The organism is Bartonella kosoyi (genome assembly GCF_003606325.2).
Lineage (GTDB): Bacteria > Pseudomonadota > Alphaproteobacteria > Rhizobiales > Rhizobiaceae > Bartonella > Bartonella kosoyi.
This window is the reverse complement of record NZ_CP031843.2, coordinates 802,711-1,264,083: the sequence shown is the minus strand read 5'-3', so window position 1 is coordinate 1,264,083 and position 461,373 is coordinate 802,711. Positions and strand designations below refer to the sequence as shown.

The following is a 461,373-nucleotide window of genomic DNA, read 5'->3' as shown; positions in this document are numbered from 1 at the left end:
TTCAAGAATCCCACCTTTTTTTTCTTTTTTATGCACTTCATCTTTTTGGACCATCACCAATTACCTTCTCATCACAAATATAACTTTTTTCCATCATAATATTCAAATAATAAAAGTACAATCTCTCACGCCATCTATCCACGTGGAAGTGCTTCAATAATAACAAATGCCTGCGCCCAAGGAAAATCATCTGTTATGCTGAGATGAATAATCGCCTCATGATGAGGAGGTAATAACTTCTGAAGTTGCACTTGCGCACGATTTGTTAATTGCATGATTGGTTTACCTGATGACAAATTAACCACCCCCATGTCTTTCCAATTGATACCACAAGCAATCCCCGTCCCTAAAGCTTTAGCACATGCTTCTTTAGCAGCAAATCTTTTTGCATAAGAAGAAGAATTTTTTTTGAGATTTTCGGACCTATTCCTTTCAATATCCGTAAAAATACGTTGAATAAAACGCTCGCCATAACGAACCAACATTCTCTCAATCCGTCGTATATCAACCAAATCATTTCCAAGGCCAACAATCATAAGATATTACCCGATCTTTCTTACGATGAACGCTTCTTTAAACATCTCTTTTTTATAATCTTTTGGTATCGTTTTTGTTTAAAACGAACCGTTGCTCTGTAAACACCTATATAAGATAAACCACCAAAAACAACACCTAAAAGAGTTCCACCTAAAATCATAGGACTCATAATTGTGTTCCACGCACCTTTAAAAAGAAGAGAGAGATTTGATACTGTCAAACCATTAAACAGAGCACGAATTTGAGAAAGAGAAATCTCATTGACATCGCTAAAAAGCGATAAACAAAAATACCCTACTTTATAATCAGCCATGATAATCAATAAAAACGTGAGTGGATTCGAAAAAACCGTCCCAATGATTGCAGCCGCAAAGTTTGCACGCAAAATCCAAGAAAAAAATATTGCCAAGATAATATGCACCCCAAAGACAGGGGAACAGGCTAAAAAAATGCCAATAGCAAACCCTAACGCAACTTCGTGTGGTGTTGCTGATATCCGCAAAATACGTTTATGTATGTAAGAAAATGAGCGAGAAAATGAACGACGTGGCCACAACCAAAGTCGAATACGCGTTACAAAATCTACTGGTTGTCGACGACGAAAAAGCATATGACTCTCAATATACATCTTTTGATGATAAAATAATCTATATCACCCAAATTAATCTTTTTAAGTTTTTGCATAAAAAAAAATAGAAAGACAATTAAATATTTCGACTGCCTGGTTTAATCGCTGGAATAGCAGAAAGATCTGCAGGAAGTTCATCACTCGCATAAGAAGCAATCTCATATTCAGCTAGCGCAATCAATGGAACGCCAACATCAACCTTACCACCAGAACGATCAAGGATGCATGCACTTGCCAAGACCTCTGCTCCTGCAGCCGCCAACGCCTCAACGGTCTCACGAATAGAAAGACCCGTTGTCACAATATCTTCAACAATAACAACCCGCGCACCCTTCTTGATTTCAAAACGTCGTAATTCAAAGACGCCATTGACACGCTCTACCCAAAGAGAAGGAACACCAAGGTAACGTGAAGTCTCATAGGAAGGAATAAGACCACCAATTGCGGGACCAACAACATAATCAATTTGTTCCTTGATAGATTCTTTGATTTTTTCAGCCAATCCACAACAGAGTTTTTCCGTCAAGTCAGCATGCATAAACACTTTTGCCTTTTGCATATAAGTTGCACTATGGCGTCCCGATGTTAAAATAAAATGCCCTTCTAGAATAGCATCTGCTTGTTTAAAAATATCAATGACATCTTGTGTATTCATTGCAAAATCTTCCTTGTTATCCATGAACCCGCCGTACTGTACTGACTGAATTTGCCTTTTTTAACTGAGAAAAAATACGATTCAAATGTTTTAAATCCCAAACTTCCAAATCAATCATCATTTCTGTAAAATCTGGTGCCGTTCGGATCAAAGATAAATTTTGGATATTGGCATCGTTAGCAGAAATTATTTGCGTAATTTCTGCTAACGAACCAGGACTATTGACAACCAAAATATTTATTCGCGCAGGAAAACGTTCATTCATTTGAGCATCAATATCCCAGCGGACATCAATCCATCGTTCTGGCTGATCATCATAGGCCATCAAAGCCGAAGACTGGATTGGATAAATAACGATCCCAGCGCCTGGTTGCATAATACCAACAATCCGATCTCCAGGCACTGCTCCTTCTGGTGAAAAACGGACAGGGATATCTCCACGGGTTCCTCGAATAGGTAAGGCTTTAGATTGATGATCCTCTATCATTGCATCCTTTTCATTTTCTGGAACCTTAAAAATCATCCCTTGAGCATTTTCAATATTGAACCACCCTTCCTCTCCTGGCTTAAAAGATGATTTTTGGACTACACGCTCTTGATAATCAGGATAAACCGCTTTAATCACATCAGCGGAAAACAATTCTCCACGCCCAACAGCAGCCAAGACATCCTCTACATCTTTACGCGCCAAACGCGGTAAAACTTTCTTCAAAACATCTTTTGAAAATTGTTTTCCCATATATTCAAATGAACGCTCAAGAATACGATATCCTAAGCCTGAATATTGCTTACGCACCGCTGCTCTGCTTGCGCGACGGATAGCTGAACGTGCTTTACCTGTGACAACAAGAAATTCCCACGCAGCGGGCGGAATTTGAGCGTGTGAACGGATAATATCAACTTCGTCACCATTTTTTAATTTAGTCATTAAAGGCATAATACGACCATTGATTTTTACGCCCACACAAGAATCGCCAATCTCTGTGTGGACAGCATAAGCAAAATCGATAGGTGTCGCGCCTTTAGGAAAAGCAATTAATCGACCTTTTGGTGTAAAACAAAAAACTTGGTCTTGAAAAAGCTCAAGTTTTGTGTGTTCTAAAAACTCTTCCGGATTATCTCCATCAGATAAAGATTGTATCGTTTGACGCAACCATGCATAGGCATTCGTTTCGCTTGATAACTTCGAAGTCGAATAATTGGAACCCTGCTCCTTATATATGGAATGGGCAGCAACCCCATATTCAGCAACTTCATTCATGGCAGCTGTTCTAATTTGCAATTCAACGCGTTGTCTCGAAGGTCCCACAATGGTTGTATGAATAGAACGATAATCATTTTGCTTTGGTATAGAGATATAATCTTTAAAACGACCAGGAACCATCGGCCAGGTCGTATGGATGACACCAAGAGCACGATAACAATCATTCACGGATTCAACAATCACACGAAATCCAAAAATATCCGATAACTGTTCAAAAGATAATGCTTTGCTTTCCATTTTGCGAAAAACGGAATAAGATTTTTTCTGACGGCTTTTAACATCTGCTTTAATGCCATTTTCCAAAAAAAGTTTTGTCAATTCATTTTCAATTGTGGAAAGCAAATCACGATTGCGCTTTGATAATTCAGAAAGTCGATTGGTAATCGTACGATGACCTTCTGGATTTAAATAAAAGAAAGAGAGATCCTCTAATTCTTCGCGCATATCCTGCATACCCATACGGCCCGCAAGTGGTGCATAAATATCCATTGTCTCCTCAGCAATTCGTCGACGTTTATCATCACGCATGACGCCAAGGGTACGCATATTATGAAGGCGGTCTGCAAGTTTGACTAAAAGCACACGAACATCATCAGAAATGGCAATAAGAAGTTTACGAAGATTTTCTGCCTGTACAGCTTTCTTTGATACAAGATCAAGCTTATTAAGCTTTGTAAGCCCTTCAACCAACTTACCAATTTCAGAACCAAAAAGTTGATCAATTTCTGCTCGTGTAGCACTTGTGTCTTCAATTGTATCATGCAAAAGAGCAACAGCAATCGTTGCCTCATCCAATCGCATATCTGTTAAAATAGCAGCGACTTCTAAAGGATGAGAAAAATAAAGATCACCTGAAGCACGCTTTTGATGTGCATGCTTTCTCATTGCATAATCATAAGCCCTGTTTAAAAGAGCCTTGTCTACGTCAGACTTGTAACGCTGAACACGCTCAACAAGCTCACACTGACGCATCATACGAGCATATCCTTTATCTTTTCACACCTTTAATCCTTATTGAACACACCTTATCAATAAAAGACAAGAAAAATAACCCCCCCTTACATGACAAAGTATCTTTACTCCTGTAGTATCAACCAATGCAATTAATAATCGTCATTTTTTTCTGGAACGACCAAACCTTCAATCCCCGCTAAAAGCTCTTCTTCTGACATATGATCAAATGAAGTTCCTTCTTCTTGCGATGATGAATTAAAAACACTTTCAGCTTCACTTGAATGGGTGATAAATTCACTTACCATTTCTGGCTCATCTACTTCCACATGCTTTTGTAGCGAATGAATAAGATCTTCTTTTAAATCAGCAGGCGACAACGTTTCTTCTGCTATTTCACGCAAAGCAACAACTGGATTTTTATCATTATCACGATCGACTGTAATTTGCGCTCCTTGTGAAATCTGACGCGCCCGATGACCTGCTAAAAGTACCAATTCAAAGCGGTTATCAACTTTATCAATACAATCTTCTACCGTTACGCGGGCCATTTATGCCTCTTTCTCAAATAAAAAAATTTAATAGTGGATTAGGAGAGTATATACAATAATCAAAATAAAACACAAGAAAAACAACACACGCTTTCATATTTTTTGTTTAAAGAACTTATTTGAGAAAACTCTTGGAAACTTTATATAAAAATGTATATCCTGCTCATGCTTGTTATCAAAGCTGCACTTCAAACAATTCCAATAAATTGGATTTGAGCAAAGGAAGGTGTTTCTTGACAAAATACCTCTTTGAGGTCTTTATTCTTTTAACAGAAAAAATAGCTCTTAAAAATCCTTTCTAATAACAACAATCTTATGCATACTTTTTATGATACTGTATTTATGAAAGACAGAATTTTTTCTTTAAACATTATATGTATTGCACGCTTATTCATCGAATGAATTACGGAAAGATTGCCTCTCGTTTCATTATCATGAGCCATAAGTTCATATTAAAATTTCTTCTAAAATAGTTTATTGATATTCTAGATTATTTATAAAAACATCACCCGTCATATACGCCATAAAAGACTCAAAAGAATAAAAAAATTGATGCCTAACACCATGAATAACTCATTAACACCGCCTTGCCCAGAGCCCCCCAAAAATTGCAATTTATGCCCCAGGCTCCATCAGTTTATCGCGGACTGGCGTGTGAAAGAACCAAGTTGGTATAACGCACCGGTCCGCCCTTTCTTTCCCTATAAAGGAGCAGATACAACGCGTCTTCTCATTGTTGGTCTTGCGCCTGGATTACGCGGAGCCAATCGAACTGGACGTCCATTTACGGGTGATTATGCTGGACACTTACTTTATTCCACTTTAAAAAAATTCGGGTTTGCGCAAGGAACTTTTGAGGAAAGAGCAGATGATACTCTTGAACTGATTGATGCTGCAATCGTTAACTCTGTTCGTTGTGTTCCACCAGAAAACAAACCCACCGGTGCGGAAATTAATACGTGCCGCTCTTTTTTTTCGCCTCTTTTAACAAATCTTCCCAAACTTAAAGCCGTTATTACCTTAGGTACCATTGCACACCATTCAACTGTACGCGCTCTTAATGCAAAAGTTTTAGCGCATCCTTTTGGACATGGCACAATCAATAACATTGGTAGATTACGCATCTTTTCCAGCTATCACTGTTCTCGTTATAATACGAATACAGGCCGCTTGACAGACGCCATGTTTCATCAAATTTTTCAAGAGGCAAAAACATACTTAGATCAATGCTAAATCAATAAAGCATATCCAAGTCGATCATCCATATCTTTTTAAAAGTCTTGCTTTTTCACGTCCCCAATCACGTTTTTTTTCCGTTTCGCGCTTATCATGAAGTTTTTTTCCACGGGCTAGAGCAATCTCTAACTTAACGCGCCCACGTTCATTAAAGTAAAGTTTGAGAGGAACAAGTGTCATTCCCTCACGGGATGTTGCATTAAAAAAACGTGCCATCTCACGTTTTGAAAGTAATAATTTACGCAAACGTCGCGGCTCATGATTAAAACGATTAGCCTGCGTATATTCAGGAATATAGCTGTTGACTAACCATAATTCCCCATTTTCAAAACTGGCATAGCTTTCAGCAATATTAGCATGATTAGAACGTAAAGACTTTACTTCCGCTCCTTGAAGAACAAGACCCGCCTCAAGATTATTAAGAATTTCAAAATTAAAACGTGCTTTACGATTATCAGCAATTATTTTCCGTACGGGCGCGTTCTTTTTTTTATTCATGGCTTTTTCAATATCATTTTATGCTTTTAAAAGACCAGCATGACTAAGAGCTGCATCAATAATCTTCTTGGTGCTCTGTGTTAATGGAACAATCGGAGAACGCACTGTCTCACCACAAAATCCCAATTTTGCAGCAGCATATTTAATCCCTGCAGGGCTAGGTTCAATAAATACAGCACGATTGAGAGGCATGAGGCGATCATTTAATTCCCGTGCTGTCTTATAATCCCCATGAAAACAAGCGGCTTGAAGTTCTGCACAAAGTTTTGGAGCAACATTGGAGGAAACTGAAATACATCCGACACCTCCATGGGCATTAAAACCTAATGCTGTACAGTCATCACCGGAAAGCTGCACGAAATCTTTACCACACTTTTCACCTTGTTCACTCACGCGCTCAATTCTGCTCGTTGCATCCTTAACACCAATGATATTGTTAAAATCTTGATAAAGGTCTCTCATCGTTTCCACAGCCATATCAATAACAGAACGACCCGGAATATTATAAATTATAATCGGGATAGAAACAGCTTTGGCAATGGAAGAAAAATGCTTATATAAACCAGACTGATTGGGTCTATTATAATAGGGTGTAACAACCAAAACGGCATCTGCACCAGCTTTTTGCGCGTGTTGTGCGAGCTCTATAGCCTCACTTGTGCTATTGGATCCTGCTCCAGCAACAACAGGAACACGCTTTGCGACCTGCTCAACACACAATGCTATAATTCGCTTATGTTCTTCATGACTTAAAGTTGCTGATTCACCTGTCGTCCCAACAGGGCTTACACCGTTAATCCCTTGTGTGATTTGCCATTCAACAAAATCACAAAACGCTTTCTCATCAATTGCACCCTTATGATCAAACGGTGTAATAAGCGCAGTTATAGCTCCCTTGAGCATGATCAACTCCCTATAATGTTCGCTTTTATTTTTTTAATAATCGCCTTTATAAATTTTAAATAGAGCATAATCTTGCTCTATCATCGAAGCAAGATGAATTTCAAAAAAGCCTTCATAAGATCAACATATTCTTCTTTAGATTTTGAACATTTCTTTAAAATAAACCGTCTGTATTAACGTGTTTTTCATGCTTGTATTCTATAAAGCCTTAGTTTTTTTTACAAAAAGCAAGGTCTCAAGGTCTTTTCTCTATGCGTGTATTTTCCACCTCTCTTTTCGTAGCAACCTTTACTACACTTATACTGGCAATAAGAATTTTATTTTCAAATGCCTATGCACAAACACCTCTTTTACATGGGAAAGCACCAATCCCTTCGGCACGCCCTACCGCCCTTACTATCAAACAAGCAGCTCAACCTCTTCAACAAAGACACACGACATCGCACAATACTGCAACACTCAAACAACTAAAAGCTGGGCTAGATGCCCTTGCAAACAACAATATTGCAAAAACAATAAACTTGCGTAATGCAATGGAAAAACATAGCCTTGATCGTTATATTTTAACATGGGCGCTGGGGCTATCAAACCAAGATAATATACCAAGTTCTGAAATATATAATGCCATCAATATGCTAAAAGGATGGCCCGGTATAGAAACGATGCAACGCAATGCTGAGCGTGCTTTTCTTAACGAAACCAATGTCACACGCGCTATCATCCAAAAATTTTCTCATCATCCCCCTCTTACAGCACAAGGTATGGCTCTCTTCGCTAAAGCACTTATTGCGATGGGGCAAACCACTCGTGCTCAACATATTCTTGCACCGTGGTGGCATAAAACACCGCTTAATGCAAAAGAAGAAGTGTTCGTTCTTAAAAGTGCAAGTGCGGCCTTAAAACCTATTGATCATTTAAAACGCATGCAGTTTATGCTGTATGCACATCGTTTTGATTCAGCATCACGTATTGCAAAATTAGCCCATGCTCAATCTCTTTTTGATGCTTTTGTCGCCGTTGAAAAAAATGATCCTAGAGCGACACAAAAATTACGCGCTGTCGCGAGAACATGGAAAAAAGATCCTCTCTTCCAGTTTGCTCAAATGCGCCATCTTCGGCGAACAGAGCAATATGATGCAGCCGCAGCACTTATGATGAAAACATCAAAAGATGCATTCCATCTTATGAACCCTCATTCTTTGTGGAAAGAGCAACGCGCCCTTTCTCGCGAAATGCTCGATTTAAATAAACCCAAAATGGCTTATCAACTTGTTGCGATGCACACTGGCATAACATCTGCATTAGCTGTTGATGCTGAGTTTCATGCAGGATGGTACGCACTACGGTTTCTTCATAACCCTAAATTGGCAATGCAGCATTTTTCACGCATTCCTCAACTCTCCTCTTCACCTTTTTCTGCATCACGTGGATATTACTGGATGGGACGAACAGAAGAAACGCTAGGAGAACATAAAAATGCCCAGCATTACTTTCATCGCGCTGCTCATTTTGGTGCAACTTATTATGGTCAATTAGCCGCTGCACGACTCAATCAAAAAAAGCTTAACATTTTCTTTCCTAAACCAACAATCGCTGAGCGACAACATTTTAGTGCACGAAAAACTATCAAAGCAATTCAACGTCTTGAAGATGTGGGCTATGCTGATTTTGCTAAAGTTTTTTATAGAGAACTTGCAAAAAAAATAGAAAGTCCCGGTGAATTAGCTCTTCTGGCTGTTATGGCAGAAAAAAATGGTGACTATTATACCAGCCTCAAAATCGGAAAAATAGCTGCTTTTCAGGGAAAAAATGTCGGGGCACTTTCTCATCCCCTAGGAGCGATACCAGCTTCTACTCATATTTCTGTAGAAGAAAAATCGCTTATCTATGCCATTGCACGCCAAGAAAGCGAATTTAATCCAACTGCCATATCAAAAGCAGGTGCACAAGGGATACTTCAATTGCTTCCTACAACAGCAAAAGCACTCGCAAAAAAATATTCAATCGCATGGTCTCCTAAAAAATTCCGCAGTGATGCTTATTATAATGCAACATTAGGGGCTTATTTTCTCAATGAACAATTGGAACGTTTTAATGGATCCTATATCCTAACTCTTATTGGCTATAATGCGGGGCCCCGCCGAGTTAATGAATGGATAAAACGTTATGGCGACCCTCGAGGACAATCTCTCGATCACGTCATTGATTGGATCGAACGCATTCCTTATACAGAAACACGGAATTACGTGATGCGTGTCATGGAAAATTACGGTGTCTACAAAGCAAGACTCACTGGGAAAATAGATATAAAAACCGACCTGCTTTCTGGTCAATGGAAATAATATGCCTTAATCTTCCCAAAGAGCATTGTGTTCTTAAGAGATATCTTTATTCCCTCTCAAAGAGTATTCACATACAGCCTCACTCTTAACGTGCAAGTAAGTTAAGTGATTTTAATGGGTTCAGTATCAATAGAGTTGAGATGGAAAAATCTACGCTATTCGGGTCTCTTATTCAAAATACAAAATAATGAATTATCATGGTGCATAAATATTTCATTTCTTCTCAAAACATAAACGATAACATCATAGAGGATTAATGTAAAAAGAGTGAAATGAATAGCTCATCCTTTTACTATTGCTTATTCATCAACATTAAAATCTTGTACAATAGCACATTTTGAGGTTATTTTTTCTGCTTACAATATTTCTATACCCCATAGGGGGCGTTATTACATATATCTGTTTGGATCATCTCTAAAGTAAAAAAACAGACTCATTGAGAAAAAACCTTAAAGATAAAAAATATCCTCCTGTCTCTTCTCTTTTCATTCAGCTTTACAACTTTCAAACATATCAATATCTTTAAGAATGAAGCTGAAACTTTGCCTTTTATTTCTCTCATCTTTATATATAAGCCCATATCCTTCGCACAAAACAGAATATCTAGCCTCAATAGTATGTGTTTCTTATTCCTATTTTTATTTTAATGTCTCTAAGTCTATTTCACCATTGTATACTTGAAAAGTAATTATGAAAATATTCTCACGAATGGCATAAAATTTTATTAGACATAATTAAGCTTCATTTGATAAAAGCTATAGTTCTATTCCCCCCTAACTTCCAACGTTGCAACAGCCCTTTCATTTAGAGCATTCATAAGAAATATATTGACTGCTTTTAAAAAGTTTTTTTATCCATGCTCTTCCTCACTCGTGTCATAAGTCAGCGCGGATGATTTTGATTGCTTCAATGTAAAAAAATTTCGAAAAAATATATTTGAACTTTCATTTAAATTATAAATAGCCTTTATAAATAAATATATTATCTAAACAGAGCCCCCCATAAAAATCAGCTAAATATTAAGGATACTCTGATCGTTTTATTCACTTTTGATGGTGGAGGGGGAGGAAAAGAACCAACCCGTTGAAGGGCTGCCATAGCCAATCGATCAAGTTCTGGATCTCCAGCAGAAACGACGACACGGCTAGAAAAAATGCCCCCCCGCTCATGCACCCTAAATTCTAATTTCACCGTTCCTTTTGTTCGACTAGTACGCTGTCCTACAACATAATTTTTTTGCCGTTCTAATTGCGACTGTACCTTTGCTAACCACTCCATTAACACCATATTTTCAAGCCCTGCGGTACTGCCGCTCTGTCTGGCGGCAACCGAACGCACGGACTTTACAGATGGCTTCTTTACAACTGTCTTTGGTATTGCTTTTTTCTCAAATATTTTATCTTCTACCTTTTGAGGAAGAGATTCTTCCAAAGATTTTACTGTAAAATCATCTTTTTCTACACTATGCTGGGACTCTTCCGGTTGAATATCATCCACCGTTTCCGATATCTCTGGCTCTTGCTCAGAAAGATCTGGCTGCAATAGTTCTGGTTTTGTGCTAGTATTTGACAAATCTATATCATTATCCAGATTCGACTGATCCATATCAGCATCTAGGTGTACACTCTCTTGGGCAAGAGTTAGTATAACCGTTGACGAGAGCACACCCTTACTGACACCAGCCTTTCGAAAATAAAACTGTGTTCCCAATGCAATATGCAGAGACAGAGCACCAACAAATGCAACCATCCAAAGAGTTGATAACTGCCTCGTATTTGCAAAGTTCATCGTTTTTCCGCCGCTATTCTAAGTGCAATATTGGTCTTTTATCTCATTAAAACAAGCTATTTTGAAATTGCAACTTTTTTCTTGACTGATTTTATCATGTTTAATATGGTCCCCCTGTGATTTTATATTTTAAATCATCTCTGCTTGGTTGGCTAATTTTTGGTAGGGTTAAGTCAAGCATTTTTATATGTAAAATTTCAAGCTTAGAGAGGGGATGTTAAAAAAAAGGTTATAATGTGTTATGCAAATAAGACGAAGAAATATCCATAAAAGCTGTGTGATTTTAGGTGCGTTGTCGGTCTGTATACCTTCATTTGTTTTTGCACAAAACAGCGATAAGAATGTTGTGACTGAGCTTAAGCCAATCCTTATTAAGGGAAAAAAAGTCGAAGATACTTTAAATTCAATAACCATTCTGACTGATCGTAAAACCAACAAGAATATTGATGAAAAACAAATAACTGATGTTTATGATGTGAGTCGTCTTAATCCTTCTGTATCCTATAACTCAGAAAATAACAGTTTTGTTATTCGGGGTTTAGATGCAAACCGTGTTCTTACGACAATGGATGGTATTTCTCTTCCGTGGTTTAATGATATATTCCGTGGTGGCGGTGGAAACACAACGTTTGATTTCAATGCTCTTTCTACGTTTGATACTATTCAGGGATCAGATTCTAGTCTTTATGGTTCTGGGGCGCTTGGCGGGATAATTGCGTTGCGTACCCTTAATCCTGAAGACCTTATCGTGGAAGGAAAGAATTGGGGAAGCCTTATAAAAGGTGGTTATCACTCTGTTGATAACAGCTGGCGCATCGATCAAGCTTTTGCTGTGCGTAATTACCGGACATTTTTGCTTTTCCAAGGGTCTTATGTAGAAGGTCATGAGCGCAAAAACATGGGAACAGTGGGAGGATATGAAGAACGCACGCGTAAAAATCCTTCTCACTTTGATAAAAATAACTTGCTTTTTAAAATTCATCAATATTTGAGTGATAATCATCGGCTTGGTTTTACCGCAGAGCGTTTTGGTCATAATAGTAATACGCATGAATTAAATTCGTCTAAAAGGTATGCTCCAGGTTCTGTTTATGAACGGGATGATAAGCTTCGTGAGCGCTTTTCTCTTTCTTATAATTATAAGGGTGATGGCGATGCGGTTCTTGATGCGTTTAGTGGGGTGCTTTATTGGCAAAGGCAATCAAGTCGTCACGTTTTGACTGGGGTTCGTGTTTCAGCTCCCAAAGGGGATTATTTAAGAGATAATTTCTTACGTAATATTAATTATGGTTTCAATGCTGATGCACTTAAAAAAGTGGATATTGGCACTACAAACCATACGTTAAAGTTTGCAACAAATGTTTCGTCATCTAAATTTCATCACTATTTGTTAGGTAAAGACAATTGTCATATAAAAGAATATGCTCGAGGATGTCTTTTTGTTCCTGCTAATCGCTCAGATTCACCAGACACAAATGGTTACAATTTAGGCTTTGTTTTTGAAGATGAAATTGGATTCGTTGATGATCGTTTTCGTGTAACACCGGGAATCCGGTATGATTGGTACAAATATGTTCCTCAGAAAACACCTTCTTATGAGAAAGCTCTGATTTCTGATAAATTTCCTCCAGAAAGAAGTGGATCACGCTTTTCTCCTAAATTACGCGTGGAGTGGGATGTTCGTAATCAAGTAACGTTCTATGCTCAGTGGGCACAGGCTTTTCGTGCACCACGTATTTCAGAGCTTTATGTTTCTTATATCAAGCCTTCTGCTTATTACGTTAAAGGAAATCCTGATCTTCAACCAGAAACAAGCAATGGGTATGATGTTGGTCTACGGTATGGAAATGCAAATTTTGGTGGTTCCTTCAATGCCTTTATCAACCAATATAAGAACTTCATAGATACTGAAGATAGAGGGCCCTCAGAAGAGTTCAGATTTGCGCGTCGGCATTACATGAATCGTTTTCGCGTGCAAATTTTTGGTGTTGAAACAAACGCACATCTAGCTCTTAAGAATGGTTTTCATAGCAATGTTTCTCTTGCTTATTCACAAGGAAAAGATCTTGATAAAAAGGAATATCTTAACTCAATTCCTCCTTTAAAAGCAGTTATCGGCTTAGGATATGCGAAAGAAGTTTGGGGGGGCGATATTATCCTTACTTTGGCAGCCAAACGTGATAAAGTAGCTGAGGCATCTGATTACCAAAAAATTCCAGGATATCATGTTGTTGATATGACAGGGTGGTGGAAACCATTCGGTGAAACAGGACCTATCTTGAGAGCCGGTGTTTATAATCTTTTCAATACAAAATATTGGAATGCATCAGAACTTCCTTCAAGTAAGAGTTCAACACCCAAGGATTATTATAGCCAGCCTGGTCGTAACTTTAAGGTGTCATTCGTACAAAAGTTTTAGTCACTACTTCTATTAACGATTAGGTCAATAAAATTATCGATAAAAGGATTAATTATTGTGTTTCTATTTCCAACATTTTTAAAATTAAAAGGAGTTGATAGAAAAGCTTTAATTCTTTCTGTTTTATCGTTTTTTAATTATCGGCTGTTCGCGATAGAGTGTTATTTTGTGATAGATTAAACTCTTAAAAGAATTTGATCTATTGCCTTGGGATTGTAAAATTTGAAAGTTCGTTTTTGAATTAAGTAATATAAAGGTAAAGTCCATGGCACAGACAGCTGAAATGATTCTTCGCTTGCGTGAAGAAAAAAAAGAAATGCGAAACCGCGATTTTGCGGTTTCTATTGGTATATCTGAAGCGGAACTTATTGCGGCCTATTGTACCGTTGGAAAGGCAAAAAGACTACAAACTGATGTTGCTACACTCTTGGAAAGTGCTCCTCGGCTTGGAACGGTCATGGTCTTAACACGCAACGAGCATGCAGTTCACGAAATAACGGGGCATTTTGAAAAAATTGTTCAAAACCAACATGTTCCTATAACATTGGGTGAAATTGATTTGCGTATTTTTGCAAAACAATGGAAGTTCGGTTTTGAATGTGATGTCATTATCCTTGGAAAGCCTGCAAAAAGTCTACAATTCTTTGATGAGCATGGTGTTGCTATTTTAAAAGTCTATTCTAAAGATACAACCAACATGGAAGAGTGGAATAAACTTGTTGAAAAGCTCCTTCTTGAAGATCAATCCTCTGTTCTTGATATTCTTCCCGTTTCTCTTCCAGTTCAATGTGACATAACAGAATTGGATATTGAGAATTTTCGGGATCGTTGGCGTAAAATGACAGATGTACACCAGCTTCACAAAATTATTTCCGAATTTAAAATTAATCGGCATCATGCTGTAAAATATGCTGGAAATGAATTTTCTGATGAACTACAGGTAAATGCTGTTGAAATAATGCTTAACCAAGTCGCAGAACAAGAACTGCCTATCATGTGTTTTGTTGGGAATAAGGGGTGTATTCAAATTTTTAGTGGAACTGTAAAAAATATTAAGCAAATGGGACCTTGGCTTAATGTTCTTGATCCAGGGTTTGACCTTCACTTACTCATGTCTGGGATTGCTCGTGTGTGGCATGTTCGCAAACCTACCCGCGATGGTTATGTCAGTTCACTTGAAGTTTTCGATAAAAATGATGGTATGATTGTTCAATTTTTTGGCTTGCGTAAAGAAGGTCAAAAAGAGCGTGAGGATTGGCGTTCTTTATTGAAGTCTCTTCCTCTCTATCAAGAATTAGTCGTCGCTTAGAAAGATAAAATATGCTTATACTTCTTTTGCGTAGACACTTCAGTTTTTTTCTTCTTTTTTTATTGCTTTCTCTTAGCTTTTTTTCTCAACGTGTCATTGCTGAACCTACCACACATTTTTCTGAAAATGCGCGGATTGTTTCCATTGGCGGTTCTCTGACGGAAATTGTTTATGCATTAGGCGCACAAAATCAACTTGTTGCCCGTGATAGTACAAGCGTTTATCCTAAAGAAGCCCTCAAACTTCCTGTGCTTGGCTACATGCGTGCTCTTTCACCTGAAGGTGTTCTATCTCTTGCTCCAGAAGGTATCTTGCTCGTTGAAGGAAGTGGTCCTCCTCCAACAATTGAAATTCTCAAAAAAACATCCATCCCTATCGTGATCATACCAGAAAACTATTCTCGAGAAAGTGTCATAGAAAAAATTCGCCTCGTTGGAAAAGCCATCCATCGTGAAGCACAAGCTGCTGCATTAATTCAAAAAGTAAGCCGTGATTTTGTAGATAATGATGCTCTTTTGGCAAAAGTAACGAAACCAAAGCGGGTTCTTTTCATTTTATCTGTACAAAATGGACGCGTTATGGCATCTGGAACAGATACAGCAGCTGATGGTATCATAAAACTTTCAGGAGCTATCAATGCCATTACCGATTATAAAGGGTATAAACTTCTCAATAACGAAGCATTACTAAAAGCAGATCCTGATGCTATTTTGCTTATAACGCATAGTGGAAAATCTATTAATCTTGAAAAGCTTTTAGCGATACCAGCAATTCAGGCAACAACTGCTGCCAAAAATCACGCTATTAAACAAATGGATGCTATGTACCTTTTAGGATTTGGTCCACGCACCGCAAATGCATCAAGAGAACTTATTCATATGCTTTATGGTGCAAACCAAAACGATAAAAACGGATAAAATTGGTAGAGACGCTGTCCATGGTTTATGCACCTGAACCAGAAAAACATAAAAGAATAAAGCGTGAAGATTTGAGAAAAATACTCTTATTCGCTCTTATAATATTCCTTATCTTTAGCATTTTAAGCGGACTTTTAAATGGCGCTTCAAATACTTCACTCTTTGATTTTCTTTATAGCCTGTTTACGCAAGAATTTTCTGTCATTCGTAAAACACGCGATTATCTCATATTTATTGATATAAGGCTTCCTCGCGTTATCTTAGGGCTATTAATTGGAGCAGCTTTGGCTGTCTCTGGTGTTCTAATGCAAGGACTTTTCCGTAATCCTCTTGCTGATCCTGGAATTGTAGGTGTATCAGCAGGAGCCGGTCTTGGTGCTGTTTTAGCCATTGTTATCGGTTTTGCCTTTCCTGTTTCATTTGCATCTTTTCTAGAGCCGTACAAGGTTATCATAGGCGCTTTTTTGGGTGGGCTTTTATCAACGATTGTTCTCTACATCATAGCAACGCATCATAGCTTTACCTCTATTGCAACCATGTTGCTTGCCGGTATTGCCCTTGGAGCCTTAAGCAGTGCAGTTGTCGGAACGTTGATTTTTATTGCAAATGACCAGCAATTACGCGATATTACTTTTTGGAGTCTTGGCTCTCTTGCGGGTGCGACATGGCTGAAAGTATGGCTTGTTCTCCCTTTCATCTTTGTTGGTCTTCTTTTCTCCCCCTTTTTATCACGAGCCCTGAATGCTCTTGCACTTGGAGAAGCCGTTGCTGGTCATATTGGCTTCCCAGTTCAACGCGTTAAAAATATTGCCATTCCCCTTGTTGCTCTTATGTGTGGAAGTGCTGTTGCTGTCAGTGGTGGTATTGGTTTTATTGGGATTATTGTTCCTCATATTTTACGTCAGCTTATTGGTCCTGATCACCGCTATCTCATTCCTTATTCTGCTCTCTTAGGAGCAGCGTTGCTTATTTTTGCTGATACGTTTGCACGCTTAATTGTTGCTCCCGCAGAATTGCCAATTGGAATTGTAACAGCACTTTTTGGGGCTCCCTTCTTCCTGTGGATCCTTATATGCAAACGAGGAACAGACTTTTCATGATTGAAGCGATAAATATTTGCGTTCAGCGCGGGAAGAAACAGATTCTTAACCACATTAATCTTCAAGCTAAAAGTGGCGCTTTTACCATTATTATTGGTCCCAACGGATCAGGGAAAAGTACTTTTGTCAAAGCATTAAGTGGGGAAATTCCTTACGGTGGAAAAATAACCTTAAATGGTTATGATGTACGCCAAACAAAGACTTATGAAATGGCAAAAATGCGGGCCGTTTTACCACAATCAACGACGCTCGTATTTCCATTCTTAGTCCATGAAGTTGTAGGGCTTGGTCTTTCTGTAAACCACATTACCATTACCAAAGCCGAATTACAAAATCTTATCCAAGAAGCTCTAGAGCGCGTTGACCTTTCTGATTATGGAAACCTGTACTACCACCAATTATCAGGTGGAGAACAAGCGCGCGTACAACTTGCACGTGTTCTTTGCCAAATTTGGAAACCCATTTATAATGGAATTCCTTGTTGGATGATATTGGATGAACCTATTGCTAGCCTCGATATTCAACATCAAATTATTGTTATGGATATTGCAAAACAATTTGCCCATTCTGGTGGTGGCGTTCTTGCTGTTCTTCACGATCTCAATCTCGCAGCACATTATGCAGATAACATGATCTTGCTCAAGGAGGGTGAGATTTATTGCGAAGGAAATGCCTCTGCCGTTTTGACAACACAAAATCTCCGCAATGTTTATCATTGTTCCTTAAACGTTTCTGAATTACCTAAAGAAGATATCCCATTTATACTCCCTCAAACAGCATCCTCCTGTGAAGCTAGATCTCAAAGCTATCGGCTTCAATCTAAAAATTAAAATCCATGAAAAAAATAAAATACGAAAAGATCCAAGAGTCTGTTTTATTTTTAAATGAACTCTTTTCTCTAAATCCATAGAAGATTTATTTGTGGTTTTAGTGGCATTATTTTTTTCATAACGCACGTGCTTTAGCTGTTTTTATCAATAGATAAATACTGATTTATAATGATCATTTACCTCCCTCTATAGTCAATAAGAAGATTAAATATGATCATATTTTTCACTTTTCTTCCTCTATTTTAAAAATTGTTTTTTGGCTCTCTCAAGTATTATATAAACCGTATAGAGGTTTCCTCTTTAAATATATAAAAAATAACGCGGAATTACTCCGCGTTAACAAAATTATCAAATGTATATAGATTCTGTATTTCCCAATCATACTCATGATTTTATAGCATAGACGACTGTTGTATTAACGGGGCGTGTTTCAGCCTCACCCGTATTGGCAAGAGTTACCTTGTGTGTATGCGCACCAGCAGAAGCTGTTGTCCCTTTCAAGGTTGTATTATAGGTATAATAATTCGGGAGTCTCCCAATATTACCAGTTGGCCATCCAACTCCTTTATACTCAAAATCGTGCACATGTGCTCCTGATTCTTCAACGGTTCCAATATGCGTATGCGATTTTATGCTATCTTGTTGTTCATCTGCAAATTTTCTATCCTCATCTAAACCCCGACCATCATCAAAGCCACGTAGAAACATGCCTCTAAAATCAGGAACTTTAAAAGTTGTATCGCTATCTTTTCCCCATTTATCACCTATAGCCTTGAATAACTGCGGATAATCTTCACGCTTATAAGCCGTACCATCACATAAAAGCCAACCATTCGGTATATTTTGCATAGCAAATGTTGCAATGAATCCAGCGGGAAAACTTTCTATCTTTGGTGCTGTAGGGTTCAATAAATACCAACCATCTCGACCTTCTGTTGAAACATGGCCATTATATACCATTTCATAAATACCATCTGTTTGTAGCTCTCCCCCTTCTAACGATATAACACCTGTATGCGTCGCCTTATAAATAGGCTTTTCTTCCATGCTATTAACTTTTATTGTCGTCTTGCCAACATTCACGCCATGGGCCTTAAAACGTATGATGATATCATTGTTGTATTTCTTTATCGGCGAAACTGTCTTTAAGGTAATTAATGTTGTTTTATCTTCCGCATTGATCATAAAGCCTGCGTCAATAGATCCACCATTATCTGCAAGATATTCACGCACGCGTTGCATCATCGCCCTTGCACTATCATTGACAGAACTAGGCGGCTGACCTTCTGACCAATTAATAATATTATCTGAATGAGCATTTTCATCAGCCTTTAGCGACCAATCGTAAATATTCGACATTATAAATCCCCCATTATTTTTCATCGTTTTTCTAACAACTTCTCGTTCTGTACTCTAAAATTTTCCCGCTGCACTGAGATATCATAACCACAGTACCATCCGTATTTTACGCATTCCTTCTCTCTTCACTCCTTTCAATTTAATAAGCTAATTTCATCAAACTTTTTTCATAACATCAGTCACTTCTCATATGTAATGTAGGCACCTTATCTGATGTTATTTGGTATCTTGTTTTGTTGCTTTGCTATCATTATACAGTTATATTCTTAAATCTTTGGTCTTGTTGCAAACTTTTACAAATACCGTTCAATTTTCCCCTTACTATGGATTTCATATAACCATTATTGAATGCAATAACTTGTCATCTGCATAGAAAGTCGCTGATTTAAATTTTTAATAAAACATTTTATTTGTTCAATATGTTAAATCTCTCTTTTGATTATGATTTGTATTTAAAAAATTTAAAAGTTAGCTTCAAATTCTTTGCATACCTCATTATGTTTTTATTGACATGAGGGTGCTTTATTCTATTTCTTTTAATTTATTTCTGAATTTGTATTGCGAGATCAACACCAATGTTTTTTGAACAGTCTTTTGTTCAACCTCAATGCATCATAAAGAATATATTTAATTGATAATTTCTTCTCTTCAGTAAACTGAAATACTAAGGAAAAATCACAGAACTCCCCTGAATCTGAAGGTTGCATCCGATCCAGATACCAAGAAAACACCCCACCCTTAAGCCTTTACGAACAAATCTCACGTCTTTTTAAATCAACGCTCTACAATCAAACCCGCTCTCACTTAAAATGGCTCCCTCTATGTATATATTTTATTATAGGTATATTTTTTTTGCAAGAACAATAAATCCTTTTGAACATGATCTTGCAATTATTGATGTTCTCCTTAATTGATTACAATATCAAAGTAAGCACTCTTGTAAACTATTTTGCTAACTCATCTGCCTCATCAATCCAAACAAAAAATGCTCGATTGATTGACATTTTCTACCCCTCCCCCTCAGTTATCAAAGACAATTTCTTAATATATAAGTTTATCACTTCATAATGCCTCTTTTTATTCTTAAAAATACACCAAAATCGTTTAAAATACATCTTTGTGATTGACAATATCTGTATTTAAGCCAATCATATCAGTGCTAACAAAAGTGTTTATATGGGGGAGTGCAGATATTATTTAGATATTGCATTAATCTTTTCAAAATAAATTTTCTTAAGCTTTATTGAAGATCACTTACTATAAAATGTTAGAAGCATTTCTTCATTCAAGAGTACGTAATTGATCATTTGAATATATCCCCATACCACCTTAGTTTTTGAACTCTGTGTTTAGAAGGAAAAAATTTGTGCCCAAAAATATTCCATCAATCAGTTGCAGCCCCTTTCCAGCCTCACGCAAAATTTATCAACAGAGTCCTTTTTTTTCTGATGTGCGTGTCCCATTGCGTGAAATTTCATTAACCGATGGGAGTGGTGAAAAACCTTTAAGTGTTTACGATACTTCTGGTCCCTATAGCGACAAAGATGCAACCATTGATCTTACAAAAGGGTTACCCGCAATTGGCTCATCTTGGCTCTCTAGGCGTGATGATACTGAACCTTATCCTGCACGCCCAATTAAACCTGAAGATAATGGATTAACGCGCTCTCCTATACCCGCCTTTGAGAAAAAACGATCTATTTTGCGCGCAAAAAATGGCAAAGAAATTACACAAATGGCCTATGCACGTGCAGGTATTATTACAGAAGAAATGGAATATGTTGCTATACGAGAAAATGAAGGGCTCTCAATAAAAGATCAACAACAAGTGCAACCCAATCCATTGGGTGGAGAAATACCAGAAATTTACACTGCGGAATTCGTTCGGAATGAAATTGCCTGTGGGCGTGCTATTATTCCTCAAAATATCAATCATCCAGAATGCGAACCAATGATTATTGGACGCAATTTTCGTGTTAAAATTAATGCCAATATTGGCAATTCAGCCGTAACATCTTCAATGGCAGAAGAAGTTGATAAAATGGTTTGGGCTATTCGTTGGGGCGCAGATACCGTGATGGATCTCTCGACGGGGCGAAATATTCACAATATCCGTGAATGGATTATTCGAAATTCTCCTGTCCCCATCGGGACTGTTCCTCTTTATCAAGCACTCGAAAAAGTACAAGGTATTGCTGAAAATTTAACATGGGACATTTTTCGCGATACTCTTATAGAACAAGCAGAACAAGGAGTTGATTATTTTACTATTCATGCTGGCTTAAGGTTACCATTTATTCCGATGACCATTGATCGTGTAACAGGGATTGTATCTCGGGGTGGTTCTATTATGGCAAAGTGGTGTCTTCATCATCATAAAGAAAGCTTTCTCTATGAACATTTTGATGAAATTTGTGATATTGCAAGCACCTATGATATCTCTCTTTCCTTAGGAGATGGATTACGCCCTGGCTCTATTGCTGATGCTAATGATGAAGCCCAATTTGCTGAACTTAAGACTTTAGGAGATTTGACAAAAGTTGCTTGGAAAAAAAATGTACAGGTTATGATTGAAGGACCAGGACATGTCCCAATGCACAAAATTAAAGAAAATATGGAACAGCAACTCGACCTCTGTCATGAAGCTCCTTTTTATACTTTGGGACCTCTTACAACTGATATCGCTCCTGGTTATGACCATATTACATCCGCCATTGGTGCAGCTATGATTGGATGGTTTGGAACCGCTATGTTGTGCTATGTAACACCTAAAGAACATCTAGGGCTTCCCGATAAAAATGATGTCAAAACGGGAGTCATCACTTATAAAATTGCCGCTCATGCTGCTGATCTTGCAAAAGGTTTGCCCAGCGCACAATTACGCGATAATGCTCTTTCACGTGCACGATTTGACTTTAGATGGCATGATCAATTCAACCTTTCTCTTGATCCAGAAACGGCTTGTGCCTTTCATGATGAAACAATGCCTAAAGATGCGCATAAATTGGTGCATTTTTGTTCTATGTGTGGACCAAAATTCTGTTCTATGCGTATTTCTCATGATATTCGTGATGCTGCATCACTCAAAAAGGCAAAAGGTGAAGGTATGGTCGCTATGGCTGAAAAATATCAAGAAAGTGGTGACCTGTATGTCGAATCCCCTCAAAAAAAGAGAGTCAACAGTTGAAGAATATTCTGATCAAAGGTGCGGGGGTCGGTGGTTTAACCGTTGCTTTTATGTTACAACAAAAAGGCGCTCATGTTACTGTATCGTCCCCTCCTCTTTCTCCTATAGGAACAGCAAGTTGGTATGCAGGAGGAATGCTTGCGCCTTACTGTGAAAGAGAAAATACTGAACAGATCGTTGAAGATCTTGGTGTACAAGCCATACAATGGTGGAACAAAATATTTCCAAATCTCGTCATACGAAAAGGAACTTTCGTTGTCGCACCAGCACGAGATAGGGTAGAACTTGAACGATTTTCAGAGCGGACACATCATCATAGAATTATAAACGGTGAAGAAATAGCACGTCTTGAACCTGATCTTGCAGAACGTTTTAACCATGCGCTTTTTTATGAAAATGAAGCCCATCTTGATCCTCGTAAAGCGCTCATTGCTTTAAAAGAAATCTTGATAAAAAACGGTGCATGTTTTGTTGATGTCAAAACATCTGAAATAAATTTTGATATGATCATTGATGCAACAGGAATAGCACGTTTAGGAAAAGATAAAAATATACGGGGGGTGCGTGGTGAAATGCTGCTCGTACGCTGTAGGGATATTAAACTTTCCCGCCCCATTCGTCTTCTTCATCCACGCATCCCACTTTACATTGTTCCGCGACAAGATAATATTTTTATGATTGGAGCAACGATGATTGAAAGTGACTTTGATGGTGCCATCTCTGTGAGATCAATGATGGAATTGCTCAACGCAGCCTATACTTTGCATCCTGCTTTTGCTGAAGCAGAAATTGTTGAATCTGGCGTTGGGGTTCGTCCAGCTTATCCTGATAACTTCCCTTCTGTATGCAAATATGGTAATCATATTTCTATAAACGGATTTTATAGACATGGTTTTCTTTTATCTCCAGAAATGGCAAAACGCGCGGTAAAATTGGCATTGGAATAAAACATGCAAATCTTTGTTAATGGTGAAAAAGTTCAAACAGAAACCACTTTTCTCAATCTCTTGCTTGAAGAATTGGGGTATGAAGGAAATTGGCTCGCTATTGCTGTTAATGCAGAAGTTATTCCTGTAGAGGCACGCGACCAATTTATTTTACATGAAGGAGATAAAGTAGAAATTTTAAGCCCAATGCAAGGAGGCTAATATTTATGTTGAATCTTTATGGGCGTCAATTCTCATCTCGTCTTATGTTAGGTACAGCGCAATATCCCTCACCTGCTGTTCTTCGTGATGCTATTCATAAATCGAATACAGAAATTGTAACTGTTTCATTACGCCGCGAAAGCGCTGGTGGCAAACAAGGGGGACAATTTTGGCAATTCCTTCAAGAGCTTGATATAACGATACTTCCCAATACCGCAGGTTGTTATACTGTTAAAGAAGCTGTAACGACAGCCCATTTAGCACGAGATCTCTTTAAAACCTCTTGGATTAAACTCGAAATTATCGGGAATGCTGATACCTTACAACCCAATGTTTTTGCTCTCATCGAAGCAGCGCAAATTTTAAATAGTGAAGGTTTTCACGTTTTTGCCTATACAACCGATGATCTCATTGTTGCTGAAAGACTCTTAGATGTTGGTTGCCAAGTTATTATGCCTTGGTGTGCGCCTATTGGCTCTGCCAAAGGTCCTCATCATACCGATGGACTACGTTCTATTCGCGCTTATCTTCCTGATGTTACTCTTGTGATTGATGCCGGCATTGGACGCCCATCCCATGCGGCTGTTGCTATGGAACTGGGCTATGACGCAGTGCTTCTTAATACCGCAGTTGCTAAAGCAGGAAATCCTGTCTTGATGGCTGAAGCGTTTTCTAAAGCTATCCAGGCAGGGCGTATGGGATATCAAGCAGGAATTCTCGAAGCACGCAATGTCGCCGTTCCTTCAACCCCCGTTATTGGTAAAGCGGTATTTTGATGAAGTTGGACCCCTTTTATCTCATTGTTGACAATGCTGATTGGGTTGAACGTTTGGTTCCTCTTGGTGTCAAACTCATACAATTACGTATGAAAGACGAAGATTTTCAAACAATCCGTCAACATATCAAACGCGCAAAAAACATTTGTGATCAATGGAGAGCACAACTCATAATTAATGATCATTGGCGCATTGCCATTGATGAAAAATGCAATTTTATTCATCTTGGACAAGAAGATCTACGTAATGCTGATCTTCCTGCAATTCGCAAAAATGGTATAAGATTTGGTGTTAGCACCCATGATGAACATGAATTGGATATCGCCCTCTCTGTTCATCCTGACTATATTGCTCTTGGTCCTATTTATCCGACAATCTTAAAAAAAATGAAATGGCAACCTCAAGGATTGGAAAAAATCAAACTATGGAGAAAACGGATTGGTGCTTTACCTTTCGTTGGCATTGGTGGTTTAAACCCAGAACGCGCAATAGATGTTTTGAAAGCAGGAACCAATAGCGCGGCAGTTGTCACCGACATTATCCTCCATAAAAAACCCGAAGAACGGGTAAAACAATGGCTCAAGGTGACCCAACCATGGCGTTAACACCTTCTATGCTCATTGTTGCAGGCACTGATCCAACAGGAGGTGCTGGTATTGTTCGTGATATAGAAACAGCAGCATATTTTCACATCAAGGCAAATTTAGCCATCACTTGTGTCAATGTACAAGATGATCATCACGTTGCTGAAATTGTGCCCATGAATGAGAAACTTATCGCCGCGCAAATGCGCAGTGCTTTAGAGGCTAATCCTATAAGAACAATAAAAATTGGTATGACAGGAAATCAAGCCATTATCGCAGCAATTTGTCGTGTACTCGAAGATTATCCCCATATTCCCGTTATTCTTGATCCTGTTCTGGTTGCCTCATCAGGAGGAAAACTAACAACGGAAAAAATCATAGAAATTATGATCAATCAGCTTCTCCCATATGTTACTCTTTTAACACCCAATAGAGAAGAACTTGCTCTTCTTAGCCAAACCCCACTGGCATCTCATCATGAAGAGACAGTACAACAAGCAAAAAAACTTTTGTCATTGGGCGCTCGTTCTATTTTAGTAAAAGGAGGGCATGCGGAGGGACCTCTTGCAATTGATAGCTTCATTGACAAAATGGAAATTATCAATATTTCTGCTCCACGTTTAAAAGGAACAATGCGTGGAACAGGGTGTATTCTCTCAACTGCTATTGCAGCTCATTTGGCACTCAATGAACCTCTTATTTCAGCTGTAAAAAAAGCAAAAGCATATACCCACACATTGCTTTTAACCCATTGTAAAAATATTTTTTAAATAATAGAAGCTTATATAAAAGTAATATTTATGTATTTTATTTATATAAATATTACTTTTATACTTAAATTTACTATAAAAGATAATTTTCGTTAATTATTAAATATAAAACATAATGATAAATATTTTATTATTTAATCACTTGCATAAAAGTGAAAATTCTTTTACCGTGAGGAAATTAGTTTTTTTTAAAAGCTATAGTGTATCTAAGCAAATTGTACATTTAACAATGTATATAATCGCAAACTTCCACATTTTATGATGTGCCTTTTTTATGAAAAGAGAAAATGCTATATCAGCGTTTTTAGGTACGAACAAACAGATTTATAAAACTTGAAGGATAATTTTGTTTGATCTATAATTGCTAGATCATTAGAAAAAATAAAATGTTAAATCAAACGCCGTACTTAATTTCCTATGAAGAACTTTTAAACTTTTATAAAGAAAGTGGCGCGGATGCTGTTTTGACAGATTTACCGATTGATCGCTTTAAGCAGCTTCCTTCTTCCGAGAGAAAATTAGCACCTGTTGTAAACATTTCTCATCATCAACAAAGATCCCCCACAACATCTCCAACCGTAAAATTAGATCATCAGCCGCTGCATAACTCTAGGGCTATACAAAATGAACCTGCCGCTATAGAGAGCGCAAAAAGTGCAAAGACACTTGATGAATTAAAATCTGCTCTTCTTGCATTTAATGGTTGTTCATTAAAATTGACAGCAAAAAACACCTGTTTTTCAGATGGAATAGCAGGAAGCCCCCTGATGCTTATAGGCGAAGCCCCAGGACGAGAAGAGGATATACAAGGCGTCCCTTTTGTGGGAAAAGCAGGAATGTTACTGAATAAAATTCTCGCATCAATTGGCTTAACAAGAAATAATGTTTACATCGCCAACACTATTCCTTGGCGTCCACCCGGAAATCGTACACCAACCCCCAGAGAAATTGCCTTGTGCCGCCCTTTCATCGAACGGCACATTTATCTAGCGCGTCCTCGTGTTCTTATAGCATTGGGAGGCGTTGCTGCACAGTTTCTGACCGGATCTCAAAGTGGGATTATCCGAACACGAGGCAAATGGCATATTTATGAAAGCGAGGATAATATAAAAATACCTGTCATGCCAACTTTCCATCCTGCTTACCTTCTTAGAACCCCTAGTCAAAAAAAGCTTACATGGATAGATTTCTTAGAAGTGAAAAATCGCCTCGATAACCTTTTGTAACTCTTTAATCCTATCTTGCTTCTAAAATTAAAAAACCTTTTTAAACTCTTAAAATACAAATGAGAAAAACTATGGAACAGCCAACAACATCTATTTATCGTTTGGAAGACTACCAACCAACCCCTTACGCTATCCCCAAAACACAACTTTCCTTCCAATTGGCACCAACAAAAACCTATGTTACCGCCCTATTGTCCATTGAACCCCGTCACGATACAAAAGAATTCACACCTCTTGTACTTTCTGGGGATGATCTTACTTTAATTTCTGTTGCAATTAATGGTGAGACATTAGCCCCAAACACTTATAAAGTTACGCCTTCGCATTTAGAAATTACAACACCACCAGCGGTTCCCTTTACATTAAAATTGGTTACGGAAGTGAATCCTGAAAGCAACCGCCAACTCATGGGGCTTTATCTTTCAAATGGTGTTTATTGCACACAATGCGAATCGGAAGGTTTTCGTCGTATGACTTATTTTTACGACCGTCCAGATGTTCTTTCTACCTATAGAGTGAAAATTGAAGCCGATTCCCAAACAATCCCCATCTTGCTTTCAAATGGCAATCTCGTGGAAACAGGAATTTTAGAGAATAATCACCATTTTGCCGTTTGGGAAGATCCTTATCCTAAACCATCTTATCTCTTTGCTTTGGTAGGTGGCGATCTTGATAAGTTAGAGGACCATTTTACAACTGCATCTGGACGACGTGTCGAACTTGGTATTTATGTAGAAAAAGGAAAAACCAAACGCGCTACTTATGCTATGGATGCCCTCAAACGTTCCATGCGTTGGGATGAACAATGTTTCGGTCGCGAATATGATCTTGATGTTTTCAATATCGTTGCTGTTTCAGACTTTAACATGGGCGCAATGGAAAACAAAGGACTTAATATTTTTAATGATAAATATGTTCTTGTCGATCCCGAAACTGCAACAGATCAGGATTATAGAAATGTTGAACGCATCATTGCCCATGAATATTTTCATAATTGGAGCGGTAATCGTGTTACCTGTCGCGATTGGTTTCAACTCTGCTTAAAAGAAGGATTCACTGTTTATCGTGATCAGGAATTTTCCTCAGATCAAAATGTACGCAGCCTACAGCGAATTGAAGATGTAAAAACATTAAAAGCGACGCAATTTAACGAAGATGCAGGACCTCTCGCTCATCCTGTCCGTCCTCGTCAATATAGCCAAATTAATAATTTTTACACCACAACGGTTTACGAAAAAGGTGCTGAAGTTGTCCGCATGATACGAACGATTTTAGGTCCCTCTCTCTTTCGTAAAGGTACTGATCTTTATTTTCAACGGCATGATGGACAAGCTTGTACAATTGAAGATTTTATTGCCTGTTTTGCTGAAGTATCTGGCCGAGATTTCTCCCAATTCATGCTTTGGTATGAACAAGCTGGAACCCCCAACGTAGAAATCGATAGTCATTATCGTGATGGTGTTTTAACAATTCATGCAAAGCAACATATTCCTGTAACCCCACAACAAAACACAAAAAAGCCCATGCTTCTTCCTATCGCATTTGGCTTATTAGGCTCTCATGGAGAACGCCTCGCTTATGAAGCGGAAACAGATATTCAATCAGACGTTATGCTGCTCTCCAAGGAAAGCCAAACCTTTACATTAAAGGGCCTCCGCGAAAAACCCGTTTTATCACTGTTGCGAGATTTTTCTGCGCCAATCATTCTACACACGCCATTCAATGAAAGCGAACTTATTTTTCTTGCACAGCATGATGACAATCACATCAATCGCTGGCAATCTCTTAATCAATTAATGACGCAAGCTTTGATTCAAAGCATTCAAGATACAACACAGGCAAAAGCAACACTCCCTTCTGCTTTGCTAAAGCTGATTGAAACGATCATAACAGATGAAAACTTAGAGCCTGAATTTCGTGCTTTCTGTTTAAATTTACCTAGTGAAGTTGAGCTTGCGCATACGATCGGTAAAAATATCGACCCAGATCGTATTCATTATGTCCGCAATCAGTTTTTAGCTTTACTTGCACAAACTCATCAAGAGCTCTTAACAAAATTCTATGAGCAGATGCAAACCCAAGAGCCCTATTCATCAAACACTGTACAAGCTGGAAAGCGAGCATTAAAGAATATCATACTGGATTACCTTTCCATTGCTGAAGCCAATCCAAATCGTGCTGCGGTACAATATGCAACAGCTGATAATATGACTGACAGAATGGCGAGTATCGCTGTTCTCGTAAAGCGTTTTAATGAAAGTGCGCAAGCACAAAATGCTTTAAATGATTTTGAAAACCGCTATCGACATGACCCTTTGGTCATGGATAAATGGTTTTCTGTTCAAGCAATGGTTGCTGGCGCAGAAACACTCGAGAATGTTCAAAAGCTCATGCAACACCCGCTGTTTTCAAAAGATAATCCTAATCGTGTACGGTCCCTGATCGGTGTCTTTGCCTCTCATAACCCCACAGGCTTCAACAGAATAGATGGAGCATCTTATCATTTTCTTTGCCAAATCATTTTAGAAATTGACAAAAACAATCCACAGCTTGCTTCACGATTATTAACAATGATGCGTTCTTGGCGGCAATTAGAACCCATTCGGCAACAAAAACTTGAAACTGAATTAAAAACAATCGCTGCTGCGCCAAAATTATCAAGTGATGTTGCTGATATCATCAATCGTCTGCTCACTTAAAACAAAAAAATATTTTAAATCAATATGATATGAGTATTTTTAAATAAATTCTAAAAAAAAACCTCTAGCACCATTAAACCGATAAACAGGCAATCCAAACCTGTTTATCGGTCATGTTTCAAATACCTTTTCCTTTTCATATTCCACATTCATAAAAGTAAAATACTTTTTTTAAAAAAAAGACTGGACAGAAGACTCCTGTTTTGATTCACTGCGCTTTGATGGGGTTACTCATGAAGATCGAAGCAGTTTTTAAATCACATTATTCCGGAATTAAAGGAACAAGAGATGACTAAATTGGACGCATATAATGCGCCAACGGAAATATATGCTGATTCAAAATCGAGCGCTCAAAGTCATAAAGCGCAGACAGAGCCTGTTCATCTGCTTTCTGGCTCTGCTTATCAAAAGCTTCTCTTTATTGAACCTTGGTTACGACGCTCACTTCCATTTGTCATTGTCGCATTTCTTATTGTTCTTGCAGTCATTCGTTTTGTATCAATCTATGATTGGCGCAATACAATTGATAAAAGCACGCGTTCTACTATCGCTCTCTTAGCTTCTCATATTACCAATACACTTGATCGTGACTTATTGGCTGTTTCTCAGAAAGGAAAAGTCTCTGCCCTTTCTCATGATCATTTGCAAAATATCCTCACCATTTTTTGCAATCAAGAGCTTATTAATCCTAGCACTCTCATCGCCATTGTTGATCAAAAAGGTAATGTCTTGGCTTCATCCAGTTCAGAGATCATCTTAGGAAAACCTTTACAAGATTTTATCTCTGATAGCATTGCTTTACAATCTCTTGGACAACACGCTGGAATTATGAAAATTACAATAGGCAAGGATACTCCTGCTCTTGTTTCATTTCATCAAACAGAAAATGGGCAATATGGCGTATTTATTAGTGAAAAGATACAAGATAGCACTATGAAATGGCGCAGATTTTTTTCGCTTAATATAACCCTCTTCATTGGAACAAGCGGTATTATTCTTGTTCTTCTGTTCGCTTATTATAATCAGCTTTTACGAGCCCGTAAGACAGATCTTGTTTCAGAAAAAATTCGAAACCGTATTGATATGGCAATGATGCGTGGGCGTTGTGGATTATGGGATTGGAATATGGCAAGTGGACGCGTCTATTGGTCACGAGCAATGTATGAAATGCTTGGCTATGTCCCTCAAGATGCATTGCTTTCAATTTCCCAAATTAGCGCCATTATCAATCCTAATGATGCCAATTTTTTTGATCTTGCTCAAGAATTAATGGGAGGCAAAAAAAAACATATCGATATCAATGTTCCCATGCGTCATGCTGATGGTCATTATGTATGGATGCGACTTCGCGCCGAAGTTACTGAAGAAGAAGAACCCCATTTGGTTGGTATTTCCTTCGACATTAGTGAACAGCAACAATTGGCTGAACAAACAGCGCAAGCAGATCTTCGTATCCGTGATGCGATTGAAAATATTTCAGAATCTTTTGTCTTGTGGGATGCTGAGGGACGTTTAGTCATGTCCAATAGCAAATTTTGCGAATATGCCGCTATTCCTAAACAAATTCTACAATCAGGGATCCAACGTGCAACCGTCGAAGCCATGGCTCGCCCTGCACTCAGTGAATATCCCCTCAAAGATGATGGTCACGGTAACTTAACCAGTATTCGCCAAACGGCAGATGGTTATTGGCTTAAAATTAATGAACGGCGAACCCAAGACGGAGGATTGGTTTGTATTGGTACGGATATTTCTGAGCTTAAACAACAACAGGAAAAATTTGAAGACAGTGAAAGGCGTCTTTTTTCTTTTATTCAAGAACTCAAACGCACGAGAGGGAGTGCTCAACAACGCGCAACAGAAGTGGAAAAACTGAATAAAAGTCTGAAAGCAGAAAAAGAGCGCGCAGAAAGTGCGAATAAGGCTAAATCAGAATTTTTAGCCAATATGTCTCATGAATTGCGCACTCCATTGAATGCTATTCTCGGCTTTTCAGATATCATGTTGCAATCGACTTTTGGCCCCCTTGGTTCACAGCGCTATAAGGAATATATGCATGATATTTACAATTCAGGAACCCATCTTCTAACTCTTATCAATGATATCCTTGATATGTCAAAAATCGAAGCTGGAAGATTTACGCTTGATTGTAAAAATACCGATCTTGAGCCCATCATTAGTGAAGCAGTACGAACGCTTACACCACAGGCTCAAGAAAAAAATATTGCTGTTACAACAAATATCACCCCAGAACTTCATGCTGAAGTTGATGGGCGTGCAATGAAACAGATTTTCCTTAATCTCATCTCTAATGCGGTTAAATTTACGCCTTCTGGTGGAAATATTGATGTCTGCGCTTTCAAGAAAAAAGATAATCTTATTTTTAAAATTACAGATACAGGTGTTGGTATTCCACAATCAGCCATCAAAAAACTTGGGCAACCTTTTGAACAAGTTGAAAATCAGCTTACTAAATCGCATACGGGATCGGGTCTTGGATTAGCGATTTCACGCTCTTTGTTAGAACTCCATAAAGGAAAACTTGAAATTACATCAAAAGAAATGAAAGGAACAACGGTAACGATTATCATGCCCATCACGCAAAGTTAAATTTGTTTTTAATTTCCCCATTTTGTTCCCGTTGGAGCAGAATCTGTTTCCGTTTCTTCCCCCAACGATACCCTGAGATACAACCATTTTTACGGACAACGCGATGACAAGGAATGATGACAGCCAATTCATTACGTGCACAGGCATGAGCAACAGCACGAAAAGCTTTTGGCATACCCACATGGCACGCTAATTCCTCGTATGAAATTGTTGCACCACATGGTATCTTACATAATGTCGCCCATACTTTTCGTTGAAAAATGGTACCCTTTATATCTAAGGGAAAATTATATTTTTTTACTAACTGAGGCGTTTCTATCATGGCTATAATATGCGCAACCTCTCTCTTAAATGTATTGTCACCCACAACTTGTTGTGCATCACCAAATCGTACCATGAACTCCTGTAACAATTGCTCTGTCGTATCTCCTAAGGCGATATGAAAAATCCCTTTTTGAGATTTTCCCACCAAAAGCTTTCCTATGGATACATCTTTAAGACAGAATATTCTCTTTTGGGGAATGTTCAGCATTTTAACTTTCTCTATAATTAAAAAAGTTTTGAACATTATCTATAAAATAAAGAGAGAGTATTTACGATCTTTTAAATTCAAACATGATTATCCTGAAATTATCTTCTTCGTTATGGTATTAAAATACATCTCCTCACTATTTTATGGAATGGAATCATACGGAGATTGGCTTTCTTCCTACCTTTTAAAAATCAAGACTCCAACCAGCGCCAAAATCTAGCTTTTTTTCTTACAGTTCCCCCCTAATAACCACTTCAATATAATTCACTTCATAAATTCTCTTTAAATTCTAGATTGAATTTTATCACACATTTTAATAAAAAACACCTCCTGTATAATTTTCATACCCTATATCACCGCTCTAAACAGCAGTGTTTTACAAAACAAAAAGATAAACTTCCCCTTTCATTTTACGAAACTTCATCAAGACAGAATGGTTCATGTTTTATTCCCCACGAATGCTTGAATATTCTCATTTTTCGGAGCACTCTTATTTTCTTATCAAAGTTTATCCTTTTGATATACTGATAAGGTCACTCAACCAAAAAAGAAATTTATTTTCAATTTTATGAAAAAAAGCATGGAAAAGGCATTTTAGTGCTTACTTTCTTTGTCACTTAACTTATAAAATGGCTGTAGCCTCAAAACTTAAATATTTTTCTTGCCACAATCGTGTACGGATATTTGTCATAGGAAAAAAACATGCCCAAACGCACAGATATAAAATCTATTCTTATCATCGGAGCAGGACCTATTATTATTGGTCAGGCATGTGAATTTGACTATTCAGGCACACAAGCCTGTAAAGCATTAAAAGAAGAAGGCTACCGAATTATTTTGGTCAATTCTAATCCCGCCACGATTATGACAGATCCAGATCTCGCTGATGCAACTTATATAGAGCCCATTACACCTGAAATCGTTGCCAAAATTATTGCCCATGAACGTCCTGATGCCCTTTTACCCACCATGGGAGGACAAACAGCGCTCAATACCGCTTTATCATTAAAGCGTATGGGTATTTTAGACCGCTATCATGTTGAAATGATAGGGGCCAATGCCGAAGCGATTGATAAAGCAGAGGATCGTGCTTTATTCCGCCAAGCGATGGCAAAAATCGGTTTGGAAACACCACGGTCTATGTTAGCCAATGCCACAGAACTGAAAGAAGAAAATCGCCAGAAACATGCAAAAACGCGTGCTGAACTTAAAGAAAAACTCTCTGGTGTAGCCCTTGAAAAAGCCCTCGAAGAACTTGAACGCAACTGGCGACATACCGAAGCTGATCGCAAACAACATTATATCGCCCATGCAACAGCAAAAGCAGTTCAAGCGCTTGATGTTGTTGGGCTTCCAGCTATTATTCGTCCTTCTTTTACTCTTGGTGGGACTGGCGGTGGAATCGCGTATAACCGCTCTGAATTTTATGAAATTATTGAACGGGGGCTTGAAGCTTCTCCTACAACAGAAGTTCTCATTGAAGAAAGTGTTTTAGGGTGGAAAGAATATGAGATGGAAGTTGTTCGTGATAAGAATGACAACTGTATCATTGTTTGTTCTATTGAAAACATTGACCCTATGGGGATTCATACCGGTGATTCGATCACCGTAGCCCCTGCTCTCACCTTAACCGATAAAGAATACCAATGTATGCGCAATGCTTCGATTGCTGTCTTGCGTGAAATTGGTGTTGAAACGGGAGGTTCCAATGTACAGTTTGCTGTCAATCCTGAAAATGGGCGTCTTATTGTTATTGAAATGAACCCGCGCGTTTCTCGCTCTTCAGCGCTTGCTTCAAAAGCAACGGGTTTTCCCATTGCAAAGGTAGCAGCAAAACTCGCCGTTGGCTATACACTTGATGAATTAAAAAATGATATCACAGGTGGTGCGATACCCGCATCATTTGAGCCTTCTATTGACTATATCGTGACAAAAATTCCTCGTTTTGCTTTCGAAAAATTTCCTGGGTCATCATCTGTTCTGACAACTGCAATGAAATCTGTAGGAGAGGTTATGGCCATTGGACGTACTTTTCAAGAATCATTACAAAAAGCACTCCGTGGACTTGAAACAGGACTTACTGGTTTTGATGAAATTATCATCCCAGAACATGCTGAAGGTGATGAAAAAAGTTCTATACGCTCAGCCATTGCCATCCCAAGTTCTGACCGTCTACGCTATATTGCTCAAGCTATGCGCGCGGGCTTACCCTTAAATGAAATCCACCAAATCAGCAAAATTGACCCGTGGTTTTTAGAACAAATAGCCTCCATCGTTGAAATGGAGCAGCGTATCCGCGTCCATGGGTTACCTCAAGATAAAGATAACTTACGTATGTTAAAAGCTATGGGCTTTTCAGATGCCCGATTAGCCACCCTTAGCGGACAAGGACCCGATGATATCGCCGCTTTGCGCAAATCACTGAATGTTAAACAAGTCTTTAAACGGATTGACACTTGTGCTGCTGAATTTTCTTCTCCTACAGCCTATATGTATTCAACATATGAAGCTCCCTTTGCTGGTACAGAACACTCAGAAGCGCAGATTTCCGAACGCAAGAAAATTGCGATTTTAGGTGGAGGTCCAAACCGCATTGGGCAAGGGATTGAATTTGATTACTGTTGCTGCCACGCGGCTTTTGCCCTACGTGATGCAGGCTTTGAAGCAATTATGATTAACTGCAATCCTGAAACCGTTTCAACTGACTATGATACCTCTGATCGTCTTTACTTTGAATCTTTAACAACAGAAGATGTTATCGCTATTTTAGAAGCAGAACAGGAAAAAGGTGAATTGGTTGGAGTCATCGTCCAATTTGGCGGGCAAACACCCTTAAAATTAGCAAGCGCTCTGGAAAAACATAACATTCCCATCTTAGGGACTTCACCTGATGCTATCGATTTAGCAGAAGATAGAGATCGCTTTCAAAAACTATTATTTAAACTTAACTTAACACAACCTAAAAATGGAATTGCCCACTCTATCGAACAAGCACGCCTCATTGCCCATGAACTAGGATTCCCATTGGTTGTGCGTCCTTCTTATGTTTTAGGGGGGCGCGCTATGCAAATTATCCGTGATGAGCGAAGCTTGCAAAATTATTTACTTGAAAGTGTTCCTGAATTAATTCCAGAAGATATTAAAGCCCGTTATCCCAACGATAAAACAGGACAAATTAATATATTGCTTGGTAAAAATCCGCTTCTCTTTGACACCTATCTAACAGAAGCCATTGAAGTAGATGTTGATTGTCTGTGTGATGGCAAAGAAACACTGATTGTGGGAATTATGGAACATATTGAAGAAGCCGGTATCCACTCCGGTGATTCAGCGTGTTCTTTACCAATCCATACGCTTTCACAAAGCATCGTCGCTGAATTAGAGCGCCAAACCAAAGCATTAGCACAAGCTCTTCATGTTCGTGGCTTAATGAATGTACAATATGCCATTAAAGAGGACACCATTTATGTCTTAGAAGTCAATCCTCGTGCTTCACGGACAGTTCCATTTGTTGCAAAAACCATTGGTCGCCCTATTGCTAAAATGGCTGCGCGCATTATGGCAGGAGAAACGCTGCACAATGCTCTCCAAGCTTATGGTGGATTACCTTCTTCGCAGAAAAAACAACATATTGCCGTCAAGGAAGCCGTGTTTCCTTTTGCCCGCTTTTCAGGTGTTGATACGCTGCTTGGTCCAGAAATGCGCTCAACCGGTGAAGTTATGGGACTTGACTATGAGTTTGCGCTTGCTTTTGCTAAAGCGCAACTTGGAGCTGGTGTAAAACTTCCTAAGGAGGGAACTTTATTCGTTTCTGTAAGAGATGAAGACAAAAAACGTATCTTAAATCCTGTAAAACGTTTAACAGAACTTGGCTTTTCTGTAGTTGCCACAAGTGGAACACAAAAGTTTCTCACTGAACATCATGTTGAAGCACAAAAAATCAACAAAGTTCTAGAAGGACACCCGCATATTGAAGATGCTATTCGTAATCGCCAAATTCAATTGATTTTTAATACAACCAGCACTGCCAGTGCCATCTCAGATTCCAAATCATTACGCTATGCAGCACTCATGCAAAACGTCCCCTATTATACCACAATAGCGGGAGCTGAAGCTGTCGTAGAAGCGATCAAAGTACTCAAAAAAAAGCGCCTTGAAGTACGTTCCCTGCAAAGTTATTTCAATTGAATTTCTTCCTATGTGGAAAAGCACACGCTTTTTGATACTCTTTCTTGATTTTTTCTTTGTATAAAAAATAGCAATTAAAGCTTGCTTTTTATGCTAAAGGCTTTTATATGGGGTTTATCGAATTTTCGGTTACGTGACTTTCTTTCCTGTGCGTTCTGCACTTTTGACGAAACTTCTCCCACCTAATTTCGATCTACAACCGTATTGAAGAATGATAGCTTCAATATACAATATAATTATATATCTAAGGAGTTTCCTATGTCTACAGGAACAGTTAAGTGGTTCAATACAACAAAAGGTTTCGGATTCATTCAGCCTAGTGATGGCAGTGCAGATGTATTTGTACACATTTCCGCCGTTGAGCGTTCTGGTCTAACCAATCTTAATGAAGGGCAAAAAATTTCTTATGATGTTCTTCAAGACCGTCGTTCAGGAAAATTTGCCGCTGGCAATCTTGCAGCTCTTTAAAGTTTAAATTCTGCAATATCTCGTTTAAAAATCTTCGTCTATAACGACGAAGATTTTTTTACTTTGTATAAAGCAAAATTGATCTTGATAAATGAAAACGCTACTTATCTATTTTGCGCAATTTATCAAGTTATTTCTCTCCTTCCTCTAATACTTTTATAGTCCTTAAGAGAAGAATTCCTTGTTAAAATTCTCAAAAAACAACACTATAAAATCCATATCAGAGTATTTTAGAAGTTTTTTATTGCATACAATATAATCTCTTATAGAATATCTTTAAAGCAATAATCATTTATTGATATAATATAAGGATTTTAAATTATGGCTTTTATTGCCGACAAACTGTCTCGTATCAAACCTTCTGCAACAATTGCTGCTTCCCAAAAAGCCCGTCACTTAAAAACATTAGGGCGCGATGTTATTGCTTTAAGTGCTGGAGAACCAGACTTTGATACCCCAGACAACATCAAAAACGCGGCCATTGAAGCTATTCGAAGGGGAGAAACAAAATACCCTCCTATATCTGGAATTCCAGAATTGCGCCAAGCAATTTCTGCAAAATTTAAAAGAGAAAATAGCCTTCTTTACCAACCAGAACAAATTATTGTTGGGACCGGTGGAAAACAAATTCTCTTTAATGCATTGATGGCAACGTTGAATAAAGGAGATGAAGTCATCATTCCATCCCCTTATTGGGTGAGTTATCCAGAAATGGTCGCACTTAACGATGGTACGCCTGTCTTTTTAGAAACAAAAGCTGAATTTTCTTATAAACTTCAACCACAAGAGCTTGAAGCTGCCATTACACCCAAAACAAAATGGTTCATCTTTAACTCTCCTTCGAATCCATCAGGTGCCGCTTATACATATAATGAATTGAAAAAACTCACGGATGTTTTAGTAAAATATCCTCATATCTATATCCTTTCCGATGATATATATGAGCATCTCACGTATGAAGGTTTTACCTTTGTAACTCCCGCTCAAGTAGAACCAGCGCTTTATGAGCGTACACTCACAATGAATGGCGTTTCCAAAACCTATGCAATGACGGGCTGGAGAATCGGTTATGCAGGTGGCCCACAAGAACTCATTAAAGCGATGGACATCATTCAAGGTCAGCAAACATCTGGCACGAGTGTTATTTCTCAATGGGCTGCTGTTGAAGCACTTAATGGACCTCAAGACTTTATCGCTAAAAATAAAAATATTTTTCAAGCGCGCCGTGATCTCGTTGTTTCCATGCTAAACCAAACCTCCGGCATTCATTGTCCAACACCCGAAGGTGCTTTTTATGTTTATCCTTCTTGTGCAGAACTCATTGGCAAGAAAACACCGAACGGCCAATGTATTAGGAATGATGAAGACTTTGCTGTAGCACTTCTAGAAACAGAAGCTGTTGCTGTCGTCCAAGGGTCTGCTTTTGGACTTGGATCAGCTTTTCGTATTTCTTATGCAACATCAGAAAAATTACTTGAAGAAGCTTGCACACGTATCCAGCGCTTTTGTAACAGTTTAATTTAAAATTTTTAACATCATCTTTTGTGATTGTTTTTTACCGAATGTCACTCTATCCAACACACTATCGAAAGCTATATTAAGGACAGGACCTATCGATTCAGAAAAAATAGAAGCGGCAGATCAAAATCAAAAAAAATCTAGTGATCAAATAAATGAGTCAGTCTATTGTCATGAGAGATAAAAAAAACTGTTTAGCTTTCTCTATCCAATTTATAACACTAAGAAATCTCGTACTTTTCAACATAACCGCCCTTATAATGAAACCTTTTCTATTACTTGGCTTCCTTTTTGCCAGAAAATGAAGAAGAGTCGTCCCTCTCCGTTGTGTAAATAGTTTAAATTTTCTTAAGTTTTCGCTATTAACCACTTAATTAACTTTATAGGTGTTATGAACAAGCCCTTAATATTCATCTCATACTTTCATAAAAAACACTCCATATATAAAGTTTTAAAAGAGTTTTATGGTACAACAGAATAAAACTCTCTCAAATTTCTCATTGAGCTTTTAGTCTACCTAACAAATTTTTTTGATCTTCATAATTTTTGAAATTTTTTCTTATCAATCTCCCTATGCATTGCAATTTCTAAGCACTCTTTTAGGAATAAAAAAAGCCGGACACATGTCCGGCAAATTTGGAAAATCCTCAGAGATAAAATCAATCTGACAGATCTTCGTAAGGGAACACTCAAGAAAATGCAATGGGAGGCAACATAATCAAGAGATAGCATTCTATGTCATTTTATAAGCAGAAGCACAATAAAGACTTAAGCGTATCTGCTATGCAATAGACACATAGCTCTAATTTTTTCTCAATCTTGTATCTCTTTCATTAAATAGAAAGAGACCATCCTCATACGATTGTCCAATTTTCAATATTATAATAGCCTTCACATTTGAGAAAACTCATAAGGGATATTTTATCCCTTTCTGCAAGAGTATTTATTCACACAAATGTCCTTCCACCGTATGACCTAAAATAGTTTTAGAAAACTCATAAAAGGCTCCGGTTGTTTCAGCGAATCAATCGCGTAAACTAGAGTAAAACCTATGCAAACAAGCTCCAAGTTTATTTTTCTCATATCCTTTGATATACAGCTCTCAGCAAAGTAACCTCAATCTCAACAGAAAAAATCATTATGAGATAATAAGCATGCTTGTTTTAAATTTAAAGAGATCTGTCTCAAGCCCCTCTCCCCCCAACTCGCGATAGCGCTGTGTGGATGTTATAACGATAAAAGCCATTGAAATCCCCCATCTTTATATTTGTGAAGGAGAAAACTCGTACCATCACAAATTTTACCAGCCCCCATGTTTTGACAGCCCTTGCACTTGAGATGGTTCAAAAGAGGTATGCTTTTCTCATAAAATTTTATCTATATGCCCCCCACCCGCTTGTAACGTGCAAACAAGTGAGTTGATTGATTCGATATAAACAGATTTGGAATGAGAAAAGCTTAATATACTCAAGCTTATAATTCAATATGAATAAATTTTTATTATCATGATAAATCAATAAATTGTACACTTAAAACATCACGCAATCAATGATTGTATTGATTCAATGTGAGAAAATTTGAAATGAAAAAATATTATGAGAGTCTTAAGGTAAAAAACAATTAATTATCCCTTATAAATAAGGCATGAATATTAAAAAGACCACTGACGCGCTTTTAAGAAAATATAATCTCGAAAAGCATTCAACCTTGCTAAATTCTTTAAATTATAAGGATAACAAAAAAAAGTATCAAAAGAAGGAATATCAACCATATCAGGAAAAAGACGCACCAAGCGCTCATCATTATTGACAATATAATCAGGCAATACAGCAATCCCAAGATCACGCATAAGCGCATTTTTTATTGAAATGATATTATTGATTTGTAGAATTGAAATGCGCAATGATCCATCACTTCTACCGGCTTTTTCTAACCAATTTAAACCAGATAAATAAGGAGGAACAGGTTCACCGAAAGAAATAATACGATGTTCATCGAGGTCAGACAATTTTTCTGGTTTTCCATAATTTGCAATATACTTTTCTGAAGCATAAACATGCATATGAATTGTAAATAATTTTCTTTGTATAAGATCTGGTTGTTGGGGTTGATGGAGGCGAACAGCACAATCTGCATGACACATCGTCAAATCAAGCTCTTCATCAGAAAGCAAAAGCTGCACTTGCATATCAGGATAAAGACTAAGAAATTCTGGCATACGCTCTGCAATCCACCCTGCCCCCATTCCGAAGGTCGAGGTCACACGTAAATGCCCCGTTGGTTTTGCATAGCTTTCACTTAATTGTAAACGGACACTTTCAAGCTTCATCAAAACATCGTGAGCTGTACGATAAAGAGTTTCTCCCTGTTCTGTAAGAATCAAACCACGCGCATGACGCAGGAATAAAGATACCCCAACCTCTTGTTCTAAAGCCGATACCTGTCGTGAAACTGCTGATTGAGATAAATGAAGCTTTTGAGCAGCATGCGTAAAAGATCCCGCTTCTGCTGCTGCATGAAATACCCTTAACTTATCCCAATCCAACGGTGGCGCCACAATTAATCCTACCTCTAGATCTCTATATTTTTAATAAATTATTAACGCTTAGATATATCCAAAAACCGCTCTGCTTCTAACGCTGCCATACATCCCCTCCCCGCAGCTGTTACAGCTTGGCGGAATGTTTCATCTGTTACATCCCCTGCAGCAAAAACACCAGCAATACTTGTTGCTGTTGAATCCGATGCTGTCCATAAATAGCCGCCCCTTTTTTGTTTCAGTTGCCCTTCAAACAGAGAAACAGCAGGATCATGCCCAATGGCAATAAATATTCCCTCTGCTTCCACTTTCATCTCATGACCTGTTTTAACGTTCTTCAAACGTGCTCCTGTTACAACAGCTCCCTTTGCTCCCTGAGCTGGCAGTCCTACAATTTCTTCAACCACATGATCCCAAAGAACACGTACATTATTACAAGCAAATAACCTATCTTGCAAAATTTTCTCTGCCCGAAACTGTTCTCGCCGATGAACCACGCTTACACTTTTTGCTATATGCGATAAATAAAGGGCTTCTTCAACGGCCGTATTTCCTCCCCCTACAACAATAACATCCTTACCCCGATAAAAAAAGCCATCACACGTAGCGCAAGCAGAAACACCACCGCCCATAAAGGTCTGTTCACTTTCTAGACCAAGCCAGCGTGCTTGGGCTCCTGTTGCAATAATCAGTGCATCACAAGAATATTGTGCTCCTGAATCCCCATATAAGACAAAAGGATACGTCAATAAATCTGCCTTTGTAATCGTATCATAGACAATTTTTGTCCCCATATTCTCAGCTTGTTTTGCCATTTGTTCCATCAACCATGGCCCTTGAATGGGGGTAGCAAAACCTGGATAATTTTCCACATCCGTTGTAATTGTCAATTGTCCACCCTGCTGCAACCCTGTTACTAATACCGGCTGGAGCATCGCTCTTGCCGCATAAACCGCCGCTGTATAACCAGCCGGACCGGAGCCAATAATCAGCAGACGAATATGCGATTGTAGCATTAAATCCCCTTTATTTTTCTAAACTTAATTGTTTTACAACTTAATAATTCTATAAATTATAATGGAATACAGTCTTTTAAAAAATATTTTTCAATAGGCTCAATTATGTTATATATGCTTCCTTTAAAGTTTTATGAAAAGATCTGATTATCAATTCATCAAGGCATGCCAATGTTAAGAATTAATCTTTATCCTATAAAGAGAAAAACGTAAATTCTTATGAGCACAAAACCATAATAAAAAGAGATACAAAGATAGGGAACGGTCATTTTTCAGTTTATTATCAATGTCTGTGCACGTTTTGCGTTAATCATGGGAGGAGCAATGCTTTTGCCAATTTTGGTTGATTTGCATGACAAAAACCATAATGGGATAACCTTTCTCTATTCTTGTGCCATAACTACCATGTTAGCAACGCTGATTCTTTTAGCTACGAAGGGAGCTACTTGTCGTTTTTCAGCACGGCTTGGATTTATGCTCACTGTTTGCCTTTGGCTTACAGGAAGCATTGTAGGTGCTTTGCCTCTTTATCTTTCTCCTCTTCCTATTTCTCTCGCAGGTGCCATTTTTGAATCTGTCTCAGGAATTACAACAACAGGCTCCACAGTCCTTTCTGGTCTTGATCATTTATCGCGAAGTATTTTGTTATGGCGTTCTATTATATGCTGGATTGGGGGCATTGGTTTTATCGGTTTAGCCCTCTTGCTTTTGCCTTCATTGCGTGTAGGGGGCGTACGACTTTTTCATATGGAATCATCTGATAAATCTGAAAAAATACTACCCCGCATCAACCAAATTGCGAACGGAATTATCATCGCTTATGTTGGGCTCACATTGGCTTGTATGCTTTCTTATTTTGCTGCAGGTATGAATTTATTTGATGCCATTAACCATGCAATGAGTACGGTCGCAACTGCTGGTTTTTCAACGCATGATGCTTCTTTTGGCTATTTTTCTGATACACCAGCCATCTTAATTATTGCAACAATCTTCATGTTGCTTTCTGCTTTGCCCTTCGTACTTTATGTTAAACTAGTCCTTCCTGGACAATCCAAACGCTTCCTTGACCCACAAGTGATTGTTTTTCTCCATATCGTTCTCCTTTTCAGCTTTGCTTTAGCAGCATGGCTACGGTTTCATGATCATCGCGCTTTCCACTTGATTTTCCTTGATGTCATTTTTCACCTTTCATCCATTATTAGCACCACAGGTTACAGTGCTGAAGATTATCAACTTTGGGGGCCTTTTGCACTTGGAATCTTCTTCATTGTTTCTTTTACAGGCGGGTGTGCCGGTTCTACTTCTGGTGGTATGAAAATCAATCGCCTCATTATTCTTTGGCGTATTACACAAACAAATATAGAAAAACTTCTTTCTCCTAATGTCGTTGTAAAGGCGCGCTACGATCACTCAAATATATCAAACGATGTTGCTCAAGCTGTTTTATTTTTTGTCTGTCTTTATATGTTCTGTCTTGTTATCGGCACTGCACTTTTGCTTACAACCGGTCTTGACTTTACCTCTGCCTTTACGGGCGTATTAACAGCACTTTCAAATGTTGGCCCAGGCTTTGGAGATATTATTGGCCCCGTTGGCAATTTCTCTACAATCAACGATAATGCTTTATGGATTTTAAGTTTTCTCATGTTAGCTGGACGCCTTGAAATCATAACAATATTCGTCCTTTTTATTCCCGCTTTCTGGCGTGAACAATTCTAATGCATAGAGCATTTTATTCTACCATGGTAAAAAATTAACAAGACTAACAGGTATGAACAATATGCGGAATAATATTCAATCTTCAATTAATCAACTGAATATTTCTTAAAATTTTAAATAAATTAGCAGATAAATGATCGACAATAAAAATATTTCGAAAAAACAATCAAGTGTCAACAGCTTTCAAAGCCATAACCTATAACACTTCACATTACATTATTAAGATTCTCTATCAAATAAAACGGATAGATAGAACATCCTTTTTTACAAATAAGCTCTCACACAAAAAATATGAATATTTGCTGATAAAAATGTTTCTTCTCTAATAAGTCATGTCTTTGTAAAAAATATCATTTGTTACAAACTCATAATCTTAAAAAAACATCTCACAATGCTCTTCACTCCCATTTCATGACAGTCTTTATGAAAGATAAAATGATCATTATTATTTTTATTTAAATAATAAGCTGCAAGTCGATAGCAGAAAAAAAAGATATAAATACACCACCATACTATTTTCTTTCTGTTAATGTTACAACAATCTGCACTTCAGGTAATTTATAAGAAATCTCTTTACACCTTATCTTCAATAGTTTTTATCTACCACCTGCCATCTTCTAATTGTGGCTCTCATTGATGTAATATTAACAGATTTGACATGAGAAAATCTTACGATATTCAAAGTTCTTATTCAAATTGAAGAGATAAATTATCTATATGAATCAATATATTGATCTTAGATCCATCTTATTATGAATTAATTGAAAATATGGATGACTATTTTATTCATGGAAATACCATCACTCTCTTTTTTAAGATCAAAAAACATTTTTTTTGCACTCTATTTAAGTCTTACAAAACAAACAAGCACAACAACCATTAAGAGGGTGAATCAATTCCTAGTCTTGATTTAAAACACTATTTTCTTATTCCAATATATCTCTAGAATAAAAATAGCTTTCCTCTCTCCTCGTATGCTTTATCATAAGCCACATCTCGCTCTCAAGCCTATACATTTTTAATCTTTTATCTAAAATTTTGAGAACTTCTTATAGTATTTTCCTAAAGCCAAGATCAACTTTATAAAATAACATTCATATCATTGAGCTATTTTCTTGATGATTATGAAATAACCTTTAAGGGAAGCACTTTTTATCATTCCTCAAGAAGACTTTTGATATAATCTAAGGTATTTTTTCCGCAAACAGTTCTTTGTAAACACTTTCAATCTCGCTTGCCTCTTTTTCCAAAGGAAAATGCGTACGAACGTGCGTTAAAGCCTTCTTTCCAGCTGCCAATGTTTTTTCTACATCAGCAAAATAAGGTTCAATGGCTGCCGTTAAAGCCAAACCATCTCCTGCTTTTACAACCGTTCCTGTTCCTTCTACAACCAATTCTTTATAAGCGCCTGCATCACTCGTTACAACTGCAACCTGTGATGCCATTGCCTCTAATGGTGTTAAACCGAAACCTTCTGTACGAGAAGGTGCAACATAAAGCGATAAACGACGATACCACAAAGGGATGTCTAAAATCTCACCAAGAAAAATAATGCGCTCTTCTAAACCCGCTTCTGCAACTTTTTGGCGTAATTCTTTTTCAAAACGATAATGTTGCTCTGTTGTACGACCAGCGATAAGTGCTGTCCAGTCTAGGTAGCGTGGCAATAATGCTATCATAGCATCAACAAATAAATCTGTTCCCTTTGAGCTGCGCAAACGCCCAAAACATCCTACCGCATATTTTCCTGGAAATCCTGTCGAAGCAAAGCAATCATCATGCATCTGTGGTGACGTAAAACGCCTCACATCCACGCCATGCATAATAACCTTATGTGGCACTTCTAAATAAGCGCCCGTATGTGTACTGGTAGCAATAACCCTATCCATACGGCGAATCAACCATTTGGTAAAAGGCTTATGATGGCGTTGTGAAGCCGATGTAAAGATAAGTTGCAGCTTCATACGCAAGACATCACGCAACAAGATCCCAAAAAGCATCTCAATATTGCGCCTTGCATGCCAAATACGAAACGACTTCCCTTTCGGACTTTTCCAAAGTCCGAAAAGGTCCCGAAAGGCAAGAGCCGGCAATTTTTTTGGTAATCCAAACCCTAGCGTGGCTATACGTATACCCTGTTCGCGCTGCAGTGGAACAAGCTGAATAATCGTAGATGTCACTCCGGATAAACGCCTTTTAAAGTGAGGCACAATAATCTCAGTTTCTTCCAACAACACACGCATAACTATTTAGATATTCAAATGTACTGAACCTTAATGATTTCGTAATTATGCGCACCACCAGGAGCATTCACTTCAATCACATCACCCTCTTGCTTGCCAATGAGTGCACGTGCAATCGGCGAAGAAATAGAGATTTTACCAATCTTTACATCAGCTTCTTGATCCCCTACAATCTGATACACCTTTTTTTCTTCAGTATCTTCATCTAAGAGTTTAATAGTCGCTCCAAATTTGATTTTATCGCCTGAAAGACGAGAGACATCTATAACTTCTGCTCTTGCGATATAATCTTCAAGCTCATTGATACGCCCCTCATTATGACTTTGAGCTTCTTTAGCAGCGTGATACTCGGCGTTTTCTGACAAATCACCATGGGCACGCGCCTCAGAAATTGCTTCAATAATTCGTGGACGTTCCTGTTGTTGACGCCAACGCAACTCTTCTTTAAGACTTTCAAAACCAGCTGTAGTCATCGGAACTTTTTCCATAATCCGTCCCTTTCTATTACACGGAAGGTTTAATAAAAACACAAAAAACGGCTTCCAAAATTACTTTTGGAATCCGAAAACTACGATCTTCCTCATTATATAGCACAGTATCCCTGTTTTCCATATAAAAATAAATAAAGGGAACAAAACATGCACTAATAATGTTTAAAACATCTCATTTTGGTGTTTAAAACGTTAAACTTCGCTCTCCTCCTAAAAAAGTCTTATAAAGAAGAAAGAATTGTAATTTTTTTTGTTTTATCATAGTCTAGCAACAAAAATCATACGGTATATAAAGAGAGAGGGATAATTTCTAAAGAAGTTCTTTGCAGAAAAATGAAAAAATTCGTCATTTTTTTTATGTTGGGCTCTTTCTTTTTAGCCACAACAATATCTAAAGCAGCAGATGCCTTTGTGACAACAAATCTTAATTTTAGAACAGGACCGAGCACTCAGTATGCAGTTTGTGGCTTAATCTCTGCTGGAGAATTGGTTTTTGTTAAAAACTGTGAAGGAAATTGGTGCCATATCCGACATAACGCTCAAAGAGGTTGGGTATCATCGCGTTATCTATCATTTAAAGATGGCAATGACCTTTATCACACATACACAATGTCTTTAGTTCCAAAACAGAACCCATAGATTATTCTTCATAACAACCATAATAACTCATACCCCCCTCTTGAAGATCAGCATAGCAAGAATGCAATAATATCCCACGAGCGGCTGCAAATATGCCCCTACTAAAGAAACATTTCGAAGAACTCCTGTCATAGAAAAAACTTATCAATATACTCATGAAAGTGCCAATAAACCAAAACAAATCATTCAATAACGTTTTGCTGTTCTTGTAATAAAATTGTAAAAATTAGTATTTTCTTTAAAATCACCAGAACTTTTCTCTCAAAGGATACAACAATGAAAAATGGTGTTACTGCAACCGTAGAAGCTCTTTCTGCCCTCATTGCTTCAGGTAATCCTCTTTTTAAGAATGGTGCATTATGGACACCTCATCGTCCTATTCGTCCTGAAAAATCTGAAGGCGGTATTCCATTTCAACTCGAAACATCCTTTAAACCGGCGGGAGATCAGCCTCAAGCTATTAAAACTCTGGTCGAGGGAATCGAAAAAGATGAACGCACACAAGTGCTTTTAGGGGTTACTGGCTCGGGAAAAACCTATACGATGGCGAAAGTCATTGAACAAACACAACGCCCAGCTCTCATCTTAGCCCCCAATAAAACTTTAGCGGCACAGCTTTATGGAGAATTTAAAAGCTTTTTTCCTCACAATGCTGTCGAATATTTTGTTTCTTATTATGACTATTATCAACCAGAAGCCTATGTTGCACGCTCTGACACTTATATTGAAAAAGAATCCTCTATTAATGAACAAATCGACCGGATGCGCCATGCCGCAACACGTGCCGTCTTAGAGCGTGATGACGTTATCATCGTGGCATCTGTCTCCTGTATCTATGGGATTGGCTCGGTAGAAACCTATACAGCCATGACCTTCCAAATAGAAAAAGGGGACAAACTCAATCAACGAAAACTCTTGGCTGATTTAGTCTCTCAGCAGTATTATCGACAAGATATCAATTTCACTCGTGGTTCCTTTCGTGTGCGAGGAGACACAATTGAAATTTTTCCAGTCCACCTTGAGGATCGAGCATGGCGTATCTCGCTCTTTGGCGATGAAGTAGAAACAATTACGGAATTTGATCCTCTAACGGGACAAAAAACAGAGGATCTTCAATCTATTAAAATTTATGCCAATTCACACTATGTAATACCACGTCCAACCTTAAATCAAGCCATGAAAGCCATCAAAATGGAACTGGCTCAACGTCTTGATGAATTGAATGCTGCTGGACGGCTTTTAGAAGCACAACGCTTAGAACAACGTACAATTTTTGATTTAGAAATGTTAGAAACAACGGGTTCATGTCCGGGAATTGAAAATTATTCACGTTATTTAACTGGACGAAATCCTGGTGAACCACCACCAACCTTATTCGAATATATTCCACTCAATGCTCTTGTTTTTATCGATGAAAGCCATGTCACGATTCCCCAAATTGGTGGCATGTATCGCGGTGACTTTCGCAGAAAAGCCACTCTCGCAGAATATGGTTTTCGCCTCCCTTCCTGTATGGATAACCGTCCTTTGCGCTTTGAAGAATGGGATGCTATGCGCCCACAAACAATTGCCGTCTCCGCAACACCAGGACGCTGGGAAATAGAACAATCCCATGGTATTTTTGCTGAACAAATCATTCGTCCAACAGGGCTTGTTGATCCAGAAACAGAAATTCGTCCAGCACGCACTCAAGTTGATGATGTTGTCAATGAAATTCGTAACACAATTCAAAAAGGCTACCGTACATTGGTCACTGTCCTCACCAAGCGTATGGCCGAAGATTTAACGGAATATCTCCACGAACAAGGTATTCGCGTCCGCTATATGCATTCCGACATTGATACATTAGAGCGTATTGAAATTCTTCGCGATTTGAGGCTTGGTACCTTTGATGTTCTCATTGGAATCAACCTTCTTCGAGAAGGTTTAGATATTCCAGAATGTGGTTTTGTTGCCATACTCGATGCCGATAAAGAGGGTTTTTTGCGCTCAGAAACTTCGCTCATACAAACCATCGGACGCGCCGCACGCAACGTAGATGGTCGGGTTATTCTTTATGCCGATACAATTACGGGCTCTATAGAACGTGCTTTACAAGAAACACAAAGACGTCGAAAAAAACAAATAGCCTATAATAAAGAGCACCATATCACACCAACCAGTATCAAAAAAAATATCGACGATATTCTCAATGCAGGCAATGAAAACCAAAAAACTCTTACAAATATTCCTGATTTTATCACGCGAAGTAATATGGATCACAACAATTTAGCAAGCCATATTCAATCACTGGAAAAATCAATGCGTAAAGCAGCAGCAGATCTTAATTTTGAAGAAGCAGCTCGACTTCGTGATGAAATAAAACAACTCCAAAAAATAGAACTAGAAATCGTGGATGATCTCTTAAAATAGTATCGCGAACACCTTTCCCATGTTCCCCTTAACTCTTAAGTGACATAAATCTTGATCACGAAAATTCACTCATAGATACCAACGTTTTGAAAACTAACCAAATCTCACAAAATACTTTTCATAAAATGGCAAAAAAAAACAACGAAAAACTCTCCTCAACAAATAATCTAAAAATCTCAAAGACTTTCAAATAAACCTTGAATTTCTTAAAGCCCACGCGAAATACTCATAAACAAAACATACTGTATACTTCAATAGAAATTGTCTCATATAAAGAAAATAAGGATCCCTTAAAAAACTTTAAATATGAGGCTTTTTAGAAAAATTTTTTTTAATTTAAATATGTTATGCTCGAAAGTTATAAGATTTAAAAAAAATCTAAATTCTCAATCAATAATAATAAATTAAAGAGAATATTTTTTATAATCCAGAAAATTTATTTATAAATGTAATTTATCGTTTTTTATAGTGCATAAGAACCAAAAGCGCCGTAAAATTTTCTCATTTTAAACCTGTTTGTGATGAAACAAAAAACGTCCGACTTACACCTGATAAAAAAATGCGCATTAATATAAAAGATTTAACCTATCAAAAAATGAACAATTATCTATGAATTCAAAAATATAACATATCTCTTCGTTATAAAAGTATAAGTTTATGATAAAATTGATGATATTTTTGATTCATATTTTTATTTTTTTAAGTTATATGATGCAAGAATTATCTCTTCAATAAGAAGTTTTGTTATTTTTGTAGAAAATGAGACTTTATGGATATAATTTTTTAATTAACATAAATAGAGTATTTTTTATGAAAAGCGATCTTTATTTCTCGTTTATTTTATCATTTTTTTTCAACCAAATAGCTCTTTATTCGTTTTGTCAAAATAAAGTCACAAGTCATTCAGGTTATATTCAGTTTATCACGTGTATGATGTAAAAAATATGTATTGAAGTTAAGGAGTGTCGCTATGAAAAAATCGAGTAAATTATCGGTATTATCGGCGGTATCAGCAGCAACCATTTTGGTGCCAATAGGTACAGCGCTTGCAAATAGCCAATGGATGAATAGTGAACATCCTATTGAGAAGCAAATAAATGATATGAGAAACGGTATGAATAAGCAGATAGAGGATATGAGGAAAGGAATGAATACGCATTTCCCTTCTTATAGTTCTAACAGCCGCTCTACTGTTGAAAGACATCATTCCTCTCATTCTCATCCTCACCGACATGTTGACCATAAAAGGCGAGAACATCATCGTCATCATGTTGAACGCAAAACATATCATTATGTAGAGCGCAAAAAAACAACACATCATCATATACATCAGCATCATGTAACGCGTAATAACTCAGGAGATGCTTTAGCAGCAGGTATTCTTGGTCTTGCCGCCGGAGCAGTTCTTGGCAATGTTTTGAAAAAAACAGAACAGCCACAAATTATCTACCACCCCATGCCCCAAAGGCAAGTCGTATATCAAGAGATTCCGCAAGTGGTGTATCAACAAGTTCCTCAAACCCAAATCATTTATGAATCTCAATCAACAGCCATATACCAGCCACTCCAGCAACCATGGACGCGTGAATGGCTTCAATATTGCAAGAAAAAGTACCGTTCATTCAATCCCCAAACAGGTACTTTTAGAGGCTATGATGGGCAAAACCATTTTTGTTATGCTCCATTGAACTAACATCTCTGCTTTGCTAAGAAAATTTTAAGTAACCCCAAAACGCTTTAAAGCGTTTTGGGGGTTATGTTCTTAGATCTTGAAGAAAAGGATTCCACTGACGTTCATAACCTATATAGCTTCCAGGACCATGCCCACAAATGAAACGAACATCATCCCCTAAAGGTAAAACTTTTTCTCGAAGTGATTTCATCAATTTTTCATGCGAAGAAAAAAGAAAATCTGTACGCCCAATAGAACCACGAAAGAGAACATCACCCAGTAAAGCAAAACGTTCTTTTTCATTAAAATAAATAACATGACCAGGAGAATGCCCTGGTGTATGAAAAACCCTAAACACGTGGTCAGAAAAATGAACACTATCGTTATCTTCTAACCATTGATCAGGAATACAAACAGAGGCATCCATGATACCATAGCTTCTTGCACTCTCAACCACAGAATCCATTACAGGCTTATCATCGTAATGTGAACCGACAATTTTAACGCCAAGGGCCTCTTTTGCTTGCATTGCCGCACCCACATGATCAAAATGACCATGGGTTATCCAAATCGCTTCAACGGTAATATTCATTCTTTTAATGACTTCTTGAATTCGAAGCCACTCTCCACCAGGATCCACTAAAACTCCCACTTTTTGTTCCTTATCAAAAAGCAGAGTACAATTCTGCTGAAAAGGCGTAACCGGAATAATATGTGTACTAAAATGACTCATGAACCCCTTTTCAAGCTTATAAGGAATATTCCCTTCCTCCTATAGGATAGCCTGCTCGACAGCTTTATGCAACTTATGTAAAATTAAATCTTTTGAAAAAATAGTTTAAAGGTTTTGAAGAATGACCAATCACGTTCAAGTTTTGTGTGACGATGCCCCTCACCTTCTTGTGATTGATGACGATACACGTATTCGCAATCTTTTATTTCAGTTTCTCATTAAAAATGGATTTCGTGTTTCAGTTTCAGCCAATGCTCATCAAGCAAGGCGATTATTGGCAAGTTTAGATTTTGATCTTCTTATCGTTGATGTCATGATGCCCGGTGAAAACGGTATTAGTCTTACCCGTTCACTGCGCCAAACAAAAGATGTTCCTATCCTCATGCTCACAGCTTTATCAGAAATAGATAGTCGTATCCATGGATTAGAAGCAGGTGCAGATGATTATCTGGCTAAGCCATTTGATCCTCGTGAACTTCTTCTTCGCATCAACGCCATTTTACGACGCGTTTTTTCCCTTAGCCAACCCAAAATTGAGCAAATCGTTTTTGGGCCTTATATTTTTTCAATTTCACGGCGCGAACTCAAAAGGGGAGGAGAAATTATTAAATTAACCGATAAAGAACAAAAAATGATGGTCATTTTCGCCGAAAATGCAGGGAGCATCATTCCACGCCATCAATTTGCAATGGATGACAAAACTATCGGTGAACGTGCTATTGATGTACAAATCAACCGCCTTCGTCGTAAGATCGAAAGAAATCCAGCACTGCCTATATGGCTTCAAACCGTGCGAGGAATAGGGTATAAACTCTCAATTGAATAGGCGTAAGAATGATCAAACCTTTAAAATTTTTTTTTCGATGGTTAACGAAAAAGATGCCTAAACGGCTTTATGCTCGCTCTTTGATCATTATTATCGCTCCCATGGTGCTTCTGCAAACGGTCATTGCTTACGTCTTTATGGAACGGCATTGGCAAATGGTAACGGAGCGTCTTTCAATGGCTGTTGTACATGATATTTCAGCCATTATTGATATTATTGAAACATATCCGCAGCAAGATAACTATGAAGAAATCAAACGTATTGCACAACAACGTATGGGCTTAAACATTTCTATTCTCTCTCCTAGCCCCTTACCCCCTCCAGGACCTAAGCCATTTTTTGCAATTCTTGATTATTTTCTCAGTGAAGAAATCACCCGCCAAATCAATCGTCCCTTCTGGATTGATACCGTAGGGGATTCTGACCTTGTTGAAATTCGTATCCATCTTGGTCACAACATCTTGCGCGTCTTTGCGCCACGCAGCCAAGCTTATGCTTCCAATACTGCTATTTTTTTAAGCTGGATGGTAGGAACAGCCCTTGTTTTATTACTGATAGCAATTTATTTCTTGCGCAACCAAATTAAACCCATTCAACAACTCGCTAAAGCAGCTGAAAGTTTTGGACGTGGTCGTCCTTTACCAAAAGGATTTCAACCACAAGGAGCCGATGAAGTTCGTCGTGCTGGCATTGCTTTTTTACGAATGCGCGAACGTATTGAGCGGCAAATAGAACAACGCACTATGATGCTTTCAGGTGTGAGCCATGATTTAAGAACTATTCTTACACGTTTTAAACTTCAGTTAGCATTAGCCAATACTGATTTTGATATTAAGCCGCTTGAGCAAGATGTCAGTGATATGCAAAATATGTTAGAAGATTATCTTGCTTTTGCCCGTGGCGAAGGAAGTGAAAGTGTCAAGACTTTTGACCTCAATGCTCTTATGCAAAAATTCTCCGCCGATGCACATCTTCACAAACGTCAATTTTCTTATACTATTAAAGGTCCTACACAGATACACGTACGTCCCCGTGCTTTCACACGCTTGGTCAGCAATCTTGTTTCAAATGCATTTTCTTACGGTACAACCATTAAACTAACAGCCAACTCTCAACAAGAATCTTTTATATTGATCATCGACGATGATGGACCTGGAATTCATAAAAACATGCGTACAGAAGTTTTTAAGCCATTCTTCAGAATTGATAAAGCACGAAATCAAGATGCAAGTGGAACAGGACTTGGCCTTTCTATTGCTCAAGACATAGCACGCAGCCATGGTGGCAATATACAATTGGACGAGAGCCCACTTGGGGGATTACGCGCTATTCTTGATATCCCCCTATGAGCAATCTTTCAGCAAACCGTTTGTAAATAATAACAGACTTTATATTTTAGGCATTCCCTACAGTTTCAAACAAAGTGTACTGTAGTGCCTTGTAAGCGCTTTCTCCCGATAACGCCACCATCTGAAAGGCAACATAATGGCTTTCACAGGCTTTCAGTGCGTGTATCAACAATGTTTCAACCTGTATATAGGATGGATGCACTCCACCAGCCAAAAGAAGACCTTGCCGATAAATAACCGAATTATTCCTTTGCCAGTAATCAAAATGCCCCAATAACAATTTTTCATTAATCGCGAGCAATAAGCGTTGTATTTCCGCTGTTCGAGTATTGTCAATAGAAAGATCAAATGAACAGGCCAAATGCAGTGCTTCCTGCTCTTCGATCCATGAAAAAGCAAGACGATAATTTGCCCGTTTCCCTTCCACACAAACGCTAATTTCATCTTGGGCATCCCGCTCAAACGACCAATCATATTCACAGGCAATCTGTTCGATAAAGTCAACAGGATGCTCTTTTCTTTCTATGGCGCAAAATGCAAGCCTCATCACAATCCTCAATCATCTTAAAACATTGTCAACAGAATATAAACCGCTTAAATTGTAACAATATTTTGTTACAATCAGAACCGTTACACCAAACAAATACACATTAAAAACACCCACACTACCCGCCCCCCAGAACACAATCGCGCTCTTTAGGGAAACCTGATAATCATAAAACGAATCATCAAGTCTTTTCAGTGTATTGATACAATTTCATAGCGCCAGCCCCCCTGATTTAAAAAAACGTATTTTACCCCCCAAAAAAATTAAAAACAAACAAACATGCCGCTCTAACAGACTCAAGATTAAGCATTTTTTAGTTCCACGCATCATATTGAAAAATTGGGGATATTTTTTTGAAGATTCTTTTTTTAGAGAAACTATTTTATTTTTTTCGCGTCTGCTCTTTTTCTAAATCATCAAGACGCTTTTTCAAATCAGCATTATCAGCATGGACTTTCAGCACCATCTCTTTAAAGGTCTCAAATTCTTCACGTGAAACAAGATCAAGTTTATTGGCTATCTTTTCAGCTTGCACACGAAAAGCTGTTCCAGCTTCACGTCGTATACCTTGTGCAACATCAGCAGCATCTGTTGCTAATTTTGCTAATTCATCAAGAATACGGTTTGATCCATTACGCATAACATTTTTCCTTAAATTTTAATCGACGCACGCATTATAGCGTATCCTCATAACATTTAGATACTGTAATTTGTTCCTTTTACTCTATTTTTACTCTACTATGCATATTTTTCATGATGATTTTGTTTAAAAATTTTTATATCCTTTTTTATCGCCGTAATTTTTTACCATAATAAACGAGTGGAAATCTATTGCGCTTCCCGGCTTATCATCTTCCTGACTTGACCATTGTGCATTCATCTGTCATTCCTTGCCATCAGAGTCACTTCATATCCATCTTATATAATATAATGTAAAGTGCTTAATTCATGAACAATCTTATCTGTCCAGCCATTGCTTTTCCGTCTTTTCTTGATCCTGTCATTATCCAGCTAGGACCCATAACACTTCATTGGTATGGGCTTGGTTACGTCGTGGGGATTCTTTTTGCTTGGTGGTATGCGCAAAAATTATTAACAAAACCATCTCTATGGCGTAAAAACCACCCTCCTATGGATAAAGAAAAGATTGGAGATTTTGTTGTCTGGTCTGCCATAAGTGTTGTTGTTGGAGGGCGTTTAGGACAAGTCCTTGTATGGGATCCTCTTTATTACTTTAGCCATCCAAGTGCTATCATTGCTGTATGGGATGGGGGAATGTCTTTTCACGGTGGTCTTATTGGCATTATCATTGCAATGATTTTATTCGCCCGTAAAAATAACATCAATATACGAGCGATGTTTGATATCATTGCTGCCGGTGCTCCTATCGGTATTGGCATTGTACGAATCTGCAATTTCATCAATCAAGAATTATGGGGTAACGTTACCACGCAACCTTGGGCAGTTTGTTTTCCCCTAGATCCTTACTATTTACCGCGGCATCCAAGCCAACTTTACGAAGCATTTATGGAAGGATTTCTTCTCTTCATTCTTCTCTTCATTGTTATTTTTGCCTTCAAAGCATTCAAACGCCGTGGGACTGTGTCAGGAATATTTATTATAGGCTATGCAATAGCACGCAGTATCTCAGAAGTTTACCGTGCTCCTCAAGAAGATCCAGAATGGTTCTCGACCCTTTTCCATTCTACAGGCTTTACCTATGGCATGGCTTTATCTCTTCCCATGCTTCTTTTAGGATTTTATCTCCTCCTTCAAGCATTTAAAGACAAATCTACAGAAAATGGCATCCCTCAAAGAAAAAATTAAAGAAATCATCGCATCTCATGGCCCCATTACTGTCAGTGAATATATGACATTGGCGCTCACAGATCCTCAATTTGGCTATTATCAAACACAAACACCTTTTGGACCCACTGGTGATTTCATAACTGCCCCTGAAATAAGCCAATTATTTGGAGAAATGATTGGCATTTGGCTTCTTGCAAATTGGAATGCCCATGGTTGCCCTCACCCTTTTATTCTCGCTGAAATAGGACCAGGACGTGGAACTTTGATGGATGACATTTTGCGAACCATTCAAAAGCTTTCTAAAACAGCATTTAATGCTGCTGAGATTTTTCTGATCGAAATAAGTAAAAAGCTCGCAAAAGAACAAAAAAAGCGTCTTTGCTCTTATCAAAAAAAAATCCATAGCATTGAAAATTTTAATCAAATTCCTTCAAAACCTCTCTTCCTCATTGGTAATGAATTCCTCGATACACTCCCCATCAACCAATATATTAAAGTCAATGGAGAATGGAAAGAACGCTGTATTACAATCAATCAAGATGGAGATTTCATCTTTATTGCTGCCCCGCATAAGCTTCCCTCTTCTTGTCTACAAACCTATTGTTCTAAAGTCCCTGACGGAACAATTTTTGAACATGCCCCCTTACGCCATCAATTTATGCAACAAATCAGCAACCATTTAGTACAAGTCACAGGCTCTGCTTTGCTTATCGATTATGGGGCTCGTGATCTTGCCTTTGGTGATACTTTGCAAGCACTCTCAAAACATAGATTTCGGGATGTTTTTGATGCCCCTGGTGAACATGATTTAACATCCCATGTTGCTTTTTCTTTTTTAAAAAATATAGCTCTTGAACAGGGCTGTTTTGCTGAAATCTTCGAGCAAGGAGAATTTCTTTTTAAAATGGGGCTCATGGAGCGTGCAAAACAACTTGGAGTGGGCAAAAGCGTTTCCTTGCAAGATAAAATCCGCCAAGATATCGAACGGCTCGCTGGTCCAGATCAAATGGGTAAACTATTTAAAGTTTTACATCTCAGTGATAAAAATATATCTATACCTCCCCAATTTTGATGATCAGTAATTTTGTCAATAAGTACATCATTATCCGAAATATTCATTAACAAATACAAACATCTCTTCCACTTCAAATAATCTCATAAGGAACTTTTATGAAGCCTATCCCTCATCCCATCCTTGCAAAAAATCTCTCTACTTTATACTCCCATGGGATAAAACATGGATTTTTTACACGTCAAGCTGGTGTTTCAAAAAACTTTCATAGCTTTAATGTAGGAAAAAGATCAAACGACCAACCTGAACATATTGTACAAAATCGTCTTTTTATTGCTGATTATTTTGGTGTTGAATCGCAAAGTTTAGTCACGGTTAATCAAATACATTCTTCTGATGTCATCGTCGCTCATCAAGTAATTATCGGTGTACAACCTCCTAAAGCTGATGCTCTTGTCACGACTACACCAGGTCTCGTTATTGGAGTTCTTACAGCAGATTGTGGCCCAATACTGTTTGCTGATCCACAAGCTGGGGTCATTGCCGCAACACATGCTGGCTGGCGCGGAAGCCTAAATGGAATTATTGAGAAAACAATTGCAGTTATGGAAAAACAGGGAGCCAAAAGACAATCAATAACAGCAGCTCTTGGACCTTGTATTGGCCCACACCACTACGAAGTAACAAGTGAATTCTACGACCAATTTATTGAGTGTCACAGTAAATTTCAAAAATATTTTTTAAAAACAGAAAAAGTCAATCACTTTCATTTTAATCTATGGGCATTTATTATCAATCAACTCAAAGAAGCAGGCGTTAATGCTTCTTGCGTAGAGCTTTGTACCTATCAAAATGAACAGATTTTTTTTTCTTATCGACGTGCAAGACACCGCAATGAACCTGATGATGGGCGGCAAATTTCTGCTATTATGTTGAAATAAATTTTTTTCTCACAAAAAGCTCAAAACCGCAAACAAAATAATGTCGATAAAATAAGTATGCTTTTTTCTAAAGTGCTTTTTTCATAAAAATCCTTATTGGCGTCATAAACACGAAAACTGTTGCGATGAGAAATAAAACGAACTCTTCGTTTCAACGTTTGATTATAATGACCTTTAATACGTCATTATTTAAACATAAAATACCATTGAAGCTATTTTCTAAATCAAGTAATATATGAAACTTATAGAGATAAAAAATATTTTTCTATCGTAGATCCTCCCATACAAATAAACGGCAGCCTTTGTTTTTTCTTAGCAATTTCAAGAATCAACTCTACAGGGAATAAAAATTTGGGAAAAAGAGAAAACGTACCGCATAGCTCTTTAACAATAATCAATAAAATTGTAAGGCTTTTGTAATTGTTTTCTTGCAATTTAATAAAAAGAAACTAAAAACCCTGTTGCATTCCTACCATGATTATTCAGAGGTTCTACTATGAAACTTTTCTGCGGAAATTCTAATCCACGTCTCGCTGAAGATGTTACAAATTATTTGAACATCCCCTTAGGTAAAGCAACTGTAAAGCGCTTTGCTGATCAAGAAATTTTCGTAGAATTGCATGAAAATGTACGAGGCCAAGATGTGTTTGTTTTGCAATCTACATCTTATCCTGCAAATGATCATTTAATGGAATTGCTCATCATGATTGATGCTCTTCGTCGTTCTTCTGCGCGTCGTATTACAGCGGTGATACCCTATTTTGGCTACGCCCGCCAAGATAGAAAGCCTGGACCACGGACTCCTATTTCTGCAAAACTTGTTGCCAACCTGATTACTGAAGCAGGCGCCCATCGCGTTTTAACATTGGACCTTCATGCAGGACAAATTCAAGGTTTTTTTGATATTCCTACGGATAATCTCTATGCTGTTCCTGTCATTTCTCGCGATGTCAAAATGCATTATTCTCTTGAAAATGTTATTGTTGTTTCACCTGATGTGGGTGGTGTGGTCCGCGCTCGCTCACTCGCCAAACGCTTGAACAGTTTGCTTGCTATTGTCGATAAACGTCGTGAACGCCCTGGTGAATCAGAAGTTATGAATATTATTGGAGATGTATCGGGGAAAGATTGTCTTCTGCTGGATGATATTGTTGATTCTGGTGGGACTTTATGCAATGCAGCAAGTGCTCTGCTTCAACACGGTGCCAACAGTGTCACGGCTTATATCACGCATGGTGTTCTTTCTGGGAGTGCTATTGAGCGCATTACCCATTCAGAAATGAAAGAATTGGTTATTACAGATTCAATTATGCCAACAGGAGCCATTGAGAAAGCTCATAATATTCGCGTTTTGCCCATCGCCGACCTCATTGGAGAAGCAATCGCTAGAACAGCAGCAGAACAATCTGTTTCCAGCTTATTTGGTTAAAGTGGTTCTTTGGGATCTCCTGGTGCCGTTTCGACACCAAGGTCAGGAAATGCAACGATGCGTTGACCACTAAAATGCGTATGAATAACAATGAGTCCGCGCTCTTCAAAGTAGGTTAAGAGCCGACGTGCACGACTTAAAGAGTGTGTCCCATAAAGACGGGCTAAAAATGCATCAGATGGGCATGGCTTTCCACCCAATGCGGACTGTGCCACATTCAAGAAGACCCCTTGGACATCATCTTCCAAACTTTCTGATATTTGCAAAATATATTTCCAATGTTCACTGACAGCTGTTTGTTCATCGACAAAAGCTTGAGAAATCGCCAATTTACGCCGAAATTGTGAAAGATTAAAAGGAACCTTAGACATACCATGGATACGGCAACGAACCGAAAAATCTTGATAAAGCACCGCTGTTGAACGATAAAAAGCCTCAGGATCCTCAAGAATTTCCCGAATAATTTGTTCTGCTTGACACTCTCGCTCAACACCAGAAAGTTCAGGAAATAAACTTAGATTTTCTTCTAAGTCCTCTTGTTTTTTATGCACCACCTCCTCTAACATCTCGTGCATTGATTTTTCTCTCATAGACTCTCGTATTTGTTTAAATGGCGTTAAAATTTCCTCTGGTGAAGCCGTAAAAACGAGTTCTTTTGCATCTATGTTCTCTGTTGGAAGTGGCATTAATTTAGGGCTAGAAGAGCGTGCTAAAGTTTCAACCGAACCAATGATAATCGGTAAGGGACGTCGTGATAAAGCAGGACCTAAAGCGATAAAATGTCCCCGCTCAAGATCTCTAAACATTTCCGCTTGACGGCGCTCCATCCCCAAAAGATCAGCCGCACGCATCATATCAATATCTAAAAAAGTCCGCCCTATTAAAAAATTTGAAGCTTCAGCAGCAACATTTTTGGCAAGCTTAGCTAAACGTTGTGTTGCAATAACACCGGCAAGACCACGTTTACGTCCTCGACACATAAGATTGGTCATAGCGCTCAGAGAAATTTTACGCGCTTCATCGGAAACTTCTCCTGCCGCAGTTGGCGCAAACAATTGTGCTTCATCGACAACGATAAGCATAGGATACCAATAATCACGCTCCACATCAAACAATGCTCCAAGGAAAGCCCCCACAGCACGCATCTGTTGTTCGGTATCCAACCCTTCAAGATTAAAGACTACCGAAACCCGATGTTGCCGAATGCGATGGGCAATACGCGTCAATTCTAATTCACTCCGTTGAGCCTCTACAATAACATGACCAAATTTATCGGCCAAAGTTATAAAATCCCCCTCTGGGTCAATCACACAGTGTTGCACCCACTTAGCACTTTGTTCTAAAAGACGGCGTAAAAGATGTGATTTCCCTGAACCGGAATTCCCTTGTACAAGAAGACGTGTCGCCAATAATTCTTCCAAATCAAGAAGTGCTGGCATCGTTTTATGCAAAGCACGACTCTCTGACATCTCACCCAAGGCAATCTCAACCTTCATAACATCTCCAGTGTTTGATTTTAAACATATCAGCGCCTATTGGTTGATTCTCCATCCACACCGCAATTTGTAACATTTCCTCCTTTTAAACGGTAGAAATCATCGATTTTTCCCACAACTCTTGCATCTATGAAGAGTTTGAATTATAGAACAAACTTCTACGTAGACACCCTTGGAGGCAACGTAGAATGGAGCAATCGCTGTTTTCTAGCGCATATCTTCATATCCATGCAAAAACTATTATTGTTTTTGAAGGATCTCCAATCATGTAAAAAGGACTTAAATTATGAGTAAAAGCTACACTCTTAAGGCCGAAAAACGCGAGCGGGTTGGTAAGGGGTCCTCCCGTGAACTTCGTCGCAACGGTCTTATCCCTGCTGTCATTTATGGTGAAAAACAACCTCCTTTGGCAATAACAGTTCCCTATAAAGAAATTTTCTACAAAATCCACGCCGGTGGCTTTCGGACCACCATTGCAACAATTGTTCTCGACAAGCAAAAAATTATGGTCTTGCCAAAAGATTACCAATTGGATCCTGTGCGTGACTTTCCACTCCATGTCGATTTCTTACGCATTTCAGCAAAATCCGTTGTAGAAGTGAATATTCCTGTCCACTTCCTCAATGAAGATACCGCACCTGGAATTAAAAAGGGTGGTGTCCTCAATATTGTTCGTCACGAAATTGAATGTACAGCTCCAGCGAATGCTATTCCTGAAGCTATCGAAATTGACCTCTCCAGCTACTCTATTGGTGATTCTATTCACATTTCAGCCGTTCAACTGCCAAAAGATGTGACACCCATCATCCAAGATCGGGACTTTACCATTGCAACCATTGCAGCTCCCGCTAGCCTGGATATCACTGATGAAACTTCCGAACAAGAAAAGGATGAAGATGAAGCGCCAACTTCATAAAACACAACAGGCGGGAATCTTTCCCGCCTTCATTTATGAGACGTATACTCCCCTCACACTTTGACTGAAGGTACATATGTGGCTTATTGCTGGTCTTGGTAATCCTGGTTCCCAATATCAAAATAATCGCCATAATATTGGTTTTATGGCTGTCGATGCTATTTATCAATCCTTTTCTTTTTCTCCATGGTCGAAGAAGTTTCAAGCAGAAATCTCCAATGGTTTCATCAATAATGAGAAAATTTTTCTTATAAAACCGCAAACTTTCATGAATCTCTCGGGACAAGCTATTGGCGAAGCTTTGCGATTTTACAAATTAGATTTAAAGAATTTGATCATCATTTGTGATGAGTTAGACCTATCACCGGGGAAAGTTCGTATAAAAATTGGGGGAGGAAATAATGGACATAATGGTATTAAGTCTATTGATGCCCATTGTGGTACTGACTATTGCCGTCTGCGTATAGGAATTGGTCATCCTGGAAGCAAAGAACTTGTTCATCAACATGTTCTAGGAAATTTTACCAAATCTGATCAAGAATGGTTGCTCCCTCTCTTAAATACTCTTGCAAAAAATATTACTCTCCTCATAAAAGGTGACAAATCTCTCTTTATGAATGAAGTTTCACAAACGATAAAAAACAAAAACTTATCCTAATCGCTTATTTCTCTTATTGGCCAAAAATCAACACTTCTCTATAGAAATTTTATATAATATATTGATTTATAAAATTAATTTTTTGTAAGCTGAATAAAAGCGTCAAATATCCTAAGCTTCATTTCAAATCTATTAATAATGAAAGCAATCAAAACCATTGGCGTACACCTCACAAATTCGAGAGATATACGGATAAAATCTCTTGAAAAAAGAAAGAGAATGCCCCTTATAAGTCCTATCAAAGGTAAAGCCTGTTGGGGAAACATGAAAAGCTGACAAAGAAAATCATGATATTTGTACAGACCTTTTGAAAAAGAAAAGATTGAATAGAAAACCAAAATACTCAAATGGTTCTCTCCAATCTTCTCCCTCAAATTAAAAATCATTTGCCTGAATGGTTGACTCTAGCGGATCGTAGCCATTTGATTGTTGACTGTAAACGGTAGGAACACTCCTATTGTTTTGTAACACCACGACACGTGAACCAACGGGAACACGATCATAAAGATCAATAATATCTTGATTAAGCAAACGGATACACCCGCTTGAAATCGCACGCCCAATCGACCAAGATTCATGTGAGCCATGAATACGGAAAAGTGTATCTTTCCCATTTTTGAAAAGATAAAGTGCTCGTGCGCCCAATGGATTATCGGGGCCTGGTGGCATTCCTTTCCCCAAATGACCATAACGTTCTGGTTCTCGAGCCATCATTGCTGCAGTAGGCGCCCAATTTGGCCAGCGACGCTTGCGCTGTACAACCCCCTCACCTTCAAATGCTAGGCCTTCCTTACCGACCCCAATTCCATAGCGTAAAGCTTTCCCATTTTCACCAATAAGGTAAAGAAAACATTCTTGCGTATCGATAACCAACGTTCCAGGTGGATAAGATGTATAATAAATCACTTCTTGTCGCCAAAACTTTGGATCAATTTTTGCAAGATCAACAGCAGGTAACGGATAAGTTTCATTCGTTACAGGACCGTACAAAGCCTGTATTTCTGGTGGAATGTATCGAGCTTGTTGAAAAGAAGCTGATGACATATCTGATTGACGTGTTGTAGCACATCCAGCCAAAGCTAAAAGTGCTGCAATTAAAAAGGCACAACGAGATAACACTCTTCTATTTTCTCCGATTAAACTATTTATGCAGATTTGCGTACCATGAAAAACTTAGCACACTATTAACATTAACTGGAAGTTTTCTTCAATTAAGAACTTTAGAAGGTAAAAAAGCAGATTATTTATTGCTGTAGACTTTTTTCTCACTTCTCGCAATACAAAGACTATAACTCTTCTGAAAATATGCTATACAAATTTTATCTTGAGCATAAAATCAACAGAAAAGAAGGATTCTCATGGGCTTTAAATGCGGTATTGTTGGATTACCTAATGTTGGTAAATCAACTCTTTTTAATGCATTAACAAAAACAGCCACTGCACAGGCTGCCAATTATCCTTTTTGTACCATTGAACCCAATACCGGTGAAGTTGCTGTTCCTGATTTACGAATGGAAAAAATTGCATCAATCGCTGGTTCAAAAGAAATTATTCCTACACGCATTAATTTCGTTGATATTGCGGGGCTTGTACGAGGCGCGTCAAAAGGCGAAGGTTTAGGGAATAAATTTTTAGCCAATATTCGCGAAGTCGATGCTATTATCCACGTTTTACGCTGTTTTCAAAATGAAGATATTACCCATGTAGAAGGACGTATTGATCCTATTTCTGATGCGACAACCGTTGAAACTGAACTCATGCTGGCAGATCTAGAAAGTCTTGAAAGACGAATCGTACAAATTCGTAAACGGGCAACTGGAAAAGACAAAGAAGCTCTCACAATTCTCCCCGTTATGGAAAAAGCATTAAATATTTTGCAACAGGGAAATCCTGTCCGGTTATTACTCAAAGATATTGCTTTAGATGAACACCATATTCTAAAGAGTTTAAATCTTCTCACTTCCAAGCCTGTACTTTATGTTTGTAATGTAAGCGAAAATGATGCCGCTCATGGAAATAACTTTACCCAAGTAGTTGAAAAAATGGCAATAGAGCACAATGCGCAAAGCATTATCATTTCTGCATCTATCGAAGCGGAAATCACGCAACTGAATGATGCTGAAGCATTAGAATATCTCGATGCTCTAGGGCTCTTTGAGCCAAGTTTAAATCGCCTTATTCGCGCTGGTTATCATTTACTTGATCTCATTACTTACTTCACCTGTGGACCTAAAGAAACACGAGCATGGACAATTACGCGTGGTACAAAAGCTCCCCAAGCCGCCGGCGTTATTCACTCTGATTTTGAGCGCGGCTTCATTCGTGCCCAAACGATTAGCTACAATGACTATATTGCTCTGGGAGGAGAAAGCGGTGCAAAAGAAGCAGGAAAGGCACGCGATGAAGGAAAAGAATACATTGTGCAAGATGGCGATATCATGTTATTTAAACATAATACTTAAATCTTTACTCTCTCTTAAGTTTTTATCTTGAAGACTTTGCAATAAATCTATAGAAGGGTGTTGCAAAAACTTCCAAGTTCTTCTGAACTAAAAACCGGTTGCTACCATATTATTACATATTATTATGGTAGCAACTTTTTTATCGATTAAAAAATGAAAATATAAAATTAGCGCATCCAATGCCCTTCATATTTAAATGTTGGAGCATCTTTTAAAGAATCCTTTGTCGCATTTGTAATAAGTTTCCACTTACCATAATTATTTGTCATCTGGATTGTTTCTGGAGAAACAACCACATAACTCTCCCCTATGCCAAGGAAACCGCCAACCGCAATCACAAACCCCGCAATATTATTTTCACGTAGAATAATATCTTTTACTTCACCAATATTTTCATCTTCTATATTATAGACATCGGCACCTATGAGACTGGAAGCAACAAAATCCGTTGCTAAAGGTGTCACATAACGCACAGACTTATCGATCCCTACCTGTACAATACCCGTCGAAGAAATCATTTCAGGTTTAGAAGGCACTTCAAAAGACTGAGCATAAGTACTAGAAATCATCAAAATTGACATAAGAGTAGTACATGCAATTTTTTTCATTTTAACATCTCCGTTTTTACTTTGCTTTTACTTTCATAAAACCTCAATGCATTATAAACAGATTTGTTCCTTATGCTCTTTATACTTTTCCCTCTTTCAAGTGCGGTCACTTTATCCTTTTCTCTTTATTTCCTCTTTTGTTTCTTCCTCTAAACCAAACCAAATACGATTTTTTAAAATATAAACAAGCCCTGCAAAAATGATTAAAAATAAAATAACACGAAAACCTGTTTTTTTACGAATCTCCATATGAGGATCGGCAGCCCACATCAAAAAAGCAGCAACATCACGCGCGTAATGTTCAACAGTTTGGGGAGTTCCATCTTCATAAATAACCACACCATCACTCAAAGGAGGCGCCATGGTTAAAGAATTACTGGCAATAAAATAAGGATTATACCAATAACCATTTGCAACTTCTACCTTCTTTGGTGCTTCCTGGTATCCTGTTAAAAGAGCTGTAATATAATCGGGTCCAACTGTATCATAATGAGTCAAGACATCCGTAATTAAAGCAGGAAATGGCAAAGATACACCACGTGCCCGTGCCATCAATGATAAATCTGGAGGATAAGCACCATTTAAAATAAATCTTGCTTCTTCTTCATTCGCAAAAGGAGAAGGAAAATAATCCGTTGCGACCCCAGGACGTTTAAAAAATTTTCCTTCGCGATTAGGACCATCACGCACTTCATATTGTGCCGCCAAAGCTTTAATCTGTTCTTGATCATAGCCAAGAGCTTTTAAATGGCGAAAAGCCACATATTTTAGCCCATGGCAGCTGGAACAAACTTGTTTATAAACTTTTAACCCACGCCGCAATTGCGCCTTATCATAAAACCCAAATGGCCCTGAAAAACTCCATTCTTGTTTTTTAGGAATTTGTAAAGGAAAAGAAATAAACTCTTCCTCTTGATCAGATCGATCAGAGATATCACTCGCCAAACTCTGCGCAGAAAAGCTCATAGCAATAATAACAACCAGTCTGACAAAAATATTTACCATAGTCTCTTTTTTTTCTGTTTCAAATCTTGCATAATTGAAGAGGGAAGAGAACGACTTTTTTCAAACCTAGGTAAAATCGGCAAAATAACCAAAAAGAATATAAAATAATAAACCGTAGCCAATTGCGTCCATAAAAGAATTCTGTCACTTATTTCTCTTGACCCCAGCCAACCAAGAAAAACGACATCAATAACAAGGGCCCAAAAGAAAATTTTATAAACAGGTCGATATCTCGCTGAACATATTTTAGAGCGGTCTAACCATGGAACAAACATTAACACGAGAATCGAACTGACGAAGAGAACAAAGCCCACAAAAGTTGAAGACAAAATACCTATATCAAAAGTTATAGCACGCAGCATCGCATAAAAAGGCAAGAAATACCATTCAGGAACCACACGAAGCGGTGCCTTTAAAGGATCGGCCACGCTATAATTTTCGGCTTGCCCCATATAATCGGGCATATAAAATAAAAACCAAGCAAAAAAGATCAAAAAAACAGTAATGGCAAAAATATCTTTGATAAGTGCATAAGGCGAAAACGGTACCGTTTCCTTCTCTGATTGTATCGCAAGACCTGTTGGATTTCCTTGCCCCACACAGTGAATTGCCCAAATATGAATCCCTACAAAAAAAAGCAAAACAAATGATAGAACATAATGAAAAACATAAAAACGATTCAATGTGGGTTGCCCCACGCCATAACCACCAAGAAGTGTCTCATGTAACCATGCTCCCACCAAAGGTATCGTTTTTAAAAGCCCTGCAATCACTGAAGCGGCTGAAATAGACATCATCCCCCAAACAAGAACATAACCAAAAAAAGCAATTGCCATCATGATGATATAAATCAAAATCCCTGTGACCCACACCATTTCTCGCATATTTTTATAAGAACCATAATAAAGTCCGCGCGCCAAATGGATATAAACAGCAATAAAAAAAAACGAAGAGCCTACACTATGCCATGGGCGAAAAAGCCATCCAAACTGGCCTTCACGCCGAAATCGTTCACCCGTTTCAAAAGCCAAGTGAATATCTGGAACATAATGCAGTGACAAGACAAGACCAGTCAAAAGCTGTGATAAAAGCATAAGGGTCAAAATACCGCCAAATGTATAAAAGTAATTAAGATTACGCGGAACAGGAAAAATCACAAATGCATTATAAAAAAAACGAGGAAGAGGAAAACGCTTATCAAACCAACGGGAAAGAGCATTTTTAGGACAATAAGGAGGAAACCTTGTCATGACCTTATCCTATTTTGAGCAAAGTATCAGAAAGAAACTGGTAAGGGGGGATCGCCAAATTATAGTTCGCTGGACCTGACCGCACTCTTCCAGCGGTATCATAAACAGACCCATGACACGGGCACAACCACCCTCCAAATTTCCCCGATTGCCCAAGTGTTACACAGCCTAGATGCGTACAAAGATTGATGACAATAAGCCAATTTTCACGGCCTTTACCGGCTGAACGTGCAAAATCCGTCGCTTCTTTTTCATCTTCAAGATTAGGATTGCGGGCTTGACGATCTTTTAGAAGACTCAAATTCACAGCGCGCGCATCAGCAATTTCTTTTGCCGTACGGTTTCGAATAACAACAGGCTGACCCCGCCACTTTACCGTCACCGACATCCCCTCTTCAATACCAGAAAGGTCAACCTCAATGAAAGAAGATGCTAAAACAGCCTCATCTGGACGCAACTGACGGATAAAAGGCCACGCAACCACCCCCATTCCAACTGCTCCTGCAACAGCTGTTACCAAAAACAGAAAATCCCGTCTTGTCTGCTCACCCATTGCCTTAACTTAAAGAAATTATTCGCTAAAATGTTCTTTTATCATAGCCTCACCCATTGTACAATGCCTGATCAATCCGTTGTCTTAACCCATAAAAATATTCCTGTAGAAAATTTCTGTTATTTGTATGATTAGCACAAAATGAGTTTAATGATAATTTGCTGCTTTACAGAGTGAATAAGAAATCAAAATAGCGTAAGTTTCTTGTATTTCATACCTCTGTTCCTATTCAATCACTCGAAGCCCTTCTTTTGCTTGATAAAATGGAGAAAGCGTGTAAATAAACGCTTTGGTTTTCTTGATATGGTCAAATCTCAACCCAAATAAATGAGCCAATCTCATTAAATATCCTAGTTTTCATCATAATGAGCTAATTCATTTTATCTATTGCTTAATCAAAGGAAATCACTAATCAAGGGATTTTCTCTTACCTTTAAAAAATCTTTATCCGTAACTTTTTCCCTTAAACTTAAAGGGTATAAAAACTAGATGTACAAACCATATATTTCTCAAGAATATTTTTCGAATAAATTACGGCACTTCTTTACAAAGTTGAAAAAAATCATATTACAGAGAATATGACACTTCATATAGCTCTTTTCCAACCTGATATTGCTGGTAATACCGGAACGATTTTACGTCTTAGTGCTTGTTTTGGTTTACATGTACACATCATTGAACCCGCAGGCTTTAATCTGTCGGATCGTAATCTCAAACGTGCAGGATTAGATTATCTCGAATATGCTTCCTTAGAACGACACATTGATTGGCAACATTTTATAAGCTCCATGAAACACTTTAACCGCCGTCTGTTGCTTTTAAGTACAAAAGCAAAAACATGCTATACACAGATATACTATCAAAAAAATGATGTTTTACTTTTTGGTCGTGAATCAGCTGGGGTTCCCGATTATGTTCACGACGCTGCCGATTACACATTAAAAATTCCCATGCAGCCACAAGCACGCTCTCTAAACCTCGCCATGAGCGTGGCCATAACAACAGGAGAAGCACTACGCCAAATTGGTTATCATGAAGGAAATTGTAATTTATAGCAACACAACAATTTTATCAAAGCTTGAATAGAATAATCAAAATGTATAAATCTGGTTTTCAAATAAGGAGAAAAAGCTCATCTTTCAGCAATTTTATAAATCTTAAAAGCACATAAGCTATCCTATAAATAACAGTTAAAGCGTATAACACCTGCCGTTTCTCGATAATCAAGAGCGGCTCAAATAAACCGCTATAAAATAAGAAGAACTCTTTAATTAAAATCACTTCTCTCACAAAGCAGCAAGTGCCATTCTATTGCTCATTACATCCATTTCATATCACCACCTGTGACTGATTAAATACCCCTCATAGTAAGAACCATTTGACATCTTCCTCTTTATGCTCACCCAAAGAGCAAACCGTTATTATTATTCTTTTTGTCAGTTCAAAATCTTGCAACACTCCTTACTTTGATATGATTCATAAGAGGCATTCTTCCTTCCTATAACCGTTTTTCCTCATACGACTTACCTCGCGTATAGCGCATAAAGCAATATTTTTTATTGATGTTAGATGTTATATGAACAAGTTTGAAATAAGATAATCTCACAATATTCGGCGCTCTTATTTCATATGAACAATGATAAATTATTATTATAAATGAATATATTAATTTAAAAAAAAACAACCGTACGTTTATAACCCCCATATTATCAATCAATTTTTTCTAATAAGGCATGACGATCCATTAAAAATCCACTTTCAACCCATATCATTTCTAGTTCTTTAAGCTTTTTTCCTAAAAGGATACCTTTTGAAAAACCTCTTTTTATTAAATCGTTACCATTAATGGGAAAAGTTGGAATCTGCCATTTTTGAACAAGCTGATAAAGTTTGAGATACTCTTCTTTTTTTTGCAAAGTATCCCCTTTTTCTGGAATATCGGCATGTGATGCAGCCACAGACAAGGATAATTGATCTAAAACCGGCTGTCGCCCATGAAAATAAATCAATTTTTGTACAAAATGATCAGAACAGTTTTGGCTTATTATTTCTAACTCTGCCCATTCCTTTAACCGTGTTGTTTCCTTATGGGAAAAACGCAAACGCTGTGCCATTTTATGAAGACGTGCAGGATCAGGAGGAAGAAGACTTTCTAGCCGTAAAAATGGATCAACTTTCCAACCAAGCATCTGTTCTGTTTTCACCAATGCGTGAATTGCATCAATGCCCCATTTTTCTGTTTCAGGAAAAATGAGTGACAAAATTCTGCTTTGTCGCATCCATAAAAGAGCACGTGTTGGGTCAAAAGCTAAAAGAAGCTTTTTCATTTCTGCCCAAATACGCTCAGAAGAAAGTTTTTTTAAACCATCTTTTAAACGAACACATGCCTTCAATCCTTGCCCATCAGGTCGCCCCGCTCCATACCACGCAAAAAAGCGAAAAAACCGTAAAATACGCAAATAATCTTCACTAATACGATTTTCTGCAAAACCGATAAAACGAACTGTTCGGCTCGCAATATCGCTCAAGCCTCCTACATCATCATAAAGGTTGCCAGCGGCATCACAATAAAGGGCATTTATCGTAAAATCTCGCCGTTCAGCATCTTTTTTCCAATCACGCCCAAATACCACTTTTGCATGACGACCATCTGTTTCAATGTCGCTGCGAAGCGTTGTGACCTCATAACAACATGAATGCGCAACCACTGTTATTGTACCAAAAGCAATCCCTGTCGGAATAGCTTTAAATCCTGCTTCTTCTACACGCGCGATAATCTGTTGCGGTAAGCAGGTTGTCGCAATGTCAATATCACTAATAGGTTGCCCTAATAGTTGATTGCGCACTGCTCCCCCTACGATACGTGCCTCCTCCCCCTCTAAAGATAAAATACGAAGAAGTGTTTGGACATCACTTTGTTGTAACCACGCAGCCTGTTTGAAGTTCTGCCTTATATTCACCCTTTAACCTTTCAAAAAAGTTGTCTTCACTGCTTTCAAAAACTCTCTTCATAAAACAAAGTTTTTAAAACATTCCTTATAAAACATGCAGCTTTCTTTCAAAAAAACTTTTCTCTATCTATACATGAATATGAAAAAAAAACGGCTTATGATGCTTCTTTTCTTCTCATTTTCTGTTACAAACAATAAGATATCCATTATCGTACAGAGAAAATTACCATTTTTGCGACAAACGCCTTAAGGAAAAAATATGAGTCACCGTGATCCAGCATCTAATTCTGTGAAAAAGGTTAATACTAAACATGAGGCCCAAGTCATTATTGAGGATATTGATACGGCACACCAAGAATTAGATATTATACAACAAGAAATTGACAAAGTTATTTTTGGGCAAAGTCATATCATTGAATATGCTTTAACGGCTATTTTTGCTGGTGGTCATGCTCTTCTTGTCGGTGCTCCGGGGCTTGCAAAAACACGTCTTGTGGAAACATTGGGAACCGTTTTAGGACTTGATGAAAAACGTATCCAGTTTACCCCAGACTTAATGCCATCAGATATTATCGGTTCTGAAATCATGGATTCCGATAAAGAGGGAAAACGTTCTTTTCGCTACGTTCAAGGTCCCATTTTCACGCAGCTTCTCATGGCCGATGAAATCAATCGTGCCTCTCCACGCACACAGTCAGCTCTTTTACAGGCTATGCAGGAATATCATGTGACCGTTGCAGGGACCCGTTATGATTTACCACAACCTTTTCACGTTCTTGCAACGCAAAATCCTCTTGAGCAAGAAGGAACCTATCCACTTCCTGAAGCTCAACTCGATCGCTTTTTGATGCAAATTGATATTGATTATCCTGATCTTACAACAGAGCGGCGGATCATTTTAGAAACAACAAAAGAAAAAAGATCAAATGTAAAAGCAATTTTATCCGCTAAAAAATTACAAAAAATTCAAAATATCGTTCGCAAAATGCCTCTTTCAGAAAATGTAATCGAAGCTATTTTAAAAATTGTCCGCTCAGCCCGACCTGATAAAGACAATAGCCTTGCCAATACTTATGTTTCTTGGGGACCAGGGCCGCGCGCATCACAAGCCCTTTCACTTTGTGTTCGCGCTCGTGCTCTTTATTATGGGCGTTTAGCCCCCTCACTTGATGATGTTGAAGCTTTGGCCTGTCCTGTATTACAACACCGCATGGCGCTTAATTTTTCTGCCCGTTCTGAAGATATAACCGTAAAAGATATTATCAATAACCTTGTGAAAGATGCCCTTTAAATGGCTATTGGCAAAAAAGTTTTACAAAAACCTCCATTGTCGCTGGCAAAAGAGCTGTATAAGGATACTAGGAAAATGCCATATTTCCTTTTACAGGCACGTCATATTGCCAATACACTGATAACCGGCTGGCATGGGCAACGCAAACGCGGTCATGGAGAAAATTTTTGGCAATTTCGTCCCTATATGGAGGGAGAATCCATTACCCGCATTGATTGGCGTCGCTCAGCGCGTGATGAAAATACCTATCTCCGCGAGCACGAATGGCAAATGACGCAAACCGTTTGGCTTTGGCCTGATCAGAGCCCATCAATGCATTACTGTTCGCGCTTTTCTAAAATCTCTAAAGGCAATCATGCCATCATTTTAACCCTTGCCTTGGCATCACTTCTGGCACGGTGCGGCGAATATATTGCTATTCCCAACTTAATGCCCCCCACAATAACATCCAATGTAGTAGAACAAATAGCCTTTGCTTTAGAAAGTCATTCAAATGAAAATTCATTTCCGGATTTTTCAACGATTACACGCTTTTCACACGCCATTATAATGAGTGATTTTCTCGATCATCCTGAAAAAATCATTCAACATTTAATTGCTTTATCGACAAAACAGGTGACAGCTCATTTAATTGAAATTACTGATCCTGCAGAAGAAAGCTTTCCTTACACAGGTCATACAGAATTTTTTGATCCTGAAACAAAAGAAAAACACATTTTTGGAAAAGCAGAAAATCTCCGTAAGAGCTATTGTAAGCTATATCAAGCACGTCGACAAGAATTGGTAAATTTTTGTGTACGCCAAGGGTGGTCTTATCACGTTAGTACAACAGATCAACCTTTAACAGAAACCATTTTGCATCTTGCAAATACCATGAATGGCTCTTCATTGCAAAAAAGGAGGGCACTTTGAGTTTTGCTGCTCCCTTTCTGTTATTAGGGCTCTTATTTCTGCCCGTCATTTGGTGGCTGTTGCGGATAACCCCTCCATCTCCACGTAAAGAGCTCTTTCCTCCTTTCCGCTTCTTACCCAAACCCACTCATCAGCAGGAAACAGCAAAACATACCCCTTGGTGGTTGCTCTTGTTGCGTTTAACCATAGCCGCACTGGTTATCATCGCTCTAGCCCGCCCCACTTGGAATCAAAAACCTATAAGTTTTTCCGGATCTCAACCCCTTGCGCTCATTATTGATAATGGGTGGGCATCTATAAAAGAATGGAAAAAACGTATCTCTATCGCTGAAATGCTCCTTGCACAGGCAGAAAAACAGCAAAAAAATATTTATCTTGTTGCAACAGCTGAAAATGATATCTCCAATGTGGAACCCAAACCAGCAAAGGTTATAAAGAAGCATTTAATGCATTTGCAACCGCGTCCTTGGCCTGTAAATCGTGTGCATATCTTAAAAGAATTCAGTAAAATAAACAAAGGAAAGCCTCTTGATATCGCTTATTTAAGCGATGGATTACAAACAAATGACGATGAGCAAACTTTTGCTCTACTTGAAGAATTAAAACCTAGAAACTTCTTGTGGTATTTGACTAATATTTCCGATTTAATCGGCATAACATCCATAGAAAATAACGATGGAAATATGGTCGCGCGTATTATTCGCTCAACAACACATGGCACAACGCCTGTTACACTCAGCCTTTACGATTTAAACAATCAACTTCTCGGTCAATTTACAAAAAATTTTTCTGAAGGCGAAACAACAGCTCTTGTTCCTTTTGATGTCCCCCTTGAACTACGCAACGATATCGCTTGGATAAAAATCAATAACCAAAACCATGCTGCGGCAACTTTCTTAGTAGACAGCCATAACAAAGTGAGCCGTGTTGCTCTTCTCTCCCCCGATACCAATGAAATGACACAGCCTTTACTTACTCCATTTTATTACATTATCAAAGCATTACAAGGTCATACACAGCTTATAAATTCCGGTGGAAGAGAACTTTCAACAGATATTGATCATTTGCTTAAACAAAATCCATCTGTTTTCATTATGGGCGACATGGTTAATATCCCTGAAAAAGCAGAAAAAAAGCTTTCTGATTTTGTGAATAAAGGGGGAACACTCATCCGCTTTGCAGGAGAAAAACTCAGTAGTGCAGAACATTACGATAGTCTTCTTCCGGTACAGCTACGTCAGGGGCAACGTTCTCTTGGAAGTATTATGTCTTGGACGAAACCACAAAAGCTTGCCCCTTTTGCAAAAAATAGCTTTTTCTTTGATCTTCCTTTTCCAGAAGATGTCACTATCTCGCGCCAAATCTTGGCAGAACCAATCCCAGATCTTTTTGAAAAAACATGGCTTAGCCTTTCGGATGGAACCCCTCTTATTACCGCAGCAAAACGTAGTAAAGGAACTCTCATTCTCATTCATATTGCCCCTGACCCTACGTGGTCTAATCTTCCTCTTTCTGGCTTTTTTGCACAAATGTTGCAAAAACTAATCACATTAGGGTCTTACGAAAACACAAACCTAACATACAAAGAAAAAAGAACAATGGTCCAAAATCCTTGGCGAACTATAGCCGCTGATGGACAATTACAAGTACCACCCTCTGATGTTGTTCGACTGGTCTTTGACGCTCAAAATCCACCCCATCCTTCCTATCATACGCCTCCAGGACTTTATGGTGTCAAAAATGACTTTTATGCGCTTAATCTCTTAAACCATTCATCGCGCTTGATGAAACAATCATCATTGCCAACTTCTCTTAATAAGAATCCTTCATCTTACGATACAAAAGAAAAAAATCTTATCGGTCCCCTTTTAGGATTAGCCCTCTTATTGTTCGCTTTTGATCATTTTCTCATTTTATGGATGGGAGGTATTTTTTCTTTTAATAAACGGCGTAATCTGTTTTTTCTTCCTCTCATCATTCTGATTGGCCTGTTTTCATATGATCCAAGGCTTCATGCACAAACGACAGAAAATTATCATGATAGTGTAGAAGCTGCTGGTGCAACGCATCTTGCCTATGTTATAACCAACAATCATGAAATTGATACAACGAGTAAAAGTGGTCTAGAAGCCTTAAGCCAATTTATCGCAGAGCGCACAATGCTTACCCCCGGCTCTGTTACAGCACTTGATCTCGATAAAGATGAACTCTCCTTTTATCCTCTTATTTACTGGCCCATTGATGTTAAGGGGCCTATACTAACTCCAAAAAGTCTTGAAAAAATAAATAACTTTATGAAACATGGAGGAACCATTTTATTTGACACGCGTGATCAGATAAAGAGCAATCTTAATCTTGAAGGAGATGCTACTCCAGAAACACAAAGATTACGAACCATCTTAAAAGGGTTAAACATTCCCTCCATTGAGCCAGCCTCAACAGATCATGTTATTGCGCGTTCCTTTTATATTATGCCAGATTTTCCTGGTCTCTACCGTGGTTCACCTTTATGGGTTGAATCCTCATCAACGAACAAAAAAAATAAAAATTCTCTTAGCCTTGGTGATAATGTAAGTTCCCTGCTCATCACCGCAAATAACTTTGCCGGCGCTTGGGCACTCGATGAAAAAGGAACATGGAAATATCCCCTTGTTCCCAATGATCCAATGCAACGTCTATGGGCATTTCGCGCAGGCTTAAATATTGTCCTTTATGTGCTTACTGGAAACTATAAAGCAGATCAAATTCATGTTCCAGCGCTCTTGGAACGCTTTAAAAGAGAAAGAAGGCAATGATACCACTTTTCACTTTTCAGCCTTTTTTACCTCTCTTTTGGATTCTGCTGTTAAGCGGAATATCCATTCTTTTTGTTGTTGGTGGTCTTGTTACACAACGTCAAGGATCTTTATTTCGTCTGATGGCATTGAGCGCTCTCATTCTTGCTTTGCTTAATCCAATGATTATCAAAGAACAGCGCGAACCGCTGAAAAGTACAGTAGGCATTGTTATTGACCGCAGCAAAAGCCAAACTTTTGGAACACGGATAGACGACAGTGATAAAGCGCGCGCGCAATTAATCAAAACATTGGTGCATTATCCACAATTTGAACCACGTTTTATTGAAGCTGGAAAACTGGCTGATCATCGATATGCCCCCTCAACAAATTTGTTTGATGCTTTAACACAAGCACTCTCTGATGTACCATCCTCTCGTTATGCAGGAACCATTTTTATCACTGATGGACAAGTACATGACATTCCTGCTCTATCAAATCTTCATCATGAAGCCCCTCTTAATGCTCTGATCACAGGACGCTCAGATGAATTTGATCGTCAAATCAAGTTTATTTCTCCTCCACGCTTTACTCTTGTCAACAAACCACAAAGGCTTTCCATTTTGGTAAAAGATCAAGGAGTCCGCCCAAAAACAATACCACAGAAAGCCAATATTACACTCAGTGTCAATGGACAAGAAGTTGGCCATTATTCTGTGACTCCTGGTATTATTTTTCAAACTGAAATTATCCTTCCCCATGCTGAAAAAAATATTATCCAAGCAACAACTGAACCTTATAAAGGTGAACTAAGCATTGAAAACAACCGCGCCATAACAACCATTGAAGGAATCAGAGAAAATTTACGCGTTCTTCTTATTTCAGGTGCCCCTTATAATGGAGAACGAACTTGGCGAGACCTTTTGAAAGGTGACTCTAATATTGATCTTGTTCACTTTACGATTTTACGTCCCCCCACCAAAGCAGATAATACACCTTTAAGCCAATTATCCTTGGTGGTCTTTCCCACAAGAAAGCTCTTTGTTGAAGAGATTAATAACTTTGATCTCATCATCCTTGATGGTTACCAGCACTCTGCCGTTTTGCCTTTAATTTATTATGATTATATCGCCCAATATGTACAAAAGGGTGGTGCATTGCTAATGGTAACAGGACCTGAATTTATCCAAAAAAACTCACTTGCAAAAACACCTTTAATAAGCATTCTACCGGCATTGCCCAATGGAACTATTCTTGAAAAACCTTTTCGCCCCGCGTTAACCAAAGAAGGCGAACGTCATCCTGTCACAAGGGATCTTGCAACACTTAACCTTCCAGCTTCTCAATGGGGGCGCTGGCTACGACAAATTGCTATTCAAGATGCATACAAAGGCACAGCCCTCATGAAAGGAGCCGATGAACAAGCACTTTTAATTCTTTCCCATATTGATAAAGGGCGTGTAGGTATGTTGCTTTCCGATGAAAGTTGGCTTTGGGCACGAGGTTTTGAAGGTGGTGGTCCTTATGCGACTCTGTATCGCCGAATTGCCCATTGGCTCATGAAAGAACCAGAACTTGAGGAAGAAAAATTAAGTGCGACCAGCAACCATCATCATTTAACAATTCGCCGCCAAACTCTGAAAGACCATCCAGAACCCGCTGAAATAACTTTGCCTTCTGGAAAAAAACAAAAGATCATCCTTACTCAAGAGAAAGAAGGTCTCTTCTCCGCAACTGTAGCCACTGATGAGACAGGAATTTTTACCATAAAAAATGGCGATCTAACAATACTGTCTTCTGTAGGGATGCTCGATAATCTTGAATTGTTTGACTTAATTTCAACACAAGAAAAATTAGCCCCCATTATTAAGCACACGGGTGGCTACATCGGACGTTTACACCCTGAGGGAAAAGAAAACATTCATCTTCCTCCAATCAAGCTCATTCAATCAAAAATAAACCCATTATCTTCGCCAGCACATTCAATCATTTTGAAAGAAGCGACAGAAACGCGTTTAATCAATACCTTTTATTTTTCGTTATTTTCTGGTTTTTTTGCCCTGCTTGTTTGTCTTTTACTGTTGAGCAGCATGTGGTATCGCGAAAGCCGTTAAAAAATCTTAAGATTTCGTAAAATAGTTTTAAAATTCAGTTTATCTTTTTATGTATTTACTTGTTTTTTATATTTAGATAAGATATTGATTTATAATAAATAATTTATTATTTATTCATATTGCACTATTCTTCTCTGTAGGGTTTTCCTTATTTGTAATCCTTTCCATATTAAATCAATGAAAATCGTTCTCTTGCACATCATTAGAAGAGAATTGTATGAATAAAGACTATTGAAAAGAGAAGAAAATGTTTCTTATGAATCCTCTTAAAGTAAGGATTTTTATAAAGTTGGGATGAAGTCGTATGATGCTTTTGGTTAGCAACCTGTATAAGTGTAAACATAGTAGTGCATAATAAGTCTTATAAACGAGAATTTTCATAGAATCGAAAATTTTCGTGAAATGAAATTAAGCGCTCTAGAAAATATTTTTCCAAAAAATATGTGAATGTACAACATAATGATATTTTATTGGGGGATATTCCTCTTAAAGCGTTCTGTTTTGTGTAAAAACATCTCCCATTAAAAGTGATATATGGCAGCGTAAAACCATAAAAAATCCTGATAAATACAATACATTCTTTTGCATTTTACACTGAGTGATTAGATTTTTTTATGATAATGTTTGGTCGTATAAAAGCCGTTTAAAAATCTTAAAATTTTATGACTATTCTTTTAAAATTTATCCTATCATACAAAAGACATATCGGTTTCTAGGAATGCTCTGTTGTATTGCCCTATTCTTTTTCATAAAAAATATAATAAAACATCAATTCTTTCCAATATTTTTCAATAGGCTATTTTTCATTTTACAATCCTTCTTGCCTTTCAGCATAAACTTATCTTATGCTTATTCTTTAAATCCTTTTTAATACTCTACGAGATTTTATGTTTTATCTTGCCCATATATCGGATATACATCTTTCCCCTCTCCCGAAACCTTCCCTTTTTGAACTTTCTGGAAAGCGTCTTACCGGTTACTTAAATTGGCAAAAAAAACGTAAGAGTCAAATGGCAACAAATGTCCTCGAAACTTTAATAGATGCCTTGAACAAAACAAAGCCTGATCATGTTGTGATCTCTGGTGATCTTGTGAATCTTGCTCTTGATAAGGAATTTGAACAGGCGCGTCGTTGGCTCATGACCTTAGGACAACCTCAAGATATTTCTTTGACATTTGGAAATCATGATGCCTATGTCCGCGGAGCCCTCCAAAAAGCATGTATGCTCTTTAAACCTTGGATCACAGGAGACATACCTCAAAAAAGTACCTTTCCGTTTCCTTATATGCGCATTCGCGAAGATGTCGCCATCATAGCTGCTTCTTCAGCCATTGCGACTCCACCTTTTCAAGCTTCTGGTTATTTTGGTAAAATGCAAGCGCAAACGTTACCGCACTTTTTAAAAGAAGCAGCACAGCGCAACCTTTTTCGTGTTGTCATGATCCACCATCCCCCTTTTCCCAAAGCAACATCTTGGCATAAAAAACTACGAGATACAAAACGTTTTCTAGAGGTTATCAAACACCACGGTTGCGAACTTATTCTTCACGGGCATACTCATTTACCCACATTGAAGTGGATTGAAGGACCAATTAAAAAAATTCCTATTGTTGGTGTTCCTTCCGCATCACAAGCTTTTGGTGATAAAAAACCACCCGCAGGTTTTAACTTATTTTCCATTGAACGCTTACAAAATCAATGGCACTGTCAATTGCAACGTTATAGCGTTATCAGCCCCCAAAACGAAATCGCTTGTACTGAAACAATTAATCTTTAAACACTTCTAAAGTTGTCAAAAAAACAAAAGACGAAAATATTTTCACTTCATATCCTCCCTTTCATAAATCATAATTTTATTGCCCTCCTTCTCTTAACAAGAAAAAACTCTACCTTCTTTGTCGACGGCTCAATTTCTCTCAGAGAGCTCCATTGGCCACCCCTCTTATGTGGCTCACATTACAAATTCATTGGTTTACTTCTTTCCCATTCTTAAGAACGAAGCTTTCTCACCTATCTGATCTAGCAATAATCCGGATTATTTTCGTACGGATTCCACCTGCTGATTGCGCATATGACTTAACTTCACAAAGTTCTACAAACCTTGCCATTACACTTCATCGCGCACTCTCTCTAAAGGATCTCATAGGAAAAATTCTCATCCCCCTATAATCATGATATTTTATAGGATATAGAGAGGCGCATTTAGCTTCCATGCCTAAATATCAATGACGATAAAAAGCCCAATAATAACTAAAACATATAATTTCAATAATCCATCCCCCCTGTAATTCATAAAAAATGATATTGATTTATGGCAAATAGATTTGAAATGCCCCCCTACCATTATACGTGACAGTTATTATCGAATATTTGAAAAATTTATAAAAAATCATAGCTTCTCATTTAATAATAAACATAGAGAATAATGCTTTTTATGTCTCGATAAATTTCTAATTTTCTATCTATTTTTTCCTATAAATCATTTTATAAGAATCTTTATTATTATTGTATTATTATCTATAATAAAGCATGAATTATCTAATAATAATAAAAAATTATAATATGAATTTTTATTATTATTGGATTTATTTTGTGGATATGATTTTATGCGATTTTTTTATTATTAAATAAAATATTTTATGATAACGTAAAATAGAAAATTTAATTTTATAAGAGGTCTTTCAAATACAAGAGAGTGTTATTGGATTGCCTATTCACGCGCTTATTTTAAAGAACATCTTTGCTACTCAACCCCTTTCACAACGGCTCCTATGAATGATTTGATGGCAAAGTCCCATTAAGCCGCATATCTTTGCGTTTATGAAGAAGAAATTTGCTACCATTACACATTTTGCCCCCTAATGTTGGGACAATCTTTAATGCTTGAGATAGTTCATAAAAAATATTTTTATTCTTTCCTTAATGTTTTTATACGCACAGGCTTTCCTAGCCTGTAACGTACAGACAAATGATTTTGATTGTTTCGACGTGGAATAGATTTTAAATGAGAGAATTCTACCATATTCTGAATTATTTTCCACATGAAATAGTAATTTGTTTTTATAAATCAAACTATTGTCCAAATAAAATAGTACCTCTCCTCAGTAGAGGAGTATTTATCAGTATCTATTTGAAAAATAAAAGCCTCATTTTAAAATGAGGCTTTTAAATTGTTTAATTCTGCAAAAAATTAAAATTTATAAGCGACCCCCACACGAAAGTCGTTTGTCTTGTAGTCCATTTCAACTTTATCTTGCACAAATTTCTTCTTACCAAAATCTGAATAACGATATTCTGCACGCAAAAGAATATTATCAGTCATTGCAAAATCAACTCCCCCACCAAGAGTATAACCAATCATGGTCTTTTTTTCATCATGCACCAAATTAGACGAATCAACTGCTTCTCTAAGTGCTTCTCTAAATCTGCTATCAACAACGAACCCAAAAATATTCTGAAGCTGCGTATAAGCAATTCCACCGGAAAGATAAGGCATCATACGCTCAAGCGCAAACCCAACTTTTACCCGTGTAGCACCAGACCATTTTTGTTTTAAAGTATGACTTATACCTTTAATAAGTGATTCTGAAGATTCCTCGTCATCAGAAACCCTCGTTAAACTTTTTGTTTTTGAAGATTGTGCTGTTTCTCCAGCTTGACTGTTTTGAGGTATTGGGATGTCTTTCGTGTGCTTTTTATTAGACCACATAATATCCGTCTCAACACCAATAATAAAACCATTATCGATATCAATATTGGAACCTGCATAAATTCCCCCTATAAAACCAGAAAGTTTAGGTAAATTCTCTTTCGGAAGAGCCTCCCATTTTCCAGCAGTCTCATCTATCAAATAATTCACAGCAGTTTTACTTGAAAAGTTACCAATCTGTCCTCCAATATAAAATCCTGTCCAAGAAAAAGCAGGCACTGTAATAACAGGAGCATGTTGCTCAGGAACAATAGCATCTGCTGCCTGTAATACAGAAATTGACATTAAAGAAAAGATAGATGTTGATATTAAATACTTTTTAATCATAATTGCTCCCCTAAAAGCTAATTTGAACGTAAATAATGGTGGATGTTTTCACATTTTTTGCAAAAAATCTATAGCAAAAATGACACAATTATAAAAAATTAAAGTTTATATTTAAATATTAAATTATTTTACTAATAAATAATATTGTAAAAATTTTTAAATACTCTTTATATTTCTCTTTATTTATTTAATCTCTATTAGCTTTTATAGATTCATATTTCACATTATTATCCAGTATTATATCAATAATTATAAAATTAATTTTTGAAAAACCAGATAGATAATCAATAAAACTTTTTGTCTTATTTGCTTAAATATCTTCGTAATATTCGTGTTATAAGAAATCATATACAGCCATAATCTTTATAAGATTTTATCTAAATCTGTGTGATAAAAACACTCTTGCACACCTTCTTGTGTTGAAGATCTCTCAATTCATAAGTGTATCTGATAGACTGATGCTTTATAAATGAGCCATATGCTTCTATCATACCCATAAGCTAGGCTCTCAAAAAGAGTATTATTTACTAAAAGCCGTCATTCCATTGCTTTTTGTATGAAGAATAATGCCTAGAATAAGCTCATTTAACAGAAAAATTCTTTGACCACACTTGAGAAATGAATAGAGAAAATTTTTCACTCTCTAAAGCTCTCAAGCGTATAATGAAATATCAAAAGTAATATATAAAAAGGGAATGAACAGTTTTTATTATTCTATAATATCCGTTTAGTTTTTATCTGAAATTACATTCAATACTTTCATAAAAGCATTATAAAAGATATTTAATATTTTATAATTTTTGTAAAAATTGAACAGACCAATTGCCCAGTTTCTGCAATTAATTTTTCAACACGAAGCAAATCAGGTTCCCCAACGCTCTTTAACAAAAGGTCACTTAATCCAGGTGGCATATCATTGGGATCAAGGGGATCACTTAAGCAAAGCCGTATAATTTGACTCAAATTTGTATAGAGACGATAGGCATAATGTAAATCAGCAATACATGACTGATTAAGAAAACTACTTGGTAAGTGATCTAAAATATCGACTGTCGTCGCCCCAATTTGAAACTCAATGACATGCGTAATAAGAGAAAATTGAGCGATAAACTCCAAATCGACAATGCCACCAGACATCGTTTTAAAATCCCATTGATTTTTTGGCGGCTTTTCTTTTGCAATCAAAGAGCGCATTTCATATACTTCTTTTGCAACTTCGTTCTTATTACGAGAAAGAGCAATAATTGTACACACTTCATTTTCTAGTTTTTGTAAAAAATCAGGATCTCCTGTAATACCTCGAGCCCTTGTTAAAGCAAGATATTCCCATATCCATGCTTCTTGACGATAATATTTTTTAAAAAATGGAAAAGAAACAGCAACAGGTCCTTTATTGCCTAAGGGACGTAACCTTAAGTCAACGGTATAAAGAACACCTTGGCTTGTAAGGGTAGATAAAGCAGAAACAAAACGCTGTGCTAAACGCGTATAATATTGAGAGATGTAAAGAGGCTTTTCTCCATCAGATATTTCTGCACCATCATCGTGTTCATAAAGCAACATGATATCAACATCCGAACCGGCTGTTAATTCACGACTTCCAAGCTTTCCCATTCCCAATATGCCAACACGCCCCCCTTTAATACAGCCATGAAGACGAGAGAACTCCTCTTGAATGGCAGAAAATGTTTTTGTAATCATAAGATCAGCAAGCGCAGTAAAAGCAAAACCTGCTCTTTCTCCTGTAATTGTACCATTCAAAATTCGAATACCAATCAAAAAACGTTGCTCATCTGCAAAAATCCTTAAATGGTCCAGAATGTTCTCATAAGAGGAAACATCTTCAAGAAAATATTCAAGCCGTTTTTCTAAATAGGTTTTTGTCGGCAATTCTGAAAGAATATTAGGATCTAACATTCCATCAAAAACATGAGATCTGCGTGTAATGATTTCCGCAAGACGTGGCGCAGCCCCCATGATCAAGACAAGCATATCTAAAAGGGAGGGATTAGACTGCAAAAGACTAAAAAGCTGAATTCCTGAGGGTAAGCCCTGTAAAAAACGATCAAAACGCAACATCGCCTCATCAGCTCGTTTTGTTGCACCAAAAGCTTTCAAAAGAGCTGGTGTTAATTCTGTTAATCTCTCACGCGCTTCAGCGGATTGCGTTGCTTTATAACGACCACAATGGAGGGTGCGCATAATACGACAAATATCACTCGCTCTTTCAAAACCTAAACGGCTTAATGTTATTAATGTCTCCGGATCATCTCTTTCTCCTGTAAAAACTAAATTGCCAGTTTCTAAACCGAGTTCTTGTTCATTCTCAAACAGTGCTGCATAGTGTTTTTCAACAACCTGAAGTGTTTTTAATAAATCACGGATAAAACTGCTCCTGTCTTGATAGCCCATTAAATAAGCAATACTTGTGAATTGAGAAATATCATTTGGAAGAAGATGCGTTTGTTCATCCGCAAGCATCTGAATACGATGTTCCACATTTCTTAGAAAAGCATAACTTTTTATAAGACTATCTCTCGTTTCCTCACTAATCCAACCAAGCGTATGAAGTTCTGCTAACATTGCAACTGTCTGACGTCCACGTAATTGAGGAAAACGTCCACCAGCAATAAGTTGTTGTGTCTGGACAAAAAACTCAATTTCACGAATACCACCACGACCTAACTTTATATTATGGCCATAAGCCGCAATTTGATCGTAACTTTTATGCGCATGAATTTGACGTTTGATCGAATGAATATCAGCAATCGCAGCATAGTCTAAATATTTTCGCCACACATAGGGAAAAAGCTCTTTAAGAAAGTGAAAGCCTGCTCTCTTATCGCCGGCCACTGGACGTGCTTTAATCATAGCGGCTCGTTCCCAATTTTGTCCACGCCCTTCGTAATAACGCAAGGCAGTCCTTACTGGTAAAGCCAAAGGTGTTGATCCTGGATCTGGACGAAGACGAAAATCAAGACGAAAAACATATCCTTCCGCAGTGCGCTCTTGAATGATACGGATTAATCGGCGTACCATTTTAGAAAATACGTCGACACTTTCAGAAAGATTACCAATATGAGGGGACGTTTCATCAATGAAAACAATAAGATCAATATCAGAAGAATAATTAAGTTCTCCTGCTCCTAATTTTCCCATCCCCAAAATGATTAAACCACAATCTTTTTCTGGATTCTCGCGACTCAACAAATTGATCTTACCATGATCATGGGCTTCTCTTAAGAGAAAACGCAATGCTACACCTAATGCCGCTTCACCCAAACGTGTCAACCAAGCACATGAAACTTCGTAAGTAAAAACACCACTCAAATCAGCTAAAGCAATGAGGACATGCACCTCTCGTTTTTTGCGCCTTAAAGCAGCCATCAATGAAGTTTCATTGATAGATTTATCCTGATCAATAACCGTAATATCATCGATAATTTCGCTTATCCTTGTTTCTATATCAACATACAATAAAGGACTAAGATATGATGGATTGGCAATTAAAACATCACGCAAAAAAGGAGATAAGGTCATAACTGAACGGATAAAATTAATCTGCGTTCCATTCTCTGAAATGATGGAAACAAGCGGTTCTAAACCTTCTTTCCTCGCTTGTTCTTTTATATCTTTTAACCATTGGGAACCACTTTCATTGAGAGGGCATAAAGGGAGAAGCTGTGTTTTTAAAAAAGCTTGTTTCGTCTGATCTCCCTTGAAAAGCATTTTGCCTTCCTTATCCATTGCATTATACTTTTAAAATAGTCGTTCCGTGTGAAAAGAAAAAAGTGAAAAATATCTTAAGGAAATAACAAAACAGCTCTAAGTCCTGGATTTGCATTTTCAAGTAACAATTCACCCCCGTGTAACTTCATAACTGCTTTTGCTATACTTAAACCAATCCCAAAACCAGGTTGTGTACGGCTTTCTTCAAGACGAACAAATCGTTCTGTTACTTTTTCACGTTTATCCTCTGCTATTCCTGGACCATTATCGCTTACAATAACTAATAAATGTTCATCACGATATTCCATTGATAAGCAAACCTTCGCTTTCCCTCCATCTTTAGATGCATATTTAATCGCATTATCGATAAGATTAAAAATTGTTTGCGCAACAAGCTCACGATTTAATTTAAGCTCTTTATCAAAGATATCTCCTAACTGAAGTAAAACACCTGACTCTTCAGCAAAAGGTTCGTAAAGCTCAACAGCATCTTCAAGGATCAGTTTCATATTCATCATCTCAAGATGCTCAATTGCACTGCTTGCTTCAATGCGCGAAATCATTAAAATCGCATTAAATGTACGAATCAGTTGATCTGATTCAGCAATAACACTCTCAAGAACCTGACGATATTCAAGCTTTGTCTTGTTTCTCGTAAGCGCTTCTTCAGCACGATTTCTAAGACGCGTTAACGGTGTTTTCAGATCATGAGCAATATTATCTGATACTTGACGTAAACCAATATTTAACTCTTCAATGCGGTCTAACATCACATTAAGATTTGTTGATAATCGATCAAACTCATCACCTACCCCAGAAACCGGTAAACGCCCACTGAAATCACCATCCATCAAGCGTCGTGATGCCGCTGTTACCTGATCAATTCTTTGTAAAGCTCTTCTGCCAACAAAAAACCATATGAGTAAAGCACCTCCCACCATTGCAGCAAGTGCTATGATTACAGCTTTACGAATAACCGCCGCAAAACGTTCGGGCTCATCCAAATCGCGTCCTATAAGAATCTTCATAGCATTAGGTAAATCAAAAACAACCGCTAAAGCGCGATGTTCACTTGTTTTGCCATGTTCTCCAAAACGGGAATACAAAAAGGAAGTAGAAATAAAACCATTCTGTCGCAAAAGACCTAATTCAATACGTGCTACATTGCCTGCTAAGATACGCCCCATAGGATCCGTAACAAGATAAAGAAATGCCCCAGGTTGCCTTGAACGATAATCTATCGTACGCATTAATAAAGAAAGCCCCCCATAATTATAAGCATTTTCAATATACTTTAATTCTTCATGTAAAGCCTGTTCAGTCTGCTCTTTTAACAGTGAAGCAGAAAATGCTGTCATATAAATAGAAAGACCTGTTGCCACCAATCCAAACAATAAAATGTAAAGTGCTGAAAGCCTTAGCGCAGTCGTGCGCATTATATTAATCAAACGATTCATGCTTTGTTATCTGGTGCTTTCAGCATATATCCAGCACCACGCACCGTATGAAGAAGTGGAACATCAAAGTCTTTTTCAATTTTGGCTCTCAAGCGCGATATATGAACATCAATGACATTTGTTTGCGGATCAAAATGATAATCCCAAACATTTTCCAAAAGCATCGTGCGTGTAACAACCTGCCCCGCATAGCGCATTAAATATTCAAGGAGACGAAACTCACGTGGTTGCAATAGAATGTTTTTATCACCCCGTTTTACCGTATGGGCTAACCGATCAAGCTCAAGATTGCTTACGCAATAAACAGTTTCTGCTTCTTTAGGATTCTTCCGCCGTTGTAATACTTCAACACGCGCAAGAAGTTCAGAAAAAGCATAAGGCTTTGTCAAATAATCATCCGCTCCTGCACGCAAACCCGTCACACGATCATTGACTTGCCCTAAAGCTGAAAGAATGAGAACGGGTGTTTCATTGCCTTTAGCACGCAATTGTGAAATAATAGAAAGCCCATCACGATGCAAAAGCATTCGATCAACAACCATAACATCATAATTTTCTGTTTCAGCTAAAGCGTATCCCGTATCACCATCATAGGCAACATCAACGGAATGCCCGACCTCCGAAAAAGCTTTTTCGAGATAACGTCCTGTTTCACGATCATCTTCGATAACGAGTATTTTCATAAAACACATCTCCGTTATTTTTATAAAATTGCATTGTAGGACAGAAATCTACAAAATCTCTGTCCCACTCATCATAAAGTGCTATTTTTTGAAAATTGGAAGAGCGACAAAACGATTTTGATCATTTGTTCGCACTTGTAGGAGAATAGCTTTTCGCCCTAGTTTTTGGGCATTCTTGATTGCATCAGTAATATCAGAGGTTTTTTTAACAGATTTATTATTCACTGTTACAATGACATCACCTGGGCGGATTCCCTTATCTGCAGCATCTGAATCCGAATCCACATCTGTTACAACCAATCCTAAGCCATCGTCAGAAGGAGAAACAATTAACCCATAATCTTCCAATGTTTCATCTGAATCACCACGTTCATTTAAATATTTTGAACTTTCTTTCTTCCCTTCATCTTCAGGCATTGCAGCAAGTTTAACTTTGATCTTTTCCTCCTTACCGGATCTCAAAATCCCTAAAGTCACGGTGTCTTCCGGACTCATATTTGCAATACGCTTTGCCAAGTCACGAGAATCATTAATTTTCTCATCATTTACTGAAATAATGACATCACCTGCCTTGATACCAGCCTTTGCTGCTGGTCCTTTTAATGGATCCGTAACCAAAGCACCTTTCGCTTCTTGCAAACCTATCGAATCAGAAATTTCTTTCGTTACTGGTTGAATCATAACTCCAAGCCAACCACGTTGAACTGAACCTTTTTCGATAAGTTGTTGCACAACCTGTTTCGCTGTCCCTGCCGGAATAGCAAAAGCGATCCCCACATTCCCTCCTGAAGGAGAAAAAATCGCTGTATTAACGCCAACAACTTTGCCATTCAAATCAAAAGTTGGACCTCCGGAATTTCCTCTATTAACAGCAGCATCAATTTGAATAAAATCATCATAACTACTGGTACCAATATCTCGTCCACGGGCCGAAACAATCCCTGCTGTCACAGTTCCACCAAGGCCAAATGGATTACCAATAGCAACAACCCAATCACCAACGCGAAGCTTTGAATCATCTCCAAAATCAACATAGGAAAATTTTCTTTTGTCATTTACTTTTAGGACTGCAAGGTCAGTTTTTGGATCTTTCCCAATGAGCTTTGCATTCAATTCTGTACCATCATCAAGAACGACAGAATAACTTGTGCCTTCAGAAATCACGTGATCATTGGTTACAATGTAACCATCAGACGAAATAAAAAAACCCGATCCAAAAGCGATAGGACGGAGTCTTTGTGAATGATGGGGAAATTTATTTTTAGGCTTATCAAAATCATAAAACTCTTTAAAAAGCCTTTTTAAAGGATGTTGATCGGGTAATTGATCAATCCCTGGACCACTAAAAAAGTTGCTAAAGAACCAATCTTCTTTCTTTTTATTGCTCTTTACTTGCACCGCAACAACCGCTGGTTTCACTTGAGCAACGATATCTGCAAATCCCTGTTGTTGCACTAACGAAGTAAATACAGAACTTGCATGAGCCTTTGTCGTCCATAAGCTTGCTGTACATCCACTAAAAAACAGTGCACTCTCCAATACTGCGGAAAAACTTACTGCGACAAATGTTTTAAAGAAAGTTTTTTTTAACATTTACTCTATGCTCCTATTCAATCATACTTTCTATCCCAATCTGATCACCTATAAAATACCAGACCTTACCGTTTTCTGTCTAAATTGTTAAAGTTTTGTAAGATTTTAGTATCCACCAATATCATTTACAATAAGGTTGATTGCTTATTGCAGATGAGCTAATTTTTTCCCTCTATGTAATATCTTTTTGACTACAATAGCGTTTTTGTCTGTTTTTCCCCGTTGCATCTACAATCATTATTTTCTCAGGCTTATACCGTTTTAACTGGAAAAATATGACACTTGCACCAATGATGATAATCATCAAAGGTGAAAACCATAAAAACCAAGTTGTTTTATTCAATGGCGGTTTTAAGAGAATGAATTCACCATATCGCTCAACAAGAAAGTCAATCACTTGCTGATTGCTATAGCCCATTTTTAATTTTTCCCGAATTAAAAGCCTTAAATCACGTGCTAGAGAAGTATCTGAATCATCAATTGATTGATTTTGACAAACCGGACACCGTAAATGCGATGAAATATCTCGTGCACGCCTTTCAAGAACTGTATCCTTTAAAATCTCATCCGGCTCTACTGCTATCGCTAATCGAAAAGAAAACATTGCGATTAAAAAACATAAAAGCCAAAGATTTTTTTTCATCTCAATGTCCTCTCCTAAAATTTAAAGTAAGCAACACCCTCTTGTAGGCTCCAGTGCGAAACCAATATCCCAGAAGGGAAAAACATCCGCCCATAGCCATCATGAATGCCCCTAACCAAATACATATTATATAAGGCTTCCACCATATATGCACAACAAGACCCCGATTATCGAGATGTCCCGGCACAATATAGAGCTGTGATAAGCCATAACTTTGAAGACCAACTTCCGTTGTTGATGTATTTTGGCTTGAATAAAATCGCTTTGAAGCTGTGATATGGCCCACGATTTTTTTATTTTCATATATTTTAAAATAAAACTCCATTGCCGAATAATTCGAACCAAAACGATTATCCACGGCATCAAAATGAAGTGTTTTATCCGCTATCGTCACCCACTCTCCTATGTTCATGGTTAAAATGCGTTCTTGCCCAAAACTTGCCACACAAATAATACCGAATAATGTAACGCCTAATCCCATATGCGCCATTGCTGCACCAACAACCGACCATGGTAATTTTATAAATCTCTTAACCCGCCCCCCAAAAGTTACCTTGTGATATCCACTCTTTCCCCACAGATCCGCTAAACTGCCTAAAAAAACAAACGCTGAGAGTCCAATGCCTAAAACTGCAAGAATATCACGCACCGATGTCGCGTAAAATATTATAAAACAGACGATACCAACCAAGACAAAAACAAACCACAACCGTTCAAAAACTGCGAGAAAATCCCCCCGTTTCCATGCCATCATTGACCCAAACGGAACAAGCAACAACAGCAAAAGCATGAGTGGTCCACAAGTGAGGTTAAAAAAAGCAGCCCCTACAGAAATTTTTTGCCCTGTTAGCATCTCAATAAAATAAGGATAGAGCGTACCAATCAATACTGTGGCTGTTATTGTTGTCAGTAATAAGTTATTTAAAACAATAAACCCTTCGCGCGAAATTAGCTGAAAAAATCTTTCTGTTTTTAAAAGAGGGATGCGTAAGGCAAAAAGAAGAAAAGCGGCTCCCGTAGAGAAAAATAAAAGTGCAAGAATTGCTTGCCCTCGCGCTGGATCAAAAGCAAAACTATGAACAGATATTAAAAGACCAGAGCGAACAAGAAATGTTCCTATCAGAGAAAGAGAAAAAGTCAGCAATGCTAAAAACAAAGTCCAACTTTTCAATATTCCTCGTTTTTCAAGAACAAGAGTACAATGTAAAAGAGCTGTTCCGGAAAGCCAAGGCATAAACGAGACATTTTCAACAGGATCCCAAAACCAATATCCTCCCCATCCTAGCTCATAATAAGCCCAATAGGAGCCAACCATAATCCCCAATGTCAAAAAACACCAAGAAAGTAGAAGCCAAGGACGAACCCAATGCGCCCAAATCCTATCAATATGCCCGATAATCAATGCTGCAACGGCAAAAGAAAAGCAAAGTGAAAAACCAACATAACCTAAATAAAGGAGAGGAGGATGGATCGCTAATGCGATATCTTGTAAAAGAGGATTGAGATCTTTTCCCTGTAATGCTGGTGGATTCATACGTAGAAATGGGTTGGATACAAAAAGAATCAATAAAAGAAAAGCGCTTGTAATCCAACTTTGGCAAATTAAAATAAGTGTCTTAAAATCTTCTGGCAAATCTTGGCTAAAGAAGGCCACTAATGCACTAAAAAAAGTAAGACTTAAAATCCATAACAACATAGAGCCTTCGTGGTTGCCCCAAACACCTGTGATTTTGTAGAGCATCGGTTTTTCTGAATGAGAATTCTCAACAACATTCAAAACAGAAAAATCAGAGACAACATGAGCGTAAATCAGCACTAAAAAAGAGAAGAGCAATAATGTAAAAGTGATATATGTGAGAGGGATAGCTGTTTGCATTAACAAACGCTTTTTCTTCCAAAAACCTAAAGCAGGTAAGAAAGCTTCTAATAAGCTTACGGCAAATGCAGCGGCTAAAAAAATATGACCCAGTTCGACAAGCACAATCGAATTATTTCTCCATACTGTAATGTTTTTTCAAGCGATCTGCGGTTTCTTTAGGCATATAAGTTTCATCATGTTTTGCTAAAATACGCGTCCCTATAAAAAAATCCTGTTTATCGAAATACCCTTCGACAATTACCCCCTGACCTTCACGAAAAAGATCCGGTAAAATACCATTGAAAATCACTTTTTTATGTTTTGTGTTATCCGTTATAAAAAAAATAACACCACTCTCTCCAACATATTGAACGCTCCCCTTTTCAACAAAGCCTCCCAAACGCAAAGGGCGCCCCGTTAAAATATCTTCTTTTGTAATTTCAGAGGGCATTCTAAAAAAACTGACCGCATGACGCATTGCATATACGAGGAGGCTTGCTGCAATTTCCATAACCAAACAACACAATAAGATGATCCGTAAGCGCCTTTTTTTTCGCTGCTTTAAAATAAGCTTCAACGAAGCAGAGTTCTTTAAAGATTGATTGTTCATAGACACTCTACAAAAAAATTTTAAACACGTTCTATAAGCATCCATATTTTATTTTTTTTAAGAGCTTTGCACATCTTCTCTATAGGTGCAACTTTTTATCCAATACCTCACCTTTGCCAACACGCTTATCAATATTTTCCTCCTTTTTATTTACTCTATACCAACCTGTGCCGCGCTCTTGATATTCTTCATTTCTGCTCTTCAACCTCCTTTACCTATCCCTTCCTCTTCCAGAATGATCACTTCTCTTATCTTTCTAATTGACGACGATCACTTTTCTTTGTCGGTTCACTTGATGAATCACGTAACTGTATCATCATTTTTTCAACCCGTGAGCGTCCTGCAAAATTTTTAGGCATTGTATCAAGAAAACTTTGTAAAAACTGCACTGCCTGCGCCGTTTTTCCAGCTTGATGAAATGCATCGGCCAACAAGAGACGCGGATAAAAATCTGTTGGCGCTAAATCTGCTGCTTTTTGAAAAGCCCTTTGTGCCTCTTGCGTTATCACTCCCCCTTCATAACCAACCAATGCTAAACCATATCCTACAAGCCTTGGCGCTGTTTCTCCATTTAAGCGAAGGGCATCTAAATAAGTATTCACAGCTTCTTGAAAATAGTTTTCTTCAAGATACCCTACCGCTAATGCATCGGCTAGCTTACCATCATGAGGAGAGCGAAAAAAAAGTGCTTGCAGACGAACAAGCTTTTCTTGTTGACTTAGAATCTTAGGATCCTTATCCATTAATTCGCTAAAAAAATAACTTTTCACTTCTGGACTTCCTGTCAGTCCATAAATACTCCATGCTATCAGAAGAACAAAAAAAACACTAAAAGCTTTAAGAATATTTCTTTTTTTATCGGACCTATAAAGCTTATGAACATCAACTGTATGCCTATGGCTTTTATAGCCATTCATGATCTGAACTTGCCACTTCTTCTCTCCCCCATCGTCAAAACGGAGTGAAAAAAACAGAATAATTGCCAGAAAAGTGAGAAAAAATGCTGCAAAAATGAGTAAAAGCATATCATTTTTTTCCAATACGAACAGAAGATAACGCGCTTACCTTTTACCCTATTCATGAGATATGAGAAGAGTGATGTGAAATGATAAAAATTCATCTTTTTATAAAAAATATCGTAAAATCTATTGTTCCTTTCTCTCATAGAGATTACTTCTATCAAACAAATAAAAACAAGGCTTTATTTTCATATTTTGATTATAAAGATCTTCTGAAATGCCTCTCTACTTTTTTGTATTTTCTAAATATTTCTTTACACACTTTATAGACATTTCCTATTCAAGAAGAAAATATGTTATTTTCCCATTTTGGGTAATAAGACTTTTGTACACAACCCACCCAAATCAGAACGCGATAAAAAGAGAGTGCCTCCATATTCATTGACCATATCTGAAACAATTGCTAACCCTAAACCTGTTCCCGGTTTACTTTCATCAAACCGTCGCCCTCTTTTTAACGCTTCATCAATTTTATCTTCTGTTAAACCAGGGCCATCATCTTCAACAAAGATACTAAAATATTTTTCTTCTTGAATGTTTTCTTCTAAATAACAAGAGATCAACACCTTTGCGCGAGACCACTGAGTAGCATTTTCAATCAAATTCCCTATAATTTCCTCTAAATCTTCCTTTTCACCAGAAAAAACAATATCATCAATATCCATAATAAATTCAATTTGTTTGTCAGGATTAAGCTTTTTCATAACCCGCACTAAACGATCAACCACACTGCGAACAGATGTATGATAGACAATACTATCGCATTGTGCAGCAATCCGCGCCCGCTGAAGATAACGATTGATTTGAGCTTGCATGATTTGCGTTTGCTCTCTCAACAAACAAGCCTTTTCTCCGCGCATCTTATCTGTCTCATTCATAATCACGGACAAAGGTGTTTTCAATGAATGTGCAAGATTACCAACCTGTGTGCGAAATCGCTCAATAATACGCTGATTATTCTTAATGAGAGCATTCATCTCTTGTGCAAGCGGCATCACTTCGCTGACTAAATCGCTATTCACATAGTGAACTCTTCCTTCTCGAATATCATTCAATGCGCGTTGAATAAGCTTAAACGGTTGAAAACTAAAGAAAATAAGAGCAATATTAATCAGAACACTCCCAATACCAAAACTCCAAAGAAAAATTTGCAAAGTTCGCTTAAATTTCTTTACTTGAGCATGCGCTTCATCAATATTTCCAACAAGCCGAAAACGTGCAATATGATTTTTACTATCAAGAACAACATCACTCTCTATGACTTTTAGCTTTTGTCCATTGTTTCCCTTTATTCGATAAGAGCGAAAGAATTTATTGTCAAAAGGTATATCAACATCGCTGGGTGTAAAGATCTCTCCTGTTCCCAATGAGGGGGAAGTCAATCTTCCTTTTAAATTATGGGATATCGCAACAACTTCCCAATACCATCCCGTTGTTGGATCAGAGTAACGAATATCATCAATCCCAGCCCCTCCTCTCAAAGTGCCTTCTGGGGCTACCGTCACTGTTGCAATCAAACTGTAGAGTTGAGCAGAAAGGATACGCTCTAAGCTTTCTTCAGTTGAACGCTTATAAAATAAAATACTCACTGCAGAAATTGATAAAAGAGAAATAACAACCCATAGAGTTGATAAGATCATAACACGTAAACTGAGCGATCGCGTAATGACAAAAAAGAACTTCTGAAACCAATTATCCTCTTTGAAAACATTCATTCATCACCTAGCGTTCTCACGCGATATCCGATACCTCGAATAGTCTCAATCAAATCCACGCCAAGCTTCTTGCGTAACCGCCCTACAAAAACTTCCACTGTATTTGAATCCTTATCAAAATCCTGATCATAAAGATGTTCGGTCAGCTCTGTTCTTGAAATGACCCTATCACAATGATGCATGAGATAGGACAGAAGTCTGAATTCATAAGAGGTTAGTTTAATCAATTGACCATCCACAAAAACACGGGATGTCTTTGTATCCAACAAAACATTTCCGCAACATAAGGCACTTGTTGCATGTCCTGTCGCACGACGAATAAGTGCCCGCAAGCGCGCCATCACTTCCTCCAAATGAAATGGCTTCACAACATAATCGTCAGCCCCTGCATCAATACCGAGTACCTTATCAGACCAACGATCTCGTGCCGTTAGCATTAAAACAGGCATAGTGCGCCCTTCTTGACGCCATTTTTCAACAACACGAATACCATCAATCTGCGGTAAACCTATATCAAGTATTACCGCATCATAAGACTCTGTGCTGCCTAAAAAATAAGCCTCTTCACCATCGAAAGCACTATCAGAAACATATCCTGCACGTTTTACAGCTTCTACCAATTGATGATTGAGATTTCGATCATCTTCGGCAATTAAAATACGCATGACAACATCTACCAACTGCTAATCGGCGGGAACCACAACCTCAACGCGTCGCAACTTTTCACCATTATGGGCTGGAATAACAACCACAATTGCACACATATCTCTTCCATCCTCAACAACCAGTTTTGAACGGACGAGAACCCCCTCCTCCTGAGTTGCAATCTCCTTACCCACCTCAGCGCAACCAGCAGCCATAACAGAATCGGCACCTAAAAAAGATGCTATTATCACGAACAAGAAATTTTTTTTCATCATCGATATTTCAATAACCTATCTTCTTAATCTTCTGATAAGATAAAAGAAATAATGTCTTTTTTCAGGTCAATTTAAAAACCAAAAATGAAAAATAATTTATCCTCTGTCTTACAGAATAACGTATTAATATTACTCCAAATTTTTAAAAATTCAAAATAAAATATTTTTAATAATGATAATACAGTTTATTGGATAAAATAATAAAAGCTTAATACACAATCTTACAAAAAATGAATAATTCTCCAGTAAACTCTTTTTCTGTAGCACTATAGAAAAAAAATACTTCTACTCCATATCATTTTTATAGATTTGTTTGGTTTTATTGCTTTGCCATAGGTTCTTTTTAAATGTTTAAATTTTTTAAAAAAAAGAAAAGACAACAGCATAAGCCATTTCACAGTCCTTCTCTCATCGAATTAGATGCACGATTAGATACAGCGCTTTATCGCATTCGTTCTGCAAACAGTTTTTTCTGGAGTAAGGCAAAAATCATCTCACAAAATTTTCATCTTCAAGGATGGAAACGCTTTATCGTTGAAGTTTTTGATGAAATACTCACATTAGGGTTGATAGGCTTTACTCTTTTTACTATTTTGGGCATTTCTGTTTTTGAACTAACCAAAACAGATTGGTCTTCTCCACAAAATTTTTCCATTCTTTTTCTCGATCGCTACGGAAATTCCATTGGTCATCGTGGTGCACTGCCGGCGATTTCTGTCCCTGTTGAAGAAATGCCTGACACCGTTATTAAAGCAGTTCTCGCTACAGAAGATCGTCGTTTTTTCGATCATTGGGGCATTGATTTTCAAGGGCTTACACGGGCAATTTCACAAAATATGCAAGCTAAAGGTGTGGTACAAGGTGGTTCAACGCTCACACAACAATTGGCTAAAAATTTATTCTTAACAAACGAGAGAACCATAACACGTAAGATCAAAGAAGCTTATCTTGCTCTTTGGTTAGAGGCAAATTTTAGCAAAAAGCAGATTTTGCAACTTTATCTTGACCGTGCCTATATGGGAGGGAATAATTTTGGTATTGCAGCTGCAGCAAAATTTTATTTTGGAAAAAACATACGTCATATCTCTTTAAGTGAATCGGCGATGTTAGCAGGACTCTTTAAAGCGCCAACCAAATATGCTCCTCATAGTCATCTTTTTGCAGCTCAAACACGTGCCAATGTCGTCCTTTCTAATCTTGTTAACAGTGGCTTCATGACGGAAAGCCAGATTATCAACGCACATCGCCACCCTGCTAGGGCCCTTCCCCAAATAGACAATAATCAACCTGACTATTTTCTTGATTGGGCATTCGAGGAAGTCAAAAAAATGCGTGATCAACTTCCAAGTCATCGTTTAATTATTCAAACAACCCTTGATCCAGAACTTCAAAAAGTAGCAGAAGAATCAATTGCCTATCATTTACATCAATATGGTCAACAATATCGCGTAACACAAGCCGCCACTGTTATACTTGACAATAATGGTGGTGTATGTGCAATTGTTGGAGGAGTGGATTATAAAAAGAGTCAATTTAACAGAGCAACACAAGGCGGACGGCAAACTGGATCTTCATTTAAACCTTATGTTTACGTCACCGCACTGGAACATGGTCTTTCACCTTCAACAATTGTTTTAGATGCCCCTATCAATTGGGGAGGATGGACACCTAAAAATAATTCTGGTCGTTATCTGGGAAAAATTGATTTGGCAACGGCTTTAGCCTTTTCCATTAACACAGTTCCTGTTTACCTCACCTATCAATATCTTCACCGCGATACAAAACCCATTATAGATCTTATCAAAAGTATGGGGATCAACGCGCATATTTTATCACACAAAACGATGGTTCTTGGTACTTCCAACATGACCCCCATGGATCAAGCAACAGGCTTTAATGTCTTTGCGAATGGTGGAATAGCTGGTAATCGTCATGGATTCACACAAATCAGAACACTCGATGGTCATTTATTGTGGGATTTCGAACATAACGGAAAAAAACTACACCGAGTTCTCAGCAGTCAATCAGCAGCTTATATAAACCAAATGATGGTGGGTGTCACAACACGAGGATCCGGTAAGCGTGCTGCTCTACCCATGACACTTGTTGCTGGAAAAACTGGAACATCACAATCCTATCGCGATGCTTGGTTTGTGGGCTTTACGGGTAATTATACTGGCGCAGTATGGATGGGAAATGATAACTTTTCACCCATGAATCGTGCTTTTGGGGGAGGCGTTCCTGCCATGATATGGCATCGCATCATGCTCGCAGCACACCAAAATATCATGCTCAAACAGCTCTATGGTGTAAAAGATTCCCTCCTTTCTTATCAGCCACCAACACTTTCCTCCCATGCTAATTCTGAATTCCCCTCCCCAATGCCCTCTACGATCTCTCCTGAAACATTGAATATCGTGCAATTGATTAACAAAGATCTTAAAAAACAATCTGCAATTTTTTTTAAAATGAAAACAACGGGAGATTCAACATTTTGAATTCAAGATATTCACGAATGCTTTTTAATATTACCATTTTCTTTTTTATCTTCGCGTTTTCGGTTTTATGGGGAATACTGAGCGTCGATTATGTGCTCAATTCCTTTCCTCATTTTGGACGCTTTACAATTGGAAAATGGAGTGCTTACCCACAAGTAGGAACCACCAATATGGATCCTTACACCCGTGCCCGCACTGCCAAACAAGGCATTGTATCACTCGGACGCACTGAAGGTATTAGGTTCCAGATTTGGCAAGATAACCAAGGGCGTCCACTCCACCCTCACTGTCATTATTTGCTTAAAGGCACCATCCCTGAAACTCGTCTTTTTACCCTTTATACAGCTGATCAATCCCTTAAACCCTATACTTCATCGAAAGATATACCTTTTGAACTCCACACAAATGCTATTACTTATGAACATGATGGCTCCTTGCGCATCAATATTTCATCCACACCGCAAGCCGGAAATTGGCTTGCAACCGTTAGTCAAAAAGAATTCGGGCTTATTCTCACCTTATATGATACCTCAATCATCTCAGCAACGGCATTACAACAGCTCACAATGCCCTCAATAGAACAAATCCCATCAGGACAAATAAATTGTGACTAGATTTATTCATACCGCACTGCTCGCCATCATTGGCGCTATTATCGTTCATATTTGTGTTCTCTTTCTGATCCCCACTTGGGCACAAAATAATATATGGACAAGCCTTAAAAAATCTGGAGCCCCTTATCAATTTGTTGATTTACCTCCCGATAATCCTATTCAACAATCTGCTGATCCACTCTTTCTTCTTAAAGTCTGCAGATTTAATCTTGAAAATGGACCTGTTCATTTAAAGGCTTTGAAAACACAACAGTTTTGGTCACTGGCAGCCTACACACACAACGGAATTATTTTTTACAGCCTTAATGACCGAACAGCCCCTGATGCGACACTCGATCTTATCATTGGAAAACCCATACAAATAATAGAACTCAAAAAGTCAAAACCTAAAATAAATGCTAATTCAGTTTTGGTTGCTAAAAATTTAAATGAAGGTTTTGTCATTTTACGTATTTTCGCCCCCTCTTCCCTTGCAAAAAAAGAAAGTGAAGCTTTTCTTTCATCAGCGACCTGCCACATATTTTATGAATAAAAATATCCTCACTTCTCATTTGTGCAACGACCTGCTTTTTAATAAAAACGAAATAAGATCTATCAAAACAGTTATCTTTTTCCTCTATTCAGCGAATACTCGAATTCCGGTTTTTCTGATTTTAGATGCTTAAATTTTTTATTGAGATAGAAAAATATTTTTAATCCTCTCACATAATCCTCTATTAAAATACAAACCACATGTATAAAGAAAAAAGTAGCCTATTAATTAGTAATATAAGATAAAATCTCTGTTTTACATATTCATATTATACTTGCAAAATACTTTTATTTATAATGATAATTTATTTCTTTAACTGTTGAATGAGTGCTCAGAATATCGCAGAATCCTCTCATTCCAAACTTATTCCATATTGAATCAATCAAAACCATGTCTTTTGCACGTCAAAAGCGAGATTGGCGTGTAAATAAAAACTGTACGAGAAAGAACTAAAAATGTCTCTTATGAACCGTCTGCTCAAAAGCTATCGCAACATTGGAGCGAACAAATAGAATGATAATGCTGGTTTTCTTCTTCACAAACGTAAAAGTGGGGATGTTGAATCGCTTTATCGTTATTACCCTTCATAGACACTGTCGCGCAATGAGTGTGACAAGCGTTAAGAGATATATCTTAAAAACAAGTGCGTAAATTGGCAACCTAATGGTGTTGCGTTATTCGATAGGCTTATCTGACAGAAAAAATTTTCCGCAATGAGAGGAAAAAGAGGAAAGTTCTATATGCTGATAACAACTGGAAAACTTGTTTGTTGATCTTATTTTTATGTATTTACAAACATTCTTATAAAGTTCAGTCAATAGTATAATAAACCAAAGAAGAAGTACTTATTCCCTTCAATGAAAGCCCTAAAACAATCGCTAAAAATTGATGGAATATCACGCATCCTTGATCTCAAAAATAAGTGCTTTACTTTTGTCTTATGAGCAAAAACTTTTGTAGGATATGTTATCTGAAAAAACTTTGCTTATAGTTTACAGTCGAGGGGAAAAAACTTCATGAAGAAGAAATATGTTCGGTTAATTTCAAGAGCAGCGGTATGGTCCCCTCGCTTTGGTGGATTAGCGTTTTTTATTTTATTATTTTCGGTCATCTTACAACGTTTTTCCGTGCTTAACGTAAGCGACTTTATAATTTTGATAGGAATCTCTACTTGTTGCGTGATTATTTCTCTTTTTCTCGCGATTAAAGCCCTTCATAGTTTGTGGGTCTATGGAGCTCTAGGGGGAATGAAAGCTTTAAAGGGGATCGTTTATTCACTCATAACTGCAACACCATTGGTATTATTTTTGGGACTTTGGTTTACCTTACCTGCTCTTTACGATGTTTCTACCGATACACAAAGACCACCAGCTTTTTTTCGCACAATGCGCCCCAGTGATGCTTTGCCACTTAAAAGTACCTTAACTGAACAAGCAACATTACAGAGCTCACAATGGCCAGAAATGTCGGGGCGCCGTTATGATGGCGCACCTGAACGCATTCGCGAATCCGTTCTGAATGTTTTGGCTGCGTATGATTGGCCTATTGTCGCACAACGAGAATTCAAAGGCGAAGACAATGAGATTTATATTGAAACAAGAGCTAAAACTTTGTACCTTGGTTTTATTTCAGACATTGTCATTCGTTTAACTGATGAAGGCAATACCACCTTTGTTGATATGCGTTCTGCTTCTCGTTATTTGCCAAGAGATTTGGGGACCAATGCTGCTTTTATTATCGATTTTATGGATGCCCTTGATACAGAAATTGCTTCCCTTCCTCTCTCACAAGATGATGGATAATGATCAAGAGCAATAAGGCACTTTATTTCATAAAAATTGCCTATTTTTCAATAAACATGATACATAAGCAAACAATCACTTTTCAAAAACTATACACTAACAATTCCCCCAGTTAACAGCTTCTTAACACGTGAGACGTGATTAAATGTTGTACCAGAATTTACATACCATAAAAATTTTCTACAGTTTTATTTTTTATACTGAAAGTAAAATTCATCCCAAAGGGATGATCATAAGCAACTCATAATTGTGAGAACTTTTTATGGAACGATAACAATATGATGATCTTTACACAAAAGATAATAATCTAAAGACGATACACTCGTGAAGCAATTAAAAAGCTTAAAAAACAAAAAACAGAACTCTTGATGATAATGCTTATATTAAAGACTCTGTCTCACTGCAATCAGTAAACATTTTTTTTAAAGACGCTTTTTAATATATTTTAAAAATTAAAATATTACTATAATTTAATTCATATACTTAATACGCTATTAAATAAATTAAATTTATAAAATATAATCATAAAAAATATTATAAAAATAATTATAAAAATTAAACTTATTATAAATAATAATATATTTTTTTGTATTCTTTCGTATTATAATTTTTATATTTATTTTTTAACAATAAATAATATATTATTGTAATTACACTTATTATCGAAAGCAACATATTTACAATAAAATTAATAAAATCTGTCCACATTAATAATAACCAAGAAAAGAGTTGATAATAAAAATATAAATAATATAATTATCTAGTGTTAATTTTTTACATAAGATTATATTTCACATTAGTAAATTAAATTATAATGAAATCTAAAAAACATTAATATTTTATATACTAATATCATTTATTAAACAATAAAGTCCAAAATATATTATAAAGTATATAATAATTGTAATTAATCCTAATTTAATAGACTTTTTCCAAGTAGGAAATTGTAATTTAGAAAGAAGTATACTTAAAATTAAAAAAATGTTTGTTGCAAGTAACGCATTTTTAATATTAAATAAAATATATTCCATAATATTTTCCAATTAAATTAATATATTAATACATCTTATTATGATATATAAAAACTAGTTAAACAATATATATTAATTTATATAAAACTTAACTAAAGAAAATAAAATAAAGAATAAACTAAAAAATAAAATTATTCTTATTAATGACTTTTTTTAATATTTTTTTCATTTAAGCCCTTAGAAACATAATACAATTCAAATAAAGATATAAATATACTCAAACAACAAAATACAAAAAATAATTCAGAAAACACATTAAAAATATACATAACACATAAATTTCCAAATTAATATATAATTAAATTATTAATGAATTATATTTAAAAACATTTGTAGACATATTAATAAATATGTCTACAATATTGCTATAAATTTAAAAACATATTAAAATATTGTAATTTAATAGCACGCATTATACTGAGAACCTATTCCTATAAGCCCCCCCCACACCGTAGCCAAAACCACCGCCAATTCCGCCACCAGCAATCGCTCCTGGTATAATACCTGAACCACCTGGGAGTGCTCCTACAATACCTCCCATTAATCCTCTTACAATGCCGCCTGCACCTGATGCTTGGGAATGAGCGTCTGCGCTACAATCATCTTATTCTGGAAAAAGCCAACTTTTTGGTTGTGAGTTACTACTTGAACCATCTGATGATTCATGCTATTTAGCAAAAAATCAAATATAATTTGTAAAAATATATAAATTATAATAAATAATAAAATAATGATAATAACGTAATTCTATATTATTTTAAAATTCCTATATATTTAACTAATAAAATTCCAGAATAATATAATATAAAAAACCTAATTGTTGTTAACATTGTCCTTTTTATACTCCAGTTCTCACCTTTAAATCTATTGTAAGAAAACATGCAAAGTCCAAATCCAATTGCTGTTACTAAGGAACTAATAAAAGTATACATAATAAAAAATCCAAAATAAAATATCTATTATCATACACAAAAATATCCCTGAAATCAGTTTAGCCATAGCTTTAAAGTATGTTTATAATATCACTGATCTCAGAAGTATCTTTATCGTTATTTTCTAAATAAATTAAAAACAGCATTCTTTCGCTTTATTGATGAGAGCATTCATCTATCTTATCGATCAAGGCATTACCACCTTGTTCTGCTGCACCTAGGAACGCTCCAACGGTAGTGCCTTTAAGATTATTTGTGACCACATCTAAGCATTCAGAGTTAAATCAATTGTACTCAGCAAATAGAGTAGCTGTTAAGCGTATTGGAGAGGTTGATACAATTCGCAATTTTTAAAGAAAAAATTTTGTAAAAAATAAATTTATATGGATCTAGTATAAACCAATATATCTACGTAAATAATCAATAAGAGAATATAATATAAAGAATATAGCTATTTTAAATAATTCCCCCTTTGCATTTTTTTTCCAATTATGGGATTTGAATATATAAGGAATAATACATAAAAATCCAAATATAATTGTTGTTATTAATGAAGCCTTAATACTATTAGAAAAATCTACCATTATAAAACCCAGCTCAAAATCTTATATTCCTGAAATTTATTTCATATATATATCTATAAATATATGTCTATAATCAAATTAATCTCAGGAATAATTTACTGGTTATTTTCTAAAAACAAATACCAGCGCTCTTTAATTTTTTAGTGGCATTGTACCCATTTACCTATACCGGCTCCAACTGCCCCCGAACCTACACCAGTTATTGCTCCTGCCAAAGCGGCCGCCCCCACACCTTCTGGTCCTAATGCAGCACCTTTCAACGCATTGCCTGCTGCTCCTGTAACTGCTCCAAATGCAGCCCCTCCAATAATTGTAACAGCATAATCAGTAGGACTACATGTTTCATAATGAAAAAAACTTGATGATCCCCGTGAATCACTACGTGAGCTTGAACTACCCATTTTAATTCTCCTTTAAATATTTGTTTAAAAAAACGTATCACAATGATACAGTGGAAATTTCCATTATTATGCTGCTTAGGTAATTTCAAATATAATTTTAAAAAATATAAATATAAATAATAAATATATTATGTTTATATTATATTCTTACAAATTGTATATTTTAATTAAGAAATAATACTATTTACAATACTGTTAAAATATGAGACACAACCCCCTCTTTCTCTTAAACAAAATCATAAAATCAAATGAGTCATTCACAAGAAAAACCAGTAGCCTTCTCTTGGTTTACAAGCACAACAAAGAAATATATTTATTATGTTCTTGAACTTATTTGCATTGCCATCGTTTTGCGTTTGCTGGGCTTGGTAAATCCTTTTATTTTTCAAGCAATTATTGACCGTATTCTCCCCTTTCAGCGCCTTGAAAGTCTCTATACTATCGTTGTCTTGATAGTTGCTATCATGCTTTTTAGTACCGCTCTTAGCACTCTATCAGGTTACCTAGGCACTTATTTAGCCAATCGGCTTACGCTAGAATTTGGACGGCGTATTTACACCCATCTTTTAAGCCTCTCCTTGTCTGTGTTACGTCATTGGAAAGTGGGGGAACTGTTTTCGCGTATTGGAGAGGTTGATACAATTCGCGGGTTTCTAACAGGAACCATCGCCACCAACTGTCCTGAATGTTCTGTTTGCCATTATTTATCTTGCTGCACTCTTTTCTATTAGTCCGAAACTTACCTTTATTGTCCTTATCATTTTACCTTTACAAATGGGCTCTTTGGCATTCGTCGGTCCCTTCTTGCGCCGCCAATTACGCCGTGCTTTCACTCTACAAGCCGCCCATCAATCACGCCTTATTGAAAGCTTTACCAATCTTGAAGCCATCAAAGCGCATGTAAAAGAAGCTGCTCATACGATACGGATGCAAGAAACTTTAGCCCGCAGTCTAGATCAAAGCCTCACAACCAGTAAATTTCATCTCTTAAATGGGGCTTTAAGCCATATTTTTGGTGATCTTTTCACTATTTTTATCATCTTTTTTGGTGCTCAAGCAGTGCTGCAAAACCAGATTACGCTAGGGCAACTTATTGCCTTTCATCTTCTTGCTGGCAATGTTTCTGGTCCCATTTTAAGCCTTGCGTCTTTATGGGAAGAATGGCAGCATTTGAAAATCTCTCGTCTTCGTTTGGGTGATATTCTTAACGCACCTTCAGAATGGGAAAAGGAAAAGCCTCCCCTTCAACTCATCACCAAGCCCCATCTTGAAGCTAAAGATATCTGTTTTTCTTATGGAGACACACCTATTATCAACCACCTTGATGTCTGTTTACAACCTGGTAGGCCCATTATGTTGCTTGGCCCTTCAGGATGTGGAAAATCAACCTTTGCCAAGATTCTCTGTAGTCTTTATCCCCCATCAAGTGGGAAAATATTGCTTAACAATCAATCTTTACAAAATTTTGATATCCGTAGTGTGCGCAAAACAATCGCGTATTTTCCCCAAAGCCCTTGCCTTTTTTCCGGAACCATTCTTGAAAATATGCTTCTTGCCAAACCAGATGCTACAGAGGATGAAATCGTTGCTGCCCTTCATGCGAGTGCTTGTCATGATTTGATCTCTCAATTGCCTCAAGGGCTTCATACCCAAGTAGGTGAACAAGGGGGCTTTTTATCAGGAGGTCAACGCCAACGCCTAGCATTGGCTTGTTTTTTTCTCATCAAACCGCAAATTCTTATCTTGGATGAGCCCACTTCCGCATTGGATGACAAGGTTAGTGCACAAATTGTTGAACATTTATACACGCTTTCGCAAGAGCGTATTGTTCTCGTCATTACCCACAAACGCGATCTTTTTCCCAAGCATGCAACCCTATTAAATTTCACTGAAATGGGAACACAAAATGGTAGATAAAGCTCCTCATTTGCGCCCTTTATCGCCAACCCTTCATATGGTGGTTGCTGTTTTTGTCGCCTTATTCCTCTTTATTGTCATTGGTAGTTTTATCTCAAAAACAGAGATTGTTGCACGGGGACAAGGGGCGGTTATTCCCACCTCCTATGTTCAACTCGTCCAAGCGCAAAATACAGGACGCATTGAAAAAATTCTTGTAAAAGAAGGGCAATTTGTTCATCAAGGTGATCTCCTTATTCAATTAGATCCCCGTGAAGCCTTAAATGAACGCGCACGCGTTCAAGCCGATATTGCTCAACAGACCCTTCAAGCGCAAATTGCCACCGCTATCTTAGCTGCCTTGAGTGAACGAGATCCTTTGGATACGGATTTTGTAACCAAAGGGCTTTCTTATTTGCAAATTCCTGCCTCTAGCAGCAATACAGCAAGGCTGAAAGGGGAAAAACTCATCCACGCGACTCTTCAATCGCTCCAAGATAAAGTCAAAACACTGAAAGCTCAGGCTGACCGTGTTACACGCAGCGGTGCTGTCCAATACGCACAATTGGACAAATTACAAGATGATCAACAATTAAGCCAAGAAAAACTCAAAGCTGCCAAGAGTCTGATGAAAACAAAAGTCATCAGTAACTCTCTTTATTTAGAACGTCTCCATGATTTTAAAAATGTAGAACATGAAATTTTAGCCAATAAAAGACGCTTGGAAGAAAATACCGCTGAAATAGAAGCACTCCACCAACAAAGACAAAGCCTTATTTCTGATGAAATCGCCCGCTATCAGCAGCTTTCTCGTGAAACAGAACTCTCTTTACAAGGCTTAAAAGCCAAACTTGACAGCAGCCAATATCGTCTTGATCACTTATCACTTTATGCACCTGTTGATGGACGCATTGATGATTTAAGTATCCACACTTTGGGTGGCTTTGTAGAAGCGGGTAGAACTCTGATGCGTATTGTCCCTGGTTCAGGGGGACTCATTGTTGAAGCGTTTTTTGATAATCGAGATATTGGTTGTTTAGAAAAAGGCCAACGTGCTTACGTAAAATTTTCTGCCTTTCCACCTGAACGCTACGGCGTTATCTACGGTACCGTTATGAATGTAGGTACAACAGCGCGCCATCAGCAAGAAATTAATGGTGCTTATGCTGTTTTAATCAAAATCGACCAAGATCACATCACTTTTATTCACCAAGAGCTTAAATTTATCCCTGGCATGACCGTAACAGCTGATGTCATTACTTCAAAACGGCGTCTCATTTCTTATTTCTTTGAACCTATTACAAAAATTTTAGAACAATCTTTAAAGGAAAGATAATGTCTATCAATGAAACTCCATCACCCTCACTCATAAACCCAATAATGGCTTTAGGAGCTATGGTCGTTCTAATGCTTCAATCTCCCCTACACCGCCGTTGGCGAATCTGGGATATTGAACGAAACTTAGGACCGGCTTTACGGATTGGACAATACAAGCTCTATAAAAATGAGCATGGAGAATTTTGCGCCTTTATCACTTGGGCTTTTTTAGATGAAAAAAATCATCAATCCATGCTTGAAACGGGAGAGCTTTTGCCCAATGCTGACTGGCAGACTGGAAAATACGTATGGTTTATTGATTATGTAGCACCTTATGGCCATACTGCACATATTGTCCGCGATATGCAACGAAATATATTTCCTGATCAGCGTTATTTTTATGCTGTACGACGTAATGAAGATGGCGGAATACGAAAAATTGCTCGCTGGTGTTCCTATACCCCATCCAAATAGCTTTTATCTACTTAAGTGCGCCTCAATCATTTAAACCCACTCTCTTAATAGAAAAGAATCTTTTAAAAGAGCGCGTTGGAAATCATTATCGTAAAAGAGAATCTTAGCGTATTGATTGAGAGCTAACACGCTAAAAACGGATATTTCTCAGCTTACCGGATTAATATCAATAGCAACAAATCGTCAAAAGATTTAATCCACTCAAGGCTTCCTAAAAACTTTTACTTGGCTAATTTCATTAAAGAATGGCTGGGGTACCTGGATTCGAACCAGGGAATGCCGGTACCAAAAACCGGTGCCTTACCGCTTGGCTATACCCCAAAAAAACACGCTTTATAATTACTTTTGCACCTTATAGCGATTCCTGTGATTGGACGCAATATCTGAAAATCAAAGACTTTACTTTTTTATCATAAAGTCTCTACACCTTATACGATACTGCAACGATACAAATTCGCAGCGAAAATAATATACAGTTTTCCTTCTAACACAAGTCACAACCATTTATCCATCAATTATTTTGCTCTTTTATTAATTTCCTCGAAATAAAAAATGAAAACCTTATCGTTTAACTCGTGTCTTTAAATAAATTAGCATATGCTTTACTTTCCCTGATATATTCAAATCTCATCTTGCTCAATTAAAACAAAAGTTGTCACCACATTGAGGGCTGGCAAAGTAGATAATAACCGCTGTGCTCTTTCATTAAGCATAAAGATGGTCATGTCCACTCATTTTATATGTTATAACGTTTTTATATGTCATATTGTTCAGGGATAGCGCTACGAAATGAAATAAAGCGTATTGAACAATGTCTCTTAAAAAGATGACTTAATATTCTGTTGTAAACACCCTTGCACACCAGTAAGTTGAAAAAAATTTTGCAAAAAATTAAAAATATTTTTAGGTATAAAAACAAAGAATGATAGCTTTTTCCCCTTTACTTTTTATTCAAAAAATCATGCTATTTTTATCCATTCGTAGATGTAAAAATTTTTCAGAAGGCGCTATTTATATAGACCCGTGTCCCTTTTGATTGGTTAGCATATATTTCCTAAACGCTCCTTTTCAAAGAGAGAGACATTAAAATTAATTAACATATAATAAGCATTCAATATTTGCTTTTAGGTGCTGCAAATGGCAAATTAGGCTTTTAAAGTAAGCTTAACAATTAGAATCGAGGAGATTTTTAAATGGCTTTTGAATTGGCTGCATTGCCTTATGATTACGATGCTCTTGCGCCCTATATGTCACGCGAAACACTTGAATATCATCATGATAAGCATCATCTCGCTTATCTTACCAATACCAACAACCTTATAAAAGACGCAGGCTTGGAAAATGAAAGCCTTGAAGAAATTGTGAAAAAAAGTTTTGGAAAACATGTTGGTTTGTTTAATAATGCAGCGCAATATTACAATCATAACCATTTTTGGAATTGGATGAAAAAAGATGGTGGTGGTCAAAAGATGCCTGAAAAACTAGCAAAAGCTATTGAAGCTGATCTAGGTGGTTATGACAAATTCCGTACTGATTTTATTGATACTGCTAGTGCCCAATTCGGCTCCGGATGGGCATGGGTTACTGTTAAAGATGGTAAGCTTGAAATTATGAAAACGCCAAATGGTGAAAATCCTTTGGTTCATGATGCTCAGCCTATTCTAGGTGTGGATGTGTGGGAACATTCTTATTATATTGACTACCGCAATGCTCGTCCGAAATATCTCGAAGCTTTTGTCGATCATTTGATTAATTGGGATTATGTTCTCAAACTTTATGAAGATTGTGGATTGTAAGTTGTCTCGATAATTTCTTAGTGCCTATCAGTCCCTATAATCTTATAAATTATAGGGACTGACAAACAAACATTATAAATTAGCAACGGTCTTTTCCTGCTATCTTTAGAATATATGCATAGATATAAGCAACTTCTTCTAACTTTGAAAAACGTCCAGCTGCACCAGCGTGCCCTGAATCCATGTTAATACGCAATAAAATTGCATTATCATCTGTTTTTAACTCACGCAATTTTGCTACCCATTTTGTAGGTTCCCAATAAGTTACACGAGGGTCTGTTAATCCTGCGATCACAAGCATAGGCGGATATTTTTGCGCTTTGACGTTATCATAGGGAGAATAAGAAGCTATAAGATTATAATCTTCTTGTGATTCAAGAGGATTTCCCCATTCGGGCCATTCGGGGGGCGTTAGAGGTAAGGAAGCATCGAGCATCGTTGTTAAAACATCAACAAAAGGTACATTGGCTATAATCCCAGCAAAATCCTGTGGCGCTATATTGGCAATCGCCCCCATCAACATTCCTCCTGCCGAACCACCATGCGCAATCAACCGATCATGGGCTGTGAATTTATTGTTTACAAGATAGCGCCCACAAGCAATAAAATCGGTAAATGTGTTATATTTAAAGAGATGCTTTCCTTTCTCATACCATTCAACCCCTTTTTCTTTGCCTCCACGAATATGGGCAATAGCATAAATAAAACCTCTGTTTACGAGAGAGAGGACATTACTATTGAAACTGGCAGGAATAGAAATCCCATAAGCACCATAACCGTAAAGCAAACAAGGTGCACAACCATTAAGAGGTGTCGTTTTATGATAAAAAAGTGAGATGGGAATTTTTTCACCATCCTCTGCGGTGGCCATAATACGTCGCGTTATATATTCATCTTTATTATGGCCAGAGGGAATTATTTGCGTCTTTAACAATATTCGTTTGCGACTTCTCACCTCATAATCAAATACTTGATCAGGCGTTGTCATCGATGAATAAGAAAAGCGTATGGATTGACTATTATATTCCGCTGCACCTTGCAAACCTAAAGAATAAACCTCTTCATCAAAAGCAATGGAATGAATTTGTTTCGTTGTACGCTCCATAATTTTTATACGAGGAAGTCCTTCAAAGCGTTCGAGCCAAATAAGAAAGTCTTGATACGCATCATGGGATAGGATTAAACATCCAAGCTGATGAGATACAAGCTCTGACCAATTTTCTGATTGCGGCGCTTCATACGGCGCAACCATCATTTTAAAATCCTTTGCATTATCTAAATTAGTAAGAATATAAAAGACATCACCACCTTCTGTAAGTGAATATTCAACACCTTTTTGCCGTTTTCGCACACATTGAGGAACGCTAAGAGGCGCTTTGGCAGGAATTAACCAAATCTCTGAGGTTTCATGATCATGAATATTAATATAAATAACATCATGAAGCTTAGAACCGCTTACATTTAAGAAAAAACCTGGATTATCTTCACGAAAAATAAGTTTATCTTGTGATTGATCTGTGTCTAAGCGATGATAATAGAGCTCTGAAGGTCGGTGGTTCTCATCCAACTTTGTATAGAAAAAACCTTCAGATTGAGCATCCCACACAATTTGTCCGGATGTGTCAATTATAGCGTCCGTAAAATCAGATAATGTTTCTAAATTACGAATTTTAGCTGTATAGAATTCCGATCCTTTATCGTCATAAGTCCATACAACATATCTATGATCTGGAGATTCTTGAACTGAACCAAAATTGAAATATTCTTTACCTTCAGCCAAAAGATCTCCATTAAGATAAACATATTTTTCTCCACCATTCCTTGGTGTCCGAAAATAATGTGGTTGTTGCCCTCCGGTAACATAAGAAAATCCGTAAGCAAAAGGTCCATTTTTTATAGGAACGGAACTATCATTCTCTTGGATCCTGCTTTTCATTTCGGTAAAAAGCAAATCTCTTAATGGCTTTGTATCAGCCATCTGAGCCGCTTGATAAGCATTTTCTTTTTCGAGATGATGTCGAATATTGGAATCAAGACAGTTAGGATTTTTAAAAACATTTTTCCAGTTAGATGCGCGTAGCCAATGATAGGGATCATCACGAAAAATACCGTGATATATTTCCTTATGAGTGATTCTAGATGCTTTGGGAGGAATTGTAAAAGTGCGGGTCATACATAATCCTATATTAAAATATTTTAATTGCTTCGTTTATATGTTGAAATCGAAGTTATTGATGCAAGTATAAGAATATAATTTCTACACACTTGCCAAAATAGCCTCGTGATCATTTTTACAATTAATATCCTTCTCTTTATTAGCTATCATAGCTATTGTTTTGTGAGGATAGAATACCACTTTTATAATGAAAGTGACGGATAAGACAATTAAGTTATAAGAGAAAGAATTGATTTTTTTTGATACAGTATAAATGTATAATTTTATAGAAAGGATGAATATATATAAATTTTTGATATTATATTATAAAAAATAAAAAAGTATTCTATATCGTTTTAATGTATAGTTTTATATTATAAATGGTGATATTTTGTCATATTTATAATATAGTTCGTTTCTATTTGTTAGTTTTAATAAATAAAAATCATAAAAATAAATTTAAATTTTATAAAAAAATATTTAATAAATTATTAATTATTTAAAATAAAAATAATGTTTTATGTCTTGTATTTTTATAATACGTAATTTTATTTTTACGTTCTCAAAAAAAATAAATAAATTTTATCTTATATTTTTTTTATATTTGTGATATATCGTATATATGTATGATATGTTATAGAATAAAACTGTATTTTAATATGTAAGAATTTCGTTTTTCTTATTATATATTATGACAAAAAAGAGGTATTTATTTGATTTTTTTGTGTTTTGGCAATTTTATAAAATAATTGAATTGACAAAAAAGATTTTTGTACAATATGAAACTTATGTGCATCAGATCTTTATATTATGAGTATATGCACTATATCTCGATTTTGGATTACTCGATTTTGAATTAAAGGAAACAAGAATGGAACATCGTGCAGTCTTAGAGACTGAAAGCAATTTAGTTATTACATTGGTTGCTGATATTGTTGCTGCCTACGTGAGTAATAATTCTATTCGACCGACTGAAGTGCCAAGTTTGATTGCTGATGTCCATGCTGCTTTTCGTAAAGCAGGAAACTTAGAATTAACGGAAGTCGAAGCTGAAAAACAAAGGCCTGCCGTTAATCCAAAGCGTTCGGTATTTCCTGATTATCTCATTTGCCTTGAAGATGGAAAAAAATTTAAATCTCTCAAGCGTCATCTCATGACACATTATGGAATGTTACCAGAGGAATATCGTGAAAAATGGCAGTTAGACAGCTCTTATCCTATGGTGGCGCCTAATTATGCAAAAACACGATCAGCTTTAGCCAAGGAAATGGGGCTTGGACGCAAAAGTAAACGGAAAAAAGCTAAATAGTCATATTTTGCGAAAAAGTAGTTCCTAATATATATAAAGTTGCTTTTTAGAGTGCGTATTTTTTGTGAAATTTTTGTGTGCATGATGGTTTTTAGAAAGGGAATTATATAGAGCTTTCGTTACGGATTCGTTTAATCATTGATTTTAAACCATTGGATCGTTGTGGTGTAAGATTTTCATTTAAACCAAGTTTTTCAAAGAGCTCTTGAGCATCAGAGTTACGAATTTCAGAAGCTTTTTTACCTGAATAGAAAGCAAGAAGAATATAAATGAGTCCACGCACAATATGGGCATCGGAATCACCTTGAAACGTTAATATTGGATCTTCTGAATTATTACGTGACGATAAAAGCCACACTTGGCTAACACAACCAGGAACTTTGTGGGCATCGTTTCGAGCACTTTCTGGAAAAGGTGGTAATTCATGGCCAAGCTCAATGACATAACGATAACGATCTTCCCAACTATCCAAAAGCGAAAAGTTTTCTATAATATTGTCGATTGTTTCCGCCATAATCTTAGTCCTGTTTCCTTTTAATCATCATGTTGAATATATTATGGGGAGATAAATATTTATCTTCCTAACATAACGAATATGAAGAACGTTAAAAATTCTTATTTTAAGATAACATTTTATGATTTTGTGAGAATTTTTTTATTTCCATTTTATGAGAAGCATTAGGAGAAACCTCTACATTATTTTTGTGCCCTAATATGTGTCCTAAATATTCATAAACAGCTCTTGCACCGTAATATGCGCGTTCGCCAAGTAAACTTAAAACGGACCTTCCTACTTTACAAGTTTCTTTATTACGGTCACAAAATGTTCCTAAGTCATTTAAAGCTTCCTTAAAAGCAATAATCACATCGCTTGTTGTTGTCTCATTATTTTTTGAGTTAGAAGAATGATTACTGCTTGGATTTGCTACAAAAAATGAAATAATGACAAAAACAAAAAACAAAAAAAATGATAATTTAATTAAAAAACGTATCATGAGCAATTAATGTACCGTAGTGGTAAAGGCAATAAAAGGGGATTTTACACACTGCTTCTTTATAAAAAATTTATAAAATGAGGTATTCATTTATTGGACCTATATCATTAGCTTTTTTATAAATATGATACGATGTCGCTGTATAAAATGGAAAACATTATTTATTCGATAAATAATTAATATCAAAATTATACAAAAAATAAGAGACGTAATCATTCACAATGGAGAAGTATACGCTTCACATTTGTAGCCTTTTATTCCACGAGAAAGTGTAGCAATAAGATAAGAATTAAAAACATGATCTAATTTCTTTTCCATACTGTGTATATACTTATTTTAAATAATCATCCATCATTTTAAGCTTAGTTGAAAAGGCTAAAGAAGAATAAAACTCTGTTAATCTAACTCGCGTGTCGATATAATATTTTATATTGTCTATAAAATTTTTACTGGCACGTTATGAAAATGATCAACATGTCAATAAGAATGTTAAAAAAATGCATTCCTTATGATTCCATCTCAAATCGAGATTTTTTCTATAACATTGTAAATATCAATTTAATTGATACTTATGAAAATTATTGGATATGAATAGAAGAAATTTATGCCCAAATATAATACCATTAAGCGAGAATTGCTCTTACCAAACCGTTTACGGATAAGTAACCCTCTCCATGTAAATTATAAAGAAGAATAATGACTATCGTCATTCTATCGTTATTGGAAGCTATTCTCAACTCGATTTTTAATATTAGGCAAACATATGCGCCAAAAATGGAGAATAACGTGGCATGATTGTTTAGATGATTAGATGTGATAATGATCCTTTGAAAAAACCAAGATAATCTTGAGTGTTAATTATTTGATGTTTTCTTTGATATATTAAAGATTTGTAAACTATGAAATTAATAGAAGTTGATAAGAGCTCTTGTCGATTTATCAACTTATAAATGGATATAATGAAACTGTTTATTTTAGGAATTTGAAAGGAAAAAGCAATCATATCAATGCGCTTCTTTCTAGCTTGAAATAAGAAATAATTTACATTCGTCCTTTGTGGAAAATAAACGAAACTGAAAATCAAAAATAATGGCAACAAAGCGAAAGACGTCCCGAAAAAAAACTGTAAAACAGCGTAAATACAATAATAGTATTTTTATCACTCTTCTTCTGATAATTTTTTATTTTATTTTTTGGAGTGCAAAAACTCTTTATTTTTATACACGAAAAAATATTTTATTTTTTGTTGGATCTCTTCTTTTTATCATCAGTTTTTTATTTGTTTCATTTAATGCTTTATTTTCACAAATGACGGTCCATCAAAATATTTTAACTCAAATGACGTTTTTTTCTGCTCAAAGTATAGGAAAAAACTCTAATTTATCCGAAAAAGAAGCAAAATCACAAGAACTCTCTCGTGTAACTTCACTCCATTCTCCAAATCATCACCGCACAGATTCACCTTTCCCCCCTCAATCAGCAAGCATGCTGGAAAAACAAAAAGAACTCGCAGAATTAGGACTTTATGATGGACCTTTAGATGGACTGGATGGACCTAAAACGCGTCGTGCTATCGCTTTATGGAAACAACAAGCTCCCCCCAAAAAGCAAAAAAACGTTTTATCTAATCCCACAACAGATGAAATTGCGATATTAATTAAACAGAGCGAAATAGAAATGGCAAAGAATACAACAACAAAAAATATAACAAATTCGAAAGAAGCTATTTTAGATCCTTCTGTTGAAGATATTTTACAGGTACAAAAAGCTTTACGTAATTTTGGTCATGAGGAAGTTCTTGTCACAGGAATAGAAGATCAAAAGATGATAGAAGCCTTAAAACAATTTCAAAAAATGTTTGATCTTCCTGTCACGGGAAAAATTAACCACACAATTTTGATGAAAATGCGTGAAATTGGTTTATTAAATTGAAGCTTAATCATATCTACATTATAAAAATAATCTCTTAACTTATTATAATCATAATTGATCATCTGCTTGTTTAATACCTAGCCAAGTACAACAATATTCCTTCATCTTAAGCCTTCTTGTATTGAATCAATCAAAATGATTTTCTTACACATTACATATTGAGCCATACAATTTGCTAGTAAGGAGATTATGACCAGTTACAGAAAAAAGAAATCATTGTAAGAGAGCAAACGCACTTTTTTAAATTTTTATCGCTTCTGATGATGAAGGGACACGAAATTCTGTTGTCGCATCACACCTTCTTTTCATATTCTCTAGCCAGAAATTATTCATATACTACTGCCAATTTGATTTTGTGAATATGATGCCAAGAATATGTACGAATACCTTTAAGAAGAAGTAGACGAAAAGTCAGTTGTGTTATGTTTTTTGTTTCGAAAAATGTTTCATAAAAAGCCGGCACACTTCTCCAATTCATTACTGGAAAATCTTGTATTTTATGGCGTTGTTTTTTAAAACAGCCCGTGCTTTTCTTGTTGCTTATAAATCAACATTCAATCGCATGTTTGAGATAAAGACTAAGGCGTATTTTCTCTACTGTTGTGGCTTTTGTATGCCAAATGGGTGCAAACATATTGTCTGTTTCTGTTTGTGTAATCTCTTAAAACAGGGTGAGAGCTTAATTTGGGAAAAATATAAAATTTTAAGGATAGAAACCATTTCCCATCTTGACCATTTTCTTTTCATTCAGCTTTACGACTTTCAAAGATATCTCAAGCAGTGCCTTCTTTTATAAATAATAGAAATTACCTATTGCATCATGCTTTTATTTATCACGTGTCTTTTTGAGCTTACGCCCTCCCCCTCCACGTAAAACAAAACATCCCAAACGGAATATACTTTGCCATTCACGGGGCTTTCTTTAGAAAAGCATCTCTCAAAGTGCTCAAACCCATTTCGCAACAATGCTCGTAAATAATATCATAGCAGCCCCACTATGCACTATCATTCTTACGCTTTTAAAGGAGCAAGCTTGCATCATTACATTTGTACCTACCTTTAATGGTGCGACAGCTCTCAGCACTTGAAAGTGTTCATAAGAAACATTTTTAATTCTTTTTTGAATGTTTTTTCGACATGCTAGCTCCATTTATAAGTGCAAAATTGGTTTTGATTTTTTCATTATAAAAGAAGTTGAAATGAGAAAATCTTATGATATTCAGGGCTCTTATCCAACATGAGAAATAAAAATTACTTTTATCAATCAATATATTATATAATTCAATATTCTTTTATAAGTGTAAAGATGGCAGCACATAGTGGAGTTTATAAACTCTGGGGGAAGATTTTATAATTTCAGGGAGTTTTAAATAATCCCATTCCACGAGTGGTGACGTGAAATATGTTAAGAGAAATTTCTTAAAAACAGCCCATAAATGTACAAAATAAATGTATTTGTTTGAAGCATTCTGTTTTGCGTGAAACATCCCCCCTGTTAAAAAGCAAACGTGTGAATTAACTGCACAATAGTGCGCTGCTCTCTCTCAAGAGTCGCGTCAATACTTGAAAGTATATGAATAATACACCTTTGCTTTATATTTTTTCTCATAAACCTCTCAAAAATATACTCTCTCATGTAAGATAAATTATCGTGCATTCTAAAAGCCTTTTATTTTCTTTAAGGAAGGAAATAAAAGCGTGTACATAAAAATTTATTTCAATGGTCACGATACCATAAAAAATGTTAACCTGTTATATCCTTTTGGCTATTGCGGCCTGTGCTGCTGCTAAACGAGCAATTGGAACTCGAAAAGGAGAACATGAAATATAATCTAGGTTATTTTCTTCACATAAAGCAATAGAAGCAGGATCACCTCCATGTTCACCACAAATTCCCAATTTTATTTTGGCACGCTTTGAGCGTCCACGCTGTGCAGCAATGGCAATCAGTTCTCCAACACCATCACGGTCAATAGATACGAAAGGATCGAGCTCTAAAAGACCTTTTTGAAAATAGGTTGCTAAAAAAGGAGCTGCATCATCCCGGGAAATTCCAAAAGTGGTTTGTGTCAAATCGTTTGTTCCAAACGAAAAAAATTCCGCCGTTTCAGCAATTTCATCGGCTCGAAGCGCTGCTCTTGGAAGCTCAATCATCGTCCCAACCATATATTGAATAGTGCTTCCCTTTTCTTTCATCACTTCCTCAGCAACCTGATCAATACGCGCTTTTACAAAATCGAGTTCAGATTTAAGTGCAATAAGTGGCACCATAATTTCAAGCATAACAGGAGATCCAGATTTTTGGGCGGCTTCTGCTGCTGCTTCAAAAATCGCCCGCGCTTGCATTTCAGCAATTTCAGGATAAGTAATGGCTAAACGACATCCCCGTAATCCAAGCATAGGGTTAAATTCGTGCAACTGCTGTGCACGTTCAGCAAGCGTTTCCACAGAAACCCCCATAGCTTTTGCAACTTCAAGAATTTCTACATCGGTTTTTGGTAGAAACTCATGGAGTGGCGGATCGAGCAAGCGAATGGTCACAGGCAAACCACACATAATTTCAAACAATTCACTAAAATCTGAACGCTGCATTGGCAAAAGCTTGTCTAACGCTTTGCGACGTCCACTTTCATCATGACTTAAAATCATTTCACGCATGGCAACGATACGTTCACCAGAAAAAAACATATGCTCGGTACGGCAAAGGCCAATACCTTCAGCCCCAAAAGAACGCCCCATACGAGCATCAGATGGTGTCTCAGCATTGGCGCGAACTCTTAAACGTCGCATGCCATCAGCCCATTCCATCAACTTTGCAAAGTCTCCGCAAAGTTCAGGTTGCAACATCGCAACCTTGCCTTTGAAAATTTCCCCACTTCCACCATCAATTGTGATAATATCACCCTTTTTAAAGCTTTCTCCTGAAGCAAGCAGCGTATTTGTGTTATAATCAATACGCACACTACCAGCACCGGAAATACATGGCTTTCCCATCCCCCGCGCCACAACAGCAGCATGGCTTGTCATGCCGCCACGTGTTGTTAAAATTCCTTCAGCAGCATGCATCCCGTGAATATCTTCTGGGCTTGTTTCGACACGGACCAAAATAACTTTGCGCCCTTCTGCCGATGCTGTTTCTGCTTCTTCTGACGTAAAAACAATTTCACCCGTTGCAGCTCCAGGAGAAGCCGGTAAACCACGTCCTATAACCAAACGTTCTGCTTTGGGATCTAGTGTTGGGTGTAAAAGTTGGTCAAGTGACTTTGCATCAATACGCATCACAGCCTCTTCACAACTTATTAAACCCTCTTCAACCATTTCAATTGCCATCTTGAGAGCTGCACGCGCTGTGCGTTTCCCTGAACGAGTCTGCAGCATCCATAATTTCCCCTTTTCAATGGTAAATTCGAGATCTTGCATATCGCAATAATGCTGCTCAAGTTTCTGAGCTATCTGACATAATTTCAAAAAAGCTTCAGGCATAATTTTTTCTAAAGACGGCTTATTTGAACCAGCAACAATACGCGCGTTTTCTGTAATATTTTGAGGCGTTCGAATGCCCGCCACAACATCTTCCCCTTGCGCATTAACTAAAAATTCACCGTAAAGTTCTTTTTTCCCTGTCGACGGATTGCGTGTAAAAGCAACACCTGTTGCCGAATCTTCTCCCATATTCCCAAAAACCATAGCTTGCACATTCACTGCTGTTCCCCAACTTTCAGGAATGCCATGTAAACGGCGATAAGTAACTGCACGTGCTGTCATCCAACTTGAAAAAACAGCTCCAATCGCCCCCCATAATTGTTGTTCAGGATCTTGTGGAAAGGGGATCCCTAATTTTTCTTCAACATAGGCTTTATAAGAAATAATAACATTCTTCCAATCATCTGCTGTCAGTTCTGTATCAATAGTGTAACCATTGTGTGCTTTTGCTTCATCAAGAATCTCTTCAAAATATGAATGCTCTACGCCTAAAACAACGTTAGAATACATTTGGATAAAACGCCGATAACTATCATAAGCAAAACGTTCATTATTGGCTTGTAAAGCAATCGCTTTGACAGTTTCATCATTCATGCCAAGATTCAGCACTGTATCCATCATCCCTGGCATAGAAGCTCGCGCCCCTGAACGAACAGAAAGCAAAAGTGGTCTTTGTTCATTCCCAAATTCACGTCCTGTTTGTTCAGCAACACGTCTTAGTGCTTTCTTAACAGATTCCTGTAGCTCTTCTGGATATGATTTGTCATGGGCATAATAAAAATTACAAACTTCTGTTGTCAGAGTAAAGCCAGGTGGTACCGGCAAACCAAGATTACTCATTTCTGCCAAATTAGCGCCTTTACCTCCTAGAAGATTACGCTCGCTTGCACTTCCTTCTGCGCTGCCATCTCCAAAACTATAAACCCATTTTTTCATTATACAAATCCTCCCATATCAGCATCAAAATACCATTTAACCTAGGCTCATTTAAAAGCAATGATTTGATTTAAAAATCGGCAAAACAAAAAATATCGTCTCATAATCGCTTCATAAATGCACAATACCAATCCTTCCAAAAGAGAAATGACCACACATCTCACTTATTCCCCTTCTAGAAGATTAAATTTTAGTTTTTAAGATAACCATCAATCACCGAAAAAAACTCGTCTACGTTCATGGCACCTTCATATTTATCACCATTGATAAAGAAAGTAGGCGTTGCTGTGACACCAAGTTCTTTACCACGCTCAAAAGATGCATTCACTTCATCTAAAATGGACTGATTCTTCAAACACGCAGTAAAACTCTCATCTGTAAAACCCGCCATTAAGCTAATCTTTTTCAACGGTGTCACAGCATCTTTTACCCAAACCCACTCATTTTGTTTTTGAAATAAAACTTCTATCAAAGGAAAATAGCGATCTTCTGGTGCACATCGTGCTAACATAAAACCTGCTGTTGCCCGAGGATCAAAAGCATAATCGCGAAAAATTATTTTCACTTTGCCTGTTTTGATATATTTTTTACGAATTTGAGGAAGGATATCATTATAAAAATGCGCACAATGCGTACATGTCAACGAAGCATACTCAACAATGATGACTGGAGCATCTGCCTCTCCCTCAAAGCGATCCTTTACTTTACCCGATTGAAGAAGCTCAGCCATATCCACCGTTGCAACAGGTTTGGAACCACGTGCTAAAGCAACTGTTACACTGTTTTGTACAATCATTATGAAGAGAAAAATTATTCCGAAAGATAAAAAAGAACGATATTTTACCATAAATAATACTTTTCTGTTATTATTAAACGAATAGGAATCCAATGCTTTCCCCTATATTAAAGGAAAATATATAAAATATCTTACTATTTATTATTTTTTTCCGAGAAAATGCAACAGCCAAGTTTATAAAGTGATTGGCGTAAGTTTTTATCTTCAATTCCTTCGAGCATTTTTTCTAGGATTTTTTTGTCTTTTTCACTCAATGCCAGCTTTAAAGGAACATGATTCATAAAAACCGACATACTCCTTTGTTCAATCTTAATGCGATCAATCGCAATATAGCCAAAAAATCCATTAATTCTATGAAGCAATTCCTCTGTTTCATGCATCAATTTTAATGCAGCAAATCCTTCACAGGCGATAACAAGTGTTGCAGGCTTAAAAACTTCATCTTGATCGGCGCGACGTTTCCAAATAATTTTAAAGGGTATTGTATGTTTACTGATATCATAGCCCGCAATTTGTGGCCAATGCTCTATAAGCGCAACATTAAGCCCTGTCCGTTTACGTAAAACCGGATCAAGTATTTTTAGTACCGTCTCAGAAAGAGAATAAAAAGCATGCTTTTTGAGTTTTTTTCTCATTTTTAGATCATTATTCAACCGTTACTCAATGACAATCATTTGTTTCATCTAAAAATTATTACCTTTCCAATTTATATAATATCAACAAAATAGAAATTCTCTCCTCACCAAAATCTCAACAATAAAGATACAGAAGCAAAAAAACATGGATAAACCAATAAATGCTTTTTTCTTTTGCATTTTATATCTCCCTATGCTTGAAAACAATCATGTATGAAATTTCTTCGCACCTCCTTTCCTGGTACGATCAAAATTACCGACATCTCCCCTGGCGGATTACCCCCGAAGAGCAAAAACAAGGTATCCGTCCTGATCCTTATCACGTTTGGCTTTCTGAAATCATGCTTCAACAAACGACCGTTGAAACTGTTAAGCCTTATTTTAAAAAATTTCTGAAACTTTGGCCTAATCTTTCCTCTTTAGCAAAAGCCTCCCAAGATGATATCATGAAGGCATGGGCTGGACTTGGTTATTATTCACGCGCACGTAATCTTAAAAAATGTGCACAACAGCTTGTTGAAAACTACGCAGGACAATTTCCACAATCTGTCAAAGCCTTACGAACTCTCGCGGGGATTGGAGATTACACAGCTGCAGCCATTGTCGCAATTGCTTTTAACCACCCTGTAGCAGTGGTTGATGGTAACGTCGAACGTGTGGTAGCCCGGCTTTTTGCTATCAATTCAATATTACCAAAAGCAAAAGCTGAAATTAAAGAACAAACACAAAAGATTACTACTTTAAATCGTCCTGGCGACTTTGCTCAAGCAATGATGGATTTGGGAGCAACAATTTGTACGCCACGCAAACCATCTTGTTTTATCTGCCCTCTTCAAAGTTTATGCAAAGCGGAAAAGATGCAACAAACAGAAGCTTTTCCAGTCAAAGCTCCTAAAAAAGAACGCCCTTTAAAAACAGCTGTTGCTTTTGTGGTCCTTAATAAAAAGAGACAAATTTATTTAGAAAAAAGACAGACACAAAAACTCCTTGGCGGAATGACCCAAATTCCTAATAATATTGGTATAAACAACGAACATGGACTTCAAAATGCACCCTTTACTGCCAATTGGCAATTCAAAGGACAAATTACCCATGTTTTTACTCACTTTTCTCTAAAGCTCGATGTTTACTATACTGACGATCCTCATGAAATAAATCGTGAAAATGGTTGGTGGTGTAATATTCAACATCTTGCCAACGAAGCGCTTCCTACTGTTATGAAAAAAGCCATCGCCATAGCTCTTCCCAATTCTTTTAGATTTTAATAACCTTCCCTATAAAACTTTTTCTCACAAAAACTTGTGCTATCTCTAGCGACCATTTCCTTCTCTGTAAAAGAAAAATTTAAGGAAGTAAAATGATCTATTTTTTCTACAGATAAGAATTAATAAGAATTAAGAAGGGATAGAAAAGCTTAGAAATCCTAGATTTAATTTCAGGATTTATCCTTTTTTCGCTTGATGCAAGGAGTAAATCAGCACCATCACACACTTTGCCTGTCTCTAATGTTGTTCTCGCCCTTGGCCCTTGAGATAGTTCATAAGAGATATTTGTACTCTTTTCTTTAGTCATTGTTACTCATATGCCAACCCCACTTATGACACACAAAGTGATTTTGATTGATTCAATATAAACAGGCTTGAAATGAGAAAATTTCACGATATTCAGGGGAATCATTCAAGTTGAACAATTCCAAATTATCTTTATAAATCATATATTGAACGCACTTTATAGATCTAAGACTTCCCTCAAAAAAACTCTTGATTTTAAACTTCTGAGTGAGGCTTTTAATTATGATATTTCATTTTTATAAAATTATATTGAAATTTTATTGTTTTGGTATTTAAATGAGAGATAGAATGAAGCTTTTGCATTTTAATTTCTTCTACAAGAAACATAAAAATACACGCTTGCCGCTCGCTAGCTAAACTAGCATGTTAACGCTTGAAAAGGTATAAACTTGCCCGTATGTCTCTCTCAACTAAGGGCGGATACATATGATCAATAGAATGAAGTGATCATCTTCGTTTATAAAACACCCGTTTTTAACATTTGTGAACGTATGATCATTCTTAAGTGATCTATAGACTTCAACCGTCCATTTTCTTCATAATACCAAAAAGTCCAACCGTTACAACTCTGCGAATCTTGAGCCTTTCTTCCCATTGCATGAATTGAACCGGCTTCACCACCATGCATGATCGTACCATCAGCTCTTACAATAGCAGATACTTGCTTCTTGCGATCATAAAGAACTTCTCCAGGATAGAGCAAACCTGCTTCAAGCAAACTATTGAATGCTACACGTGGTTCTGCTTTTTTTCTATCCAAAATCGCCAGTTCTGGTTGCGCTAAAGGTTTAACCGCCGCAATCCTCTCACACGCTGCATCAATATAATCTTGCTCACGTTCAATCCCAACAAAATCACGCCCTAAAAGCTTGGCAACAGCACCTGTTGTTCCCGAACCAAAAAACGGATCAAGAATAACATCACCAGGTTTACTAGAAGCCATAATAATACGCGCTAATAACGCTTGTGGTTTTTGTGTTGGATGCAATTTACGCCCCGAATCATCCTTTAAACGTTCAGCTCCTGTGCAGAGAGGAAAAAGCCAATCTGAACGCATTTGTAAATCTTCATTTGCTGCTTTCAAAGCGTCATAATTAAATGTGTACTTTTTATCTTTTTGATCTCGTACAGCCCAAATCAGCGTCTCATGGGCATTTTGAAAGCGGCGCCCTCGGAAATTAGGCATCGGGTTATTTTTGCGCCAAATAATATCATTAAGCATCCAAAAACCTAAATCTTGTAAGGCTGTACCAACTCGAAAAATATTATGGTATGATCCAATAACCCAAAGCGTTCCGTTGGGTTTTAACACACGACGACACGCAAGCAACCAAGCGCGCGTAAAAGCATCATAAGCAGCAAAACTCTCAAACTGGTCCCATGCATCATCAACCGCATCAACAAGCGAATGATCTGGACGGTATAGCGCACCCTCCAATTGCAAATTATAGGGAGGGTCCGCAAAAATCATATCAACGGAATGTTTTGGCAGTTTTTCTAAAACGGCAACACAATCTCCTTTAAAAATTTTATTGCGCCATGGCATCTGTGAGGGAGTACGAATGAAATCTTTTTGAAGCTGAATAACTGTCATGAAAAACCCAACAAAATGAACTGAATTTGCCCTATAATCAATCAAAATAGTTTATAGGCCCGCATTACCAATCCATATTTACAAAATAGAGTAAACGTATCGTTAAAGTTCTGCAAAATTGATATTCATTTTTATTTTTTTTAAGTAAAAAAACTTTCGTATCAATGAATCTTTATTTTACTTTTTTTAATGTACTGTTCCCATAGCTTTTATTTTATAAAAGAATTAAAAATCGTTTTCAAAGCGTATTTTTATGAAATAAGGTCCTCTTAAGATTGTTTTCATGAAAATTGCCCATCTCATAACATGTAAAGGAATATCTTATGCCTCAGATAGATCTTATTATTTTTGATTGTGATGGAGTCCTCGTCGACTCTGAATATCTTGCAGCAAAAATTGGATCTCAATTGCTCAGACAAACAGGATATGAAATATCAGCGGAAGAATTGAGTGAGCGTTTTGCAGGGCTCATCTTTCGCGATATTCTAAAACACGTTGAACAGGAAACAGAAAAACCAGTTTCTGCTCATCTCATAGATCAGATGACCAATATTTTTCGTACACAAATAAAAACTGAATTACGGGCGATTGATGATGTAAGAGAAGCCGTAGAAATGATTCAAACGCGCTATCCCTACTGTATCTGCTCTAATGCAAAGAGCGTAGATATTAAAGAGATGCTCATCACTGTTGATCTCTATGACCTTTTTGAAGGTAAAATATTTTCAGCACCTGAAGTTGGAACAAAAAAAACGAAACCTGCCCCAGATGTTTTTCTTTTTGCCGCACAACAATTAAAAGTAGAGCCCCAAAACACAATCGTTATAGAAGATTCACTTCATGGTGTCCATGCTGCCATAGCAGCAGGCATGCGTGTCATCGGCTTTACGGGAGGTTCCCATAGCTATCTTGGCCACTCTAATGCACTTGCAGACGCTGGTGCGGAAACGGTTATCGCAAAGCATGCTCATTTAGGAGAAGTTTTAGAAGCAATGGCCGTATGGCGCGATTTATTATAAAAAAACTCTTGAAGATATGCGTTTATAAATTCTTGGAAGAGGACATTTTTATCCAAATCCCCTCCCCTTCTTGCTTCTCTTCTTTTCTAATAACGTTAATAAATACATGATTTTCAACATAGAGCGATTACATCTTAATCTTAATAATGTGAAGAAGAAAAATATGCTCCCTCGTTTGAAACCATAAGTCTAACCATTACATATGCTTTAAAAGGAGCCCCAAAACAGAGATACGAATTCATAGAAATCTAATCTTCTAGGAAATTAAATCTATACTGGTAAACTGCCTCTCTCTCTCAAATCTAATAACCTAGTCCCAACATCAGTCATCCATCCTGATAAATGGCTAGATTCGTCAAAAAATATTACGATGCCTTACTCAATAAGGTGTGCAAATTGCTATGCCAAAACCACGTCCCCTCAGCTTATTAAATATATTACGCAATAGAGTAAAATTTTTATGCTTTATTCGTATTGACCATAGGATAACATATTAAAATTCTTGGAATCTATAGAACACAAGAGCTTGTTCACCATTTGAAAACGACAAAAACACTTTTGTTGAATTAAAAAAGCTTATACTTCCTCAAGCCAAATCTCGTAATTTTATTGAAGGCTTACTGATCCTGCTGCTTAAACAATCTTTTGATAACATCGATTGGTATAATCTTTCTAAGGTTATATAAAGCTTAAAAGCATATATATTTAATAAAGATATATGCTTTTATAGGAAATATTTCTTACAAAAAACTGATGCGCAACATATTGATTTATAATAATAATCTAGCATAGTTCAGACTAAATAAAAAAATGAATATCGTAAAATTCTCTCATTTCAAATATTGGATATGTTGAATCAATTAAAGAAATGAATAAAAACGTCTCTTCATGAAGCACCTCAAATCCAAGGACTGTAGCAACATTAAGAATGAACAAAGTGTATGACAGTGCCCTCTTTCGCCTTTATAAACGTTAAAGATTCTGATGCTCTAAAAATTTTATATATGCGACTTTATCATTATATCATTCACACGCATCATTGCGAAATAGGATGGAGACCTTTATAATTTTTTTTAACAAGAACATAAATATGAAACATATAATCGCTGATGTTGAAAAACGTAAAGAAATATCAGCAGCTTCTCAAAATTTTTTGAAAACATTTAGTAAATTTTTTAAATATTCAATGAAACTAGATCTTTTCAAAAGTAATTCAAATTTAAAAAAACACTTTTTCTAAAAAAACAAACGCAGTTTTTCAGTCTTGAAAGAATAAAGTTTTGAAAAATACTATCAAATTCTGATCTTTTGACATACATAAATATGTCTGAATTAATGTTTTCTATACACTATCTGAAATAATGCTATTCACATTGTCGAAAAAGATCATATTATTCAGCTTTATCGAACCTAAGCTCTCCTTTACACTATGAGAGAACTGTACATTTTTTATTATCTATAAAATAAAATTATATATCATTAATAGCAAATTAATAAATATTACTATGTAATTATGAAACAATAAAAATAAACATATGAATAAGAAATATATTATCTATATAATGTACATTCTGTAATAATGGCTATTATAAAAATTTATATATAATAAAATTTAATATGTTTATTCATGTTTAAATTATTGAAGCTGTTTTCATAAATTGATTATAATTTTCATATTTTTTATTATGAAGTTGTTATTTAAAATAATATTAATATCATTTTATAAAAATGATACGATTACTACATATCGTTTTATATCATAATACATAATAAAATATTATATATAATGTTTTTAAAATATAATTTGTAATTATTACTGTTACTTTTTTGCAATAATGTTTATAAAAAATTGAAACTATATTTGTTATATGTGTTTTAATTATTGACTTAAAATACATAATGAAATATGTATTTTCTTTATAAGGTAAGCTATATGCACATATTGTATATTTACTTACATATATAATTTAAAAGTATTTGAGGTAAAGTTATGGTAAAAATATTTAAAAATCATTTATTAAGTTTTTTTATAGCAAGCACTTTTTTTATTTCACAAACTGTCAATGTTAATGCAAACTATTTAGAAAATACTACCCCAAAAGAGGAATTTTCTGTTCCCCTAATGGAACAAGTAAAGAATGTGAAATCTGATGCAGTTTCTACAACTGCTTTTTATGTTCCATCTGTAAATTATAAAACAGAAAATGGGACAACCTTTGAAGGCAAAGTTGAAAAGGTCCTTGAACCCATGACTGTAGGAGTAGGACTATTGTTCGCTGGATATGCCGTGAGTTTTATTGGCTCGATAATAACTTGGATAAAAGACATAGTTTTGATGTTCAAATAATTTAGTGTAGAACTCTAGAATAATAGCTTCATTATGTATTACTTAATTTATTGCAAATCATTACATAATGAAGCTAATCATACTACAAAATATAAATGATGTAGATTATATCCAAATATCCAAACTATAAAATTTACGCATATATATTGAATAGTATAAAGTATTTGAGGTAAATTATGATTAAAATTTTTAAAAATCATATGTTGAGTATTTTTATTATGTCTGCCTTTTCTCTTTCTCAGGTTGTAGATGGCCATGCAAACTATTTGCAAAATAGTACTCATCGTGAGAATAGTTTTGTTTCTACAATAAAACAGAAAAGAAAGGATGCAATCCATACCGTTTCTCTCTATACACCAAGTCTAAATGGTGATGTGGAAAATGAAACTGCCATTGAAGGAAAATTTGAAAAGGTCATTGAACCTGTTACCATCGGAACTTTTGGTATTGGGATGGCTCTTGGATATGCATCAAGTACGATAGGCATGTTTATAGGATGGATAATCAGCAAAATAGTCTCGTATTTTAAATCTCGTTAAAATTAAAAGTTCAGTAGAATAAGATCTTCTCGGATGAAACATCAACTATGGATATATTCTATATTTACCCATAGTTTATGACAAAAAACGGATGAATTATCACATTAAAAATGAAAAAAGCTTTAAATGCTTCTGTTTCCTCAATGTGTACTAATTCTGCCGATGTATCTATTCAATTCAGATTAAAATAGAAGTAAAAATATTGGTGATAAATTATGACTAAAGGATTGAAAACTTACATATTAAATATTTTTATAGCGATTTCTTTTTTACTTTCACAAGTGATAACTGTCCATGCTAATCATTTGAAAAATGATGCTCAATGGGAAACTATTTCTCTCATCGAACAAGAAAAGAAAAACACTGTCAATATAGCTGCTCTTTATGTACCCAATTTCACGCATGAAGCAAAAAATGAATCCGTCATTGAAGGAAAATTTGAAAAAGTTTTTGAACCAATTACTCTAGGCTTTTTTTCTACGATGGGAGCTTTGGGTTTTGGATTCTTGACCGGATCTGTTATGGCCATATTTAGCGGGATAATCGGATGGGCAATCGGAATAATTAAAGGAAAATAATTCAAAGATACTCAATTGTTTTTCTATTTAAAATAGGAATATTTTACAGCCTGCCTTGCATCATTTGGTAGGCTGTTTTATGCTTTCTATAAATAAGTTTTAGATCACCATACTGTATAGCAAAAATATAATATTTAATTCTTATATAAGCTGATAAATTAAGCTCAACAAAGATTATTAAAAATATACGTTTGCGCACAAAATGACATAAAATTACCTTATAAATTGTCCAGTATGAATTTTAAAATGTTTCATTTCAACATTCATTTTAGCAAATTTAATTGTTAAAAAGTAGAAGAGCATGAAATAACTTTGAAAAATTGGGGTTTATAAAAGAATTCTTCAATAAATACCATTCTATCTCTTTGATTTTATTATTCAGGAAGATACATAGGCGAAGATACGTTGTAAGTTTAAGTGAATGAATCATAGAGAGAAAATTTTCGACTGTAACAAGTTTTCTGTGAACACTTGATCTTTGTATCTCAAAAATAAAAATGCTTAAGACTATTTCTTTCATTTTTCTTTTATTATTAAGTCAAAAAGAAGAAAAATAAACTTCTACCCATTTAATAATTTAAATATTATAAAAAACATGAAATAAATAACTTCATCAATTTTCCAAAAATAAAAAAGGATAAAACTTATGCAATATATCAGCACGAGAGGTGAATCTCCTGCTTTAAGCTTTACGGAAACAATCATGACAGGGCTGGCAAGTGATGGTGGACTTTATCTTCCCGATAAATTTCCACAATTATCATTTGATGCGTTACGCGCACTTCGTGGTCAGTCTTATACAACAATTGCTAAAACAGTTCTGTGGTCCTTTGTAAATAATGAGATCGAGTATACAGCTTTTGAAAATATGATTGCTGAATCTTATGCAACCTTTCATCATCCAGCAATCTGTCCGTTACAACAAACTGGAACAGATGAATTTATCCTTGAACTCTTTCATGGGCCTACTTTAGCTTTTAAAGATGTGGCAATGCAGTTTCTTTCTCGATTGATGGATTATGTTTTGACTCAAAAAAATGGATGCGCAACGATTATTGCTGCAACATCGGGTGACACAGGAGGGGCTGCAATACAAGCTTTTGCTGGAAAAGAGCACTCAGATATTTTTATTTTATTTCCTAAAGGACGGGTATCATCTGTTCAACAACGGCAAATGACAACCAATCAAAGTACAAATGTTCATGCCATTGCCATTGAGGGAAATTTTGATGATTGCCAAGCTCTTGTCAAAGCAATGTTTAATGATCATCATTTTCGTAAAAAAAGAGCCCTTTCAGGTGTTAATTCTATAAATTGGGCGCGTATTATGGCGCAAATTGTTTACTATTTTTCATCCGCACTTTCTTTAGGTGCTCCTGATAGAGCTGTTTCATTTACTGTTCCTACTGGAAATTTCGGTGATATTTTTGCAGGTTATGTTGCTGCGCGTATGGGGTTACCCATTGCTCAACTGGTTATTGCAACAAATGATAATGACATCCTTGCACGGACATTGACCAACGGTACTTACGAAACACAACCAATCGTCCATACAACATCACCTTCTATGGATATTCAAGTCTCTTCTAATTTTGAACGTTTACTCTTTGAAAGCGGCAATCGTGATCCAATGTGGATTCGTAATGCAATGGAAAACCTGAAAAAAACGGGATCTTTCACTCTTGATGAAAAACAACTCAAAAATATTCGTTCTCTCTTTTCCGCTGGAAAAAGTAACATGGCTGAAACAGCACAAACAATTGATCGTGTCTATAAAGAAAGTGGCTATCTTGTTGATCCACATACAGCAGTCGCCCTTAAAGTAGCGCGCGAAAATAAAAAACCACATATTCCAATGATTGTCCTTGCCACGGCTCATCCTGCTAAATTTCCTGATACGATTAAAAATGCTTGTGGACTTCATGCCCCATGGCCATCTCATCTCAATGATGTTATGGAAGGTGAAGAACACTTCATAAGTCTTGCTAATGATGAAAAAATAGTCAAAGATTATATTTCTTTAAAATCTCGTGCATCTTATTAAAGTTAGCTGCATTAATTTAAATCAAGAATATTATAATACCTTTAACCATGAGGTTATCTAGCTTGTTTAATGGAGTCGTAAATACATGGATGTAGATGTCTGTCGCCTTAGTAATGGTTTGACGATCGCCACACATACAATGCAACAGATTGATAGTGTCGCACTCGGAATATGGGTGAAAGTAGGCTCACGCAATGAAACCTTCACACAGCATGGTATTGCCCATCTTCTTGAACATATGGCTTTTAAAGGAACTGAAAACCGTAGCGCTTTTCAAATTGCAACCGATATTGAAGATGTTGGCGGTGAAATTAATGCCACAACCAGTATTGAAACAACAGCTTACTTTGCACGTGTCCTTAAAAGCGATATCCCACTTGCTATCGATATTTTAGCCGATATTTTGATGCATTCAAAATTTGACGAAGATGAACTAGAACGAGAAAAACAAGTCATTTTTCAGGAAATTGGTGCCGCCCATGACACGCCTGATGATATCGTTTTTGATCATTTTACAGAAACTGCCTTTCGTCATCAATCCCTTGGTCGTTCTATTTTAGGAACAGCTCAAACTCTTCAATCATTTACATCTGTTGATCTTCATGATTTCATCAATAAACAATATAGTGCAGATCGTATGATTGTCGTCGCGGCAGGAGCTGTAAAACACGAAAGCTTTATAAAAGAAGTTGAAAGTCGTCTTGGCACTTTTCGTCCCCATTCAACAGCCTCTCTTCCTAATCTTGCAAATTATGTCGGCGGCGACTTTCGTGAATATCGTGATTTAATGGATACACAAGTTGTTCTAGGGTTTGAAGGGCGTGCTTATCACGCGCGTGATTTTTATGCGACCCAAATTCTTTCAATCATTCTTGGTGGGGGGATGTCTTCACGTCTTTTTCAAGAAGTAAGAGAAAAACGTGGATTATGCTATTCCATTTATGCTTTTCATTGGGGTTTTTCAGATACTGGGCTTTTTGGTGTTCACGCAGCGACTGGACAAGAAGGACTCAAAGAACTTGTGCCTGTGATTCTTGATGAACTTTCCAAGGCAAGCAAAAATATTCACGCCAATGAACTCCAACGAGCACAAACGCAATACCGTGCTAATCTCACAATGTCACAGGAAAATCCTTCTAGTCAAGCACATCTCATTGCTCGCCAAATACTTCTTTACGCTCGTCCCATTCCAATATCGGAAACAATTGAACGCCTCAATCTCATCACGCCTACAAGATTAACTGATTTAGCATATCGTCTTTTTACAAATTCCACGCCAACACTCACTGCTGTCGGACCTGTAGGTCACCTCATGAATTTTGATGACTTAACATCAACTCTTTCATATAAGCTAAAGTAAAAAATGCTTTTTAAAAAGAAGTATCACAATGAATATGAATACATTTTATCGTAGAATTTACCATAAAAACTCTTCTCATGAAATAAGTTTTGGAAATATTGGACAAAGAGGCGTACAAAACTATCCAATTCCTCCTTCATATGATAGAGATTCTAATGCGTGAAGCTATATCCGTGAAATTTAGAAATTCATGATTTAACTTTGCTCTTTTAAAATATAAAAAATTCCATCCGCTTCAAGTTTCGTGGAAGCAAATGAGTATATGGCCTATTTGTCTATAAAATCATATAACTTAAGAGGAAGTGATCACGATTTATTCTGTAAATAAATGATAAAAGGTGGACGTTTTTTCTCAAAAATCTAAATGAAAATTAGACATCTTAAAATATTGAGAGTGGGACATTGTGAAAAGTTTGCGTAAAATAATTGACATCATTTTCATTATCGTCGTTAGTTCTTTTGTCCATCTTACATCAGCACACGCTATTGAACCCGTTAAGATTTCTTCTCAAGATGCTGCTCTTGATCTCTCAAAAGCAATTGAAATTCACCATACAAACAATTCTATTTTTCAAACAAGTACAGCACCAGGACCAGATGGTATTGTATGGCGTATTGAAGTGCAGGCAAAAAGTGAAAAATTTTCTGGAAACTGGGCAGTTTTTTCTCTTGCAAATCCAACAGATGAACAAGTCGATCGTCTCATCGTTGCCCCCCACTACCGCATGGCGCACTCTGGATTTTTTTGGCCAGACCTTGGATCAGAACGGATACAATCTATAACACCAAGTGAAGGTTTTTCTCTTGATCGTCAACCGAGTACGAACTCTGATATCTTTCATATTACTCTCAATCCCGGTGCTGTTGTTACATTTGTGGCCGAACTTAACTCTGCAAATCTACCGCAAATCTATTTATGGCAACCTGAAGCTTATAAAGACGCCCTTAATTCTTATACACTTTATCATGGTATTCTTCTTGGGATATCAGGTCTCTTAGCCCTTTTGTTAACCGTTCTCTTCGTTGTCCGTGGGACAGGGCTTTTTCCTGCAACAGCTGCTGTCGCTTGGGCTGTGCTTTTTTATATTGGTATTGACTTCAACTTTTTAAATAAATTCTTTGCTGTTACACTCACAACACAACCAATCTGGCGTGCCGGTACAGAAGTAGCCCTTGCTGCAACACTCTTCATTTTTCTTTTTACCTATCTCAATCTTAATCGCTGGCATTATCATTTTAGTTATGGTGCTATCGCCTGGATCATTGCCTTTTGCAGTTTAGGAGCCTTTGCTATTTATGATCCAATCAGAGCAGCAGGAATTGCCCGTCTATCATTTGGCCTTACCGCTACGCTGGGTATACTGTTCATCATCTATTTTTCAATCCGAAGCTATGACCGCGCTATTATGCTTATTCCAACATGGTTGCTTATTAGCTTTTGGTGTGTGGGAGCCTATGCCTGCATAGAAGGACATTTAAACAATGATATTATCCAGCCAGCATTAGCGGGAGGATTAGTTCTCATTGTTCTTCTCATTAGCTTTACTGTCCTACAACAAACTTTTTCTCATGACGCTTTCCATGAAGGAATATTTTCCGACCTTGAACAACAAGTCCTCGCAGCAAAAGGAGCTGGAAATATTATTTGGGATTGGAATATTGAGCGTGATCGTATTGTTGTTCATCCAAACATAAAAACCCTTTTTGGTACTGAAATCCACAACCTCAATGGGACGATGCGCAACTGGATTTCAGCCTTGCATTATGATGATCGTGAACGCTTCCAAGCCGTATTGGATATCATTCTTAAAAATAAAAAAGGGCGTATTGATCAAATTTTTCGGCTTTCTTCCGGGGGGGGGTATTATCATTGGTTTTCTCTTCGCGCACGTCCAGCGATGCAAAAAGATGGGAAAATCACACGTGTCATTGGAACTATTGTCAATATTACGAACCATAAAAAATCTGAAGAACGTTTATTGCATGATGCAATTCACGACAGCTTAACTGGCCTTCCTAACCAACAAATTTTCTTTGATAGACTACAAAACTATACCTCTTTAGCGAAAGCAAATATTAAAATTAGACCGACCGTCTTTATGATTGATTTTGATAATTTTCGTCAAATTAATCGCAAGTTAGGCATAGCCATTGGGGATACTGTACTCCTTATAATCGCCCGTCGTTTAAATCGACTTATTAACTTTCAAGATACCTTATCACGCCTTTCAGCAGACCGCTTTGCAATTATTTTACTCAGTGAAACTGAACCACAAAAAATTGCAGCATTTGCGGATCATTTGCACAAAACAATTTCAGCACCTATTTCACTTGCGGAAAATAAAATAATTCTTTCAACGTCTATCGGATTGGTTACATGGAGTGAAAGCCGATCAACGGCTAAAGATATTTTTAATGATAGTGAATTAGCAATGATTCGTGCAAAACAAATGGGAGGAAACCATATTGAACCTTTTCGTCCTAATTTTCGCACCCTGGGTCTCGAACAGAATACTCTGGAAAAAGATATTCACTATGCCATAAAGCGTCATGAGATGAAAATTCTCTACCATCCTATTCTTAATTTATCAGATGGACATATTATTGGTTTTGAAACAATTGTAGAATGGCATCATCCAACTTATGGAAAATTAAATGTCTCTGATTTCATAAAAATCGTAGAAAATGAACAAATCGTTATGGATTTGTCACAATTTATCATCGAGAATGCCATTATCGATCTTATGAATGTAGAAGAAAAACTTCCCCACCAGTCTTTCTTTATTTCAATTAATTTACCAAGCGCAGAAATGATTCATCCTCGTTTTATCAGTCAACTGCGTGCCGCTCTGCTTCGCCATCCGCTCCACAAAGGGCGCTTGATGATTGAAATATCGGAATTTGTTTTAAGAAACAATCCTGAACAATCAGCCCACTTTCTCGAACAAATTAAAACACTTGGAATGAACCTCGCACTCGATAATTTTGGAACAGGTTATTCGTCACTGACCTATCTTGTGCGTTATCCATTTGATATGGTTAAACTTGATCGTTCACTGATCTCAATCGACTCTCTCAAGAAGAAACTTGTTCTCAAATCTATCATTAATATGGCAACAGATCTTAACTTGCAAATTATCGCAGAAGGTGTTGAAAATGAAAAAGAAGCAATCTTTCTCCGTCAAGAAGGCTGTAAATATGTTCAAAGCACACTTGTAACAAAACCAATTGTCATAGAAGAGTTAATCACTCTCGTTCAAAGCCATTTCCCTTATAAGCCAAAATATTGATTTATAATAATAAGTTAGCGTTATTCAACTTGAATTTAAACTCTGAATACTAAAAATTCTCTTATTTCAAACTCTCTCTCATGTTGAATCAATCAAAACCATTCGCTTTCACATCACAAGTAGGCAAAGCTTAGGTGGAAAAAACTATTTAAAAAGGGGAAAAATACCTTTTCATGAATCATCTTAAGTGCCAAGCGCTGTCGCATCATTGAGGGCTGACAAAATATAACGATGATACCCGGCTTGTTACTTTACAAGCGTAAAGATGGAGGCTCTGTGGATTCACCGTAAGACCACTTACAAACGCTATCGCGAAATAGGCTTGGGAATACTGAAGGATATTTCCTTAAAATAAAAACACACGGGATAGAATAACGTGTAAAGTTAAAAAGCTCAAAAAAACTCTACGCGTGTCCCATTTCAGAAGCAAGATAGATTGGATCAATCCCCATGCGTGTTAAACTTTTATCATACTTGCAACTTAAATCACTTTCAAAAAGAAAACTTGGTGATGTCGAACTGATTAACCAACCGTTTGTAGAAATTTCTGCCTCAAGTTGCCCCGCTTTCCATCCAGCATAACCTAATGCTACCAGTGCATGTTGTGGACCTTGTTCACAACTGATCGCTTTTAGTATATCAATTGTCGCAGTAAAACAGACCTTATCTGCAATAAAAACAGTTTCTTCACAAGCATAATCATCTGAATGAAGGACAAAACCACGCGAAGGATCAACAGGACCACCATAGCGAACTGGAAATTGTTTTATTGGTTCAGAAAGACATTTTTTTTGTCCACTGTCTATTACACCAAGGTGAAGCAAAAGCTCTGGAAAGTCAATATGATGCAATTGATTGAGAATAATACCCATCGCACCAGCATCAGAATGCGCGCAAATATAAATAACAGAACGAATAAAGCGTTTGTCATTCATCCCAGGCATTGCTATGAGTAATTGCCCACCTAAAAAGCCATTACACTGCGTCATTAATCTGTTATTCTCCATAATTTACATGATAAAAGTTTGTTCATTTAGTACACTAGGAAAATAAAACTCCAATGAAAATAAGTCACATAGTTACAAATTTACAAAAAATCGCAACTTTCTTTTATAAAAAGATTTTCGTTACTTTAAGCTTAACATTCATAATTTTAGAATTACTTAACATTTCTGTAAATGCTCAAACAAAACAAAAACTTCAGCTTTTCTCAACCTCTTGGTATGAATCAGAAGGTGGTCGTATCCGATTAGCAATTACTGAACCTTCTCTTTCTGGAAAGAGAGAAGGCTTTATTGAAATCGTGCTTAAACCAGGATGGAAAACATACTGGCGTAATCCAGGTAATTCTGGAATGGCACCCTTTTTTAATTTCAACCAACAGGTTTCTTATGAAATCTTTTATCCTACTCCACAGCTTTTTGAAACAGAAAATGATTGGTCATTAGGCTATAAAGATAAAGTGATATTGCCTTTTAATCTATCTTCTTCGAGTCAAAATTTAAGTGGTGCTTTCACTCTTGGATTATGCCATAAAATCTGCCTTCCATTGACTGTTAACTTTGATTTTTCACCATCGTCTCTTAAAAATAAACATCTTCCTGCTTCTTTGTTAAAAGATGCCCAAAATTCTTTGCCACGCATGACACAAAATGCCCTAAAAATAAGCGCTGAAAAAAATAATAATACCCTCCTTATAAAAATACAAAATAACAACAAAACAACGCCTTACGCTCTCTTTTTAGATGGAGGAGAAATGCAAATTGGAGCAGCAAAAAAAATCGGTGCTAATGCAGAATATACACTCTTTAGTGCTCCACTCTACTTCGTACCAGAGGAAACCAACCAAAAAATTTTTTATACAGTTTCTTTTAAAGATCACGCCTTAAGTGGAACATTTGTATTTCATACACAATCACCCCCTCTTGCTATCCCATGATAAGAGAAAAAAATTCTCAAAAAGCAATTATGTCGGAAAACGCCCATTTTCGCGATATTGTGCAATTGCTTTGCGCGCAAGGGCATCAGCGCGTTCATTCTCTGGATGGCCCGCATGCCCTTTTACCCAGTGCCATCTGACTGTATGACAAGAACAAGCATCTTCAAGAGCTTGCCATAGCTCCATATTTTTCACAGGACTTTTTGATGCAGTGCGCCAATTATTCTTTTTCCAATCTTCAATCCACTTAGATATACCATTACGCACATAAACTGAGTCTGTATAAAGATCGACCAAACAGGGCTCTTTAAGTGCCTTTAGTGCACAAATTGCCGCCATAAGTTCCATTTGATTGTTTGTTGTATGCGCATTACCGCCATAAAGCTCACGTTCATGACCATTCCAGCGTAAAATTGCTCCCCAACCTCCAACTCCAGGGTTTCCTGAGCAAGCACCATCTGTATAAATTTCAACGACTTTTTGTTGACGAGCCATAAAATTTAAAAACCTAATTCGCTTAGAGAATTTACGTTACTGAAAAAACAAAGCTTGTGCCAATATTCCCACGGATTTTTCTTAATAACAAAGCTATCAGGTGGTGTATTAAACCAATCATAAAGACGTGTGAGTAAAAAACGTAAAGACGCACCACGAGCCAATAAAACAATCTTATCCAATTCTAAAGGGATCAATGGTCTTATTTTTTGATAATTTTCCAATAATTTACGTGCTTTGATAAGATTATAGGAATAATCAGGCTCAAAGCACCAAGCATTTAAACAAATGGCTAAGTCATAAGAAAAAAAGTCATTACACGCAAAATAGAAATCTATCATACCAGAAAGACAATGATTCACAAAAAAGACGTTATCATTAAATAAATCCGCATGAATAATACCTGTTGGTAAATTGAACGGCCAATTTTCCTGTAAAAAAGTCAGTTCCGACTCAATTTTTTGTCCAAACTCTTTTAACAATGCATCTTCTGTGATTTGACAGCGTTGCCACAATACTTGCCAATCCATAATAGAAAGCGTATTTTTACGACTGAGTGTAAAATCCTGTCCTGCTAAATGCAATTGCGCTAACCCCGTCCCTACTTCACCACAATGATCTATATCGGGCTGACGAACCCACTCTCCTTCCAGAAAAGTAATAATAGCAGCAGGACGTCCTGCTAGTTCACCGATCATCACTCCATCATTTTGAATAACGGGTTGAGGACAAGGAATTCCACGCTGTCCTAAATGCTGCATCAAGCAACAAAAAAAAGGTAAATCATCTTTTGAAATACGCTTTTCATAAAGTGTTAAAATAAACCGCCCTTGTGTTGTCTCCAGCATAAAATTAGAATTTTCAATCCCTTCTTCTATCCCTTGATAAGACAAAAGTGATCCTATTGCGTAACGTGTTAAAAATGTTTTTAAATCATTTGGATGAATATCTGTATAAACCGCCATTATTCTGCTTTCGTTGTAGACATGCCTGTATTCTGATTTTCATTTTTTGCATTATTTTTTTGACCATTCACGAATGCCATATCTTGAGGCGTTAAAATGACGTCACGTAATTCACGACTCACTAAAAATCTTTCCGTTTCTACCACTGTTTCAGCTAACTCTATGGTCACATCATAACGCGCACGAAACGCTGAAATAATTTCATCAATAATAATTTCAGGTGCCGAAGCCCCTGCTGAAAGACTAACAACAGAAAGAGCTTTTAGGTTTTCAAAATTAATTTCATCAGCGCGCTGAACTAAAATAGCTTGCCGTGCCCCAGACTTTTCGGCAACCTCTACCAAACGTCGTGAATTAGAAGAATTTGGCGCTCCAACAATCAAAAACAAATCACTCCCCTTTGCAGCTGCCTTAACCGCATCTTGCCGATTCGTTGTAGCATAGCAAATTGACTCAGCCGCTGGGGCTGCTAATGTAGGAAAACGTCGTTGTAATACATCGAGAATTCCTGCTGTATCTTCAACAGAAAGCGTTGTTTGTGTAACAAACCCTAATTTATCTGGATCACCTGGTTGATAATGCAAAGCATCTTCTATCGTTTCAATAAGCGTCACAGCCCCATCTTCAAGTTGTCCCATTGTCCCTATAACCTCAGGATGACCCGCATGACCAATCAATATAACATGACGGCCGTGACGTTGATGCCGTATCGCTTGTTTATGAACTTTCGAGACCAACGGACATGTTGCATCGAGATAAAACAAATTATAACGTCGTGCCTCTTCTGAGACAGATTTTGGTACACCATGGGCAGAAAAAACAACCGGTTGGTTGCGATGTTCTTCTGGAATCTCATCAAGCTCTTCAACAAAAACAGCGCCCCTTTGCTGTAATCCCTCAACCACGTAACGGTTGTGTACAATTTCATGACGAACATATACGGGAGCACTATATTTTTTTAATGCAAGCAGAACAATCTGGATAGCACGATCAACCCCTGCACAAAATCCACGCGGACCACAAAGACGTATGGTTAAAGGGGGAAGTCCAGACATAAATCATCCTTAATCTCTATAGCTTTAGTCTCATATTCAAACGACCTATCATTATACATGAATAAGCAATGTAAAAAAAACGTGCAATATCACCTTTTGCATAAGAACACACTCTATAGCGTTTTCTTACAGCATTTTCCTGAAGAAAAGCTCTTTTAAAATTTACTTTTTCATTTTATTTGCCTAAAGGTCGATAAAATATCGAACAAGAGATTCAATCAAAAGAACTCCAAAGATTGCTGCTAAATAAAATAATGAAAAGAAAAACGTTTTTTTGGCCATCAAAATAGTCTCATCAGGGGTATCAGCTTTCCATAAACGATAGGCAAAATAAATAAAAATAATGCCTAAGATTGTCGAAAAGATGCCATAAAAAATTCCACCAAGACCAGTAAAGCAAGGAGCCGCAGCGCATAGTGCCATCAAAATAGTATAAAATAAGATCTGTTTTTTTGTTGAATATTCACCTCGTACATTGGGCATCATAGGGATGCCCGCAGCCTCATAATCAAGAGATGAAAAGAGAGAAAGAGCCCAAAAATGAGGGGGGGTCCACATAAAAATAATTAAAAATAATAAAAAGCTATCAAAACTCACTGTCCCCGTTGTTACAGCCCATCCAATCATTGGTGGAAAAGCCCCAGAAGCACCACCAATAACAATATTTTGTGGTGTGATACGCTTTAACCAGATTGTATAGATAACGACATAAAAGAAAATTGTAAATGCAAGAAAAAATGCCGCAAACCAATTAATGAAGCTCCCCATAACCAATACTGAAAGCAGAGACAAGACCATGCCAAAAATAAATGCTTTTGGAGGACTGATTTTACCCATAGGAATGGGGCGCTTTTTAGTCCGTTCCATCACGGCATCAATGTCAGCATCATACCACATATTCAATGCTCCCGCACCCCCACCACCAACAGCAATACATATAATTGCTAAAAAACCATACCACGGATTGATGGGAACAGGAGACACCATTAAACCAACCAGTGCCGTAAAGACTACCAGTGACATAACACGCGGCTTTAATAATGTAATATAATCACTAATACTGGATTTTGGTGGCGTTGATTTGCCATTTGCAACCGATAACTCTCCTGAAACAGACATTCCACTCAACACCCTTTTTCATTTCTGTCATTCACAAATAAATATTATTTGGCAAATATTATTTGGCAAACATTATCTAGCGTATGGGAATGATCCATTAAAACCAATCGTATTTTTGAGAAAATATATCTCGTACGCATCTCCTAAAATAGATAGAACTCTTTGCAACAAAAATACATTTTTTTAATCACATTTTCTCTGACATTACAAATGTATCATAAAAGTGTATCCTACCAAACAGCATAAAGCCATGCTGAAAATTTATCTCCTATAAAATGTTTTTTTCTCATTTCCCTTTATTTATTATATAGAGATGAATATATTTTGGTAGATACTGGTTTTGTGTTATAGTTTTTATGTGAGGAATTCATTTTTTATGCACAGTCTGTGCATGATTGTGTATGTGTTGAGTTGGATAGGATTTTTTGTGATACTTTATAAATTACTCAAAAAAGTTTTTTTTATTGGTGCTGTTCTTCACCCACTTTATAGCAGTTCTATTAATTACGCTTTTGCACAAACACCCTATGCGCAAAATGTCCCTGCTCCACAAACCTATGGTGCATGGACAAAAGTTTGTGCTCTCCCACCAGGGACACCTAATATGCAGTGTGAGGTTGTACAAAACGTCCATACACAAGGTCGTCATGATATTACTTTGCGCGTTACATTTTATAAGCTTCCTCAAAAGCAAGGGGCTTTAATGCGTGTTTTTGTTCCGATTCGCGTTGAATTACGTCCTGGTGTTGGAATTAAAATTGACGATAAAAATATGGGTAGAATGGAATATCGTCGTTGTCTTGGTGATAATTGTGTTGCTGAAGCTTTTCTTAAAGAAGATATATTACAACTCTTTTTAAAAGGAAAAATGGCAACCTATTTTATCTTTACAACCCCAGAACAAGGAATTGGAGGTTTCGTTGACCTTCAGGGTCTTGGCGATGCCTATGCAACCTTGCCCACGTAAATGAAATCAACACACATTGGATGATTAAAATCTCCTCACCTGTTTTAAGAACGTCTTAAATTCAATCAATAAAAATCTTTTACACCCCCAATAAAAATAGGATAACTCTTATGAAATCGCTGATTGATCATTTTGATATTGCTTCCTCTAAAGTACAATCACTTGTACAGGAAGCACTTCATTATGCAGATGATGGCGAACTTTACCTTGAGTATAAAGAAAGCGAAACTCTTTTATTTGATAATGGACAACTTAAAAACGGTTCTTTCCATCAAGATATGGGGTTTGGTATGCGTGTCGTTGCTGGAGAAGCGACTGGATATGCACATTCTAGTGAATTATCAGCTGCTGCACTCAACCGTGCTTGTGAAGCAGCTAAAGCTGTTACCTATAATAATCACGCTGGACCTTATAGCATAGCTCCTCAACAAACGAATAAGAGGCTTTATCAACCACATAATCCCCTTGATGCTCCATCCTTTGAAGAAAAAAGTGCTCTTTTGCAAAAAATTGATGCTTATTTACGAGCAAAAAATGATAAATTGCATCAAGTGACTGTTGCTCTTTCTGGTTCACTACAACATGTTGAAATTTTACGGGCGGATGGGTATCTGGTTCGTGATGTGCGTCCTCTTGTACGGCTTTCTATATCTGTGGTTGCGGCTGAAGGGAATCGACGTGAAAATGGTTTTTATGGATGTGGGGGGCGACAAGCATTTGAACAATTTATTTGTGACGACAATTGGAAACAAGCCGCGGATGAAGCCTTACGTATGGCTTTAACAAATTTAGAAGCAGAAGCAGCACCTGCAGGAACATTTGATGTTGTCTTAGCCAATGGATGGCCTGGTGTTATGCTTCATGAAGCCGTAGGTCATGGTTTAGAAGGTGACTTTAACCGCAAAAAAACATCCGCTTTTTCTGAACTTTTAGGACAACAAGTTGCGGCAAAAGGTGTTACAGTTGTTGATGATGGAACAATTCCTCATTGCCGTGGTTCTCTCACGATCGATGATGAGGGGACCCCTTCAGGATATAACGTTCTCATTGAAGATGGAAAACTCGTTGGTTTTATGCAAGATAGGCTTAATGCACGGCTTATGGGAAGTCAATCAACCGGAAATGGACGGCGCGAATCCTATGCTTATGCCCCAATGCCACGAATGACCAATACAATCATGCTAGGAGGCGATAAAACACCTGAAGAAATCCTTTCTTCCCTTAAGAGTGGTATCTACGCTGTTTCATTTGGTGGAGGACAAGTTGATATTACTTCTGGTAAGTTCGTCTTTGAATGTACTGAAGCATACCGAGTAGAAAATGGTAAAATTGGTGCTCCAATAAAAGGTGCAACTCTTATTGGAAATGGACCAGAGGCTATGAAACGTATCACAATGATTGGAAATGATAGTAAACTGGATAACGGTATTGGTATGTGCGGAAAAGCAGGACAAAATGTTCCTGTTGGTGTTGGACAACCTCATTTGCGAATCAATAATATGACAATTGGTGGAACTGCGCTATAAAAGAATAAGCTTACTCATTTTTATTTCTTCCCAGTATTGCTCCCTTCTCATCTATCAAGACGATTTTGGGGAGGGGATTTTGTTATAATATTTTGATTTATAAAAATAATACAGCGCTGTTCATATTAAATTAAAACCTTGGATGCTATGGGATTATTTCATTTCAAATCTGTGTATGTTGAATCAGTAAAACCATTGGTTTGTATGTTACAAGTAAAGAGAGCTGTATGGGATGAAACTGTACAAAAAAACATGCCTCTTATGAATTATCTCAAATCCCAAGGGCTATCACGACATTGGGAGATGCAAATATAGCTTTAGTGCCGGCTTTTTCAGATATACCCTCAAACATACCTTTTTCGTAATATGTTATTAGTCTTTTATGTGGGGTAATACTGTCTGTTTCATAATAAAAAAGTTTAAAGTAAAAACACTGTCTATATTTAGTGCTCTTAATTTCAATAAGAAAAAGGATATTATTGTGATAAATTTTAGAGAGATTTTTATAATAATCCCCAAGTAAACTTTTTTAAAAATCTTCATGGTGTTAAAAAAAATTTAAGCTAAAGTTTCCAGCCCTTCTTCTTTTTATTTTTGCTCAAAACAGCAACAACTTCAACATGGGATGACCATAAAAATTGATCAATTGGTGTGATTTTTTCTATTGTATATCCCCCTGCAACAAGGAGAGATAAATCACGCGCAAATGTGGCAGGATTACACGAAATTGCCACAACATGGGGTATTGTTGCCTTCGCCAGTTCACGGACTTGTCCCTCTGCACCGGCACGAGGAGGGTCAAAAACAACACTCTCAAAACATTCAAGTTCCTTTACAGAAAGTGGATAGCGGAAAAGATCGCGTTTTTCACACGTGACTGTTTTTAAACCAGTTGAAAAACGTGCTGCTGAACTCAAATTTTCTAATGCTTTTTCATCATTTTCTACCGCATGAACATTCATCTTTTTAGCCATACGCAAAGCAAATGTTCCTAGCCCTGAAAACAAATCAAGAGCACTCTTTGCTTTTTTTAAATGAGTCAAAATAATGTTGCCTATTGTATTTTCAGCTTCGCAGGTTGCTTGAAGAAAACCACCAGAAGGAAATTCAACACGGACGTCTCCAAAATAAATCACTGGTTTTTCTCGTTCAATCAAAACTTCACCGTCAACAGACAAACGTATCATCCCATACGAAAGAGCTGCATTGATCATTTCCTGACGAAGTGACTCATGGTGTATAATGCAATCGCTTAAAGCAACATCTAAACCATTTTGAACACGTGTGATCGTAACATGAAACCGTTTGACAGAGCTGCTTAGAAAAGCACAGAGCTCTCTGATATTACGCAACTGAGAAATAAGCTCTGGATGGCTGACTGGACATTCCTCAAGAGCTATAATCTCATGAGAAAGATAACGATTAAAACCAACTTTTTGACCTTGTGGAGTCACGGATGCTGTTAGAGTCACCCGCCGTCGGCTATAGGGTTTACACTCTATTAAAGGTGCAACAACACTCTTAATTCCATACTTTTTCAGCGCATCAATAACCAATTGTCGTTTCCATACGCGATAAGCATCAGCACGCCAATGTTGAAGCGTACAGCCGCCACATTCTCCAAAATGCTGACAAAGAGCGTCAACGCGTTCTGGTGATTTTTCTTTTAATGCTATATATGTTGCATATTTTCCATGAACAATAATTTCAGCACATTCTCCTGGTAAAGTAAAAGGAACATAAACAAAGCCGTGCCCCATCTTAGCAGTACCATAACCATTTGTTTCGATATGGTCGATGATGACATTGTCACTCACTGTTTCTTTTCTCCAAATAGTAAATATTCCACATTGCCATCACCTCCTTTAATAGGGGAAGGAAGTAAACCTTTTGCACGCCACCCTGTTTGCGTATTGAGCCAGCCCCAAAGCCCCTCAGCGGTTTCTTTAGCTCTTGAGGGATCTAATATTCCTCCCTTACCAAGGTGTTTACGACCAACCTCAAACTGAGGCTTTACCAATAAAACAGCTTGAGCGCCTTTTTTGGCTAAAGACAAAACGGGAGGCAATGCAAGTTTGAGAGAAATAAAGCTAACATCTGAAACAATAAGATCAATTTCCCGCCCGCCTAAATGTTCCTGTTGAAAATCTCTAACATTCAAGCCTTCTAATAAGGTTATAGCACAATTGCCCAATAAACGTTTATCAAATTGATGATGCCCAACATCAACAGCAATGACATGGGCTGCTCCACGCTCTAAGAGAACTTGTGTAAAACCACCTGTTGATGCCCCAACATCAATGGCTGTCACTTTGTCCGTTACAATCGGAAATGCATCAAGTGCTGTAATCAATTTCAATGCTGCCCGCGAAACATAATTCTGCGCTGGATCACAAACAACAATCTCTGCATTCTCAAAAAAGGTTTGCCCCGCTTTACAAACGATTTCACCATTAACTTTAACAGTTTGGCGCATAACAGCATCACGTGCACGGGAACGCGTTGTAAAAAAGTTTTTTTCAACTAAAAGAATATCGAGCCTTTTTCTGGAAGCCATCTCATACTCGAATTTTCTATTCCATTCGAATCTCGCGTCCCACGACCGTTAACACCGTGTTGACAATACCCATAGCATCAAGCCCAATCGTTGAGAGAACTTTTTCTGGTGAACCATGATTCAAATATTCATCAGGAAATTTTAGTGTACGAACTTTTAAACCATGCTCTAAGAGCCCTTCTTGTGCTAAAAATTGTAATAAATGCGCTCCAAATCCACCGATTGCACCTTCTTCAATTGTCACCAAAACTTCATGCTCACGTGCTAAACGACGCATCAAATCCTTATCCAAAGGTTTTGCAAACCGTGCATCTGCAACCGTCGTCGATAACCCTTTAGCTCCCAACCTATCAGCAGCTTGCAACACTTCTGACATCCGTGTTCCAAAACAAACCAGAGCGATCCTATTTCCTTCACGCAGAATACGCCCTTTTCCAATTTCTAATATCTCCCCACGTTGCGGTAAATCTATACCAATACCTTCACCACGTGGATAACGAAAAGAAATGGGCCCCTGATCATAAGCTGCAGCTGTACGTACCATATGCATCAGCTCAAGTTCATCTGAAGGCGCCATAACAACAAACTCAGGAAGCGTAGCCAAAAAAACAATATCAAAACTGCCAGCGTGCGTTGCCCCATCTGCCCCCACAAAACCTGCTCTATCAATAGCAAAACGTACTGGTAACTTTTGAATTGATACATCATGAATAATTTGATCATAAGCACGCTGTAAAAAAGTAGAATAAATTGCAACAAAAGGCTTATACCCTTCACAAGCAAGTCCGGCCGCAAAAGTTACGGCATGTTGCTCAGCAATCCCAACATCAAACATCTTTTTAGGAAATTTTTCTGCAAAAGCATCAAGTCCTGTCCCTGTTGGCATCGCTGCCGTTATGCCAACAATCTTATCATCATGGCATGCCTCTTCTATTAAAGCTTTAGAAAATACCTTGGTATAGGGTAAGATATTACTTGATGCCTTAACCTGTTTTCCTGTCGTGACATCAAAACGATTAACACCATGATATTTATCGGACGAGGCTTCTGCAGGTGGATATCCCTTTCCCTTATGGGTTACAACATGCACCAAAACAGGACCATAAGGGTATTCTCGAACATTTTTTAAAACAGGCAATAAATGCCCTAAATTGTGCCCATCTATGGGGCCAACATAATAAAAGCCAAGCTCATCAAATAACGTTCCCCCTACCAAAAGGCCACGCGCAAACTCCTCTGAACGACGTGCCTTGTCCCAAAAAAACTTTGGCAATTTTTCACTCAACATTTTTACGCGTTCGCGTAAATGACGATAAGAAGGACGAGAGACTAACCGTGCAAGATGTGCACTCATAGAACCTGTAGGCGGTGCGATAGACATATCGTTATCATTTAGAATAACAATCAAGCGTGCATTCAAAGCACCAGCGTTATTCATTGCTTCATAAGCCATACCCGCAGACATTGCACCATCACCAATGACAGCAATGACTTTGCGTTTTGTCTCTTCTTTCAAAGCACTTGCCACCGCCATGCCAAGCCCTGCCGAAATAGAAGTTGATGAGTGCCCCGCTCCAAATGGATCATACACACTCTCTACACGTTTTGTAAAACCTGATAGCCCGCCCTCTTGACGTAATGTGCGAATTTTTTCTCTACGCCCCGTTAAAATTTTGTGTGGATAGGTTTGATGACCAACATCCCAAATAATCCTATCCTCTGGTGTATTAAAAATATAATGTAATGCAACTGTAAGCTCAACAACACCAAGTCCTGCTCCAAGATGACCTCCTGTTACAGAAACCGCATCAATCGTTTCGGTCCGCAACTCATTAGCCAACTGTACCAGATAAGACTCAGGTAATACCCGCAAATCTTGCGGGAAACAAACACGGTCAAGCAATGGTGTTAAGACCTGAGACAAAAAAATTCCTTTCTATTATCTTAGCTCAAGAGAAAGCAACGATTAAAAATATATTTTTTCTACTCGTTTATTGAGAGCTTTACATCTTTTTTACTGAAAAATGCTCTTCTCTCTTTGAGATGATTGATGATCTTTTCCATTTTTAACTTATTTTATAAAAAAGAAATCAATAAAATTTGCTTTCTATAAACTAAGATTATTGCATTCCTTAATCCCCACAATAAATATCCCAAAATATTTAATATTATTGAGCGTCAAGCGGCTCTACACCTTCTGGAGAACCTTCCTGTAAAAGCTGAATTTTTTCAACTTTGGTCTCAGCAAGCTTCAAGAGTTTTTCACAATGTTTTTTCAGCGCTTCACCACGTTCATAAATATCAATGGATTGTTCCAAAGGCACATCGCCACGTTCTAAGTTTTCAACAATAACTTCAAGTTGCTTAAGCGCTTGCTCAAAGCTTAAAGCTGTAATATCCCCCTTTTGTATCTCTTTTTTCATATGAACCTCAAAAAATATCTGTTCTAGATATACGAATTCCAAAACCTTCTAAACCTAAATAACGATTCTCTTTAGAAGCATAAACAATAACAGAGCCTATTCCTAAATATTTTAAAATCTGCGATCCTAAACCAATTTTGCGCCATTCTTCTTCACGTTCAATCGCCTGCACATGTTTTTCTAAAACGTCTCTTGCCATATTTTGAATGCCCATAGTTGATTGTATAACAGATCCTTCACGCAAATAAACAAATACACCACGTTTTTCTTTTTCCATCATACGCTGCATCATCACCATGATATCTGAAGATTGACAAAAAACGTCATTTATAATATTTTCATGGCGTAAATGCACAGGAATACCCTCTCCCTCACGGATATCACCAAAAATAATCGCAATATGTTGAACAGCTTCCCAAGGGAGTTGATAACTTTGAATAATAGCAGGACCTACAGGTGTTTCAATCGGCATTTCTCCAACACGCTTGATCAATATTTCTTTACGCTGTCGGTAAGCAATTAAATCTGCAACCGTTATGATATGCAACCGATGTTCTTGTGCAAATTTGGTAATCTGATCGCCATGTTTAACGCTTCCATCATCATTGACTAACTCACCAATAACACCAACCGGTGGCAAACCAGCTAATTGACATAAATCAACAGCGGCTTCCGTATGACCTGAACGCATGAGAACCCCCCCTTCATGCGCAATCAGAGGGAAAACATGCCCTGGACGAACAAAATCATCCGCACTTGCACTCGAATTTGCAAGATTACGCACCGCTAATGTACGGTCATGCGCTGAAATCCCTGTTGTTATGCCGTGTTTAAAATCAACAGTAACCGTAAATTGCGTCCCATGCGCAGAGTTATTATCTCGTACCATAGGAGCAAGATTAAATCGTTGTGCTTCCTTTTTGGGCATAGGTGTACACACAATACCCGTTGTGTGACGAAGAATAAATGCCATCTTTTCTTCTGTACAATGCGCTGCAGCAACCGTTAAATCACCTTCATTTTCACGGTCATCATCATCTGTCACCACAATAATTTCACCGCATTCAAAAGCTTTCAGCGCAGAAACAATTTTTTCTTCATTATACGCCATTATTCACCTTCTCAATCACCCCACTTGACCGCGATGTCTTAAATAATGATCAGCAAGTGCACAAGCAACCATCGCTTCACCAACAGGAACGGCACGAATCCCAACACATGGATCATGGCGTCCCTTCGTTATAACGTCTACATCATGACCATCAACATCCACAGAGCGACGAGGTGTTAAAATGGATGACGTAGGTTTTACAGCAAAACGTGCAACAATTGGCTGTCCACTCGATATTCCCCCTAAAATACCACCAGCATGATTGGATAAAAAAAGTGGTTTTCCGTCATTTCCCATCCGCATTTCATCGGCATTTTCTTCTCCCCTCAAGCAGGCTGCCGCAAAACCATCACCAATTTCAACCCCTTTTACCGCATTAATTGACATAAGGTATGATGCAATGTCTTGATCAAGTTTTGCGTAAATAGGGGCTCCTAAACCTGCCGGAACATTTTCTGCAACGATTTCAATAACCGCACCAACAGATGTCCCATCTTTACGAATTTTACGGATATAATCACTAAAAATTTGAACCATCTCTGCATCAGCTGTAAAAAAAGGATTATTCTCAACCTCTGTCCAATCCCAACGATCACGATTAATCTTATGGGGACCAATGGCTATCACGGCTCCTCGTACAACCAAACCAGGAACAATTTTACGAGCCAACGCACCAGCCGCAACACGTGCTGCTGTCTCGCGTGCTGAAGCACGCCCTCCCCCTCGAAAATCACGAATGCCATATTTAACATCATAAGTATAATCTGCATGACCAGGACGATATTGATGAGCAATTTCTCCATAATCTTGAGAGCGTTGATCTGTATTTCGAATCAATAGAGAAATTGGTGTGCCTGTTGTAACGAATGTTCCCCCATCTTCTGGAGCAATTGCTCCTGAAAGGATTTCTACTTGATCTTGTTCTCGGCGCTGCGTTGTATATAAGGATTGCCCAGGTCTACGCTTATCGAGATAAGCTTGGATTTCTGCACGCGTAAAAATAATTCCCGGGGGACAACCATCAATGACACAACCAAGAGCAGCTCCATGACTTTCACCCCATGTTGTTACACGAAACAAATGACCAAATGTATTATGCGACATCAAAAAGATCCGTTTCTCTGTCAAATATATGCAATAACAACGCATGTGGAGCTATACACAAAACAGCTCCTTAACTTCAAAATATTCTTGGCTACTTTAAATTTGGTCAAATCATCGCTATCCAATACAAATCCTATAAACCAAACTTATTCTTTAACGACGGAAATATCTGGAGCATCAACGGCTTTCATACCGATGATATTATAACCTGAATCGACATGATGAACTTCACCGGTCACAGAACGAGATAAATCCGAAAGAAAATAAAGGGCAGAATCACCTACCTCTTCAATTGACACCGTACGACGTAAGGGAGCATTATATTCATTCCATTTTAGAATATAACGGAAATCACCAATACCTGAAGCCGCTAGCGTTTTAATCGGCCCAGCAGATATCGCATTAACACGAATCTTTTGGGGACCTAAGTCTACCGCTAAATATTTCACGCTCGCTTCAAGAGCAGCTTTGGCAACCCCCATGACATTATAATTGGGAACAACCTTTTCCGCACCATAATAGGTTAGTGTTAAGATAGACCCACCCTCTACCATCAACTTTTCTGCACGCTTTGCTAGAGCTGTTAGAGAATAAACAGAAATATTCATAGTCATCATAAAATTTGATTCGCTGATATCAATATAACGACCACTTAATTCATCTTTATCAGAAAAACCAATAGCATGAACTAAAAAATCGAGTTTGCCCCATTTCTTCTCTATGGTTCTAAAGATCGCATCAATAGAGGCACTGTCAGAAACATCACAATGTCCACAAACAATCCCCTTTAATTCTTCAGCCAAAGGCTCAACACGCTTTTTCATTGCTTCACCCTGATAGGTAAAAGCAAGCTCTGCTCCTGCAGCACTCGCTGCTTTAGCGATTCCCCAAGCGATGGAGCGATTATTGGCCAACCCCAAAATTAAACCACGCTTCCCATACAATAAACCATTACCCTTAGCCATCAGCACTGCCCCATTGTTACTTAAAATGAATATTATTCATCTGCCTATGGCATAGGTCAACTTTTTCTTCAAGTAATTGGTTTAAAATCAAACAAAAACTATGCTTTATATATATATCAAAATTTTAAAAATTAAGCTTTTTGCGTTCGCAAAAACTGTTCCAGCGCAGCATTTTCGCCTTCCGGCAACATAATACGAACATGCACATAAAGATCATCTCTTGTACCATTTTTTAAACGAAGCCCCTTTCCTTTCAACCGCAAAACACGATCAGAACTTGACCAAGCAGGAATCGTCAAAACCACACGTCCCTCCAATGTCTCAACTTCCTCTTTTGATCCCAAAACAGCATGTTTAAGAGAAACGGGTAAATCAAGATGGAGCGCTCTTCCTTCAACCCGAAAACGAGGATGTCTTTGAATCTGAATGGTTATCAACGCATCTCCTGCTTGCCCATGTGGAACCTCTTCTCCCTGACCTTTCAAACGAATAGTTTGCCCATCTTCAATATAATCAGGAAGTTTAATTTTTAACTTTTTTCCATGAGGAAAAACAACTTCCACCTTTTCTGCGCCAACCATCTGCTCTAATGTTATGGTAAGATTAGCGCGAACATGAGCTCCTTGTTGAGGACGATTATAGTGTGTGGAATTCGAAAAGCTACCACCTCCTCCAAATAGATCGCGAAAAATATCACTCGCATCAAAACTTGCTCCCCCTGAAGAGGAAAAATCAAATCCTTTTGCTCTTCCGGAAAAGGGATTTTGTTTATTGTTAAAATTTTCACCAGCACCATAGGCTTGATAAAGTGGTTTGCCTTCCATATCAATTTCACCGCGGTCAAATTGTGCCTTTTTATCTTTATCACCTATAATTTCATAAGCTTGATTAATTTCAGAAAACTTTTCTTTAGCCTTTGCATCATCTTTATTGTGATCTGGATGATACTTCTTTGCTAATTTTCTAAATGCTGATTTAATCTCTTGCGGTTTTGCGGTACGTGCCACACCCAGAATCGTGTAGGGATCACGCATGTTGCCCTCTTTTCAATTTTTTCGTTTTCAAAATATCAACCGATATGTCGCTCAATATTCCTTATAGCTTCATCAGTCTATTCTAGAGAATAATTTCTTCTTTTCTTTATATGTCTATTAAGAAACTAAAATACCAGATAAAATGAAATATTTATCTAATATAGCTCATTGTTGTCTATGCTAAATACAAAAATAACAAAACCACCCTAAAAATACTTGTTAAAAATATATGAAAGCATTGGCTTTTTGAAAATAAGAAAAAATGGTACTTTACTTCTTGATGAAAAAATAAATGAGAAAATGTCCATGCTCACTGACATTTGGAGATACTATGAGCGATAATATACCAACAGACGATCATTTTATGCACATGCAAAAACCTTTTGAACTTTTTGCAAAGTGGCTTGAAGAGGCAACGATCAGCGAAATAAATGATCCGAATGCTATGGCACTTGCAACAGTTGACGAAACTGGTCTCCCTAATGTTCGTATGGTTCTCCTCAAAGATTATAATCCTCAAGGCTTCGTCTTCTATACCAATTACGACAGCTGTAAAGGACAAGAAATTTTAAAATCAATGAAAGCATCCTTAGGGTTTCATTGGAAATCGCTTCGTCGTCAGGTCAGAATAAGAGGAATTGTTGAAAAAGTCAGTCCCCAGGAAGCTGATGCTTATTTCCAATCACGCCCCCGTGGGAGTCGAATTGGTGCATGGGCATCTAAACAATCTCAACCTTTAGAAAATCGTTTTGTGCTCGAAAAAGCAATTGCACAATATACTGCGCGTTATGCTCTAGGCAATATTCCACGGCCACCTTATTGGTCTGGTTTTCGTGTTAAACCCCTTTCTATAGAATTCTGGTGTGATCGCCCATTTCGTCTACATGATCGTCTGCTTTTTACACGCGATTGTGTTGAACACAACAATTGGAAAAGACAAAAACTTTATCCTTAATCCTTCAAGCTTCATCGTTACAAAGTTTTTTCTCACAGTTAAATGATGATTTTCTATTTGCTAAATTCTAAAAAGAGGTGATTTATTTCATTTCAAGAAGAACTTTATTTTTCTATAAACGTCGGTTGATAATGTTCTTCATCGCTTGAAACTAGGTTAGCGATAAGCTTCTTGAAGAAAAAATGCTGTCTTCAGCAAAATGATGCTTTTACTTTTGAACTTCTGATAAGGGAAGCAGTGATATTCAAAGGAAGCCTAGTATCATAAAATAGTCGTACCTATGTTGTTTCTAATGAATACATTGAAAGTGCACTTTCAATTAAAAAAGTTGTCTATTCCTTCTAAAGCCTATTTTTATTTCAATAAATTTAACAAAGCTGTTATTTCGAATAAGAAAGTTCTAGAACAAAACCAATCGTAAAATACAATCAAACTGTGAAAATGAAAAAAATAATAAACTTTAAAATCAATGAAAGTATCTTTGCATTTTCATTCCTCTCCTCATCAGTATAGAACGTATGACTTTAGCTAACGCGTTGTTAAACTGCAGGATAAAATATCATCCATAGACCACCACAGACTAAACCAGCAAAAATCAAAAAACCAATAAGCGAATTAGACTTGAAAAGCCTGAGGCATTGTGAACTGTCATCTATATCAATGACTTTAATTTGAATAAACATATGAATGCTTGCCGCTAAAATCCCCAAAAAACTCAAGAGAGGAACTTTAGCCAAATAAAATGCTAAACTAACGAATATGACAAAACCACCATACAGAAATACTAAAGCACGCTTAGTTCCTTTGCCAAAGAGAAGTGCCGTAGAACCGATACCAACAGTAGCATCATCCTCTTTATCTTGATGTGCGTAGATTGTATCGTATCCTATGGTCCACAAGATTGATCCCACATAAAGTAAAATTGGTGCCCAGCTTAAACTTCCAAACACAACAGCCCACCCCATTAATGCTCCCCAATTAAATGCAACGCCTAAAAAAAACTGCGGCCAATAGGTGACGCGTTTCATAAAAGGATAAAACGCAACAGCTATCAATGACGAAATACCTAGAAAAAAACTAAACGTATTAAATTGTGATAAAACACCTAAACCAACCAAACATTGCACAAGTATAAAAACTTTTGCCTGAAACCGACTCACATGACCTGTCGGTAATGGGCGAGAACGCGTTCTCTCGACCTGAGAATCAATTTTATGGTCAACAAGATCATTCCAAGTACATCCTGCCCCTCGCATAGCGATGGATCCTAGAAAAAAAAGAAAAAGATACCAAACCCAATGAAGAAATATTGGTAAAAGAGGTTTATCATGCATGTCATAAGAGAGAAAAGCCATTGTTGTTGACCAAAAACAAGGCCACATCAACAACTGCCATCCGATAGGCCGATCCCAACGCGCCAATTGCGCATAAAACCATAAAGAACAGGGAAGAAAATTATAGACCCATTGATTGGAGGATGCATCCATAACCCGTCCTTGACTATCATAGGACTGAACATGAGGAATATTTTTATTTTTTTTCATCAAATGATTTACCTTTAGTCTTGCGATAGAGACATTTCATTCTTATGAGAAGGAAATGAGATTAATCATCTTTTATGAGAGGAGCAAGCCATGAATATTCTTCTTATTGGCTCAGGTGGACGAGAACATGCTTTAGCATGGAAGATAGCAGCATCACCACTGCTGAAAAAGTTATATTGCGCTCCTGGAAATCCTGCAACAGCAGAATTTGGTGAAAATATTAATTTAGACATTGATGATCACCCCCTTGTTATTGATTTTTGTAAAGCACATTCTATTGATCTTGTGATTGTGGGACCAGAAGCACCATTGGTCGCTGGTATAACTGACTCTCTTAATAGGGCTAACATCTGTGTATTTGGTCCTACTCAAAAAGCTGCTCAACTAGAAGGTTCAAAAGCTTTTACAAAAGATTTATGTCGTAAGAATAACATTCCTACAGCAAGTTACCAATGCTTTAATGATGCGGCGAAAGCCAAAGCTTACATTCATCAACGAGGGGTTCCTATTGTCATTAAAGCAGATGGCTTAGCAGCTGGCAAAGGTGTTGTGGTTGCAACAACGATAGAAGAAGCATTGAACGCCGTTGATGCCTGCTTCAAAAGTGCCTTTGGAGATGCAGGAAACAAAATTGTTATCGAATCTTTTCTTGAAGGTGAAGAAGCAAGCTTCTTCTGTCTTTGTGATGGTAAAATTGCTCTTCCCTTTGGATCTGCTCAAGATCATAAACGTGTGGGAGATGGAGATACGGGAGCGAACACCGGTGGTATGGGAGCTTATTCACCAGCGCCCATTATGACCAAAGAAATGGTGAATCGTACCCTCAAAGAAATTGTTGAACCTGCTTTAAAAAGCATGCATGAAATGGGTGCCCCCTTTAAAGGCATTCTCTTCGTCGGATTGATGATAACGCAAAAAGGACCCGAACTCATTGAATTTAATGTACGATTCGGTGATCCTGAATGTCAAGTTTTAATGATGCGTCTCAAAGATGATATTCTACCGATATTTCTTGCCGCAGCTCAAGGAAAGCTTGAAAATAAACCTCTTCAGTGGTCCGATGAAACTGCTCTTACTGTTGTTATGGCTGCTCATGGTTATCCATCCTCTCCCCAAAAAGGAACCGTTATCCGTAACGTTGATAAAGTAAACACGCTTCCTGATGTAAAAGTTTTTCAAGCTGGTACCGCATTGCGCAATGGAGAACTTATTGCAAATGGAGGACGTGTTCTCAATATAACAGCAACAGGAAAAACCATTACGAACGCACAAAAACGTGCTTATGAAGCAGTTGATTGTATTGATTGGCCAGAAGGCTTTGTTCGTCGTGATATCGGATGGCGCGCCATTGCGCGAGAAAGCTAAATCTTTTGGTATTCTTTTTTATGATTTGATTCTTTCACCTAACAGCACGATACGCTAATTTTCTTATTATTTTATATTGACCATAACTTTGAAAAAAATGAGTATATTTTCCTTAAAAAAGTAAAATACCTAAAAAAGAATGCGCTTCATGTTATTCACGAACAAAGCAATATCTCTCATGCTCTTTCTTTCCCTTCACGATCTTAACCGTGAAGAGTATAAGCCCATTCTGCAATCTTAACTAAATAAAGATAAAAAACCATACTATCGTTGTATCCAACGCCCAATGTTATCGATAATCCTTGTTATTTAGAAAACTTATCAGGAAGTTTTTGTTTTTTTAATGGTTTTCACCCACATGGGCGCATCCCTTCCTTGTAACGTGCAAGAAAATGATTTTGATTATAAGAGAGAAATGAAATGGCAATATTATATTCCTAGCTCTCATTCAATATAACAAAGTGATTCATTATTTTTATAAATCAATAACTTGCTTTGACAAAAGAAATTGAAAAAAACTTCCAGCAATCTGCTCGTGTTTTAACGATGTAGCAAAACTAAAAATTACATCATTAATAAAAAAGCATTGAATATACTTAATTTCTGCTGCTAATATGTATTGTCAAAAAACTCTTATTTACAATCCTTGACTTCCTCTTTTCCTTAAAGAATGAAGACTCCTAATAGCTCCAGCCTTCACACAATTAAGCTTCTTATTGAGTTTTCCCTGAAATTTACACTCATATGTTTCACTGACATAAGGTGCGACAAGAAAACTGAAGAATATTCACCACGTCCCCTAAAAACACTTCATGTGGCGAAGTCTATATACCTCGCATTATCACGCTGAATAACAGCGTTTCACGGCTCAACAAAATCAACGCTTATGATCGCATAAAAATGAATACATATTGATATTACTGAAGTGCAATTCGATTCGCAATCACTAAACGCAAACCTAACGGGTTGCTATAACGAAGTGAAAAACGCTTTTGTTTAGAACGTGGCGTTGCATAAAAAAATTGATGTAAATCAGAACGATCTTTTACAACCACGATGCGATTATCTTCATTAATCATAAGCATGGGAAGATCATAAGTATCCGCCCATAAACGCCAATCCAGAAGAACATTATTCAAATCTCTGGAAACCAAAAGCGGAATACAAGATTCCTCATCTGCATGAAGTAACTCTAATGCAACAGCTCTTTCTCCTGAACGTGTTTTTACAGTACGTGCTGCAATTCCTTTGAAATGACAAGGGGGGACTAAATGCGATAAGCTTAAAGGTTTATCCGTTTTAAAAAAAACACCGCGTTCATTTAACGAACAAATGACCTTATTACCCGTTTTGGATGAAAAATATGTCGTCGTTTGTGGCAAATGGCACGGATCTAACCGAAATTCAAGCACCGCTTTTGCCTGATTAAAGCATTGATTAGCCATATACAGTGTCCCAATTTATCTTAAATAACATACACCTTTTAGCAACTTTTCCTCATTGGATTATTAAAAGTTTAAATAAAAAACAACTTGTTTCTTTTTTGGTTATTAAAACCTAAACAAAAATATAGATCAGCATTCTTGAATTATAATACTTTTCCAGGATTCATGATCCCTAAAGGATCGAGTGTTTTTTTTATTCCTCGCATAATATCCAATGCGACAGGCGATTTAAAAGAACGAAGTTCTTCGCGCTTAAGCTGACCAATTCCATGCTCAGCAGAAAATGCACCTTGATAGTTCATCACTAACCTATGAATGCGATGATTCATTTTTGACCATAACTGCAAAAATGCTGTCGTATCAGCGCCTATCGGTTGTGTAACATTATAATGCAAATTTCCATCTCCCATATGTCCAAAACAAACCACCCGCGCCCCTGGAGCAATATCTTCAATAATAAGTGCTGCTTCAGTAATAAAATCAGGAATGGAAGCAAGTGGTACTGCAATATCGTGCTTAATTGATCCTCCCGCTAACTTCTGTGCTGGTGATATAGCTTCGCGCAATTGCCAGAAGAAATCTTGTTGTTTCAAAGATTGCGCAACAATTGCATCTTCTATCACCGCCCTCTTTAAAGCCTTTTCTAAAATAATACTCAACACGGACAATGCTTCATCATTGCCTTGCAACGATGAAATGTTCATTAATACATACCATCCATGTTTCTGCTGAAAAGGAGACTTCTCACACATCTTATACTCTAAAGCCATTTGCAAACTGAGATTTCCCATGAGCTCAAAGCCCGTCACCATCCCTCCTCCATATTCTTGAGCCAGAGATAAAAATTCAAGAGCCTTCTCTGGATTATGTAACCCCACCAAAGCAACGGCTTTACCTTTTATTTTTGGAAAAATCTTCAAAACGGCTGCAGTTATAACGCCTAATGTACCTTCTGCTCCAATAAAAAGATTTTTCAAATCATAACCGCTATTGTCTTTTTTAACAAAGCGCAAATCATCCAAAAGGCGACCATCCGGTAAAACAACTTCTAAACCAAGGCAAAGATCACGCATATTGCCATAGGCTAAAACAGCAGTCCCTCCAGCATTTGACGAAAGATTTCCTCCTATTTGGCAAGAACCTTCAGAAGCCAAAGAAAGAGGGAAAAAACGGCCCGCTTCATCTACTTTTTTTTGTAAATCCTGTAAAATAACACCCGCTTCTACAACAACAAAATTCCCCTCAAGATTTATCGCTCTCATCTTATTTAACCGCTCCACAGATAAAAGAACGCTCTCTCCTCTTTCATCTGGTTGTTGCCCCCCTACGAGCCCTGTATTTCCACCCTGAGGTATAATTGGTGTGTGTGTTTGGCTCGCTAACTGCATAATCAATGAGATTTCTTGCGGTGAAGATGGACGTAAAAGTAAGGGTGTTTTGCCGTGAAAAAGTCCTCGCTCTTCAAGCAAATACGGCGCAATCAATGCCTGATCTGTTATAGCATACTTGGCACCAACAATTTCTTTAAACCTTTCAATTAATTCCTGCTCCATGTTCATTTCTCCCTTGGAGCCGCAGCCCGTATAAGACGATCATTGATCGCTTCCCCTAATCCCCATGATGGAATAGGTTCTACGGCAATACATCTCACTTTCAATGAATCCAATTCCTTCATGTATTGAAATAAATGAGAGGCTGCCTCTTCCAACTTTCCTTCCTCGCTAAGGTTTAAAATAAAAGCAGCATTTTCAGCCCCCATAACGCGCTTTGGACCAAATGCTAAAAGCGCTTCACCATTTTCCAACTTTTCTACATTCAAACGAATCGCAGCATTGGGCGCATAATGTGACTTTAACATCCCTGGAGCTTCAACCGCCGCCTTTTGATCTATCCGTTTTAAAGACCTTCCCACAACTTCTTCAATTTTATCAGCCACAAGCCCCCCTGGACGCAAAAGATAAATATTTTCACCACAAACCTTAATAATTGTTGATTCAAGCCCTATTCTAGTTGGTCCTCCATCCAATATCAAAGGAACAGATTCCCCCAAAGATGCAAAAACAGCCTCAGCCGAAGTAGGACTAAGACGCCCCGATTGATTCGCACTAGGCGCAGCAAGTGGACGCCCCAAACATTGTACAATTTCCGCAAAACGACTGTCTGGAAAACGAATAGCCAATGTATCCAAACCGGCAGTCGTTAAAGGATGGATATTATGCTGTTTCTTTAAAGGTAAAACCAATGTCAAAGGACCAGGCCAAAAAAACTCCATTAAGCGACGCGAAAGAAAATCAATTTCAACATAGCGTTCCGCCATTTCGATACCGTTGACATGCGCAATAAGAGGGTTAAATTGCGGACGCCTTTTTGTAGAAAAAATAGAAGAAAGTGCCCTTCCATTGGTTGCATCGCCCGCTAATCCATAAACAGTTTCCGTTGGTAATGCTACCAACCTGCCTTGTTCAAGAAGCGTCATTGCTTCTTTTATCGAAACGCTATTGAGCGGTCGAATCGTCATGATACATCATTCCTATAACGCTCTTTAAGTGGGGCAAAACTATAGCGATGTAGCCCTACAATTGGACCATATTTATCAAGAGCCCTACGATGGGCTAATGTTGCATACCCTACATGCTTCTCTAAACCATAATTTGTGTAAACTTGTCCTGCACACTCCATCATCCGGTCACGCGTTACTTTCGCAATAATAGATGCTGCTGCAATTGAAACCGAACGCTGATCACCCTTAATCAATGCCATTGCAGGACAGGGCAACTGAGAAGGGATATCACGTCCATCAACAAGTACATAGTGGGCTGGAACAGCTAACCCTATAATACAGCGACGCATTGCTTCTAAAGTTGCTTTTCTAATATTAGATTGATCAATTGTACGGGCACAAAGACTAGCAACTGAAGCGGCTAATGCACTTTGCAAAATTTCATGATAAAGCCTATTTCGTTGGAGAAAAGAAAGCTTTTTTGAATCATTTAACCCATCAGGAATACGATCTTTATCCAAGATAACTGCTGCCGTTACCACAGGACCAGCGAGAGGTCCCCGTCCTACTTCATCAACCCCTGCTACATGAAAAAAACCTTGTTTCTGCAAACCTAATTCGCACAAAAAATTTGGTTGAAACGACAAACTAAACCTCTTTGATAAATCACAAATACAAAAAACATACACCTATTTCTGCAACCTGCTTATTTTTTGTAAGCGTTACAGTTTTAAATAGCTTTTCAAACATTGCGTAAACTTTTGCACAAAATATAGAAATAAAAAAAGAGTCCCCTATCATCTATTTTCGCTTCTAAAAGATTATTCTCGCATGTATTCATTTTATCTAAAAAACAAAAAATAGATTTCTTTAGTACCCCTTTTCATTATGTATAGTAGAGTCAGGACAAAATGAAAGCTATTTATTTCTCAAATAGTTCCCAAAGTCATGATCGATTTTACAAACCAATTTGGGTGCATTGATTTGATCAAAAGAGCTGCCTGTTGCGCTGTTTGTTGATTTTTAAAAATGCCAAAACAAGTTGCTCCCGTTCCAGACATACGAGAAAAAAGAGAACCACATTCATCCAATATAGATAGCACTTGTGTTAACTGAGGTACCATTTTTAATGCCGGAGAAAAAAGATCATTACGCGTTTCTTGTAAAGCTTCAACCAATGAATCAACGCTTTTTAAAGCGACTGGATCAATTTTTAAAGAAGGATGATGATGCTTGTCCAACGCTTTAAAAACAGCTTGTGTTGAAATCTCTTGTCCATGATTAACCAATACTATCGCAAGAGAACAAGCTTCTTTGAGTCGTATAATCTCTTGGCCAATCCCTTTAACCAAAAGTGGCTGCTGATATTCCAGTGCAAAAAGACACATGGGTACATCAGCACCAAGGACTAAACTCATTTTTGCTAATTTTTCAAAAGGGCAATCAAGATTCCATTGTTGACGCAATATACTGATAACCCCTGCGGCATCGCCTGAGCCACCACCAATGCCTGAAGCAACAGGGAGTGTTTTTACAAGTCGAAAAAAAGTAGGGTGAGCCCCTTCAGGGAAAGTCTTATGCATAAAGTCCCGTGCGCGAACAACCAAATTATCTGGATGAGATATAAGTTCTTTCGCAAACGGTCCCGTTAAAACAAACTGATCACTTTCACAAGGTTCATAGTGTAGATAATCACCGCTAAGACTAAAATAAACTAAACTTTCTATTAAATGATAACCATCAGCACGTTGCCCTACAACGTGCAGAGCTAAATTCAATTTAATAGGTGTAAATACATGAAACATGTCTTTGGAACGAAACTTGTACATCCGATATCATATGACGTAATATTCACTTTTATAGGGCTCTTTTACAACAATCTCCCTTTTATTCATACTTTTAACACCAGCCCTATAAACAGTTCGAAATATTCTTCATTTTTTCTAAATAAACAGCAAATATTACGAAAAACTCTCACATAAAATAGGTGATACGTTCTCATTGGTATCGTTTCAAGCCTTTATTTCTTCTAACATCTGTTTTTTAGATAAAATCCCCTCTTGCTTGAATGATCCCCGTCTATCACAAACCGTAACGTTGCCAAAGTGCCCGCTCTTCTGCTGCCATCAATGCACTATCAACAGCTGTATAAACTGTATGAGCCGTCACTCCTGAAGGCGTTTTAAATCCTAAAAAACTTTTTGGAGGTGTAATCAATCGAAGTTTTGCATCACTACCAAAGCGCTCTTTAATGACAGAACGGACATCATTCAATCCGTCAATAAGACCAAGTTCAACGCTTTTTTTCCCACTCCAAAACATTCCTGTAAAGAGATTCGAATCATCTGATAATTTTGTCGCACGCCGTTCTTTAACTAAATCAATAAAAGTTTGATGCACTTCAAGTTGGAGAGATTTCAAATGCTCAATATCCGCCTTTTTTTCAGGCTGAAATGGATCGAGTGTAACTTTATTTTTTCCTGCTGTGTAAACGCGCCGCTCCACACCAATTTTCTTCAAAAGTTCCGGAAAACCAAAGGAAGCTGAAACCACCCCAATGGAACCAACAATCGAAGAAGGATCTGCAAAAATTTCATCCCCTGCACAAGCAATCATATAACCACCAGATGCTGCGATATCTTCAATAAACACAAGAACCTTTTTATTTTTTTCTTCTGCCAAATCACGAATACGCTTGAAGATAAAACGCGATTGTACAGGTGATCCTCCAGGAGAATTAATAATAAGTGCGACAACCGGTGACTTTTTGTGCGCGAAAGCCTTCTCTAAAAGATTGGCACATCTACTGAGGGAAAGCGTACGGGATATAGATGATGAATCCATAATTGCCCCTTTAAGGCGAACAACAGGAATTTCAAATTTATTGGAGGAAAAACGGCGTGGAATAAAATTTTTAAAAACATCTATCAAAACAAAATCTCCTTAATTTAAGAACAATTAAATAGGCCAGGAAAAAAAATAGGAAGAACGCGATAGCATCCAAAAGCGCCGATTAATCTCCACATGACAACCAGAAATATAATTTCATCCAAAGCTAAACCTCCTCATAACAAAGTTTAAACTTTAAATGATAAACTGAAAAATACAAGAGACCATTAAAAAAGTTCCCACAAGCTTATATATCCATTATTGATTGCATCAATCCGTGGTGAAAAAATATGGCTATTCCCTTCATGTATAATCAATGCCGGTAAAATAGATAAAGCTGCTCTACTCCCCCGTTTTGCGTAAAATAAAAGACGAATTGCCGGAGTTGTTGCACGTGCATGAATGGGAATGATACAAATACCACCAAAGCGGCCTTCTAAAGCATGCAAGATATCTGTTAGAGATTGTGGACGCGCAATGAGCCCTAAATATCCACTTGGTTTAACGATGGCTGCTGCACTTCGAAACCAATGATCAAACATCGCTTCAGGCATAACATGTGCATCAGACTTCTGTTCATCAGGTGTTTTGCGATCCACAGGATTGTTAAAAGGTGGATTCATAATGGCAAAATCAAAGCTATTATCTATCAAACCTGCTTTTACACGAGCATTCCCTTTGAGGCTAACATCTGCTTTTAACAAACAAACTCGCTCAGCAAGTTTTTTATTTTGCTTTAGCATAAGTGTTTTTTGTGCATAAGATACCATAAAAGATGAGCGTTCCACCAATGTAACATGAACTTGTGAACAACGCGAAGCAACAGCCAACCCTGCTGCTCCAGCTCCCGCCCCTAAATCAACAACCGTTCCCTTTAAATCAGTGGGAACCAAGCTGGCTAATAACATAGCATCCATACCAGAACGATGACCATGTTTATGGGGTTGAACCAAATAAAATTTCCCGCGATGAAAACTGTCTGTTGTTTCATCACTCTGATTCGCTGTTTTATCCATTTAAAAGCCTAATGTTCATTATAAACTCGACTTTTCTTATCAATGACGTTTCAAATAAAGCTGTTGCAAATTTTTTCCTTCCCCCTCATAGAAATAATGCTATACAAGCTTTTAAAATATATTCTTGCACAAATCATCCAAAGTTTGCACTTTAAAGCAACATCAAAAGCTTGAGTCAAAACAAAACCCCCTTTATGCTAATATTTAAGAAATATAGAATTCATAGATGTCCATTGCAATACTCTGGGAGTCAACATATTGTGAGTGTAGCCACAAAACTAGATCAAACACAAAATAATCAAACATCCCTCCAATCTCTCATTCATCTTACAAAAGGTGATATGGAGCGCGTCAATCAATTTATCCTCTCTATGGCAAAATCAGAAGTTGAAATGATTCCTGAAATTTCCAATCACCTTATTTCATCAGGAGGAAAGCGGTTACGCCCAATGATCACATTAGCTGCTGCTCATATGTTCGGCTATCAACATGACGGGCATATAAGACTTGCAACAGCCGTTGAATTTATGCACACAGCGACTTTGTTACACGATGATGTGATTGATGAAAGTGATTTACGACGCGGAAAATCTACAGCACGAATGATTTGGGGAAATCAAGCAAGTGTCCTTGTTGGAGATTTCCTATTAGGACAAGCTTTTAAAATGATGGTTGATGTTGGCTCTATAGAAGCGCTCTCTGTCCTAGCAAACGCTGCTGCAATTATTGCTGAAGGAGAGGTTATGCAACTTTCTGCCGCAAAAAATATCAAAACCAGCCCTTCAGACTATCTCAAAATCATCAATGCAAAAACAGCAGCACTTTTTTCAGCAGCAGCTGAAGTAGGTCCCATTGTTGCTGGCTATGGAAATAAAGAGCGTTCTGCATTACGTGACTATGGAACATCTTTAGGATTAGCTTTCCAATTGATTGATGATGCACTTGACTATAGCGGTAGTGCTCAAAACTTAGGAAAAAATATAGGAGACGATTTTAGGGAAGGAAAGATTACAATGCCTGTAATTCTCGCATATGAGCGTGGGAATGTGGGTGAAAAAGCTTTCTGGAAAGAAGCGCTTGAAGGTGGCAATAGCAATGACGAAGCCTTTGCACACGCGCAACACTTAATGGAGAAATATAATAGTATCACAGATACCATAGAACAAGCACGCATCTATGGAAAACAGGCAATTAATGCTCTTATTCCCATGAATAAAAATCTTGCTTACAATGCTCTCGTTGAAACTGTTGAGTTTTGCATTGCGCGCGTAAACTGATTTTTTGCAAGAATCGCAGTATTTCTTAAAAAAGTAATGAGATATGATTTATAAACGATACAATCGATTGATTATCTTAAAAAGGATTAGCTCCATGTGCTCTGCAACGGTATCCCGACTTTTTACCTTCTTTATCGTGGGTATTATGCTGATGCCATCCCCTACCTACAGTAAAATAAGCACGGCGACTCATACAAGTTCATTTACAGGTGCTTATTTAGCTGGAAGGGTTGCAAATCATGAAAATAAAACAGATCTTGCGATCAATTATTTTAAACAGGCACTTGTTTATCAACCTGATAACATTGAAACACAAAAAGAGCTCCTTGAAGCTATGCTCTCAGTCGGAGACTTTAAAGAAGCTGTGCAACAAGCTAAAAAACTCAAAGAGCAAGATGTTATAACTCCCTTTGTTTCCTTAACGTTGTCAATAGAAAGTCTCATTAAAAAAGACTATAAGAATGCCAAGCTTCTTCTACAATTAAAAGAACCTCCCACAGCCAATAACCCAATACCTGAACTCATCGGTGCTTGGATTACATTTGGATCTGGACAAAAGTCTCAAGCAATTGCTGATCTTAAGAAGCTCAAAGGTCCTGTCTGGTATGAGCTTTTTATATCTTATCATCTAGCACTTATGAGCGACCTTGCAGAACGACCACAGGATGCAAAAAAATATTTTATTAAAGCACTGAATAACAAACAGGGTACTCTTATCGCTCCTAATACCTATGAACGTATTATTACAGCCTATGCTTCATTCCAATTGCGCCATAGTATGCGTAAACAAGCTCTTCAGACAATCCAGCATGGCGAACACATGTTGTCAGCTCGAGAGGTTTTCAAAAACTTTCGAGAAAAAATTGAAAAAAATACTTTCTTAGAAAGGTTGATTAAAACACCTCAACAAGGAGCAGCCGAGGTGTTGTATAATTTTGGAACAGCTCTCAACCACAAAAATTCAGGACACATTGCACGTATTTTCAAACAATTATCTTTCGCCTTATATCCTCAAAATGACGCAACGCTATTTCAGCTCGCACATATTTCTGCTAAATTGGATGATCCTTATCAAGCCATCAAACTTTATCGCGCTTTATCCCCTCAATCTCCTTATTATAAAGATGGACAACTTCATCTTGCATTTCTTCTTGCCAATAACAACAATTATAAAGAAGCAATAAAACTATTGACATTGTTAAATAAAAAATTTCCCAATGATCGTAACATTTTGATAACGCTCGTTGCTTTTTATATGCAGGATCATAAGTTTCTTGAAGCTATTCAAACTCTAGACTATGCTATTGCTCAGATAAAGAACTTTCAGCAGGACGATTGGAAACTTTTTTATCAACGTGGTATTGCTTTTGAACGTTTAAAACAGTGGGCGAAAGCAGAAATTGATTTGCGAAAAGCCCTTGAATTTTTTCCAAACCAACCGCAGGTTCTAAACTATTTAGCCTATTCGCTTGTAGAACGAGGTGAGAAGCTTGAAGAATCACTCCATATGCTGCAAAAAGCTTCTGCTTTGCAAGCTCACAACAGTCATATTCTCGATTCTTTAGGATGGGCTTATTATAAACTAAAAGAATACAACAAAGCAGTCCAAATATTGGAAAATGCTGTCAGGTTACAACCTGAGGATCCAACATTGAATGATCATTTAGGGGATGCCTATTGGAAAGTTGGACGTAAACGTGAAGCAATATTTCAATGGAATCACGCAATTGACGGAAAACCAGAAAATTCTAAACAAATTCAAGAAAAATTGAAATTTGGTTTGCAATAAACAATGCTTAACCGTAAACCACATAAAATAATAAACAGAGAGACTAAAATTTCTTTAGTTATTTTTTATGTCGTTCAATATTTAAAGAGTATAAAGTGTGAAACTGCCTGAGCATCTTAACCCTAAACGTTCTTTTCAGGGGCTAATCTTAACTTTGCAAAATTATTGGGCACACTATGGGTGCGCAATTTTGCAACCTTACGATATGGAAGTTGGAGCTGGAACTTTTCATCCAGCAACAACGCTACGCTCTCTAGGTCCGCGACCTTGGAAAGTTGCTTATGTCCAACCCTCTCGGCGTCCTACAGATGGCCGATATGGTAAGAATCCAAATCGGTTACAACACTATTATCAATTCCAAGTGCTTCTCAAGCCCTCTCCGCCCAATCTACAAGAACTTTATATAAAGTCGCTACAAGCTATCGGGCTTGATACACAACTACATGATATTCGTTTTGTTGAAGATGACTGGGAAAGCCCAACGCTTGGCGCTTGGGGACTCGGATGGGAATGTTGGTGCGATGGGATGGAAGTTTCTCAATTTACTTATTTTCAACAAGTTTGCGGCATTGAATGCGCCCCAGTTTCAGGAGAGCTCACATATGGTCTTGAGCGTCTAGCGATGTATATCCAAGGGGTCGATAACGTCTATGATCTTAACTTTAATGGTTTGGAGAAAGAAAATAAAATAAGTTATAGAGATATCTTTCTACAGGCAGAACAGGAATATTCATATTATAACTTCGAATTTGCTGATACGAAACTGCTCTACCAACATTTTATCGATGCTGAACGCGAATGCAATGTACTTCTTAATGCAGGAAAACCCAATAAAGAAAATGCATTCCATCGCTGTGTTTTTCCTGCCTATGATCAATGTATTAAAGCGAGCCATATTTTTAATCTTTTACAAGCACGTGGCGTTATTTCTGTAACTGAACGACAAAATTATATTCTCCGCGTTCGTGATCTCGCACGCCGTTGTGGGGAAGCCTTCTTACTCACAGAAGCTGGACAAATATATACTGGAGAAGCCTAATGTCTGATCTTCTTCTTGAACTTTTCAGTGAAGAAATCCCTGCACGTATGCAACGAAAAGCTGCTGCTGATCTTAAAAAAGCTGTTACAGATCAACTTGTCAATGCTGGATTGACCTATAAAGCTGCTCGTGAATATTGGACCCCCCGTCGACTAATATTGGACATCCGTGGACTTTCTATACGCTCAAAAGATATCCATGAGAAACGCAAAGGTCCCAGTACAAAGTCACCACAGCATGCAATTGATGGTTTTCTCCGTGCAACGGGGCTCAACGATATTTCTGAAGCGCAGATTGGACATGATGATAAAAAAGGTGATTTTTATATTGCTAAAATCGTAAAAAAAGGCCGTGCTGCAGAAGAAATTATTGCCGATATTTTACCAGATATTATTCGCAACTTTCCGTGGCCGAAATCTATGCGTTGGGGAAAAGATTCCGCAAAAAGTGGTGCACTAAAGTGGATTCGACCTTTACAAAATATTCTTTGCGTCTTCGGACCAGAAATTGGTGAAACGCATGTTATCCCGTTTACAATTGGTTCTCTTGAAAGTAACAATCTCACTTATGGTCACCGTTTCTTAAGTGACGGAAAACCATTTCAAGTGCGCCGCTTTGATGATTATGTGACAAAACTTGAAGCCCATAAAGTCATTCTGGATGCCGAAAGACGAAAAAATATCATTTTAGCGGATGCCCAAAATCTTTGCTTTGCAAAAGGTTTAGAACTCGTTCAAGATAATCTCCTCCTAGAAGAAGTTGCGGGTCTTGTTGAATGGCCTGTTATTCTTATGGGTGATTTTGATAAATCATTCCTTGATATTCCTCCAGAAATTATTCGCTTGACCATTCGAGCTAATCAGAAATGTTTTGTCACCCGTAAACAAGGAGAAAAGGTAAAACTTTCTCATCACTTTATTCTTGTTTCTAATATTCTTGCCAACGATGAAGGCAAAGAAATTTCGAAAGGAAATAGTAAGGTTGTTCGTGCCCGTCTTTCTGATGCACTCTATTTTTGGCAAAAAGATCAGCGTGATTTGCCCGATATTCAACAATTGGAATCTTCTATAAAAAAATTTGATCTTGATATAAAGAAACCTCTTGATCAGAGAATGGCACGACTTGATCATTTGAATGTAACTTTTCACGCCAAATTAGGCACGCAAAGTGCAAGAGTAGAGCGCATCGCTACACTCGCACAAAAAATTGCACCTTTGATACACGCAGATCCTCTTTTAGCAAAGCGTGCAGCAATCCTTGCAAAAGCTGATTTGCAAACGGAAATTGTCGGAGAATTTCCTGAACTACAAGGAGTTATGGGGCAAAAATATGCCCTTCTGCAAGGGGAAGATCCTCGCGTAGCTGTCGCAATTGAAGAGCATTATAAACCTCAAGGACCAGCAGACCGTCTTCCGCAAGAACCACTTGCTATAACCATTATGCTTGCCGACAAAATTGACATGCTGGTTGGCTTTTGGCTCATTAATGAAAAACCAACAGGCTCGAAAGATCCCTATGCATTAAGACGAGCAGCCTTGGGAATTATTAGGCTCGTTCTTTCACGCGACTGGAAAATTAATCTTATGCCACTGTTTCAGTTGGCAACGAATCTTTTCGTACAACAAAAAAATAAATATGAAATCTCTCAACAAGAAAATCCACAATTGCAGAATTTTCTTCCAGAAAAAACAGAGGTTATTTTATCCGATCTGTTATTCTTTTTTCATGACCGTTTAAAAATCCATCTAAAAGAGGAAGGGGCTCGCTATGATGCCCTTGAAGCGGTTTTGAACAAAGATTCTGATGATTTTTTATTGGTTGCACGTCATGTCGAGTCTCTTATCGCTTTTATTAATACCCATGATGGAATGAGTTTTGTAGCCTCTGTAAAACGTACTGCCAATATTCTTGAAAATGAATTTCAAAAAAACACAACAATAGCGCATGAAATTAATCCTGAGCTCTTTGTTGAAAAAGAAGAAAAGCAGCTCTATGATGCAATCTGTGAAGTGGAAAGAAAGATTCTTGCGCCCATCGATGCAACAAATTTATCATTTGCACTCGGTATTCTAGCGCCGCTTGGAAAATTGATAGATCTATTTTTTGAAAAAGTATTGGTAAACGATAAAAACTCTGACGTTCGTGCGAACCGCCTAGCTCTTCTCAAACGGACTCACACACTTACACAAGCAGTTGCAGACTTCTCAAAACTTGTCCTTTAAAACTAAAATGTCCTATGAACTGATAAAAATAATAAAGATAAATTTTTTCTTTTTTATTAATGAATATTTCAGAATATTATAAAGAATTCTCTCGTGGAATTTGCTCTAACTTTCAAAAGCAGTAGAACTTTTTATCGTCAATGATACTTTATATTTAATCATAAACACTGTATAGTGTAAATTTTCCTCATCATAAATCTCCTCTCTTATTGAATCAATTAAAAAAACTCCTCCGCACCCTACAAGCTGGGTGAATGCGTCGATAACTTTTTAAAAAAAGTTCTCCTCACGAATAGTTCCAAGTAAAATAGGTGCTATCTGTTTGCACTTTTATTAAACAAGAAGATATCATACTCAGTAGATTTTATACACTTTATGGGGAGTATTCCTCTTCATAAATGCTTTCATAAAATGAAGGAAGAAAATATGTTGAGAATTTCTCTCCAAAATAAGCATATAAATGTGTACCGCATGGCTATTCTGTAAGACAAAACGTCATTGGATTCCTTATCCATTGGCTTTCTTTAAAGAAATATTTTTTAAGTCTCCCAAGCCCTTTTTACGACGGAGGAGACCATAAGTGTGTATAATGATAAAGCCATGTAGCCCCCCTATCTTTGCGCTTGTAAAAGGAGCCAGCGAGAGCTCCCTCACATACTTTTACCAGCCCCAAATGCTGCCGATAATTCTTAGCTCTTGAGAGAATTCATAAGAGATGACTTTTCTTGCACAATTTTGTCCACAAACCATTCTCCCTTGTCGCGTGCAAAAAAAACGATTTTGATTAATTCAAAATAGAACAGTTTTGAAATGAGAGAGGTATTTTCCATAAAACTGCTCAACATAAAAGCAGTTGCTCAATACAAAAATCGTCACACTATCTTAACTGATAATATAATAACGGTACTCGCTTATCGCTTCATACAAACAAAGACAATGGCACTTCTCACTATAATCTTTATGAAGAAAATCAAAAGATCAACCTAAGCTAGAGAATACGGCCCTTTAAACTCAATCCACAGTCAACTCAAGACTAGCATCATGATATAGTAGATTAAAGCATTTGATATTGAAAAAATTATGCACTTAAAGAAGCAGTTTTTTATCTCTAAAATGCCAATTAATTAAGATATGTTTTCATCTTTCTCAATGATTCTTTCGAAAGAGCCTCTTTAACAAGTTCATCTGACCTGTTAGAATCTAATTCCTTTGTAATAAGATTACGTGCTGTAGAAATTGCCAAATCGATAGCTGATGAAGAAACCATGCGGATTGCATCCGCTTCTGCTTGAGCGATTTTTTGCTCAGCCAATTTATTGCGGTTTTTTACATATTCTTCCGCTTTTTTACGCGCTTCAGCAATCACGGATTCAACTTCATGCTTTGCCGCTGCAATAATTTCTTGTGCATCTTTTTCTGCTTCTGCATGCTTGCGTTGATATTCAGCTAATATTTCCTGTGCCTCTTCACGAAGACGTAGAGCCTCATCCAGCTCATCTTTGATACGCTTCGCGCGTGCATCAAGATGATGTAAAATTTTCTGCGGAATCTCGAAATAGACTAAAAGAGCTAAAAAAAGAACTAATCCAATAAAAGCCCAAAAAGTATCACTCATCTTTGTCTTCCTCAATAATCGGCAGTTTTAACAACTGAACGAACAGCCTCTTTGCTGATATCAACATCAATCAATTTTTTCACAATTTCAAGGGCGACTTCTTCAGCGATAGAACCAACATTTTGCATCGCTTTATCCCGAATTTTTGCTATCTGTTTTTCAGCATCTGCAAGTTTTTTTTCTAAACGCTCTTCAATCTCCTTCCGTTCAAGCTCTGCCTTTTGTTTTAATTCTTCACCAGCTGCTTGTGCTATCGTATGCGCTTTCAAACGCGCTTCTGCTAATTCACGCTCATAAGTTTCAACAACAGTGTCTGCTTCCTGCTTCATGCGCATTGCCTGATCTAAATCAGATGCAATTCGATCTCGACGTGTTTCAATAACACCACCAATACGCGGCGCAATCACACGAGAGATAAACAGATAAAAAAGTCCGAAAGAAATTGCCAACCAGAAAAAATGCGAACTAAAATGAACAAAATCAAAAGGTGGAAACACACGATTTGCATGCTCTGCCACTTTCTTGATATGTTCTATCGACGTTTCAGTGTTCTGTGCATAAGCGCTGGCAATAAACATCCTCTTTCATCCTTTAAATAGCTTAAACCATCTCTAACCAATAATAATTAACGAATAATTCTCTGGTTAAAAGCCTAAAAGGGTAAATCTTTCCTCATAACGAGAACAAACATACCCTTTTGATGATGATTAAACCCCAAAAAGAAGTAATAAAGCAATGAGCAACGAAAAAATACCCAAAGCTTCTGTCACAGCAAAACCAAAGACGAGACGTCCAAACTGACTATCTGCTGCTGATGGATTACGTAATGCACCAGAAAGATAGCTTCCAAAAATATTACCAAGCCCTAAAGCGGTTCCGGCCATACCAAAGCAAGCAAGACCAGCGCCAATATATTTTGCTGCAAGCACTATTTCCATATTATTCTCCTTTTAAGCGAAATTGCACTATTCGACGGAAAACCGCCAATTCTATTAATGTCCTGGATGAATTGCATCATTAAGATACATACATGTTAAAACTGTAAAGACGTAAGCCTGAAGAAATGCAACCAAAAACTCAAGAGCCGTAATCGCCACAGTCATAATAAGGGGCAAAACCGCACCACCAACGCCTACGATTCCTACCCCAATCATCGAAACAATAAACCCAGCAAACACTTTGAGCGTAATATGACCAGCTAGCATATTCGCAAAAAGACGAAGCGAAAGACTGATGGGGCGGGAGAGAAAAGAAATAATCTCAATCATTGTCACGAGAGGCAAAACGACGACAGGAACCCCACTGGGAACGAACAGTTTTAAAAAACTGATCCCATGCTTATAAAAGCCATAACCAATCACCGTCAAAATAACCACCATTGCCAACGAAAACGTAATCATAATCTGAGAGGTCACCGTATAAAAATAGGGAAAAAGACCAATAAAGTTAGCAACTAAAATAAAAGTAAACAGAGAAAAAACTAAAGGAAAAAACTGCATCCCCTGCACACCAGATGATTCTCGCAGAGTCGATGCAACAAACTCATAGGCCATTTCTGAAAGAGATTGCATCCGCGTTGGAACCAATCCACGACTTGATGATGAAATAAAGAGAAAAGAAGCAGTTATAACAACCGTAACGACTGTAAACAATGATACATTTGTAAATGATAAATCCATATTTCCTATGGAAATCTTAATCAGCCGTGAAACCTCAAACTGATGAATAGGATCTGGAGCGTGCGCTGTCACTTCAACCTCATTTATCGGACCTCTCATTGGCCCCTTTATTTTGTTCATCTTGGCGCAATACGCCTTTTTGCCTTAATTGACTGGAGGAAACATACCCCACAGACCGAAGAATACTCAATACACCAGCAGCAAATCCAAGAAAAAGAAAAAATACCAATCCCCAAGGCCATGAACCTGCCAACTTATCAAAACCCACCCCTAAAACAACACCAACAATAACACTTGCTAAAAATTCACTGGAAAGCTTAACGGCATCCGCTATCCTCCCTTGTGACTTTTTCTGCCTATCCTTATGCTCCCGCTTCCTTAACGCTTGCTTGTGCGCTAAAGCTGCGCTTAAGTTCTTACTACGACATTCCAAATCCTCTGAATGAAAACTCTCTCTTTGCTTTTTTCCTTCAGTCTCCTTGCGGCTTGTAACGGGTTTCTCGCCCATCGCCATCATCGGCTCCTTCATCAAAAAGCAAAGCAAAAATGCATCGTGTAAAGTCTTGTGCATCATATTGTTCTCGAATTTATTCGTCAAGAGACTAAAAGAAATCTATCACAAATTATCGTATAAATTTTATCGCCTAAATAACACATTTTTCAATTCACATGCTTTTTTAAAAAGATATTTCTTAAAGTTCCTAAACCGATTTCACAATATCACCCCCAAGTACATAAAAACTTCCGTGAATAATATAAAGCTCTTAAGTTCTTCACCTTTATGCTTATGAAGAGACAAGCCGGCAACATTATACGCTTTGTTAACTCCAATGTTGTAACAACCCTAATCTTGAAAAAAAGCATAAAAGACAATTCTTTTTTTTAACTGTTTTTACTCACACATCAATCTTGCTTGGGATATACAAACAAAAGATTTTTCTTAATTCAACATGAACATGTTTGAAATATTAAAGAATCTTATGATTTTCGACGTTCTTAATTCAATATAAAAAGTGATGGTTTATTATCATAAATCAAAGTATTATTAAATTAAAACACTAAACATTAACACACTTGCACATCATTATTCTAGCTTGCGAACAAATGGAATGCTGTCTTGTTTTCCGTCAAAATCATATTTTTCCTCATATCATTTAAATATTTTGAACGTATGTCGATTCATCTACACAAAACATACAAAATATATCGTGTAACATTTTGATAAGATAGCACAAACATAACTAATGTCTTATTCTTGGTAACATAATATACTAAACACATATTCACTGAATGTGAATCAATCGCGTAGGCTTTGCCCATCATGCGTTAAGGAAAATGGAAGCCAATGGGGAGTTTGGGGGCATTTGAACACAACACTTTGATTTATAAGTTATAATATATAATTTTCTTCTTTAAAAAGAACTCTGATAAAATATTCTTGCGTATTCATATTGAAGTAATCAAAACTGTTGTTGTATATCACAAGAAGGGTTGATGTGTGCTTAAAAACGGTTGAAAAATTGCTTTTTATGCTCTCTTTCAAAACGAGAATTGATACAAATAGAATTGATACACCCCTGAAAGCTGAAAATAATATAAAAGTATTCGCTTATGCTTTTTATTCAAGTAGGCTTGCACTTTTTGTTTAACTGAAAATTCTCAACGGGTTGTATATGATCCCACTTGCAAGGTATTTGACATTATACCTCTATTTACAGGCACCATCGTGAAATAGGCTTAGAAGCATAAAGAGATTTTTCTTTAAGTACGAGATATAATCAATTTACAATTTTAAATAGAGCCCAATAAAACTTGAATACGACCGCTATACCGTTTTATACAATTTTACCCTACTTGTTAAATTTCACCCTTTAAAAGTGAAGGTTGTTAGATTCAGCGGATATTTTTACTTTTTATTAAAAAGAAATCATCGCAAGCAAAAGTGCTTATGAATACTCTTTAGTTTTATGAAAATATAATTTAATGCTTCTCTTCAAACGAGTACCATCATTATATTTCCCCCCTCATATTGTCTTTATTTTTACATTGAAATACACTCTTAAAAGGATTGTATGCTCCTTCTTCAATATTCCCTATTAAATTCTTCTCATAACATACAAATAAAGAATCTTTATCAAGAAAAATTAAACTGAGAAAGTTCTATAGCACGCATGATAAAGATTATTAATTCATCAATACATTAAAATAAAGATTTTTTTCTTTTATGAAAAATAAGATATTTGTCTGTGGAAATTATCATTTCACTTTCGATATTTAGAACAATACAAATCATGAAAAGGCTTATTTTTAAGGCTCTATAGATTTCATTTACTTTAAAATAAAGAAGAGCTATCATTTCTTTTTAGAACGTGTCGCAAAAGGATTATCAGATGCGCGTAATGATAAGCGCACTGGGACACCAGCCATATCAAATGTTTCACGTAATCCGTTAACAAGATAACGCAAATACGACTGGGGCATGACTTGGGGACGTGAGCAAGAAATCATAAATCCGGGAGGACGTGTTTTCACCTGTGTGATATATTTAACCTTAAGTCGACGCCCCGAAATCGCAGGAGGTGGATGATGTGCCACGACAGTTTCAAGCCATTGATTCAATTTAGCCGTGGAAATGCGACGATTCCATACACGGTGCATCATCATGACATTTTCCATAAGTTTATCAATCCCTTGGCTATATTGTCCTGATAAAGGAACAGCTCTCAAACCGCGAACTTGAGGAAGAAATCGCGCACATTTTTCATGCAAATCAATCAATGTAGCCTGACTATTTTCAATAAGGTCCCACTTATTGAAAGCAATAACTGGAACACGCCCTTCACGAATCACAAGATCAGCAATTTGTAAATCCTGCTTCTCAAAAGGTATCGTTGCATCAAAAACAATGACCACTACTTCGGCAAAACGAATGGCACGTAAAGTATCAGCAACCGATAGCTTTTCTAATTTTTCTTGAATTTTCGATTTTCGACGTAAACCTGCAGTATCAAATAGTTTAATATGACGACCACGCCATTCCCAATCGACAGAAATAGAATCGCGTGTCAACCCTGCTTCTGGTCCTGTTAATAACCGATCTTGCTTCAACATACTATTGATAAGAGTAGATTTTCCTGTATTGGGACGCCCGGCAATGGCAATCCGAATAGGCTTGCTTTCATCGTAAATAAGCCCCTCCTCCTGCAAATCTTCTATATCATCACCAACAGATGCAGGCTGTATCGTCATATCTTCTTCTTTGTTGTTGCTAAAAGCGCGCTCTGACCCAACAGCGTCTATAATGGCATCACGAAGATCGCTCAGTCCCAAACCATGTTCAGCCGATATTGGGCATGGCTCTCCCAAACCTAATGACCATGCCTCATACTCTCCCCCTGTTGCCGCTTTTGACTCAGACTTATTAGCAACGAGCACAATCGGTTTTCCTGATTTGCGAACCAGTGAAGCAAAATTTAAATCACTCGGTGTTATTCCGCTCTTTGTATCAAACATAAATAAAACAAGATCTGCTTCATCAATTGCAGCTTTTGTCTGAGAACGCATACGCCCCTCAAGGGTATGATCTCCCGCTTCTTCCAGCCCAGCCGTATCAATTACATCAAAACGTAGATCTTGAAGTTTTGCCGCATGAACACGCCGATCACGTGTTACACCAGGCTTATCATCAACCAAAGCCAATTTTTGCCCAACCAAACGATTAAAAAGTGTTGATTTCCCAACATTGGGACGACCAACGATAGCAATGGTAAGGCTCATCGATTTATTCCTTATTTACCTTGCCCTCAGCTTGCATAAGCTCAAGCATTATTCGAGCCCGATCTGTTATATTTGATCTCAAAACACCTTCTGCAGAAATTTTCTGAAAATAATCAACAGCCTCATCAACCTTCCCTGCTTTATAAGCAGCTAAGCCTAAAACCTCTCGTGCGGACATACGCATAGGATCAATATCACTTGCCATATCTTTGACGCGCTTTTTGACATCCTCCAAGCTCCCTGTATCAACTAAAATATAGGCTGCTCGAATTTTTGCAACTTTCCGCAAAATCTGCGGTGCTTTCTCATCCGCTGCAACAGAATCAAAGATCTCCACCGACTTGATAAGATCACCTTGCTCCATGCGTAAAGAAGCCTCCCGCAAACGGGCAAGAAAAGGATATCCCCCAAAATGAGAGTCTTTAACATTTTCCAATTGCTTTATCGCCTCATCAAAATGACGTGTATCCGAAAAATTAAGGCTTTTTACAAATGCATCACCAATATGGCTGGCTTTCTTTATTTGTGCATGATGATAAATTTGATAAGCAATTATCATGAGGATGAAAAGAAGAGCAGCCCCAATCATTGAAAAACCATAGCGTCTCCAAAAAGCAAGCGCCTTTTCCTGACGAAATTCTGCATTAACTTCAGCAATAAAACTATCATACGACATACAACATACCTTGTAAAAAATTTACTTTCTATCTTTTACGTATAAATGGACAAAGAGGGTAGCCCTCATTAACGAAAAGTCTTCAAGTTTCTCCGTTTATTCACTTCAAAGCAACATGTATCCTAATCGATGTGGCTTTTGCAACTGTATCAATTAAAAACGATGTAAATATCCTTTTGCTTACATAATAATTTTTATATAACTTGAATTTATAAAAAAGATCATGATCTTAATCGTCTAGCATGCTTGTCAATAATATGAACCATTCTTTTTTCATTAATATATGTTAAAGACAATCTTTTAAAGCCCTTAAAAGCGACTGATTTTTTATCTTTTATTTTAGAGTTGTATGAAAAATGCAAACTCTTTAATAAAAAACGATCACTAAACTTTGCTGCCTAAAATCAAATAAGCAAATTTTCATCCAGAAGAAAAAATACTGGAATGTTATTAAAAATATGCCCCCCCAAGCTTCAAGTAGAAATTTTTATACAAAGTATATCCCTTCAACTTAATCTTCATACGATTAACAACCTTTTGTCATCGATCCTTAAAACATCCTATTGTAATGGCCAAACCCACATAAGCATGGGAACAGCGACAATAATGATCAATACCGCTAAGGGAGCCCCCAAACGCGGATAATCACTAAAACGATATCCTCCTGGCGCCATCACGAGCATATTGCTTTGATGTCCAATAGGTGTAAGAAACTCGCACCCCGCACCAATTGCAACAGCCATCAAAAAAGCTTCAGGCTTATAATGAAGAGAATGAGCAAAACTTGACGCGATGGGAGCGACCATCATAACTGTCGCAGCATTATTTAAAAATGGCGTGACCAACATGGCTGTCACCAACATCAGTGCTAAAGCGCCAGATGGTGGGAAAAATATTGCCAGTTGGCTCAGCCATTGACCAATGAGATCCGTACATCCCGTTTTCTCTAACGCTTCACTCACGGGAATAAGAGCCGCTAATAGGACTAATATTGGGCCATCTAATGCCTGATACAGATCACGCGCGGGCAAAACGCGAAAGATAACCATTGCAGCGGCTGCAGAAAAGAAAGAAAAAGCAACTGGAACAATATGAAAAGCTGTAAAAATAATGGCTATAAATAAAATGGCTAGAGATATAAAACCATGCCGTAAATTTCCAAACACAATATTTCGTTTTGCTAGGGGTAGACATTTCAATTCCCTTAACAAATTTGGAATAACTGCATCCTGTCCTTGTAAAACAATCACATCTCCAAGATGAAAAACAATATCATCAAGTCTTGCCCGCACCCTTTCATGTTGACGACTTAACGCAAGCAAATTGACATTATAGCGATCAAAAAGGGAAAACTCTTTCGCACTAATGCCAATAAGAAGCGAATTATGCGTGATGACCGCTTCAATAATATCAATGTCACTGTCCTTATCCCCTGTAGAAAGGGTTTGCTCCTTAGAAAACTCTAAACGAGCAGAATTCATCACACTATCTATTCCTGTATGCGATCCTTCCAACAAAACGATATCGTTTTCAGACAAAACAAAATCCGGTAGTGGCGAAATAGATACTTTGTTTCTGATGATTTGAATCACCATAACATCACCACTTGATGGCTTAACCAAATCAACAATACTTTTCCCCACAATGGGTGAATTTATTGGAATATGCACTTCTACAACATAATTACGAATATCAATGGCATCATCAAATGATCCACCAGAACGCACACGCACTGGCAAAAGCCAATAAAAACAGACCAAATATAAGACACCAACCGTCGCAATAACCGCACCAACTGGTGTAAAATCAAACATCGTAAAAGGTGTTCCTGCTAAACGTTCTTGCATCGCTGAAATAACAACATTGGGAGATGTTCCTATCTGTGTCATAAGCCCCCCCAATAAAGAACCAAAGGCCATGGGCATCAAAAAGACAGAAGGAGAAACCTGAGAACGACGAGCAAACTGAAAAGCGATCGGGAGCATAATAGCCAAAGCACCAATATTTTTAACAAACATTGATAAAACGACAACAGAAAAAACCAAAAAAGCTAATTGAAGGCGCACCGATTTCACATCTGGCCATATCCGCTGAATAATAAATTCCATTATACCAGAGCGTGATACAGCCGTACTGACAACAAACACACTTCCCACGATAATAACAATATCATTACTAAAACCGCTAAAAGCTTCCTTTGGACTGACAAGACCAACAGCACACGCTATTAGTAATGTACAAATAGCGACAAGATCATAACGAAATCGATCCCAAATAAATACAACCATCATGAGACCAATAATCGAAAAGGCCATTATTTGATTTTCTGTCATAATACTTACCTCTCCCCATTAAATTATAATGAACAAAAACATAACTTTATATGTTTTAAATATTTCTATAAACAGCAGTAAGATAAAAGCAGACATAGGAATATTTTATGATAATTTAAAGTGATAAAAAATATGATGCGCGTAAACTTATCTCTCCTTCATTATGCGTGCTTTTCTATAACGTGCTCAATCCAAAGAAAATCAATAAAAAATTGACAAAGTGATATTGCAAAAAAGATGAGAATAACTCTAATATAGAGGGTAGATGACTGTTGAAACTGGTACACGCTATATTTTAACCTTTGTCATTGCTTAAAAGAGTTTATCTTCACTCTCAATTTTAAAGAGTGATAAAAATGAAAGAAAAAAGAATGGTCAAGCTTAATAGTGGGTATCAAAGTAACCTGAAATATTGGCTCACTTGCATTATTGGATTTATTGCTATCTTAGCAATTATAGTTGTTGGTGGATTTTATATTGCAAAACCCTATCTTGACAGTTTTGTAAAACAAGAGATAGCCCGTCGTGGCATAAAAGCAGAAACATCTGAAGTCAGCATTCTAGGTAAAGTCAATTTGAAGAATGTTACACTCCCCGTTCCAGCCGGTACATCACTGAAAATTGGTGCCATTTCTGCCCGTCCTCCTTTTTCTTTTGTTCCTGGAACTTTTACATTTTATAATGTTGATTTAAAACATAATAATATTCATGTAAAAATACCTCAAATTTCTCTTAAAAATGTATCCTTAAAAGATAAAGACAGAACAATCACATCACGTCTATTACAATCAATGATGCGTATTGATCTTGCCTCAATAAGTGCGCCTAATATACAGCTTTCTATAGAAAATAAAAACAAACGAACAGAAACAGTTGAAGTCAAGAATTTCCAGCTTTCTGACTTTAAAGGCGGCCATATTCGTTCCGTTAGTATCAAAAATATGGATCTTAAAACGGTCGCAGTCAATGGCGATAAACAGATGCAACTGATGGCTAAAAGTGATACAATAAAGGCTTATGATATTGACATCAATTATGCCTATTCTATCATTTTCGGAAAAAATAACGCTCTCAATCAAGGGAAAACCGTTACAGGTCCTATCTCTCTGAACAATATAAGTGTCGATATTTTTGAAGAAGCAGAAAAAAATAGCTCTTTCTTCCTTGGCCAATTTAAAACATCGGGTCTAAAGATGAAACCGCTTGAACAAACGCCTGAAAAATTGGTCAAAGCTTATCTTAATGCAAGAAAAGAGAATAATAAAGTCGCAGAAAAAAGAGCACAAAATGGTCTCCTTCTAAACATACTGCTCGCCATTACCTCAGCAGATGCCAAAGTTGATAATGTCACCATTGATATCCCACCATTGAAAGCAACGCTTGAATCATTTCAACTTAAACCAAGCTTGTGGAAACATCCTATCCCCAAAAAGCTTTTTCTTTCACTCAATAACTTTTCCGTTTTACCTAAAAAAATGAATGAAAAAGATTTAGAACTTTTAAAAAAGATGGGATTTGAACAAATTGATTTTTCAGGAAAACTTGATATTTCTTACGATGAAAAAAAACGTATGCTCTTTCTTGATGCAATGTCTTTCAATATGAAAGATGTTGGATCTGGAAACATATCGGCTAAGGTTATTGATGTTGATGAAAAGCTTTTTTCTGGTCAACAAAATGTCATGATAGCTGCTTCTCAAAACCTTGGCATCAATGAAATTGATATACAATATCGGGATGCAGGTTTTATTGATAAGCTTTTTTCTTATCTTGCGAAAAACCTTAATGACAGCCAACATGATCTTAAAAAGGAACTCTATGACGATTTCTATTTAATGATGACGCAAACCCCAAAAATGTTGCTCAAAAATCAAAATGAGGCAGAAAAAATTTCAAACTCCTTAGGTGAATTTGCTAAAAATCCACAAACATTAATTGTTAAAATTAAAGCAAAAGATAATAAGGGGCTCACAATGGTTGATCTCGAATCTGCTCTACAAAATGATCTATCCAAGGCTTTAAGCAAAGTAGACCTCGCTATTAAAAATGAAGCATCGCCTTAAATATATTGTGCTTTAAACATGATGATTTTGTCTATAAATTAAGAACTTTATTCCTCTTTTTGCTTTTATATGATACAGAAAACATCATAATAGAGTCACTTACACAGAGAATATAGAATCATAAAAGTGTCGATAGTTGGAGTTGTTCATGTCTGATTTATCTTCAAATCGCTTGCCTAATCGCGCTTCTCGTGTCACCAATCAAGCGCTTTCTGCTATCGAGCGTTTTCTCCATATTGAAGCTCTTAGTGGTATTGTTCTTTTACTCGCTGCTGCTTCTGCACTCATTTTTGCTAATTCGCAATATGCTGCTCTCTATGAATCTTTTTGGCATACACCTCTTGGCTTTAATTTGGGGCATTTCACTCTTTCATGGGATTTACATTTCTGGGTTAATGATGCCCTTATGACTATTTTCTTCCTCGTCGCAGGAATGGAAATTCGACGCGAAATTCATGAAGGTGCTCTTGCCGATTTTAAACAAGCAATTTTACCAATTGTTGCTGCAATAGGCGGCGTTTGTGTCCCTGCAATTATTTACTTTATCTTCAACTTTAACGAGGGACATATCCACGGTTGGGCTGTGCCAACAGCAACAGATATTGCCTTTGCTCTTGGTATTCTGGCTCTTCTTGGGAAAAAAATTCCTTCTAATCTTCATGTCATTCTTCTCTCATTAGCGATTATTGATGATATTATCGCTGTTCTTATTATTGCTTTTTTCTACTCAACAAACATTGACCCTAGTGGTTTATTGATTGCAGGTGCTGGTATTGCTCTGGTGCTCTTTTTTCAATGGATCGGACTTGCATCAGCATGGCTGTACATTTTACCTGGTGCAATCATTTGGTGGGGGTTAATGGTAACAGGTGTTCATCCATCACTTGCTGGTGTAGTCTTAGGTATGATGACTCCCGTTTTTCCTACACGCACTCTTGTAGCACCACTCACCATGCTCAGCAACGCCATGCAAATTCTCCAAGAAAAAAACACAAAAACAGATCTGCATCATATTTCAACTGCCTTGAAAAAAATGCGCAAAGGGCAACGGGCTATGATTGCTCCAGTAACGCGTGTTCAAAAGGCGCTGCATCCATGGGTTGCGTATGGTATCATGCCGGTTTTTGCCTTTGCAAATGCTGGTGTTAGTTTTGCAAACTTTGACCTTTCTTCTCATGAATCATTTTTAATTGTTCTTGGTGTTGTTATTGGTCTTTTTGTTGGAAAGCCTCTTGGCATTATCACTGCTAGTTATCTAGCCGTAAAATCAGGACTATGTCGTCTTCCTCCTCAAATGGCATGGACCGGTATTTTACTGATTGGATTTTTAGCAGGAATTGGCTTTACAATGTCTATCTTTGTTTCAATGCTTGCCTTTAAAGATATTATCCTGCTTGATGCTGCAAAAATTGGTGTCCTTTGTGGCTCTGGTTTATCTGCTCTTATCGGTCTTGGATATGGATTTATGTATATTAAGCGCAATAAAGACGTTTCTCATAGTTCCGAATAAAATCAAACGATGATCTGCTTTGTTGAACTGATCTTTTAATACAACCAAGATTTTACCTACAGTCCTTGAAATGGAGGTATCTTCTTGTTAAGGTATTTTTATCTTATGTTCTTTCTGGTTAAAGGAGCAAATTTGAAAGTCCCCATAAAAACGTTAAGAACTGTTTTTTGTTTCATTTATCAGAGATAAGAATATTAAACTTCAAAAAGAGTTGCTGTTATTATCGCCTCTGTCCTTAGCTTATTCTCTCTACTCAAATATATTTGTGCAGATCTCTACGAGTCGTTCTTATATCGCCATATGAGTATTTCAAGAGAATGAAAATATCATTATCATAACAGAAACTTAATTATTTTTTCAAATAGCTTCCCTCTTCCAAACTTTTCAAAAAAATGCGCTGCAGTTTAATGATCATAAATCGTCTCATTAACATATTAAGATATATAATATTTTTCCAAAACTCTTAAATTATCGCGGACTAACTTTTAAAACTTTAGATTTCACATAGAAACTAGAGCATAAAGGAAAATAGAGCACAGATAAATTTTAAAAATAGGTATTTATTTATCATTAAAACAAGCTTTATCTATATGGTGTCGTATTTGATCATGGATTAAAGAAACAGAGGCGGTTCCATCAATGACGATAAATCGTTCGTCTGTTTCTAACAAAAATTGATAGACTTCATAAACTTTTTTAATAAATGAGAATTTTTCTTCGTATTTTAAGGCTAAACCGTCCCTTTTTTGTAATCGTTCGATAATAGCAGCAGGCGGCAAATGCAGATAAAATGTGATACAAGGTCTTGGGATAAATTGATTCAATTTAATCACACTTTCAAGTGAAAGCCCTCGAGCCTAGAAATAGGCAAGACTAGAATAAACATATCGATCACTGATTAATAAATTCTTCGATGAAGTTAAAGAGGGCTCGATAATTTCAAGCGTATGTTTTCGTCTATCTGTTGCGGCTAAAAGTGCTAAAAGCAATGGATCAATTTGTTTTCCACTCTCTAAATAATTTCTAACCTCTGGGTTATTTCTATACCAATTACTAGGCTGAAAAGTTTGTATGATATGTTTTTCTTGTGAGTAATGACGAGAAATTTCTTTTGTTTGAGTTGTCTTTCCACTCCCATCAAATCCGCATAGAGCAACAAAAGAACCAGCATATTGCTTCGAAGACCACATGGAATTATAAATATCTTTCTTAAGATACACTTTCTCTCCATTCATATAATTTACGTCATTTTACATCTAAAATCTTCTTGTTTAGAAATAAGGCATTTTATCTCTTCAAATCAGAGGTATGATATCAAGAGCATTCTTCCCTTCAGCGTGAGAGCTTGAAATTTTTATAAATTATTGACTTCTAGGATAATATTTTTAATTTTGAACCCAATAAAAAGAAAATTCTATAAGTTCTATAATGTTGACTCTGAAGTACAAATCCCCCTTTCATAACAGATACATGGTGCATTCTTCTTCTCTTCAAAGCCCCTATGTAAACAATTCTCCTTTCCCTTTATCTTATATCTAAACGATTTATAAGAGGTATTTTATGATGTTGTCTCTTAAATTGTTGTTATTTCCTATGCCAATCTTGTTTATAATACGCACAAAAGCGGTTTTCCTCTTCATCATAAGAAAATCTTCAATGAAAAAATTTTATTGTATTAATGATTCTTATTTATATTAATAAGTGCGCGTTATACTTATAAAGCAAATCACTCATATATATTCAAACGTTATGTTCTTGAAATTGAGCGTTTAAAAATACTTAACTCTTATCCAGTCCATAAACAGCATGTAATGTTCTCACCGCAAGTTCAGTATAAGCGCTATCAATCAAAACAGAAATCTTAATCTCGGAAGTTGTGATTGCTTGAATATTAATCCCCTTTTCAGCCAAAGCCTTAAAAGCTGTCGCCGCGACGCCTGCATGGCTACGCATTCCAATACCAATCACAGATATTTTGGCAAGATCGCTTTCAAATTGGAGAACATCAAATCCGATTTCTTTGCGATTTTTTTCAAGAAGAGCAACGGCTTTTTCTACATCTGCTGATGGTACTGTAAAAGTCATATCCGTTTTTGAGCCATCTTCAGAAATATTTTGCACAATCATATCAACATTAATGCACTCTTCAGCCAAGGGACCAAAAATTGCTGCCGAAATCCCTGGACGATCAGCAAGTCGACGCAGCGAAATTTGTGCTTCATCCTTAGCAAAAGCAATACCCGTAACATTTTGTTGTTCCACAATTTCATCCTCATCGCAAATAAGTGTTCCAGAAGAACTCATTGAATCCTCCATGCCTAATGCATCAGGATCTTCAAAACTTGAACGCACAAAGGTACGAACCTTATGAACCATTGCTAATTCAACAGAACGAACCTGTAAAACTTTTGCCCCAAGAGAAGCCATTTCCAGCATTTCTTCAAAAGCTACTTTTGGTAAACGGCGCGCTTTCGGTTCTATACGTGGATCCGTTGTATAAACACCATCCACATCCGTATAAATATCACAGCGATCAGCTTGTACAGCTGCTGCTATCGCAACAGCACTTGTATCTGACCCTCCTCGCCCTAAGGTAGAAATTCGATTATCCGGAGCTAACCCCTGAAAACCAGCAATAACGGCAACCTGACCTTCCTGAAAACACTTGATTAAAAAAGAGCCATCAATATCAGTAATGCGCGCACGACCATGTGCATTGTCTGTATGAATAGGGATCTGCCAGCCAAGCCAGGACCGTGCATTGATCCCCATCGCTTGAAGTGTCAAAGCCAGCAAACCTGAAGTGACCTGCTCACCAGAAGCAACCACAACATCATATTCACGAGCATCTCTATGTGTAGACGAAGCTTCACACGTCCACTGGACAAGTTCATTAGTTTTACCCGCCATCGCAGAGACAACAACAGCAACCTCATTGCCTGCATCAACCTCTCTTTTGACGTGCCGTGCAACATTATGAATACATTCAATGTTTGCGACAGACGTTCCACCAAATTTCATGACAATGCGCGCCATTAATAACACTCTTACCTTTACATCTCTTATCTCAAACGATAATGAGAATAAGATGCTGTATCAACGAACCATTTTCTCGACATAGCGAATATCTATCATTTGTGCAAGTTTCATTATGATTATATTAATTTTTCTTGACTTTGTATAAAATCTTCTGGACTTGATCATTAAAAATAAAAGGAAGGCAATATGATAGAGGAAAGACAAACAACTGTTGATCAAAGTGAAATTGATCACTTTTCACGGATTGCTAAAGAATGGTGGGATCCGCAAGGAAAATTTCGACCTCTTCATCAATTTAATCCAACACGCCTTGCTTACATAAGAGAAAAAATCTGTTTAGAGTTTAATCGTGACCCTGTTTCACTGACGCCTTTTGACAATTTGAAAATTCTTGATATTGGCTGTGGAGGAGGCTTGTTATGTGAACCCATGGCACGTCTTGGTGCTATCGTTGTAGGCGTTGATGCCGCACAAACGAATATTGAAGTTGCAAAAATCCATGCTACCCAAAGTAACCTTTCAATTGATTATCGTACAACGACAGCAGAAGCTCTCGCCCATGAAGGGGAAAAATTTGATATCATCCTTAATATGGAAGTTGTTGAACATGTCGCTGACGTTAATCTCTTCATAAACGCGACAGCAAAAATGCTGAAACCACAAGGGTTGATGTTTGTTGCAACACTCAACCGCACGTGGAAAGCATGGGGGCTTGCTATTATAGGTGCTGAATATATCCTCCGTTGGCTCCCTAAAGGAACCCATGATTATAAAAAATTCCTAAAACCTCGAGAACTTAAAAATTTCTTATCAAAAAACGCTCTAACTGTCATTGATGAGATAGGGATTACTTATAACCCATTAAATGACAGCTGGAATCGCTCAAAAGACATGGATGTTAACTATCTCATTCTCGCAAAACGGTCTTAAGGGTGTGTCGTTTACAAAAATTATAGGTCTTGCAATAAAGAATTGAGTTTTCCCTCAGCTTCTAAAGCATAAAGATCATCACAACCACCAACGTGATAATCACCTATGAAAATTTGTGGAAATGTATTCCGCCCATTCGCACGTTGTACCATTTCTTGACGAAGAGATGTGGAAGCATCAATATCTTTATATTTTACACCTTTTTTGTCCAGTAAATCACGTGCTTTTGTGCAATAAGGACAACCGGGGCGTGTATAAATGATTATCTCTTTCATAAGTATTATCCTCCAAGTATTTTTTAATAATATCCACTTTACGTTCCTATTGAGAAGAAGGAAAAATAGAATCTTCTTTAAGGACACGCGAAAATGTTAGCACATCAACCTGTCGTGCACCTGCATATTTTAATGCAGATGCTGCTGCTGTAACTGTTGCTCCCGTTGTAAATACATCATCAATCAGTAAAACAGAACAGCCTTTAAGATATTTTTTAACTTTATGCGAAACTTTAAAAGCATTTTTTACGTTAAGTTTTCTTTCTCTCGAAGAAAGACTAACCTGCGGACGCGTATGCCGACAACGAATAAGCCAACCCGGTTTTAAGAGTTTTTTTTGTGATGCTGCAATATAACGTGCAAGCTCAGCAGATTGATTATAACGCCTCTCCCAAAAACGACGAAAATGCAATGGAATGGGAATAATAACATCACACTCATCAATAACCTCACGTCCAGCAGACACCATCCAATTGGCCATAAAAGATGCCAATTCTGTATGATCACCATATTTTAAACGCGTTACCAAAGTACGTGCAAGCCCTTTATGAACAATGGCTGAGCGAACACGTGAAAAAGGGTAAGAACTACGAAGCGCTTCACCACTGAGAAAACCATCCCCCATATCACAAACAAAAGGCGTCCCCATAACAGGACAATAAGGTTTCGTAATAAATTGGAGATCTTTCCAACATTCAGAGCAAATCGTGCCATAAGTAGAAACATTTTGCTTACATCCAGGACAAATTGGTGGATAAAGCATCGTTTTAAAACGCTCAATGAATTGACTGAGTATATCCCCGCTATTTAAAGCCGCTTCTCGAAAGTAAAACATTATAAATTTAGGCTTTTACAAATTCCCCGTAGAACAAAAGTTCTTTTGTATTTTCTCAATTTATAAATTTAATTTCTTTAAAAAATCTTAACCTCCTATAAACTTATTTTTATTTCACATTATAAACTTGACAGAGAGCGCACAAACATGAACCTTTTCAAAATATATTCTTTCATAAATCGAAAGTGTTCCAAAATATGGCCCATCCTTTAATTTTTGATCATAACCGCATTGAACAATTCCGCAAACGCGCCTTCCAAAAAGCAAAAAAAGAATATGACTTTTTACTCTCTCTCATGGCAGAAGATCTCTATAAACGTCTTAGCACTGTTGATCGCCTCTTTAAATTAGCACTTGATTTACACAGCCATACAGATCTTGCCACGCAAGCTCTCATAAAATCTGGAAAGGTTTGTTCTATAGAACGTATTGAAACCGATATGCTTTATCAAAGCCATGATAAAAAATTTCATTTACGTCATCGAGAATTTCTTGATTTCCCTCAAAACTATTGTGATCTTATTGTTTCACTTCTTTCATTACAATTAACGAATGATACCCCTGGTGTTCTAAGCCAGATAAAAAACACTCTTAAGCCAGATGGTTTATTTCTAGCTGTTATGACAGGAGCGGGGACACTCAAAGAATTACGTGAATGCCTCCTACAAGCTGAAATTGAAATTTATGGTGGAGCAAGCCCTAGAATCTATCCTTTTGTCGACATTCGTGATGCAGGCGCTCTTTTACAGCGTGTTGGATTTGCTCTTCCTGTAACCGATGTTGAAGAGATTACAATACGTTATAATACAATGTTTGACCTTATGCGTGATCTTAAAGCAATGGGAATGCAAAATGCCCTCATTAATCGTTCACGGCGCCCTGTCTCTAAACGCTTTTTTCTCCGCGCTGCTGAAATCTATAGGCAAAAATTTAGCGATCCTGATGGACGTATTCGTGCCCATTTTTCTTTCATCTGGCTCTCTGGTTGGGCTCCTCATCCCAATCAACAAAAACCTCTACACCCTGGTTCTGGGAAAATATCTCTGACAGATATTTTACAACCTCAAAAAACATAACCCAAAATCATTTTTCAAAAATACTTTTATCCGTTGTTCGTAGTATTTGACTGGTGATCGTTCCAGCGATCATTGAATCACTCACATTTAGGGCGGTACGTCCCATATCAATCAGTGGCTCAATAGACATGAGTACAGCAACCAAAGTAACAGGAAGTCCCATAATTGGTAATACAATCAATGCAGCAAAAATAGCCCCTCCCCCAACACCAGCAACACCAATAGAACTCAACGTTACAATCCCAACAAGCGTCGCAATCCAAGTAGGATCAAGAGGATTAATCCCCATAGTTGGTGCAATCATGGTAGCAAGCATTGCTGGATAAAGACCAGCACACCCATTTTGTCCAATTGTTGCCCCAAAAGAAGCAGCAAAACTCGCGATGGATTGCGGTACACCTATCCACTGTGTTTGCGCTTCAATATTCAAAGGAATACTTGCAGCACTTGAACGACTGCTAAAAGCAAATGTTAAAACCGGCAAAACCTTTTTAAAGAAACGGAAGGGATTAATCCCAAAAATGCCGAGCAACACTCCATGAATACCAAAAATTAAAATAATACCGACATAAGAGGCAATGATAAAAATGAGTAAATTTAAAATATCTGCAACATGCGAAGATGCTCCTACTTTCGTCATAAGTGCAAAAATACCATAAGGGGTCAAAGCAATCACAAGACGAACTAACCGCATAATCCAAGCTTGTGCTATCTGAATAAATAAAAGTGCTTTTTCCCCTTTTTCTGGCTCATCTTTCTTCAAAAGAAGAACCGCACCCCCTAAAAATGACGCAAAAATAACAACACTGATAATTGATGTCCGCTTAGAACCACTTAATTCAGCAAAGGGGTTTTTAGGAATCAAGGATAAAATCATCTTCGGAATACTCATATCTCCAAGTTGAGAAATACGATCTCCAAGAACATTGGAAACATTTTGCCCTTCATGCACCAAACCATTTGCGGTTAAACCAAAGGCATTCACGACTAAAACGCCAACCAACGCTGAAAGAGCCGTTGTAAAGAGCAATATTGAAATGGTCATTATACTCATTTTTCCAACAGCATAAACAGAATGCAAATGAGCAACCGCTGAAACGATAGAGATAAAAACCAATGGCATAACAATCATTTGGAGTAACAAGATATAACCATTTCCAACAATATTAAACCATTCAACGGATTTCAACAAAGTGACTTCACCTTCTCCATAAATAACCTGCAAAACACCACCAAAAATCAAGCCAAAGATAAGCCCCAACATAACACGGCGTGAAAGACTCCATTGCATTCTTTTACTTTGGGCAATCCACAATAAAAAAATAACAAATAGAAATAAATTGATGAAAAAATTAAATGTCATTGTCTATGCCCAGTCTACATCCACGATTGTTATGATTGATGGTGAATAATATGCATCATTCAAAATCAATGCATAATATTTAAAACTAACGTATAAAACTTATAAAGATTTTAAAAAATCATTATTTTTTTAATTTATAGATTAAAAGAGAATTTTTTATCTACGAATAACTGTTTAAAGAAAATAAATAAATTTATTGCCCCACTCTTTAAAATTAAAAAGCTTATCAAATAGTTTAAAAAGAGAAATATAAACACCCTTCATTGCATTTTAATACTGAATAATTCCAACCTATTTTATTCTATCAAAGTCCTTATCATTCTCTTTTTCCCTTGAAGTTGAAAAAAGCTTTCTTAAAAAATCATTCATGAATTTTCTGAAAAATAAACCATCTTAGCGATTTTATGGACTGCGCTCTCAAAAGCTTTTTAGGAAAACTTTTTTACTTTTCGAAATTCCCTTAGGCATAAAAATATGCCCTCTCAATAACAAAAAAATCGCAAATGTGAAGGCTTGAAAAATCACGATCCTATTGAAAGAAAATACAACCAATAATGAATAATATTATTTAATACAACCTAAAACATAATACCAACAAAAATACCCTATATCCTATCGATATAGCCAAATTAAGTGATATCAACCGTCATAATAGTCGTATTCAATATCGGTCTATTTATCAAAGATAAGGAGTTAAATCACGCATGAAACGTACCATAACATTTATTATTTTATCTTCTCTATTGATACTTTTGTTTGCTGTATTAGTATCACTTGGATATACGAAAGTGAGCGATCTGAATTTGTACGATGAACTTTATCAGTCATATCTCACTAAAAATTCAGGGTATTGCGAAAAAGGGGAAATAGCAAAAGAATATATGAAAATATTTAACAGTAAGATGGAACCTGTCATATCTACAGAATAGGATAAGGGATCGTTTTAGAAATATTGCATAGAACAACAAATTAAACTTCATAATTAGATATTTTAAACATTACCACACGATATTTGTCTTTTGTGGATGCTGTTTGATTTTTAAGTAAAGAACCACCAATATGAAAATCTGCTAAGTAGTCAAATAGGATGCTATTCGATTTATTGAGAAAAGGCCTTTTCCTCAAAAAACTTGAAGCAGACTTTTAGTGATCTGATGTTTGAATACGTAGAAAATTTCTAGATTCTCCAACGAGCATTAACCAAAAAGAACACATTATACGTATAGAGAAAATAATACCTTGTAATTTTCTACCCGTTTTAAAAATCCAGCCATTGCCTTCATGATGATTGTATAACGATATCGTAAATGTCACGAAAAAGGTATACAAATCCCCATGCAATCTTGCTCTTAAAATACGGAAGCAACAAGCACTTAGAAAGTGTACCCTAAATTTTTAAATAATAAAAGAGGTGTATTTGTGGCTTATCAGCATAACAAAATAAGGTTTTGCATTTTTACTCTCCAGAATAAAATACTTCGTATTTTTATAAGTATAGCATTGAGGCTATTGAATATAAATAATATTTTTTTATCTCTTATTTAAAAGTAATAAAATTATTCTCTATCCCCCGCCATAAGAGAAATAAGCCAAGCAGATAAAAATGTTTGATAAAAAGTTAAATAGATCAAATCATCTTTAGAACAACGATATAACATGGAGATTACAGAAATATCGTCATCGTTGTCATCTTTAGTATTCTTGAGATCTTTGTATTGCATCCCTTATGAGCAATGTTGAAAGAAACGGGGATATTCTCTATAAAAAAAATGAATAAATGAACCGTTATGATAATATACAGTTTTAAAAGAGTACAAAGTGTCTTTGCCTTCAATTTAATAGACACATTCTAAAAATATAGGTTCAACAGACTCATTCCAAATAGAAGAGTAATGGGATAAAAGTTTTTCAGCATCTGTTTGCCCTGTTGCCACAACCTTTTCTAAAGGATTAAGAAAATTTGTTTCATCAAAACCCTTTGCATCATACTGTTTGCGATTTTTTAAGCCCTTGCGTGCAATCGCAATAGCTTGACGGGCTAATTCTAAAAGAATGGTCTGACGAAAAGGGGTTTTTAACCCTTCTTTGGGAACGCGTTGGCGCATATCTAAAACTTCTTCAAAACTCCAATCTTTGGTCAAAGCCTCTGCCTCGTTAAGCGCTTCTCTATCATAAAGAAGCCCAACCCAAAAAGCCGACAATGCACAGATGCGCTTCCAAGAACCGCAATCAGCGCCTCTCATTTCTAAAAATCTTTTTAAGCGGACTTCAGGAAATAATGTTGATAAATGATTAATCCAATCTCCCATGTTTGGAATTGAATTTGCAACTTGTCCTCTTAATGCTCCATTCATAAACTGACGAAACGTTATATGTGTACAATCATAATAATGACCATCACGTACAACAAAATACATAGGAACATCAAGGGCCCATTCAACGTAATCAGCAAAACCAAAACGCTCAGAAAATATAAAGGGAAGAACCCCTGTCCTCTGATTATCTGTATCACGCCAAATTTCAGAACGCCATGACAAAAAGCCATTTGGGCGTCCTTCTGTAAAAGGTGAACTTGCAAATAATGCGGTCGCAACAGATTGTAACTTCATGGATACTTGCATTTTCCTCCGCATATCACTTTCAGAGGAAAAATCAAGATTAACCTGAACTGTTGATGTGCGATACATCATATTAAGACCATTATGCCCGACTTTCGGCATATAATCAGTCATAATTTGATAACGTGATTTCGGCATTTTCGGTGTTTCAGCTAACGTCCACTTTGGGCTAGCGCCTATCCCCAAAAAACCAATACCCAATGGTTCTGCAATTTTTTTGAGAAGAGATAAATGTTCCATCAACTCGTGATACGTATCACCTACTGTTTTTAATGGTGCTCCAGATAATTCAAACTGTCCCCCAGGTTCCAAAGAAATAGCCCCCTGATCAACGGGTCCTACGAGCCCAATAATATTTCCTTCATCTAAAATAGGTTTCCATCCTAAAGCGCTTTGCATCCCTTCTAATAGCGTTCGGATTCCCCTCTCACCATCATAAGGAACAGGACGAAACCCCTCTCTATAAAATGGAAACTTTTCATGTTCTGTACCAATACGCCAATCATCTTCTGCTTTATACCCTCCTTGGAAATAGCTAACCAAGGAATCTAAGTTATAAACTTCACTTTCATCCATTATATCAAGTGCCATAACTTATCGTATCCTATCATTGGTGTTATCATCTTCAATGAATTATTTAGAATGATTTTACAGACATCTCAATCCATTGACCAATCCCCCACGGTAGCATTAAGAAGAGCCAAAGCAGCAACAGCAGCAGTATCAGCGCGTAAAATGCGTGGACCTAATGACATTGGAACCACAAAGGGATGCTTTTTTAAAAAGCTCCGCTCTTCTTCACTAAACCCACCTTCTGGTCCAATGAGAACACCTGGCGTTGTAACGTTACGCTTTTTAAAAGAAGGTAATGGATTAGGCGATTTATGCTCTTCATCACAAAAGAATAAAGACTGTGTCTCATCCCAACGTGCTAAAAGCTCTGCTAGTGATAGAGCCGATACGCATTCAGGGAGAGATAAAATGCCACACTGTTCAGAAGCTTCGATAACATTGGCTTCCATACGCGCCATATTGATACGCGTAACCTGCGTATGATGCGTTATAACAGGCTGCAAAATCGATGCCCCCATTTCAACCGCTTTCTGCACCATATAATCCAATCGCGCGTGTTTGAGTGGAGCAAAGCAATAAATAAGATTGGAATGCGTCGTTTGTAATCTTTCTTGATGAATAAGCTTAACCACAACGAATTTTTTCTTAACAATGATAAGTTTAGCAAGCCACTCACCATCCTGTCCATTAAAAAGTAGAATTTCTGCCCCTTCTTTCATCCGTAAAACATGCACAAGATAAGAAGCTTGTGCCCCCTCTATCTTTATTTCTTCATTCAAAGACAATGTCTGTCGGATAAATAATCTTTTAAGTTTATAATTTATGCGCATAAAATCTTGCCAATGCTCACTATCGTCATAAAGAAATGAAGGAAAAGATATAACAAAAAGAAAAAATTATATCTATAGAACTATAATATATTAAAGAATTATAGAGTTTTTTTAACTTTATGAGATAATAATAGGAACCAATAGATCGTGAAGTGATTCTGCTTTCATAAAAGTTTAAATAATAAACCATTCATCTTTGCATTCAGTCATTGATGCATCAGTGGAGAGAAAATATGTCTGCTAAAAAAGCTACCATTATTACGATTACAACCCTCTTAGCCTTTATTTTGATTACAGTGGGTATTGGTTCTGTTGGAGCAGATGGAAAGCATACAGTGACCAATGATGGATATGGTATTTCTGCTCAGATTCAGTAAACACTGACTGATATACCCTGAACATTTTAAGGCAACAAAATATTTTGTAGCAATTTTCTAAGATTTGCACGCATATTATGACTCTCCTGTATTTGAAAGATTACAGAGAGAGGTGTTTTTATTCCTCTCTTAAATTGTTTATCTACATAATAACTGCATTTATGTGACAAAGAGGAGGATTCTTAGTTTCATCACGAATGGAAAGTAAGAGAATCTTATGATCTCTTATTTAAATTTAAAAACGACTTTAAATTGCAAAGGGACGAAGTATTATTATAGAGTAGAGTGGTATACAGATGAAAAACAATGCTCAATCTGTGTCAATGTCTTTTGTAACCCAAAAATTACCATGATCTTGTCCTTTAGAGCTCAGAGAAAATGTAAAAGGCCATGCAAGGCTGTTAGCAAGACATCGGACATCTTTACATAAAGTTTCTGATCTATGATTTTTGCCCAATTGTGCCTGTAATATCAATTCATTCTGCTGCCCTTGAGCAATAGCCATGGTAATCGCCCCCTGTATAGATAAACTCAAGTCTTCTGTACGCATCAATGACTCGGTTACCTTCATCATCCCTTCTGAAAAGCTTGCCTGAATATCCCAGTGATCAAAATTTGTAGAGAGAGAATCATTACTTGTTAAAAGAAATTGTTGTTTGTTTGAAAGTTTTGTTTGTAATTCATTCAAATCATACCCTAAGAGCCAGCCAGAAGACATCTTCAATGTTAATCCACCCTGCATCTTTGTAAAAACTTCCATCCAAGAATCCGCAAGTGTTTGTATCGTTGTGGTAAAATTTGTTTTACTCTGCACAAATGGAATAAATCCTAAGGCTTCTAAAGCCTCCTGCGTATCAATAGAAGACCCTGACATCGTTCCTCCAATGCGTATTTTCTGTCCAGACGACGTAATTTCAATATTACTTTGAACAGATCCACCCCAAATATTGGCATGTCCAAGATCAAAAATCCCATGCCCATTTCTTATTTGTATTGCAGCAGCTAGATTTGTGAGTGAGATATTTCCTATTTTGGCTTGTGGCGCAGAAAGTCGTATATCCACCCCAATACGATCAAAAAGCGCCATATCAAAGAATGAATTTTTCTTTTTAACGGAAAAAAACATTGAGCCTAAGAGGTTGAGGTCTAGGTTATCAAATGCTAAAGAGCCCATGACATTTGGTACATAATCTTGAAAATCAAGTTTCAAAGCCCCACGTGCATTGGCTTTCCCCATCGTAAATGTAACATTATTCATTTGAATATGCATTGGTCGCGCTAAAAAATGAGATTCCCATACAATGGGTATTTTTAATCTATGTCCCCAAAAATGAGTTCCTCCAACCCAAGACAAAGTCTGATTCCAGCTTGGTGAACGCATCGACACCTTTCCGTCAAAAATATAATATTCAGATAACCGAGCCTGTCCTGTAAAAGTTATCCCTCCACGCACAGAGTTAAGACTTGCCTTAATCTGGCTTTTTCCTCCTGCCAAAAGCAACAATGCTTGAGAAGCATCGATTGATAATTTTGTAAATTCTCCGCGCCAACGAGCATCTGCACGCAACCGTATTTCCTGTGTCGATTCAGACCAATCTAAAGTCGCATTTAACCCTGTTATTTTTTCTGCTACTCCTGAAAGGCTATCATGATACACAAGGGCGCCATTTTCAATAAAAACCCGCCCAAAAGGTTGTTTTAAAAGATGCTCTATCTCTGGATGTTCAGGGTTATGTTTTAGTATTTCACGCGCCTTGCGTATGGCTAACCCTAAGGCACCTTGCGAGCGAGAAAATCGATCAAAAAAATCTGCCATTGTTTTAACGGGCTTTTCCATAACAAATTGAGGACGCACAATCCGCGTCTCTGAAAAAGAAACACGTCCCCAAAGAAGATCAACGACAGAAAGATCAACTTCTATTGATTCAGCTTCCATTAATGGCGCAACATCATCTATTTTTGATGATAAAGTAACACCGGAAAGCAACGCTTTAGGATAAGGAAAAAGATTTAACCGCGGTGGATCACGCAATTGCACATTATAACCTGTCCATGCACTCAACTCTTGCGCTAAACGAATACGAATCATATCCGTAGAAACAAGATAAGGTAAAACGAGAATCCCCACTCCAAATAAAAAGATAATTGTAATAAAAATTCCGCTCAAAAATTTTATTATTCTGATGCGCACAATATCCCTCTATACCTATCCCCTAGAACAGATTGAAAATAAACTTAAATAATCGTTAAAAGGCTTTTTATACCCCTATAATTGACCATACCCATTTTGTATTTTCACTATTTTTGTTCTTTATCCAAAGTTTATTCAAACAGCAATATTGCTGCTTCTTTATAAAGCAATTATTTAAAAGTATTCTAAAACGATAAATCCACAACATTATTAAGCCATTCTTACTGTTCTCATATGAATATTGCTATAAAACTCTATCGTATTATTAGAAAATGCTTTACAAAAAAACAAACAGCCTTACCGAAAGGGTCTCTCTCATGAATAATATTATCGACGGAAAAAAACTTGCTGAAGAGATTATTGTGAAAGTTAAGGCTGAAACCATAAAACTCCGCAATAACTATAATATACAACCTGGTATCGCTGTTATTATCGTTGGAGACGATCCTGCAAGCCAAGTCTATGTCGCTTCAAAAAATAAAAAAGCTGAAGAATGTGGATTTCTTTCCATCAAACATGCCGTTTCCAAAGAAACACAAGAAAAAGAGCTCCTTCAGCTTATTGCAACGTTAAATTCTGATCCAAAAATTCATGGTATTTTGGTCCAGCTGCCTCTCCCTGCCCATATCAATACAAACCGCATAACACAAGCCGTTGCTTTCCAAAAAGATGTTGATGGTTTCCATTATGTCAATGTAGGAAAACTCGCAGCAAATGCACTTGAAGATGCTATTATTCCCTGCACACCAGCTGGTGCTATGATGATGATTGAACAACACTGTGGGCGAGATTTATCTGGGCTTGATGCTGTCGTTGTTGGACGCTCTAATATTGTTGGCAAACCTATGGCTGCCCTTTTAACTGCAGCCAATGCTACTGTGACAATTGCCCACAGTCGTACCCGTGACCTTGATGATGTCTGTCGGAGTGCCGATATTCTCGTAGCAGCTGTAGGTCGCCCACAAATGATAAAAAAAGACTGGATTAAAAAGGATGCTATTGTTATTGATGTAGGCATTAATCGCATTCCAGCTCCAGAAAAAGGTGTAGGAAAAACCCATCTTATTGGGGATGTCGATTTTGAAAACGTAAAAGAAAAAGCTGCTGCAATCACTCCTGTTCCAGGAGGTGTTGGCCCCATGACTATTGCCATGCTTATGGTTAATACACTTAAAGCCGCCGTCCGATTACACAATCTTCCTATACCAAAATTCTAAGAATTGTAACAATTCATTGTACATGGTTGCATTACACGTCGTTCATCTTGTTTCTTTTTGCATTCCTCAAGTCATAAAAACAGATGCCCCCTGATCTGCACGATTAACCGATTGACGAAAAACACGAAAGAGTTCACGTCCAACACCCTGTTCGTTTTTTGTAAGATCAGGAGGTGTGATTGTTCGTGCGTTAAATTTTGCTAAATCCTCTAAAAGAGTTAATTTACCCCCATGAACATCAAGGAAAACAATGTCACCATCTTGCAAACGTGCAATGGGACCATTATCCAAAGCTTCTGGCGTCACATGGATGGCAGAAGGAATTTTTCCTGATGCTCCGGACATACGGCCATCCGTTATTAATGCTATCCTTTGACCGCGATCTTGTAAAACGCCTAAAATGGTTGTTAATTTATGAAGTTCTGGCATACCATTGGCTTTTGGTCCTTGATAGCGAATAACAGCGATAAAATCTTTATCATGCAACGCACCAGATTGAAAAGATTTTTGGAGCTCCTCTTGATCATTAAAGACAAGGACTGGTGCTTTAATTTGCCAATATTCTGGTTTAACAGATGAAACTTTTATAATAGCGGTTCCCAAATCTCCCGATAAAACACGAAGCCCCCCCTCAGATTGAAATGGTTTTTTCCACCCTGCTAACACCTTATGATCACCACTTTCCTTAAGAGCAGCTTCACGCACCACACAGCCATCCGCAGAAAGCTTTGCTTCAATTGCATAAGCATGGAGATCTTTACCAAAAACTGTAGAAACATCTTCATGCACTAAACCGGCCTCAATAAGCTCGCGAATAATAAATCCTATTCCCCCTGCTGCATAAAAATGATTGATATCAGCCAAACCATTCGGATAAATTCGCGCTAAAAGAGGCACATGGCATGAAATTTCCGCAATATCATGCCATGTCAATTGAATACCGCAAGCCGCAGCGATAGCTATCAAATGGATCGTATGATTGGTAGAGCCTCCTGTTGCATTTAATCCTACAATGGCATTCACAAAAGAACGCTCATCAATGATCATCCCAAGTGGTCTATAATGATCACCAAGATCGGTCATTTCAAGTACACGCTTTGTCGCTTCTTTTGTTAAAGCATCACGCAATGGTGTATTCGCATTGACAAAAGAAGCTCCCGGCATATGCAGCCCCATCATCTCTAGTATCACCTGATTTGAGTTAGCCGTTCCATAGAATGTACATGTTCCTGGTCCATGATAAGAACGAGCTTCTGATTCCAAGAGTGTCTGGCGATCTATTTTATTTTCCGCGTAAAGTTGACGTATTTTTGCTTTTTCATCATTCCCTTGACCTGTTGTCATAGGACCAGCGGGTATAAAGATTCCTGGTAAGTGACCAAATGTTAGTGCTCCAATCAATAAACCGGGGACGATTTTATCACACACCCCAAGATACAAAGCTGCATCAAAGACATCGTGTGATAAGCTTATCGCTGTCGCCATTGCAATCACTTCACGCGAAAAAAGGGAAAGCTCCATCCCCCTATTCCCCTGCGTAACACCATCACACATCGCAGGAACTCCCCCTGCTACCTGTGCAACAGCACCAACCATACGGGCTGCCTCTTTAATTAAGTGAGGAAACTTTTCAAAAGGTTGATGGGCTGAAAGTATATCGTTATATGCCGTGATAATGCCGATATTCCCAACGATATTTTCCTTCAAGCGCTCTTTGTCTATTGCACCACAAGCAGCAAAACCATGAGCCTGATTAGCACATCCCAAAAAACTCCGCTTGGGACGGTGAGCCTGTGCATTCGCAATACGATCTAAATAAATTTCTCGTGTAGGTCGAGAGCGTTCATAAATCCTTCGTGTAACTGTGGCAATTGTCTTGGAAAGTGCCATATTTATTTCCCCCTTCATTGATACTCCCCTCATTCATTAAAGAGAGATTGCGTTTCTATTCACCTTGTGTCTCATCTTCTAATTCACTTATTTCATTTTCTGCTGGCGACCAATAAACCTGCACAAGATGAGGAGAATTACGCAAAATCGCCCGAATGGGCATTTCTATTTCAGCTCCATCTTGACAAGCTTCTTCAAAACAATGGCGTTTCTGAAAACCTTCGAAATGGAGAATAATGCAACGAGATTGCATTATGACTGGCAACGTTAGTGTGAGTCTTGGCTCAATAGCACTTTTTGCATGAAGTGGTAAAACAAGTGCTTGTGTTCGAAGATCAAGTGCTTGCTTTAAACGATCAGCATCAGGAAAAAAGGAAGCCGTATGTCCATCAATCCCCATTCCTAAAACAACAACATCAAAGGGTTTGGGCAAAGTATTAACACGACTTGCTGCTGAAAAAGCGGCAAGTTCAACGGTGCGTGCCTTATGATAAAGTCCTACAAAACGTGCTTTCGTTGCAAAATTTTGTAACAAATAACGCTGTACCGTATGTTCATTTGAACGTTCATCATGTATAGGGACAAAACGTTCATCAACCAAAGTGATAATGATATTTTGCCAATCAATATCCGCTTTTGATAAATAATGAAAAAACAATTCTGGTGTTTTACCACCAGACACTGCTAAAATCGCGCGCTTGCGCTCAAGAACAGCTATACTAAGCTCTGCTGCAACACGGTCAGCCAATGCTAAAGCAAGAGTCGTGGGTGTTTCAAAATTTAAACGGTCAATATTCATTCCATGCATACTTATTGTTTATTGCTCTAAACTAAATTGTTCCATATACGTCCATCACGTTCCATTAAAATCGTCGAAGCAATAGGGCCCCATGAGCCCGCACTATATTCATAAATAGGCTGCTTTATTGCTTGCCATCCCTCAAGAACAGGCTCAATCCAACGCCAAGCCGCTTCAACTTCATCACGACGCATAAAGAGTGTTTGATCTCCACGAATAACATCCATTAATAAGCGTTCATAAGCATCAGGATTACGTTGAGAAAATGCAGAAGCAAAACTCATATCCAAGGGGATATGACGAAATCGCATACCACCAGGACCCGGATCCTTAATCATCAACCATTGTTTGACACCTTCATCAGGCTGGAGACGAATAACAAGCCGATTAGAAAAAATCTCATCCGAATCCACATTAAAAATATTATGTGGAATGGATTTGAAAAAAACCACAATTTCAGACATTCGCGTAGGCATACGCTTACCAGTTCGTAAATAAAAAGGCGTATCTGCCCAACGCCAATTATTAATCTTAACCTTCAACGCTACAAATGTTTCGCTCTCACTTGCTCTTCCCAAATCTTCAAGATAAGATCCCACACGAACACCATTCAATGTACCCGCGACATACTGCCCACGCACGGTATGTTGTTCTACATTATGAATATCAAGAGGTGTTAAAGAATGCAAAACCTTCAGTTTTTCATCACGCACAGCATTTGCTCTATTCGTAAATGGTATTTCCATCGCCACCAAACAGAGCAATTGCAACATATGATTTTGCACCATATCGCGTAGCGCACCTGCACTCTCATAATATTCTGCACGCCCTTCCAAACCTAAAGATTCAGCAACGGTTATCTGAACATGATCAATATAATTAGAATTCCATAACGGCTCATAAAGTGTATTCACAAACCGTAATGCCATCAAGTTTTGAACAGTTTCCTTGCCAAGATAATGATCAATGCGAAAGATTTGATCTTCATTACAAACACTTGCAAATGCATCGTTAAGCGAAACAGCTGTTTTTACATCACGACCAATAGGTTTTTCAATGATAATTCGTGTTTGTGGTGTTACCAAATTGCCTTTCCCCAACTGCATTGCAATATCAGCAAAAAGCTGCGAACCAACAGCCAAATAAAAAGCTCGAATATCTGCTGAATCTTGTGACAATACCAGCGCAAAATCTTGCCACCCTCGATTGGAGGAAACATCAACAGAAACGTAAGTTAAACGTGCAAGAAAACGATGAAGTTCAGTTGAATTGAGATCTTCCTTATGAACATGTGTTTCTAAAGACGCACGAACAAAATTTTGATATTCTTCATTATTCCATGCAGAACGTGCCACCCCAATAATACGGGTGGGCTCATTAAATTGCCCAACACACTGACAATGATAGAGAGCAGGCATAAGTTTGCGTGCTGCTAGGTCACCGTTACCACCAAAAACAATACAATCAAAGGGAGAAACTGGAATAATTTTACTGGCCATGAACTTATTTTATTTTTCTATTCGATTATTCAATCCTATAACTACTTATAACAGCTTCCATCATTAAAGCAGACAGAACCTAAATAAGCCATTAATTTTCTACATTTCAATCAATGTTTCTGTTAAAGACGATCCATTAAAGAAAACCAACGCATTGCTAAAAATATAAGCGGATAGCGCAAAACGTTTCCTCCTGGAAAGGATGAAATCTTTAAGTTCTGAAAATGGGCAAAACGTTCATGATTCCCAGTCAACCATTCTGCATATAATTTTCCCATAAAAGGAGCAAGCATAACACCATGCCCTGAATAACCACCACAATAAGTCATCCTTGAGAAAAGTTGGCGAACATAAGGCATACGCTCAACCGTGATAGCAACCGTTGCTCCCCAACGATGGCTGAGATTGATAGAGTGTAATTGAGGATAAATTTCAGCAATTTGCCGTTTTATACGTACATCTAAATTTATAGGATTCTTATTATTGTAACTTTCTACACCACCAAATAAGAGACGATTATCGATGCTTTTGCGAAAATAACGAACCATAAAACGGGAATCATCAACCGATTCACCGCTCATGAGAATTGAACTGTTCTTTGGTAATGGTTCCGTTGCTCCAATATACGAGCGAATAGAAACAATCTTTTTCTGAACAAAACGCTGAAGCCCAAGTTTATACCCATTCGTTGCGAGTAAAACATGCTCTGCTGTTATACTCCCTTTTTCTGTTATCACTTTCCAATGAACTCCCTTGCTCTTCACGGTTGTTACTTGTGTCTTCTCATAAAGCTTAGCACCAGCATCTTTAGCCCTTTTTGCCAACCCAACAATCAATTTTAAGGGATTTATATGACCGGTATCCGCATCATAAATACCACCACAATAAAAAGACGATCCAAGTCGCCTAGATGTTTCAACCCTATCCATAAAAGTAAGCGCATGATAGCCATAACGCTGCATTGCCTCAATATGCCGTTGATAAGAGAAAAGCTCACGCCTTTTATGGGTTACAGAAAACTGTCCTGCCATAAAATCGCATTGCAAATCAGGCAACGCGCATAAAGATAAAATATCTCTTTTAGCTTCTTCTGCTAAATCAAACAGCACTTTACTACGCTCAAAATCATATTTTTTCTCTAATGTTTCGACCCATTGCCGTTGCCCTGTTCCCAATTGTCCACCATTGCGTCCCGAAGCACCATCACCAAAACGTGATGCTTCAAATAAAACAACATCCACTCCAGCATTCGCTAAATGATAAGCAGCTGAAAGTCCCGTCAATCCACCGCCAATAATGACCACATCACACTGTCTATCTTCACAAAAAGAAGGATAAGAGGGACGCTCTTTTAAAGTATCTTCATACCAAGAAAGTCCTGGAGAAATTGGATTAGTGTCAATCATCGTGATAAACCTCAAACATTAAGCAAGAGATATTCGCGCTCCCACGGACTAATCACTTCCATAAAGGTTTCAAATTCTTGTCGTTTAATTGCAGCATAAGTACTGACAAACACGTCCCCTAAAATAGCACGTATTTCTGTATCTTGTTCAAACAAATTGACAGCCTCAATAAGACCACGGGGTAACTCAATATTATCAGCATTCACATTATTTGTTGTTGGCTCATCCGGTTTAATTTTCTGTTTTAAACCAATGAGACCACACGCTAAAGAAGCTGCAAGAGCTAAATAAGGATTTGCATCTGACGAAGGAAGCCTATTCTCGACACGTCGCGCTTGAGGAGCAGAACGAGGAACACGAAATGCTGTGGTCCGGTTATCATAGCCCCATCGTAAATTAACAGGTGCTGAAACATCCGGCATAAGGCGTCGATAAGAATTAACATAAGGCGCAAGCATGACAAGTCCTCCCGCCATATGTTTTTGTAATCCACCGATAAAATGGCGAAAACAAACACTTTCTTTACCATCTTCTTGCGTAAAAATATTTATACCTGTCTTCTTATTAACGACTGATTGGTGAATATGCATCGCAGAACCCGGCTGCCCTTGAATGGGCTTTGCCATAAAAGTTGCATACATATTATGTTTCAGTGCTGCTTCACGAATCGTCCGTTTAAACATAAAAACTTGATCAGCCAATTCAATCGGATCGCCATGACGTAAATTGATTTCAAACTGACCTGCCCCCTCTTCGTGAATAAGTGTATCAATCTCCAATCCTTGTTCTTCCGAAAAATGATAAATATCATCAATGAACTCATCAAACTCATTCACACCGGCAATCGAATAGCCCTGCCCCCCACCAATTGAACGACCAGAACGACCAACGGGAGGAACTAAAGGATAATCAGGATCAGGATTTTTCTCTACTAAATAAAATTCAATTTCTGGTGAAACAACCGGCTTTAGATCCATTTGCGTATAAAAGTTGACTACTTTTCGCAAAACATTTCGTGGTGTGTAATCGACAACTTGGCCATTTTGATATACAAGATCACAAATCACCTGTGCTGTGGGAGCATCTTCCCATGGTACAATGCTTAATGTAGACAAATCAGGCTCAAGACGCAGATCGCCATCAGTTTTAGGATATTCAAAGCCATGCCCATCTTCAGGATAATCTCCTGAAATTGTTGCTACAAAAACCGCTGAAGGCAATGCCAATGATGTTTCCGATGTAAATTTTTTAGAAAGCATCATCTTGCCACGCGGCACCCCTGCTTGATCAGGCGTGATACACTCAATATCCTCTACCTTACGGAAAGCAAGCCATTGTAAAACTTGTTCCCAATTTTTTACACCCCTTAAATTTTTAAGGAAATGAGGGACAGGCTTAGAACTCTTTTTTTCCATTTTTTTACCATTTTTCACAGCCATAACACACCAACTTAACAAAACAATCAAGCCCCGCAATTCATGGTACCATCCCATGCATGAATGTCACAAAAAATCTTAATCAACTTAATTTTGATAAAATACATAACTTCTATCAAGATAAAATGACCTTACCCTCATTATAAGCTACTGATTATATCAAACATGATGGAAAAATGGTACTGCAACACATCGTCTGCTAACCTGCACTGTATAAAAATCAGCGCAAACGAGCATAATCATCGCGCCCAGCCTCTTGCCAATATCATCTGACAGCCGACAGAAAATTTGTAATATTCAGCAGCAAAAGACGCGTTTTAAGAGGGTATCAGATACCTCCTAAAAAATTAATTATCCACAATAGCACTGCTGAATTTCTAATTTTCCCTCGTCCGTCAAAAGCTTATAGCAGAGTTATTTAGCGCAGATGTCCGTACAATCAGCGAACATTTAAAAAATATATTTGAAACTCAAGAATTAGATGAAAATTTAGTTATCCGGATTTTCCGGATAACTGCTTCTGTCTGTAAAAACTATAAGACACAACTTTACAACCTAGATGCCGTTATCGCCATTGGATATCGGGTCAACTCTAAACGCGCAACACAATTTCAACAATGGAGCACGCAAATACTGCGTGATTTTGCAATTATTAGAGTCTATGTCATTGACAAAAAGCGCCTTGAAAACGGTCTAGCTCTTAATGAAGACTATTTCGGACATTTACTCACTGAAATAAGAGAATTTAGCCTTAGTGAACAGCGTTTTTATCAAAAAAATTACAAATATTTATATAACCAGTCTGTATTATAACAAAGATGCACCAACTGTCTTTCATCTAAGTAACAGGCAAAGCCTGTTCAATTGTATATTCACTCTCAAACTCCCTCGTCTTTTATTAACTTTTTATCAGTACAAAGCCAGACCAAATTAAGTGGGATAACGAAACATATACAAAGCAAGGTGAAACAAAAAACTGCTTTTATACAAATACTCTTCGCCAACCAACCAATCAACACAAGCGCTAAAATACCAAAAATACGTGCAAGAAAACTAACAATGGATAAAACCGTATTTGCATTCTTTTGTTGAATATGTTTAAAAAAATTCTGCTTCAAACTGCGTCATAGGGACAGAAAAAAAACTGTGAAATACGGTGAATAAAATAATAGGGGCCCAACTGTTTGCAACGAGAAGCAGAGCAAACATAACAAAAGCACTCAGGACGAGTGAGCACAAAGTTATCACCATAGGAGCGCATTTGTGCATAGGATATTTAATTACAAAGCGATTAAATAAGTATTTTACGAGAGTATAAGACACAAAGCACAGGCCAAGAATAAGAATTTTAGTCTTTCCCGTTGCATTGTCTAATACTCCTGTTTGTCCCAAAATAAAAGGTTGCCAAAAATGAAATATTGGCTGCAATGCTGCAAAAATAAAACCACATATCGATATGTAATATAACCCGATTTTTGAGGTAACTAAATAAGTAAAAAGCTTCTGTTGCATGCAACAACGAACTCGAACCTATTAACTGACTACTCGAAACAGATGCAATAGCTATCCCCGTCACCCGACTAAACAAGAATACAAGCACGAGAAACCCGAAAGAACAAAAATAATATGCCGACTGATAATTATCCATACACAAAACAATAAGAACACCTAGTGCACCAGCAACCGTATTCATGAATGCCGTTAGTTCCCGCTTATAGGCGTTTACTTGGTGATAGATCAAACTACTCTTGTAACCATCGCTATCGATTAAGCCTTTAATCCATGTGCTATCAGCGCCAGAACATAAAGCAAAGCCTAAAGCATAAATAATTTCTGCCGGAATTAAGACAAAAAGATTAGGCGCGTAGATACATAAAAAGAAACATGATAGGATAACATTTTGTTTAACGCCAATTTTATCTCCTAAAATCCCACAAGGCACTTCAAAAATACAAATAGCTACGCTAAATACAATTTGCAATAAAGCGAGCTGTGTTATACTAACGCCCATAGACAAGAAAAAAAAGCATGGAACAAACCTGTAATCAGCCGAACCCCACTCATTGCCGCACAGCCATAGAGCAACTTTTTAACTTCATAATCTATCGTCATTAATATATCCAAAAGTTATAAAGCTGGCAGCTTTTTTTGCTGCCAGCTTTATATATTTTAAACCTCAATTCAGAAGAGTGCGTCGAGTAGCCATTTTCTGCTTACTCGTTTGGGCTTTAAGCGAAGTAACATCAACCCGCTTAATTTGAATTTTTTTCAGTGGTGTATACATACTTTTAGTTTTCATAACTTTACCTCCCGTATTCAATGAAAACAATTAAATTGAACATGAAATATATATTGTAGCTACTTTATAGCTATCTTTTGTCAATGTATTATTTTGATATAAAAAGTTTGGCTGTCCTCCCCGCGCTTACGTTAAGTATTTCGTGCATCAATCATTCTGCAACAACCACCGCGGCACTTGGAAATTTATGCGTCTCTTCGAGCAAAGTACGCTTATATTCATGTACAACTTTCATCCTTAGATGCAAAATCATCTTTAGCTAAAGCAACTTAACATTGCAGTGAGGGTCCATAGAGCGTGTGTATTAACTGGTACTAAATTTCACATGATAGTGCGTATTTTAGGATCTATTGCTATGAGAAGTAAGATCAATAACTTTACCCCAAAAAACATCATAATTTAAATTATCAAAAGCATTCTTCAAAACCCATGAATTAAGACTTGTAAGAATAACACCACCAGCAGCTGCGATTGTTTTGACAAATACATACACTTTAGCACCGCGATTATTATTAGTTATAAAAACAATAACTTCTTTAAATTGCTTCTCAGTAGGGTATAAATTAAGCATGTTTTTCTAGTCATTTTTTACGGAATTAAACTCTGCAAATTTACCGAACTTACTCCTTATTGTAAGCAGAACTCTATGGACAGTGGAACTATGCCCTTATAGTTAATGCTTATAGCGCTTTATTAAATAACCTACGCGCACATAGTTAAAGAGAGAAACGATTAAGCTGGCACCAATCATGCCAAACCAATAGCCAATAAAGCCATATTCAAAAAAATGTGCCATGAGCGCTCCCCCAAATAAGCCTATCCCCCAATAGCTTATTATGATAACAATGGTTGGCCAAAACGTATCAAGCAAGCCCACAAGTATGCCATTGAGCATGGCTCCTAAAGTGCCAAAAGCAAAAGACAATAAGACGAACGGAAGCAACACCCAAGAGAAAACAATAACGCTTTCCTCAGCAATATCAAAGATGGTTATAAGGATAAATTCATAAGAGAGATAAACAACTCCTGATAGAAACAAGACATAAGCGACAGCAAAAACTGTGACACTCATACGTAACTGTTTCAGAGCCATATGAGTCCCATCTGTTCTATACCATGCTGCCATGGTCGTAGCTGCACTGGAAATCCCCAAAGCTACCACAGAAATAAGTATATCAAGGCGCATTCCAATCGTATGCGAGCCAAAGCTTCGACTCCAAAAGCTGTAATCATGAAGGCAATGACAGAAGGAAAGCCTTCCGCAATAAGAATACGGATACCAATGGGAAATCCTACGAGCAGCAATTTTATGATTCGTGAAATCTCAAACTTTGGTTTCAAATAATGAAAGTGAAAGGAATGAAAAGCAGAATTGTGGGGCAGAATGATTGCCACTGCCATAACAATCAAAATACGGATCAAACTACTCGCAATTCCAGCACCAAAGACACCTAATCCGCTTGCTGGACCTATCCCAAAAATAAGCAGCCAAGAGATAAGAAAATTCATAGGGATAGCTGCAAGCATAACAAAAGTTAAGGGCTTAGGATCACCAATTGCTGACAGTAATCCGCGGCCATTGACATAAAGATAAAAAAACACCACTCCTATCGCAGCGCCCCTGTTATATTCCTGCGCTATATGGGCAATTGCCTCATCTTGACCAAGAAGACATAAAATATTCCTCGTATTGAATAAAATAATCGCACTCATCATTCCAATCAAAAGGGAAAGCCATATTCCTTGATCAAACCATGCTTTTAATGCATCTCTATCTTGTCTACGAAAGCTTGCTGCAAGTTTTGGTGCAATCGCAGTAATAATCCCTAGCCCCAACAACATCACAAAACTAAACAGACTCAGAGCTAACATTGTACCACTTAAGGCTTGAACACCTAAATGCGCCACAAGCGCTGCATCTGTAAAGGAAATCATCATCTGAGAAATAAAGCCAACAGCCAGTGGCAAGCCAAGAGAGAGCAATTGCTTCATCACAACAAACATTGGGAAAACCCTTCCATACTGAAGTGCATATTAAGCTTGGATCTTTCAAACAAAACGTATTGATTTTTTTTCGTCAAGTTTTTCCACCGCAAATCTTGTGTAAAGGGTGCATAATGAGAACGCATTATGCTAAGAGGAAATACTCAATTCTTAAAAGAGAAGCGCAATGCCCCTTTATTGGTTTTTTGGACTTCATGCCATGCGTTTTTTTGTACAACATTATACCCCAAGCAGTTACAATCTAGCTATCACGTCGCAACTGCATAAGTCTTACGCACAAAAAGGGCTAAAACCATCCAGCCTACAGCATCGACAGATGCTTTGATTATTTAGTGACATCGTTATGCGCAGCTGCGGCTATGCGCCGTGTAATGGGCATTCCTATATCAAAATTTCCAATAACACTCCTCTAACGCTCGCTAAAACGAGTTCAGCTAATTATTTCCGCTATCACAAATATTTGCATGGTTATCATGATGATTATGTGGTTGGCTTTGGGGCGTCAGCACAGTCGATTCTTGGCTCACTCATCACACGAACCAATCCCAGTCGAAGAAAATACATTACTGACATACCACTTAAAGGAAAATCCAAAATATACTACAATTGGGTATCAGCAGAGCAACAAGCCTCCAAGGCTTTGTGTATGCAGCTACCTTATAACGGCTATGCCCAAAAAGAAAGAATTGACTGGACCGCACTCCCCTCTTTCGTATACAATAACCTACAGCAGCTCATAATAGGTGCAGGTCTCATCGCAGAAAGTGATAACGATCTCCAGCTAACTCAGCGTGGTTGGCAATGGTATTCCGACCTTATGTATTTTCTTCCACCTCAGGAAGACAGGAATCTCTTGGACGACTATGTCGCAAACATGCTGAATACAACCGCCGTACTTGATGGACCAGCGGAAATCTGTGTGGCATCTTAAGGAGAACAGAATGTTCACGCTTTTTGCCAACAAGAACATACGCTATTTTTGCCTAACCGTTAGTCTGCTCGCCTTACTCAGCGGTGCTTTGCGCACTGCCATCCCGCTATTAGCAAGACAATCTGGATATGGCGTCATCGGAGTAAGTTGGGCGCAAGGTCTCTTCTCATTAGCGTGGCCAATTTTCGGCATCCTTGCAGGCGCTTTACTTGATCGCTGCGACAAAATAAAACTTGCCACCTCGGCTCTCCTCATCTTCATGCTACTGCATATTGTCCTGTTCATCCTGCTTATGATACAGATTGCTCCAGCCGAACAAATTTTCTTCTATGCAACCATTGCTGGATTCATCGTCGTTTCTGCCGAAGCTTATATAATGACGATTCCACCACTTATCATGGAGGGAGAGCGATTGATGACCTTCTACTCTATTGTCTTGTTTTTAGATTTCGGGGTCTCCTATTTTCTTGCCCCTGTCATAACAAGCAGCATTTTAGCGCATAGCACACTGCTATTTCTCGGCCTGTTAATCGTGCTTTTTATCACATTGATTTTTACCACTCGCCGTGCTGTTCCGACATCGCCAGCACTTGATAAAGAAAACATCACTTTCCGTTATATCATTGCCGGCTTTCATTTCATTTTTTCAAGTCGGCATCTCACCTCCCTTACATTACTCACATTCTTTTTATCGGTGGTATTTGGAGCATTCCTAACCTCATTCATCTTCTTCGTTACCGACAGTCGGTATCTGGGCCTCCATAGCAGCCAATATGGCGTGATGTTTGCAGCCTACGCGCTTGGTACAATGGCAGGTGCCCTCTTTGCGCCACGTATACGCTATGCACCGGTGCGCCTAGCTGTTCTCACTGACGGTTTAGGAACGGTTGTCTTGCTGCTGATTCCAGCCTTTTCAAAAAGTGCTGTCGTCGTATGGAGCATCACCTTTATCGCTGGCGTTGGAGCAAGCTTATGGTTTATTGGAGTTACCGCCTTCAGGCAGCGCCTCACACCAAAGCAACTTCTTGGGCGCGCTAATTCTGCTTTTCGGGTGATAGGCTATGCTGGAATGCCGGTCGGAAGCTTTTTGGTCGGCGTTCTTGGTTCTTTTATATCGTTGCAATTTGCTGCCACCTTTATCGCTGGACTCCTATTGGTGGCTATCGCGATAACGCTTCCATTTCTTTGGCAGGCTGATCATATAGACACACCCAATCCTGCCACGAGGTGACAGCTGCTTTTAAAAAAAGACACGGTCGAAAAAGGCATACATCCCCTATTACGCAATCGATTGATCTGTTTTTTGGACGAGGAAATTATCACCATAATGGCTGATAGAGCTAAGGAGCACTATAGAAGCAGCTAAACAAGCGCTAAAGACAAAACAGCCCCTTTACGCTGCATTGGACGATGATCTCAACCTATATGAAGGCTGCAGAGAGCTTATAGCGTAGGAAGTGCAATTCTTAAAAAAACGCCGCCCTAGCAATACCCCCTTATACTCCAATTAATCCGTCTTCCACTCTTATACGCATCTTTGCGCTTCTCCGTTACGCTTAGTATAAAATTTGTACATCACAATTCCTTTTATCCTATTTATTTCTGTATCCTCTGCCAATTTACTTTCATGCAAAGTGTCGTATAAGCTGTTCTCTTTATTTTTTAAAGTTTCTTGTGCTTATTTTATTTCTTTTCGCTTACGCAAGCCAGCTCGATCAATTCGCATTGCCACATTTTGACATTTTGCTTTTTTTGCCTTGCTTTTTCAAGGGCAATATATTGATTTATAATGATAATCTAGCGTTATTCATATTGAATTAGAACCCCGAATATCGTAAGATTCTCTTCATTTCAAATCTACTTATCTTGAATCAATTCATATCATTTGCTTGCACGTCATAAGCGGAGCTGGTGTGTGGGTAAAATTTATACAAGAAAGGACTAAAAATGGCTCTTATGAACACTCTCAAGTGCCAAGAGCTGTCGCAACACCCACGAGCTGGCAAATATAATGATGGTGCTGGCTTACTACTTCATAAGCGTAAAGATGGTGGTGCTATATTATTTCATGGGTGCTTTATCGTTATACCCTTCACGGTCGGCGCTGTGAAACGGGTTTGAGTGCTCTTTGAGAGATGTCTCTTTAAAACAAGCTCGTGAATTGCAAGAGCAATAATTTTCCCCCTCTAAGTTGGCGCGCTGTTTCGCATATTAAAGACGGCGATTTTATATTTCTTCTTGTGCGCTATTATGGCACTTACAAATATTATCAGCAAGCTGATCAATTGGCACAAGTCCATCCCAAAATGTCTATCTTTTGGCATTGACATATTTCTAACAAATCGAAGAGCTGAATCTCCAATTTGACGACATATCACCACGGGTAAATTTAAAATTGCTTCACATGTGACATAACCAAACACAATCTAGAAAAAAAACCTCAATAATGACGGTGTCTTCCAACTATATGCCTAAGCTTGTTGTTACTATAAACCTACTGCGCGCCCAAGTTTACGGGTTCGCATCTTATGTCTCATCATAAGGTGCACTTGCACACTCAAAAGCAGAAATTCTCTATTCCTTTGAAAATAAAGTAATAAATCTAAAAAATACCTTTTTAGACAAGATCTCTACTCATTAAGACGCTTCGGCTTGTTTGAACAAAAAAAGGAAAAATACGAGAGAAAAGTCTTTACTCTGTTATCGCTCAAACGACCCGAAAAAACCGATAATCGCAGTTTTTTTTAAAGAAGAAAGCAAGAAAAATGAAAATAGTTGTACAAAAGAAAATGGTACTGCACGCGATACATCGCATGCTAACGTTCTCTTTAAAAACATATAGATAATTACAACCAGCTTCAAAAAATAGCCTTACCAATGAAGTACTCGCTAGAGGGTTGCGTGCACAACGCAATAATGACACACTGACTCCCGCAAGCGTACTTTACATATTGTACGCGTAGCCTGTATGGAGTCTGCCGCTCCTAAATACTCAAACGTAATGCTACTGGGTCGTACAGTGTGATCGCAGTTGCCCCCTTAACACCGGTTCCTACCATATCATAATGCTTGACAAAAGCATCATGCCATCATCGCAACCGCTTTGCATATAGGTTCCACAACATAGTTCTACAAACTGTGACGCATTGCCAAGCTAACAGTTTTCTTGCCCACCTACGCCAATGAGACCATCACTCTCGTCTTTTTGAATCGTAAAACAAAATGATTTACTATCAGCGATAAACCATCTGCTCAAAGTCCAGCTAGCTTAAACTCATAGCATTCTAAACCTTTAGGCTCACTCTGCCCCCAAGGGGGGTATAGTCAGATATATCACTTCCGTCACGTATTCACGCGTTGGGATAAAAAATCTGAAACTATGAGGCAACGCTGCATTTGTATGCAGCGTTGTTGTTAGGAATAAGCTTCTATTGAGATAGTTCTAATGGGAAGCACCCACAGCTAATGGTATAAGGATTAATTTGGATTCTTTCGAAATGCTATATATAAATTTAATGTGCCGCCCCAAAACACACCATCAGTGACCCCACTTAAAAGACCAAAAAGAAGGTTAAAATCAAATGCATATTTCAAATCAGGTTTAACATTGAGAAAAACAATCAATGTGAATTTGATGACAAAAGTGATAAGAATAAATATCAGCGTCAACGGCGTACCAGGCCGAATAATGAAATCCGTTCCCTCTTTGATTTTTAAACGCGCAGTAGCACGCCAGAGCAACCAGCCAACGCCAACGCCGATCATCAGTCCCCCCAACATTGCGATTGCTCCCCAGCCCGGGAACGCCAGCTTGTTAATCACATCGCTTGCGCCCAAAAAAAGAAAGACTAACGGCAAGAGAAAAAGGCGATAAACCTTCATTTCCCTATCTTTCAATGCGATTATTCCCATCGTAATGAGAAAAATAAGTAAAATCCAGACCCATAAAGGGGTTCCGGTCAGAATGTTAAATAATGACATATTATGCTCCATGATGTTTGGCGCGATAAAAATATTGCATGATGTTAGGAAGATATTTAGAAAAAAGAATACCAGCACAAATTAAACTCATAGTGCCCCACCAAAGCTTGGGGGGCCATGCAAAAAAAGCCCCTAGAAGACCATTGGCAAAAAAGATGATTACCCAAATCCATGTAATATATTTATTGATGAGATAAAATAGGATATGTTTGCGTTTCTCTTCAGAAGCACCAGCACTGGCATAAAAAATGGTAAAGGGTTTCTTTACCAACAAGCTCATCAATGAAACCAGAGCAAGGGACAAATAGCAAAAAACTATGGGGTAGTTCAGTAAAAGTGTAGACCATCTAGCGAAATAATTAACAAACAGGACAATAACTGTCAGAATGTTCGTAATCATCATGAGTTCCCCCCGTCGGACAATTTTAATATTCGCAGCAATAATGGACAATAAAATCACAGTCAAGATGAGAGAGCATTCGACCAGAGTTAAAACGTTTCCATTGATAACCCAGGAGTAAATACTCCACGGAATAAAGAGACTATTATGTTAAACATGGTGCATCCTCCTTGCACTAATGCGTCATCGCCGCCTCAAGATTCCCATCTTCAATCTCATGGAGGATAATAGAAAGGAGGACACTAGAAAATTACATGATAGCATATTTGCAGACTTCCATATGCGCGTGGCCAGTGGCACACCCTCCCCCCAATTCGTACAGAAATGACGTCGCTCTTGGTACTGGACGCGTTACCTCGGTGGCTAACCTTCTCTATTTTTTTTGCAGAACAGAAAGCGCATATCAGGCTCTCTAGCCATACTTAGAGTACGCAAAGTTATTCATCACTCTACAACACTTAAGCGCGCAATTTTATGTTTTGTATTAAAGGATTTTTGCTTTCAAAATATACGAACAACATCACACAAAGTAGAATAAACAAGCTGCCCCCAACATTAAACCAAACCTTCTCTGTAACCAGCACTGTTGCACCGAAACAGTTAACAATCGCGTGGACAAAAAAAGGCGCACACACATAAAATTTAGAGCGCGTAACAACACTACGATACGCCAAGCATGTGTTTAAAATATGCATGAGTATGACGCTCATTAAAGCACACAAAAAAATACTCGCTTGCGTCCAGGAATAAAAAATTACATATTCACTGGCTAATAACCTAGATCGAATAAGCCAGCCATTATAAACAAGGAAAGGCCCTAGCGCCTTGTAAACTAATTCGCATAAACCCCAGCCTATGCCAATATTCAGCGGCAAACGCCATAACAAACTAGGCGAGCACCGATAAAACTTAGTAACTAACCAACGACGTACGGCTTCTTCTGCTACAACAAAAAAAACCGTAAATGTTAAAAATAAAAAAACAAGCGCCAGCCCCTGCTCTGCACGACTCTTGGTTTCAACAATATTCATCATATAAAGCGTTTTTATTACAGATTGCTCCCAAAAAGCAATAAGCCCGCCACCAATGCAGCTAGCAACAAACCATCCCACAGCACCGGCGACAACCAATTTGAACTTCAGAAAATGATGAAACACACATAGAAGAAAAACAACGCCAAGCACTTGCAATAAACGTAAGGCATCAAGTTTATGTTCTGTTTCCCAGTAACGCCATACTAACAGCACAATCACCCCAAAAACTATGCCGCTCAACAGCACATTTATCCAACTAAATGTAGAGCGAAACAAATTATAAATGACAGCACCATAAATAAGGCCTGCGAAAAGCGAAGTAATAAATAAAACCAACATTATTATGCCCCCTCATTTACTACAGCGTAACTGCTATTTTTCTTCATGGATAATCTGTCTTGCACAAAATCATAAATTTGCCGCATAAGAGCAAACATAAGAATAGTAGCGATTGTATAATGCCCAATTGCAAGAAGTTCTGGCTCAGCGGCCCGCCATGAAAAGCGCGCCCAAGCCGCCAAGCATTGTAAAAGCAAGATAAGAACAAAAAAACGCCATTTCTTGTCAAGGCAAATCAAAAGCATTAAGAAAGTTGATAAAAGACTCAGACCTATAATAAACGCATAATATATTACCGTCTCAAGTAAAAAAAGTAAGGCATCCCTATCAAGACTAAAGGCCCCTTTTAGGATCTTCACAGCTTCTGGTAGAGATGTAAGCAGTGCAAGCCCTATAGCAGCCCCCCAAATTCCTATTCCCACGCCCAGTGCTGTCTCTACACCATTGCCATTATCTTCTGCCACCCAATGAGAGAGCAAAAAAAACTGCATAATCGCTATGCTTATAGGGAATAGACCAACAGCAAAAACAATATTAGGCGTACTATAAGCAAAAAAATCAAAAATTAAACTACCTATTATACGCATAAAGCCGTATAGAAAAAAAATCAAAAGCACATAACAACCAGCGCTTGACCCAATAATCGTCTTCGTGTCTTTAAACGCTTTAACCAAAGAGAGTAACCAGCGGTACCCCAATATAAGCGAAAGCGCCAAAACATAATAAGGAAAATAACTCACAGCGCCATAAACATAAAGAAAAACAAGACACAAAACAACGAGCAAGAAAACCAAATGTTCAACCAATGTTTTTTTCTTCATCAAAGGAAAAATAATCAGCACCAGACAAAAAACGGCGCCGATAATAGATAATGTCAATTTGTCAAGCATTATGGTAAGCCTCAGAAATAGAATTTATTAATATTGCGTAGTCTGAAGAAATGCCAAACATAGACAAAAGACCAACCGCAAAATGAATTACAAAAGGCAGATAGAAATAGGCCTTTCGCTTATCTTCGAAACCAAGATTCATAAAGCGCGTATTTACAACATGCATCAATACAATTATGCCCGCGGCAATAAGATAGATGATCGCTTGTGGACAAGATTCAAATGCGACATAGCCCGCCATTTGTGGCTCCCTATCAACACGGTAATTCAAGTAAAGAAAAAGAGCTGGGAGGGTCTTATAGCATAAGTCTAGGACACCCCAAGCCCAGCCCGAAATAAAGGACCTCACGCGCAGCTAATTCTGGCTTATATACGCGAAGCAACCACAAACGCAAAAGCTCCGTAGTTAAAACTGATATCAAAAGGATAAAAAAGGGATAGCTTGCAGCAACCAAACTCATGTAATGCACCACCTGCTGCTGGCTATTATGAGCAGCAGACAAAGCAGGCAATGGCAACAAAAAGCTCAAATATACAAAACCTGCCCCAATACACAAGGCAACAACTGCACCACAGAATCCAAGAACTAAATATTTATATAAGTAGCGCTCGTGCAGAATTAAAAGCATGCCAAGATAACATACCAAAAGCAAAAAAGATAAGTCTGGAAGCCCACTTTCACTATGTGGATAAGCGAAGATGATAACGCAGGAAAGGCCAGCTAGCCCCCCAAAAATGGCGCGCTCGCCCAATAAGCCATTGTTTTTAAGGACACGAGGGCTGGAACTTATCCCAAAACCAAGCTGCATTCCAAAAATTAAGTCAGACATATAATTTCCCTAAGGCGCCTTGCCCTCCAAAGTATACCAAGATATTATTGCGGGAGAGCCCCCCTGCTAAGGGGTTGATAGTGTACCCCTTAGCAACGCCTTTGCCTTGTTAAAAAGCTAGGTCAAACAACAATTTCACCATTTAGAGCAAGCACAATCCCAATCAGCTTTAGCAATACCCGCGGCTGCGCCACGGACCCCGCCTACTATTGCTCCAGAAACTGCCCCTCTTGGGAGGGTTGCTCTAGGCTTTAGGATAAAACCCAAAGAACTATAGCCTCCTGTCTTCTCACTCAGTTTTCTTTTTAAACGGGTTAATCACACTAAGCTTCACATTCTTTGATTTAATGTAACGCACGTACAGATAATAAACAGCACACAGCAAACAAAGCCACTTTATAACCATTCCATAGTTATCGTCTGTATGAACAAACGCTACATAATAAGAAACAAAGAGGCTAAAAAACAGCTCTGCAAGAACATCAAGAACCAACCAATAATATTTCTTTGTAGTAACAAAGAGAACCATCAAAAATGTCAAAAAAACTTGGCCCGTTAGAATAGCGAAACCAAACACCGCATAATCAAACATTTTTTTCACTGCCTCCCTGTTTGCAAAACCTATCTGTTGATAGATTTCTCGAAGGTCTGATAAAAGCAGTGATGACACAAAAAAGACGCCTATGGCAAACCCACAGCCAATGCAAATGCTTAAATCTAGCACTGACATAGATTTTTCCTTCAAAGCTTTAGCAATTAGGACATAGCGAGCACCCGCTATCATCAACGGAATAATGAAAAGCAGATAAATATAGCTCGAAAGCTGCAGATCAAAAAAATCTAACAGAAGGTCATCACTCATAACAATAAAACCAGCTGCGATGAAAAAAATGGGGCAACTTGCGATAATGGCCAAACTAAAGCGTTTTATATTGTTTACTATATTGGGTATAAATTCAATGCAAAAAGAAAGAAAGAACATAATTATAGCAACATGAGAAGATGTTATCGACACATCGTCTATATACTCAAAATACTCAAAGGCATAAATGAGAGGAGGAACAACCAATGCCGCCACTATGAATGTAACCGTGTTCTCCCTGCCTAACATGCTTTTTCCATTAATAGCAATAGTTTTGAAGAATAGATACATGCCAAACCACAGACAAAAATAAGCGAGCACTAAACCAAACGCGCCCATAGCTCCTCCTGTGCAATATTTCAAACATAAAGGTGGCACCTTTTACAGTACCACCGTTCTAGGCTTTAGGATAACCCAAAGAACTCCATCAAAAGCCCGTCAATATCCCAACACCGTACAAACCACCTGAATTAGCAATAGATTGACCAAAAAACTGTGTGCCACACTGGACAGCAGCCACACCATAACCAGTATAACCGCCTATGGTGTTTCCGAATTGATTGCCTACACTTTGCCCAAAGCTTGCTATGGCCATTGCAGTAACAGGATTACGCGTTACCCATGCTCCTGCGACAAGACCACTCGCAAGGCCAACCTGACCACCATACTTGTTACCAAACGCAGAACCAGAGTTATATTTGCTACTAAAATTATCGGCACTGCAATAATCGTACGAACCACTTGAATGTGAACTTGAACTTCCCATTTATTTCATACAATTTAGTGTATAAATAAATTCCCTCAAGGTTACTTATGTCCCCGCGCCAGAATGGCTTACCCATAATCAACCACCGAAACACCCCCTGGAGATATGAATGCACTTTCATGTAAGTTCATATTTATAATATATAGTTGATAAAATAAAGGAAATTGTGTCGAAAATATGTCAGATATTAGCAAATTTATGCTTACTTATTTCATGTATTTAAACTTAATAATTTATATTATGGGCAATAATAATGAAATTCAAATAAGATTCTCTTGGTTTACAAAATATACTAAAAGTATATAAATATACTGATAGAGATATTTATTGTTGTAATTGCAATCAGAATCATAGATTTGCTTAACCCATTTATATTTTAAGCGATTATTGATCGTATCATTCTGTTTTTGGCAAAATTTGAGAAAAATCATCCGCGCTCGGTCTCTGCTTCGTGACGGCTCACACGCAAAAAAGGCCGCCAAGCGTGGCTTTTAACTGCCTCACAAAACGCCAAAAATAAGAATTAGAAAAGCTGGAAAAGATAAATGGTACGGTTGGTGGGATTTGAACCTACGACCTCTGGTGCCACAAACCAGCGCTCTAACCAACTGAGCTACAACCGCATAAAAAGTAAATCTATCATAACTGTTCACGATTTTGTAAACATTTATTCTTCGCTTATGTGACATAAGGAAGATCAACAAAGTTTGCAAGCCCCTTAAAAAAAATCTTGCAATTTTTTGTGAAGAAAAAATGTTTTTTACAAAGAAAATTTTTACAAGGGAAATTTTGCCCAATGCTCAAGATTATGATCACGATAGTCTTTTATGTTATCGACACCATCTTGTTGCATCATCTGCAAAATCTCTTTCAGAATAGTTATGACAAGATTTGGACCTTCATAAACCATCCCACTATATAATTGAATTAAATCTGCACCTGCTTTTACTTTTTCCAAAGCGGTTTGTGCATCCTTTACACCGCCAACGCCGATAATTGCAATCTCCTTCCCTAACTTTTGACGCATTTTTGCAAGCACAATCGTAGAACGCTCAAAAAGTGGACGTCCAGAAAGCCCTCCCTCTTCATTGCTGAAAGGACTATTGGTAAGACCTTGACGTGAAAGAGTTGTATTGGAAACAATGAGTCCATCAAAATCAGAAAGTTTTATTTCTTCAGCAATATCATCCAATTCTTTCTCTGATAAATCTGGAGCAATTTTTAAAAAAAGGGGAAGCGAGAATCCATGCTTTTTCTCTTGCTCCTTTCGCGCTTTTGAGATGGCATTCAACAAAAGATGCAAACTATCACGAGCCTGTAAATCCCGTAAACCTGGTGTATTAGGAGAAGAAATATTAACCGTAAAATAATCCGCAACATCATAAAAATGAGCAATGCCAACAGTATAATCGTCAATCTTATCAACTGTATCCTTATTGGCTCCAATGTTAACTCCTACAACACCCGTTTTTTTACATGCCCGCAGTCTGTTGTAAACAACTTGATGCCCATCATTATTAAAACCCATTCTATTAATAATTGCTTCATCTTCTTTTAAACGAAAAAGCCGTGGTTTAGGATTTCCAATCTGAGGCTTTGGTGTCACTGTTCCAATTTCAGTAAAACCAAATCCTAAACGAAAAATTTCATCAACAACCTCTGCATTTTTATCAAACCCCGCTGCAAGACCAATAAAATTTTGAAACTCAAGCCCTGCAATCGTTACATACAATTGCTTATCGACAACCTTTTGACAACCGTTTAAGCCACTTTTCAATCCAACAATCGCTAAGCGGTGCGCATGCTCTGGATCTAACATAAATAAAGCAGAACGGCCAATACAACGAAAAAAACTCATCAATCCTTCTCCACAACACAAAAATGATCCATCACACCTCACATATACCTTTTAACACAAAAGATCGCCAAGAGAGCATATTATTCAAATAATATCTCCCCTTCTATTAAGAATAGTTCATCACGTCATCATCATTCGCGTGGATATTTATGAACCCTGAATAGAAAAAAAATTATTCTTAAAAAAACATTTCTCTCTTTCACACTTGTTCAGTTAGCTAAATATGTCTCTAAATCCTAAATCTTATAAAATGCCTGTATGAATTGAGACATCAACGCCCCTTCGCCAAACCATGGTCTTATCTCTTGCAAGCAAATTCATAATGTCTTTAAAAAGGCAAGAAAATTATCTCTATTTCCAAGGTTCTTTTATGTCATTAAAGTTTCTTTGTGTAATGTTGTGTCCATATAGACACGGCGCTGTTCTAAATAATCAGTACGACGATAGGCACGCTCTACTTGTCCTCCTACCGTATGACTTAGAATAGTTTCAGCAACCTCATAGGGGGCATCGGTTGTTTCAGCAAGCCAATCGCGTAAACTAGAGCGAAAGCCATGGCGGCAGGCGTTTAGTCCAGTCTGTTGCATATATTGAGCCATACAATTTGCAGCAAGGGGACCGCGACCTTTAGCAGAAAAAAGGAAACCATTGCGAGACAAAGGACGCGCTTCTTTAATCACTTCTAATGCTTCTGATGATAGAGGCACACGAAATTCTGTTGTAGCATCACGTCTACCTTTCATACCTTCAGCGGGTATGGTCCAGGTATCATCTTCAATTTGATCTTCACGAATATGACGCAAAGGATTGGTACGAACCCCTGTAAGGATAAGCAAGCGCAATGCCAAATGTGTCATCGTTGTTTTTTGGCAAAGCATTTTATAAAAAGCTGGCACATCTTTCCAATCCATTGCTGGTCTATTCGTGATCTTATGGCGTTGTTTACCTAATAAAGCTTGTGCTTTTTCTGTTGCTTGTAAATCAACATTCAATCCTAATGCAGCCGCATGTTTGAGACAAAGATTAAGACGGGTAAGAGCTCTATTAGCTGTTGCAGCTTTTGTATGCCAGATAGGAGCGAGGGTATTGCGTATCTCTGTTTGTGTAATCTCTGAAACGGGTAAACAGCCTAATTTAGGGAGAATATGAAGTTGTAAAGGCGAAAACCAACGCCCATTTTTCCCATCATTCTTTAGTTCTGCTTTACGACTTTCAAAAGCATCTACAGCAATATCTTTTAAGTAATGAAGATTGCTTATTGCCTCACGCTTTTGTTTATCGCGTTCTTTAATAGGGTCACAACCTTCACGAAGAACAGAACGCCACCCAGTTGCCAATTCACGGGCTTGTTTTAAAGAGACATCTCTCAAGGCACCCAATCCCATTTCACGACGGCGCCCGTGAAGGGTATACCGTAAAAAAATCCATTGAGCACCTCCATCTTTACGCTTATGGAGAAGCAAGCCAGCACCATCACACTATTTGCCTGCTCCCAATGTTGCGACAGATCTTGCATTAAGACGGTTCATAAGAGCCATTTTTAGTCCTTTCTTATACAAATTTTATCCACACATTCATCCCACTTGTTATGTGCAAATGAGTGGTTTTGATTGAAGTAATATAAACTGATTTAAAATGAGACAATCTTACGTTATTCGGGACTCTCATTCAATATAAATAACGCTAGATTATCATTATAAATCAATTTGTTATACAACAAAAACAAAGCTTTCTCTATAAAGCTGTTTTCCTCATAAATTTATAGAATACACGGTTCGTAAAAGCATCTACACTCATGCCATTGGTATGCCATTTAGCAGCATGGTATTCAGCCGTTTGTAATGTATTAATAAAATCTTGAAGAATCTGCGCTGTTACCATTGCTGATGCACTAAATACGGTTTTACATCTATTATAGGTCCTCTGTCTAACACACAGCTGAAGTGATAAAAGCTGATCATTAAACGCACACTTATCATACCAGAGATTTGCAAACCCTATAGTTCTGCTCTCTATAAACTAATACAATCTTCCAACTGATGAAAACGTTGTTCCAATAGAAGACATACCCCTCATATAAAATAGACAGAACGCTATTAGGTTGCTAATTCACGTGCTTTCTTTAAAGAAACATTTCTAAATTCTCTTCAGCACATTCCAGGACGCAACCTGTATGATATAATTATAAATCACTGAGCACAACTATCTTTACACTTGGCACAACAAGCCGGCAATCTCACACTTTGCTCGTTCCCAATAGCGTTTTTACAGCTCTTGGCACTTGAGACAATTCATAAGAGGCATTTAATTCTTTCTCTAGAATTTTTCATCAACACACCAACCTCGTTTATGACATTTAAGTACGTGATTTTATTTGATTCAATATGGGAGAGACTATGAGGGGAGAATTTTACGATATTCGGCGTTATGATTCAAGTTAAAAAGGATAACTTATCATTATAAATCAATGTATTGTATTCTATTAAAATTATGATCACTTTCAACCTCTGCAACACAATACAAATAGCTTTTAGTCTAGATAATCTTGCATCCCTAATTGCTCTACCGATTGCTGAATTAAGAGGAACTATCTGGCACTATAAATTTTATTCTGGCCTTATCTATCCATTTCTCCCATCAGTACTGAAATATAATTTTTATTCTCAATTCTCTTTTTATGCCAAATATAATACTTCATTCGAAAAAGTTCCTGATATATCAACTCTCAAAACTTCTAACTTTGTGGTACTGTGTAAAATTTTCTTTTTTAAATGTTATCATAAAGATGCGAGAAAATGATATAACTTTTCGTTGGAAAAAGCAGATACAGTTTTTATCAAAAAAGCTGTTCTCTACGAAATATATACATTCAAATAGACTCCATAGAGCCCTTTATTAAGCCTCATAAAATTCTTGGAAAATAATATTAATGTTGTAGTATAGTCCTAAAAGTAAAATCTGCCCTTTCCTTTTTCATCAAAAGCGGTAAGTAGATTACCGTATATCGCTTACATAAAGGGGAAACCGCAATGCTGAAAGAATTCAAAGAATTTGCCCTAAAAGGTAATATGATTGATCTTGCTATTGGTGTGATTATTGGGGGCGCTTTTGGTAGCTTAGTCAACTCAATTGTCAATGATATTTTTATGCCAATCATTGGACTTATTACAGGTGGAATTGACTTTTCTAATATGTTTATTCAACTTGCTGGAGAAAAACAAGCGACATTGAGTGCCGCCAAAGCAGCTGGAGCAACCATTAGCTATGGGCACTTTATCACTTTACTTATTAATTTCCTCATTATTGCTTGGGTTCTTTTTTTCTTCGTTAAAGCTATGAATAAAATACGTAGAAAAGAAGAAGGAGAAAGCTCCAATAAAATCTCTTCAGAAGAACAACTTCTAAAAGAAATTAGAGATCTCTTGGCTAAGAAAAAGTAAATTTATGTACGATTTACATCATGGAACATGAGGAAAAAACATTTCCACAGTCGTTCCATGATTGGGTTTTGAGAATAATAAAAATTCTCCCCCACTTTCTTCCACCATTGCCTTACACATTGGGAGTCCTAAGCCTGTTCCCATAAAAACACTGTCACCAGATCGACCATCTTTTCGCTCTACTTGACCATAAGGTTGTAGGGCCTGTACAGTCTCCTCTTCGCTCATTCCTATACCATTATCACTCACTGAAATTTTTACGCGTTCTTTTCTATAAGAAACATGAACAATAATCTGACCACCCAGAGGTGTAAAACGAATGGCGTTGGAAAGAAGATTCCATATAATCTGGCGAAACATTTGTTGTGATACAGGAATAAATGGAACATGCGGTGGAGCAACAATGCGCATGATAATGCCATTATGATTGGCTTCTGTTTCAAGAAAAGCTATCGTCGCACGTAAACAAGATATCACATCAAATGTTTCAGAAATAAGGGAAGAATCAATCTGATTATTAGAACCAGAGTAATTGATCTTCGAACATTCTAGTAATTGATTAATGAGTGATAATATATGTTTTCCAGAGGAAATAATATCGCGCAAATATCCATGATAACGTTCATTGTCTATCGAACCAAAACGCCCCTCTCTCATAATTTCTGCAAAACCAATAAGAGCATTCAAAGGTGTTCGTATTTCATGAACAACTCCAATGATTTTATTCTCTTCTGCTTTTTTTTCTTCTGATAGAGCTGTTCTTGTCATATCATGCAACATAACAGCATAATTGCCTTGCTGTGCCAAAAATACAATCGTTATAAAAACGGTTCTATTTTTATGACTTTTCGTCATTAAATCAGCTGTTTCATTGCACTTTAAAACCTGATTTTTGCCCTTCATACGGATTAATTTAAAGTATTTTTCAACCAAAAAGCGGCTTTGCAAAGTAAAGAATGAACAGAGTGGCTGTCCCCGTAGTTCATTGATTTCATAACCCATTAATGTTAAAGCAGCCTTACTTGCCGATTGAATAAAGCCCTGTTCATCTAACCATAAAACACCATCTGTTGCTGTCTCCAACAATGATAAAACTGCAGCGGGTTCTTTTATGAGCACTTGTTCTATAGTATTTACTGGCAATGTTTGTGGATGTGATAACTGAATAGCTGTTTCTTCAACAAAATTCTCTTCTTTTCCCGATGAATTCAATTCATCACGCAATTTCTCTGCTATCTCACGAAAAGCTGAGCGCTCTACCTCCGTAAGACACGACATTTCTTTCTCCAGCTTTTCGTCTCTTTTTTTTTGAACTCTTTCTTGTATTTTTAAAACACCAAAGCCACGAAACCCCTTAAGTTGTTTTTTAACATCAAAAATTGGTAAAGCGGACAATTCAACATCAAGCCATAGTGAACAACCATCAACAGGCCATTGAACAATCTCTTTACTCCATGGCATAGCTGCTTCAATAAAACGACTGAGAACCTGATATCGATCATCCTTAAATTGATGGGCAAGCTCATGAAAACTACATCCTAGAATAGAGGAAGAGAGAGGACCAACAACTTCAGCTAACTCTTTTGAAACTTCACAAAATAAACCATTGTGATCGATTTTCCATGTAAAAGGTCGAGGCAAAAGCTCTGGTATAAAACAAAAAGCTTCTTGCTTACATTCTAATTCACTTGTACTTAACTCATCTGCTTTTAATGACATAACTAAAACTAAAAAAGTGTTGGATTAACTCTCAAACGAATAATGCTCATTTATTTAAAAAATACCTACTCTCATTAAAATAACTGGATATCTCATTATCAATTATCTGTAGCAAAATTTTGACTGTTTCACCAATAAAACAAGAGTAAAAAGAATCTCACAACACTGTTACTTATTCACCTATTATTGTAATAAAGCTTGTTACAAAGAAAAATGCTCCTCACATAAAATAGTCCTCCCAAAAGAATATACTTGCGCATTCATACACTTGTCTTATCTTAAAGAGACATCTTGTTCTAAGCTTATTTTATGGCAGTATCAGTAAATCTTGTAATGTAAAGCCCCCCATCAAGGATATCAAGGGATTATGCTTTATCTTTTTATCCTTCTAAAAGAACTCGCTTGCACTATTATTATACTCGTCTAGTCCATAATATACCCGATGGTTCTTATGTTTGAAAATGTTCATTAAAAGGTATTTTTATTCCTTTTAAATATTTTGTACCCTCCGCCGCTTCTACTATGATGGACAAAAAACAGTTTTGATTGTTTCAATGTAAACAGATTTGAGACGAGAAAATTTTATGATACTTGAAACTTTTATTCAATAGGAATAAAGATAAATTATTATTACAATTCAATATATTATATTATAAAAATCCAAAATTAAAAATTTCTTTTTTCAAATAAAATTCCTCGTAAAAACACCTTATCAAGCGTCAAGAATATCAAATGATCATAAATTCAGCGTAGCATTTAAAAGCACCCCAGATCTTTGGGTACTCTTCCTATGATTCTTTCCAGAATACCGCAAAGACCTTTTTTATCAAAACCGCTATAGAAAAAACAAAAAAAATCATCCGTTCTCCTATAAAGATTTATTTCATTTCCTTATATTCAAGCCCCTCTAGAAATGTTAAAAACATCTCCGCCCTTTTGTATCAGTCTATTCTCTCCATAAGCAGTTTAAAGGTTGCTTTATGACTCTCCACTCAATTTTTTAATAGGGCTCTCAAAAAAGTAAAACATGTATTCGTTCTTTAAATAATAACTGTCAGATATTTTAAAAATCGCATATTTTCAAATATGCTGTTTTAAAATATGCTCGTTTATTTTCCTTCAGTGAGTAAAATCTCACGTTTTCCAACGTGATTAGCAGCTCCCACAATGCCTTTTTCTTCCATACGCTCAACAAGCGAAGCTGCTTTATTATAGCCGATTGAAAGACGGCGCTGGATATAAGATGTTGAACATTTTTTATCACGCATAACAATCTTTACAGCTTGATTATAAAGCCTCTCACTCTCTTCATCAAAATTTTCTTCCTCAGAAACTTCAGCCGTTGAATCAGCAGCAATATCCTCATTGTTTTCGTCTTCATTATCTGTAACCGTTGCTAAATAATCAGGTTTTCCTTGCATTTTAAGATGTGCAACGACGGATTCAACTTCTTCATCAGAGACAAAAGGGCCATGAACGCGCACAATGCGCCCCCCACCTGCCATATGAAGCATATCTCCTTGACCTAAAAGCGTTTCAGCACCTTGTTCACCTAAAATCGTACGACTATCAATTTTTGATGTGACCTGAAAAGAAATGCGGGTAGGAAAGTTTGCTTTAATTGTCCCCGTAATAACATCAACAGAAGGACGCTGCGTTGCCATAATAAGATGAATACCTGCCGCACGCGCCATTTGCGCTAAACGCTGAATGGCATTCTCAATTTCTTTCCCTGCCACCATCATGAGATCAGCCATCTCATCAACAATCACGACGATATAAGGAAGTTGTGTGAGATCCATGGCTTCTTCATGATAAAGCATTTCCCCTGTTTCTTTATCAAAACCCGACTGCACAGTACACATGATCGTTTCGCCTTTTTGAGCCGCAAGTGTAACGCGTGCATTAAAACCATCAATATTACGCACACCTAATTTCGCCATTTTGCGATAACGCTCTTCCATTTCACGAACTGCCCATTTTAAAGCAGTTACCGCTTTTTTAGGATCTGTTACCACCGGTGTTAAAAGATGTGGAATGCCATCATAAACGGAAAGCTCTAACATTTTAGGATCGACCATGATCAAACGACACTGCTGTGGCGTCATCCGATAAAGAATCGACAAAATCATTGTATTAATTGCAACAGATTTTCCTGATCCTGTTGTTCCTGCAACCAATAAATGAGGCATTTTTGCTAATTCTGCAATAACAGGTTCACCATTAATCCCTTTCCCCAAAGCAAGAGCAAGCTTAAATTCACTTTCACGAAAAGAACGGGTTTGGATTAATTCCCGTAAATAAACAGTTTCACGAACCGCATTAGGCAACTCAATCCCAATAACATTGCGTCCAGGAATGACAGCAACGCGTGTGGAAATAGCAGACATAGAACGTGCAATATCATCAGAAAGATTAATAACACGCGATGACTTTACACCCGCAGCGGGCTCAAATTCATACATTGTTACCACGGGTCCTGGATGAACATGGATAACTTCACCCTTAATGCCAAAATCTTCTAAAACATTTTCCAAAAGTCCAGCACCACGTTCTAATGTTTCCTGAGAAATCATCGTCCCTTCATGAAAAACAGGTTTCTGTAATAAACTAATCGGAGGCAATTCATAAACATCACAGTCAATAGATTGAATATTTTTCATAAAAGAAGAATTACGATTGCCTAAGGGTGCGCCGGTAGATCGCAATGTTTTCGTTTTACCGTTTGCTTGCATCACAGATAACTCTTTTGAATTCTTTGTGACATCCTTTGTTATACACTCGATAGTTTTATGGGCGACAGTATTATGAGTTTCTTCAGTCTCTATAGCATCCCTAGTGTCACTTAGCACTTCAGTATCATTTAACATATGAGCAGAATTTTCAACAGAAAGCTTAGAATGACATTCTGTAGAATCCTTCATAGGATCATTATTCGTATTCATTAAATCAGAAATTTGCTCAACGCCTCTCATCCTTTCCGTTGGAGAGTCTGATATCATTGAATCATAGAGTTGTGGAAAACGGTATTCAAGCACACGGTAAAGAGCTGTTATTGACTCATCAAAAACAGAAGGAACATCAGGTATCCTTTCATTTGTCGTATCAATCGGTGTGCCATCCTCTTTTGAAGTTTGAGTATCCAAAGGTTCAAATATCAAAGATCCACACTCAAAAAATGCATCATCGGAAAGGTGCAAAGCAGGCTTTATTTTTTGTAGCTCATTTTTCACGTGTAATTCATACTCTTGTTTATCTTCCTCAAGGAGAATATTGGCTGATGGTATGCTAATCGTTTGCTGTGACAACTGCTTTAAAACCGTTGAATGACAAACTGAGGTTTTATTCTCTATTGATTGGGGATTAATGACTTTTTCTGTCGATGGAATATTTGTTGTTTTCTTTTTAGAATGCACAACATCTGTAATTTTTTTTCGATCTTGCTTCGTAAAAATTTTAAACTGTTTTGCAAAAACTGGATCTGTTTCTATACGACGACGTAAAATCTCAACTTCTGGGGTTCGTGTAAAGCGGACATTTTTTCCCAGGGTAAATGCCTTTTTCCACACTTCCGGATAAGGAAATATCTCTGTAATCTTAATAGATAAATCTTCTCTTGATGCACCTTTCGTACCATCATCAGACAAAGAAGACGTAGAAATAGATTTTGTTTTTGAATTATGCATGGGCACCCAACAAATTTATAGCAATGAGAAAAATAACCTTTTCAAAAAGAATTTATAGAAGCTATCATATGAAGGTTAATAACCTTTTGCTGATGGTTACTTTTTAATGAAAAAAAATGATGACCAAATGCATAATATTTTCTTTTAAAGTTTATGACAGAAATTGCTAAGGCTTATAGTTTCTGATCGCACCTATTCCATTTATTTTGAAGAAAACTTCATGATAAAGAGCGTCAAGAAAGTTGTCTATACCTCTCTTCCTCTCCCATTTTATAAAAACGATGTGCCCCAATAATACAAACAGTTATAGAAGCATTGCTCTTTTAACACTCCATATTTGATGATCATAACACAATCTCATTTCTCGCGTTTTTATAAGATTATCCTTGTTATCTTCGTTTAAAAAGGCTTAGACTAGGATAATCATAATTACATAAACATAAATAGAAAAAAGGGAGTAAATTATGTTTAATAAGCGGAAATTTTATATCAATGGTCTATGGGATGATCCAAGTACGCCTCACGATTTTGACGTCATTAATCCATCAACAGAAGAAGCTTGTGCTGTCATTAGCCTTGGAAGCACAAAAGACGCTGATAAAGCAATTAATGCAGCAAAAGAAGCTTTTCCAAAATGGAAAACCACTTCACCAAAAGAACGTCTTGGATTCGTTGAAAAAATTTTAGAGATCTATGAAAAACGTTCCAAAGACATGGCTAAAACCATTTCAATGGAAATGGGAGCACCGATTGATATGGCGTTTAATGCGCAAACCGCAGCCGGTGGTTCCCACATTCGCGATTTTATCGAAGCTTATAAAGAGTTTTCGTTCCAAGAAACTTTAATAAAGGGAAATGAGCAAGCAATCCTTCACTACGACCCTATCGGCGTCGTAGGATTAATTACGCCATGGAATTGGCCCATGAATCAAGTAACTCTTAAAGTTATCCCAGCTCTCTTGGCGGGCTGTACCATGGTGCTAAAACCCTCTGAAATTGCGCCTCTTTCTGCTATGCTTTTTGCTGAATTTTTAGATGAAGCCGCCCTTCCTGCCGGTGTTTTTAATTTAATTAATGGGGATGGTGCAACTGTTGGCTCTTACCTTTCCGCGCATCCAGATCTAGAAATGATCAGCTTTACTGGTTCAACTAGAGCAGGAAAAGATATTTCTAAAAATGCCAGTGCTACTTTAAAAAGAGTTTGTCTGGAACTTGGAGGAAAAGGCGCAAATATTATCTTTGCTGATGCCGATTCAGATGCTATCCAGCGGGGTGTGCGACATTGCTTTTATAATAGTGGACAAAGTTGTAATGCACCGACTCGTATGCTTGTGGAACAGAACATCTATGACAAAGCCATTAAAATAGCCAAAGATATTGCAGAAACGACAAAAGTAGGACCAAACTGTCAAGAAGGTAATCATATTGGACCTGTTGTTTCAAAAAAACAATATGACAAAATTCAAGATCTTATCCAATCGGGCATTGATGAAGGGGCAACTCTTGTTGCAGGGGGAACCGGTTTGCCTATAGGGATGGAACGCGGTTATTATGTCCGTCCTACAGTCTTTGCGGATGTAAAACCTCATATGCGTATTTTCAAAGAAGAAATCTTTGGTCCAATTCTCTCAATTCTTTCCTTTAGGACAGAAGAAGAAGCTATCGCTTTAGCAAATGATACTGAGTATGGTCTTACAAACTATATTCAATCGCAAGATCGCGACAAATGTCGTCGTATTGCGGCACAAGTACGCTCTGGTATGGTAGAAGTTAACGGACACGGATTACCTGATGGGAGCTACTTTGGAGGTGTAAAATTCTCTGGGCGCGCTCGTGAAGGGGGACATTGGGGAATTAAAGAATTTCTCGATAGCAAAGCAATTTCATACTGGTAAAAATCTTATTAAAAACTTAATAGGAATCGTATGGTTATACAGAAAATAACGGATGAAGGTGCTCTTGGACAACGTCTTGATCAGTGGCTTGCAAAACAATATCATGATGTGCTCTCACGTTCGCGTTTGCAAACCCTCATCCGTGAAGGCTGCCTTAAAATTGATGGTCAATTCATAAAGGAACCAAAAACAAAATTAAAACCTAACCAAATAATTGAATTGGCAATGCCTGACCTTCGTGACGCAGAACCTAGCGCTGAAGCCATTGCATTGGACATCCTTTTTGAAGATGATCATGTCATTGTTATTAATAAACCAGCGGGTCTTGTTGTTCATCCTGGCAATGGTAATTGGACTGGTACGTTGGTTAATGCCCTTATTTACCACTGTGGAAATAGTTTGTCTGGTATCGGTGGTGTTAAACGCCCGGGCATTGTCCATCGCCTTGATAAAAATACAAGCGGTGTTATGGTCGTTGCAAAAAATGATCTGGCTCACAAAAGCCTCAGTGCTCAATTTTCTGATCATGGACGAACCTGTGCATTAGATCGACGTTATCACGCTTTGATTTGGGGGATACCTCACCGCAATGTCTGGACAATTGATGCATCGCTTGGCCGTTCACCCCATAACCGAACAAAGCAAGCTGTCGTCCATAACAAAAATCCTCATGCTCGTCATGCTGTTACACATTTTTCACTGCTTGAAAAATATGGTACTCGCGAAGACTCAACCTCTTTTGCTAGTCTTCTGGAATGTCGTCTGGAAACCGGACGTACCCATCAAATCCGTGTTCATATGGCACATATCGGACATCCACTCGTCGGTGATACGGTTTATGGAAATGCTTTTAAAACAAAATCAAACACTCTTAATCCCACTCTTAAAAATGCAATCGATCAATTCAACCGACAAGCACTCCATGCCGCAAGTCTTACTTTTGAACATCCTTCTATCGGTAAAGTTATGTCGTTTTTCGCACCGATACCTCAAGATATGGCTAAACTTATTAAGCACTTTAAAAAAATGAATTGAAACTTTTCTCCGTCTCAAGATTTCAGAATAAAATATCTTTTTTTGAACAAAATTGAAAAATATGCTAGAGTGAAGTTACAAGGATAGTTGGCTATCTTAAATGTAGAATTTGCCTTATTAGGGAATTCAGATAAAAGGAGGGTGCTATATGGCCCATATGAATTTGTTATCAGTAATCACAGGTGATGGCGGATTAAACCGTTACTTAGAGGAAGTGCGCCGTTTTCCAATGCTTGAACCAAAAGAAGAGTATATGCTCGCTCAGCGTTATCGTGAGCATAATGATCTAAAAGCTGCACATAGGTTAGTTACCAGTCATTTGCGTCTCGTCGCTAAAATCGCAATGGGATATCGTGGTTATGGACTACCCATTGGAGAGGTCATTTCAGAAGGTAATATCGGACTTATGCAAGCTGTTAAACGTTTTGAGCCAGAACGTGGCTTTCGTTTAGCGACCTATGCAATCTGGTGGATTAAAGCATCAATCCAAGAATATGTATTACGGTCTTGGAGTTTGGTGAAAATGGGGACAACAGCCAATCAAAAGCGCTTGTTTTTCAATCTTCGTAAGTTAAAAAATAAACTTCAAGCATTTGATAGTGGCGATCTTGATACAGAACAAGTAAAGGAAATTGCAACCCAGTTGAATGTCACAGAAGATGAAGTTATATCAATGAATCGCCGACTTGGTGGTGATACTTCACTCAACGCCCCCCTTCGTACAAAAGAAGGAAAAAACAGCGAATTGCAAGATTGGTTGGTGGATGAATCGAACAATCAAGAACAAATTTTAATTGAAAAAAGTGAATTAGAAAATCGTCGTTCCATGCTTATCAATGCCATGAGCAATCTCAATGACCGGGAAAAGCGTATATTCAAAGCACGTCGTTTAAACGATATACCGTTAACGCTAGAAGAGCTCTCTGGTGAATTTAATATTAGTCGAGAGCGAGTGCGACAGATTGAAATGCGTGCATTTGAAAAAGTACAAAACTCTATCAGAGATTCTGCTTTATCTCAAAGTCAAGTGTAAGACTTTAAAAATTAGGTATAAAGCCAATAGCGTGTACTTTCTTAAATTGGAAATGAGAAAGGCGTCTGTCTATTGGCTTTGTGTTTATCAATGAACCTCTTAAACTCTTTGAGTTATTAATATGTGCACTTTATTGAGTACGTTTAGATATAACGGATAAAAAACAGATGGTAAGAAATAACCTTTTATCTTATTTGTATCTATGTTTTATTTTTTTGATCAAGAACTATTAACTTATCTTGTTGTGCAAGCCATTGTCCAATAACTTCATTAAAAATAGATTCACCTGTCGGACCTTTTGCAAAGGTTAATTCATTTGTACGTCCATTTTTATCCGTTAACACCAAACGCATCCAATTTAATTTTCGCATCAATTGTAAATTTCCGTCTATAAATGGCTGATTCCTACTCAATGCAACAAGAAAAAAATCATCGTTAATCTTTGCAGAAATAGCCCTTGTTAACCCCTGCCCAATGGATTGTTCACTTGCTTTAAAGGTTAATGCTTGAACATTGCTTATAGCTTTGCCTGAAAATTTATCAGAAAGAATAAAAATAAGATCCATCATATATGCAGCAGGAAATGACCGATCGGTATTACGACGTAAAATTAACCGTAATGATAGCCCTTCATCGGGAATTGTTATATCACCTTGTATAGCCATTTCTTCTGGAGCCCCCTTTACATGCGATTCCCTTATAAGCGTCCAGCGAGCGCTTCCCGTTGCTACCTTTTCTGCATCATAATCTGTCCGTGCCTGATAAAAAACAGCCTCCCCCGATTTTGAAAGCGATTGCAAATTGCTGGCAACAACTGTTGAGATTCCTTCTTCATCGAAAGAATCTGCCGCTTGTTTTAAACCAACATCAATTTCACTCCCATCCTCTAATAAGCGTTGTGTTAACTTTCTCTTAACCGAAAGTTTCTTTGATAATCCGTGAGAAGCTTCAAGGTTTTCTCCTAACAATTGATGATCATTTGATACAAATACACGCTCCCCAATAAAAAAAAGACCAACTGTTAAAACAACAAAGCTCACAACAGAAATAACACTTATCACAATACGCCTTTGCACCAATGATTTATTAGCACGACGTAAAGCTTGAGAAAAAATATGTGAAACAATATGCGGATTATCTTCTTGTGAAGGAGAAACCTTTAACGCATAGCGATTAACATGCTCAGACGATACATAAGCCTCCATATTAACAGGTTCTGCCTCTGGCATATTCGATACATAAGGATCATCAAAGACCTTGTTATCCTTTGAACATGTAACAAAATCCTGCTTGCTTTTTATATTTATCCCTGAAAATTCATTATTCTTTGGTAAGATAGCTTCTTTTGTACATTTTTTATCTTCATTGATATTTGTGGAATTCCACCCAATAACTGAAGAAAGCAACTTCTTTTCAACTGCTAAATATTCTTCTTCAACAGTTGTAATAGAATTTTGAAGAATCTTTCTTTGCTCATCTACTATTTCTTGCGGTATTTTTGCTGTTAAAAATTGATGTTCTAATGTTTCGATAGCCCGTTTATAAATCCGCTTGCGCACTTGTGGTGTAACATTATTTTGCGCATTAATCGCCTTTTTTAAGATTCCAACGAAATCTACCATTTCCTCTATAATCTCTCTTAAACTGAGAAAAGAAACCCCAGCCCTAAAGCCAAAAAATTTTTTAGCCTCATAAATTAATTGTCATTTATATTGGTGCAACTATCGTGATAGTGTAAAATGAATATGAAAAATAAACAATGTTATTTTACACCTTCCTCTCACGCGCTCTTAAAAACGCTCTTTGTTAAAAGCCACAAAAATGAACAAAGAATCTATACGGAAACCTAAAAACAATCACCAATTTGCAAAGGGATCTGTAATAAGAATAGTATCTTCACGTTCTGGGCTTGTGGATAATAAAGCTACTTTTGTATTAATCAGTTCTTCGATATAGCGTATATATTTAACAGCCTGCACTGGTAAATCTTCCCATCTCAATGTATGAGCTGTTTTTTCTTTCCAACCTTCTAATGTTTCATAAATAGGCTCTACACGGGCTTGAGCCCCCATGGAAGAAGGTAAATAACCGATCTTTCTACCATCAAGCTCATAACCAATACAAATTTTTATTTCATCCAAACCATCCAGAACATCAAGTTTTGTCAATGCTATACCTTGAACACCACAAATCGCTGCCATCTGACGAACTAAAACTGCATCAAACCAACCACATCGACGCTTGCGACCCGTTACGACACCAAATTCATGCCCACGTGTCCCAAGAAATTCACCAATATCATTTATCTGCTCTGTCGGAAACGGCCCTTCTCCAACACGTGTAGTATAAGCTTTTGCAATACCCAAAACATAATGAATGACTCCAGGTCCCATCCCAGATCCTGTACATGCCTGCCCAGCAACTGTATTTGATGATGTTACATAAGGATAAGTTCCAAAATCGTTATCGAGTAAAGCACCTTGCGCGCCTTCAAAAAGAATGTGTTTTCCCTCCCGATAACATTCATCTAAAAGACGCCACGTACAATCCATAAAGGGCAGAATTTTATCAGCAACTTGCATCAATTCATCATAAAGCGCTTGAGAATCAATCTCTGCAACACCCATCCCACGACGCAAAGCATTATGATGCCTCAAAAGCCGCTCAATCTTAGCCATCAGCGTATCTTTTTCTGCTAAATCCATCACTCGGATAGCACGACGCCCCACTTTATCTTCATAAGCCGGTCCAATACCACGCTTTGTTGTCCCAATCTTTAAACCCGATAAACCGCTTTCTCGAATTGCATCAAGATCACGGTGCAAAGAAAGAATTAAGGGAGCATTTTCAGCAATCCGTAAAATTTCTGGGGTAATTTTTACCCCCTGATCACATAGTTTTTTTAATTCTGCAACAAAATGATGAGGATCAACAACGACACCATTACCAATGATTGATAACTTCCCACGAACTAAACCAGACGGTAAAAGTGATAATTTATAACTCACTCCATCAATAACCAATGTGTGGCCAGCATTATGCCCCCCCTGATATCTCACCACGATATCTGCGCGTTCAGACAACCAATCTACAATTTTACCTTTGCCTTCATCACCCCATTGTGTACCCACAACAACTACATTGGCCATAATTTTCTCCGTCGTGTTTGGTCAAAAAAACCAGCATCCAAAAACAAATACTTCCTTATAGCGAAACCTTAGAGCAAGTGCGACTCCTCATTTCAGATTTTTCTCAATCTTCAAGGAATTAATTTTTTTCATTTATGATAATAAAGATAAACAAATACCCCAGTATTCTAAATCTGTCATTTTTGCTCCAAAAAGTGAAAAATTAGAGCTTTTATTCTTTAGCCAACAGCTAACAAAGTATTTATTTTCCCTCTTAAGCTTTTATAATTCATGTCAATTATTTAGAAGCTGTTTGTCTAATATAAGGATACGAAAGATCATCATGATCTTTCGTATCCTTTTTTTGTCGAAAAATCTGTTGTGAAAATCACCTGCATTATTTAAAGGTGTGCCTTTTCAACTTGGAATGCCCATTCAAGCCATTGTGTTAAAATTTCAAGATCGGAAGCTTCAATTGTTATACCCGCCCAAATTCGAAGCCCAGGAGGAGCATCACGATAGGAACTGATATCATAAGCAACACCTTCCTCAGCAAGACGATTTACAACCGCTTTTATAAAAGATATTCGTTTTTCAGTTTCTAAAGCATTAATCACTGGATCCACAATATCTAAACAAATAGATGTGTTAGAACGCACTTCAGGATCTTTTGCCAGATATTCTAACCATGGCGTTTTACGAACAAAAGCATCAAGTACAGAAAAATTTTTTTCAACCCTTGCTCTTAATGCCGCTGCGCCTCCTAGAGATTTTGCCCACTTCAACCCATCAAGAAAATCCTCTACACAAAGCATAGAAGGCGTATTGATTATCTTTCCTTTAAAAATATCTTCGTTCAGTTTTCCATTTTTTGTCATACAGAAAAGTTGAGGCATAGGCCAAGCTGGAACATGATTCTCAAGCCTCTCAACAGCACGAGGACTTAAAATCACCATACCATGTGCTGCTTCACCTCCCAAAACTTTTTGCCACGAAAAGGTCACAACATCTAATTTTGAAAAATCAAGATATTGTGCAAAAGCAGCTGATGTTGCATCACAAATAGTCAATCCTGCCCGCTTGTCCGGAATAAAATCCGCATTAGGAATACGCACACCAGAAGTTGTGCCATTCCATGTAAAAACAACATCACGATCAAAATCAAGTTGTGTTAAGTCTGGTATTTCACCATAAGGGGCTTCAAAACGACGCACATCAGAAAGCTTTAATTGTTCAACAACATCTTTATTCCACCCAAATCCAAAACTTTCCCACGCCGCCATATCAATGCCACGCTCACCTAATAAAGACCATAGAGAAGCTTCAACAGCACCAGTATCTGAACCTGGCATAATTCCTATACGATGATCAGAAGGAACTTCAAGAATCTCACGGGTTAAATTAACAACTTCAGCAAGTTTTAATTCTGCTTCCCTTGATCTATGCGAACGCCCAACTAATGCATTTTTAAGAACATCAAAACTCCAACCAGGCCGTTTGCTACAAGGACCTGAAGAAAAATTAGTATTATTGGGATGATTGCTTGGTTTTTGTAACATTATCATTATTTCTCCCCTTTTAAAATATTTTGCTTCCTTTATAAAGAAAAACAAATTGTTATAAAGACTCATCAAGCGTCTTTTTAGAAAAAAGTCAAAAATGTTTTCTATTATTTCGTAGGCTTAAAATTCACGGAAACTTTGTAAAAAAATCTTTCTTAATCACGCCTCTCTCTTGATTCTTTTAATTTTTTTCGTATCAGCACCACGATAATATAGCATTCTGATAACAATAGACTAATGTATCACAACATACCTATCAAGTTTATTTTATGATAAAGATTTATTGATAACTCTCTAGAATAGAGAGATAAACTTATTAAAAAATCAATTATTTTTCTTTTGATGACTGGACAGAGAAAATTTTAATGTTATAACCGCACACGCTCTATATTTTTTGTAAAGCATGCCCAGATAGCTCAGTAGGTAGAGCAGCGGACTGAAAATCCGCGTGTCCGTGGTTCGAATCCGCGTCTGGGCACCACCTTTTATTTTTAACATATTGAAATATATACTTTTTCCATTTGATTCTCTGTTTTTAGTCCACCTTTTAGAACACCTTCTACGGTTTATACAATTTTACCTAATTTGTTGTTATTTGCTCCGTATTTTTCTTTGGAGTAAAGGCTAGAATCTCTTTTTTTTCTCCACCTTACGGCTCTCCCTAGCTTATATGGCTCTGGAAATATACTCCTTGGAGTACCCAATTGCGAATCGTTGTTGTCAACACACTAAAAAGCTGTGCACATTCACGGGTTGTTACATATCTATCGCCATCATCAAATATCATCTTATTGCCTTTCTATTTTTATATTATTTATTACTTAAATGGGTGGGGGTGCTGGGAGGAGAGAGCACCCCCATAACTTCATGCAGCTTTTGTCGAGATCTTTTCCATCTCTTGCTCTATTTCCTCTAAAAAGACTTCAACCGCTTGATTGATCTGTTCAATTTGTTCTTCATCACGGTAGATGCGTTTGATTTTCATGCGCAAGTGAAGTGATTTGCCTACAAAATGCGGATTATAGCTAATGAAATCACACCATTTTCGTCCAGTGCAAGCCATTTGGAACTGCATTTGCGCACTATATTCGGGCTTTATATTGTCATCTATAAAAAAGCGCAGGTGAGTATTTGTTTGCGGGCATTTGACTTCAACTAAACCGTCATCACCAATAAAACCATCAGGGCTTGCACCAGCCATTTTGATTGTGGGATGTTCGATAAATCCGCATCTTGTGACAATCGTGTCATAAATGAATTCATATTCTTTTAGGGCATCTTCTTCATGTTCAATGCCCCATTGCATAGCAGGTGTCGTATAAAACTGGTTTACTTTCTCTGCTAATCGCTCTGTCATAAGTTGGATTTTATAGTTCTCATATTTGCTTGTAGGGGTTCCCCTCGCTGTTTTACTGAGTACATTATAAACGTTTGATGCGGTGACTTTGCCTAGACGGGCTTGAAACCATTCTTCTGTTCTTTGTTTCATTTCACACCGCCGTTTGTTGTTGTGTTGGTGCATATTCAATATCTTGTATAGGTGCGTCTATCTTCTTTTGTTGTGGAAGAGATTGTTCTTTTGGAGCCTTTTGCTTGTTTTGTTTATCTTTCAAAAGATGCAAAACGATTTGGGCTTGTCCCTCAGACATATCCGTAAGATTTTTGACTTTAACATAATCAAGTACCTTTGCTTCTTCTGATTGGGTTTGCACTATGAGTCTTCTGATTTCATTGATTTGCTGCGGAAATGCCTTTTTGATAGGAGCGTTTCCATCTGTATCATCATCTTCACTCACAATATTAAGAAGCATACCTAAGAGATATCTACGTGCGTAAGTGATTGTAGAACCAACTGCTTGTATGTTATTTTTACTCCCTGTAGTGTCAAAAGGAAATGTTCCTTGTGTTGATATTTCATTGCCTGATATATGCTTTAAAGTCATTTCTACAGTTATGCCATTTGAATTCTGCTCTTTGATACGAGAAAACAAGGAAAAGCGATATTTTGAAAGACTATCCTTTATGGCATCAAGATATTTATCAAGCGTAGCATATTGGCTATTTGTATGGGTGTTTGTAGCATTTTTATGTATTTTTTGATATTCCATTTGCATAATAGAAAGATCACGGACAAAATTCTTGCGCTCTTGTCGTTCTATCTCCTTTTCTCGTAACTCGAGAAGGCTCTTGAGACGGTCCAGATCGACATCATTTTCTAAAGCTCTTTCTAAAATAAGTTCCATAGCTGTAGATTTGACTTCACAATTGTTTGTTTTGTTTACTTCTGTTAAGTTCGTGTTTTGTTCATTCATTTTGCTTTCCTCCATTGCGCGCAATTCCCCCGTGGCGTGAATCACGCTTGTGTTAAAAGTTGTTTGGTTTGGTTGTTAGATTTTTATATCTTGAGGAATTCTCGTGTTTCCGTTAATATTAGCTAATCCACAAACCTCGGCATTTTGAGAAATCTTAACTTCGTCATAAATACGAGCATTCTCATAAACTTTTGCATCTCCAAAAATCTCAACATTTCCCACGAAACAGCCCGATATAATAGCATTATCATAAATTTTTACATTGTTATAAATGCGAGCAGGACCCATAATATAGGTATTTCCAAAAACCTCTACATTGTCATAAACACGTGCATTGCCATAAACCTTAGCATTCTCATAAATCTTGGCATTGCCGTAAACATATCCAGTTGCACAGGGTATATATGAACCACCTACCCAACAATTGCCCTCATGGCTAAGATTTCCTTCATTTTCAATAAAACCACCTAGATCTCCTTTTTTAACATCTCCAAAGTCTCTCAATGCTCTAATTCGGTGAAGAGTTTTTCCATCAACTTCGATTGTCTCATCAGTCAGTTCGTATTTTTTCACCATGCTTTTTCTCCAGTGGACATGATATTATCGCCATCAATATCCGCATCACGATAAATTTTTGCGTTACCATAAATACGTGCATTACCGGAAACCGTTGCCATTCCATAAACTTCGGCAAAACCGTAAACATGTGCATTATGTTTAATTCGTGCACTACCATAAACTTCAGCATCATCATAAACTTGAGCATTATCGTAAACGCAAGCACAAGATAAGACGAATGCATTACCACCTACCCAGCAATTACCATGATGCGATAGGTTGTTTTCATTTTCTATAAAGCCGCCTAAATTACCTTTTTTAATAACTCCAAAGTCTCTTAAAGCGCGGATACGGTGAAGAGTTACCCCTTTAAACTCAGCTTTCTCATCAGTAAGTTCGTATTTCTTTTCCATGATTTATCCCCCTACCTTAAAATAGCGTCACTTCCATAAAATGCTGTATCTCCGGCTACTATGGCATTACCACGAACTTTTGCGTTATTATAAACTTCGGCATCATCATAAACCTTGGCATTTTCAGAGATATATGCATTTTGATAAACACAAGCATTGCCTCCAACCCAGCAATTATCATCATGGCTAAGATTCCATTCACTCTCGACAAAGCCTCCAAGGTCGCCTTCTTTGACATCATCAAAATCTTTTAAGGCGCGTATGCGATAAAGCGTTGTTCCATCAACTTTGATTGTTTCATCAGTGAGTTTATATTTCTTTTTTATCATAATGCCCTCCTCTTAATGCATGCTTTGTCTTTTAAGCTCTTGAGACAACAGCCCCATGCCTTTTGCTGTGATTTTTGCGCAAGGAATGACTTTTTCTATTCCACTGGCGGTTTGAAGTGTGATGGTTGGACAATCCATCAGTTGCTTTTGGATTTTGTCTTGATAAGGGAGTAAATTTCCCCCTGCTGCACGTCTGTAAATCCAACCTTTTTGCTGTAAAAATTGAATGAATTGTTTTGGTTGCATCTCGAGTATTTTCGCGGCTTCAGTAAGACCAAAGAGCCCATCATGGCGCTGTAAACTTTCAAGTGCCATGGCTTTTGGTGTTAAATCTTCAATAATGCTGTCTTTTTGATCTATTTGCCCTTGGAGGTAATTCAAAAAGCCAATCATAGCTTTTGGACTTGAATAGTCGATTTGTGGTGTTACTGCTTGCTTTTCCAATTCTTGCCAACGGTCTATAATCCTAGCACGTAATGCCATGTTGTAACCCGAAACTAAGATGAGGCATTCACGTTTGGGGAGATGGTAGCAGTTTTGGGGCTTGCCTTGTTTGTCTAAATAGGTGGATCCAAATTTGGATTGACCCTCTTCAGGGTATAATTCCCCTAACATTTGCCTAATATCACGCATAATGTGTGCATGTTGCTTACCACATAGTTCAGCAATTTCACGACTGGACATAGTTTGAACAGTTTTGTTATTAAAATTGCTTTTGGCCGTTGTGACAAAATTATGCATAATGGACTCCTTTAAGAAGCTTGTATTTTTTTTCATATGTTCTAATAAAATTCTGCATCATCACTTCCTAAATTAATAAAAACACAAGTCTTGGTATAATATTCTGCCATAGTTTCTATGGCGCTCTGCTTGAGCGATTTTCTTTGCTGCGTGAATTTTGAAGTGATGATTATCAGTTTTATCTGTTTCTATTTCAGATTTTGGACAAATCTTTTTTTTGTTCCATTCTTGTTTTGTAAAAACAAAATCCACACCTTCTTTTAGATCAAGCTTTTCAACACAATCATTAAACCAAGTATTAAAATCTTGTTTTAAATTTAAGTACCTATGCATGACATGGGCATTGACCATTTGGACATAACCAATACTATTGTCTGCCTCGTTTTCAGGTATGAGATATCCTTCACTATCATTATCATGTGTGTTCATAAGTTTACTCTAATCAATTATTGATGGGAAAAGGGGGCGCTTTTTCAAACGCCCTTAAGAGTTTTTAAAGCACATCACAAGGACGCAAACGGTGCTGTTGTTCGTAAGTACCGTACATTTCATCTTCATATTCACACCGTTTGATATCATCTAAAAAAACACCGTATGCAGAACTATGTAGAACAAAATCATGGGTGATACCTCCTTCAAAACACTCTTCTTCATACTTTTTAAGGTATAATTCAGCAGCATCTTCAGAGATATCTTCGCACCGGTTATTTGTTGGTTCGATACGGAAAATTTCCACCGCATTATCGACGTGGTCGATAAATTTGATCACTTCCTTTTCTTCGAAAAAAGGTCCATATTTAGCGAGATTTTGATCTTCATCTTCGCAGATGACTAAGAGAATTTCATTAGAATTTATAAGAATTGGCTTTTCCATAATTTCTCCTCCCTAACGCCCCTTGGCAATTGCTTGTGTTAATTTATATAATACTTATACGCAAACGTATAAATTAAATCAAGAAAAAAATTACAAATATTTCACTTTTTTTGCATTTCTGTATAAATATCGTCTTTAGAATGATAGAATCAAAAGCTTTATAGGGATTATTTCATAAGTGGACGATAAGATTTACGTGGTAGTATTGCAACTATTTCTCCAACCCATTTTATCTTAGCATTTTTAATAGGGTCTGCATTCCATGATTTAAGTACAATGCCCTCTAGAGAACGAGTAATTTGTTTGATGAATCGCCTATTATCTTCTGTTAGAACAACAACTTCATCACCATAATAATCGCTTACTGGCTTTGTTTGCAGATGTTTAACTACAATTAAATCACCATCTTTATACACAGGATACATGGAATCTCCACGAACCATGAAACCTAATGCTTCAAAAGGTAAATCAAATGGTATTTCAACTGTCTCAAGCCCATCTTCTGGAATTTGTTCAACATCTGTATCAATCTCTAGTCCTGCTCCTACATACCCCATAATAGGAACGAGTGTAGTAATTTGGTTATAGCCCTTTAAGCTTTTATATAGTTCTAGAATTGCATCTCTATGTGAACCTCTAGGATCTGACTCGCTCCCCAACCATCTTGATATGGTTGCTTGGGTTACATTTAATCTCTCTGCAAGATCTTGTTGGCTGAGACCAAATTCAGATTGCAATACTTGCAATGTAGCAATGATGTTTTTTGTCATAATTAATCACTTATGATTTTTAAATTTAAAAAAATCTATTGTTTTTTTAAATAAATTGTATACAATTGCGTATATGGTTAAAAATAATGGATTCAATTCAAATGGGCACAGAGGAAAAATTAAAGATTAAATCTATCCGAAAGTGTTTATCTCTAACACAAAAGGAATTAGCAGACCTTTTAGGCGTTAAGCAAGCTTCTGTTTGTCGTTGGGAACAAGGCAAAGGATTATCATTAAAAAGTTATCTGAAACTACAACAATTAAAGAACAGTTCTATGCCTGCTTTTACTATTGCTTCTACAGACAACAACAAACACCCACAGCATAATTCACAGGCTTAAAGAAGAAAGATCAGAGATGATAGATGTCCCGCATATCACTATAAGTAAAGTCAAGTTGATTAATCTTGTTAATAAGATTGGACGTGAAGACATATATTATGGTGTTCGCTCGCCTAATCAGACATGTGAAAGTTGCATAGATCCCTCATCAACAGGTTATCTTGTCTATATACTGCAAAATATTTTTGCGCGTGATGATAGAAATTATTTTCCGTTATTGCCATACGATGATTTTAATCAATGGTTTTCATCTGCCTTTACGCAAGCTTTTACAACTTGGTTTGATAATTATTTTTCTCAAGATTTGTCATCTTTTCATCGCCTAAATGAGCTACTTTTGTTTACAGCTTTAGTCGAAAGTAATCTTGGCTTCTTAAGGGATGACCTCATCAAAAAAAGAGAAGAAGAAATCAAATTAATAAATGATGCGTGTAGTGTGCGTCTGAATTGAGTTAATCCACTTTTTTAAACTTATGATTACGCGCTCTGTCACAGCACGCATATAAATACGTAGAGCCTAAGGGGGGGATTATGATCAATAACACGCGAACCATTCTCTGTCTTGATCTAGGTATCAAGACTGGCTGGGCTATTTGTGGTGCTGATGGTCACATCGTCAGTGGTGTCATGAATTTCCAGCCACGTCGTTTTGAAGGCGGTGGTATGCGTTACTTACGCTTTAAGAGATGTCTATCAGAAATAAAGCAGGCAGTAGGCGGCATTGATGCCGTGTATTTTGAAGAAGTACGCCGGCATATCGGTACTGATGCAGCCCATGTGTATGGCGGTTTGTTAGCAACCTTAACGGCGTGGTGTGAACATCATCAGATACCGTATGAAGGCATTCCTGTTAGCACAATTAAGAAAGCAACGACAGGAAAAGGAAACGCCTCAAAAGTAGAAATGATTAAGGCGATGTATGCAAAAGGGCACGCGCCTGAAGATGATAATGAAGCAGATGCTTTAGCAATTTTATATTTAAAGAAAGAAGGGGGCACACATGTCTAATGGTATGCCATGGATAAGATTCCATTTGTATGACTGGATAAGTGGTACAGATGGAATGACATTGGAGCAAAGGGGGGCTTATATGACGCTTCTCGTTCGCATGTATGATAAAAAAGCACCAATTAAAACAGACTTTCAAACGCTTGCACGCGCTTGCAATTGTTCGCAGAAAAAATTTGCAACGATTGTCGAATATCTCATGAGAAATGATAAACTTATTGAGATAGATGGCGGATTGTGGAATACGCGTGTTGAAGAAGAGCTTAATAACTTCAGTGAAGAGCTAGATAATTTTACCTCTAATAATAATGAAGAAAAGGAGGTAAAATATGTCAACTAAATTGGCTTGGACGAGACTTAATACAGACCAGTGGCTATTTAAACTCTCTGATTTACCACCTATGGAAGTCAATGTTTATGTGAAGTTACGGATAAGAATGTTACACACGCGTGAGCCTCTTTTGAATGATGCAGGAATATTATCTCATTTTACTTGTTGTTCAGTAAAAAGATTTGAAAAGGCGTTAAATTACTTATTTAGATCTGGGCACATCATTTCTTTAGAAGATGGTCGTTTGTGGAGTTCAGATGTTGAGGAAGAACTCAATAACTCAAATGAAAATATAAATAAATTTTCAGAGAGAGCAAAGAAGGCAGCACAGGCAAAATGGGAAAAACATCATAAAGCAAAAACAATGAGTGATGCTAAAAATGCTAAGCATGATGCTAACGGTATGCTTAAGGATGCTAAGCATGATGCTTGTGGGGATTTTAGCAATGCACAAGCAATGCTTAATGATGCCATTAACAATAACAATAACATATATAATAAAAAAACTAATACTATCGTATTAGCAAAAAAAGAAATTGGTTCTGAAAATTTAGAAACAACTGATTTGGTTCACGAACCAATCGAGGTTGATGCTGTTGAAAGCCAATCAGAACAAATCGAAACATCATCAGAAAACCAACCACCCATTCACGAGCAGACAAGCGTTCCCAAAAAAGCCAAGCGGTCAAAAGCTAATCGAGAGTGTTTTTTGCCTGATGATTTCGAACCTAATTTGCAATACGCAATCGACAAAGGATTAACGCATGATGAGGCGTTATTAGAATTCGAAAGATTTAAACTTCATTGGCAAAATAATCCAAATCGAAATGCTAAAAAAAGTGATTGGCAAAAGGCATGGTACAAGTGGATTACACACCAAGAATATGGATTGCTAGCCAAGAAACGAGAAAAATTAGAAAGGGAAAAACGCTATGCGAATGAACGCTATAAGCAACCAGCAAACAACTTCTCCAGCAACCTCGCAGAAAGCTTCAGTGACCTCAAAGCAGCAATCTATGCTGGCGATACTTACGGATCAGAATGCAGCAGAAATACAGAGACTATCAGTTCATTTGAAAGAACTTGCAAAGAGGGTGGACCGGAGTTGGTATCCTCGGATCTCTATGAGAGGAAAGCCGTTGACGCAGGAGGAAGAAGTGCAAACTTTGCAAGATTGTAACCGCTTACAAACACTGCTTTCACGGCAAGTTACAGTTGAACATATCGGGGCGGCAGCTTATTTGCTTTCTGGTCTCAAAATACCGGCAAATACAGACTCTGATGTTATCGCTTTGAACTATAGCATAGCGTTAGCAGACGCTTCAGAGCACGCTCTTAAACGAGCTGTTAAGGACGTTATACGTGGAGAAGCAAAGGGGTTATCAAAAACCTTTATGCCAACAGGGGCAGAGCTTGCAGATTATTGCAGAAATTTGAAAGCAGATCTTTTGTCAGAAGCATCAGTTGTAAAATTGTATTTAACGTCACCTAATAGAACAGCAAAATAGTGAAAAGTGCTGATGGTTTTGAGATTAGATATATGGGTTTAAACAGCTAAAAAAGTACCGTACAAAGCGATTTAAAGATTTTATGATGAAAACCACATCCGCAATACAAAACGCCTTGTACGGTCAAGTTTGAGATAAATAAACCCATAGGTAAAGTTAGGATTAAAACATGCCCATTTTAAAACATTTATCCTTAATAAACCGTAAAAAGCCCATGCAAAAAAAGTTTATCGCAACGGCTGTTGGGTATGTTCCTTGGGGAGACGGAGCAGCAGAGTATTTTTACAACCTCTACGAATATGAAGACGGCATAAGAGAGTGTGAAAAGTTTGACGGTGGTCAGTATTACACCATACCAGAAAAGGCAGATTTTAGCACCAAAGCGCAAGTAAAAGCATGGGTTTATGGTGGCAATTTGCCAAAAAGCGTTCTTAATTACGAACCTCTCATAGATGACATCAACAGAGAGATTAAAAAACTATCGAAAACCGCAGGAAATGAAAATGTTTACAGATAAGCAACTAAGAGCCTTGTTTGGCATTATAGTTTTTATATTTTTATGCTTTTTAGATATCAAAAAAAATCCCTATTTTATTCAAAGTATTTTGATATTTGCCTCTTTTGGTTTGATAATAATAACAAATATTTTTGTAATTTTATGCAATTCTCATATTCCTTTTGAATTGCAAAATAATCCAAAATATAAACATGATGATACAACGGGTTGGGTGATCCTAACACGTGATTTACAACAATATATGCACCGAATTTTAAATCTAATAATTTTAGCACTTGTCGTTTTAATTTTTCCAAATAGTTATGAAGAGGCTGTTTCTTTGCCTGTCACTTCTAAGCACGTGGAACACCAGTTTTCTTTTTCATTGGATACCGTATTTGGGTATTTAGACATTGTGCTTTGGTACTACTTTTTATGCTGTGTATTGTTTCTTATGTTTCGTACACGCAGTTTAATAAATATATCCATCTACATACTACAGTCTTGTACTAAAAAGCCATAGTAAAATCTCCGATTTATAAGACTGTTTTGGTTAATCGGTATTGTATCTTCTTAACATCGATTGATGAAATCAACAAATTATTGGAAGTTTCTTGACAACGTTGCAACAATGTGTCTATTGTCGAATCAAGTTGCCTAACAAACACTTAAGCGATTAGCGGATAGATTACGATACAATCTTTTCTCCGCACATTGAAGGTTTTGACTCGTTATATGCGTGTAGCATATAGTGGTCTTGTCGGGTGTAGTTACACTATACAATACCTTTATGGGAAAAGTGTAACGACGGACTAATCGCCGTGTTTGTTAGCGCCTGGCATTCTTTAGAGTGTCATTACTTTTAGGATTTTTCAAAAAATAATTGACAGTTTCTGTGAACAGCGATAGTCTGATTGGCAGGCTTAAAACACCTCGTAACTAATCGGTTCAACGGTATCCCGAAAGATCTGTTGCCCATCATAAAAAATTTTGTCCAGGGTCTTCGTGTGTATGTCCAAGGATAACCTAAAGATACGAAGGACTGTATTAGTTCGGTTGTTTTAGCCCTGGATACTTTAACTTATAAAACAAAGGACTAATAAGATGAACACTCTAATTAAAATATCAGAACAAGCTGTTGGACAAGAAACTGTGCAAACTGTTAACGCACGTGAATTATATATGTTCTTAGAAGTTAACTCTAAATTTGCAGATTGGATTGTACGCCGTATTAAAGAATATGGATTTTTGGAAAATCAAGATTATGGTTTTACGTTTCTCAAAAATGAGAAACGTAAAAATGTTATAAGTAAAGAATATCATATCACACTAAACATGGCGAAAGAACTCTCAATGGTTGAACGCAATGAGAAAGGCAGACAAGCTCGTCGTTACTTTATTGAGTGTGAGAAAAAGTTAAAAAGCCAATCTGTTGATTATGACCATGATACACGCTTTGATTTTCCAAAAGATTGGGATAAAATGTCTCCAACTAAAAAGGCTGTTTACATTTATGGTCCTCTCCACATGCATCTTGTTAAAGCCTTTACATTGGTAGAAGAAAGCGAACAGTATAAAACACTCATTGAAGAAGCAAAACAGGTTTTAGAAAAATCTGTTTTAAAAGCTGCTTAGATTTAAAAACATGATTTTATCTTCTCGTCTTCAAAGGCGAGGAGATAGTTAAGCTGCATCTTTTATTGTAATAACGACTTGCTTGCCAAGAACACTCAGTGCTTGCTCTAAAGTTTGAAGCTTCGTTGGATACTTGGGATCAAGAATGCGTCTTGCTTCTGTTTCTTTTTTACCCAAACGATGTGCCAATTCTGTTTTTGTAATATTCGCTTCATTAAAGGCTTCTACCACTGCAAGCTTAAGAGCATTCCACGCATCTACCGTAACCTCTACAAGACCTTTATATTGCTGTGGTACAGGTAAAGGTAGACCACGCATAGAATAGCTCCGTAATGCCAACCCTAAAGCTTCAACAGCATTCTCTATTGCCTCTGCTCTATTTTCTCCAGCTGTTATTGCTTCAGGTACATCCGGAAAAGTCACAACAAAACCACCATCCGGATCAGTTTCAAATTTTGCTTGATACGTATATTCCATGTTTAGGTCTCCTCACTATGATCAAAATGCTTTTGAAACGAAAAACTAAAAGAGTCTGAATTACAAATTTCATATTTCCAATTGTTTTTTTATTATCTTCACGTAAAGTGGCGTTAATTCACCCGATTTTATAACAGTTGTATTGTCTCCAAAAGTTACCAAATAATGTGACCCTTTGCCTGCATCTGGAGCTTCACTGTAATGAAGACCTCTTTTTCTGGCTTCTTTGCGTAACTCTCTAAGCAGCGCTTCTCGTTTCATTTAGCCTCCCCTTAATTCCATAAAACCAATATCGTACAAAAAGGTTCGATTGTCAATAATAAATCGAACAAAAAAGCTTTGCCTTTTTATAACACAGCTATTTAGTGAGTTTATCAAATAAAATTATAATGCAATACTTTAAAAAACTGTTATTAATTAACTGAAATAATTGAAAAAATAAACAAATTATGATAAGATTTTACGTATATAAAATGCAAATCAAATGGAACTTACAAACATGTTGAATAAAGTGATCTTAATTGGCTATTTAGGGGCAGATCCCGAAAGCAAAACAATGAATTCTGGTGCCGAAATAGTCAATTTTAGGTTGGCTACTTCTGAAAGCTATACAGATAAAAATACACAGCAAAAAGTAGGGAAAACAGAATGGCATTCCGTGGTGGTTTTTAATCCACATTTGGCAAAAATTGCTCTTCAATACTTAAACAAAGGTTCAAAGGTTTACATAGAAGGCAAATTACAAACCCGTAAATGGCAAGATAAAAACGGTATTGACCGTTACACAACAGAGATCGTCTTATCACAATATAAAAAGGTGAGTTAAAATAAAAAGGTGAGTTAAAGCTCTTAAACGGAAAAAATAACGATAATCAAGAGCCATTATCTACTTATGACAGAAGTTTCCAACAACCTCTTGATACGCCTCATGCTGTTATAAATGATGATGTTCCTTTTTGATGTTAATGAGTAAATTCGATTCTTTGCAAATAACTATACAGAATAATATGCTTATGCAACAAGCATTGTTAGGGAATAAGGGTAATGATGTACCTGCTACTGGTTTTGAAATAGCGATAATCATTGTAGTTATGTTGACATTCGTTGTGTTTGTTTGGGGACTTGCGAATGATAAAATAAAGATAAGCATACTAACTATAATTATCGGTCTCTCTTTATTCACGTGGTTATTTATTTGGATAACGCTTTGATTTATAATGATAATTCACTGTTTTGTATGTTGAATGAGAGTCCCGAATAACCTAAGATTCTCTTATTTCAAAGCTGTTTATCTTGAATCAATCAAAACCACTCATTTGCACATCACAAGCGGGATGAATGTGTGGATAAAATTTGTATAAGAAAGGAGTAAAAATGACACTTATGAACCGTCTTAATGCAAGGTCTGTCGCAACATTGGGGGCTGGCAAATATAACGATGGTGCCGGCTTGCTACTTCATAAGCGTAAAGATGGAGGTGCTCAATGGATTTTACGGTATACCCTTCACGGGCGTCGTCGTGAAATGGGATTGGGTGCCTTGAGAGATGTTTCTTTAAAAGGTGCCTTGAGAGATATTTCTTAAAAAAAAGCACGTGAATTGGCAAACCAATGGCGTTCTATTTTACGTGAAGGGCGTGACCCTATTCAAGAACGTGAAAAACAAAAACGTGAAGCAATGCGTAATCTCCATTACTTAAAAGATATTGCCGTGGATGCTTTTGAAAGTCGTAAAGCTGAATTAAAAGGGGGTGGTAAGAATGGACATTGGTTTTTACCTTTAAAACTCCATATTTTACCAAAATTAGGCTGTCTGCCCGTTTCTGAGATTACACAAACAGAGATACGCAACACACTTGCCCCTATTTGGCATACAAAAGCTGGAACAGCAGAGAAAGCACTCATTCGCCTTAATATATGTCTCAAACATGCGGCTGCATTAGGATTGGATGTTGATTTACAAGCAGCAGAAAAAGCACGCGCTCTTTTAGGCAAACAACGTTATAAAAAACAAAATATACCTGCCATGGATTGGAGAGATGTGCCGGCTTTTTATAAAATACTTTGTCAAAAAACAACCCTAACACAACTGGCTTTGCGTCTGCTTATTCTGACAGGCGTTCGCACACGTCCTTTACGTTATATCCATAAGGATCAAGTTGATGGAGATATATGGACTATTCCTGCTGAAAATATGAAAGGAAAGCGTGATACAACAAAAGAATTTCGCGTACCTCTATCAACAGAAGCATTAGACATTTTAAAACAAGCACGATTGCTTTCTCGTAATGATTTTTTCTTTTCTGCAACCGGTCGGGGGGCTCTTGCGCAGAAGTGTATGGCTCAATATATGAGAGATAATAAACTTGATGCCTGCCCCCATGGTTTTCGTTCTAGTTTACGCGATTGGCTCGCTGAAACAACCGATGCCCCCTATGAGGTGGCTGAAACCATTTTAGGGCATGTGGTCGGTGGTAAAGTAGAGCGTGCCTATCGTCGTACTGACTATCTAGAACAGCGCCGTGTCTATATGGATAAATGGGCGGCTTATGTCACTGGTCAATCTTAAGATATGGGGTGAACAACCCCATAATCTGTGGATAACTTTCGCTCTCTGTTTTCTCATTCTCTCTCAATAAGACGCATAATTTATCACATCAGAAATTATATGATAATATATTGTTTTCTATAAATAAAATTCCTTCAAAAATAAACCAAAATGTGCTTAATAAATAGGCATGATTTGTTTCTATTTTTTTGAAAATGAAAGGATTTTAGAATGACAGAAAATGATATTCTTTTAACTGACCGTGAAAGTGCAAAATTGCTTCATATGAGTGTCTCAACATTCCGCCGTCATGTCACCAATGGCTCTCTCCCAAAACCTTTAAAATTTGGTTTTTTATCCCGTTGGTTACAATCGGATCTTCTCAATGTAATCGAGCAAGCGAAACAGCAACGTCAAAGTGACGCGGCATAAAAAAAACCTTGTCACGTAAGGACGGACAAGGCTTTCTCAAATTCACAATCCTAGAGAGTGCACAATCCGTCCTATGACGCAACGTTATAGGATTACTAAGTGTATTCCCTACGTTATACTGCTTCACATACAGTGTTGAGATTGTTGGTTGAGGAGACAATCCCGCACAAGCATGGGAACACATGAATGTGGGGATTGTAGTTTCCACAAACAGCAAGACTTAAGGCTTGCATTCAGGTTGTTCTGGATGCTTTTTACAAAACGGGCTGTTTAAGCGCTTTTCGACACTCCGTTTTGGGATGACAGCACCAGGTTGGCAAATGGGAAGGTTTTCTTCTCTAAATGTATAACACCATCCTCCTTCATGTTCATCTTTATAGTGGAATCCTGATTGAATCATACAAGCATGAACTGTTGCTTGCTCATCAATGCTCTGCTCTCTACTTTCTGAATCCTCACCATAAGGGGTTGGCATGCCACATTCTAACAAGGCTTTTCCTACCTCTGTAAAATCTGCCCCTGGCTTCTCCCACATACTGAGATACCCTGGAGGAGGCTTATCGATGTTTTCAATACCACATCCAGCTATAATAAACAAAACAAGCACACTCAATAATTTTAAGATGTATTTCATTTCTTGCCCCCTGATTGAATTGAATTAATTTGTATACGGTGAGATGAGCCATAGAACGATGTACACTCACGACCTGCATGACCATAACAAGCATGGACAGTAGGATAAGTCGTAAATATTCTCCATGCCTCGTTCCCAGGACTACTCCCTGAAGGGATCTTATCAAAAGTAGCAGGATTTCCACCAAACTTTATACCAACAAAGTCATATGCGTGGTTTTCTAAACCGACAGAGGTTTGCTTGCCATCACTTAAATAATCGAGTGTATTAGCCATCGATTGAGCGTTGTAAGCTGGACCAAAAAGATTGATACTCGTGTTGCCTGCTATACCGTGAATACCACGCTTTTCAAAATCATGCATTCCGTTACCTACCGTCATACTACCACGGCTGTGCCCATCAATACGTAATCCGTCATTGCCATAAAGATACATTGTATTCTGGAACTTCTTGGTCGAATTGGTCAATCCAAAGAAAAATGTACCTTCAAAAAACTTCTGAAAAACCGCTATACCAACCTCTACTAGCATGTCTTTATCTTGCGGGAAATATGTAAAATACAGATGACCATGATCGTTGTCAGCAAATTGGACGGCATAACGCGCGGCATCATCGGGGGAGGTAAAAATACCATTATAAAACATATGAACCTCGCCATCAGAGCCTTTTTGTAAATGATTTTCTTCCTCTGGTTTTAAAAAATGATACAGAGTAATATATTTTCCATCATTGCCTTTTATAGGTTTTCCATTTTCATCGGTTAAATAGAGGACATTGCCATTTTCATCATGCGCAACTTCTCCTTCAGGATGTTTTGTGGCATAAGCGATTTTGTAAATTTTATAAAAATATCCCAATCCCTCATCGGATAAATCATTGATCATGTCTAAGCGATTATGCACTGCTCCCTCAAGGGATGTGGCGTCTATTGGTGCAACAGCCTGATGGGCTGTTGCAGTATTGCGGTTGAGAGAACCAATGATTTCTCCAGCATCTTGCCCCATGGACCTTTGGCCAGTTGTATTGGTTAGGATGATGGTTCCATCACTGATAGCGGATTTGGTTTCTCCTTCTGCGCCATCCTTGGCTTTGCCATGGTTTAAAACATTCTTGGTAATATTTTTTATCGTGTCATTTCCAGAAAGGCTAAAACCATGGCTGCTGGCTGTCGCATGCGCACTGTTGGTGATATCACTCGTCGTAATGCTTCCGGTGGTCAGACTCTTTTTATCCGCTGAGGCACTGCTCGCAATAATGCCTCCGGTCAAGTTTGTTGTCCCCGTAACTGTAATATCAAAACCGCCCGCCTCTGCTTTGATGCCTGATTGCTCTACAACACTGTGATAATCACTAGAGGATTTATCCTTGTTCAAAGAGGCGCTCATTGAACCTCCACCACCCGTTGCTCCAGCACCAAAACCAACATTCTCATTAAAGCGCTTTGCGAATGATTTTGTGTTGTTAGGGTTGGCATTCAAGTACGTTTTTATGTCTTTTACAATAAGGACTATTTAAGCGTTTCTCAACACTTCGCTGAGGCATGACAGCTCCAGGACGACATATGGGAAGATTGTCCGATTTATGGTTCTCACACCATTCTTGTATGGTAAAGCTAGGGCGAAAACCTGATTGCCCCATACAAATTTCAATACTAGCAAATTGATTCAAATCTAGCGCCACAACCTTATCAAGGTCCGGTACGCCACATTCTAAAAGTATTTTCTGCCTCCATAATACTGGAGAAAGTGAGGGAATTTGATTAACACACCCAACTGTACTTAAAAAAGCTATGCAGCTCAATAGTTTTAAAGTTTTTTTCATTTTCCCCTCCTCTAATGGGTTTCTTGACAATAAAAAGGAACAGCAAGACTTAAGGCTTGCATTCAGGTTGTTCTGGACTTCTTTTACAAAATGGGCTGTTTAAGCGCTTTTCGACACTCCGTTTTGGGATGACAGCACCAGGTTGGCAAATGGGGAGGTTTTCTTCTTTAAAATTCTCACACCAAGTTCCTATCTCTCTTTCAAGTTTATCATGGAATCCTGCTTGGATCATGCAAGCATAAATTGTTGCACTATCATTGTAACTCAAACGCCTATTTTCTCTATCAAGATATTCAGGGCTTGGCATGCCACATTCTAACAAGGCTTTTCCTACCTCTGTAAAATCTGCCCCTGGCTTCTCCCACCCATATACATTACCTAAAGGAGGCTTGTCGATGTTTTCAATACCACATCCAGCTATAATAAACAAAACAAGCACACTCAATAATTTTAAGATGTATTTCATTTCTTGCCCCCTGATTGAATTGAATTAATTTGTATACGGTGAGATGAGCCATAGAACGATGTACACTCACGACCTGCATGACCATAACAAGCATGGACAGTAGGATAAGTCGTAAATATTCTCCATGCCTCGTTCCCAGGACTACTCCCTGAAGGGATCTTATCAAAAGTAGCAGGATTTCCACCAAACTTTATACCAACAAAGTCATATGCGTGGTTTTCTAAACCGACAGAGGTTTGCTTGCCATCACTTAAATAATCGAGTGTATTAGCCATCGATTGAGCGTTGTAAGCTGGACCAAAAAGATTGATACTCGTGTTGCCTGCTATACCGTGAATACCACGCTTTTCAAAATCATGCATTCCGTTACCTACCGTCATACTACCACGGCTGTGCCCATCAATACGTAATCCGTCATTGCCATAAAGATACATTGTATTCTGGAACTTCTTGGTCGAATTGGTCAATCCAAAGAAAAATGTACCTTCAAAAAACTTCTGAAAAACCGCTATACCAACCTCTACTAGCATGTCTTTATCTTGCGGGAAATATGTAAAATACAGATGACCATGATCGTTGTCAGCAAATTGGACGGCATAACGCGCGGCATCATCGGGGGAGGTAAAAATACCATTATAAAACATATGAACCTCGCCATCAGAGCCTTTTTGTAAATGATTTTCTTCCTCTGGTTTTAAAAAATGATACAGAGTAATATATTTTCCATCATTGCCTTTTATAGGTTTTCCATTTTCATCGGTTAAATAGAGGACATTGCCATTTTCATCATGCGCAACTTCTCCTTCAGGATGTTTTGTGGCATAAGCGATTTTGTAAATTTTATAAAAATATCCCAATCCCTCATCGGATAAATCATTGATCATGTCTAAGCGATTATGCACTGCTCCCTCAAGGGATGTGGCGTCTATTGGTGCAACAGCCTGATGGGCTGTTGCAGTATTGCGGTTGAGAGAACCAATGATTTCTCCAGCATCTTGCCCCATGGACCTTTGGCCAGTTGTATTGGTTAGGATGATGGTTCCATCACTGATAGCGGATTTGGTTTCTCCTTCTGCGCCATCCTTGGCTTTGCCATGGTTTAAAACATTCTTGGTAATATTTTTTATCGTGTCATTTCCAGAAAGGCTAAAACCATGGCTGCTGGCTGTCGCATGGGCACTGTTGGTGATATCACTCGTCGTAATGCTTCCGGTGGTCAGACTATTTTTATCCGCTGAGGCACTGCTCGCAATAATGCCTCCGGTCAAGTTTGTTGTCCCCGTAACTGTAATATCAAAACCGCCCGCCTCTGCTTTGATGCCTGATTGCTCTACAACACTGTGATAATCACTAGAGGATTTATCCTTGTTCAAAGAGGCGCTCATTGAACCTCCGCCACCCGTTGCTCCAGCACCAAAACCAACATTCTCATTAAAACGCTTTGCGAATGGTTTTGCGCTGTTAAGGTTGGCATTTACGGCTATTTTTATACTTTTTACAAAAAGGACTGTTTAAGCGCTTTTTGACACTTCTCTGTGGAACAACAGCCCCTGGTCGACAAATCGGAAGGTTTTCTTCTCTAAAAGTATAACACCACCCACCCTCATGTTCATTTTCATAATGAAAACCTGATTGAACCATACACGCATGAATTTTTGCCCATGCATTGATACTAAGTTTTCTGCTTTCTGGATCGGTATAATAAGGAGTTGGCATTCCACATTCTAACAAGGCTTTTCCTACTTCTGTAGAATCTGCTCCTGGTTTCTTCCACGCTGCCACCTCTCCTAGAGGAGGTTTGTTAAATTGACATCCTGTTATGATCAACAAAACTACCGCACCTAATAGCTTTAGAGTTTGTTTCATTTTTTGCTCCATGATTTACTTAAAGGAAATTGTTTTAGATGAGATAGACCATAATCATATCTACATTTTGGACTCGCATGTCCAAGACAAGTATGAACGCTATTGGGATTTGTGAACATTCTCCGCCATTCTTTCCACATGCTACTACCAGTAGGTATTGTCTCGTAGGTATAGCCATTGCCGCCGATAATTCTGCTGACAAAGTCATATCTATGACCATCAAAACCAATTGTGGTTTGTTTGCCACCACTCACATACTTTAACAGATCTGATGCCGCCAAAACATTAGCCGCTGGTCCATAGAAACTGATCGTTGTATTGCCAGCTACATCATTGATACCTTCTTGCTTGAAAGAATTCATCATATTCAAGTTTGTCAAACTACCACGACTATGGGCATCAAAATGCAATCCTGTGTTCCCATAGCGAGACATCAGATCTTTTGCTTCTTGGGTTGAATTGGTCAAACCCCAAAAGTTATTTTCCATAAACTTCTGGTATCCCGCGACCAGAAGTTCTGAAATAGCAGAATCGGCTTCTGGAAACACAACAAAATAAAGCGGTGCATTTTGATCCTTCGCATGTTGCTCCGCATAAACAGCAGCTTCCTCTGGTGGAGTAAAGATACCATTGAGGGACACATGAACCTTGCCATCAGAGCCGGCTTGCAAATGCTGCTTTTCCTCATCCGTTAAATAATGAAACTTAGGGATTTTTTGTCCACGAGCGTCTTCTATAGGTTCTCCATTTTCATCTGTTTTATAGATTGTATTGCCCTGTTCATCACGGTCGACCACAGCGATGGGGTGCTCTTTGATAAACATGGTTTTATAGGAGTCATCGCTGTATTTAAACCCTTCTTCCAGCAGTTGTGTTGCCATTTCACGGTTTTCATGGACGATTCGTTCCAGCTTGGCAACATCAAGCTGTTGTACACCCTTATGGGCGTTGGCAGTATCACGGTTAAGGGAGGCGATGGCTTGTTCCACATCTTGCCCCGTCAACGCCTTTTGCCCTGCTTCATTTGTCAGCACAATGGTGCTATCACTAATGGCGGATTTGGTATAGCCTTCCTCTGAATCTTTGGCTTTTGCATGATCTAAAACATTCTTGGCAATGTTTTTCCCGACACCGTATTTGCCTTGATACATGGGACCTCCCGCAGAAATACTGATCCCATCGCTGTTAGCTTGAGCATGCGCACTGTTGGTAATATCACTCGTTTTAATGGTTCCTGTAGTCAGTTTATTTTTGTTCGCCGGTGCGGTGCTATCAATAATTCCTCCGGTCATGGTTGTTGCACCCGCCACTGTAATATCAAAACCGCCATTACCGGTTTTAATGCCGGATTGCTCCACAACACTGTGATAATCACTAGAGGATTTGTCCTTTTGGAAAGAGGCGCTCATTGAACCTCCACCACCCGTTGCTCCAGCACCAAAGCCAACATTCTCATTAAAACGCTTTGCGAATGGTGTTGTGTTGTTAGGGTTGGCATTCATCTGCATTTTTGTACCTTTTACAAAAAGGGCTGTTTAAGCGCTTTTTGACACTCCGTTTTGGGATGACAGCACCAGGTTGGCAAATGGGAAGGTTTTCTTCTCTAAATGTATAACACCATCCTCCTATCCTCGAAAGTTCCTCATTTTTATAGCGAAATCCTGATTGAATCATGCAAGCATAAATTGTCGCTTTTGCATTAATGCTTACCTTTCTGTTTTCTGAATCCTCATCATAAGGGGTTGGCATGCCACATTCTAACAAGGCTTTTCCTACCTCTGTAAAATCTGCCCCTGGCTTTTCCCACATACTGAGATACCCTGGAGAAGGCTTAAAAAAATTACATCCAGCTATCATAAATAAAACAAGCACACTCAATAATTTTAAGATGTATTTCATTTCTTGCCCCCTGATTGAATTGAATTAATTTGTATACGATGAGATGAGCCATAGAACGATGTACACACATCGCTTGCATGACCATAACAAGCATGGACAGTAGGATAAGTCGTAAATATTCTCCATGCCTCGTTCCCAGGACTACTCCCTGAAGGGATCTTATCAAAAGTAGCAGGATTTCCACCAAACTTTATACCAACAAAGTCATATGCGTGGTTTTCTAAACCGACAGAGGTTTGCTTGCCATCACTTAAATAATCGAGTGTATTAGCCATCGATTGAGCGTTGTAAGCTGGACCAAAAAGATTGATACTCGTGTTGCCTGCTATACCGTGAATACCACGCTTTTCAAAATCATGCATTCCGTTACCTACCGTCATACTACCACGGCTGTGCCCATCAATACGTAATCCGTCATTGCCATAAAGATACATTGTATTCTGGAACTTCTTGGTCGAATTGGTCAATCCAAAGAAAAATGTACCTTCAAAAAACTTCTGAAAAACCGCTATACCAACCTCTACTAGCATGTCTTTATCTTGCGGGAAATATGTAAAATACAGATGACCATGATCGTTGTCAGCAAATTGGACGGCATAACGCGCGGCATCATCGGGGGAGGTAAAAATACCATTATAAAACATATGAACCTCGCCATCAGAGCCTTTTTGTAAATGATTTTCTTCCTCTGGTTTTAAAAAATGATACAGAGTAATATATTTTCCATCATTGCCTTTTATAGGTTTTCCATTTTCATCGGTTAAATAGAGGACATTGCCATTTTCATCATGCGCAACTTCTCCTTCAGGATGTTTTGTGGCATAAGCGATTTTGTAAATTTTATAAAAATATCCCAATCCCTCATCGGATAAATCATTGATCATGTCTAAGCGATTATGCACTGCTCCCTCAAGGGATGTGGCGTCTATTGGTGCAACAGCCTGATGGGCTGTTGCAGTATTGCGGTTGAGAGAACCAATGATTTCTCCAGCATCTTGCCCCATGGACCTTTGGCCAGTTGTATTGGTTAGGATGATGGTTCCATCACTGATAGCGGATTTGGTTTCTCCTTCTGCGCCATCCTTGGCTTTGCCATGGTTTAAAACATTCTTGGTAATATTTTTTATCGTGTCATTTCCAGAAAGGCTAAAACCATGGCTGCTGGCTGTCGCATGGGCACTGTTGGTGATATCACTCGTCGTAATGCTTCCGGTGGTCAGACTATTTTTATCCGCTGAGGCACTGCTCGCAATAATGCCTCCGGTCAAGTTTGTTGTCCCCGTAACTGTAATATCAAAACCGCCCGCCTCTGCTTTGATGCCTGATTGCTCTACAACACTGTGATAATCACTAGAGGATTTATCCTTGTTCAAAGAGGCGCTCATTGAACCTCCGCCACCCGTTGCTCCAGCACCAAAACCAACAGAAACAGAATTTTGCTTGCTGGAAGTTTTTCCGGTATCGCTCTGGCTAGTAATGCTGAAATCACCTCCAACACTCATCTCTACACGGTTTGCAGAAACCACGGCGCCATTCAGTGTGGTGTTTTGCCCACTGTTGGTATGAACCGTGCCGGTGCCTATAATATGGCTGTTCTTGTGGTGCACTTCATCACTGGAACCTTCCCCTTGACTAAAAGCAGCACTGCCTGTTGCCCCTGCCCCCCCCGTGCCATAACCATAGCCCACACTCATGGAAGTACTTTCATTGTTGTTTTGTGTGCTTTGTGTGTTTTTTGCACTTTCAAAGGTGATATTTTGCCCCGCTGTCATATTAATATTCCCGCTCTGTGCATCATTGTCCAGAACATAAATCGGGTTTGTGCCGGCGATAATGTCGGCTCCAACACCATGGATATTGCCGTTGTGAGCATTTATGTTAACAGAACGCCTCCCTTCTATTGTCGTCGTCGTCGCTGTGGAGACTTGAGAAGAGGCTTCTGCTTTCTCGCTCTTAAAGCCCACGCTCACACTGCCAGATGCACCAGCCATATTGGCAAGAACATCTTTGGTAGAACCTCCAAATCCACCTAATGAACTGCTCAATCCTTTGGTTATATTTCCCCTTTCCCCTGTATTACCACTCAACCAATCAACAAACTCCCTGCCTTTGGTAAAGAGGTGATTGATTTTCATGCCGGTCAGGATGCCATTCATAACTGTGTTATTTCCATCCTTATTATTCATGCGGTCTGCTGAATCTTTTAGCCCTTGTACCGTGCCAAGAACACCAATATCCGCAGAGGCTGTCACACCGGCAAAGGTTTTTTCATGTGTTTCTTGTACATTAGAGGTATCATAGCTTTCCGATAGGGTGATATTATTGCCAGCATTAACGTTGACATCACGGTCTGCCGAAACATTTGCCGCTTTAAAATTCACATCATTGCCAGCATTAAAATTCGCATCATTGCCCGCATGGAAATTGGACGGCGTATTCGTATTTTCCCATTGATCGCCTTTATCCTTGGCGCCCGCAACCCCCACACCCACAGAAGCACCACTTTTGCTCTTTTCAAACTGAAAACCAAAACCTGTACGTTCTTCCTTTGAGCTTGTGCTATGGCTATTGTGACCAGGCAAAACATTGATATCATGGGCTGCCGAAACATTAATATTTTCTCGTGCATTAAAATCAGAACCTACCACGTTCACATCTTCTTTTTCGGCGGTGATAGTGATATTTTTACCATTGAGCGAAGAGCCTTGATGTTCAAAACTTTCTTCATTTTGCACCTTTCCCTCACTCCCGTAGATCGAAACAAAGCCCTTGCCTGATCCCACACCAAAACCCGTTTCATGAGTTTCTGAATGGCTCTCATGATGGTCTGTCATGCCATCAATCGTCACGCTTTGTCCTGCCACATTGATATCTTCATTGGCAATCATATGAGAAGCCGTGATTGTGGTCTCTTTGTCTGATTGCGTAATAATGTTGCCCGTCGCCCCAAGAATGGAGGAAACCGTTGTTGTATGGGATTGAGATGTATCGGAAGATTTGCTACTCAAAAATCCACTTTCTGACGATTGTGCTTGCTGATCATACTTTTCTTGCGCCCCTTTGATGAGAATATTACCACCAGAGTGAATGGTAATATCGGCTTTTGCTTGGTCTTCTGGCGTTTTTTCTCCTGAAGTCTCCCCTATCTTGCCGGCTGTGAGTATCGAGGCAACAACTTTCGTGTTGTTTCCTGAATCAATGGCAACGCCTTTGCCCCCCGATATGAGTGAACCGGAAACTTGGGTCGCATCAATCTTGTTATGCTGGGATTTGCTGCTACTAAATGCTCCCCCCTCTTTATGGTAGGACATCTCATACTGTAAACTATTTTCCGCATTGTTGATGAGAATATCGTGGCTGGCTTTCAACCCCACCTTGCCATCAGCCGTAACAGAACTGCCCGTGATGGTGAGATCATGTGGTTTGCCATCTTGCCCTGCAATAGCGGTGATATCACCCCCAGCATTGATCGAAGAGCCAACGGCTCGCGAGGCTTGCATATCCACTTTAAGGTTTTTATTCTGAAGATGATACTCCATCTCATCGGATTTGGTATCTATTGTGATATCCCCTTGAGCACCAAGAGCAACATTGCCCTTCGCATCGATATCGGACGCAGAAACATGGATATCTTTTCCAGAGAGAACAGTGGTATCTTTTCCAGAACTTAAATGAGAGCCATTGTGCACAGCAACATGGGAGGTTTGTTCCCCCCGATGGCTATTGGCACTGTTGCGCGTGGCATCAATCGAAACGTTTTCTTTTGCTTGTAAGAAAAGGTTATCCGTTGCTTGAACCTCAGAGCCTAAAACATGCAAATCTTTTCCAGAGACAAGCGTCGTTGAGCCGCCAGAATTAACTTCTGATTGTTGATGCATAGAGGCATCACTATGCTCGCTGTGGTGATGGGTTTCTGCTGCGCCTATCGTTAAGTTACCTTCTTCTGTAACCATAGCAAGATCACCCCCTGTGGTGACCTTCACCCCTGAGGCTGTGATATCTTGCTTAGCGAAAACTGTCGCATTGCCCCCAGTAGAAAGCGCATTGGTGTTTAAAACAGTTTCCACACCATCAACCATTGTGCGCCCTGCATCCAAACGAATATTGTTTTCTGCAAGCAAAACAGCATCACCACCAGCAGCAAAATGCCCCCCTTGACTGAGGATATCCCCGCCATGCACATGCAATTGGTGGTTTGCCGCAATCCGCCCTGAATTGATAATCGTTGAAGTGCTTGTATTTTGGCTGGTGATATTGACATCATCCCCCATGATCAAAGCTCCAGCAGAAACAAAGGAGGCTCTGTCTTTTTCTGGAATGTAAAGCACCGGTGCATAAACATCCATGCCCTTGACCTGTTGACGAACATAAATCACCATCGGTGCTTCTAAACTTGCCAATTGTTCTTCACTTAAAGGTTCACCAAAGACAAGATTGTGGGCTTTGGCATATTCTGCCCCGACATCCAGCAGGCTTTTGACTTGTTCAATGGCATCACTGCCTGGAATAAAGGCGCCTTTACCCAAACCTTGACCCACAAGATCACGCATTTGTTTTTCAATCAGTTGCTTTTCAAAATAAGCATCCCCTAAGAAGAAAATCTCCCGATCTGGCTTATAACCAATTCTGTTCAAAAAATAGGCTGAACCATAAAACTTACCGACATCAAGGAAATCTGCTCTCGTTTCATAAATGAAATTCTGGTTGGGCAGCGTGCCCCCAACACCCCCCGATTGGGGCTTTGGCAAAGGAAGCCCCTCAGAAAGATCCCCTGAATTATTGAGATCCACTTTGGGTGTAAACAAAGCACCAGCCCCGGTTAAACCGTTCAGCGCCTCCAGTGGATTACCTCCAACCGCTTTGGCTTCAAAATGCGCATCCCCTGTAATGGACCCTTCGGCTGCCTTGTTGTTGAGTTGATCGACCACCAAATTCAACGTGCCACCCGCTTGAACAAGACCAGAAACGGTATCTGTCACTTCTGAACTTATATGACGAATACTCCCATTGTCTATATCGAGACTACCATTACGACTGCCATCAGCGTTATAGGCATAACAATAAGCATCCGTATTGGCCTGACAGCCAAGATAGACATTTTTATAAGTTGTCGCCCCCAAATTAGTCAGCGTCTTGGCTTGGATATCCGCATTTCCACCCGCTTCTATGATGCTGTAGTGATTCTCAATATCATCAGCGTTAATAATAAGATTGCCGTGAGATTGTATCATCCCCTGAGCTGCCGGTTTATGCGAAAACGTCTGCGTGACAGTCTCCTCTGTCATATGGGACCAGTTTTTGTTTGGTAAAAACCATCCTCCCCAGCTATCACCATTCCATTTATAGTGGTGTACAGAAAATTCCTTCTTTATAGACTTATGTTCCCAAGTAAAAGCCTTATAGACTGTTCCATTTTTCAATGTTGCCGTGCCATAGGTTTCTTCTTTGCTATTCCAAAGTGGAATATCTAAGTAAAGTTCTACGTGCCCTTTCCCTATTAGTTTATCGTCTTGATGTTCGTGCCCCTTTCCCCAAAGATTGGGGTCCTCCTGATATAACATCCCATCACTGAGCTGATCAGAACCTTCTGGTTTTTGGAAAGAAATATCCCTATATTCCTTTTTTTCCGTGATGACCGGCGTACTATCGGCTTCATTTTGCAAGGTTTTGGTTTGGATCAATAAGTTTCCACCGGCTTGAATCAAGCCTGCTTTATTGACAAGGGAAAGGCTTTTTCCAGTACCCGCCACATTGGTAAAAGATAAATCACCCTCTGCCATAACGACACCAGCATCATTCAACAAAGCCCCATCAACTTTGAGAGCACCATGGCCCTTCACATAGATTAATCCCGTTTTGCTGTTGGTCAAATCCCCCGTCACGCTAAAGGCTAAATTCTGACCCGCTGCCAATTGACCACTATTGTGAAGCTCCCCTGTTTTGATGGCAAAATCTCGTGCCGCTAAAACTGATGTTGCCTCATCAACCAGAACACCTGGTGCTACAAAAAGAATATCTCCCGTCCCACCCTCATCTGTCACGGCTTGCAACCGTGCATGGTGAATATCAAGGGCATTGGTGCTGTTAAAATCTAAACCACCATACGTTAATTCGCTTCCCGAAACATCAATATGATCTGCAATTAAATACAGCGTTTGAGGCGTGTAAATATGAGAACGATTATTGCTTAAATCCAGTCTCGGTGCTGTCAACCTCACATCCCCCAGAACAGACAGCACATTCTCAACACTAATCCCTCCTGATACCGATGTCAGTGTTGCTGTGCCGTAGCCTATGATCTGATCATAATAAATATCGTTGCCAGCAAAAAGGTCAATATTTTCACCACTGATAATATGTCCAACCTTTATCCCTTTTTCTGCTGTGATCGAAAGAGAACCTTTATCATAAAAAACAAGATCACCGGAAGGATTCGAAGGACTTGCCTGAGAGGCAACAAAATCTAACCCTGTCATCAATGTGCCAGCATCAAGGCTGCCACTCTTCAAAACAGCATCTCCACCCGCCATCAGCGAAGAAAAATCAACCGCTCCACCATCAATGTCTGCCTTTCCATAAGCAATCAGTTGTCCAAAATGAACTCCAGCATCAGGTTGTGTATGAATGACAACATTATCATGAGAGAGGATTGTTTGAGAAACAGATAGCCCGTTATGAGAAACCAGTGTGATATCTCCCGCTCCATAAATGCTTTCAGCAACAATCGCACCTTGACTACTCTGGAGATCAACACCCCCATGGCTTCCCAAAACAAGATTTCCAGCAGCCCCCGTTGCTGCCATATCAACCCCACCGGCTAAAAGATACGCCCTGATATCACCACCGGCATGTGCTTTTAAATTGCCCCCAGACAAAACAGTGCCAGCAATGGTCAGATCACCGCCCGTTTCAAACGCCATATCAGCCCCTGCCCCTAGCCCTGAGACTTTGATGGCTTCGCGTGAGGACAGCTTCATATTGCCCCCAGAGGTTGCTTGCCCTGCAATGGTTAAAAAACCTTCTTGTGCCTCTGCTGTAAAATGACCATCCGCCCCAACAGTTTCTAATGTCACATCTTTTTTTGCTGCAATATCAATATGCTTTTTAGAGGTGATGTGTTTTGCCAAGATGCTCTGGCTTTTCGACTTAAGGGAAACACCCCCATGACCAAAGGCATTCTGTAGGGAGATTTTTCCATCCGCAGAAAGATGTAACTGCCCCGCATTGGCCGCCATATCATGGCGCATGCGAACCCCAACACCTTTTTCGGTTGCCACAAGTTTAATCTGATCCGCCTGGAGAGCCCCCAAAGCAGAACCATCTATCGCATATTCTGGCTTACCAGTAATATCGGTGAGCTCCTTCATCTCACGAGAAGCATAGTCATAACGGCCCGTTCCAGCAACAACCCCAATATCCTTCCCCGCAACAGGACCTTCAAAATGCACTGTGCGCGATACAATATCAACGATATCAACCGCCCCTTTTCCTGAGAAAAAATTCGCGCCCTTTGTTCCAAAAGTGATATCACCACCTCTCACCACAAAACCTTTTAGAAAACCAGATGCATCAATTTCCGCAACACCGGTGGTTAAGGTCGCATGGGGCGTATTGATAAACCCACAACCATCACAACTGATCCCATTGGGATTGGCTATAATCACATCGGCTGGGCGCCCAAAAACCTCTCCTGGACCATGAAGCGCACTGCGTTTACTGCTGGTCACTTCATTTAAAATAACCTTCGCTGAACCCGTAACACGCAAATGCGGATTGCCCGGCATAATGCCCCCCAATTGCGATTGCCCTACTTCTTGCGCATGATTGTTCCAAATCACACCTCCATTGCCAATATTAAAATCATTATATTTATTGTGCGATAAACCGCTGCTGTTGGGGGTAACAATATCAATGGAAGGAACCCCATTGGGCGCTGCCACAATATCTGGACGATGGGCGGCATTCGCGTTCGCATCAACGGCAATTTGCGCCTGTAACCCTGAAGGGACTAACAAACAAGAAAAACCAAGCCCCCCAAATAAAACCTTCTTGAGCATCGTACTAGAAATTAAAACGCTTAATAACTTTGCTCTTTCTTCTCTCTTCTCATGTCCCATGCTTTAACTCCCCAATAAATATGCTTAAAGTTCCATTGCTAATGTCATTAAAAATGTGCCTGACTTCTTGTGCTTAACTGTGCTCCAGAAAATACTGGAATAACTGGCATCAAGAGAAACCATCCCCCCTGCAAGCTTGATGCCTGCTGTCCAACCGGCAAGTTGTTCATTCGTAAATCCATACAAAGCTTGCGAAAAAACACGACCATAGTCCAAACCAACATAAGGGCGAAGTTCACCCAAAGTCTTTTTGAACGTCGCATTATTGCTCCATGGAATGGTTCGCAGAAACAGGTCATTACGGATAAAAAAACCGTTATTGCCAAAAATCAAACTCTCGCGCGTGCCACGAACATTGGAAGCGCTCCCCAACGAAATCTGCTCTGCAGCCAATAAATTATGTGGTGAATATTGACCACTCAAAAGATTGCTCAACAGAAAATTCCACTCTCCAACCTTAAAGGGTGTCATAACGCTGAGTGTGCCGGTAAATTTTGCAAATTGAGGCTCCCCATCCCCCGCTCCTGGAGCATGTTTCTTTACAGAATGAAAAAGTGGAACTCCTTGCAAATAACTCACATCAAAGGTCCAGGTTCCCCCTAACATCTGACGCGAATGCGAAATGCCAAAATTGGCGACACTATATTGACGACTGCCGACCTCTATCTTATTGCCAAGAAGATAATTGTTGGTTCTTTTATAAGAAAGACCTAAATTGAGTGTTGTGAGTGAAACACTATCACGGTGAAGAACCCTGCTTGCACTGGCATGTAATTCACTGGAATCCCCCGTCGTCTCAATATCGGTAAAATTGCCATGGATAATGCTTTGATAATTATAAACAGTGCCATTTAAACCAAAAGTCCAATAACCATAGGGAATGCTCACACTTGCAGAAATATTATTGCTATGTCCTTCTTGTTCACTCCCACCCCAATAATCTGTCTCACTGCGTTGATAGTTAAAATCCCATGCATCATTGAGACCTAAAATATTTTCGAGCTTTAAGCCCGCACTATAACGCGCATAACCCGTGGAGGGTTGTCCCATATTGTCATGAGAAACACGAACCTTGAAAACTTTACTAGGCTGATTATTAATATTCACAATGGTGCTCCCCTCTTCACGACCTGGGAGAAGTTCGCTTTGAGCATGTGCTGAAAAAAGTCTGTTGATTTGATCTAAACCCTGTTCAATATCGCGCATGTTGAGAATATGATCTTCCAAACCCGGAAAAGCACTCCACACAACATAATTATGAGAAGAAGCTGGTAAACCGTTGTAATAAATATCTGAAAGCTTCCCCTCAACAACAACAAACTTTAACGTCTTACTGCTTTTTATATCTTGGTCTGGGATATAAAAACGCGCCGTTACATAGCCTTGATCCAAATAAACCTTGGTTAACTGCTTGATTAAGAGCTGGATATCGACAAGACCGATACATCTTCCAACATAGGGATTTGTTACAGCGGCTACAGAGCTCTTCTTGATATGATAAACCCCATCAACAACTATATCATGAATTGGAAAGCAGTACCCACTCCCCAAAAGTGCTCCTTGCTTTCCTTCAGAAGGTCTTGTCATACCGTGAGGCGTTAAAGCCCGTAAATTCTCAATTCTTTCTAATTGCCGCTTTTCTGAATATCCGCGAGAAAAATTATCTGTTGGAGAATGAAAAACAGCTGAGGAGCGCGCATAAACGGTTACGCCACTCAACATGCCAAACAATACTGAGGCAAGAAAAAACCTAAAAAAACTCTTCCAACGTAAAAAGATAAATAACAATACAGATTGCCCCGCTTTGCAGCATTCATGAAGCGTTCTATCGCTTCATCAACCCTGGTTGATAATAGAAATTAAAACAGCCACTACCCTATGACGCTTTTAATAAAAGCATATACCTCTGTCACCAAAGACCAAGTGACAAAACACCTTGATTGTAATCGTGTGAAGATATTCCCCCCATACTTATACTCTCAGACCTATAACCAAAATTGTCCAGAAAGTCAATGTGTAAGCCTCAATATCCCCATCAATATAAAGGATAAATTTGCTAAACCATGTCCCCTTATTCATAGAATGGAACCTTCAAAGCACTCCCCATCATTAGTTTTGAAGTTTTTTTTGGGGTGTTAGAAACCTTCAAAATCTATCTATAAAATGCATCAAAATACTTATTCTGATATTTTAAAGTACATAGTGCATTTATCTTGATTAACCCGTCAAACGAACAGCAAATTTCACTATTTTGCTGATATACTCCATGTCATAGGCTGTTGATAAACAACCTGTAAAAACTCCTTTTGAAAAAATGTCTGCTTTTTTTATCAGTTTTTTCCCATTTTTATCGTTATTTGCTTTAAGTCAACTTGATTGAGTTCGTTTTGATTCTTTTGATGATTATTGATCATCTCTTAAGGCAAGGGATTTTTATTACAATATGCTGCAATCTGTTAACTCTGATAATGAACACGTCACTTTACGCTCTCTGTTGAAATATTATCGTCAAAAAGCTAAATCACCCCGTGAATTAGGAACCATGTTTGAAAACCTTGTCATGGTTTATTTGAGTGAAGCCCCTCTTCAAAAGCAAGAATACGAAAAGGTTCAAACTTATTTGGAATGGGCAAAAGAGCATGATGAAGATGGAACGGATATTGGGATTGATCTGGTGGCTACAATCCGTGATGAAGGGGGGTATGCTGCCATTCAATGTAAATGCTACAACGCCTCTCACATAATTAAAAAAGAAGATATTGATAGTTTTATTGCTGCCTCGGGCAAAAAGATCTTCACCCGTCGTATACTGGTTGATAGCACCGAAACAGATTGGAGTAATAATGTTGAACTGACTTGTGAGGGGCAAGAAGTTCGTATTCAACGCATAAACCTTTTTGATTTGGAAAGCAGTCAAATCGATTGGAGCGCTTATAAAGAACAAGGACAAGCCGTCCTTAAAGAAAAGCTGAAAAAAAAGCTTTTAGATCATCAGAAAGAAGCCCTTGAGAAAGTCTGTGAAGGGTTAAAAGAAGCAGACCGTGGCAAGCTGATTATGGCATGTGGTACAGGCAAGACTTTCACGAGTTTGAAGATAGCAGAAACCATAGCAGGAAAAGGCAAGCGTGTGTTGTTTCTGGTCCCTTCTCTGGCTTTAGTCTCGCAAACAATCCGTGAATGGACAGAAGATACAGAAGTGCCTTTGCGTTCCTTTGCTGTGTGTTCCGATACACAAGTGGGTAAACGTCGTAAGAATAATAAAAATGATACTCTTGAATTTGATAGCTCTGATCTTGCCTTGCCTGCAACAACTGATGCAAAAGAACTGGCTAGCAAAGCAGGTAAGGTTTCCCATGATCTAATGACCGTGGTGTTTTCCACTTATCATTCAATCCAAGTGATTTCCGATGCACAAAAAAAGTATGATTTACCCGAATTTGATCTGATCATCTGTGATGAAGCACACCGTACCACTGGGGCTTCATTGGGAACAGAGGACAATGAATCTGATTTTATCAAGGTTCATGATAACAGCATTATTCAAGGCAAAAAACGTCTGTACATGACAGCAACGCCTAAGATCTTTACCGATGATGCCAAAAGACGTGCCGATGAGATCAATGCTGTTCTCGCCTCTATGGATGATGAAGAGCTCTATGGAAAAGAGCTTTATACCTATACCTTCTCAAAAGCCGTTCAGAATGAACTTTTAGCACCTTATAAGATTATTGTTTTGGGTGTTAATGAAGAGGAAGTGAGTCAATCCATTCAACATCTGATGACCGATGAGAATTATGAACTTATCCTTGATGATAAAACCAAAATCATAGGCTGTTATCAAGCCCTTGCTAAAATAGATCTAAAGATTGATTTGAGTGATGACCCCAATCCCATGCGGCGGGCTTTGGCTTTTTGTAAAGATATCAAAACCTCTGAACGTATCCGTGATACCTTCAATTCTCAAGAAATACAGAAAGAACTGTATGATCTTCATAAGGTCTATAAAGAGACCCCGCCTCTTGACTGTACCTTTGATCATATTGACGGAACACAAAGTGCCAAAACGCGTCATAAAGCCCTTGATTGGCTTAAGGAAGATGCGGGGGAAAATACGTGTCGTGTACTTACCAATGTAAGATGTCTGTCTGAAGGGGTGGATGTCCCTGCTCTTGATGCCATTATGTTTTTACACCCGCGTAAAAGTCATGTGGATGTGATACAGGCGGTGGGGCGTATCATGCGTCGTGCTCGGGGCAAAAAAAGAGGCTATATCATTTTACCCGTTGGGATTCCTGCTGGGGTTTCTGCTGAACAGGCTTTAAAATACAACAAAAGATACAGTGTTGTCTGGCAAGTGATCAATGCTTTGCTTGCTCATGATGAGAATTTTGAAATCACCCTTAACCAGATGATTTTAGGGCAAGACGTTAGTGATGTTTTGGAGATTGCTGCCTTAAAGAGCATGACCGCGGTTGAGGATAAACTCCATATCCATGAGAAATCAGAACATATGGGTCTTGAGATTGGAAAAGCCGCTCCTGAACCGCAGCATAGTTATAAAGGGCAAATGAGATTACCCTTTTATAAAGAGTTTCCCAATGCCCTTAAAACCCTTCTTGCGAAGAAATTTGCCATTGCGGATTATTGGGAAAATTGGGCGGGTAATGTTGCTGAGATTGCTCAAAACCATATCACCCATCTTCAAAACCTGCTTGCTGATGAAAACAGTGAAGCCTTTCATGCTTTTGATGCGTTTCATAAAGAATTAAAGAACAACTTAAACAGTGAAATAAAGAAAGAGGAAGCGATTGAGATGTTAGCCCAACATCTTGTCACGCGTCCCGTGTTTGAAGCCTTGTTTGAGGGCAATGAATTTGTGCAAAACAATGCCATTTCGCAAGCCATGGAAAGGATCTTAACAGAACTTGATAAAACCAATATCGAGGAAGAATCCAAGGAATTACAAGAGTTTTATAACAGTGTAAGGCTTCGTGCTTCTGGGATTACCTCGCCTTTAGCAAGGCAAAATCTTATTATCACGCTTTATGAAAGCTTTTTTGCCAAGGCATTTAAGAAAACCACGGATAGACTTGGGATTGTTTATACCCCCGTTGAGGTAGTGGATTTTATCATTCATTCTGTTGATGACGTTTTACGCAATGAATTTGGAAAAAGCTTGGGGTCACGGGGTGTTTCTATTCTTGACCCTTTCACGGGAACTGGAACCTTTATCACAAGGCTTTTACAATCCAATCTCATCAAACCAGAGGATATGGAATATAAGTTTCGTCATGATATCCATGCTAATGAGATTGTTTTACTTGCCTATTACATAGCAGCGATTAACATTGAATCGACTTATCATAGTATCATGAAAGGTGAGTATATTCCCTTTAAGCATATTGGTTTGGCTGATACGTTTCAAACACTTAAAGAAAAAAACTTGATAGACGGTATACTCAAAGAAAATAGTGAATATTTAGAGCATCAAAAGAAACTAAATATTGAAGTTATCTTTGGCAACCCTCCTTATTCGGTAGGACAAAAAAGCGAAAATGATAATGCAAAGAATACTCCCTATCCCATATTAAATAAACGTATCGGTGAAACTTACGCTGCTCAATCTAAAGCAACTAGTACGCACAAGTTATATGACAGTTATATTCGTGCTATTCGTTGGGCTAGTGACCGAATAAAAAAACGCGGTGTTATTGGTTTTGTCACAAACGCGGGTTTTATTGATGGAAGTTCTATGGATGGTTTACGCAAATGTCTCGTTGAGGAATTTAGCAGCCTTTATATTTTCCATTTACGGGGTAATCAACGAACGTCTGGAGAAGTTTCGCGAAAAGAAGGTGGCAAAATTTTCGGGTCTGGCTCTCGTGCCCCTATAGCGATTTCTATTTTGGTTAAAAATCCAAATGCACAACAGCATGGTAAAATATATTTTCGTGATATTGGAGATTACCTTACGAGAAAAGAAAAGCTAACAATAATTGAAAAATTTAGGAGCATTGATGGCATTACACAGAGCAAAAAAGGTTGGCAAATAATTACACCAGATAAACATGGTGATTGGCTTGGTCAACGTGATGACAATTTCAACGCTTTTTTAGCTATAGGTGATAAAGGTTATAAAAAAGATCATAATAAAAAACTCTTTGAAACGTTTTCATGTGGTCTAAAAACCAATCGTGACGCTTGGGCTTACAATTCAAGCCATGAAACTTTAAAGAAAAACATGAGTAATATGATTGCTTTCTACAATAGTGAAGTGGAACGTTTTAATGGTGCTTATACACATGCCGCCAGTAAAGCGCGTGCAAAGTATGTAGATAGTTTTGTCAATTCCGATGACGGTAAAATTAGCTGGAGCTATAGTGTTAAGCAACAGTTAATTAGAGGAAAAACTTTTAAATTTGAAGAAACATGCCTCACTCAGAGCTTGTATCGTCCTTTTATACAACAATGGCTCTATTATAGTCGCATTTTTAATGAATCAGTTTATCAAATGCCACAGATATTTCCTATGGGAAAAATAGTTGAAAATAGAGTTATGAAAATTGCTGCTGTAGGAGCAAGAGGTGGATTTTCTGTCTTGATGACTAAAAATGTGCCTGATGTGGGTGTGATAGATAATAGCCAATGCTTTCCACGCTATATTTACGAAGATACTGAAGTTTTAAAAGATAAAAACAAGAAACAATCCCATTTATTTACAGAAGCAAACACAACAGCTGGTTTACAGAGGTATGATGCCATTACTGATGAAGGTCTAGACCATTTTAAAACCTCTTATCCTAATGAAACCATAACAAAAGATGATTTGTTCTATTATGTTTACGGTTTACTTCATTCGGAAGATTACCGTACTCGTTATGCACATAATTTATGCAAAGAACTGCCTCGTATTCCTTGCGTAAAGAGTGCTGATGATTTTTGGAAGTTTGTAACAGCAGGGCGTGAACTGGGTCATTTACACGTAAATTATGAAGATGTAGAGCCTTATCCAGTGACCTTTAAAAAGGGTAACCCAAAACAGACTGAGATCTCTAATCCCGAAAAATTCTATTATGTGACTGAAATGAAATTTGCTGGGAATAGTAAGGAAAAGGATAAATCGACTGTTTTTTACAATAGCAATATCACAATAACAGATATCCCTCTTGAGGCTTATGAGTATATTGTAAATGGCAAGCCTGCTCTTGAATGGGTTATGGGGCGTCAATGTGTTAAGATTGATAAAAAGAGTAGTATTGTCAATGATGCCAATCGCTATGCTGTTGAAACCGTTGGAAACCCTGCCTACCCTCTAGAGTTGTTTCAAAGGGTTATTACTGTAAGTTTAGAAACAATGAAAATCGTTAAAAACTTACCAAAATTGGTATTAAGAGAAACTGAATAAGCTTATAAAGCATGCTCACATAATGGGTATGATAAACTCACAAGGGGTATAGGGTCTTATAACAGTCTATACCCCCTTTATACATTGCTTACATACAATCTTTCAAAGGATAATTTATCATGCGTTATTCTAAAAAGAAATCATTTGCACTTTTAAATACTCTCATTTGGATTGCTTTAAGACTTTTAAGAAATCCCATCTTAAATAGAGTTAGATTTTTTTACATTGCCTTTAAGAGATTATACCGTAATCTCAAATGATAGCTTTATCCTTTTTAAAAGCTTTGTTTAAAGAGAGTTATATATATTCATTTTCTTATATTACTTATAGGTTTTGAAGGTTTCTCACACCCTCAAAATACTCAAAATCTTCAAAACTCATAACCTAATGATCTTGATAGCATCTCTTATGAGTTACAAGACATCTTTTGAAAGGCTTTAAAGGGTCATATGCTTTTCATAAGATGTGTTCTAATCATTAGTCTAAAATCATAAGGTTATATTTGCAAAAGAACTGATAAAATTCATAAAAAGGATTTTGATAACGTAATCAGTTTTTACTTTCATACGCTTTTCATAAGACACGTTTTAATGAAACACTAAAATAACCACTTTTGTCGGTTCAATTTACTGACACATAACTGACAAGTTTTAATCAATTCACATCATTGATTATCTTTAAAGATTGTATTCTTGATATGGGTTGTGTTTTAAAGACATTAACCTATTGAAAAATAATGTTTTTAATTTTACTCATTTGCAAAAATAATTATAGGGTCTAAAAGGAACTGACAAAACTGACACGGTCTATTAAAAGGTATTTTTCTAATCTCTATAATTATCAATCTCTCTTTAGATATTTTCATAACAGTCTATAAATCGCAATTATCCTATTTATCGTTTCTCTTATGAAAATGAAAAATGATGCCATGGCTATAGAGAATGCGTAAAATAGCAAAGTTTTATAATCATAATGCAAATGAATGCATTGGTTATAAAAAGAGTTCCTATAAAAGGCTGTTAAGTTGCAAATTTGTTATAAACAAAATTCACAAAAAAATTTAAATTCATTTAGTAAAAAAATTGATAGGTTATAAAGATAAAAATACGCATGATAAGAGCGTTTTTAAATATTATAAATGTATAGATTCAAAACATAACGCAATCGTTTTATAAAGCCTATAATATAGCTTTAAACGCATATAAATATAAAAGAAGCAATTAATAAGCATAAGATATTATCAATACATAACGCATTTTAAAAAATACAAAAAATATCAAAAAAGATAGAATATTAATTGACAATAAATACGTATTTTGTTATATAAATAATCAAGTGATTAACAACACTAAACAGTTAGCGAATAGGTTACGATAAACCTAATCCTGTTATAAAAATTGACTATTTTTTATGCTCTAATTAGCATATATAGTGATTTTGTCGGGTGTGCTTACATCATACAATACCCTTAAAGGGAAAAGTGTAAGCAGCGGACTAACTGCCGTGTTTGTTAGCGCCCGACGCCCTTGGGGGCTGTCAATAACAAATATAAACAGTTAGGATTTAATTATGACAAATATATCAAAAAACACCCCCGTTAATAAGAAAAAAACATCTCCAAAATATGAACTTACTAATGAAACCCGCGTTGTTAACGGCGTGACTTTACACCGCATTAAAGCTTTAAGAGATTTTGATGATGTTAAAGCTGGTCAATTCGGCGGCTTTATTAAAGATGAAAGTGATCTGTCTCATGATGGCAATTGCTGGGTATATGATGATGCTATGGTTATCCAAGCAAGCGTTTCCGAAAATGCAAAAATACGCAATAATGCCTGTGTTGTGAATTATGCTAGGGTTTATGGGAATGCCGTGATTAGTGATAAGGCATGGGTTTTGAGTAATAAAGCACATGTTTATGACAATGCAATCATTAATGGCAATGCAAAAATTGGAGGCTATGTTTTTGGCAATGCCGTTGTGAGTGATAATGCCGTTATTACGGAGGGGGCTCTTATTTACGATAACGCCCGTGTTTATGAAAATGCTCATGTGAGTGGGCTTGTGTTTAATGATGCCCATGTCTACGGTAAATCACGCCTTGCTACGTGGTCAAAAGCTTATGGTAATGCTCATGTTTTTGATAAGGCTATAGTTTATGATGGGAGCAATATTTATGATAATGCCAAGGTTTCTGGCTCGGCGCGTGTTGGTCCCTGTGCAAAAATTCATGATAATGCTCATGTGAGTGGCAAGGCACAAATTTGCCAATTTACAACGATTTATGGCAATGCGGTGCTTAATGAAAATAAGAAATTTTCTGAAGATGTCTGTGGTGCTGATCAGGCTATAAATAACGCTGCGTAAATAATGGCGCGGGCGCGGCGGGGGCGCCCCTCTTTAACCATCTCATTTTAAAATTTAAATCTTTTTATAAAGGAATTGTGCTATGCAAAAGAAGTTTGCACTCACAAATGAGACACGTGTATTTAATCATAAAACTCTTTATCGCATTAAAGCATTAAAAGACTTTTCTGATGTTAAAGCTGGTCAATTGGGCGGCTTTATTGAAAGTGAAGATAATCTCTCTCATGATGGCAACTGCTGGGTATATGATAATGCTCTTGTTTTAAATCCAGCCCATATTTATGAAAATGCCAAGGTTTTTAATAACGCTATTATAATGGGTACTGTTTATGGCAATGCAAAATTATCAGGAAATGCGCGTATTTATAGCAATGCCGTGGTTTATGATCATGCTGTTATCAGTGGTGCTGCTAAAATTTATGGCAAGGTTTATGGCAAGGCTAGCGTGGGAGGGTATACTCAAGTCTACGGTTCTGTTTATGGCAATGCTAAAGTGACTGGTTATCACACCATTAGAGGTTTGGTGCATGGCAATGCAAGGTTAAAAAGAGATGGTTATTCATATGTCAAACAAAACTTTTACTATGCATATGGGATTCCTGAAGATTGTGAAATTTATGAAAATGATACCGTTGTAAAGATTAGTGAAAATAAAGCTGCATAAATAACGTGCGGGCGCGGCGGGGGTGCCCTCCTTTAAACATCTCCTTCTAAAATTTAAATCTATTTATAAAGGAATTGTGTTATGCAAAAAAAGTTTACACTCACAAATGAAACGCGTGTATTAGGGAATCATACTCTTTATCGTATCCAAGCATTAAAAGACTTTTCTGATGTTAAAGCTGGTCAATTGGGCGGCTTTATTGAAAGTGAAAGCAACCTCTCTCATGATGGCAATTGCTGGGTCTATGATGATGCTCTTGTGTTTAAAAATGGTCATGTTTATGAAAACGCAAGAGTTTACAACAACGCTATCGTGGCTGGTTATATCTATGGTCATGCGCATGTTTATGGCAAGGCTGCTGTTTCTAATAATTCCCATGTCTATGGCAATGCTCATGTCTATGGCAATGCTATTATTTATGATAATGCCTATATTTATGACAATGCTAGGGTTTATGAATACGCTCGTATAGCAAATAACGTGCATGTTTATGAAAATGCTCATATCCATGGCATTGCTGTTATTCGTGAAAATGTCGGTGGGTCTACTAAAATAAAAACCTATATTGAACAGCTTTCCCCTTATAGCGAATTAGAGATTGTCTGGGTTTAATCAATAAAGCAGCGGCGGGCGCGGTGGGGGCGCCTGCTTTCTAAATAAATTTTCCATTTCAAATTTTATCAACTGTTTATCACATTAGATTGTGAGGGTATCCCTATGTGTAAAAAATACGAATTAACCAGTGAAATCAAAAAAATCAAACATGCACTTACTCGAAATATTACAAGCCTTTATCGCATTCGGGCTTTAAGAGATTTTGATGATATAAAAGCGGGTGCTTTAGGCGGTTTTATCGAAAAGGAAGTTAACCTATCCCATGATGGCAATTGCTGGGTCTATGATGATGCTTGTGTCTATGGTCATGCCCGTGTTTATGATGATGCAAAAATACGGCATTATTCGCAAGTCTGTGGTCTAGTTTATGGCAATGCCGAGGTCTATAGCAAGGCTTTTATCTCTCAATATGCCAAGATTTATGACAATGCTTTTGTCTATGGCAATGCTCATGTGTATGGCAATATTTATGGCAATGCTCATGTGAGTGGTGCTGCTCGCGTTCTTGCTGATGCTCATATTTATGACCATGCCCATGTTTCTTATGATGCTACGGTTTTTAGTTATGCCCGCGTCTATGGTCATGCCAAGGTTTGTGGCTCTGCTTGTATTTATAGCCATGCAAAAATTTATAATTATGCTGTTATTAATGGTCGTGCAAAGATTTATGGCAAGGTCTATGGCAATGCACGCGTGGGGGGCTCTTGTGAGGTTTATGGCTCTGTTTATGGCAATGCAAAAATCTCACATTGTGCAACGATCTGGGGGCGTGCTTATGGCAATGCAATAATCAACACAAAAAGCAAAGCAAAGTTAGTTCCTAAAAATTATGAGGTTTATGAAAACAATAATGTCGTTAAGATTATTGATAAAACAGAATAAAAATAGGTATGGGAGCGCCTTCTTGATGGTTATAAACCCATCATAAAAGAAAGAATTCAAAAAAAAGCCGTGCCAATTGATATGACGCGGCTTTCTAAGAACGATTCTAATGATTAAAATTAATCATCCACAATGGAGGAGTTAATTCATATATACAAAACGTATCATATTGCAAGCGCTTTATTAAAGATATGAAAACTTATCAAAAGGAATGATGATGCATATGATCTTTAATCATTCATTTGAATAAGAAAGCCTATAAACGCTTTTCGTTGCTATTAAACCTATCAATCATAACTCCCTCATTTTTGAGGTGGTCTTTTGAAATAAAGCACATGATCAAAATGCTTCTTTTAAAACAAGCTCTCATAAAGACAATAAACAACCAAACAACCGCTTTTATCAAACGCAAGGCTTTAAAAACTGTTATAAACATCCGTTTCAAACGTTTAAACATTCATTTAGAGAGGCTCTCATAAGCGTATTTTCACTTTTCTTTAAAACCTAATTTCTTTAAAATTTAGCCGGTCCATATTTGGGCTGGAAAAAGCAACCAATCCAATTTTGGATTGACCTCGTTTGCTTTCATATCTTTCAATTTATACTCTTAAAACATTTTTTGCTTGCTTGCGTTAGATCATTCATAAAGGTTTTCAATTTCATAAGATATGACGTTTTGAATTTCATATTTATTGTGATGATAGGGTCTGTATAATGCCTGCTTATCGTTTTCTAAATTTTTAGTAAGCGTTTTAAAAGCGATCTTATCCTTAATCCTTTTATGCAATCTTTATGAATTAAACCTATAAGCTTATGACTGCTTCAAACGATTATTCCTTTGAAGGTTTAGCTCAAAAAAGAGTAAAACTCATACCATTCTTTAAACGTATACAATTTATGTTATCGATAATTTCAAACAACTAAATTTTTAAACAATGTGATTTGTGCTATGATAAAAACGTATCATAAAATTTATAAACTGTTATGAATAATATCTGCTTTTCATTTCATATGAACGTTTACATGCGTTATAATATTTGCACCATGATTTGCTTTTTATGGTCTATTCACACATAGCAATCCTATGTAAAAAATGGTCAATTTAAACATGCATAAAAAGATGGATTCTTAAGTGGATTCATATAAAATAATTACAAACAAACTATTGACTTTATTGTGTTTTTTGATATGATACGGATTTGCACGTGATATACGACCATTGGCTTCTCTTATTTGCCCTATGATTTTAGGGCGTCCCCTCTTGTTTCTTTTCACTTATACCCTCTATTTAAAAAGGAACATCATCATTTAAAGAGTTTGTAGGCATATCAAGAGGTCTGTGAATGCTTGCATAAGCAGATGATGACTGCTCTTGATTATCATCATTTTTGGCATCTAAAAGCTTTAAGTCGCCTTTGTACGAAGGCAAAATGACTTCTGTTGTATATCGTTCAATACCGTTTTTATCTTGCCATTTACGCGTTTGAAGCTGCCCCTCGATATAAACTTTGCTGCCTTTATTGAGATACTGGAGTGCTATTTTTGCCAAATGCGAATTAAACACCACAATGGAATGCCATTCTGTTTTGTCTACTTTCTTATTGGTTGCCTTATCTGTGTAGCTTTCAGAAGTTGCCATACGAAAATTGACCACCTCGGCGCCAGATGACATTGTTTTGCTTTCAGGATTTGCACCTAAATGACCAATTAACATCACTTTATTAAGCATTTGCTTTGCTATCCTTTTTATGGGAAATGGTACTTAGAAACGGAAATAACTGATACATAACAATAATATAACACATTATGCTATATTATTACAAGCAAAAATAGTTTTAATAAACTGAATCTAAAGAATTAATCCTGTTTTTATTTTACTTATTTGCTTGTGTTTTGATACGTAATGTGCAATAAAAGAGGTGTTCGTAAACTTACGAATAACGATAACAGAAACACATCGCAAAACAGAAGCCGCGTTCATAAAGAGCGCGGCTTTATCATATGAACAATCATCATCAAATATTTGAAATAAACTTGTGTTTATACACAAAATATGTATTTTAGTAGTGAAAAGATTTTTTTTAAACGCTTTTGTGTTTAATTTTCAATTCTATTTTGTTTGATTCATTAGTTATAAAAGCCGTATCAATTCATTTTGATGCGGTTTTTATGTATTAAGTCTTGCATTTTGATACGTTTTGTGTAATGAGGAGGTATTTTCCTCTTTTTGTTTGTATCTATCAAAAAGTAGTTTTGGATTGGTTTTGGAATCAAAAGCCGTGTCTTCAAAGGACGCGGCTTTCCTTTTTGCTATAAACCAGCCCCCCGCCACTTATTTACGCTGTTTTATCTAAAGTTTGTTCACTACCATCAATATCTTTATAAATTTTTCTATTGCCTTTAATAACGGTATTGCCATTAATTTTTACAGAGAAATAAACTTTAACTTTTCCTTGAATGCATGCATTATCATAAATCTCTGCCTCGGGATAAATACAAGCCGACCCCGATATTTTTGCATTCCCATAAATAAAGCCAGCAACACAAGCACTATTCAAAATTTTTGCATTGTCATAAATTCTTGCTTCTGGAGATACCATGGCTTTATTACAAACAATGGCATTCCCATAAATTTCACCACAAATTACTGCATTATCGCATATTTTTGCATTGCCATGAATATAAGCGGTCTTTTCAAGAACCCGTGCTTTATCACTAACCACTGCATTTCCTGCTATCCTTGCTTCCATAAAAACACAAGCATCATTACGTACCTTTGCATTTTCACTAACAATAGCACCATGTGAAACCATAGCGTTATCGTAAACCCAGCAATTCCCATCATGAGAGAGGTTGCTTTCATTTTCAATAAAACCACCTAAATCACCAGCCTTTACATCATCAAAATCCCTTAATGCGCGTATGCGATAAAAGTGTTTAGGTTGACGGGTTTCTGCATCGCAAACTTCTTTGATTTCGTCAGTAATTTCATATTTTTTGGATACATTTTTAGTGGTCATAGGTAGCTCCCTAATCTAACATTTGAATAAATTTTTAATAAGAGGTTTAAAGAGAGGCGCCCCCGCCGCGCCCCGCGCCATTATTTACGCAGCGTTATTTTCACTAATCTTTACAACGGTATCGCTTTCATAAACCTCACAATCTTTAGGAACCCAATAAAGATCACTATGTCTTTTTAACCTTGCATTACCATAAACATTACCTATAACCATGAAATAACCGGAGATTTTTGCATTGCCATAAACACAGCCTTTAATCTCAGCATGGCACCCCACACTAGCACGACCATAAACCTTGCCATAAATTTTAGCAGCACCACTAACAACAGCATAATCATAAACCTCAGCATTGCCATGAATACGTGCACTTCCTGATAATTTTGCATTGCCATAAACCCGCGCCTGATGATAAACCCAAGCATTATAAGAAAGATGCGCATTGTCATAAACATGAGCATTTGCATAAACGCGGGCACTGTCATACACATGAGCATTGCCATAAACATTACCCATTATAATAGCCTTATTAAAAATCTTGGCATTTTCGTAAATATGGGCTGGACTTAAAACAAGAGCATTATCATAAACCCAGCAGTTGCCATCATGAGAGAGATTGTTTTCACTTTCAATAAAGCCGCCTAAAGCCCCAGCTTTGACATCATCAAAATCTCTTAAAGCTTTAATGCGATAAAGAGTTTTATTATTAAATATACGCGTTTCATTTGTGAGTGCAAATTTCTTTTGCATAACACTATTCCTTTATAAAAAGATTTAAATTTTAAAATGAAATGTTTAAAAGGGGGCGCCCCCGCCGCGCCCGCGCGTTATTTAAGCTGTTTTCCTATGAGGACGACACATAACAAAGCAAATTTCACCATAAGGAGAAAGGCGTTCTGTATAAACATTATTCATTGTGTCACCACAAATATTCTTAGTAACAATAGCCATGCCACATGCATTGGCATTTTCATAAACATGCACTTTACTTACAATTTTTGCACTATCGAAAACATGGGCATTATCATACACATGGGCATTGGCAAAAACCTTTGCTGAATCGTAGACGCGAGCATTACCATATACAAAACCACCAACACCTGCATTGCCATAAACCTGCGCATTTTCGTAAACACGACCAGGGCTCACAACAATGGCCTGATCACCAACCCAGCAATTACCATCATGGGAAAGATTTTCTTCAGATTCAATATAACCACCAAGTTGACCAGCTTTAACATCACCGAAATCTCTTAACGCCTTAATGCGATAAAGTTTTTTACCCTCACGAAGAATTGTTTGATTTGTGAGTTGATATTTTTTTACAGAATTTTGCATAATAACTACCTCGTATTTTAACATTTTGATTGACAACCCATAAGGGCGCCGGGCGCTCAAAACACGGATACGAGACCGTCGTTACACTTTCCCCTATGAAGGGTATTGTATAGTATAACCACACCCGGCAAAATCGTTATATGCCAATAACAGCACAAAAGAAAGCCAGTATATTTTAGAAATATGGGAAGAGGTCGTTTCGTAACCTATCCGCTCGTATTACAGTGTTTTGAGCACTTGCCAACCTTAATAAACGACCTTTCCTTTAAAGTCAATACGTATTTTTTATTTTTTTCATTTTGATATCTACCTAATTGAATATCAAGCGCTTTTTCTAGCTCGCGATCCATCTCTTCACAAGACAAGGGATAACCCCATTCCCCATCATTCGTAATCTCACAAATCAACTGATCTTTCTCTGTACGCTTTTTAATTTTCACATTTACCTCATCTATCAAAGGTTCATAACTCAACACGCTTTTTGGTAAATCACCCCCATATATCCATGCTTTCACTTGCGCTTTGGTACTATAATCAACATTTGAAGGTATCTCTTGATACTGACCACCATCGAATTCCTCGTATTCTCTCATACCATCATCATATTCATAGAGATTGTAAAAATACTCAGCCACCCCTAATCCCCATGGTGCATATCCAACCGCCGTTGCAATAAATTTTTTTTTCTGTCTTGATTTACGTTTTTTTAAAAACATTTGATTTAATATCCCCTTGCTTAAATCCATAACTTTACCGATGGGTTTATTTGCCTCATATTGGACCGTGCAGTAGCGTTTTTATTTTCAATGTGGTTTTTATCATAAAAATCTAAAATCGCTCTGTACGGTACTTTTTTAGCTGTTTAAACCCATATCTATTCTCAAAACTATCAGCTCTTTTCACTAGTTTGCTGTTTTTTCAAATGCAACTAAATACGATTTCATTATGTTGCAAATGAACTGATAGGCTCTATATTTCTGATATATTTTGCCAAGCTCTCTGTTAGTGGTTTACAGCATGTGATTGTATATCTTTCTTTCATTTCTAATTCTGCGTGTCTCTTAGCTACCAATCCATATTTCGGGTGTGTAATCCAATTATCCCAAGCGCTTTGCCAATCACGTTCATGAGCATTTCGATATGGGTTGGCTTTTGAAAAGCGTATAAATTTTTTAAACTCTGATAACGCTTCATCATGCGTTAATCCTAGATCAATTGCGTATTGAAAATCGGGGTTGAAATCTTCTAACATGCTTTCAACTTCTTGTTTTTCTCTCATTTTCTTGTCTTTCTCAAAAAAGTTTGCTTGCTCTGGAAAATAAGCAGGCATTATCTTGTCAACGATTTCTGAAAGTTGTTTGCCAACCTTTTTACCTTTTCGTGAAGGCAATTTCTCAATCATTGCTTCGTTACTTTGCCATCGATTATTAGCTTCGTTTGAAATGTTGTTATTTTGCTCGTGAATGATTAGTTGTTTAGTTTCTATCGTTTTGATTTCTTCTGATTGAACATCATCACACTCGATTGGCTCGTCAACCAAATCGTTTGTTTCTAAATTTTCAAATTCAATTTCTCTTTTTGATAAAATAATATTTTTATTTTTTTTGTTATTGTTAATGTTAATGTTAATGTTATTGTTAATGGCATCATTAAGCATTGCTTGTGCATTGCTTGTAGCATGTTTAGCATCATCATCACTGTTATCTTTATTTTTATCCCATCTTGCCTTCGCTGCCTTTTGTGCTCTTTCTGAAAACTTGCTTAAATTTTCATTTGAGTTATTGAGTTCCTCTTCAACTTGTAAACTCCACAAACGACCATCTTCTGAAAAAATAATGTGTCCAGTTTCTAATAAAAGATCTAATGCTTTCTGAAATCTTTTAACTGAGCAACCAGCCAATAAAGACAATACTCGAAAATTATTCTTAAGCGGTTCTCCAGTGCGAAGCATTTGAAATCGCAACTTCACATATATAAAACCTTCAAAAGCGGGCAAATGCGCAAGATCAAGAAGCCACTTGTCTGCAAAAAGCCTCGTCCATGGCAACTTAGTTGACATGTATTGCCTCCTCTCTTTTCTTACTCCACCTCATATGCGCTGCTTTTGAAGCTCTTTCTGAAAATTTACTGATGCTATAATCAAAAGCTAATGACCTATGCCATAAGTTCCCATTCTCTAAACGCGTGATGTAACCCATGCTTATTAAAGTCTCTAATGTCTTTTGAAACGTTCTTACTGAACACCCACACCAACTTGATAAATAAGACCCATTATTGATAAGAGGCGCTTTCTTATCATTCATAAGCAACACAAGTGTTGTATAAACTGCCTTCTCTGTTGCTTTTAAACCCATAAGCTCTTTTAAAAACTGATCTGAATTAAACTTTACACACTCTACTTTGTTACTGGGCATCGCTATAAGATCTCCCTCTCTTTAATTAAATGTAAAATTGCTAAAGCATCCGCTTCATTATCATCACAAGGCGCGTGTCCTTTTGCACGCATCGCCTTAATCATTTCTTCTTTTGACGCATTCCCCTTGCCCGTCGTCGCTTTCTTAATTGTGCTAACTGGTATCCCCTCATACGGTATCTCATGATCTTCACACCACGCCGTTAATGCTGCTAATAAACCACCGTAAACATGCGCTGCATCGGTTCCAACATGACGCCTCACCTCTTCAAAATACACCGCGTCAATATCACCTGCTGTATGCTTTATCTCATTAAGCCATTGCTTAAAGCGTAAATAACGCATTCCCCCGCCTTCAAAACGACGGGGTTGCAAACTCATCGTACCACTGAATATATGACCATTTCCCCCTCGTATCGCCCACCCCATCTTCGTACCTAGATCAAAACAAAGAATCGTGTTAATCACCGCACCACTCCATACAAAACGTATTTTATAAGATTGTTTTTTTCTGAAAATGAAGGAAAGAAGGGTGTATAGAATATGGAAATACCACTTGATATACTCAGTAGTATCATCTCTGCTCTCATTGGTAGTACGATCTCGTTTTTGCTGTCATGGTGTGTGAGAAACGCAGACCTAAAAAGAGCAGAGAAAACTCGACGAGAAGATTTATGCAATGTAGAAAAACAGTTTAACCATTTAGAAGACCAAAATAAATCATTGCAAAAGCAAGCTACATTAGCAGAAAAACACGTCAATTTTTTACTAAAAACAAAAGAAGAGCTGGATTTAGGACCATCGCTACTTTTTAAGCCTAATAGCCCCACTCCAGATGAAGATGACCCTAATAATGGCCCCATCAGTATAATAGTACGTATCATAAATCCTACCGAACGAATAATTCAAATGGATAATATCTGGATAGATAAAAAGTGCCCTTTCGAATTTTATAAGATAAAGTGTTGTCCTCCTAGACTTAGTCAAACGATAGAAATTTATCCAACATCATCAAAGCACATTAATCTTATAAATCCTAAAACTAAACCACAAATACTATTTAATGGATACACTGTTGCTCCATTTAACATCGACCCAAGAGAAGAAATTAAATGGGAGATTTTTATCCTGCCCCAAAATTTAGATAAAGCAGCTTCTCCACTCTTCATTTTAGAACACACCTCATCAAATCATCCCCAAAAAACAATGAAGTCTATTTTTTGGACACATTTCGTCGGTTGTTTTTCAGGCTAAGCTCATCCTCTAAATCCCATATTATTTTGTTTTTTTCGTCTATCTCATCTCTCAATTCTTGTGTCAGTTTAAACCAGTAATAAACTTGATAGAGCAGATAAAAATTAGTAGCCATAAAAATAGCTGTAGGTATCATTGCCATCTCTCTCTCCTCACTTACTTTTCTTCTTATTTTTATGAGACTTTTCTTTTACAGATTCACCACGCTGCTTAAGCTCTTGTGTAAGTTTTTCTATTTCTTCACCACGTGATTTAGCTTCTGCTTCAAGGGTATCTATAATTTCGTTTTTTCGTTGTAATTTTTTTCTGTACTCGTCTCTAGTTTCTTTAAGTCTCTTAATTTCCTCTTCATATTTTTCTACATTCTCATCATATCCACTAATGATCTCTCTAATTTCTTCGCGTTCTTTTTCTAAAGCCCTAGCTGCAAATTCTTCATCTTCAATCTCCTTTTTAAGCGCCTTAACCTTTTCGCTATAATTCAAAGCACAAAGCAACGACATCCCACTAAAAAGCAAAGAACCAAGCGTCACACATACAACTATCAATACCACTTCACTTAATCCCATTTTGATCTCCTTAAGGCTGCAAAGTCTCGCCGGTGTGATCAACAACGCGGCTCTTGCAAATTTTCGACAATGGGGGGCGTTGCTCTTGCATTAATGACTGCAAACGCTCGGGATAAAAAAAATCTTCTGGACGTAAATCTATCCCATGTTCACGCGCATAATTTAATAATTTTTGTTGGTGCTTTGCTGGTATAAAATCATGCCATCTAGAAACAGACGACGCATCTCTTTGCACTATAGCTGCTACAATTTTTAAACCGCCTAAATATTTTATAATTAATCTCGCAGGCATATGTAATCTCCATAACAGCGTAACAAATAATTGCGTTTTATGCACAAGTCAACAAAATTATGCGTTTTTATCATTTTTACACATTTGCATAAAAATATATTTTCAAGGATTATACAAACTATGGAACAAGATATTCAGTCCAAACTTAAGCTATGGATTAAAGAGCGTCTTAAAGAACGAGGACACGGCGCACAAACATTATTAGCATTACATTTAGAGCTACACCCGTCAGCAGTGAATCGCATGCTTAATACCTATCAGAATGGGAAAACGCGAGATATAACAATAGATGAACTAGTGAAGATTTCTGAATTTTTTAATGAACCTCCACCCAGTTTTTATAAAGAAGTAGACTTGGATTTTATGAAAATATGTGCATCGCTTGATCCAGTCGACAAAGAAGCGGTGCTTGATTTTCTTGAATTATTAAAAAAATTAAAAACAAAATAAGTAAGAATTAACTGCTCTTTCTCATTAAATAATGAGAAAACAGATTCTATTTTTTTATCTATATCGCTCATAAACATCTCCTAAATTGTGGATAGCGCATAAATTAATTATATATTTTAAGATTTATTTTTGCGTTTTATGCAAAATTTTAGTTGACTTGTGCATAAAATACAATTATCACAGCACCATACCCTGAAAAAAAAAACCTATGTCAAGGCGTTTTTTTCAAAATGTATTTAAATATTTTGATAATGGAGGTAGTTGTGAACAAACCAGTGCTTATAAATTCTGATGAAATTTTACTAGTTTCCTGCGATGATGATCAAAACATTGCAGAGTCTGGACCGCTTGATGCGAGCCAAATTCTAAGCATTGTTGATGGGGTAGATGATGTTATACAAATCTTTCGTATAAATCCTTCTGAAAAGAGTTGTGAAGACATTTCTGAAGAGATTGCAGAAGCATATGTAGAAAAAAATATCGAACATCTCGATGAGAATAGTAATGTTCATGACTTTGTTCGCGAAAGTGTTTCTTACAATGACCTTTTAGATGATTTAGCAAAAGAAAAATATAATGATGAGGTCTATGGTACCTATGAAGAACAGAACCGTTATCCTTGAGATGTGCTTTAAAAACTATGAAGGGCGTTTTTAAGAGCGCCCCCTCTTTCCTCTTATTAAATATCGGACGGAGTAAACTTATGGATAATCCTATTGCTATTACAAATAACACGGTTAACGGAGAAGACGTTCAAACAGTCAATGCTCGTGATTTGCACGCATTCTTAGAAGCAAAACGAGACTTTTCCAATTGGATTAAGGACCGTATTAGCAGATACAATTTTATAGAAGGACAAGACTTTGTAAAAACACAAGATTTGCGGTCACCAAATTTGGCGAGCGCAAAATCTAGATCTGTTATTGCAATTAATTATCATCTCACCTTGGAAATGGCAAAAGAACTTTCCATGGTAGAGCGTAATGAAAAAGGAAAACAAGCTCGTTTATACTTTATCGAGTGCGAGCGGCGTGCAAAGCAGGCACTAACACTACAACAAATCGACTATTCAAGTCCAAAAGCTATGATGGGCTTTTTGAATTACCTACAAAGTCAAATAGATCAACAAGATACTATCATTGAATATTTAAAACCAAAAGCAATGGCTTTGGAAAGCTTGCAACGCGCTGATGGGCTCTTCGGTCTTACTGAAGCTGCTAAAATTCTCGAAATTCAACCAAAACAGTTCATTCAGTTCCTACAGAAAAAAGGATGGGTGTATCGACGCACTTTCGGGGCGCATTTATTGCCTTATCAAGATAAAATCCAAAAAGGTCTTATGGATTGCTCAACACACACTGTTCAAACCGAAAATGGAACAGAAAAAGTCATTCCTTCAGCAAAAATCACAACAAAAGGTATGGGGCTGCTGTCTCAAGAATTTAAACGACAAAACATGCATTAAAGGCAATAAACCATGGAAAAGAAGTACGAACTTACTGATGAGAAAGCTGAGTTTAAAGGGGTAACTCTTCACCGTATCCGAGCTTTAAGAGACTTTGGAGTTATTAAAAAAGGTAATTTAGGCGGCTTTATAGAACATGAAAACAACCTATCGCATCATGGTAATTGCTGGGTAGGTGGTAATGCATTCGTCTTATCTTGTGCTTGCGTTTACGATAATGCTCAAGTTTATGATGATGCTGAAGTTTATGGTAGTGCACGAATTAAACATAATGCACATGTTTACGGTTTTGCCGAAATTTATGGAATGGCAACGGTTTCCGGTAATGCACGTATTTATGGTGACGCAAAAATTTATCGTGATGCGGATATTGATGGCGATAATATCATGTCCACTGGAGAAAAAGCATGGTGAAAAAATACGAACTGACTGATGAGACAATCGAAGTTAATAGACATACTCTACACCGCATACGTGCCTTAAAAGATTTTGGATATGTCAAAAAAGGTGACCTTGGCGGTTTTATACAAAAAGAGAGCAACTTAAGCCATAAGGGAGACTGTTGGATTTTTGGCAATGCACAAGTTTATGATAATGCCAAAGTTTATGGTGATGCGCGGATTTATGGGAATGCACTCGTTTCTGAAAATGCACAAGTTTCCGATTATGCCGAAGTTAGTGGTTCTTCTGTTAGAGATAATGCCAAAATTTATGGCTATGCACGGATTTATGAAAATTCTGTTATAGGGGGGAGTGTACACGTTTACGGAAATGCTAAAATTTATAATCAAGCATATATTTGCTGTCGTGTAGACATTGCTGGAGATTGTAAAATTAGTGGATCCACCGTGATCTTAGATCGTGAGAAGCAATAAACCATGGAAAAAAAATACGAACTTACTGATGAGACAACTTGGATATACGGAAATAAGTTAACTTATCGCATTCGTGCATTGAGAGATTTTGGAGATGTAAAGGCTGGTGATTTAGGTGGTTTTGTAGAGCACGAAAGAAACCTCTCGCATAATGGAAATTGTTGGGTTCGTGGTTTGTCCGCTGTTTATGATGATGCTGTAGTTTGTGATAATGCGATAGTTGATGTTGCCTCGCAAGTTAGTAAAAATGCCAAGGTTTTTGGTAATGCGCAGGTTACCAATGGTGCTAAAGTTTCCGATAATGCACGTATCTACGACAACGCATGTGTTTCCGGTACAGTGATTTATGAAAATGCGCAGATTTATGGAAATGCAAAAGCTTGCTGCGGTGCATCTATCTACGGAAATACAAAAATTTACGACAAGGTATTGGTCTGTGGTTATGTAAATGTTTATGGAGACTTTGAACTTTCTGGACTAGCCATGATTGGCGATAACCGCAAACCTTCAACAGAGGATTACAATCCTTTCTAACAACCAAACCAAACAACTTTTAACACAAGCGTGATTCACGCCACGGGGGAATTGCGCGCAAATCAAGGAAACAATAATGACAAATTCTCCTTTAACAACAATGGCTAGCAAATATGGATTTTCTCATGATCAATTCCGTAAAACAATTATCAAAACTTGTATCAATCATAACTTCTCTGATGAAGAATTCGCTGCTTTTATATCGGTGGCAAATACTTATGGGCTTAACCCATTAACAAAAGAAATCTATGCGCTCCCTAAAAGAGGTGGCGGCATTATCCCTGTTGTCTCTATTGATGGCTGGATTAAGATCATTAAATCTAATCCTCAATTTGATGGTATGACCTTTCAAGATCAACTCGATAAAAACGGTAATATCATTGCCATTAAATGCGCTATTCGTCTCAAAGGTATTCAAGACCCTATCGAAGTCACCGAATATTTAAATGAATGCAAACAAAAAAGTGACACTTGGCAAAAATACCCCGCTCGTATGTTACGTCATAAAGCAACTATACAATGCGCTCGCTACGCTTTTGGCTTTTCTGGCATTTATGAAGAAGATGAAGCAGCGCGTATTAATGAAGCAAGCCGGAATACACAAGTACAATTTGTTTCTCATGCCATGCTCGAACAAATCAAACTGTTAATTAAAGAAACACAAACCAATGAAAATATTCTTCTCTCTTACGCAAATATCGAAAACCTAACAGATCTGTCTTGTGAAAAAGCACAAGAGATTTTAGAGCTATTGGAAAAAAAGCAAAATATTCAAAAAGAAAGAGCTCTACAATCTCACCCGCAACAAGAGCAAATAGACGCGCCTATACAAGATGCCGAATATATTCATATCCAAGATATCGAATATGCACCCACTCAACAACAAACGGCGGTGTGAGATGGAACAAAGAACAGCACAATGGTTTCAAGCACGGTTAGGCAAAGTCACCGCTTCAAACGTTTATAACGTCATTAGTAAAACAGCAAAGGGAACTCCTACAAGCAAATATGAAGATTACAAAATCAAACTTATGACAGAGCGTTTAACGGGTGAAATAAGCCAATCTTATCCAACGCCGGCTATGCAATGGGGCATTGAACATGAAGAAGATGCTCTAAAAGAATATGCATTCATTTATGATACAGAAATCACTCAATGTGGTTTTATCCAACACCCCACAATCAAAATGGCGGGGGCTAGCCCTGATGGGCTTATTGGTGAAAACGGTTTAATCGAAATCAAATGTCCACAATCAATCAACCATTTACGCTTTTGTATAGATGATGAAATTAAACCAGAATATCATGCGCAAATGCAATTCCAAATGGCTTGTACAGAGCGAAAATGGTGTGATTTTATCAGTTATGACCCGCGTTTTGTGGGGGATTCATCTCACTTGCGTATGAAAATCAAACGCATCTACCGTGATGACAAACAAATTGAACAGATTAATCAAGCCGTCGAAGCTTTTTTAGCAGAAATAGAACAAGAGATACAAAGAATCTCAATAAAAGCCGCTTGAAACTATGGGGGTGCTTATCCTCACCAACGCCTCCTAGCACCCCCACCCTTTCCTAACAATTTTTAATCAATTCGTGACTCACCACACGAGTGAATTGCGTCTCAATGTAAGGAGAAGAGATATGGCGCCTCGTAAAGCTATCATAACGCAAGCAGACATTGCACGCGCTTTAAAAGAAGCAAAAAAGCAAGGCTGCGAACTCATAGAAATCAAACCTACCGGTGAACTGCTTATCTATCTTAAAGCAGATATTCCAAGACTAAATTCCGTTAGCCACCCAGACACACTTTTAGATTTGTCAAAGAATGAATATTACGAAATCGCACTCTCTAAGATGTAAAATTGATCATGCCAAAACCACGCCCCCCCTATCTTCTAAAAGAAGTCACACGCCATAACAAAATCATATGGTATGTACGTATTGGTCATGGAAAACGTATTCGAATACGCGGAACCTATGGAACGCAAGAGTTTGTTGATAACTACAAAAGCGCACTTGCCGAATTACAAGGCATAATCCCTCCAAAACCTAAAACCGGAAAACTGATTGAAGGGTCATTTGCATGGCTGCTTAAACAATATTTTAATAGCGTCAATTGGCATAGCCTTGCTAAAGCTACGAAAAGACAAAAAGAACTCATTCTTATGAAGGTATGCGATAGCATAGGAAATATTCCATACAAAGCAATTGAAAAAAAACATATTATAGCCGGTGTTGAACGGCGTAAAGAAACACCATCAGCTGCTCAAAATTTTTTGAAAGCTCTTAATGGGCTTTTTAATTGGGCAATTGACCAAGGACTTTTGGAAAATAATCCAACAATAGGAGTAAAAAGACCAGCTCTTAGCAATAAAGACGGATTCGCTGTTTGGACAGAAGATGATGTTGAGAAATATTATCAAAAATGGCATCATGGTACCCATGAACGTGTCTGGATTGATGTTCTTTTATATACGGGTTTACGTCGTGGTGATGCGATTCGTATCGGTTGGAAAGATGTAACAAATAACATCATTCATCTCAAAACAGAGAAAAGCAAATTCCAAACAGATGTTTTTCTTCCTATTTTACCAGAATTAACCAAAACACTTGAAGATGGTCCTATTGGTGAAGAAACATTTATTTGTGGTAAAGAAGGTAAGAAACTTGTTAAAGAAAGTTTCGGAAACTTATTTAGAAACGCCTGTAATACAGCAGGCATTAAAAAATCAGCCCATGGTTTAAGAAAATTAGCGGCAACACGCGCAGCTAACTCTGGTGCAACAGTCTCACAACTCAAGGCAATTTTTGGCTGGACAAATGATGCTATGCCATCTCTCTACACAAAGAGCGCAGACCGTAAAAGGCTAGCTCTTGAAGCTATAAAAAAGCTTCAAAAAAACGAGGGATAGAGGAAAAAAAACGTAATAGAATCAATATTAACCTATTCCCTCATATTAGATATAACTGTTTCATTTTACTTACTTTTTATTTGGCTGTCACGCCCACCATATGCAACTTTTACTATGAATAACTTATGGTTTGTCATATCTTTTTCAGAGTATGAGACGCACAAAAAGGTTAGGGAATAGTATTTTGCAACATACCTCTCCAAAGAGCATACTCTACGGGATATTTTTGATATTTATTGAATTCTGATAACGACTCTCAAGATAAGCCATCTAGAAAGCACCATAATTGCAACAACAGTTACAATTGCGACGGGTTAAAAGGTTTTGTTGTAAAATTCTTTTGACAAAGATAAGCTTTTTTCTAAAAGGCGTTGTTTATCTTCCAATCTATTCTCTATTTTTTTGATTCTTTCTCCTCTATTGACACACCCTGTTGCTAAAATAGTTAGATATATAATAACAGTCTCTTCAGTATGTAAAACACTTTAGCTTTTAAAGCGGTATTTTAAATTTACCAATAACACGTTGTCATAAAATATTCGAAAGAGTAAAAACAATACAAAAGAAAGTTTTTATTCTGTCAATAAATTGATTTATAAGAATATTTTATTATTTGACATATTGAATAGAAAATCCGAATATTATAGAGTCTTCTTATTCCAAACCTCTCCCATGTTGAATAAATCAAAATCATCTCTTTTGCACGTCATAAGAAGGATTGGCGTGTGGATAAAAATTGTACAAGAAAGCACTAAAACACCTATAATAATTTAAAGAACCGAGATCTATTGCAACATTGTCGGCTAGCAAATAGACAAAAAGTATGTAATGTGCCGACTTATTCCTTCACAAGCGTACAAATGATTGCATTCAATGGGTTTGCCGTTATACCATTCACAAGCGTCGGCGTGAAATGAGTTTTTGGGATTTAAAGGACGTATTTTTAAAACAAGCGCATAATATACAATACAATAGCGCTCTGTTCTTGATGCTATATTCCTATTGAAACAATGATCACTTTAAATTGTATGTATTTAGAACATCAGATCTTATCGCATAACATTTTAGTGTAATCGTTAACTCAATACTAAATAGCTCTCGCATAACGTAAAAACTATAAAGAAATAAGAAAAAATATTTGAAAATATAAATATGAAATCTAAAAACTTAACTCTGAGATACAATCTATCTTCATTCATAATTCAAACAGAATATGCACAAAATAACCTATAATATGCAGCATGTATGCTTAAACTGATAAAATTCAGAAAACCATAAACATTGCTGAAATCTATTGCCCTATCCTGAGAAACAATAACAACCACATTAAATCAGATTGGCAATAAATATATCACATAAAAAAAACAATATCTTATCCAAATTGCACATACGCAACATCTTTTTATCCCAAAAACTCTAAAGTCGTAACGCGTTATAAAGCAAAGCTTTCAATACAAGAAACACCTTTCATCCCTTCAGAGGATATTTCTGTAAACTCTCATCATAAACAGACACCATCTTTATTCTTCAATGTTCCATAAAATACTAAAAGAATCTATCATGTCTTGAAAACCAATCGTACACAAAATCATACTGAAAAATATCATAATATTATTCATAAAAAAAATTTAAAGTAGACATTTTTTGCAATTTTATCGGCATTAGCCTCAATGCTTACCCCTCACCTAAGAAATAGCACATTCATTTTTAGAAAAATAAAAAAATCACCTAAAAAAAGCTTTGGTAATCTGTTTTCTAAAGCATGGAATGCAGCTGCATTTAAAAAAATCAGCAATGGGTAAAAAATGATCAGCAATACGTGGTAAGCAAATACAGGAGCTACTATATCATCACTTAAAGTACTTTTGGCTGGCCAGAAAATAGCATGTCATCACTTTATACTCAAACAACCAACAAAAAAGGCAATAGCATTAATAAAAAACATGAAAAAGGTTCAAGGTGTACAGAAAAACAAATTAAGAGAATTAAAGGGAAACTCCCGATTTTTTTGTCTATTAATTTTCTTAAAATGGTGATCCCGACAGGATTCGAACCTGTGACCCACGGCTTAGAAGGCCGTTGCTCTATCCAGCTGAGCTACGGGACCCAACTGATTATTTTCTCAATTCAAAATAGCATCTTCAACTCAATGTGTCCAAGATTGCTGCCGATCACTGCGAAAATTATCAGAATAAGAAACAGCACGCCGAATAGACATATGTGTCTTTTCTACACGATAGGGGATAGCATTCTTGCGTGCAAAAGCAATCGCTTCTTCCTTTCTATTAAATCGGATTCTTACCTGATTATTCATATCAGATGTTGCCGTGTAACCCATAAGAGGCTCCAGCATTTTTGCTTTGATCGGCTCATACTGTAGAATCCAAAAGCCTGTATTTCCCTTCCCTGACTGCATAGCAGTCTTAGCAGGACTATAAATACGTGCGATCATGCCTTTTCCCTTCAGATTACATAGTGCTTGAATGATCGTTTTTCACCACACGTACCCAACTGGGTCTTCTCATACACCTTATCAAATATGGTCGGAGCGATAGGATTCGAACCTACGACCCCCTGATCCCAAATCAGGTGCGCTACCAGGCTGCGCTACGCTCCGCCATTTAACATTTATTTGATGCACATTTCCTAAAATTTTCACAACAGAAGTGCAAGAGAAAAACACACTTTTTTTCAATTTTGTTGCATTTCTTTACAAAAAAGAATGTTTTTAAATTTTTTTCCTCCTCAATAACATATTTATTGACGAAAATAGAAAATAGCACCCGTACCCAAACTCCACCAATAGAAAAAAATAATAAGCCTCTTTTTAGAAATATTTCCAAACACAAAATATATGGCTTGTAAAAATGATAAAACAAATATCCATCCAATAAAATCTCAAAGCCATTTAAACAAAACGCATAAAAAAGTAGAAACTTTAAATGACGTGTCTCTCCTCATATCTAAATAATAATAAAAGGCAAGGACATATAGAACTACGATAAGGAGTATTTATGTTTTTTTTCTATTCAAAACTTCAGCAATCACAGCACGCGTTATTTTTCTTTTTCTTTGTAACGCCAACTGATCAACAGAATCAATAACATGCTTCAATGAAAATAAAGAACGTTCACAACGGCTGATAAGATAATAAACCGTATCTGGATGCACAATAAGCTGCCTATCGGAAAAAAGCTTAAAGGCAACAGTTGTTAACAATGCATCATCAGGCTGATTAATTTCAACAAACATTACTGAATTAAGACGACTTTTAAGATCATTTAACTTTAACTTCCAAGTAGAAGGAAGTGTTCGTGCCGTCATCAATAAAGTAGCTTGTCGTGTATCGACATTTGCTTGCTTAACACTGTTAATTAAATGAAAAAGTTCTGTCTCATTAATTTTCTCTGCATCAATGTCCTCTATTAAAAATGATCTGCCTAAAGAAGCCATAGCAACAGCCTGATCAATTTTATTGCGCTGAATCCTGAATGCATTTGCTTTTTGCTGCCATATACTCGAAAAGTGCGTTTTTCCAGATCCTTCTTTTCCAACTAAAACTGCAATAGGCACGCTCCAATTAGGCCAGTGATCAATAAGCTGAAAAGCCATACGATTGCTATCGGTTATGACTAAATCATCAAATTGAAAAATTGGCTCATAAGGGAAGTTTAAAGATAATTGCGTTTCTCGCCCATTCATTTTAGTGGCTCCGACTTTCCACTTCGCGAATACATCTGAGAACTAAGATAAGTATGAAGGGCAAAACGAACTAAAACGCCCACCGCCGCCGCTGCCGGAACAGCAACAAGCATACCAGTAAAACCAAAAAGTGAAGAAAAAGCAAAAAGCGAAAACATCAACCACACGGGATGTAATCCCACTGATGAACCAACAAGTTTTGGTTGAAGAATATAACCTTCAATAAATTGACCAATTAAAAAAAGTACCATCACAATGATGATTCCCCCCCAATTATTGGGATAAAACTGGACCCATGCAATCCCAACAGAAAGAACCAAACCACTCATTGTTCCAATATAAGGAATAAAACTAATAAGGCCAATAAACATACCAACCAAAAGACCAAAATTGAGTCCTGCAATCGTTAAACCAATCGCATAATACCCCCCCAATATGAGGCAAACGGTTCCTTGTCCACGAACAAAGCCTGCGATAGCTCTATCCATTTCATGAAAAATACTTCGAACGGTTTCAAGATGATCACGCGGTATTAACGAATCAATTGCTGTCACCATACGTGGCCAATCTAATAACATATAAAATGTCACCACAGGCGCCACAACAAATAAGCTAACAATATTAACAATAGACTTTCCTGATTTCAAAAGTGAATTCAAAAGAGATGTAATAAAATCAGAACCTTCTCCCAAAAGCCCTTTAATATTACTCCGTAATTCATTTGGATCACTTCCAAAATAGTGCCTTATCCAATCAAAATCATGCTCAACGAAAAAAGTTTGAATACGATTAATATAAACAGGTAAGCCATCACTCACAAATTGCTGTATTTGCGAACTAATAATAGGAATCAGAATAACTAAAGCAGCAACAAAGATAATAACAATAAATAAGGTAATAAGGACAGTACCAAAAACACGGCGAATACCAAACTTTTCAAGGAGTTGAACAATGGGATTAAGAAAATAAGCCAAAACAATTCCTGCCACAAAAGGAAGCAAAATTGATCCAAAAACAAACATAAAAAAAATGAAAAAAATCAGCGTTCCCAGCCAAAAAAAGATTTGTCTTTTCATATTATTTGGCAACGGTAATTGTGTATATGCTGGCGTATAAGTCTTATAACGGTCACGGGATGTACTCTCACTCCCTTTCTTTTTCATAAGTTTCCACGAAGACTGCCCATGATTATCTGATATCTTGCTCATAAAATATCCTAAAAAAAATTCTTCACAAAAATTATAAACATCTTCAAAATAAGGTACAAGTAAAGTTGCTTATTTTCTTATCAATATCTCTTGCAGAGAAAACTCTATCATGGCATTGCATAACGTCAAAACCTGATTTTCCATTAAAGGAAGGCTCCAATGAGCAATCAAGATCTTACAAATACTAAATCCAAAGCTGGTCTTACCTACGCAAAAGCCGGTGTAAACATCGATGTGGGTAATGCTATGGTAGAAAAAATTAAACCCTTTATACGCGCGACAAAACGAGCCGGAGCAGATGCAGAAATTGGTGGTTTTGGTGGCCTTTTTGATTTAAAAGCAGCCGGATTTACAGATCCTATTTTAGTCGCAGCTAATGATGGAGTGGGAACAAAACTAAAAATTGCCATTGAAGTAGGCTATCATCACACTGTAGGAATTGATTTGGTTGCTATGTGTGTCAATGATTTACTTGTACAAGGAGCGGAACCTCTCTTTTTTCTGGATTACTTTGCAACGGGTAAGCTTGACCCTGAACAAGGTGCTGCAATTGTTTCTGGCATTGCAGAAGGATGTAAACAAGCCGGCGCTGCTCTTATTGGAGGAGAAACTGCAGAAATGCCAGGAATGTATGCAGAAGGAGATTATGATCTAGCAGGTTTTGCGGTAGGCGCATGTGAACGCTGTGCGCTTCTCCCTTCAAAGGACTTGACAGAAGGCGATATTATCCTAGGTCTAAGCGCCTCTGGAATTCATTCCAACGGCTTTTCACTTGTTCGACGAATCATTCAACAAAGTCATCTCAAATGGAATGACCCTGCCCCTTTTGCCCCCGAAAACAGCCTTGGTACAGCACTTTTGACACCAACACGCATTTATGTGAAATCGCTTCTTCCCATCATGCAAAAATACGAAGGAATTAAGGCTCTAGCGCATATTACGGGCGGAGGCTTTCCTGAAAATATTCCACGTGTCATTCCCTCTTCTCTTTGCGCTGAAATTAATCTTTCTACCATCAAGGTCCCCTCCGTCTTTTCATGGATTGCCAAACAAGGTAAAATAGAAGAAATAGAAATGTTACGAACATTCAATTGTGGTATTGGCATGATCATTATCGTGGCACAGTATGCTGCTGAAACAATTACACAAGCTCTTGAAAAAAATGGAGAAGCTGTGACTCCCCTTGGCATTTTAACAAAACGCCAAGATCAAAATAAAGGAATACTTTATAAAGGGAAACTGCATTTATGAAAAAACAAATCGTCGTTTTCATATCTGGTAATGGGTCCAATATGGTCGCCCTTGCTCAAGCAAGTCAACAAAAGGAATATCCCGCTAAAATCGTCGCAGTTATTTGCGATAATCCACGTGCAAACGGTATTGAAAAGGCAAAAAATCATAATTTACCAATTCATATTGTTGATCGCAAAATCTATAAAACGAAAGAAGAACATGAAGAAGATATTTTCAAGATTTTAGATCAATATAAGCCAGATTTTATCTGCTTTGCGGGATATATGCGCCTTATCTCATCACGCTTTGTAAAACGTTATGAGGGGCGAATTTTAAACATTCACCCTTCTCTTTTGCCTTCATTTAAAGGCTTAAACACGCATGAAAGAATTTTACAAGCAGGCGTAAAAATCACGGGTTGTACTGTTCATCTTGTTACAGAAGACATGGATGCTGGCAAAATCCTTGCCCAAGCAGCCGTTCCGGTCTATCCGGATGATAACACTGAGTGCTTAGCACAAAGAGTCCTTAAAGTAGAGCATAAACTCTACCCCGAAGCCTTAAAAGCATTTATTGAAGGAAAAAGCAAAAGAGTCGATACGCAACAACAGCTTTTATCCTTTTGAGTATATCGGCAGTCTATAGCATCTTTAACGTTGTACATGCAATTTATTCTCCAGCGCCTATCATTAAAAACCTCTCATGTTGGCAGGATAAAGTCTATTTCTTCATAAATTTTTGCATAGAATATGTAATTTTTTTATTATTTAAATTTCCAAATTGTTCTTGCTTATTTAAGTTCTCCGGATATTATCACGAGCTCTACTGAATCAAAATACTCTCGTATTTCCCTTTAAAAATTTTAAAATACGCAATTTTTCTATTACATCAATTTGGGTTTTATGACGAAAGTGTTTCTTTAACTGTTAGAGCTAACTGTTTGAGTGTAAAGGGTTTAGATAAAAAACCAAAAACAGCATCTTGTGGAAGATTCTTAGCAAAAGCATCTTTTGCATATCCAGAAACAAAAAGAAATTTGATATCAGGGTAGCTTTTACGCACTTCCTTCAATAAAGTAGGCCCATCCATTTCTGGCATCACCACATCGGAAACAATAATATCAACAATGCCTTTTTTTTCCTCAAGAATAGAAAGGGCTTCCACCCCACTAGCTGCCTCCAAAACCGTATATCCTCTCATTTGAAGAGCTCTTACCCCCCCCATTCTGACCGCATCCTCATCTTCAACCAATAAAACAGTCGCAGATCCTGTTAAATCTATATTTTTATCTTTCTCTTCATCTTTTTCAATCTTTTGAGAGATTTCTCCTTTTATATCTGGGATATAACGGGGCAGAAAAATATGAAATGTTGCTCCTTCTCCCTCTTTACTTTCACAATAAATATACCCACCGCTTTGCTTGATAATTCCATAAACCATCGATAAACCAAGGCCTGTTCCTTTTCCAACTTCTTTTGTTGTAAAAAATGGCTCAAACATTTTTTCTTGTATAGCAGCAGATATCCCAGTCCCTGTATCTGAAATAGTCAATTGCACATATTCACCACTTGCTAAACCCAGATGATTAAATTCAGCACTTTGTTGTTTTGTAATATTGTTTGTCGCAATCGTAACAATACCGCCATCAAACATGGCATCACGCGCATTAATAACCAAATTCATAATCACACGCTGAAAAGAAGCTTGATCAACTTCAACGCTCCACAAATCTCTTCCATGGATAATTTTTAACTGAATATTATTCCCCAAAAGTGGTAAAACAAGATTGCGAATATCGGATAAAAATTCTGTGAAATCAACCTCTTCAGGTCGAAGTGTTTGTTTTCTAGAAAAAGCGAGTAATTTCTGTACAAGAGCAGCAGCACGATTAGCATTATTTTTAATATTGATGAGATCAGCATGGGCAGGATCAGAACTACGATGCGTATTTAAAAGAAGATCACATGACATTAAAATTGCTGTTAAAACATTATTAAAATCATGAGCAATACCACCTGCCAATTGTCCAACAGCTTGCATCTTCTGACTTTGCATTATTTTATCTTCAAGTGTTTTTTGTTCTGTTGTTTCAATGACAGAGATAATGACCAAATCTTGTAGTGCATCACCATGATAGGGTGGAACAGACATAACATGGAGGCGCAAATGGCGTTCTTCATTCTTTTCCAAAACCGTTTCCAAAGAAACAAAATAATTTTTATTGGTCGCAATTTTCTGAAAAGCACGCTCTAACTGCACACAATCACGACGAGAAATAATATCATAAAAGTTGATAGTCTTATCCATACACGCCGTAAGTGATGAAAAAGCATTATTCATGTGAATCAATTTCCCTTGCCGATTTACCACGGCGATTGCAAAAGGACTCGCATCAAAATATTCACCTAATATACTGGGCAATTTTGCTTCATCAGCCTCTTCTTTTTGTATTTGCTGTGGAATGATCACAATACGATAAACGGCTTCCTCCTCTAAGAGAGGAGAAGCAGAAATAAAACAATGAAATATTTTTTCACCTATCGTCTGTGAATTTAAACACAATGAAAATCTATAAGGTAAAGGGTAACCTGAGTTTTGATATCTATTAGTTTGTAAACAAATATCACTCCATGAACTTTTAGCGCCAACGCTCTCAAATAATGAATCAAAATGATATTGACCAACTGAGAAATTTGCTAAATCAATTGAAAACCATTCGGCAAAAACCGCATTGGCATAGAGAAGTGCACCTTGTGTATTAATGGATATAAAAGCAACAGGTGCCTGATCTAAGTGATTAATCGCCTCTTGAAGGTTAGAGAAAAAAACTTCTCGGTTTTGTTGTAAATGCGAAATATCGCTAATGCGCCAAAATAAAAGATTTTTTTTCCGTTTTGTAATAGGTTGAACAGAGATATTATACCAAAAAGATTTTTTTTGTGTAGAATCGATAAAAATTGGTTGCTCTACTCTTAACTCTTCTTGCGCTGAAAGATTATTATAGGCAGCAGCTTTTAAGCGATAGGAAAGTGCACCAGCTCCTGGAAGATCAGCAATAACCCTATAACAAGACCCTTCAGGCTTATAGGTTAGAATTTTTTGATAGTTTTGATTAGAATAATAAACAAAACCAGAAAGATCAGAGATTACAATCGCATCATCGCTTCTATTAAAGAAGCTAAAATCAAAATCTTCATGCAACCACAATGCATGATATCTTAAAATTCCCATTCCACTTAAAATGAGTGTTGCAACACCAATAGTGGCTAGAATCAAAAAAGATGCTACCACAGCCTTTTGCAAATAACTTTGTGGATAAAAAAAATCTAAAACGCCCACAGTAAAAAGGAAAACAAAGATAAAAATAACACCTAAAATCACAACTCTCCGACGAACAAAATACGAAGACGCTGATCTTTCATTATTCTCAAAACCTTTATCCATCTCTCTTTGCCTTAGATTTAGCTGTCTCTTATACCAAGAAACTTCCTTTATATTCATTGTTATAAAATATATACTATGATATTACCTTTCTAAGAAAGCTCACTTAATGTTAAAAAGTTTATTTGTTTGTCTTTAAGTGAAACTTTTAAGGGGATGTTTATAAATTTATCTCAATAAAAAACGATAGTTTCCATACCAAAATGGGAGAAAATCTATGGTTATCTGGTTATCAGACCAAATAGGTATATCTGCTGCAAACATAACGATAAGCTTTTTGTTTTTTATAATAACAATCACAGCTATTATCATAATTATCTTTTTTTTACGCCGTTTGAATATGGGAAGATTCAACACTAATAGAAAAAAAAATCTATCACGGTTAGCATTATGTGAAGCAATTTCTATAGATCGAACACGCCGCCTTGTTTTAATCCGTTGTGATAATAAAGAACATTTACTCCTTATTGGCGGATTAACAGATGTTGTTGTAGAATCGGATATTACCAGCACATCCAGCACACAGAAGAAAGAAATACATCCCCACCCCACCTCCTCCCTTACAGAAAGAAACGAGACGACAGATAAAACCTCCTCTTCTTTTACGAATCAAACGGTAAAAGATTCAGCCATCACGGCCGAAATTGAAGGGCGACAAGAACCATCTTTGTTTATTCCTACCCCTCCAAAATAAAATATACAATTTTATCTCTAGAAACTTCGTTTATTTATCGCTCTCATAACTTTAATCATCACGATAAACTCTTTCACGACGTTCGTGACGTTCTTGTGCTTCCAGCGACAAAACGGCAATCGGCCGAGCCTCAAGACGCTTGATACTAATGGGCTCGCCGGTTTCTTCACAAAAACCATATGTCCCATTATCAATTCGCTCCAAGGCAGCATCTATTTTTGAAATAAGTTTTCTTTGACGATCACGAGCACGTAATTCAATTGTACGATCAGTTTCACAAGATGCCCTATCGGTCAAATCAGGTTGACCAACATTCTCTTCCTGCAAATTTTCCAAAGTCTCACGCGCTTCTTTTAAGATATCATTCTTCCAAGAAACTAATTTAGCACGAAAATATGCTTTCTGCCGTTCATTCATAAAAGGCTCATCTTCACTAGGGCGATATTGAGCATCAATCTCTTCGCTCATGCAATAAAAAACCTCCACATCTGCTCTGTGGGGTCTATATATTGTGCAATACCCATCAACACAAGAATAAAATGTTCTTTCATAACAATCTACAAATATGTCTAAATACGCTGTTTGAACCTAATCGCTTTTTTGCCTAAGTTGGAACTTTGATCAAAGATTACCCCAAAATCATCTTTCTCATTTATTAAGAAACCTCAAAAAGAAGAAAGTTCCAAGCAATCTCTCTCCTCCTTTTTCAGTGCACTAAAATTTAAATGGAACACCGATAAATCGTTTCACCAATACAAAAAATAAAAATCTTTATAAAGGTAAAGTATGATATCCGCGATTCAAATACATCAAAGCATCTTTTCCGTGACTACGATTGATTGCAACAACTTCACCAATCAAGACACAATGGGTTGCATGCTCATGCCAACAAATCAAACGACAATCAAAAGAGGCTAAAGCATCTGAAAGACTAGGCGCTCCCGTCTGCAAAGTTCCCCATTGAGTCCTATCAAAACGCTCATTTTGTGTAACATTGCAACGCCTTGAAAAGGCATCCGCTAATGGACGATGTTTTCCTGCCAAGCTATTAACACAAAAAATTCCATTCTCCATAAACACATGATTCTTCAGATTATGGCGCATAAGACAAACAAGAAGCGTTGGAGGATCATCTGATAAAGAACAACACGCCGAAACGGTTACACCGCGCTTTCCTTTAATGCCATCTGTTGTCACAATATGCACAGCGCCTGCAAAATGGCTCATAGCATCTCGATATTCTTGCGAAGAAACGGTAATATTATGTTGAAGTTTAGGCACCAAACATGTTTTATGATTCGACATATCTTTCACTTATCAAACTTTAAAATTTCAAGCGGTCTTTGTATAAAAAAATCTATAATACGTATTTTTCTTTTTCGTCATAACACAAAAGATATTTGTGTATACACAGCGACATGATAAAAACAGCCAATCAAGGAGTTTTTTATGCCCCATTCTCATCTCATTTCACCTTCGCTCTTGGCGTCTGATTTTTCTAAACTTGGTCAAGAAATATTAGATGTTGTTGATGCTGGTGCAGATTGGCTCCATCTTGATATTATGGATGGGCACTTTGTTCCTAACATCACCTTTGGCCCTGAAATTATCAAGGCTCTGCGTCCATTCACCAAAGCAATATTTGATGTGCACCTGATGATCAAACCTGTTGATCCTTATTTGGAAGCTTTTGCAAAAGCGGGTGCAGATATTATAACCATTCATGCTGAAGCAAGTCCCCATCTTCATCGTTCACTCCAGACAATCAAAGCAATGGGTAAAAAAGCAGGAATTGCACTCAATCCAAGCACCCCTGAACATGTCCTTGAATATTTGCTTGATCAATTAGATCTCATCCTCATCATGACCGTCAATCCCGGTTTTGGTGGACAAAATTTTATCCCAGAAATAAAAGATAAAATTAAGTGCGTTAAAAGCATGATTGCAAACCGCCCTATTGATCTTGAAGTTGATGGTGGTATCACCGTTGATACAATTGGAATAACTGCAAAAGCTGGTGCAAATGTATTTGTCGCAGGCTCTGCAATTTATAAAAACGGAAACAAAGAGCTTTACAAAACACGCATAAGTGCATTGCGCCAAGCAGCACTCCTCTCACAACAAGGAAAAAAATGATGATCGCACGTTATTCCCGCCCTGAAATGGTCGCAATTTGGTCTCCCGAAACGAAATATCGTATTTGGTTTGAAATTGAAGCCCATGCCTGTGATGCTCTTGCTCAACTGGGAGTTATTCCGAAAGAAGCCGCCAAAGTCATTTGGGAAAAAGGGGCAGCCGCTAAATTTGATGTCAATCGTATTGATGAAATTGAAGCTGTTACCAAACATGATGTTATTGCTTTTCTAACCCACCTCGCTGAATTCATTGGACCAGAAGCACGTTTTATCCACCAAGGTATGACATCATCTGATGTTCTTGATACAACGCTGAGCATTCAATTGATGCGTGCGAGTGATATTTTGCTCAAGGATATAGACCAACTCCTTGAAGCCTTAAAAAAACGTGCTTTTGAACATAAAGAAACCATCACTATTGGGCGGAGTCATGGCATTCATGCTGAACCAACGACATTTGGAGTCAAATTCGCTCTCGCATACGCTGAGTTTTCCCGTTGTCGCAAACGTCTTCTAGCTGCACGCGAAGAAATTTCTACTTGCGCAATTTCGGGCGCTGTAGGAACTTTTGCCAATATCGATCCACGCGTTGAAGAACACGTCGCAAAAGCCTTGAGGATGCGTGCTGAACCCGTTTCCACCCAAGTTATACCACGGGATCGTCATGCGATGTTTTTTGCAACACTTGGTGTTATTGCATCTTCTATTGAAAGGCTCGCGATAGAAATACGCCATTTACAGCGAACGGAAGTTCTCGAAGCAGAAGAACATTTCTCACCAGGGCAAAAAGGTTCATCAGCAATGCCTCATAAACGTAATCCAGTTTTAACAGAAAATTTAACGGGATTAGCCCGTATGGTCCGTGCATTTGCACTCCCTGCCATGGAAAACGTAGCACTTTGGCATGAACGTGATATTTCTCACTCATCTGTCGAGCGTTATATTGGCCCTGATGCAACGATTACACTTGATTTTGCTCTTTCTCGCCTCACATCTGTCATTGAAAATCTCATTGTCTATCCAGAAAATATGCAAAAAAATCTCAATAAATTCCGAGGTCTTGTTCACTCACAACGGGTACTTTTAGCACTCACACAAGCAGGAATCAGTCGCGAAGATGCGTATCGGATTGTACAACGAAATGCGATGAAGGTTTGGGAACAAGGAAAAGATTTTTTAGAAGAACTGCTCAACGACAAAGATGTTAGCAAAGCTTTAAGTGAACCAGAGCTTCGAGAAAAATTTGATCTTTCTTATCACACCAAACATATCAATACGATTTTTAAACGTGTTTTTGAACAACAATAGAACAACATAGAAAACCTAAATCTATTCCCTCTATGATCAAAAAACTCTTGTAACAAAGAAAACAATTCATGAAAGCAAATCAACTCGATATCCTTATTGTTCCTGGCTACAAAGGATCTGGCCCTGATCATTGGCAAACACGTTGGGAAAAAAAACTGTCGACAGCCCGCCGTATAGAACAAGCCCATTGGTCAAAACCTGTTTGTGATGAGTGGGTTAATGAAGTTAAAACCGCCATCACACAAGCTCAAAGGCCTGTTATGATTATTGCTCATTCACTAGGCGTTCCTACCGCACTTCATGCAACTGTACAAAATGCAGAAAAAATTTGTGGCGCTTTCTTTGTTGCGCCTCCAGATGTTGCCAATGAGAAAATACGTCCTAAACATTTAATGACATTTGGTCCCTATCATCGTCAAAAGTTGCCTTTTCCTTCTATTGTCATAGCCAGCCGTAATGATGAATTTTGTCAATTTTCAGTCGCAGAAAAAATTGCCAATGACTGGGGCTCACTCTTTTTTGATGCTGGGTATTCTGGGCATATTAATGCAGAATCTGGGCACGGACCTTGGCCTGAAGGGCTTATGGTCCTCTCTCACTTTCTTGCAAAAATTTGACTCAAAAGAGGTAATCCTTTTTCTCATTGCCTCTGTCTCTCCACCTTTGGATAGATGTATCATGACAAAAATTATAAAAGTATCGTAGCAATATCATTGAGAATTTCTATCAATTAGGATAGTATCGTCTACCAGTATTATTAAAAACTTCTCAAAATAAATAGAGAATCGTAATGAATCGTCGCCACCGTATTTATGAAGGCAAGGCTAAAATTTTATATGAAGGACCTGAACCAGGAACTTATATTCAATTTTTTAAAGATGATGCTACAGCCTTTAATGCCAAGAAACATGAAATTATCGACGGAAAAGGGGTTTTAAACAACCGAATTTCGGAACATATCTTTAGCCATCTTGGACGTTTGGGCATCCCAACACATTTTATCAAACGCATAAATATGCGCGAACAGCTTATTAAAGCGGTGGAAATCATCCCATTGGAAGTTGTTGTTCGCAATGTCGCGGCTGGCTCTCTTGCAAAACGTTTAGGACTAGAAGAAGGAACCCTACTCCCGCAATCTATCATTGAGTTCTACTATAAAAATGATTCTCTCGATGATCCGATGGTAACAGAAGAACATATCACTGCCTTTGGGTGGGCTGTCCCACAAGAGCTAGAAGATATCATGCAACTTTCAATTCGTATTAATGATTTTCTTTCTGGGCTTTTTTCCGGTGTCAACATCCAGTTAATTGATTTTAAAATGGAGTTTGGTCGCCTGTGGGAAGATGAAACAATGCGCATTGTTCTTGCTGATGAAATTTCACCTGATTCTGCAAGACTATGGGATATGCAAACACGAGAAAAAATGGATAAAGATCGTTTTCGTCGTGATATGGGGGGGCTTATTAATGCCTATCAAGAGGTTGCCAAACGCCTTGGTATTATGAATGAAAATGAACCAACTCGGCCAAGTGGTCCCGTATTGGTAAAATAAGAAAACGCGTCAAGGTAAAATAATTACCATCTTCTATAAATACACCTCTTCAAAGGAGAGGTTCTTTTGACAACAGGAAGCAAAAAATGAAAGCACGCATTATAGTTACTTTAAGAGAAAGCGTCCTTGATCCACAAGGAGAGGCAATTGTCGGTGCTTTAAAAAGTTTAGCTTTCGAAGGTATTCACTCCATTCGTCAAGGAAAAGTTTTTGATATCGTTCTTGATGATCAACCGTCTGAAACAGCAAAGAAAAAACTTGAACAGATGTGTGAAGAATTACTCGCAAATACTGTCATTGAAAATTATACTATTGAACTTCTTTAAGTGGAACACTCATGAAAACTGCCATCATTCAACTTCCTGGATTAAATCGCGACCGAGATATGGTTGCAGCATTGCATCATATAACAGGAGTTGAGCCACTCAAAATTTGGCAAACAGAAACAACAATTCCCGATGTAGATGTTATTATTATTCCTGGTGGTTTTTCTTATGGCGACTATTTGCGATGTGGGGCTATTGGAGCACGAACCCCCGTCTTAAAAGCTATTCGTGAAAAAGCACAAGAAGGCATTACAATCATAGGTATTTGTAATGGATTTCAAATTTTGTTGGAAGCTGGATTGCTCCCTGGAACTTTAATGCGTAACGCTTCTTTAAAATTTGTTTGTCGTGAAGTCAAACTTGAAGTCGTTAATGCCAGGACAAAATTTTCTCGATATTATTCTAAAGGACAAATTATTCGTTGTCCTGTTGCCCATCACGATGGAAATTACTTTGTTGACGATGAAACGTTAAAACAAATGGAAGATAATGAACAGATTGTTTTTCGCTACGCAGAAAATACAAACCCTAACGGCTCAATAAAAAATATTGCTGGTATTGTTAATAAAGCTGGTAATATTCTTGGTATGATGCCCCATCCTGAAAACTTTATTGAACCCGCTCATGGAGGAATTGACGGTCGTTTACTTTTTCAAAGCACTTTAGAATTAACCAATGGATGATGCCACAAAAGGTGTTATCCTCTAAAAGCATAAAAATAAAGGTCTATATCATTTCTTAGGTTGTAAATTTATAAACAGAAGTTCTATACAAATAACAATGGATATTATTTTCTAAACATATAATTATTTAAGATTGTTTTTTGGTCTTGAAACCCAACCAACCAAACGAACAAAATTTCAGCTTAGGGTCTATGAATATTTTAATGATTAAACACGTAATTTTCCATAATCTAAACTGCTAGATTAAAAAAAATAAAATGCTGAATTTCGATTAATTTGACGGATAAATGCTCATGAATCCTTGCAATAACATCACGATTACACCAGAGCTCATTGCACAACACGGCCTAAAAGAGGATGAATATCAACGTATCCTAACGTTAATCGGGAGAGAACCAACATTTACTGAATTGGGAATTTTTTCTGCAATGTGGAACGAACACTGTTCCTATAAATCCTCTAAAAAATGGCTCAAAACTCTTCCGACAGAAGGAAAGTGTGTCATTCAAGGTCCTGGTGAAAATGCTGGTGTTGTTGATATTGGTGAAGGACAATGTGTTGTTTTCAAAATGGAAAGTCATAACCATCCTTCTTATATTGAACCGTATCAAGGGGCCGCAACAGGTGTTGGTGGTATTTTACGTGATGTCTTTACAATGGGTGCCCGTCCTGTTGCAGCGATGAATGCATTGCGTTTTGGTGCTCCTGATCACCCCCGAACACGCCATCTTGTCTCTGGTGTTGTCTCTGGAATAGGGGGGTACAGCAATTCTTTTGGTGTTCCAACGGTTGGTGGAGAAGTCAATTTTGATGAGCGTTATAATGGTAATATCCTCGTTAATGCTTTTGTTGCCGGCATTGCAAAGACAGATGCCATTTTTTATTCCAAAGCACAAGGCGTAGGGCTCCCTGTTGTTTATCTTGGTGCAAAAACAGGGCGAGATGGTGTCGGTGGCGCAACAATGGCTTCTGCTGAATTTGATGATTCAATCAGTGAAAAACGCCCAACTGTTCAAGTTGGTGATCCTTTTACAGAAAAATGTCTCCTTGAAGCATGTTTAGAGCTCATGGAACTTGGAGCCGTGGTTGCTATTCAAGATATGGGGGCTGCAGGTCTCACCTCTTCTGCCGTTGAAATGGGTGCAAAAGGAAATCTAGGAATACAACTTAATCTCGATACAGTTCCCGTTCGTGAAGAAAACATGACAGCCTATGAAATGATGCTTTCTGAAAGCCAAGAGCGTATGCTCATGGTCCTTAAACCAGAACTAGAAAAGCAAGCCGCAGCCATTTTTCATAAGTGGGGGCTTCATTTTTCCATTATTGGAAAAACAACCGATGATTTACGTTTCCGTGTATTTCATCAAGGAGAAGAAGTTGTTAATCTCCCCATCAAAGAACTTGGTGATGAAGCACCTGTTTATGACCGTCCTTGGAGCGAGCCTGTAAAAAAAGCACTTCTGAAAGCAGAAGACGTCAAAAAAGTTGAGAATCTTGGTGATGCACTTCTGACCTTATTGAATTCTGCTGATCAAAGTTCACGGCGCTGGGTTTATGAACAATATGATACACTTATTCAAGGAAATAGCCTCATTTGTCCAGGAGGTGATGCAGGTGTTATCCGCATAAGCAATAAGAGTAAACGAGCTCTTGCTTTTTCTTCTGATGTAACGCCGCGCTATTGTGAAGCAGACCCTTATGAGGGAGGAAAACAAGCTGTCGCAGAATGTTGGCGAAATATTAGTACGACAGGTGCAATACCACTAGCTGCGACAGATAATCTCAATTTTGGAAACCCTGAAAAACCTGAAATCATGGGACAACTGGTTTTGGCTATTAAAGGCATCGGAGAAGCTTGCAGAATCCTCGACTTCCCCATCGTTTCAGGCAATGTTTCTCTTTACAACGAAACAAATGGGGAAGCTATTCTTCCTACCCCCACAATTGCTGGTGTAGGCCTTCTGAGTGATTGGTCTAAAATGGTAACAATAAGTGGTATGCAAAATGGAGATAGCATCATTTTAGTGGGAGATTGCGGTTCTCATTTAGGACAATCAATTTATGCACGTGACATTTTAAATATTGATGCAGGTGCCCCTCCTCCCGTAGATTTAGAACTTGAAAAAAGACATGGTCAGTTCGTTCGAGATATTATTCATAACGGTTTTGTTCATGCCGCTCATGACATTTCTGATGGGGGATTAGCGATTGCACTTGCAGAAATGGTCATTAAAGCAGCTAAAGGAATCAAAGCGAAATTAAGCAATAAATCTCCCCACCATGCAGAACTTTTTGGAGAAGACCAAGGTCGTTATCTTCTAGCCGTCAAACCTGAAGCTCTCAATAATCTTAAAGAATATGCACAAACCCATGCCGTTTCTTTAACAGAGCTAGGTCAAGTTGAGGGAGATTCTCTTAACATAGATGGGGTATTCACACTTTCAGTCGAAAGTCTTACACAAGCCTATGAAAACTGGTTTCCACAATTTATGGGTGAAGAGTAAAAATTTATTCTTTCTTGTGAAACGGCTCTTACAAAAAGATGAATAATATAGGAGAATAATGATGGCAATGAGTGCCCATGCAATTGAAATGCTTATTCGTGAAGGTATTCCCGATGCTACAGTCATAATTCGTGATCTTGCTGGAGATGGGGAACATTATGCTGCAGAAGTTATTTCTGAAAGTTTTCGTGGTAAAACCCGCGTTCAGCAACATAAAATGGTCTATGATGCCCTTAAAGGCAATATGGGAAATGACCTTCATGCCTTAATGTTGCAAACAAATATCCCAAAATAGTCTAAATTTTCTTCTTGCATTCATTCGTTCAATACGATTAAAACGAGTACGAACATAATTACACATTTATAAAAATCTGAAATATCGAGGGATAAAAATGACCACTGTTCATGATTTTATTGATAACGAGATTAAAACAAACGACGTTATTTTATTCATGAAAGGAACTCCTGAAGCTCCACAATGTGGTTTTTCAGGACAAGTCGTTCAAATCCTTGACTATTTGGGATTAAATTATAAAGGAATTAATATCTTAACTTCTGACGAACTGCGTCAAGGGATCAAAGAATACTCAAATTGGCCAACAATTCCACAGCTTTATGTCAAAGGTGAATTTATTGGAGGCTGTGATATTGTTAAAGAAATGTTTCAAAACAGTGAGTTACAGGAACTTTTGAAAGAAAAGAATATTCCTTATAACCCATCATAGGTATCTTTCATTTTATTCAGACTCTTAAAAAGAGCTGTTTTCAGACGAAATTTTTATTTCAAGGATACCGTATGTCATATTCAGTTGATGAACAGATGCATAGTGATGCGATTAAGAAAAAAATTGGCTATAAAGAATTTGTTATTCTTATTGCTTCACTCATGGCCATTAATGCTATAGCTGTGGACATTATGTTGCCAGCTATGCCTAATATTTTGGAAGGCTTAAATGTTCTCAACGAGAATGATCAACATTATATCATTTCGAGTTATCTTATTAGCTATGGTATTGCTCAAATATTTTTCGGTCCAATAAGTGATCGATATGGGCGACGCAAACTTATACTTATTGGGCTTGCTTTTTATTCATTTACGGCGATTGGCTGTGCCTTTGTAAAGGATTTTTCTCTCCTGCTTATTTTGCGTGTTTTGCAAGGCATTGGAGGCGCATCTATGCGGGTCCTTACAGTTTCCGTCGTACGTGATCTCTACAATGGTCGAAAAATGGCAGAGGTTATGTCTATTGTTATGATGGTTTTTCTTGTTGCACCTATGATTGGTCCCGCAACAGGACAGATCATTTTGCTTCTCGGACATTGGCAATTTATTTTTATTTTCATGGCAATGATTGGTTTTGGGCTAATGATTTGGATTCTATTCCGCTTTCCTGAAACACTTCATGAACAACGCCCTCTTTCTTTTTCTTCCATTAAACACAATTTATGGATTGTCGTTACAAATCGTACAACACTTTGCTATACACTCGCAACGTCCATCATTTTAGGCTGTATTTTTATTGCTGTTAATACATCACAACAAACCTATGAAGGAATTTATAACTTAGGCTTTTGGTTTCCGATAGCATTTGCCATCGGTGCCGCATTTCAAGCTTTTTCATCGTTTATGAATTCTCAACTTGTCGGACGTCTTGGAATGCGACGGATTGCCCATGCTATGCTTTTGCTCTTTTGCGCCACTTCATGCATTTGGTTTATTGAATCCGTCTTAGCAGGTGGCGTTATCTCTTTTCCCTTTTATATGGCGTTATATTGTATATTAATGTTTACCTGCGGTGGTATTATGGCCAATTTCAATACACTCGCTCTAGAATCTGTGGGCGAAATTGCTGGTACAGCCTCTTCTGTCTCCGGATTTCTCCAAACATCTATCGGTGCAGGATTGAGCTTTTTTGTAGCGCAACAATTTAATGAAACAACCATCCCAAACTCAGCAGGATTTTTCTTTCTAAGTCTCATTGCTATTGTTCTTGTTTTATGGGCTGAACGTGGTCATCTCTTTAGGCAATATCATCATAATCCTAACGAATAGATATTGCTAAAAGCAAGGCTAATACACCTCTCTTGAACAAGAAAGGTATGCCTATCACAAAAACAGAATACCCCTACGATACTCTCTTGTGTTACATATTCATGTATAGTTTTTAAAAGTACACTTCTCAAAACATAAAATCATTTCACGATAGTAGCCGTGGATAATATAATGGTAAAACAATAAAATGTATAAAAACACTTCTATCATCCTCACACTTATGAAGTATGAAAGCCCATTGTATTTAAACTCCGTTCCCAATGTTACAAAAACTCTTGGCACTTGAGACAGCTCAGCAAAGATATTTTTAATTCTTCTCTTCATAAATTTCTATCTACCCCCCCACTTTTGATGTAGCAAACAGATTATTTTGATTGTTTCAATATAAACAAGATTGAAATAAAAAAATCCATGAATATTATAGCCCCTCTCATTTAAGATGAAATGATATTGAACTATCCTTATAAATCATTATGTTATCACATAATAAAAACCCATAAGAAATTTTCTTTACGCTTTTATAGGCTTAGAATAAAAACGTTCTGTTATTTAATTGGTAAATTTGCCTGATTTTGGGAATCCTTTTGGAACCATACGCCCAACCCCCGCACGTATTCCCATCCATTCAATGAGATCATCAGCTTGACGGTTAAAGATTCGTTCAGCTGTATCTTGCCAACTTAAACCTTCTGATAAATTAAAAGTTTTAGCATCAACAATACCACCCTCTTTGTAACGTTGTAAACGAACCCCTTTACCACGATTCATTTCTGGTATTTGTTCAATAGAAAAAATAAGCATTTTGCGGTTTTCACCAACCACGGCAACATGATCACCATGAACCGAAGCACAAAGCTTTACCTTGTCAGGAGATTTCACATTCATCACTTGTTTTCCTTTTCGTGTGTTGGCAATCACTTCTGCAGCAGGAACGATAAAGCCATTGCCCTGAGATGAAACCAAAAGCAATTTTTCTTCTGCATGATGCACAAAAGCTGTAAGAACATCATGCTCATCATCCATATCAACTAAAAGACGAATGGGCTCACCCTGTCCTCGTCCTCCAGGCAAACTATTTGCACCAAGTGCGAAAAACTTTCCACCATTACTTATCAGCACAATCTTGTCGGTCGTAAATGCGGGAAATGCCAACTTCAAACTGTCTCCTTCTTTAAAAGAAAGCGCTTTGTAATCGTGCAAATGCCCCTTCAAAGCACGCACCCACCCTTTTTCAGAAATAACAACAGTCACCGGTTCTTTTTCGATCATTGCTTGTTGAATATCATCAAGATCATGTCTTGGTGCTTCTTCAAATGTCGTACGCCTTTTCCCTAAGAGCGTTTCAGGACCAAAAGTGTTGCGAACTTTTTTAATTTCTTCTGAAATTATTTTCCATTGTTTTATAGGAGAGGCTAACAAATTCTGTAGTTTTTCTTTTTCAGCTTTAAGAGTTTCAAATTCCTTACGAATTTCAAATTCTTCAAGCTTCCGTAAAGAACGCAAGCGCATATTAAGGATAGCTTCTGCTTGATTTTCTGTTAATTCAAAACGATTAATCAGCTGCTTTTTCGGTTCATCCTCTTCACGAATAATCTGAATGACCTCATCGAGATTCAAATAGGCAATAAGATACCCATGAAGAATTTCCAATCTGCTATCAATTTGATCAAGCCGATAGCAAGAACGTCGAATAAGCACTTCTTGACGATGTTCAAGCCATTGTTGCAAACTTTCTCGCAGCGAAAGAACATTGGGTCTTTTTCCCAAAGATAAAACATTAAGATTAAGAGGAAACCTTACTTCAAAATCAGTCAATTTAAAAAGGGATTCCATAAGAAGTTCAGGATCAACCGACCGATTTTTAGGAACAAGCACAATGCGGATATCTTCTGCTGATTCATCGTGAATATCCTCAAGCATTGGTAAGCGCCGCGCAAGCAACAATTCCGCAGTTTTTTCAATAAGGCGTGACTTTTGAACTTGATAGGGAATTTCAGTCACAACAATCACATAAGAACCACGGCTACCAGTTTCTTGATGCCAACGTGAACGTAATCGAAAAAAACCCCGTCCTATACGATAAGATTCCTCAATACTCTTTTTAGGTTCAACCAAAATACCACCGGTTGGGAAATCAGGTCCCAGCACAAATTGGTTTAAATCCTCATCACACGTATCAGGGTGTGCAATCAAATGCAACGCCGCGTCACAAAGCTCAGCAACATTATGGGGAGGAATAGATGTTGCCATACCAACAGCAATACCTGAAGAACCATTAGCTAAAAGATTAGGGAAAGCACCTGGAAGAACAACAGGCTCTTCATCTTCTTCATTATAGGTCAAACGAAAATCAATAGCATTTTCATTAATTCCCTCAAGCAACAACGCAGCCACTTCAGTCATGCGTGCTTCAGTATAACGCATAGCCGCAGCATTATCACCATCAATATTACCAAAATTGCCTTGTCCATCAACCAACGGATAACGAACCGAAAAACTTTGAGCCAAACGCACCAAAGCATCATAAATAGAGGCATCTCCATGAGGATGAAATTTTCCCATGACATCACCAACAATCCGCGCACATTTTGCATAAGATTGTCCAGGGTTCAGTTTGAGAAGGCGCATTGCATGAACAATCCGACGATGAACAGGTTTCAATCCATCACGCACATCAGGCAATGCACGATGCGTAATCGTAGAAAGTGCATAAGCCAAATAGCGTTCCTGTAAAGCAGAACGTAGCTCTATTGGCTCAATATGTTCTTTATCAAAAGGTAAATTCATTTTATCAGACATAATATTAGAACAAAAAATTCCCACAATAATAAAAAAATTATTGTGTAGGATTTACTTAATGAAAATTTTTATGAGTCAACTTTTTTATTAAAAGTCAACAACATAAAAATAAACATTATAATTAGAACATGAACAGAAAATTATATCAATTTGAAAAATTTATACATGTTCTTTCCTCTTTTCCTAAACAATATATGAAAATATTTAATAGATTATCGAAGACTTCTTTCAATATCCTCTTTAAGAGGTAAAAAATAAACCAAAAGAAATAGAAAATATTTTCCTTATTAAGGAAAGCGACAAGCATTTTTAAACAAATAAAAATCTCAAAAACAATGCTATTATTACTAAGCAAACTGGAGTTACGATATAACTTTTCGAAACGATATAAAATAAATTTTTATTATTTTTTCAACAACAACAACTTCCCCCAAAACATATTTTGAAAAAAGCACCTTTCAAACATCATCTTTTAGTATAAGGTAAACTGTATAACAACTTCATCCTGTTTTTCTATGAAAAACTTAAAAAATATTCAAAGCTTATAGAGTTCCCCAAGGTTCAGCCCATAGGAAGAAAAAATGCATTATTTTCATAAACGCGAAAAGAGATAATTATCTTTTACAATGTTGTAAGAACTTCAACAAAATATAAATAACATATTGATATATATAACTTAAATAAAAATACCCAGTATTCTAAAGTTTTCTCATTTCCAATTTATTCATGATAAATCAATCACAATCATTTTCCTGCTTATCACAAAGGGAAGAGCGATATCTAAGAAAGGAAAATGACGGCTTACTCTTTATTCAATAAAGATGGCAATGGTTTTTCATAGCACTTATGAGGTTTTAAGTTATATCCTTCATGAGTGAGGGTCATAACACGAGATAGACTACATTGAGAGATATTTTTTATAAACAATGCCTCTGGAAGGATTAATACAATAGTATTCTTCACCTCTCTAAGTTGATAAACAACACATATGCTCTTGAGAGGCATCAAAAACTTCACACTATCGAGAAAGAAACGACAACAATCTATAAATCACTTTATGAACTATTTTTGTGCGTAGGAGCCATGCGGATTCCTAAATCCCGTAATTGTGTAGAAGAAACATCAGACGGGGCATTCATCAAAAGATCAAGAGCCTGTTGATTCATAGGAAATAAAGCAACTTCACGTAAATTTTTAACACCTTGCAACAGCATAATGATACGGTCAATTCCCGCGGCCATACCACCATGGGGTGGAGCCCCATAATGGAATGCACGATAAAGAGCACCAAAACGATCTTTCACAACTTCCTTAGAAAGCCCTACAAGTTCAAAAACTTTAAGCATCATTTCTGGTAAGTGATTACGAATTCCACCCGATGCAATCTCATAACCATTACAAACAAGATCATATTGAAAAGCCTTAAGCGTAAGAGGATCTTGACACTCAAGAGCATTTTCTTCCCCTTGAGGCATGGAAAAAGGATTATGTGCAAAATCAATCTTTTTCTCATCTTCATTCCATTCAAAAAATGGAAAATCAACAATCCACGCTAAAGAAAAACACTCTCTATCGACAAGGTCTAATTCCTCTCCTACGCGAGTACGGGCTGCTCCAGCAAAAGATGCAAATTTTTTTGGATCTCCAGCCACAAAAAAACAAGCATCACCATTTTCAAGTCCAAGTTGTATACGAAGCGCTTCAGTTCGCTGTTCACCAATATTTTTGGCGATAGGCCCTGCTCCTTCAAATTTTTCTTCTTCTTTGCGCCAGAAAATATAACCAAGCCCCGGTTGCCCCTCACCTTGTGCCCATACATTCATACGATCACAAAAAGCACGACTCCCACCCGTTTTAGCCGGAATAGCCCACACTTGTGCATTCTCATCATCCGCTAAAATTTGAGCAAAAACTTTGAAACCAGAGTTATAAAAATGCTGAGAAACATCTTCCATAATGATCGGATTACGCAGATCAGGTTTATCAGAACCGTATTTCTGTATTGCTTCATCATAAGAAATGCGAGGAAAGTTTTGTGTCACAGTTTTTCCATTAGAAAATTCTTCAAAAATAGAACGCATAATGGGTTCCATAGTTGCTAAAACATCTTCCTGCTCAACAAAACTCATTTCAACATCTAATTGATAAAATTCACCAGGAAGACGGTCGGCGCGTGGATCTTCATCTCTAAAACATGGCGCAATTTGAAAATAACGATCAAAGCCTGACATCATCAACAACTGTTTATATTGCTGTGGTGCTTGCGGTAATGCATAAAATTTTCCCTGATGAACACGACTTGGAACCAAAAAATCACGTGCACCTTCCGGCGATGAGGCTGTTAAAAGCGGCGTTGAAAATTCCGTAAAACCATTATTTTGCATAGCCCATCTCATAGCCGCAATAATTTCAGTCCGACGCATGATATTTTTGTGCATAGTCTCCCGACGCAAATCAAGAAAACGATATTTTAATCGAATATCTTCTGGATAATCAGGCTCACCAAAAACCGGTAAAGGAAGCTCTTCAGATTTTGAAAGAATTTCTACCTCTTGTACAAAAATTTCAATCTCACCTGTTGGAAGCGTTGCATTAATAACCTCATCAGAACGAGCACATACCTCCCCATCCACACGAATAACCCATTCAGAACGCACTTTTTCAATAACTTTAAAAGCCGGCGAAGCAGGGTCCGCAACAATTTGTGTGATTCCAAAATGATCACGCAAGTCCACAAAAAGAATTCCTCCATGATCACGAACACGATGAACCCATCCCGAAAGACGAACTTTTGTTCCTACATCACATTTACGAAGAGCCGCGCAATGATGACTGCGATAACGGTGCATGTTTTTTGCCTTTGATTATAATATTCACATGCGCTACAAACGCTTTTTAAGTACCATTTGTCAAGATATGAGAATAAAAACGCGAAAATAAAGTCAATAAAAGACAAATTTAATATATCGAATTATAATAGAATGATGAATCTTATTACACAAACAACAGATCTTGAAATTGCACTGAACGCTTTACGTAACTCTGATTTTGTAACAGTCGATACTGAGTTTATCCGCGAAACAACTTTTTGGCCTCAACTGTGTTTAATCCAACTCGCATCACCAGACGTTACAGTTCTGATTGATCCCATAGCACCAGATATTGATTTACAAGCATTTTTTGATCTTATGATCGATAAAAAAATTGTCAAAGTTTTTCACTCTGCCCGCCAAGATATTGAAACAATTTATTATCTTGGAGGCGTTATTCCTTCCCCTCTCTTCGACACACAAATAGCAGGATCAATTTGCGGATTTGGTGATTCGATCTCCTATGATCAAATTGTACAACACTGCACGGGGCATCATCTTGATAAATCCTCTCGCTTTACAGATTGGAGTTGTCGCCCCTTGTCTGAAAAACAACTGCTCTACGCCCTTGCCGATGTAACCTATTTAAGGGATGTTTACCTCCTCTTGAAAAAAAGGTTAGAAAAAAATCAACGGACTCATTGGATGGATGATGAAGTCACCATCCTCTTAAATCCTAAAACCTATGATATGCCGGAAGATGAAGCATGGAAAAAAGTGAAAGGAAAAGTTAAAAAACCGCGTGAACTTGCGGTATTACAAAAAATAGCTGCTTGGCGTGAACGTGAAGCACGAAAATACAATATGCCACGTCGCCATCTCATGAAAGATGAATGTCTTATAGAAATAGCAATCCAACAACCAAAAGATGAATCTGCGTTAAAACGGTTGCGCAGTCTTAATAAAAATTGGGATAAACGCTCAATTGCGCCATCATTAATCAAAGCTGTCCACGAAGGCTTAGAGGTCGATCTTTCTACTTTACCCCCTATTCCTAAACATAACCCACTCAACGATACAACAGCCGCTGCTATCGATCTACTCAAAGTATTACTAAAACTTGTTGCAAACGAAAACAGTATTGCCCCTAAAATTATTGCAACATCTAATGATTTAGAAAAAATCGCCAATGGAGGAATAAAGAAAAATATCCCCGCTATGAATGGTTGGCGCTATGAAATATTTGGTCAAAAAGCTGAACAACTACTAAAGGGACAGATAGGATTTTACTTTAACGATGGGAAGATAAGCACAAAACAGCTTTAATTTACATTTCTCACATATTCTGAGATTTCCATAAGATCTTCTAAAAAGAAATTTATTTTATGTCAAAATGAGTAGAAAATTAAAAGAGAAAAATTTTGCAACGGCATCTTATTACATCAATTTTATTTGAAATAATGTAAAAGAACCTCTGAGTAAATTTAAAACATTTTCATTTTTAAAAATCCATTACACTACTATATCAATTGGTATGGCTATAGAACAAGGCAAATAGGATAAATAAAGTCTGCGGCTGATAAATTTAAAAAATAGATAGCTTCTTATAAAAGTTTTTTTAAAAAAATCTTATAATGAAAGCGCCTTAGCATAATAGAAAAGCACTGAAAGATGATGTATTATATCACCCTATTATAATAAAAAAATCCTTATCGAAATTGCAATCCAATCATTAAAAATGAACGAGCATAGAAACTAAAACACCTAATCTTTTAAGATCTGAAACGCGAATAAATGAGCAGGAAAAATCAAGAAATTTCAAAAGCAAGAGGTTTCTTTATTATTTTCGATAACTTCTTTAATCGTCCAAGAGGACGTTCTCCCAATAATCCAGCGTAATTTTGGGGGATCTGCAAAACGATATGATCTGTTTTTTTAAGCCACAATAAATGAGGTAAAATCCCTGCAACAGAAGCGCTAAACAGATGAGCAATACGCATGATTTCACCAAGAATACGTGCTTTCTCAATGATATTTGGCGTTGCTAATTGAAAAATGGGAAGAGATTCTTTATCAACCAATACACTTGTATTGCGAAAAAAAACCGCAAGCGCTGCATAAAGGCGCCCCTCATGAGAAATTCCTGGATAAGATCCTAATGCTATCTGATTGGCTGCTTCATTGCCTCGATAATCTGGATGTATACGCCAACCAATATCTGCAAGAAGACAAGCCGCTTGACGATAACGGCATTCATTTTCAGTTTCTGAAATTCCAAAAACGTCAAAGGCATTCGTCGTAAAATCAATAAGCTCTTCTGCTTGTTTGGGAGAACGTGCCCGTAAAACAGCCATTTCTGTGCACGCCGCAATGAGAGGGTCTGAAAGTTGTATCGCCTGCGTCAAGCGTGAATAAAGAAAACCTTCACGAACACCAGCACCAGAAAAAATGATCTTTTCAAACTCCATAGACTGAATGAGTTCAATAAGGACAATTGCCCCATACGATAAAAGTTTCCGACGATTCTGTGAAACCGCCGCAATCCCTCTCATATTATCAATATTGCCGCCTGCTACAAGACGTAAAAATTTCTCCATTTCCATAGCATCAACTTCATAGCCATGCATAACAGGGAGACGATAGTGTTTCATTGCCATATGGAGTTTTGCCAAATTACGCCATGTTCCCCCTACGGCATAAAAATAACGTGCCATACCTTTACGCGTACGCACAACAGAAGATTTATAAAATTGCTCATGTACAATTTTTGCAGCAACAGCACTATCATTATTTGACATATACTGTAGTCGTAAACCACCCAATGGAAGCGTAATCCCTTCACCAACATCAGAATGATCAATATCAATAAGTTCCAGACTTCCACCCCCGAGATCTCCAGAAAGCCCCTTTGGTTGATAAAAAGTAGAAACAACCCCATAGGCGGAATACATTGCTTCTTCACTTCCTGAAAGCAGATATATTTTATTTTGTAAAATCTCTTCAGCATTTTGAATAAACGCGACACCATTTCTTGCATCTCGTGCTGCTGCCGTTGCTAAAGTATAGACCTCATCTGCCCCAATCTGTTGACACAATGTTCGAAATCGTTTGAGCGTTTGCAACGCCATTTTCACCGCTTTTTCTTCTAAAAACCCCGTTTTTGCAACACCATGACCAAGACCACAAAGAATCTTTTCATTAAACAAAACCGTTGGGGAGCGAACAAGCCCTTCATAAATAACCAACCGAACAGAATTTGATCCAATGTCAATAACAGCAACAGGCTTACGCCCTTTTAGCCGACCTTGAGCATCTCTATGTGTCATTGGATTTCAGTCTTTATGTATTTTAGCTTGTTGGCGATGCAACGCAACCAAGCGCGGAATAGAAGATTCAAAAGAATCATTTTTCCCCGCAAAACCTGTATTGACCATAAAATACTCCTGCGCATTAAACGGACTTTCACCTTTCTGCGGTGTGATACGTTTCGATGTTCCATCTTCCAGTATATCAAAGCTTTGTTGATTATCAATGAGATTAGCCAGCATAATTTGTAAAAGAATCTGCCGCCGCACCATTTTATTAAAAATTGGAACCAATATTTCAATACGGTAGTCTAGATTACGAGGCATCATATCAGCAGAGCCTAAATAAACAAGTGCATTTTCGTTAGGCAAATCCTGACCATTTCCAAAACAAAAAATGCGACTATGTTCAAGAAAACGCCCTACGATTGATTTTACACGAATATTATCCGAAATTCCTGGAATACGAGGACGTAAACAACATATCCCCCGCACAACCAAATCAATCTGTACCCCTGCTTGACTAGCACGATATAAAGCATCAATAATTTCAGGATCAACTAATGCATTTACTTTCATCCAAATAGCAGCAAGCTTTCCTTGTTGTGCATGAGCAATTTCTCCTTCAATATGTTGAAGAATACGACCACGTAATGTTAAGGGCGAAAAAGCAATCTTCATTGTTTCGTGTGGACGCTCATATTGCACAATATAATTGAACAATAACACAACATCATGAGCGATATCATCATCCGTGGAAAAAAAAGAAAGATCCGTATAAGTTTTAGCGTTAATGGGATGATAATTTCCTGTTCCAAGATGAACATAAGAACAAAGACGTTTCCCCTCACGTCTTACAACCAAAGACATCTTGGCATGTGTTTTTAAGGTAATAAAACCAAAAATAACTTGAACACCAGCACATTCAAGATCCCGTGCCCAACGAATATTTGCTTCCTCATCAAAACGTGCTTTAAGTTCTACCAAAGCCGTTACAGACTTTCCCCGTTTAGCAGCTTCAATCAAAGCGTTAACAATTGGGCTATCATTTGATGTACGATAAAGTGTTTGTTTAATTTCTACAACATCAGGATCGTGGGCAGCTTGACGTAAAAATTGGACAACAGCATCAAACGTTTCATAAGGGTGATGAATCACAATATCATTTTCACGAATAGCCGCAAAACAATCCCCATTATATTTACGAAGGGATTCCGGAACACGAGGAATATAAGGAATAAATTTGAGATCATTACGGGGAATAGAAACAATTTCTGAGACCATATTAAGTGCCAAAAGCCCATCAAGAACATGAATACAATTATCAGGAACAGCAAGGCAATTCGCTATAAATTGGCGTAAATTCTCTGGCATTTTTGCATCAAATTCAACGCGAATAACCTGCCCACGCCGCCGCCTTTTAAGCGCCTTTTCAAAAAAATGAACAAGATCCTCAGCTTCTTCTTCTACTTCAATATCGCTGTCCCGAATCACTCTAAATGTACCAATTTCATTAATCTCATAGCGAGGAAAGAGATATTTAATAAAAAGGTAAATAACATCTTCAGATGCAATAAAACGAAAATGATGCCCCTCTTCTTGAGGAAGAAGAATAAAACGCCTTAAAAGAATTGAAATGGGTAATAACACTGTACATACGTGTTGCCCCGCCTCTTCAGACAATTGAAACGCAAGATAAAGCCCTAAATTAGGAATAAAAGGAAAAGGATGTGTAAGGTCAACAGGCAAAGGTTTGAGAACAGGAAAAATTGTATCAAGAAAATATTTTTCAAGCCACGATTTTTCAATATCTGAAAGATCATTAGAACAAATAATTTCAATATCATTCTTTTTTAATTCGCCACGTAAAACATTCAATTCCCGTAGTTGATGAGCCTGCAACTGTGAAATCTCAGCGAGCACAACATCAAGTTGTTCTTGTGGAGTATACCCATCTGCACTGCACGCTGTAACATGAGCACGAATTTGAGCCACAAGACCAGCAACACGAACCATAAAAAACTCATCAAGATTTGTTGCTGAAATCGAAAGAAATTGTAACCGTTCTAATAAAGGATGTTTAGAATTAGCCGCTTCCATCAAAACACGATTATTAAATTGTAACCATGAAAACTCTCGATTAATAAACCGCACCGGATTTTTCATTGTTATATCCGATAGAGAAATTTTATCTGCCACCCTCTGTTCCATATACGCTCATTAATCTTCTTTTATATTTTCTAAAATCCTTGACGAAATACCTCACATAACATTCTATAATATGTTATCATCCTCATAATACATCAATGTCTCATTTTTATTATTATGTTTCCATTTAATATTTAAAAATACTTAGAAAAAAGTTTCATATGCAAAGTGCTAAACACATGCCGATCATTCTATATAGCATAATAGAAGAGCATTTTGTCTTAAAAAGCATCTTGCATTATTATAAGCATTATTACAAACTCATGCTTGTAAAATGGAAGAGCCTCATCATAGTGGATGAGACAATTTATTCTGGAGTTTATACACCATGGCTGATCATAACATTCCCCATTTTCAAAATGATCTTGGATATAAAACAATCGAAATTGGTGTGAAAGAATTTATGTGCGTAGGCGCAACACAACCATTCGATCATCCTCATATCTTTATCGATATGGGAGCAGCTGATGAGAAAATCTGCCCTTATTGCTCAACCCTTTATCGTTATGTTCCCTCACTCTCCTACGATCAAACAAATCCAACAGGATGTTTATATCATCCAGAAGAGCGAGTGTAATGCGTTATCGGGCTTTCTACCACTCTTTTAGTTCTGCTTATTTAATATGAAACCATTTGTGGAGCAATCACCCATCATCGTTGGAGGTGGAATTGCGGGTTTAAGCACCGCTTTAGCGCTCGCTCATAAAGGAATTGCAAGCACCATTATCGAAAAATGTAAGCAACTTGAAACGATAGGTGCTGGTATTCAACTCACTCCAAATGCAACATCTATTCTTGCTCACTGGAAACTTCTTAACAAACTCACTGAAGTCGCAATAATCCCAGATTTTCTTGAGTTAAAAGATGGCATATCTTTAAAAACACGTCTACATGCTCATCTTATCAATCTAACAGAAAAATATTGGAAAGCCCCTTATATGACCATTCATCGTGCAGCTTTACAAAAAATTTTATATAATGCAGTGATTGAAAACCCTCTGATTCAATACAAAGCAGGCGAAACAATCATATCTTCTACCCACTCCGCAACCAACATTAAAATAACGACAACAAAAACAGATACAGCAACAAAACAACTTTATTCAACGCCCCTCCTGATCGGATGTGATGGCGTTTGGTCAACATTACGGCAACAATCTCCTTTTTATGAAAAAGCAAGTTTTAGTGGCTTTATTGCTTGGCGTGCAACAACAACATGTGATAATCTTCCTCAAAGCTTTCGTTCTTCATTGCACAATATGAAAACAATCACAGCATGGATGGGACCAAACAATCATCTTGTTGTCTATCCCCTTCAGTCGTCAGAAAAAATTTTTAACTTTGTCGCTATTACGCATGGAGAAAATTCAAGAGAAGGATGGGCACATAAAGGAGATAAAGAAAAACTTAAATCTCTTTTTAAGGATTGGAATTCAAAAATCTTACAAATCTTTGATCATATTGATGAATGGAGATATTGGCCGCTCTTTCACATGAAACAAAATCGTTTTCTAGGCTTAGAGAGACAAGTATTCGTTGGTGATTGTGCACATGCAGCTTTACCTTTTGCAGCGCAAGGTGCCGCTATGGCAATCGAAGATGCTGCCACGTTAGCAGAAGCACTTTCATTGAAAGATCTTTCATTAACCAAAGCTCTTTCACTTTATGAAAAAACACGCACACCCCGTCTTGAAAAAGTAAAAAAACGCACGAATTTCAACAGATTAGCCTATCATGCAACAGGTCCCATAGCAATCGCCCGTAATTTCATGATGAAAATTCGTACACCAGAGAGCATTATGTCAAGCCTCCATTGGCTTTATAGGTATGATGCAATAAATTCAATAAAAAATCGTGATAAAAATTTATAAAATTCTTCCAGTACTTTGAATATTATCAAGAAACGAGATTTTTTGACAAAAGTTCATCGCAGTTTACTCAAATAAAAACAAGATTTTTCGAAATCACTTATCTGATTTTCAAAACGCAACTTTTAACTTTTCCAAAAGCAAAAATCTTCTCCAATAGCTCCTCATCTTTAAACTTTTTTTTAACTCAATTCGACATCGACAACACCCTGAATTAATTTCATAGCATTTGCTACATGTGAATTGACCTTATATCGCTTAGGAAGTGCAATTTCGACTTCTCGCAAGCCACCCTCTTGAATTAAAATAAGTCCGACCTCTCCATTTCCCCCAAGATTTAAATTTTGTTCAATTTGTGGAAGCATATCAACTGTTTTTATAAAAAGACGCATCATTTTATGCTGCTGTAGTGCTTCATTTTCCAAAGACTGAATTGTCTCAATTCGCAAACTAGCCCCTTCAGAGCGATTTTCTGCGCTCACCGTAATAATAAAAGATTTTCCAGGTTCTAGCATTTCCTCATAATCCGAAAGAGCCTCAGAAAAGAGAATAGCCTCATACTGTCCACTTGTATCAGAAAAATGAATAATTCCCATTTTTTTACCAGATTTTGTTTTGCGCACATTTTTTGCCACAACGGTTCCAGCAAGCCGTGCAGCCGTTGCCCCCCCTTTAACGGCATTAGCAAAATGACTCCAAGTCTGAACACGTTTTTTGGCAAGAATAGTTTGATACTCATCCAATGGATGAGCAGAAAAGTAAAAACCTATAGCCTGAAATTCTCGATAAAGTTTCTCAGCCGGCAACCAAGGAGTTGTTTGAGATAAAATCAATGGCTCTTTTAATCCACCTTCCATTCCAAATATATCAAACTGTCCGCTAGAATTGTTATCGAGAATACGAAGTGCCCGCGCATGAAGCGTTCCAAGATTTGCTAATAAAATCTCACGTGCAATATTAAAACAATCAAAAGCGCCAGCACAAACTAAACTTTCCATCGCACGCTTATTAACAATACGAAGATCAACACGTGCACAAAAATCTTCCAGGTCCTTAAAAATCTTATTCCCCCGACAAGCGACGATATGATCGACAACTGTTTCTCCCACCCCTTTAATAGCAGCAAGAGAATAATAAATACAGTTCTCACCAACCTCAAAAACACGATGAGATGTTTGTATAGAAGGTGCAATAACTTCAATACCCAGCCTTAATGCCTCACGCCGAAAATCATTGAGCTTATCGGTATTTGTCATATCATGCGTCATTGAAGCAGCTAAAAACTCAACGGGATAATTAGCTTTCATATAAGCTGTTTGATAAGAAACAATTGCATAAGCAGCAGCGTGTGATTTATTAAAACCATAATCGGCAAATTTTGCTAAAAGATCAAAAATAATATCCGCTTGCTCTTTATCAACACCACCAGCAACGGCTCCATTGACAAAGCGTGTACGTTGTTTTTGCATTTCTGCATGAATTTTTTTCCCCATAGCACGACGTAATAAATCAGCTTCTCCAAGCGAATAACCAGCCAGCACCTGAGCAATCTGCATTACCTGTTCTTGATAGACTATAACACCTTGTGTTTCTTTAATCAGATGATCTATTTTAGGATGAATAGAAGCTATTTCCTCTTCCCCGTGTTTGCGTGCATTATAGGTTGGAATATTCTCCATTGGACCGGGACGATAAAGCGCAACCAGTGCAATAATATCTTCAATACGGTCTGGTTTCATTCCAATCAGCGCCTTGCGCATACCAGAACTTTCCACCTGAAACACGCCAACCGTTTCACCACGTGCCATCATAGCGTAGGTTGCTTCATCATTCAGAGGAATATTTGACAAATCTATTTTGTCCTCTTGTCTAGCAACAAAATCAACGGCCATTTTCAAAACAGTAAGCGTTTTTAATCCAAGAAAATCAAATTTTACCAACCCGGCCTGTTCAACATATTTCATGTTAAATTGTGTAACAGGCATATCAGAACGAGGATCCCGATACATCGGGACAAGCTCCCACAGCGGCCGATCTCCAATAACAATCCCAGCGGCATGCGTTGAAGCGTGACGATAAAGTCCCTCCAACTGAAGGGCTATATCTAATGCGCGTCCAACGACGGGATCTTTTTTCTTTTCCTCTTCAAATTTGACTTCATCTCTAATAGCATCCGCTAATTCTACCTGATTTCCTGGCGTGGCAGGAATTAATTTTGTAAGATAATCCACCTGACGATAAGGAACTTCTAAAACACGCCCTACATCACGCAAAACCGCACGGGCTTGTAACTTACCAAAGGTAATAATTTGAGCAACTTGATCACGTCCATATTTTTTTTGAACATATTGAATAACTTCTTCACGCCGCTCTTGACAAAAGTCGATATCAAAATCTGGCATCGAAACACGATCTGGATTGAGAAAACGTTCAAAAAGAAGAGAAAAACGCAATGGATCAACATCAGTAATCGTCAATGCATAAGCAACAAGTGAACCAGCACCAGATCCCCGCCCTGGACCAACAGGAATATCATGAATCTTCGCCCATTTTATGAAATCTGAAACGATAAGAAAATATCCAGAAAATTGCATACGCGTAATAACTGAAATCTCATAATCAAGCCGCTGCTCATAATCTGCAATCGTATACCCTTCAGCCAATCCAATTGTTTTAAGCCGCATCTTCAAACCAGCTTTAGCTTGATTTAACAATTCACTATCTTCTGCTTCTAAAGTATTTTCTGAATGAGCAGATTGTTCTATAAAACGAGGCAATATCGGTTTTCGAAGAGGCGTGGCAATATGACAACGCAATGCAATTTCAACACTATTTTCTAAAGCTTCTGGAAGATCAGAAAACAATGCAACCATTTCATCTTGTGACTTCAAGTAATGATCTGGCGTCACCCTTTTTCGATCTGGATTAGAGACGATTTGTCCTTCTGAAACAGCCATTAACGCATCATGCGCTTCATACCCTTCTCTCTTCAGAAAAAAGGCTTCATTCGTTGCAACAAGAGGAACTTCATGCACATAAGCCAATTCAATAAGTTCTGCTTCTACCCCACGGTCATAAGAGCCATGCCGTTGTAATTCTACATAAAGACGATCAGAAAAAATTTTTTTTAAATAAATTAAGCGCTCAACAGCGCGTTCTTTTTTTTCTTCTGACAAGGCAAGATTAATAGGTCCTCCCTTTCCACCCGTTAAAGCGATTATGCCTTCACCGTGTTCTGATAACCAATCAGCTTTAATATGAGGAGGATCAGTATCACATTTATCAAGATAAGCACGGCTTACAAGACGAACCAAATGAGCATAACCGGTTTCGCTAGCAGCAAACAGAATAATAGAACAGAAATCAGAAGCATGACGTCCTTTAACCAAACGTGAATGATCATTTTTATCACAAAAATCAATGGCAAGCTGACAACCAATAATGGGTTGAACCCCATGAGAAAGGCAATACTGCGAAAATTCCAAAGCACCAAATAAATTATTGGTATCGGTAATAGCAATCGCTGGTGCCTGATCTGAAATCGCCTGTTGAATAATTTGGGGAATTTTTAAAGCCCCTTCAAGCAAGGAATAAGCTGAATGCACCCTCAAATGAATAAAGCGAGGAAGAGAATTTTTATCCTCTTGCAGTTTATTTTTATCTTTGACCACTCTCACAATTTCCCACTACAAACTAAATGCTAAACAGAACCCCTTAGAGCAAAAATTCCAGGCTAGCATAACCTTAAAACTATAAATTTATCATTCCACATAGGAAAATATCTCAATTTTATTGATCTTTATAAGAGAGTTCCATCAAGAAAAGGCCTCTATTCACAGCAAAAAAATGCCTAATTTGCATTCTCTAGATTGTATTTCTCTTTAAGTACTCATTTTTCTTCCTAAAACACAATGTGTTAATAAAACAATTTCCTCCTTATGACTTTATCCCCAAAAAGCTCTCCATAAAGGTCTAGAAAAAACAAAAAGAGCAGGTTAAATTTCCTCATGCCTCCAAGTCTTCTTACCCCTCTTTTTAATTCTATTCGGACCCTTTCTGGTATTACACCTAAGATCTATAGCTTGCTGACGAAACTTTTAAATATTAATCCTACACAACGTGAAGCAACCCTTATGGATCTTCTTCAATTAATGCCCCATTCCGTTATAGACCGCAGAATGCGCCCCAGCATTGCTTACGCAAAAGAAGGAGAGACTGTTACGCTGGAAATTGTCATCGATCAACATCAACCACCCCCTCGTGGTCATAAGAAAATTCCCTATCGTGTTATTGCCCATGATCAAACAGGAAAAATAAATTTAGTTTTTTTTCATGCACAGCCTCTTTGGCTCAAAAAACAACTCTCTGAGGGAAAAAAAGTCATTGTATCAGGAAAAGTTGAATGGTTTAACGGGCAACTTTCAATGGCGCATCCCGACTATATTATCCCGAGTGAACAATCAAATCAGATTCCTCTCATCGAACCTGTTTATCCTTCTACCGCCGGACTCGCTTCAAAGACGTTAAGACGTGCTATACAAAACGCTCTCGATTTTATTCCTCTCCTCCCAGAATGGATAGATGAAAATATTAAAAAGCAACAAAATTTTTCTTCCTTTTCTGTTGCTTTACGCCGTATCCATGCCCCCATTAACCCCGATGATCTATCCTTAGAAAGTACAGCACGTAAACGTCTTGCCTATGATGAACTGCTCGCTTGTCAATTGGCGCTAGGTCTTGTTCGTTTAAAAACAAAATCTCTTGTTGGGACTCCTCGACCATCAACGGAAACTTATACGAAAAAATTGCTTAATATTCTCCCCTTTCAGCTCACAAAGGGACAGATAAAAGCGGTAGAGGATATCGCCAATGATCTTGCTTCACCAGAACCGATGCTAAGACTGCTCCAAGGCGATGTAGGCGCGGGAAAAACAGTCGTGGCACTAATGGCAATGGCACAAATTGCTGAAAATTCAGGACAATCAGCTTTAATGGCCCCCACAGAAGTGCTTGCTCGGCAACATTTTGCCACCATCACTCCTCTTGCCGAAAAGATAGGCTTACAAACAACGCTTTTAACAGGACGAGAAAAAGGAAAATTGCGGACAAATATTCTGAATGATATTTTATCAGGCCAAGTTTCTATCGTCATTGGGACCCATGCACTCATACAAGACAGTGTTACTTATAACAATCTCGCTTTAACCATTATCGATGAACAACACCGTTTTGGTGTGCACCAACGTATTGCCCTTACAGAAAAAGGCAATAAACCGGATATGCTGGTTATGACCGCCACACCCATTCCCCGCACACTTGTCTTAACAGCTTTTGGTGACATGGATGTATCCAAAATTACAGAAAAACCAATGGGACGACAACCAATTACAACAGCAATGCTTTCTTTGAAACGTATGCATGAGCTTATAGAGCGAATTGCAATTGCACTCGAAAAAGGAGAAAAACTCTATTGGATTTGTCCTTTAGTGGAGGAATCGACAGCTCTTGATCTTACTTCAATTGAAAATCGTTTTGCGTTTCTTCATGAACGCTTTGGAGCTCGCGTTGGGATGATTCATGGCAAAATGTCTACAGCAGAAAAAGAAGCTGCTATGGCATCTTTTAAATGCGGAAATACACGTATTTTAGTTGCAACGACCGTCATTGAAGTCGGCGTGGATATCCCAGACGCTTCAATTATTATCATCGAACATGCAGAACATTTTGGTCTTTCACAATTACACCAATTGCGTGGACGTGTAGGACGAGGTGATAAAAAATCTTCCTGCATTTTGCTCTATAAAGATCCACTCACCAAAACAGCAGCAAAACGCCTAAATATTATCCGTAATACAGAAGACGGTTTTGAAATTGCCGAAGAAGATTGGCGCTTGCGAGGCGAAGGAGAACTTTTGGGCACAAAACAGTCTGGCGTCCCTGAATTTCATATAGCAAATCTTGCTGTTCACAGTGATCTTTTGTCAATAGCAAGAAAGGATGCACGCTTATTTTTACAACGCGATCCTTATCTTTCTTCTGAGCAAGGACAAGCTTTACGGTTGCTTCTTTATCTTTTCGGACACGACGACGCTGCACGCCTCTTACGAGCAGGATAATTCTAGAAAAAATGTTTGATAAAAAATAAAAATACTTCTCCTATGCAAATAGGCTATTCTTTCTTGATATCACCCATAAATGATCTAACGCAATCCCTACTCTATTATGCTTCATGAAAGTATAAACAAACCAACAGTAGCATCCTCTCTCCCAATCTGGATTACGCTTACATTAAAAGAGGAGAAGCATTTTGCGTTCTTGTTACTCTTATATTCACACAACTGATCCATTTTTTGATAGGTAAGAAAATATTTTTATCCTGTCATCAAGGAGTTGGAATGAAAAATCCTGTCTTCGATATTCTCATGCAACAGAGAAAAATAGAAAACTAAACTATCATTATAAATCAATTTGTTACACTTGATTATTTTCGAAAAATTCAGAAATATACAATCTCTTTTTATTCAACAGTGACTGATTTTGCTAAATTACGCGGTTGATCAACATCTGTTCCTAATAAAACAGCCGTATGATAAGCGATTAACTGAATGGGAAGCGCATAAATAATAGGAGTAATAAATTCTGGAACAACGGGCAAAGTAATCGTTGATAAAGTCTTAAGACAAGCTGCTTCTGCGCCTTTTTTATCGGTTATCAAAATAATACGACCATTGCGCGCTCCTACTTCTTGCATATTAGACAAAGTTTTTTCAAACCACCGATCATAAGGAGCCACAACAATAACGGGAATTGTCTCATCCACCAGTGCAATTGGTCCATGCTTCAATTCGCCCGCCGCATAACCTTCAGCATGAATATAAGAAAGCTCTTTCAATTTAAGAGCTCCCTCCAAAGCAATCGGATAAGAAGTTCCACGTCCCAGATAAAGAACACTTTTTGCATTCACCAAATCACGACAAAGAAATTCAATTTTACCTTCTAATTTTAAGACTTCATTTAAAATACGGGGAACTTCTGCCAACTGTTGAACCAATTGCTGTTCCATTTGAACCGTGAGATAACCTCGTTGTTTAGCAGCACTAAGTGCGAGTGAAGCAAGTGTTGCCAATTGACAGGTAAAGGCTTTTGTTGAAGCAACACCAATTTCCGGTCCAGCAAGTGTTGGAAAAATAAAATCAGCCTCTCTTGCCATTGTTGATTGCTCAACATTCACAATTGTTGCTGTTTTTACACCCCGCTCACGACAATAACGCAAAGAAGCCAATGTATCAGCTGTTTCACCAGATTGAGAAACAAACAGGGATAATACATCAGAGGTTATAGGGGGTTCACGATAACGAAACTCAGACGCAACATCATTATCAACGCTCAAAGCGGCATATTTCTCAAACCAATAGCGCGCAACTAAGGTTGAATAATAAGCCGTTCCACAACTCGCAAAAAAGAGACGATGAATATTTTTCCAATCAATCAAATTCTCAAAAGATCGAACGGTATAATTGCCAAGATCAAGATAATGCGCCAAATTATGAGAAATAACTTCAGCTTGTTCAAACATTTCCTTGTGCATAAAATGACGATGATTTCCCTTAGAAATCAATAATACTTCTTCAAGTAAGGTTGTCACAGAACGTTTTACCGGCTGATTGTCTCCATCATAAATTGTGACGCCTTCCCGTGTGAGAACAGCCCAATCCCCATCTTCCAAGTAGCTAATATGATCAACGAATGGGGCCAAAGCAATAGCATCTGACCCCACAAAAAATTCATCTTTTCCGTAACCAATTGCCAACGGTGGACCAGAGCGAGCCGCAATCATAAGGTTATCTTCACCTTCAAAAATAAGAGCAAGTGCAAAAGCCCCCTGCAATCTTTTCCAACTATTACGCATAGCTTCTTGCGGAGAAAGACCACTTTTTAATGCACGCGTTATTAAATGTGCAATAACTTCTGTATCCGTCTCTGTCTCAAAGATATAACCATCTTCGATGAGTTCTTTTTGCAATTCTACAAAATTTTCAATAATACCATTATGCACAACCGCAAGCTTTTCAGTTACATGAGGATGCGCATTGCGCTCAACAGCAACGCCATGTGTCGCCCAACGTGTATGTCCAATCCCTAAATTTCCTTCCAGAGGAGTTTTTTTTAATTTTTCTTCTAAATGAACAAGCTTCCCCTCAGCACGTACACGATAAAGATGCCCATTATAAACTGTTGCCACCCCAGATGAATCATACCCCCTATATTCAAGACGCTTTAATCCTTCAACCAAAGAGGATGTAACACACCTCTTTCCAAGAATTCCAATAATTCCACACATTAAAAAGCTCCAACCCACATATCTTTAAGATTTAAATATCATAAAACAATCTAACAGCCTTTATTTAAAACGATAAATAATAAAATAATTCAAACATGGAGTACGGCAATCTTTAAGAATTAACCTCCTCTCCATCGTTGGATCAGTACAAAACAAAGGAATAGATTGAAAATGATCATTTTTTCTGTTTTTTTTCTAACAAGCGTGCCCGAAATTTTGTTGCATAGCCTTCTTTTATAACCTGTCGAGCTCGCCCAAAAGCCATACTATTCATAGGAACATTTTCAGTAATAACGCTTCCTGAAGCAACATAAGAGCCATCCCCGATCACCAATGGGGAAACAAGCGCCGTATTAGACCCAACAAAAGCATGATCACCAATCGTGGTCTTATATTTGTTAAATCCATCATAATTACACGTAATCGTACCGGCTCCAATATTGGTATGTGCACCAATTTCGGCATCACCAATATAACTTAAATGATTTATTTTAGAAGATTCTCCTACCTTAGCTTGCTTGACTTCACAAAAATTTCCAACCTTTACGGATTTTGCCAACTCTGTTCCAGGACGCAAACGTGCATAGGGACCAATCTGCGCATCTTGACCCACCACAGCACCTTCGAGATAACTAAATGCACGAATAACAGCACCAGAGTGTACTTTCACGCCTAATCCAAAATAAACATTTGGTTCTATCACCACACCTGGTTCAATTTCTGTATCATGAGAAAAATAGACTGTTTCTGGTTTTAAGAGTGTAACACCCGATAACATTAAATCGCGCGCTTTACGTTTTTGCCACAAAGAATCAGCCCTCGATAGCTCAAAACCGTTGTTAATTCCTGCGATATTTTCAAAAGGAACTTCAACAACACGCACATCCAACCCCTCGCGTGTTGCCAGAGAAGCAACATCGGTTAAGTAGTATTCTTTTTTCATATTATTATTATCAACCTTCTCTAAAAGAGAAAGGGCATGTTTTCCACGCATAGCGAGTATTCCCCCATTACAAAAAGAAATCTTTTTTTCTTCGTCGCTTGCGTCTTTTTCTTCCACAATTGCAATCAATTGACCATTTTTCTCGAGAAGGCGCCCATAACCTGTTGGATCTTGGGTATGAAAGCCTGCAAAAACAACATCTGCTCCATCAGCAAGCTGTGCACGCATTTGCTGCAATGAATCTTGCTGAATGAGAGGCGTATCCCCAAAAACAATGAAAACATCATCCACTCGCCTTTGCAAAGCTAAACGAGCCGATAAAACAGCATGCGCCGTTCCTAAACGCTCTTTTTGCTCAAAAATCATCACATCTTTTACACATGACTGAACAACATGTGCAACCTCTTGAGCACCAAATCCCACAACAACAGCCAATTGTGAAGATCCTGCCAATTCTATTTGTTTTAGAACATGGCATATAAGAGGCAGTCCAGCAATTTTATGAAGCACCTTAGGCAGAGACGACTTCATACGCGTCCCTTCACCTGCAGCAAGAACAATAGAAAGACAACTTCTAACCATAAAAATACATCAGACTAACGAGAAAATCCAAAAAAGTTCATAATATCATGCCATCGAATATCTTCAACATAACTCAATGAAGGATAATGCTCTAAAAGCCAAAATGAAAGATCCTGCATAGAGCCTGTTAAAAATAAAATTCCTGTAAGAATAAGAAAAACACCAATAATTTTTTCAACTTTTCCTAAATGAATACGAAAAGCTGCTAAAAACCGCATAAAATGACTCGAAAATAAAGCTGCCAATACAAAAGGAACAGCAAGACCTAACGCATAAACTGCTAATAGAATAGCGCCCTCACCCACAGTTTCTTTTGTTCCAGCAAGCGTTATAATAGGTCCTAAAATGGGACCAATACACGGGGTCCAACCAAAGGCAAAAGCTAAACCAATAACATAAGCCCCTAAAGGACCAGAAGATGTTTTACCCGTCTGAAAACGCGCTTCACGAAATAAAAACGAAATCTTGAAAAGCCCTAAAAAATTTAAACCAAAAATAATAATGATAATTCCAGCAGCAAGAGCAAACCAATCACGATAATAACCGATGAATTTACCAATTGTACTTGCACTAGCACCTAAAGCAACAAAAACAGTGGTAAATCCAAGAACAAAAGCGATAACAGAAGACAATAAAGCCCATCGTATAAAGACTTTCTCATCACGCTTTTCTGATCGAAAGTCATCAATACCAATCCCTGCCATATAGCATAAATAAGGGGGAACTAATGGCAAAACACAGGGTGACAGAAAAGACAGAGCCCCCGCAAAAAACACACTAATTGTTGAAATTTCAATCAAAACGCACACCCCATCTTTCATCACGGTTTAGTTCTATGAACAACGATCAATCCATATCTTCATCAATTCGTTGCATATTTTGTTCATTCGCAACCACACTTATATCTTCATCATGACCAGAAACGACAGAAAAAACCTTTTGATAAATTTTATCTTTATTTTTAGCAATGGCAATATACTCTCCCTCCGCTAACACGAGTGAAACATAAGCCCCAACTGTTTCATATACAATATCGCCAGAATCATTGGCAAGAGACCAACTTGTATCTGCAAGTGCTTCTCCTCCTTCTTGTCGTACCAGCTTTAAAACAATTTGAGCAGCCTGATGTTCAAGAGTAACTTCCGTTATTTTACCAGCCTCTACTTGAATATCCGAACGAGCCGTCGCATTAATGGAACCATAATGAGAAGCAACATGATAGCGGCCTGCTTTTAAACGTACAACGGATTGAGGTTTAACATTTGATAAAATGATCCCCGTATCATCATTTTCTTTTTCATCCTCATAGATCGTAAAACGTAATTCCTTTTCATTGATTTCACCATTGAGCAGTGTTGCATTTAAAATAAGACCCCCTGCCTCAAGATAAAAGTTTTTCACAAGACTCTGCCCATTTTCTAGACGAATATGGCGCATAGCACTCATATGACCAAATGAGACATGAACAAGATAACTTCCTGGCTCTAAATCAAAACGCGCACTCCCCCCCTTATAGGTTGCCACTAATGGTAATTTATTATCAATTCCTAGAATAGGGGCATAAAGGCGCCAGACAAGCCCTTTCTCAATATCTCGACGGCTATTTGTTAATCGAGCATTCAAAACGAGTTGTGCCTGAGATGCTAAACTCTCTTTTTGCTGCTCTTGGGACTTTAGAATAAAACTCCGTGATTGTCCCTGCTGTTGATCTACAGCTTCTTCACAAAAACCACAGGGGCTCCAGATCAACAAAGTAAGCACCACGCATAACCGCACACATCGGTGCATTATTTTTATAAGACTAGCCATTTTTATATTGTTGACCAACATGATATTTTTTTCAAGAAACAATATCGCAATGCCCCCACCCTCAAATTGAAAAACTTACACCACAACCACATGATGAAACAGCATTAGGATTATGGATTTGAAAAGACTGCTCCATAAGATCATCAACAAAATCAATCTCAGCGCCTTCCATGAAAGGAAGCGATAGTGAATCGATAAGCACAGTTGCCCCATCTTTTTTGAGAACGAGATCATCTTTACACATTTTAGAAACCAATTCATATTTATAAGAAAAACCAGAACACCCACCGCCTTCAACAGAAATACGTAATGCGATTTTATCGGGTTCACGCAAAAGTATCTGTACAATTTGCTGAGCAGCAGCATCTGAAATTTTCACATTCATTTTATATATCCTTGCATTAAGCCATCAAGAAAGAGTATCCTATTATTATGTATCCTATTATTATAAAAAGAGAAGTTTATTCATCATAAACCACTCTCAATTTTAAGGTGATAATGGACAGCTTGCAATGGATATAGGCACGATCAATTTCAATTACCAATCTCGAGCCGTCTACAGTGCTCATCCGCAAACAAGCCGTGGTCGATTATTTCATGAAAAAATGAACACCGCACGCACACCTTTTCAACGAGATAGAGATCGTATTATCCATTCTAATGCATTTCGACGTCTTAAACATAAAACGCAAGTGTTTATTGCTGATGAAAGCGACCATTATCGTACCCGCCTCACCCATTCAATAGAGGTTTCTCAAATTGCACGAACATTAGCCCGTGCCCTGTATCTTGATGAAGATCTTACCGAAGCCATTGCCCTTGTTCATGACTTTGGACACACGCCCTTTGGCCATGCAGGAGAAGAGGCTCTTAATGAAGCCATGATGCAGTATGGTGGCTTTGACCATAATGCACAAGCCTTACGCATTGTTACAAAACTAGAACAGCGCTATGCAAATTTTGATGGACTGAACCTTACATGGGAAACCCTTGAAGGACTTGTAAAGCACAATGGTCCCCTTTTAGGTCCTTATGCGAAAAATAAAGAGGTTCCTAGCGATATTTTACAATACAATGCAAAGCAAGATCTTGCACTCGATTGTTTTGCAGGACTAGAAGCACAATGTGCTGCGATTGCAGATGATATTGCATACAATGCCCATGATATTGATGATGGTTTACGGTCGCAATTTTTAACACTCGATCAATTTGAACATGTTCCACTAACAGCAGCAATCTTAAAAGAGATAACAGATGAGCATCCCCACCTCGACCAAGCACGACGCGGTTACACACTTGTACGAAGACAAATAACAACCATGGTTGAAGATGTTATCAAACAATCGCACGAAAACTTAGCACGCATCAAACCAACCAGCATAAACGATATTTATCAAGCAAAACAAACCATTGTTACCTTTTCACCGTCAATGACTGTTTACGAAAAAGAACTAAAAAACTTTTTATTTGAAAATCTTTATTACCATGAACAAATTCTTAACCGTCGCAATGCAGCAAAATGTATTGTACAAAAATTATTCAATTGTTATTATGAAAATCCAGATACAATGCCTGAAAGTTGGTGCCAAAAAGCAGTGCACTTAAAAAATCAAGAGTTAGCACGTCTCATTGCGGACTTTCTTTCAGGCATGACTGATCACTATGCTCTACGTGAATATCAACGCTTATTTGACCATACAAATCATTTCGTTTAATAGCTTTTAGCATCATCATGGAAGCTAAATATGAATATCTTTAAAAACTTCGAAAAGAAAATTAAGAAATCAGTTGAATTATCTGATATAAAAGGAAAAAATGGAGAGGACCTAGATTTATCAAAAATCACCGTTGATCCCCCACGTGATTCCTCCCATGGTCATTTATCAACCAATGCTGCTATGGTGCTTGCAAAATCTATTGGGCTCAGTCCACGTGCACTTGCAGATAAAATCATAGAACTCCTTAAAAATGATATATCCATCGAAAATATTGACGTTGCCGGCCCTGGTTTTATCAACATCAAGCTTACAAAATTATTTTGGCAAGATGCTATAAAATATATGCTTGAACTAGGACTTTCTTATGGTCGTATCCCAATGGGACAAGGAAAACGCATCAATGTTGAATATGTCTCAGCAAATCCGACAGGCCCCATGCATGTAGGACACTGTCGCGGGGCCGTTGTTGGAGATGTTCTCTCCAATTTGCTGCAATTTGCGGGCTATAACATTACGAAAGAATATTATATCAATGATGCAGGTCAACAAATCGAAGTTCTCGCTCACTCTGTACTGTTACGCTATCGTGAAGCTCTTGGACAAAAAATTAATGAAATTCCAGAGGGACTCTATCCAGGAGAATACTTGATACCATTGGGTCAAGCGCTAGCTCAAGAGTTTAGTGATCAACTCCTCACCATGGATAGAGATGAAGCCTTATCCATCGTGAAAGAACGAGCGATTCATGCCATGATGTCCATGATTCGCGAAGATTTGGCTGCCCTTAATATTTATCATGATATCTTTTTCTCTGAGCGAATGCTTTACGCAGATAATGCCCGTGCTATTCGTAACACCATTAACGACCTCACTTTAAATGGTTATATCTACAAAGGAAAACTCCCCCCTCCCAAAGGACAAAATATAGAAGATTGGGAACCAAGCGAGCAAACTTTGTTTCGTTCAACAAATGTTGGTGATGACCAAGACCGTGTTTTGATCAAATCTGATGGTTCTTACACCTATTTTGCTGCTGATGTTGCTTATTTTCGGGATAAATTTAATCGTCATTTTGATGAAATGATTTATATTCTAGGAGCAGACCATGCTGGCTATGTAAAGCGGCTAGAAGCCATGGCAAAAGCAATTTCTGGGAATAAAGCCAAATTAAGTGTTTTCTTATGTCAATTGGTAAAACTTTTTCGCAATGGTCAACCTGTACGCATGTCAAAAAGAGCAGGATCATTTGTCACTCTAAGAGACGTTGTCGAAGAAGTTGGTCGCGATCCAGTGCGTTTTATGATGCTATACCGCAAATGTGAAGCGCCTCTTGATTTTGATTTTGCAAAAGTAACAGAACAATCAAAAGATAACCCCATCTTTTACGTACAATATGCAAATGCACGGTGCCACTCAGTCTTTCGTCAAGCACAAGAAGTGCTTCGTATTGAAAGTTTTTCAAAGGACACATTGATCTCCCATCTTCATCGACTAACAGATGACAATGAAATATTATTAATACGCAAACTTTCTGAATATCCGCGTATCATTGAACAAGCCATCGTTCATAAAGAACCCCATCGATTAGCGTTTTATCTTTATGATCTTGCTTCCTGCTTTCACACCCATTGGAATAAAGGGAGTGAAAGTCTCAATTTACGCTTTATTCAGCCTCATGATAAAGAGTTATCCTTTGCAAGATTGGGCTTGATACAAGCTGTTATCAATATTTTATCATCAGGACTTAGCATCATAGGAGTCGAAGCCCCAATAGAAATGCGTTGAAAAAGTTCTATAAATACATACAATAGATACTTTATTGGTAAACTTTTTCATGTATCCTTGCATGAGAGGGGGAAAATTTATAATTTTAATATAATAAATCAAAATTAACCATTGATTGCACGTCAGTGCAAATCATTATGTGAGAAAAGCTATGAGCGATAACGATCGCAAAAATCCGCACGAAATAAAACAACATCATGAACACCATGATCCTTTAGAAAGACTTACGCGCATTTTTAATCCGACCAAACAAAGCGGAAACCAAAATGAGCACTCTTCTTTAGAGACAGATCGCCCGACATCTCATTCCAAAACATCATCTCCTGATGATTTTGATTTGTCCTTCCTAGAAGAAGAACTTGAAAATAATTTAACACGCGACTCAACCTTTGATGATCAAAAAAAAACATGGAACTCGCATGAAATCAGCACTGCAACAGCCTCAGATATTGCACAAACTGGTTCTTTCAACCATTCAAAACAAAATAATTTATCTGAAGAAAAATATTCTTCACCGACCAGTCATGATGAGGAACAAATTTTAGACGCGCTTTCTCCATTACCCATCCAAAAGAATCAATTGTCTCAACAGAAAAAGACAGAAACACGTGCTCATCCTTTCTTTGAAAAAAGGAATTTTATCTCACAATCAGAATCAGAAAATATCTTTTTTAATGAATCTGAAAGACGCGAAAATAAAAGAGATGAAACAGAAACTGTTGAAAAAATCGATCGTTTTTCACAAACGACTTCACAACAACCTGAAACTTCGAATATACAGAAAGCTGATGATGACAATCAAAACTTCTATGATCGTTCTATAAACCATCCCTATAAAATTTCAGCGAATCAAGAAAATTGGACCCAAGAAGATTATACGAATGTCTCCTCTTCTTCAAAAGAAGATGAATTTTTCTCATCTTCCAATCTTGTGTCGGAAAAACAAAACACGCCGAGAAATCAAACAACAAGTGGCTTCTCCTCTCCTTTGGATTCACTACACGTTGACCGACAATCTTATTTAGAGAGATCTTCACAAGAGGATCATACAACCAATTACCCCTATTTTTTTGAAGAAAATCCCTCACAACAAGAAACTTATAGTAAGAAATTTCCAACATATAATGAGGTTCAAACCCAATACATCAATAAGCCGGAAAATGTCTCTAACCCAAATAGAGAAATTTCATATAACCAAAATAATTTAGATGAGTTTCTTTCCTCATCAAAACCTCTTAATACAAAACAAACAGAGAACTTTTTTGCCCATAATTATACACACAGAGATACGCCCCCTCCTAATGTTGATACTTATAAATTTTCAGAAGAAATCGTAGAAAAAACTGGTCCTATTATGGTTCCAGAAGTCCCGTATGAAGCCCCAGAATATGATGTACCAGCAGGTGGTTTAGAAGAAGAATTTGCAGATGTACTCAATGTAGGAAATGTTCCAACAGATAATTTTTCTCAAAAACAACAGAACAATGAAGCTTTCACTGAAATTTTTCATCAAACTATGCAAAATTCAAAAGAAGGGGGTTATATAAACTCTAAAGAACAAAATGCCGACTATTTTTCTGCTGGCAATATCGAATATAATTCTCCCTCCTTGAGGGAGAATTCACCATACACAAGCTCAGATGGAATCCCTACGCCTCCTCCCCCCTTTAAAAGTTCTGTTTTGGGGAAAGTTTTCATCAAAGGTATTTTTCTTCTTATTTTAATAGCCATTGGGTTTACTGGTTATTCTTATTTTTTCATGCCATCACATAAAAATGAAGAAAGGGTCATTATCCACGCTGATAATACACCTTTTAAATTCAAACCAGAAACAACTGAAACGAAAAATGATATTGCCCATAATTTAGATGTCTATAAACAAACAACTGGACAAAATGACAAACAAGAAAATACACAACAACTTCTTATTGATAGCTCTGAAAAACCTGATAGCTTAGAGGGATTCAATCCAGAAGAGACTCCAAACGTTTCATCATCTTCTTCGACTGAATCTGATGTTGAAGATACAGTCACTGAAGCTATCAATCATACTATTCCAACGCGAGAAGTACAAACCGTTATTGTCAATCAAGATGGTACAATTACACTGGCTCCTGTACATCAAACAGAGAGCAAAACGGCTGCTCAATCTACACAATCCATCGATCAAATTCCTGACGAGATTCAAGAGTCATCCTTTGTTTCGTCGCATAATTCCAATAGAAATGACCAAGAAAGTGATTATGATCTCAAAAATAATATTGATAAAATAATCGCTGAAAATACTTCTAATACGAGTATTGAAGAAAAATTTATCCCAATTCCATCTCATGCAGAAAGAAATGTAGAAGTCGAAACGAACGCCGCCACTCGTCCCACATCACCAAACAGAGTTTCACCCCAAAATTCAGAGGATTATTATGTACAACTTTCCTCTCAACCAACCCATGAATTAGCGAAAGATTCTTTAAAAAAGATGAAATCCAAATTTGGATTCATTATCGGGTCCCGTCCTTTAAATATTCAGCCGGCTTTTATACCAGGAAAAGGAACCTATTACCGTATTCGTATTCAAACGCAAAACCGTAATGAAGCTATAATCCTTTGTGAAACCATTAAAAATTCTGGTGGAAGTTGCTTCATCACGCGTTAAACCAATCATGTAACGGTTGTTAAAACCGTTACATGATTTATTTTAAGGCCATTTATTTCAATAGTATTGAATGAGATTTATCAAAAACTTCAAAAATTAAAAGCATCTCAATCTTTTTTGCTTATGTATTTACACTGACTTTATTTTTCAAAACTGCGTCAGTTTTCGCTTTATTTAAAAGATTATGTTTACAAAAAAATCACTGCGTACTCTTATAGGTATAAGGTACAGGAGGAGATGAATTTAAATCTTTTTGGGGCGTTGTTATAGTCTGGCTTGCTTCTGGAGTATTATAATGTGAACTATGTTCAGGAGATTTTGCAAAAAAAGATCCTAAAAAGCCAAAAATAAACCAGATGATAACCAATGCAAGAAGAATAGCAAAAATACCCTTAGCGATTGAAACACGCTGTTCATGATCTTTTCTTTCTGCAGCCATACGTTCTTCATATGTGTGATAGTTTTTATCAATCATAGTGAATTCCTTTTCTCAATTCCCTTATCTTTAATTTCTATAAAGTATACATATATGAAATTATTCAGATACTTATTTTGGGAAAACGACAATTACAGATAAAGGTTCCAGTTTACCTCATAAAGTCGGAAAAAAGAGTCGAAAATAGAATTAAAATATCTACCATAGCCTTTGAGTTGTGCAATAAAACGTTGACACAAAGGATTTGCTAATAATAGAGTTGTAACCAAAATATCTCATTATTTTTATTTAATAAAAAATAAAACATTCTCAAAAGGTTTTTCTTATGAAATCTCCCCTATCGTCACTTCCCTTTAAAATAGAAAAGCACCCATCACCTTTGTCAGAAGAAAAACGTGAAGAAGTTCTAAAAAGTCCCGGTTTTGGTCAATTTTTTACAGATCATATGTGTACTATTCAATGGACGGAAGACAAAGGTTGGCATAACGCCGTTATTTCTCAATACAAAGCTTTAGAAATTAACCCTGCAAGTACTGTCTTGCATTATGGACAGGAAATTTTTGAAGGTTTAAAAGCATATCGTGCAAAAGATGGACGCATCTTGCTTTTCCGTCCTGATGCCAATGCACAAAGGTTTATAGAGTCAGCAAAACGGTTAGCCATGCCAGAATTACCAAAAGATATTTTTCTGAATGCCGTTCATCAACTCGTAAAAATTGATCAAAAATGGGTTTCTGATCATCCCAACGCCAGTCTCTATATTCGTCCATTTATGTTTGGCAATGAAAACTTTTTGGGCGTTCGCCCTTCTCAAGAATATCTTTTTTGTATCATAGCCTCTCCAGTTGAATCCTATTTCAAAGGAGAAGAAAAATCTGTCAGCGTCTGGATTGAAACAGAATATAGCCGTGCTGGTCCAGGAGGGACGGGTGCTGCCAAATGTGGTGGCAACTATGCAGCCAGCTTACTTGCACAAAAAATTGCAACCGAAAACGATTGTAGCCAAGTGCTCTTCCTTGATATGGTTGAACATAAATGGATTGAAGAACTTGGCGGTATGAATGTCTGCTTTATTATGGAAAATAATACACTCGTAACCCCTCCCCTTAATGGAACGATCCTTCCGGGAATAACACGTCATTCAATTTTACAATTGGCAAAACAAATGGGATTAACGATAGAAGAGCGTCCTTATTCTTTTGCAACGCTTCAAGAAGATGCAAAGAGTGGACATCTTAAAGAAGTCTTTGCTTGTGGTACAGCTGCTGTTGTCACAGCAATCGGCCGTTTCAGGTATAAAGGAGGAGAATTTATTATCGGAAATGAAACAGTTGGAGAAGTCACAAAGCAACTTCGGACACAATTGGTTAATCTTCAAAAAGGGAATATAGAAGATAAAAATGGCTGGGTGCATTCTGTCCAGCTCTCATCATAAAACGATATTCTCACATCTATAAAGGCTTCCATGAATGCATTACCTTCATGGAAGCGTGCATATTCACTAAAAATCTCTTTATTTTTTAGTGGAACAAAAAAAGAAAAGATTAATCAAATTTTGAATGATCTCTATGCTGTGCTTTAATATTACGGATTGTACCCGTATGGGAACGCATCACAAGAGTTTCCGTTTGAATGTAGCGAGGCGTGAATTTAACACCAGAAAGCATATTACCATCTGTTACCCCTGTTGCTGCGAATAAAACATCACCCTTTGCCATTTCTTCCATTGTATAAACCTTATTGGGATCACTAATCCCCATCTTGGCTGCACGAGCAATTTTTTCTTCTGTATCAAGCAGCAAACGACCTTGCATCTGTCCCCCAATGCAGCGCAAAGCAGCAGAAGCTAAAACACCCTCTGGCGCTCCACCAATCCCCATATAAAGATCAATACCTGTTTCTTCTGAATCAGTTGTATCAATGACAGCTGCAACATCTCCATCACCAATCAAGCGAATTGATGCCCCTGTCGCTCGTACTTCATCAATCAATTTTTCATGACGAGGTCTCTCCATAATACAAACAGTAATCTGATTAACAGCCACTCCCTTAGCCTTTGCAAGAGCATGAATATTATCGGTAGGACAAGCATCTATATCCACCACTCCCTTTGGATAACCAGGACCAATAGCAATTTTTTTCATATAAACATCAGGAGCATAAAGGAGGTTTCCCTTTTCAGCAATGGCAACCACTGCTAAAGAATTGGCAAGATTTTTAGCACAAAGTGTTGTTCCTTCCAATGGATCAAGTGCAATATCGATTGCCAGTCCATTTTGAAGACCTACTTTTTCTCCAATATAAAGCATAGGTGCTTCATCCCGCTCACCTTCACCAATCACCACGGTACCCTCAATAGGCAATCGATTAAGTTCCCGCCGCATTGCATCTACAGCAGCTTGGTCCGCAGCCTTTTCATCGCCACGTCCGCGCCAGCGCGCAGCAGCAACAGCAGCACGTTCAGTGACACGTACCAATTCAAGTGTCAAAATACGATCAAGTCCATTTGAAATCTTCTGAGTTGTGGGCATATGAAAAAATCCTACCGAATAAATACCAGAAAAAATATGAGTCCTATTAAGCTCTAAAAATAAAGCTTTTGGCAAAGATGAAAACTTTCTACAAGAGATAAAAGTATTCCAGCTTGTCAAATCAATATAAATTATCAATTCTCTGCCATACGTTCAATACGAATGAATTGAGATTTTGCAACAAGATGCCCATCTTTTTCAATTTCTGCAAGTGCCTGTCGAACATTTACTTCTGTTGTTTCATGCGTGATTAAAATAATCGTTTTTTCAATCTGATTTTCTACAAAAGGTCTTTGAACAATCGACTCTAATGAAATGTGATTATCAGCCATATGCCTTGCAACCGTGGCAAAAACACCAGCACGATCATGAACATTTAAACGTATAAAATAGCCCCCTGCATGATTTGAAATGCGTGCTTTTTTATGAGGAGTAAGCTCTAAAGCTGGACGTCTTAAAACAGGAGCATAGTGAAAACCAGAACGTGCTTTTGCTATATCAGCCAAATCACCAATAACAGCTGATGCCGTTGCCATTCCTCCAGCGCCAGGACCAGAAAACAGTAATTCACCTAATAAATCACTTTGAATAGAAAGAGCATTGGTTACACCATTGATCTGTGCAATCATTGAAGATGTTGGGACCATTGTCGGGTGAACGCGTTGCTCTATTCCAGAATCCGTTTTTAATGCAACCCCTAAAAGCTTAATTCGATATCCCAATTCATCAGCCGCCCGAATATCAATTTGCGAAATATTATGAATTCCTTCAACATAAACATCATCTAACGAAACAGCTGTTCCAAATGCTAAGCTTGTTAACAAAGCTAATTTATGCGCCGTATCATTTCCCTCAATATCAAAAGTTGGATCTGCTTCAGCATACCCCAGTCTTTGTGCATCTGCTAAACAATCTTTGAATGAAAGACCTTCTGTAAACATGCGTGTTAATATATAATTACAGGTTCCATTGAGAATACCATAAATCCGCGATATGTGATTACTGACAAGTGATTCTCTCATCGCTTTAATAACAGGAATTCCTCCTGCAACAGCTGCTTCAAAATGAAGAAAGACACCTTTTTGCTCTGCAATTATAGCCAGCTCTACTCCATGTCGAGCAAGAAGAGCTTTATTGGCTGTCACAACATGATGTCCTGTCTCAAGTGCTTTCTTAACAGCGGTATACACCACATCTAATTCACCACCAATTAACTCTACAAAAACGTCAATCTCATCGGAGGCAGCCATCTCTACAGGTGAATCAAACCATCTTATATTACTGAGATCAATTCCACGATTACGTCCTTTATCGCGCGCACTAACAGCAACGACTTTGATGGATCTCCCACATTGGCAAGCTAAACTATTTGCTTTTTCATATAGAGCTTGAACAACTGAAGTCCCAACCGTACCAAGTCCCGCAATACCAACTTTTAAAGCTTCTGCCATTATCCAACCACTGATCCCTATCTTTATTGCAAAACCGTTTAAATGATATGCCACTCAACACAAAGAATACTGATATCCATTAAGACAAAAGAAATCCCCTGCTCTCTTCACTTTATTTTTTTTCTAATAGAATTATCCCCGCTTATTCAAGTAAAATTCCTAAAAATACGAATATTTATTTTCTTCAAAGATTTCATAACCTTTATAAAAAATCTAATTCGGAATGAAAATCTGCAAAATTCATAAATGCGAGTTAGCATAAAAAATTGCTTTGCTTTTAAAAAATAAACAACTTTTTTAAAAATTGCATTCTATCAGCAAAGGATCAAAAAATCTCTCTAAAAACAATCTGTAACACGCGAAAGAATATTGAAAACTTGGAAAGAAAACACACACTTCTTTTCTAAATCAACAAACATTAAACAAACAACACTCTCTCATATGATACGTAAAAAGAATGGAAAAAATAAAGTAGATTAGTAAATAATACCACATTCTTTCTTACCATTATATAGCTTAAACTACCGTTCTTTAATGCAAAAATCCTTAATGCTCTCCTCTATCAAACAGAATTTTACATGAAAGTAAAAAACAAAAACGCATGTGTGTATAGCATAATTCCGATACATTATAAGTATGGAGGATAAATTTGCAAAATTCGGATATTTTACCTCAATTTATTTCCTCTCCTTTGAAAAATAAACGAATTGCAATGATAAGAATCTCAATCAGCTCTTTACCTGCGCTGACTCCTTTTCAAATAAAGAACTTTTAAATTTCTTACAGTCATATAAAAGTAAAGTTGAGAAAAAACAATTTTTAAGATATTTTATAAAGCCTTCCTCAATATTTTTAAATTTTATTATACAGGCTTTCTTTTCGTGAAATTGAAAGAAATTTATGGCTTATGCTTCAAAAGAAAACTTTTGTGTGATTCGTACTATTTATTAACTTTCTCATAAATAATGCGGCTTTCTACTTCATAAATTATACGATTTTGCTTTATGATAAGCGCAAAAAAGTTAAAGAATATTCACATGTGCTGCATGAGACAAAAATGAATAAAATATGCAAAAAACATCATTCACTAAATATGATGTTGGCAACAAAACTTTCTATCCATCATGATAACTCTATATTTTTTCTACAAAAAATCTTAGAAAATAAAATGATCCCAACAAGAAACACTCAAAAATCATTCAATAAAGTACACTTTTTTCAAAAAAAATTCCCCAGAGGGCTTGCGAAGTAAAAAGATCCTCTCTATAAGCCTCATCATTGGTTTGCGCCCATCGTCTAGCGGTTAGGACATCGCCCTTTCACGGCGGAAACAGGGGTTCGATTCCCCTTGGGCGTACCATTCTTTCCTTTTTCCTATATAAGACGTTTATTTTATTTATCTTTTTAAACGTGAACAATCATAAATGAAAGTGAATGGATAGTTTTTTAAAGAGATTTTTTCATAAAAAAGGTGTAAGAGTCATCATGTGATTCATTTTTTGTTTCTTTTCAGGAAAAACGCTCTCATGTAGACCTCGGTAGCTATAAATCAATAATATAAGTTAAAGAGAGAACTTTACCTTGTGATAAAGTAATTTTATAAGCTACATTCATATGTATGCTGTTAATTTTTAAATAAAAACCAACCACATCCTTTATGCATTCCTTTCAACTTTCAAAACTGAAATTGACCACCAAAAACCCATTTTAGCTGAATCATTCCTCATTACAGGAGCTTTGTATCATATTAAATTTCTCTATAAACAAACAGTCCATAATTGTAGAAATATAATGGCGATAAAAAAATAGAGGCTTCCTCACGCAAGAAAACAACTCAAGAAACCATAATTTAGAAGATGATCAACTTATCAAAGAGTTAAATGAAAACTTTGATAATACCCCCCCTCTGTCCCCTAATGATCTACTTCCTTTATCGATTAAACAAACTTTTTATCAATTATATAATGATTATAGGTTTGTAAACACATCACTTCTTTTCAAAAATTAAACTCTGCAATAAAATTTTACACTCTATTGATTATATATTCTAACATCCATATTTACATGCCTTTTTTCCCTTGTTTTTACTTTTCATTATAAGCCTGAAAGTGCTATAAAGTAATATCACTTAAAAGAAAAAGGACTTCTAATGGCAAAGATCAAAGTAGAAAACCCCGTTGTTGAACTCGATGGGGATGAAATGACCCGTATCATCTGGAAATATATCAAAGATAAATTAATCCATCCTTATCTCGACATTGATCTCAAATATTATGATCTTTCCGTCGAGAACCGTGATGCAACCAATGATCAGGTAACGATCGATTCTGCCAATGCTATCAAAAAATATGGGGTTGGTATAAAGTGTGCCACCATCACACCTGATGAAGCACGTGTTAAAGAATTTAACCTAAAAAAAATGTGGAAATCACCCAATGGTACCATCCGCAATATTTTAGGAGGAGTCATTTTTCGCGAACCCATTATCTGTAAAAACGTCCCTCGCCTTGTTCCTAATTGGACAAAACCAATTATTATCGGACGTCACGCTTTTGGTGATCAGTATAAGGCAACAGATTTTAAATTTCCAGGTAAAGGAAAATTAAGCATTAAATTTGTCGGGGATGATAATCAAGTTATTGAGCATGAGGTTTTTGATGCCCCAAGTGCAGGGGTTGCCATGGCGATGTATAACCTTGATGAATCAATTCGTGATTTTGCCCGCGCATCTTTTAATTATGGACTACAACGGAATGTGCCGGTTTATCTTTCAACAAAAAATACCATTCTAAAAACTTACGACGGTCGTTTTAAAGATATCTTTCAAGAGATATTTGATACAGAATTCAAAGATGAATTTGAAAACCGTCAATTATCTTACGAACACCGCCTCATTGATGATATGGTTGCTTCTGCATTAAAGTGGTCCGGTGGATACGTATGGGCATGTAAAAACTATGATGGTGATGTTCAATCTGATATTGTAGCACAAGGCTTTGGTTCTCTTGGTCTCATGACTTCCGTTCTCATGACACCAGACGGCAAAATTGTTGAAGCAGAGGCCGCACACGGCACCGTAACACGCCATTATCGCCAGCATCAAAAAGGTGAGGAAACATCAACAAATTCCATTGCCTCTATTTTTGCATGGACACGTGGATTAGCACACCGTGCTAAACTAGATAACAATGAGAAATTAAAAAACTTTGCCACAACATTGGAAGAAGTTTGTATTCAAACCGTCGAAGAAGGTTTTATGACGAAAGATCTCGCACTTTTGATTGGACCTAAACAAAAATGGCTTTCTACAACAGGTTTCCTCGATAAAATTGATGAAAATCTTAAAAAGGCAATGGATAATTAAGTTATTACTTAAATTAAAATTCAAAGCTCTATTTAGAGCTTTGAATTTCTCTTGGCAAATTTAAAGAACTACCTTATAAGTAATAAAGAGGATAAGTTTTTATTAAATAGCAAAAATAGTGAAAAAACAAAGCTGGTATGCGCTTTTATTGGGTAAAAATGGTCTTTTCTTTTTGACGTTTATGGGCGGGGTGGTGTTGCATGCCACTAACGTTTATATTGTTATTACTATTTTGCCCTCTCTTATGAATCATATTGGGAGTGAAATATATTATTCTTGGGTGGCGACTGTCTTCATTACAGCTTCACTCGTGGGGACTTCACTTGCAACGAAAATATTAGGGAAATTAGGTCCTCGCAACGCTTATGTTATCTCTGGAGTTATCTTTACCCTAGGGACTTTTCTGTGCAGCATTTCTTCATCTATGCCATTATTTTTAATAGGACGCTTTATTCAAGGATTTGGAAGTGGTTCTTTGTTATCCCTATCCTATTCTATGGTACGTATCGTTTTCAGCCCATCTTTATGGTCTCACGCATTAAGTGTTATTTCCGGAATGTGGGGAATATCAACCTTGTTAGGACCAGCGATCGGGGGGATTTCTGTATATTATGGTCTATGGCGAGCATCTTTTTGGATCATTGGTGTATTAGCTATATTCTTCTCACTCATCGCCTTTAAATTTTTACCCAAAAAGAATGAAAACAATGTCCCAACATCCCCTCTCCCTCTTCTCCAACTTCTCACACTCACCTTATTGATTTTTATCATTTCTGTTGGAGGAGCTATGGAGTCGACGATGGCAAAAATTTGCGGGCTCGTTATCGGATTTAGTCTTCTCTTAGTTCTAGCAAAAATCGAATCATCATCCCTTCATCCTATGTTGCCACACAAAACCTTTTCTTTTTCTTCTGAAATTTTTCCTGTTTACGCGTTGATACTTGTTATGACAACAGTCGTATACAGTATGGAACTTTATTTTCCACTCTTTCTTCAAGAGCTCCATGGGCAAGCGCCACTTATTGCTGGTTATATAGCAGCACTTATGAGCCTAGGGTGGACATGTGGTGCTCTCTCAAGTGTTGGTGTCTCCGCAAAAAAAATTCGCAACATCATCGTATACTCCCCCTTATTAAAACTGTTAGGCATTACTATTCTTTTATGGCTCATTCCAACAAAAGTTTCCACCCTTCAATATATTTTTATTATTTGCTTAGCACTATTTTCTATTGGGATCAGTGCAGGCATAGCATGGCCCCATTTGCTCACAAGGATCTTACAATGTGCAAATGATGAAGATGCTCTTCGTGCCAGTGAATCCCTTACCTCTGTACAACTATTTTCAGCGGCCTTAAGTGCAACTCTAGCAGGAGTCATCACCAATCTTGCTGGCCTCTTTAATCCTGGAGGAACAATAGGGATGATCTTAGCAGCAAAAACTCTTCTTATAGTGCTTATGGGGCTTTTATTTTGTCTTGCTATTCCACTAGCGCTACGCATTTCTTACTGCATATTTAAGAATCCAACAGGACATCCCAATAACTAAAAATAGATATAAAATTCCTTCTTTATTCAAAATAAGAAAAATATTAAGCATGCTTCTCCATAGACCATGAGACGCAAAAAATCATTAATCCACACAAAGTTAGAACACTCCCTAAAACCGCTGTATATTCATAACTATAGCCTAATTTTAAAACCAATGCTCCAGCTTCTGCACCAAGAGCATTAGCAATATTAAAAGCAGACTGCATTAATGCTCCTGCCAAAACCTGTCCCTGTAGCGCAACATCCATAATTTTTGTTTGTATAGAAGGCATAGCCGCAAAAGAAGTCCCAACAAAAAAACATCCTATTGCAGCTGTTAACGGAGTATAGGATAAAAAGAAAAAAAGCAAAAAAACAAATATGCTCCAAAGCATAGAAAAAAATATCATCGGCGAAATGCCTATTTTAACAGCCAATTTAGGCCCCAGGAGATTTCCACCCACCATCCCCAATCCAACTAAGGGCATGATAAAGGGTACCCACTCAAGCGAAATACCAGAAATATGCATGAGTGTTGACTTAATATACGTAAAAACAGAGAATAATCCTGATGCTCCCACCGAAACCATTGCCAAAAGAAGCCACACCTGCTTTTGCTTTAATGCATGCATTTCGCTTAAAGGGCTCGTTCTTGAGATCCTTGAATCGCAAGGCAAAAAATTCCAAATAAGCAAACAACACAATAAAGCAATCATACCCACAAGGATAAAAGCAATCTGCCAACCAATAAGTTGACCAATCCAAGTTGCACTTGGTGCTCCCAAAACAGTTGCAATGGTTAAGCCAAGCATAACAGATCCAACAGCTTTAGAACGTTCATTCATTTCCACCATTGAAGAGGCAACCATAGCCGCAAGTCCGAAATAGATTCCATGAGGAAGCCCACTGAGAAAGCGTAATGTAACTAATATGCTAAAATCAGAAAAAAAAGCACTCGCAATATTTGCTAAGGCATAAAAAAACATTAACCCTATCAAAACAGTTTTGCGTGAAAATTGAGCTGTCGCTACAGCTAAAAGAGGGGCTCCAATCACAACCCCTAATGCATAAGCAGAAATATATTGACCGGCAGTAGGAATATCAACAGATGAACTTCGTGCCATCTCTGGTAGAAGCCCCATTGCAACAAACTCTGCCGTCCCGATAGCAAAGCTTCCCACTGCAAGGGCTAAAATTGCTAAACGCCGTATTCTCGAATCAGTCTCCAATACAAGAATGTTTTGTTTATGAAAATCCTTCATATCATCACTTCTGGATAAAAATTTTAGCTGTAGATATCTGTAATACGTAAAAATAAAAATTCAAAACATTGTTACACGCACGCCAAATCGTCCCCAATAAAGTTTTAGAAACATTTTGATATATAAGCATTTTATGGAGTTTTAAGTAAAATTAATGGAAGATCTTTTAAAAACCTAACGGCTATAGGTTATAAATGTATTTAACTACTTTTATGAGCCCAGCCAGATAATAAAGTCAGATAATAAATTTTTCCTTCTCTTTTCAATAATTTTAATTTTACACTAAAATCTTTATTTTAGAAAGATATACTACACCCTATAAACGACTCTAAAACTTATCGAAGAATGTATTTGAAATAAATGAACAATATCTCATCATTATCTTTATACAAGTATAAAACTTCTCCACAATTTATTGTTTCTTCGTTTTTATGATCTGAATACCGCCCTTCCAAATCGATAAGCGATGATTTCAACGAGTACGCTATCCTTATGCGTTACTGCAAAATCTTTTAAAGATTCTCATGATAATAGTGCTTGAATTCTCCATTGATTAAATAATCCTATTCTAGAGATATTGCCCCCTATCTCATCTCATAGAGGAAGAACATAAGATAGTTTTTTATTTAATGTATTATCTATAAATTTGAAATATTCACGTAATATATTATTATTTTTATATAAATTATTATAACAAAATAAGTACTTTTTTATTAAAAATATTTAATCAATATTTTATATGAGTGAAGTTATTATTTTAAAATAATAAGTATATAAATTATAAATTTAAAAGATTATAATATTAATTTATTATTATTTTATTTTTTTAAGATCTTATCTATTCTACTGCATGTAACACATTTTTTACCTTGATCAATAAAAAACACAAAAGAACTCATAAAAATACAATTTTCATACTTCTTTAAGAGTTCGCTAACGCCTCATTAACATTGTTGCTTTAAACAGTCACCAGAAACAGAAATAAACTGTTTTTCTCCGGATCAGGTAGCGCGTACCGGAGTAACAGTTTCTGTTTTATATGATAATTACAAAAAGAACACGTGCCCCATAAAAGTGCACCTTCAGATTTTAAGATAGTGCAATTTTATATTTTTAAAAGATATTTATAATTTTATTTTTTTAGTAAAATTTGTAAGTAAAAAAACAAATTCAATAAACAATAAAACGCGCTATTAGATGAATAGTTTTTTAGCGTCCTTGTGCCCATAGAGCACGCGTTTCAGCGCAAAAATCAGCATAACAGCCCTCTTCAATGGCATCACGAATTCCTTGCATCAATTGTTGGTAATAAAAAAGATTATTCCAGGTCAACAACATCCCTCCCAGAGATTCACCAGATTTGATCAAATGATGTAAATAAGCACAACTATAATCATTTGCTGCTGGACAAAGTGACTGTGGATCAAGAGGATAGGGATCTTCTGCATAACGCGCATTGCGTAAATTAATTCTACCAAAGCGCGTAAAAGCTAAACCATGACGTCCTGCACGCGTTGGCATAACACAATCAAACATATCAATACCACGCGCAACACTTTGTAAAATATCATCAGGTGTCCCAACTCCCATAAGATAGCGCGGTTTACCCTCTGGCAAAATCGGACAAGTCGTATCCAACACTGCTATCATAACACTCTGCGGCTCACCAACAGCAAGCCCTCCAATCGCGTAACCTTTTAAATCCATTTCTTTTAATGCTTGAGCAGAACGTTCACGTAGTTTCATATTATCCCCCCCTTGAACAATCCCAAACAATGCTTTATCTGGCTGCTCTCCAAAAGCTGTTTTACAACGTTGTGCCCACCGTAATGAAAGCTCCATAGCTTCTTCCATCTCTTTTTCAGTGGCTGGTAATGCAATACATTGATCCAACTGCATCTGGATATCGGCATCAAGAAGTCCTTGAATTTCGATAGAACGCTCTGGACTCATTTCATAGTAGGCTCCATTAATGTAAGAGCGAAAAATCACACCTTGTTCGTTAATTTTACGGATGCTCGCCAATGACATAACCTGAAAACCACCAGAATCGGTTAAAATAGGTCCATTCCAGCGTGAAAATTCATGTAATCCTCCCAAACGAGCAACACGTTCAGCGCCTGGGCGTAACATTAAATGATAAGTATTCCCCAAAATAATATCCGCCCCAAGATCACGTATTTGATCCATATACATAGCCTTAATGGTTCCTGCCGTCCCCACAGGCATAAAAGCAGGTGTACGAACACACCCACGTCCGGTAATAATTTCGCCTCGACGCGCCCATCCATCTTGAGCAATTTTTCTATAATGAAATGTCTTTATCATCACTCTTATCTTCTTGATTTGATTCCATCAATGCATACTTCTATAGAAAGAAAAAAGATATCTCTCTTACAAGCATTGTCATAAATTTTATGAATTAATTTTTGATTCACTCAAACCAGTAAAAAGATAAACGAGATAAAAGAACATTTGTTGTTAGAAACCACCATAATAAAGAAATAATCTAGCTTCAGAAAATAACAAAAATATTATACCTCAAAATATCGATGCTTAACGCACCAAAGCCTTAAAATAGAACTGTTAAATTATTATCTCAATAATCTCTTCTTTACGCATTTTCACAAGCAATGTTTTTGTGCGCATAGAGGAAAATTTTAATCACATTCGCTTTCAATATTTCTCACTTTGAAAGATAAGTTTTTATCTATTGGACAATAGATTGATTTATAAAAATAATTTACTTTTTGCATATTAAATAAAAGACTCGTATAGCGTCAGATTCTCTCATTCCAAACTTATACCATATTGAATCACCCAAAATCACTTACTTACACGTTATAAACGACTAGGTCATGTGGAATGAAGCTGTACAAAAAAAGACTAAAAAATGCTTCTTGTGAATGCTCTCAAGTGCCAAGAGCTTGGGTTGCAACCTCAGAAAATGGCAAAGGGTGTGATGGTGCCAGCTTGTTCTTTTATTAAGCTATTAAACGTAAAGATGCTCCTACTCAATAAGTTTTATATGACTCATAGCGGCTTTACCGTTAGATTATTCACGAAATGGATTTAGATGTGCTAAGAGATGTTTTTTTAAACAAGCGCGTAAATATGTGACACAAGCATATTTCATTTAAAGTATTCCTCCATAAAAAAACGAGCAAAACAAGAGTGTAAAGCCATGCATAATCTTTGTCATCTAAAAGATATTGCTTTAAATGATTTTGAAAAAAAATAAATCTGAATTAAAAAGGAGATGATAAAATCAACTTTTTGTGTTCACCTTTACAACTTTATATTCTCCCCCAATTAGGTAACCTTTCTATTTTAGAGATTACAGCAATAAAAATATACACAATACGCTCGCTCTTTCACCTTGCATATGGATATTGAAGCAGCCAGGCTTTTACCCATCTCAATATATATTTCGAACATGCAGCAGCATTAGAATTAGATATTGATATAAAAACAGAAATAAAAGCATGTTCCTTTTAAGGAAAAGAACAAAACTATTAAGAGCCCAGCAATGGATTGAAGAGAAGTGCCAGAATTTTTATAAAACACTTTGCCCCCCTAACACAACTGGCTTTGCATTTTTCTATCCTGATAGCTCTTCGTACAAATCCCCGGCACCATATTCCTGAAAATAAGATTGAAGAGAATAATAGAGAATTCTTCGCTCAAGAATATGAAAGGGAAGCATGATACTACAAAAGAATTTCGTACACCTTTATTGATCAGAAAAGAATATTTTCTTTTAGCCAATTTACAATTGAAACACGTATAATATTTATACTATTTTACATCCGCAGCAATAACAGCTTTGGTAATTGCATCAGGATCGATAACAGGTTCACCACGTTTAATTTTATCAACATTTTCCATACCTTCAACGACCTTCCCCCATATAGAATATTGACGATCAAGCCACGGAGCATCTGCAAAACAAATAAAAAACTGCGAATTAGCGGAATTTGGATTCTGACTCCGTGCCATAGAAACTGTACCACGCTTATGAGAAAGATTTGAAAACTCTGCTGTTAAATTTGGTTTTTCTGAACCACCCATCCCCGCACGTGATAAATTAAATTTTTCACCATCCTTCTTTCCAAATTGCACATCACCCGTCTGCGCCATAAAACCATCAATAACACGATGGAAAATAACATTATCATAAGCACCTTCACGAACAAGTTCTTTAATACGTGCAACATGACCAGGCGCTAAATCAGCAAAAAGTTCAATAACAACTCTACCCTTCGTCGTTTCAAGAATTAAGATATTCTCTGGATTTTTATTCTCAGCCATATGAAAACTCCCTTGATTTATCTTTCAATTTGTAAAGTAGCAGCATAAATAACATCAGGATTTGTTACAGCCCCATTATTACTTGCGGTTCCTTTTTTAATTTTATCAACAATATCCATCCCCTTTATAACTTCTCCAAAAATCGTATACTGACCATTCAAAAAAGGAGCATCATCAAAACAAATGAAGAATTGAGAATTCGCGGAATCTGGATCTTGTGACCGTGCCATTCCAACAGTACCGCGCCTAAACGGTTGCTTTGAAAACTCAGCCGGTATATTGGGATAATTTGAATCTCCCATACCAACGCGTTTCAGATCAAAATCTCTACTGCCCTTTTTTCCAAACTTTACATCACCAGTTTGTGCCATAAAGCCAGGAATAACGCGATGAAACACAACATTATTGTAAGCCCCCTCCTCTGTTAGTTTTTTGATTTGCGCAACGTGTTTTGGCGCCAAATCAGGACGCAAACGAATAATAACATCACCGTCTTTGAGAGATAAAACAAGCAGGTTTGCATCACTTGCTGGGCTTACTGAGCTAAAATTATTAGCAACAGCGCGCAATGAAAAAAAACAAAAAAAACATATCAAAACAGCAAAGAATCTACGAGACACCATTATTCACCCCTATAAAGACTGGAATTTCGACCGTAAAGCTTGTGCAATATTGGTCGGCACAAATGGCGTCACATCCCCTCCCATAGAGGCAATTTGACGAACCAATGTAGATGTTATCGCACGTCCAGAAACGCTTGCCGGCAAAAAAACAGTTTGCAATTCAGAGGCCATAATAGCATTCATCCCTGCCATTTGCATTTCATAATCAAGATCAGTACCATCACGCAATCCACGAATGAGAAATGAAGCACCAACTTCACGCGCCTTCTCAATGAGAAGATTATTAAATGCAAGAACCTGCAACCGATTAGAATCTGCACCGAGCAAGTCTTTTCCTACCTGCGTAATGAAATCAACACGCTCTTCAAAGCTAAAAAGTGTCTTTTTATTAGCCTGTAGTCCTATAGCGACGATCACCTTATCAGCTAACACAAAACACCCTTTCAAAACATCAAGATGACCGTTTGTAAGAGGATCAAAGGAACCTGCATAAAAAGCAATTTTCATGATTTCACTCCACCCTCTTCAAAATTATTTTTCTTCACTCATATTAACGATATCAGAATGATTCTCACCTTCATCCTCCAATGAACGCGTATCATCTTCAGGTTCAGAAATACGCTCAACCGATACAACTCTTTCACCTTCGGCTGTATTAAAAATCGTCACTCCCTTCGTTGAACGCCCAGCAGTACGAATTCCCTCAACGGGGACGCGAATAAGCTGTCCCCCATCTGATACCAACATAATTTGATCTTGCGCCTTCACCGGAAAAGCCGCTACTAATTTACCAATTTCAGCTGTTTTAGAGGGGTCTGTTGCACGAATCCCTTTCCCACCACGTCCCGAAATCCGGAATTCATAGGAAGAAGAGCGCTTACCATAACCAAATTCACTCACGGTTAAAAGCATTTGTTCACGTTCATGGAGTTCTGCATAACGCTCATCTGTTAACTCTGTCTCCATTCCTGCATCTTCTTCATCCAGAGTTACAATATCCTCTGTATCAACACCATCAGCACGCCGTTCATTCATCACACGTTTAATGTAAGCAGAACGCTCAATGGACGTTGCCTCAACGTGTTCTAAGATTGTCATCGAAATGACTTTATCGCCTTGAGCCAAATTGATACCACGAACACCTACAGAATTACGCCCTACAAAAACACGAACATCTACCACTGGAAAACGGATACATTGTCCATTCGCTGTTGTGAGAACAACATCATCATGTTCCATACAGGTCTCAACAGAAAGAATTTCATCTTCTTCATCAAGTTTCATGGCAATTTTACCATTACGATTAACCTGAACGAAATCTGATAACTTATTACGACGCACAGTTCCACGTGTTGTCGCAAACATGACATCCAATGCACTCCAACTTGCCTCATCTTCTGGCAAAGGCATAATCGTTGTAATGCGTTCCCCTTGTTGTAAGGGAAGCATATTGATCAAAGCTCTCCCACGCGATTGCGGTGTACCCAGAGGTAGTCGCCAAACTTTTTCCTTATAAACAATCCCCCGTGATGAAAAGAAAAGAACCGGAGTATGCGTATTGGCGACAAACAAACGCGTGACAAAATCCTCATCTTTCGTCGACATACCAGAACGTCCCTTACCGCCACGACGCTGTGCACGATAGGTATTAAGAGGAACACGCTTAATATAGCCACTATGGCTCACCGTTACCACCATATCCTCTGGTGCAATCAGATCTTCACTGTCCATCTCAGCGCGACCAAAACCAAATACGGTCCGTCGCGGTGTTGCAAATTCCTCACGAAGAGCACTCAACTCGTCTTTAACAATATGCAGTATGCGCACACGCGATGCCAAAATATCAAGATAATCAGCAATATCCACGCCAATTTTATTCAATTCATCAGCGATTTCATCACGCCCAAGGGCTGTCAACCGTTGCAAACGCAATTCTAAAATAGCACGCGCCTGTTCTTCAGAGAGATTATAAGTACCATCCTCATGAATAATATGACGGGGATCATCAATAAGTTTAATCAAAGGCGCAACATCCATCGCTGGCCAACGTCGCTCCATTAATTGCGCACGTGCTGTCTGTGGATCGGGCGCTTTGCGAATAAGCGCTATGATTTCATCAATATTGGCAACTGCAAGGGCAAGACCAACCAAAACATGGGCCCGCTCACGGGCTTTACGCAAAAGATATTTTGTTCGCCGACTAACAACCTCTTCCCGAAAATTAACAAATGCACGAAGCATATCAAGCAACGTCATTTGTTCGGGCTTTCCCCCGTTCAACGCAACCATATTACAACCAAAAGAAGTTTGCAGCGGCGTATAACGATATAATTGGTTTAAAACAACTTCCGCAACAACATCTTTCTTCAGCTCAATAACGACACGATAGCCATCACGATCAGATTCGTCTCGCAAATCGGAGATTCCCTCAATGCGTTTATCACGTACCAATTCGGCCATTTTCTCAATCATCGTTGCCTTATTAACCTGATAAGGAATCTCACTCACAATGATTGCCTGCCGACCACTGCGAATTTCTTCAATATCAACTTTAGCACGCATAATAATTGAGCCACGCCCTGTTTCATAAGCTGAACGGACCCCAGAATGGCCGAGGATAATCCCCCCTGTAGGAAAATCTGGCCCAGGAATAATTTCAATGATTTGATCGAGTGTGATACCGGGATTATCAATCAGAGCGATACAACCATCAACAACTTCACCAAGATTATGGGGAGGAATATTGGTTGCCATTCCCACAGCAATCCCCCCTGATCCGTTAACCAAAAGATTAGGAAAACGGGCTGGTAAAACAACCGGTTCACGTTCACGCCCATCATAATTATCTTGAAAATCAACAGTATCTTTATCAATGTCAGCTAAAAGCGCTTCTGAAACTTTTTCTAAACGACACTCCGTATAGCGCATTGCCGCCGGTGGATCACCATCCACGGAACCAAAATTCCCCTGACCATCAATCAATGGATTTCTCAAAGAGAAATCCTGCGCCATACGCACCAAAGCATCATAAATCGAAGCATCACCATGGGGATGAAATTTTCCCATAACCTCCCCAACAACACCAGCAGATTTACGATAGGGTTTATTAAAAACAAGCCCCATCTCATTCATAGCATGAAGGATACGTCGATGAACAGGTTTAAGACCATCACGGACATCAGGGAGTGCACGCGAAACAATGACGCTCATTGCATAATCGAGATAAGAGCGTTGCATTTCATCAATAATGCTGATTGGTTCAATACCGGTCAGCACATCACGTTCTAGCTGTGGAGTAAGATCGGTCACAATTTTAAAACTTTCAAAAAAGAATCACTTCACTTTGTTTATATCTAAAAATACACCAGAATGCTAATTTCTCTCCCATAACAAAGGAGAAGTTTAACAATATTTTTCAAGATGTTATTAATTTATATTAAAAATTACCAATAATAATAAACCGTTTCCACTTCGCTAAACTTCAAAAATCTAAAACAAATAAATCAGAAAGAAATCGTAATACTTTAAATTTAAAGGCTCTTAGAAAGGAACGTCATCATCTAATTTGTGAGAAAAACTTTCTCCCATTTGGCTATTATTTTGGCCAAAAGTATTTCTCTGATTTGAGCTACTATCCGCAAAGCCACCACTGTAACTGCCCCCTTGACTTGCTCCTTGCTCTCCACTAGCTCCCCCACGGCCATCGAGCATTTGTAATTCACCACGGTATTTTTGCAAAACAATCTCCGTTGTATAACGATCATTTCCATTTTGATCTTGCCATTTCCGTGTCTGTAACTGTCCCTCAAGATAAATTTTGCTGCCTTTTTTTAAATATTGCTCTGCAATTTTGACAAGGTTCTCATTAAAAATAACAATATTATGCCACTCGGTGCGTTCTTTTCGCTCATTTGTATTCCGATCACGCCAACTTTCCGAAGTAGCAATACGCAAATTGGCCACTTGATCTCCAGAATTCAAACGGCGGATTTCAGGATCTGACCCGAGATTACCAATCAAAATAACTTTATTAAGGCTACCAGCCATCGCATAAACTCCAAAATTTTAATTCGTAAATAGTCTTTATAGAACAGTTATAACCACCTTGACCTTCAATTTGCACACCTGTAATTGACCTTCAATATGGATATTGTTATCCTTTCCCAATATTGGATCCGTGTAATTATAACAAAATATGATAACGACGCATAGTTTATTCCATCACTAGAGAATAAAAAGCTTCTCGTTTGTATTTTCTTTTCATAAAATTTATAGCTTCTTTCTGCGTTAAAGCAGCTAAACACGTTGTAATTCTAAAAAAAAACAGTTTTATTCCATTTTAGAGGCTGAATTTTTGTCACATATGCTAAGGATAAAATATGACTCATCAAAAATATATCTCCATTCGCGGTGCACGTGAGCATAACCTTAAAGATATTGATCTCGATCTGCCTCGCGATAAACTCATTGTTATAACAGGACTTTCTGGATCAGGAAAATCGTCTTTAGCTTTTGATACAATTTACGCTGAAGGACAGCGCCGCTATGTCGAAAGCCTTTCGGCTTATGCACGCCAATTTCTCGAAGTCATGCAAAAACCCGACGTTGATCGCATAGATGGCCTTTCTCCAGCCATCTCCATTGAACAAAAAACCACCAGCCGCAACCCGCGCTCAACAGTTGGTACGGTGACTGAAATCCACGACTATATGCGTCTCCTCTTTGCTCGTATTGGTATCCCTCATTCCCCTGCGACAGGACGGCCCATTGAAAGTCAAACGGTAAGCCAAATGGTTGATCAAATTATGTCCTTACCAGAAGGAACGCGAATTTTTATTATGGCCCCCTTGGTGAGGGGACGAAAGGGAGAATATAAAAAAGAGCTCACAGAACTTTTAAGAAAAGGATTTCAACGCGCTAAAGTCGATGGAAAATTCTATGAAATCCCTGATATTCCACCTCTTGATAAAAAATATAAACATGACATTGATGTCGTGGTAGACCGCATTGTTGTCAATAAAGATATCACCTCTCGCTTGGCTGATAGTATAGAAACTTGTTTACAACTCGCAAATGGACTCGCCATTGCTGAAATGGCTGACCAACCCTTGGCACAAAAAGAAACAAAAAAAGAATCGGCTCATAAGTCAAAAAACGACACACACAAACGGCTTCTTTTTTCAGAAAAGTTTTCCTGCCCTGTATCAGGTTTTTCTATCCCTGAAATTGAACCACGTCTTTTTTCGTTCAATAACCCTTTTGGAGCCTGTCCTCTCTGCGATGGATTGGGAATCAAAAAGGCAATGGATCCATTGAAAGTTGTACCCAATAAAAATCTTACCTTAAAAGGCGGAGCCATTGCACCTTGGGCTAAATCAGATTCACTTTATTATAGCCAAACCTTAGAAGCATTAGGAAAAGCTTACGATTTCAAACTCACAGATCAGTGGTGTGAACTCTCTCATGAAGCACAACAAGCTATTCTCTACGGTACAAAAAGAAATGAAATTTCTTTTATCTACAAAAATAATTCTGGTTCACATAAAATGACTCAACCTTTTGAAGGAGTCATCCCCAATATGGAGAGACGCTGGAAGGAAACCGATTCTGCTTGGTCCCGTGAAGAAATTGAGCGTTATATGTCTTCTTCCCCTTGCGAAGCCTGTCACGGTTATCGTTTAAAACCAGAGGCACTTGCTGTGAAAATCCATGGGATGCATATTGGGCAAATATCAGATCTTTCTATTCTCAAAGCAGATGATTGGTTTGCCAATATTCATCAATATCTCACGGAAAAACAACGTAATATCGCAGTACGTATTTTAAAAGAAATTCGCGAGCGCTTAGCTTTTTTAAATCATGTAGGATTAGAATATCTTACCTTATCTCGCAATTCAGGGACGCTTTCAGGGGGAGAAAGTCAACGCATTCGATTAGCCTCTCAGATTGGTTCTGGTCTTACAGGAGTTCTTTATATTTTAGACGAACCATCTATCGGTTTACACCAACGTGATAATGAACGCCTTTTGGAAATGCTGCGCCATTTACGCGATCTTGGCAATACCGTCATTGTCGTTGAACATGATGAAGATGCTATTCTCACGGCAGACCATGTTGTCGATATGGGCCCTGCTGCAGGCGTTCATGGTGGTAAAGTCATAGCGCAAGGAACACCGCAAGAAATTATAGAAAATCAAGCCTCTCTCACAGGTCAATATCTTTCAGGAAAAATAGCTGTTAGACTGCCGACTGAGCGACGTAAAATATCAAAATCGAAAATCCTTAAAGTCATCGGTGCTAAAGGTAACAACCTTAAAAATATCAGTGCAAATATCCCTCTTGGAACCTTCACGTGCATAACCGGTGTTTCTGGAGGAGGAAAATCAACATTTCTTATTGAAACGCTTTTCAAAGCAGCATCCCATCAGATCATGGGTAGTCATCACAGCCCTGCTCGCTATGATAAAATTGAAGGCTTAGAATTTCTTGATAAAGTCATTGATATCAACCAGTCTCCCATTGGGCGCACCCCACGCTCTAATCCCGCAACCTATACAGGTGCTTTTACACCCATTCGTGATTGGTTTGCCGAACTTCCAGAATCAAAAGCCCGTGGTTATAAAGCGGGGCGTTTTTCATTTAATGTTAAAGGAGGACGCTGCGAAGCCTGCCAAGGTGATGGAGTCATCAAAATTGAAATGCACTTTTTACCGGATGTCTATGTGACTTGTGATGTCTGTAAAGGAAAGCGCTATAATCGAGAAACGTTAGAAATAAAATTCAAAGGGCAATCTATCGCTGATATTTTGGATATGACAATCGAAAAGGCAGAAGAATTTTTCCACTCTGTTCCCGCTATTCATAATAAAATGGAGACCCTCATTAAAGTAGGATTAGGTTACATAAAGGTAGGACAGCAAGCAACCACGCTTTCTGGTGGGGAAGCACAACGTGTCAAACTTGCAAAAGAACTTTCACGCAAAACAACGGGACGTACACTCTATATTTTGGATGAGCCGACAACAGGTTTACACTTTCATGATATTTCCAAGCTTCTTGAAGTGCTCCATGAACTGGTCGAGCAAGGCAACACCGTCATCGTCATTGAACATAACCTTGACGTTATCAAGACAGCCGACTGGATTATTGATTTAGGCCCAGAAGGTGGAGATCGCGGTGGTGAAATCGTTGCAGTTGGACGCCCTGAAGACATTATTAAAGTTCCCGCTTCCTATACGGGAAAATTTCTAAAAGATGTTTTACAGCGCCAATCTCTCTACAATTCAAACGCTTAAAAAAATTTACCTTTGAAAATACAACAATACGAACAAAGCCTGTACTTTTATTGTTGTCTGCAAATTAATCTTTCATTCCAGAAGCAGCAGCATGTTTGAAACAAGACTGAAACGATTGAGCACTTTATAAGCTGTTTCAGTTTTCGTATTGCCAAATAGGAACGCACGCATAATTGCCTATTTCTTATCTATTTGTTTATATCTGATCTATTTGTTTATATCTGAAATGATCAGACAACCTAATTTGGAAAGAATACAAAATTTGAAAGGTATAAAAAAATTTTTATCTTTACCAGCTCCTTTTAATTTTCATCTTGATGACTTTCAAAAACATCCGCAACAAGATCTTATAATAAGGATTGCATATTGCTTCATGCTTTTGTTTATCGCGTTCTCTAACAAGATCACGCACCTCACGAAAAGACAAAATACCCCAAACGGAATATATTTGCGTTGCCAATTCCAGACGCTTGTTTTAGAGTAATATTTCTCAGTGCTCCCAAGCCCATTGCATGACATCTCCTGTGAATGGTATATCGATGCATCCATCATTGTACATCAGCATCTTTATATTTAATAATGGAGCAAACCACCGCTATTATGATATTAGCCAGCCCCCATCACTACCCCAAAGCCCTTACATTTAAAGTGCAGTCTATGATAGGTCTCTTTATTATTTCTCTCTTAGCCATTTTTATCCACACACCCGCACGATTTAGGATATACAAAGATATTGTTTTGATTGATTGACGATAAAAAGACCTAAAATGAGAAAATCTCACGCTCTTAGAATTTCTTATTCAATATGAGAAAACGTATAATTATTCTTATAAATCAACGTATTATTCAAAAAAACAAAACTCCCTTATTATATTATTTTAATTCTGTACAAAAGAAGTGTAAGATTTTTTTCAAAACAACAATATTTCACATTAATTCTACAAAAAAATCTCCTCCAAGAGCATAAAATATCATTATTGTCGACTTTTTGTGCACAAAGTATCTGTTGGACATCTTACAGTTGTCAATATAATGTGATGCAGTCTAAAAAGACAAAATAACGTTGGAGATCATTTCAGCATGAAAAAAATTGAAGCCATTATAAAACCTTTCAAACTTGATGAAGTAAAAGAAGCGCTTCAAAAAATTGGCCTACATGGTATTACAGTCACAGAAGCGAAAGGTTTTGGTCGTCAAAAGGAACATACAGAACTTTATCGTGGTACAAAATATGTTGTTGACTTTCTCCCTAAAGTAAAGATTGAAATTGTTGTATCCGATGAAAAACTGGAACAAACTGTTGATGCAATACGCAAAGCAGCGCAAACGAAACATATAGGAGATGGAAAAATATTTGTCTTTTCCATTGATGATGCCATTCGTATAGGCACTGACGAAACTGGAGTGGATGCTCTTTAATAGACAAAAAAAATTCACTTTTTTATCACCCTCAACGCCATATTAAGGAAATTGAATATGACAACCGCATCAGATATTATCAAACAGATCGCAGACAACGAAATCCGTTTTGTTGATTTACGTTTTACTGATCCACGAGGAAAATTGCATCACATTACAATGGATATCGAAGAAATCAGCGAGGATACCTTTAGTGATGGTGTTATGTTTGATGGTTCTTCAATTGCTGGTTGGAAAACAATTAATGAATCTGACATGGTTTTAATGCCTGATCCCAAAACAGCGCATATTGATCCTTTTTTTGCTCAGTCTACTTTGGTCATATTTTGTGATATCCTTGACCCTGTTTCTGGTGAGTTTTATCGTAGAGATCCTCGTTCTATTGCCAAAAGGGCTGAGGTTTATATGAAATCTTTAGGTATTGGCGATACAATCAATATAGGTCCAGAAGCAGAGTTTTTTATCTTTGATGATGTGCGCTATAAAACAGACCCTTACAATACAGGATTTAAACTCGATTCAAGTGAACTTCCTTCCAATGATGATACAGAATATGAAACAGGCAATCTAGGACATCGCCCACGAATGAAGGGAGGCTATCTTCCTGTCCCACCGATTGATTCCTGCCAAGATATGCGTTCTGAAATGCTCACAGCACTCAAAGATATGGGAGTGCAGGTTGAAAAACACCATCATGAAGTAGCAGCCGGTCAACATGAATTGGGGATTCGTTTTGATACGCTTGTTCGCGAAGCGGATAAGATGCAAATTTTTAAATATGTTGTGCATCAAATAGCAAACAGTTATGGAAAAACAGCAACTTTCATGCCCAAACCGGTGTTTGGTGACAATGGCTCAGGTATGCACGTCCACATGTCTATTTGGAAAGATGGCAAGCCCATTTTTGCGGGAAATGAATATGCCGGACTTTCAGAAACCTGTTTATTCTTTATCGGTGGCGTCATTAAGCATGCAAAAGCAATTAATGCCTTTACCAATCCATCCACAAATTCCTACAAGCGGTTGGTTCCTGGTTATGAAGCTCCTGTCCTTCTTGCCTATTCGGCACGTAATCGTTCTGCTTCTTGCCGTATTCCAATGAGTTCTTCGCCAAATTCAAAACGCGTAGAAGTTCGTTTTCCAGACCCAACAGCAAATCCTTATTTAGCATTTGCAGCCCTCTTAATGGCTGGTCTTGATGGCATCAAAAACAAAATTCACCCTGGACATGCTATGGATAAAGATCTTTATGATCTTCCCTTAAAAGAACGCAAAGAAATCCCTACCGTTTCAGGAAGTCTGCGTGAAGCACTTGAAGCACTCGACAAAGATCGTGGCTTTCTTAAAGCTGGTGATGTTTTTGATGATGATCAGATTAATTCCTTTATTCAAGTAAAGATGCAAGAAGTCTTGCGTTACGAAACAACGCCCCATCCTGTTGAATTTGATATGTATTATTCTGTTTAAACAATCAATACACATTCTTTTGATTTTTAAAATGGGGGCAAAAGCCTCCATTTTTGTGGATATCCATCTCACACCAAAGCATAAGAAGCTTTTTTCTCATCTGCTTTTCCTTTATAATCATTTTGGGTTTTTTCAAATTAATTAATAAGGTTTTTAATGCTGCGAATTTTTTTACTCGTTCCCATTTTTTTATACATGATCACTATCGCACCGATAACGCAAGCAAGTCCCATGGAAAACCCAATATTTCGTCTCTTTGAAAAAGAGATATTAGCTTACAGTGAAGCACTTCAAAATGCCGATGCAAATGCCATCTTAAATGCTATCCCTCCCGAAATCATTAACAGTTTAACCGCTAAAAAAAATCTTAGTCAATCGCAATTTCGGCAAATTATGAAAAGCCAAATTGAACAGTTGGCAGAAAATTATAAGATTGAAAGTATCCACATTGACCAAAAACAAAAACGTGAAGGTACACTTGATAATGGCATTCCTTATTTTGTTATACCCGTTGAGCTTGTAACCACAACAAATTCTGGAAAAAAATGCTCTATTCAAACTGAAATTATTGCCCTACTTCATAATAATCAATGGTATTTTATCCGAGGGAATGACGAAGCAATCTTAAGTATAACCAATGAAATATTTCCTGGACTTGAAAAAGTAAAAATCAATCCGCAAAAAATCACAAAGATACTATAGTAAAAAAAACTTATAAACAAGCTGTGACAATTGTAGCAGCAGCCTTAAACTCAACTTTTTTGTGAGCACGGTGTGCCATTGCCTCTTTATCCGTTCCCCATTGTTCCATCATCCAATCTTCATCTAAATGAGCAATAGACCAAGCATGATCCGCATCAATTTTTCCCGCAGCAACAGCAAGAACAATAAGAGCAGATCCCGTTAAGGTCGTCATCATGTGAAGTGCAGCAAGCATATAAGGAGACTCAACGTTACGTAAATAATTACTCACGGCTTGAATGGCTTCTGGTGATTGTTCCATATGCATCAGCCCTTCTGTCAAATAAAACCGTGCACCCAGTTTTTCTTCTGCCCAATCCAATAAAGGATCCCATTGTTCAGATTGTTTTTGCACCAGCTCTGTAGGTGTTTGTGCACGATAAAAAATCATATCACAGGCAACGAAACGCAATAAATCTTCAAAAACAACCTGCATATCATCAGCTATACCATCAATAACAGTATTCACCAGACGCGTCATTGGCATTTTTACTGGATTAACAACGTGCTTTTGGCTCTCAAATTCCTGTGCAACAAATGTAGCAAATGCTTCCGTTGGCACGATAAAATGGCGCTTTGCAGGCGTTTTAACAGGACGTTCATCCAATAAAATTGTAAAACCGCCCTCTTCACAAGCAATTTTCACTTGCTTATAAAACCGTTTGGGGTGTGATTGGCATGAAAAATTTTGAGGATTCTGAACAGAACTCTTTTTATTCAAGGGCTTATCAAAATGATTCAAAATCTCACGCATATTGTTTACCTCTGATCTTTTCAAGAGAATGACTATTTCTTTAGATTCTGTGACCTCAATAAGGTTTAATCTGACCTTCTTAACGATTCCAAAGAAGAAAAAATATCCTACCAATCCAGATCTTATTTTAAAATATATCCTTTATTGAATAAACAAAACAATGATCTTGTCCATATATTCTAAAAACAGTTGTTAGAATAATTTTTTAAAAGAATTTGTTTTTCTTATATCTTGCTTTTTGAAATATTGATGCATAACATTGAAACGGATCAAGGTTATCTTCAATTTGATTTAGAGCCTTTTAAGCAAGTAATATCACTGGCAATTACAGATATAGAAGCACTTGAAACATTAGATGATGACGCTTATTTGGCAGGAGCTAAAGATTATATCCAAAATAATCTTGGAAAGCCGCAAACTTCACAGTCAAGATTTAATTTTTCAACTTCATCTTATGCACAGCGAGTTATTGGGGGATTAAATCATTGAGTTTCTTAAAAGGACGGTTATTCCTATTTACTTTTGCCATTCTAGCATTGTTTTCCATAAGTTGGTTATTATCTAAAAATTTGGTTAGCAATATACCAGTAATGCATGCGGTTGGACTGAGGTTGTGTGCGACTGCTGCTGCCTTATGGTTGATTGCAGCCATTCGTGAGAAAGCTGTTTTCAGATCCCTACCATTGCTTTCCATGATACCTTGTTTTTTAATTCTATCGGTGTTAGGATTCTCGCTGTACTTTGTATGCAGCTTTGGTGCATTAAAATCACTCAACGCCAGTGATTTAACCATGGTTCTCGCCACTATTCCAGGGATTACCTATATATTGGGGATACTGACGAATAGTCTTATGTTTTCATGGTTCAAGCTTATGGGTATGATCATTGTCAGTGTAGCGGCTATAGCATTCAATATAAACAGTGCAGAGGGGGGGATATTACAGCCTCATAGGAATAGCTCTTGCTTTAACAGCAGCACTTTCTTACTCTGCTTATGGCTTATTGTCTAAACGTTATCTTAAAAATTTACCTTTGCTCACCTCACTGGCTTGGATCACGACAATTTCTGCAGTGTCATTTATGCCATTATTCATTTTTGATCCTGCTCCAGTCTTATATCTTAAGTTAGAAGATATATTTAAGATATTGATTTTAGGAACTGTTTGCTCAGCGCCAGTTTACGTATTGTACCAAAAAGTTTTAGCTGAAGGAGGCGTATTATACGCCAACACTATTGGCGTATTATCTCCTTTTGCAGTCGTTGCATGTGAATGGATAATCGGCTCAAGCACCTCTCTCAATGTTATCAAAATAATTGCTATGATAATGGCTATTATAGGAATGACACTCTTATTTATAGATGCATCAAAGGTATCTGGATGGCAAGAAAAACGTCGTACCCAAAATTCCAAATTTAATGAGGAAACAAAATGAAAGAACTCGCGTTAGTTTGCCAACGCAATGCAAAATTACCGTTTATATTTGAAGCAGCACAAGCAGCTAACATCGAATTAGTCATGATCTATGATACCGCTGAAAGCGCTCCTACTCAACGACCCGCAGCAGTAACTTCAACTTGGCAACTTCCTGTTTTTGATAACCCAGAAACAGCTCTAGAAGCTTTTGCAACAGGCGTAAAAGAACGCAATATTGCTGGGGTTATGCCCCTTCGAGAAGAAGCCATCCTATGGACAGCTTTGGCGGCCAAAAAAATCAATACTCCCGGTATTGAGCCAGAAGTAGCTGCATTAACCAGAAACAAATATCTCATGCGGCAAGCTTTTGCTAAAGCAGGGCTTAGAACACCAAGATTTTTTTATATAGATAATCCAGAAGACCTATCACAAGTACTTGCCTTGGATTATCCGCTCGTTATTAAACCCGTCTCTGGATAGGCGAGTACAGGCGTAATGTTAGCTAAAAATTCCACCGAACTTCCTGATCTCGTCAAAGCGGTATGGAATGTTCAGCATAAAGACATGGCACGTTTTAACGATAAAAATAAACCTTTAGGTTTAGTCGTAGAACAGTATTTGCCAGGAAAAGAATTTGTCGTAGAATGCTTTGTGGATACAGCAGGTGTGCATGTTTTAGCCGTTGGCGACAAAGGACAACCTGAAGGACCATGGTTTGAGGAAACAATTTATCGTCAACGCTGTGATAGAGATGATCCTCTCGTTATTGCTTTATGTGAGGTTGCATGCTCGGGCGTTAAAGCTCTTGGTATAAATATGGGTGCTGCCCACGTAGAGCTACGCCTCGATGCCAATAACTTACCTTATATCATTGAGATTGGAGCTCGTATAGGTGGATCGGGGGTCTCCCATTTTATTGTGGAGCAAGGTACAGGGGTTTCATTTGCAAAACTCTGTATGAAAGCCGCTTTAGCTGAACAAAACCCCACCCTTCCCGATATACTCCCAGCTAAAAAAGTAGCTGCAAATTACATTATTCCTCTTCATGGTTATGGACGCTTCTGCGGATTTTCAGGTCTCGATAAGGTTGCACAGCATCCTCAAACCACCAGAACTATAATTTTCTTTGAACCTGATCATATTTCTCTACCTCCACCAGCATTTGGTGGATATCCTGGTTTTATTTTCTCTGTTCATGCCTCAGATCAAGAAGCGCACGATTACCATAAATGGCTTGATGATACCTTAAGCATCCTATGGAAAAATCATATTGATCAATAACCCGATAAAGATTCCACTCAATCTCAATTTTTATATAAATCTCATTGATATAGGCAAAATCACAAGGCGATTTCCTAAAATTTGGCAAACATTTTTTTATTAAAGATGCATATTTCAAAAACAAAAGATTGAAAAAACTATAACCTATTTTTACAGCGCATTTTAATAGAAGCTCTTCAATATTTCTATATTAGAAACAATGACGACCTATAATCGGCTTTTTCGACATGATCATCCTCTTCTCTCCACGCCTCAACAGAGAAAAAAGATCCTACCAACCCCACCCCGATTTAAGAATTATATTTCATATCTATTTAACAAACAAAACAATGATCTTGTTCATATATTCAACAACAGCTTCTAGTTTTTGAAAGAATTTATTTCGATTTAAAAACTGAAGATATTGAATTTGATAGCGATAATTCACCCACAACCCTGCACACTTTCCATCTAAAAAGAGAAGCATATACTCTCACATATTTTTAAGATATTCCTCACAGAATATAATGCAAAGCAGAAAAGTGCACTTCACAAAAAATACGAAATGGTGCATTTTACGCATTATCCATCTTTGCTTAACAGCAAAAGCTCTCAATTAAAAATCAATATCTTCCTGCCTTTCTTAATGCCCCCGTCAAACGACGGTATTTTACAGTATATAGGACACAACAATGCTGCTATTAAAAAAACTGATGACGAATGCATCTCATATCTTGGTAGCCAAAACAACACAAACAGATTTAGAGTTTCATTGACACATTCTTTTCAAAGCATTTGAGCCCCTTATCAATGAGACAAAAAATTTAAAACAACGTAATCCTTTTATATTTATCAAAACACATGGATTATTTTAAAAAAAATTATTAAAAATGATAACGTAATCCACCAGAAAAACGCACGCCAGAAAAGCCTGCCTTGGTTAGCTTATGCTGATAACTAAGATTACTGTGAAGTGTAACTTTAGAAGAAAATTGTGCGTTAATCCCCAAACCTGCTTCTAAAGAAGAACCAAAAGCCCCTAACTGGAAAACATCTTTTAGATGAACAAATTGTTTTTCACCAAAACGATGGGCAAGATGAATATTGCCATTTAAAGAAATAATACGATCCTTTTCATATGCTGTAAATGTTTTACTTAAATACCCTCCAATACGCATCAACCATTGATCTGCTTTTTTCATCTCAACATCAACTCCATCAATATCACGAAACTTATCAAATTGAAGATGTTGATAAATCAGCTGAATCTGCGGATCAAAAAGAAGATCATCCTGTCCTGTCATAAACGCTTTACCAGCAGACAACGAAACGCTCAGAGGATTTGCTTTTAATGTCGCCGTCTTACCCCAAGCATGAGTAAGAACATCGCCTTTAACCAAACCATAAGATAAAAGACCATCTCCATAAAAACCCGTATTGTGTTTCACACGACCGTATGCCGTAAATGCCCATTTATTAAACGGACTCTTTTGGCTTTGTTCCGCGCCACAAGGCTGTAAGGAAAGTTGTCCATAGGTTCCCATAATCCCAAAAGATATCGTACTATATGCCCTCTCTATTGTTTTGAATAAAATATCTGTTTCTATAGCGTTATAATCAACATTCCCATCGTACCCATATTCAAGAAGAGACAAATCTGAGACATAACGATAACTCCCACCATAACCGTAAATAGATAATGCAAAATTCTCTTTAACTTTTAATAACTTACGAGAAATAGACTGCGTAGCTTGCAATTGCTTTTGTTGATTACGGATATCCATGAGTCCAACATGAAATAAAGCATTTTGTAACAGAAGATAGGTCGGAACTTGTGGAACAACTTCTCTGATCTTTAACTTAGAATGAGGAAGATTAGACTCCCCTAAAGCAGGCTGAATATACTTACTTTCAAGGCGAAAATCCCAAAAATCTCCCTCTCCTTCAACCAATCTTTGAGAAGTTTGCGCTTGTCCAAGAGAAGAATCTGGACCATAGCCATTAAGATAATATTGGTAAGGCAAACCCTCTAAGGCAATATAAGCACGATTTAACTGAAAAGAATCCTCTGCCGCTTTTCCAGAAACCTGAATAAGTGAAATACTATGAGCATTTTCACCCGTTGCTATCTCCCCCTGTTTTCCTACAAAAAATTGCACATAAACTGTCGTTTTTCCAGAAACATCACCGTGTATCAAAAGTCGATCAGTCTTTTTATTATCGAGCAACCCATCACGCCTGAGATAGGTATTGAGATAAATATCCGCCTTATCTTGCGCACTATAAACTTCTTTTTCTCCCTTCCCAATATAAAGTGTCTGATACTCGTGAAACATTGGGGGGGCAAAAGCAATAAAACTATCAGAAAGTTTTACAAATGAAATAAACGAACTTGTCCGATTTGCAGCGTGCGAATCTATTTCTCTTCTTCCTGTCAAAAACCACTTTGATCCTTTTGTCAAATAAAGCTCAGCAATAGAATTATCATCAACACAAGTCCCCCCTATCAATGAAGAAGAATCAGCCAAAATCGCTACAGTTCCCCCTTTTTCAGCTGTTAACAATAAATCACCAGAAATTTTTGACCCTTCTGTTACTCCAATATAACTCCGACTGTTATGACTATGAATAGCTGTTCCAGCTGGAACCTCAAAAACAGTCCTTTTCAAAAAAACAAGTCCCTGTTCGAACGCATTATTCTCTCCTCCCATTTCAAAATGCATACCATGCTTTTTTCCTATTGCCTTAATGGTTGAATCTTCAATATTCACCCGCGAGATTAAAAGATTTCCGTCCCTGCCGACAGCAGATTGTGTGTCAAAATCTTGTCCAACTTTTAAAACATGAACATCCGTAGAAACAATATTCGTCTTTTTTAAATAAACAGAGCCTTGCTGTTTTAAATTGAAAACTGTATGCGCAATTTTTTCATTTGTATTTTCTCTATCTTTTGCTTTTTGACGTTTTGAAGTAATGGTAACATTATCTAGAGTTGCACTCCCTCCTCTCTCTACATAAAGCGCAGCGGCATCATTCACATCAATAAATCTACCTTTCATCTGAATACCCGCATCAGCCGTAACAAAAAGAGCACTCTCTTGACCAATCCCCTGACCTTCCACTTTAATTTTTGTATCCGTTAATGTAACAGATGCTCCTACCTTCTCTGCATAAGCAGCGACCCGAGTAGCTTCAATTGTTCCACGATTGACCTCAATTATTCCACGATCAGCTTTAAGACCTATTGACACATTTTTAAAAGCTGAATCGCTCAAGACAATTTTTCCCCCTCGTGATACAACAACACCATAAATATCTTCAGTACCTTCAACTTCTATACGCATTGCCTGAATAACTGTATTGGGCTCCTGTACTGCTATAGCAAAAGGCAAGGATAGAGAACTCCCCTCCTCACTCTTTGGTTGAATAGGTGCCGTGATCTTATATATTTGATCACTAACTGTATGCTTTGCGCCATCACTGCATTCATAGGGCAATTTGTTTTTGTCACATGACAGTGACACAAATGGGCGAGAATGTGCTTCAATATTTATATTGAATAAAAAAGAAAAAATAGCTGCTGTAAAAACGCACGAATACAAGCGATTATGAGATACCTTGATTATCATTGCTTTTCAAAACTTTCTTTTTACAACAAAAATAAAAAATTCGGGCAAAACAATAAACGAAAAGTTAAATACAATAAGAAAAAAATAAACAAAATTATTTTATTTTTTATGATAAATGATAGCTTTTTATAATATGATTTGTCTTTTATGTAAAGAAAGAACAAAAATTAAAAAATACCCTTGAGAATAACACTCTCTTTAAAGATTTATCCTAAAAATGTTGAGAGTTATGGCACAAAGCACCATAAAATTAATTTCAAAAAACGGGAAGAAATTTGAATTTTGAAGAGATATAATGCTTAATTTATCTCATTTCCCAAAATAAAAATATAACAAAATGAGAATAATTTTTAAGATTCAAACGATCAAAATATATTAATATAAATATCACATAACAAGATATAGTAAAATTTATAACCGCATCATTTCTTCAACCACAACACAAATCCAAGAAAACGCGCACTGAAATGTAAGCGAATGTATACAATTTCTACATTAAATCAGTGCTATTGAAAAAAACTATCTATTATCGTTAAAGTAGCTATGTTAGCAAAACCATTTTTTGCCACTTTTTATATCAAATAAATTTCTAAATATTCCCCGATATTATCATTTGACAATAACACTTTTGCACTCTCAAAGCCGATGAATATCACTATATCAAGAGGTAAAAGAACTGTATTTTCTTTCGCTTCTCCATAATATTTCATTCAATAAAGATGAATATTTCACTTTTTCAAAGCTTTTTTTATTTTCTGGCGTTTTTTATCATTCTCAAGCCGTAACATCAAATCTTGCTCTTGCTTTGTCGAATTGGTTACACCAAAAGTATCATTGTCCATAATCTGCTGATACCCTGCTATCATTAAATTGACTAAAAATGAGTTACTTCGCGGCGCTGATGAAAAATAGATTCCTTTTGAATCTTGCAATTTGTACCGATAACCTGCTTTAGTCATGCATTCATAAATTGCTGCAAACTCACTTGCACGCGAATCCATATTTTCAGAAGAAGCATAGATTGGTTTCCAGCCGCATTTTGATAGTGCTTGTTGGACCACAGACTTATTGACACCTGGCTTTTCCCATAATGCCAGCGTCGATGGAGGAGGTTTGCTAACACATCCAGCAGAGTTTAATAAAACTATCGCACTTAATAATTGCAATATTTTTTTCATTTCCCCCCTTTAATATTTGCAATAAAAAGGCTGATAAGTTTGCCAATATTTTTTCTCGTCCGTAAGACAACTCTAGAGAGCATAGAGATCGTACACGGAAAAAGCGACCTCGCCCCCCTGCGAGAATAAGAAATATGAGGATGATTGATTATAGCAACCTCAACTTAAGGCTGACATTCGGGTTGTTCTTTGTTCTCTTCACAATGAGGACTATTCAAGCGCCTCTCTACACTTCGTTGAGGAATAACAGCATCAGGCTGACAAATGGGAAGATTTTCATATTTCTCACACCACTTCACCCTTCCCAATTTATCCTGGAAACCTGCTTGTATCATGCATGCATTCACAGACTCCTCTGCATTGAACTTTTCATCGGTACTTTTTTCTGTATCAAGACGACCATCCAGATGCTGTATTCCGCACTCCAATAGAGCTTTCTTGATCTCAAGTTGATCTGTACCAGGCTTTTCCCATGTATCTACAGCTGTTCGAGAAGGCTGTTCTGGAAAGCATCCAGCCATAACAAATAAGATTATCCCACTTAATAATTTTAAAATCTGCTTCATTTTCCTATCCTTGAATAATTTTGATACCACGAAACAATCCATAAATTATTTATATGTTGTTTTTTTATTGCAAAACAATGATGGACATTATCCCCTTCATTATCTTTTTCCGATGATACGCCACTAATATTATATCAAAAATACAGTAAAATTACTACTAAAATCATATTCTATCAACGTTATGTTTATAATTATTATCAACATTTTGATTACAATTGAAATAGATATTTTTATAAATTTTTGCGCCTACATTTGTCGCTCCCATAGATAAATAGCGTCAGGACGGTTGGTTGAGGAAATAATTCCGTACAAGCATGGGGACATATAGAGGTGGGGATTGTAGTTTCCACAAATAGCAAAACTTAAGGATAGCATTCATATTGTTCTGGACGTTTTTTACAAAACAGGCTGTTTACGCGCTTCTTGACACTGCGCTAGGGGATGACTGCATCTGGACGACAAATGGAAAGGTTTTCAGCTCTAAAAGTATAACATAGCCCTCCCGCTCTTGCTACCTCTTCATCTTTATAGAGGAACCCTGCTTGGAGCATGCAAGCATAAATTGTTGTTTTTGAATTAATGCTATTCTTTCTGTTTTCTGGATCGACATTATACGGGGTTGGCATGTTACATTCTAGCAAAGCTTTTCCTATCTCAGTAAAATCTGCTCCCGGCTTCTCCCACGCACTCAAATACCCTCCAGGAGTTTTATTAAACTAACATCCTGCAATACCTACAAAGTTACAGCACCTAATAGCTTTAGAATTTGTTTCATTTTTTACTCCATGATCTAATTCGAGGTTTTTGTTCTAGATGAGATGAGCCGAAAAATATCCTACACTTATTTTCCGCATCTCCAAAGCAAGTATGAAGATTGTAAGGGGCTGTGAACATTTTCCATGCTTCTTTCCACCAGTTGCTGCCAGCAAGTGCTGTCTCGTAAGTATAGCCATTGCCGCCAATCACTCTGCTTACAAAGTCATCTCTATGCCCATCAAAGCCAACACTGATTTGTTTGCCATCACTCACATAACCTAATAGACCTGCTGCAACCAAAGTATTCACCGCTGGTCCATAGAAACTGATATTCGTGTTTTCGTTAGCTATCCCGTGAACACCTTCTTTTTTGAAAGAATACAGCGCATTAAAGCCTGTCAAACAGCTACGACTATGGCATAAAAATGCAATCCTGTGTTACTATAGACATACATCAGATCTTTTGCTTCTCGTGTTCAATTGCTCACCCCCCAAAGTTATTTCTTCAAAAATTTTTGGTATTCCGCCACCATAAACCGTTATATCGTCTTTTTTGGCAATGATGGTAATATTTTTCCCATTGAGAGAAGGTCCTTGATGTTCAAAACTTTCCTCATTTTGCGATTTTCCCTCACTCCTGTATATCGAAACAAATCCCTTGCCCAAATCAACACAAAACCCGTTTCATGCGTCTGTGAATAGCTGCTATGATGGTTCTGTCATGCCATCAATCGTCACTCTTTGTCCTATCTCGTTGATATCTTGATCTGAAATCATATGAGAAGCAGTAACTATAGCTTCTTTTCTTGCATCCACGTCAATATTGCCCGTCGCCCCAAGAATAAAGGAAACCGTTGTAGTATGCGATTGAAATGTATTGGCAGATTTCTGATGCAAGAAACAATTTTCTGAGGATTGTTCTTGCTGATCATACTTCTTTTGTGCACCTTTGATGATAACATTGCATCATTTTGGTCCTCAATACAGTTACAAAACGCATTTTGTCCTTTGTCCACTTATGATAAAAATTAGCCCTGTATCGATATTATTAATTTTGTAACAAAAATCCGCAAAAAACAGTCAACAAAACATAAGTTTATAAAAAAGTAAAGCTTGCTTCCTACTCTTTTGATAGCCATAACAGTATCGTGAAAAAATAGTCATACGCCCACCGTTTTCTTAGATTGACTCTTCTATGAGATTGTATTGTGATATCTTACTGCTTCTTTATTAAAGCTTTTGCAAACACAATAGTACAATGCCCCAATGACTCTGTTATCTGCATTTTCTACCTACACCAATTCTCTTTGAGAAATGATAATAAAAATAAAAAACTCCTCCTCTTTACCCTCTATAACCGCAATATCCTTTTAAAAGACGCAGAAAACTCCAGCGCTTCTTTACAGGGAAATGTATAATAAAGCCACCTTCGCTTTTAAAAGATTAGCGATTTCTTAAATAAAAAAATTTAAAAACTGAATTTTAAAAAAGCTTATAAAATAATTTATTGGCTCGGTTGAGTATAAATTAAAAAAACATAAATCAAACAATAAAAATAATTCTCACAATAAATTCTCTTGTAAAACAAAACTTCAATAATAATTTTAGAAAAAAGGTACTCCCCTATAGCCCTGTATCTGGTAAAATATATTTGCACATATTAGGCATTTTAACATGAAATACTTATATTGATGGCATGATTATCAATGATACAGCTTACCATCAAAAAATACCTGATATTTATATGATGAGATTGTTATTATAAACAATGGTTTACAAAGGCGTTCAAAGCAAAACGATAACGAGCAGATTGTTTTCAGTTTAGATTATCCCGATCTTTGGAAGATAAAAATCGAATGCCCGTTCTTCTGAAGGCATCCATTTTTTCTTTTTAATTTATAATCTTTGTTTTATTGCAGTTTTTTTGCTTAAAATTGTAAAGCTTAAGGACATAGAAACAAATAACAAGCCAAGCAATCCAACCAACACCAACAATTAAAACTGGTCGCGTCTCATCAAAGTACCATAAGAGAATAAAAATAAAAACCATAAATAAAATAGAAAAAATTGATCCTATCGGCCAAAATGGAATGGGAAAATTTAAAGCATTCTGTTCTTCTTTAGGCATCTTAATTCGCATAAAAATTTGCGAAAGTAGAATCATCATCCAAACAAAAACTGTCGCAAACGTTGCCATTGCTGCAATAAGAAAAAAAAGCTTTTCATGATAAAAATAATTAAGGACAGCACCAAGAAGAAAAATAATGAAGATCATCAAAATAACAAAAACTGGTATACCGTTTTTTGATAAATATTGAAACTTCTTTAAAGCATAACCCTCCTGCGATAAACCATGGATCATACGACAAGCACCATACATTCCACTATTCATTGCCGAAATAGCCGCTGTAACAACAACAATATTTAAAATATTTGCTGCATATGAAATCCCAAGATTTTCAAAAATGGATACAAAAGGACTATCCATAAGACCAATCTCATTCCAAGGATAAAGAGACATTAAAATAGCTAATGTCATGATGTAAAAAAGCAAAATACGAAATGGAGTAGAATTAATTGCCTTTGAAATCGTTTGATGAGGGTTTTGAACTTCCATGACTGCCATGCCAATGATTTCTATACCACCAAAAGCAAAAACAACAACACTAAAGCAAGCTAAAAAACCAAACCAACCATTGGGGAAAATACCACCATTCTTCCATAAATTATGAACAGTAACAGTAGAAGAATGATAATCTTCCCCCCCTCCCCAAAAAATAATTGCTATGCCTAAAATAATCATTGCAATGATAGCGATCACTTTAATAGAAGACAGCCAAAATTCTAGCTCACCATAGACTTCTACAGCAGCTAAATTAATACCTGTAATGATGAGTGTAATACTCAATGCCCATATCCAAGGAGCAACATCAGGGTACCAAAACCCCATATAAGTGGCAAAAGCTGTAATATCAGCCAAACCAACAAGAATCATCTCAAATACATATGTCCACCCCGTTAAAAAACCTGCCAATGGCGATATGTAATTTGCCGCATAACGCGCAAAAGAACCAGGTAATGGATTATGAAGGATCATCTCTCCTAAAGCCCGCATAACCATAAAAATAGCTAAACCAGAAATACAATAGGCAATCAAAACACTGGGACCTGCAAGCTTAATTGCTTGGGCCGATCCATAAAAAAGACCTGTTCCAATAGCAGAGCCAAGAGCTAAAAAAATAACTTGGCGCTTACTCATCCCTCGTTTCAGTTCATTTCTTGCCATTACTTTCCTTCTTTATTAAAATGTTTGTGAAAATCCACACCACAATAAACAGCTTTATGATAAATAAAGTCTCATGTTTCTTTCACGAATATATTTCAAAAAACATCAAAAACCAGCCAGTCCAACGCTTTGCTCTAAACAATAAAAAATACTTATATGGCAAATTATACAGTTTTTATAACCTGCAATTTTGTATTATTTTATTGAAATAAAGTGATAATGAATTTTTTTATAATTGTCATTTAATTCATTTCGTATTCCATGGCTTTTTACAAAGAAAATTAGCCTTAATGTAGCGTGAACTTTCAGGCTTCTATCTCAGTACACCGAAATAGAAGCCTAAAAATTCATAACAAACGTATTAACAAGCGTGCAATCAATTTTTTGTTACTTTAAGCAAACTCTCTTTGGCCCCACAAACAAATTTTTTACGCCAATTGAATAGTTCAATCAATGATAATACGAATCTCGCCAGTTTTCAAAGGTATGAGACAGTGTATCTACAACCCACCTTTTAAGAACTCCAACTGCCCTAACGACAAGCTTTCCAATGAAAAAAAAATATACAGTAAAAATAGCATCTTTAACTGTTGGTCCAATGATAGCATCCACCTTATCTCTAGGAGTTCTCTCTGAGATAGAAATCAAACCTTTGTTTTTCGCCGAAACAAGAGGCTTCTTCTCTTGAGACACCATCATAATAAAAATTCCCTCTGGAAAGCTACCTCTCCTAAAATTTGCATGAACCTCAAGAGTTTGTGAAAAACAAAAAAGAATTGTTGTTAAAATACCTAATCTAGTACTTTTAAACATTTATTTCTCCTTTTTTAATTAAAATACAAAAAATGAACTATAAAACTCATAAAGTATTAACAAATAAGAAGAATATAAAATAAAATTTTTATTTAAAATAATGCATATAATATAATTTATAATTATAAAAACATAATATTACAATATATAATTTTTGGATATTATTTAAATTAAAAATCTCTAATAGAAATCATAAATTATATTTACTTCAATTTTATAGATTATAAAATTATGATGATAAATTCAGATCACTATAAAGTAAAATATATATAGTTGATTACGAACAGAAGATATATACACAATTGATTAACTAATTGAAATATAGTATTGATTTTCTATATTTTTATATGAGGAAGTTTCAAAATTTAATATCCGCCCTTCCTCATTAACCTTAAAACAAATATCATTGAAAACTTAATGAAGGAAAAATTGTTTCTGGTAAAACAGATAATAAATGCCCTTCACGTACAAGTATATGTGCTTGATGAAGATCTGGAGCCAGATAGCGATCTTCCTTAAGAGAAGCAATATTTTTGCGTAAACATTCCATAACAGACTGCAAAAGAGTACTTGTTTTTAAAGGTGCGCGATATTCAATTCCTTGTGCTGCAATAAGCGTTTCAATGCCAATAATTGTAAAAAGGTTTTCGCTCATTACCAATAGACGACGAGCACCATGGCAAGCCATTGAAACATGATCTTCTTGATTGGCTGAAGTTGGTGTTGAATCAACGGAAGCAGGATGAGCCATTTGTTTATTTTCAGACATTAAAGCTGCTGCTGTTACTTCAGCAATCATAAAACCTGAATTAAGACCTGCATTGTTGGCTAAAAAAGCCGGAAGACCATAAGAGACTGCTGGATCAACCATAAGAGCAATACGCCGTTGAGAAATAGCCCCCATTTCACACAAAGCAAGAGCAATCTGATCAGCAGCAAACGCTACAGGCTCAGCATGAAAATTCCCCCCTGATACAACCTCACCATTTCTTAAAATCAACGGATTATCTGTAACTGCATTTGCTTCAATAACCAGTGTTTTTGCTGCTGCAAGCAAAATATCAAAACATGCCCCCATAACCTGTGGCTGGCAACGTATACAATAAGGGTCTTGTACACGCTCATCACCCCGTAAATGGGCTGCACGAATTTCTGAATCTTCTACAAGTTTTTCCAATGTTTTCGATACGGCAATTTGCCCATAATGGCCTCGTAAAATATGGATATCAGGGTGAAATGGCGCTGTTGACCCCATGGTAGCATCTGTCGTTAAAGCCCCTGCCAACAATCCACCACACAATGCCCGATAAGCTCGAAAAAGCCCAGCAAGTGCAAGTGCTGTTGATGTTTGAGTCCCATTAATAAGAGCCAGACCTTCCTTTGCCTCTAAAATAATAGGGGATAATCCTGCTTTCTCTAAAGCAAGCGCTCCACTCATACGAATGTTTTGAAAAAACGCTTCTCCTTCTCCCATCATAACAGCTGCCATATGAGCAAGTGGAGCAAGATCACCTGAAGCGCCAACAGAGCCTTTTTCTGGAATGACAGGAATAACGCCCTTTTCAAGCATATTTTCCAGCAAATTGACTAATTCTAGACGAACTCCAGAAGCTCCCCTTCCTAAAGAGATAAGCTTTAAGCTCATGATCAAACGCACAATATTTTCAGCTAAAGGCTCTCCTACCCCACAGCAATGGGATAAAATAAGATTTCTCTGTAAAACAGTAACTTTGTCCGCATCAATTTTAATGGAAGCCAGTTTCCCAAAGCCAGTATTAACACCATAGACAGGCTCGCTTCCAGCAGCAATTTCAGCAATGCGCTGCGCTCCTTTCTCGATAGCTAAATGCGTGTCATGATGAAGTTTACTCACTTCACCATTAAAATAAATAGCTTCAAGTTCGCTAAGTGTTACCTCACCCGGTTTTAGTATAATCGTCATAATTTTCTTTCTTTATTCAATTAAAGTATAATTCTTAACATTATTAACCCTTCTATAAAACCTATAAAATAAAAAAGATATAATCTCTCTTTGAATGAAAATGCTTTTTTAAAAGCCATTCCTTAGGATGAAAATAGCATGATACTGATGTTCATTCCCTAAAAATTAACAATTCCCTCTCATACAATACCTATTCCAATCCCTATATCACGATGGACAAATGCTTTTTATTCTTAAAAGGGAGAAACATGATCTTAAATAAAGTGAGGAAGGCAGCGAGGAGGATAGTGATCATAATCATCAGCTAATCCGTAAAACTTTTCATTTTGCATTTTGCAATATAGAGTTTTTCACCTTCTTCATAATTGTTGCTATCCATAATTTAAAAGCCTTTTTATCCAATAGGTTAAGCTTATCTTCTAAAGGAAGAAAAATGGGAACGGCCTCTTCTTTTTATAAGCTTGATACCGACATTCTCCCCTTCCTCAATTGTTATTTTCTACGTTCTGAAATAAAAAAGTCCTATGAAAATAATATAATTTTCTGTAAAGAATAATTGATATGAATAGCGTTGATCTTTTATAAGATGACATTTATACTCTCACTATTATTTTCATATCAACAAGTGACTTAAGCGTACTAAAAACGCAGAGATATGTTAATTTATTGATAACAATAGCTGTTTATAAAATTCAAAATACTTTCCACCAGTAAGATAAACCCTATATGATACATAAAATATCTGTGGAGACCTCTTTATGTTAAATGGACAAACTTCTTCAATGTTTAAAATATTAAAACAATTTTCAATCATTATTTTTTTGGTAGGGTTCATACCATTTTTAAGTGGCTGCGGATTTAATACGATACCAACAAATGAAGAAAAAGCACACGCCGCATGGAGTGAAGTGCTCAATCAATACCAGCGCCGTACAGATCTCATCCCCAATCTTGTAGAAACAGTTAAAGCTTACGCAGCCCATGAACAAAGCGTTTTCACAAATGTCATTGAAGCACGTGCCAAAGCAACACAAGTCAACATTAATGCAGATATGTTGAATAATCCGGAAATTATGCAGCAATATCTCAAAAATCAAGCAAATTTATCAAGTGCCCTTTCGCGACTTATGGCAGTTGTCGAAAACTATCCGGATCTTAAAGCAAACCAGAACTTTCTTGCTCTTCAATCACAGCTAGAAGGAACTGAAAACCGTATCTCCGTTGCACGCCGCGATTATATTGAAACGGTTCGTGCCTACAACACGGCCCTCAAAACAATGCCAACAATGATTTGGGCAAAATTATGGTTTCGTGACGCTAAACCGATGCCAACTTTTACCATCGATACGGATAGTCAACAAACTCCAAAGGTTAATTTTAATTAATGAAATCGTTTGAACACGCTATAAAACGTCGTTTTTTTCGACGTTTATGGATTTCTTTGAGCATTCTTTACTTGATCATTACATGGGGGAATGTCACTCACGCACACACTCAATTTCCTCCCTTAACCGGCTATATCAACGATATGGCTCATTTACTTGACCATGCAACAAAGAGAAATTTAACGGAAAAACTCGCTACACTCGAAGAACAAACAGGAGATCAAATTGTTCTTGTAACGCTCCCTACTCTTTTGGGCAATGATATAGAGACATACAGCAATTCTCTTTTTCGCACATGGAAGTTAGGTCAAAAAGAAATCAATAATGGCGTATTAATCGTCATTGCCCCTAATGAACGTGAAGCACGTATTGAAGTAGGCTATGGTCTGGAAGGAGAACTAACAGATGCCATTTCCTCTGTCATCATTAATAGCTTTATGATTCCTCATTTTCGTGAAGGAAATTATCAAAAAGGAATTGTCGAAGCCGTTCATGCAATTATCAAAGTGATCACACAAAGCGATGCTGATTTTTCTTTTCGACTCAAACAAAAAGCTAAAGCTGTTGAAGAACAACGTAAACAAGCTGCGAAAGAAGAAATGATTATAAATACAATCATGTTTTTCATTCTCTTTATAGCCATGGGGTTACCCATTCTTGCTATGATTTTTGGTCAGAAAATAGGTCCACGAAAGTATCTTTGGATGGGTATTGTCTTCACACCTTGGTTTTTAAACTTAAATACGAAGGGTAGAGATTCTGGTGGAATTTTTGGTGGACATTCAGGAGGAGGAGGATTCAGAGGTGGTGGTGGATCATCAGGTGGTGGTGGTGCAACAGGAAGATGGTAAAACGAACGTAACGCGTTTTTTTTAATAAAATTCATTACATTTCTCATTAAAAATTCATTGCATTTCTCATAAAGTGTCTCTTAATCTTACGCTTTTGTTATTTTTCTGATTACAATACAAACTCAAACATTAAGATAAATATTGCTAATGACATTTAAATTGAAACATACGGATCGTAGTCACTTATCACATCATTTTAATGCAATTCTAGGGAATCCACCCGTTGAATGGAAAATAAGTGATCATTTGGTTGAATATCCTGAAGCGCTGCGTTACATGCAGGAACGTGTGGAAAAAATTCTTGCAAAAACGGCCCATGAACAGGTTTGGCTTCTTGAACACCCTTCCCTTTATACTGCGGGTACGAGTGCAGATAAAAAGGATCTTTTAGCGCCTCATTTATTTCCTGTTTACGAAGCAGGACGTGGAGGTGAATTTACCTATCACGGACCAGGACAGCGTATTGCTTATATTATGCTTGATCTTAAACGCCGAAAACAAGACATCCGTGCTTTCATTAGTGCATTAGAAGAATGGATCATACAAATGCTTGCGCGCTTTAATATTAAAGGCGAACGCAGAGAAGATCGCGTTGGTGTCTGGGTTAAACAATCTCATGGTCCATCAAAGCAAAATGATCTTTCTTCCGAAGATAAAATTGCAGCGATTGGCATTCGAGTGCGCAAATGGATAAGTTTTCATGGCGTCTCTATCAATGTTAATCCTAATTTAGCCCATTATTCAGGAATTGTTCCTTGTGGAATTACAAACCACGGTGTAACAAGCTTTCTTGATCTAGGGTGCCCTGTAACAATGCATGATATTGATATTGCTCTCAAACAGGCTTTTGAACAAATTTTTGGTCCAACAATTGATGTTTCCTAGCTGCATTGATTTTTAAATAAAAAACAGGCATAAAATTTATTCTAATAAATATTTTATTTCATGAGGTAGATAGTTAAACGCTATGAGCGATAACAACAAGGATCTTTTTAGTATTTTAAATAAAGCCCAATCTAGGGTCAATACAAAAGAAAGCACTCTGCAGTCTCCAACGAAATCAAAAGCGATGATTTCAAAAAAAAGTGCAAAAAATACACAAGAAGACGACTATAATGCCCTCTCTATTCGCGTGCTTGAGGGTTTAGAGCCTGTACGTTTACGCCCTGGAATGTATATTGGTGGAACAGACAGTAAAGCACTTCACCATCTATTTGCCGAAATTATTGATAATGCGATGGATGAAGCTGTGGCTGGTTATGCAGACTCCATTGAGGTCTCATTAGATAAGAACGGTTATATAACCGTTACAGATAATGGACGTGGTATTCCTGTCGAAAATCATCCTCAAATGCCTGACAAATCAACTCTAGAAGTTATTATGACACAACTCCACTCCGGAGGAAAATTTGATGGAACAGCTTATCAAACTGCGGGCGGACTTCATGGAGTAGGAATTTCTGTCGTCAATGCCCTGTCAGATAATATGGAAGTTGAGGTTGCACGAGAACGAAAACTTTACCGCCAACGTTTTTCACGTGGTATTCCTCAATCTGGATTAGAAGATTTGGGAGATGTTTACAATCGTCGTGGTACACGTGTTCGTTTTCATCCTGATGGTGAAATTTTTGGTGAAAAAGCAGCTTTTGATCCGGAAAAAATTTATCAGATGGCGCGCTCCAAAGCCTATCTTTTTGGCGGTGTAAAAATTCGCTGGACTTGTGATCCCGTCATACTTGAAGGCGTAAAAAATATTCCTGAAAAGGCTGTTTTTCATTTTCCCAATGGGCTTAAAGACTATTTACTCGCATCGTTAAAAGATGAATATCGCGTCACGTCAGAAATTTTTTCTGGAAAAACACAACAAAATAATGGTCATGGCTGTGTTGAATGGGCCATCGCTTGGCATGGTGGAGATCCTTGTGTGCAATCTTATTGCAATACTATTCCCACCGGAGAAGGAGGAACGCACGAAACAGGACTGCGTCAAGCTCTTTTACGTGGATTGAAATCTTACGCTGAGTTAATAGGCAACAAGCGCGCAGCGATCATTACATCAGATGATATTATGATTTCAACAGCCGCAATACTTTCTGTCTTTATCAGTAATCCTGAATTTGTTGGACAAACAAAAGATCGATTAGCAACCATTGAAGCACAGCGTATTGTTGAGAATGCAATCCGTGATCCTTTTGATCATTGGTTGGCAAATTCCCCCCAAGAAGCAACAAAACTTCTCGATTGGGTTATTGAACGTGCTGAAGAACGTGTTAGACGCCGCCAAGATAAAGAAATCAGTCGAAAAACAGCTGTCCGTAAATTACGTCTGCCCGGTAAACTTGCAGATTGTAGCCAAAACCATGCTACAGGTGCTGAATTATTCATTGTTGAAGGGGATTCTGCAGGAGGATCTGCTAAACAAGCAAGAAATAGAGCCAACCAAGCAATTTTACCTCTTCGTGGCAAAATCCTCAATGTCGCCAGTGCTGCCCATGAAAAAATGAGCTCAAGCCAAACAATTAGCGATCTTATCCTTGCTCTTGGTTGTGGAACACGCTCTAAATATCGTGAAAAAGATCTCAGATATGAACGTATTATCATCATGACAGATGCAGATGTTGATGGTGCTCATATTGCCTCACTGCTCATTACCTTCTTTTTTCAAGAAATGCCTGATCTTATTCATCAGGGACATTTATATCTCGCCGTCCCTCCCCTTTATAGAATATCGCAAGGAGGGAAAGTTGCTTATGCACGCGATGACATTCATAAAGATGAATTGCTCAAAACTGAATTTACGGGAAAAGCGAAAATTGAAATCGGGCGTTTTAAAGGGCTGGGTGAGATGCGCGCAGAACAACTTAAAGAAACAACAATGCATCCTCAAAAACGTACATTACTTCGTGTCTCTATTGATGCCGTAGAAATGCAAGAAACGAAAAAGACTGTAGAAAGTCTCATGGGAACAAAACCAGAAGCACGATTTCGTTTCATACAAGAAAATTCCACTTTTGCTTCTAATTTAGACATCTAATGTAAAAAATACCTTTTTTAAACCACTGCAGCAGCGTCAATCACGCGCAATTGCGGATTGATCGTTCCATTCCAATAATTCAAACTAAGATGACCAGCTAAATGGATCATTTCACCAATATTTTCAGAGAGAAAATGACCAAGCGCGGTTCCTACAGCACGAAAAGCTATTCCTTGCAGTTTTTTTCCTTCCACATTAGATACAATAAGGCGAAGATGTCCTTTACCAACTTCAGATAAATTCATTAATCGATGAGAGGGTAGAACAAAAACAGGTGTTGCATTCCCTGTCCCAAAAGGTCCCGCCTTTTCAAGCAGCTCAAATAGCGCTTGATTAACACCAGAAGCAGAAAGAGCACCATCTATACTAAGAGACTTTTTTGCATGCAACTGTGAAACCATTACAGAAACTTTTTCTTCTAGCCATTTTCGAAAAATTTCAATTTTCGTCGATTGAATTGTAATTCCTGCTGCCATACTATGCCCCCCTCCTTTTTCTAATAAATTGAGTGTAACAGCTTCACGAACGAGTGCACCTAAATCTATGCCATTAATTGAGCGTCCCGACCCTACGCCATTTCCATCTTCCTTCAAAGCAATAGCAAAAACAGGACAAAAAAAACGCTCTTTGAGGCGGGATGCAAGAATACCAATAATTCCCGGATGCCATTCTTGATGAGAAATGACAAGTGATACTGGTGTTTTTTGATCTTGATAAAGAGAAGCAATATAAGATTCCGCCTGTGCTAATTGAATGTTCTCCATTTCTTGGCGTTCTTGATTAAGCTGATCTAATTGTTCTGCTATTTTTTCCGCTGCATCTTTATTCTCACAGCTAAGCAAACGTGCTCCCAAAGCTTGATCACCGATGCGCCCTCCTGCATTAATTCTAGGGCCTAACAAAAAACCTAAATGAAAACTATTAAGTGGCTCCCCTATCCGTGCAACCTTTGTCAAAGCTGCTATCCCTGGATTATGCATAGAACGAGCAACTTGCAGTCCTTTTACCACAAAAGCACGGTTAACCCCCTGTAATGGAACAACATCACATATAGTTGCCAATGCAACAAGATCAAGCATACTGAGAAGATCAGGCAGTTGACCTTCAAATTGTTTTTTCCGCAACAAATGAAGAACCCAAGCTAATGTAACAAAAACAACACCCGCTGCACATAAATGCCCTTGTCCAGAAAAATCATCAGGACGATTAGGATTGACAAGAGCAACAGCTTCTTGATGAATCTCTGACATTTGATGATGATCTAAAATCACAACATCAGCACCTGCAAGCCTCGCCGCTTTTACAGCATCTGGACTATTGGCACCACAATCAACAGTGATAATTAAACGAGCCCCTTCTTGCACGAGCATTCTCATTGCCTGTTCATTCGGTCCATAGCCTTCAATAATACGATCAGGAATATAAATTCTGACTTCAATCCCAAAATAACGAAAAAAACGCGCTATGAGTGCTGATGCGCATGCACCATCAACATCATAATCACCAAAAACAGCAACCTGTTCCTGATTGAGAAGAGCCTTAACAATACGCTCTGCTGCACATTGCATATCTCTAAAACTTTCTGGATCCGGCATAAGCGTTCGCAATGTTGGATTAATAAAAGAAACAGCTTCAGTTTCATCTACATCTCTTGCTGAAAGGACTCGCGCTAATTGATCTGGAAAACCGAACTTTTGAGAAATAGCACGCGCATTATTTATCCCTTGAACATCAAGAGCATCTAACCACGCTTGACCACAAGCAGAAAATTCAACATTGAGAAAATAACGAGACAACTGCATCGTTATTTATTTTATAATGAAGATCAATAAAATACAATCACGCGTTAAAGATAAAATAGCCTTTTGTAACATTCCTTTTAAGTTTAAATTGTCCATAAACTTATTTCAATAAGGTATTATAATACCTCACTCATAAAGCACTGTTTTATAAAGTTTTTATTTTCTCTTGACGTAAAGAGAAAGACATTATATCAGGATAATCAATATGCGTTAAATATTTCGCTGTGCTAACAATTTTCAACGCAAACAATGAAAATGCCCTCATGCTACAGGGGCTTTAATTAAAGGATACTTCTATGGCAACTTTTTCACAAAAGCCAACTGAAGTGGTGAAAAAATGGGTTATTATTGACGCAGAAAACCTTGTTTTAGGGCGTCTTGCCACATTTGTTGCAAACCGCTTACGTGGTAAACATAAAGCTACATTTACGCCACATGTTGATGATGGTGACAATGTTATTGTCATCAATGCCGATAAAATAGCTCTCACCGGTAAGAAATATACGGATAAAAAATATTATTGGCATACCGGCTATATTGGTGGAATCAAAGAACGTACAGCGCGTCAGCTTCTTGAAGGACGTTTTCCCGAACGCGTTGTTGAAAAAGCTGTAGAACGTATGATTCCGCGTGGCCCCCTTGGTCGCCGTCAATTGAAGAATCTCCGTGTTTACGCTGGAAGCCAACATCCGCATGAAGCACAACAGCCCGAGTCTCTTGACGTTAGTGCTTTAAACCGCAAAAACAAAAGGATTGCTTGATTATGGCTGAAATTAATTCTCTTGCTGAGCTCAGTGTCGTAACAAATACTGTGGAAGCTCATGAAAATACCGCTCCTGTCCATGTGCAAAAGCTTGATTCACAAGGGCGTGCCTATGCAACAGGAAAACGTAAAGACGCTGTTGCTCGCGTATGGATTAAACCAGGTTCTGGAAAAATTACCATTAACAACAAAGAATTTGACAAATATTTTGCTCGTCCTGTTTTGAGAATGATTCTTCGTCAACCAATTGTTGCAACAAATAGGGATACCCAATTTGATATTATTGCAACCGTTGCAGGTGGAGGTCTTTCTGGACAAGCTGGTGCAGTACGTCATGGTATTTCCAAAGCTTTAACCTATTACGAACCAGAACTTCGCCCAATTTTGAAAAAAGGGGGATTTCTTACCCGCGATAGCCGTGTCGTTGAACGTAAAAAATACGGTAAAGCAAAAGCACGTCGTTCTTTCCAGTTTTCGAAACGTTAATTTCAATATTTGTGCAATATATAGAGCCCCGTTTGCATCGGGGCTTTTTTCGCTCTGCTAAAACAGACTTTTAGATGAATGCAGGAAAAAATCTTATACCACTTAGAAGAGAATAAGAGTATAAAATAACAACTTCTCTTAAAACAAAAAGTAAGAAACATAAACCAAAAATAAAAAACTCTTTTCAATTTTTAAAGTCTGTTTTGGAAACTAAAATATATTCCCGCTAAAACACAAAAATATTTGCACAATAACTTTAGCAATCCCGTAAGCCTTTCAATGCCTTTTTCTATCATCATTTAACAAAGAGCTTTAATCCACAAAATGTTTCACCATTGTAATAAAATGAGGAACAGAAATAGGCTTTGACATATATTCTTCACATCCACTTGCTCGAATTCGCTCCTCATCTCCCTTCATAGCAAAGGCTGTTACAGCAACAACAGGGATTGATCTCAATTCCTCATCTTCTTTTAATTGTTTAATGACATCTATTCCGGAAACCTCTGGCAACTGGATATCCACAAGGATAAGAGATGGCATCGATGAACGCGCCAAATCTAATGCCATAAGACCATTACGTGTTTCAACAGTTTCATAGCCACTCGCTTCTACAAGATCACGGAATAACTTCATATTAAGCTCATTATCTTCCACGATCATGACTTTTTTTGACATTCGTATAACTCCACCTTTCTCAGATAAAACAGAGAAATAGAAATGAATCCCCATTCTCTTTGCTTAAGGATAAAATGATAAAAAAAATTGTAAACCACAAAGAGGCAAAACGCTTTCAATAAAAGCATTTTTTGCAAATATTTTTAAGACGCATCAGTATGCTTTTTCAGTCATTAAAAAGAAAATCCACATAACCATAAGATTGTATTACTCTGTGTTTTTCAAGTGGATACACAAAGTTTATGAGTATCTCAATTAAAGTATATGCATTATGCGTGTTTTGAAGAGAAAAAATTTAATTAACTTTAAAAGCCAGCTAATTATTTAAATTTAATGCGCCCTATTCTGCCATCCTACAAACAATATCTTAATGATATAAAAAAATAAATTTATCAATAGCACTAAAAACATAAACCGTGATTTGAAATCACGGTTTATGTAATATAAAACATCCAATAATAGAATAATTTAAAGTTCATCAAGGATTAAGAGCCCATGAGCTATAAGCAAAAGCATCAAATATTCTCCCACCTGTCGCTCTGTTTGGACTGGGTGGCTTTCTCGTAAAGAAATATACAAGATATGCGATTAAACCAAAAATCGCTGCCTCCATTCCCATTAAAGCCGCGACCTTTTGGACATTTTTGTCAGCCCTTTTTCCTCCAAATTGGTTCATAATCATATTAACAGCTTTATTAACCCCATTTTCTTGTGTCATTACAGAAATGAAACCAATATTTTGAAATCGATTATTTAAAGAATCGGCATTCGCACCAAAAACCTGTGAAAAGAAAATAGCCATTGCAACAACATACAATATACAATGCTTAAATATTTTCATCATAACCACCTATATACTATTTACTAAAATAAATTATTTTTACTGTACCCTCTAAACAAAAAATACCGCATCATCTACCGATAATGTCTATTTATCTTCTGAAAAGAAGAATATAACATAAAATTTTAATTAATAATTTTATTTTAATTGTCATTTTATATTATATAATAACAATTATTTATACAATACATATTTATTTAATTCTGTCAATTATTTTATATGTGTTTTTAAATTGTATAATATAGTGATAAAATATAATTAATTTATTGTTTTTATTATACTTTTATTTTTAAATAATATATATAATTAAATTTTAAAATATAAAAAATATTATATTGTTGTTTTTTAGTTACACAAAATGATTTTTTATTTTTATATAAAATAGTAAGATATTTATTTTAAATAATTTATTTAAATATTATCAAATAATAGTTTATCCTTATTATAAATTGAGAATAAATAGCTAATTAAGTAAAATTTAGCATAAGAAAAATTTTACGCCTTTATTTGAAAAAAATAAATGAAATAAGATAAGAGAAATGACATTTATAGATTCGCTCAATCTAAATCTGTAAAGCCATTATAAATTTCAACTATTTTACAGTCATTTATTTCTACAAAATCGCGGAATAACTTGCATATTAAGTTCATTATCATCTAGTATCATGGTTTTTGATATTAATATAGCTCGACGCTTTTAAGATAAAACAGATAATGAATATACACATTCTCTCCCTACCAAAGACAAAATAAAATGATAAAAATGTAAACCATAAAAATCTCAACAATACCGAATAAAATTATCGCAAATATTTGTAATGCCATGCATTATATTTCTTCAGTTTATAAAAATAAAATCCACCATAGCCGTAAAATTTTTATCGTATATTTTTTAGATGAATATATAAAATTCGTGGATATCAAATGATATCCATATTTTCATCGTAGAAAAGCTATCAATCACAAAATTTAACTCAAATGCACATTTTGAAGAGAAAAAAATTACGTAACTTTAATACGCATAGATTTTTTTGATCTATAAACAATCGGTAGTTTATATGCCCAATCAAAAATTTATTTTTGTGATCGTATATTGTCTCAAACGTTTTTTGTTATACATCAATACGAGCTATGCAATAACAAATCAAAATAGAACTTATCTATGAATTTTAAATAAAACTTTAGAATGAATCACCTATGCTATTAATGCATTGCTTAAATGCAAAAGCAATGACAACACTGGAAAAAAGCTCATTATAAATGCTAATAACTTAACAGCATTGATTCTCTCTTCTTTATATAATTTTTAGAAAATTTGGTAGGGAGATATGAATGATAGGCAAAAAAAGTTCTCAATCTCTATATCACAAATCATATTTTTATCACTGTTAATTAAAAAAATATGATCGTTATCAGTTTATTTTACAACATCAAATGAACGCATTATTTTTGTTTATTGAAAAAGAAGCTGTCTGAATTTATTTTTCTCTTTATTTCTTTAGCCAAAATTAAAAACATAGTTTTATTAATAACATGTCTCATAAGCTCTATAGAAAAACCGTTAAATAAAATTATAAATAATTAATAAAAATTTAATATAAATAAACCAAGTAAAATTTTATTTCATAAATAATATAGTATTAAATAAATTTAAATTGATAAAATATAATAATCTTATAACAGATAATATCAGCATAAATATAATTTTACGAATGATAATAAATTTTTCTTAGTTTATATTTTACTGAAACCTTTAGATTCATAGTACAATATAAATGAATATATAATAGTAATAAAAATAAGTATTTAATGCAATGATTTTATAATAACTTAAAAAAAATCCATCCACATTAATAATATCCACCATAACAATTAGAAACTAAAATGCTTAAATAATATCAATAAATACAATTTATTTTTAATGCATAAATTTATCATTTTAATTATTTAAAAGTTAATACTATAATAAAATATATTTATATATATTAAATTAACAAATAAAAAAATAAAAATTTATTTCTCATTATAAATAATATATATACTACAGAAATATAAAAGTATTATTTTTTATATAAAAATTAATAAAACAAAATAATAAAAAGAATACTATAAAAAATGAAATGACGGTTATTGATGATTTTTTTATAATATTATTTTTACTATGCTCTTGAGATCAATAATATAATTTAAATAAAGATATACATATAAGCAGCTCACATATCGATACAAGTAAATCATGAATAATATTAATATTATTTAAAATATCCATAACACTTAAAATTTCTGAATTAAAATATAGAGAATTATAAATAACATATCATTGAAAACTATCCTACAAATATTTGTAGACGTGTTTTTTATTAACATATCTACAAAATTATTATGATTCCAGAGATATATTTCAGATATTCTATAAATTATCGTACACAATTATAAAGATGATGCACAGCTCCAAAAGCTCCCCCCATCACAGCGCCATTTATTGTACCACCCAATGCACCTAGTGCCATACCCGCTTCAGCAGTCCCCAAGATTGTCGGTGCAGCTGCCCCCCCTGTTGCAACTGTCGCAGCCACTCCTGCCAACCCTCTAAGTATAGCGCCTCCAACCGCCCCAACAGGCGCCATTATCGCTGCTCCTGTTTGTCCTGCCGTTTTCATTGCATCCCAATAACCCGCAGAACGACATGAATTACCTGAATCAGGTGATGAGCTTGAATTCCCCATTTTACTTCTTCTCTTATTAAAAATAACGTATCATATTGATACAATTAAGCAGGTATCACGTGCTTATAGCAATATCAAATATAATTTTAAATTAAAATAAAAACACCATATAAACAACAAACACATTATGTTTGTATTATATTTATACAAAATGTATATTTTAATTGAATAATAATACTGTTAAGATATAGCACATTAAGCTCTCTTTATCTTAAACAAAATCATAAAATCAAATGAGCCATGCGTACGAAAAATTAGGACTCTTCTCTTGATTTACAAGAAACTCTAGAAATATATTTATGATGATATTGAACTCAAGCTAGTTACTATTGTTTTGTGCTTTCTAGCTTATTTTTCAGGCGATTATCGACCGCATCTTGCCCTTTCTATCAGGCGACTTAGAAACTTTACTCAGTCAATTTTCTTATTATTTAAGAAAAAAATCACCAACATAACAATATATTGCACGAATAAAATCCACACGAATAACCACATTCTGCCCATGTAAAAATCACCCGTCTTTGACAATTTTTTAGTAACATAACCGCAACAAGAACAAATCCAGCCGTATTATGAAGTAATCTTGACACCATCTTATCATTGGTTTTTGTCATCAAGCTGCCATCTAAACTCAAACCAAAATTGATCTAAAACCAAGCAATTCAACTCTCTGATTTCTTTTATAAATTCTTTGCTCACAGCTATGGAAACACAGCCGATCTCACGCGTCAATGTATCTAACAAAAAGCCTCATGTGCAAATTTTATATGCCTTATATCGCCGGCATAAATAACGATAATTTATGGCACAATAAAATTATTCACTCAATTTTTTATTTTTATAATCAGGCTAACGTTCATCTCATCCCCCTAATCCATTAAATTGACGAATTGTTTTCTTATAACTTATGAAAGTCATAGCAATGGAAAGAAAAGCGCTCAACAGAAGATATTCAATATCCCATTCGCCTTTACCAAGCAACAGGGACACAGGCAAAGAAGCAGAAAAAGCCATGGGAAGCATAAACAAAAGCCATTTTACAAGATTTAAGGGATAAATTGCTATTGGGACAAATGAAAGCTCGTAAATCATTTCATGAAAATATTCGACAGGCATTTTACGACTGGTAACAAATGTTATAAAATTAAACATCATGAAAAAACAAATATTGACGATAAAAACACAAAATATTGCAACAATAAAAGAGATCCATCTATGCTTAAGATCAGACATATCCGGTAATGATACGAATAAATAGGCACTCACATACAGAACAAATAGCTTGATCAGATTAAGTGGTTTACACCAACCAAACAACATCAACAACCCAATTGAAACAGGCTTTATCAAGTATGGCTCAATTTTACCATCCGCTACTTTTTCAAAAAACGTTTCAATAGAATGAGTGAAAATATTCAAAAATATCCCAAGTAAAACAAAAACAACAAAGATAAGATGAAGCTCATCTCTGCTATAGTTACCAATTCTTCCTGAAAAAGAAGCTATTCTATCAATAAATATGAATTGAATAAAATAATAACACAAAGAAAGAATAAACTCTCCCGTCAAATTCTTACCGTAAACAATCTGTCGGCGGATATTCAAGCTGATAAAATGAAGGATTATTTTCATCTCAACCACCTGCTCCATTATAGGCTTTCATTCCTTTATTCCAAGCAATATGAATTAAGAATAAAAGACACAAAATATAAGCAAAACTTCCGAAAATAAACTGCTGAAACAACGCTAAATTTTGTGTCGAGAAAAATTCGGCAGGCGCTGATATCATAAAACGATAAGGATTAAATTGCATAAGCGGAATAAGCCACACCGGCCAAAAAGATGGTGGTAAAAGAACACCCCCAAGAAGCGCCGAACTGAGAATACTCAATGAAAGTAATATATTGTACTCAATCACCCAAAAACTTAATAAGGCAATTCCAAAAGAAAGTAAAAAACAAAGCAATTGTGATAGAATAACAACCAGAAAAAAGAACAGAAAAGTGATAACCAATCCCCAAATATTTTCATAGGATAAAACAAGCTTTACAACAAAAAGAGCCAACAACGGGATGCTATATAATACGCTCTCACCCAAAAAGGTAAAAAGCATTTGTGTCATATATTGGAATGGCTTTGTGAGATAGACTTCTAATTGACCTTCTTTAACGTGATGAGAAAAAAACTTAATCACATTATAACCGTTATTTAAGCGTCCTAAGACTAAAGCAAATGCGTAATAATACATCATATCATAAAAGCTAAAGCCATTTATGGTGTTGACCGTATCAGAAAAAAGTGCATTCCATAATAGAAGTTGAATAATAAATGGCGAAAGTGTCCCAATAACAATATCCGTAAAAAACATGGCTCTATCACTTAGAACAGTGAGTAATCCATTCCTTGCATAGAAAAACATGCCAAAACAATGATTAAGTAAATTCTTTAAATTTAACACGAAGCATCTCTTCAAGTGAGGGAGTAGACACAGAGAATGTACCGTTGAATTGAGTTGTCATTTCCCGTATGAAATATGAATAATCTCCACGGGACAACGAAATCTCCAGTGAGCACTCTTCATTGTTCAGTTTTTTATCTTTTAAAGGCGCAGACAATTTTAACGAAAGTTCATCCATTCTCTTTACAGCAGCAGAAAGCGCTTGCAAATGTTCACAAAAAAAATGTCACGCGCACCAAAGAAGGAAGCATATTTTTAAAGGTATTAAGATCACCGTAAAATTGTTTTTTTCCTTTATGCAATAGAAGAATATCATCAACGTAGCCATCAATATCCCCCATATCATGACTTGTGATGATGTATCCCATACCTCGCTCTTTTTTGAGTTTTGTAAGCAGTTCCCTGATTTTGTGCTTAGAAGTAATATCAAGACCAATACTTGGCTCATCTAAGAACAACAATTTAGGTCTAAACGATAAATTAAAAGCCAATTCACTTTTGACCCTCTCACCCAAACTCAGCATCCGCACTGGCTTATCCATGATAGGCTCAAGTCCTAGCAATTCTGTAATCTCTTTAAGATCGCGGATAAAAGAGGCCCGTTCAAGACCATATAATGGTTGAATCATATCCAAACTGTAACGTAGTGGTAAATCCCACCATAAACAACTCTTATGACCAAAGACCACACCCAACTGCTTAAACAGATCTTTCTTAGTTTTATAGGGATTAGATCCTAGGACTTTAACACTCCCCTTATCAACGGCTTGTATACCAGAAAGTATTTTAATCAGTGTCGATTTACCTGCCCCATTCGCTCCAAGGATAGCAAGAGATTGTCCTGAAAACAGAGTAAAACTAATATCTTTCAGCACGTGATAATTTGTATATACAGGCTTAAAGAGAGAAAGAATTTTGTTTGTAACACCAGTTCCTCTGTCTATGCTGCGGTATATTTTTGAGACGTTATTAACATCAATCAATAATGATCCCATCAGTCCTCCTCATTTCAACTTAGCCCCTCTTGGAACATTCCCATAATCTCTGAATATCTAGTTTTGTTCACTGCTAAAATCCCCCCTCTCCTTAGAGCAATAAAAAGCAGCTGACACTTTAATCGCCAATTTTTAGTATGGCATCTTCAATGTGATAAATCTTCAATGAAGCATTAAGCTACTAAAAACTTGTTTCTTCTCTTGTGAAAGATAATCTTTCGAATAAATTCAGATAAATGAAGTAAACAGAAAAATATTGTAATTGAAAGAAGCACTTTGCTCATAAATTCTCATTGTGTAGACAAAGATATAAACCATAAATCTATAATAAGTATTCACACCACACAGATAACAGAACAAACCTGCTTGAAAACAAGAATTTTTTCGAGATGCTGCTCCCTTAAGAATTCCTGTAAAAGGATTCAATTATTTCCCATGAAAAAATCAAAAATTGCCGTTACTTTTTCAGTCAATATCCTTCAGATTTTATCTCATTCATCTTCCTCAACAGACACCTCTCCCCAATATATGACCTCTGTAGATAATTCAAAGGAACAGCTTCATAAGCCCAAGATTATTAAAGATACACCTTATCTAGAAATAACAATACAATCAATATGGATAAAGAACTGTAGAAAGAAAATTCATCATGCAAAAACACCATTTTCTCTTAGCGATTACTAAAGCTCTCTTCTAATGATGCCCTATCCATCTTAATCAAATTTATAGACAAAATTTGCATCAATCAAAAAAACACAAATGAAGTTTTTTATTCTGTTTCAGCGTCACGCTCATTAAAAGACAAAAGATTAAAACTTTGGACCATATGGGGTGGTAAAGGTGCAACAATATCCAATATACCACCTGAAGGATGAGGAATACGAATACGACGTGCATGAAGGTGAAGGCGGTTTTGAATTCCTCCTGGTAATGTCCAATTACTATCAGAAAAAAAATACTTTGAATCGCCAATGATAGGATGATCCATATGGGCAGCATGCACACGGAGCTGATGTGTTCTCCCCGTATAAGGTTCCATTTCAAGCCACGAAAGAGCCCGTCCACGCGACTCTAAAACGCGGTAGTAGGAAACAGCATGATGTGAATCGGGTGCCCCATGGTCACAAACACGCATTTTATCACCTTGTGCTGTCATCTCCTTAACCATCCATGTCGAGATTTTGTCCTGTTTTTTTTTAGGAACACCCCGGACCAACGCCCAATAAGTCTTTTTTGTTTCTCGCTCTCTAAAAGCAGCTGTTAAGGCCTGTGCAGCTCCCCTAGAGCGGGCAACAATAAGCACTCCTGATGTCTCGCGATCAAGGCGATGAACTAAACGCGGCTTTTCACCTTTTTTATTGCGCCACACCTCAAGCATACTGTCTATATGACGTGTTAAACCAGAGCCACCTTGTACAGCGAGACCTGCTGGTTTGTTAAAAACAAAGACCTTTGGATCTTCATAAAGCAGCATTTTTTTCAAAATGGTCCCATCATTCTGCCCACGAAGTGTTTTATCTGTTATTGGAAGATTTATCGTATCATCAAGAGGGAGAGGTGGAACACGAACAGACTGTCCCATACAAAGACGCGTATCAGCTTTAACACGTCCACCATCAACCCGTATCTGACCAGAACGCAACAATTTTTGTAAAGCTCCAAACCCAAGTCCTGGATAATGCACTTTAAACCAACGGTCTAAACGCATTCCATTCTCATCTGTCTCAACCTTTTTTATTTCGACACCTGCCATGAAAGTTCCCTTACCTGATAATTTTCCCTATCTAATATTTTTTTCCTGATAATTTTATTGATCTATTTTTTCACCCTTATGAACACAAAAATTCATATTTTCATTGGCGTTATCACACCATATTACAATGAGTATCCAAAATTGCCTTTTCTTAACGTTCAATTTTTATTAGTTAGAAATTTGAGTTTATAAAAATCAGTAGCCTTTACGCTTAACAGCGAATGGAGATCATTAATAGTGTCCTTATTCAAAACCTATGCACGTGTTCTCAGTTGCCTAAACAGAGAAAAAAATGCATCTCTTTTAATCTGTAACGCTAATGTTATGTTAGCGATTATCACCATCGCAGAACCTATTTTATTTGGACACGTTATTGATTCCATTACAGAAAAATCAGGAATCATCCCTACCCTTGCCATTTGGGTTTGTTTTGGCCTTTCCCATATCATCGCTTATGTCCTTGTTGCTCGTGGTGCGGACCGTTTAGCCCATAGACTCCGTTTAACGGTTTTAACAGAATCTTTTGAACGTATCATTGCCATGCCTTTAATTTGGCATCAACAACGCGGAACGTCCAACGCACTCCATACACTTTTGCGTGCAATAGACGCCATGTCAACCATATGGCTTGATTTTATGCGTCAACATCTTTCAACACTTGTCGCCTTATTGGTTCTCATCCCCACAGCCTTTAACATGAATTGGCGTCTTTCAATAGTCTTAGTTGTACTTGCCATCATCTATCTCTTAATTGCCCGTTTAGTGATGCGAAAAACAAAAGACGGACAAGCCGCTGTAGAATGCTATCATCATAACCTTTTTAAACATGTTAGTGATTCAATCTCTAATGTTTCTATTGTACAAAGTTATAATCGAATAAAAGAAGAAACATCCATACTGTACCAACATACAAATGACCTTCTTAAAGCACAAAATCCTGTTCTCAATTGGTGGGCGCTCGCCAGTGGCTTAAATAGAATGGCTTCAACAGTTTCAATCGTTTGTGTTCTTCTCCTTGGAGCTTTTTTTGTTGCAAGAGATCAATTAAGGGTAGGTGAAGTCGTTTCTTTTGTTGGATTTGCACAACTTATGATTAGCCGTCTCGATCAAATGAGCAATTTTATTCATTGTGCAATATCCTCACAAGCAAAACTGCAAGAATTTTTTGAAATGGAAGACTCAACCTTCCCTATCAACGAATCGCAAAATCTCCCTTCCCTCTCAAATGTTAAGGGTAGCATACAATTTCATCACGTTACTTATAAATTCCCAAATTCTTCTCAAGGTATTTTTGACATTTCCTTTGAAGTGAAAGCAGGACAAACGATTGCGATTGTAGGACCAACAGGGGCTGGAAAGACAACATTAATCAATCTGTTGCAGCGCATATATGACCCTACTTTTGGGCATATCTCCATTGATGGAATAAACATAAGCTCGATCAATCGCGAATCTTTACGCCAATCTCTAGCAACAGTTTTTCAAGATGCTGGTCTCTTCAACCGTAGTATTCGTGATAATATCTCAATAGGAAAAGAAAATGCAACAAACGAAGAACTTTGTGAAGCAGCAAAAATAGCAGAAGCTCACGATTTTATTCTAAAAAAAGCTGATTGTTATAACACAATAGTGGGCGAACGAGGATCTCAATTATCAGGTGGAGAAAAACAACGCTTAGCAATTGCACGTGCTGTTTTAAAAAATGCCCCCATTCTCATTCTCGATGAAGCAACAAGTGCTCTTGATGTTGAAACAGAAGCACGTGTCAAAGATGCTCTTGATTGCATAAGCCATAACCGCACCACTTTCATTATAGCACATCGCCTCTCAACAGTACGCAATGCTGATGTGATACTCTTTCTGGAACAAGGGTACTTAATTGAAAAGGGACACTTTCAAGAATTGATCGATAAAGGAGGCCGTTTCTCTAAATTTTTAAAAGCAAGCGGTTTAACACTCACACCATCAGAAAGAGAAAGAGAAGGAGAAAATGAAAACGTCATCTCCTTACATGAAGCCATAGCATCATAAAAATCACACTCTTCATAAATCTTATGCAAAAAACCTCTCAATGCAAAACATTGCAAAAATGCTCTGTTCATGGGTAAGCAAAAATTTCTAAGAATGCCATAATCTATTTTAAATGCAGCAAATGCACAGAGAAAAACTTGAATTAATATAAATATTTAGTTTATGCTGTATTTATCTGATTTATATGATTAATTTACGTTCCATAACTTGCAAGAAAAATCTGTTCTCTTACACATGAGCCGCAAAGGGAACCAATAAAACGGCTCTAAAAAACGAACCTCTTATGAAGAGCGAACAATAATTTAAGCAATCTGAAAGCAAAAAAATAATTAGCTTATAATTTCATAAGCTTAAAAAAACTGTTATGCACTAAATCCTGCGTTATCCTCTTCACAATTCCTCTTTTGAAAAAGAGATAGAGATTTTTCTTTTAAAATCAATAGAATAAATACTTTCTTTTATGAAAGATATGGTTCGTCTACATCATAAACAAAAGCATGAAGCACAACACAATCTTGCTAACGCCCCCCTTTTTTATCTTTACGATTTTATCTCTCTCTCAATGAGACGGTATCTGCATTTCAGCCAATACACCACACCAGACAAATATTCGTAATTCTTAAACGCTCTTCCAACACACCAATGTAAAAAAAAACCGATAAGGAAATTTTCTACTTTTTAAATTTTTCTAGAAAATCTTTTAGTGCTGCAAAGGCTTCATTAGCTTTGTTCCCGTCAGGACCACCAGCCTGCGCCATATCAGAACGCCCACCACCACCTTTCCCACCAAGCACACCAGAAAGAACACGAACGAGATCAACAGCGTTTAACTTATCCGTTAAATCATCGGTGACACCAACAACAGCACTCCCCTTGCCATCCTCTGAAATAGTGATAAAAGCAACGACCCCAGACCCAATCTGTTTTTTCCCAGAATCAACGAGCGCTTTAAGATCCCGTGGTGGAATATTATTTACAACACGTCCCATAAAAGAAAGTTCATTGATGATAGTAATATCACTTTGACCTCTTTCTGTTATTCCCCCACTCAATACCATTTTCTTACGCACATTATTCAACTCTTTTTCAAGTTTACGACGATCATCAAGCAAAACTCTCACCCGTTCTTCTAAATCAGAAGAAGAAGTTTTTAAAAGATCGGCAATTTCACGGATACGTACATCTTGGCGGCTAAGATAAAGACGCGCTGCGGCACCTGTTAAAGCTTCAATACGCCGCACTCCAGCTGAAACAGAACTTTCAGAAACAATATGAATCAAGCCAATATCGCCTGTTCTTTCCACATGTGTCCCTCCACAAAGCTCAATTGACCAATGCTTTTTTAATCCGCCCTGTTCAAGTGGCGCCCCCATAGAAACAACGCGAACTTCATCCCCATATTTTTCCCCAAAGAGTGCCATTGCTCCTTCAGAAATTGCCTCATCAACAGCCATGAGGCGCGTTATCACTTTATTATTTTGCAAAACAATCTCATTGGTTAAATCTTCTATTTTTTTTAATTCTTCTGCCGAAATAGCTTTTGGATGAGAAAAATCAAAACGTAATCGTTCTGGCGACACAAGAGAGCCCTTTTGAGTCACATGAGATCCCAATACTTGACGTAAAGCCTCGTGTAATAAATGGGTAGCAGAATGGTTCGCGCGGATTTTTTTACGACGAACAACGTCAACGGTTAATTGCACACAATCAGACCTCGCTGCCTGACCAGATTTAACTTCTCCAAGATGAATAAAAACACCATCAGCCTTTTTCTGAGTATCATGCACTTCAAAAATAAAATCTTCACCAGAAATGATACCGCTATCACCAATTTGCCCACCAGATTCGCCATAAAAAGGGGTCTGATTTAGCACAAAAATAGCTTTCTGCCCTGAAGAAACCTCATCAACAATTTTACCATCACACACAAGAGCTGTAAGAATACCTTCAGCTTTTTCTGTTTCATAACCTAAAAATTCTGTAACCCCTACCTGATCACGAACAGAAAACCAAATTGTCTCTGTTACAGCTTCACCTGAACCAGACCAATGGGCACGGGCTTCTTCTTTCTGGCGTTCCATTGCTTTATCAAAGGCATCAACATCAACAGATATTCCACGACGCCGAAGCACATCCTGCGTCAAATCAAGTGGAAAACCATAGGTATCATAAAGCTTGAAAGCAACTTCACCATTTAAATGATCCCCTTCCTTAAGCTTGGCACTTTCTTCATTTAACAAACCCAGCCCCCGTTCAAGCGTTTTACGAAAACGTATTTCTTCTAATTTTAAAGTTTCCGAAATCAAAGATTCAGCCCGCACCAATTCGGGATAAGCTTGTCCCATTTCGCAGATGAGAGCAGGCAAAAGCTGCCACATTAAAGGTTCTTTAGCACCAAGAAGATGCGCATGACGCATAGCACGACGCATAATGCGACGTAAAACATATCCCCTTCCCTCATTGGAAGGAAGAACACCATCCGCAATCAAAAATGCAGATGAGCGAAGATGATCAGCAATAACACGATGGCTCGCCACAAAATCCCCCGTTGCCTCAACACCTGTTATCTTTTCTGATGCTCCAATTAATACACGAAAAAGATCAATGTCATAATTATCATGAACACCCTGTAAAACAGCAGCAATACGCTCTAATCCCATACCGGTATCGATAGAAGGATGAGGCAAATCAACACGCTCTTCCTTAGAAAGCTGCTCATACTGCATAAAAACAAGGTTCCAAATCTCAATAAAGCGATCACCATCTTCTTCCATACTTCCAGGGGGACCACCCAAAATTTCATCACCATGATCATAAAAAATCTCCGAACAGGGACCACAAGGGCCTGTTTCTCCCATTGACCAAAAATTATCAGCTGTCGCAATACGAATGATTTTTTCATCTGGAAGACCTGAGATTTTACGCCATAATTCACAAGCAACATCATCACTTTGATAAACTGTTACCAACAATTTATCTTTTGGTAGACAAAACTCTTTTGTTAAAAGATCCCATGATAAAAAAATGGCCTCTTCTTTAAAATAATCACCGAAAGAAAAATTCCCCAACATTTCAAAAAACGTATGATGGCGCGCCGTATAGCCAACATTATCAAGATCATTATGTTTTCCACCCGCACGAACACATTTTTGTGCTGTTGTCGCCTTTTTATAAGGATACTGTTCAAGTCCTGTAAAAACATTTTTAAACTGCACCATTCCTGCATTTGTAAACATGAGTGTAGGATCATTGCGTGGAACAAGTGGGCTAGAAGAAAGAACTTGATGCCCATGACGATGAAAATAATCCAAAAATGTTGACCGGATATTATTAACACTATTCATATCTACACCTGCAGAATACCGCAAAAACCTTAAAAGAAAAATCTCCCCATTAAATATCCTCTTTGCCACGCATGGAGTCAATTTAATCAAAGAACGGAATATTTATTAAAAAAAATTGAGAAAAAATGACTGTATATTTAAAAACTCAAAAAAATAAAAAAAGAAAACATCTTAAATAAAAAAATTATAGACGAAAAAACAGCCTATCAAAGGACTTCATCACCTTCCGTATTTTCAGACCCTGCATTTTCTAACAATTCAATCGCAATCAAACCAGCATTTTGACGCAAAGCCGTTTCAATTTCTGCCGCTATTTCTGCATGTTCGCGTAAAAACTGTTTTGCATTTTCACGTCCCTGTCCTAAGCGTTGAGAATTATAAGAAAACCACGAGCCAGATTTTTCTACGATACCCACTTTGACTCCTAAATCAATCAATTCACCTAGCTTGGAAATCCCTTCTCCATAAATAATATCAAACTCAACCTGTTTGAAGGGAGGAGCCAACTTATTCTTCACCACTTTAACACGAGTCTGATTGCCAACAATCATATCCCGATCTTTAATAGAGCCAATACGGCGAATATCCAAACGAACAGAAGCATAAAACTTTAAAGCATTTCCTCCCGTTGTTGTTTCAGGCGAACCAAACATCACACCAATTTTCATGCGAATTTGATTAATAAAAATCACCATACAGTTAGAGCGAAAAATAGAAGCTGTGAGTTTCCGCAAAGCTTTGCTCATCAATCGCGCCTGTAATCCTGGTAAAGCATCACCCATTTCACCATCAATTTCTGCTCGCGGTGTTAAAGCTGCAACAGAATCCACAACAAGCACATCAACGGCCCCAGAACGAACCAATGTCTCTGTAATTTCCAACGCCTGTTCACCAGTATCTGGCTGAGAAATGAACAAATTCTCTAAATCAACCCCAAGCTTACGCGCATAGATAGGATCAAGCGCATGTTCAGCATCAATAAAAGCGCAAATTCCCCCTCCTTTCTGAGCCTCAGCAATAGCATGCAGCGCCAATGTTGTCTTTCCAGAACTTTCTGGTCCATAGATCTCCACAATACGCCCCTTGGGTAACCCACCAATCCCTAAAGCAATATCCAAGGATAATGATCCTGTTGGAACTGTTTCAATTTCAATAACTTGCTCTTTTTGCCCAAGACGCATAATCGAGCCTTTACCAAAAGAACGTTCAATTTGTGAGAGAGCAGCATCGAGAGCTTTTGTTTTATCCACGATTATATCCTTGACCGACTCATAATAATCTAACACTTAAAGTGTATATTGCCCTTTTAATTTAACTAAAGCCTTGAGTTTAGATTTTCACAGACTATTTTCATTTCTATCCACACGTCATGTCTATAACATATCATGACCACCAAAATAAAGAACTGGCATTCGCTATCTTATGACACAACATAAATTCCAAATAAAATAATACTTTCTATAAGAGAGCAAGTTAACACATTTATCTCTCTCTAGAAAAGAAACAATTTAAATTTCAACACAATGTTTAACCTTCCTGCTTACCCCTATGTCCCTAAGAAAAAACGCCCCCCTTAATCGCATAAAAACGCCTCATCAATCAAAACCACCCCCTATTACATCAAAGAACAGAACACCTTTGTGTTGCATATTCACACGCTTTTTTAAGAAGCATCTTTCAACGCTCGTTATACCCATTTTGTGACAGCACTCATGAAATGATGTATGCAAAATGTTGAGTACCAACCTCTTTACGCTTGGAACAACTCAGCACCACGATCATTACACCACCACACACTTTCCCCCCAATGTTGCGATGGCTCTCAACATTTGAAATTCTTTATAAAAGCTATTTTTAGTTTTTTCCTGTACAGTTTTTATCACATGTCAATCCAGCATGTAATATACAAACGAATGGTTATGATTGATGAGATTTGGAACGAAAATATCATACAGTATTTGAGCTCTCATTCAACATACAAAACAGTGGAACATCACTATAAATCAATATCTTAGTCAATTAAAACCACAAAAATAAAGTAGCTTTAAGAGTTGAATGACATATTTCCTAAATTTGAATCCATAAAAAGGTATGCCTTTGAAGAGATCAAAAAATTGTTCTACGATAATGCAACAAGTGTTTAAATATAAACTAAAGTTCATACGACGACATGAGGAATAAAAAATAAATTCAAAATCAATAAAAAATGTGTTCCAATCCCAATTTTATGGTTGGTTTTTACGTTTTTTGCGCAATTGTTTCCACCATTCAAGACGCTTCACAATTTCACGCTCAAATCCACGCTCAACGGGTTTATAATAACTCTGGCGCCCAAGTTTTTCAGGAAAATATTCTTGTCCAGAGAAAGCATCCGGTTCATCATGGTCATAACAATACCCCTCTCCATACCCTTCCTCCTTCATCAACTTCGTCGGTGCATTAAGGATATGTTTAGGAGGTGGTAAAGAACCATTTTTTTGTGCACAACGCCGTGCAGCTTTATACGCGAGATATGTCGCATTTGACTTTGGTGCAGTTGCAACATAGAGACATGCCTGTGCCAAAGCCAATTCTCCTTCTGGTGACCCTAAATAATCATAAGCATCTTTTGCCGCATTACAAATAACAAGAGCTTGAGGATCCGCCAAACCAACATCTTCAACAGCCATACGAACCAATCTTCGCCCAATATAGAGAGGATCTTCACCAGCATCTAACATACGTGCTAAATAATAAAGCGCCGCATCAGGATCAGAGCCACGAACAGATTTATGCAACGCTGAAATGAGATTATAGTGCCCATCTCGTCCTTTATCATAAATGGGTGCACGACGCTGGATAACTTTTTGCAAAGCACCAGCATCAAGAATTTCTCCCGAGCGCGCAACAGACCAAACTTCCTCTGCTAATGTCAATGCTACCCGTGCATCACCATCAGACATCCCTATCAAAACGTCTCTAGCACCATCATCCAAGGGAAGAAGCTTTCCTTCCACCTCTTCAGCACGCTTCAAAAGCATGCCTAAACTTTCATGATCATGAGAAAAAAATGTTAAAACCCGTGCACGCGAAAGAAGAGCAGCATTAAGTTCGAAAGAAGGATTTTCCGTTGTTGCACCGATAAGTATTACAGTACCATTTTCCATCACAGGAAGAAAACTATCCTGCTGTGCACGATTAAACCGATGAATTTCATCAACAAAGAGAAGCGTTTTATCCCCAGACATAAAACGTCTCTGTGCAACTTCAAAAATCTTTTTAAGTTCAGAAACGCCTGTAAAAATAGCAGAAACTTGTTCAAACGCGAAATTTGTTTCAAGTGCTAACAAGCGTGCAACTGTTGTTTTTCCCGTCCCTGGAGGTCCCCAAAAGATCAGCGATCCAATTGAGCCCGCTGCCACCATCCGTGAAAGCAAACCATCTTCTCCAATTAAATGCCTTTGTCCCACAACGTCATTGAGAGAACAAGGACGCATTCTTTCTGCAAGTGGCTGATTTTTATTAACTTTAGGATCAAACGACGAAGTAAAAAAATCTTTCTTCAAAAAAACCTCAACGAATAAATTGGCGAATATACATACCATCACGTTCATATTCCAATTGCCAAGTACGTGAACGCGTTTGCATAAGAACCTTTTTCAACTGATGAACTGTTTGAATTTTATGGCCATTTACAACACGTAAGATATCTCCGGGCCGAAAAATTCCAGAAGCATTGCTCATTTCATCAAGATTGGTAATCACAACACCTTTTGCCGATATAGGAAGATGAAAACGTCGACTATTTTGCGGTGTTAAATCTAACACTTCGGCACCAGCAAGAGGGCTATCACCCGTAATTTTTTCAGATTTCACAGATGCAATTTCCGATATTGATGCAACCGTTATTTGTGTTTTTAAAGTTCTGCCATTTCGTAAATATTCTAAAGCAAGGCTATGACCAACATCAGCCGTCATCAAACGATACCCAAGGCTATCTGGACTATCAACGCGCACCCCCTGTATACTCAAAATAACATCACCTACTTTCAAGCCGGCTTTTTCAGCAGGACTGTCTTTAATAACTTCAACGATAAGAGCCCCATAGGGACGTTCTAAACCTAAACCACCAGCAATATCGGGTGTAATATTTTGAAAGGATGCCCCAATATAAGGCGGCACAAAATATTCTCCACCACGTTTAACAGTAGCAAGCATCACTTTTACAAGATTAACTGGAATAGCAAAACCAATCCCTACAGAGCCACCGGAACGCGAATAAATAGCCGTATTAATTCCGATTAATTGCCCCTTCATATCAATTAAAGCGCCACCAGAGTTTCCTGGATTAATGGCAGCATCTGTTTGAATAAAAAAGTCAAAATCAGAAATCCCAACACGTGTACGCGCTTGCGCTGAAACAATACCACTTGTAACCGTTTGACCAACACCAAAAGGATTACCAATAGCCAAAACAAGATCACCAACTTCAACAGTATCAGAATCTCCCAAAGGAAGAACAGGAAACTGAATATCTTTTGCGTCAACTTCAAGAATGGCAATGTCCGTCGCTTCATCTTTGAGCACGACCTTACTCTCAAACTCTCGCCCATCAGAAAAAGCCACTTTAATTTCGCTTGCATCTTTAATGACATGATAATTTGTAACAATTAAACCACGTGCGTCAACAATCACGCCTGATCCTAATGATGATTGCTTACGGACAGGAAAATTATTTTGCAAACGACCAAAAAATTGCTCAAAAAATGGATCACCCTCAAAAGGTGATCGCGCTCTAATTTGTCGAGCCGCATAAATATTTACAACAGATGGTACTGTCTTTTTAACCAAAGGAGCAAATGAAAGAGTAATCTCTTTTTGTGTTTGAGGAACATGAGCATAGATATGATCAAACGATATCAACATCATAATCGCACAAAAAAGCCACACCCAAAAAGAATACCTCATAATCTACTCCTTATAAAACCAGCCCATTCTGTTAAAGATTCATAGAATTAAAAAAAATAACCCCGCAAATAAAGGATCTCTATTAATATTTCATAATAGAGACTAAAAACAAGCCATTTAAACAGTAAATATTATAAAAATCAAATAATTCAATATGCTATAATTTTCTCTCACCATCTATTTCTCAAGTAAAACAAACTTAAAAATACGCATAAAAAAACCGCCTAAAACAAGGCGGCCTTTAAAAATCCAATTGAATAAAAAGCTTATGAGGTTTTTCCCTTTTCATTCTCTAAAGCTTCGATACGAGCACGATCCCCAGCCCCCTTTGCTTCAACATCACGATCAACAAATTCTATAACAGCCATGGGCGCATTATCACCAGTACGAAATCCCGCTTTCATAATACGCAAATACCCACCGTTGCGTGATGCATAACGCGGTGCAAGCGTATCAAATAACTTTGCAACTTTCCCCGTATCACGGAGTGCTGAAATTGCTTGTCGACGCGCATGCAAACCACCACGCTTACCAAGAGTAACAAGTTTTTCAACAATAGGACGAATTTCTTTAGCCTTTGGAAGTGTTGTCACAATCTGCTCATGCTCGATCAACGAAGTTGCCATATTTGCAAACATCGCTTTACGGTGACTAGCAGTCCGATTCAACTTGCGGCCTGACTTACTATGGCGCATAAGCCCTCTCCTTAAATTCTAATTTTAATACTGATCTTCATAGCGTTTAGCAAGATCATCAATGTTTTCAGGCGGCCATGCAGGAATTTCCATTCCAAGATGTAACCCCATACATGCCAAAACTTCTTTAATTTCATTCAATGACTTACGACCAAAATTTGGCGTCCGAAGCATTTCAGATTCTGTTTTTTGAATAAGATCACCAATATAGACAATATTATCATTTTTAAGACAATTTGCCGAACGAACAGAAAGTTCTAATTCATCGACTTTTTTAAGAAGTGCAGGATTAAAGGAAAGTTCAGAATCCGCCTCTTCAACAGGCTCCTTCTGCGGCTCTTCAAAGTTAATAAATAACGATAATTGATCCTGAAGAATGCGTGCTGCAAACGCAACAGCATCCTCTCCATTAACAGCACCATTCGTTTCAATCGTTAACGTCAATTTATCATAATCGAGAACTTGGCCTTCACGCGTATTTTCTACTTTATAAGACACTTTACGAATTGGCGAATAAAGACTATCAATTGGAATAAGTCCTATACGACCATCATCAACATAATTCCGATCAGATGGAACATACCCTTTCCCTGTATTGACAATAAATTCCATACGAATTTCAGCATCTTCATCAAGGGTACAGATAACATGATCTGGATTGAGAATTTCCATATCCCCAACCGTATTAATATCTCCTGCTTTCACCACACCAGGACCTTCTTTATAAACGACGAGACGCTTAGGCCCTTCTTCTTCCATACGAAGTGCAATTTCCTTTATATTCAGGATGATATCCGTCACATCTTCACGAACACCTGGAATGGATGAAAATTCATGCAAGACACCATCAATCTGCACAGCAGTAATAGCAGCCCCACGAAGCGAAGATAACAACACACGACGAAGTGCGTTTCCTAACGTTAAACCAAATCCTCGCTCGAGAGGCTCAGCAATTACGCTTGTAATATTCGGATTATCATGCGCACATGATTCAACCTTATTGGGTTTAATAAGTTCCTGCCAGTTTTTCTGGATCATATTTTTATTCCCGTTCTTTAGTTCCGTTACCATTCAATCGTAACGACCAATGCGAACATCAGAGAAATCTCCGACAACAAAAAAACAACACCCAATTAAACACGCCGCCTTTTCCGCGGACGACATCCATTATGAGGAATTGGTGTTACATCACGAATAGAAGTAATGACAAAACCAACAGATTGTAACGCACGTAAAGCAGATTCACGCCCTGCCCCCGGACCACAAACTTCAACTTCCAAAGAACGCATACCATGTTCTTGTGCTTTTCTCGCACAATCTTCCGCAGCAACTTGAGCAGCAAAAGGTGTAGATTTACGCGCTCCTTTAAACCCTTGAGCACCAGCAGACGACCACGCAATCGCATTCCCCTGAGCATCAGTAATCGTAATCATTGTATTATTAAATGTCGAGTTGATATGCACAACACCCGATGAAATATTCTTACGTTCGCGACGACGAACACGTGTGGCTTCTTTGGCCATAATTTTCCTTTCAACGATCTCAACACTGCCGTAATATCAGCAGCTCCACCCTCTTTTTCCTGTTAAACGGACTTCAACAGGAAATAGAATATACAAAAAACCTCTCACAAGGATCCTTATTTCTTCTTACCAGCGATTGCCTTAGCAGGCCCCTTACGCGTACGAGCATTTGTATGCGTACGCTGTCCTCGGACAGGCAAAGACCGACGATGACGCAATCCACGATAACAACCAAGGTCCATCAAACGCTTAACATTCATAGCAACTTCACGACGAAGATCACCTTCAACTTGATATCCCTGATCGATCGCCTCACGAATCTGCAACACCTCAGCATCTGAAAGCTCATGCACACGACGCCCCGCAGGAATGCCAACCTTTTCAATAATTTCTTGAGCGAATTTTGGTCCAATCCCGTGGATATATTGAAGCGCGATAATTACACGCTTATTTGTCGGGATATTGACGCCAGCAATACGAGCCACGCCTACTCTCCTTAGTTATGTTGACAAATTGTTATAAAATACCTGACGTACCTTAAAGAAAAAATAGACTCAGAATAAAATTCTTCCGAATCCGCTTATTTAACTGAAATAAATTAAAGTTGTTTGTGATAGATTTTATCTCAAAAGTCAACTCTTTTCATTTACTTCTAAAAAAAATCTTATGAAAGAAAACCTTTAATCATACGTGTCACCTCAGCAATATCAATCATTCCATCAATGACCTTCAACATTCCTCTCTCTGAATAAAATTTTGATAAAGGAGATGTTTTTTCACGGTATTCTACTAATCTTTTTGCAAAAGCAACAGGGTTATCATCTAAACGAACCTGTCCACCGGCCGCTATTGTCTCCTGAACACGCTTCTCCATACGCTCAATCAATGCGTCTTCATCAACACACAACTCAATAACAGCATCAAGACGCATATTTTTTGACTCAAGGATCTGTTGTAACGCTTCTGCCTGTCCTACAGTCCTTGGATATCCATCCAAAATAAAACCATTTATACAATCAGCTTCATCAATCCGATCTGACACGATTTGATTAACAAGACTATCAGGAACCAAAGAACCAGAACTTATAATAGCTTCAGCTTTTTTACCAACTTCCGTTTCTTTAGCAATAACTTCACGCAACATATCTCCTGTTGATAAATGAGGAATATTATATTCCTCAGTTAACATCTTAGCTTGCGTCCCTTTCCCTGCTCCAGGAGGACCTAAAAGAACAATTCTCATCGATTTCTTCGACCTCCACGAAGTTTTGATTTTTTTATCAACCCTTCATATTGGTGTGCAACAAGATGTCCCTGGATTTGAGCAACTGTATCAAGCGTAACAGTCACAACAATCAACAAAGACGTTCCTCCAAGATAAAAAGGAACTTGGAATGCCGATATCATAAACTCAGGCAATAAACAAACTAAGATAATATAAAGTGCACCCACAACAGTAATACGCGTCAAAACATAATCAATATATTCCGCCGTACGCTCACCTGGACGAATTCCTGGAATAAAACCAGAATGTTTCTTCAACTGATCCGCAGTATCACTTGGATTAAACACAATAGCTGTATAAAAAAAGCAAAAAAACGCCATTAAAAATGCATAAACAATCATATATAGTGGCTGTCCATGACCAAGAGAATAAGAAATAGTTTGCATCCATTGTGGCATTTTATCAGAAAAATTATTAATAGTGGCAGGTAGTAACAATAAAGATGAAGCAAAAATAGGTGGAATAACACCAGCGGTATTCAATTTTAAAGGAAGATGCGACATATCCCCTTGAAACATTTGATTACCAACCTGACGTTTCGGATACTGAATAAGAATTCGCCGTTGCGCACGCTCTATAAAAACAATAAGTCCAATAACCAAAACAGCAATAAAAACGATTGCGATTAACAGAAAAGTTGATAGATCAGCCTGACTATGCGCGGTCAAAAGCTGAGCAAAAGTAGAAGGAAAATTGGCTACGATCCCTGTAAAAATGATGAGAGAAACTCCATTACCAACACCGCGTGACGTAATTTGCTCTCCAAGCCACATGAGAAACATTGTCCCACCAACAAGTGTAATAACAGAAGAGACTCGAAACATGAGACCTGGTTCTACAACAATTTGAAGCCCTGTCCCTATACCACTTTCAAGGGCAACGGCAATACCAAAAGCTTGTAGAATAGCCAACACAACTGTCACATAACGCGTATATTGATTAATAACCTTACGACCAACCTCACCCTCTTTTTTAAGAGTTTCCAAAGAAGGAATGACGGACGTGAGTAATTGTACAATAATAGATGCTGAGATATAGGGCATAATACCCAAGGCAAAAATTGCCATACGCCCAACAGCGCCTCCAGCAAACATATTAAAGAGTCCTAAAACACCTGATGCATGATGCTCAAATGTCTGCCGCAAAGCATCGATATTAATACCTGGAAGAGAAATATAAGTGCCGAAACGATAGACAAGAAGTGCCGCCAGAGTAAACCAGATACGTTTCTTTAATTCAGTTGCACGCGAAAAGGTACCGAAGTTTATATTGGAAGCAAATTGCTCTGCTGCTGATGCCATAAAACGTCTCCACTTCACACTTCAGTTCTTTAAATCACAGAACTATAACTCTAAAATTTATATCTTTATACAGAAATAATTGCAGAACTTAAACAATTCTCCACAAAATATTCAAAAGAATAGATGTACCTCTTCTTTAAACCATGACTTATATCAAAAAAACTATTGAACAACATCAGGAAAAATAACCTGACCACCCACTTTTTCGATCTTAACACGAGCAGCTTGTGAAGCCCCAGAAACATGAAAGATAATCTTAGCTTTCAAATCACCATCAGAAAGAAGACGAACCCCATCTTTCTCGCGACGAATAATACCAGCTTCTTTCAAAGCAATCAAATCAACAGGCTTTTCAATATTCAACTTACCTGCATCAACAGCCAACTGAATACGCCCTAGTGAAACCTCATTATAAGTTTTAGAAAAGAAATTTGTAAATCCACGTTTTGGTAAACGGCGATAGATAGGCATTTGCCCACCTTCAAAACCATTAAGAGAAACACCAGAACGGGATTTTTGCCCTTTTACACCGCGACCACCAGTCTTACCAGTCCCCGAACCAATACCACGGCCAACACGCTTACGACTTTTTGTTGCGCCTTTGCAATCACGTAGTTCATTGAGTTTCATATCTAACACTCCTGCAACCCTTAATCTTCATCTATAATGCGAACAAGATGCCGAACCCGAGAAATCATACCCCGTACACAAAGTGTATCTTCTAAAACGCGCCGGCGACGCATTTTATTGAGCCCAAGCCCCTTCAAAGTTGCACGCTGAATCTGTGAATTTCGAATAGGGCTTCCAATTTGCTCTACTGTCACAGTTTTATCACTCTGAGATTTTTTCTGAACCATTTCCTAATTCCTTTTCTGACAATCTCAGAAACTACCCTTCTACGTCGACTAAATGGCGACGACGCGCCTGCAAAGTCGAATATTTTATACCACGCTGAGCAGCAATATCTCTCGGATGCATTTGATGTTTTAGTGCATCAAATGTTGCACGAACCATGTTATAAGGATTTGATGATCCTAGTGATTTTGCAACAACATCCTGCATACCAAGAGCCTCAAAAATAGCACGCATCGGTCCCCCAGCAATAATACCAGTACCAGCAGACGCTGAACGAAGCAAAACACGCCCAGCCCCGTGACGACCTTCAAGATCATGATGTAATGTACGTCCAGACCGAAGTGGGACATAAATCATTTCGCGCTTTGCAGATTCCGTTGCTTTACGAACAGCCTCAGGAACTTCACGAGCCTTACCGTGTCCAAAGCCCACACGCCCTTTTTGATCTCCAACGACAACGAGAGCAGCAAAACCAAAACGCCTACCACCCTTTACAACTTTAGCAACACGATTAATATGAACGAGTCTATCGACAAACTCATTATCGCGTTCTTCTCTTTCACCACGTTCTTTTTGTGCCATTCCTCATTCCTTTTTCTTTTCCGGAAGCACGATAACAAAACTCTTCATCAAATCGGAAGAGCTTAAACGAAATACTCTAAAGTATCCAGCCCCATCCATAAGGAGGAAACTTTAAAAGTTCAAACCACCTTCACGAGCAGCCTCAGCCAAAGCTTTGACTCGACCATGGTACACATAAGCGCCACGATCAAAAACCACTTCATTAACGCCAGCTTTTTTTGCACGCTCAGCAATTAACTTACCTACAGCAAAAGCGGCTTCTTTATCAGCCCCACTTTTTAATGATTTTTTCAAATCACTTTCAAGAGTAGAGGCTGAAACAAGTGTACATCCCCGTAAATCATCAATAACTTGCGCATAGATGTTCTGATTTGAACGATAAACGCTAAGCCGAGGACGATCATGAGAAACCATCTTTATTCTACGACGAACACGCCTTGCACGACGCTGGATAATGTCCTTAGATGAAACCATAATACAAAATCCTTATTTCTTTTTACCTTCTTTACGGAAGATACGTTCATCTGCATGCTTAACACCTTTACCCTTATAAGGCTCAGGTCTACGATACTCGCGAATCTCCGCTGCAACTTGTCCAACTTGCTGTTTATCAATTCCAAAAATAACAATCTCTGTGGGCTTAGGAACAGTCACAGTAACACCCGATGGAACTTTATAAACCACATCATGCGAAAAACCTAGAGAGAGTTGAATATCCTTACCCTGCAAAGCAGCACGATAACCAACCCCATTGATCTCTAACCTTTTTTCAAAACCATCTTTTACACCACAAAAAATGTTTTCAATCATTGAACGTGACATACCCCATTTAGAGCGCGCATCTTTTGACTGATCCCGTGGCACAACGGATATGACATTTTCCTCGAGTTTAACTAAAACCTCATCATTAACGATGTAACTTAGTTCACCTTTTGGACCTTTTGCCTTAACCAGCTGACCTTCAACAGTAGCAGTAACCCCAGAAGGAATTGAAATGGGTTTTTTTCCAATACGAGACATTGTTCTAACCTACTTTTTCTTCCGTTTTCTTGACATCCCTTAGAAAACACGACAAAGGAGTTCTCCACCAACATTCTGTTCACGCGCCTCATGATCAGCCATAACGCCTTTAGGAGTCGATAAAATCGAAATACCTAAACCGTTTGCCACCTGCGGAAGTGACTTAGCAGAAACATATACACGACGACCAGGCTTTGACACACGCGAAATTTCACGAATAGCAGCCATCCCTTCAAAATACTTCAATTCGATTTCAAGCTCAGCTTTTCCACCACCCAAATCAACTTGATTATATCCGCGAATATAACCCTCCGACTGAAGAACATCAAGAACGTGTGCACGAAGCTTTGAAGCTGGAGTAACCACTTTGCCTTTTTTACGACCAAGTGCATTACGAATACGTGTTAACATATCACCAAGAGGATCTGACATAGACATTAAATAATCTCCTCTTACCAACTAGACTTTACAATACCAGGAATATGGCCAATAGAGCCAAGCTCACGCAATGCAATCCGTGACATTTTTAATTTACGATAATAAGCCCGCGGACGACCTGAAACCTCACAGCGATTACGAACACGAACTTTCGAAGAATTACGCGGCAATTCTGCCAACTGAACAGAAGCTTTAAAACGTTCCTCAAGAGAAACCTTCTGATCCATAACGATTGTTTTCAAACGTGCACGACGCGCAGCATAACGCTTTACCATCACCTCACGACGCTTATTTTTCTCAACGGCACTTACTTTGGCCATAACTTCACCTCGCTACATTTGCCGTTACGAACGAAAAGGAAAATTAAAAGCACGCAATAACTCACGCGCTTCATTATCCGTTTTCGCTGTCGTACAAACGATAATATCCATGCCCCAAATTTGATCAACTTTATCATAGTTGATTTCTGGAAACACAATGTGTTCTTTAATACCCATAGCAAAATTACCACGACCATCAAAACTCTTTGGATTTAAACCACGAAAGTCACGAACGCGCGGAAGAGCAATCGTAACAAGACGATCTAAAAACTCAAACATACGATCTTTACGCAATGTCACTTTAGCCCCAAGAGGCATTCCTTCACGAACTTTAAAGGTCGCAATAGAATTACGGGCACGGGTAATAACAGCCTTCTGACCTGTTATGAGTCCTAAATCCTCAGCAGCAAGAGAAGGTTTCTTTGAATCAGCTGTTGCTTCACCTATCCCCATATTAACTACAATTTTATCAATCCGCGGAATTTGCATCGCATTTTTGTAATTAAACTTCTCTTGAAGCGCTTTACGAATCACTTCAAAGTAATACGCTTTCATACGCGGTATTTGTCTTTCTTCAGCCATTAATCAACTCTCCCGAACGCTTGGCAAAACGTACTTTATTACCATCTGCATTCATACGAAAACCTACGCGTGTAGGCTTACCATCTTTAGGATCAGCAATCGCCAAATTAGACAGATGAATCGGAGCTTCTTTAGAAATAATTCCAGCTTCTTGCTTCTGTGTTTGACGTTGATGACGTTTAATCATATTAATCCCACGAACAAAAGCCTTATTCTCTTTTGGACTAACCTTAATTACTTCACCAGTAAATCCTTTATCCTTACCGGATAAAACAACAACCTTATCACCTTTTCGAATCTTCTGCATAATATTAACTCCTTATAGCACTTCAGGAGCAAGCGAGATGATCTTCATATGATTCCTCCCACGCAATTCACGGGGAACAGGTCCAAAGATACGCGTACCAATCGGCTCTTTTTTGTTATCGACTAAAACTGCAGCATTACTATCAAAACGAATGACGCTACCATCTGCGCGACGAATATCCTTAGCAGTACGCACCACAACAGCTTTCATCACATCACCCTTTTTAACACGTCCACGAGGAATAGCATCCTTAACCGAAACAACAATAATGTCACCGACGGAAGCATATTTCCGCTTTGAACCGCCTAACACCTTGATGCACATGACACGACGAGCACCAGAATTATCAGCAACGTCGAGATTTGTTTGCATCTGAATCATGACTGGCCACCTTTTCTTAACACATATATCTTCTTGTATCTTTTATTACACAATCAGATTTGCCTGCCAAATAAACATAAAGTCATCGCTTTGAAATGTATCAATGAAAAACCACTGTTAAATTCTAAAACAATAAACTTAACTGATTACGCTACATTGTCTTTTACAACAATCCAACATTTATCTTTCGAAATTGGTCTAGATTCTTGAATAGAAACTTGATCCCCAATCTTGAATTGGTTGTTTTCGTCATGCGCTTTATAATTTTTAGACTGCCGAACAGTCTTCTTAAGAAGCGGATGAGAATAACGACGCTCAACTTTGACAACGACAGTCTTATCGCTTTTGTCGCTAATAACAACACCCTGCAAAACGCGTTTAGGCATCTCTTATTTCCTTAAACCTTGCTTTCACTTAATTTTTGACGAAGAAAAGTCTTAATGCGCGCAATATCACGACGAACTTGTCTAACACGTGCAGTCTTTTCTAATTGACCTGTTGCTTTTTGAAAGCGCAAATTAAATTGCTCTTTCTTTAATTTAGCCAATTCATCTTTCATTTGGTCGAGCGTTTGCGCCCGTAATTCTCTGGCTCTCATCGCTTAACCTCTTTATTCCGCAATACGCTGAATGAAACGCGTTTTTATAGGCAACTTTGCAGCACCCAACCTTAGTGCTTCACGTGCAACATCTTCAGGAACCCCATCAAGCTCAAACATGACGCGCCCAGGAGCAACACGTGCAGCCCAATAATCAACACTTCCCTTACCTTTACCCATACGAACTTCAGTCGGCTTAGATGTAACCGGAAGATCTGGAAAAATACGAATCCATACACGACCAGAACGTTTCATATAACGTGTAATCGCACGACGCGCCGCTTCAATTTGACGAGCAGTAACCCGCTCCGGCTCAACAGCTTTCAAACCGTAGGCACCGAAATTCAAATCCGTACCACCCTTCGCAACACCGTGAATACGGCCCTTGAACTGCTTACGGAACTTTGTGCGCTTTGGCTGCAACATTGTTCTCTACTCCAAATTTTAGTTTAATCTCAAAAACTAAGCATTTTCGCGGCGACGATTCGATGAAGAACCAGATTGATCAGCTTCCGTTGCACGACGTTCTGAAGCCATCGGATCATGTTCAAGAATCTCACCCTTAAAGACCCAAACTTTAATACCACAAATACCGTAAGCAGTCTTAGCTTCTGCTGTACCGTAATCGACATCAGAACGCAAGGTATGAAGTGGAACACGACCTTCACGATACCATTCCATACGCGCAATTTCAGCACCACCAAGACGACCAGAACAATTGATACGAATACCTTCTGCACCAAGACGCATAGCAGACTGAACAGCACGCTTCATAGCACGACGAAAAGCAACGCGACGCTCTAACTGTTGAGCAATTGATTGCGCAATAATCGTCGCATCAATCTCTGGCTTACGAATCTCCACAATATTCAATGAAGTTTCAGCATTGGTCATTTCTGAAAGCTTACGACGAAGCTTCTCGATATCAGCACCCTTTTTACCGATAATCAAACCAGGACGTGCAGAATGAATCGTAACACGACACTTTTTATGAGGGCGTTCAATCACAACCTTAGAAATCGCTGCCTGTTTAAGTTCTTCAAGCACATAAGAACGAATTTTCAAATCTTCATGAAGAAGACGCCCATATTCACCACTATCAGCATACCAACGAGAATCCCAGGTCCGATTAACACCCAGACGAAGTCCTATTGGATTGATCTTCTGACCCATTATGCGGCCTCCACTTTTTCGCTAACTTCACGAACAATAATAGTAAGATGTGAAAATGGACGCTCAATTCGACTAGCACGCCCGCGACCACGAACATGAAAACGTTTCATCACAATCGACTTACCAACATAAGCCTCTGCGACAATAAGCGAATCAATATCAAGATCGTGGTTATTCTCTGCGTTTGCAATCGCTGATTCAAGCGTTTTTTTCACAGTAGCAGCAATACGTTTACGCGAAAATGTCAAATCAGCGAGCGCCACATTAACTCTTTTCCCGCGAATCATTGCAGCAACTAAATTAAGCTTCTGCGGACTAACACGAATTGTTCGTGTGACAGCCTTTGCTTCATTATCTTTAAGCTGGCGCGGAACCTTAGCTTTTCCCATTCCTACTTCCTCTTCGCTTTTTTATCGGCACCATGACCATAATAAGTCCGGGTAGGAGCGAACTCACCAAACTTATGTCCAACCATCTCTTCAGAAACAGAAACAGGAATATGCTTATTGCCGTTGTAAACACCAAAAGTCAGACCAACAAATTGCGGCAAAATAGTAGAGCGACGACTCCATATTTTTATAACTTCATTGCGCCCACTTGCACGTACCTTCTCTGCTTTACCAAGAAGATAGCCGTCAACAAACGGACCTTTCCAAACTGAACGAACCACTTCAGACTACCTTTCTTATTTCTTGCGCTGATGACGCGTACGCATAATAAACTTATCAGTGGCTTTATTGGAGCGCGTACGCTTACCTTTTGTAGGTTTACCCCAAGGAGATACTGGATGACGCCCCCCCGATGTACGACCTTCACCACCACCGTGTGGATGATCAACGGGATTCATTGCAACACCACGAACATGTGGACGCTTACCACGCCAACGTGACCGACCTGCCTTACCATCATTAATATTCCCATGATCAGGATTTGAAACAGCACCAACAGTTGCAAAACAGCTGCTAGAGACCAAACGCTGTTCTCCAGAATTAAGACGAAGAATAGCCATTCCTTGATCACGCCCAACCAACTGTGCATAAGTACCAGCTGAACGTGCGATCTGCCCTCCTTTTCCTGGCTTCATTTCAACATTATGAATAATCGTGCCTACAGGCATATTACCAAGGGGCATAGCATTCCCTGGTTTTACATCAACATTTGAACCAGCGATAATAGAATCTCCCACACCAAGACGTTGTGGTGCAAGAATATAACTTAATTGTCCATCCTCATAGCGAATGAGTGCGATAAAAGCAGTGCGATTAGGATCATACTCTAAACGCTCAACTTTCGCTGAAACATCACGCTTAACACGTTTAAAGTCTACAAACCGATAACTCCGTTTATGACCACCACCCTGAAAACGAGCGGTAACACGACCACGATTATTACGTCCACCCTTTGAAGACAAACCTTCCGTCAACATCTTTACAGGTTTTCCCTTATAAAGACAAGAACGCTCCACAATGACAAGCTGACGCTGCCCAGGTGTCGTTGGATTAAATTGCTTAAGTGCCATTATTCCTATCTCCGAGCCTCTTTAAAGACCTGTCGAAACGTCGATAGTCTGACCACTGGCCAGAGTTACGATCGCTTTTTTGACATCACTCTGCCGACCAACAATACCTTTAAAACGTTTCACTTTACCCTTACGGACGATCGTGTTAACTGCTTTTACTTTCACGCTAAAAAGCGCTTCAACAGCAGCCTTAATTTCAGGTTTCGTCGCTTTCGGCGCGACATTAAAAGCAACTTGATTATATTCAGAAATCATAGTCGACTTTTCAGTAATAACTGGACTAATAATTACATCATAATGGCGAAGATCTGTCATTTAAAACGCTCCTCAAGAGCCTCAACAGCTGCCTTTGATAAAACAAGTTTGCTGCGACGCATAATATCATAAACATTAATTCCCTGAATGGGCAAAATATCAATATTAGGGATATTCGATGCTGCACGAGAAAAGTTAATATCAATCTCTTGACCACCAATCAACAGAGCATTATTAAAGCCAAGCTTAGAAAAATGGGAAACAAGCTTTTTCGTTTTAGCATCCTTAACAATCAACTCATCCACAATAATTAAATCTTTTGCTTTTAATTTTGCAGATAAAGCAAGACGTAACCCAAGGGCACGAATCTTTTTAGGAAGATCATGCGCATGGCTACGAACCACTGGCCCATGGGCCTTACCCCCACCTCGAAACTGCGGGGCACGAGCAGATGAATGCCGAGCACGCCCAGTTCCCTTTTGTTTGAACATCTTTGCCCCTGTTCGTGATACATCAGACCGCCCTTGAGACTGATGCGTTCCTTGTTGACGACGAGCAAGTTGCCAACGAACAACACGTTGTAAAATGTCCTCACGTGGAACAAGATCAAAGATAGATTCAGAAACTTTTAATTTACCAGCTTCATGACCATCAAGAGTTTTAATTACAAGATCCATTATTAGGCTCCCTCAACTTCAGAGGTCTCCGTCACCGGAGTAATCATTTCTGTTTTCTCCTTCACAAGACGGCGAATACCAGCAGGCTTTGGAGCATTATCAGGAAGAGGTTTCTTCACGGCATCTCTTACCAAAATCCACGATCCCTTCGAACCAGAAACAGCACCACGCACTAAAATTAAACCACGCTCAACATCAGTGGAAACAACTTCAATATTTTGTGTTGTTACACGCACCTGCCCCATATGGCCAGCCATTTTTTTCCCTTTAAAAACTTTACCAGGATCTTGGCACTGCCCCGTAGAACCATGAGCACGATGTGTGATCGAATTACCATGGGAAGCGCGGTGCCCACCAAAGTTATGCCGTTTCATAACACCGGCAAATCCCTTACCAATACTGGTGCCCGTCACATCAACACGCTGCCCTGGGACAAAATGTTCCACTGTAATCTCAGTACCGATATCAAGGAGATTATCGGGGCTCACACGAAACTCTGCTATTTTGGCTTTAGGCTCAACAGAAGCCTTAGCAAAATGTCCACGAAGAGCTTGTGAAGTATTCTTAACCTTAGCAAAGCCTACACCTAATTGAACAGCAGTATAACCATTCTTTTCAACTGTACGCTGAGCAACGACTTGACAATTCTCCAAACGAAGTACTGTCACCGGTACATGCTCACCAGCATCATTATAAATACGGGTCATGCCCAGCTTCTGTGCTATTACACCTGAACGCATCGGGTCTGTTCCTTCTGTCCTCAAACCTCAGAGCTTAATTTCTACATCCACACCAGCAGAAAGATCGAGCTTCATAAGCGCATCCACTGTTTGCGGCGTTGGATCAACAATATCAAGAAGACGCTTATGGGTACGCATTTCAAACTGCTCACGGCTCTTCTTATCGATATGCGGTCCACGATTGACCGTAAATTTCTCAATCCGCGTTGGAAGCGGAATAGGACCACGGACATTTGCACCAGTCCGTTTAGCAGTCGATACAATTTCTCGCGTCGACGTATCAAGAATTCTATGATCAAACGCTTTCAAGCGAATGCGAATATTTTGACTGTTCATGCTCTTTATTTCCCTGTCATATAAAGCGCCTTCAATAATCAAGGCGCTCAACAAGCATTATTTATTCAATGATTTTAGAGACGATACCGGCACCAACAGTACGACCACCTTCACGAATAGCAAAACGAAGCTTCTCTTCCATCGCTATCGGCACAATCAATGACACATCCATCGCAACATTATCACCGGGCATAACCATTTCAGTTCCTTCTGGAAGCGTAACAATACCCGTAACATCTGTCGTACGGAAGTAAAACTGTGGACGATAATTCGTGAAAAACGGCGTATGACGACCCCCTTCATCTTTCGTCAAAATGTAAGCTTCCGCTTTAAAACGTGTATGTGGGGTAACCGATCCTGGTTTTGCCAATACTTGACCACGCTCAATGCCTTCACGGTCAACACCACGAAGCAGCGCGCCAATATTATCTCCAGCTTGACCTTGATCTAAAAGCTTGCGGAACATTTCAACACCTGTCACCGTCGTCTTAGATGTTGGGCGAATACCAATAATCTCGATTTCTTCTCCAACTTTAATAACACCACGCTCAACACGACCCGTAACAACCGTCCCACGACCCGAAATCGAAAACACATCCTCTATCGGCATCAAGAATGGTTGATCAACAGGACGCTCAGGGGTTGGAATATAATTATCAACCTCGCTCATTAAAAGACGAACCGCATCTTCACCAATGCTTTTATCCTTATCCTCAAGGGCTGCTAACGCAGAACCTTTTACAATTGGGATTTCATCTCCTGGAAAATCATATTTGGATAAAAGTTCCCGAACCTCAAGCTCTACAAGTTCCAAAAGCTCCGCATCATCAACCTGATCAACTTTATTGAGAAAAACAACAATCGCTGGAACTCCAACCTGACGAGCAAGCAAAATATGCTCACGGGTCTGTGGCATCGGACCATCAGCTGCTGAAACAACCAAAATGGCACCATCCATCTGCGCTGCCCCTGTGATCATGTTTTTCACATAATCGGCGTGTCCAGGACAGTCAACGTGCGCATAGTGACGGCTTTCCGTTTCATACTCAACGTGTGCTGTAGAAATGGTAATCCCACGGGCACGCTCTTCTGGTGCTGCATCAATTTGATCGTATGCTTTAAACTCACCAAAAAATTTCGTAATCGCTGCTGTCAACGAAGTCTTCCCATGATCAACGTGACCAATCGTACCAATATTAACATGCGGTTTTGTTCGTTCAAATTTGCTCTTCGCCATTTGGGCTCTCCATTTTCCGTCCAAGCCAAGGACTAAGTTAAAAATTAATTTACCAACCTGAAGTTACGCGTATTTCTTTTGAATCTCCAAAGCAACAGCTGAAGGAACAGGCTCGTAATGATCAAACTGCATTGTATACTGCGCACGCCCCTGACTCATAGAGCGAAGGGTATTCACATAACCAAACATATTCGCCAATGGAACCATCGCATTGACAACCGTTGCAATACCACGTGCTTCAGTTCCTGAAATCTGCCCTCGACGAGAATTGAGATCGCCAATAACATCACCAACATAATCATCTGGCGTAACAACTTCCACCTTCATGATCGGTTCAAGAAGCTGTGCACCAGCTTTCTTCGCGCCATCACGAAAAGCTGCACGAGCAGCAATTTCAAAAGCTAACACAGAAGAATCAACATCGTGATAACCACCATCAATGAGCGTTGCTTTTACACCAAGCATAGGGAATCCTGCAAGAGGTCCTGACCCCATAACACTTTCAATCCCCTTCTGGACACCCGGAATATATTCTTTAGGGACAGCACCACCAACAATCTTCGACTCAAAAATAAAATCATCACCTTCGTGAGGCTCAAAAACAATTTTCACACGAGCAAACTGACCAGCACCACCGGATTGTTTCTTATGGGTGTAATCAATTTCCGCCATTTTAGTAATTGACTCACGATATGCAACCTGAGGCTGCCCAACATTGGCCTCAACCTTAAATTCACGCCGCATACGATCAACGATAATATCAAGATGAAGCTCCCCCATTCCAGCTATAATAGTCTGACCTGATTCCTCATCAGACTTAACACGAAACGAAGGATCTTCCGCTGCTAAACGATTAAGAGCAATACCCATTTTTTCCTGATCTGCTTTTGTTTTCGGTTCAATTGCAATCTCAATAACAGGCTCTGGAAATTCCATACGCTCCAAAATAACAGGCTTCAAAGGATCACAAAGCGTATCCCCTGTTGTCGTCTCCTTAAGGCCAGCAAGAGCAACAATATCACCAGCAAATGCTTCTTCAATATCCTCACGAGAATTTGAATGCATTTGAAGCATACGCCCTAAACGCTCTTTCTTTTTCTTCACAGTGTTCTCAAGAGAAATACCTTTATGAACTTTACCAGAGTAAATACGACAGAAAGTCAACGAACCAACAAAAGGATCATTCATAATTTTAAAAGCAAGCATAGAGAGCGGAGCTTCATCAGAAGATTCACGCGTTGTCTCAGCCTCAGTCTTTACATCAATACCCTTAATCGCCGGAATATCAATCGGAGAAGGAAGATAAGAAACAACAGCATCCAAAAGCGGCTGCACACCCTTGTTTTTAAAAGCCGTACCACAAAGAACAGGATGAAACTGAACCTCTACGGTTCCCTTACGAATGAGAGCAACAAGCTGCTCGTTGGTTGGCATAACACCTTCCAAATAAGCCTCCATAGCAGCCTCATCAACCTCCACAGCCATTTCAATGAGTTTTTCGCGATATTCCTCAGCCTTTTCCTTTAAGTCAGAAGGAATTTCACCGATCACCGCTGAAGCACCAATAGAACCATCCCACTTTAAAGCTTTCATCTCAACAAGATCAACAACACCTTCAAAGTCATTTTCAGCACCAATCGGCAACTGCAAAATAAGTGCTTTAGCCCCCAACCGAGAACCAACCATTTCTACACTACGATAGAAATCAGCACCTATTTTATCCATTTTATTAACAAAAACCATGCGTGGGACACGATACTTCTCAGCCTGCCGCCAAACAGTCTCTGTTTGAGGCTCCACACCAGCATTAGCATCCAATAATGCTATCGCCCCATCAAGAACACGCAAAGAACGCTCAACCTCAATAGTAAAATCAACGTGCCCTGGCGTATCAATGATATTAAAGCGCCGCTTACGACCATCACGCCCTTCCCAAAACGTCGTCGTCGCAGCAGATGTGATGGTAATGCCGCGCTCTTGCTCCTGCTCCATCCAATCCATCGTAGAAGCACCATCATGCGTTTCCCCGATTTTATGATTCTTACCCGTATAGAACAGAATACGTTCAGTCATCGTAGTCTTACCGGCATCAATATGTGCCATAATACCAAAATTACGATAATCTTCAATTTTATATTCGCGAGCCATTATATTTGCCTTAGTTAAAAACCTCTACCAGCGATAATGCGAGAACGCACGGTTAGCCTCAGCCATACGATGAACATCCTCACGCTTTTTCACAGCAGAACCGCGATTATTAGCCGCATCCATGAGTTCACCAGATAAACGCTCAATCATTGTTGTTTCATTCCGTCCACGCGCTGCCGAAATCAACCAACGAATAGCAAGAGCCTGACGACGATCAGGACGAACATCAATCGGAACCTGATAAGTAGCCCCCCCAACACGACGAGAACGAACTTCAATATGAGGAGCAACATTCTCTAAAGCCCGATGAAAGAGATCTACTGGATCTGTTTTTACTTTTTTCTCTACAGAATCAAGCGCACCATAAACAATACGCTCTGCAACTGACTTTTTACCATCAAACATAATGGCATTCATAAATTTTGTAATAACCAAATCACCAAATTTAGGATCTGGATTAATTTCACGCTTTTCTGCTCTATGACGACGGGACATCGGCTTTGTCTCTCAATATTACTTTGGACGCTTTGCGCCATACTTTGAACGACGCTGTTTACGATTCTTAACACCTTGGGTATCAAGCAAACCACGAATAATGTGATAACGAACCCCTGGCAAATCTTTTACACGACCACCACGGATCATCACAACAGAGTGCTCTTGAAGATTATGTCCCTCTCCAGGAATATAACCAATTACCTCAAATCCATTCGTCAAGCGAATTTTAGCAACTTTACGAAGAGCCGAATTAGGTTTCTTCGGCGTTGTTGTGTAAACACGCGTACAAACACCACGCTTCTGAGGATTTGACTGCAGAGCAGGAACCTTATTACGTTTAACTGGTGCCACACGTGGCTTGCGAATCAACTGGTTTACGGTAGGCATGCAACCTTCCTCTTTTCGATTTACATTCGTCTCACCCAATCGGGCTTTTCTATTTTAATTCCACCTACTCCAACAAAATTGGTATAGATGTCTTATTCTACACACAAAATCGGGCACAGCTGCTAAAAACAGTCTACCCGATCACAAGCAGAGAAGGCAATAGCCTTTTGCACTAGCATTTGCTTTTAATCTTTTTAACACCCGTTTGAAGGATCTTTTGGGTTATATTCAAAACAAAAGATCATTTCCACATCGGTTACGTTCGTGTCTAATAGCGAGAACACAAACGTTCGTCAAGAACTAAACAGCAGAAAGTTTTCAAAAATGAAAATAAATTAAATTTTAAAACTTTAAATTTGCCTTTTTTGCTTTTATTGGATCTCTTGATAAATCAATTTACCATAGTAATATCGCCCTATAAATAAAAAACAATAGCGTGACTGCGATAAAATATTAACGCAGAAAATTAAATTGCATATTTGATATCGAATGATGAGCACCATGAAAATAGCAACGTGGAATATTGCCGGAATAAAAGCACGACACGAAACATTATATCAATGGCTACAGCAAAATCAGCCAGATATAGTCTGTCTACAGGAAATTAAAATTATTGATGACAATTTTCCACGTGATGCAATTGAAAACCTAGGTTACCATATAGAAACACATGGACAAAAAAGTTTTAATGGCGTCGCAATTCTTTCTAAAAAAACACCGGATGAAGTGATCCGTCGACTACCTGGCAATAATAATGATGAACAAGCACGTTATATTGAAGCTGTTTATTCAATAAATAAAGGCATTATTCGTGTTGCATCGCTCTATTTGCCAAATGGAAATCCTATTGAGAGTGAAAAATATCCCTATAAGATGGAATGGATGGAAAGATTATATGCACATGCGAAATCATTACTCGCATATGAAGAGCCCCTTGTTCTAGCCGGTGATTATAATGTCATTCCCACCCCACTCGATGCAAAAAAACCTCAAGAATGGAATCAAGATGCTTTATTTCTTCAAAAAACAAGAAAAGCATTCCAACGTATTCTTCATTTAGGCCTTTACGATGCTATCCGGAATGTCACCGATACGCCCTCCTTCAGTTTTTGGGATTTCCAAGCTGGAGCATGGCCTAAAAATAATGGGATTCGCATTGATCATTTACTCTTATCGCCAGAAGCAGTTGATCACCTTATTTGCGCTTATAGTCAAACAGAAGTAAGGGGATACAAAAAACCATCCGACCATGTTCCTGTTTGGATTCATCTTAATATCAATTAAGAAACTATAGCCCTCATTTCATGCTACGATAAAAAAAATTCCACTCAGAAGAATAACTATGCTACACCGTGCAAGCAGTATATCTTAAGTAACTAAAATAAAAATCAATGTATGGAGGACATAAATGAAGAAATCATTGTTAATGTTTATTGCTGCAGCAGCCATTGGACTTACAAGCGTCGCACATGCTGAAAATGATACGCTTGAAAAAATAAAGCAAACAGGGGAAATCACTTTAGGTGTTCGTGAATCATCTGGTTTGGCCTACGCCCTTGGTAATAATAAATATGTAGGCTTTCATACAGAAATGGCAGAACGTATCATTGATGATATCTCAAAAAAAATTGGTAAACCGATTAAAATCCATTATCTTCCCATCACGTCTCAAAATAGAATTCCTCTCTTAAAAAATAAGACCTATGATTTTGAGTGCGGCTCAACAACGAATGATATTGCTCGCAGCAAAGAAGCAGCATTTGCTTATACGACATATGTTGAAGAGGTCCGGATTGCTGTAAAGAAAAACTCTAACATTAAATCTCTTGATGATTTAAATGGAAAAACAGTTGCAACGACCACCGGTACGACATCTGTTCAACTTATTCGTAAGAACAAACGCGCAAAAAACATTCACTTTAAAGTCGTCAAAGGAAAAGATCACGCAGATAGTTTCTTATTACTCGAATCGGGTCGCGCTGATGCTTTTGTTATGGATTCTTCAATTCTCGCTGGACATATTGCAAAATCAAAAAATCCATCGGATTATGTCATTCTTGACACCGTACTTTCAGTCGAACCTATCGCTTGTATGCTGAGATTACATGACACAAAACTTGAACAAGCAATCAACGATAGTATCCTACGTCAGATTAAAGACGAATCACTTGAAAAGCTTTATGATAGGTGGTTTATGAAACCAATCCCACCTGCTAATACTGTTATGAACCTTCCCTTATCAAAACAGACAAGATATGCTTGGGATCACCCAAACAATAAGCCTCGCGAAAGCTACACAGAAAAAGATTTATAGAATTTGAAAAGAAAGACCACACTCTTTAAAAATTGAGTGTGGTTTACATTTTAGTTCACTTTTTAATAAATTCTGCTTATGTAAGTACACTTGATTTATCGTTCTATTTGTGAATGACTAATTTGAGGGAATATCAATTAATGGACTTTTCTTTCCTTTGTAGAGATGACCTTACTCAAACACTGGTAGCAGGATGCTTGGGCACTCCCGGCGTAAGTCATACCTATTTAGATACACTTCTTGATGGCTTTAAAAATACGGTTATATTGTCCATCACTTCACTTATATTAGCTATATTTTGTGGTATTATTATAGGAACAATGCGCACTTTACCTAAAACATCCATCATCAATTGCGTATTTCGCACGATCGGTGCTATTTGGGTAGAAATTATGCGCAACATTCCCCTCCTTGTACAGGTATTTCTATGGTATTTTGTTGTTCCTAAGATTTATCCACCAGCGATAAAATTTTCCCCCATTCTCTTAATAACATGCGCATTGGGATTCTTTACATCGGCACGCATTGCAGAACAGGTTCGTTCAGGCATTGAAGCGATTCCATCAGGACAACGTTATGCTGCCATGGCAATGGGGTTTACAACTTATCAAAGTTATCGCTATATTATATTACCGCGTGCTATCCGTGCAATTATGCCGCCGCTTACTTCAGAAGCAATGGGCATTGTGAAGAATTCATCTATAGCATTCGCTGTTTCAATCAATGAACTCATGCAATTTCAATACCAAGCAATTGAAGAGATAAGTCATGTTTACGAAAACTATTTGCTTGTTACGATTCTTTATATTTTTATAGCCTTATGCGTATTCATTGTAATGACAGTCATTGAACAAATGCTCAAAATTCCTAATTTTCAAACCAAGGGAAATTGAATATGATAAATTTCATAAGCTCTCAGTTTGGACTTTATTTCCCTTTCAATTTTTCCGACTTTGATTTTTCCTTTTTTACCTTTGATGTATTTCGTTCTTACATTTTATCGGGTTTACTCTTTAGCGTTTTTCTAACGCTTTTTGCAACGGTATTGGGATTTGTTTTCGGTACGCTTTTAGCAATGATGCGCCTTTCTTCCATAAAACTTTTTTCTTGGTTTGCAATCGTTTACATAACAGCGATGCGTTCAATACCACTTGTGATGGTTATCTTATGGTTTTTTGTGCTTCTGCCTTTTTTAACGGGGACATCCATCGGTACCAATAAATCAGCACTCATTACCTTTACCGCATTTGAAACGGCTTATTTTGCTGAAATTATGCGTGCTGGTATCAATTCAGTTCCGCAAGGACAAAAATACGCGGGGCAAGCTCTTGGGATGACCTATTGGCAAAGTATGTACATTGTCATTCTTCCTCAAGCCTTTAGAGATATGCTTCCTGTCTTTTTAACACAAGTCATTATCCTTTTTCAGGATACAACCCTTGTGTACGCCATCAGTGGTCATAGCCTTTTGAATGGTTTTGATATTGCTGCTAATAATTTTGGCGTAAAACAAGAAGCTTATATTTTAGCAGCTATTTTCTATTTTGTGATCTGTTTTACACTGTCACAAATCGTTTTATATTTACAAAAAAAAGTATCCATTATTCGCTAACAGGAAAAAAAATGTCTACACATATGATCGAAATAAAAAATGTTTCTAATTGGTATGGCGAAATTAACGTTCTTAAAAATTGTACAACCAATATTAACAAAGGAGAAGTGGTTGTAGTTTGTGGACCATCAGGCTCAGGAAAGTCAACACTCATTAAAACGATTAACGCTCTCGTCCCTTTTCAAAAAGGCGAAATTTGGATTAATGGAACACCAGTTCATTCAAAGAAAACGAATCTGCCTAAATTACGCAGCCACGTAGGAATGGTCTTTCAGCACTTCGAACTTTTTCCCCATTTATCGGTCACAGAAAATTTGACAATTGCACAAATTAAAGTCCTAAAACGAAGCAAAAAAGAAGCACTTGAACGGGGTTTGTTATATCTTGAGCGTGTTGGACTCATTGAACATAAAGACAAATATCCGGGTCAACTTTCCGGAGGACAGCAGCAACGTGTTGCTATTGCCCGTGCTTTAACAATGGACCCACTCGTCATGCTCTTTGATGAACCAACCTCTGCTTTAGACCCTGAAATGGTAGGTGAAGTACTCGATGTCATGATCAGCTTAGCCGAAGAAGGGATGACAATGATGTGTGTGACGCATGAAATGGGTTTTGCACAAAAAGTCTCTGGGCGTGTTATTTTCATGGATCAAGGAACAATTCTTGAAGACTGTTCATCTCAAGAGTTCTTTTCTAATCCGCAAGAAAGAACACCAAGAACGCAAGAATTTTTGTCTAAAATCCTAAGTCATTAGCCGTTATATCATCGCAAAAAGCTATCTCTACTGTAAACTTGGACACAAGAAAGGAGAGTTTAATAACAGATGAGAGAATGTGAAAAAATATTACAATCAGATCGTTAAAAGTTCTTATATTTTAGAATATCAGCAACTAGTGAAATCGCTGTACGTCTTTCAAATTCATCACAAAGAGAAAAAGCCTGCTCTTGCAAAGGGCGAATCCAATTTCTATCCTTTACGTTCGCTTTTTCATAAGCAGCAGTTAGCATTGCCGTACCGCGAATGATTTTTCCTTCTTTAAGCAGCATATTTCCGAGCATCGCTTGAGCAGAAGGATTTCCTTTTTTTGCTGAAAGTTGAAACCATCGTGCTGCTTGTATAAGATTCTTCTCCCTTCCCTCTCCCTTTAAAAATATTTTTCCTAAATGATACTGAGCTTTAGGATTCCCGTAATTCACCGCAGCCTGCATATAAAGACGAGCAGCATAAGAAGGATTAGGTTTCACAGGTGATTGAGGAATACCTTTTTTTATATACTGAGCAAGCTTAACCAATGCATCAGAAACATAACTTTCATCCTCTGAGCCAAGACCTGCACCTTTTTCAACGATATATGCAAAAAAATGATAGGCCTTGTAATCATCTTTAGGAACACCATCACCGTTTGCGTAGATAGAGCCAAGTTTCCAATTCGCACCAATATAGCCCCTCTTAGCGGCACAATGTAACGCTGAAAGTGCCTGATTTATCTGCCCATTTTTATAAGCAGATATGCCACGTTTCAAAAAATAAAACGAACCATCATGCACTTCCTGCAAGCTATTAACATCTATGGCATAAACAGTCGAAAAAAATCCCCCTAACGTCACAATAATCGTAGCTTTCTTCCATATCTGAAATCGATTGACCATTTTCCCCCTCTCTTAATGTTAATTGTTCAATCTGTTTAAATTTCTTTGTAGAGCTTTAAAAGCTTCTTCTTCTTAAGAAATACGAGAAATTCTAAAGTAAAACTTTTAAAAGAAAAGACCAATAAATAAAAATTATCAATTTCAATTTGAATAACACCCTCCAATACAGGAATCTTCCTTCCCCCTTTTATATTGAAGTAATTAAAATCTCTTGCGCATAAGCGATAAGTGGTTTGCAGATGAGCTTAAAAGAGGATTTAAAACACCTCTTATGAACTGTCACAAGTGCCAAAGACTACTCTCGCGCAACACTAAACACTGACAAAGTACGTAATAACACCGATCCATTACTTCACAAGCGTAAAAATGAGAAGGCTCAATGGATTTCCTCTATACCATTTACGGACATCTGCGTGAAATGAGCTTTGGGTGCCTTAAGAGACGTCTCTTTCATGAGAAGCATAAAAATACTGGTTCCCTGTAGAGATTTTATGACCGCATTCACGAAAGGCAAACAAAAGAAAAAGCTGTCTTTTAAAAAAAATCGATATCAGCCGTAATGTGATGAAATGACCCATCAAAAAAAGTGACAATCAGCCCAACCGCTCTAAAGCAATAGATATCTTCTTTTGTGCAGCACGCAGTTCTACAACTCTATTTTGTTCACTTTCAACAATTTCTGCTTTTGCATTTGCTATAAATTTTGGATTATTTAATTTAAGCGATATTTTTTCAATATCTTGTTCAATTTTACGAGCCTCCTTCCTCAAACGAACACGCTCAGCCTCCAAATCAATCAACTGTCCTAATGGCAAACAAAAAACAGCTTCTCCTAAAATCATTTGTGCCGATACTTCCGGAACTTTATCAGAGAAATCAATAACTTCAATACGCGCTAACTTTTTAAGAAGTGCATCATAACGCTGCACACGCTCTCGCGTTACTTCCCCTGCTTCGACAACGACAAGAGGTGCTCGTGTAGCCGCTGGAACATTCATTTCAAAACGTACAGACCGAATCCCTGTGACCACATCAATAAGCCAATTAATATCAGTAGCAGCTTCTTCATCGATCAATGTTGCCTCTGGCCATTTTGTCAATGCGAGCATATCTTCACGCTTGATCTCTTGCGTTTCTGTAAGAGACCACAACTCCTCTGTCATATGCGGCATAAAAGGATGAAGAAGTTTATAGACTTCATCTAAAACCCAAGCAGTACAAGCTTGAGCCTCATTTTTAACCTCTTCATTTTCACCCTGAAAGATAGGTTTAAGAAGTTCTAAATACCAATCGCAGAATGTATTCCAAATGAAACGATAAAGTGCAGCTGCAGCCTCATTAAACTTATAATGTTCAATACCCGTCGTCACTGTTGAAATCGTTTTAGAGAGCTCTGTTAAAATCCAACGATTAAGCGCCAGTTTTGCTTGTTCTGGCTCAAAAGCAGGATCATGTTTTACACCATTCATCTGTGCAAATCGGGTAGCATTCCACAATTTCGTAGCAAAATTACGATAACCAGCAATGCGGGAAGTATCAAGTTTCACATCACGACCTTGCGCTGCCATAATAGCCAAAGTAAAACGAAGAGAATCAGCGCTATACTGATCAATAAGCTCTAAGGGATCAATAATATTTCCCTTTGATTTTGACATCTTTGCACCCTTTTGATCTCGGACAAGAGCGTGCACATAAACCGTTGGGAAAGGAACTTCACCCATAAAGTGCAGTCCCATCATCATCATACGAGCAACCCAGAAAAAAATAATATCAAATCCTGTCACGGATAAAGATGTTGGATAAAAAGTAGATAATTCAGTCGTTTTATCGGGCCATCCTAATGTTGAGAAAGGCCAAAGAGCTGATGAAAACCAAGTATCTAAAACATCCGGATCACGAATTAATTCAACCATCTCACCATAATGAGAAAAAGCCGAATCTAAAGCCTCTTTTTCACTTTTTTCAACAAAAACTGTTCCATCAGGACCATACCAAGCAGGAATCTGATGTCCCCACCATAGTTGGCGAGAAATGCACCAAGGCTGAATATTTTGCATCCAATTGAAGTAGGTCTTTTTCCAGTTATCGGGAACAAATTGCGTTTTCCCTTGTTGAACAGCTTCTATCGCTGGCTTTGCTAATTCAGCAGCATGAACATACCATTGATCTGTCAAAAAAGGTTCAATAGGCACACCACTGCGATCTCCATGAGGAACCATATGGGAATGATTATCAACAGAAGCTAAATACCCTCGTTCTTCCATCAAAGAAATAATCTTTTGGCGGGCAACAAAACGATCAGCTTTATCAAGACTTTCTACTAACATTTTTAATTCATCTGATAAAAGCAAACCATCAAAAAACGCTTCATTCTCACGGAGAAAAATCTCGGCATTTTGGGTAAAAATATTAATTAAGCGTAAATCATTACGCTGTCCTACTTCAAAGTCATTAAAGTCATGGGCTGGTGTGATTTTTACCGCACCACTTCCTGCCTCAGGATCAGCATGCGTATCACCGACAATCAATAACTTACGACCAACAAGTGGCAAAAGAGCATTTTTACCGATAAGATTTTTATAACGCTTATCTTCAGGATTAACGGCAATTCCTGTATCACCAAGCATTGTTTCTGGTCGTGTTGTCGCCACTATTATAAAAGTTGTCGCATCATTTGGATCAAAAATTTTACCTTCAAGTGGATATCTAAAGTGCCACAAATGTCCTTGAACTTCTTTTTGCTCAACTTCAAGATCCGAAATAGCCGTTAACAACTTAGGGTCCCAATTGACGAGGCGCTTATCTCTATATATCAGTCCTTGTTTATAAAGCATGACAAAGACTTCAAGAACAGCCTGCGACAACCCCTCATCCATTGTAAAGCGTTCACGCGACCAATCACATGAAACGCCAAGGCGGCGCAATTGGTTTGCAATAATGCCTCCCGTTTCATGACGCCATTCCCAAATACGCTCAATAAACTTTTCTCTTCCCATTTCTTGACGCGTTGGCTCTTGGCGTTCTGCAAGTTGACGCTCTACAACCATTTGTGTAGCAATCCCAGCATGATCCGTACCTGGCTGCCACAAAACATTTTTGCCACGCATCCGCTGAAATCTAACCATTATATCTTGAATTGTCGTATTGAGCGCATGCCCCATATGAAGTGAGCCTGTAACATTAGGCGGTGGAAGCATAACGCAAAAAGGTTCTGCACCACTTTTAGAACCCGCTCCCGCTTTAAAAGCTCCACGAGTCTCCCATCTCTTTGCAACCCGTTGCTCTATGGAAGCAGCATCATAGTTTTTTTCTAACATTCTATCCATCCATAACGCCGCTGAAAAACACAATATATGATCAAACCCCGATCAAAATCCCGCACCCCCCACCCCTCACTAGAGAGCCCGCAAAACCTCAAATAAAATTCTCATAAAATGAAAAATATAAAAATAATTAAGACGATTTTTTTACCGCCTTCACAATCTCTTCACGTAAAATATCTTCCAGCAAAACAGGCAATTTAGACTGCAACCACTCTGCTATTGCCGGACGCAACACATCCTTTGCAATTTTTTCTGCAGAAGAAATACAATACGCAGATAATTCCACAGGACCAGCCTTTCCAGTTTCTGATTGTGACTTCCTGATCTCATCTTCATATTCTTTTGCTTTATAAACAGAATTCCGTTCTTCAGAAGAAAGCTTCATCTTTTGCACATCCATACCAACTGTATTACTTTCTAACGCTGTATCCTCTTTCTCTTGCGCACTCCCTCCCCCTTGATTTTCAGTAGAAAGGCCAATGCGATCAGCTAAAGCTTTCATAGCATCATCAACCGATAGGGTTGTATCATAAATACCTTCTGATGCAATTTCTGAATGATCTTCCGAAGCATTTACTGCAACATCTTCATTTAAAAAGTGATCAGATTGAACCGCATTTTCTTCGATTATTTCACGAATAGATGTCAAAATTTCATCCATGCTTGGCTCACGTAACACGCTTGAACTCTGTACCATACTTTACAACCTCTCAAAGACGCAACAACAAATAGAATCATATTTTCAGTGTATGCAAAAGAATCATAAGATCAACATGCCTCTTGTGATATTTTCAAATATGCTTGTCATAAAGAGGGCGCTACACACAACTTTCTGCACTTTAAAAGAACATATTACTGCTCTATTTTTCGACATATTCAACGACGGATTAACCAATTTTTTAAAAACTAAAATGATTTGAAATCAAAGGGACTATTTTTATGCGCTATCGAATATATTGAATTGTTTTTAAGCCGAGATAATTTGCTGTCAATTTACCAATAGATGATTGAACACTATAGCTTGCCACAACAGCATTACGCTCTGCCATTGCAAGCGCAATTTGAGCATTAATCAATTGAGTACGAGAATTTAAAACATCTAATGTCGTTGCCTGCCCTACGCGATTTTCTTGAACACGACCTTTTAGAGCAATTTCAGCAGCACGAACACTTTCACGGTAAGCAATAACAGATGCGCGTGCACCTTCCAACTGGAACCAGGCAGAAGTAAGGGCTTGTCTCGTATTACTACGGGCCAAATCGAGTTGAAGCTGCGCCTGTCCAAGCTGTTCCTTCGATTGGCGAATCTGCGCAGACGTACGCCCCCCTTCAAAGATCGGAACACTCACAGACAATCCTATCGATTTAGAAATGCCATCCTCTCCAGCACCGCTGTAAATCCGATTATAAGATGCTGTTGCAGAAAAATCAACTTTAGGGAGTAACGCCCCTTCTTTCGCCTTTACATTGTAACCACTCGCATCAACTAGATATTGAGCATAAAGGATTGCTGGATGCATCACAACACTCATTTGGTAAGCCGTATCAAGATTGACGGGAAGATCTGTAGCGATGGGTGGGCGTTTTAATTTTTCAGGATCAGAACCAATAATTTGACGATAGACTGCTTCTGCTGCTTTTACATCAGCACGAGCAAGACTCAATTCTGAAATAGCTACGGAACGTGCCGCTTGAGCTTGAGCAAGATCGACGCGCCCTCCCTCACCCACATCAAATTTTGCTTTATTAGAACGAACTTGCTCTTCAAGAGCTGCTAAATTTTCTCTCCGAAGATCAGCAACACGACGTGCCTGATAGACATTAGCATAAGCCGTCACGGTCTCCAGAAAAGTATTTTGTTCAGCATTACGAAGATATTCACGTTGCGCCTGCAGCTTAACTTGAGCTGAAGAAAACATATTTTGCGTGATAAAACCATCAAACAATCTTTGATTTAATCTCACACCTATAGATCCAGAAGTGATATAAGGACCTGTAAAAGACTTATTCCGCCCATAGCTTCCAATCCCTTCAACTTGTGGTAATAATCCTGATCGCGCAATGACAACGTCATCACTGGCTATACGAACAGCTGCCCGTTCACTATTCAACTTAGCATTGCGTTGATAAGCTTTAGAAAAAGCATCCATCAATGTTTCAGCACAAACAGCCTCTGACAATAAAAGACTCAACACCAACAAAAAACACACCTGAAACTTCTTGTTTATTTTAAACGCAACACACACAATAATAAACCCCAAATAAATAACAGAATTATCTTCTATTCACCAAACGAACAAGCACTAAAATACAAAATCAGATGTTTTTAAAAAACAAGAAAGAGGCTTTACAGCGAGATTAAAAGCACGACGGGCTGAAATAATTCCATCTTCTTTGATGTAGATTCGTGCTACAGCTGCATTTCCATGCCCTTCAACCACCACAAGACCTCCACCGTCTTTCATTTGATCAAAGATACCTTGTGGAACAAAGTCGACAGATCCCTCAATAAAAATCACATCATAAGGCCCCTCAACAGCATATCCCTGCTCTAATGGACCATGAATAACAACCACATTATCACATTGATTACGCTCTAAAGCTTCAAGAGCACGCTCAAAAAGAGACTCATTACTTTCCAACGCAATCACAGACCCTGCAAGTCTCGAAAGCAAGGCTGCACAATAACCACTATTTGCACCAATATCTAAAACAACATCTGATGATTTTACAGCAGCAAGCTGTAATAATTTTGCAAGAGATGCAGGCTTCATCAAATAACGTGCAGGAACCTCATCTTGCACTGGACATACAACAATATCGGTATCAAGATAGCTCAATGCTTTCATATCTTCCGATACAAAATCTTCACGAGATATCGTTAAAAATGCTTCAAGAACTGATAAATCCGTTACATCGACTGTACGAATTTGATTGTCAACCATTTTGCGACGAAGCTCAGCAAAATCTGCAACCATAACGACTACTTTCTCCTAACCTATAAAAAATAAACAAAATAGCAACAATGAGGGACTAAGATCTCTTAAACTATAGGTGTTACAAAAAAAGATACGACAGTCAACAACTCGATTCTATAGGACAATCTCTCATACAAAAATGTCTTTACAACTGTATAGGGGAATAATCTCTTTTCTTATACCTTCTTATACCTCCCCTAAAAGCCGCTCCATTTAAAATCGGCTGGAGGCCTCGCCCGGAATCGAACCGGGATACAAGGATTTGCAGTCCTCTGCGTAACCATTCCGCCACAAGGCCTCATCAACAAATATAAAGGCTTCAATAAGGGAAGGCAAAGCATCCGTCAAGGTGTAGAAATCTTCTCTCGCTTTTTTTCCTATTACTTACACAATTTATCATATTTTTTTTAAAAAAAGTAATTTTATCCTTTGCAAATCAGTATTGCTTTGCTATAGCCTCTTCAGCTAAATGGTTGAGCGTCGTTCCCCGGTAGCTCAGCGGTAGAGCAACCGGCTGTTAACCGGTTGGTCGCTGGTTCGAATCCGGCCCGGGGAGCCACTTCTTTTTTTATTGAGCATAACTTATTAATTTTAAATATCTTTTTTAAGGTACGGGGTGTGTAGATAAAAGTACGGGAATAGGGTTTTCTAATATTCTTCTACAAAGCGCCTCTTTTTTTGCCAACTTTCTCAAGAAGGTCTTTTAATTCTGCTACATCTTGTTGTGAAAAATTCTCTAAGTTTCTAACGAACATGCCAATAATTTCACAACGAAATGGGTCTGAAGATTTGATTGTAAAACTCTTGCGACATGCATAGGCTTCTTTTCTTAACAATGAAGCCTTCTCTTGATCTAAACCGTACAGCTCTATGATCTTCTCTTCCATACCAACCGGTACTGATTTCTTGCCAATTTCTACAGAAGATAAAAACGCTACAGATATATCTAATTTCTTAGCCATATCTAAGAGACGTTCTGAGTGATCAATGCGAAGTTTACGTAAAATTTTACCAAAAGATGTAGCCATATAAAAAGCCTGTTAGAGAAGAAATATTTCCTCTGATTCTAACAAATCTTTTCGAAATTTTCCTCAATTACTGCGAATCAAGAGCTCTTTTCGAGGTATTTTTTAAGAAGATTTTGTGAGTTCTAACTCTTGGCTATCCATTTTTTGAAGTATGATAAGACATTGTCTAGCGCGTCCATAAAGCGGGCAAAATCGATAACAAACATAAAGACAATAAAGGTTATCCATTTCATAATGCGTGACATCATTTTTAATCCTTGGTAAGTTTCTATCATCTCATGAAGCAACTGTCGTTCTATTTGTGAGAGATCTTGTTCCTCATGACGTTTCCTACTCATTTTGCCAACCACATAAGCGTGCTCCCTGTTGATTATGTTTCAATATATCTCTTGCTAGGTTGGAACTGATGGTATTGACATCTTGCTTGTCTAAATAAATGGGCAACCAACCAACACAAGAAACTGTCCTATTTGCCCCGCATCCAACGAGACAAAGCAGAGCGCACACCAGCATCAGTTTTTTGATTAACTTCATTTTCCACCTCAAAACGGGTTGTTGCTGTCTTTAAAGCGCGCTCTGTTTGCTTTTGCTGCTCGCTTTTCTTGCCAAGATGAAAGGCTTTGGCTAATGCCATTAAAAAAACGGCTAAAGCCGCTAACAGAAGAGACAGATTTCTTTTGAACCCAAAAATCATAAGCGCTGTTCCCGAAAACGCTTGGCGACAATCACCAGTCCTGTACAAGCGGCTAAAACCATAATCCCTGCTAACGCCCACTGAATCGGTCCATTGCCTACTAAAAATCCCCCAAATCCTGAACAAGACCCTATAATCGGGGCTAGCGCTTCTACCTTGAAAAGTCCTCTTGCCTCTTTCGTTTCCACTCTTTGATAGTTTGAAGAAACATAAGACCCTTTCGCCCACAAACCGGCTTCCGCTGCTCGACGGTTGGCTAATCCCGCAAGAAGCTTTCCACCGACCTTATTCCATTTCTGTAATTCAACGGGAACAGCTTCATAATCCCCTTGATTAAGTTTTTTCAAAAGACTCGACTTGCAAAAGGCTGTTGTTCCTACGTTATAACAAAACGACACCAATGCTGCGAACTGGCAATCTGTTAACGAAACCGTAACCGCCTCCTCGACGGCTTTCTCAAATTGCTTTAAGTCTTCACAAAGAATTGCTTCTGCTCGCTCTTTCGTAATACGCATACCTTTTTTGACAAGCGGGTTACCAGCATTGCTGGTGTGACCATAACCAATGGTCCAGATACATGCCGTATCTCTATACGCTTCTAAACGTAATCCTTCCCATTGTTTGATTAGCTCCAAACCTTCTTTGGATATCTTTCTCATCCCATCCTCCATAAAAAAAGCCCCACTGATTTGGGGCTGGATTAAAATCTTCTTTGATGATCTTCTATTGGCTGTGCTCTTTGATCAATTGTTCCACTTCGTCAACGCGAAAGCCAAGTTGAAAGAGCGGTGCATATTCACTTTCCTGTAATTCATACTGACAACGCTTTGCTATAGAAGTACCGTCTAAATCAACCGGCGTTTCTGTTGTTAGACAAACCTTATGCGTGTCATCTTCTATCCCCTCTTCTCCTTCACTGAGTTCTTTAACAAAGACCCAATAAAAACGCGTTGATAAAAGCGTCTCTAGTCTTCTTACTGTTTCAACTTTGTCAAAGGAAAGCATGTTTAAATAATCTTGCTTCGTATTTAAGTGCTCTGGATAATCTATCATCTTCTCCTCCTCAAAAATGACGCGGACGGCTACAACCACGCGCACATAATTGTTCATTACCTCTAGCAGAAGATATGGTGGAGCGTGCAAAACATCCGCTATCTACACCATGGCTCCACCCTCCTCCTCCTGATAACCATCTCATTTCTAGCCTAGCCTGCCCCCTATTCGTTATTTGCATAGGAAACGTGCCCGATAAAAACTGCCAAACATAACCACAACCTTCCTCACAACCGATATGCGAGATCATACGACGATTGGCTGTATCAACGTGACCTCCTGAAGTCTTAGGAGAGGGTGCCTTCTTGCCCGTAATACTTGTTTTGTCATTACTTCCAGACATCGCAGATGCAAATTCCACATCACTTAGTAACGTTTTCTTGACACGCAACATATCTGCTACATGGTCTGTATAGATACGACCCGTTGTGATCGGAACATTATACGCAGAGCGGGTATTTTCACCCGTCCCTGACTGGAGATAAATATCAACCCAAAGATCTGTAGAGGGGTCGTAGACCATTCCCTCTGGTGAACTATAAGGGCGGTGATTTAAACACCAAACTGAATTGGGTAAAATATCCCCTGCCCTATAACCAGACAAGGGGTGACCAGAAATCGTACCAACATCCGCACAAAGCGTATGAAACCCTCCTATCTTGCGCGAATTATTAACGCTGTAACCGTTTGGATACGTAGAGTTTTCTGATACAACAATTTTATGAGAATCTCCCTCCGGTACCAAATAAAGATAATAATCCTTGCCCGCAGAAAGAGACGGCATGCTTATTCTGGCATCTACCGTATAACTTACAACCAAAATATCATGAGTTCGTGGCAAAGTTAAATAGGTTCCTTTTTTCACGGTTAATTGCGTTTTGCCTGTCGCAACAAGAAAAGGGGTGGAAATTGATAAAACCGTTAAATGAGACTGTTTTAGAAAAGTGTTTATCTTTTCTGCGAGATTTTTTGCTTGTGTGGCTACTGTATGAGCTGTTGTCGCTGTTTCCAGAGAACTCTTGATACCACTAAGCTCTTTCTTCATTGTATCGGCGGTTGTTTTGGCTTCTTCGGCTGTTCTTTTCGCTCTATCGGCGGTTTCCTTGGCTTTATCAGCTTCGCTCTTGGCTTGATAAGCTTTTGAATCTGCTGCTTCGGCTTTTTTCTTGGCTTCGTCTGCATATGTCCGCGCTAAACTTACGGGGGCTTTAAAATTCTCAACCACTTGATTGATATCGATAACCCTACTCACCGCAGACGAGGCTATTTTCTCTGCATTTTCTGCTATTGACCGCGCCTGTCCTGCTTCATGTTTTGCATAACCTGCTGTATCTTTTATAGCCTTTACCGCATCATTCGCCTCATCTGCCTTTGACCATGCTGTATTGGCTGTTTTCTTAGCTTCTTCAGCCGCTCTCTCCGCAGATTGGGCTATGGACTTCGCACTCTCCGCTAATTCCTGGGCTTTCCCTACTTCACCTTTAGCTTCATACGCGCGGTTATCGGCTTTCTCCGCTATCTTCTTGGCTTCTTCACCTGCCATTTCCGCTAAGCTTGCTGTAGTCCTAGCATTATCTGCCACTTCCTTCGCGTTGTAAGCTGTACTACTAGCATTATAAGCTATATTTTTTGCTGATTCTGCCTCACTACGGGCTTGTCGCGCATCATGTTCAGCGTAGCCTGCTTTTTCCTTGGCTTCATTAGCTATTTTTTGTGCTTCTCGCGCTTCTGTTTCTAAAGAATCTGCTTTTTTACCCGCTGTTTCTGCGGCTTTCTGTGCTTGTTCGGCTATATATTTTGCATTACCAGCTATTTCCTTGGCTTTGTCTACTTCACCCTTGGCTTGATAGGATTGTGAATCTGCTACTTCCGCTTTTTTCTTGGCTTCGTCTGCATATGTCCGCGCTAAACTTGCTATAGCCTTAGCGTTATCGGCTACTTCCTTCGCGTTGTTAGCTGTACTCCACCCTTGATGAGCTGTGTTGCCTGAATTTTCCGCTATCTTCTTGGCTTCGTCTGCATATGTCCGTGCTAAACTTGCTATAGTCTTAGCGTCACTTGCTACTTCCTGCGCTTTATTGGCATTACTCCATCCCTCATGAGCTGTACTTTTTGCCTTTTCTACCTCACTGCGCGCTTGTGCCGCCTCATGGTTAGCATAACCAGCTGTCTGTTTGGCTTCTTTTGCTATCTTTTCAGCTTCACCCGCTACTGTCTCTACCTGTGATGCCTTCTTTTGTGCACCATCAGCTACCTTCTTTGCCTCTTCGGCTATAGACTTCGCACTATTGGCTACTTGTTTGACACCATCCAAAGCACCTTTCGTTTCTTCTGCTACCTTCTCTGCTGCTTCCGCTTTACTCTTTGCTGCTGTAGCTATACCCTTCAACGCCTCTGCATCAACCTGCCCTGACCTCTCTCCTGAACGCGCTGCTGCCTCTGCCGCTGCTTTGGCTTCAGAAGCTATTCGCGTTGCTTCGGTTGCACTCTGGTGCGCTTGCTCTGATTTTGTCTGCGCACTATCCGCAGAATTTTTCGCTTCCTCTGCTAAGTTCTTGGCTTCACCAGACTTCATTAATGCTTCTGAGCTTTGTTGGCTTATCTCCTCCCCCTTCTGCTTGGCTTCATTGGCGGTTGATAATGCCGTTTCCGCTAATCCTTTAACTGCTTCAAGGGTTTTATTCGATTCATCAAAAGCATTCTTATTGTCCTGAACAAGTTTCTTTGCCTCTTCTGATAATGTTTTAGCTTTCTCAGCACTCCCCTTCGCATTATTGGCTGTGCTAGACGCCATATCCGCCGTTGTTTTCGCAGCGGTTGCTTCTCTTAAAGCTTGGTCTGATGTCTTTTGCGCCTCTGTAGATGCCGTACTCGCTTTTTCTGCTAATCCTTTAACTTCTTCACAAAGATTCTTTACATCATTCACTGAGGTTAGCGCTGTAGACGCTTTCTCTTTCGCATCACGCGCTTCTGTAAGCGCATTGGTGGAGGCATTTTTGGCTTCTGTTGCTAGCTGCTTGGCTTCTTCACAAACTCTCTTACTGTCTTGCGCAACTCTCTCGGCTTCCTCTGACTTCTTCTGAACCGCTTCTGCTAAACTTTTGCTGGCTTCCCCACCTTCACGGACCGCTTGTCTATCCGCTTGCAATGCTTGCTCTGCTGTGACCTTCGCTTCGTTGGCTATTCTAGACGCTTCAGACGCCTCTTGTTGTGCCTGCGTGGCTGTCAATGTTGCTCTATCTGCTGTACTTTTCGCGGTTTCTGCTAAACCTTTTGCTTCTTCTGAGACGCTCTTCGAAGAGCGCGCTGTTTGGTTGGCTTCATTCGCTAATCTCTCTAAGCTGTCCGCTTTAGATTGCGCATCGCTAGCCTCTCTTACAGCTTGCTCTACTTTGGCTGTCGCCTTATCAACGGCGCTTTTCACTTCCTCCGCCAAACCCTTCGCCTCAGATGCCGTTTGCGAAGCTTGTTCCACACCTGTTTTCACCGTTTCTGCAACTTTCTCAACTGATGCAACGGAGGCTTTAACTTCATCACAAGCATTCTTTGCCTCTTCCGACATCCTTACCGCTGTCTCTGATTGTGATTTGGCATCTTTCGACGCTCTCAAGGCGTCATCGGCTATCTGTTTGGATTCTCCCGAGAGTGTCTTAGATGCCTCTGCTATCTGCTTGGCGTCCCTTAAATCCGTTAATGCTGTCTCTACTGCCGCTTGTACTTGTGACGTTGTTTTTGTAAGTTCTGTAATAGAAGATGTCGCCCGTTCCGATAACCCTTTTGCCTTTTCCGCCATATCCTTGGCATCATCAGCTGTCTGTTTGGCGCCAGCCGCCTTAAGACTGGCTTGCATGGCTACAGTCTTAACTTCATGACACGTTGCTACCGCCGTCGCGGATACTTGCGTCGTCTCTGTTGCTGTTTGTGAAGCTTCTCTTGCTGTTTGTTCTGCACGGGTTGCAATGGTCTTCGATTCATCAGCTAACCTCTTGGCTTCGGTCGAGATATTAACGGCATTCTCACTTACCTGCTTAACCTCTTCAAAACGTTGTAATGCCGTAGCCAATGAACCTTTCGTACTATTGATTTCCCCTGAGGCTCTATCGACTGCTGCTTTTGTCTCTTCTGCCATGTGCTTCGCAGCATCAGAAGCATTCTTGGCTTCTTCTGCTAAGCCCTTCGCTGTATCCGCTGTCTCTTTCGCAAGACTAGCCGTTGTCGTTGCTGCTGTAACCGCTTCACCCGTTTTTGTAACTTCGCTAAGCGCTTGCTCCGACACCCTCTTCGCTTCTTCGGCAACCTGTTGCGCTCCATTTGCACGTGCCATGGCTTTTTCAGACTCTTGCCTTGCATTGACAACCTGTTCTAACGGCGCAAAGGTTTCATACGAATACAAAGATGCCGTTCCTAAAAGCTTCGGAACAACAACACTATCTTGCGATATCCCTTCTCTGATTTCCTCTTGTGTTGCTACCGGTATCAAATATTCATGACTATGATCGGGTATCTTCATCTGCTTTCCTCCTTACATCTTTCAGAGGGCTTCATCCAATGAACACTCTTTCAAGTCTTCAAACTCTTCTTTTAAAGACTCTAAGCGCTGCTCTAAATCTTTCAGCGAACCATCAAGCTCGCTTTTCAAAGCTGTTTTCAGTAAATCAAAAACACCATGAAGAGGGGCGTGCACCAAGCCTCCTCCCGAATACAAAACAACCCGTACTTGAGACGGGTCGCTAAGCTCTGATATGGCAAACGGTTTTAATGACATTTCAACTCCTCATGTCTTGATCCCATAAACGATACTTACATTAACCGGGCGCGTCTCAACGCCACCAACACTCTCTGCCATAAGGTGATGTTCATGATGCGCTCTGTCATGGACGCCCTCTTTGATCGGCGTCGAATAATATAAAAAGTTCGCAAAGGGGCTCCGGATAAACCAAGGCAAGCGGGGCGGCTTATCTTTATCGGTAAACCAAAAGGGAGCCTCTACCTGTGGACTTCCTGCTATTTGGTCAAATTCTTTATTACAGCTTGCCAAGGCATCCCCATCCAAGCCTAAACACTCTTCGTCTATAGCTCTCTTGCGCCTTCTCAAGGGCGCTTGAGAAGAAGAAACATCCCGTCTTTTTCGAGAAGAATGATCACCTGAAGACTCTGGACCAATAAAATGTTCATGGGCTTTCAAAGAGCAGCCTTGTTGACTTGCAAAAGAACGCCAAGGGTCTAAATTGCGTTCATAGTCCATGCCCCTTAAAAACATCCCTCGAAAATCAGGAACATTAAACGTCGTAGCACCATCCCCTTGACCCCACGTCGTTCCTATCGCCTCAAACAACGCTCTATAACTGCTTCGCAAATAAGCACGCCCATCACAGACTAACCAGCCTTCCGGCAAGCGTTCCATTGCAAAAGGACCGATAAAACCAGACGGTAGGCGTTTTAAAGAAGAAACTTTCTCTCTTGTGGGATTGAGAATTTGCCAACCGGTTATATCTTCATCGTAAATAACGGTATAAAGACTGCCATCTTGAATTTCGCCTCCCGTTAAAGCTAATAAACCAGTATCTGTTGCCTTGTAAACGGGCTTGCCGGCTAAATTATTCAAAGCAATCGTGGTCGCCCCTACATTCTTACCCTTTGCTTTAAAACAAAGCGATATCCCATTCTTATACTCTAAAAAATGAGAGGGACTTTGAAGTCGTATCGCACTTGTCTTTTGTTTATCATCAACCGTAACAATCCCTTCAAGCATTCCACCCGTATCAAATAAATGTTCACGTATCCTTTGCATCATAAAACGCGCACTATTATTAACCGTGTTCGGATGTTGTCCTTCTGACCAATTAATCAGATTATCCGCACCACCATTCTCGGAGGCGCTTAAAGACCAATCATAAATCGTCGACATCTTAACCTCACGTCTTGATCGCAAACACAACACTCATATTAATCGGACGTGTCTCACTGACACCGGAACTTGCCAACGCAACATCACGCATATGAAGGTGTGTATGAGGAAAAGCTAGCGAATGACGAACCCGTATATCCTCTGCTCTCACCCCCAAACGTTCGGCTAGCTTTAACCTTTGCTGGTCATTAAGTGCATAACCCCAGATGATCGTCATATCACCATACCAACTCTCTTCCTCATTTTCATCATTAAAAATCGTAACGGTGTGACCCCCATGTTCATGCTTTCTTATCGCGTCTTTCTGTAAAGTCCCCAAATAACGAAAACGGTCTATCTCGCGGTCATCATCAACGCCACGCAAAAAAACACCACGCAAATCGGGAACATTAAAATGGGTAACACTATCACTGCCCCCCCACCTGATCCATATCGCTTCATAAAGTGCAGGATAA

The 461,373-nt window shown here is 37.7% G+C and carries 379 protein-coding genes, 8 tRNA genes and 8 pseudogenes (2 of these 395 cut by a window edge); 155 read left to right on the top strand and 240 right to left on the bottom strand.

Annotated elements, in window-relative coordinates; all coding sequences use genetic code 11:
- The 6 genes from lepB to rpoZ all read right to left on the bottom strand — a co-directional run.
- Positions 1 to 54, bottom strand: partial view of a signal peptidase I gene (lepB, locus tag D1093_RS05455; RefSeq protein WP_120101180.1) — the 5' end (the start) only. The gene continues 759 nt to the left of window position 1, outside the view; only the first 54 of its 813 coding nucleotides appear in the window; it begins with the start codon at positions 52 to 54; its stop codon lies beyond the left edge, outside the window.
- A gap of 80 nt (positions 55 to 134) precedes the next feature.
- Positions 135 to 536 (bottom strand): holo-ACP synthase, encoded by a 402-nt coding sequence (gene acpS / locus D1093_RS05450; protein WP_120101178.1) that lies wholly within the window; start codon positions 534 to 536, stop codon positions 135 to 137.
- A gap of 20 nt (positions 537 to 556) precedes the next feature.
- Complete coding sequence (locus tag D1093_RS05445; RefSeq protein ID WP_120101177.1) at positions 557 to 1,147, bottom strand: DUF2062 domain-containing protein; 591 nt, start codon at positions 1,145 to 1,147, stop codon at positions 557 to 559.
- A 94-nt stretch (positions 1,148 to 1,241) separates the two neighbouring features.
- A complete protein-coding gene (pyrE, locus tag D1093_RS05440) occupies positions 1,242 to 1,820 on the bottom strand; it encodes an orotate phosphoribosyltransferase (protein WP_120102347.1) in 579 nt (192 codons plus the stop codon).
- A gap of 16 nt (positions 1,821 to 1,836) precedes the next feature.
- A complete protein-coding gene (locus D1093_RS05435; RefSeq protein ID WP_120101175.1) occupies positions 1,837 to 4,059 on the bottom strand; it encodes a RelA/SpoT family protein in 2,223 nt (740 codons plus the stop codon).
- Positions 4,060 to 4,187: 128 nt separating this feature from the next.
- Positions 4,188 to 4,586, bottom strand: a complete 399-nt coding sequence (rpoZ, locus tag D1093_RS05430; RefSeq protein WP_120101174.1) for a DNA-directed RNA polymerase subunit omega — start codon at positions 4,584 to 4,586, stop codon at positions 4,188 to 4,190.
- Between the two features lie 552 nt (positions 4,587 to 5,138).
- Between rpoZ and D1093_RS05425 the strand changes: the two genes are divergently transcribed.
- Positions 5,139 to 5,819, top strand: a complete 681-nt coding sequence (locus D1093_RS05425) for a uracil-DNA glycosylase (protein ID WP_371923314.1) — start codon at positions 5,139 to 5,141, stop codon at positions 5,817 to 5,819.
- 24 nt (positions 5,820 to 5,843) lie between these two features.
- Here the strand turns inward: D1093_RS05425 and smpB are convergent, their stop codons facing one another.
- Together smpB and dapA are read right to left on the bottom strand one after the other, a co-directional pair.
- Positions 5,844 to 6,320, bottom strand: coding sequence for an SsrA-binding protein SmpB (smpB, locus tag D1093_RS05420; protein ID WP_012231306.1), 477 nt, complete (start codon positions 6,318 to 6,320; stop codon positions 5,844 to 5,846).
- An 18-nt stretch (positions 6,321 to 6,338) separates the two neighbouring features.
- On the bottom strand, positions 6,339 to 7,223 hold the full coding sequence (gene dapA, locus D1093_RS05415) for a 4-hydroxy-tetrahydrodipicolinate synthase (RefSeq protein WP_120101172.1): 885 nt from the start codon (positions 7,221 to 7,223) through the stop codon (positions 6,339 to 6,341).
- 251 nt (positions 7,224 to 7,474) lie between these two features.
- Here dapA and D1093_RS05410 point away from each other — a divergent pair, with 251 nt between their 5' ends.
- Positions 7,475 to 9,565 (top strand): lytic transglycosylase domain-containing protein, encoded by a 2,091-nt coding sequence (locus D1093_RS05410; protein WP_120101171.1) that lies wholly within the window; start codon positions 7,475 to 7,477, stop codon positions 9,563 to 9,565.
- 1,008 nt (positions 9,566 to 10,573) lie between these two features.
- On the opposite strand, the gene D1093_RS05405 is transcribed toward D1093_RS05410, so the two are convergent.
- Complete coding sequence (locus D1093_RS05405; protein WP_120101170.1) at positions 10,574 to 11,353, bottom strand: energy transducer TonB family protein; 780 nt, start codon at positions 11,351 to 11,353, stop codon at positions 10,574 to 10,576.
- A gap of 241 nt (positions 11,354 to 11,594) precedes the next feature.
- Here D1093_RS05405 and D1093_RS05400 point away from each other — a divergent pair, with 241 nt between their 5' ends.
- From D1093_RS05400 to D1093_RS05380, 5 genes are all read left to right on the top strand, one after another.
- Positions 11,595 to 13,772 (top strand): TonB-dependent hemoglobin/transferrin/lactoferrin family receptor, encoded by a 2,178-nt coding sequence (locus tag D1093_RS05400; RefSeq protein WP_120101168.1) that lies wholly within the window; start codon positions 11,595 to 11,597, stop codon positions 13,770 to 13,772.
- 265 nt (positions 13,773 to 14,037) lie between these two features.
- Positions 14,038 to 15,081, top strand: a complete 1,044-nt coding sequence (locus D1093_RS05395; protein ID WP_120101167.1) for a hemin-degrading factor — start codon at positions 14,038 to 14,040, stop codon at positions 15,079 to 15,081.
- An 11-nt stretch (positions 15,082 to 15,092) separates the two neighbouring features.
- Positions 15,093 to 15,998 (top strand): heme/hemin ABC transporter substrate-binding protein, encoded by a 906-nt coding sequence (locus tag D1093_RS05390; protein WP_120101166.1) that lies wholly within the window; start codon positions 15,093 to 15,095, stop codon positions 15,996 to 15,998.
- Positions 15,999 to 16,018: 20 nt separating this feature from the next.
- Positions 16,019 to 17,098, top strand: coding sequence for a FecCD family ABC transporter permease (locus D1093_RS05385; RefSeq protein WP_120101165.1), 1,080 nt, complete (start codon positions 16,019 to 16,021; stop codon positions 17,096 to 17,098).
- A complete protein-coding gene (locus tag D1093_RS05380) occupies positions 17,095 to 17,928 on the top strand; it encodes a heme ABC transporter ATP-binding protein (RefSeq protein ID WP_120101164.1) in 834 nt (277 codons plus the stop codon). Before D1093_RS05385 ends, D1093_RS05380 begins: the two co-directional genes overlap by 4 nt.
- Positions 17,929 to 18,312: 384 nt before the next feature.
- On the opposite strand, the gene D1093_RS05375 is transcribed toward D1093_RS05380, so the two are convergent.
- Entirely contained in the window at positions 18,313 to 19,287 is a 975-nt protein-coding gene (locus tag D1093_RS05375; RefSeq protein WP_120101162.1) for a tail fiber protein, read from the bottom strand.
- A gap of 1,366 nt (positions 19,288 to 20,653) precedes the next feature.
- Between D1093_RS05375 and thiC the strand changes: the two genes are divergently transcribed.
- The 9 genes from thiC (at position 20,654) to D1093_RS05330 (ending at position 32,287) form a co-directional block, all read left to right on the top strand.
- Positions 20,654 to 22,474 (top strand): phosphomethylpyrimidine synthase ThiC, encoded by a 1,821-nt coding sequence (gene thiC, locus D1093_RS05370; protein ID WP_120101161.1) that lies wholly within the window; start codon positions 20,654 to 20,656, stop codon positions 22,472 to 22,474.
- Positions 22,471 to 23,421, top strand: a complete 951-nt coding sequence (thiO, locus tag D1093_RS05365) for a glycine oxidase ThiO (RefSeq protein WP_120101160.1) — start codon at positions 22,471 to 22,473, stop codon at positions 23,419 to 23,421. Before thiC ends, thiO begins: the two co-directional genes overlap by 4 nt.
- A 3-nt stretch (positions 23,422 to 23,424) precedes the next feature.
- Complete coding sequence (gene thiS, locus D1093_RS05360; protein WP_120101158.1) at positions 23,425 to 23,622, top strand: sulfur carrier protein ThiS; 198 nt, start codon at positions 23,425 to 23,427, stop codon at positions 23,620 to 23,622.
- Between the two features lie 5 nt (positions 23,623 to 23,627).
- On the top strand, positions 23,628 to 24,398 hold the full coding sequence (locus D1093_RS05355; RefSeq protein ID WP_120101157.1) for a thiazole synthase: 771 nt from the start codon (positions 23,628 to 23,630) through the stop codon (positions 24,396 to 24,398).
- Positions 24,398 to 25,003 carry a thiamine phosphate synthase gene (locus D1093_RS05350; protein WP_120101156.1) on the top strand — a complete coding sequence of 202 codons (606 nt, stop codon included), beginning with the start codon at positions 24,398 to 24,400 and terminating at the stop codon, positions 25,001 to 25,003. The genes D1093_RS05355 and D1093_RS05350 overlap by 1 nt, the downstream gene beginning before the upstream one ends.
- A complete protein-coding gene (locus D1093_RS05345) occupies positions 24,994 to 25,752 on the top strand; it encodes a hydroxymethylpyrimidine/phosphomethylpyrimidine kinase (protein ID WP_120101154.1) in 759 nt (252 codons plus the stop codon). The genes D1093_RS05350 and D1093_RS05345 overlap by 10 nt, the downstream gene beginning before the upstream one ends.
- Before the next feature lie 386 nt (positions 25,753 to 26,138).
- Positions 26,139 to 26,978: a uracil-DNA glycosylase gene (locus tag D1093_RS05340; RefSeq protein WP_120101152.1), complete on the top strand. Its 840-nt coding sequence runs from the start codon at positions 26,139 to 26,141 to the stop codon at positions 26,976 to 26,978.
- A 71-nt stretch (positions 26,979 to 27,049) separates the two neighbouring features.
- Positions 27,050 to 29,677 (top strand): aminopeptidase N, encoded by a 2,628-nt coding sequence (pepN, locus tag D1093_RS05335; RefSeq protein WP_120101151.1) that lies wholly within the window; start codon positions 27,050 to 27,052, stop codon positions 29,675 to 29,677.
- 288 nt (positions 29,678 to 29,965) lie between these two features.
- The gene (locus D1093_RS05330; protein ID WP_150222278.1) at positions 29,966 to 32,287 is read left to right on the top strand and encodes a sensor histidine kinase; all 2,322 of its coding nucleotides are present in this window, start codon (positions 29,966 to 29,968) and stop codon (positions 32,285 to 32,287) included.
- On the opposite strand, the gene D1093_RS05325 is transcribed toward D1093_RS05330, so the two are convergent.
- On the bottom strand, positions 32,274 to 32,819 hold the full coding sequence (locus D1093_RS05325) for a methylated-DNA--[protein]-cysteine S-methyltransferase (protein WP_120102344.1): 546 nt from the start codon (positions 32,817 to 32,819) through the stop codon (positions 32,274 to 32,276). The two genes, D1093_RS05330 and D1093_RS05325, sit on opposite strands and share 14 nt — an antisense overlap.
- 702 nt (positions 32,820 to 33,521) lie before the next feature.
- On the opposite strand from D1093_RS05325, the gene carB reads away from it, so the two are divergent.
- The 3 genes from carB (at position 33,522) to D1093_RS05310 (ending at position 38,999) form a co-directional block, all read left to right on the top strand.
- Entirely contained in the window at positions 33,522 to 37,007 is a 3,486-nt protein-coding gene (gene carB / locus D1093_RS05320) for a carbamoyl-phosphate synthase large subunit (protein WP_120101147.1), read from the top strand.
- A 258-nt stretch (positions 37,008 to 37,265) separates the two neighbouring features.
- Positions 37,266 to 37,475 (top strand): cold-shock protein, encoded by a 210-nt coding sequence (locus D1093_RS05315; RefSeq protein WP_005773801.1) that lies wholly within the window; start codon positions 37,266 to 37,268, stop codon positions 37,473 to 37,475.
- Between the two features lie 321 nt (positions 37,476 to 37,796).
- Positions 37,797 to 38,999 (top strand): pyridoxal phosphate-dependent aminotransferase, encoded by a 1,203-nt coding sequence (locus D1093_RS05310; RefSeq protein WP_120101145.1) that lies wholly within the window; start codon positions 37,797 to 37,799, stop codon positions 38,997 to 38,999.
- A 1,645-nt stretch (positions 39,000 to 40,644) separates the two neighbouring features.
- Here the strand turns inward: D1093_RS05310 and D1093_RS05305 are convergent.
- Entirely contained in the window at positions 40,645 to 41,550 is a 906-nt protein-coding gene (locus D1093_RS05305) for a LysR family transcriptional regulator (RefSeq protein WP_120101141.1), read from the bottom strand.
- 41 nt (positions 41,551 to 41,591) lie between these two features.
- The gene (gene trxB / locus D1093_RS05300) at positions 41,592 to 42,548 is read right to left on the bottom strand and encodes a thioredoxin-disulfide reductase (RefSeq protein WP_120101139.1); all 957 of its coding nucleotides are present in this window, start codon (positions 42,546 to 42,548) and stop codon (positions 41,592 to 41,594) included.
- Between the two features lie 324 nt (positions 42,549 to 42,872).
- Here trxB and D1093_RS05295 point away from each other — a divergent pair, with 324 nt between their 5' ends.
- Positions 42,873 to 44,267, top strand: coding sequence for a TrkH family potassium uptake protein (locus tag D1093_RS05295; protein ID WP_120101137.1), 1,395 nt, complete (start codon positions 42,873 to 42,875; stop codon positions 44,265 to 44,267).
- Between the two features lie 1,184 nt (positions 44,268 to 45,451).
- Here the strand turns inward: D1093_RS05295 and D1093_RS05290 are convergent.
- Positions 45,452 to 46,510: a glycosyltransferase family 4 protein gene (locus D1093_RS05290; protein WP_120101135.1), complete on the bottom strand. Its 1,059-nt coding sequence runs from the start codon at positions 46,508 to 46,510 to the stop codon at positions 45,452 to 45,454.
- 14 nt (positions 46,511 to 46,524) lie between these two features.
- Positions 46,525 to 46,998, bottom strand: a complete 474-nt coding sequence (gene greA / locus D1093_RS05285; protein WP_005773808.1) for a transcription elongation factor GreA — start codon at positions 46,996 to 46,998, stop codon at positions 46,525 to 46,527.
- Between the two features lie 336 nt (positions 46,999 to 47,334).
- On the opposite strand from greA, the gene D1093_RS05280 reads away from it, so the two are divergent.
- From D1093_RS05280 to D1093_RS05270, 3 genes are all read left to right on the top strand, one after another.
- Complete coding sequence (locus tag D1093_RS05280) at positions 47,335 to 47,640, top strand: SH3 domain-containing protein (protein WP_120101133.1); 306 nt, start codon at positions 47,335 to 47,337, stop codon at positions 47,638 to 47,640.
- A gap of 276 nt (positions 47,641 to 47,916) precedes the next feature.
- The gene (uvrB, locus tag D1093_RS05275) at positions 47,917 to 50,052 is read left to right on the top strand and encodes an excinuclease ABC subunit UvrB (RefSeq protein WP_120101132.1); all 2,136 of its coding nucleotides are present in this window, start codon (positions 47,917 to 47,919) and stop codon (positions 50,050 to 50,052) included.
- Between the two features lie 970 nt (positions 50,053 to 51,022).
- Positions 51,023 to 51,745, top strand: coding sequence for a BA14K family protein (locus tag D1093_RS05270; RefSeq protein ID WP_120101130.1), 723 nt, complete (start codon positions 51,023 to 51,025; stop codon positions 51,743 to 51,745).
- 61 nt (positions 51,746 to 51,806) lie between these two features.
- Here the strand turns inward: D1093_RS05270 and D1093_RS05265 are convergent, their stop codons facing one another.
- Positions 51,807 to 52,457 carry an MBL fold metallo-hydrolase gene (locus D1093_RS05265; protein WP_120101128.1) on the bottom strand — a complete coding sequence of 217 codons (651 nt, stop codon included), beginning with the start codon at positions 52,455 to 52,457 and terminating at the stop codon, positions 51,807 to 51,809.
- A gap of 121 nt (positions 52,458 to 52,578) precedes the next feature.
- On the opposite strand from D1093_RS05265, the gene D1093_RS05260 reads away from it, so the two are divergent.
- Positions 52,579 to 53,283, top strand: coding sequence for a response regulator (locus D1093_RS05260; protein WP_120101127.1), 705 nt, complete (start codon positions 52,579 to 52,581; stop codon positions 53,281 to 53,283).
- An 8-nt stretch (positions 53,284 to 53,291) separates the two neighbouring features.
- On the top strand, positions 53,292 to 54,632 hold the full coding sequence (locus tag D1093_RS05255) for an ATP-binding protein (protein WP_078674172.1): 1,341 nt from the start codon (positions 53,292 to 53,294) through the stop codon (positions 54,630 to 54,632).
- A gap of 46 nt (positions 54,633 to 54,678) precedes the next feature.
- Here D1093_RS05255 and D1093_RS05250 read toward each other — a convergent pair whose 3' ends face one another.
- Together D1093_RS05250 and D1093_RS05245 are read right to left on the bottom strand one after the other, a co-directional pair.
- The gene (locus tag D1093_RS05250) at positions 54,679 to 55,179 is read right to left on the bottom strand and encodes a type III secretion system chaperone family protein (RefSeq protein WP_078674173.1); all 501 of its coding nucleotides are present in this window, start codon (positions 55,177 to 55,179) and stop codon (positions 54,679 to 54,681) included.
- 382 nt (positions 55,180 to 55,561) lie between these two features.
- Positions 55,562 to 55,819: an accessory factor UbiK family protein gene (locus tag D1093_RS05245; RefSeq protein ID WP_120101125.1), complete on the bottom strand. Its 258-nt coding sequence runs from the start codon at positions 55,817 to 55,819 to the stop codon at positions 55,562 to 55,564.
- 308 nt (positions 55,820 to 56,127) lie between these two features.
- Here D1093_RS05245 and lgt point away from each other — a divergent pair, with 308 nt between their 5' ends.
- From lgt to D1093_RS05225, 4 genes are all read left to right on the top strand, one after another.
- Positions 56,128 to 57,006 (top strand): prolipoprotein diacylglyceryl transferase, encoded by an 879-nt coding sequence (gene lgt, locus D1093_RS05240; RefSeq protein ID WP_120101123.1) that lies wholly within the window; start codon positions 56,128 to 56,130, stop codon positions 57,004 to 57,006.
- Entirely contained in the window at positions 56,981 to 58,060 is a 1,080-nt protein-coding gene (locus tag D1093_RS05235; RefSeq protein WP_120101122.1) for a class I SAM-dependent methyltransferase, read from the top strand. The genes lgt and D1093_RS05235 overlap by 26 nt, the downstream gene beginning before the upstream one ends.
- A 98-nt stretch (positions 58,061 to 58,158) precedes the next feature.
- Positions 58,159 to 58,941: a peptidoglycan editing factor PgeF gene (gene pgeF / locus D1093_RS05230; protein WP_120101120.1), complete on the top strand. Its 783-nt coding sequence runs from the start codon at positions 58,159 to 58,161 to the stop codon at positions 58,939 to 58,941.
- A gap of 496 nt (positions 58,942 to 59,437) precedes the next feature.
- On the top strand, positions 59,438 to 60,370 hold the full coding sequence (locus D1093_RS05225) for a ribose-phosphate pyrophosphokinase (protein WP_120101119.1): 933 nt from the start codon (positions 59,438 to 59,440) through the stop codon (positions 60,368 to 60,370).
- On the opposite strand, the gene D1093_RS05220 is transcribed toward D1093_RS05225, so the two are convergent.
- Entirely contained in the window at positions 60,367 to 61,866 is a 1,500-nt protein-coding gene (locus D1093_RS05220; RefSeq protein WP_120101117.1) for a helicase HerA domain-containing protein, read from the bottom strand. The two genes, D1093_RS05225 and D1093_RS05220, sit on opposite strands and share 4 nt — an antisense overlap.
- A gap of 286 nt (positions 61,867 to 62,152) precedes the next feature.
- Here D1093_RS05220 and D1093_RS05215 point away from each other — a divergent pair, with 286 nt between their 5' ends.
- Both D1093_RS05215 and pth read left to right on the top strand, forming a co-directional pair.
- Positions 62,153 to 62,782, top strand: coding sequence for a 50S ribosomal protein L25/general stress protein Ctc (locus tag D1093_RS05215; protein WP_005773824.1), 630 nt, complete (start codon positions 62,153 to 62,155; stop codon positions 62,780 to 62,782).
- A 76-nt stretch (positions 62,783 to 62,858) separates the two neighbouring features.
- Positions 62,859 to 63,440 (top strand): aminoacyl-tRNA hydrolase, encoded by a 582-nt coding sequence (pth, locus tag D1093_RS05210; protein ID WP_005773825.1) that lies wholly within the window; start codon positions 62,859 to 62,861, stop codon positions 63,438 to 63,440.
- Positions 63,441 to 63,815: 375 nt separating this feature from the next.
- On the opposite strand, the gene D1093_RS05205 is transcribed toward pth, so the two are convergent.
- Positions 63,816 to 64,559: a L,D-transpeptidase gene (locus D1093_RS05205; RefSeq protein WP_005773826.1), complete on the bottom strand. Its 744-nt coding sequence runs from the start codon at positions 64,557 to 64,559 to the stop codon at positions 63,816 to 63,818.
- Positions 64,560 to 64,798: 239 nt separating this feature from the next.
- On the opposite strand from D1093_RS05205, the gene ychF reads away from it, so the two are divergent.
- Positions 64,799 to 65,902, top strand: coding sequence for a redox-regulated ATPase YchF (gene ychF, locus D1093_RS05200; protein ID WP_120101114.1), 1,104 nt, complete (start codon positions 64,799 to 64,801; stop codon positions 65,900 to 65,902).
- A gap of 167 nt (positions 65,903 to 66,069) precedes the next feature.
- Here the strand turns inward: ychF and D1093_RS05195 are convergent, their stop codons facing one another.
- The 4 genes from D1093_RS05195 to petA all read right to left on the bottom strand — a co-directional run bounded on the left by D1093_RS05195 (position 66,070) and on the right by petA (position 69,318).
- Positions 66,070 to 66,510, bottom strand: coding sequence for a PRC-barrel domain-containing protein (locus D1093_RS05195; RefSeq protein ID WP_120101112.1), 441 nt, complete (start codon positions 66,508 to 66,510; stop codon positions 66,070 to 66,072).
- 111 nt (positions 66,511 to 66,621) lie between these two features.
- Entirely contained in the window at positions 66,622 to 67,515 is an 894-nt protein-coding gene (locus tag D1093_RS05190) for a cytochrome c1 (RefSeq protein ID WP_120101110.1), read from the bottom strand.
- A complete protein-coding gene (locus D1093_RS05185; RefSeq protein ID WP_120101108.1) occupies positions 67,509 to 68,765 on the bottom strand; it encodes a cytochrome b in 1,257 nt (418 codons plus the stop codon). Before D1093_RS05185 ends, D1093_RS05190 begins: the two co-directional genes overlap by 7 nt.
- Before the next feature lie 4 nt (positions 68,766 to 68,769).
- On the bottom strand, positions 68,770 to 69,318 hold the full coding sequence (gene petA, locus D1093_RS05180; protein WP_120101106.1) for a ubiquinol-cytochrome c reductase iron-sulfur subunit: 549 nt from the start codon (positions 69,316 to 69,318) through the stop codon (positions 68,770 to 68,772).
- A 578-nt stretch (positions 69,319 to 69,896) separates the two neighbouring features.
- On the opposite strand from petA, the gene D1093_RS05175 reads away from it, so the two are divergent.
- A complete protein-coding gene (locus tag D1093_RS05175; RefSeq protein ID WP_120101105.1) occupies positions 69,897 to 70,373 on the top strand; it encodes a tRNA (cytidine(34)-2'-O)-methyltransferase in 477 nt (158 codons plus the stop codon).
- 654 nt (positions 70,374 to 71,027) lie between these two features.
- Here the strand turns inward: D1093_RS05175 and D1093_RS05170 are convergent.
- The gene (locus D1093_RS05170; RefSeq protein ID WP_120101103.1) at positions 71,028 to 72,278 is read right to left on the bottom strand and encodes a CCA tRNA nucleotidyltransferase; all 1,251 of its coding nucleotides are present in this window, start codon (positions 72,276 to 72,278) and stop codon (positions 71,028 to 71,030) included.
- A gap of 250 nt (positions 72,279 to 72,528) precedes the next feature.
- On the opposite strand from D1093_RS05170, the gene D1093_RS05165 reads away from it, so the two are divergent.
- The 5 genes from D1093_RS05165 to D1093_RS05145 all read left to right on the top strand — a co-directional run bounded on the left by D1093_RS05165 (position 72,529) and on the right by D1093_RS05145 (position 81,138).
- Entirely contained in the window at positions 72,529 to 73,560 is a 1,032-nt protein-coding gene (locus D1093_RS05165) for an AAA family ATPase (protein ID WP_120101101.1), read from the top strand.
- Positions 73,561 to 74,472, top strand: coding sequence for a DUF58 domain-containing protein (locus D1093_RS05160; RefSeq protein ID WP_120101099.1), 912 nt, complete (start codon positions 73,561 to 73,563; stop codon positions 74,470 to 74,472).
- A complete protein-coding gene (locus tag D1093_RS05155) occupies positions 74,469 to 77,267 on the top strand; it encodes a DUF4159 domain-containing protein (protein ID WP_120101098.1) in 2,799 nt (932 codons plus the stop codon). Before D1093_RS05160 ends, D1093_RS05155 begins: the two co-directional genes overlap by 4 nt.
- Complete coding sequence (locus D1093_RS05150; RefSeq protein ID WP_120101096.1) at positions 77,264 to 79,360, top strand: hypothetical protein; 2,097 nt, start codon at positions 77,264 to 77,266, stop codon at positions 79,358 to 79,360. The genes D1093_RS05155 and D1093_RS05150 overlap by 4 nt, the downstream gene beginning before the upstream one ends.
- A gap of 887 nt (positions 79,361 to 80,247) precedes the next feature.
- A complete protein-coding gene (locus tag D1093_RS05145) occupies positions 80,248 to 81,138 on the top strand; it encodes a metallophosphoesterase family protein (protein WP_120101094.1) in 891 nt (296 codons plus the stop codon).
- A 1,413-nt stretch (positions 81,139 to 82,551) separates the two neighbouring features.
- On the opposite strand, the gene D1093_RS05140 is transcribed toward D1093_RS05145, so the two are convergent.
- The 12 genes from D1093_RS05140 to D1093_RS05085 form a co-directional block, all read right to left on the bottom strand.
- Positions 82,552 to 83,397: an outer membrane protein gene (locus tag D1093_RS05140; protein WP_120101092.1), complete on the bottom strand. Its 846-nt coding sequence runs from the start codon at positions 83,395 to 83,397 to the stop codon at positions 82,552 to 82,554.
- A 783-nt stretch (positions 83,398 to 84,180) separates the two neighbouring features.
- A complete protein-coding gene (locus tag D1093_RS05135) occupies positions 84,181 to 87,126 on the bottom strand; it encodes a bifunctional [glutamine synthetase] adenylyltransferase/[glutamine synthetase]-adenylyl-L-tyrosine phosphorylase (RefSeq protein ID WP_120101090.1) in 2,946 nt (981 codons plus the stop codon).
- Positions 87,127 to 87,200: 74 nt separating this feature from the next.
- On the bottom strand, positions 87,201 to 88,583 hold the full coding sequence (locus tag D1093_RS05130) for a sensor histidine kinase (RefSeq protein WP_120101088.1): 1,383 nt from the start codon (positions 88,581 to 88,583) through the stop codon (positions 87,201 to 87,203).
- Positions 88,580 to 89,266 carry a response regulator transcription factor gene (locus D1093_RS05125; RefSeq protein ID WP_120101087.1) on the bottom strand — a complete coding sequence of 229 codons (687 nt, stop codon included), beginning with the start codon at positions 89,264 to 89,266 and terminating at the stop codon, positions 88,580 to 88,582. Before D1093_RS05125 ends, D1093_RS05130 begins: the two co-directional genes overlap by 4 nt.
- An 81-nt stretch (positions 89,267 to 89,347) precedes the next feature.
- Positions 89,348 to 90,859: a Do family serine endopeptidase gene (locus D1093_RS05120; protein WP_120101085.1), complete on the bottom strand. Its 1,512-nt coding sequence runs from the start codon at positions 90,857 to 90,859 to the stop codon at positions 89,348 to 89,350.
- Between the two features lie 172 nt (positions 90,860 to 91,031).
- Positions 91,032 to 91,502 carry a cytochrome c-type biogenesis protein gene (locus D1093_RS05115; protein ID WP_120101083.1) on the bottom strand — a complete coding sequence of 157 codons (471 nt, stop codon included), beginning with the start codon at positions 91,500 to 91,502 and terminating at the stop codon, positions 91,032 to 91,034.
- 1 nt (position 91,503) lies between these two features.
- Positions 91,504 to 93,483 (bottom strand): heme lyase CcmF/NrfE family subunit, encoded by a 1,980-nt coding sequence (locus D1093_RS05110; protein WP_120101081.1) that lies wholly within the window; start codon positions 93,481 to 93,483, stop codon positions 91,504 to 91,506.
- 7 nt (positions 93,484 to 93,490) lie between these two features.
- Positions 93,491 to 93,970 (bottom strand): cytochrome c maturation protein CcmE, encoded by a 480-nt coding sequence (gene ccmE / locus D1093_RS05105; protein ID WP_120101080.1) that lies wholly within the window; start codon positions 93,968 to 93,970, stop codon positions 93,491 to 93,493.
- Positions 93,971 to 94,218: 248 nt separating this feature from the next.
- Positions 94,219 to 94,995 (bottom strand): tetratricopeptide repeat protein, encoded by a 777-nt coding sequence (locus D1093_RS05100; RefSeq protein ID WP_120102342.1) that lies wholly within the window; start codon positions 94,993 to 94,995, stop codon positions 94,219 to 94,221.
- A gap of 290 nt (positions 94,996 to 95,285) precedes the next feature.
- The gene (locus tag D1093_RS05095) at positions 95,286 to 96,704 is read right to left on the bottom strand and encodes an ATP-binding protein (RefSeq protein ID WP_120101078.1); all 1,419 of its coding nucleotides are present in this window, start codon (positions 96,702 to 96,704) and stop codon (positions 95,286 to 95,288) included.
- Positions 96,701 to 97,369, bottom strand: coding sequence for a response regulator transcription factor (locus D1093_RS05090; RefSeq protein ID WP_120101076.1), 669 nt, complete (start codon positions 97,367 to 97,369; stop codon positions 96,701 to 96,703). Before D1093_RS05090 ends, D1093_RS05095 begins: the two co-directional genes overlap by 4 nt.
- 18 nt (positions 97,370 to 97,387) lie before the next feature.
- Positions 97,388 to 97,624 carry a hypothetical protein gene (locus D1093_RS05085; protein WP_120101075.1) on the bottom strand — a complete coding sequence of 79 codons (237 nt, stop codon included), beginning with the start codon at positions 97,622 to 97,624 and terminating at the stop codon, positions 97,388 to 97,390.
- Between the two features lie 347 nt (positions 97,625 to 97,971).
- On the opposite strand from D1093_RS05085, the gene D1093_RS05080 reads away from it, so the two are divergent.
- From D1093_RS05080 to D1093_RS05065, 4 genes are all read left to right on the top strand, one after another.
- The gene (locus tag D1093_RS05080) at positions 97,972 to 100,122 is read left to right on the top strand and encodes a transglycosylase domain-containing protein (RefSeq protein ID WP_120101073.1); all 2,151 of its coding nucleotides are present in this window, start codon (positions 97,972 to 97,974) and stop codon (positions 100,120 to 100,122) included.
- Positions 100,123 to 100,139: 17 nt separating this feature from the next.
- Positions 100,140 to 100,736, top strand: a complete 597-nt coding sequence (locus D1093_RS05075; protein ID WP_120101071.1) for a DUF1214 domain-containing protein — start codon at positions 100,140 to 100,142, stop codon at positions 100,734 to 100,736.
- Complete coding sequence (locus tag D1093_RS05070; protein ID WP_120101069.1) at positions 100,729 to 101,268, top strand: DUF1254 domain-containing protein; 540 nt, start codon at positions 100,729 to 100,731, stop codon at positions 101,266 to 101,268. The genes D1093_RS05075 and D1093_RS05070 overlap by 8 nt, the downstream gene beginning before the upstream one ends.
- Before the next feature lie 1,016 nt (positions 101,269 to 102,284).
- A complete protein-coding gene (locus D1093_RS05065; RefSeq protein ID WP_120101068.1) occupies positions 102,285 to 103,070 on the top strand; it encodes a DUF1499 domain-containing protein in 786 nt (261 codons plus the stop codon).
- 1,443 nt (positions 103,071 to 104,513) lie between these two features.
- On the opposite strand, the gene D1093_RS10465 is transcribed toward D1093_RS05065, so the two are convergent.
- Both D1093_RS10465 and D1093_RS05045 read right to left on the bottom strand, forming a co-directional pair.
- Positions 104,514 to 104,642, bottom strand: a complete 129-nt coding sequence (locus D1093_RS10465) for a hypothetical protein (protein ID WP_280178754.1) — start codon at positions 104,640 to 104,642, stop codon at positions 104,514 to 104,516.
- 1,115 nt (positions 104,643 to 105,757) lie between these two features.
- A complete protein-coding gene (locus D1093_RS05045; RefSeq protein WP_120101062.1) occupies positions 105,758 to 106,018 on the bottom strand; it encodes a hypothetical protein in 261 nt (86 codons plus the stop codon).
- 248 nt (positions 106,019 to 106,266) lie between these two features.
- Between D1093_RS05045 and D1093_RS10460 the strand changes: the two genes are divergently transcribed.
- The 4 genes from D1093_RS10460 to D1093_RS05030 are packed head-to-tail and all read left to right on the top strand — an operon-like array spanning position 106,267 to position 109,705.
- Entirely contained in the window at positions 106,267 to 106,749 is a 483-nt protein-coding gene (locus tag D1093_RS10460) for an ABC transporter transmembrane domain-containing protein (RefSeq protein WP_280178753.1), read from the top strand.
- Positions 106,700 to 107,935 (top strand): peptidase domain-containing ABC transporter, encoded by a 1,236-nt coding sequence (locus D1093_RS10455; protein ID WP_342212229.1) that lies wholly within the window; start codon positions 106,700 to 106,702, stop codon positions 107,933 to 107,935. The genes D1093_RS10460 and D1093_RS10455 overlap by 50 nt, the downstream gene beginning before the upstream one ends.
- Entirely contained in the window at positions 107,925 to 109,250 is a 1,326-nt protein-coding gene (locus D1093_RS05035) for an HlyD family type I secretion periplasmic adaptor subunit (RefSeq protein WP_120101060.1), read from the top strand. The genes D1093_RS10455 and D1093_RS05035 overlap by 11 nt, the downstream gene beginning before the upstream one ends.
- Positions 109,250 to 109,705, top strand: a complete 456-nt coding sequence (locus D1093_RS05030) for a toxin-activating lysine-acyltransferase (RefSeq protein ID WP_120101059.1) — start codon at positions 109,250 to 109,252, stop codon at positions 109,703 to 109,705. Before D1093_RS05035 ends, D1093_RS05030 begins: the two co-directional genes overlap by 1 nt.
- Before the next feature lie 246 nt (positions 109,706 to 109,951).
- Here D1093_RS05030 and D1093_RS05025 read toward each other — a convergent pair.
- Positions 109,952 to 110,026, bottom strand: a tRNA-Gln gene (locus tag D1093_RS05025).
- Between the two features lie 872 nt (positions 110,027 to 110,898).
- Here D1093_RS05025 and D1093_RS05020 point away from each other — a divergent pair.
- The gene (locus D1093_RS05020) at positions 110,899 to 111,501 is read left to right on the top strand and encodes a superoxide dismutase (RefSeq protein WP_120101057.1); all 603 of its coding nucleotides are present in this window, start codon (positions 110,899 to 110,901) and stop codon (positions 111,499 to 111,501) included.
- Between the two features lie 79 nt (positions 111,502 to 111,580).
- Here D1093_RS05020 and D1093_RS05015 read toward each other — a convergent pair whose 3' ends face one another.
- Positions 111,581 to 113,674 carry a S9 family peptidase gene (locus D1093_RS05015; RefSeq protein ID WP_120101055.1) on the bottom strand — a complete coding sequence of 698 codons (2,094 nt, stop codon included), beginning with the start codon at positions 113,672 to 113,674 and terminating at the stop codon, positions 111,581 to 111,583.
- 853 nt (positions 113,675 to 114,527) lie between these two features.
- Here D1093_RS05015 and D1093_RS05010 point away from each other — a divergent pair.
- Positions 114,528 to 114,965: a Ros/MucR family transcriptional regulator gene (locus D1093_RS05010; RefSeq protein WP_005773912.1), complete on the top strand. Its 438-nt coding sequence runs from the start codon at positions 114,528 to 114,530 to the stop codon at positions 114,963 to 114,965.
- Between the two features lie 103 nt (positions 114,966 to 115,068).
- Here D1093_RS05010 and D1093_RS05005 read toward each other — a convergent pair whose 3' ends face one another.
- Both D1093_RS05005 and D1093_RS05000 read right to left on the bottom strand, forming a co-directional pair.
- Entirely contained in the window at positions 115,069 to 115,479 is a 411-nt protein-coding gene (locus D1093_RS05005) for a SufE family protein (protein WP_120101053.1), read from the bottom strand.
- Between the two features lie 106 nt (positions 115,480 to 115,585).
- The gene (locus D1093_RS05000; RefSeq protein ID WP_120101052.1) at positions 115,586 to 115,960 is read right to left on the bottom strand and encodes a DUF5330 domain-containing protein; all 375 of its coding nucleotides are present in this window, start codon (positions 115,958 to 115,960) and stop codon (positions 115,586 to 115,588) included.
- 1,089 nt (positions 115,961 to 117,049) lie between these two features.
- Between D1093_RS05000 and D1093_RS04995 the strand changes: the two genes are divergently transcribed.
- Entirely contained in the window at positions 117,050 to 117,892 is an 843-nt protein-coding gene (locus tag D1093_RS04995) for a peptidoglycan-binding domain-containing protein (RefSeq protein ID WP_120101050.1), read from the top strand.
- Between the two features lie 1,752 nt (positions 117,893 to 119,644).
- Here D1093_RS04995 and ppdK read toward each other — a convergent pair.
- The 3 genes from ppdK to D1093_RS04975 all read right to left on the bottom strand — a co-directional run bounded on the left by ppdK (position 119,645) and on the right by D1093_RS04975 (position 123,742).
- On the bottom strand, positions 119,645 to 122,311 hold the full coding sequence (ppdK, locus tag D1093_RS04985; RefSeq protein WP_120101047.1) for a pyruvate, phosphate dikinase: 2,667 nt from the start codon (positions 122,309 to 122,311) through the stop codon (positions 119,645 to 119,647).
- A 190-nt stretch (positions 122,312 to 122,501) separates the two neighbouring features.
- Positions 122,502 to 123,158 carry a DsbA family protein gene (locus tag D1093_RS04980; RefSeq protein ID WP_120101045.1) on the bottom strand — a complete coding sequence of 219 codons (657 nt, stop codon included), beginning with the start codon at positions 123,156 to 123,158 and terminating at the stop codon, positions 122,502 to 122,504.
- An 83-nt stretch (positions 123,159 to 123,241) separates the two neighbouring features.
- Positions 123,242 to 123,742: a DUF721 domain-containing protein gene (locus D1093_RS04975; RefSeq protein ID WP_120101043.1), complete on the bottom strand. Its 501-nt coding sequence runs from the start codon at positions 123,740 to 123,742 to the stop codon at positions 123,242 to 123,244.
- A gap of 161 nt (positions 123,743 to 123,903) precedes the next feature.
- Here D1093_RS04975 and mutY point away from each other — a divergent pair, with 161 nt between their 5' ends.
- Positions 123,904 to 125,007, top strand: coding sequence for an A/G-specific adenine glycosylase (gene mutY, locus D1093_RS04970; protein ID WP_120101041.1), 1,104 nt, complete (start codon positions 123,904 to 123,906; stop codon positions 125,005 to 125,007).
- Between the two features lie 763 nt (positions 125,008 to 125,770).
- Here mutY and D1093_RS04960 read toward each other — a convergent pair.
- Positions 125,771 to 126,859 (bottom strand): site-specific DNA-methyltransferase, encoded by a 1,089-nt coding sequence (locus D1093_RS04960; RefSeq protein WP_425290656.1) that lies wholly within the window; start codon positions 126,857 to 126,859, stop codon positions 125,771 to 125,773.
- Between the two features lie 371 nt (positions 126,860 to 127,230).
- On the opposite strand from D1093_RS04960, the gene D1093_RS04955 reads away from it, so the two are divergent.
- From D1093_RS04955 to D1093_RS04920, 7 genes are all read left to right on the top strand, one after another.
- Complete coding sequence (locus D1093_RS04955) at positions 127,231 to 127,926, top strand: HAD family hydrolase (protein WP_120101037.1); 696 nt, start codon at positions 127,231 to 127,233, stop codon at positions 127,924 to 127,926.
- A gap of 1,990 nt (positions 127,927 to 129,916) precedes the next feature.
- On the top strand, positions 129,917 to 130,273 hold the full coding sequence (locus D1093_RS04945; RefSeq protein WP_120101035.1) for a hypothetical protein: 357 nt from the start codon (positions 129,917 to 129,919) through the stop codon (positions 130,271 to 130,273).
- A gap of 176 nt (positions 130,274 to 130,449) precedes the next feature.
- Positions 130,450 to 130,812 carry a hypothetical protein gene (locus D1093_RS04940; RefSeq protein ID WP_120101034.1) on the top strand — a complete coding sequence of 121 codons (363 nt, stop codon included), beginning with the start codon at positions 130,450 to 130,452 and terminating at the stop codon, positions 130,810 to 130,812.
- A gap of 215 nt (positions 130,813 to 131,027) precedes the next feature.
- Positions 131,028 to 131,390, top strand: a complete 363-nt coding sequence (locus D1093_RS04935) for a hypothetical protein (protein ID WP_120101032.1) — start codon at positions 131,028 to 131,030, stop codon at positions 131,388 to 131,390.
- Positions 131,391 to 132,036: 646 nt separating this feature from the next.
- A complete protein-coding gene (gene thrC / locus D1093_RS04930) occupies positions 132,037 to 133,434 on the top strand; it encodes a threonine synthase (RefSeq protein ID WP_120101031.1) in 1,398 nt (465 codons plus the stop codon).
- A gap of 85 nt (positions 133,435 to 133,519) precedes the next feature.
- The gene (locus D1093_RS04925; RefSeq protein WP_120101029.1) at positions 133,520 to 134,794 is read left to right on the top strand and encodes a M16 family metallopeptidase; all 1,275 of its coding nucleotides are present in this window, start codon (positions 133,520 to 133,522) and stop codon (positions 134,792 to 134,794) included.
- 404 nt (positions 134,795 to 135,198) lie between these two features.
- Positions 135,199 to 138,084: an EAL domain-containing protein gene (locus D1093_RS04920; RefSeq protein ID WP_120101028.1), complete on the top strand. Its 2,886-nt coding sequence runs from the start codon at positions 135,199 to 135,201 to the stop codon at positions 138,082 to 138,084.
- A 404-nt stretch (positions 138,085 to 138,488) separates the two neighbouring features.
- Here D1093_RS04920 and D1093_RS04915 read toward each other — a convergent pair whose 3' ends face one another.
- Positions 138,489 to 139,073 (bottom strand): YqgE/AlgH family protein, encoded by a 585-nt coding sequence (locus tag D1093_RS04915; protein WP_120101026.1) that lies wholly within the window; start codon positions 139,071 to 139,073, stop codon positions 138,489 to 138,491.
- Between the two features lie 71 nt (positions 139,074 to 139,144).
- On the opposite strand from D1093_RS04915, the gene D1093_RS04910 reads away from it, so the two are divergent.
- Positions 139,145 to 140,023, top strand: coding sequence for a protein-disulfide reductase DsbD domain-containing protein (locus D1093_RS04910; RefSeq protein WP_120101024.1), 879 nt, complete (start codon positions 139,145 to 139,147; stop codon positions 140,021 to 140,023).
- A 27-nt stretch (positions 140,024 to 140,050) separates the two neighbouring features.
- On the opposite strand, the gene rnhA is transcribed toward D1093_RS04910, so the two are convergent.
- The 4 genes from rnhA to cyoE all read right to left on the bottom strand — a co-directional run bounded on the left by rnhA (position 140,051) and on the right by cyoE (position 143,657).
- The gene (rnhA, locus tag D1093_RS04905) at positions 140,051 to 140,518 is read right to left on the bottom strand and encodes a ribonuclease HI (protein WP_120101022.1); all 468 of its coding nucleotides are present in this window, start codon (positions 140,516 to 140,518) and stop codon (positions 140,051 to 140,053) included.
- Between the two features lie 5 nt (positions 140,519 to 140,523).
- Positions 140,524 to 141,483 carry a homoserine kinase gene (locus D1093_RS04900; RefSeq protein WP_120101021.1) on the bottom strand — a complete coding sequence of 320 codons (960 nt, stop codon included), beginning with the start codon at positions 141,481 to 141,483 and terminating at the stop codon, positions 140,524 to 140,526.
- Positions 141,483 to 142,538 carry a 4-hydroxy-3-methylbut-2-enyl diphosphate reductase gene (gene ispH / locus D1093_RS04895; protein WP_120101019.1) on the bottom strand — a complete coding sequence of 352 codons (1,056 nt, stop codon included), beginning with the start codon at positions 142,536 to 142,538 and terminating at the stop codon, positions 141,483 to 141,485. The genes D1093_RS04900 and ispH overlap by 1 nt, the downstream gene beginning before the upstream one ends.
- Before the next feature lie 183 nt (positions 142,539 to 142,721).
- Positions 142,722 to 143,657 (bottom strand): heme o synthase, encoded by a 936-nt coding sequence (gene cyoE / locus D1093_RS04890; protein WP_120101018.1) that lies wholly within the window; start codon positions 143,655 to 143,657, stop codon positions 142,722 to 142,724.
- Positions 143,658 to 144,033: 376 nt separating this feature from the next.
- Here cyoE and D1093_RS04885 point away from each other — a divergent pair, with 376 nt between their 5' ends.
- Together D1093_RS04885 and tldD are read left to right on the top strand one after the other, a co-directional pair.
- Positions 144,034 to 144,624 (top strand): invasion associated locus B family protein, encoded by a 591-nt coding sequence (locus tag D1093_RS04885; RefSeq protein ID WP_012231192.1) that lies wholly within the window; start codon positions 144,034 to 144,036, stop codon positions 144,622 to 144,624.
- A 110-nt stretch (positions 144,625 to 144,734) separates the two neighbouring features.
- The gene (gene tldD / locus D1093_RS04880) at positions 144,735 to 146,150 is read left to right on the top strand and encodes a metalloprotease TldD (protein ID WP_120101015.1); all 1,416 of its coding nucleotides are present in this window, start codon (positions 144,735 to 144,737) and stop codon (positions 146,148 to 146,150) included.
- A 563-nt stretch (positions 146,151 to 146,713) separates the two neighbouring features.
- Here the strand turns inward: tldD and D1093_RS04870 are convergent.
- The 8 genes from D1093_RS04870 to D1093_RS04835 all read right to left on the bottom strand — a co-directional run bounded on the left by D1093_RS04870 (position 146,714) and on the right by D1093_RS04835 (position 155,344).
- A complete protein-coding gene (locus D1093_RS04870) occupies positions 146,714 to 147,967 on the bottom strand; it encodes a class I SAM-dependent RNA methyltransferase (protein WP_120101013.1) in 1,254 nt (417 codons plus the stop codon).
- On the bottom strand, positions 147,964 to 148,707 hold the full coding sequence (locus tag D1093_RS04865) for a TlyA family RNA methyltransferase (protein WP_120101012.1): 744 nt from the start codon (positions 148,705 to 148,707) through the stop codon (positions 147,964 to 147,966). Before D1093_RS04865 ends, D1093_RS04870 begins: the two co-directional genes overlap by 4 nt.
- Before the next feature lie 16 nt (positions 148,708 to 148,723).
- Positions 148,724 to 150,631 carry a 1-deoxy-D-xylulose-5-phosphate synthase gene (dxs, locus tag D1093_RS04860; RefSeq protein WP_120101010.1) on the bottom strand — a complete coding sequence of 636 codons (1,908 nt, stop codon included), beginning with the start codon at positions 150,629 to 150,631 and terminating at the stop codon, positions 148,724 to 148,726.
- Positions 150,632 to 150,875: 244 nt separating this feature from the next.
- Positions 150,876 to 151,130 (bottom strand): exodeoxyribonuclease VII small subunit, encoded by a 255-nt coding sequence (locus D1093_RS04855; protein WP_120102341.1) that lies wholly within the window; start codon positions 151,128 to 151,130, stop codon positions 150,876 to 150,878.
- A gap of 7 nt (positions 151,131 to 151,137) precedes the next feature.
- Positions 151,138 to 152,241: a 3,4-dihydroxy-2-butanone-4-phosphate synthase gene (ribB, locus tag D1093_RS04850; protein WP_120101008.1), complete on the bottom strand. Its 1,104-nt coding sequence runs from the start codon at positions 152,239 to 152,241 to the stop codon at positions 151,138 to 151,140.
- Positions 152,242 to 152,256: 15 nt separating this feature from the next.
- Positions 152,257 to 153,345 carry a chorismate synthase gene (aroC, locus tag D1093_RS04845; RefSeq protein ID WP_120101006.1) on the bottom strand — a complete coding sequence of 363 codons (1,089 nt, stop codon included), beginning with the start codon at positions 153,343 to 153,345 and terminating at the stop codon, positions 152,257 to 152,259.
- 146 nt (positions 153,346 to 153,491) lie between these two features.
- On the bottom strand, positions 153,492 to 154,310 hold the full coding sequence (gene fabI / locus D1093_RS04840; protein WP_120101004.1) for an enoyl-ACP reductase FabI: 819 nt from the start codon (positions 154,308 to 154,310) through the stop codon (positions 153,492 to 153,494).
- Between the two features lie 131 nt (positions 154,311 to 154,441).
- Positions 154,442 to 155,344, bottom strand: a complete 903-nt coding sequence (locus tag D1093_RS04835; protein WP_120101003.1) for a DnaJ C-terminal domain-containing protein — start codon at positions 155,342 to 155,344, stop codon at positions 154,442 to 154,444.
- A gap of 331 nt (positions 155,345 to 155,675) precedes the next feature.
- Between D1093_RS04835 and pdxH the strand changes: the two genes are divergently transcribed.
- On the top strand, positions 155,676 to 156,299 hold the full coding sequence (gene pdxH, locus D1093_RS04830) for a pyridoxamine 5'-phosphate oxidase (RefSeq protein WP_120101001.1): 624 nt from the start codon (positions 155,676 to 155,678) through the stop codon (positions 156,297 to 156,299).
- Between the two features lie 539 nt (positions 156,300 to 156,838).
- Here pdxH and ubiA read toward each other — a convergent pair.
- Entirely contained in the window at positions 156,839 to 157,843 is a 1,005-nt protein-coding gene (gene ubiA / locus D1093_RS04825) for a 4-hydroxybenzoate octaprenyltransferase (protein WP_120101000.1), read from the bottom strand.
- A 90-nt stretch (positions 157,844 to 157,933) separates the two neighbouring features.
- Between ubiA and purD the strand changes: the two genes are divergently transcribed.
- Positions 157,934 to 159,208: a phosphoribosylamine--glycine ligase gene (gene purD / locus D1093_RS04820; protein WP_120100998.1), complete on the top strand. Its 1,275-nt coding sequence runs from the start codon at positions 157,934 to 157,936 to the stop codon at positions 159,206 to 159,208.
- Positions 159,209 to 160,125: 917 nt separating this feature from the next.
- Here the strand turns inward: purD and D1093_RS04815 are convergent.
- The 7 genes and pseudogenes from D1093_RS04815 to D1093_RS04785 all read right to left on the bottom strand — a co-directional run bounded on the left by D1093_RS04815 (position 160,126) and on the right by D1093_RS04785 (position 167,058).
- Positions 160,126 to 160,653, bottom strand: a complete 528-nt coding sequence (locus D1093_RS04815) for a DUF6101 family protein (protein WP_120100996.1) — start codon at positions 160,651 to 160,653, stop codon at positions 160,126 to 160,128.
- A gap of 143 nt (positions 160,654 to 160,796) precedes the next feature.
- Complete coding sequence (locus D1093_RS04810) at positions 160,797 to 162,206, bottom strand: FAD-binding oxidoreductase (protein ID WP_120100994.1); 1,410 nt, start codon at positions 162,204 to 162,206, stop codon at positions 160,797 to 160,799.
- A 2-nt stretch (positions 162,207 to 162,208) separates the two neighbouring features.
- On the bottom strand, positions 162,209 to 163,171 hold the full coding sequence (locus D1093_RS04805) for an L-threonylcarbamoyladenylate synthase (protein WP_120100992.1): 963 nt from the start codon (positions 163,169 to 163,171) through the stop codon (positions 162,209 to 162,211).
- The gene (locus D1093_RS04800) at positions 163,168 to 163,842 is read right to left on the bottom strand and encodes a ribonuclease HII (RefSeq protein WP_120100991.1); all 675 of its coding nucleotides are present in this window, start codon (positions 163,840 to 163,842) and stop codon (positions 163,168 to 163,170) included. Before D1093_RS04800 ends, D1093_RS04805 begins: the two co-directional genes overlap by 4 nt.
- Before the next feature lie 240 nt (positions 163,843 to 164,082).
- A pseudogene (locus D1093_RS04795) lies at positions 164,083 to 164,992 on the bottom strand (4-(cytidine 5'-diphospho)-2-C-methyl-D-erythritol kinase).
- 243 nt (positions 164,993 to 165,235) lie between these two features.
- Complete coding sequence (locus D1093_RS04790) at positions 165,236 to 166,084, bottom strand: S49 family peptidase (RefSeq protein ID WP_120100988.1); 849 nt, start codon at positions 166,082 to 166,084, stop codon at positions 165,236 to 165,238.
- A 185-nt stretch (positions 166,085 to 166,269) separates the two neighbouring features.
- Complete coding sequence (locus tag D1093_RS04785; RefSeq protein ID WP_120100986.1) at positions 166,270 to 167,058, bottom strand: tRNA1(Val) (adenine(37)-N6)-methyltransferase; 789 nt, start codon at positions 167,056 to 167,058, stop codon at positions 166,270 to 166,272.
- A gap of 260 nt (positions 167,059 to 167,318) precedes the next feature.
- Here D1093_RS04785 and D1093_RS04780 point away from each other — a divergent pair, with 260 nt between their 5' ends.
- The 4 genes from D1093_RS04780 to glyS all read left to right on the top strand — a co-directional run bounded on the left by D1093_RS04780 (position 167,319) and on the right by glyS (position 173,385).
- Positions 167,319 to 168,335, top strand: a complete 1,017-nt coding sequence (locus D1093_RS04780) for a polyprenyl synthetase family protein (RefSeq protein ID WP_120100984.1) — start codon at positions 167,319 to 167,321, stop codon at positions 168,333 to 168,335.
- Between the two features lie 94 nt (positions 168,336 to 168,429).
- Positions 168,430 to 170,124, top strand: coding sequence for a tetratricopeptide repeat protein (locus D1093_RS04775; protein WP_120100982.1), 1,695 nt, complete (start codon positions 168,430 to 168,432; stop codon positions 170,122 to 170,124).
- A 97-nt stretch (positions 170,125 to 170,221) separates the two neighbouring features.
- Positions 170,222 to 171,163, top strand: coding sequence for a glycine--tRNA ligase subunit alpha (locus D1093_RS04770; RefSeq protein ID WP_120100981.1), 942 nt, complete (start codon positions 170,222 to 170,224; stop codon positions 171,161 to 171,163).
- Positions 171,163 to 173,385, top strand: coding sequence for a glycine--tRNA ligase subunit beta (glyS, locus tag D1093_RS04765; protein ID WP_120100979.1), 2,223 nt, complete (start codon positions 171,163 to 171,165; stop codon positions 173,383 to 173,385). The genes D1093_RS04770 and glyS overlap by 1 nt, the downstream gene beginning before the upstream one ends.
- 1,120 nt (positions 173,386 to 174,505) lie before the next feature.
- Here the strand turns inward: glyS and D1093_RS04760 are convergent.
- The 8 genes from D1093_RS04760 to D1093_RS04725 form a co-directional block, all read right to left on the bottom strand.
- The gene (locus D1093_RS04760) at positions 174,506 to 175,000 is read right to left on the bottom strand and encodes a F0F1 ATP synthase subunit B (protein WP_120100977.1); all 495 of its coding nucleotides are present in this window, start codon (positions 174,998 to 175,000) and stop codon (positions 174,506 to 174,508) included.
- A gap of 11 nt (positions 175,001 to 175,011) precedes the next feature.
- The gene (locus tag D1093_RS04755) at positions 175,012 to 175,578 is read right to left on the bottom strand and encodes a F0F1 ATP synthase subunit B (RefSeq protein WP_120100975.1); all 567 of its coding nucleotides are present in this window, start codon (positions 175,576 to 175,578) and stop codon (positions 175,012 to 175,014) included.
- 129 nt (positions 175,579 to 175,707) lie between these two features.
- The gene (locus D1093_RS04750) at positions 175,708 to 175,938 is read right to left on the bottom strand and encodes a F0F1 ATP synthase subunit C (RefSeq protein ID WP_012231167.1); all 231 of its coding nucleotides are present in this window, start codon (positions 175,936 to 175,938) and stop codon (positions 175,708 to 175,710) included.
- Between the two features lie 54 nt (positions 175,939 to 175,992).
- Positions 175,993 to 176,751 carry a F0F1 ATP synthase subunit A gene (locus D1093_RS04745; protein ID WP_120102339.1) on the bottom strand — a complete coding sequence of 253 codons (759 nt, stop codon included), beginning with the start codon at positions 176,749 to 176,751 and terminating at the stop codon, positions 175,993 to 175,995.
- Between the two features lie 7 nt (positions 176,752 to 176,758).
- Entirely contained in the window at positions 176,759 to 177,193 is a 435-nt protein-coding gene (locus tag D1093_RS04740; protein WP_120100974.1) for an AtpZ/AtpI family protein, read from the bottom strand.
- Positions 177,194 to 179,031: 1,838 nt separating this feature from the next.
- Positions 179,032 to 180,456 carry a ribosome biogenesis GTPase Der gene (der, locus tag D1093_RS04735; protein WP_120100972.1) on the bottom strand — a complete coding sequence of 475 codons (1,425 nt, stop codon included), beginning with the start codon at positions 180,454 to 180,456 and terminating at the stop codon, positions 179,032 to 179,034.
- A gap of 4 nt (positions 180,457 to 180,460) precedes the next feature.
- The gene (locus D1093_RS04730; RefSeq protein WP_120100970.1) at positions 180,461 to 181,132 is read right to left on the bottom strand and encodes a DUF2659 family protein; all 672 of its coding nucleotides are present in this window, start codon (positions 181,130 to 181,132) and stop codon (positions 180,461 to 180,463) included.
- A 560-nt stretch (positions 181,133 to 181,692) separates the two neighbouring features.
- Complete coding sequence (locus tag D1093_RS04725) at positions 181,693 to 183,465, bottom strand: SLC13 family permease (RefSeq protein ID WP_120100968.1); 1,773 nt, start codon at positions 183,463 to 183,465, stop codon at positions 181,693 to 181,695.
- A gap of 356 nt (positions 183,466 to 183,821) precedes the next feature.
- Between D1093_RS04725 and D1093_RS04720 the strand changes: the two genes are divergently transcribed.
- Positions 183,822 to 185,528, top strand: a complete 1,707-nt coding sequence (locus D1093_RS04720; protein WP_120100966.1) for a hypothetical protein — start codon at positions 183,822 to 183,824, stop codon at positions 185,526 to 185,528.
- 148 nt (positions 185,529 to 185,676) lie between these two features.
- On the top strand, positions 185,677 to 187,038 hold the full coding sequence (gene nhaA / locus D1093_RS04715) for a Na+/H+ antiporter NhaA (RefSeq protein ID WP_120100965.1): 1,362 nt from the start codon (positions 185,677 to 185,679) through the stop codon (positions 187,036 to 187,038).
- Positions 187,039 to 187,598: 560 nt separating this feature from the next.
- Here the strand turns inward: nhaA and tmk are convergent.
- Together tmk and D1093_RS04700 are read right to left on the bottom strand one after the other, a co-directional pair.
- Positions 187,599 to 188,228: pseudogene (gene tmk / locus D1093_RS10225) on the bottom strand (dTMP kinase).
- 589 nt (positions 188,229 to 188,817) lie between these two features.
- On the bottom strand, positions 188,818 to 190,074 hold the full coding sequence (locus D1093_RS04700; protein ID WP_120100961.1) for an aspartate kinase: 1,257 nt from the start codon (positions 190,072 to 190,074) through the stop codon (positions 188,818 to 188,820).
- A 189-nt stretch (positions 190,075 to 190,263) separates the two neighbouring features.
- Here D1093_RS04700 and ubiG point away from each other — a divergent pair, with 189 nt between their 5' ends.
- The gene (gene ubiG, locus D1093_RS04695; protein ID WP_120100960.1) at positions 190,264 to 191,007 is read left to right on the top strand and encodes a bifunctional 2-polyprenyl-6-hydroxyphenol methylase/3-demethylubiquinol 3-O-methyltransferase UbiG; all 744 of its coding nucleotides are present in this window, start codon (positions 190,264 to 190,266) and stop codon (positions 191,005 to 191,007) included.
- Positions 191,008 to 191,027: 20 nt separating this feature from the next.
- Here the strand turns inward: ubiG and grxC are convergent, their stop codons facing one another.
- Both grxC and D1093_RS04685 read right to left on the bottom strand, forming a co-directional pair.
- Positions 191,028 to 191,282 carry a glutaredoxin 3 gene (gene grxC / locus D1093_RS04690; protein WP_120100958.1) on the bottom strand — a complete coding sequence of 85 codons (255 nt, stop codon included), beginning with the start codon at positions 191,280 to 191,282 and terminating at the stop codon, positions 191,028 to 191,030.
- A gap of 46 nt (positions 191,283 to 191,328) precedes the next feature.
- Positions 191,329 to 192,117: a ComF family protein gene (locus D1093_RS04685; RefSeq protein ID WP_120100957.1), complete on the bottom strand. Its 789-nt coding sequence runs from the start codon at positions 192,115 to 192,117 to the stop codon at positions 191,329 to 191,331.
- A 197-nt stretch (positions 192,118 to 192,314) separates the two neighbouring features.
- Here D1093_RS04685 and D1093_RS04680 point away from each other — a divergent pair, with 197 nt between their 5' ends.
- Entirely contained in the window at positions 192,315 to 193,193 is an 879-nt protein-coding gene (locus D1093_RS04680) for a methyltransferase domain-containing protein (RefSeq protein WP_120100955.1), read from the top strand.
- A gap of 7 nt (positions 193,194 to 193,200) precedes the next feature.
- Here the strand turns inward: D1093_RS04680 and D1093_RS04675 are convergent, their stop codons facing one another.
- The 3 genes from D1093_RS04675 to D1093_RS04660 form a co-directional block, all read right to left on the bottom strand.
- Positions 193,201 to 194,556, bottom strand: a complete 1,356-nt coding sequence (locus D1093_RS04675) for an L-cystine transporter (RefSeq protein WP_120100953.1) — start codon at positions 194,554 to 194,556, stop codon at positions 193,201 to 193,203.
- Between the two features lie 1,835 nt (positions 194,557 to 196,391).
- Complete coding sequence (locus D1093_RS04665) at positions 196,392 to 197,765, bottom strand: glutamate--cysteine ligase (protein WP_120100950.1); 1,374 nt, start codon at positions 197,763 to 197,765, stop codon at positions 196,392 to 196,394.
- Positions 197,766 to 197,833: 68 nt separating this feature from the next.
- On the bottom strand, positions 197,834 to 198,577 hold the full coding sequence (locus D1093_RS04660) for a 16S rRNA (uracil(1498)-N(3))-methyltransferase (protein WP_120100949.1): 744 nt from the start codon (positions 198,575 to 198,577) through the stop codon (positions 197,834 to 197,836).
- A 233-nt stretch (positions 198,578 to 198,810) separates the two neighbouring features.
- Here D1093_RS04660 and D1093_RS09920 point away from each other — a divergent pair, with 233 nt between their 5' ends.
- Positions 198,811 to 198,954, top strand: a complete 144-nt coding sequence (locus D1093_RS09920; RefSeq protein WP_167309086.1) for a hypothetical protein — start codon at positions 198,811 to 198,813, stop codon at positions 198,952 to 198,954.
- 310 nt (positions 198,955 to 199,264) lie between these two features.
- Here D1093_RS09920 and D1093_RS04655 read toward each other — a convergent pair whose 3' ends face one another.
- Positions 199,265 to 201,145, bottom strand: a complete 1,881-nt coding sequence (locus D1093_RS04655; protein WP_120100947.1) for an AsmA family protein — start codon at positions 201,143 to 201,145, stop codon at positions 199,265 to 199,267.
- A gap of 317 nt (positions 201,146 to 201,462) precedes the next feature.
- Here D1093_RS04655 and folD point away from each other — a divergent pair, with 317 nt between their 5' ends.
- On the top strand, positions 201,463 to 202,362 hold the full coding sequence (gene folD / locus D1093_RS04650; protein ID WP_120100945.1) for a bifunctional methylenetetrahydrofolate dehydrogenase/methenyltetrahydrofolate cyclohydrolase FolD: 900 nt from the start codon (positions 201,463 to 201,465) through the stop codon (positions 202,360 to 202,362).
- Positions 202,363 to 202,428: 66 nt separating this feature from the next.
- Here the strand turns inward: folD and edd are convergent, their stop codons facing one another.
- From edd to D1093_RS04625, 5 genes are all read right to left on the bottom strand, one after another.
- The gene (gene edd, locus D1093_RS04645) at positions 202,429 to 204,252 is read right to left on the bottom strand and encodes a phosphogluconate dehydratase (protein WP_038473347.1); all 1,824 of its coding nucleotides are present in this window, start codon (positions 204,250 to 204,252) and stop codon (positions 202,429 to 202,431) included.
- Between the two features lie 55 nt (positions 204,253 to 204,307).
- The gene (gene pgl, locus D1093_RS04640) at positions 204,308 to 205,060 is read right to left on the bottom strand and encodes a 6-phosphogluconolactonase (RefSeq protein ID WP_120100944.1); all 753 of its coding nucleotides are present in this window, start codon (positions 205,058 to 205,060) and stop codon (positions 204,308 to 204,310) included.
- A gap of 17 nt (positions 205,061 to 205,077) precedes the next feature.
- Positions 205,078 to 206,550, bottom strand: a complete 1,473-nt coding sequence (zwf, locus tag D1093_RS04635) for a glucose-6-phosphate dehydrogenase (protein WP_120100942.1) — start codon at positions 206,548 to 206,550, stop codon at positions 205,078 to 205,080.
- A 122-nt stretch (positions 206,551 to 206,672) separates the two neighbouring features.
- Positions 206,673 to 207,956 carry an NAD(P)/FAD-dependent oxidoreductase gene (locus tag D1093_RS04630; RefSeq protein WP_120100940.1) on the bottom strand — a complete coding sequence of 428 codons (1,284 nt, stop codon included), beginning with the start codon at positions 207,954 to 207,956 and terminating at the stop codon, positions 206,673 to 206,675.
- Between the two features lie 11 nt (positions 207,957 to 207,967).
- Positions 207,968 to 209,395, bottom strand: coding sequence for a glutamine synthetase family protein (locus tag D1093_RS04625; protein ID WP_120102336.1), 1,428 nt, complete (start codon positions 209,393 to 209,395; stop codon positions 207,968 to 207,970).
- A 402-nt stretch (positions 209,396 to 209,797) separates the two neighbouring features.
- Between D1093_RS04625 and rhuM the strand changes: the two genes are divergently transcribed.
- Positions 209,798 to 210,205, top strand: coding sequence for a RhuM family protein (gene rhuM, locus D1093_RS10520; protein ID WP_210246183.1), 408 nt, complete (start codon positions 209,798 to 209,800; stop codon positions 210,203 to 210,205).
- A 535-nt stretch (positions 210,206 to 210,740) separates the two neighbouring features.
- On the opposite strand, the gene D1093_RS10220 is transcribed toward rhuM, so the two are convergent.
- The 5 genes from D1093_RS10220 to D1093_RS10210 form a co-directional block, all read right to left on the bottom strand.
- The gene (locus D1093_RS10220) at positions 210,741 to 211,409 is read right to left on the bottom strand and encodes a hypothetical protein (protein WP_244614040.1); all 669 of its coding nucleotides are present in this window, start codon (positions 211,407 to 211,409) and stop codon (positions 210,741 to 210,743) included.
- Between the two features lie 159 nt (positions 211,410 to 211,568).
- Positions 211,569 to 211,691 (bottom strand): hypothetical protein, encoded by a 123-nt coding sequence (locus D1093_RS10450; RefSeq protein WP_280178766.1) that lies wholly within the window; start codon positions 211,689 to 211,691, stop codon positions 211,569 to 211,571.
- A 340-nt stretch (positions 211,692 to 212,031) separates the two neighbouring features.
- The gene (locus tag D1093_RS04610) at positions 212,032 to 212,262 is read right to left on the bottom strand and encodes a hypothetical protein (RefSeq protein ID WP_120100939.1); all 231 of its coding nucleotides are present in this window, start codon (positions 212,260 to 212,262) and stop codon (positions 212,032 to 212,034) included.
- A 102-nt stretch (positions 212,263 to 212,364) separates the two neighbouring features.
- Complete coding sequence (locus D1093_RS10215; RefSeq protein ID WP_244614039.1) at positions 212,365 to 212,877, bottom strand: MATE family efflux transporter; 513 nt, start codon at positions 212,875 to 212,877, stop codon at positions 212,365 to 212,367.
- Entirely contained in the window at positions 212,847 to 213,695 is an 849-nt protein-coding gene (locus tag D1093_RS10210) for an MATE family efflux transporter (RefSeq protein WP_244614038.1), read from the bottom strand. Before D1093_RS10210 ends, D1093_RS10215 begins: the two co-directional genes overlap by 31 nt.
- Before the next feature lie 343 nt (positions 213,696 to 214,038).
- Here D1093_RS10210 and D1093_RS04600 point away from each other — a divergent pair, with 343 nt between their 5' ends.
- From D1093_RS04600 to D1093_RS04585, 3 genes and pseudogenes are all read left to right on the top strand, one after another.
- Positions 214,039 to 214,626 (top strand): hypothetical protein, encoded by a 588-nt coding sequence (locus tag D1093_RS04600; RefSeq protein WP_244614037.1) that lies wholly within the window; start codon positions 214,039 to 214,041, stop codon positions 214,624 to 214,626.
- 10 nt (positions 214,627 to 214,636) lie between these two features.
- On the top strand, positions 214,637 to 215,857 hold the full coding sequence (locus tag D1093_RS04595) for an MFS transporter (RefSeq protein ID WP_120100937.1): 1,221 nt from the start codon (positions 214,637 to 214,639) through the stop codon (positions 215,855 to 215,857).
- A gap of 716 nt (positions 215,858 to 216,573) precedes the next feature.
- Positions 216,574 to 216,799: pseudogene (locus D1093_RS04585) on the top strand (Arm DNA-binding domain-containing protein); the annotation flags it as partial.
- Positions 216,800 to 218,103: 1,304 nt separating this feature from the next.
- Here the strand turns inward: D1093_RS04585 and D1093_RS04575 are convergent.
- The 12 genes from D1093_RS04575 to D1093_RS09915 form a co-directional block, all read right to left on the bottom strand.
- Positions 218,104 to 218,607, bottom strand: coding sequence for a DUF6622 family protein (locus D1093_RS04575; protein WP_120100935.1), 504 nt, complete (start codon positions 218,605 to 218,607; stop codon positions 218,104 to 218,106).
- A 1-nt stretch (position 218,608) separates the two neighbouring features.
- Positions 218,609 to 219,010 (bottom strand): hypothetical protein, encoded by a 402-nt coding sequence (locus D1093_RS04570; protein WP_174767397.1) that lies wholly within the window; start codon positions 219,008 to 219,010, stop codon positions 218,609 to 218,611.
- A 455-nt stretch (positions 219,011 to 219,465) separates the two neighbouring features.
- Complete coding sequence (locus tag D1093_RS04565) at positions 219,466 to 220,380, bottom strand: hypothetical protein (RefSeq protein WP_120100933.1); 915 nt, start codon at positions 220,378 to 220,380, stop codon at positions 219,466 to 219,468.
- Between the two features lie 2 nt (positions 220,381 to 220,382).
- Positions 220,383 to 221,270 carry a hypothetical protein gene (locus tag D1093_RS04560; RefSeq protein WP_120100931.1) on the bottom strand — a complete coding sequence of 296 codons (888 nt, stop codon included), beginning with the start codon at positions 221,268 to 221,270 and terminating at the stop codon, positions 220,383 to 220,385.
- Positions 221,263 to 221,511: a hypothetical protein gene (locus tag D1093_RS10205; RefSeq protein ID WP_244614035.1), complete on the bottom strand. Its 249-nt coding sequence runs from the start codon at positions 221,509 to 221,511 to the stop codon at positions 221,263 to 221,265. Before D1093_RS10205 ends, D1093_RS04560 begins: the two co-directional genes overlap by 8 nt.
- Before the next feature lie 55 nt (positions 221,512 to 221,566).
- Entirely contained in the window at positions 221,567 to 222,100 is a 534-nt protein-coding gene (locus D1093_RS10200; RefSeq protein ID WP_244614034.1) for a hypothetical protein, read from the bottom strand.
- A 289-nt stretch (positions 222,101 to 222,389) separates the two neighbouring features.
- A complete protein-coding gene (locus D1093_RS04550) occupies positions 222,390 to 223,301 on the bottom strand; it encodes a hypothetical protein (RefSeq protein WP_120100930.1) in 912 nt (303 codons plus the stop codon).
- An 88-nt stretch (positions 223,302 to 223,389) separates the two neighbouring features.
- Positions 223,390 to 223,728 (bottom strand): hypothetical protein, encoded by a 339-nt coding sequence (locus D1093_RS04545; RefSeq protein WP_120100928.1) that lies wholly within the window; start codon positions 223,726 to 223,728, stop codon positions 223,390 to 223,392.
- A gap of 546 nt (positions 223,729 to 224,274) precedes the next feature.
- A tRNA-His gene (locus tag D1093_RS04540) sits at positions 224,275 to 224,351 on the bottom strand.
- Between the two features lie 152 nt (positions 224,352 to 224,503).
- The gene (locus D1093_RS04535) at positions 224,504 to 225,586 is read right to left on the bottom strand and encodes a quinone-dependent dihydroorotate dehydrogenase (RefSeq protein WP_120100927.1); all 1,083 of its coding nucleotides are present in this window, start codon (positions 225,584 to 225,586) and stop codon (positions 224,504 to 224,506) included.
- Between the two features lie 368 nt (positions 225,587 to 225,954).
- The gene (locus D1093_RS04530; protein ID WP_244614033.1) at positions 225,955 to 227,049 is read right to left on the bottom strand and encodes a tyrosine-type recombinase/integrase; all 1,095 of its coding nucleotides are present in this window, start codon (positions 227,047 to 227,049) and stop codon (positions 225,955 to 225,957) included.
- Between the two features lie 271 nt (positions 227,050 to 227,320).
- Positions 227,321 to 227,467 (bottom strand): hypothetical protein, encoded by a 147-nt coding sequence (locus D1093_RS09915; protein ID WP_167309085.1) that lies wholly within the window; start codon positions 227,465 to 227,467, stop codon positions 227,321 to 227,323.
- Between the two features lie 1,148 nt (positions 227,468 to 228,615).
- Here D1093_RS09915 and mscL point away from each other — a divergent pair.
- On the top strand, positions 228,616 to 229,026 hold the full coding sequence (mscL, locus tag D1093_RS04525) for a large conductance mechanosensitive channel protein MscL (RefSeq protein WP_120100925.1): 411 nt from the start codon (positions 228,616 to 228,618) through the stop codon (positions 229,024 to 229,026).
- A gap of 18 nt (positions 229,027 to 229,044) precedes the next feature.
- On the opposite strand, the gene D1093_RS04520 is transcribed toward mscL, so the two are convergent.
- A complete protein-coding gene (locus D1093_RS04520) occupies positions 229,045 to 230,745 on the bottom strand; it encodes a PAS domain-containing sensor histidine kinase (RefSeq protein WP_120100923.1) in 1,701 nt (566 codons plus the stop codon).
- A 1,109-nt stretch (positions 230,746 to 231,854) separates the two neighbouring features.
- On the bottom strand, positions 231,855 to 234,431 hold the full coding sequence (locus tag D1093_RS04515; RefSeq protein ID WP_120102332.1) for a DNA translocase FtsK: 2,577 nt from the start codon (positions 234,429 to 234,431) through the stop codon (positions 231,855 to 231,857).
- Positions 234,432 to 234,895: 464 nt separating this feature from the next.
- On the opposite strand from D1093_RS04515, the gene D1093_RS04510 reads away from it, so the two are divergent.
- The 3 genes from D1093_RS04510 (at position 234,896) to rpoH (ending at position 238,394) form a co-directional block, all read left to right on the top strand.
- On the top strand, positions 234,896 to 236,326 hold the full coding sequence (locus tag D1093_RS04510) for an aldehyde dehydrogenase family protein (protein WP_120100921.1): 1,431 nt from the start codon (positions 234,896 to 234,898) through the stop codon (positions 236,324 to 236,326).
- Between the two features lie 30 nt (positions 236,327 to 236,356).
- A complete protein-coding gene (locus D1093_RS04505) occupies positions 236,357 to 237,361 on the top strand; it encodes an RluA family pseudouridine synthase (RefSeq protein ID WP_120100920.1) in 1,005 nt (334 codons plus the stop codon).
- A gap of 148 nt (positions 237,362 to 237,509) precedes the next feature.
- Positions 237,510 to 238,394 carry an RNA polymerase sigma factor RpoH gene (gene rpoH, locus D1093_RS04500; RefSeq protein WP_120100918.1) on the top strand — a complete coding sequence of 295 codons (885 nt, stop codon included), beginning with the start codon at positions 237,510 to 237,512 and terminating at the stop codon, positions 238,392 to 238,394.
- A 200-nt stretch (positions 238,395 to 238,594) separates the two neighbouring features.
- On the opposite strand, the gene D1093_RS04495 is transcribed toward rpoH, so the two are convergent.
- The 3 genes from D1093_RS04495 to D1093_RS04485 all read right to left on the bottom strand — a co-directional run bounded on the left by D1093_RS04495 (position 238,595) and on the right by D1093_RS04485 (position 243,087).
- Complete coding sequence (locus D1093_RS04495) at positions 238,595 to 240,016, bottom strand: hypothetical protein (protein WP_120100916.1); 1,422 nt, start codon at positions 240,014 to 240,016, stop codon at positions 238,595 to 238,597.
- Between the two features lie 234 nt (positions 240,017 to 240,250).
- The gene (locus D1093_RS04490; RefSeq protein ID WP_120100914.1) at positions 240,251 to 241,543 is read right to left on the bottom strand and encodes an adenylosuccinate synthase; all 1,293 of its coding nucleotides are present in this window, start codon (positions 241,541 to 241,543) and stop codon (positions 240,251 to 240,253) included.
- Positions 241,544 to 241,923: 380 nt separating this feature from the next.
- The gene (locus D1093_RS04485; protein ID WP_120100913.1) at positions 241,924 to 243,087 is read right to left on the bottom strand and encodes a phosphoserine transaminase; all 1,164 of its coding nucleotides are present in this window, start codon (positions 243,085 to 243,087) and stop codon (positions 241,924 to 241,926) included.
- A 402-nt stretch (positions 243,088 to 243,489) separates the two neighbouring features.
- Between D1093_RS04485 and D1093_RS04480 the strand changes: the two genes are divergently transcribed.
- A tRNA-Phe gene (locus D1093_RS04480) sits at positions 243,490 to 243,565 on the top strand.
- A gap of 99 nt (positions 243,566 to 243,664) precedes the next feature.
- Here the strand turns inward: D1093_RS04480 and D1093_RS04475 are convergent.
- The 10 genes and pseudogenes from D1093_RS04475 to D1093_RS04430 all read right to left on the bottom strand — a co-directional run bounded on the left by D1093_RS04475 (position 243,665) and on the right by D1093_RS04430 (position 249,081).
- Positions 243,665 to 243,871 (bottom strand): annotated as a pseudogene (locus D1093_RS04475) (helix-turn-helix transcriptional regulator).
- A gap of 78 nt (positions 243,872 to 243,949) precedes the next feature.
- Entirely contained in the window at positions 243,950 to 244,573 is a 624-nt protein-coding gene (locus tag D1093_RS04470) for a lambda exonuclease family protein (RefSeq protein ID WP_120100621.1), read from the bottom strand.
- A gap of 1 nt (position 244,574) precedes the next feature.
- Positions 244,575 to 245,396 carry an ERF family protein gene (locus D1093_RS04465; protein WP_120102330.1) on the bottom strand — a complete coding sequence of 274 codons (822 nt, stop codon included), beginning with the start codon at positions 245,394 to 245,396 and terminating at the stop codon, positions 244,575 to 244,577.
- Between the two features lie 75 nt (positions 245,397 to 245,471).
- Complete coding sequence (locus D1093_RS04460) at positions 245,472 to 245,972, bottom strand: LbetaH domain-containing protein (RefSeq protein ID WP_120100911.1); 501 nt, start codon at positions 245,970 to 245,972, stop codon at positions 245,472 to 245,474.
- Entirely contained in the window at positions 245,966 to 246,367 is a 402-nt protein-coding gene (locus D1093_RS04455; protein ID WP_120100910.1) for a hypothetical protein, read from the bottom strand. The genes D1093_RS04460 and D1093_RS04455 overlap by 7 nt, the downstream gene beginning before the upstream one ends.
- 11 nt (positions 246,368 to 246,378) lie before the next feature.
- The gene (locus tag D1093_RS04450; protein WP_120100908.1) at positions 246,379 to 246,696 is read right to left on the bottom strand and encodes a hypothetical protein; all 318 of its coding nucleotides are present in this window, start codon (positions 246,694 to 246,696) and stop codon (positions 246,379 to 246,381) included.
- Between the two features lie 12 nt (positions 246,697 to 246,708).
- Positions 246,709 to 247,437 carry a Rha family transcriptional regulator gene (locus D1093_RS04445; RefSeq protein WP_120100906.1) on the bottom strand — a complete coding sequence of 243 codons (729 nt, stop codon included), beginning with the start codon at positions 247,435 to 247,437 and terminating at the stop codon, positions 246,709 to 246,711.
- Between the two features lie 72 nt (positions 247,438 to 247,509).
- Positions 247,510 to 247,866: an antA/AntB antirepressor family protein gene (locus D1093_RS04440; protein WP_120100905.1), complete on the bottom strand. Its 357-nt coding sequence runs from the start codon at positions 247,864 to 247,866 to the stop codon at positions 247,510 to 247,512.
- 64 nt (positions 247,867 to 247,930) lie between these two features.
- Complete coding sequence (locus D1093_RS04435; protein WP_120100904.1) at positions 247,931 to 248,311, bottom strand: hypothetical protein; 381 nt, start codon at positions 248,309 to 248,311, stop codon at positions 247,931 to 247,933.
- Between the two features lie 167 nt (positions 248,312 to 248,478).
- Positions 248,479 to 249,081: a S24 family peptidase gene (locus D1093_RS04430; protein WP_120100902.1), complete on the bottom strand. Its 603-nt coding sequence runs from the start codon at positions 249,079 to 249,081 to the stop codon at positions 248,479 to 248,481.
- A gap of 101 nt (positions 249,082 to 249,182) precedes the next feature.
- On the opposite strand from D1093_RS04430, the gene D1093_RS04425 reads away from it, so the two are divergent.
- The 9 genes from D1093_RS04425 (at position 249,183) to D1093_RS04385 (ending at position 254,400) form a co-directional block, all read left to right on the top strand.
- Positions 249,183 to 249,422 (top strand): helix-turn-helix transcriptional regulator, encoded by a 240-nt coding sequence (locus tag D1093_RS04425; RefSeq protein WP_120100901.1) that lies wholly within the window; start codon positions 249,183 to 249,185, stop codon positions 249,420 to 249,422.
- 16 nt (positions 249,423 to 249,438) lie between these two features.
- Complete coding sequence (locus tag D1093_RS04420; protein WP_120100899.1) at positions 249,439 to 249,873, top strand: hypothetical protein; 435 nt, start codon at positions 249,439 to 249,441, stop codon at positions 249,871 to 249,873.
- Between the two features lie 80 nt (positions 249,874 to 249,953).
- Positions 249,954 to 250,430, top strand: a complete 477-nt coding sequence (locus D1093_RS04415) for a crossover junction endodeoxyribonuclease RuvC (RefSeq protein WP_120100898.1) — start codon at positions 249,954 to 249,956, stop codon at positions 250,428 to 250,430.
- Entirely contained in the window at positions 250,423 to 250,770 is a 348-nt protein-coding gene (locus D1093_RS04410) for a YdaU family protein (RefSeq protein ID WP_012231588.1), read from the top strand. Before D1093_RS04415 ends, D1093_RS04410 begins: the two co-directional genes overlap by 8 nt.
- Entirely contained in the window at positions 250,760 to 251,941 is a 1,182-nt protein-coding gene (locus tag D1093_RS04405) for a DUF1376 domain-containing protein (protein WP_150222265.1), read from the top strand. Before D1093_RS04410 ends, D1093_RS04405 begins: the two co-directional genes overlap by 11 nt.
- A complete protein-coding gene (locus D1093_RS04400) occupies positions 251,919 to 252,269 on the top strand; it encodes a hypothetical protein (RefSeq protein WP_244614019.1) in 351 nt (116 codons plus the stop codon). Before D1093_RS04405 ends, D1093_RS04400 begins: the two co-directional genes overlap by 23 nt.
- Before the next feature lie 169 nt (positions 252,270 to 252,438).
- Complete coding sequence (locus tag D1093_RS04395; RefSeq protein WP_120100893.1) at positions 252,439 to 252,786, top strand: hypothetical protein; 348 nt, start codon at positions 252,439 to 252,441, stop codon at positions 252,784 to 252,786.
- Complete coding sequence (locus D1093_RS04390) at positions 252,773 to 253,288, top strand: hypothetical protein (protein WP_120102329.1); 516 nt, start codon at positions 252,773 to 252,775, stop codon at positions 253,286 to 253,288. The genes D1093_RS04395 and D1093_RS04390 overlap by 14 nt, the downstream gene beginning before the upstream one ends.
- 581 nt (positions 253,289 to 253,869) lie before the next feature.
- On the top strand, positions 253,870 to 254,400 hold the full coding sequence (locus D1093_RS04385; protein ID WP_120100892.1) for an antA/AntB antirepressor family protein: 531 nt from the start codon (positions 253,870 to 253,872) through the stop codon (positions 254,398 to 254,400).
- A 48-nt stretch (positions 254,401 to 254,448) separates the two neighbouring features.
- Here D1093_RS04385 and D1093_RS04380 read toward each other — a convergent pair whose 3' ends face one another.
- Positions 254,449 to 254,877 (bottom strand): type II toxin-antitoxin system HicB family antitoxin, encoded by a 429-nt coding sequence (locus tag D1093_RS04380; protein WP_120100890.1) that lies wholly within the window; start codon positions 254,875 to 254,877, stop codon positions 254,449 to 254,451.
- Positions 254,878 to 254,946: 69 nt separating this feature from the next.
- The gene (locus D1093_RS04375; RefSeq protein ID WP_120100889.1) at positions 254,947 to 255,138 is read right to left on the bottom strand and encodes a hypothetical protein; all 192 of its coding nucleotides are present in this window, start codon (positions 255,136 to 255,138) and stop codon (positions 254,947 to 254,949) included.
- 238 nt (positions 255,139 to 255,376) lie between these two features.
- On the opposite strand from D1093_RS04375, the pseudogene ssb (D1093_RS04370) reads away from it, so the two are divergent.
- The 3 genes and pseudogenes from ssb (D1093_RS04370) (at position 255,377) to D1093_RS04360 (ending at position 257,856) form a co-directional block, all read left to right on the top strand.
- Positions 255,377 to 255,837, top strand: a pseudogene (ssb, locus tag D1093_RS04370) (single-stranded DNA-binding protein).
- Positions 255,838 to 256,251: 414 nt separating this feature from the next.
- Positions 256,252 to 257,445, top strand: a pseudogene (locus tag D1093_RS04365) (tyrosine-type recombinase/integrase).
- A gap of 210 nt (positions 257,446 to 257,655) precedes the next feature.
- Positions 257,656 to 257,856: a helix-turn-helix transcriptional regulator gene (locus D1093_RS04360; protein WP_007347209.1), complete on the top strand. Its 201-nt coding sequence runs from the start codon at positions 257,656 to 257,658 to the stop codon at positions 257,854 to 257,856.
- A gap of 220 nt (positions 257,857 to 258,076) precedes the next feature.
- Here D1093_RS04360 and D1093_RS04355 read toward each other — a convergent pair whose 3' ends face one another.
- From D1093_RS04355 to D1093_RS04310, 10 genes are all read right to left on the bottom strand, one after another.
- Positions 258,077 to 258,490, bottom strand: coding sequence for a hypothetical protein (locus D1093_RS04355; protein ID WP_120100885.1), 414 nt, complete (start codon positions 258,488 to 258,490; stop codon positions 258,077 to 258,079).
- Positions 258,487 to 259,968: a filamentous hemagglutinin gene (locus D1093_RS04350; RefSeq protein WP_244614032.1), complete on the bottom strand. Its 1,482-nt coding sequence runs from the start codon at positions 259,966 to 259,968 to the stop codon at positions 258,487 to 258,489. Before D1093_RS04350 ends, D1093_RS04355 begins: the two co-directional genes overlap by 4 nt.
- The gene (locus D1093_RS04345; protein WP_120100883.1) at positions 259,952 to 260,311 is read right to left on the bottom strand and encodes a hypothetical protein; all 360 of its coding nucleotides are present in this window, start codon (positions 260,309 to 260,311) and stop codon (positions 259,952 to 259,954) included. The genes D1093_RS04350 and D1093_RS04345 overlap by 17 nt, the downstream gene beginning before the upstream one ends.
- A 49-nt stretch (positions 260,312 to 260,360) precedes the next feature.
- On the bottom strand, positions 260,361 to 260,777 hold the full coding sequence (locus D1093_RS04340; protein ID WP_120100882.1) for a hypothetical protein: 417 nt from the start codon (positions 260,775 to 260,777) through the stop codon (positions 260,361 to 260,363).
- The gene (locus D1093_RS04335; protein ID WP_120100880.1) at positions 260,774 to 262,162 is read right to left on the bottom strand and encodes a filamentous hemagglutinin; all 1,389 of its coding nucleotides are present in this window, start codon (positions 262,160 to 262,162) and stop codon (positions 260,774 to 260,776) included. Before D1093_RS04335 ends, D1093_RS04340 begins: the two co-directional genes overlap by 4 nt.
- 76 nt (positions 262,163 to 262,238) lie before the next feature.
- Positions 262,239 to 262,643 (bottom strand): hypothetical protein, encoded by a 405-nt coding sequence (locus tag D1093_RS04330; RefSeq protein WP_120100878.1) that lies wholly within the window; start codon positions 262,641 to 262,643, stop codon positions 262,239 to 262,241.
- Positions 262,640 to 264,145 carry a filamentous hemagglutinin gene (locus D1093_RS04325; protein ID WP_244614031.1) on the bottom strand — a complete coding sequence of 502 codons (1,506 nt, stop codon included), beginning with the start codon at positions 264,143 to 264,145 and terminating at the stop codon, positions 262,640 to 262,642. The genes D1093_RS04330 and D1093_RS04325 overlap by 4 nt, the downstream gene beginning before the upstream one ends.
- Entirely contained in the window at positions 264,129 to 264,542 is a 414-nt protein-coding gene (locus tag D1093_RS04320; RefSeq protein WP_120100876.1) for a hypothetical protein, read from the bottom strand. Before D1093_RS04320 ends, D1093_RS04325 begins: the two co-directional genes overlap by 17 nt.
- The gene (locus D1093_RS04315) at positions 264,539 to 272,659 is read right to left on the bottom strand and encodes a hemagglutinin repeat-containing protein (protein ID WP_120100875.1); all 8,121 of its coding nucleotides are present in this window, start codon (positions 272,657 to 272,659) and stop codon (positions 264,539 to 264,541) included. Before D1093_RS04315 ends, D1093_RS04320 begins: the two co-directional genes overlap by 4 nt.
- A gap of 24 nt (positions 272,660 to 272,683) precedes the next feature.
- Positions 272,684 to 274,381 (bottom strand): ShlB/FhaC/HecB family hemolysin secretion/activation protein, encoded by a 1,698-nt coding sequence (locus tag D1093_RS04310; protein WP_244613978.1) that lies wholly within the window; start codon positions 274,379 to 274,381, stop codon positions 272,684 to 272,686.
- A 721-nt stretch (positions 274,382 to 275,102) separates the two neighbouring features.
- Here D1093_RS04310 and D1093_RS04305 point away from each other — a divergent pair.
- The 5 genes from D1093_RS04305 (at position 275,103) to D1093_RS04285 (ending at position 284,592) form a co-directional block, all read left to right on the top strand.
- Entirely contained in the window at positions 275,103 to 280,064 is a 4,962-nt protein-coding gene (locus tag D1093_RS04305; protein WP_120100872.1) for a DEAD/DEAH box helicase, read from the top strand.
- A gap of 1,569 nt (positions 280,065 to 281,633) precedes the next feature.
- Positions 281,634 to 282,431 carry a hypothetical protein gene (locus D1093_RS04300; protein WP_120100870.1) on the top strand — a complete coding sequence of 266 codons (798 nt, stop codon included), beginning with the start codon at positions 281,634 to 281,636 and terminating at the stop codon, positions 282,429 to 282,431.
- A gap of 82 nt (positions 282,432 to 282,513) precedes the next feature.
- Positions 282,514 to 283,095 carry a hypothetical protein gene (locus D1093_RS04295; RefSeq protein WP_120100869.1) on the top strand — a complete coding sequence of 194 codons (582 nt, stop codon included), beginning with the start codon at positions 282,514 to 282,516 and terminating at the stop codon, positions 283,093 to 283,095.
- A gap of 81 nt (positions 283,096 to 283,176) precedes the next feature.
- Positions 283,177 to 283,707 (top strand): hypothetical protein, encoded by a 531-nt coding sequence (locus D1093_RS04290; RefSeq protein WP_120100867.1) that lies wholly within the window; start codon positions 283,177 to 283,179, stop codon positions 283,705 to 283,707.
- Between the two features lie 105 nt (positions 283,708 to 283,812).
- Positions 283,813 to 284,592, top strand: a complete 780-nt coding sequence (locus D1093_RS04285; RefSeq protein ID WP_120100866.1) for a hypothetical protein — start codon at positions 283,813 to 283,815, stop codon at positions 284,590 to 284,592.
- Positions 284,593 to 285,880: 1,288 nt separating this feature from the next.
- Here the strand turns inward: D1093_RS04285 and ssb (D1093_RS04280) are convergent.
- From ssb (D1093_RS04280) to D1093_RS04245, 8 genes and pseudogenes are all read right to left on the bottom strand, one after another.
- The gene (ssb, locus tag D1093_RS04280; protein WP_120100863.1) at positions 285,881 to 286,321 is read right to left on the bottom strand and encodes a single-stranded DNA-binding protein; all 441 of its coding nucleotides are present in this window, start codon (positions 286,319 to 286,321) and stop codon (positions 285,881 to 285,883) included.
- Between the two features lie 607 nt (positions 286,322 to 286,928).
- Positions 286,929 to 287,612: a hypothetical protein gene (locus D1093_RS04275; RefSeq protein WP_120100862.1), complete on the bottom strand. Its 684-nt coding sequence runs from the start codon at positions 287,610 to 287,612 to the stop codon at positions 286,929 to 286,931.
- Positions 287,613 to 287,696: 84 nt separating this feature from the next.
- Positions 287,697 to 288,359 (bottom strand): hypothetical protein, encoded by a 663-nt coding sequence (locus D1093_RS04270; RefSeq protein ID WP_120100861.1) that lies wholly within the window; start codon positions 288,357 to 288,359, stop codon positions 287,697 to 287,699.
- 81 nt (positions 288,360 to 288,440) lie between these two features.
- On the bottom strand, positions 288,441 to 288,947 hold the full coding sequence (locus D1093_RS04265; protein WP_120100860.1) for a hypothetical protein: 507 nt from the start codon (positions 288,945 to 288,947) through the stop codon (positions 288,441 to 288,443).
- Positions 288,948 to 289,237: 290 nt separating this feature from the next.
- Positions 289,238 to 289,663 (bottom strand): annotated as a pseudogene (locus D1093_RS04260) (hypothetical protein); the annotation flags it as partial.
- A gap of 227 nt (positions 289,664 to 289,890) precedes the next feature.
- Entirely contained in the window at positions 289,891 to 291,006 is a 1,116-nt protein-coding gene (locus D1093_RS04255; protein WP_120100651.1) for a DUF1376 domain-containing protein, read from the bottom strand.
- Positions 290,996 to 291,361 carry a DUF1376 domain-containing protein gene (locus D1093_RS04250; RefSeq protein WP_120100649.1) on the bottom strand — a complete coding sequence of 122 codons (366 nt, stop codon included), beginning with the start codon at positions 291,359 to 291,361 and terminating at the stop codon, positions 290,996 to 290,998. Before D1093_RS04250 ends, D1093_RS04255 begins: the two co-directional genes overlap by 11 nt.
- A gap of 2 nt (positions 291,362 to 291,363) precedes the next feature.
- Entirely contained in the window at positions 291,364 to 291,828 is a 465-nt protein-coding gene (locus D1093_RS04245; RefSeq protein WP_120100648.1) for a crossover junction endodeoxyribonuclease RuvC, read from the bottom strand.
- Positions 291,829 to 291,903: 75 nt separating this feature from the next.
- On the opposite strand from D1093_RS04245, the gene D1093_RS04240 reads away from it, so the two are divergent.
- The gene (locus tag D1093_RS04240) at positions 291,904 to 292,614 is read left to right on the top strand and encodes a hypothetical protein (RefSeq protein ID WP_012232381.1); all 711 of its coding nucleotides are present in this window, start codon (positions 291,904 to 291,906) and stop codon (positions 292,612 to 292,614) included.
- Between the two features lie 152 nt (positions 292,615 to 292,766).
- On the opposite strand, the gene D1093_RS04235 is transcribed toward D1093_RS04240, so the two are convergent.
- Both D1093_RS04235 and D1093_RS04230 read right to left on the bottom strand, forming a co-directional pair.
- Positions 292,767 to 293,183, bottom strand: a complete 417-nt coding sequence (locus D1093_RS04235) for a hypothetical protein (RefSeq protein ID WP_120100645.1) — start codon at positions 293,181 to 293,183, stop codon at positions 292,767 to 292,769.
- Positions 293,184 to 293,193: 10 nt separating this feature from the next.
- Positions 293,194 to 293,475: a hypothetical protein gene (locus D1093_RS04230; RefSeq protein WP_120100643.1), complete on the bottom strand. Its 282-nt coding sequence runs from the start codon at positions 293,473 to 293,475 to the stop codon at positions 293,194 to 293,196.
- Between the two features lie 120 nt (positions 293,476 to 293,595).
- On the opposite strand from D1093_RS04230, the gene D1093_RS04225 reads away from it, so the two are divergent.
- From D1093_RS04225 to D1093_RS04180, 10 genes are all read left to right on the top strand, one after another.
- Positions 293,596 to 293,925 carry a helix-turn-helix transcriptional regulator gene (locus tag D1093_RS04225; protein WP_012232384.1) on the top strand — a complete coding sequence of 110 codons (330 nt, stop codon included), beginning with the start codon at positions 293,596 to 293,598 and terminating at the stop codon, positions 293,923 to 293,925.
- Positions 293,926 to 294,188: 263 nt separating this feature from the next.
- Positions 294,189 to 294,548 carry a hypothetical protein gene (locus D1093_RS04220; RefSeq protein WP_120102304.1) on the top strand — a complete coding sequence of 120 codons (360 nt, stop codon included), beginning with the start codon at positions 294,189 to 294,191 and terminating at the stop codon, positions 294,546 to 294,548.
- A gap of 80 nt (positions 294,549 to 294,628) precedes the next feature.
- Positions 294,629 to 295,390, top strand: a complete 762-nt coding sequence (locus D1093_RS04215; RefSeq protein ID WP_120100641.1) for an antA/AntB antirepressor family protein — start codon at positions 294,629 to 294,631, stop codon at positions 295,388 to 295,390.
- Positions 295,391 to 295,402: 12 nt separating this feature from the next.
- Complete coding sequence (locus D1093_RS04210; protein ID WP_120100640.1) at positions 295,403 to 295,804, top strand: hypothetical protein; 402 nt, start codon at positions 295,403 to 295,405, stop codon at positions 295,802 to 295,804.
- Positions 295,798 to 296,265 carry an LbetaH domain-containing protein gene (locus D1093_RS04205; RefSeq protein ID WP_120100638.1) on the top strand — a complete coding sequence of 156 codons (468 nt, stop codon included), beginning with the start codon at positions 295,798 to 295,800 and terminating at the stop codon, positions 296,263 to 296,265. The genes D1093_RS04210 and D1093_RS04205 overlap by 7 nt, the downstream gene beginning before the upstream one ends.
- A 3-nt stretch (positions 296,266 to 296,268) precedes the next feature.
- Positions 296,269 to 296,799, top strand: a complete 531-nt coding sequence (locus tag D1093_RS04200; protein ID WP_012231604.1) for a hypothetical protein — start codon at positions 296,269 to 296,271, stop codon at positions 296,797 to 296,799.
- A 76-nt stretch (positions 296,800 to 296,875) separates the two neighbouring features.
- Complete coding sequence (gene bet / locus D1093_RS04195) at positions 296,876 to 297,697, top strand: phage recombination protein Bet (protein WP_120100636.1); 822 nt, start codon at positions 296,876 to 296,878, stop codon at positions 297,695 to 297,697.
- 1 nt (position 297,698) lies between these two features.
- Positions 297,699 to 298,322, top strand: a complete 624-nt coding sequence (locus D1093_RS04190; protein WP_120100635.1) for a lambda exonuclease family protein — start codon at positions 297,699 to 297,701, stop codon at positions 298,320 to 298,322.
- Positions 298,323 to 298,443: 121 nt separating this feature from the next.
- Positions 298,444 to 298,662, top strand: coding sequence for a hypothetical protein (locus tag D1093_RS04185; RefSeq protein WP_120100633.1), 219 nt, complete (start codon positions 298,444 to 298,446; stop codon positions 298,660 to 298,662).
- 8 nt (positions 298,663 to 298,670) lie between these two features.
- The gene (locus tag D1093_RS04180) at positions 298,671 to 299,714 is read left to right on the top strand and encodes a tyrosine-type recombinase/integrase (RefSeq protein ID WP_150222275.1); all 1,044 of its coding nucleotides are present in this window, start codon (positions 298,671 to 298,673) and stop codon (positions 299,712 to 299,714) included.
- Between the two features lie 2,030 nt (positions 299,715 to 301,744).
- Here D1093_RS04180 and D1093_RS04175 read toward each other — a convergent pair.
- The 5 genes from D1093_RS04175 to D1093_RS04155 all read right to left on the bottom strand — a co-directional run bounded on the left by D1093_RS04175 (position 301,745) and on the right by D1093_RS04155 (position 304,624).
- Positions 301,745 to 301,821 (bottom strand) — tRNA-Arg (locus tag D1093_RS04175).
- Positions 301,822 to 301,860: 39 nt separating this feature from the next.
- Positions 301,861 to 302,166, bottom strand: a complete 306-nt coding sequence (locus D1093_RS04170; RefSeq protein WP_120100857.1) for an ETC complex I subunit — start codon at positions 302,164 to 302,166, stop codon at positions 301,861 to 301,863.
- Between the two features lie 88 nt (positions 302,167 to 302,254).
- Positions 302,255 to 302,331: transfer RNA gene (locus D1093_RS04165), tRNA-Pro, on the bottom strand.
- Between the two features lie 395 nt (positions 302,332 to 302,726).
- Positions 302,727 to 303,416, bottom strand: a complete 690-nt coding sequence (gene hdaA, locus D1093_RS04160; protein ID WP_150222272.1) for a DnaA regulatory inactivator HdaA — start codon at positions 303,414 to 303,416, stop codon at positions 302,727 to 302,729.
- Positions 303,413 to 304,624, bottom strand: coding sequence for an AI-2E family transporter (locus D1093_RS04155; protein WP_120100855.1), 1,212 nt, complete (start codon positions 304,622 to 304,624; stop codon positions 303,413 to 303,415). The genes hdaA and D1093_RS04155 overlap by 4 nt, the downstream gene beginning before the upstream one ends.
- Before the next feature lie 159 nt (positions 304,625 to 304,783).
- Here D1093_RS04155 and purM point away from each other — a divergent pair, with 159 nt between their 5' ends.
- Both purM and purN read left to right on the top strand, forming a co-directional pair.
- Positions 304,784 to 305,875 (top strand): phosphoribosylformylglycinamidine cyclo-ligase, encoded by a 1,092-nt coding sequence (purM, locus tag D1093_RS04150; RefSeq protein ID WP_120100854.1) that lies wholly within the window; start codon positions 304,784 to 304,786, stop codon positions 305,873 to 305,875.
- The gene (gene purN, locus D1093_RS04145; RefSeq protein WP_120100852.1) at positions 305,872 to 306,483 is read left to right on the top strand and encodes a phosphoribosylglycinamide formyltransferase; all 612 of its coding nucleotides are present in this window, start codon (positions 305,872 to 305,874) and stop codon (positions 306,481 to 306,483) included. Before purM ends, purN begins: the two co-directional genes overlap by 4 nt.
- Before the next feature lie 274 nt (positions 306,484 to 306,757).
- Here purN and D1093_RS04140 read toward each other — a convergent pair whose 3' ends face one another.
- A complete protein-coding gene (locus D1093_RS04140) occupies positions 306,758 to 309,301 on the bottom strand; it encodes a response regulator (RefSeq protein ID WP_120100851.1) in 2,544 nt (847 codons plus the stop codon).
- Positions 309,302 to 309,515: 214 nt separating this feature from the next.
- Here D1093_RS04140 and D1093_RS04135 point away from each other — a divergent pair, with 214 nt between their 5' ends.
- Positions 309,516 to 309,992 (top strand): flagellar biosynthetic protein FliO, encoded by a 477-nt coding sequence (locus tag D1093_RS04135; protein WP_120100849.1) that lies wholly within the window; start codon positions 309,516 to 309,518, stop codon positions 309,990 to 309,992.
- A 51-nt stretch (positions 309,993 to 310,043) separates the two neighbouring features.
- Here the strand turns inward: D1093_RS04135 and dksA are convergent, their stop codons facing one another.
- Together dksA and D1093_RS04125 are read right to left on the bottom strand one after the other, a co-directional pair.
- Complete coding sequence (gene dksA / locus D1093_RS04130; protein ID WP_120100848.1) at positions 310,044 to 310,460, bottom strand: RNA polymerase-binding protein DksA; 417 nt, start codon at positions 310,458 to 310,460, stop codon at positions 310,044 to 310,046.
- 303 nt (positions 310,461 to 310,763) lie between these two features.
- On the bottom strand, positions 310,764 to 311,297 hold the full coding sequence (locus D1093_RS04125; protein WP_120100846.1) for a flavin reductase: 534 nt from the start codon (positions 311,295 to 311,297) through the stop codon (positions 310,764 to 310,766).
- Between the two features lie 144 nt (positions 311,298 to 311,441).
- Here D1093_RS04125 and rpe point away from each other — a divergent pair, with 144 nt between their 5' ends.
- The 10 genes from rpe (at position 311,442) to D1093_RS04075 (ending at position 320,556) form a co-directional block, all read left to right on the top strand.
- Positions 311,442 to 312,128, top strand: coding sequence for a ribulose-phosphate 3-epimerase (rpe, locus tag D1093_RS04120; RefSeq protein WP_120100845.1), 687 nt, complete (start codon positions 311,442 to 311,444; stop codon positions 312,126 to 312,128).
- Entirely contained in the window at positions 312,128 to 313,435 is a 1,308-nt protein-coding gene (purB, locus tag D1093_RS04115) for an adenylosuccinate lyase (RefSeq protein ID WP_150222354.1), read from the top strand. Before rpe ends, purB begins: the two co-directional genes overlap by 1 nt.
- A gap of 68 nt (positions 313,436 to 313,503) precedes the next feature.
- Positions 313,504 to 314,052 carry an RBBP9/YdeN family alpha/beta hydrolase gene (locus tag D1093_RS04110; protein WP_120100843.1) on the top strand — a complete coding sequence of 183 codons (549 nt, stop codon included), beginning with the start codon at positions 313,504 to 313,506 and terminating at the stop codon, positions 314,050 to 314,052.
- Between the two features lie 173 nt (positions 314,053 to 314,225).
- Positions 314,226 to 314,990 (top strand): phosphoribosylaminoimidazolesuccinocarboxamide synthase, encoded by a 765-nt coding sequence (gene purC, locus D1093_RS04105; protein ID WP_120100842.1) that lies wholly within the window; start codon positions 314,226 to 314,228, stop codon positions 314,988 to 314,990.
- A gap of 86 nt (positions 314,991 to 315,076) precedes the next feature.
- Positions 315,077 to 315,316 (top strand): phosphoribosylformylglycinamidine synthase subunit PurS, encoded by a 240-nt coding sequence (gene purS, locus D1093_RS04100; RefSeq protein ID WP_120100841.1) that lies wholly within the window; start codon positions 315,077 to 315,079, stop codon positions 315,314 to 315,316.
- 11 nt (positions 315,317 to 315,327) lie between these two features.
- Positions 315,328 to 315,999 carry a phosphoribosylformylglycinamidine synthase subunit PurQ gene (purQ, locus tag D1093_RS04095; RefSeq protein ID WP_120100839.1) on the top strand — a complete coding sequence of 224 codons (672 nt, stop codon included), beginning with the start codon at positions 315,328 to 315,330 and terminating at the stop codon, positions 315,997 to 315,999.
- A 293-nt stretch (positions 316,000 to 316,292) separates the two neighbouring features.
- Complete coding sequence (purL, locus tag D1093_RS04090; RefSeq protein WP_120100838.1) at positions 316,293 to 318,503, top strand: phosphoribosylformylglycinamidine synthase subunit PurL; 2,211 nt, start codon at positions 316,293 to 316,295, stop codon at positions 318,501 to 318,503.
- A gap of 61 nt (positions 318,504 to 318,564) precedes the next feature.
- Entirely contained in the window at positions 318,565 to 318,798 is a 234-nt protein-coding gene (locus tag D1093_RS04085) for a BolA/IbaG family iron-sulfur metabolism protein (protein WP_120100837.1), read from the top strand.
- 97 nt (positions 318,799 to 318,895) lie between these two features.
- Positions 318,896 to 319,228 carry a Grx4 family monothiol glutaredoxin gene (gene grxD / locus D1093_RS04080; protein WP_120100835.1) on the top strand — a complete coding sequence of 111 codons (333 nt, stop codon included), beginning with the start codon at positions 318,896 to 318,898 and terminating at the stop codon, positions 319,226 to 319,228.
- A gap of 71 nt (positions 319,229 to 319,299) precedes the next feature.
- Complete coding sequence (locus D1093_RS04075) at positions 319,300 to 320,556, top strand: multidrug effflux MFS transporter (protein ID WP_120100834.1); 1,257 nt, start codon at positions 319,300 to 319,302, stop codon at positions 320,554 to 320,556.
- 549 nt (positions 320,557 to 321,105) lie between these two features.
- Here D1093_RS04075 and parC read toward each other — a convergent pair.
- Together parC and aspS are read right to left on the bottom strand one after the other, a co-directional pair.
- Complete coding sequence (gene parC, locus D1093_RS04070; RefSeq protein ID WP_150222270.1) at positions 321,106 to 323,355, bottom strand: DNA topoisomerase IV subunit A; 2,250 nt, start codon at positions 323,353 to 323,355, stop codon at positions 321,106 to 321,108.
- A gap of 1,055 nt (positions 323,356 to 324,410) precedes the next feature.
- Positions 324,411 to 326,204, bottom strand: coding sequence for an aspartate--tRNA ligase (gene aspS, locus D1093_RS04065; protein ID WP_120100833.1), 1,794 nt, complete (start codon positions 326,202 to 326,204; stop codon positions 324,411 to 324,413).
- A 132-nt stretch (positions 326,205 to 326,336) separates the two neighbouring features.
- Here aspS and rnd point away from each other — a divergent pair, with 132 nt between their 5' ends.
- On the top strand, positions 326,337 to 327,491 hold the full coding sequence (gene rnd, locus D1093_RS04060) for a ribonuclease D (protein ID WP_120100831.1): 1,155 nt from the start codon (positions 326,337 to 326,339) through the stop codon (positions 327,489 to 327,491).
- A gap of 482 nt (positions 327,492 to 327,973) precedes the next feature.
- On the opposite strand, the gene ppx is transcribed toward rnd, so the two are convergent.
- Both ppx and D1093_RS04050 read right to left on the bottom strand, forming a co-directional pair.
- On the bottom strand, positions 327,974 to 329,491 hold the full coding sequence (ppx, locus tag D1093_RS04055) for an exopolyphosphatase (RefSeq protein WP_120100830.1): 1,518 nt from the start codon (positions 329,489 to 329,491) through the stop codon (positions 327,974 to 327,976).
- A gap of 6 nt (positions 329,492 to 329,497) precedes the next feature.
- Complete coding sequence (locus tag D1093_RS04050) at positions 329,498 to 331,681, bottom strand: RNA degradosome polyphosphate kinase (RefSeq protein WP_120100828.1); 2,184 nt, start codon at positions 331,679 to 331,681, stop codon at positions 329,498 to 329,500.
- A 325-nt stretch (positions 331,682 to 332,006) separates the two neighbouring features.
- Between D1093_RS04050 and D1093_RS04045 the strand changes: the two genes are divergently transcribed.
- Complete coding sequence (locus D1093_RS04045) at positions 332,007 to 332,255, top strand: zinc-finger domain-containing protein (protein WP_120100827.1); 249 nt, start codon at positions 332,007 to 332,009, stop codon at positions 332,253 to 332,255.
- 46 nt (positions 332,256 to 332,301) lie between these two features.
- Entirely contained in the window at positions 332,302 to 333,549 is a 1,248-nt protein-coding gene (locus D1093_RS04040) for an FAD-binding protein (protein ID WP_120100825.1), read from the top strand.
- Between the two features lie 179 nt (positions 333,550 to 333,728).
- On the opposite strand, the gene dnaE is transcribed toward D1093_RS04040, so the two are convergent.
- Positions 333,729 to 337,217, bottom strand: a complete 3,489-nt coding sequence (gene dnaE, locus D1093_RS04035; RefSeq protein ID WP_120102323.1) for a DNA polymerase III subunit alpha — start codon at positions 337,215 to 337,217, stop codon at positions 333,729 to 333,731.
- A gap of 336 nt (positions 337,218 to 337,553) precedes the next feature.
- On the opposite strand from dnaE, the gene recG reads away from it, so the two are divergent.
- Positions 337,554 to 339,662: an ATP-dependent DNA helicase RecG gene (gene recG / locus D1093_RS04030; RefSeq protein WP_120100824.1), complete on the top strand. Its 2,109-nt coding sequence runs from the start codon at positions 337,554 to 337,556 to the stop codon at positions 339,660 to 339,662.
- Between the two features lie 401 nt (positions 339,663 to 340,063).
- On the opposite strand, the gene glmS is transcribed toward recG, so the two are convergent.
- The 5 genes from glmS to D1093_RS04005 all read right to left on the bottom strand — a co-directional run bounded on the left by glmS (position 340,064) and on the right by D1093_RS04005 (position 345,606).
- Positions 340,064 to 341,887, bottom strand: a complete 1,824-nt coding sequence (glmS, locus tag D1093_RS04025) for a glutamine--fructose-6-phosphate transaminase (isomerizing) (protein ID WP_120100822.1) — start codon at positions 341,885 to 341,887, stop codon at positions 340,064 to 340,066.
- 175 nt (positions 341,888 to 342,062) lie between these two features.
- The gene (gene glmU, locus D1093_RS04020) at positions 342,063 to 343,412 is read right to left on the bottom strand and encodes a bifunctional UDP-N-acetylglucosamine diphosphorylase/glucosamine-1-phosphate N-acetyltransferase GlmU (protein WP_120100820.1); all 1,350 of its coding nucleotides are present in this window, start codon (positions 343,410 to 343,412) and stop codon (positions 342,063 to 342,065) included.
- 14 nt (positions 343,413 to 343,426) lie between these two features.
- Entirely contained in the window at positions 343,427 to 344,233 is an 807-nt protein-coding gene (locus D1093_RS04015; protein WP_120100818.1) for a cytochrome c biogenesis CcdA family protein, read from the bottom strand.
- Positions 344,234 to 344,258: 25 nt separating this feature from the next.
- The gene (locus tag D1093_RS04010) at positions 344,259 to 345,242 is read right to left on the bottom strand and encodes a carboxypeptidase regulatory-like domain-containing protein (RefSeq protein WP_174767396.1); all 984 of its coding nucleotides are present in this window, start codon (positions 345,240 to 345,242) and stop codon (positions 344,259 to 344,261) included.
- Between the two features lie 40 nt (positions 345,243 to 345,282).
- Positions 345,283 to 345,606: a HesB/IscA family protein gene (locus tag D1093_RS04005; RefSeq protein ID WP_120100817.1), complete on the bottom strand. Its 324-nt coding sequence runs from the start codon at positions 345,604 to 345,606 to the stop codon at positions 345,283 to 345,285.
- 127 nt (positions 345,607 to 345,733) lie between these two features.
- Here D1093_RS04005 and D1093_RS04000 point away from each other — a divergent pair, with 127 nt between their 5' ends.
- The 3 genes from D1093_RS04000 (at position 345,734) to D1093_RS03990 (ending at position 351,377) form a co-directional block, all read left to right on the top strand.
- A complete protein-coding gene (locus D1093_RS04000; RefSeq protein WP_120100815.1) occupies positions 345,734 to 346,936 on the top strand; it encodes a deoxyguanosinetriphosphate triphosphohydrolase in 1,203 nt (400 codons plus the stop codon).
- 30 nt (positions 346,937 to 346,966) lie between these two features.
- Entirely contained in the window at positions 346,967 to 348,724 is a 1,758-nt protein-coding gene (gene argS / locus D1093_RS03995; protein WP_120100813.1) for an arginine--tRNA ligase, read from the top strand.
- A gap of 151 nt (positions 348,725 to 348,875) precedes the next feature.
- Positions 348,876 to 351,377, top strand: a complete 2,502-nt coding sequence (locus tag D1093_RS03990) for an SPOR domain-containing protein (RefSeq protein WP_120100812.1) — start codon at positions 348,876 to 348,878, stop codon at positions 351,375 to 351,377.
- A 199-nt stretch (positions 351,378 to 351,576) separates the two neighbouring features.
- Here D1093_RS03990 and D1093_RS03985 read toward each other — a convergent pair whose 3' ends face one another.
- Entirely contained in the window at positions 351,577 to 351,852 is a 276-nt protein-coding gene (locus D1093_RS03985) for a hypothetical protein (RefSeq protein WP_120100810.1), read from the bottom strand.
- A 286-nt stretch (positions 351,853 to 352,138) separates the two neighbouring features.
- Between D1093_RS03985 and D1093_RS03980 the strand changes: the two genes are divergently transcribed.
- Positions 352,139 to 353,248, top strand: coding sequence for a branched-chain amino acid aminotransferase (locus D1093_RS03980; protein ID WP_120100808.1), 1,110 nt, complete (start codon positions 352,139 to 352,141; stop codon positions 353,246 to 353,248).
- Between the two features lie 109 nt (positions 353,249 to 353,357).
- On the opposite strand, the gene glpX is transcribed toward D1093_RS03980, so the two are convergent.
- Both glpX and D1093_RS03970 read right to left on the bottom strand, forming a co-directional pair.
- Positions 353,358 to 354,344 carry a class II fructose-bisphosphatase gene (gene glpX / locus D1093_RS03975; protein ID WP_120102320.1) on the bottom strand — a complete coding sequence of 329 codons (987 nt, stop codon included), beginning with the start codon at positions 354,342 to 354,344 and terminating at the stop codon, positions 353,358 to 353,360.
- A gap of 134 nt (positions 354,345 to 354,478) precedes the next feature.
- Entirely contained in the window at positions 354,479 to 355,795 is a 1,317-nt protein-coding gene (locus tag D1093_RS03970; RefSeq protein ID WP_120100807.1) for a homoserine dehydrogenase, read from the bottom strand.
- A 1,285-nt stretch (positions 355,796 to 357,080) separates the two neighbouring features.
- On the opposite strand from D1093_RS03970, the gene D1093_RS03965 reads away from it, so the two are divergent.
- From D1093_RS03965 to D1093_RS03955, 3 genes are all read left to right on the top strand, one after another.
- Positions 357,081 to 357,155, top strand: a tRNA-Glu gene (locus tag D1093_RS03965).
- Between the two features lie 789 nt (positions 357,156 to 357,944).
- Positions 357,945 to 359,159, top strand: coding sequence for an NADP-dependent isocitrate dehydrogenase (locus tag D1093_RS03960; RefSeq protein ID WP_120100804.1), 1,215 nt, complete (start codon positions 357,945 to 357,947; stop codon positions 359,157 to 359,159).
- A 118-nt stretch (positions 359,160 to 359,277) separates the two neighbouring features.
- Positions 359,278 to 360,705, top strand: coding sequence for an MFS transporter (locus tag D1093_RS03955; RefSeq protein WP_120100802.1), 1,428 nt, complete (start codon positions 359,278 to 359,280; stop codon positions 360,703 to 360,705).
- Between the two features lie 43 nt (positions 360,706 to 360,748).
- On the opposite strand, the gene D1093_RS03950 is transcribed toward D1093_RS03955, so the two are convergent.
- From D1093_RS03950 to ssb (D1093_RS03920), 7 genes are all read right to left on the bottom strand, one after another.
- Positions 360,749 to 361,948, bottom strand: a complete 1,200-nt coding sequence (locus D1093_RS03950; RefSeq protein WP_120100800.1) for an MFS transporter — start codon at positions 361,946 to 361,948, stop codon at positions 360,749 to 360,751.
- Between the two features lie 1,209 nt (positions 361,949 to 363,157).
- A complete protein-coding gene (tgt, locus tag D1093_RS03945; RefSeq protein ID WP_120100799.1) occupies positions 363,158 to 364,276 on the bottom strand; it encodes a tRNA guanosine(34) transglycosylase Tgt in 1,119 nt (372 codons plus the stop codon).
- A 1,470-nt stretch (positions 364,277 to 365,746) separates the two neighbouring features.
- Positions 365,747 to 366,259: a peptidylprolyl isomerase gene (locus tag D1093_RS03940; RefSeq protein ID WP_120100795.1), complete on the bottom strand. Its 513-nt coding sequence runs from the start codon at positions 366,257 to 366,259 to the stop codon at positions 365,747 to 365,749.
- Between the two features lie 17 nt (positions 366,260 to 366,276).
- Entirely contained in the window at positions 366,277 to 366,882 is a 606-nt protein-coding gene (locus tag D1093_RS03935; RefSeq protein ID WP_120100794.1) for a peptidylprolyl isomerase, read from the bottom strand.
- A 9-nt stretch (positions 366,883 to 366,891) separates the two neighbouring features.
- Positions 366,892 to 367,389 carry a pantetheine-phosphate adenylyltransferase gene (coaD, locus tag D1093_RS03930; protein WP_120100792.1) on the bottom strand — a complete coding sequence of 166 codons (498 nt, stop codon included), beginning with the start codon at positions 367,387 to 367,389 and terminating at the stop codon, positions 366,892 to 366,894.
- A 24-nt stretch (positions 367,390 to 367,413) separates the two neighbouring features.
- Positions 367,414 to 370,191: a DNA gyrase subunit A gene (gyrA, locus tag D1093_RS03925; protein WP_120100791.1), complete on the bottom strand. Its 2,778-nt coding sequence runs from the start codon at positions 370,189 to 370,191 to the stop codon at positions 367,414 to 367,416.
- A gap of 231 nt (positions 370,192 to 370,422) precedes the next feature.
- Positions 370,423 to 370,929 carry a single-stranded DNA-binding protein gene (gene ssb, locus D1093_RS03920; RefSeq protein WP_005773335.1) on the bottom strand — a complete coding sequence of 169 codons (507 nt, stop codon included), beginning with the start codon at positions 370,927 to 370,929 and terminating at the stop codon, positions 370,423 to 370,425.
- Between the two features lie 332 nt (positions 370,930 to 371,261).
- On the opposite strand from ssb (D1093_RS03920), the gene uvrA reads away from it, so the two are divergent.
- From uvrA to D1093_RS03900, 4 genes are all read left to right on the top strand, one after another.
- Positions 371,262 to 374,177 carry an excinuclease ABC subunit UvrA gene (gene uvrA, locus D1093_RS03915; RefSeq protein WP_120100789.1) on the top strand — a complete coding sequence of 972 codons (2,916 nt, stop codon included), beginning with the start codon at positions 371,262 to 371,264 and terminating at the stop codon, positions 374,175 to 374,177.
- 1,080 nt (positions 374,178 to 375,257) lie between these two features.
- Positions 375,258 to 375,596 carry a P-II family nitrogen regulator gene (locus D1093_RS03910; protein WP_120100787.1) on the top strand — a complete coding sequence of 113 codons (339 nt, stop codon included), beginning with the start codon at positions 375,258 to 375,260 and terminating at the stop codon, positions 375,594 to 375,596.
- Positions 375,597 to 375,653: 57 nt separating this feature from the next.
- The gene (gene glnA / locus D1093_RS03905) at positions 375,654 to 377,063 is read left to right on the top strand and encodes a type I glutamate--ammonia ligase (RefSeq protein WP_120100786.1); all 1,410 of its coding nucleotides are present in this window, start codon (positions 375,654 to 375,656) and stop codon (positions 377,061 to 377,063) included.
- Between the two features lie 156 nt (positions 377,064 to 377,219).
- Positions 377,220 to 377,765: a hypothetical protein gene (locus D1093_RS03900; protein ID WP_120100784.1), complete on the top strand. Its 546-nt coding sequence runs from the start codon at positions 377,220 to 377,222 to the stop codon at positions 377,763 to 377,765.
- A gap of 10 nt (positions 377,766 to 377,775) precedes the next feature.
- On the opposite strand, the gene D1093_RS03895 is transcribed toward D1093_RS03900, so the two are convergent.
- Positions 377,776 to 378,558, bottom strand: coding sequence for an ATP12 family chaperone protein (locus tag D1093_RS03895; protein ID WP_120100782.1), 783 nt, complete (start codon positions 378,556 to 378,558; stop codon positions 377,776 to 377,778).
- A 249-nt stretch (positions 378,559 to 378,807) separates the two neighbouring features.
- On the opposite strand from D1093_RS03895, the gene D1093_RS03890 reads away from it, so the two are divergent.
- From D1093_RS03890 to D1093_RS10180, 5 genes are read left to right on the top strand one after another with little or no spacing between them, the layout of a single operon-like run.
- Positions 378,808 to 379,047: a hypothetical protein gene (locus D1093_RS03890; protein WP_244614030.1), complete on the top strand. Its 240-nt coding sequence runs from the start codon at positions 378,808 to 378,810 to the stop codon at positions 379,045 to 379,047.
- Positions 379,044 to 379,568, top strand: coding sequence for an EamA family transporter (locus tag D1093_RS10195; RefSeq protein WP_342212228.1), 525 nt, complete (start codon positions 379,044 to 379,046; stop codon positions 379,566 to 379,568). Before D1093_RS03890 ends, D1093_RS10195 begins: the two co-directional genes overlap by 4 nt.
- Positions 379,480 to 379,992: a DMT family transporter gene (locus D1093_RS10190; RefSeq protein WP_244614028.1), complete on the top strand. Its 513-nt coding sequence runs from the start codon at positions 379,480 to 379,482 to the stop codon at positions 379,990 to 379,992. The genes D1093_RS10195 and D1093_RS10190 overlap by 89 nt, the downstream gene beginning before the upstream one ends.
- Entirely contained in the window at positions 379,989 to 380,453 is a 465-nt protein-coding gene (locus D1093_RS10185) for an ATP-grasp domain-containing protein (RefSeq protein ID WP_244614027.1), read from the top strand. The genes D1093_RS10190 and D1093_RS10185 overlap by 4 nt, the downstream gene beginning before the upstream one ends.
- Positions 380,454 to 380,468: 15 nt before the next feature.
- A complete protein-coding gene (locus D1093_RS10180; protein ID WP_244614026.1) occupies positions 380,469 to 381,254 on the top strand; it encodes an ATP-grasp domain-containing protein in 786 nt (261 codons plus the stop codon).
- Positions 381,255 to 382,117: 863 nt separating this feature from the next.
- On the opposite strand, the gene D1093_RS03875 is transcribed toward D1093_RS10180, so the two are convergent.
- The 10 genes and pseudogenes from D1093_RS03875 to hutH form a co-directional block, all read right to left on the bottom strand.
- Positions 382,118 to 384,862, bottom strand: a complete 2,745-nt coding sequence (locus D1093_RS03875) for an autotransporter outer membrane beta-barrel domain-containing protein (protein ID WP_120100780.1) — start codon at positions 384,860 to 384,862, stop codon at positions 382,118 to 382,120.
- Positions 384,863 to 385,590: 728 nt separating this feature from the next.
- On the bottom strand, positions 385,591 to 386,040 hold the full coding sequence (locus D1093_RS03870; RefSeq protein WP_120100778.1) for a hypothetical protein: 450 nt from the start codon (positions 386,038 to 386,040) through the stop codon (positions 385,591 to 385,593).
- A 164-nt stretch (positions 386,041 to 386,204) separates the two neighbouring features.
- Positions 386,205 to 386,606: a hypothetical protein gene (locus tag D1093_RS03865; protein ID WP_120100777.1), complete on the bottom strand. Its 402-nt coding sequence runs from the start codon at positions 386,604 to 386,606 to the stop codon at positions 386,205 to 386,207.
- A gap of 362 nt (positions 386,607 to 386,968) precedes the next feature.
- A pseudogene (locus D1093_RS03860) lies at positions 386,969 to 387,381 on the bottom strand (hypothetical protein).
- On the bottom strand, positions 387,378 to 387,764 hold the full coding sequence (locus D1093_RS03855; RefSeq protein ID WP_244614025.1) for a hypothetical protein: 387 nt from the start codon (positions 387,762 to 387,764) through the stop codon (positions 387,378 to 387,380). The pseudogene D1093_RS03860 and the gene D1093_RS03855 overlap by 4 nt, the downstream one beginning before the upstream one ends.
- A 39-nt stretch (positions 387,765 to 387,803) precedes the next feature.
- Positions 387,804 to 388,028: a hypothetical protein gene (locus D1093_RS10035; protein WP_174767395.1), complete on the bottom strand. Its 225-nt coding sequence runs from the start codon at positions 388,026 to 388,028 to the stop codon at positions 387,804 to 387,806.
- A gap of 39 nt (positions 388,029 to 388,067) precedes the next feature.
- Complete coding sequence (locus D1093_RS10030) at positions 388,068 to 388,259, bottom strand: hypothetical protein (RefSeq protein ID WP_174767394.1); 192 nt, start codon at positions 388,257 to 388,259, stop codon at positions 388,068 to 388,070.
- Between the two features lie 994 nt (positions 388,260 to 389,253).
- Positions 389,254 to 390,648 (bottom strand): amino acid permease, encoded by a 1,395-nt coding sequence (locus D1093_RS03845; RefSeq protein WP_120100775.1) that lies wholly within the window; start codon positions 390,646 to 390,648, stop codon positions 389,254 to 389,256.
- Positions 390,649 to 391,098: 450 nt separating this feature from the next.
- Positions 391,099 to 391,461 (bottom strand): hypothetical protein, encoded by a 363-nt coding sequence (locus tag D1093_RS03840; protein ID WP_078674193.1) that lies wholly within the window; start codon positions 391,459 to 391,461, stop codon positions 391,099 to 391,101.
- A 403-nt stretch (positions 391,462 to 391,864) separates the two neighbouring features.
- Positions 391,865 to 393,403 carry a histidine ammonia-lyase gene (gene hutH / locus D1093_RS03835; protein WP_120100773.1) on the bottom strand — a complete coding sequence of 513 codons (1,539 nt, stop codon included), beginning with the start codon at positions 393,401 to 393,403 and terminating at the stop codon, positions 391,865 to 391,867.
- Between the two features lie 758 nt (positions 393,404 to 394,161).
- On the opposite strand from hutH, the gene D1093_RS03830 reads away from it, so the two are divergent.
- From D1093_RS03830 to parE, 4 genes are all read left to right on the top strand, one after another.
- Entirely contained in the window at positions 394,162 to 394,788 is a 627-nt protein-coding gene (locus D1093_RS03830; protein ID WP_120100772.1) for a LemA family protein, read from the top strand.
- Entirely contained in the window at positions 394,788 to 395,639 is an 852-nt protein-coding gene (locus D1093_RS03825) for a TPM domain-containing protein (RefSeq protein WP_120100770.1), read from the top strand. The genes D1093_RS03830 and D1093_RS03825 overlap by 1 nt, the downstream gene beginning before the upstream one ends.
- Positions 395,640 to 395,786: 147 nt before the next feature.
- Positions 395,787 to 396,524 (top strand): lipoyl(octanoyl) transferase LipB, encoded by a 738-nt coding sequence (gene lipB / locus D1093_RS03820; protein WP_120100768.1) that lies wholly within the window; start codon positions 395,787 to 395,789, stop codon positions 396,522 to 396,524.
- 82 nt (positions 396,525 to 396,606) lie between these two features.
- The gene (gene parE, locus D1093_RS03815) at positions 396,607 to 398,673 is read left to right on the top strand and encodes a DNA topoisomerase IV subunit B (protein WP_120100766.1); all 2,067 of its coding nucleotides are present in this window, start codon (positions 396,607 to 396,609) and stop codon (positions 398,671 to 398,673) included.
- A gap of 17 nt (positions 398,674 to 398,690) precedes the next feature.
- On the opposite strand, the gene recJ is transcribed toward parE, so the two are convergent.
- Positions 398,691 to 400,475, bottom strand: coding sequence for a single-stranded-DNA-specific exonuclease RecJ (gene recJ / locus D1093_RS03810; protein WP_120100764.1), 1,785 nt, complete (start codon positions 400,473 to 400,475; stop codon positions 398,691 to 398,693).
- 296 nt (positions 400,476 to 400,771) lie between these two features.
- Here recJ and rplM point away from each other — a divergent pair, with 296 nt between their 5' ends.
- Positions 400,772 to 401,236 carry a 50S ribosomal protein L13 gene (rplM, locus tag D1093_RS03805; protein WP_120100763.1) on the top strand — a complete coding sequence of 155 codons (465 nt, stop codon included), beginning with the start codon at positions 400,772 to 400,774 and terminating at the stop codon, positions 401,234 to 401,236.
- Between the two features lie 2 nt (positions 401,237 to 401,238).
- On the top strand, positions 401,239 to 401,724 hold the full coding sequence (rpsI, locus tag D1093_RS03800; protein WP_005773309.1) for a 30S ribosomal protein S9: 486 nt from the start codon (positions 401,239 to 401,241) through the stop codon (positions 401,722 to 401,724).
- Between the two features lie 312 nt (positions 401,725 to 402,036).
- Here rpsI and D1093_RS03795 read toward each other — a convergent pair whose 3' ends face one another.
- The 7 genes from D1093_RS03795 to D1093_RS03765 form a co-directional block, all read right to left on the bottom strand.
- On the bottom strand, positions 402,037 to 402,402 hold the full coding sequence (locus tag D1093_RS03795) for a response regulator (protein ID WP_005773308.1): 366 nt from the start codon (positions 402,400 to 402,402) through the stop codon (positions 402,037 to 402,039).
- Positions 402,403 to 402,880: 478 nt separating this feature from the next.
- Entirely contained in the window at positions 402,881 to 403,243 is a 363-nt protein-coding gene (locus D1093_RS03790) for a hypothetical protein (RefSeq protein WP_120100761.1), read from the bottom strand.
- 2,417 nt (positions 403,244 to 405,660) lie between these two features.
- Positions 405,661 to 405,969, bottom strand: a complete 309-nt coding sequence (locus D1093_RS03785) for a hypothetical protein (RefSeq protein ID WP_120100760.1) — start codon at positions 405,967 to 405,969, stop codon at positions 405,661 to 405,663.
- Positions 405,970 to 406,830: 861 nt separating this feature from the next.
- Positions 406,831 to 407,619: an ABC-2 family transporter protein gene (locus D1093_RS03780; protein ID WP_120100758.1), complete on the bottom strand. Its 789-nt coding sequence runs from the start codon at positions 407,617 to 407,619 to the stop codon at positions 406,831 to 406,833.
- A complete protein-coding gene (locus D1093_RS03775) occupies positions 407,603 to 408,427 on the bottom strand; it encodes an ABC-2 family transporter protein (protein WP_244614024.1) in 825 nt (274 codons plus the stop codon). Before D1093_RS03775 ends, D1093_RS03780 begins: the two co-directional genes overlap by 17 nt.
- Before the next feature lie 212 nt (positions 408,428 to 408,639).
- The gene (locus D1093_RS03770; RefSeq protein ID WP_244614023.1) at positions 408,640 to 409,410 is read right to left on the bottom strand and encodes an ATP-binding cassette domain-containing protein; all 771 of its coding nucleotides are present in this window, start codon (positions 409,408 to 409,410) and stop codon (positions 408,640 to 408,642) included.
- A 781-nt stretch (positions 409,411 to 410,191) separates the two neighbouring features.
- Positions 410,192 to 411,175, bottom strand: coding sequence for an RluA family pseudouridine synthase (locus tag D1093_RS03765; protein WP_120100757.1), 984 nt, complete (start codon positions 411,173 to 411,175; stop codon positions 410,192 to 410,194).
- Positions 411,176 to 411,412: 237 nt separating this feature from the next.
- Between D1093_RS03765 and D1093_RS03760 the strand changes: the two genes are divergently transcribed.
- On the top strand, positions 411,413 to 413,206 hold the full coding sequence (locus D1093_RS03760) for a glucan ABC transporter ATP-binding protein/ permease (RefSeq protein ID WP_120100755.1): 1,794 nt from the start codon (positions 411,413 to 411,415) through the stop codon (positions 413,204 to 413,206).
- 671 nt (positions 413,207 to 413,877) lie between these two features.
- Here D1093_RS03760 and alaS read toward each other — a convergent pair.
- The 35 genes from alaS to rpsL form a co-directional block, all read right to left on the bottom strand.
- Positions 413,878 to 416,550 carry an alanine--tRNA ligase gene (gene alaS, locus D1093_RS03755; protein WP_120102317.1) on the bottom strand — a complete coding sequence of 891 codons (2,673 nt, stop codon included), beginning with the start codon at positions 416,548 to 416,550 and terminating at the stop codon, positions 413,878 to 413,880.
- Positions 416,551 to 416,756: 206 nt separating this feature from the next.
- A complete protein-coding gene (gene recA / locus D1093_RS03750; RefSeq protein ID WP_120102315.1) occupies positions 416,757 to 417,800 on the bottom strand; it encodes a recombinase RecA in 1,044 nt (347 codons plus the stop codon).
- 975 nt (positions 417,801 to 418,775) lie between these two features.
- Positions 418,776 to 420,095, bottom strand: a complete 1,320-nt coding sequence (locus tag D1093_RS03745) for a replication-associated recombination protein A (protein ID WP_120102313.1) — start codon at positions 420,093 to 420,095, stop codon at positions 418,776 to 418,778.
- A gap of 7 nt (positions 420,096 to 420,102) precedes the next feature.
- Positions 420,103 to 421,497 (bottom strand): DegQ family serine endoprotease, encoded by a 1,395-nt coding sequence (locus D1093_RS03740; RefSeq protein ID WP_120100754.1) that lies wholly within the window; start codon positions 421,495 to 421,497, stop codon positions 420,103 to 420,105.
- Between the two features lie 266 nt (positions 421,498 to 421,763).
- Positions 421,764 to 422,192, bottom strand: a complete 429-nt coding sequence (rplQ, locus tag D1093_RS03735; RefSeq protein ID WP_120100752.1) for a 50S ribosomal protein L17 — start codon at positions 422,190 to 422,192, stop codon at positions 421,764 to 421,766.
- 24 nt (positions 422,193 to 422,216) lie between these two features.
- Entirely contained in the window at positions 422,217 to 423,230 is a 1,014-nt protein-coding gene (locus D1093_RS03730; protein ID WP_120100750.1) for a DNA-directed RNA polymerase subunit alpha, read from the bottom strand.
- Between the two features lie 95 nt (positions 423,231 to 423,325).
- Complete coding sequence (gene rpsK / locus D1093_RS03725) at positions 423,326 to 423,715, bottom strand: 30S ribosomal protein S11 (RefSeq protein WP_005773294.1); 390 nt, start codon at positions 423,713 to 423,715, stop codon at positions 423,326 to 423,328.
- 116 nt (positions 423,716 to 423,831) lie between these two features.
- Positions 423,832 to 424,200 (bottom strand): 30S ribosomal protein S13, encoded by a 369-nt coding sequence (gene rpsM, locus D1093_RS03720; protein WP_120100749.1) that lies wholly within the window; start codon positions 424,198 to 424,200, stop codon positions 423,832 to 423,834.
- Positions 424,201 to 424,379: 179 nt separating this feature from the next.
- On the bottom strand, positions 424,380 to 424,958 hold the full coding sequence (locus D1093_RS03715) for an adenylate kinase (RefSeq protein ID WP_120100747.1): 579 nt from the start codon (positions 424,956 to 424,958) through the stop codon (positions 424,380 to 424,382).
- Positions 424,955 to 426,301 carry a preprotein translocase subunit SecY gene (gene secY / locus D1093_RS03710; RefSeq protein ID WP_120100745.1) on the bottom strand — a complete coding sequence of 449 codons (1,347 nt, stop codon included), beginning with the start codon at positions 426,299 to 426,301 and terminating at the stop codon, positions 424,955 to 424,957. The genes D1093_RS03715 and secY overlap by 4 nt, the downstream gene beginning before the upstream one ends.
- A 162-nt stretch (positions 426,302 to 426,463) precedes the next feature.
- A complete protein-coding gene (gene rplO / locus D1093_RS03705; protein ID WP_120102312.1) occupies positions 426,464 to 426,931 on the bottom strand; it encodes a 50S ribosomal protein L15 in 468 nt (155 codons plus the stop codon).
- A gap of 20 nt (positions 426,932 to 426,951) precedes the next feature.
- Positions 426,952 to 427,158 (bottom strand): 50S ribosomal protein L30, encoded by a 207-nt coding sequence (rpmD, locus tag D1093_RS03700; protein ID WP_120100744.1) that lies wholly within the window; start codon positions 427,156 to 427,158, stop codon positions 426,952 to 426,954.
- Between the two features lie 31 nt (positions 427,159 to 427,189).
- Complete coding sequence (gene rpsE / locus D1093_RS03695) at positions 427,190 to 427,738, bottom strand: 30S ribosomal protein S5 (protein ID WP_120100742.1); 549 nt, start codon at positions 427,736 to 427,738, stop codon at positions 427,190 to 427,192.
- A 111-nt stretch (positions 427,739 to 427,849) separates the two neighbouring features.
- Entirely contained in the window at positions 427,850 to 428,212 is a 363-nt protein-coding gene (gene rplR, locus D1093_RS03690; protein WP_005773286.1) for a 50S ribosomal protein L18, read from the bottom strand.
- 12 nt (positions 428,213 to 428,224) lie between these two features.
- On the bottom strand, positions 428,225 to 428,758 hold the full coding sequence (gene rplF / locus D1093_RS03685; protein ID WP_120100741.1) for a 50S ribosomal protein L6: 534 nt from the start codon (positions 428,756 to 428,758) through the stop codon (positions 428,225 to 428,227).
- Positions 428,759 to 428,797: 39 nt separating this feature from the next.
- On the bottom strand, positions 428,798 to 429,196 hold the full coding sequence (gene rpsH / locus D1093_RS03680) for a 30S ribosomal protein S8 (protein WP_120100739.1): 399 nt from the start codon (positions 429,194 to 429,196) through the stop codon (positions 428,798 to 428,800).
- 14 nt (positions 429,197 to 429,210) lie between these two features.
- A complete protein-coding gene (gene rpsN / locus D1093_RS03675) occupies positions 429,211 to 429,516 on the bottom strand; it encodes a 30S ribosomal protein S14 (protein WP_120100737.1) in 306 nt (101 codons plus the stop codon).
- A 24-nt stretch (positions 429,517 to 429,540) separates the two neighbouring features.
- The gene (gene rplE / locus D1093_RS03670; RefSeq protein WP_120100735.1) at positions 429,541 to 430,098 is read right to left on the bottom strand and encodes a 50S ribosomal protein L5; all 558 of its coding nucleotides are present in this window, start codon (positions 430,096 to 430,098) and stop codon (positions 429,541 to 429,543) included.
- On the bottom strand, positions 430,091 to 430,405 hold the full coding sequence (gene rplX, locus D1093_RS03665; RefSeq protein ID WP_120100734.1) for a 50S ribosomal protein L24: 315 nt from the start codon (positions 430,403 to 430,405) through the stop codon (positions 430,091 to 430,093). The genes rplE and rplX overlap by 8 nt, the downstream gene beginning before the upstream one ends.
- Before the next feature lie 12 nt (positions 430,406 to 430,417).
- Positions 430,418 to 430,786, bottom strand: coding sequence for a 50S ribosomal protein L14 (rplN, locus tag D1093_RS03660; protein WP_004855715.1), 369 nt, complete (start codon positions 430,784 to 430,786; stop codon positions 430,418 to 430,420).
- 146 nt (positions 430,787 to 430,932) lie between these two features.
- Positions 430,933 to 431,172 (bottom strand): 30S ribosomal protein S17, encoded by a 240-nt coding sequence (rpsQ, locus tag D1093_RS03655; protein ID WP_012231991.1) that lies wholly within the window; start codon positions 431,170 to 431,172, stop codon positions 430,933 to 430,935.
- Positions 431,173 to 431,183: 11 nt separating this feature from the next.
- Positions 431,184 to 431,384 carry a 50S ribosomal protein L29 gene (gene rpmC / locus D1093_RS03650; protein WP_120100732.1) on the bottom strand — a complete coding sequence of 67 codons (201 nt, stop codon included), beginning with the start codon at positions 431,382 to 431,384 and terminating at the stop codon, positions 431,184 to 431,186.
- A 12-nt stretch (positions 431,385 to 431,396) separates the two neighbouring features.
- Positions 431,397 to 431,810 (bottom strand): 50S ribosomal protein L16, encoded by a 414-nt coding sequence (rplP, locus tag D1093_RS03645; protein ID WP_005773276.1) that lies wholly within the window; start codon positions 431,808 to 431,810, stop codon positions 431,397 to 431,399.
- A gap of 36 nt (positions 431,811 to 431,846) precedes the next feature.
- Complete coding sequence (rpsC, locus tag D1093_RS03640) at positions 431,847 to 432,557, bottom strand: 30S ribosomal protein S3 (protein WP_005773275.1); 711 nt, start codon at positions 432,555 to 432,557, stop codon at positions 431,847 to 431,849.
- Entirely contained in the window at positions 432,557 to 432,946 is a 390-nt protein-coding gene (gene rplV / locus D1093_RS03635; RefSeq protein ID WP_012231994.1) for a 50S ribosomal protein L22, read from the bottom strand. Before rplV ends, rpsC begins: the two co-directional genes overlap by 1 nt.
- Positions 432,947 to 432,948: 2 nt before the next feature.
- Positions 432,949 to 433,227 carry a 30S ribosomal protein S19 gene (gene rpsS, locus D1093_RS03630; protein WP_004855734.1) on the bottom strand — a complete coding sequence of 93 codons (279 nt, stop codon included), beginning with the start codon at positions 433,225 to 433,227 and terminating at the stop codon, positions 432,949 to 432,951.
- Positions 433,228 to 433,242: 15 nt separating this feature from the next.
- Complete coding sequence (gene rplB / locus D1093_RS03625) at positions 433,243 to 434,076, bottom strand: 50S ribosomal protein L2 (protein ID WP_120100730.1); 834 nt, start codon at positions 434,074 to 434,076, stop codon at positions 433,243 to 433,245.
- Between the two features lie 21 nt (positions 434,077 to 434,097).
- Positions 434,098 to 434,391: a 50S ribosomal protein L23 gene (locus D1093_RS03620; protein WP_005773270.1), complete on the bottom strand. Its 294-nt coding sequence runs from the start codon at positions 434,389 to 434,391 to the stop codon at positions 434,098 to 434,100.
- Complete coding sequence (gene rplD / locus D1093_RS03615; protein ID WP_120100729.1) at positions 434,388 to 435,008, bottom strand: 50S ribosomal protein L4; 621 nt, start codon at positions 435,006 to 435,008, stop codon at positions 434,388 to 434,390. The genes D1093_RS03620 and rplD overlap by 4 nt, the downstream gene beginning before the upstream one ends.
- Positions 435,009 to 435,010: 2 nt before the next feature.
- Positions 435,011 to 435,748 carry a 50S ribosomal protein L3 gene (gene rplC, locus D1093_RS03610; protein WP_150222268.1) on the bottom strand — a complete coding sequence of 246 codons (738 nt, stop codon included), beginning with the start codon at positions 435,746 to 435,748 and terminating at the stop codon, positions 435,011 to 435,013.
- Between the two features lie 27 nt (positions 435,749 to 435,775).
- Positions 435,776 to 436,084 carry a 30S ribosomal protein S10 gene (rpsJ, locus tag D1093_RS03605; RefSeq protein ID WP_005773267.1) on the bottom strand — a complete coding sequence of 103 codons (309 nt, stop codon included), beginning with the start codon at positions 436,082 to 436,084 and terminating at the stop codon, positions 435,776 to 435,778.
- A gap of 61 nt (positions 436,085 to 436,145) precedes the next feature.
- Positions 436,146 to 437,321: an elongation factor Tu gene (tuf, locus tag D1093_RS03600; RefSeq protein WP_005773266.1), complete on the bottom strand. Its 1,176-nt coding sequence runs from the start codon at positions 437,319 to 437,321 to the stop codon at positions 436,146 to 436,148.
- Between the two features lie 63 nt (positions 437,322 to 437,384).
- A complete protein-coding gene (gene fusA, locus D1093_RS03595) occupies positions 437,385 to 439,469 on the bottom strand; it encodes an elongation factor G (protein ID WP_120100725.1) in 2,085 nt (694 codons plus the stop codon).
- 24 nt (positions 439,470 to 439,493) lie between these two features.
- Positions 439,494 to 439,964 carry a 30S ribosomal protein S7 gene (gene rpsG, locus D1093_RS03590; RefSeq protein ID WP_005773264.1) on the bottom strand — a complete coding sequence of 157 codons (471 nt, stop codon included), beginning with the start codon at positions 439,962 to 439,964 and terminating at the stop codon, positions 439,494 to 439,496.
- An 18-nt stretch (positions 439,965 to 439,982) separates the two neighbouring features.
- Positions 439,983 to 440,354 (bottom strand): 30S ribosomal protein S12, encoded by a 372-nt coding sequence (gene rpsL / locus D1093_RS03585; protein ID WP_005773262.1) that lies wholly within the window; start codon positions 440,352 to 440,354, stop codon positions 439,983 to 439,985.
- A gap of 501 nt (positions 440,355 to 440,855) precedes the next feature.
- Here rpsL and xth point away from each other — a divergent pair.
- The 5 genes from xth to D1093_RS03560 all read left to right on the top strand — a co-directional run bounded on the left by xth (position 440,856) and on the right by D1093_RS03560 (position 445,038).
- Entirely contained in the window at positions 440,856 to 441,638 is a 783-nt protein-coding gene (xth, locus tag D1093_RS03580; RefSeq protein WP_120100723.1) for an exodeoxyribonuclease III, read from the top strand.
- A 124-nt stretch (positions 441,639 to 441,762) separates the two neighbouring features.
- Positions 441,763 to 442,668 (top strand): transporter substrate-binding domain-containing protein, encoded by a 906-nt coding sequence (locus tag D1093_RS03575; RefSeq protein WP_120100721.1) that lies wholly within the window; start codon positions 441,763 to 441,765, stop codon positions 442,666 to 442,668.
- A gap of 140 nt (positions 442,669 to 442,808) precedes the next feature.
- Entirely contained in the window at positions 442,809 to 443,561 is a 753-nt protein-coding gene (locus tag D1093_RS03570) for an amino acid ABC transporter permease (RefSeq protein ID WP_120100720.1), read from the top strand.
- A gap of 2 nt (positions 443,562 to 443,563) precedes the next feature.
- The gene (locus D1093_RS03565; RefSeq protein ID WP_120100718.1) at positions 443,564 to 444,280 is read left to right on the top strand and encodes an amino acid ABC transporter permease; all 717 of its coding nucleotides are present in this window, start codon (positions 443,564 to 443,566) and stop codon (positions 444,278 to 444,280) included.
- An 11-nt stretch (positions 444,281 to 444,291) separates the two neighbouring features.
- Positions 444,292 to 445,038: an amino acid ABC transporter ATP-binding protein gene (locus tag D1093_RS03560; protein ID WP_005773257.1), complete on the top strand. Its 747-nt coding sequence runs from the start codon at positions 444,292 to 444,294 to the stop codon at positions 445,036 to 445,038.
- 104 nt (positions 445,039 to 445,142) lie between these two features.
- Here D1093_RS03560 and D1093_RS03555 read toward each other — a convergent pair whose 3' ends face one another.
- The 6 genes from D1093_RS03555 to D1093_RS03530 form a co-directional block, all read right to left on the bottom strand.
- Complete coding sequence (locus tag D1093_RS03555; protein WP_120100716.1) at positions 445,143 to 445,934, bottom strand: tetratricopeptide repeat protein; 792 nt, start codon at positions 445,932 to 445,934, stop codon at positions 445,143 to 445,145.
- A 593-nt stretch (positions 445,935 to 446,527) separates the two neighbouring features.
- The gene (locus tag D1093_RS03550; protein WP_120100714.1) at positions 446,528 to 449,251 is read right to left on the bottom strand and encodes a valine--tRNA ligase; all 2,724 of its coding nucleotides are present in this window, start codon (positions 449,249 to 449,251) and stop codon (positions 446,528 to 446,530) included.
- A gap of 136 nt (positions 449,252 to 449,387) precedes the next feature.
- Complete coding sequence (locus D1093_RS03545; RefSeq protein WP_120100713.1) at positions 449,388 to 449,954, bottom strand: DUF2497 domain-containing protein; 567 nt, start codon at positions 449,952 to 449,954, stop codon at positions 449,388 to 449,390.
- 247 nt (positions 449,955 to 450,201) lie between these two features.
- Positions 450,202 to 451,503 (bottom strand): TolC family outer membrane protein, encoded by a 1,302-nt coding sequence (locus tag D1093_RS03540; RefSeq protein ID WP_174767393.1) that lies wholly within the window; start codon positions 451,501 to 451,503, stop codon positions 450,202 to 450,204.
- 57 nt (positions 451,504 to 451,560) lie between these two features.
- Complete coding sequence (locus D1093_RS03535) at positions 451,561 to 452,235, bottom strand: protein-L-isoaspartate O-methyltransferase family protein (protein ID WP_120100709.1); 675 nt, start codon at positions 452,233 to 452,235, stop codon at positions 451,561 to 451,563.
- 224 nt (positions 452,236 to 452,459) lie between these two features.
- Positions 452,460 to 452,533, bottom strand: a tRNA-Cys gene (locus tag D1093_RS03530).
- Between the two features lie 186 nt (positions 452,534 to 452,719).
- Between D1093_RS03530 and D1093_RS03525 the strand changes: the two genes are divergently transcribed.
- Positions 452,720 to 452,794 (top strand) — tRNA-Asn (locus D1093_RS03525).
- Positions 452,795 to 452,894: 100 nt separating this feature from the next.
- Here D1093_RS03525 and D1093_RS03520 read toward each other — a convergent pair.
- From D1093_RS03520 to D1093_RS03475, 9 genes are all read right to left on the bottom strand, one after another.
- The gene (locus D1093_RS03520; protein ID WP_120100708.1) at positions 452,895 to 453,263 is read right to left on the bottom strand and encodes a helix-turn-helix domain-containing protein; all 369 of its coding nucleotides are present in this window, start codon (positions 453,261 to 453,263) and stop codon (positions 452,895 to 452,897) included.
- Between the two features lie 122 nt (positions 453,264 to 453,385).
- Positions 453,386 to 453,613, bottom strand: a complete 228-nt coding sequence (locus D1093_RS03515; protein ID WP_120100706.1) for a hypothetical protein — start codon at positions 453,611 to 453,613, stop codon at positions 453,386 to 453,388.
- Between the two features lie 116 nt (positions 453,614 to 453,729).
- Complete coding sequence (locus D1093_RS03505) at positions 453,730 to 453,957, bottom strand: hypothetical protein (protein ID WP_120100703.1); 228 nt, start codon at positions 453,955 to 453,957, stop codon at positions 453,730 to 453,732.
- On the bottom strand, positions 453,954 to 454,616 hold the full coding sequence (locus tag D1093_RS03500; RefSeq protein WP_120102310.1) for a lysozyme: 663 nt from the start codon (positions 454,614 to 454,616) through the stop codon (positions 453,954 to 453,956). The genes D1093_RS03505 and D1093_RS03500 overlap by 4 nt, the downstream gene beginning before the upstream one ends.
- Before the next feature lie 64 nt (positions 454,617 to 454,680).
- Positions 454,681 to 455,010 carry a hypothetical protein gene (locus D1093_RS03495; RefSeq protein WP_120100701.1) on the bottom strand — a complete coding sequence of 110 codons (330 nt, stop codon included), beginning with the start codon at positions 455,008 to 455,010 and terminating at the stop codon, positions 454,681 to 454,683.
- A gap of 10 nt (positions 455,011 to 455,020) precedes the next feature.
- A complete protein-coding gene (locus D1093_RS09910) occupies positions 455,021 to 459,520 on the bottom strand; it encodes an alanine-zipper protein (RefSeq protein ID WP_167309084.1) in 4,500 nt (1,499 codons plus the stop codon).
- A gap of 21 nt (positions 459,521 to 459,541) precedes the next feature.
- A complete protein-coding gene (locus D1093_RS03485) occupies positions 459,542 to 459,775 on the bottom strand; it encodes a hypothetical protein (protein ID WP_120100699.1) in 234 nt (77 codons plus the stop codon).
- A gap of 9 nt (positions 459,776 to 459,784) precedes the next feature.
- Entirely contained in the window at positions 459,785 to 460,918 is a 1,134-nt protein-coding gene (locus tag D1093_RS03480) for a phage tail protein (RefSeq protein WP_120100697.1), read from the bottom strand.
- Positions 460,919 to 460,925: 7 nt separating this feature from the next.
- Positions 460,926 to 461,373 carry the end of a tail fiber protein gene (locus D1093_RS03475; protein WP_120100696.1) on the bottom strand. It continues 566 nt past the right edge of the window, so only the last 448 of its 1,014 coding nucleotides appear in the window; its start codon lies off the right edge, out of view — the gene reads right to left on this strand; the stop codon is at positions 460,926 to 460,928.

What these genes read in the sequence shown, in the direction of transcription:
- D1093_RS04185 (WP_120100633.1), top strand. Translation starts at nt 298,444, where the DNA reads ATGGCGCCTCGTAAAGCTATCATAACGCAAGCAGACATTGCACGCGCT.
- D1093_RS05135 (WP_120101090.1), bottom strand. Translation starts at nt 87,126, where the DNA reads ATGCTTTTCAAGGGAGATCAGACGAAACAAGCTTTTTTAAAAACACAG.
- tuf (WP_005773266.1), bottom strand. Translation starts at nt 437,321, where the DNA reads ATGGCGAAGAGCAAATTTGAACGAACAAAACCGCATGTTAATATTGGT.
- D1093_RS05385 (WP_120101165.1), top strand. Translation starts at nt 16,019, where the DNA reads ATGGTTTATGCACCTGAACCAGAAAAACATAAAAGAATAAAGCGTGAA.
- D1093_RS03825 (WP_120100770.1), top strand. Translation starts at nt 394,788, where the DNA reads ATGAAATCGTTTGAACACGCTATAAAACGTCGTTTTTTTCGACGTTTA.
- D1093_RS05390 (WP_120101166.1), top strand. Translation starts at nt 15,093, where the DNA reads ATGCTTATACTTCTTTTGCGTAGACACTTCAGTTTTTTTCTTCTTTTT.
- der (WP_120100972.1), bottom strand. Translation starts at nt 180,456, where the DNA reads ATGAGCCTTACCATTGCTATCGTTGGTCGTCCCAATGTTGGGAAATCA.
- hdaA (WP_150222272.1), bottom strand. Translation starts at nt 303,416, where the DNA reads ATGAATGGGCGAGAAACGCAATTATCTTTAAACTTCCCTTATGAGCCA.
- D1093_RS04125 (WP_120100846.1), bottom strand. Translation starts at nt 311,297, where the DNA reads ATGTCGAATCATAAAACATGTTTGGTGCCTAAACTTCAACATAATATT.
- D1093_RS04315 (WP_120100875.1), bottom strand. Translation starts at nt 272,659, where the DNA reads ATGGGACATGAGAAGAGAGAAGAAAGAGCAAAGTTATTAAGCGTTTTA.
- rpsN (WP_120100737.1), bottom strand. Translation starts at nt 429,516, where the DNA reads ATGGCCAAAGTAAGTGCCGTTGAGAAAAATAAGCGTCGTGAGGTGATG.
- hutH (WP_120100773.1), bottom strand. Translation starts at nt 393,403, where the DNA reads ATGACGATTATACTAAAACCGGGTGAGGTAACACTTAGCGAACTTGAA.
- D1093_RS03765 (WP_120100757.1), bottom strand. Translation starts at nt 411,175, where the DNA reads ATGGCAGGTGTCGAAATAAAAAAGGTTGAGACAGATGAGAATGGAATG.
- D1093_RS03890 (WP_244614030.1), top strand. Translation starts at nt 378,808, where the DNA reads ATGCATAACATTGAAACGGATCAAGGTTATCTTCAATTTGATTTAGAG.
- D1093_RS04215 (WP_120100641.1), top strand. Translation starts at nt 294,629, where the DNA reads ATGGATAATCCTATTGCTATTACAAATAACACGGTTAACGGAGAAGAC.
- D1093_RS04665 (WP_120100950.1), bottom strand. Translation starts at nt 197,765, where the DNA reads ATGGCACTTGATATAATGGATGAAAGTGAAGTTTATAACTTAGATTCC.
- D1093_RS09910 (WP_167309084.1), bottom strand. Translation starts at nt 459,520, where the DNA reads ATGAAGATACCCGATCATAGTCATGAATATTTGATACCGGTAGCAACA.
- D1093_RS03940 (WP_120100795.1), bottom strand. Translation starts at nt 366,259, where the DNA reads ATGGCTGAGAATAAAAATCCAGAGAATATCTTAATTCTTGAAACGACG.
- D1093_RS04805 (WP_120100992.1), bottom strand. Translation starts at nt 163,171, where the DNA reads ATGACGATTCGACCGCTCAATAGCGTTTCGATAAAAGAAGCAATGACG.
- D1093_RS04330 (WP_120100878.1), bottom strand. Translation starts at nt 262,643, where the DNA reads ATGAAACAAACTCTAAAGCTATTAGGTGCGGTAGTTTTGTTGATCATA.
- ssb (WP_005773335.1), bottom strand. Translation starts at nt 370,929, where the DNA reads ATGGCTGGTAGCCTTAATAAAGTTATTTTGATTGGTAATCTCGGGTCA.
- D1093_RS04910 (WP_120101024.1), top strand. Translation starts at nt 139,145, where the DNA reads ATGAAAATAAGTCACATAGTTACAAATTTACAAAAAATCGCAACTTTC.
- rpmC (WP_120100732.1), bottom strand. Translation starts at nt 431,384, where the DNA reads ATGAGAGCCAGAGAATTACGGGCGCAAACGCTCGACCAAATGAAAGAT.
- D1093_RS03520 (WP_120100708.1), bottom strand. Translation starts at nt 453,263, where the DNA reads ATGGCTACATCTTTTGGTAAAATTTTACGTAAACTTCGCATTGATCAC.
- D1093_RS05355 (WP_120101157.1), top strand. Translation starts at nt 23,628, where the DNA reads ATGTTGAATCTTTATGGGCGTCAATTCTCATCTCGTCTTATGTTAGGT.
- D1093_RS05220 (WP_120101117.1), bottom strand. Translation starts at nt 61,866, where the DNA reads ATGAAGGTTGAGATTGCCTTGGGTGAGATGTCAGAGAGTCGTGCTTTG.
- D1093_RS04610 (WP_120100939.1), bottom strand. Translation starts at nt 212,262, where the DNA reads ATGCTTAATTTATACCCTACTGAGAAGCAATTTAAAGAAGTTATTGTT.
- D1093_RS04285 (WP_120100866.1), top strand. Translation starts at nt 283,813, where the DNA reads ATGTGTAAAAAATACGAATTAACCAGTGAAATCAAAAAAATCAAACAT.
- aroC (WP_120101006.1), bottom strand. Translation starts at nt 153,345, where the DNA reads ATGTCGCATAATACATTTGGTCATTTGTTTCGTGTAACAACATGGGGT.
- rplF (WP_120100741.1), bottom strand. Translation starts at nt 428,758, where the DNA reads ATGTCTCGTATTGGAAAAAAACCCATTTCAATTCCTTCTGGGGTTACT.
- D1093_RS10200 (WP_244614034.1), bottom strand. Translation starts at nt 222,100, where the DNA reads ATGTCTGACTTAATTTTTGGAATGCAGCTTGGTTTTGGGATAAGTTCC.
- D1093_RS04425 (WP_120100901.1), top strand. Translation starts at nt 249,183, where the DNA reads ATGGGCACAGAGGAAAAATTAAAGATTAAATCTATCCGAAAGTGTTTA.
- D1093_RS04155 (WP_120100855.1), bottom strand. Translation starts at nt 304,624, where the DNA reads ATGAGCAAGATATCAGATAATCATGGGCAGTCTTCGTGGAAACTTATG.
- aspS (WP_120100833.1), bottom strand. Translation starts at nt 326,204, where the DNA reads ATGCACCGTTATCGCAGTCATCATTGCGCGGCTCTTCGTAAATGTGAT.
- bet (WP_120100636.1), top strand. Translation starts at nt 296,876, where the DNA reads ATGACAAATTCTCCTTTAACAACAATGGCTAGCAAATATGGATTTTCT.
- carB (WP_120101147.1), top strand. Translation starts at nt 33,522, where the DNA reads ATGCCCAAACGCACAGATATAAAATCTATTCTTATCATCGGAGCAGGA.
- D1093_RS04865 (WP_120101012.1), bottom strand. Translation starts at nt 148,707, where the DNA reads ATGGCTTCCAGAAAAAGGCTCGATATTCTTTTAGTTGAAAAAAACTTT.
- acpS (WP_120101178.1), bottom strand. Translation starts at nt 536, where the DNA reads ATGATTGTTGGCCTTGGAAATGATTTGGTTGATATACGACGGATTGAG.
- D1093_RS04855 (WP_120102341.1), bottom strand. Translation starts at nt 151,130, where the DNA reads ATGAAAAAAGAGATACAAAAGGGGGATATTACAGCTTTAAGCTTTGAG.
- D1093_RS04815 (WP_120100996.1), bottom strand. Translation starts at nt 160,653, where the DNA reads ATGGCTAATCAATGCTTTAATCAGGCAAAAGCGGTGCTTGAATTTCGG.
- secY (WP_120100745.1), bottom strand. Translation starts at nt 426,301, where the DNA reads ATGGCATCAGCAGCAGAGCAATTTGCTTCCAATATAAACTTCGGTACC.
- D1093_RS05140 (WP_120101092.1), bottom strand. Translation starts at nt 83,397, where the DNA reads ATGATTAAAAAGTATTTAATATCAACATCTATCTTTTCTTTAATGTCA.
- rpoH (WP_120100918.1), top strand. Translation starts at nt 237,510, where the DNA reads ATGGCCCATATGAATTTGTTATCAGTAATCACAGGTGATGGCGGATTA.
- D1093_RS05100 (WP_120102342.1), bottom strand. Translation starts at nt 94,995, where the DNA reads ATGCTTTTACTCATTTTTGCAGCATTTTTTCTCACTTTTCTGGCAATT.
- D1093_RS04310 (WP_244613978.1), bottom strand. Translation starts at nt 274,381, where the DNA reads ATGTTGAGTGGCGTAACCGTTTATGCGCGCTCCTCAGCTGTTTTTCAT.
- rpmD (WP_120100744.1), bottom strand. Translation starts at nt 427,158, where the DNA reads ATGGTTCAGAAAAAATCTCAGAGTGATAAAACTGTGACAGTAGAGCAA.
- pth (WP_005773825.1), top strand. Translation starts at nt 62,859, where the DNA reads ATGTGGCTTATTGCTGGTCTTGGTAATCCTGGTTCCCAATATCAAAAT.
- D1093_RS04940 (WP_120101034.1), top strand. Translation starts at nt 130,450, where the DNA reads ATGATTAAAATTTTTAAAAATCATATGTTGAGTATTTTTATTATGTCT.
- D1093_RS04300 (WP_120100870.1), top strand. Translation starts at nt 281,634, where the DNA reads ATGACAAATATATCAAAAAACACCCCCGTTAATAAGAAAAAAACATCT.
- D1093_RS04380 (WP_120100890.1), bottom strand. Translation starts at nt 254,877, where the DNA reads ATGGAATATACGTATCAAGCAAAATTTGAAACTGATCCGGATGGTGGT.
- D1093_RS05395 (WP_120101167.1), top strand. Translation starts at nt 14,038, where the DNA reads ATGGCACAGACAGCTGAAATGATTCTTCGCTTGCGTGAAGAAAAAAAA.
- ispH (WP_120101019.1), bottom strand. Translation starts at nt 142,538, where the DNA reads ATGTCTGGACTTCCCCCTTTAACCATACGTCTTTGTGGTCCGCGTGGA.
- coaD (WP_120100792.1), bottom strand. Translation starts at nt 367,389, where the DNA reads ATGAAAATTGCTTTTTATGCAGGTTCCTTTGATCCTCTTACAAACGGT.
- D1093_RS05020 (WP_120101057.1), top strand. Translation starts at nt 110,899, where the DNA reads ATGGCTTTTGAATTGGCTGCATTGCCTTATGATTACGATGCTCTTGCG.
- D1093_RS04720 (WP_120100966.1), top strand. Translation starts at nt 183,822, where the DNA reads ATGAAAGAAAAAAGAATGGTCAAGCTTAATAGTGGGTATCAAAGTAAC.
- D1093_RS04730 (WP_120100970.1), bottom strand. Translation starts at nt 181,132, where the DNA reads ATGTCGTATGATAGTTTTATTGCTGAAGTTAATGCAGAATTTCGTCAG.
- D1093_RS04190 (WP_120100635.1), top strand. Translation starts at nt 297,699, where the DNA reads ATGGAACAAAGAACAGCACAATGGTTTCAAGCACGGTTAGGCAAAGTC.
- D1093_RS04600 (WP_244614037.1), top strand. Translation starts at nt 214,039, where the DNA reads ATGCGCAGCTGCGGCTATGCGCCGTGTAATGGGCATTCCTATATCAAA.
- pepN (WP_120101151.1), top strand. Translation starts at nt 27,050, where the DNA reads ATGGAACAGCCAACAACATCTATTTATCGTTTGGAAGACTACCAACCA.
- D1093_RS04900 (WP_120101021.1), bottom strand. Translation starts at nt 141,483, where the DNA reads ATGGCGGTTTATACAGATATTCATCCAAATGATTTAAAAACATTTTTA.
- D1093_RS04005 (WP_120100817.1), bottom strand. Translation starts at nt 345,606, where the DNA reads ATGAATGTGAAAATTTCAGATGCTGCTGCTCAGCAAATTGTACAGATA.
- tldD (WP_120101015.1), top strand. Translation starts at nt 144,735, where the DNA reads ATGAAATCGCTGATTGATCATTTTGATATTGCTTCCTCTAAAGTACAA.
- trxB (WP_120101139.1), bottom strand. Translation starts at nt 42,548, where the DNA reads ATGCTACAATCGCATATTCGTCTGCTGATTATTGGCTCCGGTCCGGCT.
- D1093_RS05030 (WP_120101059.1), top strand. Translation starts at nt 109,250, where the DNA reads ATGTCTATCAATGAAACTCCATCACCCTCACTCATAAACCCAATAATG.
- D1093_RS04270 (WP_120100861.1), bottom strand. Translation starts at nt 288,359, where the DNA reads ATGCAAAAGAAATTTGCACTCACAAATGAAACGCGTATATTTAATAAT.
- D1093_RS04495 (WP_120100916.1), bottom strand. Translation starts at nt 240,016, where the DNA reads ATGGTAGATTTCGTTGGAATCTTAAAAAAGGCGATTAATGCGCAAAAT.
- D1093_RS04660 (WP_120100949.1), bottom strand. Translation starts at nt 198,577, where the DNA reads ATGCGCATAAATTATAAACTTAAAAGATTATTTATCCGACAGACATTG.
- fusA (WP_120100725.1), bottom strand. Translation starts at nt 439,469, where the DNA reads ATGGCTCGCGAATATAAAATTGAAGATTATCGTAATTTTGGTATTATG.
- rplX (WP_120100734.1), bottom strand. Translation starts at nt 430,405, where the DNA reads ATGCAGAAGATTCGAAAAGGTGATAAGGTTGTTGTTTTATCCGGTAAG.
- D1093_RS04575 (WP_120100935.1), bottom strand. Translation starts at nt 218,607, where the DNA reads ATGTCATTATTTAACATTCTGACCGGAACCCCTTTATGGGTCTGGATT.
- rplN (WP_004855715.1), bottom strand. Translation starts at nt 430,786, where the DNA reads ATGATTCAGATGCAAACAAATCTCGACGTTGCTGATAATTCTGGTGCT.
- D1093_RS05400 (WP_120101168.1), top strand. Translation starts at nt 11,595, where the DNA reads ATGCAAATAAGACGAAGAAATATCCATAAAAGCTGTGTGATTTTAGGT.
- rplD (WP_120100729.1), bottom strand. Translation starts at nt 435,008, where the DNA reads ATGGATCTTGTAATTAAAACTCTTGATGGTCATGAAGCTGGTAAATTA.
- D1093_RS05340 (WP_120101152.1), top strand. Translation starts at nt 26,139, where the DNA reads ATGTTAAATCAAACGCCGTACTTAATTTCCTATGAAGAACTTTTAAAC.
- D1093_RS04135 (WP_120100849.1), top strand. Translation starts at nt 309,516, where the DNA reads ATGGTTATCTGGTTATCAGACCAAATAGGTATATCTGCTGCAAACATA.
- D1093_RS04210 (WP_120100640.1), top strand. Translation starts at nt 295,403, where the DNA reads ATGGAAAAGAAGTACGAACTTACTGATGAGAAAGCTGAGTTTAAAGGG.
- ychF (WP_120101114.1), top strand. Translation starts at nt 64,799, where the DNA reads ATGGGCTTTAAATGCGGTATTGTTGGATTACCTAATGTTGGTAAATCA.
- D1093_RS04275 (WP_120100862.1), bottom strand. Translation starts at nt 287,612, where the DNA reads ATGACCACTAAAAATGTATCCAAAAAATATGAAATTACTGACGAAATC.
- D1093_RS03500 (WP_120102310.1), bottom strand. Translation starts at nt 454,616, where the DNA reads ATGAGAAAGATATCCAAAGAAGGTTTGGAGCTAATCAAACAATGGGAA.
- rplM (WP_120100763.1), top strand. Translation starts at nt 400,772, where the DNA reads ATGGCAACTTTTTCACAAAAGCCAACTGAAGTGGTGAAAAAATGGGTT.
- parC (WP_150222270.1), bottom strand. Translation starts at nt 323,355, where the DNA reads ATGTCTGATAAAATGAATTTACCTTTTGATAAAGAACATATTGAGCCA.
- D1093_RS05380 (WP_120101164.1), top strand. Translation starts at nt 17,095, where the DNA reads ATGATTGAAGCGATAAATATTTGCGTTCAGCGCGGGAAGAAACAGATT.
- mutY (WP_120101041.1), top strand. Translation starts at nt 123,904, where the DNA reads ATGCTTTTTTCTTTTGCATTTTATATCTCCCTATGCTTGAAAACAATC.
- D1093_RS04335 (WP_120100880.1), bottom strand. Translation starts at nt 262,162, where the DNA reads ATGAGCGCCTCTTTGAACAAGGATAAATCCTCTAGTGATTATCACAGT.
- D1093_RS04535 (WP_120100927.1), bottom strand. Translation starts at nt 225,586, where the DNA reads ATGAGTTTTTTTCGTTGTATTGGCCGTTCTGCTTTATTTATGTTAGAT.
- D1093_RS03910 (WP_120100787.1), top strand. Translation starts at nt 375,258, where the DNA reads ATGAAAAAAATTGAAGCCATTATAAAACCTTTCAAACTTGATGAAGTA.
- D1093_RS04810 (WP_120100994.1), bottom strand. Translation starts at nt 162,206, where the DNA reads ATGGAGCAGGAATTAATTGAAAGGTTTAAAGAAATTGTTGGTGCCAAG.
- lgt (WP_120101123.1), top strand. Translation starts at nt 56,128, where the DNA reads ATGAACAATCTTATCTGTCCAGCCATTGCTTTTCCGTCTTTTCTTGAT.
- glnA (WP_120100786.1), top strand. Translation starts at nt 375,654, where the DNA reads ATGACAACCGCATCAGATATTATCAAACAGATCGCAGACAACGAAATC.
- D1093_RS04320 (WP_120100876.1), bottom strand. Translation starts at nt 264,542, where the DNA reads ATGAAATACATCTTAAAATTATTGAGTGTGCTTGTTTTATTTATGATA.
- D1093_RS03960 (WP_120100804.1), top strand. Translation starts at nt 357,945, where the DNA reads ATGGCAAAGATCAAAGTAGAAAACCCCGTTGTTGAACTCGATGGGGAT.
- rpsQ (WP_012231991.1), bottom strand. Translation starts at nt 431,172, where the DNA reads ATGCCTAAACGCGTTTTGCAGGGTGTTGTTATTAGCGACAAAAGCGAT.
- D1093_RS04570 (WP_174767397.1), bottom strand. Translation starts at nt 219,010, where the DNA reads ATGATGATTACGAACATTCTGACAGTTATTGTCCTGTTTGTTAATTAT.
- alaS (WP_120102317.1), bottom strand. Translation starts at nt 416,550, where the DNA reads ATGAATAGTGTTAATAATATCCGGTCAACATTTTTGGATTATTTTCAT.
- D1093_RS04460 (WP_120100911.1), bottom strand. Translation starts at nt 245,972, where the DNA reads ATGGTGAAAAAATACGAACTGACTGATGAGACAATCGAAGTTGATGGA.
- D1093_RS03780 (WP_120100758.1), bottom strand. Translation starts at nt 407,619, where the DNA reads ATGGAGCAGGTGGTTGAGATGAAAATAATCCTTCATTTTATCAGCTTG.
- thrC (WP_120101031.1), top strand. Translation starts at nt 132,037, where the DNA reads ATGCAATATATCAGCACGAGAGGTGAATCTCCTGCTTTAAGCTTTACG.
- D1093_RS03505 (WP_120100703.1), bottom strand. Translation starts at nt 453,957, where the DNA reads ATGATTTTTGGGTTCAAAAGAAATCTGTCTCTTCTGTTAGCGGCTTTA.
- D1093_RS04685 (WP_120100957.1), bottom strand. Translation starts at nt 192,117, where the DNA reads ATGTTTTACTTTCGAGAAGCGGCTTTAAATAGCGGGGATATACTCAGT.
- rpsC (WP_005773275.1), bottom strand. Translation starts at nt 432,557, where the DNA reads ATGGGTCAGAAGATCAATCCAATAGGACTTCGTCTGGGTGTTAATCGG.
- D1093_RS04785 (WP_120100986.1), bottom strand. Translation starts at nt 167,058, where the DNA reads ATGGATAAAACAGCGAATCAGAGTGATGAAACAACAGACAGTTTTCAT.
- D1093_RS10450 (WP_280178766.1), bottom strand. Translation starts at nt 211,691, where the DNA reads ATGAAAACTAAAAGTATGTATACACCACTGAAAAAAATTCAAATTAAG.
- D1093_RS04355 (WP_120100885.1), bottom strand. Translation starts at nt 258,490, where the DNA reads ATGAAATACATCTTAAAATTATTGAGTGTGCTTGTTTTGTTTATTATA.
- uvrA (WP_120100789.1), top strand. Translation starts at nt 371,262, where the DNA reads ATGACTCATCAAAAATATATCTCCATTCGCGGTGCACGTGAGCATAAC.
- D1093_RS10465 (WP_280178754.1), bottom strand. Translation starts at nt 104,642, where the DNA reads ATGGGAGGTATTGTAGGAGCACTCCCAGGTGGTTCAGGTATTATACCA.
- rpsK (WP_005773294.1), bottom strand. Translation starts at nt 423,715, where the DNA reads ATGGCCAAAGAAGCCACACGTGTTCGTCGTCGCGAACGTAAGAATATT.
- D1093_RS04345 (WP_120100883.1), bottom strand. Translation starts at nt 260,311, where the DNA reads ATGAAAAAAACTTTAAAACTATTGAGCTGCATAGCTTTTTTAAGTACA.
- D1093_RS04740 (WP_120100974.1), bottom strand. Translation starts at nt 177,193, where the DNA reads ATGGCGATGGGCGAGAAACCCGTTACAAGCCGCAAGGAGACTGAAGGA.
- ppx (WP_120100830.1), bottom strand. Translation starts at nt 329,491, where the DNA reads ATGACACATAGAGATGCTCAAGGTCGGCTAAAAGGGCGTAAGCCTGTT.
- grxC (WP_120100958.1), bottom strand. Translation starts at nt 191,282, where the DNA reads ATGAAAGAGATAATCATTTATACACGCCCCGGTTGTCCTTATTGCACA.
- D1093_RS05035 (WP_120101060.1), top strand. Translation starts at nt 107,925, where the DNA reads ATGGTAGATAAAGCTCCTCATTTGCGCCCTTTATCGCCAACCCTTCAT.
- D1093_RS04885 (WP_012231192.1), top strand. Translation starts at nt 144,034, where the DNA reads ATGCACAGTCTGTGCATGATTGTGTATGTGTTGAGTTGGATAGGATTT.
- rplC (WP_150222268.1), bottom strand. Translation starts at nt 435,748, where the DNA reads ATGCGTTCAGGTGTAATAGCACAGAAGCTGGGCATGACCCGTATTTAT.
- pgeF (WP_120101120.1), top strand. Translation starts at nt 58,159, where the DNA reads ATGAAGCCTATCCCTCATCCCATCCTTGCAAAAAATCTCTCTACTTTA.
- dapA (WP_120101172.1), bottom strand. Translation starts at nt 7,223, where the DNA reads ATGCTCAAGGGAGCTATAACTGCGCTTATTACACCGTTTGATCATAAG.
- D1093_RS04700 (WP_120100961.1), bottom strand. Translation starts at nt 190,074, where the DNA reads ATGGCGCGCATTGTCATGAAATTTGGTGGAACGTCTGTCGCAAACATT.
- mscL (WP_120100925.1), top strand. Translation starts at nt 228,616, where the DNA reads ATGCTGAAAGAATTCAAAGAATTTGCCCTAAAAGGTAATATGATTGAT.
- xth (WP_120100723.1), top strand. Translation starts at nt 440,856, where the DNA reads ATGAAAATAGCAACGTGGAATATTGCCGGAATAAAAGCACGACACGAA.
- purS (WP_120100841.1), top strand. Translation starts at nt 315,077, where the DNA reads ATGAAAGCACGCATTATAGTTACTTTAAGAGAAAGCGTCCTTGATCCA.
- D1093_RS04760 (WP_120100977.1), bottom strand. Translation starts at nt 175,000, where the DNA reads ATGAGTGATACTTTTTGGGCTTTTATTGGATTAGTTCTTTTTTTAGCT.
- ubiG (WP_120100960.1), top strand. Translation starts at nt 190,264, where the DNA reads ATGATAGAGGAAAGACAAACAACTGTTGATCAAAGTGAAATTGATCAC.
- zwf (WP_120100942.1), bottom strand. Translation starts at nt 206,550, where the DNA reads ATGGCCAGTAAAATTATTCCAGTTTCTCCCTTTGATTGTATTGTTTTT.
- D1093_RS05330 (WP_150222278.1), top strand. Translation starts at nt 29,966, where the DNA reads ATGACTAAATTGGACGCATATAATGCGCCAACGGAAATATATGCTGAT.
- D1093_RS05295 (WP_120101137.1), top strand. Translation starts at nt 42,873, where the DNA reads ATGCTTTTGCCAATTTTGGTTGATTTGCATGACAAAAACCATAATGGG.
- D1093_RS05315 (WP_005773801.1), top strand. Translation starts at nt 37,266, where the DNA reads ATGTCTACAGGAACAGTTAAGTGGTTCAATACAACAAAAGGTTTCGGA.
- recG (WP_120100824.1), top strand. Translation starts at nt 337,554, where the DNA reads ATGCCTCCAAGTCTTCTTACCCCTCTTTTTAATTCTATTCGGACCCTT.
- D1093_RS03565 (WP_120100718.1), top strand. Translation starts at nt 443,564, where the DNA reads ATGATAAATTTCATAAGCTCTCAGTTTGGACTTTATTTCCCTTTCAAT.
- D1093_RS03480 (WP_120100697.1), bottom strand. Translation starts at nt 460,918, where the DNA reads ATGTCGACGATTTATGATTGGTCTTTAAGCGCCTCCGAGAATGGTGGT.
- D1093_RS05280 (WP_120101133.1), top strand. Translation starts at nt 47,335, where the DNA reads ATGAAAAAATTCGTCATTTTTTTTATGTTGGGCTCTTTCTTTTTAGCC.
- D1093_RS05190 (WP_120101110.1), bottom strand. Translation starts at nt 67,515, where the DNA reads ATGGTAAATATTTTTGTCAGACTGGTTGTTATTATTGCTATGAGCTTT.
- parE (WP_120100766.1), top strand. Translation starts at nt 396,607, where the DNA reads ATGAGCGATAACAACAAGGATCTTTTTAGTATTTTAAATAAAGCCCAA.
- D1093_RS03970 (WP_120100807.1), bottom strand. Translation starts at nt 355,795, where the DNA reads ATGGCAGAAGCTTTAAAAGTTGGTATTGCGGGACTTGGTACGGTTGGG.
- D1093_RS04725 (WP_120100968.1), bottom strand. Translation starts at nt 183,465, where the DNA reads ATGACAGAAAATCAAATAATGGCCTTTTCGATTATTGGTCTCATGATG.
- D1093_RS04295 (WP_120100869.1), top strand. Translation starts at nt 282,514, where the DNA reads ATGCAAAAGAAGTTTGCACTCACAAATGAGACACGTGTATTTAATCAT.
- D1093_RS04290 (WP_120100867.1), top strand. Translation starts at nt 283,177, where the DNA reads ATGCAAAAAAAGTTTACACTCACAAATGAAACGCGTGTATTAGGGAAT.
- D1093_RS03895 (WP_120100782.1), bottom strand. Translation starts at nt 378,558, where the DNA reads ATGCGTGAGATTTTGAATCATTTTGATAAGCCCTTGAATAAAAAGAGT.
- rpsJ (WP_005773267.1), bottom strand. Translation starts at nt 436,084, where the DNA reads ATGAACAGTCAAAATATTCGCATTCGCTTGAAAGCGTTTGATCATAGA.
- D1093_RS04395 (WP_120100893.1), top strand. Translation starts at nt 252,439, where the DNA reads ATGCCCATTTTAAAACATTTATCCTTAATAAACCGTAAAAAGCCCATG.
- D1093_RS04510 (WP_120100921.1), top strand. Translation starts at nt 234,896, where the DNA reads ATGTTTAATAAGCGGAAATTTTATATCAATGGTCTATGGGATGATCCA.
- rpe (WP_120100845.1), top strand. Translation starts at nt 311,442, where the DNA reads ATGCCCCATTCTCATCTCATTTCACCTTCGCTCTTGGCGTCTGATTTT.
- rpoZ (WP_120101174.1), bottom strand. Translation starts at nt 4,586, where the DNA reads ATGGCCCGCGTAACGGTAGAAGATTGTATTGATAAAGTTGATAACCGC.
- D1093_RS04960 (WP_425290656.1), bottom strand. Translation starts at nt 126,859, where the DNA reads ATGCCATGGCGCAATAAAATTTTTAAAGGAGATTGTGTTGCCGTTTTA.
- D1093_RS05215 (WP_005773824.1), top strand. Translation starts at nt 62,153, where the DNA reads ATGAGTAAAAGCTACACTCTTAAGGCCGAAAAACGCGAGCGGGTTGGT.
- D1093_RS04430 (WP_120100902.1), bottom strand. Translation starts at nt 249,081, where the DNA reads ATGACAAAAAACATCATTGCTACATTGCAAGTATTGCAATCTGAATTT.
- dksA (WP_120100848.1), bottom strand. Translation starts at nt 310,460, where the DNA reads ATGAGCGAAGAGATTGATGCTCAATATCGCCCTAGTGAAGATGAGCCT.
- D1093_RS03550 (WP_120100714.1), bottom strand. Translation starts at nt 449,251, where the DNA reads ATGTTAGAAAAAAACTATGATGCTGCTTCCATAGAGCAACGGGTTGCA.
- D1093_RS03535 (WP_120100709.1), bottom strand. Translation starts at nt 452,235, where the DNA reads ATGGTTGCAGATTTTGCTGAGCTTCGTCGCAAAATGGTTGACAATCAA.
- D1093_RS04405 (WP_150222265.1), top strand. Translation starts at nt 250,760, where the DNA reads ATGTCAACTAAATTGGCTTGGACGAGACTTAATACAGACCAGTGGCTA.
- D1093_RS04170 (WP_120100857.1), bottom strand. Translation starts at nt 302,166, where the DNA reads ATGATCGCACGTATTTATAGTCCTGCTAAGACTGCTATGCAGTCAGGG.
- D1093_RS05265 (WP_120101128.1), bottom strand. Translation starts at nt 52,457, where the DNA reads ATGAGTCATTTTAGTACACATATTATTCCGGTTACGCCTTTTCAGCAG.
- rplV (WP_012231994.1), bottom strand. Translation starts at nt 432,946, where the DNA reads ATGGGAAAAGCTAAGGTTCCGCGCCAGCTTAAAGATAATGAAGCAAAG.
- uvrB (WP_120101132.1), top strand. Translation starts at nt 47,917, where the DNA reads ATGAAAAATGGTGTTACTGCAACCGTAGAAGCTCTTTCTGCCCTCATT.
- D1093_RS04340 (WP_120100882.1), bottom strand. Translation starts at nt 260,777, where the DNA reads ATGAAATACATCTTAAAATTATTGAGTGTGCTTGTTTTGTTTATTATA.
- rpsI (WP_005773309.1), top strand. Translation starts at nt 401,239, where the DNA reads ATGGCTGAAATTAATTCTCTTGCTGAGCTCAGTGTCGTAACAAATACT.
- D1093_RS04465 (WP_120102330.1), bottom strand. Translation starts at nt 245,396, where the DNA reads ATGAATGAACAAAACACGAACTTAACAGAAGTAAACAAAACAAACAAT.
- D1093_RS04110 (WP_120100843.1), top strand. Translation starts at nt 313,504, where the DNA reads ATGAAAGCAAATCAACTCGATATCCTTATTGTTCCTGGCTACAAAGGA.
- thiS (WP_120101158.1), top strand. Translation starts at nt 23,425, where the DNA reads ATGCAAATCTTTGTTAATGGTGAAAAAGTTCAAACAGAAACCACTTTT.
- D1093_RS05310 (WP_120101145.1), top strand. Translation starts at nt 37,797, where the DNA reads ATGGCTTTTATTGCCGACAAACTGTCTCGTATCAAACCTTCTGCAACA.
- D1093_RS05005 (WP_120101053.1), bottom strand. Translation starts at nt 115,479, where the DNA reads ATGGCGGAAACAATCGACAATATTATAGAAAACTTTTCGCTTTTGGAT.
- D1093_RS03620 (WP_005773270.1), bottom strand. Translation starts at nt 434,391, where the DNA reads ATGACAGATCTTCGCCATTATGATGTAATTATTAGTCCAGTTATTACT.
- D1093_RS05065 (WP_120101068.1), top strand. Translation starts at nt 102,285, where the DNA reads ATGAAGAAGAAATATGTTCGGTTAATTTCAAGAGCAGCGGTATGGTCC.
- D1093_RS04680 (WP_120100955.1), top strand. Translation starts at nt 192,315, where the DNA reads ATGGCCCATCCTTTAATTTTTGATCATAACCGCATTGAACAATTCCGC.
- ribB (WP_120101008.1), bottom strand. Translation starts at nt 152,241, where the DNA reads ATGGCGTATAATGAAGAAAAAATTGTTTCTGCGCTGAAAGCTTTTGAA.
- D1093_RS05125 (WP_120101087.1), bottom strand. Translation starts at nt 89,266, where the DNA reads ATGAAAATACTCGTTATCGAAGATGATCGTGAAACAGGACGTTATCTC.
- D1093_RS03830 (WP_120100772.1), top strand. Translation starts at nt 394,162, where the DNA reads ATGTTAAATGGACAAACTTCTTCAATGTTTAAAATATTAAAACAATTT.
- recJ (WP_120100764.1), bottom strand. Translation starts at nt 400,475, where the DNA reads ATGCAGTTGTCTCGTTATTTTCTCAATGTTGAATTTTCTGCTTGTGGT.
- D1093_RS04925 (WP_120101029.1), top strand. Translation starts at nt 133,520, where the DNA reads ATGGATGTAGATGTCTGTCGCCTTAGTAATGGTTTGACGATCGCCACA.
- D1093_RS04490 (WP_120100914.1), bottom strand. Translation starts at nt 241,543, where the DNA reads ATGGCCAATGTAGTTGTTGTGGGTACACAATGGGGTGATGAAGGCAAA.
- D1093_RS04140 (WP_120100851.1), bottom strand. Translation starts at nt 309,301, where the DNA reads ATGGATAAAGGTTTTGAGAATAATGAAAGATCAGCGTCTTCGTATTTT.
- rpsG (WP_005773264.1), bottom strand. Translation starts at nt 439,964, where the DNA reads ATGTCCCGTCGTCATAGAGCAGAAAAGCGTGAAATTAATCCAGATCCT.
- D1093_RS04565 (WP_120100933.1), bottom strand. Translation starts at nt 220,380, where the DNA reads ATGTTGGTTTTATTTATTACTTCGCTTTTCGCAGGCCTTATTTATGGT.
- D1093_RS04450 (WP_120100908.1), bottom strand. Translation starts at nt 246,696, where the DNA reads ATGATAAAAAAGAAATATAAACTCACTGATGAAACAATCAAAGTTGAT.
- D1093_RS05270 (WP_120101130.1), top strand. Translation starts at nt 51,023, where the DNA reads ATGAAAAAATCGAGTAAATTATCGGTATTATCGGCGGTATCAGCAGCA.
- folD (WP_120100945.1), top strand. Translation starts at nt 201,463, where the DNA reads ATGAATAATATTATCGACGGAAAAAAACTTGCTGAAGAGATTATTGTG.
- glmU (WP_120100820.1), bottom strand. Translation starts at nt 343,412, where the DNA reads ATGGTTAGAAGTTGTCTTTCTATTGTTCTTGCTGCAGGTGAAGGGACG.
- D1093_RS04265 (WP_120100860.1), bottom strand. Translation starts at nt 288,947, where the DNA reads ATGCAAAATTCTGTAAAAAAATATCAACTCACAAATCAAACAATTCTT.
- D1093_RS05445 (WP_120101177.1), bottom strand. Translation starts at nt 1,147, where the DNA reads ATGCTTTTTCGTCGTCGACAACCAGTAGATTTTGTAACGCGTATTCGA.
- D1093_RS04995 (WP_120101050.1), top strand. Translation starts at nt 117,050, where the DNA reads ATGGCAACAAAGCGAAAGACGTCCCGAAAAAAAACTGTAAAACAGCGT.
- D1093_RS04560 (WP_120100931.1), bottom strand. Translation starts at nt 221,270, where the DNA reads ATGCTTGACAAATTGACATTATCTATTATCGGCGCCGTTTTTTGTCTG.
- D1093_RS05375 (WP_120101162.1), bottom strand. Translation starts at nt 19,287, where the DNA reads ATGTCGAATATTTACGATTGGTCGCTAAAGGCTGATGAAAATGCTCAT.
- D1093_RS04360 (WP_007347209.1), top strand. Translation starts at nt 257,656, where the DNA reads ATGACAGAAAATGATATTCTTTTAACTGACCGTGAAAGTGCAAAATTG.
- D1093_RS03495 (WP_120100701.1), bottom strand. Translation starts at nt 455,010, where the DNA reads ATGATAGATTATCCAGAGCACTTAAATACGAAGCAAGATTATTTAAAC.
- rplQ (WP_120100752.1), bottom strand. Translation starts at nt 422,192, where the DNA reads ATGCGCCATAGTAAGTCAGGCCGCAAGTTGAATCGGACTGCTAGTCAC.
- D1093_RS04015 (WP_120100818.1), bottom strand. Translation starts at nt 344,233, where the DNA reads ATGAAAGATGGGGTGTGCGTTTTGATTGAAATTTCAACAATTAGTGTG.
- D1093_RS03990 (WP_120100812.1), top strand. Translation starts at nt 348,876, where the DNA reads ATGAGCGATAACGATCGCAAAAATCCGCACGAAATAAAACAACATCAT.
- D1093_RS04445 (WP_120100906.1), bottom strand. Translation starts at nt 247,437, where the DNA reads ATGCATAATTTTGTCACAACGGCCAAAAGCAATTTTAATAACAAAACT.
- D1093_RS03730 (WP_120100750.1), bottom strand. Translation starts at nt 423,230, where the DNA reads ATGATCCAGAAAAACTGGCAGGAACTTATTAAACCCAATAAGGTTGAA.
- purC (WP_120100842.1), top strand. Translation starts at nt 314,226, where the DNA reads ATGAATCGTCGCCACCGTATTTATGAAGGCAAGGCTAAAATTTTATAT.
- pdxH (WP_120101001.1), top strand. Translation starts at nt 155,676, where the DNA reads ATGAGCGATAATATACCAACAGACGATCATTTTATGCACATGCAAAAA.
- D1093_RS04485 (WP_120100913.1), bottom strand. Translation starts at nt 243,087, where the DNA reads ATGATAATGTTACAAAAACCAAGCAATCATCCCAATAATACTAATTTT.
- D1093_RS04515 (WP_120102332.1), bottom strand. Translation starts at nt 234,431, where the DNA reads ATGCATAATTCAAAAACAAAATCTATTTCTACGTCTTCTTTGTCTGAT.
- fabI (WP_120101004.1), bottom strand. Translation starts at nt 154,310, where the DNA reads ATGGCTAAGGGTAATGGTTTATTGTATGGGAAGCGTGGTTTAATTTTG.
- lipB (WP_120100768.1), top strand. Translation starts at nt 395,787, where the DNA reads ATGACATTTAAATTGAAACATACGGATCGTAGTCACTTATCACATCAT.
- D1093_RS05095 (WP_120101078.1), bottom strand. Translation starts at nt 96,704, where the DNA reads ATGAATGTTTTCAAAGAGGATAATTGGTTTCAGAAGTTCTTTTTTGTC.
- D1093_RS04205 (WP_120100638.1), top strand. Translation starts at nt 295,798, where the DNA reads ATGGTGAAAAAATACGAACTGACTGATGAGACAATCGAAGTTAATAGA.
- D1093_RS04435 (WP_120100904.1), bottom strand. Translation starts at nt 248,311, where the DNA reads ATGGAAAAGCCAATTCTTATAAATTCTAATGAAATTCTCTTAGTCATC.
- D1093_RS05435 (WP_120101175.1), bottom strand. Translation starts at nt 4,059, where the DNA reads ATGATGCGTCAGTGTGAGCTTGTTGAGCGTGTTCAGCGTTACAAGTCT.
- D1093_RS10460 (WP_280178753.1), top strand. Translation starts at nt 106,267, where the DNA reads ATGAGTCATTCACAAGAAAAACCAGTAGCCTTCTCTTGGTTTACAAGC.
- D1093_RS04040 (WP_120100825.1), top strand. Translation starts at nt 332,302, where the DNA reads ATGAAACCATTTGTGGAGCAATCACCCATCATCGTTGGAGGTGGAATT.
- D1093_RS05290 (WP_120101135.1), bottom strand. Translation starts at nt 46,510, where the DNA reads ATGCGTGTGTTGTTGGAAGAAACTGAGATTATTGTGCCTCACTTTAAA.
- D1093_RS04945 (WP_120101035.1), top strand. Translation starts at nt 129,917, where the DNA reads ATGGTAAAAATATTTAAAAATCATTTATTAAGTTTTTTTATAGCAAGC.
- D1093_RS03560 (WP_005773257.1), top strand. Translation starts at nt 444,292, where the DNA reads ATGTCTACACATATGATCGAAATAAAAAATGTTTCTAATTGGTATGGC.
- D1093_RS04420 (WP_120100899.1), top strand. Translation starts at nt 249,439, where the DNA reads ATGATAGATGTCCCGCATATCACTATAAGTAAAGTCAAGTTGATTAAT.
- smpB (WP_012231306.1), bottom strand. Translation starts at nt 6,320, where the DNA reads ATGAATAAAAAAAAGAACGCGCCCGTACGGAAAATAATTGCTGATAAT.
- D1093_RS03485 (WP_120100699.1), bottom strand. Translation starts at nt 459,775, where the DNA reads ATGTCATTAAAACCGTTTGCCATATCAGAGCTTAGCGACCCGTCTCAA.
- D1093_RS05015 (WP_120101055.1), bottom strand. Translation starts at nt 113,674, where the DNA reads ATGACCCGCACTTTTACAATTCCTCCCAAAGCATCTAGAATCACTCAT.
- D1093_RS03985 (WP_120100810.1), bottom strand. Translation starts at nt 351,852, where the DNA reads ATGATTGATAAAAACTATCACACATATGAAGAACGTATGGCTGCAGAA.
- pyrE (WP_120102347.1), bottom strand. Translation starts at nt 1,820, where the DNA reads ATGAATACACAAGATGTCATTGATATTTTTAAACAAGCAGATGCTATT.
- D1093_RS04975 (WP_120101043.1), bottom strand. Translation starts at nt 123,742, where the DNA reads ATGAGAAAAAAACTCAAAAAGCATGCTTTTTATTCTCTTTCTGAGACG.
- D1093_RS03795 (WP_005773308.1), bottom strand. Translation starts at nt 402,402, where the DNA reads ATGTCAAAAAAAGTCATGATCGTGGAAGATAATGAGCTTAATATGAAG.
- D1093_RS05410 (WP_120101171.1), top strand. Translation starts at nt 7,475, where the DNA reads ATGCGTGTATTTTCCACCTCTCTTTTCGTAGCAACCTTTACTACACTT.
- ccmE (WP_120101080.1), bottom strand. Translation starts at nt 93,970, where the DNA reads ATGAACAATCAATCTTTAAAGAACTCTGCTTCGTTGAAGCTTATTTTA.
- D1093_RS05120 (WP_120101085.1), bottom strand. Translation starts at nt 90,859, where the DNA reads ATGTTAAAAAAAACTTTCTTTAAAACATTTGTCGCAGTAAGTTTTTCC.
- purB (WP_150222354.1), top strand. Translation starts at nt 312,128, where the DNA reads ATGATCGCACGTTATTCCCGCCCTGAAATGGTCGCAATTTGGTCTCCC.
- rplO (WP_120102312.1), bottom strand. Translation starts at nt 426,931, where the DNA reads ATGAAACTCAATGAACTACGTGATTGCAAAGGCGCAACAAAAAGTCGT.
- rplB (WP_120100730.1), bottom strand. Translation starts at nt 434,076, where the DNA reads ATGGCACTTAAGCAATTTAATCCAACGACACCTGGGCAGCGTCAGCTT.
- ubiA (WP_120101000.1), bottom strand. Translation starts at nt 157,843, where the DNA reads ATGAAAAAAAATAAAAATATTCCTCATGTTCAGTCCTATGATAGTCAA.
- D1093_RS10210 (WP_244614038.1), bottom strand. Translation starts at nt 213,695, where the DNA reads ATGTTTGTTGTGATGAAGCAATTGCTCTCTCTTGGCTTGCCACTGGCT.
- greA (WP_005773808.1), bottom strand. Translation starts at nt 46,998, where the DNA reads ATGGAAAAAGTTCCGATGACTACAGCTGGTTTTGAAAGTCTTAAAGAA.
- D1093_RS03785 (WP_120100760.1), bottom strand. Translation starts at nt 405,969, where the DNA reads ATGGGGAATTCAAGCTCATCACCTGATTCAGGTAATTCATGTCGTTCT.
- D1093_RS04835 (WP_120101003.1), bottom strand. Translation starts at nt 155,344, where the DNA reads ATGCGTGATCCCTACACGATTCTGGGTGTGGCACGTACCGCAAAACCG.
- rpsL (WP_005773262.1), bottom strand. Translation starts at nt 440,354, where the DNA reads ATGCCTACCGTAAACCAGTTGATTCGCAAGCCACGTGTGGCACCAGTT.
- D1093_RS05045 (WP_120101062.1), bottom strand. Translation starts at nt 106,018, where the DNA reads ATGGGTAGTTCAAGCTCACGTAGTGATTCACGGGGATCATCAAGTTTT.
- D1093_RS04520 (WP_120100923.1), bottom strand. Translation starts at nt 230,745, where the DNA reads ATGTCATTAAAAGCAGATGAGTTAAGTACAAGTGAATTAGAATGTAAG.
- D1093_RS04625 (WP_120102336.1), bottom strand. Translation starts at nt 209,395, where the DNA reads ATGGCTGTGAAAAATGGTAAAAAAATGGAAAAAAAGAGTTCTAAGCCT.
- D1093_RS03790 (WP_120100761.1), bottom strand. Translation starts at nt 403,243, where the DNA reads ATGAAAATATTTAAGCATTGTATATTGTATGTTGTTGCAATGGCTATT.
- D1093_RS04935 (WP_120101032.1), top strand. Translation starts at nt 131,028, where the DNA reads ATGACTAAAGGATTGAAAACTTACATATTAAATATTTTTATAGCGATT.
- D1093_RS05130 (WP_120101088.1), bottom strand. Translation starts at nt 88,583, where the DNA reads ATGAATCGTTTGATTAATATAATGCGCACGACTGCGCTAAGGCTTTCA.
- D1093_RS04455 (WP_120100910.1), bottom strand. Translation starts at nt 246,367, where the DNA reads ATGGAAAAGAAATACGAACTTACTGATGAGAAAGCTGAGTTTAAAGGG.
- grxD (WP_120100835.1), top strand. Translation starts at nt 318,896, where the DNA reads ATGACCACTGTTCATGATTTTATTGATAACGAGATTAAAACAAACGAC.
- D1093_RS03865 (WP_120100777.1), bottom strand. Translation starts at nt 386,606, where the DNA reads ATGAAGCAGATTTTAAAATTATTAAGTGGGATAATCTTATTTGTTATG.
- D1093_RS10180 (WP_244614026.1), top strand. Translation starts at nt 380,469, where the DNA reads ATGTTAGCTAAAAATTCCACCGAACTTCCTGATCTCGTCAAAGCGGTA.
- D1093_RS04325 (WP_244614031.1), bottom strand. Translation starts at nt 264,145, where the DNA reads ATGAATGCCAACCCTAACAACACAACACCATTCGCAAAGCGTTTTAAT.
- D1093_RS04235 (WP_120100645.1), bottom strand. Translation starts at nt 293,183, where the DNA reads ATGGGATTAAGTGAAGTGGTATTGATAGTTGTATGTGTGACGCTTGGT.
- glpX (WP_120102320.1), bottom strand. Translation starts at nt 354,344, where the DNA reads ATGCCCACAACTCAGAAGATTTCAAATGGACTTGATCGTATTTTGACA.
- D1093_RS04915 (WP_120101026.1), bottom strand. Translation starts at nt 139,073, where the DNA reads ATGACGCAGTGTAATGGCTTTTTAGGTGGGCAATTACTCATAGCAATG.
- D1093_RS10205 (WP_244614035.1), bottom strand. Translation starts at nt 221,511, where the DNA reads ATGGCGGGCTATGTCGCATTTGAATCTTGTCCACAAGCGATCATCTAT.
- D1093_RS03840 (WP_078674193.1), bottom strand. Translation starts at nt 391,461, where the DNA reads ATGTTTAAAAGTACTAGATTAGGTATTTTAACAACAATTCTTTTTTGT.
- D1093_RS05085 (WP_120101075.1), bottom strand. Translation starts at nt 97,624, where the DNA reads ATGATGAAAAAAAATTTCTTGTTCGTGATAATAGCATCTTTTTTAGGT.
- D1093_RS03950 (WP_120100800.1), bottom strand. Translation starts at nt 361,948, where the DNA reads ATGAAGGATTTTCATAAACAAAACATTCTTGTATTGGAGACTGATTCG.
- rpsH (WP_120100739.1), bottom strand. Translation starts at nt 429,196, where the DNA reads ATGTCTATGTCAGATCCTCTTGGTGATATGTTAACACGTATTCGTAAT.
- D1093_RS05245 (WP_120101125.1), bottom strand. Translation starts at nt 55,819, where the DNA reads ATGCGTAATGGATCAAACCGTATTCTTGATGAATTAGCAAAATTAGCA.
- D1093_RS04250 (WP_120100649.1), bottom strand. Translation starts at nt 291,361, where the DNA reads ATGCCCAGTAACAAAGTAGAGTGTGTAAAGTTTAATTCAGATCAGTTT.
- D1093_RS04375 (WP_120100889.1), bottom strand. Translation starts at nt 255,138, where the DNA reads ATGAAACGAGAAGCGCTGCTTAGAGAGTTACGCAAAGAAGCCAGAAAA.
- D1093_RS10185 (WP_244614027.1), top strand. Translation starts at nt 379,989, where the DNA reads ATGAAAGAACTCGCGTTAGTTTGCCAACGCAATGCAAAATTACCGTTT.
- D1093_RS05350 (WP_120101156.1), top strand. Translation starts at nt 24,398, where the DNA reads ATGAAGTTGGACCCCTTTTATCTCATTGTTGACAATGCTGATTGGGTT.
- D1093_RS04010 (WP_174767396.1), bottom strand. Translation starts at nt 345,242, where the DNA reads ATGTTGGTCAACAATATAAAAATGGCTAGTCTTATAAAAATAATGCAC.
- D1093_RS05255 (WP_078674172.1), top strand. Translation starts at nt 53,292, where the DNA reads ATGATCAAACCTTTAAAATTTTTTTTTCGATGGTTAACGAAAAAGATG.
- D1093_RS04675 (WP_120100953.1), bottom strand. Translation starts at nt 194,556, where the DNA reads ATGACATTTAATTTTTTCATCAATTTATTTCTATTTGTTATTTTTTTA.
- D1093_RS04305 (WP_120100872.1), top strand. Translation starts at nt 275,103, where the DNA reads ATGCTGCAATCTGTTAACTCTGATAATGAACACGTCACTTTACGCTCT.
- D1093_RS04180 (WP_150222275.1), top strand. Translation starts at nt 298,671, where the DNA reads ATGCCAAAACCACGCCCCCCCTATCTTCTAAAAGAAGTCACACGCCAT.
- D1093_RS03900 (WP_120100784.1), top strand. Translation starts at nt 377,220, where the DNA reads ATGCTGCGAATTTTTTTACTCGTTCCCATTTTTTTATACATGATCACT.
- D1093_RS04075 (WP_120100834.1), top strand. Translation starts at nt 319,300, where the DNA reads ATGTCATATTCAGTTGATGAACAGATGCATAGTGATGCGATTAAGAAA.
- D1093_RS05090 (WP_120101076.1), bottom strand. Translation starts at nt 97,369, where the DNA reads ATGCGTATTTTAATTGCCGAAGATGATCGAAATCTCAATCATCAATTG.
- D1093_RS03575 (WP_120100721.1), top strand. Translation starts at nt 441,763, where the DNA reads ATGAAGAAATCATTGTTAATGTTTATTGCTGCAGCAGCCATTGGACTT.
- D1093_RS05345 (WP_120101154.1), top strand. Translation starts at nt 24,994, where the DNA reads ATGGCGTTAACACCTTCTATGCTCATTGTTGCAGGCACTGATCCAACA.
- nhaA (WP_120100965.1), top strand. Translation starts at nt 185,677, where the DNA reads ATGTCTGATTTATCTTCAAATCGCTTGCCTAATCGCGCTTCTCGTGTC.
- purL (WP_120100838.1), top strand. Translation starts at nt 316,293, where the DNA reads ATGAATCCTTGCAATAACATCACGATTACACCAGAGCTCATTGCACAA.
- D1093_RS05165 (WP_120101101.1), top strand. Translation starts at nt 72,529, where the DNA reads ATGAGTCACCGTGATCCAGCATCTAATTCTGTGAAAAAGGTTAATACT.
- D1093_RS04505 (WP_120100920.1), top strand. Translation starts at nt 236,357, where the DNA reads ATGGTTATACAGAAAATAACGGATGAAGGTGCTCTTGGACAACGTCTT.
- D1093_RS05250 (WP_078674173.1), bottom strand. Translation starts at nt 55,179, where the DNA reads ATGAGGCTTGCATTTTGCGCCATAGAAAGAAAAGAGCATCCTGTTGAC.
- rpsE (WP_120100742.1), bottom strand. Translation starts at nt 427,738, where the DNA reads ATGGCACAAAAAGAACGTGGTGAAAGAGAAGAACGCGATAATGAGTTT.
- D1093_RS04630 (WP_120100940.1), bottom strand. Translation starts at nt 207,956, where the DNA reads ATGATTGACACTAATCCAATTTCTCCAGGACTTTCTTGGTATGAAGAT.
- D1093_RS05225 (WP_120101119.1), top strand. Translation starts at nt 59,438, where the DNA reads ATGAAACTTTTCTGCGGAAATTCTAATCCACGTCTCGCTGAAGATGTT.
- D1093_RS05175 (WP_120101105.1), top strand. Translation starts at nt 69,897, where the DNA reads ATGACACTTCATATAGCTCTTTTCCAACCTGATATTGCTGGTAATACC.
- glyS (WP_120100979.1), top strand. Translation starts at nt 171,163, where the DNA reads ATGTCTGATCTTCTTCTTGAACTTTTCAGTGAAGAAATCCCTGCACGT.
- pgl (WP_120100944.1), bottom strand. Translation starts at nt 205,060, where the DNA reads ATGCATGGAATGAATATTGACCGTTTAAATTTTGAAACACCCACGACT.
- D1093_RS04225 (WP_012232384.1), top strand. Translation starts at nt 293,596, where the DNA reads ATGGAACAAGATATTCAGTCCAAACTTAAGCTATGGATTAAAGAGCGT.
- D1093_RS04390 (WP_120102329.1), top strand. Translation starts at nt 252,773, where the DNA reads ATGTTTACAGATAAGCAACTAAGAGCCTTGTTTGGCATTATAGTTTTT.
- D1093_RS05150 (WP_120101096.1), top strand. Translation starts at nt 77,264, where the DNA reads ATGATACCACTTTTCACTTTTCAGCCTTTTTTACCTCTCTTTTGGATT.
- D1093_RS04980 (WP_120101045.1), bottom strand. Translation starts at nt 123,158, where the DNA reads ATGGTAAAATATCGTTCTTTTTTATCTTTCGGAATAATTTTTCTCTTC.
- D1093_RS04230 (WP_120100643.1), bottom strand. Translation starts at nt 293,475, where the DNA reads ATGCCTGCGAGATTAATTATAAAATATTTAGGCGGTTTAAAAATTGTA.
- D1093_RS04595 (WP_120100937.1), top strand. Translation starts at nt 214,637, where the DNA reads ATGTTCACGCTTTTTGCCAACAAGAACATACGCTATTTTTGCCTAACC.
- rplP (WP_005773276.1), bottom strand. Translation starts at nt 431,810, where the DNA reads ATGTTGCAGCCAAAGCGCACAAAGTTCCGTAAGCAGTTCAAGGGCCGT.
- purD (WP_120100998.1), top strand. Translation starts at nt 157,934, where the DNA reads ATGAATATTCTTCTTATTGGCTCAGGTGGACGAGAACATGCTTTAGCA.
- D1093_RS05010 (WP_005773912.1), top strand. Translation starts at nt 114,528, where the DNA reads ATGGAACATCGTGCAGTCTTAGAGACTGAAAGCAATTTAGTTATTACA.
- D1093_RS03980 (WP_120100808.1), top strand. Translation starts at nt 352,139, where the DNA reads ATGAAATCTCCCCTATCGTCACTTCCCTTTAAAATAGAAAAGCACCCA.
- D1093_RS03870 (WP_120100778.1), bottom strand. Translation starts at nt 386,040, where the DNA reads ATGAAAAAAATATTGCAATTATTAAGTGCGATAGTTTTATTAAACTCT.
- D1093_RS04045 (WP_120100827.1), top strand. Translation starts at nt 332,007, where the DNA reads ATGGCTGATCATAACATTCCCCATTTTCAAAATGATCTTGGATATAAA.
- D1093_RS05115 (WP_120101083.1), bottom strand. Translation starts at nt 91,502, where the DNA reads ATGAAAAAAAATCTTTGGCTTTTATGTTTTTTAATCGCAATGTTTTCT.
- D1093_RS09920 (WP_167309086.1), top strand. Translation starts at nt 198,811, where the DNA reads ATGTCTGCTAAAAAAGCTACCATTATTACGATTACAACCCTCTTAGCC.
- rplR (WP_005773286.1), bottom strand. Translation starts at nt 428,212, where the DNA reads ATGGTTTCATCTAAGGACATTATCCAGCGTCGTGCAAGGCGTGTTCGT.
- D1093_RS03715 (WP_120100747.1), bottom strand. Translation starts at nt 424,958, where the DNA reads ATGAGAATTGTTCTTTTAGGTCCTCCTGGAGCAGGGAAAGGGACGCAA.
- D1093_RS05185 (WP_120101108.1), bottom strand. Translation starts at nt 68,765, where the DNA reads ATGACAAGGTTTCCTCCTTATTGTCCTAAAAATGCTCTTTCCCGTTGG.
- purQ (WP_120100839.1), top strand. Translation starts at nt 315,328, where the DNA reads ATGAAAACTGCCATCATTCAACTTCCTGGATTAAATCGCGACCGAGAT.
- rplE (WP_120100735.1), bottom strand. Translation starts at nt 430,098, where the DNA reads ATGGCTGAAGAAAGACAAATACCGCGTATGAAAGCGTATTACTTTGAA.
- D1093_RS03555 (WP_120100716.1), bottom strand. Translation starts at nt 445,934, where the DNA reads ATGGTCAATCGATTTCAGATATGGAAGAAAGCTACGATTATTGTGACG.
- D1093_RS04085 (WP_120100837.1), top strand. Translation starts at nt 318,565, where the DNA reads ATGGCAATGAGTGCCCATGCAATTGAAATGCTTATTCGTGAAGGTATT.
- D1093_RS10215 (WP_244614039.1), bottom strand. Translation starts at nt 212,877, where the DNA reads ATGCGCCTTGATATACTTATTTCTGTGGTAGCTTTGGGGATTTCCAGT.
- D1093_RS04550 (WP_120100930.1), bottom strand. Translation starts at nt 223,301, where the DNA reads ATGGGCGCGTTTGGTTTAGTGCTCGCTTATTTTTGTCTGTGGTTTGGC.
- D1093_RS05260 (WP_120101127.1), top strand. Translation starts at nt 52,579, where the DNA reads ATGACCAATCACGTTCAAGTTTTGTGTGACGATGCCCCTCACCTTCTT.
- D1093_RS04240 (WP_012232381.1), top strand. Translation starts at nt 291,904, where the DNA reads ATGGAAATACCACTTGATATACTCAGTAGTATCATCTCTGCTCTCATT.
- D1093_RS04755 (WP_120100975.1), bottom strand. Translation starts at nt 175,578, where the DNA reads ATGTTTATTGCCAGCGCTTATGCACAGAACACTGAAACGTCGATAGAA.
- D1093_RS04470 (WP_120100621.1), bottom strand. Translation starts at nt 244,573, where the DNA reads ATGAAACAAAGAACAGAAGAATGGTTTCAAGCCCGTCTAGGCAAAGTC.
- D1093_RS04415 (WP_120100898.1), top strand. Translation starts at nt 249,954, where the DNA reads ATGATCAATAACACGCGAACCATTCTCTGTCTTGATCTAGGTATCAAG.
- rnhA (WP_120101022.1), bottom strand. Translation starts at nt 140,518, where the DNA reads ATGGCTCGTCAACAAAAAGTCGTTGAAATTTATACAGATGGTGCTTGC.
- purN (WP_120100852.1), top strand. Translation starts at nt 305,872, where the DNA reads ATGAAAAAACAAATCGTCGTTTTCATATCTGGTAATGGGTCCAATATG.
- D1093_RS05145 (WP_120101094.1), top strand. Translation starts at nt 80,248, where the DNA reads ATGTTTTATCTTGCCCATATATCGGATATACATCTTTCCCCTCTCCCG.
- D1093_RS03935 (WP_120100794.1), bottom strand. Translation starts at nt 366,882, where the DNA reads ATGGTGTCTCGTAGATTCTTTGCTGTTTTGATATGTTTTTTTTGTTTT.
- petA (WP_120101106.1), bottom strand. Translation starts at nt 69,318, where the DNA reads ATGGGTGAGCAGACAAGACGGGATTTTCTGTTTTTGGTAACAGCTGTT.
- D1093_RS04410 (WP_012231588.1), top strand. Translation starts at nt 250,423, where the DNA reads ATGTCTAATGGTATGCCATGGATAAGATTCCATTTGTATGACTGGATA.
- tgt (WP_120100799.1), bottom strand. Translation starts at nt 364,276, where the DNA reads ATGATAAAGACATTTCATTATAGAAAAATTGCTCAAGATGGATGGGCG.
- D1093_RS04775 (WP_120100982.1), top strand. Translation starts at nt 168,430, where the DNA reads ATGTGCTCTGCAACGGTATCCCGACTTTTTACCTTCTTTATCGTGGGT.
- D1093_RS05235 (WP_120101122.1), top strand. Translation starts at nt 56,981, where the DNA reads ATGGCATCCCTCAAAGAAAAAATTAAAGAAATCATCGCATCTCATGGC.
- D1093_RS04255 (WP_120100651.1), bottom strand. Translation starts at nt 291,006, where the DNA reads ATGTCAACTAAGTTGCCATGGACGAGGCTTTTTGCAGACAAGTGGCTT.
- D1093_RS05195 (WP_120101112.1), bottom strand. Translation starts at nt 66,510, where the DNA reads ATGAAAAAAATTGCATGTACTACTCTTATGTCAATTTTGATGATTTCT.
- rnd (WP_120100831.1), top strand. Translation starts at nt 326,337, where the DNA reads ATGATGAATCTTATTACACAAACAACAGATCTTGAAATTGCACTGAAC.
- D1093_RS04750 (WP_012231167.1), bottom strand. Translation starts at nt 175,938, where the DNA reads ATGGAAATAGTGCTTGCAGCAAAATATATTGGCGCTGGTCTTGCTTGC.
- D1093_RS05000 (WP_120101052.1), bottom strand. Translation starts at nt 115,960, where the DNA reads ATGATACGTTTTTTAATTAAATTATCATTTTTTTTGTTTTTTGTTTTT.
- ppdK (WP_120101047.1), bottom strand. Translation starts at nt 122,311, where the DNA reads ATGAAAAAATGGGTTTATAGTTTTGGAGATGGCAGCGCAGAAGGAAGT.
- D1093_RS05425 (WP_371923314.1), top strand. Translation starts at nt 5,139, where the DNA reads ATGCCTAACACCATGAATAACTCATTAACACCGCCTTGCCCAGAGCCC.
- D1093_RS03740 (WP_120100754.1), bottom strand. Translation starts at nt 421,497, where the DNA reads ATGAGGTATTCTTTTTGGGTGTGGCTTTTTTGTGCGATTATGATGTTG.
- D1093_RS04440 (WP_120100905.1), bottom strand. Translation starts at nt 247,866, where the DNA reads ATGAACACACATGATAATGATAGTGAAGGATATCTCATACCTGAAAAC.
- D1093_RS05325 (WP_120102344.1), bottom strand. Translation starts at nt 32,819, where the DNA reads ATGCTGAACATTCCCCAAAAGAGAATATTCTGTCTTAAAGATGTATCC.
- D1093_RS04545 (WP_120100928.1), bottom strand. Translation starts at nt 223,728, where the DNA reads ATGGGAAGTTCAAGTTCACATTCAAGTGGTTCGTACGATTATTGCAGT.
- D1093_RS03545 (WP_120100713.1), bottom strand. Translation starts at nt 449,954, where the DNA reads ATGGTACAGAGTTCAAGCGTGTTACGTGAGCCAAGCATGGATGAAATT.
- D1093_RS05080 (WP_120101073.1), top strand. Translation starts at nt 97,972, where the DNA reads ATGTTTAAATTTTTTAAAAAAAAGAAAAGACAACAGCATAAGCCATTT.
- D1093_RS04000 (WP_120100815.1), top strand. Translation starts at nt 345,734, where the DNA reads ATGGATATAGGCACGATCAATTTCAATTACCAATCTCGAGCCGTCTAC.
- D1093_RS03570 (WP_120100720.1), top strand. Translation starts at nt 442,809, where the DNA reads ATGGACTTTTCTTTCCTTTGTAGAGATGACCTTACTCAAACACTGGTA.
- argS (WP_120100813.1), top strand. Translation starts at nt 346,967, where the DNA reads ATGAATATCTTTAAAAACTTCGAAAAGAAAATTAAGAAATCAGTTGAA.
- D1093_RS09915 (WP_167309085.1), bottom strand. Translation starts at nt 227,467, where the DNA reads ATGGTAACAGCGCAGATTCTTCAAGATTTTATTAATACATTACAAACG.
- glmS (WP_120100822.1), bottom strand. Translation starts at nt 341,887, where the DNA reads ATGTGTGGAATTATTGGAATTCTTGGAAAGAGGTGTGTTACATCCTCT.
- D1093_RS05405 (WP_120101170.1), bottom strand. Translation starts at nt 11,353, where the DNA reads ATGAACTTTGCAAATACGAGGCAGTTATCAACTCTTTGGATGGTTGCA.
- purM (WP_120100854.1), top strand. Translation starts at nt 304,784, where the DNA reads ATGAGCAATCAAGATCTTACAAATACTAAATCCAAAGCTGGTCTTACC.
- D1093_RS03875 (WP_120100780.1), bottom strand. Translation starts at nt 384,862, where the DNA reads ATGATAATCAAGGTATCTCATAATCGCTTGTATTCGTGCGTTTTTACA.
- D1093_RS05160 (WP_120101099.1), top strand. Translation starts at nt 73,561, where the DNA reads ATGGCTATTGGCAAAAAAGTTTTACAAAAACCTCCATTGTCGCTGGCA.
- D1093_RS05075 (WP_120101071.1), top strand. Translation starts at nt 100,140, where the DNA reads ATGCTTTTTAATATTACCATTTTCTTTTTTATCTTCGCGTTTTCGGTT.
- D1093_RS04200 (WP_012231604.1), top strand. Translation starts at nt 296,269, where the DNA reads ATGGAAAAAAAATACGAACTTACTGATGAGACAACTTGGATATACGGA.
- D1093_RS04955 (WP_120101037.1), top strand. Translation starts at nt 127,231, where the DNA reads ATGCCTCAGATAGATCTTATTATTTTTGATTGTGATGGAGTCCTCGTC.
- D1093_RS04385 (WP_120100892.1), top strand. Translation starts at nt 253,870, where the DNA reads ATGAACACTCTAATTAAAATATCAGAACAAGCTGTTGGACAAGAAACT.
- edd (WP_038473347.1), bottom strand. Translation starts at nt 204,252, where the DNA reads ATGGCACTTTCCAAGACAATTGCCACAGTTACACGAAGGATTTATGAA.
- D1093_RS03845 (WP_120100775.1), bottom strand. Translation starts at nt 390,648, where the DNA reads ATGGCAAGAAATGAACTGAAACGAGGGATGAGTAAGCGCCAAGTTATT.
- cyoE (WP_120101018.1), bottom strand. Translation starts at nt 143,657, where the DNA reads ATGTCTGTTTCAGGAGAGTTATCGGTTGCAAATGGCAAATCAACGCCA.
- D1093_RS04050 (WP_120100828.1), bottom strand. Translation starts at nt 331,681, where the DNA reads ATGGAACAGAGGGTGGCAGATAAAATTTCTCTATCGGATATAACAATG.
- ssb (WP_120100863.1), bottom strand. Translation starts at nt 286,321, where the DNA reads ATGCTTAATAAAGTGATGTTAATTGGTCATTTAGGTGCAAATCCTGAA.